Source organism: Candidatus Competibacteraceae bacterium (genome assembly GCA_016699715.1).
In the GTDB taxonomy this organism is placed as follows: Bacteria; Pseudomonadota; Gammaproteobacteria; order Competibacterales; family Competibacteraceae; genus Competibacter.
The window spans coordinates 1900642-2360633 of the sequence record CP065007.1 but is presented as its reverse complement, the minus strand read 5'-3'; the positions used below and the strand labels follow the sequence as shown (position 1 = coordinate 2360633).

General features: G+C 61.5%; 418 protein-coding genes, 3 tRNA genes, 1 other RNA gene, 17 pseudogenes and 1 riboswitch (2 of these 440 only partly in view). Of the genes and pseudogenes, 217 read left to right on the top strand and 222 right to left on the bottom strand.

The window, feature by feature from the left end; genetic code table 11:
* Window positions 1-32 carry the final stretch of a nitronate monooxygenase gene (locus IPM89_10600; GenBank protein ID QQS53346.1) on the top strand. The gene continues 1129 nt to the left of window position 1, outside the view, so the window shows 32 of its 1161 coding nt (coding positions 1130-1161); its start codon lies beyond the left edge, outside the window; its stop codon occupies window positions 30-32.
* On the opposite strand, the gene ampD is transcribed toward IPM89_10600, so the two are convergent.
* The 3 genes from ampD to IPM89_10585 all read right to left on the bottom strand — a co-directional run bounded on the left by ampD (window position 25) and on the right by IPM89_10585 (window position 4314).
* Window positions 25-591 carry a 1,6-anhydro-N-acetylmuramyl-L-alanine amidase AmpD gene (ampD, locus tag IPM89_10595; protein ID QQS53345.1) on the bottom strand — a complete coding sequence of 189 codons (567 nt, stop codon included), beginning with the start codon at window positions 589-591 and terminating at the stop codon, window positions 25-27. The two genes, IPM89_10600 and ampD, sit on opposite strands and share 8 nt — an antisense overlap.
* Before the next feature lie 6 nt (window positions 592-597).
* A complete protein-coding gene (locus IPM89_10590; GenBank protein ID QQS53344.1) occupies window positions 598-3072 on the bottom strand; it encodes an EAL domain-containing protein in 2475 nt (824 codons plus the stop codon).
* A 222-nt stretch (window positions 3073-3294) separates the two neighbouring features.
* Window positions 3295-4314 carry a class 1 fructose-bisphosphatase gene (locus tag IPM89_10585; GenBank protein ID QQS53343.1) on the bottom strand — a complete coding sequence of 340 codons (1020 nt, stop codon included), beginning with the start codon at window positions 4312-4314 and terminating at the stop codon, window positions 3295-3297.
* Between the two features lie 361 nt (window positions 4315-4675).
* On the opposite strand from IPM89_10585, the gene IPM89_10580 reads away from it, so the two are divergent.
* A complete protein-coding gene (locus IPM89_10580; GenBank protein QQS53342.1) occupies window positions 4676-4969 on the top strand; it encodes a phasin family protein in 294 nt (97 codons plus the stop codon).
* A 177-nt stretch (window positions 4970-5146) separates the two neighbouring features.
* Here the strand turns inward: IPM89_10580 and IPM89_10575 are convergent, their stop codons facing one another.
* Entirely contained in the window at window positions 5147-5662 is a 516-nt protein-coding gene (locus tag IPM89_10575) for a SirB2 family protein (GenBank protein ID QQS53341.1), read from the bottom strand.
* Between IPM89_10575 and IPM89_10570 the strand changes: the two genes are divergently transcribed.
* Window positions 5620-6015 carry a DUF4280 domain-containing protein gene (locus tag IPM89_10570; GenBank protein ID QQS53340.1) on the top strand — a complete coding sequence of 132 codons (396 nt, stop codon included), beginning with the start codon at window positions 5620-5622 and terminating at the stop codon, window positions 6013-6015. The genes IPM89_10575 and IPM89_10570 overlap by 43 nt on opposite strands.
* A gap of 6 nt (window positions 6016-6021) precedes the next feature.
* Here IPM89_10570 and hrpB read toward each other — a convergent pair whose 3' ends face one another.
* Entirely contained in the window at window positions 6022-8595 is a 2574-nt protein-coding gene (gene hrpB / locus IPM89_10565; protein QQS53339.1) for an ATP-dependent helicase HrpB, read from the bottom strand.
* A gap of 195 nt (window positions 8596-8790) precedes the next feature.
* Here hrpB and IPM89_10560 point away from each other — a divergent pair, with 195 nt between their 5' ends.
* The 5 genes from IPM89_10560 to truA all read left to right on the top strand — a co-directional run bounded on the left by IPM89_10560 (window position 8791) and on the right by truA (window position 12833).
* The gene (locus IPM89_10560; GenBank protein ID QQS53338.1) at window positions 8791-9147 is read left to right on the top strand and encodes a DUF2173 family protein; all 357 of its coding nucleotides are present in this window, start codon (window positions 8791-8793) and stop codon (window positions 9145-9147) included.
* Window positions 9148-9212: 65 nt separating this feature from the next.
* Window positions 9213-9593, top strand: a complete 381-nt coding sequence (locus tag IPM89_10555; GenBank protein QQS55877.1) for a DUF2173 family protein — start codon at window positions 9213-9215, stop codon at window positions 9591-9593.
* A 2-nt stretch (window positions 9594-9595) separates the two neighbouring features.
* Window positions 9596-9928 carry a DUF2173 family protein gene (locus tag IPM89_10550; GenBank protein QQS55876.1) on the top strand — a complete coding sequence of 111 codons (333 nt, stop codon included), beginning with the start codon at window positions 9596-9598 and terminating at the stop codon, window positions 9926-9928.
* A gap of 157 nt (window positions 9929-10085) precedes the next feature.
* Window positions 10086-11963 carry a L,D-transpeptidase family protein gene (locus IPM89_10545; protein ID QQS53337.1) on the top strand — a complete coding sequence of 626 codons (1878 nt, stop codon included), beginning with the start codon at window positions 10086-10088 and terminating at the stop codon, window positions 11961-11963.
* Window positions 11964-12044: 81 nt separating this feature from the next.
* Window positions 12045-12833 carry a tRNA pseudouridine(38-40) synthase TruA gene (gene truA / locus IPM89_10540; protein ID QQS53336.1) on the top strand — a complete coding sequence of 263 codons (789 nt, stop codon included), beginning with the start codon at window positions 12045-12047 and terminating at the stop codon, window positions 12831-12833.
* A 38-nt stretch (window positions 12834-12871) separates the two neighbouring features.
* Here truA and IPM89_10535 read toward each other — a convergent pair whose 3' ends face one another.
* From IPM89_10535 to hisB, 11 genes are read right to left on the bottom strand one after another with little or no spacing between them, the layout of a single operon-like run.
* Window positions 12872-13603 (bottom strand): LrgB family protein, encoded by a 732-nt coding sequence (locus IPM89_10535; GenBank protein ID QQS53335.1) that lies wholly within the window; start codon window positions 13601-13603, stop codon window positions 12872-12874.
* Window positions 13593-13952 (bottom strand): CidA/LrgA family protein, encoded by a 360-nt coding sequence (locus IPM89_10530; protein QQS53334.1) that lies wholly within the window; start codon window positions 13950-13952, stop codon window positions 13593-13595. The genes IPM89_10535 and IPM89_10530 overlap by 11 nt, the downstream gene beginning before the upstream one ends.
* Before the next feature lie 43 nt (window positions 13953-13995).
* On the bottom strand, window positions 13996-14763 hold the full coding sequence (gene tatC / locus IPM89_10525; protein QQS53333.1) for a twin-arginine translocase subunit TatC: 768 nt from the start codon (window positions 14761-14763) through the stop codon (window positions 13996-13998).
* Between the two features lie 6 nt (window positions 14764-14769).
* Window positions 14770-15279 (bottom strand): twin-arginine translocase subunit TatB, encoded by a 510-nt coding sequence (gene tatB, locus IPM89_10520; protein QQS53332.1) that lies wholly within the window; start codon window positions 15277-15279, stop codon window positions 14770-14772.
* Window positions 15280-15297: 18 nt separating this feature from the next.
* On the bottom strand, window positions 15298-15561 hold the full coding sequence (gene tatA, locus IPM89_10515; protein QQS53331.1) for a twin-arginine translocase TatA/TatE family subunit: 264 nt from the start codon (window positions 15559-15561) through the stop codon (window positions 15298-15300).
* A gap of 37 nt (window positions 15562-15598) precedes the next feature.
* The gene (locus IPM89_10510; protein QQS53330.1) at window positions 15599-15922 is read right to left on the bottom strand and encodes a phosphoribosyl-ATP diphosphatase; all 324 of its coding nucleotides are present in this window, start codon (window positions 15920-15922) and stop codon (window positions 15599-15601) included.
* Window positions 15919-16308 carry a phosphoribosyl-AMP cyclohydrolase gene (gene hisI, locus IPM89_10505; protein ID QQS53329.1) on the bottom strand — a complete coding sequence of 130 codons (390 nt, stop codon included), beginning with the start codon at window positions 16306-16308 and terminating at the stop codon, window positions 15919-15921. Before hisI ends, IPM89_10510 begins: the two co-directional genes overlap by 4 nt.
* A 42-nt stretch (window positions 16309-16350) precedes the next feature.
* Window positions 16351-17124 (bottom strand): imidazole glycerol phosphate synthase subunit HisF, encoded by a 774-nt coding sequence (hisF, locus tag IPM89_10500; GenBank protein ID QQS53328.1) that lies wholly within the window; start codon window positions 17122-17124, stop codon window positions 16351-16353.
* Window positions 17124-17864 carry a 1-(5-phosphoribosyl)-5-[(5-phosphoribosylamino)methylideneamino]imidazole-4-carboxamide isomerase gene (gene hisA, locus IPM89_10495; protein QQS53327.1) on the bottom strand — a complete coding sequence of 247 codons (741 nt, stop codon included), beginning with the start codon at window positions 17862-17864 and terminating at the stop codon, window positions 17124-17126. The genes hisF and hisA overlap by 1 nt, the downstream gene beginning before the upstream one ends.
* Window positions 17865-17909: 45 nt before the next feature.
* Complete coding sequence (hisH, locus tag IPM89_10490; GenBank protein QQS53326.1) at window positions 17910-18548, bottom strand: imidazole glycerol phosphate synthase subunit HisH; 639 nt, start codon at window positions 18546-18548, stop codon at window positions 17910-17912.
* A 49-nt stretch (window positions 18549-18597) separates the two neighbouring features.
* Window positions 18598-19188, bottom strand: a complete 591-nt coding sequence (hisB, locus tag IPM89_10485) for an imidazoleglycerol-phosphate dehydratase HisB (GenBank protein QQS53325.1) — start codon at window positions 19186-19188, stop codon at window positions 18598-18600.
* Window positions 19189-19717: 529 nt separating this feature from the next.
* Here hisB and IPM89_10480 point away from each other — a divergent pair.
* Genes IPM89_10480 through IPM89_10470 form a run of 3 tightly spaced genes read left to right on the top strand, consistent with a single transcriptional unit; the run spans window position 19718 to window position 21413 of the window.
* Window positions 19718-20911, top strand: coding sequence for a tyrosine-type recombinase/integrase (locus IPM89_10480; GenBank protein QQS53324.1), 1194 nt, complete (start codon window positions 19718-19720; stop codon window positions 20909-20911).
* A 26-nt stretch (window positions 20912-20937) separates the two neighbouring features.
* Window positions 20938-21186 (top strand): DUF4258 domain-containing protein, encoded by a 249-nt coding sequence (locus IPM89_10475; GenBank protein QQS55875.1) that lies wholly within the window; start codon window positions 20938-20940, stop codon window positions 21184-21186.
* Window positions 21183-21413: a type II toxin-antitoxin system MqsA family antitoxin gene (locus IPM89_10470; GenBank protein ID QQS53323.1), complete on the top strand. Its 231-nt coding sequence runs from the start codon at window positions 21183-21185 to the stop codon at window positions 21411-21413. The genes IPM89_10475 and IPM89_10470 overlap by 4 nt, the downstream gene beginning before the upstream one ends.
* A 75-nt stretch (window positions 21414-21488) precedes the next feature.
* Here the strand turns inward: IPM89_10470 and IPM89_10465 are convergent, their stop codons facing one another.
* The 3 genes from IPM89_10465 to IPM89_10455 form a co-directional block, all read right to left on the bottom strand.
* On the bottom strand, window positions 21489-22550 hold the full coding sequence (locus IPM89_10465) for an IS1595 family transposase (GenBank protein ID QQS53322.1): 1062 nt from the start codon (window positions 22548-22550) through the stop codon (window positions 21489-21491).
* Between the two features lie 79 nt (window positions 22551-22629).
* On the bottom strand, window positions 22630-23517 hold the full coding sequence (locus tag IPM89_10460; GenBank protein QQS53321.1) for an IS982 family transposase: 888 nt from the start codon (window positions 23515-23517) through the stop codon (window positions 22630-22632).
* A gap of 364 nt (window positions 23518-23881) precedes the next feature.
* Window positions 23882-24058 (bottom strand): hypothetical protein, encoded by a 177-nt coding sequence (locus IPM89_10455; GenBank protein ID QQS53320.1) that lies wholly within the window; start codon window positions 24056-24058, stop codon window positions 23882-23884.
* Between the two features lie 118 nt (window positions 24059-24176).
* On the opposite strand from IPM89_10455, the pseudogene IPM89_10450 reads away from it, so the two are divergent.
* A pseudogene (locus IPM89_10450) lies at window positions 24177-24956 on the top strand (SAM-dependent DNA methyltransferase).
* 236 nt (window positions 24957-25192) lie between these two features.
* Here the strand turns inward: IPM89_10450 and IPM89_10445 are convergent.
* Window positions 25193-26578: pseudogene (locus tag IPM89_10445) on the bottom strand (IS1380 family transposase).
* Window positions 26579-26743: 165 nt separating this feature from the next.
* On the opposite strand from IPM89_10445, the pseudogene IPM89_10440 reads away from it, so the two are divergent.
* A pseudogene (locus tag IPM89_10440) lies at window positions 26744-27804 on the top strand (IS630 family transposase).
* A 255-nt stretch (window positions 27805-28059) separates the two neighbouring features.
* Here the strand turns inward: IPM89_10440 and IPM89_10435 are convergent.
* Window positions 28060-30024 carry a diguanylate cyclase gene (locus tag IPM89_10435; GenBank protein QQS53319.1) on the bottom strand — a complete coding sequence of 655 codons (1965 nt, stop codon included), beginning with the start codon at window positions 30022-30024 and terminating at the stop codon, window positions 28060-28062.
* A 468-nt stretch (window positions 30025-30492) separates the two neighbouring features.
* Between IPM89_10435 and IPM89_10430 the strand changes: the two genes are divergently transcribed.
* Complete coding sequence (locus IPM89_10430) at window positions 30493-30729, top strand: sulfurtransferase TusA family protein (GenBank protein ID QQS53318.1); 237 nt, start codon at window positions 30493-30495, stop codon at window positions 30727-30729.
* A gap of 49 nt (window positions 30730-30778) precedes the next feature.
* Here IPM89_10430 and pmbA read toward each other — a convergent pair whose 3' ends face one another.
* From pmbA to IPM89_10365, 13 genes are all read right to left on the bottom strand, one after another.
* Window positions 30779-32134: a metalloprotease PmbA gene (pmbA, locus tag IPM89_10425; GenBank protein QQS53317.1), complete on the bottom strand. Its 1356-nt coding sequence runs from the start codon at window positions 32132-32134 to the stop codon at window positions 30779-30781.
* Between the two features lie 30 nt (window positions 32135-32164).
* The gene (gene tldD / locus IPM89_10420) at window positions 32165-33607 is read right to left on the bottom strand and encodes a metalloprotease TldD (protein ID QQS55874.1); all 1443 of its coding nucleotides are present in this window, start codon (window positions 33605-33607) and stop codon (window positions 32165-32167) included.
* A 10-nt stretch (window positions 33608-33617) separates the two neighbouring features.
* A complete protein-coding gene (locus tag IPM89_10415; GenBank protein ID QQS53316.1) occupies window positions 33618-34439 on the bottom strand; it encodes a carbon-nitrogen hydrolase family protein in 822 nt (273 codons plus the stop codon).
* Window positions 34440-34453: 14 nt separating this feature from the next.
* Window positions 34454-38347, bottom strand: coding sequence for a TIGR02099 family protein (locus tag IPM89_10410; GenBank protein QQS53315.1), 3894 nt, complete (start codon window positions 38345-38347; stop codon window positions 34454-34456).
* Window positions 38348-38450: 103 nt separating this feature from the next.
* Window positions 38451-39944 (bottom strand): ribonuclease G, encoded by a 1494-nt coding sequence (gene rng / locus IPM89_10405; protein ID QQS53314.1) that lies wholly within the window; start codon window positions 39942-39944, stop codon window positions 38451-38453.
* A gap of 33 nt (window positions 39945-39977) precedes the next feature.
* A complete protein-coding gene (gene maf / locus IPM89_10400) occupies window positions 39978-40559 on the bottom strand; it encodes a septum formation inhibitor Maf (GenBank protein QQS53313.1) in 582 nt (193 codons plus the stop codon).
* A gap of 1 nt (window position 40560) precedes the next feature.
* Entirely contained in the window at window positions 40561-41031 is a 471-nt protein-coding gene (gene rlmH, locus IPM89_10395) for a 23S rRNA (pseudouridine(1915)-N(3))-methyltransferase RlmH (protein ID QQS53312.1), read from the bottom strand.
* A 24-nt stretch (window positions 41032-41055) separates the two neighbouring features.
* On the bottom strand, window positions 41056-41400 hold the full coding sequence (gene rsfS, locus IPM89_10390; GenBank protein ID QQS53311.1) for a ribosome silencing factor: 345 nt from the start codon (window positions 41398-41400) through the stop codon (window positions 41056-41058).
* A gap of 15 nt (window positions 41401-41415) precedes the next feature.
* Window positions 41416-42105 carry a nicotinate-nucleotide adenylyltransferase gene (gene nadD / locus IPM89_10385; GenBank protein QQS55873.1) on the bottom strand — a complete coding sequence of 230 codons (690 nt, stop codon included), beginning with the start codon at window positions 42103-42105 and terminating at the stop codon, window positions 41416-41418.
* 135 nt (window positions 42106-42240) lie between these two features.
* Entirely contained in the window at window positions 42241-43524 is a 1284-nt protein-coding gene (locus tag IPM89_10380) for a glutamate-5-semialdehyde dehydrogenase (GenBank protein QQS53310.1), read from the bottom strand.
* A 50-nt stretch (window positions 43525-43574) separates the two neighbouring features.
* Window positions 43575-44615, bottom strand: coding sequence for a DNA polymerase III subunit delta (locus tag IPM89_10375; protein QQS53309.1), 1041 nt, complete (start codon window positions 44613-44615; stop codon window positions 43575-43577).
* A 9-nt stretch (window positions 44616-44624) separates the two neighbouring features.
* Entirely contained in the window at window positions 44625-45134 is a 510-nt protein-coding gene (locus tag IPM89_10370; GenBank protein QQS53308.1) for a hypothetical protein, read from the bottom strand.
* 11 nt (window positions 45135-45145) lie between these two features.
* Window positions 45146-47737, bottom strand: coding sequence for a leucine--tRNA ligase (locus IPM89_10365; GenBank protein ID QQS55872.1), 2592 nt, complete (start codon window positions 47735-47737; stop codon window positions 45146-45148).
* Between the two features lie 63 nt (window positions 47738-47800).
* Between IPM89_10365 and purM the strand changes: the two genes are divergently transcribed.
* Together purM and purN are read left to right on the top strand one after the other, a co-directional pair.
* Window positions 47801-48895, top strand: coding sequence for a phosphoribosylformylglycinamidine cyclo-ligase (gene purM / locus IPM89_10360; protein ID QQS53307.1), 1095 nt, complete (start codon window positions 47801-47803; stop codon window positions 48893-48895).
* On the top strand, window positions 48892-49560 hold the full coding sequence (purN, locus tag IPM89_10355) for a phosphoribosylglycinamide formyltransferase (protein ID QQS53306.1): 669 nt from the start codon (window positions 48892-48894) through the stop codon (window positions 49558-49560). The genes purM and purN overlap by 4 nt, the downstream gene beginning before the upstream one ends.
* On the opposite strand, the gene IPM89_10350 is transcribed toward purN, so the two are convergent.
* The 4 genes from IPM89_10350 to IPM89_10335 form a co-directional block, all read right to left on the bottom strand.
* Complete coding sequence (locus tag IPM89_10350) at window positions 49550-50161, bottom strand: Uma2 family endonuclease (GenBank protein ID QQS53305.1); 612 nt, start codon at window positions 50159-50161, stop codon at window positions 49550-49552. The two genes, purN and IPM89_10350, sit on opposite strands and share 11 nt — an antisense overlap.
* Window positions 50162-50187: 26 nt before the next feature.
* A complete protein-coding gene (gene dcd / locus IPM89_10345; GenBank protein ID QQS53304.1) occupies window positions 50188-50790 on the bottom strand; it encodes a dCTP deaminase in 603 nt (200 codons plus the stop codon).
* 11 nt (window positions 50791-50801) lie between these two features.
* The gene (apbC, locus tag IPM89_10340) at window positions 50802-51890 is read right to left on the bottom strand and encodes an iron-sulfur cluster carrier protein ApbC (protein ID QQS53303.1); all 1089 of its coding nucleotides are present in this window, start codon (window positions 51888-51890) and stop codon (window positions 50802-50804) included.
* An 84-nt stretch (window positions 51891-51974) separates the two neighbouring features.
* Window positions 51975-52271: a hypothetical protein gene (locus IPM89_10335; GenBank protein QQS53302.1), complete on the bottom strand. Its 297-nt coding sequence runs from the start codon at window positions 52269-52271 to the stop codon at window positions 51975-51977.
* 142 nt (window positions 52272-52413) lie between these two features.
* On the opposite strand from IPM89_10335, the gene metG reads away from it, so the two are divergent.
* The gene (gene metG, locus IPM89_10330; GenBank protein ID QQS53301.1) at window positions 52414-54444 is read left to right on the top strand and encodes a methionine--tRNA ligase; all 2031 of its coding nucleotides are present in this window, start codon (window positions 52414-52416) and stop codon (window positions 54442-54444) included.
* Here the strand turns inward: metG and IPM89_10325 are convergent, their stop codons facing one another.
* Entirely contained in the window at window positions 54445-55842 is a 1398-nt protein-coding gene (locus tag IPM89_10325) for a TIGR03013 family PEP-CTERM/XrtA system glycosyltransferase (protein ID QQS53300.1), read from the bottom strand.
* 179 nt (window positions 55843-56021) lie between these two features.
* On the opposite strand from IPM89_10325, the gene tviB reads away from it, so the two are divergent.
* On the top strand, window positions 56022-57299 hold the full coding sequence (gene tviB, locus IPM89_10320; GenBank protein QQS53299.1) for a Vi polysaccharide biosynthesis UDP-N-acetylglucosamine C-6 dehydrogenase TviB: 1278 nt from the start codon (window positions 56022-56024) through the stop codon (window positions 57297-57299).
* A 20-nt stretch (window positions 57300-57319) separates the two neighbouring features.
* Window positions 57320-58327 (top strand): NAD-dependent epimerase, encoded by a 1008-nt coding sequence (locus tag IPM89_10315; protein QQS53298.1) that lies wholly within the window; start codon window positions 57320-57322, stop codon window positions 58325-58327.
* A 74-nt stretch (window positions 58328-58401) separates the two neighbouring features.
* On the opposite strand, the gene IPM89_10310 is transcribed toward IPM89_10315, so the two are convergent.
* From IPM89_10310 to IPM89_10270, 9 genes are all read right to left on the bottom strand, one after another.
* Window positions 58402-59715, bottom strand: coding sequence for an McrC family protein (locus tag IPM89_10310; GenBank protein QQS53297.1), 1314 nt, complete (start codon window positions 59713-59715; stop codon window positions 58402-58404).
* A 15-nt stretch (window positions 59716-59730) separates the two neighbouring features.
* Window positions 59731-61710: an AAA family ATPase gene (locus IPM89_10305; protein ID QQS53296.1), complete on the bottom strand. Its 1980-nt coding sequence runs from the start codon at window positions 61708-61710 to the stop codon at window positions 59731-59733.
* 9 nt (window positions 61711-61719) lie between these two features.
* Window positions 61720-62121 carry an ATP-dependent helicase gene (locus IPM89_10300; GenBank protein QQS53295.1) on the bottom strand — a complete coding sequence of 134 codons (402 nt, stop codon included), beginning with the start codon at window positions 62119-62121 and terminating at the stop codon, window positions 61720-61722.
* A gap of 14 nt (window positions 62122-62135) precedes the next feature.
* The gene (locus IPM89_10295; protein ID QQS53294.1) at window positions 62136-63092 is read right to left on the bottom strand and encodes a cytosolic protein; all 957 of its coding nucleotides are present in this window, start codon (window positions 63090-63092) and stop codon (window positions 62136-62138) included.
* A gap of 7 nt (window positions 63093-63099) precedes the next feature.
* Window positions 63100-65163: an AAA family ATPase gene (locus IPM89_10290; GenBank protein QQS53293.1), complete on the bottom strand. Its 2064-nt coding sequence runs from the start codon at window positions 65161-65163 to the stop codon at window positions 63100-63102.
* 184 nt (window positions 65164-65347) lie between these two features.
* Window positions 65348-66088: a DNA polymerase III subunit epsilon gene (dnaQ, locus tag IPM89_10285; GenBank protein ID QQS53292.1), complete on the bottom strand. Its 741-nt coding sequence runs from the start codon at window positions 66086-66088 to the stop codon at window positions 65348-65350.
* Window positions 66089-66102: 14 nt separating this feature from the next.
* On the bottom strand, window positions 66103-66576 hold the full coding sequence (gene rnhA, locus IPM89_10280; protein ID QQS53291.1) for a ribonuclease HI: 474 nt from the start codon (window positions 66574-66576) through the stop codon (window positions 66103-66105).
* Window positions 66576-68204 carry an ABC transporter ATP-binding protein gene (locus IPM89_10275; protein QQS53290.1) on the bottom strand — a complete coding sequence of 543 codons (1629 nt, stop codon included), beginning with the start codon at window positions 68202-68204 and terminating at the stop codon, window positions 66576-66578. The genes rnhA and IPM89_10275 overlap by 1 nt, the downstream gene beginning before the upstream one ends.
* A 34-nt stretch (window positions 68205-68238) precedes the next feature.
* On the bottom strand, window positions 68239-69309 hold the full coding sequence (locus IPM89_10270; protein ID QQS53289.1) for an aminopeptidase: 1071 nt from the start codon (window positions 69307-69309) through the stop codon (window positions 68239-68241).
* Window positions 69310-69461: 152 nt separating this feature from the next.
* Between IPM89_10270 and IPM89_10265 the strand changes: the two genes are divergently transcribed.
* The 6 genes from IPM89_10265 (at window position 69462) to IPM89_10240 (ending at window position 75839) form a co-directional block, all read left to right on the top strand.
* Window positions 69462-70703: a multifunctional CCA addition/repair protein gene (locus IPM89_10265; GenBank protein ID QQS55871.1), complete on the top strand. Its 1242-nt coding sequence runs from the start codon at window positions 69462-69464 to the stop codon at window positions 70701-70703.
* A 384-nt stretch (window positions 70704-71087) separates the two neighbouring features.
* Window positions 71088-71160 (top strand) — tRNA-Arg (locus IPM89_10260).
* Between the two features lie 468 nt (window positions 71161-71628).
* Complete coding sequence (locus IPM89_10255) at window positions 71629-72777, top strand: slipin family protein (GenBank protein ID QQS53288.1); 1149 nt, start codon at window positions 71629-71631, stop codon at window positions 72775-72777.
* Window positions 72778-72860: 83 nt separating this feature from the next.
* Window positions 72861-74144, top strand: a complete 1284-nt coding sequence (locus IPM89_10250) for an MFS transporter (GenBank protein QQS53287.1) — start codon at window positions 72861-72863, stop codon at window positions 74142-74144.
* A gap of 18 nt (window positions 74145-74162) precedes the next feature.
* Window positions 74163-74759 (top strand): plasmid pRiA4b ORF-3 family protein, encoded by a 597-nt coding sequence (locus tag IPM89_10245; GenBank protein ID QQS53286.1) that lies wholly within the window; start codon window positions 74163-74165, stop codon window positions 74757-74759.
* Between the two features lie 69 nt (window positions 74760-74828).
* Window positions 74829-75839, top strand: coding sequence for an NAD(P)-dependent alcohol dehydrogenase (locus tag IPM89_10240; protein ID QQS53285.1), 1011 nt, complete (start codon window positions 74829-74831; stop codon window positions 75837-75839).
* Here IPM89_10240 and IPM89_10235 read toward each other — a convergent pair.
* Window positions 75836-76570 (bottom strand): 16S rRNA (uracil(1498)-N(3))-methyltransferase, encoded by a 735-nt coding sequence (locus IPM89_10235; GenBank protein ID QQS53284.1) that lies wholly within the window; start codon window positions 76568-76570, stop codon window positions 75836-75838. The genes IPM89_10240 and IPM89_10235 overlap by 4 nt on opposite strands.
* A gap of 221 nt (window positions 76571-76791) precedes the next feature.
* Here IPM89_10235 and glgA point away from each other — a divergent pair, with 221 nt between their 5' ends.
* Window positions 76792-78024, top strand: coding sequence for a glycogen synthase (gene glgA / locus IPM89_10230; protein ID QQS53283.1), 1233 nt, complete (start codon window positions 76792-76794; stop codon window positions 78022-78024).
* A gap of 248 nt (window positions 78025-78272) precedes the next feature.
* The gene (locus IPM89_10225) at window positions 78273-79025 is read left to right on the top strand and encodes a DUF2189 domain-containing protein (GenBank protein ID QQS53282.1); all 753 of its coding nucleotides are present in this window, start codon (window positions 78273-78275) and stop codon (window positions 79023-79025) included.
* Window positions 79026-79080: 55 nt separating this feature from the next.
* Here the strand turns inward: IPM89_10225 and IPM89_10220 are convergent, their stop codons facing one another.
* The 3 genes from IPM89_10220 to IPM89_10210 are packed head-to-tail and all read right to left on the bottom strand — an operon-like array spanning window position 79081 to window position 80643.
* Window positions 79081-79518, bottom strand: a complete 438-nt coding sequence (locus IPM89_10220) for a DUF1841 family protein (GenBank protein QQS53281.1) — start codon at window positions 79516-79518, stop codon at window positions 79081-79083.
* Window positions 79518-80156, bottom strand: a complete 639-nt coding sequence (nth, locus tag IPM89_10215; protein QQS53280.1) for an endonuclease III — start codon at window positions 80154-80156, stop codon at window positions 79518-79520. The genes IPM89_10220 and nth overlap by 1 nt, the downstream gene beginning before the upstream one ends.
* A 4-nt stretch (window positions 80157-80160) precedes the next feature.
* Window positions 80161-80643, bottom strand: a complete 483-nt coding sequence (locus tag IPM89_10210; protein ID QQS53279.1) for an META domain-containing protein — start codon at window positions 80641-80643, stop codon at window positions 80161-80163.
* Window positions 80644-80914: 271 nt separating this feature from the next.
* Between IPM89_10210 and IPM89_10205 the strand changes: the two genes are divergently transcribed.
* From IPM89_10205 to IPM89_10180, 6 genes are all read left to right on the top strand, one after another.
* Window positions 80915-81544 (top strand): DUF2934 domain-containing protein, encoded by a 630-nt coding sequence (locus IPM89_10205; GenBank protein ID QQS55870.1) that lies wholly within the window; start codon window positions 80915-80917, stop codon window positions 81542-81544.
* Window positions 81545-81589: 45 nt separating this feature from the next.
* Window positions 81590-84505, top strand: a complete 2916-nt coding sequence (locus IPM89_10200; GenBank protein QQS53278.1) for an ABC transporter substrate-binding protein — start codon at window positions 81590-81592, stop codon at window positions 84503-84505.
* A 952-nt stretch (window positions 84506-85457) separates the two neighbouring features.
* A complete protein-coding gene (locus IPM89_10195) occupies window positions 85458-85763 on the top strand; it encodes an HNH endonuclease (GenBank protein ID QQS53277.1) in 306 nt (101 codons plus the stop codon).
* Window positions 85764-85853: 90 nt separating this feature from the next.
* Entirely contained in the window at window positions 85854-86600 is a 747-nt protein-coding gene (locus IPM89_10190; protein QQS53276.1) for a 3-oxoacyl-ACP reductase FabG, read from the top strand.
* 369 nt (window positions 86601-86969) lie between these two features.
* Complete coding sequence (locus IPM89_10185) at window positions 86970-88436, top strand: pyridoxal-dependent decarboxylase (GenBank protein ID QQS53275.1); 1467 nt, start codon at window positions 86970-86972, stop codon at window positions 88434-88436.
* 256 nt (window positions 88437-88692) lie between these two features.
* Window positions 88693-89832: an MliC family protein gene (locus IPM89_10180; GenBank protein ID QQS53274.1), complete on the top strand. Its 1140-nt coding sequence runs from the start codon at window positions 88693-88695 to the stop codon at window positions 89830-89832.
* A gap of 35 nt (window positions 89833-89867) precedes the next feature.
* Here the strand turns inward: IPM89_10180 and IPM89_10175 are convergent, their stop codons facing one another.
* Both IPM89_10175 and IPM89_10170 read right to left on the bottom strand, forming a co-directional pair.
* Entirely contained in the window at window positions 89868-90032 is a 165-nt protein-coding gene (locus tag IPM89_10175) for a hypothetical protein (protein QQS53273.1), read from the bottom strand.
* A 175-nt stretch (window positions 90033-90207) separates the two neighbouring features.
* Entirely contained in the window at window positions 90208-91074 is an 867-nt protein-coding gene (locus IPM89_10170; GenBank protein QQS53272.1) for a YicC family protein, read from the bottom strand.
* A 193-nt stretch (window positions 91075-91267) separates the two neighbouring features.
* On the opposite strand from IPM89_10170, the gene rph reads away from it, so the two are divergent.
* The 4 genes from rph to IPM89_10150 all read left to right on the top strand — a co-directional run bounded on the left by rph (window position 91268) and on the right by IPM89_10150 (window position 94880).
* Entirely contained in the window at window positions 91268-91990 is a 723-nt protein-coding gene (rph, locus tag IPM89_10165; protein ID QQS53271.1) for a ribonuclease PH, read from the top strand.
* Between the two features lie 19 nt (window positions 91991-92009).
* A complete protein-coding gene (gene rdgB, locus IPM89_10160; GenBank protein QQS55869.1) occupies window positions 92010-92624 on the top strand; it encodes an RdgB/HAM1 family non-canonical purine NTP pyrophosphatase in 615 nt (204 codons plus the stop codon).
* Window positions 92625-92633: 9 nt separating this feature from the next.
* A complete protein-coding gene (locus tag IPM89_10155; protein ID QQS53270.1) occupies window positions 92634-93806 on the top strand; it encodes an oxygen-independent coproporphyrinogen III oxidase-like protein in 1173 nt (390 codons plus the stop codon).
* A gap of 249 nt (window positions 93807-94055) precedes the next feature.
* Window positions 94056-94880: a sulfurtransferase gene (locus IPM89_10150; GenBank protein ID QQS53269.1), complete on the top strand. Its 825-nt coding sequence runs from the start codon at window positions 94056-94058 to the stop codon at window positions 94878-94880.
* Between the two features lie 44 nt (window positions 94881-94924).
* Here IPM89_10150 and orn read toward each other — a convergent pair whose 3' ends face one another.
* A complete protein-coding gene (orn, locus tag IPM89_10145; GenBank protein ID QQS53268.1) occupies window positions 94925-95479 on the bottom strand; it encodes an oligoribonuclease in 555 nt (184 codons plus the stop codon).
* A 93-nt stretch (window positions 95480-95572) separates the two neighbouring features.
* Between orn and rsgA the strand changes: the two genes are divergently transcribed.
* Together rsgA and IPM89_10135 are read left to right on the top strand one after the other, a co-directional pair.
* Window positions 95573-96598 (top strand): small ribosomal subunit biogenesis GTPase RsgA, encoded by a 1026-nt coding sequence (gene rsgA, locus IPM89_10140; protein ID QQS53267.1) that lies wholly within the window; start codon window positions 95573-95575, stop codon window positions 96596-96598.
* Window positions 96599-96603: 5 nt separating this feature from the next.
* Window positions 96604-97218 carry a LysE family transporter gene (locus IPM89_10135; protein ID QQS55868.1) on the top strand — a complete coding sequence of 205 codons (615 nt, stop codon included), beginning with the start codon at window positions 96604-96606 and terminating at the stop codon, window positions 97216-97218.
* Window positions 97219-97308: 90 nt separating this feature from the next.
* On the opposite strand, the gene IPM89_10130 is transcribed toward IPM89_10135, so the two are convergent.
* The 6 genes from IPM89_10130 to opgC form a co-directional block, all read right to left on the bottom strand.
* Entirely contained in the window at window positions 97309-97704 is a 396-nt protein-coding gene (locus IPM89_10130) for a hypothetical protein (protein QQS53266.1), read from the bottom strand.
* A gap of 20 nt (window positions 97705-97724) precedes the next feature.
* Window positions 97725-98093: a hypothetical protein gene (locus IPM89_10125; GenBank protein ID QQS53265.1), complete on the bottom strand. Its 369-nt coding sequence runs from the start codon at window positions 98091-98093 to the stop codon at window positions 97725-97727.
* Window positions 98094-98197: 104 nt separating this feature from the next.
* Window positions 98198-99568, bottom strand: a complete 1371-nt coding sequence (locus IPM89_10120; protein QQS53264.1) for a beta-glucosidase — start codon at window positions 99566-99568, stop codon at window positions 98198-98200.
* Window positions 99569-99690: 122 nt separating this feature from the next.
* On the bottom strand, window positions 99691-101103 hold the full coding sequence (locus IPM89_10115) for an FAD-dependent oxidoreductase (protein ID QQS53263.1): 1413 nt from the start codon (window positions 101101-101103) through the stop codon (window positions 99691-99693).
* A 97-nt stretch (window positions 101104-101200) separates the two neighbouring features.
* Window positions 101201-105664, bottom strand: coding sequence for a glutamate synthase large subunit (gene gltB, locus IPM89_10110; GenBank protein ID QQS53262.1), 4464 nt, complete (start codon window positions 105662-105664; stop codon window positions 101201-101203).
* Between the two features lie 309 nt (window positions 105665-105973).
* The gene (gene opgC / locus IPM89_10105) at window positions 105974-107089 is read right to left on the bottom strand and encodes an OpgC domain-containing protein (protein QQS53261.1); all 1116 of its coding nucleotides are present in this window, start codon (window positions 107087-107089) and stop codon (window positions 105974-105976) included.
* Window positions 107090-107311: 222 nt separating this feature from the next.
* On the opposite strand from opgC, the gene IPM89_10100 reads away from it, so the two are divergent.
* From IPM89_10100 to IPM89_10090, 3 genes are all read left to right on the top strand, one after another.
* On the top strand, window positions 107312-108826 hold the full coding sequence (locus tag IPM89_10100; protein ID QQS53260.1) for a fumarate hydratase: 1515 nt from the start codon (window positions 107312-107314) through the stop codon (window positions 108824-108826).
* Between the two features lie 101 nt (window positions 108827-108927).
* Complete coding sequence (locus IPM89_10095) at window positions 108928-109464, top strand: hypothetical protein (GenBank protein QQS53259.1); 537 nt, start codon at window positions 108928-108930, stop codon at window positions 109462-109464.
* A 65-nt stretch (window positions 109465-109529) separates the two neighbouring features.
* Complete coding sequence (locus IPM89_10090; protein ID QQS53258.1) at window positions 109530-110300, top strand: hypothetical protein; 771 nt, start codon at window positions 109530-109532, stop codon at window positions 110298-110300.
* A gap of 357 nt (window positions 110301-110657) precedes the next feature.
* Here IPM89_10090 and thrH read toward each other — a convergent pair whose 3' ends face one another.
* Window positions 110658-111266 carry a bifunctional phosphoserine phosphatase/homoserine phosphotransferase ThrH gene (thrH, locus tag IPM89_10085; protein ID QQS53257.1) on the bottom strand — a complete coding sequence of 203 codons (609 nt, stop codon included), beginning with the start codon at window positions 111264-111266 and terminating at the stop codon, window positions 110658-110660.
* A gap of 129 nt (window positions 111267-111395) precedes the next feature.
* Window positions 111396-112148: a cyclic nucleotide-binding domain-containing protein gene (locus IPM89_10080; GenBank protein ID QQS53256.1), complete on the bottom strand. Its 753-nt coding sequence runs from the start codon at window positions 112146-112148 to the stop codon at window positions 111396-111398.
* Between the two features lie 216 nt (window positions 112149-112364).
* Here IPM89_10080 and IPM89_10075 point away from each other — a divergent pair, with 216 nt between their 5' ends.
* Together IPM89_10075 and IPM89_10070 are read left to right on the top strand one after the other, a co-directional pair.
* A complete protein-coding gene (locus tag IPM89_10075) occupies window positions 112365-113081 on the top strand; it encodes a DUF3011 domain-containing protein (GenBank protein ID QQS53255.1) in 717 nt (238 codons plus the stop codon).
* 36 nt (window positions 113082-113117) lie between these two features.
* Window positions 113118-114101: a TAXI family TRAP transporter solute-binding subunit gene (locus tag IPM89_10070; protein QQS53254.1), complete on the top strand. Its 984-nt coding sequence runs from the start codon at window positions 113118-113120 to the stop codon at window positions 114099-114101.
* Between the two features lie 54 nt (window positions 114102-114155).
* Here the strand turns inward: IPM89_10070 and IPM89_10065 are convergent, their stop codons facing one another.
* Complete coding sequence (locus IPM89_10065) at window positions 114156-116207, bottom strand: hypothetical protein (GenBank protein QQS53253.1); 2052 nt, start codon at window positions 116205-116207, stop codon at window positions 114156-114158.
* A gap of 95 nt (window positions 116208-116302) precedes the next feature.
* Complete coding sequence (locus IPM89_10060) at window positions 116303-118177, bottom strand: DUF839 domain-containing protein (GenBank protein QQS53252.1); 1875 nt, start codon at window positions 118175-118177, stop codon at window positions 116303-116305.
* Window positions 118178-118469: 292 nt separating this feature from the next.
* Between IPM89_10060 and pilB the strand changes: the two genes are divergently transcribed.
* From pilB to zapD, 5 genes are all read left to right on the top strand, one after another.
* Complete coding sequence (gene pilB / locus IPM89_10055; GenBank protein ID QQS53251.1) at window positions 118470-120200, top strand: type IV-A pilus assembly ATPase PilB; 1731 nt, start codon at window positions 118470-118472, stop codon at window positions 120198-120200.
* 53 nt (window positions 120201-120253) lie between these two features.
* Window positions 120254-121447 (top strand): type II secretion system F family protein, encoded by a 1194-nt coding sequence (locus tag IPM89_10050; GenBank protein QQS55867.1) that lies wholly within the window; start codon window positions 120254-120256, stop codon window positions 121445-121447.
* Between the two features lie 12 nt (window positions 121448-121459).
* Window positions 121460-122329 carry a prepilin peptidase gene (locus IPM89_10045; GenBank protein QQS53250.1) on the top strand — a complete coding sequence of 290 codons (870 nt, stop codon included), beginning with the start codon at window positions 121460-121462 and terminating at the stop codon, window positions 122327-122329.
* Window positions 122330-122332: 3 nt separating this feature from the next.
* The gene (locus IPM89_10040; protein QQS53249.1) at window positions 122333-122938 is read left to right on the top strand and encodes a dephospho-CoA kinase; all 606 of its coding nucleotides are present in this window, start codon (window positions 122333-122335) and stop codon (window positions 122936-122938) included.
* A 65-nt stretch (window positions 122939-123003) separates the two neighbouring features.
* On the top strand, window positions 123004-123774 hold the full coding sequence (gene zapD / locus IPM89_10035) for a cell division protein ZapD (GenBank protein QQS53248.1): 771 nt from the start codon (window positions 123004-123006) through the stop codon (window positions 123772-123774).
* Window positions 123775-123802: 28 nt separating this feature from the next.
* On the opposite strand, the gene mutT is transcribed toward zapD, so the two are convergent.
* Genes mutT through IPM89_10015 form a run of 4 tightly spaced genes read right to left on the bottom strand, consistent with a single transcriptional unit; the run spans window position 123803 to window position 128556 of the window.
* Window positions 123803-124207, bottom strand: a complete 405-nt coding sequence (gene mutT, locus IPM89_10030) for an 8-oxo-dGTP diphosphatase MutT (GenBank protein ID QQS55866.1) — start codon at window positions 124205-124207, stop codon at window positions 123803-123805.
* Between the two features lie 26 nt (window positions 124208-124233).
* Window positions 124234-125424 (bottom strand): bifunctional glutamate N-acetyltransferase/amino-acid acetyltransferase ArgJ, encoded by a 1191-nt coding sequence (gene argJ / locus IPM89_10025; protein ID QQS53247.1) that lies wholly within the window; start codon window positions 125422-125424, stop codon window positions 124234-124236.
* Window positions 125425-125437: 13 nt separating this feature from the next.
* Window positions 125438-128170: a preprotein translocase subunit SecA gene (gene secA / locus IPM89_10020; protein QQS53246.1), complete on the bottom strand. Its 2733-nt coding sequence runs from the start codon at window positions 128168-128170 to the stop codon at window positions 125438-125440.
* Window positions 128171-128184: 14 nt separating this feature from the next.
* Window positions 128185-128556, bottom strand: coding sequence for a PIN domain-containing protein (locus tag IPM89_10015; protein ID QQS53245.1), 372 nt, complete (start codon window positions 128554-128556; stop codon window positions 128185-128187).
* Between the two features lie 77 nt (window positions 128557-128633).
* Here IPM89_10015 and IPM89_10010 point away from each other — a divergent pair, with 77 nt between their 5' ends.
* Window positions 128634-128891, top strand: a complete 258-nt coding sequence (locus IPM89_10010; GenBank protein QQS53244.1) for a transposase — start codon at window positions 128634-128636, stop codon at window positions 128889-128891.
* Between the two features lie 9 nt (window positions 128892-128900).
* On the opposite strand, the pseudogene IPM89_10005 reads toward IPM89_10010, so the two are convergent.
* The 23 genes and pseudogenes from IPM89_10005 to mraZ all read right to left on the bottom strand — a co-directional run bounded on the left by IPM89_10005 (window position 128901) and on the right by mraZ (window position 155706).
* A pseudogene (locus tag IPM89_10005) lies at window positions 128901-129646 on the bottom strand (IS1 family transposase).
* 310 nt (window positions 129647-129956) lie between these two features.
* Window positions 129957-131756: an ABC transporter ATP-binding protein gene (locus tag IPM89_10000; GenBank protein QQS53243.1), complete on the bottom strand. Its 1800-nt coding sequence runs from the start codon at window positions 131754-131756 to the stop codon at window positions 129957-129959.
* A gap of 334 nt (window positions 131757-132090) precedes the next feature.
* Entirely contained in the window at window positions 132091-132570 is a 480-nt protein-coding gene (locus IPM89_09995; protein ID QQS53242.1) for a lasso peptide biosynthesis B2 protein, read from the bottom strand.
* 5 nt (window positions 132571-132575) lie between these two features.
* Complete coding sequence (locus IPM89_09990; protein QQS53241.1) at window positions 132576-132857, bottom strand: PqqD family protein; 282 nt, start codon at window positions 132855-132857, stop codon at window positions 132576-132578.
* Between the two features lie 893 nt (window positions 132858-133750).
* The gene (locus tag IPM89_09985) at window positions 133751-135784 is read right to left on the bottom strand and encodes a lasso peptide isopeptide bond-forming cyclase (protein QQS53240.1); all 2034 of its coding nucleotides are present in this window, start codon (window positions 135782-135784) and stop codon (window positions 133751-133753) included.
* A 94-nt stretch (window positions 135785-135878) separates the two neighbouring features.
* Window positions 135879-136109 (bottom strand): annotated as a pseudogene (locus tag IPM89_09980) (aerobic cobaltochelatase subunit CobS).
* 88 nt (window positions 136110-136197) lie between these two features.
* Window positions 136198-137148 (bottom strand): hypothetical protein, encoded by a 951-nt coding sequence (locus IPM89_09975; protein QQS53239.1) that lies wholly within the window; start codon window positions 137146-137148, stop codon window positions 136198-136200.
* A 389-nt stretch (window positions 137149-137537) separates the two neighbouring features.
* Window positions 137538-138452, bottom strand: a complete 915-nt coding sequence (locus IPM89_09970) for a UDP-3-O-acyl-N-acetylglucosamine deacetylase (protein QQS53238.1) — start codon at window positions 138450-138452, stop codon at window positions 137538-137540.
* A gap of 313 nt (window positions 138453-138765) precedes the next feature.
* Window positions 138766-139947 carry a cell division protein FtsZ gene (gene ftsZ / locus IPM89_09965; protein QQS53237.1) on the bottom strand — a complete coding sequence of 394 codons (1182 nt, stop codon included), beginning with the start codon at window positions 139945-139947 and terminating at the stop codon, window positions 138766-138768.
* A gap of 54 nt (window positions 139948-140001) precedes the next feature.
* Window positions 140002-141237 carry a cell division protein FtsA gene (ftsA, locus tag IPM89_09960; protein QQS53236.1) on the bottom strand — a complete coding sequence of 412 codons (1236 nt, stop codon included), beginning with the start codon at window positions 141235-141237 and terminating at the stop codon, window positions 140002-140004.
* 24 nt (window positions 141238-141261) lie between these two features.
* Window positions 141262-141981 carry a cell division protein FtsQ/DivIB gene (locus IPM89_09955; GenBank protein ID QQS53235.1) on the bottom strand — a complete coding sequence of 240 codons (720 nt, stop codon included), beginning with the start codon at window positions 141979-141981 and terminating at the stop codon, window positions 141262-141264.
* Between the two features lie 99 nt (window positions 141982-142080).
* Window positions 142081-143031 (bottom strand): D-alanine--D-alanine ligase, encoded by a 951-nt coding sequence (locus IPM89_09950; GenBank protein ID QQS53234.1) that lies wholly within the window; start codon window positions 143029-143031, stop codon window positions 142081-142083.
* Window positions 143032-143112: 81 nt separating this feature from the next.
* Complete coding sequence (murC, locus tag IPM89_09945; protein ID QQS53233.1) at window positions 143113-144534, bottom strand: UDP-N-acetylmuramate--L-alanine ligase; 1422 nt, start codon at window positions 144532-144534, stop codon at window positions 143113-143115.
* Window positions 144535-144575: 41 nt separating this feature from the next.
* Entirely contained in the window at window positions 144576-145661 is a 1086-nt protein-coding gene (gene murG / locus IPM89_09940) for an undecaprenyldiphospho-muramoylpentapeptide beta-N-acetylglucosaminyltransferase (protein ID QQS53232.1), read from the bottom strand.
* On the bottom strand, window positions 145658-146863 hold the full coding sequence (gene ftsW / locus IPM89_09935; GenBank protein ID QQS53231.1) for a putative lipid II flippase FtsW: 1206 nt from the start codon (window positions 146861-146863) through the stop codon (window positions 145658-145660). The genes murG and ftsW overlap by 4 nt, the downstream gene beginning before the upstream one ends.
* Window positions 146857-148236, bottom strand: a complete 1380-nt coding sequence (locus tag IPM89_09930; protein ID QQS53230.1) for a UDP-N-acetylmuramoyl-L-alanine--D-glutamate ligase — start codon at window positions 148234-148236, stop codon at window positions 146857-146859. The genes ftsW and IPM89_09930 overlap by 7 nt, the downstream gene beginning before the upstream one ends.
* Before the next feature lie 14 nt (window positions 148237-148250).
* The gene (locus tag IPM89_09925) at window positions 148251-149336 is read right to left on the bottom strand and encodes a phospho-N-acetylmuramoyl-pentapeptide-transferase (protein QQS53229.1); all 1086 of its coding nucleotides are present in this window, start codon (window positions 149334-149336) and stop codon (window positions 148251-148253) included.
* On the bottom strand, window positions 149336-150730 hold the full coding sequence (locus tag IPM89_09920; GenBank protein ID QQS53228.1) for a UDP-N-acetylmuramoyl-tripeptide--D-alanyl-D-alanine ligase: 1395 nt from the start codon (window positions 150728-150730) through the stop codon (window positions 149336-149338). The genes IPM89_09925 and IPM89_09920 overlap by 1 nt, the downstream gene beginning before the upstream one ends.
* Window positions 150731-152254 (bottom strand): UDP-N-acetylmuramoyl-L-alanyl-D-glutamate--2,6-diaminopimelate ligase, encoded by a 1524-nt coding sequence (locus tag IPM89_09915; GenBank protein QQS53227.1) that lies wholly within the window; start codon window positions 152252-152254, stop codon window positions 150731-150733.
* On the bottom strand, window positions 152251-153951 hold the full coding sequence (locus IPM89_09910; protein ID QQS55865.1) for a penicillin-binding protein 2: 1701 nt from the start codon (window positions 153949-153951) through the stop codon (window positions 152251-152253). Before IPM89_09910 ends, IPM89_09915 begins: the two co-directional genes overlap by 4 nt.
* A gap of 67 nt (window positions 153952-154018) precedes the next feature.
* Entirely contained in the window at window positions 154019-154306 is a 288-nt protein-coding gene (gene ftsL / locus IPM89_09905; protein QQS53226.1) for a cell division protein FtsL, read from the bottom strand.
* The gene (gene rsmH, locus IPM89_09900) at window positions 154303-155241 is read right to left on the bottom strand and encodes a 16S rRNA (cytosine(1402)-N(4))-methyltransferase RsmH (GenBank protein ID QQS55864.1); all 939 of its coding nucleotides are present in this window, start codon (window positions 155239-155241) and stop codon (window positions 154303-154305) included. Before rsmH ends, ftsL begins: the two co-directional genes overlap by 4 nt.
* A gap of 9 nt (window positions 155242-155250) precedes the next feature.
* Complete coding sequence (mraZ, locus tag IPM89_09895) at window positions 155251-155706, bottom strand: division/cell wall cluster transcriptional repressor MraZ (protein ID QQS53225.1); 456 nt, start codon at window positions 155704-155706, stop codon at window positions 155251-155253.
* A 311-nt stretch (window positions 155707-156017) separates the two neighbouring features.
* On the opposite strand from mraZ, the gene hslO reads away from it, so the two are divergent.
* The 9 genes from hslO (at window position 156018) to IPM89_09850 (ending at window position 162247) form a co-directional block, all read left to right on the top strand.
* Window positions 156018-156887, top strand: a complete 870-nt coding sequence (gene hslO / locus IPM89_09890; GenBank protein QQS53224.1) for an Hsp33 family molecular chaperone HslO — start codon at window positions 156018-156020, stop codon at window positions 156885-156887.
* A gap of 4 nt (window positions 156888-156891) precedes the next feature.
* On the top strand, window positions 156892-157392 hold the full coding sequence (locus IPM89_09885) for a hypothetical protein (protein ID QQS53223.1): 501 nt from the start codon (window positions 156892-156894) through the stop codon (window positions 157390-157392).
* Between the two features lie 59 nt (window positions 157393-157451).
* Window positions 157452-158816: a UDP-N-acetylmuramate:L-alanyl-gamma-D-glutamyl-meso-diaminopimelate ligase gene (mpl, locus tag IPM89_09880; GenBank protein QQS53222.1), complete on the top strand. Its 1365-nt coding sequence runs from the start codon at window positions 157452-157454 to the stop codon at window positions 158814-158816.
* Window positions 158809-159429: a UbiX family flavin prenyltransferase gene (locus IPM89_09875; GenBank protein ID QQS53221.1), complete on the top strand. Its 621-nt coding sequence runs from the start codon at window positions 158809-158811 to the stop codon at window positions 159427-159429. Before mpl ends, IPM89_09875 begins: the two co-directional genes overlap by 8 nt.
* A gap of 6 nt (window positions 159430-159435) precedes the next feature.
* Entirely contained in the window at window positions 159436-160035 is a 600-nt protein-coding gene (locus IPM89_09870) for an LON peptidase substrate-binding domain-containing protein (GenBank protein QQS53220.1), read from the top strand.
* An 8-nt stretch (window positions 160036-160043) separates the two neighbouring features.
* Window positions 160044-160856: an alpha/beta hydrolase gene (locus IPM89_09865; GenBank protein ID QQS53219.1), complete on the top strand. Its 813-nt coding sequence runs from the start codon at window positions 160044-160046 to the stop codon at window positions 160854-160856.
* A 37-nt stretch (window positions 160857-160893) separates the two neighbouring features.
* Window positions 160894-161490, top strand: coding sequence for a hypothetical protein (locus tag IPM89_09860; GenBank protein ID QQS53218.1), 597 nt, complete (start codon window positions 160894-160896; stop codon window positions 161488-161490).
* A 92-nt stretch (window positions 161491-161582) separates the two neighbouring features.
* Window positions 161583-162014 (top strand): hypothetical protein, encoded by a 432-nt coding sequence (locus tag IPM89_09855; GenBank protein ID QQS53217.1) that lies wholly within the window; start codon window positions 161583-161585, stop codon window positions 162012-162014.
* 11 nt (window positions 162015-162025) lie between these two features.
* The gene (locus tag IPM89_09850) at window positions 162026-162247 is read left to right on the top strand and encodes a hypothetical protein (GenBank protein QQS53216.1); all 222 of its coding nucleotides are present in this window, start codon (window positions 162026-162028) and stop codon (window positions 162245-162247) included.
* 84 nt (window positions 162248-162331) lie between these two features.
* Here IPM89_09850 and IPM89_09845 read toward each other — a convergent pair whose 3' ends face one another.
* Complete coding sequence (locus IPM89_09845; GenBank protein ID QQS53215.1) at window positions 162332-163141, bottom strand: hypothetical protein; 810 nt, start codon at window positions 163139-163141, stop codon at window positions 162332-162334.
* A 27-nt stretch (window positions 163142-163168) separates the two neighbouring features.
* Window positions 163169-163540 carry a hypothetical protein gene (locus IPM89_09840; protein ID QQS53214.1) on the bottom strand — a complete coding sequence of 124 codons (372 nt, stop codon included), beginning with the start codon at window positions 163538-163540 and terminating at the stop codon, window positions 163169-163171.
* 230 nt (window positions 163541-163770) lie between these two features.
* Here IPM89_09840 and IPM89_09835 point away from each other — a divergent pair, with 230 nt between their 5' ends.
* The 4 genes from IPM89_09835 to IPM89_09820 all read left to right on the top strand — a co-directional run bounded on the left by IPM89_09835 (window position 163771) and on the right by IPM89_09820 (window position 167505).
* Window positions 163771-165987, top strand: a complete 2217-nt coding sequence (locus IPM89_09835; protein QQS53213.1) for a patatin-like phospholipase family protein — start codon at window positions 163771-163773, stop codon at window positions 165985-165987.
* On the top strand, window positions 165987-166601 hold the full coding sequence (locus IPM89_09830) for a pseudouridine synthase (protein ID QQS53212.1): 615 nt from the start codon (window positions 165987-165989) through the stop codon (window positions 166599-166601). Before IPM89_09835 ends, IPM89_09830 begins: the two co-directional genes overlap by 1 nt.
* Window positions 166598-166936 carry a cupin domain-containing protein gene (locus IPM89_09825; protein ID QQS53211.1) on the top strand — a complete coding sequence of 113 codons (339 nt, stop codon included), beginning with the start codon at window positions 166598-166600 and terminating at the stop codon, window positions 166934-166936. The genes IPM89_09830 and IPM89_09825 overlap by 4 nt, the downstream gene beginning before the upstream one ends.
* 104 nt (window positions 166937-167040) lie before the next feature.
* On the top strand, window positions 167041-167505 hold the full coding sequence (locus IPM89_09820; GenBank protein QQS53210.1) for a cytochrome c: 465 nt from the start codon (window positions 167041-167043) through the stop codon (window positions 167503-167505).
* A 66-nt stretch (window positions 167506-167571) separates the two neighbouring features.
* Here the strand turns inward: IPM89_09820 and IPM89_09815 are convergent, their stop codons facing one another.
* Window positions 167572-168246 (bottom strand): cytochrome b/b6 domain-containing protein, encoded by a 675-nt coding sequence (locus IPM89_09815; GenBank protein ID QQS53209.1) that lies wholly within the window; start codon window positions 168244-168246, stop codon window positions 167572-167574.
* 460 nt (window positions 168247-168706) lie between these two features.
* On the opposite strand from IPM89_09815, the gene leuA reads away from it, so the two are divergent.
* A complete protein-coding gene (leuA, locus tag IPM89_09810; GenBank protein ID QQS53208.1) occupies window positions 168707-170449 on the top strand; it encodes a 2-isopropylmalate synthase in 1743 nt (580 codons plus the stop codon).
* A gap of 330 nt (window positions 170450-170779) precedes the next feature.
* Here the strand turns inward: leuA and IPM89_09805 are convergent, their stop codons facing one another.
* On the bottom strand, window positions 170780-171595 hold the full coding sequence (locus IPM89_09805) for an amino acid ABC transporter permease (protein ID QQS53207.1): 816 nt from the start codon (window positions 171593-171595) through the stop codon (window positions 170780-170782).
* A 140-nt stretch (window positions 171596-171735) separates the two neighbouring features.
* On the opposite strand from IPM89_09805, the gene IPM89_09800 reads away from it, so the two are divergent.
* Window positions 171736-172572, top strand: coding sequence for a transporter substrate-binding domain-containing protein (locus IPM89_09800; GenBank protein QQS53206.1), 837 nt, complete (start codon window positions 171736-171738; stop codon window positions 172570-172572).
* Between the two features lie 39 nt (window positions 172573-172611).
* Here the strand turns inward: IPM89_09800 and IPM89_09795 are convergent, their stop codons facing one another.
* The gene (locus IPM89_09795; GenBank protein QQS53205.1) at window positions 172612-173388 is read right to left on the bottom strand and encodes a ferredoxin--NADP reductase; all 777 of its coding nucleotides are present in this window, start codon (window positions 173386-173388) and stop codon (window positions 172612-172614) included.
* Between the two features lie 357 nt (window positions 173389-173745).
* Here IPM89_09795 and IPM89_09790 point away from each other — a divergent pair, with 357 nt between their 5' ends.
* The gene (locus IPM89_09790; GenBank protein QQS53204.1) at window positions 173746-175893 is read left to right on the top strand and encodes an SLC26A/SulP transporter family protein; all 2148 of its coding nucleotides are present in this window, start codon (window positions 173746-173748) and stop codon (window positions 175891-175893) included.
* Window positions 175894-175903: 10 nt separating this feature from the next.
* Here the strand turns inward: IPM89_09790 and IPM89_09785 are convergent, their stop codons facing one another.
* Window positions 175904-177718: an RNB domain-containing ribonuclease gene (locus IPM89_09785; GenBank protein ID QQS53203.1), complete on the bottom strand. Its 1815-nt coding sequence runs from the start codon at window positions 177716-177718 to the stop codon at window positions 175904-175906.
* Between the two features lie 430 nt (window positions 177719-178148).
* Here IPM89_09785 and petA point away from each other — a divergent pair, with 430 nt between their 5' ends.
* From petA to IPM89_09765, 4 genes are all read left to right on the top strand, one after another.
* Window positions 178149-178748, top strand: a complete 600-nt coding sequence (gene petA / locus IPM89_09780) for a ubiquinol-cytochrome c reductase iron-sulfur subunit (GenBank protein QQS53202.1) — start codon at window positions 178149-178151, stop codon at window positions 178746-178748.
* Window positions 178748-179980: a cytochrome bc complex cytochrome b subunit gene (locus tag IPM89_09775; protein QQS53201.1), complete on the top strand. Its 1233-nt coding sequence runs from the start codon at window positions 178748-178750 to the stop codon at window positions 179978-179980. Before petA ends, IPM89_09775 begins: the two co-directional genes overlap by 1 nt.
* Window positions 179977-180720: a cytochrome c1 gene (locus IPM89_09770; protein ID QQS53200.1), complete on the top strand. Its 744-nt coding sequence runs from the start codon at window positions 179977-179979 to the stop codon at window positions 180718-180720. The genes IPM89_09775 and IPM89_09770 overlap by 4 nt, the downstream gene beginning before the upstream one ends.
* Window positions 180721-180835: 115 nt before the next feature.
* Entirely contained in the window at window positions 180836-181243 is a 408-nt protein-coding gene (locus tag IPM89_09765) for a ClpXP protease specificity-enhancing factor (GenBank protein ID QQS53199.1), read from the top strand.
* A 3-nt stretch (window positions 181244-181246) separates the two neighbouring features.
* Here the strand turns inward: IPM89_09765 and IPM89_09760 are convergent, their stop codons facing one another.
* From IPM89_09760 to IPM89_09735, 6 genes are all read right to left on the bottom strand, one after another.
* Window positions 181247-181828 carry a BON domain-containing protein gene (locus IPM89_09760; protein QQS53198.1) on the bottom strand — a complete coding sequence of 194 codons (582 nt, stop codon included), beginning with the start codon at window positions 181826-181828 and terminating at the stop codon, window positions 181247-181249.
* The gene (locus IPM89_09755) at window positions 181825-182421 is read right to left on the bottom strand and encodes a phosphoheptose isomerase (protein QQS53197.1); all 597 of its coding nucleotides are present in this window, start codon (window positions 182419-182421) and stop codon (window positions 181825-181827) included. Before IPM89_09755 ends, IPM89_09760 begins: the two co-directional genes overlap by 4 nt.
* A 107-nt stretch (window positions 182422-182528) precedes the next feature.
* Window positions 182529-183509, bottom strand: a complete 981-nt coding sequence (locus IPM89_09750) for a c-type cytochrome (protein QQS53196.1) — start codon at window positions 183507-183509, stop codon at window positions 182529-182531.
* Window position 183510: 1 nt separating this feature from the next.
* Window positions 183511-184161 (bottom strand): cytochrome c4, encoded by a 651-nt coding sequence (locus tag IPM89_09745; GenBank protein QQS55863.1) that lies wholly within the window; start codon window positions 184159-184161, stop codon window positions 183511-183513.
* Window positions 184162-184183: 22 nt separating this feature from the next.
* Window positions 184184-185371 carry a VWA domain-containing protein gene (locus IPM89_09740; protein QQS53195.1) on the bottom strand — a complete coding sequence of 396 codons (1188 nt, stop codon included), beginning with the start codon at window positions 185369-185371 and terminating at the stop codon, window positions 184184-184186.
* 56 nt (window positions 185372-185427) lie between these two features.
* Window positions 185428-186279, bottom strand: coding sequence for a MoxR family ATPase (locus IPM89_09735; protein QQS53194.1), 852 nt, complete (start codon window positions 186277-186279; stop codon window positions 185428-185430).
* Between the two features lie 275 nt (window positions 186280-186554).
* On the opposite strand from IPM89_09735, the gene cysK reads away from it, so the two are divergent.
* Both cysK and IPM89_09725 read left to right on the top strand, forming a co-directional pair.
* The gene (cysK, locus tag IPM89_09730) at window positions 186555-187472 is read left to right on the top strand and encodes a cysteine synthase A (GenBank protein ID QQS53193.1); all 918 of its coding nucleotides are present in this window, start codon (window positions 186555-186557) and stop codon (window positions 187470-187472) included.
* A gap of 373 nt (window positions 187473-187845) precedes the next feature.
* Window positions 187846-188337, top strand: a complete 492-nt coding sequence (locus IPM89_09725) for a hypothetical protein (GenBank protein QQS53192.1) — start codon at window positions 187846-187848, stop codon at window positions 188335-188337.
* Window positions 188338-188539: 202 nt separating this feature from the next.
* Here IPM89_09725 and rpsT read toward each other — a convergent pair whose 3' ends face one another.
* A complete protein-coding gene (rpsT, locus tag IPM89_09720; protein ID QQS53191.1) occupies window positions 188540-188809 on the bottom strand; it encodes a 30S ribosomal protein S20 in 270 nt (89 codons plus the stop codon).
* A 184-nt stretch (window positions 188810-188993) separates the two neighbouring features.
* Here rpsT and murJ point away from each other — a divergent pair, with 184 nt between their 5' ends.
* The 8 genes from murJ to IPM89_09680 all read left to right on the top strand — a co-directional run bounded on the left by murJ (window position 188994) and on the right by IPM89_09680 (window position 198532).
* A complete protein-coding gene (gene murJ / locus IPM89_09715; protein ID QQS53190.1) occupies window positions 188994-190535 on the top strand; it encodes a murein biosynthesis integral membrane protein MurJ in 1542 nt (513 codons plus the stop codon).
* Window positions 190536-190622: 87 nt separating this feature from the next.
* Window positions 190623-192080 carry a cobalamin-dependent protein gene (locus IPM89_09710; protein QQS53189.1) on the top strand — a complete coding sequence of 486 codons (1458 nt, stop codon included), beginning with the start codon at window positions 190623-190625 and terminating at the stop codon, window positions 192078-192080.
* 143 nt (window positions 192081-192223) lie between these two features.
* Window positions 192224-193261, top strand: coding sequence for a bifunctional riboflavin kinase/FAD synthetase (gene ribF / locus IPM89_09705; protein QQS53188.1), 1038 nt, complete (start codon window positions 192224-192226; stop codon window positions 193259-193261).
* A gap of 9 nt (window positions 193262-193270) precedes the next feature.
* Window positions 193271-196105 (top strand): isoleucine--tRNA ligase, encoded by a 2835-nt coding sequence (gene ileS, locus IPM89_09700; protein QQS53187.1) that lies wholly within the window; start codon window positions 193271-193273, stop codon window positions 196103-196105.
* On the top strand, window positions 196105-196605 hold the full coding sequence (locus IPM89_09695; GenBank protein QQS53186.1) for a lipoprotein signal peptidase: 501 nt from the start codon (window positions 196105-196107) through the stop codon (window positions 196603-196605). Before ileS ends, IPM89_09695 begins: the two co-directional genes overlap by 1 nt.
* 28 nt (window positions 196606-196633) lie before the next feature.
* A complete protein-coding gene (gene ispH, locus IPM89_09690; protein ID QQS53185.1) occupies window positions 196634-197572 on the top strand; it encodes a 4-hydroxy-3-methylbut-2-enyl diphosphate reductase in 939 nt (312 codons plus the stop codon).
* A gap of 87 nt (window positions 197573-197659) precedes the next feature.
* A complete protein-coding gene (locus tag IPM89_09685; GenBank protein QQS53184.1) occupies window positions 197660-198391 on the top strand; it encodes a response regulator transcription factor in 732 nt (243 codons plus the stop codon).
* 65 nt (window positions 198392-198456) lie between these two features.
* A tRNA-Thr gene (locus IPM89_09680) sits at window positions 198457-198532 on the top strand.
* A gap of 189 nt (window positions 198533-198721) precedes the next feature.
* Here the strand turns inward: IPM89_09680 and IPM89_09675 are convergent.
* Together IPM89_09675 and IPM89_09670 are read right to left on the bottom strand one after the other, a co-directional pair.
* Window positions 198722-199417, bottom strand: coding sequence for a M48 family metallopeptidase (locus IPM89_09675; GenBank protein QQS53183.1), 696 nt, complete (start codon window positions 199415-199417; stop codon window positions 198722-198724).
* Window positions 199418-200034: 617 nt separating this feature from the next.
* Window positions 200035-200421, bottom strand: a pseudogene (locus IPM89_09670) (restriction endonuclease subunit R).
* 108 nt (window positions 200422-200529) lie between these two features.
* On the opposite strand from IPM89_09670, the gene IPM89_09665 reads away from it, so the two are divergent.
* On the top strand, window positions 200530-201417 hold the full coding sequence (locus IPM89_09665; GenBank protein QQS53182.1) for an IS982 family transposase: 888 nt from the start codon (window positions 200530-200532) through the stop codon (window positions 201415-201417).
* A 17-nt stretch (window positions 201418-201434) separates the two neighbouring features.
* On the opposite strand, the pseudogene IPM89_09660 reads toward IPM89_09665, so the two are convergent.
* Together IPM89_09660 and IPM89_09655 are read right to left on the bottom strand one after the other, a co-directional pair.
* Window positions 201435-203717: pseudogene (locus tag IPM89_09660) on the bottom strand (type I restriction endonuclease subunit R).
* Between the two features lie 381 nt (window positions 203718-204098).
* The gene (locus tag IPM89_09655) at window positions 204099-204635 is read right to left on the bottom strand and encodes a transposase (GenBank protein QQS53181.1); all 537 of its coding nucleotides are present in this window, start codon (window positions 204633-204635) and stop codon (window positions 204099-204101) included.
* Window positions 204636-204972: 337 nt separating this feature from the next.
* On the opposite strand from IPM89_09655, the gene IPM89_09650 reads away from it, so the two are divergent.
* A complete protein-coding gene (locus IPM89_09650; protein QQS55862.1) occupies window positions 204973-206259 on the top strand; it encodes an IS66 family transposase in 1287 nt (428 codons plus the stop codon).
* A gap of 14 nt (window positions 206260-206273) precedes the next feature.
* Here IPM89_09650 and IPM89_09645 read toward each other — a convergent pair whose 3' ends face one another.
* From IPM89_09645 to IPM89_09635, 3 genes are all read right to left on the bottom strand, one after another.
* Window positions 206274-206867 carry a transposase gene (locus tag IPM89_09645; protein ID QQS53180.1) on the bottom strand — a complete coding sequence of 198 codons (594 nt, stop codon included), beginning with the start codon at window positions 206865-206867 and terminating at the stop codon, window positions 206274-206276.
* A 149-nt stretch (window positions 206868-207016) separates the two neighbouring features.
* Window positions 207017-207181 carry a hypothetical protein gene (locus tag IPM89_09640; protein ID QQS53179.1) on the bottom strand — a complete coding sequence of 55 codons (165 nt, stop codon included), beginning with the start codon at window positions 207179-207181 and terminating at the stop codon, window positions 207017-207019.
* Window positions 207178-207702, bottom strand: a complete 525-nt coding sequence (locus tag IPM89_09635; protein ID QQS53178.1) for a restriction endonuclease subunit S — start codon at window positions 207700-207702, stop codon at window positions 207178-207180. Before IPM89_09635 ends, IPM89_09640 begins: the two co-directional genes overlap by 4 nt.
* Window positions 207703-207947: 245 nt before the next feature.
* Between IPM89_09635 and IPM89_09630 the strand changes: the two genes are divergently transcribed.
* The 4 genes and pseudogenes from IPM89_09630 to IPM89_09615 all read left to right on the top strand — a co-directional run bounded on the left by IPM89_09630 (window position 207948) and on the right by IPM89_09615 (window position 211341).
* Window positions 207948-208496, top strand: coding sequence for a DUF4277 domain-containing protein (locus tag IPM89_09630; protein ID QQS53177.1), 549 nt, complete (start codon window positions 207948-207950; stop codon window positions 208494-208496).
* Window positions 208497-208683: 187 nt separating this feature from the next.
* Entirely contained in the window at window positions 208684-209697 is a 1014-nt protein-coding gene (locus IPM89_09625; GenBank protein ID QQS53176.1) for a transposase, read from the top strand.
* Window positions 209698-209725: 28 nt separating this feature from the next.
* Window positions 209726-210775 carry a site-specific DNA-methyltransferase gene (locus IPM89_09620; protein ID QQS55861.1) on the top strand — a complete coding sequence of 350 codons (1050 nt, stop codon included), beginning with the start codon at window positions 209726-209728 and terminating at the stop codon, window positions 210773-210775.
* Window positions 210772-211341, top strand: a pseudogene (locus tag IPM89_09615) (DEAD/DEAH box helicase family protein). The gene IPM89_09620 and the pseudogene IPM89_09615 overlap by 4 nt, the downstream one beginning before the upstream one ends.
* Before the next feature lie 12 nt (window positions 211342-211353).
* On the opposite strand, the pseudogene IPM89_09610 reads toward IPM89_09615, so the two are convergent.
* A pseudogene (locus tag IPM89_09610) lies at window positions 211354-212414 on the bottom strand (IS630 family transposase).
* A 61-nt stretch (window positions 212415-212475) separates the two neighbouring features.
* Between IPM89_09610 and IPM89_09605 the strand changes: the two are divergent.
* Window positions 212476-214605, top strand: a pseudogene (locus IPM89_09605) (type III restriction endonuclease subunit R).
* Window positions 214606-214686: 81 nt separating this feature from the next.
* On the opposite strand, the gene ssrA reads toward IPM89_09605, so the two are convergent.
* Window positions 214687-215054, bottom strand: a transfer-messenger RNA (tmRNA) gene (gene ssrA, locus IPM89_09600).
* A 119-nt stretch (window positions 215055-215173) separates the two neighbouring features.
* Here ssrA and IPM89_09595 point away from each other — a divergent pair.
* Window positions 215174-216532 (top strand): IS1182 family transposase, encoded by a 1359-nt coding sequence (locus IPM89_09595; protein ID QQS53175.1) that lies wholly within the window; start codon window positions 215174-215176, stop codon window positions 216530-216532.
* A gap of 112 nt (window positions 216533-216644) precedes the next feature.
* Here the strand turns inward: IPM89_09595 and smpB are convergent, their stop codons facing one another.
* A complete protein-coding gene (gene smpB / locus IPM89_09590; protein QQS53174.1) occupies window positions 216645-217115 on the bottom strand; it encodes an SsrA-binding protein SmpB in 471 nt (156 codons plus the stop codon).
* Window positions 217116-217245: 130 nt separating this feature from the next.
* On the opposite strand from smpB, the gene IPM89_09585 reads away from it, so the two are divergent.
* Together IPM89_09585 and IPM89_09580 are read left to right on the top strand one after the other, a co-directional pair.
* Window positions 217246-217683 carry a type II toxin-antitoxin system RatA family toxin gene (locus IPM89_09585; GenBank protein QQS53173.1) on the top strand — a complete coding sequence of 146 codons (438 nt, stop codon included), beginning with the start codon at window positions 217246-217248 and terminating at the stop codon, window positions 217681-217683.
* The gene (locus IPM89_09580) at window positions 217670-218008 is read left to right on the top strand and encodes an RnfH family protein (GenBank protein QQS53172.1); all 339 of its coding nucleotides are present in this window, start codon (window positions 217670-217672) and stop codon (window positions 218006-218008) included. Before IPM89_09585 ends, IPM89_09580 begins: the two co-directional genes overlap by 14 nt.
* On the opposite strand, the gene IPM89_09575 is transcribed toward IPM89_09580, so the two are convergent.
* The gene (locus tag IPM89_09575) at window positions 218005-218331 is read right to left on the bottom strand and encodes an outer membrane protein assembly factor BamE (protein QQS53171.1); all 327 of its coding nucleotides are present in this window, start codon (window positions 218329-218331) and stop codon (window positions 218005-218007) included. The genes IPM89_09580 and IPM89_09575 overlap by 4 nt on opposite strands.
* 90 nt (window positions 218332-218421) lie before the next feature.
* Here IPM89_09575 and fur point away from each other — a divergent pair, with 90 nt between their 5' ends.
* Window positions 218422-218892, top strand: coding sequence for a ferric iron uptake transcriptional regulator (gene fur / locus IPM89_09570; GenBank protein QQS53170.1), 471 nt, complete (start codon window positions 218422-218424; stop codon window positions 218890-218892).
* 37 nt (window positions 218893-218929) lie between these two features.
* Here the strand turns inward: fur and recN are convergent, their stop codons facing one another.
* Both recN and IPM89_09560 read right to left on the bottom strand, forming a co-directional pair.
* Entirely contained in the window at window positions 218930-220603 is a 1674-nt protein-coding gene (gene recN, locus IPM89_09565; GenBank protein ID QQS53169.1) for a DNA repair protein RecN, read from the bottom strand.
* A 13-nt stretch (window positions 220604-220616) separates the two neighbouring features.
* Complete coding sequence (locus tag IPM89_09560; GenBank protein QQS53168.1) at window positions 220617-221516, bottom strand: NAD(+) kinase; 900 nt, start codon at window positions 221514-221516, stop codon at window positions 220617-220619.
* Between the two features lie 150 nt (window positions 221517-221666).
* Between IPM89_09560 and hrcA the strand changes: the two genes are divergently transcribed.
* The 5 genes from hrcA (at window position 221667) to IPM89_09535 (ending at window position 227532) form a co-directional block, all read left to right on the top strand.
* Window positions 221667-222737 (top strand): heat-inducible transcriptional repressor HrcA, encoded by a 1071-nt coding sequence (gene hrcA / locus IPM89_09555; GenBank protein QQS53167.1) that lies wholly within the window; start codon window positions 221667-221669, stop codon window positions 222735-222737.
* A gap of 127 nt (window positions 222738-222864) precedes the next feature.
* Window positions 222865-223479 carry a nucleotide exchange factor GrpE gene (gene grpE, locus IPM89_09550; protein QQS53166.1) on the top strand — a complete coding sequence of 205 codons (615 nt, stop codon included), beginning with the start codon at window positions 222865-222867 and terminating at the stop codon, window positions 223477-223479.
* Between the two features lie 113 nt (window positions 223480-223592).
* Window positions 223593-225527: a molecular chaperone DnaK gene (gene dnaK, locus IPM89_09545; protein QQS53165.1), complete on the top strand. Its 1935-nt coding sequence runs from the start codon at window positions 223593-223595 to the stop codon at window positions 225525-225527.
* A 101-nt stretch (window positions 225528-225628) separates the two neighbouring features.
* Window positions 225629-226768 carry a molecular chaperone DnaJ gene (dnaJ, locus tag IPM89_09540; GenBank protein QQS53164.1) on the top strand — a complete coding sequence of 380 codons (1140 nt, stop codon included), beginning with the start codon at window positions 225629-225631 and terminating at the stop codon, window positions 226766-226768.
* 161 nt (window positions 226769-226929) lie between these two features.
* Window positions 226930-227532, top strand: a complete 603-nt coding sequence (locus IPM89_09535) for a transposase (GenBank protein ID QQS53163.1) — start codon at window positions 226930-226932, stop codon at window positions 227530-227532.
* Window positions 227533-227541: 9 nt separating this feature from the next.
* On the opposite strand, the pseudogene IPM89_09530 reads toward IPM89_09535, so the two are convergent.
* Window positions 227542-228602 (bottom strand): annotated as a pseudogene (locus IPM89_09530) (IS630 family transposase).
* 156 nt (window positions 228603-228758) lie between these two features.
* Between IPM89_09530 and IPM89_09525 the strand changes: the two are divergent.
* Window positions 228759-229936, top strand: a pseudogene (locus tag IPM89_09525) (IS630 family transposase).
* Between the two features lie 72 nt (window positions 229937-230008).
* Here IPM89_09525 and IPM89_09520 read toward each other — a convergent pair.
* Complete coding sequence (locus tag IPM89_09520; protein ID QQS53162.1) at window positions 230009-230773, bottom strand: alpha/beta hydrolase; 765 nt, start codon at window positions 230771-230773, stop codon at window positions 230009-230011.
* Window positions 230770-231522, bottom strand: coding sequence for an NAD-dependent deacylase (locus tag IPM89_09515; protein ID QQS53161.1), 753 nt, complete (start codon window positions 231520-231522; stop codon window positions 230770-230772). Before IPM89_09515 ends, IPM89_09520 begins: the two co-directional genes overlap by 4 nt.
* A gap of 239 nt (window positions 231523-231761) precedes the next feature.
* On the opposite strand from IPM89_09515, the gene IPM89_09510 reads away from it, so the two are divergent.
* The 3 genes from IPM89_09510 to IPM89_09500 all read left to right on the top strand — a co-directional run bounded on the left by IPM89_09510 (window position 231762) and on the right by IPM89_09500 (window position 234217).
* Window positions 231762-232559 (top strand): hypothetical protein, encoded by a 798-nt coding sequence (locus IPM89_09510; GenBank protein ID QQS53160.1) that lies wholly within the window; start codon window positions 231762-231764, stop codon window positions 232557-232559.
* A gap of 85 nt (window positions 232560-232644) precedes the next feature.
* Window positions 232645-233469, top strand: coding sequence for a protein phosphatase 2C domain-containing protein (locus IPM89_09505; protein QQS53159.1), 825 nt, complete (start codon window positions 232645-232647; stop codon window positions 233467-233469).
* Window positions 233470-233473: 4 nt separating this feature from the next.
* Window positions 233474-234217 carry an NUDIX hydrolase gene (locus tag IPM89_09500; GenBank protein QQS53158.1) on the top strand — a complete coding sequence of 248 codons (744 nt, stop codon included), beginning with the start codon at window positions 233474-233476 and terminating at the stop codon, window positions 234215-234217.
* 6 nt (window positions 234218-234223) lie between these two features.
* Here the strand turns inward: IPM89_09500 and IPM89_09495 are convergent, their stop codons facing one another.
* The 3 genes from IPM89_09495 to IPM89_09485 all read right to left on the bottom strand — a co-directional run bounded on the left by IPM89_09495 (window position 234224) and on the right by IPM89_09485 (window position 236729).
* Window positions 234224-234643, bottom strand: a complete 420-nt coding sequence (locus IPM89_09495) for a hypothetical protein (GenBank protein QQS55860.1) — start codon at window positions 234641-234643, stop codon at window positions 234224-234226.
* Between the two features lie 104 nt (window positions 234644-234747).
* Window positions 234748-236259, bottom strand: a complete 1512-nt coding sequence (locus tag IPM89_09490; GenBank protein ID QQS53157.1) for a YifB family Mg chelatase-like AAA ATPase — start codon at window positions 236257-236259, stop codon at window positions 234748-234750.
* A gap of 167 nt (window positions 236260-236426) precedes the next feature.
* The gene (locus IPM89_09485; GenBank protein QQS53156.1) at window positions 236427-236729 is read right to left on the bottom strand and encodes an accessory factor UbiK family protein; all 303 of its coding nucleotides are present in this window, start codon (window positions 236727-236729) and stop codon (window positions 236427-236429) included.
* 316 nt (window positions 236730-237045) lie between these two features.
* Between IPM89_09485 and IPM89_09480 the strand changes: the two genes are divergently transcribed.
* From IPM89_09480 to glnK, 3 genes are all read left to right on the top strand, one after another.
* Complete coding sequence (locus IPM89_09480; protein QQS53155.1) at window positions 237046-237384, top strand: P-II family nitrogen regulator; 339 nt, start codon at window positions 237046-237048, stop codon at window positions 237382-237384.
* A gap of 123 nt (window positions 237385-237507) precedes the next feature.
* Complete coding sequence (locus IPM89_09475; protein QQS53154.1) at window positions 237508-238857, top strand: ammonium transporter; 1350 nt, start codon at window positions 237508-237510, stop codon at window positions 238855-238857.
* 128 nt (window positions 238858-238985) lie between these two features.
* A complete protein-coding gene (gene glnK, locus IPM89_09470; GenBank protein QQS53153.1) occupies window positions 238986-239324 on the top strand; it encodes a P-II family nitrogen regulator in 339 nt (112 codons plus the stop codon).
* Between the two features lie 294 nt (window positions 239325-239618).
* Here the strand turns inward: glnK and IPM89_09465 are convergent, their stop codons facing one another.
* From IPM89_09465 to IPM89_09390, 16 genes are all read right to left on the bottom strand, one after another.
* Window positions 239619-241043: an HDOD domain-containing protein gene (locus IPM89_09465; GenBank protein ID QQS53152.1), complete on the bottom strand. Its 1425-nt coding sequence runs from the start codon at window positions 241041-241043 to the stop codon at window positions 239619-239621.
* 102 nt (window positions 241044-241145) lie between these two features.
* Window positions 241146-241613 carry a hypothetical protein gene (locus IPM89_09460; GenBank protein QQS53151.1) on the bottom strand — a complete coding sequence of 156 codons (468 nt, stop codon included), beginning with the start codon at window positions 241611-241613 and terminating at the stop codon, window positions 241146-241148.
* Entirely contained in the window at window positions 241610-243394 is a 1785-nt protein-coding gene (locus tag IPM89_09455; GenBank protein QQS53150.1) for an arginine--tRNA ligase, read from the bottom strand. Before IPM89_09455 ends, IPM89_09460 begins: the two co-directional genes overlap by 4 nt.
* A gap of 27 nt (window positions 243395-243421) precedes the next feature.
* The gene (locus IPM89_09450) at window positions 243422-245308 is read right to left on the bottom strand and encodes a cyclic nucleotide-binding/CBS domain-containing protein (protein QQS53149.1); all 1887 of its coding nucleotides are present in this window, start codon (window positions 245306-245308) and stop codon (window positions 243422-243424) included.
* Between the two features lie 140 nt (window positions 245309-245448).
* Window positions 245449-247128, bottom strand: a complete 1680-nt coding sequence (locus IPM89_09445; protein QQS53148.1) for a cation acetate symporter — start codon at window positions 247126-247128, stop codon at window positions 245449-245451.
* Window positions 247125-247433 (bottom strand): DUF485 domain-containing protein, encoded by a 309-nt coding sequence (locus IPM89_09440; protein ID QQS53147.1) that lies wholly within the window; start codon window positions 247431-247433, stop codon window positions 247125-247127. The genes IPM89_09445 and IPM89_09440 overlap by 4 nt, the downstream gene beginning before the upstream one ends.
* Window positions 247434-247845: 412 nt before the next feature.
* Window positions 247846-250056: a primosomal protein N' gene (locus IPM89_09435; GenBank protein ID QQS53146.1), complete on the bottom strand. Its 2211-nt coding sequence runs from the start codon at window positions 250054-250056 to the stop codon at window positions 247846-247848.
* A gap of 12 nt (window positions 250057-250068) precedes the next feature.
* Window positions 250069-250704: an NAAT family transporter gene (locus tag IPM89_09430; GenBank protein QQS53145.1), complete on the bottom strand. Its 636-nt coding sequence runs from the start codon at window positions 250702-250704 to the stop codon at window positions 250069-250071.
* A 54-nt stretch (window positions 250705-250758) separates the two neighbouring features.
* The gene (gene bamB / locus IPM89_09425; GenBank protein ID QQS53144.1) at window positions 250759-251907 is read right to left on the bottom strand and encodes an outer membrane protein assembly factor BamB; all 1149 of its coding nucleotides are present in this window, start codon (window positions 251905-251907) and stop codon (window positions 250759-250761) included.
* 4 nt (window positions 251908-251911) lie between these two features.
* A complete protein-coding gene (locus tag IPM89_09420; GenBank protein ID QQS53143.1) occupies window positions 251912-253363 on the bottom strand; it encodes a tetratricopeptide repeat protein in 1452 nt (483 codons plus the stop codon).
* Window positions 253364-253395: 32 nt separating this feature from the next.
* Window positions 253396-254679: a histidine--tRNA ligase gene (gene hisS / locus IPM89_09415; protein ID QQS53142.1), complete on the bottom strand. Its 1284-nt coding sequence runs from the start codon at window positions 254677-254679 to the stop codon at window positions 253396-253398.
* A gap of 54 nt (window positions 254680-254733) precedes the next feature.
* On the bottom strand, window positions 254734-255810 hold the full coding sequence (locus IPM89_09410) for a helix-turn-helix domain-containing protein (protein ID QQS53141.1): 1077 nt from the start codon (window positions 255808-255810) through the stop codon (window positions 254734-254736).
* 4 nt (window positions 255811-255814) lie between these two features.
* On the bottom strand, window positions 255815-256573 hold the full coding sequence (pilW, locus tag IPM89_09405) for a type IV pilus biogenesis/stability protein PilW (GenBank protein QQS53140.1): 759 nt from the start codon (window positions 256571-256573) through the stop codon (window positions 255815-255817).
* Between the two features lie 13 nt (window positions 256574-256586).
* Window positions 256587-257720, bottom strand: coding sequence for a 23S rRNA (adenine(2503)-C(2))-methyltransferase RlmN (gene rlmN / locus IPM89_09400; GenBank protein QQS53139.1), 1134 nt, complete (start codon window positions 257718-257720; stop codon window positions 256587-256589).
* Complete coding sequence (gene ndk, locus IPM89_09395) at window positions 257695-258126, bottom strand: nucleoside-diphosphate kinase (protein QQS53138.1); 432 nt, start codon at window positions 258124-258126, stop codon at window positions 257695-257697. The genes rlmN and ndk overlap by 26 nt, the downstream gene beginning before the upstream one ends.
* A 220-nt stretch (window positions 258127-258346) precedes the next feature.
* Entirely contained in the window at window positions 258347-258586 is a 240-nt protein-coding gene (locus IPM89_09390; GenBank protein QQS53137.1) for a hypothetical protein, read from the bottom strand.
* On the opposite strand from IPM89_09390, the gene nfi reads away from it, so the two are divergent.
* On the top strand, window positions 258562-259221 hold the full coding sequence (nfi, locus tag IPM89_09385; GenBank protein ID QQS53136.1) for a deoxyribonuclease V: 660 nt from the start codon (window positions 258562-258564) through the stop codon (window positions 259219-259221). The two genes, IPM89_09390 and nfi, sit on opposite strands and share 25 nt — an antisense overlap.
* 17 nt (window positions 259222-259238) lie before the next feature.
* Here nfi and IPM89_09380 read toward each other — a convergent pair whose 3' ends face one another.
* Window positions 259239-260276, bottom strand: coding sequence for a hypothetical protein (locus IPM89_09380; GenBank protein ID QQS53135.1), 1038 nt, complete (start codon window positions 260274-260276; stop codon window positions 259239-259241).
* A 278-nt stretch (window positions 260277-260554) separates the two neighbouring features.
* Between IPM89_09380 and IPM89_09375 the strand changes: the two genes are divergently transcribed.
* Window positions 260555-261961, top strand: a complete 1407-nt coding sequence (locus IPM89_09375; protein QQS55859.1) for a bifunctional enoyl-CoA hydratase/phosphate acetyltransferase — start codon at window positions 260555-260557, stop codon at window positions 261959-261961.
* A gap of 66 nt (window positions 261962-262027) precedes the next feature.
* Here IPM89_09375 and IPM89_09370 read toward each other — a convergent pair whose 3' ends face one another.
* Window positions 262028-263608 (bottom strand): glucan biosynthesis protein D, encoded by a 1581-nt coding sequence (locus IPM89_09370; GenBank protein QQS53134.1) that lies wholly within the window; start codon window positions 263606-263608, stop codon window positions 262028-262030.
* A gap of 408 nt (window positions 263609-264016) precedes the next feature.
* Here IPM89_09370 and IPM89_09365 point away from each other — a divergent pair, with 408 nt between their 5' ends.
* Window positions 264017-265681 carry a hypothetical protein gene (locus tag IPM89_09365; GenBank protein ID QQS53133.1) on the top strand — a complete coding sequence of 555 codons (1665 nt, stop codon included), beginning with the start codon at window positions 264017-264019 and terminating at the stop codon, window positions 265679-265681.
* Between the two features lie 119 nt (window positions 265682-265800).
* Here IPM89_09365 and IPM89_09360 read toward each other — a convergent pair whose 3' ends face one another.
* Entirely contained in the window at window positions 265801-265998 is a 198-nt protein-coding gene (locus tag IPM89_09360) for a hypothetical protein (protein QQS55988.1), read from the bottom strand.
* On the opposite strand from IPM89_09360, the gene IPM89_09355 reads away from it, so the two are divergent.
* From IPM89_09355 to IPM89_09335, 5 genes are all read left to right on the top strand, one after another.
* On the top strand, window positions 265974-266648 hold the full coding sequence (locus IPM89_09355) for a trimeric intracellular cation channel family protein (protein QQS53132.1): 675 nt from the start codon (window positions 265974-265976) through the stop codon (window positions 266646-266648). The two genes, IPM89_09360 and IPM89_09355, sit on opposite strands and share 25 nt — an antisense overlap.
* Before the next feature lie 315 nt (window positions 266649-266963).
* Window positions 266964-267236 (top strand): type II toxin-antitoxin system Phd/YefM family antitoxin, encoded by a 273-nt coding sequence (locus IPM89_09350; GenBank protein ID QQS53131.1) that lies wholly within the window; start codon window positions 266964-266966, stop codon window positions 267234-267236.
* A complete protein-coding gene (locus IPM89_09345; GenBank protein QQS53130.1) occupies window positions 267233-267511 on the top strand; it encodes a plasmid stabilization protein in 279 nt (92 codons plus the stop codon). The genes IPM89_09350 and IPM89_09345 overlap by 4 nt, the downstream gene beginning before the upstream one ends.
* A complete protein-coding gene (locus IPM89_09340; protein ID QQS53129.1) occupies window positions 267508-268062 on the top strand; it encodes a hypothetical protein in 555 nt (184 codons plus the stop codon). The genes IPM89_09345 and IPM89_09340 overlap by 4 nt, the downstream gene beginning before the upstream one ends.
* Window positions 268004-268678, top strand: a complete 675-nt coding sequence (locus IPM89_09335; GenBank protein QQS53128.1) for a hypothetical protein — start codon at window positions 268004-268006, stop codon at window positions 268676-268678. Before IPM89_09340 ends, IPM89_09335 begins: the two co-directional genes overlap by 59 nt.
* A gap of 70 nt (window positions 268679-268748) precedes the next feature.
* Here the strand turns inward: IPM89_09335 and IPM89_09330 are convergent, their stop codons facing one another.
* Entirely contained in the window at window positions 268749-269945 is a 1197-nt protein-coding gene (locus tag IPM89_09330) for a PLP-dependent aminotransferase family protein (protein ID QQS53127.1), read from the bottom strand.
* Window positions 269946-269964: 19 nt separating this feature from the next.
* The gene (locus IPM89_09325; protein ID QQS53126.1) at window positions 269965-270219 is read right to left on the bottom strand and encodes a YcgL domain-containing protein; all 255 of its coding nucleotides are present in this window, start codon (window positions 270217-270219) and stop codon (window positions 269965-269967) included.
* Window positions 270220-270363: 144 nt separating this feature from the next.
* Here IPM89_09325 and IPM89_09320 point away from each other — a divergent pair, with 144 nt between their 5' ends.
* The 7 genes and pseudogenes from IPM89_09320 (at window position 270364) to IPM89_09290 (ending at window position 277669) form a co-directional block, all read left to right on the top strand.
* Window positions 270364-271827, top strand: a complete 1464-nt coding sequence (locus tag IPM89_09320; GenBank protein ID QQS53125.1) for an NADH-quinone oxidoreductase subunit M — start codon at window positions 270364-270366, stop codon at window positions 271825-271827.
* A gap of 14 nt (window positions 271828-271841) precedes the next feature.
* A complete protein-coding gene (locus tag IPM89_09315; protein QQS53124.1) occupies window positions 271842-275192 on the top strand; it encodes a DUF2309 domain-containing protein in 3351 nt (1116 codons plus the stop codon).
* Between the two features lie 37 nt (window positions 275193-275229).
* On the top strand, window positions 275230-275496 hold the full coding sequence (locus tag IPM89_09310) for a UPF0175 family protein (protein ID QQS53123.1): 267 nt from the start codon (window positions 275230-275232) through the stop codon (window positions 275494-275496).
* A complete protein-coding gene (locus tag IPM89_09305) occupies window positions 275493-275984 on the top strand; it encodes a DUF3368 domain-containing protein (protein QQS53122.1) in 492 nt (163 codons plus the stop codon). The genes IPM89_09310 and IPM89_09305 overlap by 4 nt, the downstream gene beginning before the upstream one ends.
* Before the next feature lie 38 nt (window positions 275985-276022).
* Complete coding sequence (locus tag IPM89_09300) at window positions 276023-276205, top strand: hypothetical protein (protein QQS53121.1); 183 nt, start codon at window positions 276023-276025, stop codon at window positions 276203-276205.
* Window positions 276154-276507 carry a hypothetical protein gene (locus IPM89_09295; protein ID QQS53120.1) on the top strand — a complete coding sequence of 118 codons (354 nt, stop codon included), beginning with the start codon at window positions 276154-276156 and terminating at the stop codon, window positions 276505-276507. Before IPM89_09300 ends, IPM89_09295 begins: the two co-directional genes overlap by 52 nt.
* Before the next feature lie 417 nt (window positions 276508-276924).
* A pseudogene (locus tag IPM89_09290) lies at window positions 276925-277669 on the top strand (IS1 family transposase).
* Window positions 277670-277939: 270 nt separating this feature from the next.
* On the opposite strand, the gene IPM89_09285 reads toward IPM89_09290, so the two are convergent.
* Window positions 277940-278383 carry a DUF1311 domain-containing protein gene (locus IPM89_09285; protein QQS53119.1) on the bottom strand — a complete coding sequence of 148 codons (444 nt, stop codon included), beginning with the start codon at window positions 278381-278383 and terminating at the stop codon, window positions 277940-277942.
* A 132-nt stretch (window positions 278384-278515) separates the two neighbouring features.
* Window positions 278516-278920: a hypothetical protein gene (locus IPM89_09280; protein QQS53118.1), complete on the bottom strand. Its 405-nt coding sequence runs from the start codon at window positions 278918-278920 to the stop codon at window positions 278516-278518.
* An 86-nt stretch (window positions 278921-279006) separates the two neighbouring features.
* Between IPM89_09280 and IPM89_09275 the strand changes: the two genes are divergently transcribed.
* From IPM89_09275 to IPM89_09220, 12 genes are all read left to right on the top strand, one after another.
* The gene (locus tag IPM89_09275) at window positions 279007-282111 is read left to right on the top strand and encodes an NADH-quinone oxidoreductase subunit M (GenBank protein ID QQS53117.1); all 3105 of its coding nucleotides are present in this window, start codon (window positions 279007-279009) and stop codon (window positions 282109-282111) included.
* 110 nt (window positions 282112-282221) lie between these two features.
* Window positions 282222-282482 (top strand): type II toxin-antitoxin system prevent-host-death family antitoxin, encoded by a 261-nt coding sequence (locus tag IPM89_09270; protein ID QQS53116.1) that lies wholly within the window; start codon window positions 282222-282224, stop codon window positions 282480-282482.
* Between the two features lie 14 nt (window positions 282483-282496).
* Window positions 282497-282883, top strand: coding sequence for a type II toxin-antitoxin system VapC family toxin (locus tag IPM89_09265; GenBank protein ID QQS53115.1), 387 nt, complete (start codon window positions 282497-282499; stop codon window positions 282881-282883).
* A gap of 86 nt (window positions 282884-282969) precedes the next feature.
* Window positions 282970-283896 carry a DNA adenine methylase gene (locus tag IPM89_09260; GenBank protein QQS53114.1) on the top strand — a complete coding sequence of 309 codons (927 nt, stop codon included), beginning with the start codon at window positions 282970-282972 and terminating at the stop codon, window positions 283894-283896.
* Window positions 283889-284620: an HNH endonuclease gene (locus IPM89_09255; protein ID QQS53113.1), complete on the top strand. Its 732-nt coding sequence runs from the start codon at window positions 283889-283891 to the stop codon at window positions 284618-284620. The genes IPM89_09260 and IPM89_09255 overlap by 8 nt, the downstream gene beginning before the upstream one ends.
* Window positions 284621-284673: 53 nt before the next feature.
* Window positions 284674-286203: an NADH-quinone oxidoreductase subunit M gene (locus IPM89_09250; protein QQS53112.1), complete on the top strand. Its 1530-nt coding sequence runs from the start codon at window positions 284674-284676 to the stop codon at window positions 286201-286203.
* A 66-nt stretch (window positions 286204-286269) separates the two neighbouring features.
* Window positions 286270-286938: a carbonic anhydrase gene (locus IPM89_09245; protein QQS53111.1), complete on the top strand. Its 669-nt coding sequence runs from the start codon at window positions 286270-286272 to the stop codon at window positions 286936-286938.
* A gap of 62 nt (window positions 286939-287000) precedes the next feature.
* Window positions 287001-288581, top strand: a complete 1581-nt coding sequence (gene purH, locus IPM89_09240; GenBank protein QQS53110.1) for a bifunctional phosphoribosylaminoimidazolecarboxamide formyltransferase/IMP cyclohydrolase — start codon at window positions 287001-287003, stop codon at window positions 288579-288581.
* A 49-nt stretch (window positions 288582-288630) separates the two neighbouring features.
* Window positions 288631-289929 (top strand): phosphoribosylamine--glycine ligase, encoded by a 1299-nt coding sequence (purD, locus tag IPM89_09235; protein ID QQS53109.1) that lies wholly within the window; start codon window positions 288631-288633, stop codon window positions 289927-289929.
* Window positions 289930-289996: 67 nt separating this feature from the next.
* Complete coding sequence (locus IPM89_09230; protein QQS53108.1) at window positions 289997-292108, top strand: beta-lactamase family protein; 2112 nt, start codon at window positions 289997-289999, stop codon at window positions 292106-292108.
* A 40-nt stretch (window positions 292109-292148) separates the two neighbouring features.
* A complete protein-coding gene (locus tag IPM89_09225) occupies window positions 292149-293174 on the top strand; it encodes a U32 family peptidase (GenBank protein ID QQS53107.1) in 1026 nt (341 codons plus the stop codon).
* Between the two features lie 13 nt (window positions 293175-293187).
* The gene (locus IPM89_09220) at window positions 293188-294108 is read left to right on the top strand and encodes a U32 family peptidase (GenBank protein QQS53106.1); all 921 of its coding nucleotides are present in this window, start codon (window positions 293188-293190) and stop codon (window positions 294106-294108) included.
* Window positions 294109-294152: 44 nt separating this feature from the next.
* Here the strand turns inward: IPM89_09220 and IPM89_09215 are convergent, their stop codons facing one another.
* The 4 genes from IPM89_09215 to trxA all read right to left on the bottom strand — a co-directional run bounded on the left by IPM89_09215 (window position 294153) and on the right by trxA (window position 297800).
* Window positions 294153-295415, bottom strand: a complete 1263-nt coding sequence (locus IPM89_09215; protein ID QQS53105.1) for a putative DNA binding domain-containing protein — start codon at window positions 295413-295415, stop codon at window positions 294153-294155.
* A gap of 27 nt (window positions 295416-295442) precedes the next feature.
* Window positions 295443-295973 carry an SCP2 sterol-binding domain-containing protein gene (locus IPM89_09210; protein ID QQS53104.1) on the bottom strand — a complete coding sequence of 177 codons (531 nt, stop codon included), beginning with the start codon at window positions 295971-295973 and terminating at the stop codon, window positions 295443-295445.
* Window positions 295974-296010: 37 nt separating this feature from the next.
* The gene (gene rho, locus IPM89_09205; protein ID QQS53103.1) at window positions 296011-297267 is read right to left on the bottom strand and encodes a transcription termination factor Rho; all 1257 of its coding nucleotides are present in this window, start codon (window positions 297265-297267) and stop codon (window positions 296011-296013) included.
* A gap of 203 nt (window positions 297268-297470) precedes the next feature.
* Window positions 297471-297800: a thioredoxin TrxA gene (gene trxA, locus IPM89_09200; protein QQS53102.1), complete on the bottom strand. Its 330-nt coding sequence runs from the start codon at window positions 297798-297800 to the stop codon at window positions 297471-297473.
* A 267-nt stretch (window positions 297801-298067) separates the two neighbouring features.
* Between trxA and IPM89_09195 the strand changes: the two genes are divergently transcribed.
* Genes IPM89_09195 through IPM89_09180 form a run of 4 tightly spaced genes read left to right on the top strand, consistent with a single transcriptional unit; the run spans window position 298068 to window position 302718 of the window.
* The gene (locus IPM89_09195; protein QQS53101.1) at window positions 298068-299333 is read left to right on the top strand and encodes a DEAD/DEAH box helicase; all 1266 of its coding nucleotides are present in this window, start codon (window positions 298068-298070) and stop codon (window positions 299331-299333) included.
* Between the two features lie 30 nt (window positions 299334-299363).
* Window positions 299364-300887, top strand: a complete 1524-nt coding sequence (locus IPM89_09190; GenBank protein ID QQS53100.1) for a gamma-glutamyltransferase — start codon at window positions 299364-299366, stop codon at window positions 300885-300887.
* A gap of 30 nt (window positions 300888-300917) precedes the next feature.
* Window positions 300918-302105, top strand: a complete 1188-nt coding sequence (locus IPM89_09185) for a PilT/PilU family type 4a pilus ATPase (GenBank protein ID QQS53099.1) — start codon at window positions 300918-300920, stop codon at window positions 302103-302105.
* 1 nt (window position 302106) lies between these two features.
* Window positions 302107-302718, top strand: coding sequence for an HAD-IA family hydrolase (locus IPM89_09180; protein QQS53098.1), 612 nt, complete (start codon window positions 302107-302109; stop codon window positions 302716-302718).
* 10 nt (window positions 302719-302728) lie between these two features.
* On the opposite strand, the gene prlC is transcribed toward IPM89_09180, so the two are convergent.
* The 4 genes from prlC to IPM89_09160 form a co-directional block, all read right to left on the bottom strand.
* A complete protein-coding gene (gene prlC, locus IPM89_09175) occupies window positions 302729-304768 on the bottom strand; it encodes an oligopeptidase A (protein ID QQS53097.1) in 2040 nt (679 codons plus the stop codon).
* 30 nt (window positions 304769-304798) lie between these two features.
* Complete coding sequence (locus tag IPM89_09170; protein QQS53096.1) at window positions 304799-305278, bottom strand: hemerythrin family protein; 480 nt, start codon at window positions 305276-305278, stop codon at window positions 304799-304801.
* 282 nt (window positions 305279-305560) lie between these two features.
* Complete coding sequence (locus IPM89_09165) at window positions 305561-306517, bottom strand: hypothetical protein (protein QQS53095.1); 957 nt, start codon at window positions 306515-306517, stop codon at window positions 305561-305563.
* An 18-nt stretch (window positions 306518-306535) separates the two neighbouring features.
* A complete protein-coding gene (locus IPM89_09160; GenBank protein ID QQS53094.1) occupies window positions 306536-307108 on the bottom strand; it encodes a LemA family protein in 573 nt (190 codons plus the stop codon).
* A 118-nt stretch (window positions 307109-307226) separates the two neighbouring features.
* Here IPM89_09160 and IPM89_09155 point away from each other — a divergent pair, with 118 nt between their 5' ends.
* Window positions 307227-307847 carry a LysE family transporter gene (locus tag IPM89_09155; GenBank protein QQS53093.1) on the top strand — a complete coding sequence of 207 codons (621 nt, stop codon included), beginning with the start codon at window positions 307227-307229 and terminating at the stop codon, window positions 307845-307847.
* On the opposite strand, the gene IPM89_09150 is transcribed toward IPM89_09155, so the two are convergent.
* Both IPM89_09150 and gorA read right to left on the bottom strand, forming a co-directional pair.
* The gene (locus tag IPM89_09150; protein QQS53092.1) at window positions 307777-308412 is read right to left on the bottom strand and encodes a gamma carbonic anhydrase family protein; all 636 of its coding nucleotides are present in this window, start codon (window positions 308410-308412) and stop codon (window positions 307777-307779) included. The two genes, IPM89_09155 and IPM89_09150, sit on opposite strands and share 71 nt — an antisense overlap.
* 56 nt (window positions 308413-308468) lie before the next feature.
* On the bottom strand, window positions 308469-309818 hold the full coding sequence (gene gorA / locus IPM89_09145) for a glutathione-disulfide reductase (protein QQS53091.1): 1350 nt from the start codon (window positions 309816-309818) through the stop codon (window positions 308469-308471).
* Between the two features lie 154 nt (window positions 309819-309972).
* Between gorA and IPM89_09140 the strand changes: the two genes are divergently transcribed.
* Window positions 309973-310782, top strand: coding sequence for a M23 family metallopeptidase (locus IPM89_09140; protein QQS53090.1), 810 nt, complete (start codon window positions 309973-309975; stop codon window positions 310780-310782).
* Between the two features lie 95 nt (window positions 310783-310877).
* On the opposite strand, the gene IPM89_09135 is transcribed toward IPM89_09140, so the two are convergent.
* The gene (locus IPM89_09135; protein QQS53089.1) at window positions 310878-313388 is read right to left on the bottom strand and encodes a glycogen/starch/alpha-glucan phosphorylase; all 2511 of its coding nucleotides are present in this window, start codon (window positions 313386-313388) and stop codon (window positions 310878-310880) included.
* Window positions 313389-313696: 308 nt separating this feature from the next.
* Window positions 313697-314014 carry a hypothetical protein gene (locus tag IPM89_09130; GenBank protein ID QQS53088.1) on the bottom strand — a complete coding sequence of 106 codons (318 nt, stop codon included), beginning with the start codon at window positions 314012-314014 and terminating at the stop codon, window positions 313697-313699.
* A gap of 221 nt (window positions 314015-314235) precedes the next feature.
* Between IPM89_09130 and IPM89_09125 the strand changes: the two genes are divergently transcribed.
* Complete coding sequence (locus IPM89_09125; GenBank protein QQS53087.1) at window positions 314236-315336, top strand: hypothetical protein; 1101 nt, start codon at window positions 314236-314238, stop codon at window positions 315334-315336.
* Here IPM89_09125 and IPM89_09120 read toward each other — a convergent pair.
* Both IPM89_09120 and IPM89_09115 read right to left on the bottom strand, forming a co-directional pair.
* Entirely contained in the window at window positions 315318-316094 is a 777-nt protein-coding gene (locus IPM89_09120; protein QQS53086.1) for an NAD-dependent protein deacylase, read from the bottom strand. The genes IPM89_09125 and IPM89_09120 overlap by 19 nt on opposite strands.
* Window positions 316095-316366: 272 nt before the next feature.
* Complete coding sequence (locus tag IPM89_09115; GenBank protein QQS53085.1) at window positions 316367-317131, bottom strand: ParA family protein; 765 nt, start codon at window positions 317129-317131, stop codon at window positions 316367-316369.
* A 220-nt stretch (window positions 317132-317351) separates the two neighbouring features.
* Here IPM89_09115 and IPM89_09110 point away from each other — a divergent pair, with 220 nt between their 5' ends.
* Both IPM89_09110 and IPM89_09105 read left to right on the top strand, forming a co-directional pair.
* On the top strand, window positions 317352-317825 hold the full coding sequence (locus tag IPM89_09110) for a hypothetical protein (protein ID QQS53084.1): 474 nt from the start codon (window positions 317352-317354) through the stop codon (window positions 317823-317825).
* A 7-nt stretch (window positions 317826-317832) separates the two neighbouring features.
* Window positions 317833-318363: a hypothetical protein gene (locus IPM89_09105; protein ID QQS53083.1), complete on the top strand. Its 531-nt coding sequence runs from the start codon at window positions 317833-317835 to the stop codon at window positions 318361-318363.
* A gap of 28 nt (window positions 318364-318391) precedes the next feature.
* Here IPM89_09105 and mgtE read toward each other — a convergent pair whose 3' ends face one another.
* The 17 genes and pseudogenes from mgtE to IPM89_09020 form a co-directional block, all read right to left on the bottom strand.
* Window positions 318392-319840, bottom strand: coding sequence for a magnesium transporter (gene mgtE / locus IPM89_09100; GenBank protein QQS53082.1), 1449 nt, complete (start codon window positions 319838-319840; stop codon window positions 318392-318394).
* Between the two features lie 35 nt (window positions 319841-319875).
* Complete coding sequence (gene ispG / locus IPM89_09095; GenBank protein QQS53081.1) at window positions 319876-321123, bottom strand: flavodoxin-dependent (E)-4-hydroxy-3-methylbut-2-enyl-diphosphate synthase; 1248 nt, start codon at window positions 321121-321123, stop codon at window positions 319876-319878.
* Between the two features lie 71 nt (window positions 321124-321194).
* Complete coding sequence (locus IPM89_09090) at window positions 321195-321740, bottom strand: hydrolase (protein QQS53080.1); 546 nt, start codon at window positions 321738-321740, stop codon at window positions 321195-321197.
* Between the two features lie 44 nt (window positions 321741-321784).
* Window positions 321785-323776 carry a VTT domain-containing protein gene (locus IPM89_09085; protein ID QQS53079.1) on the bottom strand — a complete coding sequence of 664 codons (1992 nt, stop codon included), beginning with the start codon at window positions 323774-323776 and terminating at the stop codon, window positions 321785-321787.
* Window positions 323777-323995: 219 nt separating this feature from the next.
* On the bottom strand, window positions 323996-324352 hold the full coding sequence (locus tag IPM89_09080; protein QQS55858.1) for a helix-turn-helix domain-containing protein: 357 nt from the start codon (window positions 324350-324352) through the stop codon (window positions 323996-323998).
* Between the two features lie 419 nt (window positions 324353-324771).
* Window positions 324772-325014, bottom strand: a complete 243-nt coding sequence (locus tag IPM89_09075) for a hypothetical protein (GenBank protein ID QQS53078.1) — start codon at window positions 325012-325014, stop codon at window positions 324772-324774.
* Window positions 325015-325049: 35 nt separating this feature from the next.
* Window positions 325050-326109: pseudogene (locus tag IPM89_09070) on the bottom strand (IS630 family transposase).
* Between the two features lie 44 nt (window positions 326110-326153).
* Complete coding sequence (locus IPM89_09065; protein ID QQS53077.1) at window positions 326154-327305, bottom strand: sigma-54-dependent Fis family transcriptional regulator; 1152 nt, start codon at window positions 327303-327305, stop codon at window positions 326154-326156.
* The gene (locus IPM89_09060) at window positions 327302-329392 is read right to left on the bottom strand and encodes a CHASE2 domain-containing protein (protein ID QQS53076.1); all 2091 of its coding nucleotides are present in this window, start codon (window positions 329390-329392) and stop codon (window positions 327302-327304) included. Before IPM89_09060 ends, IPM89_09065 begins: the two co-directional genes overlap by 4 nt.
* 8 nt (window positions 329393-329400) lie before the next feature.
* Complete coding sequence (locus IPM89_09055) at window positions 329401-329649, bottom strand: hypothetical protein (protein ID QQS53075.1); 249 nt, start codon at window positions 329647-329649, stop codon at window positions 329401-329403.
* A gap of 23 nt (window positions 329650-329672) precedes the next feature.
* A complete protein-coding gene (locus IPM89_09050; GenBank protein QQS53074.1) occupies window positions 329673-332999 on the bottom strand; it encodes a TonB-dependent receptor in 3327 nt (1108 codons plus the stop codon).
* A 532-nt stretch (window positions 333000-333531) separates the two neighbouring features.
* A complete protein-coding gene (locus tag IPM89_09045) occupies window positions 333532-335529 on the bottom strand; it encodes an acetoacetate--CoA ligase (protein ID QQS53073.1) in 1998 nt (665 codons plus the stop codon).
* 17 nt (window positions 335530-335546) lie between these two features.
* Complete coding sequence (locus IPM89_09040) at window positions 335547-336470, bottom strand: hydroxymethylglutaryl-CoA lyase (GenBank protein QQS55857.1); 924 nt, start codon at window positions 336468-336470, stop codon at window positions 335547-335549.
* A gap of 20 nt (window positions 336471-336490) precedes the next feature.
* The gene (locus IPM89_09035; protein QQS53072.1) at window positions 336491-338494 is read right to left on the bottom strand and encodes an acetyl/propionyl/methylcrotonyl-CoA carboxylase subunit alpha; all 2004 of its coding nucleotides are present in this window, start codon (window positions 338492-338494) and stop codon (window positions 336491-336493) included.
* Window positions 338495-338498: 4 nt separating this feature from the next.
* Entirely contained in the window at window positions 338499-339317 is an 819-nt protein-coding gene (locus IPM89_09030) for an enoyl-CoA hydratase/isomerase family protein (protein QQS53071.1), read from the bottom strand.
* A 3-nt stretch (window positions 339318-339320) separates the two neighbouring features.
* Window positions 339321-340928 carry a methylcrotonoyl-CoA carboxylase gene (locus IPM89_09025; GenBank protein ID QQS53070.1) on the bottom strand — a complete coding sequence of 536 codons (1608 nt, stop codon included), beginning with the start codon at window positions 340926-340928 and terminating at the stop codon, window positions 339321-339323.
* Window positions 340928-342100, bottom strand: coding sequence for an isovaleryl-CoA dehydrogenase (locus IPM89_09020; protein ID QQS53069.1), 1173 nt, complete (start codon window positions 342098-342100; stop codon window positions 340928-340930). The genes IPM89_09025 and IPM89_09020 overlap by 1 nt, the downstream gene beginning before the upstream one ends.
* A gap of 193 nt (window positions 342101-342293) precedes the next feature.
* Between IPM89_09020 and IPM89_09015 the strand changes: the two genes are divergently transcribed.
* The 9 genes and pseudogenes from IPM89_09015 to IPM89_08975 all read left to right on the top strand — a co-directional run bounded on the left by IPM89_09015 (window position 342294) and on the right by IPM89_08975 (window position 351280).
* On the top strand, window positions 342294-342908 hold the full coding sequence (locus tag IPM89_09015) for a TetR/AcrR family transcriptional regulator (GenBank protein ID QQS53068.1): 615 nt from the start codon (window positions 342294-342296) through the stop codon (window positions 342906-342908).
* Between the two features lie 212 nt (window positions 342909-343120).
* The gene (locus IPM89_09010; GenBank protein QQS53067.1) at window positions 343121-345088 is read left to right on the top strand and encodes an AMP-binding protein; all 1968 of its coding nucleotides are present in this window, start codon (window positions 343121-343123) and stop codon (window positions 345086-345088) included.
* 3 nt (window positions 345089-345091) lie between these two features.
* On the top strand, window positions 345092-345874 hold the full coding sequence (locus IPM89_09005) for an ABC transporter ATP-binding protein (protein QQS53066.1): 783 nt from the start codon (window positions 345092-345094) through the stop codon (window positions 345872-345874).
* A gap of 13 nt (window positions 345875-345887) precedes the next feature.
* Entirely contained in the window at window positions 345888-346802 is a 915-nt protein-coding gene (locus tag IPM89_09000) for a branched-chain amino acid ABC transporter permease (protein ID QQS53065.1), read from the top strand.
* A gap of 11 nt (window positions 346803-346813) precedes the next feature.
* Window positions 346814-347890 (top strand): branched-chain amino acid ABC transporter permease, encoded by a 1077-nt coding sequence (locus IPM89_08995; GenBank protein QQS53064.1) that lies wholly within the window; start codon window positions 346814-346816, stop codon window positions 347888-347890.
* 42 nt (window positions 347891-347932) lie between these two features.
* A complete protein-coding gene (locus IPM89_08990; protein QQS53063.1) occupies window positions 347933-348631 on the top strand; it encodes an ABC transporter substrate-binding protein in 699 nt (232 codons plus the stop codon).
* Window positions 348632-348675: 44 nt separating this feature from the next.
* A pseudogene (locus tag IPM89_08985) lies at window positions 348676-349736 on the top strand (IS630 family transposase).
* A 23-nt stretch (window positions 349737-349759) separates the two neighbouring features.
* A pseudogene (locus IPM89_08980) lies at window positions 349760-350398 on the top strand (ABC transporter substrate-binding protein).
* A gap of 48 nt (window positions 350399-350446) precedes the next feature.
* Entirely contained in the window at window positions 350447-351280 is an 834-nt protein-coding gene (locus IPM89_08975) for an ABC transporter ATP-binding protein (GenBank protein QQS53062.1), read from the top strand.
* Window positions 351281-351323: 43 nt separating this feature from the next.
* Here the strand turns inward: IPM89_08975 and IPM89_08970 are convergent, their stop codons facing one another.
* The 6 genes from IPM89_08970 to IPM89_08945 all read right to left on the bottom strand — a co-directional run bounded on the left by IPM89_08970 (window position 351324) and on the right by IPM89_08945 (window position 356349).
* Window positions 351324-351791 (bottom strand): PaaI family thioesterase, encoded by a 468-nt coding sequence (locus IPM89_08970; GenBank protein QQS53061.1) that lies wholly within the window; start codon window positions 351789-351791, stop codon window positions 351324-351326.
* A 47-nt stretch (window positions 351792-351838) separates the two neighbouring features.
* Window positions 351839-352618, bottom strand: a complete 780-nt coding sequence (locus IPM89_08965; protein ID QQS53060.1) for an enoyl-CoA hydratase/isomerase family protein — start codon at window positions 352616-352618, stop codon at window positions 351839-351841.
* 98 nt (window positions 352619-352716) lie between these two features.
* Window positions 352717-353151 carry a PaaI family thioesterase gene (locus IPM89_08960; protein ID QQS53059.1) on the bottom strand — a complete coding sequence of 145 codons (435 nt, stop codon included), beginning with the start codon at window positions 353149-353151 and terminating at the stop codon, window positions 352717-352719.
* A gap of 100 nt (window positions 353152-353251) precedes the next feature.
* Entirely contained in the window at window positions 353252-354391 is a 1140-nt protein-coding gene (locus tag IPM89_08955; GenBank protein QQS53058.1) for a CoA transferase, read from the bottom strand.
* A 17-nt stretch (window positions 354392-354408) separates the two neighbouring features.
* Entirely contained in the window at window positions 354409-355545 is a 1137-nt protein-coding gene (locus IPM89_08950) for an acyl-CoA dehydrogenase (GenBank protein QQS53057.1), read from the bottom strand.
* A 36-nt stretch (window positions 355546-355581) separates the two neighbouring features.
* Entirely contained in the window at window positions 355582-356349 is a 768-nt protein-coding gene (locus tag IPM89_08945) for a 3-hydroxyacyl-CoA dehydrogenase (GenBank protein QQS53056.1), read from the bottom strand.
* A gap of 143 nt (window positions 356350-356492) precedes the next feature.
* Between IPM89_08945 and IPM89_08940 the strand changes: the two genes are divergently transcribed.
* Window positions 356493-357545 carry an AraC family transcriptional regulator gene (locus IPM89_08940; protein ID QQS53055.1) on the top strand — a complete coding sequence of 351 codons (1053 nt, stop codon included), beginning with the start codon at window positions 356493-356495 and terminating at the stop codon, window positions 357543-357545.
* 124 nt (window positions 357546-357669) lie between these two features.
* Complete coding sequence (locus IPM89_08935; GenBank protein QQS53054.1) at window positions 357670-358011, top strand: hypothetical protein; 342 nt, start codon at window positions 357670-357672, stop codon at window positions 358009-358011.
* Here the strand turns inward: IPM89_08935 and IPM89_08930 are convergent.
* The gene (locus tag IPM89_08930; GenBank protein ID QQS55856.1) at window positions 357936-358601 is read right to left on the bottom strand and encodes a toll/interleukin-1 receptor domain-containing protein; all 666 of its coding nucleotides are present in this window, start codon (window positions 358599-358601) and stop codon (window positions 357936-357938) included. The two genes, IPM89_08935 and IPM89_08930, sit on opposite strands and share 76 nt — an antisense overlap.
* 287 nt (window positions 358602-358888) lie before the next feature.
* Between IPM89_08930 and IPM89_08925 the strand changes: the two genes are divergently transcribed.
* On the top strand, window positions 358889-360064 hold the full coding sequence (locus IPM89_08925; protein ID QQS55855.1) for a Fic family protein: 1176 nt from the start codon (window positions 358889-358891) through the stop codon (window positions 360062-360064).
* Between the two features lie 495 nt (window positions 360065-360559).
* Here IPM89_08925 and IPM89_08920 read toward each other — a convergent pair.
* The 3 genes from IPM89_08920 to mutY all read right to left on the bottom strand — a co-directional run bounded on the left by IPM89_08920 (window position 360560) and on the right by mutY (window position 362044).
* Window positions 360560-360635, bottom strand: a tRNA-Phe gene (locus tag IPM89_08920).
* Window positions 360636-360698: 63 nt separating this feature from the next.
* Complete coding sequence (locus IPM89_08915) at window positions 360699-360971, bottom strand: oxidative damage protection protein (GenBank protein QQS53053.1); 273 nt, start codon at window positions 360969-360971, stop codon at window positions 360699-360701.
* Window positions 360956-362044 (bottom strand): A/G-specific adenine glycosylase, encoded by a 1089-nt coding sequence (gene mutY / locus IPM89_08910; GenBank protein QQS55854.1) that lies wholly within the window; start codon window positions 362042-362044, stop codon window positions 360956-360958. Before mutY ends, IPM89_08915 begins: the two co-directional genes overlap by 16 nt.
* A gap of 36 nt (window positions 362045-362080) precedes the next feature.
* Between mutY and IPM89_08905 the strand changes: the two genes are divergently transcribed.
* Window positions 362081-362965 (top strand): SDR family oxidoreductase, encoded by an 885-nt coding sequence (locus IPM89_08905; GenBank protein ID QQS53052.1) that lies wholly within the window; start codon window positions 362081-362083, stop codon window positions 362963-362965.
* Between the two features lie 5 nt (window positions 362966-362970).
* Here IPM89_08905 and IPM89_08900 read toward each other — a convergent pair whose 3' ends face one another.
* The 3 genes from IPM89_08900 to recB all read right to left on the bottom strand — a co-directional run bounded on the left by IPM89_08900 (window position 362971) and on the right by recB (window position 371173).
* The gene (locus IPM89_08900) at window positions 362971-365382 is read right to left on the bottom strand and encodes an EAL domain-containing protein (GenBank protein QQS53051.1); all 2412 of its coding nucleotides are present in this window, start codon (window positions 365380-365382) and stop codon (window positions 362971-362973) included.
* A gap of 128 nt (window positions 365383-365510) precedes the next feature.
* On the bottom strand, window positions 365511-367364 hold the full coding sequence (ilvD, locus tag IPM89_08895) for a dihydroxy-acid dehydratase (GenBank protein QQS53050.1): 1854 nt from the start codon (window positions 367362-367364) through the stop codon (window positions 365511-365513).
* 179 nt (window positions 367365-367543) lie between these two features.
* A complete protein-coding gene (gene recB, locus IPM89_08890) occupies window positions 367544-371173 on the bottom strand; it encodes an exodeoxyribonuclease V subunit beta (protein ID QQS53049.1) in 3630 nt (1209 codons plus the stop codon).
* A gap of 147 nt (window positions 371174-371320) precedes the next feature.
* Here recB and recD point away from each other — a divergent pair, with 147 nt between their 5' ends.
* A complete protein-coding gene (gene recD / locus IPM89_08885; GenBank protein QQS53048.1) occupies window positions 371321-373255 on the top strand; it encodes an exodeoxyribonuclease V subunit alpha in 1935 nt (644 codons plus the stop codon).
* Between the two features lie 7 nt (window positions 373256-373262).
* Here the strand turns inward: recD and IPM89_08880 are convergent, their stop codons facing one another.
* On the bottom strand, window positions 373263-373835 hold the full coding sequence (locus IPM89_08880) for a Uma2 family endonuclease (protein QQS55853.1): 573 nt from the start codon (window positions 373833-373835) through the stop codon (window positions 373263-373265).
* 25 nt (window positions 373836-373860) lie between these two features.
* Complete coding sequence (locus tag IPM89_08875; GenBank protein QQS53047.1) at window positions 373861-377196, bottom strand: N-6 DNA methylase; 3336 nt, start codon at window positions 377194-377196, stop codon at window positions 373861-373863.
* 235 nt (window positions 377197-377431) lie between these two features.
* On the opposite strand from IPM89_08875, the gene rpsL reads away from it, so the two are divergent.
* The 32 genes from rpsL to rplQ all read left to right on the top strand — a co-directional run bounded on the left by rpsL (window position 377432) and on the right by rplQ (window position 395687).
* On the top strand, window positions 377432-377806 hold the full coding sequence (gene rpsL, locus IPM89_08870) for a 30S ribosomal protein S12 (GenBank protein ID QQS53046.1): 375 nt from the start codon (window positions 377432-377434) through the stop codon (window positions 377804-377806).
* A gap of 33 nt (window positions 377807-377839) precedes the next feature.
* Window positions 377840-378310: a 30S ribosomal protein S7 gene (gene rpsG / locus IPM89_08865; GenBank protein ID QQS53045.1), complete on the top strand. Its 471-nt coding sequence runs from the start codon at window positions 377840-377842 to the stop codon at window positions 378308-378310.
* 17 nt (window positions 378311-378327) lie between these two features.
* Window positions 378328-380427 carry an elongation factor G gene (fusA, locus tag IPM89_08860; GenBank protein QQS53044.1) on the top strand — a complete coding sequence of 700 codons (2100 nt, stop codon included), beginning with the start codon at window positions 378328-378330 and terminating at the stop codon, window positions 380425-380427.
* Window positions 380428-380480: 53 nt separating this feature from the next.
* The gene (gene tuf, locus IPM89_08855; protein ID QQS53043.1) at window positions 380481-381671 is read left to right on the top strand and encodes an elongation factor Tu; all 1191 of its coding nucleotides are present in this window, start codon (window positions 380481-380483) and stop codon (window positions 381669-381671) included.
* Window positions 381672-381676: 5 nt separating this feature from the next.
* Window positions 381677-381991, top strand: a complete 315-nt coding sequence (gene rpsJ / locus IPM89_08850) for a 30S ribosomal protein S10 (protein QQS53042.1) — start codon at window positions 381677-381679, stop codon at window positions 381989-381991.
* Window positions 381992-382067: 76 nt separating this feature from the next.
* Window positions 382068-382712, top strand: a complete 645-nt coding sequence (gene rplC / locus IPM89_08845; protein QQS53041.1) for a 50S ribosomal protein L3 — start codon at window positions 382068-382070, stop codon at window positions 382710-382712.
* 9 nt (window positions 382713-382721) lie between these two features.
* The gene (gene rplD, locus IPM89_08840; protein QQS53040.1) at window positions 382722-383348 is read left to right on the top strand and encodes a 50S ribosomal protein L4; all 627 of its coding nucleotides are present in this window, start codon (window positions 382722-382724) and stop codon (window positions 383346-383348) included.
* Entirely contained in the window at window positions 383345-383641 is a 297-nt protein-coding gene (gene rplW, locus IPM89_08835) for a 50S ribosomal protein L23 (GenBank protein ID QQS53039.1), read from the top strand. The genes rplD and rplW overlap by 4 nt, the downstream gene beginning before the upstream one ends.
* A gap of 44 nt (window positions 383642-383685) precedes the next feature.
* Window positions 383686-384513 (top strand): 50S ribosomal protein L2, encoded by an 828-nt coding sequence (rplB, locus tag IPM89_08830; GenBank protein ID QQS53038.1) that lies wholly within the window; start codon window positions 383686-383688, stop codon window positions 384511-384513.
* Window positions 384514-384589: 76 nt separating this feature from the next.
* On the top strand, window positions 384590-384862 hold the full coding sequence (gene rpsS / locus IPM89_08825) for a 30S ribosomal protein S19 (GenBank protein ID QQS53037.1): 273 nt from the start codon (window positions 384590-384592) through the stop codon (window positions 384860-384862).
* Window positions 384863-384874: 12 nt separating this feature from the next.
* Window positions 384875-385204, top strand: a complete 330-nt coding sequence (rplV, locus tag IPM89_08820; GenBank protein QQS53036.1) for a 50S ribosomal protein L22 — start codon at window positions 384875-384877, stop codon at window positions 385202-385204.
* Between the two features lie 13 nt (window positions 385205-385217).
* Entirely contained in the window at window positions 385218-385901 is a 684-nt protein-coding gene (gene rpsC / locus IPM89_08815; GenBank protein ID QQS53035.1) for a 30S ribosomal protein S3, read from the top strand.
* A 67-nt stretch (window positions 385902-385968) separates the two neighbouring features.
* The gene (rplP, locus tag IPM89_08810; GenBank protein QQS53034.1) at window positions 385969-386382 is read left to right on the top strand and encodes a 50S ribosomal protein L16; all 414 of its coding nucleotides are present in this window, start codon (window positions 385969-385971) and stop codon (window positions 386380-386382) included.
* A complete protein-coding gene (rpmC, locus tag IPM89_08805; protein QQS53033.1) occupies window positions 386382-386576 on the top strand; it encodes a 50S ribosomal protein L29 in 195 nt (64 codons plus the stop codon). Before rplP ends, rpmC begins: the two co-directional genes overlap by 1 nt.
* Window positions 386573-386833, top strand: coding sequence for a 30S ribosomal protein S17 (gene rpsQ, locus IPM89_08800; protein ID QQS53032.1), 261 nt, complete (start codon window positions 386573-386575; stop codon window positions 386831-386833). The genes rpmC and rpsQ overlap by 4 nt, the downstream gene beginning before the upstream one ends.
* A gap of 70 nt (window positions 386834-386903) precedes the next feature.
* A complete protein-coding gene (rplN, locus tag IPM89_08795) occupies window positions 386904-387272 on the top strand; it encodes a 50S ribosomal protein L14 (GenBank protein QQS53031.1) in 369 nt (122 codons plus the stop codon).
* Window positions 387273-387290: 18 nt separating this feature from the next.
* A complete protein-coding gene (rplX, locus tag IPM89_08790; protein QQS53030.1) occupies window positions 387291-387608 on the top strand; it encodes a 50S ribosomal protein L24 in 318 nt (105 codons plus the stop codon).
* 10 nt (window positions 387609-387618) lie between these two features.
* Window positions 387619-388158, top strand: coding sequence for a 50S ribosomal protein L5 (rplE, locus tag IPM89_08785; GenBank protein ID QQS53029.1), 540 nt, complete (start codon window positions 387619-387621; stop codon window positions 388156-388158).
* 10 nt (window positions 388159-388168) lie between these two features.
* The gene (rpsN, locus tag IPM89_08780; protein ID QQS53028.1) at window positions 388169-388474 is read left to right on the top strand and encodes a 30S ribosomal protein S14; all 306 of its coding nucleotides are present in this window, start codon (window positions 388169-388171) and stop codon (window positions 388472-388474) included.
* Between the two features lie 100 nt (window positions 388475-388574).
* Window positions 388575-388973 carry a 30S ribosomal protein S8 gene (gene rpsH / locus IPM89_08775; GenBank protein QQS53027.1) on the top strand — a complete coding sequence of 133 codons (399 nt, stop codon included), beginning with the start codon at window positions 388575-388577 and terminating at the stop codon, window positions 388971-388973.
* A 12-nt stretch (window positions 388974-388985) separates the two neighbouring features.
* The gene (gene rplF, locus IPM89_08770) at window positions 388986-389558 is read left to right on the top strand and encodes a 50S ribosomal protein L6 (protein ID QQS53026.1); all 573 of its coding nucleotides are present in this window, start codon (window positions 388986-388988) and stop codon (window positions 389556-389558) included.
* A gap of 9 nt (window positions 389559-389567) precedes the next feature.
* Window positions 389568-389942: a 50S ribosomal protein L18 gene (gene rplR, locus IPM89_08765; GenBank protein QQS53025.1), complete on the top strand. Its 375-nt coding sequence runs from the start codon at window positions 389568-389570 to the stop codon at window positions 389940-389942.
* A 12-nt stretch (window positions 389943-389954) separates the two neighbouring features.
* On the top strand, window positions 389955-390464 hold the full coding sequence (rpsE, locus tag IPM89_08760; protein ID QQS53024.1) for a 30S ribosomal protein S5: 510 nt from the start codon (window positions 389955-389957) through the stop codon (window positions 390462-390464).
* Between the two features lie 5 nt (window positions 390465-390469).
* On the top strand, window positions 390470-390652 hold the full coding sequence (gene rpmD / locus IPM89_08755; GenBank protein ID QQS53023.1) for a 50S ribosomal protein L30: 183 nt from the start codon (window positions 390470-390472) through the stop codon (window positions 390650-390652).
* A 4-nt stretch (window positions 390653-390656) separates the two neighbouring features.
* Window positions 390657-391091 carry a 50S ribosomal protein L15 gene (gene rplO / locus IPM89_08750; protein ID QQS53022.1) on the top strand — a complete coding sequence of 145 codons (435 nt, stop codon included), beginning with the start codon at window positions 390657-390659 and terminating at the stop codon, window positions 391089-391091.
* 5 nt (window positions 391092-391096) lie between these two features.
* Window positions 391097-392425: a preprotein translocase subunit SecY gene (gene secY, locus IPM89_08745; protein QQS53021.1), complete on the top strand. Its 1329-nt coding sequence runs from the start codon at window positions 391097-391099 to the stop codon at window positions 392423-392425.
* A gap of 56 nt (window positions 392426-392481) precedes the next feature.
* Window positions 392482-392595: a 50S ribosomal protein L36 gene (gene rpmJ, locus IPM89_08740; GenBank protein QQS53020.1), complete on the top strand. Its 114-nt coding sequence runs from the start codon at window positions 392482-392484 to the stop codon at window positions 392593-392595.
* 96 nt (window positions 392596-392691) lie between these two features.
* Window positions 392692-393048, top strand: a complete 357-nt coding sequence (rpsM, locus tag IPM89_08735; GenBank protein ID QQS53019.1) for a 30S ribosomal protein S13 — start codon at window positions 392692-392694, stop codon at window positions 393046-393048.
* A 42-nt stretch (window positions 393049-393090) separates the two neighbouring features.
* Window positions 393091-393480 (top strand): 30S ribosomal protein S11, encoded by a 390-nt coding sequence (gene rpsK, locus IPM89_08730; protein ID QQS53018.1) that lies wholly within the window; start codon window positions 393091-393093, stop codon window positions 393478-393480.
* Window positions 393481-393495: 15 nt separating this feature from the next.
* Entirely contained in the window at window positions 393496-394116 is a 621-nt protein-coding gene (gene rpsD / locus IPM89_08725) for a 30S ribosomal protein S4 (GenBank protein ID QQS53017.1), read from the top strand.
* A 20-nt stretch (window positions 394117-394136) separates the two neighbouring features.
* Entirely contained in the window at window positions 394137-395240 is a 1104-nt protein-coding gene (rpoA, locus tag IPM89_08720) for a DNA-directed RNA polymerase subunit alpha (protein QQS55852.1), read from the top strand.
* A 72-nt stretch (window positions 395241-395312) separates the two neighbouring features.
* Window positions 395313-395687, top strand: coding sequence for a 50S ribosomal protein L17 (gene rplQ, locus IPM89_08715; GenBank protein ID QQS53016.1), 375 nt, complete (start codon window positions 395313-395315; stop codon window positions 395685-395687).
* A gap of 182 nt (window positions 395688-395869) precedes the next feature.
* Here the strand turns inward: rplQ and IPM89_08710 are convergent, their stop codons facing one another.
* From IPM89_08710 to IPM89_08695, 4 genes are all read right to left on the bottom strand, one after another.
* Window positions 395870-396043: a hypothetical protein gene (locus tag IPM89_08710; GenBank protein ID QQS53015.1), complete on the bottom strand. Its 174-nt coding sequence runs from the start codon at window positions 396041-396043 to the stop codon at window positions 395870-395872.
* Between the two features lie 307 nt (window positions 396044-396350).
* A complete protein-coding gene (locus IPM89_08705) occupies window positions 396351-397385 on the bottom strand; it encodes an NAD(P)H-quinone oxidoreductase (protein ID QQS53014.1) in 1035 nt (344 codons plus the stop codon).
* 25 nt (window positions 397386-397410) lie between these two features.
* Window positions 397411-398097, bottom strand: coding sequence for an NrdJb (locus IPM89_08700; protein QQS53013.1), 687 nt, complete (start codon window positions 398095-398097; stop codon window positions 397411-397413).
* A gap of 357 nt (window positions 398098-398454) precedes the next feature.
* Window positions 398455-400614: an adenosylcobalamin-dependent ribonucleoside-diphosphate reductase gene (locus IPM89_08695; GenBank protein ID QQS53012.1), complete on the bottom strand. Its 2160-nt coding sequence runs from the start codon at window positions 400612-400614 to the stop codon at window positions 398455-398457.
* A gap of 378 nt (window positions 400615-400992) precedes the next feature.
* On the opposite strand from IPM89_08695, the gene IPM89_08690 reads away from it, so the two are divergent.
* Together IPM89_08690 and IPM89_08685 are read left to right on the top strand one after the other, a co-directional pair.
* Entirely contained in the window at window positions 400993-401547 is a 555-nt protein-coding gene (locus tag IPM89_08690) for a hypothetical protein (GenBank protein ID QQS53011.1), read from the top strand.
* A gap of 8 nt (window positions 401548-401555) precedes the next feature.
* Window positions 401556-402101, top strand: a complete 546-nt coding sequence (locus IPM89_08685) for a hypothetical protein (protein ID QQS53010.1) — start codon at window positions 401556-401558, stop codon at window positions 402099-402101.
* 109 nt (window positions 402102-402210) lie between these two features.
* Here the strand turns inward: IPM89_08685 and metF are convergent, their stop codons facing one another.
* From metF to IPM89_08670, 3 genes are all read right to left on the bottom strand, one after another.
* Window positions 402211-403077, bottom strand: a complete 867-nt coding sequence (metF, locus tag IPM89_08680; GenBank protein ID QQS53009.1) for a methylenetetrahydrofolate reductase [NAD(P)H] — start codon at window positions 403075-403077, stop codon at window positions 402211-402213.
* Between the two features lie 108 nt (window positions 403078-403185).
* On the bottom strand, window positions 403186-404604 hold the full coding sequence (locus IPM89_08675; protein ID QQS53008.1) for an adenosylhomocysteinase: 1419 nt from the start codon (window positions 404602-404604) through the stop codon (window positions 403186-403188).
* A gap of 17 nt (window positions 404605-404621) precedes the next feature.
* Window positions 404622-404702, bottom strand: a riboswitch (S-adenosyl-L-homocysteine riboswitch).
* Window positions 404703-404777: 75 nt separating this feature from the next.
* Window positions 404778-405938 carry a methionine adenosyltransferase gene (locus IPM89_08670; GenBank protein QQS53007.1) on the bottom strand — a complete coding sequence of 387 codons (1161 nt, stop codon included), beginning with the start codon at window positions 405936-405938 and terminating at the stop codon, window positions 404778-404780.
* Window positions 405939-406242: 304 nt separating this feature from the next.
* On the opposite strand from IPM89_08670, the gene IPM89_08665 reads away from it, so the two are divergent.
* Genes IPM89_08665 through rnt form a run of 4 tightly spaced genes read left to right on the top strand, consistent with a single transcriptional unit; the run spans window position 406243 to window position 408107 of the window.
* On the top strand, window positions 406243-406713 hold the full coding sequence (locus tag IPM89_08665; GenBank protein ID QQS55851.1) for a hypothetical protein: 471 nt from the start codon (window positions 406243-406245) through the stop codon (window positions 406711-406713).
* A gap of 30 nt (window positions 406714-406743) precedes the next feature.
* Window positions 406744-406977: a MoaD/ThiS family protein gene (locus tag IPM89_08660; GenBank protein QQS53006.1), complete on the top strand. Its 234-nt coding sequence runs from the start codon at window positions 406744-406746 to the stop codon at window positions 406975-406977.
* A 3-nt stretch (window positions 406978-406980) separates the two neighbouring features.
* Entirely contained in the window at window positions 406981-407418 is a 438-nt protein-coding gene (locus IPM89_08655) for a molybdenum cofactor biosynthesis protein MoaE (protein QQS53005.1), read from the top strand.
* Window positions 407419-407468: 50 nt separating this feature from the next.
* On the top strand, window positions 407469-408107 hold the full coding sequence (gene rnt / locus IPM89_08650; protein ID QQS53004.1) for a ribonuclease T: 639 nt from the start codon (window positions 407469-407471) through the stop codon (window positions 408105-408107).
* Between the two features lie 72 nt (window positions 408108-408179).
* On the opposite strand, the gene IPM89_08645 is transcribed toward rnt, so the two are convergent.
* Window positions 408180-409235, bottom strand: coding sequence for a folate-binding protein YgfZ (locus tag IPM89_08645; GenBank protein QQS53003.1), 1056 nt, complete (start codon window positions 409233-409235; stop codon window positions 408180-408182).
* A 240-nt stretch (window positions 409236-409475) separates the two neighbouring features.
* On the opposite strand from IPM89_08645, the gene IPM89_08640 reads away from it, so the two are divergent.
* The 7 genes from IPM89_08640 to IPM89_08610 all read left to right on the top strand — a co-directional run bounded on the left by IPM89_08640 (window position 409476) and on the right by IPM89_08610 (window position 414054).
* Window positions 409476-409646, top strand: a complete 171-nt coding sequence (locus IPM89_08640) for a DUF1674 domain-containing protein (protein ID QQS53002.1) — start codon at window positions 409476-409478, stop codon at window positions 409644-409646.
* A 182-nt stretch (window positions 409647-409828) separates the two neighbouring features.
* A complete protein-coding gene (sdhC, locus tag IPM89_08635) occupies window positions 409829-410215 on the top strand; it encodes a succinate dehydrogenase, cytochrome b556 subunit (protein QQS53001.1) in 387 nt (128 codons plus the stop codon).
* Between the two features lie 11 nt (window positions 410216-410226).
* On the top strand, window positions 410227-410604 hold the full coding sequence (gene sdhD, locus IPM89_08630; protein QQS53000.1) for a succinate dehydrogenase, hydrophobic membrane anchor protein: 378 nt from the start codon (window positions 410227-410229) through the stop codon (window positions 410602-410604).
* Window positions 410605-410630: 26 nt separating this feature from the next.
* Complete coding sequence (locus IPM89_08625; protein ID QQS52999.1) at window positions 410631-412421, top strand: succinate dehydrogenase flavoprotein subunit; 1791 nt, start codon at window positions 410631-410633, stop codon at window positions 412419-412421.
* A 12-nt stretch (window positions 412422-412433) separates the two neighbouring features.
* Window positions 412434-413210: a succinate dehydrogenase iron-sulfur subunit gene (locus tag IPM89_08620; GenBank protein ID QQS52998.1), complete on the top strand. Its 777-nt coding sequence runs from the start codon at window positions 412434-412436 to the stop codon at window positions 413208-413210.
* Window positions 413211-413296: 86 nt separating this feature from the next.
* On the top strand, window positions 413297-413554 hold the full coding sequence (locus tag IPM89_08615; protein QQS55850.1) for a succinate dehydrogenase assembly factor 2: 258 nt from the start codon (window positions 413297-413299) through the stop codon (window positions 413552-413554).
* A 26-nt stretch (window positions 413555-413580) separates the two neighbouring features.
* Window positions 413581-414054 carry a hypothetical protein gene (locus IPM89_08610; GenBank protein ID QQS52997.1) on the top strand — a complete coding sequence of 158 codons (474 nt, stop codon included), beginning with the start codon at window positions 413581-413583 and terminating at the stop codon, window positions 414052-414054.
* Window positions 414055-414108: 54 nt separating this feature from the next.
* On the opposite strand, the gene nadB is transcribed toward IPM89_08610, so the two are convergent.
* Window positions 414109-415761 carry an L-aspartate oxidase gene (gene nadB, locus IPM89_08605; GenBank protein ID QQS52996.1) on the bottom strand — a complete coding sequence of 551 codons (1653 nt, stop codon included), beginning with the start codon at window positions 415759-415761 and terminating at the stop codon, window positions 414109-414111.
* A 201-nt stretch (window positions 415762-415962) separates the two neighbouring features.
* Here nadB and rpoE point away from each other — a divergent pair, with 201 nt between their 5' ends.
* From rpoE to recO, 10 genes are all read left to right on the top strand, one after another.
* Complete coding sequence (rpoE, locus tag IPM89_08600; protein ID QQS52995.1) at window positions 415963-416538, top strand: RNA polymerase sigma factor RpoE; 576 nt, start codon at window positions 415963-415965, stop codon at window positions 416536-416538.
* Between the two features lie 15 nt (window positions 416539-416553).
* Entirely contained in the window at window positions 416554-417168 is a 615-nt protein-coding gene (locus IPM89_08595) for a hypothetical protein (protein QQS52994.1), read from the top strand.
* Window positions 417169-417180: 12 nt separating this feature from the next.
* The gene (locus IPM89_08590) at window positions 417181-418206 is read left to right on the top strand and encodes a MucB/RseB C-terminal domain-containing protein (GenBank protein QQS52993.1); all 1026 of its coding nucleotides are present in this window, start codon (window positions 417181-417183) and stop codon (window positions 418204-418206) included.
* Entirely contained in the window at window positions 418203-418673 is a 471-nt protein-coding gene (locus tag IPM89_08585; GenBank protein QQS52992.1) for a SoxR reducing system RseC family protein, read from the top strand. Before IPM89_08590 ends, IPM89_08585 begins: the two co-directional genes overlap by 4 nt.
* Window positions 418674-418813: 140 nt before the next feature.
* Window positions 418814-420610 carry an elongation factor 4 gene (gene lepA, locus IPM89_08580; GenBank protein QQS52991.1) on the top strand — a complete coding sequence of 599 codons (1797 nt, stop codon included), beginning with the start codon at window positions 418814-418816 and terminating at the stop codon, window positions 420608-420610.
* Window positions 420611-420644: 34 nt separating this feature from the next.
* A complete protein-coding gene (gene lepB / locus IPM89_08575; GenBank protein QQS52990.1) occupies window positions 420645-421490 on the top strand; it encodes a signal peptidase I in 846 nt (281 codons plus the stop codon).
* Window positions 421491-421512: 22 nt separating this feature from the next.
* Complete coding sequence (locus tag IPM89_08570) at window positions 421513-421914, top strand: DUF4845 domain-containing protein (GenBank protein ID QQS52989.1); 402 nt, start codon at window positions 421513-421515, stop codon at window positions 421912-421914.
* Complete coding sequence (rnc, locus tag IPM89_08565; protein QQS52988.1) at window positions 421911-422576, top strand: ribonuclease III; 666 nt, start codon at window positions 421911-421913, stop codon at window positions 422574-422576. The genes IPM89_08570 and rnc overlap by 4 nt, the downstream gene beginning before the upstream one ends.
* Entirely contained in the window at window positions 422573-423466 is an 894-nt protein-coding gene (gene era, locus IPM89_08560) for a GTPase Era (GenBank protein QQS52987.1), read from the top strand. The genes rnc and era overlap by 4 nt, the downstream gene beginning before the upstream one ends.
* 42 nt (window positions 423467-423508) lie before the next feature.
* Window positions 423509-424225 carry a DNA repair protein RecO gene (gene recO, locus IPM89_08555; GenBank protein QQS52986.1) on the top strand — a complete coding sequence of 239 codons (717 nt, stop codon included), beginning with the start codon at window positions 423509-423511 and terminating at the stop codon, window positions 424223-424225.
* Between the two features lie 46 nt (window positions 424226-424271).
* Here recO and IPM89_08550 read toward each other — a convergent pair whose 3' ends face one another.
* Complete coding sequence (locus tag IPM89_08550) at window positions 424272-425261, bottom strand: adenosine kinase (protein QQS52985.1); 990 nt, start codon at window positions 425259-425261, stop codon at window positions 424272-424274.
* A 133-nt stretch (window positions 425262-425394) separates the two neighbouring features.
* Window positions 425395-427080 (bottom strand): AAA family ATPase, encoded by a 1686-nt coding sequence (locus IPM89_08545; protein QQS52984.1) that lies wholly within the window; start codon window positions 427078-427080, stop codon window positions 425395-425397.
* Window positions 427081-427150: 70 nt separating this feature from the next.
* Between IPM89_08545 and mrcB the strand changes: the two genes are divergently transcribed.
* The 3 genes from mrcB to IPM89_08530 all read left to right on the top strand — a co-directional run bounded on the left by mrcB (window position 427151) and on the right by IPM89_08530 (window position 432761).
* Entirely contained in the window at window positions 427151-429592 is a 2442-nt protein-coding gene (gene mrcB, locus IPM89_08540; protein ID QQS52983.1) for a penicillin-binding protein 1B, read from the top strand.
* 153 nt (window positions 429593-429745) lie between these two features.
* Window positions 429746-430819 (top strand): tetratricopeptide repeat protein, encoded by a 1074-nt coding sequence (locus IPM89_08535; protein ID QQS52982.1) that lies wholly within the window; start codon window positions 429746-429748, stop codon window positions 430817-430819.
* Window positions 430820-430928: 109 nt separating this feature from the next.
* Window positions 430929-432761 carry an ATP-dependent DNA helicase gene (locus IPM89_08530; GenBank protein ID QQS55849.1) on the top strand — a complete coding sequence of 611 codons (1833 nt, stop codon included), beginning with the start codon at window positions 430929-430931 and terminating at the stop codon, window positions 432759-432761.
* On the opposite strand, the gene IPM89_08525 is transcribed toward IPM89_08530, so the two are convergent.
* Both IPM89_08525 and IPM89_08520 read right to left on the bottom strand, forming a co-directional pair.
* On the bottom strand, window positions 432758-433813 hold the full coding sequence (locus IPM89_08525; GenBank protein QQS52981.1) for a DUF2157 domain-containing protein: 1056 nt from the start codon (window positions 433811-433813) through the stop codon (window positions 432758-432760). The genes IPM89_08530 and IPM89_08525 overlap by 4 nt on opposite strands.
* Window positions 433810-434802, bottom strand: coding sequence for a hypothetical protein (locus IPM89_08520; GenBank protein ID QQS52980.1), 993 nt, complete (start codon window positions 434800-434802; stop codon window positions 433810-433812). The genes IPM89_08525 and IPM89_08520 overlap by 4 nt, the downstream gene beginning before the upstream one ends.
* A gap of 243 nt (window positions 434803-435045) precedes the next feature.
* Here IPM89_08520 and IPM89_08515 point away from each other — a divergent pair, with 243 nt between their 5' ends.
* The 5 genes from IPM89_08515 to IPM89_08495 all read left to right on the top strand — a co-directional run bounded on the left by IPM89_08515 (window position 435046) and on the right by IPM89_08495 (window position 439266).
* A complete protein-coding gene (locus IPM89_08515; GenBank protein QQS52979.1) occupies window positions 435046-435495 on the top strand; it encodes a hypothetical protein in 450 nt (149 codons plus the stop codon).
* 86 nt (window positions 435496-435581) lie between these two features.
* Window positions 435582-436013: a GFA family protein gene (locus tag IPM89_08510; protein ID QQS52978.1), complete on the top strand. Its 432-nt coding sequence runs from the start codon at window positions 435582-435584 to the stop codon at window positions 436011-436013.
* Between the two features lie 51 nt (window positions 436014-436064).
* On the top strand, window positions 436065-436808 hold the full coding sequence (locus IPM89_08505) for a carbonic anhydrase family protein (protein QQS52977.1): 744 nt from the start codon (window positions 436065-436067) through the stop codon (window positions 436806-436808).
* A gap of 230 nt (window positions 436809-437038) precedes the next feature.
* Window positions 437039-438922, top strand: coding sequence for an MFS transporter (locus tag IPM89_08500; GenBank protein ID QQS52976.1), 1884 nt, complete (start codon window positions 437039-437041; stop codon window positions 438920-438922).
* A gap of 11 nt (window positions 438923-438933) precedes the next feature.
* A complete protein-coding gene (locus IPM89_08495; protein ID QQS52975.1) occupies window positions 438934-439266 on the top strand; it encodes a DUF4124 domain-containing protein in 333 nt (110 codons plus the stop codon).
* 76 nt (window positions 439267-439342) lie between these two features.
* Here IPM89_08495 and IPM89_08490 read toward each other — a convergent pair whose 3' ends face one another.
* From IPM89_08490 to IPM89_08460, 7 genes and pseudogenes are all read right to left on the bottom strand, one after another.
* Window positions 439343-439891: a cache domain-containing protein gene (locus tag IPM89_08490; GenBank protein ID QQS52974.1), complete on the bottom strand. Its 549-nt coding sequence runs from the start codon at window positions 439889-439891 to the stop codon at window positions 439343-439345.
* 50 nt (window positions 439892-439941) lie between these two features.
* Window positions 439942-440557 (bottom strand): annotated as a pseudogene (locus IPM89_08485) (acetate uptake transporter).
* A gap of 97 nt (window positions 440558-440654) precedes the next feature.
* Entirely contained in the window at window positions 440655-442472 is a 1818-nt protein-coding gene (gene typA / locus IPM89_08480) for a translational GTPase TypA (GenBank protein ID QQS55848.1), read from the bottom strand.
* Between the two features lie 142 nt (window positions 442473-442614).
* Entirely contained in the window at window positions 442615-445146 is a 2532-nt protein-coding gene (locus IPM89_08475) for an EAL domain-containing protein (GenBank protein ID QQS52973.1), read from the bottom strand.
* Window positions 445143-445541 carry a response regulator gene (locus IPM89_08470; protein QQS52972.1) on the bottom strand — a complete coding sequence of 133 codons (399 nt, stop codon included), beginning with the start codon at window positions 445539-445541 and terminating at the stop codon, window positions 445143-445145. The genes IPM89_08475 and IPM89_08470 overlap by 4 nt, the downstream gene beginning before the upstream one ends.
* Complete coding sequence (locus IPM89_08465; GenBank protein ID QQS52971.1) at window positions 445528-447978, bottom strand: PAS domain S-box protein; 2451 nt, start codon at window positions 447976-447978, stop codon at window positions 445528-445530. Before IPM89_08465 ends, IPM89_08470 begins: the two co-directional genes overlap by 14 nt.
* Window positions 447979-448327: 349 nt before the next feature.
* Window positions 448328-448543 carry a cold-shock protein gene (locus IPM89_08460; protein QQS52970.1) on the bottom strand — a complete coding sequence of 72 codons (216 nt, stop codon included), beginning with the start codon at window positions 448541-448543 and terminating at the stop codon, window positions 448328-448330.
* Window positions 448544-448803: 260 nt separating this feature from the next.
* Between IPM89_08460 and hrpA the strand changes: the two genes are divergently transcribed.
* Entirely contained in the window at window positions 448804-452685 is a 3882-nt protein-coding gene (gene hrpA / locus IPM89_08455) for an ATP-dependent RNA helicase HrpA (GenBank protein ID QQS55847.1), read from the top strand.
* A 75-nt stretch (window positions 452686-452760) separates the two neighbouring features.
* Here hrpA and IPM89_08450 read toward each other — a convergent pair whose 3' ends face one another.
* From IPM89_08450 to IPM89_08410, 9 genes are all read right to left on the bottom strand, one after another.
* On the bottom strand, window positions 452761-453132 hold the full coding sequence (locus IPM89_08450) for a hypothetical protein (protein QQS52969.1): 372 nt from the start codon (window positions 453130-453132) through the stop codon (window positions 452761-452763).
* Window positions 453129-453407 (bottom strand): hypothetical protein, encoded by a 279-nt coding sequence (locus IPM89_08445; GenBank protein QQS52968.1) that lies wholly within the window; start codon window positions 453405-453407, stop codon window positions 453129-453131. Before IPM89_08445 ends, IPM89_08450 begins: the two co-directional genes overlap by 4 nt.
* Window positions 453408-453635: 228 nt before the next feature.
* Window positions 453636-453905 carry a hypothetical protein gene (locus IPM89_08440; GenBank protein QQS52967.1) on the bottom strand — a complete coding sequence of 90 codons (270 nt, stop codon included), beginning with the start codon at window positions 453903-453905 and terminating at the stop codon, window positions 453636-453638.
* 35 nt (window positions 453906-453940) lie between these two features.
* On the bottom strand, window positions 453941-454717 hold the full coding sequence (gene blaOXA / locus IPM89_08435; GenBank protein ID QQS52966.1) for a class D beta-lactamase: 777 nt from the start codon (window positions 454715-454717) through the stop codon (window positions 453941-453943).
* A gap of 370 nt (window positions 454718-455087) precedes the next feature.
* Window positions 455088-455567 (bottom strand): hypothetical protein, encoded by a 480-nt coding sequence (locus IPM89_08430; protein QQS52965.1) that lies wholly within the window; start codon window positions 455565-455567, stop codon window positions 455088-455090.
* Between the two features lie 62 nt (window positions 455568-455629).
* Window positions 455630-456916 (bottom strand): hypothetical protein, encoded by a 1287-nt coding sequence (locus tag IPM89_08425; protein ID QQS52964.1) that lies wholly within the window; start codon window positions 456914-456916, stop codon window positions 455630-455632.
* The gene (locus IPM89_08420) at window positions 456903-458318 is read right to left on the bottom strand and encodes a DUF1669 domain-containing protein (GenBank protein QQS52963.1); all 1416 of its coding nucleotides are present in this window, start codon (window positions 458316-458318) and stop codon (window positions 456903-456905) included. The genes IPM89_08425 and IPM89_08420 overlap by 14 nt, the downstream gene beginning before the upstream one ends.
* Before the next feature lie 462 nt (window positions 458319-458780).
* Complete coding sequence (locus IPM89_08415; protein ID QQS52962.1) at window positions 458781-459467, bottom strand: spondin domain-containing protein; 687 nt, start codon at window positions 459465-459467, stop codon at window positions 458781-458783.
* Between the two features lie 96 nt (window positions 459468-459563).
* Window positions 459564-459992, bottom strand: the 3' end of a protein-coding gene (locus IPM89_08410; protein QQS52961.1) for a HAMP domain-containing protein. Its footprint extends 1083 nt past the window's final position; the window shows 429 of its 1512 coding nt (coding positions 1084-1512); its start codon lies off the right edge, out of view — the gene reads right to left on this strand; its stop codon occupies window positions 459564-459566.

Genomic DNA, 459992 nt, shown 5'->3' with positions numbered 1-459992 from the left:
AGAGTCCTCCCGATCCGGCCTGCTTCATTTAGTGGCGCTGATCTCTCCCAGCAACCGGCGCAGCCTGATCCAGTCGAACGCCGCTCCCGGATCGGTCTTGCGGCCCGGCGCGATGTCGGCATGACCGGCCAGCCGTTCCGGCGTGATGGCGGGGTAGGCCGCGCGCAAGGCGATGATGAGGGTCGCCAGTATCGGATACTGGCGCTCGTCGTAGGGTAGGTGGTCGGTGCCTTCCAGTTCGATGCCGATGCTGAAGTCGTTGCAATGGCGGCGGTTGCGGTAAGCCGACTCGCCGGCGTGCCAGGCCCGGCGCTGCAACGGGACGTACTGCACGATCTCGCCATCCCGCCGAATCAGCAGGTGCGCCGAGACTCGCAGTCCGGCAATGGTTTGAAAATAGGGATGCGCGGTGGGGTCGAGCGTGTTGCTGAACAGCGCGTCGATCCACGGTCCACCGAACTCGCCGGGTGGTAGGCTGATCCCGTGAATCACGATCAGGTCAACCGACGATCCGGCGGGTCGGTCGTCGTGGTTGGGTGAGGGCGTCTGGCGCGCCGCGTCCAGCAACCCCGTACTCAAATCGACCCGCATCGCCGCTTACAGCACCGTTTGATCGAAGTCGTACTGCATGTCGGTGTGCGGCCGTTGCAGGAAATAACCCTGGACGAAATCGATGCCGCAAGACCACAGCGTGGGCAGATTGCTCGCGTCCTCGACGCCGGTGATGATGGTGGTTACACCTAACACAGCCAACTCGCGCGTCATTTGCCCGAGCTGTTGCTGGCGTTCCTTGTCGTTCAGCAGATCCTGGGCAAATTTGGGGGCCAGCTTGACGTAATCGGCATGCAGGAGTTGCACGAGTGCCTGGGCACGTTCGTGGCCGCTGAAGTGGTCGAGCGAGAGGCCGCAGCCCAGTTGCTTGAGTTTTCGCAAAAACGGCAGCAGCGCCTGCCGGTTGAGTTCGGCGGTGGTTTCGGCGATCTCGAACACCAGGTTGGCGGCCGGCACCCCGGTTTTTTGCAGGCCGCTGCTCAGCCAGTCCGGTAGTTCGTCGTCTTGCAGGATGGTGGGCGAAATATTGATGAACAGAATCGCCGAATGACCGCGCATTTGCCGCTCGCGCAGCATCCGGATGGAATGGGCGATGACCCAGCGGTCGAGCACCATGCCGATCCGGTGGCGCTTGACCAGACTGAACACGGTTTCCGGCAGCAGCTCCCAGCCCTCGTTATTGCGCATCCGCAGCAGCACTTCATAGCGCTCGGTGCTATCGCCGCGCAGGCTGACCACCGGCTGAAACAACAGGTTCATCCGCTGCTGTTGCACGGCTTCGCGGATCTCTTCCAGCAAACGGCGCTGCCGGGGGTGATCCGCTTCCTGTTCGGCGCTCTGACCGTGTTGGACGAGAATCCGCATGTCCTTGCTATCCCGAGCCATGCCGCAAGCCATGTCGGCCTGTTGGATCAGGATGGCGGCTTCGTGCAAGGCGGGAGTGGCCACGCTGATGCCGATGCTGGTGCGCAGTTGGAAACCTTCACTGTTGAAAGGGTAAACATCGCTTTCCAAAGCGTCCTGCACCGCGTGCGCCGTGGCGAGCAGGGCTTCCTGGCTGGTGAAGCTCAACAGGACCGTGAAAACGGCGTTGCCGAACCGGGCCGCGATCGGGTCGGCGCCCAGCGTGGTTTGCAGGCGCTTGGCGGCTTGTTCGACGATCTCATCGGCCGCGGCGACATCGTGGCTTTCGACGACGCGCAGGTTGTCCAGGGAGATCAGCATGATCGCCACCGGCTGAGCATTGACCTCGGCGGTGATCAGTGCCCGTTCCAGGTGGGCGAGGAAGTAGGGACGGTTGTACAAGCCGCTGACGGTATCCCGATGGCTGATCTGGCTCAGCTTGCGGTACAGGCAATGCCGCTGCCGTAAGCGCTTGGCGACGGCCGCGAACAGTAGTTCCGGGTTCAGGGCCTTGCCGAGCAGGGCCTCGCCGCTCAAGCTGGTGGCCGATAGTCGCTCGCTGCTGTCGGCGCGCTCCGACAGCAGGATCAGCGGGAGTTCGCGCAACAGCTCGTGTTGCTGGATGGCCTGGGCCAGCGTCAATCCGTCGATTTCTTTTAAATCTATGTTGAAAATCAATAGATTGGGGCGAAAGTTGGCGATGGCTTGCAGAATCTGTAGTGGTTGGGCGAGCACCTGCGTCACCATGCCGCGGCTGTCCAACCAGCGGGCGATTTCGCGGGCGGCAAGCAGCGCGTCGTCGACGATCAGGATGCGGTGGTCGGACGCTTTCAGCACGCGCTCGTCCAGGATTTCCAGTAACAGGACGATATCCACCGGCTTGATGAAGTAGCCGGACCCGCCGGTTTCCACCGCGTCGAGCCGGGCGGCGATGTCGCCGCGGTCGGCCAGGAAAAAGAGGGGAGCTGCCGGAGCCAGCAATTGCTTTAAGGTTTTGATCTGTTCCAGCGGGGGTTGATGGTCGGCGACGAAGTCCAAGTCGATGATTAGGGCGACCGGTTGTTCGGACTGCGTCAGCAGCGCGCGGACTTCAGCCAGAGTGGCGCAGCGTCGGACCTGAAAGCCGCCCCGTTGTTCGAGCTTGCGCGCCAGCCCGTTCGCCGAGTCGGGCGCCACCAGCCACAGTTTTGGGGCCAGGGCTTCGCCGGTCGTTGGCCGCGACCGTTCGTTCTTTTCCCACCTGGAAAACAGAGGCACGGTGCGGGGTTCGGCCGGTTTTTTCGTGACCGGATCGATTTGGCCCGGATCGCCGCCGGGGCGCGGCGTGGAGCGACACAGGGCGTCCACGATGGCGATCAGGCGCTCGCGCTCGGCTCCCTTGGGCAAATCGCCTTTATCCAGACATTCGCTGAGCTGTTGTTCGAGCCGTTCGGCCAGCACCACGATCTTGTGATACTCGGGCCGTGGGCGGGCCAGCGCCAGGGCATCCTGCGTCGCTCGCAACAGCAGCACGAAAAACTCCCGGCTCCATTTGATGTAGACGAGCTTCTCGGCGAGATCCTCAATACGCTTGAGTTTGCCGGCGAGCGGTTCTGGACGGGAAGGCGTCGGTTCCATGCAATTATCTCTGCAAGATCGAGAGGCGGAAAATCGTGGGTGGTTTACATTGGGATTGCCTGTTCATAATAGCTATAGATGATGGAGCGGGGTAGTGTAAGAGATCGGAGTGAAAACACCGGTTTCTCGGCTCGAATCCCGCCGCCATCGCGGCGAGGACCTTGCCTTGCGGCCCTCGCCCGTCCGATCGCGGAGAATGAGACGGGCGGGTAGGCGTGCGAGCTATTGTGCTTCGAGATGGTAGGAAATAATGCGCTCGACTTCGCTCTTGGATCCCATGATCACCGGGCAGCGTTGATGCAGGTTGGTCGGTTGCAATTCCATGATCCGCTGCGTACCGGTGCTCGCCAGTCCGCCGGCTTGTTCGACGATGAAGCTCATCGGATTAGCCTCGTACAGCAGGCGTAATTTGCCCTCCTGGTTTTTGGCGCGCAGCTTGCGGTCGGCTGGATAAAGGAACACGCCGCCGTTGATCAGTACCCGGTGGATGTCGGCGATCATCGCGCCGGCCCAGCGCATGTTGAATTCCTTGCGGCGCGGGCCTTCCCGGCCGGCCAGGCATTCGTCGATGTAGCGCCGCACCGGTGGGTCCCAAAACCGCATGTAGGCGGCATTGATGGAAAAATCCTGAGTTTCTTCCCGTAGTCGCATGCTGGGGTTGGTCAGGATGAACTCGCCGATGCGTTGGTCCAGGGTGAAGCCGTTGACGCCGTGGCCGGTGGTGAGCACCATCATGGTGGACGGCCCGAACAGCGCATAACCGGCGCAAACCTGTCGGGCGCCTGGTTGCAGGAAATCTTCTTCCGTCGGCTCGCCGGTTGCGCCATCGGGGCGGCGCATGATCGAGAAGATGGTGCCGACCGGGCCGTTGACGTCGGTGTTGGTGGAGCCATCCAGCGGATCGAACACCAGCAGATATTTGCCTCGCGGGTACTGAGTCGGTAGATGGTAGACTTCGGCCATTTCCTCGGAAGCCATGGCGGCGACGTGTCCGGCCCATTCGTTGCGATTGATGAACAGATTGTTGGAGATTACGTCCAGCTTTTTCTGCGTCTCGCCCTGGATGTTCTCGGTATCGGCGGCGCCGAGTACGCCGACCAGGCTGCCGTAGCGGACCGCGCTGGAAATGGCCTTGCAAGCGATGACGATGTCGTTGATCAGGGCGGTGAAGTCGCCCGAGACGCCCTTGATGCGCCGCTGTTCTTCGATGAAATATTCGGTGATGGTAGTGCCGATAGGCATGACGGTGTTCCTGGGTTGGTTAAATAAATACAGCGCGGTGATCCCTGATACCCGCGCTGGCCAAGCTCCGCGCCGATTATATCATTTAGCATAAAAACAGTATGGTTTTATGGGGCTCCTGGCGCTCCACGACCTCGGCTCCACACCGGTCACAATACGGATAGTGTTCTTACAAGGCCATGATTCCTGGACTTAAAACGCGGATCGCGCATACCCTCACCCAAGGCATGGAATTTATTGTCGCGACGCAACATTTTTTGTTATACTTTATCCCAGCGATTTCGAAAAACCGGATTGGGAGGATGTCATGAACGAGGGTTCTGTTAAGTTTACCGAGCTATTCAGACCTTGGGTTGCATCCTTGACCAGGGTCAATCAATCCATGGTCGGGCAGTTGGAAAAGTGGGCTGGGTTGCAGATGGATAGCCTGAGAGCCTATGCCGATCTGGGCGTTGCCCAAGCCAAGGTGGCGATGAAAGTGATCGATCCACACAGCCTGCACGAATTCACCGACAGCCAGTTTGCGGTGGCAAGTTTCGTTGGCCACCGCGTCGCGGACGATGGCCGCCTGCTGGCCGAATGGGGTACGGACTGCTGCAACCAGGCTCATCGTCTGGCCCGGCAGAACATGTTGAGCGTGCTGTTCAGGGATTAATGACGGTTACGGTGGGGTTCTTTGCCAAAGCGCCGCTTCAAAGCGGCGCTTTTTCGTTGCGGGAACCGCGGCCATCGCATCCGCGCGGCTTTGCGGATAGCACAAGCTTATTTTCAACAGTCCGATGCTGTGTCGGATGATCGATAAACCACATTCCAGCACTTTCGGTTGGAAGAGCTACAACAGCCACGGCAGAAAGCCCGACGGGGAGTGAGTTATGGCGACGCTGGCGATGTAGCCGAACGTTGCCAGCGCCATAATCCAGGCGGTGGCGCGGATCGGTTTGGTCTGGCCGCGTTTGAGAGCAATGCTGCCGAGGATGATGTAGGCCGTCAGCCCGAGCACCTTGGCGGTCAGCCAGCCGTGCACGAACGGGTATTGATGCAGGATCAGCACTAGCCCGACGGCACTGGCCAGCAGCGCGGTGTCGATGACGTGCGGCACGATCCGGACCCAGCGCCGCCGCGATTGCGGGGAATCGGCCAGCATCCAGAGCCCGCGCAGCACGAATAACGCCAGGCTCAAGACCACTGTGCTGACATGCAGATGTTTGAGGGCAAGATACAGGGCGTTGGTCCTCCACGACTGGTTGGCGGGTAGGCTATAGTTTAATGAACAGCTTGTGCTGGCTATTCCCGCGAGGTGTGTGTATGTCCATGCATGTTTGTAACGGCGCCACGTTGAAATGCACATTTGCTTTTCCGCCGGGGATCAGTACGCTCGTCGTGCTGCCGCAAAACAGAATGATGACCAGCAACATGCCGGCGGCGAATATTATGGACAACAAACCGATGGTCAACATCATGACGTTCGGCGCGTGCATGAGTCTGGCTAATCCAACGGTGGCCGCGGCCACGACGGCGGCGATGGGCGTGCTGACGCCGATGCCTTGCATTCCCATTACTCCGGCGCCGTGGGTAGTCGGGTCGCCGACCGTGCTGCTGGGCAACATGCCGGCGCTCAACAACACCTCCACCCTGATGTGTACTTGGGCGGGGGTGATCACGGTGCTCCAACCGGGGCAATTCACCGAGATGATTCCCTGAAGCGCGTCACTTTCCGGATGGCTGGACACGCCGGGTGGGAATTGCACTCCACGGGTCGTCCGGCCAGGGATGCTTGGGGTAGCGGCCTTTCAGTTCTTTCCTGACTTCGGCGTAGGTTCGTTCCCAGAAGCCGCGCAGGTCCTGGGTGACCTGAATCGGCCGCTGGGCTGGCGACAGCAGGTGCAGGGTGACCGGAATCCGCCCGCCGGCGATGCATGGGGTGTCGGCCAGCCCGAACAACTCCTGCAATTTGACCGCCAGCACCGGCGATTCGCCCGGTGGGTAGCGCAGGCGGATGCGCGAGCCGCTCGGGACCGGCAGATGCGTGGGAGCCAGTTCGTTCAGCCGTGCCCGCGACCGACCGTCCAGCAGATTGTGAAGCGCCTCCGCCAGATCCAGCCGCCGCAGGTGCTCACGCCGGCTAATGCCGTCCAGCCAGGGCGGCAGCCAGTTTTCGAGATGCGCCATCAGCCAGCCGTCGGACACGTCCGGCCAGCCTTCGTCGATCAACCAGTGCCGCAGCGACAGCACGCGCGCCTGCCACTCGCGCAGTTCGCGAGTCCACGGCAGGCTGTCGGGACCCAGTTGCCGGACACCGGCCAGCATCGCCTGACACCGTTGTTCGGGATCGGCGTCCGCCAGCGGTGTGCTGGCAAGTGCCAGTGTGCCCAGCCGCCGTTCCTGGCGCGCCACCACTGCCGCCTGTCGCTCGTCCCAGCCTACTTCCGCGACGGTGCGTAGCCGGCCGGCGAGATGCGCTTCCAGATCGGCGGGATCGACCGGCGCGGCCAGCCAAATCCGGCCCTCCCCGGCGCCGGCGTCCAGGTGTGCCGCCACCAGCCAGTCGCGGCCCGCCAGCGGATCGCCAGTGGCCAGCCGTGCCCCGCGCCCGTTGGCCAGCCGGTAGCGATCCGTTGCTCCCTCTCGGCACCGCGCCACCCGGTCGGGATAGGCAAAGGCCAACAGCAGCCCAACCGTCGCGCCGTCCGCTGGATCGAGGGTGAGGCGCATCTTCGTGTCCGTTCTTGCAGGACCATTCGCCCGCCGCAACAGCGCCCGCCAGCGCCGCGCCGCCTGCTCGATGTGGGCGCAGGCTGTTGGATCGGCCCGCCAGCGCCGCGCGCCGTCGCGGCCGGCCCGGCGAAAATCCCGCAGGGCATCCAGGCGGGCGGAGAGGTCGCCACCGAAGGGATGTTCGCCGCGCAGGGGATCGCGCTCCTCCAGCAGAGCGGCCAGATCGGCGGCCAAATCGACCAGGCCGAGCGCCGCGCCGCGCCGCAGCAGGTGCGCCAATCGCGGATGGGTCGGCAGTTCCGCCAGCGCCTGTCCACCCGAGGTGATGCGGTCGCGCTCGTCCAGTGCCTCCAACTCGCGCAGCAGTTCGCGCGCTTGGGCCAATGCACCCGGCGGCGGCGGATCGAGCCAGGCCAGCGCCGAAACCTCGGCCACCCCCCATTGCGCCAGTTCCAGGGCCAGCGGCGCCAGATCGGCCTCCAAAATCTCCGGGATGCGCCGCGGGCGGAGTCGGCTTTGGGCGGTCTCGCTCCACAGTCGGTGGCAGATGCCTGGTCCCAGTCGTCCGGCCCGGCCGGCGCGCTGTTCGGCGGCGTCGGCCGACACCCGCACCGTTTCCAGCCGGGTCAGGCCGCTACGCGGATCGAAACGCGGGATGCGGGTCCAACCGGCATCCACCACCACGCTGATGCCTTCGATGGTCAGGCTGGTTTCGGCAATGGGCGTGGCGAGTACGACTTTGCGTCGGCCGTCCGGGTCGGGCTGGATGGCGCGCTGCTGCGCCTCTCCCGGCAGGTCGCCGTACAGCGGCGTCAGCGCCAAATCCGTGCAGGCCGGTTCCGCTTGCAGCCGGTTCAGCATTTGCCGGATTTCGCCGCCGCCCGGCAGAAAAACCAGCAGGTCGCCACGTTCCCGGCTCAGCGTGTTCAGTACGGCGCGGACTACGATGTTTAGATCCAGACCGATGGGGTCACTTGGCAGGTAATGCCGGCTTACGGGATGGGCGCGGCCTTCGCTGGTGACAATGGGCGCATCGCCCAGCACCCGGGCCACCGCCGCGCCATCCAGGGTGGCCGACATGACCAGCAGCCGCAGGTCCGGGCGCAGCCCGCGCTGGCTGTCCAGACACAGCGCCAGCGCCAGATCGGCGTGCAGGCTGCGTTCGTGGAATTCGTCGAAGATCACCAGCCCCACGCCGTCCAGCGCCGGATCGCGTTGCAGGCGACGGGTCAGGATGCCCTCGGTCAGTACCTCAATGCGGGTTTGGCTCGAAACTTGGTGGTCGAAGCGGATGCGGTAGCCGACGGTGCGGCCGACCGGCTCGCCCCGTTGCGCGGCCATGCGCGCCGCCGCCGCCCGCGCCGCCAGTCGCCGCGGTTCCAGCAACAGGATGGCGCGGTCTTCCAGCCAGGGTTCATCGAGCAGCGCCAGCGGTACCCGGGTGGTCTTGCCGGCACCCGGCGGCGCTTGCAGCACCAGGGCGATGGAATCGCGCAACGCGGCACGGATCGCCGGCAGTGCCGGCTCGATGGGCAGCGCCGTGGGTTCGGAGTCAGATGAAAACATGGGCGCGAACCGGTTCAACGGAGGTGGCGGAGGCCGTCCCGGCACTATTTTCCGTGATCGCCTCAACGTGCATTTGTGCGCTGCCTTGACTATTGTTTTATCAGAATATTGTGGTTTGGGTCGGCTGCGCGTGCGAGCACGAGCACCACCCCTCACCTCATCATAACGCCAGCCACCACCCGAGGAAATTTACGGATGAGCATTGTGAGCGATCTGCTGGCCAGACCCGGTGTCGTCGCCGCCGGCGAATATGCCTACCGGGGTGACCGGTTTTCCTACCGCGGCGCCCTCACTGAAGAACATGCCCGCATGGCTTCCATCATGTGCCGCGCCACCACCATGGGCGTGAACATGGAGGGCAGAATGCTCGAAGCCTTCCAGCCACGCAGTGGACTGCAACCGCCGCGTGGCTGGGTAGTGCATGGTTCCGACTATACCGTGTGCGTCATGGCGAATGTATTTTGCATGCTTGATAACGCCCAGTGCTCAATCAACGACATCGTTGGATTCATGCGCCAGGCCATGGCCAAGGCGCCCTCCGGTCTGATCTGAACTCGCCTGGCCAGTCCACCGAAGAAATTAAGGAGAAGTGACCGATGGCAACACTCGACCAACTGATGCAATTGCCGGGGGCGATGGCGGCTTTCGAATTTCGGGGTAGCGGCGAGCTGCTGGACCAGCGCATCGCCTACCCCGAACGCATCAACGAAACCACGCTCGACCTGCTGGCCCACATGTGCGCGGCCAATCTGAGCATTGCCACCATGCAGGCGCGTGGCTGGGAGAAGGTGACCAGCATGAAGGGGTTTTATCCAATCCAGGAATTCACCCTGGTCGGCTTCGACTGGTCGGTCGTGATCAGTGGCCTCCATCGGGAGCAGTTCAAGGGCGAGGGCAAGGCCAGCTTGCCGCCGTTCATGGGGGTGGTGCTGGGCAACGAAAAGGCCGACTATGAAGCAGCGTTCGCGATCTTGGAAGAACAGGAGCCGGTTCCATGAGCATGATCCGGCGTATTCTGGCTTTGGATGGGGTCAACGTGGTCTGCCATTTCCGCGATGATGGCTATCTGCTCGAAGGCTACGGTTTGATGGGACGCGACGATATGGCGCGGCTGGCTCAGTTCGCGCACGATTACCGACGGATGATCCAGGGCAATGCCGACCAGCTCGCCATGTTCACCGGCATGCGCGGTTGGACCCCACCGCATGGCTGGATTGCTCGGGGCGCGGCACAGTCGATCTGCGGCGTCGGCAACCTGGTTTGCATCGTGGAAGGCACCGATGCGCCCTTGAACGAAATTCTGCTGGAATTACGGGAAATTTCGCACTGGTAAGCGTGGAATCATTGGGGGGTTCCACCCTCTAATGCTGAAGGAGTCGAACAGTCGATACCTGTTGTTTTATGTCGCCGAGGCGTGGCTACTTTAATACTTTGTTGGTATGATGATACGACACAGTATGCTACTTCAATGCATTGGGGCAGTCGTTTCCATGTCCAAGCGAATCATTTTTCCTATATGGCTTTGTATATTGCTGGGCGCGTGCGCGTTCAACACCTGGCCGGTGGTGGCGCAGGTGGCCGGTGGCCAAGGCCCCGAAATCCAGAGGGCTGGCGGCGGTGCGGTTGGGATGGGCGGGATGTCGTCGGTGGCCAGCCCGCAAGCCGACCAGAACTCCGAGAGCGCCGACGAGGCCGAGCCACCGCCGGCCGAAGCGCAAACCTTGCCAGCGGACCCGATGGCTGGGCCGCCACCGCTGCCGCCCTGTCCAACCGGCGACGGGTTGGCGGAACAGGTTGCCGCCGGCATCTGCCAGCAGGTGCGGATCGACCCGCCGCCGTCCAGCCTGCGGGTCGATAAGCTGACGCTGCACTCGCTGGAGTACCTGATTCCCTTCTATGCTGGGCGCAACTATCGAGCTGCCTGGCTCGACGCCGGTGGCAAGCCGTTGCCGGTGGCGGATAGCCTGTTGCGGACCCTGGGTCAGGCCGAGCATGAGGGGTTGCGATCCACCGACTATCCCCACGCCCACTTGCGCAAGCTGTATGAGGCGCTCCAGCGAGATACCGCCGCGCCGACCGCCGGCCAGTTGGCCGATTTCGATTTACTGTTCACCGACACGTTTCTGACCTACGGTTCCCATCTGCTGTCCGGTCGGCTGCCACCCCGCAAGATCGATCCCGAGTGGACGATCAAGCCGCGTTCCCGCGATTTGACCGAGGTGTTGGAGCGAGCGCTGGCCGACGACACCGTGGCCAAGTCGCTGCAAGCGCTGTCGCCGCGGAGCAAAGGCTACGTCGAATTGCGGGAGGTGTTGCGGCGCTATCGGACGGTCGAACAGGCGGGCGGCTGGCCCCTCGTCGGTTCCGCCAAAGGGGTGCGGGGCTCGCAAGTGGAGCGGTTGCGAGCCCGCTTGCAGGCTAGCGGCGACTTGCCGGCCGGACAGGAGCAGTCCGCTAAGAACGGCGCCTACGACAAATCGGTCGCCGAGGCGCTGCGCCGCTTCCAGAAACGACACGGGTTGAAGGAAACCGGAACCGTTAATACCGCCACGCTGGCTGCCTTGAACGTGCCGGTGTCGGAGCGGATGCGCCAGGTGGAGCTGAACATGGAGCGCTGGCGCTGGCTGCCGGACGATTTCGGGCCACGCTACATCCTGGTCAACATCCCCAGCTTTAAGATGGGCGTGTTCGAGAATGGCCGGCAGGTGATGGAAGCGAAAGTGGTGGTGGGTCGCCAGGAGCGGCAAACGCCAACCTTCACCGCCAACATGGCCTACCTGGTGTTGAGCCCGAAGTGGTACGTACCGCGCTCCATTGCGGTGAAAGACAAACTGCCACAGCTCAAGCGCAACCCTTACGCGCTCAAGAGGCAAAAGATTCGGATCTATAATAGTGCTGGCCAGGAAATCGACCCCGGTTCGATCGATTGGCGTGCGGTCAGTGCTAAAAGCTTCCGCTATCAGTTGCGCCAGGATGCCGGGCCTCGCAACGCGCTGGGCGGGATCAAGTTCATGTTCCCGAACCCCTACAGTATCTACTTGCACGACACCCCCTCACGGGAGTTGTTCAGCCGCAACCAGCGGACTTACAGCTCCGGTTGCATCCGCATTTCCAATCCGGTGGAATTGGCCAATTATCTGCTCAAACATGACCCGAAGTGGAACAAGGACACGATCAAGACCGCTGCCGCCAGCGGCAAGCAGCGGGTTGTCCGTTTACCGGAGGAAGTGCCGGTGTACCTGCTGTACTGGACGGCCTGGGTCGATGACGAGGGTTTTCTCAATTTTCGCGATGATATCTATCAGCGCGACAAGCCCATGGTCCGGGCTCTTTACCAGAAAGGAGTGATCCAGGGCGGCGATGCCTAAAGCATCCTTCCATAGGTAAGCGCCATCCCCCGGCCACCGCGGTCGGGGGATTTTCGTTGGATCGGGGAGAATTTTTGGACGATGCGCGTGGCGTTGGGTATCCAATACGACGGAGTCGGTTTTCGTGGCTGGCAAGCGCAGCCGCTGGGAGTGCGAACCGTGCAGGCCAGTCTGGAGCGAGCGCTGGCCAGGGTTGCCGATCACCCGGTCGGCCTGACTTGCGCGGGTCGCACCGATGCCGGCGTCCACGCCGTCGGCCAAGTTGCTCATTTCGACACCCGGGCGATCCGATCGACGCGGGCGTGGGTGCGAGGCGGCAACGCCCACTTACCGCCGGATCTCAGCCTGAGCTGGGCTTGCGAGGTACCGGACGATTTTCATGCTCGCTTCTCGGCCTCGGCCCGCCGCTATCGTTATCTGATCTATAACCATTCCCAGCGTTCGGCCTTGTGGCGGGGGCGGGCGGTTTGGCACTACCGGCCGCTGGATGTCGCACGGATGCGCGCGGCCGGTCAGATGCTGATTGGCGAGCACGATTTCAACGCGTTCCGCGCCGCGGAGTGTCAAGCTCGTCACCCGATCCGGGAAATTCTGGAACTGGCGGTATGGCGGCAGGGCGATGGTGTGTTGCTGGAAATCGAGGCCAACGCCTTTTTGCATCATATGGTGCGCAATATCGCTGGGGTGTTGCTGGCGATCGGGGTCGGCGACCAGCCGATTGAATGGGCCGCGGAGGTGTTGGAAAGCCGTGATCGCACGCAGGCCGGGGTGACCGCGCCGGCCGAAGGCTTGTACCTGCTGGCAGTGCGTTATCCGCAACGGTTCGGGTTGCCAGCGGCTCCGACCAGTAGCCCGGCTTTTGGCGGCTGAGCGCGACACGACGCCCAGGCCTGCGACCATCTCCAGGATCAAGGCGCCAGATGGAGCAATCGGACAACCAGCGGGACCAGCAACGCGGTCAATAGGGCATTCAGGCCGATGGCCAATCCAGCGAAGGCCCCCGCCAGACCGCTGATCTGCAAGGCCCGCGCCGTGCCGATCCCGTGTGCCGCCACGCCGATGGCCAGCCCCTTGACGGCATCGTCCCGAACCCGCAGCCAGTCCAACAGGGCCGGCGCGGCGACCGCCCCGATGACGCCGGTCAAAATCACCAGAACCGCGGTCAGCGAAGGCAGGCCGCCGATCTTTTCGGCGATCCCCATCGCCACCGGGGTGGTCACCGACTTGGGCGCCAGCGATAGCAGGGTGCGCGGCGAACCGCCCAGCAACTCGGCAATCCCCATTGCCGACAGGATTGCGGTCAGCGAGCCGACCAGCAATCCGGCGAGGATCGGCAAGGCCAGTTGCCGTATCCGCTTCCAGTGCAGATAGAGCGGCACCGCCAGCGCCACGGTCGCCGGGCCAAGCAGAAAGTGAATGAACCGCGCGCCGGTGAAGTAAGTGGAATAGGGGGTGCCGGTCAGCAGCAGGAGCAGCACCAGCAGGGTGATCGCCAGCGCCACCGGGTTGAATAGCGCTCGGCCGCCGCTGCGCCGAAACAGCCATTGCCCGGCCAGGTAAACGGCCAGGGTGAGGGTTAGCCACAGCAGCGGCGAGGCGGCCAGGTACACCCAGATATCAATGAAAATCCTATCCATCATGCGGCGCTCCACGTCGCCAGCGGATGACGGTTTGCATCACCAGCGCGGTAACGGCGACCGTGATCAACGTGCTCAGCACTAGAGCAACCGTTATCGCCAGCCATTCCTCCGCCAGCCGCGCCCCGTGCTGTACGATCCCAACCCCGGCCGGGATGAATAACAACGACAGATGCGACAGCAGGGTTTCCGCTGTGGCGCGCAGGGGATCGGGCAATGCCTTGCGCCAGCGCAGCGCCAGGAACAACAACAACATGCCAACCACGGGTCCCGGTACCGGAACACCGCTCCAGCGGATCGCGATCTCTCCGGTCAGCTGGAAGGCCAGCAACACCGCCAGCGCGCCGATCATCGTTGGGATTCCACGGCTGCTTGAAGCGCTGACCGCTGACCGCTTACCGCTGGCCGCTCGGTGCCGCCGTTGCCGCCCGTGCTTCGCCGCGGCGCCGTAGCAACAGGCGCGAGACGAAGATACCGACCTCGAACAACAGCCACATGGGCAGCGCCAGCAGGGTCTGCGAAATCACGTCCGGTGGGGTCAGCAACATACCGACGACAAAGGCGCCAACGATGACATAGGGCCGTTTGGCGGCCATGACTTCGGGGGTGACGATGCCGATGAGCACCAGAATGACCGTGGCGACCGGTACTTCAAACGCGACCCCGAAGGCGAAAAAGATCGTCATCACGAAGTCGAGATAGCGGTTGATGTCGGTCATCACCGCCACTCCTTCCGGCGCGGTGCTGGTGATGAAGGCGAAGAAGATCGGCATGATCACGAAGTAGGCGAAAGCCATGCCGCAGTAGAACAGCAAGGTGCTGGAGATCAGGACCGGCAGGGCCAGTCGTTTCTCCTTTTGATACAGACCCGGCGCGATGAAGGCCCAGATTTGGTAAAGAATCCACGGAATGGTGATGAAGACCGCCAGCACCAGAGTGAATTTGAGCGGAGTCAGAAACGGCGACAGCACGTCGATTGCGATCATGCTGCTTTGGGCCGGCATGTGTCGGGTCAAGGGGCCGGCCAGCATGGAATAGATCGGATTGGAGAATGGCGACAGCGCTACAAAGACCAATAGCACTCCGCTGACGATGCGCAGCAGCCGGGTACGCAGTTCGATGAGATGGCTGATGAAGGGTTGTTCGTGATCGGCGTCGGACACGGCGGGTCAGTTCGCGGCGGGGGAATTGGGTGGTGGTGCCGGTTCGGCGGGCGGATCGACCGGCTGAGGCGTCGGCTTTTGCAGATGAACCGGGGCTGGGGCCGGTTTTTCTAGATGAACGGGCATTGGCCCCGTAGCGCTGGTGGGTGGTTCCAGGTGGGAAGCCGGTGGGGTCCAGCCCGGCGGCGGTGGAGCTGGCGCGGCGCCAGGCCGCCAGCCTGGCGGCGGTCCCGGATCATCGTCTTCGAGTTCTTCCTGGATTTCCTGGCGCAATGACTGGACCCGGTTCGCCAGGTCTTTGATGCCGTTCAAATCGCCTTGCTGGCGCAGCGACTGTTTGAGTTCTTCCAGTTGCAGTTCCCGGTCCACTTCCGCCTTGACGTCGGCCAGCATGCGTCGGGCCTTGCCCAGCCACAGGCCGGCGGTACGCGCCAGCCCCGGCAGACGCTCGGGACCGACCACGATCATCGCGACGACGCTGATCAACGCCAGTTCCCAGAATCCGATTTCGAACATATCGTTGCGATCCGGCGCTTAAACCTTGTCGTGGTTCTTGGCCAGCGAATCGTGCAGGCCCGTCGTGGCACCGCCGCTGCTGTGTTCCTGAAGGATGGGCTGTTCGAGTTTCTTGGGATCTTCTTCCCCGGCCGTTTCCGGTTTACCCCCTTCCTTCATGGCGTCGCGGAAGCCGCGAATGGCCGAACCGAGGTCGGAGCCGAGGTTGCGCAGCCGGCTGCCGCCGAACAGCACCAGGACGATGACCAGAATGAGCAGGAGTTCCCAAATACTGAAATGCATGACGGTGTGCCTCTGATGAGGGGAGGATGGCGCTCGCCTAGCCGGTGGCGCGGGCGGCTTTTTCGGTCAGGCCGGAGGTGCCAAAGCGGCGCCGCAATTCGTTGAGCACCGCATCCGGGCCGAGTCCCTGATGGGCCAGCATCACCAAGGTATGAAACCACAGGTCGGCGGTTTCGCGCACCAGCGGCTCGGGCTCGCCATTCTTGGCGGCCAGCAAGGTTTCGGCCGCTTCTTCCCCGACCTTTTTGAGGATGGCGTCCAAGCCCTTGGCATACAGGCGGGCGACGTAGGAGCTGTCGGGATCGGCGTGCTTGCGTGCTTCCAGCGTGGCCGCCAACTCGCGCAGGATTTCGTCGCTCATGTGCCGTACATCTCGCGTGGGTCCTTCAATACCGGATCGACGGTGACCCATTCGCCGGCGCGCAATTCCGCGAAGAAACAGCTCTGTCGCCCGGTATGACAGGCAATGCCGCCGATTTGTTCGATGTCCAGCAACAAAACGTCGGCGTCGCAGTCCAGCCGGATGCGCCGCACCTTCTGGGCGTTGCCCGAGGTTTCACCCTTGTGCCAGAGCTGCTGGCGCGAGCGGGACCAGTACACCGCCTCGCCACATTTCACCGTGCGTTGCAGCGATTCCCGGTTCATCCAGGCCATCATCAGTACTCGGCCGCTGTCGGTGTCCTGGGCGATGGCGGGCACCAGCCCGTCCGCCGTCCATTTGATGCGTTCCAACCAGTTTTCGGTCATGAATTCACTCGTTTCAATCCTCTCCTGGTGGGAGAGGGGGTATCAAAGTCTGACTTCGATGCCGCGCGCCCGCAGGTGGCGCTTGGCCTGTTCGATCGTGTATTCGGCAAAATGAAAAATGCTGGCGGCCAGCACCGCGTCGGCCTTGCCGAGCAGGATGCCGTCGGCCAGATGGTCCAGCGTGCCGACTCCGCCGGAGGCGATCACCGGAATGCTGACCGCTTCGCTGATGGCGCGGGTCAGGTCCAGGTCGAAACCACGCTTGGTGCCGTCGCGGTCCATGCTGGTCAGCAGGATTTCCCCCGCGCCGTAGCCATTCATTCGCCGCGCCCACTCGACGGCATCGATGCCGGTGGGCCGCCGGCCCCCGTGGGTAAAGATTTCCCAGCGCGGCGGTTCGTCCGACTGGTGTACCGCCTTGGCGTCGATGGCCACCACGATGCACTGGTTACCGAAGCGTTCGGCGGCCTCGCGCACGAATTCGGGCCGGGCGATGGCGGCGGTATTGATGGACACCTTGTCGGCGCCGGCGTTCAGCATCCGCCGCACGTCGTCCAGCGCGCGGATGCCACCGCCCACGGTCAGGGGAATAAACACCTCGCTGGCCACCTGTTCGACCACATGCACCAGGGTTTCCCGGTCGTCGGAACTGGCGGTGATGTCGAGGAAGGTGATTTCGTCGGCCCCTTCCGCGTCGTAGCGGCGGGCGATCTCGACCGGATCGCCGGCGTCGCGGATCTCCACGAACCTGACGCCCTTGACCACCCGGCCGCGATCCACGTCCAGGCAGGGAATGATACGTTTCGCCAGCGCCATCAGCCGTTCTCCGCCGCGTCGGCCAGTTGCTGAGCGGCGGCCAGGTCGATGTCGCCCTCGTATAAGGCTCGGCCGATGATCGCGCCCATGATGCCTTCCTGCTTCACCGCGCACAGTGCCCGCACATCGTCCAGGGTGCTGACCCCGCCGGAGGCGATCACCGGGATGCCGATGGCCTGGGCCAGGCGGACGGTAGCCTCGACGTTGACGCCCTGCATCATGCCGTCACGGCTGATGTCGGTATAGACGATGGCCTCGACACCATAGCGCTCGAAGATCCGCGCCAGGTCGATGACGTTGTGTTTGGACAGCTTGGACCAGCCGTTGACCGCCACCCGTCCATCCTTGGCATCCAGGCCGACGATGATGTGGCCGGGATATTCCAGGCACAGGTTATTGATGAAGTGCGGCTCCTGCACGGCCTTGGTGCCGATGATGACGAACTGAACGCCGGCGTCCAGGTAGGCATCGATCGCCTGCTCATCGCGGATGCCGCCGCCGACCTGGATCGGCAGGTCGGGAAAGGTTTGAGCGATGCGGTGAATCACCTGGGCGTTGACCGGTTGGCCAGCGAAGGCGCCGTTCAGGTCCACTATATGCAGGCGGCGGGCGCCGGCCCGCACCCAGCGTTCGGCCATGGCCACCGGGTCGTCGGAGAAGACCGTCGAGTCTTCCATACGTCCCTGGCGCAGCCGCACGCATTTACCATCTTTCAAATCAATTGCGGGTATCAGCAACATGTCCGGGTTCTTCCAGCAGCAGACCTGTTCAGGTGGGGAAGTGCTTTACGGGTTCCAGTCGGCGAAATTGGCGAGCAGCCGCAGCCCGGCTTGAGCGCTCTTTTCCGGATGGAATTGCACGGCGAAGATATTGTCACGCGCGATCGCCGAGGCGAAGTCGAAACCGTACCAGGTTTGGCCCGTGGCCAGCGCGGTATCCGCGGGTTGCAGATAATAACTATGGACGAAATAGAAACGGCTGTCTTGAGAAATCCCCTGCCAGAGTGGGTGATCGCGCAGTTGATGGACCTGGTTCCAGCCCATGTGCGGCACCTTGAGCCGCTCGCCGCTGGCGGGGTCGCGCAGATCGCCGAACCAAACCACCCGGCCGGGCAAGACATCCAGGCCATCGATACCGCCGTTTTCCTCGCTAAAGGTCAGCAGCGCCTGCGGTCCCAGGCACAGCCCCAGGAATGGTTTGCTCAATGCCGCCTCGCGCACCACGTCCACCAGATCCCAGCGGGCCAGTTCGCGCATACAGTCGCGGATCGAACCCTGGCCGGGAAACACCACCCGGTCGGCGTGCAGGATATCCTGGCGGTTCTGAGTGACGAGCACCCGCGTCCGTGGGGCGACGTGTTCGAGCGCCTTGGCGACGGAGCGCAGGTTGCCCATGCCGTAATCGATGATCGCAATGCTGGTCATGCGGAGGACTCGGGAATAGAGATGTCGGACGGAGGAAAAGCGACTGAGTTTACAGGCTGCCCTTGGTGGAGGGGATGGCGGTCGTGCGCGGATCGAACTCGACCGCCATCCGCAGCGCGCGGCCAAAGGCTTTGAACACGGTTTCGGCGACATGGTGGGCGTTGCGGCCGCGCAGGTTGTCGATGTGCAGGCTGATCAGGGCGTGGTTGACGAAGCCCTGAAAGAATTCGCGAAATAGATCCACATCGAAATCTCCGATCCGGGCACGGGGAAATTCGACGAAATATTCCAGCCCTGGCCGGCCGGAGCAGTCGAGCACTACTCGTGAGAGCGCTTCGTCCAGCGGGACGTAGGCGTGGCCGTAGCGGCGGATACCGCGCTTGTCGCCCAGCGCCTGCTTGACTGCTTGCCCCAGGGTGATGCCGATGTCTTCGACCGTGTGATGGGCGTCGATGTGCAGGTCGCCTTGGGCTTCGATCTCCAGGTCGATCAAGCCGTGGCGGGCGATCTGGTCGAGCATGTGATCGAGGAAGGGCAGGCCGGTGGCGAGTTGAGCGTCGCCCGTACCGTCCAGATTGACGCGTGCCTGAATGCAGGTTTCCAGCGTGTCGCGCTTGACCGTCGCTATGCGTGCTGACATGTTTCAATCCGCGTCCACGGGCTTAGGGGCTGAAATGACATCGGAAAAGCTCTGTCGTGCCGGTACAGGAACTAAATGGCACACTGCGGATTATATCGATTATTGTGCGGAATAAGCGAGTCCGCTCAGGTTCCAACGGTTACGAAATTGTGTATCGGCCAGATGCTCAAGCGGTGAGCCAAGGGCCAGCGTGATCCAGTGCCTCTCAATTCTCAAATTCACCGGTAATCCTTGAGCGGAATTTGACTCGCCGAGACGCAAACAGCCCACGCGAGGCGGGCTGTCGGTTTTTTACTGGTGCCGGAACGTGGAATCGAAGCACGGACCTACTGATTGCGAATTAGGAAAATTATCACTTTATCCCGCTGCAACACGCTTCAATAAATAAAATATCATATTGATTTTAAAAAATAACACTTTATCATTTCATCATCGTGCTTCAAGCGACCGCAACGCTATCTAAGCAGTTTTGCTAGCCAGCCTGCTAGCCAGGAATTCCATGGCTAGCAGAACCCGAGAGGGTAGGGCGATGAAATTTACCGACCGCTATGTTTTGAGTCTCAAGCCGAAAGCGACTCGATACGATGTTTGGGACGGGTCCGGTCTTGGTGTTCGGGTCTCCGTCAAAGGCAGGAAGTCTTGGGTCATGATCTACCGCTTCCAAGGCAAGCCGCGTTATGCGACCTTGGGAACTTACCCGGAAATGTCGGTTGCCCAGGCGCATGAGGCTCACCGGAAAGCCTTGGCGGAACTGGCACAGGGTACCGATCCCGGCGCCAAGGTGGTTCAGGAACGGCAAGAGGACCGCCATGCTCCGACCGTGGCGGTCCTGGCGGCGGAATACCTGGAAAAGTGGGTCAAGAAGCGCAACCGCGCCGCGCCGGAAATCGAACGCATATTGAATAAGGAAGTGCTCCCGAAGTGGGGACATCGCAAGGCGCGCGAGATTACCCGGCGGGAGGTGATCGCGCTCCTGGATTCCATCACGGAACGCGGCCCGATCATGGCGAACCAAACGCTGGCGGTGATCCGCAAGATGTTCAATTTCGGCGTTGACCGCGCGATCCTGGAAAGTTCGCCTTGTGTGCGGGTCAAAGCACCTGGCCCGCTCAAACAGCGGGAGCGGGTGCTATCCGATGAAGAACTCAAGACCTTGTGGGATGGTTTGGACAGGGCGGCGATGGCGCCCGGCACCCGGCTGGCGCTCAAGCTGCAACTGGCGACCGCGCAACGCAAGGGAGAAGTAGCGCTCTTGCGGTGGGAACAGGTTGACTGGAACACGGCGACCTGGACGATTCCCGGCGAGACCGCCAAAAATGGCAAGGCGCATTGCGTACCGCTTTCGCCTTTGGCGCTGGACCTGCTCAGGCAAGCCAAGGAACTTGCGGCGGATTCCGTTTGGGCGTTCCCAAGCCCGCGCAACAATGGCGCCATGCCGATGGGAGCAACCGCCGCCGACCATGCCATGCGAAAAGCGCTCCCGGCGATGGAATTGACGGATGCGACCCCGCGCGATCTCCGACGAACCGCCGCCAGCCACATGACCGGCCTTGGGATTCCCCGGTTGGTGGTCGCCAAGATTCTGAACCATACCGACCGTAGCGTGACCGCCATTTACGACCGCCATTCCTATGGCCCGGAGAAGCGGGACGCCTTGGAAAAATGGGCGCGGAAGTTGCGAACCCTTTTGATGGCTGACGACGTGATTCGGCTTCGTGCGTGATGATCTACAAGTATCGGTAACGCACGATCAAGCGAATATTCGAGCGCGGTATCACGCAAGCGGACGTGCAAGCGGCCCTTTCGTCCGGCCGAGTCATTGAGGATTATCCAAATGATTACCCGTTTCCCAGTTGCTTATGGCTGGGATATGCCGGCAATCGTCCCTTGCATATCGTTTATGCCGACACACCGCAAGGTGAGCGCATCATCATTACGGTCTATAAGCCTGCTCCGGCTCAGTGGTCTAGCGATTTCACGACGAGGTTGAAGTCATGAAGTGTGTGATTTGCAAAACCGGCGAGACCCATCCAGGAACCGCCAGCATGGTCTTGGAACGAGACGGGACCACGATTTTGATTCGGGATGTTCCAGGTGAAATCTGCGATACCTGTGGCGAGGTTTATTACGATGCCGAGACGACTGAACACCTGCTGGATCAAGCGGAACAGACTTATCGTAATGGAGTAGATGTAGAGGTCAGGCGTTACAGGAAAGTGGCTTGAATGGAGTAACCATCACGGTTTAAGTTGGCCGCGCCTAATTCATGAAAGGGGGTGTCCATCTGAGTGCGGTAATCCCTACCTGTTGTGGTCTCGCCACGGGCGAACTGACGAGGTGACAGCAAGCGACGCCGGGCTCAGATGATGCGCTGACAGCGGGCACGGGGGGATGAGCTTCGGCGATGGGTTTGCCACCAGCGAGCGGTAGGTCATGGGACCTGTTTGCACGGCTTGTTCGAGGAGCCGCCGGAACAACAGTCCACGAAATGCAGAATGACGCCGATTGAATCGAAACGCAAACTCGTCAAGGTAGCCTTGCAGATGATCGGACTCGACGGCGCCTTGGTGGGTGCCGAGAAGCCATCGTTTGAGCAAGGCAGCCACCCTGTGGACACCGGGCATGGAGACGTGAGCAGGATCACCGCTATCGGAGACGATAGTCCGTCGATGAATCAATCCGTGAGTGGCGAGATCGTGGTAGCCACTCCAGCCATCGGTCAACACGGTGGCCCCGCGCGCCACGGCATCGCAGACGAATGGCACCAAACTTGCGCCCGACGCATCAGGAACACAAAGCATCCGTACCCGTCCGAAGCCCTTGGGAGATCGCAGCTCGATGGCGACCGCAACCAGCGACTTGCGTCCCGCACCACGGCCACGCTTGCCGCCATGTTCTTCACCGCCAACCAGGGTTTCATCAACTGCCACCTCACCGCTCAGGCGATCGCGATCTGGACGAACCATCGCCGTGCGAAAGCGGTGCAGCATCGTCCACGCCGTCTGGTAGGAGCCGAAGCCCAACAGGCGCTGAAGCGTCTTGGCCGAAACCCCATTCTTCGCCGAGGTCATGTACCAGGCAACAGCGAACCAAACCGTCAGCGGTGTACGAGTGCGGTGGAAGATCGTCCCCGTGGTCACCGACACACGACGCCTGCAGCGTTCACACCAAAACCGCCCGTCACTCATCCGCCAACTCTTGGTGGTTCCGCAGCGCGGGCAAACGAAACCGTCTGGCCAGCGCAGCCAATCAAGATAGTCGAGACAGGCGTCATCATCGGGAAACCACGCGCACAACTCGGCATAGTCACGCGGGTAATCGTGACCGCCCTGGAGAGCAGAGGCAGGAAGCTGCTTCGTCATCCCTACATTTTGTGCTTACCGCACTCAGATGGACACCCCCTTTCATGAAATTCAGTGATTAAACGCGATGTTCGACTTTTCAGGCGATCAGGCTCTCAAACTGCAGGTCTGACCGACCGATTTGCCGGTTCATGAAAATACCCAAGGTGTGCGCCAAGATTTTTCGGGCGATCCGACTCGTCAAGTGCCAAACATCCCGCGCCCGGATTTTCTCAAAATGAAACTGCTCGGTCAGTTGACCGATGACGGTTTCCACGAGGCGGCGGGTTCTCGTCAGTTGTTGGATGATCCAAGGCGCACGGGAATCGGCCATGTTCGCCCGCAAGGGGGTTTGCAAATCGATCCCCGTGGTTGCCAGTTCCGCCTGAAGACAGGCGCTCAGGTATCCCTTGTCGCCAATGACCAAGCCGTGAACGCCGTCCGTCAAATCCCAAAGCGCTTCGCGTTCATCACCGGCGGCGGGGGTCACCGTCCACGCCGTGATCACGCCATCGAATGTGATCATCAAGTGACCATGAAGTCCATAATAATACTGCTTTTTTGCCGCGCAATAGCCGAAGCCGGCCGCCTCGGGAAAACATCGGCATTGCGGGGCACGGGTCAGCATACACACCGGCATGGGGCAGCCATCGACGAGGTGAATAGGGTCCGTCACCGCCCCCAAGTCGATCAGCAGATGCCGATGCAGCCGCTGTTTGACGACCCAGAGATTGGCCGCTTGCTGGGCAAACGTGGTTCGCGATCCGAGTCTTGGAAACCACGACGGCCAATGACGACGGAAATACTTCCAGATGCCCACATCGGTATCCAAACCCAGAAACTCACCCACCACCTCCATGGTGATCACTTCGCTGTCCGCCAACTTCGGGGCAAAACCACGCTGGCGCAAGCGATGATCCCCCAGCAGGGCTTCCAGGTGTTCTTCTACCCAGCAAAACACCGTGATGATAAAGTCTTCAAGCGGCATGGCGGTCTCTCCGTGCGGTTGAGGTGGTTGGTTCCTCTCAGCTTAGCTCGCACCGTCATGCCGCATCGGTCTGCCCTCATCTCTCCTCGAAAAAGTCGAACATCGCGTTGATTAATGATAAAATATCCAAATTTAGAACACCACCGACTGACGACACGATTGCCCCGGACGGTCCTGTGCCGTCGCTGCCCAAGCTGGTGGCGTGATGGCGAGGGTGAAGACAAAGCCCGTCCCGCTGCCGCGGAAGCACTGGACGGTGAACGCGAGACGACGGCTGAAGAGGGCGCGCGCGGTGCGGCTCGATCCGTGGCGTCGCCTGAACTGGCCGCCGTTCGGGCGATTTCGGCCTGTGAGTCCCCGAACGTCAAGGAACAACTCGACTTGCCGAGCCTGCACAGCGGTGCTGTGCGAGCAAAACAAAATCATCGGCCAAGGCGATCCGCGCGTGACCGAAGCGATGCTGTTCGATCAGTCCATCGCCCTGCAAAATCTGCTCACCCGCCTGGTGGAACGCGGCATGAGCGCCGATCTGCTCAACCATTACGAGATCCACATGCGGCTGGCGATGCCAACGAAGCCGAAAACACTGCGCGGCGGTTGGCAACGCCCTAATATTGCCTCAAACAATCCAAGCGCCATAACCCATCAGAACCAGGCCCATGCCCCTCACCCTGCCTCAACTCGAACGCCACCTGTTCAAGGCCGCCGACATCCTGCGCGGCAAAATGGATGCTTCCGAATTCAAGGAATACATCTTCGGCATGTTGTTCCTGAAGCGGTGTTCCGACGTGTTCGACCAGCGCCGCGAGGAGATCGTCCGGCAGCAGGGCCAGGCCGGCAAATCGCCGACCGAGGCGGCGCAAATCGCCGAGATGAAAAACTGGTATGGGGCCAGCTTCTACGTGCCGCCGGAGTCGCGCTGGCGCTCTCTGCTCGACCATGCCCACCACAATGTGGGCGACTCCCTGAACAAGGCGCTGGCCGGTCTGGAAACCTACAACAGCAGCCTCGATGGGGTGCTGGAGCACATCGATTTCACCCGCAAGGTCGGCCAGAGCAAGCTGCCGGACAAGAAGCTGCGCGAACTGATTGTGCAGTTCGGTGAGTACCGCTTGCGCAACGAGGATTTCGAGTTTCCCGACCTGCTGGGCGCGGCTTGCGAATACCTGATCGGCGAGTTTGCCGATTCCGCCGGCAAGAAGGGCGGCGAGTTTTATACGCCGCGCTCGGTGGTGCGGATGATGGTGCGCTTGATCAAGCCGGAGCAGCATCACCGCATTTACGATCCCTGTTGCGGGTCCGGCGGTATGCTGATCCTGGCCAAGGAGTACATCGACGAGCAGGGCGGCGAAGGCCGCAAGGCCGACCTGTACGGGCAGGAAGCCAACGGCACCGTCTGGTCCATCGCCAAGATGAACATGCTGCTGCACGGCATTAGCCCGAATGTTTCATAAAACTGTGATTGGCGCCAGAGGTTACCCCGCGTAATCAGATTCAGGGCGTGACTGGGCGGATGGACCGGTTATCCATAGGGAAATCGGTGACGGAATCGAGGTTACGCCGGTTGATGGGGTATCGAGGTACGCCTACTGGGGCAGTGGCCGCCAGACGGGCGGCACGCCACCGACCCCGACGAGCCTGAGTATCTACCGGCGTGGAGGTTGACCGCGCGGAGTCAAGCGGGGAGCGGTGGTGGCGGTCGGGTCAAGAACAGGAGGTTGGTGACCCGGCGCAGCAGGGTCTTGACCGGGCAACTCGTGGGTCAGTGCAGTTTGATCCGGTCCTTATAGGCCACCACTCGCACCGCCAACTTGAACAGCTTGAGGATGACGGTGGCCGGTTGGGCCTTCGCCAGTTCGGTATGGACCCGCACCTCGGTCCGCAGGGCCTGATGCAGGACATAAGCGGCGCAGGAGAAGAACAGGCGCAGGGGGTTGGCGAGGAAACGGTGGTCCGAGGTGCGATCGCTGGCCCAGTCGTTCTTGACCATTTTGATGAAATTTTCGTCCTGGCCGCGCGCGCTGTAGAGATCGCGGTACAGGCATTCCGGGGTGGGCAGGTTCAGCGAGGTGACGACGAAGCGCGGGTTATCGCCCAGCGTCATCACCTCGGCCTTGAGGATGACCCGAAACGCCTGCGGCCAGGTGTCGGCCCCGTAGGCGATTTCATGGTAGGTTCGGGTCGGGGTCGGCGGGAGCAACCCGACCCGGCGGGCGTGCTCAAGGCGGCGGCGGTGAGCGGCCAGGAACGGCTCGGCCAAGGGCGACAGGGTCCGGTTGCCGGCTAGCCCAAAGATGAAGTCGAGTTGCGGATCCGCCACCACCAGTTGCATCAGTTCGGGATTGGCGAAGTGGGCATCGCCCCGCAGTACGATGCGGGTCTGGGGCCAGGCCGCGCGCAGCCGCTTGATGACCCGCCTCACCATCATGGCGTTTTCGGCGCCGGTTGGGCGCTTACCGGGGCGCAGCGCGGCCGTGATGAATTGGCCCGAGAGCCCCTCGAAGAGAAACAGCGGCAGATAACAGTGATGACGGTAATAGGGGTTGTAGAAGCTGAATTCCTGCTGCCCGTGCGTCGGATCCTCGGAATGATCCAGATCCAACACGATCACCGCCGGGGGCGTGGGGTCGCTGGCGATGAACGGCTCGACGAAGGCCCGTGCCAGGCGATAGAGATCCCGGGTCGAGACGGCGTTCTCCAGCCGGGAGAAGGTGGGGCCGCTGGCCAAATCCAGGGCGTGCGCCGAGGGATGGCGGTCCACGCCGAGCTTAAACAGCGGGTCGGTCCGTAGCGTATTGGCGTCATTGCCGTCGGCGTAGCCACAGGCGATCTGAAAAATCCGTGGGGCCAACAGGTCGCGCAAGGGGTGCGTGATGTACGACGGATGGCGTTGGTCATCGACCGCTGAGGTGAGACGGTCAATCAGCCCGATCTGCTGATCGATGCCGCGCAGAATCAGCGGGCCAATGTCCGACGACATCGCCCCGCCGTCGAACTCGGCGCGCACGGTCAGGCCGGCGACCGGGGGAAAACGCAATGGCTCCGGGGTAGAATGGGACATGGGCGACCTCGTTTGGCTTCTCCGAAGCGTTATTGGCATAACACTCATTATATCAATAAGTTGAACGAGGTTCGCCCTTCTTTATGAATAATTCGGACTAAGTAATACCATTTACGATTAGATTTTGTTATCATACTCATTTAACCTACTTTTATTGATCCAGTCATGAGCCGCTCATTACAAGTCGAAATCCACGAATCCTCCGAAGAACTAAAGCGCATAATGAATGAACAAACTCACGCCAAGTTTCGAGAGCGATTACAAATTCTATATTGGATTAAAAGTGAGATTTTTCATTCTTTACAAGAGTTAGTCGATCATTTAGGGCGATCGAAATCCGTCATTGTCAAGTGGCTCAAAGTATATCGTACCCAAGGCTTAATCGGGCTGTTGCAGTGGAATTATCATGGCGGCCGTCGTTCGAGAATTACCGAAGCTATGAGAGAGGCACTCCAGCGCCGTCTGGACGATCCGACTCATGGATTTTATAGTTACGGACAAATCCAGCAGTGGCTTCTCCAGGAATACGAGGTCGATATTCCTTATTCAACAGTGCATCAAGTCGTTCGTTATCAACTCAAAGCAAAACTTAAAGTGGCGCGGCCAACGAGCGTTCATCGCCATGAAGAGGCGGTGGTTTCTTTTAAAAAAAACTTCCACGACAACTTGAATTAATTGATATTCTTCAACAAGTTGAAAATGAAGCGGTCCGGCCTTTACGGTATTGGTGCCAAGATGAAAGTCGCTTTGGATTAAAAACGATCACCCGGCGGGTCATCACCGCACTGGGGATTAAGCCAGTTGGTCCAGTTCAATGGACCTTTCAATCATTTTGGCTCTATGGTGCCATTGAGCCACTGAGTGGCGAAAACTTCTTTTTAGAATTTTCCCATTTAGATGCTGATTGCTTTCAGTGGTTTTTGAATGAATTTTCTAAAACTTATCCGCACAGCCTCAACGTAATTCAATTGGATAACGGTCGCTTTCATTCTGCCAAAAAACTCGTAATCCCCGATAATGTCGTCTTATTATTCCAACCGCCTTACAGTCCCGATGTGAACCCCATTGAGCGTGTTTGGCAATCAATGAAAGATCAATTGTGTTGGATCAATTTAAAAACCCTAGATGAACTACGTAAAAAAGTGGATGAACTCATTCAATCGCTTCTCCCAAGCGAAGTGGTTTCTTTGACCAGTTTTGATTTTATTTTATCCGCACTAAAGTAGTAAAATCTATTAGTAATCGGTATAACATTACTTACCAGTTAAGGCCATTCGTGGCCTGTCAAGTCTTTCGACGACACGCCGGGTCGGCCGCCCGGATTCATCCAGCATCCGGTAGCAGCCCGGAGATTCATACAGGGCATTGAGGATCGAATGATCGAAACATGGATTCGACATGCTGAGCGCGCATTTCCCGCGCCGGGTGATTGAACAAAACCTGTTCTTGGCGCCAACCGCTTCCGGTGGACCTGTTCACCGTCAGCCATCTTCCCGCAACGCGCCTCCCAGCGGCGGCTCGAACAGCACCTTCTCTCCCGCGTCCTGTTTCCCCCACGCCACCGCCGGTGGCGAATGGAGCGCTTCGCTCCGATCCGCCGCCACGACTTCTGGCTCAGGCATCGTCTCCACCGGCCACACGCACACCTGATTCTTACCGGCCCGTTTAGCGGCGTACATGGCCATATCGGCGTACTGGACCAAGGTTTCGGCTTCGGTGGCGTGCTGGGGATAGCAGGCCATGCCGATGCTGGCTGAAATCCGTGCCAGGCCTTGCGGCAAATCGAAAGGCTCGACCAAGCTGGCCACCAGTTTGGCCGCCACGCTGGTCGCCGCCGCAGGATCGGCGATATCCGACAGGATCAGGGCAAATTCATCGCCGCCCACCCGCGCCACGGTGTCGCTGTCCCGCAAGCGCTGGTCCAACCGTTGCCCCACCGCTTGCAGCAAAGCATCGCCAGCGGCATGGCCCAGTCGGTCGTTCACGGCCTTGAAGCCATCCAGATCGACCCACAACACGGCCACGCTCCGAACCATGCGCTTGGCACGGAGCAGCTCCTGTTCGAGCCGATCCCAATACAATGCACGGTTAGGCAGACCCGTGAGCGTGTCGCAATGCGCCAGCAACCACAACCGCTCGTCCTTTTCCCGACGCTCGGTGGCGTTGGCCAATACCAAAATCGCGCCCTCCAGCGATCGATCGGCGCCACGACGATTGACCCAGTGGGCCGCGCACCACAGATCGGTGCCGTTGAGACGGAATTCCAGCCATTGCGTTTCCTCGCTATGGCGGTTGATCTGCCAGACAAACCCAAAGTAGTCGCGGTCGTTGGGATGCACGAACTCCAGCACATTCCGCCCCAGGGCTTGCTCCAGCGTACAACCGCACAGGTTGCAACCGATGGCACTGATGTAGCAACAGCGCTCGTTGGCGTCGAATTCCAGAATTCCGACCGGCGCCGCTCTCAGCAGCACTTGCAGGTGTTGCTCCGTGGTCACCAGCTCGCGTTGTAACGTGTCGTTGTAGCCGCGCAAGCGTCCGAGTGCCTGGTTGCGGGCTTCCATGGCCCCGCCCAGCAGCAGACCGGTCAGGGCGACGGCGATCATGCTCATCTGGTATTCCAGTACCCCGTTGAGGTCGCCGCGCAGCGCGACCCACAGCACCAGTCCGCCTTCCAGCACCGCCGTCCCCAACACCGCGCCGCGCAGACCACCACGCAGCGCCACGCCAGCGAGCGGCAACAGCAGAAACAACGGGGCGAACGGGAAATACTGCTCCAGATCGAAACCCCATGACATCCCCACCCATCCCAGCAGCGCGGCACCCAACAGCGCGGCACCCAACAGCAGGCTATCGATCAGACATGCGGAATACGACCGCGCCGATTCAACATGACCAGCGCGGCGCTCGCGCCAGTGGCCTTGGCGCAGATACTGATCGAGCCCAGGCAACACCCACACCAGCAACAGCGGCACAAGAGTAATGATCGCGATGAACTCGCCGATCAGCCTGGACAAAAAGGCGACCGGGACCTGGTCGAGCGAAGCCGGGGCAGCGCCAAGGGCTCCCAACGCACTGACGAGCAGGGCGGCGGAAAAAAACAGGGCAAAATGGCCAGGCATGGCGAAATTGCGGATCTCGGGAACCCAGCGCCGCAGTGGCAGAATGACGGCGGCACAGGCGAAAAGCGAAAACATCCGTTGCAAATCCCAGAACCGGAATGGCCCACCACCCGCATCCGACAACCACGGCAACATGTCATGTACCACGAGAGCAAGCCATTCCAACAGCACGCCGGCCCAGCCAAACGCCAGCAACAGAAAGAAACGCAACCCGGCCGGGGGAAAGCACGGACTGGCCACATCGGACCCGAAGAAATCAAGCATGGAGGCAGCGGCAAAAGTGGCCATCCACAAAGCAAGGTAGACGCTGCCAGCAAGCAACATGCGCCCGCGTCTATCCAGTAGTGGGAACAACGATTTCCTCGAACCCATTGATAGTGTTTTCATGATTCTTCAAGTGATCCTACTTGCACCAGCAATTGGCCAAATTGCATTCAATATCAACCCTCTTGTGAAAATACCCTTACCATGTATCCTGAGAATAACAGAAAAAACGTTGACGTTACACTCAACAGTTGATGGCTCAAAATACACGAAAATGGATCAACCAAGAGGCGACTGATCTCTAATACCAATTCCCGGTAGATTTTGACTTTTTAACTGGTAGGCCAGGATGAAGTGTAGCGCAATCCCAGCAGGCGTGTGGGAAGGTAAAACCTATCGAGAAACGGTATAAAGACCGGTTTTTACCGAGGGAAGCGAGCAAGGCAGGCACGAACACGACACGGCCCCCAGCGGAAACACGGTTCGATCCGGTAAGCTAAGCGCATCTTGAGCCACTGGATAATCACCATGACCCCGATCGATGCCGAACTCGACACGTCCGGACTGAGCTGCCCGCTGCCGATTCTCAAAGCCAAAAAGGCGCTGGCCGGCCTGCGCGGCGGCCAAGTGTTGCGAGTGACCGCCACCGATCCGGAATCGGTCCGGGATTTCGAGACCTTCAGCCGGCAGATGGGCCACGTCCTGCTGGAGGCCCGCGAAGACGCCGGGCGGTTCCATTTTCTGATGCGCAAGCGGGAGGACTGAATGCCCGTTAGCCAAGGGCGCGGGCGTAGAGTAATCCCGGAGGTTTCCCCTATTCCCCCGCCACCGTCATCCGTTCCAGCAGCAGCGAACCGCAGCGGATGCCGCCGCGCGCATCCACATCGCCGCCGACCGCCGCCACGCCCCGGAACATGTCATCAAGATTACCGGCGATGGTGATTTCGTGGACCGGATACTGAATCCGGCCCTTCTCCACCCAAAACCCGGACGCCCCGCGCGAGTAATCGCCGGTCACCAGATTCACCCCATGGCCGAGCAACTCGGTCACCCACAGGCCGGTATCCAGTTGCCGCAACAACTCCTCGTGACCCAGCGGGCCGGGCTCAACAATCAGATTATGAGTGCCGCCGGCGTTGCCGGTGGTTTGCATCCCCAAGCGCCGAGCCGAGTAGCTGTCCAGCACGTAACCCTGTAACACCCCGCCAGCGACCAGATCCCGGTCGGTGGTGGCCACGCCTTCGCTGTCGAACGGCGCGCTCCCCAACGCCTTGGGCAAATGCGGCCGTTCGCAAAGGGTCACAAAATCCGGAAAAACAGGTGTGCCGAGTCGATCCAGCAGAAACGAGGATTTGCGGTACAGCGCCCCACCCCGAATAGCGGCGACGAAATGGCCGATCAAGCCGCGCGCCAGTTCCGGCGCGAATAAAACCGGGACCTGCCGGGTTCCCAGTCGGCGGCTGCCCAACCGGCGCAATGCCCGCCGACCGGCCTTTTGTCCAACCGCGACCGGCGTCTCCAGCTCGGTGCGGTCGCGCGCCACGGTATGCCAGTGATTGCGCTGCATCCCTTCCGCGTCCTGAGCGATCACCGAACAGCTCAGCGAATGACGGGTGGTCGGATAGCCGCCGCAAAACCCCCGTGAGTTACCATACATGAGCAGTCCGGCTTGCGTGGCGACGCTGCCGCCTTCGGAGTTGCGGATACGCGGGTCCAGCGCCAGCGCCGCCGCCTCGCATTCGCGGGCCAGTTCGATGGCTTCCTCGGCGGCCAGCGACCAGGGATGGTACAGGTCGAGATCGGGGATCTCCCGCGCCAGCCGTTCGGGATCGGCCAGCCCGGCATACGGATCGGCGGCGGTATGGCGGGCAATGGCGCAGGCGCTGTGCACGGTGTCGCGAATCGCCTCCGGCCGCCAGTCGGCGGTACTGGCCGAGCCGCGACTCTGGCCAAAGTAGACCGTGACCGCCAGACCACGCTGGCGGTGGTGTTCCAGGGTTTCGACCTCGCCCAGCCGGACGGTGACGGTCAGAGCGCTGGCGAAGCTGACCGCCGCTTCGGTGGCGGTGGCGCCCTGGACCCGCGCTTCGGCCAGGATGTCGGCGACCAGGGTTTCCAGCTGTTCGCGCGTCGGCAGCGGCGCGGTGGTGCGAGCGATGGCTTCGGACATGGATCAGGATTCAGGTTTGAGGTTTGAGGATCAGGCTTGCGTGCCGCCCACGGTCAGCGCTTCGATTTTCAGGGTCGGCTGACCGACCCCCACCGGCACGCTCTGCCCGCCCTTGCCGCAGGTGCCGACGCCGGCATCGAGCTTCAGATCATTGCCGACCATCGAGACCTTGGTCAGCACGTCCGGGCCGTTGCCGATCAGGGTGGCGCCCTTGACCGGCCGGGTGATGCGGCCGTTTTCGATCAGATAGGCCTCGCTGGCCGAGAACACGAACTTGCCGGAGGTGATGTCCACCTGGCCGCCGCCGAAGTTGACGGCGTACAGCCCCCGCTCCACCGAGGCGATGATCTCCGCCGGGTCGTGCTCGCCGGGCAGCATGTAGGTATTGGTCATGCGCGGCAGCGGCAGGTGGGCGTAGGATTCGCGGCGGCCGTTGCCGGTCGGCGCGGTCTTCATCAGCCGGGCGTTGAGCTTATCCTGCAAATAGCCCTTGAGCACTCCGCGTTCGATCAGCGTGGTGCACTGGGTCGGAGTCCCTTCGTCGTCGATGTTCAGCGAACCGCGCCGGCTGGCCAGGGTGCCATCGTCCACCACCGTGCACAGTGGGGTGGCGACCCGCTCGCCGATCCGTCCGCTGAAGGCCGACGTGCCCTTGCGGTTGAAATCGCCCTCCAGCCCGTGGCCGATGGCCTCGTGCAGCAGAATGCCCGGCCAGCCCGGCCCCAGCACCACGGTCAGGGTTCCGGCCGGCGCGGGAACGGCGTCCAGGTTGAGCAGCGCCTGCCGCACCGCTTCCCGCGCATGGCCCAGCGCGCGATCCTCATCGAGGAACCAGCCGTAGCCGACCCGGCCGCCACCGCCGGAACCGCCCTGCTCGCGGCGGCCGTGGTGCTCGACGATCACGCTCACATTCAATCGCACCAACGGCCGCAGGTCGCCGGCCAGCGTGCCGTCGCTGCCGGCGATCAGGATCGTATCCCGCACGGCGGCCAGGCTGACCATGACCTGGGTCACGCGCGGGTCCTGGCGCCGCGCCTCGGCGTCCACCGCCTCCAGCAAGTGGACCTTGGCGTCGGCCGACAGTGTTTCCAGCGGATCGAGCGGTTCGTACAGCGCCGGCCGTTGAGTGGAATGCCAAACCGGCAGCCGGGCGTCGCCGCCGTGGCGGACGATGGCACGGGCGGCGGTGGCCGCTTCCAGCAGCGCCGGCAGCACGATCTCGTCGGAATAGGCGAAGCCGGTTTTCTCGCCACTTACCGCCCGGACGCCAACGCCCTGCTGGATGGCGTGGCTGGCGTTCTTGACCTGCCCGTCCTCCAGTCCCCAGGATTCGGCGCGGCGCTGCTGAAAATACAGATCGCCGCCGTCGATGGCGTGACCCAACAGACAGGACAAGGTTTGATGCAAGGCGTCCTCGCCGAGACCGGCGGGCGCGAGCAATTGTTGGCGGGCGAGGGCAAGCGTATCGGTCATCATGGTGTTCTCAGGTTTCGCAGCGCACACGATGTTCCAGGACCGGAAATTGGCGCCGGACATTTTCCAATCGTTCCCGGTCGAATTCGGCCAGCACCACCCCCGGCCCGTGTGGCAAGCGGTCGAGGATCGCGCCCCACGGATCGATGATCAGACTGTCGCCGTGGGTCTCGCGGCCATTGGCGTGCCGGCCGCCCTGGGCGGAAGCGATCACGTAGCATTGATTTTCGATGGCGCGTGCCCGCAGCAGTGTTTCCCAGTGCGCCAATCCGGTAGCAGCGGTGAACGCCGCCGGCAGGACCAGGATTTCCATGCCACGCTCCATCAGGGCACGAAACTGCTCGGGAAAGCGCAGGTCGTAGCACACCGCCAACCCCAAGCGGCCCAATGGCGTCTCGGCAAAAACGTAGCGCTCGCCCGGTTCGATGGTGGCCGACTCGGCGTAGCGCTCCTTGCTGCCCACCACCTGCACGTCGAACAGATGCACCTTGTCGTAGCGGGCCACCCGCTGGCCGCGATCATCGAACAGCAGGCAGGCCGCGCGCACCCGCCGCGCGTCGCCGGCGGTCCGCAGCGGGATCGTGCCTCCGACCAGCCACAGCCGGTGACGAGCGGCCTGTTCGGCCAGAAAGAACTGAATCGGCCCCTCGCCTTCCGTCTCCCGCACCGCCACTTTCTCCTCCTCGCGGCGGCCCATCAGGGCAAAATTCTCCGGCAGCACCGCCAGTCGAGCCCCCTGGTCGGCGGCTCGGGCCAGCAGTTCCGCGGCGGTGGTCAGATTTGCGGCGACATCGGGTCCGGAAACCATTTGGATGGCGGCCATCTTCGGCATGTCGGGTACCTCGTTCATTGGTCGCCCACGAGCTTCCTGGGCACGGTGGGGGGCGGTGGTTCCCGCAGCGGTTCCAGCACCGGATCGTCCCAGGAACCGGTCAGGGCATAACGGTAGCGGGTCGCTTGTTCGATGCTTTTTTGCAGCAAGCGTTCGGCGACCAGCACCGCCGCGCCGACCGCCGGGCCGCCGGCCAACGCACCCGCGACCGGCAAGGCACCCCCCAAATTCGGCGTCACCGTGATCTGCTGGTCGTAATCACGGTCCCGCAATCCGGTCCGGCCCCGGATGTCGATCCGCGCGGCCGGCGCTTCGACCGTGAGATCGTCGGTAAAGGCTTGCCCGTGCTTGAACACGAATTCGCCGGTAATCCGATCGAAGCTGGTCCCTGGCTGGAACAGATCGCTGAAATCGAGGGTTAGGCGCCGCACGATGTTCTGCACGCTAAATAGCCCGACCACCCGGCCCAGACCTGGATTGATGTTAAGCAACTGTCCGGAACCGATTTGAAATTTCAGGTTGCCATCCATGCGCTCCAGGGTGAAATCGGGCAACCCCCCCATCCATTCGGCGCGCAGTTCCGCCTCGGCTTCAGCGCCGGTGAGACCCATATTCTGGTAACCGAATACCGCCAGGGTTTCTCCCAGCGCCTGGCTCCATAAGGTCGCTCGCAACTGGGCCAGTTGACCATCGAGGGTCCAGCGCCACTCGCCGCTGGCTTCGATGCGCTGCTGCTCGGAACCCAGGCTGATTTCCGGCAGACGAACGCCCCCCTTCATTGGCATGGCGACGACCCGCAACCGACCCAGGGCCTTATCGTCCAGTCGCAATTCGGCGGCGGTCAGCACCAGCGGTGGCAAGCGGCGCGGATCGGGCGCGACGGGTGGAGCGGTGGCGGCGGCATCCTCCGACCCACGCCGCCAATGCAAGCGGCGCAGCGCCGCGTTGATCGGGCGCGCCGAAGTCGGTTGATCCGGCACGGTCAGGCGTCCGCTCAGATCCCCACTCTCCAGATCGACTTGCAGGCCGTCGTTCCGGTGAGTCGCCGCCAGCGTGAGCTGGGTAAACGACTGATCGGCGATCGTCAATTCGCCGATTCGAGCATCGATATCGCGCAACGCGCTCCACCATGCCGCGGTTTTTGGCTCGATATCGGCGTCGGTGGTGGCATCGCTCGAATCGGACAAGGTGGCGGGCAGGTCCAATCGCCAGCGCGGCAAATCGGCGACGATCGCCAGTCCTGGCGCGTCCGGTAGTCTGGCCGCGCCGGCGTTGACCCGCAACTCGCCGCGTTCGAACTGGAGATTTTGTGGATAACCACTCAGCTCCAGCGCCGCTCGCACGCCCGTCCCGTACTCCAGCGCCAATTCCAGGGTATCGTGTCCGATGGGGTGCAAGGTCATGGCGAAGGGGCGCACTTCGTTGGCGTCCTTGTCCAATGGGGCCGGCAACCGGACGGCCATGCCGTGCAAATCCGAATTCAAGGTCAGCGTGAACGGCGACGCCTCGTTTCGCCGGTCACGCCGGCCAATCGGAACCGCCAACACCGCCTGCCAAAGGCTCTTACCTTCGAGATATGCATCCAATGCCGCCGGCGCGCCGGTCAGGGTCCGCAGCCCTATTCGGCCCCGCAACTGGCCGCGCAGTTCGCGCTGGCCCTCGCCACCGGCCAGGTTCAGGTCGATCCGAACCGGCTCTCCGCGCAGCAGCGCCCGCACGTCTTCGGCTTTCAAGCCGGTTTCCGTAAACGTCACTTCGCCCTTCAGCCGACTGAATTCAAGCGTCCGGGATGGCAAGGCCACGCTGCTGTCCGACAAACCGACCCGCCCGCGCACGCGGCTGGGGCGCGACGAGTCGGCCGGAATGGAAAGTTCGAGGTCCACGCTATTGTGGCCGGCGATCCGTAAATCCGGCAGATCCTCACCCAGTTCCTGGCCGACCGGACTTTCCCTGAGCCCCCGCCACAGACTGGCGCCGGGTCCATCGATCCGCCCCTTGGCCTGGGCGATCACCCGCTCAAGATCGTCGATCCAGACCGCGAGATTTTCGACCTTGGCGTCGAGCAGGCGGCCGGCGCCGGGCTCCGCCTCGATCCGCATACCGCGATTGCGGAACGTCACGCTCCCCCGCAATCCTTCCAGCCGGGGCCAGCCGGGCGCGTAGTTCACCACCGCATCCTCGATCTGAAAACGGGTCTCGAATAAACCCTCGCCGTGGTCGAAGGGGAAACGGGCCGGCGAGCCGCGCAAAATCAGATCGCCGGCCACCACTCGACCGCCGACCAGCGCCTGATCCAGCCAGGCCACTCCGTCGGGTGGAATCACCGCCACCGGCAGGTAGCGCCGTGCCTGTTCGCGCCCGATCCGGACATCCCGATAATGCCCATGCAAATCCAGCACCGGCTCGCCCTGATTGGGAAGGGTGACGCCGCCCCAAAACCGGCCGTTGCAATCGGAGTTGGCCAGATCCAGACCGGCGCTATCCAGTTGCAATCCGTCAGGAGTGCGCTGCCAGGCTATCATCCCGTTCAAGCGGTCCAGGTCGAGCGGGACCCGCAGCAGGCCGTGGGTATCGATCCGGACTCGCTGGCTGTCCAATTCGAGCCGGCCGCGCTCCGGGGAAAAGGTCAACAAGCCGCTCAAGTTGTCGAAGCCCGGCAAGCCGTGGGTCGATCGTCCGGTCACTCCGCGCAACCGCGCGGTCGCCGCATAGGTATCGAAACCGGACTCGGTTTCCAACGCGATTTCCGGCAGGTCGCCGCGCGGGTCGAGCGCTGCCAGCCGGTTTCGGGTCGGCTCGTCCAGCCACGGGGTCACCCAGGCCAGCACGTCATGAACGCGCCAGTCGCGGCCCTCGCCTCGCCAGCGCTCACCGGCGCGGTTCAGTTCGAAACCGGGCCGCGCCTCGCTCTGATCGTGGCCACCGCCGAACCGGGCTTGACCCCGCAACCGCCAGCCGCTCTCCTCCGCCCACCACTCCACGTTCAGCTCGCTGTCCGGCGTCGCCGCCAGCCAGGACGCCAACAAGGCAACGCGCGGTTCCGGCCGTAGATCCGCTTGCCGTAGACGCAAACGAGCTTGTAGATGCGTGGGTTGCCAGTCCCGCCAGTCGCCGCTGACCGCCAATCCGACCTGGCCGGCGCGGAACGCTAGCGGCAACGGCCAACCCGCCAGGTTCAAAGGGCCGGCCTCGAACCGAAAAGTCCCCTCGCCGGTTTCGGGATTGGCGCCATCGACCCCTCGTCGTTCCACGCTCAGGCGCAACCAGTGCCCCAGTCTGGCCGGTAAATCGGCGGTCACGACCAATCGCTGACCTTCGGCGGTGTCCCGCACTTGAAAATACGGGAGCGAAATTTCGATGACCTCCCCACTCCGACGGCGCACGGTCAACCGCTCGCCGATGATATCCAGCCGACGCACGGCGAACAGCCAGCGGGCGGCTTTCCCCAGAGGCGACGCGGCATTTTCGGAATCGGCATTCGCCCGCAGCCGCAAGGCTCCATCCGGCCCCTGCTCCAGGGTCAGGTTAACGCCCTCCAACCGGATGTGGCCGAATATCGGACGCCATTCCCGCAGCGAACGCCACAGGTTCAGGCTCACCGTCGCCTGGGCGAAGCTGGCCCAGACAGCGCTGCTATCGGGATCGCGCAGGCTGACGCCCCGCAATCGCAGTCGAAGCCGCCAGCCGTCGCGGGCCGCGTTCACCGACTCGATCCGCACCGGCGTCCGCAGCGCTTCTCCCAACGCATCCGCCAGGGGGTCACGGTAGTCGTTCAAACGCGGCAGCAGCCACCATTGCCCGAACGCCGCCAGCAGCAGCAGTGGCAACAGCAGCGCCAGAATCAGCCGCCGCGCCCACCGCAAGGTCCGCCGCGCCCCGCCGGCCGCATGCCAAAACCCCTGGCTCATACCGTTTCTCGATAGGTTTTACCTTCCCACACGCCTGCTGGGATTGCGCTACACTTCATCCTGGCCTACCAGTTAAAAAGTCAAAATCTACCGGGAATTGGTATCACATCAATACCACGTCGTATTGCTCGCGGGTGTAGAGGGCTTCCGCCTGGAATTTGATGGGAATGCCGATGAAGGCTTCCAGTTGCGCCACGCTGGTGGATTCCTGATCCAGCATGGCGTCCACCACATCCGGCGCGGCCAGCACCATGAACTGACGCGGCGAATACTGGCGGGCTTCGCGCAGCAGTTCGCGGAAGATGTCGTAGCACACCGTCTCGGCGGTCTTGATCGAACCCCGACCGTGGCACAAGGGACACGGCTCGCACAACACCTGTTCCAGGCTCTCGCGAGTGCGCTTGCGGGTCATTTCCACCAGACCGAGCGGCGACACCTGCGAGATGTGGCTCTTGGCGCGATCCTTTTCCAGGTGCTTCTCCAACGCCTTGAACACCGCCTGGCGGTGTTCCTCGCTGACCATGTCGATGAAGTCGAGGATGATGATCCCGCCCAGATTGCGCAGCCGCAATTGCCGGGCAATAGCCGTGGCGGCTTCCAGATTGGTCTTGAAGATGGTTTCCTCAAGATTACGATGCCCCACGTAGGCGCCGGTATTGACGTCGATAGTGGTCATCGCCTCGGTCTGATCGACGACCAGGTAGCCACCGGACTTGAGCGGTACTTTCTTGCCCAGCGCCCGCTGGATTTCGTCCTCGATGCCGTACAGCTCGAAGATCGGCCGCTCGCCGGGATAGTGCTCCAGGCGCGGCACCATCTCCGGCACGAACTTGTCGGCGAACTCCAGCATCCGCTGACAGGTTTCGCGCGAATCGACGCGCATCCTCTCGACGCTGTCGCCGACGAAATCGCGCAGCACCCGCAGGATCAGGGGCAGATCCTCGTACAGGGTCGCAATGCCGCTGGTTTCCTTGATCCGCTCCCGGATCGACCCCCACAAGCGTTGTAGAAACTGCATGTCCGCCCGCAGCGCCCAGGGTTCCGCGCCTTCCGCGGCGGTGCGCACGATGTAGCCGCCGCCAAACTCGGCCCGGAAGACGTTGATCATTTCCTTGAGCCGCTGCCGTTCGCGCTCGCCGTCGATCTTGACCGACACGCCCGCCATGTCCGAATCGGCCAGGAAGACCAGGAAGCGGGACGGCAGGGTGATATGCGTGGTCAAGCGCGCGCCCTTGGTGCCGATCGGGTCCTTGATCACCTGCACCACCAATTCCTGATTCTCGCGCACCAGTTCGGTAATGACGGGCCAGCGCTCGCCAGCGGCCGTTCCTCCTTCCACCATGGTTTCCGGACGGATATCGGAAACGTGCAGGAACGCGGCTCGCTCCAGGCCGACGTCCACGAACGCCGCCTCCATGCCGGGCAATACCCGGCAGATTCGCCCTTTGTAGATGTTGCCGACCAAACCGCGCCGGCCGACCCGTTCCAGCAGGATTTCCTGCAGGACGCCGTTCTCGACCACGGCGACTCGGGTTTCGCGGGGCGTCACATTGATCAGAATTTCGTCGCCCGTGCCGCCTTCGGCGCGTGTGGCCATGAATGATCGTTCCCGTCAGGAGATGAAAAAAGCTCAGAGAGGGATGCCGAACTCTCGCAGTAGTTCGGCGGTTTCGAACAGCGGCAGCCCCATCACTCCGGAGTAGCTGCCGTGCAACTCCACGACGAAGGTCGCCGCCCGCCCCTGAATGCCGTAGCCGCCGGCCTTGTCCCAGGGTTCGCCGCTGTCCCAGTAGGCCCGGCATTCCGCCGGTGACAGATCCCGGAAGCGAACCCGGCTTGCCTGTACCTTGACCGCGCCGCGCTCCTCGGTGGCCAATGCCACCGCGCTTAAGACCCGATGCTCCCGCCCGGACAGGCGCGCCAGCATCGCCAGCCCCTCGTCCCGGCCGCCGGGTTTGCCGAGAATCGCGCCGTCCACCACCACCGCCGTGTCCGCGCCCAACACCGGCGCGGGTTGGCGTCGGCCCAGCGCGCGCGCGCCGGCTTCCGCCTTGGCCCGCGCCAGCCGAATCACGTAAGCGTGAGGCGTCTCGTCGGGTAGCGGCGTCTCGTCCACCACAACCGGCAACAGACGGTAGGCAATGCCGATCTGGCGCAGCAGTTCGCGGCGGCGAGGAGAGGCGGAAGCCAGATAGATTTGGAAGCTAGCCATGTCAGGCGCGGTGGTACGGATGGCGATGCAGCAGGCTCCAGGCCCGGTAAATCTGTTCGGCCAGCACCACCCGCACCAGCGGATGCGGCAAGGTCAGCCGCGACAGCGCCCACAATCGGCCGGCGCGGGCACGGCAGGCCGGGTCCAGTCCATCCGGACCACCGACCAGCAGACTGAGATCGTGGCCCTCCCGCAGCCAACCGGCCAGTCGTTCGGCCAGTTGCGCGGTGCTCCATTCCTGCCCGCGTTCGTCCAGGGCGATCACCTGAGACCCCGCCGGCACCGCCGCCAGCAAGCGTTCGCCCTCGGCGCGAACCAGACGAGTCAGGTCAGCGTTCGCGCCACGCTTGCCGGGTGGAATTTCGACCAGGTTCAGCGCGCACTCTCGTGGCAGCCGCCTGGCGTATTCCTCATAACCGGTCTTGACCCAGTCCGGCATGCGGGTCCCCACGGCAAGCAGATGGATCTTCACGGGCGTCGGACAAGGACCGGTCTCTCAATGCCCCAACGCCCTGGCGGAATCCACCGACCACAGCTTTTCCAGATTGTAGAAGTCGCGGGTCTGCGGCAACATGACGTGCAGCACGATGTCGTTCAAATCCACCAGCACCCATTCCGCCTCCCGCTGGCCTTCGACCCCCAAGGGTCGTACTCCGACCGCCGCGCATTTTTCGACCACCTTATCGGCCAGCGCCTTGACCTGGCGGCTGGATGAACCGCTGGCGATGACCATCAAGTCGGTGAAACTGGCGATCTCGCGCACGTCCAGAACCTGGATGTCCTGGGCCTTTACCTCTTCCAGAGCAGCCACAACGATTTCTCGTAAAGCCTCAAGTTGCATGAATTTCATTGATCCTCATAAAGTCACGGGGGTCGGGGCGGGCAACGACCGGTACAGCACCTGCTCGTGGATACGGGCCAGCACCGTCTCCGGCAACAGAAAGCGGGGCGACTGGCCACGCGCCAGCAAAGCGCGAATGTCAGTCGCGGAGATGTCCAACTGGGTCACTGGCTGGAACAGGATACCGCCGGCAAGCCGCTGGCGCAGGGCGGTGGGGTCCGTCATGCGTGGGGCGATCAATTCCTCCAGCACCGGCACGAACGGCTTCGACGGTCCGGGCCGCTGCATCACCACGATGTGGGCGAACCGGCTCAATTCCCGCCAGCGATGCCAGGTATGCAGTTCGCGGAAGGCATCGACGCCGACGATCAGACACAGGGGGATATCGCCGAAGTCCTCGCGCAGCGAGGCCAGGGTATCCACCATATAGGAAGGTCCCTCCCGGCGCAGTTCCCGATCATCGACCGCGAAGCCCGCTTGCCCGGCCGTGGCCAAACGCACCAGCGCCAGCCGCTGCTCGGCGGCGATTCGCGGCGAACCGCGATGCGCCGGAATCCGGCAGGGCACGAAGCGGATTTCCGCCAGATCCAGCGCCTCCAGCAACTCCAGCGCCGGTCGCAGATGACCGTAATGGATCGGATCGAAGGTGCCGCCCAACACCCCGATGGGGCGCGGATACGGTGGAAAGCGGGAGGCCGCCGACATTGAATTCACGATTTATATCGCTCTCGCGCCGGGGATCGCGCGCGCCGCGCTCGCAAAAAACCCGATGGGGATCGGGTCATGATGGCAGCATGGTCAGCCATGACCGCTCGCCCGGTGCCTTGCCGGTTTCAGCTCTCATTCCCGGATATGCCCATCGCCCAGCACCACGAATTTCAGAGTGGTCAATCCTTCCGCGCCGACCGGGCCACGGGCGTGCAGCTTATCGGTGCTGATACCGATTTCCGCGCCCAGGCCATACTCGCCACCGTCGGCGAAGCGGGTGGAAGCATTCACCATCACCGAACTGGAATCCACCTCGCGCAGGAAACGCCGCGCCCGACCGTAATCCTCCGTCACGATGGCGTCGGTGTGGGCGGAGCCGTAGAGAGCGATGTGGTCCATGGCCTGGTCGATATCGTTGACGACCCGAACCGCCAGCACCGGCGCCAGATATTCGGCGTACCAGTCTTCCTCGGTCGCCATCCCGATCTCCGGCAACAGGTCGTGGGTCCGCTGGCAGCCGCGCAATTCCACGCCGGCATCCTGGTAGCGCCGGCCCAATTCGGGCAGCACCCGATCGGCGATGCCCGCCGCCACCAGCAGGGTTTCCATGGTATTGCAGGTGCCGTAGCGCTGGGTCTTGGCGTTGTAAGCGATCGACATCGCCTGGTCGGGATCGGCGCGGTCGTCGATGTAGACGTGGCAGACGCCATCCAGATGCTTGATCACCGGCACCCGCGCCTCGCGACTGATTCGCTCGATCAGACTCTTGCCGCCGCGCGGCACGATCACGTCCACGTATTCGGCCATGCCGATCAGCGCGCCGACGGCGGCGCGGTCGGCGGTGTCGATCACCTGCACCGCGTCGGTCGGCAAGCCGGCGGCGGCCAACCCCCGCTGGATACAGGCGGCAATGGCGCGGTTGGAATGCAACGCCTCGGAACCGCCGCGCAGGATGGCGGCGTTACCGGCCTTCAAACAAAGCGCGGCGGCGTCGGCGGTCACGTTCGGCCGCGACTCGTAGATGATGCCGATCACCCCCAGCGGCACCCGCATCCGCCCGACCTGAAGGCCCGATGGACGATATTTGAGATCGATGATCTCGCCCACCGGATCGGGCTGGGCGGCGATTTCCCGCAAACCTTGCGCTATCCCGCGCACGCCCTTGGGCGTCAGCTCCAGGCGGTCCAGCAGGGCCGCGTCCAACTCGCCGGCGCGGCCGGCGTCCATGTCCAGGCGGTTGGCCGCCAGTAACCGTTCCTCGTCCGCCTCCAGGGCGGCGGCGATGGCGAGCAGGGCGCCGTTCTTGATCCGGGTTTCGGCGCGGCCGACGATGCGGGACGCGGCGCGCGCGCGCCGGCCCACATCCAGCATGTAGCGCTCGATGGTGTTGGCGGTTTCCGTATGGGTATCGTTCATCGGCAAAGCATCCTCATGACCGACGCGTCCTCATGCGCCGGGCTATGACATCACAGTTCGTCGGACAACAACGGCCGACCGGCCAGTCGCAAACCCACCATCAGCAACGCATCCCATGGCGAGCCGGGCTCGATGCCCTTGATCGCGCGGTCGGTCCGGGCACAGCCACCCAGTAACAGCCGGCAATCGGCCAGTGTCAGCCGTTGCAGGGCCTGGAGCAGGGGCGGCTTCCGTTTGTCCCAGACGATTTCCTTGCGGGCGGCGAACGCGGCGAACACGGTTTCCAGCGGCTGGCGCTGGTCACGGGCGAAAGCCAGCGCGTTCAGTACCCGAAGCTCCCGATGCAAGGCCCAGTTCGCCAACACCGGTTCCACGCCTTCGCCGCGCAAACCATTCAGAATCCGCGCAACGCGCTCCGGCTGGCCACGCAGGGCGGCATCCACGAAATCATAGATGCTGTATCGAGCGCTGTCGCCGACCGCCGCCAATACCCTGTCGACGGTCAGCGGCTGCTCGCCGGTCAGCAATGCCAGCTTCTCGATTTCCTGGGCGGCGGCCAACAGATTGCCCTCCACCCGCTCGCCCAGCAACAGCACCGCTTCCTGGGTGGGTTTCAGACCGCGTTCCCGCAGCCGGCGTTCGATCCAGACCGACAATTGCCCCGGCTCCACCGGCGCCGCCGGCACCACCACGCCCATCGCATCCAGGGCGGCGAACCAGCGGCTTTTCTGGGTATTCCAGTCGAGTTTGCCAGCGGTGACCAACAACACCGCGTCGGCGGCGGGACGGGCCGCATACTCGCTCAGCGCCTTGGCGCCGGCATCGCCCGGCTTGGCGTTGCCCAGGCGCAGCTCCAGCAACCGCCGGTTGGCGAACAGCGAGGGGCTGGCCGCCAGTTGGCGCAGCGTGTTCCAGTCGAAACCGGCATCGACCGTCAGGCATTCCCGTTCCGCATGGCCTCGTTCGCGGGCGGCGACGCGGAGCGCGTCGGCGGATTCCCGTGCCAGCAGGGTTTCCTCGCCGAAGATCAGATAGAGCGGCGCCAGGGTCTTGCGCAAATGCGCGGCGAGCTGTTCGGGACGCACTCGCAAGCGGCGTCCTCAGGAACCGATGGTTTGCAAGCGGCGGACGATTTGCCAAGCCAGATCATCGGCCATGTTGTCCACCAGGGCTTCCTGCGCGGCCTCGAAACCGAGCACTTCGTTTTCGTCATACAACAAGGTTCGGTTGGCACTGAGTCCTTCCAGCGGAATCAGGGCCTTGCCGTTGGCCAGCGTCACCTGGTAAGCGGTGTCGTAAGCCAGAAAATACTGCCGTTTGACATTGAGACGGTCGACGGCGACCACGCGGCGACCGCTGCCCTCGCGCAGAATGGTGATGACCACCTTTGCCTGGGCCGGATCGCGGGTAATCGTCACGCCATTGTCCGCCAGCAACAGCCGCAGCTTGCGGCTCACGGCGCCCGGCGGCGTTCCCATCGCCAGTTGGCTCTGGATATAAACCACCGACAGTTCCGGCGGTAGTTGGGCTTGTCCACGCGGCTGGAAACCACAACCGGCCAGCAGCAGCATCCAGCCACCCAGGACCCACCCCAGCATGATCCGAGGCATGTTCGACTCGCTCAGCACACCAGATTGACCAGTTTGCCGGGCACGATCACGATCTTGCGCAACGCTTTCCCTTCGACGAAGCGCTGGACATTCGGCTCGGCCCGCGCCGCCTGTTCGATGAGATCGCGGTCGGCGTTCACCGGCACCTCGATCTGTCCACGCAGCTTGCCGTTGACCTGCACCACCAGCGTCATCAGGTCACGAACCAGCGCCGCTGCGTCGGGCGTCGGCCAGGCGGCGTCCAGCACGTCGTCGCCATAGCCCAAATCCCGCCAAAGCGCGTGAGTCACATGCGGCGCCACCGGCGACAGCAGCCGCAGCAGGATGCCCAGCCCTTCGCGGCGCACGGCGGCGGCGGACACATCAGCGCCCATCTCGATCCGACCCAGCGCGTTCAGGATTTTCATGCCGCCGGAAACCACGGTGTTGAACTGGTGGCGACTAAAGTCGTACAGCGCCTGCCGGAGCGCCTCGTGCACCTCGCGGCGCAGCTCGCGCAGCGGCTCCGACAACACGGCGGCATCCGGCTCGCCGGCGGCGTGGATCGCCTCCTGATGCTCGGCGGCGTGGAGCCACAACCGGCGCAGAAAGCGGTAGGCGCCGGCCACGCCGGAATCGGACCATTCCAGCGCCTGATCGGGCGGCGCGGCGAACATCATGAACAGACGGGCGGTATCGGCGCCGTACTGATCGATCAGGGATTGAGGATCGACGCCGTTGTTCTTGGACTTGGCCATCTTCTCGATGCCACCGATCACCACCGGCTGACCATCAGCGTTCAGGGTCGCGGCCAGCGGCCGGCCCTTGTCGTCGGTTTGTACCTTCACGTCGGCCGGGTTGATCCACTGCTTGCGGCCGTCCGCGGTTTCCCGGTAAAAGGTGGGCGCCACCACCATGCCCTGGGTGAGCAACTGGGCGAACGGTTCCGACACCGTGGTCAGGCCCAGATCGCGCATGACCTTGGTCCAGAACCGCGAATACAGCAGATGCAGGATGGCATGTTCGATGCCGCCGACGTACTGATCCACCGGCATCCAGTAATCGGCGCGGGCATCGGTCATCGTCGCCGCGCCCGGCGTGCAATAGCGGAAGAAATACCAGGACGAATCGACGAAGGTATCCATGGTGTCGGTTTCGCGCCGGGCCGGCTTTCCGCAGCTCGGGCAGGCGCAGTCCAGGAATTCGGCGTACTTGGCGAGCGGGTTGCCGGAACCGTCCGGAATCAGGTCGCCCGGCAACACCACCGGCAAATCCTCGTCCGGCACCGGCACCGCGCCACAGGATTCGCAATGGACGATCGGGATCGGCGTACCCCAGTAGCGCTGTCGGGATACGCCCCAGTCGCGCAGTCGCCAGATCACCTTCTTCTCGCCCAAACCCTTGGCGCTCAGATCGGCGGCGATGGCATCCACCGCCTGCTCGAAGTCCAATCCGTCGTACTGGCCGGAATTGATGCAGACCCCGTAATCGGCGTAGGCGTCTTGCCACGGCGCGGGCGTGGCGTCGCCGGCGCGGGTGCGGATCACCGGCCTGATCGCTAGACCGAACTTGCACGAGAACTCGAAATCGCGTTCGTCGTGGGCGGGCACCGCCATCACCGCGCCCTCGCCGTAACCCATCAGCACGTAGTTGGCGACCCACAGCGGCAGCGGTTCGCCGCTCAGGGGATGGGTGACGGTCAACCCGGTCGGCATGCCCTTTTTTTCCTGGGTCGCCAACTCGGCCTCGGTGACGCCACCATGCCGACATTGGTCGATGAACGCGGCCAGTTCGGGATCGGTTTGCGCGGCGTGCAGCGCCAGGGGATGCTCGGCGGCCACGGCCACGTAGGTAGCGCCCATGAGCGTGTCGGCGCGGGTGGTAAACACCCAAAGAGTGCCGCCCTCGCCCACCGTGTGCGGAAAGCCGATCCGTACCCCGTGGCTCTTGCCGATCCAGTTCTTCTGCATCAGCTTGACCTGTTCCGGCCAACCGGGCAGGTGCGCCAACTCCGCCAGCAGTTCCTCGGCGTACTTCGTGATCGCCAGGTAATACATCGGGATTTCGCGCTTCTCGACCAGCGCGCCGGTGCGCCAGCCGCGCCCGTCGATCACCTGCTCGTTGGCGAGCACGGTCTGATCCATCGGGTCCCAGTTGACCACGCCGGTTTTCAGGTAGGCGATGCCCTTTTCCAGCATCCGCAGGAACAGCCACTGGTTCCAGCGGTAGTACTCCGGCTGGCAGGTGGCCACCTCACGCTCCCAGTCCACCGCGAAGCCCAGCAGACGAAGCTGCTTTTTCATGTAGGCGATGTTATCGAAGGTCCACTGCGCCGGCGCGACCCCGGAAGCCATGGCCGCGTTCTCCGCCGGCAGGCCGAAGGCGTCCCAGCCCATCGGCTGCAACACGCTCTTGCCCAACATGCGCTGGTAGCGGGCGATCACGTCGCCGATGGTGTAGTTGCGCACATGGCCCATGTGCAACCGCCCGCTGGGATAGGGAAACATCGACAGGCAGTAGAACTTTTCGCGACCCGGCTCCTCGCGCGCGGCGAAGGTTCGCTGCTCATCCCAGTGGCGTTGCGCTTCCGCTTCAATGGCTTGCGGGTTGTACGACTCGGCGATCACGGCTGTTACCTGGCTTTAAAACGAAGTGCGGTAAGATAGCACAACTTTTCAGCCGCCCGCATGGTCTGGACCGGACCGCGCTATCGAGGTCAATCATCCGTGAACGATTCCATTCCGCACTCTCCCGCCCTCAGCTACCGCGACGCCGGCGTGGACATCGAAGCCGGCAACCGGCTGGTGGACCGCATCAAGCCGCACGCCAAGCGCACCCTCCGGCCCGGCGTGCTGAGCGGGCTGGGTGGTTTCGGCGCGCTGTTCGAACTGCCGCTGGACCGCTACCGCCAACCGGTACTGGTGTCCGGCACCGACGGGGTCGGCACCAAGCTCAAACTGGCGCTGGAGCTGCGCCGCCACGACACCATCGGCATCGATCTGGTGGCGATGTGCGTCAACGACGTGCTGGTGACCGGCGCCGAGCCGCTGTTCTTCCTCGACTATTACGCCACCGGCCAGTTGGATGTGGACGTAGCCGCCACCGTCATCAAGGGCATCGCCGATGGCTGCGAACAAGCCGGCGCGGCGCTGGTGGGCGGCGAAACCGCCGAGATGCCGGGGATGTACGGCGAAGGCGATTACGACCTGGCCGGTTTCTGCGTCGGTGTGGTCGAAAAAAGCCGGATCATCGACGGGTCGCGGATCGCGCCGGGCGACGTGTTGCTGGGTCTGGCGTCCTCCGGCCCGCATTCCAACGGCTATTCGCTGATCCGTAAAATCCTGGCGGTCGGCGGCGCAAAGCTGGATCAGCCGTTCGCCGGGGACCGCACGCTCGGTGAAGCACTGCTGGCGCCGACCCGCATTTACGTCAAGCCGGTGCTGCAACTGCTGGCGCAGGTCGAGGTCCGCGCCATCGCCCACATCACCGGCGGTGGCCTGACCGAAAACCTGCCGCGCGTTCTCCCGCCCCACACCCAGGCGGTCATCGATACCGCAAGCTGGCCACGACCAGCCATTTTCCAGTGGTTGCGGCAGCAGGGCGGCGTGACCGAGACGGAAATGCGGCGCACCTTCAACTGCGGCGTGGGCATGGTGGTCTGCGTCGCGGCGGAAGATGCGGAGAGGGCTCAGGCGATTTTACGGGACGCGGGCGAAACGGTTTGGACGCTGGGCCGGATCGCCGCCGGTGAGGACGAGCCGTTCGTGGAGTTTCTGCCGTGAGCGCCACTCGAAAAATCCGGCTGGTGGTGCTGATCTCGGGGCGCGGCAGCAATCTGCAAGCGATTCTGGATCAGGCCGCGAACGGAGAACTACCGGTCGAAGTGGCGGCCGTCATCAGTAACCGCCCCGGCGTGCATGGTCTGGAACGGGCGCGCCAGGCCGGCGTTCCCGCGCTGGAACTGGACCATAAGTACTTCACCGACCGGACGGAATTCGAAGCAACCCTGATCGAAATGATCGACCGTCAGCAACCGGACTTGGTGGCGCTGGCGGGCTTCATGCGGGTGCTGACCGCCAGCTTCACCGAACATTATCGAGGACGGCTACTCAACATCCATCCCTCGCTGCTCCCCAGGTTTCGCGGCCTGCACACCCATGAACGAGCCATCGCGGCCGGCGAAACCGCACACGGAGCCAGCATCCACTTCGTCACCGCCGAACTGGACGGCGGGCCGGTCATCGTGCAAGCGCGGGTTCCGGTACTGCCGGGCGACGACCCCGACACGCTGGCGGCGCGGGTCCTGGAGCAGGAGCACCGACTGTACCCGCTGGCGATTCGCTGGTTCGCGGCAGGGCGGGTACGGTTGGACGGGGAACGGGTGTGGTTCGATGGGAAACCGCTGGCCGCACCGTTGCGGCTGGAGGAAGCGCCACTCAGCCGATGAACAACTCATCCAGGCGGATTTCCGCCGCTGGCAACAGAACGGGCGCCAATCCGCCTTCCCGCACCTGCAAGCAGGTTTGATAAACACCGTGTTCCGGTTGCGGATCACGGTAGATCTCAACGTGACGGCGGCGCGGCCCCACCACCAGCCACACTTCGGGAATGCCGTGCCGGGCGTAGAGCGGTACCTTGGTCTTGCGGTCGAATTGCACCGTGCTGTCCGACACCTCAATCAGCAGCAATACATCCCCGGCGCGGGGATGCGCGCCCAAATAGTAATCCGCACGCGGGCGCAGCAGGACAATGTCGGGCTGTGGTTCGGAGTCGTCGCCCAACACAATCGGGTTTTGCACATAAACAACTTGCGTACCGGCAACCGACCGCATGAACAGGCGATTCAGAATACCCACGGTTCCCGCGTGAAAGCTGCCAATCGGCGCCATCTCGAACAGTTCTCCCTCAATCAATTCCAGCCGCGCTTCCGGGTCGAGAAAGCCGGTTTCCCCCATGCGCTGAAACTCATCCACCGTCCATAGATGCCGGATCGGACCGGTTTTCGCGGCGGGCTGAATCGCTGGCGATAACGACACGGATGCGGCCATGAATTTTCCCTCGGTCGATCACTCGTTCAATGACTCTGGTCGGGCGGCTCGTCGTCGCCGATCCGACTCGGGGTCGGACCAGTCTGCCGCTTGTATTTGGCGTCCCGCCGCTGGTGATAGGGGCGCATGGCGGGACCGGTCAGGGTCTCGAAGCTGATGGCGCAGATCGCCATGCCGGGCCGCAACGCCAATGGCAGCTTGCCGCTATTGAAGCACTCCAGCACGATGGCGCCGCTCCAGCCGGGATCGATACGATGGGCGGTGACATGCACCATCAATCCCAGCCGGGCCAGGCTGGAACGGCCATCCAGCCAGCCGACCAGATCGTCCGGCACGGTAATGGTCTCGACGGTGGCCGCCAGCGCCAGCTCACCGGGATGGATGAAAAACGCGCCATCCGCGCCGATTCGGATCTCCTTGCCCATGATCCGGTTGATGGCGTGATCGACTTCCTCCCGCGGCCCGCTGAGGTCGATATGCGACGCGGCGTGATCGTTGAACACCCGGAAGCGGCTGCCCAGATGCAGGTCCACGCTGACCCCGTTGATCCGGCCGACCGCCGGACGCGGTTCGATGCGGATTTTACCTTCGTCCAGACAGCGTTCGATGTCGCGATCGCACAGCCGCATATCGGCAAACCTCAGGTGTTTTGAATCACGATGCTGGGGAACTTGTGACTGTAGTTCCGGGCTTGCAGCGACAGTCGGGCGGCGGTACGACGGGCGATCTCCCGATACAGGCCGGCGATGCGGCTGTCCGGCTCCGCCACCACCGTGGGTCGGCCGCCATCGGTTTCCTCGCGGATACGAATATCCAGCGGCAGCGAGCCGAGAAAGGGCACGTCGTACTGCTCCGCCATGCGCTGACCGCCGCCCGCGCCGAAAATGTGTTCCTCGTGGCCGCATTGCGAGCAGATGTGGATGCTCATGTTCTCGACGATACCCAGCACCGGTATCTCCACTTTCTCGAACATCTTCAGCCCCTTGCGGGCGTCCAGCAAGGCGATGTCCTGTGGCGTGGTGACGATGACCGCACCGCTGACCGGCACTTTCTGCGAGAGGGTCAACTGCGTGTCGCCGGTGCCCGGCGGCAGGTCGATGATCAGATAATCGAGATCGTGCCAGCGGGTATCGCGCAGCAGTTGTTCGAGGGTTTGGGTCACCATCGGTCCGCGCCAGACCATCGGCGTATCTTCCTCGATCAGATAGCCGATCGACATGGACTGGATGTTGTAGCTGACGACCGGATTCAGCGTCTTGCCGTCCGGCGATTCCGGCTGTTGGCGCGCGCCCAGCATGCGCGGCTGACTGGGGCCATAGATATCGGCGTCCAGCAAGCCGACCCGCGCCCCTTCGACGCTGAGCGCCAGGGCCAGATTGACCGCCGTGGTGGATTTGCCGACCCCGCCCTTGCCGGACGCCACGGCGATGATGTTGCGCACGCCCGGCATCGGTTTCAGCCCCTTTTGCACCTCGTGGGCGATCACCTTGCACTCCACCCGCACCACCGCCTCGCCGGCGCCCAGCGCCGCCAACCGCTCGCCCAGGGCCGCGATCAAGGTATCCCGATAGCCCGCCGCCGGAAATCCCAGTTCCACATCAATCTCAATGCGATCGGCTCCGATCTGGATGTTCTTGATGCACTTGGCGGCGATCAAATCCTGTTCGAGATACGGGTCCACATAGCCCTTAAGGGCGGTTTCCACATCGGCACGCGATACAGCGGTCATAAGCGAGATTTCTCCTGCAAGATAAGTTCGATTCGATATCGGAAAACCGGGCGCCGGCACTTCCAGTGCGCCCGACGCGGCCGTTCAATAGCCGACCAGGCACTTCTGTCGGGCCACTTCCAATCTGAGGCGGGCATCCGCCTTCAGGGCCGCGAGCACGCATTGCCAGTACGAGGGCTGGTAATTATCCGCCATTCCCTGGCAATTGACCTGATTCAGCACATCTGGCGATTCGCCATGCTGTTCCGCCAGAGACACCGCCTGCTGGCAAAAATTCGCGCTCCAGATTTCCTCCGCCAGCGCCCCCTGGGCACGAACGGGACCCGTGGCCGCCAGCCCGGCCACCACCATCGCCAAGCCGAACACGCTTTGGACTTGCATGGGAAGCTCCTCATTAGTTAAGAACGACTCGACCCGATTTCGTGAAAACCCCACATGGCGGGCGTTCCGCTCGGCGGATGACAGCCATGCGGCAATGCTGCTAACGTAGCGACCTTTCCGACTGACCGCAACGATCCGGACCATGAGCGACCAAACCCGCCGCATCCTCGTCACCAGTGCCCTGCCCTACGCCAACGGCCCGATCCATATCGGCCACCTGGTCGAATACATCCAGACCGACATCTGGGTCCGCTTCCAGAAACTGCGCGGCCATGAATGCTACTACCTTTGCGCCGACGACGCCCACGGCACGCCGATCATGCTGCGCGCCGAACAGGACGGCGTAACCCCGGAACAACTGATCGAGCGGATCTGGCGGGAACATCACGCCGATTTCAGCGATTTCCTGATCGAGTTCGACAACTATTACTCCACGCATTCGCCGGAATGCCGGCAGTACGCCGAACTGATCTATCAGCGCCTGAACGAAGCCGGCCACATCAGCCGCCGGGTCATCACCCAAGCCTTCGACCCGGAAAAGCAGATGTTCCTGCCGGATCGCTTCATCAAGGGCGAATGCCCGCGCTGCGGCACGCCGGATCAGTACGGCGACAGTTGCGAAAACTGCGGCGCCACCTACTCCCCCACCGACCTGAAGAACCCGCGCTCGGTCCTGTCCGGCGCGACGCCGATTACCAGGGAATCGCTGCATTTCTTTTTCAAACTGGCCGATTTCGAGGCCATGCTGAAGGACTGGATCGCCAGCGGGCCGATCCAGTCGCAGATGATCAACAAGCTCAACGAATGGTTCACCGCCGGTTTGCAGGAATGGGACATCTCCCGCGACGCGCCGTACTGGGGCTTTGAAATCCCCGATGCGCCCGGCAAGTACTTTTACGTCTGGCTGGACGCGCCGATTGGCTACATGGCCAGCTTCCAGAACTTCTGCGACCGCACCGGTCTACGCTTCGACGATTTCTGGGGGCCGGACAGCGACGCCGAGGTCCACCACTTCATCGGCAAGGACATCGCCTATTTCCACATTCTGTTCTGGCCGGCGGAACTGACCGGAGCCGGCTTCCGCAAGCCGACCGCCGTGCATTGCCACGGTTTTCTGACCGTGGACGGCCAGAAAATGTCGAAATCGCGGGGCACCTTCATCAAGGCCCGCACCTATCTCAATCATCTACGGCCGGAATATCTGCGTTACTACTTCGCCACCAAGCTAAGCGACGGCATCGACGACCTCGACCTCAACTTCGAGGACTTCCTGCAGCGGGTCAACAGTGATTTGGTCGGCAAGCTGGTCAATATCGCCAGCCGCAGCGCCGGCTTCATCACCCGCCGCTTCGACGGCCGACTGGCCGACCATCTCGCCGAACCAGGCTTGTATGCGGAATTTGTCGCCGCCGCCGATTCCATCGCCCTGGCTTACGAAAGACGGGAATTCGGCCGGGCCATGCGCGAGATCATGGCGCTGGCCGACCGCGCCAATCAGTACATCGACGAGAAGAAACCCTGGACACTGGCCAAACAGCCCGGCGCCGAGGCCGAAGTGCAGGCCGTTTGCAGCCTGGGGCTCAACCTGTTCCGAGTGCTGGCGCTGTACCTCAAGCCGGTGCTGCCCGGTCTGACGGCGCAGGTCGAACAGTTCCTGCAAATCCCGCCGCTGCGCTGGAGCGATGCCGGCAACCCACTGCTCGGTCATGCCATCGCCGAGTTCAAGCCGCTGATGCAGCGGGTGGAAATGGCGCAAGTCGCGGCGATCATCGAGGAATCCAGGGAAGCCGCCCCAAGCGGCGAAGAGACGCCCGTACCGAGCGGGCCGCTGATCGACGATCCGATCGGCCCCACCATCGGCATCGAGGATTTCGCCAAGGTGGACTTGCGGGTGGCGCGGATCGTCAAGGCCGAAGCGGTGGCGGGCGCCGACAAACTGCTGCGGCTGGAACTGGATCTCGGTGGCGAAACCCGTCAGGTCTTCGCCGGCATCAAATCCGCTTACTCGCCGGAGGTGTTGCAAGGCCGGCTGACCGTGCTGGTCGCCAATCTCGCTCCGCGCAAGATGCGTTTCGGCGTTTCCGAGGGCATGGTGCTGGCGGCCGGCGGTGGGGGCGGTATCTACCTGCTCGGCCCGGACAGCGGCGCGGAGCCGGGGATGCGGGTCAAATGATCAATGCGCGCCCCGACCCCACAGGATGGTGTGAACGGTCTGTAGCAGGATCACGACGTCGAAAAAGAAGCTGTAATTCTTGATGTAATACAAATCGTATTGCAATTTCTCGCGCGCATCCTGCTCGGAAGCGCCATAGGGGTAGCAAATCTGCGCCCAGCCGGTGATGCCCGGCTTGACCATATGCCGCATGGAATAGCAAGGGATTTTCCGGCACAGATCGGCCACGAATTCCGGCCGCTCCGGCCTCGGGCCGACGAAGCTCATATCGCCGCGCAGCACATTGAACAACTGAGGTAACTCATCGACGCGGGTTTCGCGCAGTATCGCGCCGACCCGCGTGATCCGCGAGTCATTTTTCCCGGCCCAGACCGCCTTGCCATCCTTCTCGGCATCGACCACCATGCTGCGAAACTTAATCACCTCGAACAACCGATCCTTGAATCCAACTCGGGTCTGTCGGTATAAAATCGGCCCGCGGCCACCCGACTCCAGCCAAATGGCCAAGGTCGCCACCAACATGAACGGCCAGGTCAACGCCAGCAACAACAGACTCGCGGTAACATCGAGCACCCGCTTCACGGTGCTTCTGAGCCCCATTCCCTGAAAACCTTCGGCAAAGATGATGCTGCTCGGCCTTAACGCCTCCAATTGGATCTTGCCGGTCTGCCGTTCGAAGAAACCCAGAAAATGACTGATCGCAACCCCGTTGATTTTGCACTCCAGAATCTCGTCAACGGGAAACCCCTTGCGCCGGTCGTCCATGGCCACCACGATCTCGTCGATGTCCAGCTCATCCGCCAACTTGGCCAGGTTGCTGGTCACCCGCAACATGCGGCCAGCCGGCACTCTCGGTGTTTCCTGCTCATGAACCTGAATATAGCCGGGGACCAGGAAACTCAGGGTTCCCTGTTGCCGCAATGACTCGATCTCGGCCGCATGGTCGCCCACGCCCAACACCAGCACCCGCTGCTTGAGCTGATCTTGCTTGGAGATCCTGAAGAAGATGAAGCGCAACAGCAGGATGCTCAGAAAGGCAATCCCCATCGCGAGGCTGAACTCGCCACGGCCGAGCGCAAGGTCGGGCACCAGGTAGTACAGCAAGGTCATGGCGAATAGCCCGAACAGGAAGCTGACGCCGACCCGCAGCAGCATTTCGCCTTTGCCGCTCCAGAAATTGCGTTCGTACAAACCCAGCGCAATCATGATCGTCAACATGACGATCATGAAAACGGCCGCGCTCGGGACCATCTCGCTCATCCGAGGCCAGCCTTCGCTCTGGACCAGGGCGAAATACAGTGTCCGAGCGAGATAGATCGACCAAAACAGGCTGAGTGCTTCCGCCCCCAACAGCGTCAGCAGCGCCTGGGAAATATAGTGTCTGAGCAGGCGCATCATAATGGGGGGATGCCTATGATTGGATATGCCTTATTCTTCCATAATGTCTGTAAGTCCATATTGCTTGGAACGCACCCATCGTAGAGTTCACGGTGCGATAAAAGCCCGCCCATCGGCTCCGTCTCCTCTTCTATACTTGCCAGCATTTGCAACCTTCCCCGCAAACGGAGCACCAATGCATGTTTGATCTCGCCAATACTCGCATCGGCATCGTCGGCCTCGGCTACGTGGGCTTACCTTTGGCGGTCGAATTCGGCAAGCAGTTCCCGACGATCGGTCTGGATATCAACGCCGCCCGCATCCGCGAGCTACAGGCCGGCAGCGACAGCACACTGGAAGTCGCGCCCGAGGAATTGCGACAAGCCCGTCACCTGCTTTATACCGACCGCGCCGGGGACTTGGCAAACTGCAACGTCTACATCGTTACGGTACCGACTCCGGTGGATGACTACAAGCGTCCGGATTTCGGTCCATTGATCGGCGCCAGCACCACGGTGGGCCGGCTGTTGAAACCGGGCGATGTGGCGATTTACGAATCCACGGTCTACCCCGGCGCCACCGAGGAAGTCTGCGTGCCGATCCTGGAGCGGGAATCCGGCTTGCGTTTCAACACGGATTTTTTCGCCGGCTACAGCCCGGAACGCATCAATCCGGGCGACAAGGACCACCGGGTCACCACCATCCTCAAGATCACTTCCGGCTCCACCCCGGAGGCGGCGGAATTCGTGGACGCGCTGTACCGGAGCATTGTGACCGCCGGCACCCACCGTGCTTCCAGCATCCGGGTGGCGGAAGCCGCCAAGGTGATCGAGAATACCCAGCGCGACGTCAACATCGCCCTGGTCAACGAACTGGCCCTGCTGTTCAACCGCCTGGGCATCGACACCGAGGAAGTGTTGCGCGCCGCCGGCACCAAGTGGAATTTCCTGCCGTTCCGGCCGGGGCTGGTGGGCGGCCATTGCATCGGCGTCGATCCGTATTATCTGACCCACAAGGCCCAACAGATCGGCCACCACCCGGAAATGATCCTGGCCGGGCGGCGCATCAACGACGGCATGGGCGCCTACGTGGTGCAACGGGTGGTCAAGCTGATGAACCAGCGCCGGATCGCGGTGATGGACGCCAAGGTGCTGGTGCTGGGCCTGACCTTCAAGGAAAACTGCCCGGATTTGCGCAACACCCGGGTGGTGGACATCGTTCGGGAATTTCGCGACTACAACGCCTGCGTCGATGTGTACGATCCGTGGGTGGACCCCCGGGAGGCCCGGCATGAATACGACATCGACCCGGTCGCGGAGCTGAAGCCGGGACATTACGACGCCATCATCCTGGCGGTGGGCCACCGTCAGTTCCACGAGATGGGGGCGGAAGGCCTCCGCGCCACCGGCAAGCCCAACGCGGTGCTGTTCGATGTTAAATATTTGCTGCCCGCCGGCAGCGTGGACGGCCGCTTGTAAAGGCCGATGCGGAGTCCGCCATGAAAATTCTGGTCACGGGAAGCGCCGGTTTCATCGGTTCGACGCTGTCCCAGCGCTTGCTGGATCGCGGTGACGAGGTCATCGGTTTCGACAACCTGAACGATTACTACGATGTCAACCTGAAGCGGGCGCGGCTGGCCCGCCTGCAACGGCATCCTGGATTTAGCGAGGTGCGTGCCAACCTGGAGGATCGGTCGGCTCTTAGCGAGGCTTTTGCCCGGTATCGGCCGCAACGGGTGGTGAATCTGGCCGCTCAGGCCGGGGTGCGCTACTCGATGCAGAACCCGCACGCCTACGTCGATTCCAATCTGGTCGGCTTCGTCAATCTCCTGGAGGCCTGCCGCCATCATCAAATCGAGCATCTGGTCTACGCCTCGAGCAGTTCGGTGTACGGCGCCAACACCCGGATGCCGTTTTCGGTGCATGACAACGTCGATCACCCGCTCAGCCTGTACGCCGCCACCAAGAAAGCCAACGAGCTGATGGCGCACACCTACAGCCATTTGTACGGGCTGCCGGCCACCGGCTTGCGCTTCTTTACCGTTTACGGGCCGTGGGGCCGGCCGGACATGGCGCTGTTCCTGTTCACCCGCGCCATCCTGGCCGGCGAGCCGATCGACGTATTCAATCACGGTCATCACCGCCGCGACTTTACCTATATCGACGATATCGTCGAGGGGGTGGTGCGGACGCTGGACCGGGTGGCGACGCCGAACCCGGCCTGGTCGAGCGAGACGCCGGACCCGGCCACCAGCCGCGCGCCCTACCAGATCTACAACATCGGCAGCAACCGGCCGGTGGAACTGATGCGCTATATCGAGGTGTTGGAACAATGCCTGGGGCGGGTAGCGATCAAGAACATGCTACCAATGCAACCCGGCGATGTGCCGGATACCTATGCTGATGTCGAGGCGCTGGCCGAGGATGTCGGCTACCGGCCCGCTACCCCAGTCGAGGAGGGCGTGGCCCGCTTCGTGGCCTGGTATCGGGAGTACTATCGGGTCTAGCGTTCCGTCAGCGAGGAAAAGACGGATTGACTGCCGCTGTTATCTCTCTGGTGAAGATTAGGGTAGCCAGTAATTCACCGAACCGGAAAGCACGCATCAAAGGGCGCATTGGCCGGTGCCAGCAACCGCCGTGATTCCAAGCAGAATGGCAACACCCAGAGCCGCAGATCTGGAGCCTTTGGGAAATCGAAAACAGGCAATGGCTGGGCAAAACGGTCAGTTTTTGGGTATACCAGAATAACATCACCTTTTCCGTCCAGGTAACTCTGGCCGTAGGCCTGCAACTGGTAGAAGTCGTTTGGCGATAACCCGTATTTGTCTGTGCTATCGGACTTCAGATCATCCAGCAGTTTCCACTTGGTATCCAGCACGATCAAGTCCCGTGCGGCATCGCGGACCAGGAGATCGGGCTTGAGGCGGAACCAATTTTGCTCCTGGTGCCGAACCAAATGATGGCTGTGTGCCTGGGTTTTCAGGATCAGCGGCCGTGCCAGTTGCCTTGCCAGATGTTTGGCCACGAAAGCCTCAAATACGGCTTCCATTGGAAAAAGCAGGGATGGAGCACGGTTTTCGCCGACACCGGTCAAGGGCGATTCTGTTTCCAGGATCAGCCGTGCCCAGGCCAGCGCGTCGGCATAGTAGCCCATTCCCCGGTCGAGCCGAACCTGCTGAAAGTCAGGTACAACTTGGGTGGACTCCGGGATGTCGGCGAACACGAAACACAACTCGCGTGCCAACTTTTGATTCGCCTGCGATGCCGATATCGACAAGACGCGGCGCAAGGCCTTGTGTAGCAAGCGATTTTCTGGGCGGTTCGTCGAAAACTCATCGTACTCGGTAAAGAATCGATCCGCCCGGCAGAGGTTCTGGCGCAGGTGCTGTGCTACCCGCAACTTGCCACGCAGGGCAAACAGGTTGTCTTGCCGCGACGAATAGGCGCTACGCAGGCCCCGCTTGACGATGTGTTCGACAGCCAGCAGAAACTCGCCAACGAACACCTCCAGCAAAGGCATCCGCGTGGCGGCGAGCTTGGCTCGGTCGATCTGAATATGGCGAAACCCGCTCAGGCAGCGAAGCATCTCAATCAGCAGTTGCCGCGCCTGAGCAGGGCCGCCGCCGATCGCCTGCCCCACCTTGGGCAACACTTCGATCTGAAACCCATCAGGTGCGCGAATGACGCCGACGAAGCTCTTGACCTGAATGACTTTTCGTCCGCGTCGCTGGGTCAGCCGCAGCCAGGCCACGTCACCTTGTTCGGAAGTATGCAGGCACTGCTTCTCCAGCCAATCGAACACGTTGGCGGGCACCTTACCCAACTCGTCGGTCTTGCTGTCGTCCGTCCCCTGTTTAACCAGCACGCCGAACTCGTGGATCGTGACGCTGCTCATCTTCCTGTCAGCCAATCAGAGCGCCAGCGTCTGGTAGATACCGATGTAGGCATCAGGATTGAAGAACGCGGATTCCTGCAAGGCGTAACGCCTCTTGGTGGTGAACGCATCGAGGCCGTGATCGTTGCCAAACAGGCGGGTTAGATCATCCTCGTGATCCTCGCTCGCGGTCATAAAGCGCGCCGCTTCACCTTTTTGGTTGTCCGCCAAAACGAGTTGGATCTTCTGCCAGTCTTCGAAGAAGTATTCTTCCAACAGCGGCACGATCCGGTTACGGAAAATCTGCCCGAGCGCCTCGAAGCGTTGCCCATCGTCCAGCACACTGGCCAGCGTGGTCAAATAGGCATGGCCAATGGTGTGGTCCCGGTCGTAGATCGCCTCCACCCGCCGATTGATCGCGGTGAGCATTCTTGGGATGTCGATGATCTTTTGTCCATGGGCTACCCGCAAGCCGTGGAGGGGCGCGCCGGGTTCGTCACGGCTGTCTGGCATGAGCGGTTCGAAATCAAAACGCCGCCGCAAAGCTGTGTCCAGCAGCGCCAGTGATCGGTCCGCCGTGTTCATCGTGCCGATGATGTCCACGTTGGCGGGGACCGAGAATGGTTTGCCCGAATATGGGAGCGTGACGGTTACGGCGTTTTCGGCGCCTTCGCGCTTGTCGGGTTCGATGAGCGTGATCAGTTCACCGAAGATTTTGCTGATATTGCCACGATTGATTTCGTCGATAACCATCGCGAAGCGTTGATCGGGTGCCTCGCGGGCCTTGCGGCACAAATCCTTGAAGACGCCTGGCCGGATCTCGTACCGGAGTTCGTTCGACTCTGCATCGCCATCCAGTAGGAGGGGGCGCAGGCCCTCGATAAATTCCTCGTAGCCGTAGGACTGGTGAAACGTAACGAAACTGTAGCGCCGCACAGAACCCGCAGGTTGCTCGTAGTCTCGCTTCAACATCTGCGAGAGCTTATATGTCTTGCCGGTCCCTGGTGGACCGTAGTAGATGCGATTAGATGGCGGCACGCTCGCCTTGTTGGCCGGTGTTTTCTCTTCCTTAGCTCCCTCGTTCGAATCGGGGGGGTCTTCGAGAAGCTGATCCGGCCAGAGGGCGTGGCGCTCGAAAAACAGGCCCCACCACTCGTTAATAGCTTGGCGTTCCGAGGCCAGCGCGGATTCAATTCTGGTAAATAGTTCTTCAGTCAGTGGCTTTCGATTCAGCTTGGACATCACGCCAAGCTCGCGCTCCCAAGTGATATTTCGTGTGCTGGGATAATAAATACCGAGTACGCCTTTAGCGCGCTCGCTACCGACGTTCTTACGGCCAAAGCGGACTTGGACTGGATTTTCAATTTCCATATGCCACCAGTCCAGACCGGCAGCGTGTACGGCCCTAGCCAGTCGGCAAAATAAAACCTTGTCTTGCGGCGACCATGACTGACGGATCTCTCTGAAGGCCTCCTTTCCATCGAAGTGACTTAGCAGTTCATCATCAGAAAGCTGGTTCGTATCCTTAATAAAAGAAACTGGATTCGTTTTTTTATTTGTACGAATTCCTAATTCACTAAGCCTCAAACGATAAGACTCTTCAATACATTCTTGCAGCTTATAAGTATTAGGTAGCATATTAAATTCCTTTTCTGTAATTCTAGCCCAATTGCCCGCATTCCCTGGATAGATTTTAAAAGGGTCAGACTGGTTTTTAAGCGCGTTAATAGGTATATGAAATAAGCCCCGATCCTGATCGACATTATTATACTTATGTAAATAAATTTTTAAAAAAGAATGATCGCGATCTTTTAAAAAAAGACCAACCCATTTTCCAGTTTCTTCTTCAATATTTTTAACATATTTAGGATAATATTTAACTGAAGGAGCATCATCAAAGTCATTACTAAGCAGAAAAGCCCATTTAATTAATTCAATAATTTTATTCTGAAAAGGTGAGTCACTAATATAGCTTTTAATAAGATCACAACATTCATCAATATTATCATTTGACATTTTAGTTACTTATTGATTTTTGTTTAATAAAAACCGACTCGCTTTACCACTGTGCGTCACCAACAACCGCTCCCTGGCACGAGTACACGCCACATAGAGCAATTGCCATTCCTGCTCGATAAAAACCGCCCGATCAGCCTCATCCACCAATTCGCCGAGTACACTGGCGCGCGGTAACATGTCCTCGTCGCAGCCCATCACGATCACGACCTTGAATTCCAATCCCTTGGCGCGGTGCATGCTGCCCAGCGAAACATGCGCGTCGGTCGGCGGTGCTTCATCGCTGAGATAATGACCCGCCAAGCCACACTGCCGCAAAGCCGGTTCGGCGCGTTCCTTGAGCCGGGTTTCGCTGCGGCAGAAGATCGCGATATCGCGGGGCGCGAACTCGTCGGCCGTCAGTTCCCACACTGTAGCGCATAAGTCTATTCCTTGAACACGGCTTCCACGGTATCAGCGTCCAGCAATTGATCGGCCCATCGTTCCAATTGGGGAGGCGTTCCTTCCTGGAGTTTGGTTTCGACCCAGGCGGGTGGATCGCCGAAACGTCGTTGCAGTTGTCGGCGTAGCACCTGTTGTATTCCTAATTGCGTTCCGCGCTTCATGCCGATACGTTCGGCGCTGCTGATGTACCGCATCTTCGTACTCTCCTCCAACTCATGAATCTCATCGAGACACGCCTCTTCCAGAGCTTCGGGCAAGGCCAGCAGCCAGTCGATGAACTCGTACAAGTCCAGCACTTCCGGTTTGGTCCAGCCCCGCTGGTACAGCCGCCGGGTCAGGGCCAGCTTGCCGGCTAGCCGTTGCGGCAGATCCTGGCGGGTCGCCTGCGCCAGCAGATGGGTCGCCGTCGCTAGGGCGAAAGGATTGGGGTCCGTTTCCAGTTCCGCCATCCGCCCCCGATCGTCCAATAGTTTGACCACCGGAAACGTGAGCTTGAGCTCGCAGCCCCACAATTGGCGTTCGTAGCGATCCGGCCGCCACTGGGGCCGGTCGTCGGCCAGCACCACCAGACTGGCCAAGGGCAACCGGTAGCGGTCGAACAGCCGGTAGTAGTAGACGAACATCCGCTCGGCGAAGTCGGTTTCCTGGCCGGCCTGGATTTCGACATGAACCAGCACCCACATTTCCTCACCGGTACGCCGCCAGACTCTAACCAGTTTGTCGGCATAGCGGCGCTTTTCCTTGGCGCGGCGGCTGATTTTCTGCAACTCCTTGTCCAGGAACACGTAGCCGCACGCCCAGTCGATCTCGGCGGCGATGGGCGGGAAGAACCAGGCCATGAAGGCGGGAAACCAGCGTTCCAGCAGGGTCTTCCAGGGGGAATCAAAGTCGTCCGAACGGTCGGGTGGCTTTCGGCGGGTGCGGGAGGGATTTTTCATCACCAGATCAGGTTTGCAAGAAGCAACTCGGCCTACCGCTATACGTCACCAACAACCGCTCCCTGGCACGAGTACAGGCCACATAGAGCAATTGCCGTTCCTGCTCGATAAAAACCGCCCGATCAGCCTCATCCACCAATTCGCTGAGTACGCTGGCGCGCGGCAACATATCCTCATCGCAGCCCATCACGATGACGATCTTGAACTCCAAGCCCTTGGCGCGGTGCATACTGCCCAGCGAAACATGCGCGTCGGTCGGCGGCGCTTCATCGCTGAGATAATGACCCGCCAAGCCACACTGTTGCAAAGCCGGTTCGGCGCGTTCCTTGAGCCGGGTTTCGCTGCGGCAGAAGATCGCGATATCGCGGGGCGAAAAGCCGCCAGCCGTCAACTCCCGCAAGCGCTGGGCAACGCCGGCGATTTCTTCATTCACATGGGCATAGCCGCTGACTTCCGGTGGCGGCCCCTTCAACAGCGAAATGGACGCGCGGGGTTCCGGTTTGCTGTCGCCATCCTCATCCAGCGCGGCGGGCAGCAGTGTGTCGGCGAAACGGCGGATTTGCTCGGTGGTGCGGTAATTCACCGTCAAGCGCGTCGCCCGTCCGCGTACCTCGATACCCGCCGCCTTCCAGGAAAACCGGGGCTGATAAATTCGCTGGCCGGCGTCGCCGCACAAAAAGAGATCGTTATCGCCAGGGGCAACCAAGGCGCGTAACAAGCGGAACTCGGCGGGACCGAAGTCCTGCGCCTCGTCGGCGACGACATACAGGTAGGGCGGCGGCCGTTCGGCCAGTTCGGCCAGTTCGGCGGCGAGGCGGAAGCACAGGCGTTCCCAAGTCATGTAGTGCTTCTCTTCCAGTACCGCCAAAAACTCGGTAAATACACCCCAAACGGCCCGCCGTTGCCGGATGCCTAATCGGGTTCCACGCCCTTTCCGTGAGACGCGAAGATAGGTTTCTTCATCGTTGATGCCCCAAAAATTGACGATAGCCTCCCATTCCGCTTTGAGAAACGCCGGAGAACATTCGGCCACACCGGTTTTGGCGATGGCGGTTTGCAGCAATTCGTTGAACCGCTTGGTATTGATGAAAGCGAACTTGCGTTTGAGCGTGTTGACCCACGTATCCCGTGCCAGCTTGTGGAGATGAACGATGTCGATCTGGGCGCGTTCCGGGGCGTCGGAACCCAGCAATAAATCGGCGTTCTGGCTCAGGCGCGCGGCGAGGGTTTTGGAAAAGGTGGTCAACAACACCCGCCCCTGCGGCGCGGAACGGGCCAGCGCGGCGGCCCGGTGCAGGGCGACCACCGATTTGCCGGTACCGGCGGCTCCCGAGACCCGCGCCGGTCCGCCATAGCGCCGCTCGACCACGCCGCGCTGGGTCGGATGCAGGAAGACGATCCAGCGCTCCCAGGGATATTCCAGCGCCCGGCGCAATTCCTGTTGGTTGTCGATGACGCGAAACCGGCGCTGGGCGTCGGGATGCGCGAAGGGCGTCTCGGTGACCGTCACCGGACGCGGCACCGGCTCGCCGCACGCGAGTTTCAGCAGGCGCTCCGCCGCTTCCTGCGGCAAGCGATCCAGCAACTCATCCAGATGCTCTTCGCCGGCATGGCGCACCGCATCCAGCCATGCCTCCGGCACGCCCAGCGCGAGCAGATAGTCGCTGTCGTAATGACCGAACAGCAACGGCGTCTCGCGCGGTATGTATTTGACGACTTCTTCCACCCGCTCATGGATTTCAACGACTTGCGCGGCATGAGTCTGCGGGTGCACTTCAAAGCGCCGCTTCTGGCCCCAACGGTATGCTTCGTCGTGAGGCGCGGCATAACACAGCACGAGGTGATCGGCGTCGCGGTAGAGAATGATGCGCAAGTCGAGGTTGACCCGCGCCGACCAGAAATGCTTGTCGGTCGCGCGATCCAGGCGATGCAACTGAAAGCTCGGGTGTTCCGGCCCCAGTTGGAGATCGAACGCCGCCTGTTTGACCAGGGTCTGCGCTTGGGTCGCGAGACGAGCCAGGCTGTCGATAAAGGTACTGGCGATGATGAAATTCATGGATGCGACGACCAAGACACTCCGCTACTGGGTGCTATAGCGTTCCCAAATCCGTTGTAGAATCTCCCCTCCTTGGACAAGGAGGGGTGGCGCGCAGCGCCGGGGTGGTTCGCGACGGTGATTCCACGAGTCGGACAGGAACGCGATATCGAAAGGGTTACCCATGTATTGTAGCTTATGAGCGAGATGTCAAAAGTCGCTAGGCCGAGCCGGTGGCCACTTCATCCAGCCGCCGCCACACGCAGGCCCCGCCGCTCTTCTTGTCCAGCATGTCCAGATACTGGTCGTGAGCGGCGCGCTCCTCGGCGCTGGCGCGCAGCACCGGCAGCGGCGGCCGGTTCCGAGGCAGTGCCGCCCGTCGGCTCTCCTGGTTGCGCCGCATCGTGGCCGCGCTCTCCTGAACGAACAGCGAATCCTGCTGGCGCGTCATCGCCAGGTAGACATCGGCCAGAATTTCCGCGTCGAGCAGGGCACCGTGCAGGGCGCGCTGTGAGTTATCGACGCCGTAGCGCTTGCACAGGGCATCCAGATTGTTACGCTGGCCGGGATGGCGCTGGCGGGCCAGCAACAGCGTGTCCTCGACCCGGCAGATCTGCTCCAGTGTGCTCTGACCGAGCCCGCAGCGCCGCAACTCGTGATTGAGAAAACCCAGGTCGAAAGCCGCGTTGTGGATGATCAATTCCGCGCCCCGGATGAACTCCAGGAACTGATCGGCGATCTCGGCAAAGCGCGGCTGGTCGGCGAGGAACTCATTGGTCAGACCGTGAACCTTCATGGCTCCTTCGTCGATGGCGCGCTCCGGTCGCAGGTAGACGTGGAAGCGCTGCTCGGTCAACCGCCGGTTCCGCAGTTCGATGCAGCCGATTTCGATGACCCGATGCCCTTGGCCGGGATCGAGGCCGGTGGTTTCCGTGTCGAGCACAATTTGCCGTTCGTGCATACCCATCGCTCCGTTCAGACTCCGCCTGCTTTGATGCGGGAAACCGCCGCCCGTGCCAGTTGATCCACTCGCTCGTTCTCGGGATGGCCGCTGTGGCCGCGCACCCATTCCCATTCCACCTGATGCGGGGTCAGGGCGGCTTCCAGGCGTTGCCAGAGATCGACGTTCTTGACCGGCTGGCGGTCGGCGGTTTTCCACTCACGCCGCTTCCAGGCGGTCAGCCATTCGGTCATACCCTTCATGACGTACTGGCTGTCGGTGCAAATCCGCACCCGCATCGGGCGTTTCAGCGCCTCCAGGCCATGAATGACCGCCAGCAGCTCCATACGGTTGTTGGTGGTGGCCGCTTCGCCACCGGACAGTTCCTTCTCATGCCCCTGATATCGGAGCAACGCCCCCCAACCGCCGGGGCCAGGGTTGCCGGAACAGGCACCGTCGGTGAACAGCGCCACCCACTCCGCTTCGGTATTCCTGGTTCCGTTCGTCATCAGACCGCCACCATCCCATTACCCGTCGCCTCCAGGTTCAAGGCCGCCGCCAGCAGCGCTTGGGTATAGGGATGTTCGGGTTGCTCGAACACCCGCCGCGCCGGTCCCGCCTCCACCACCCGACCGTTCTTCATCACCAGCAGATGATTGGCCAGCGCCCGCACCACCCGCAAATCATGGCTGATGAAGATGTAGGCCAGCCGGTGGCGGCGCTGCAACTCGCGCAATAAATCCACGATCTGCGCCTGCACCGACACATCCAGGGCGCTGGTCGGTTCGTCGAGCACCAGCAAGCGCGGTTGCAGGGCCAAGGCGCGGGCGATGGCGATGCGCTGGCGCTGACCGCCGGAGAACTCATGCGGGTAACGATCCTGAGTGTCCGGGTCCAGCCCGACTTCCTCCAGCGCCCCGGCAATCCAGGCCCGGCGGGCGGCACGGTCGCCGGCCAGCCCGTGCACCCGCAAACCCTCCTCAATGATCTCGCCCACCGACAAGCGGGGACTGAGCGAACCGTAGGGGTCCTGAAATACGATCTGCATGGCTTTGCGCAACGGCCGCAGCATCTTGCCGGACAGCTCATCGATGCGCTGGCCCTGGAAGCAAATCGCGCCCTTGCTGGACAACAACCGCAGCAGCGCCAGTCCCAGGGTGGTCTTGCCGGAACCGCTCTCCCCCACCACGCCCAGGGTCTGCCCCTCGCGTACCTGAGCGCTGACCCCATCGACCGCCTTGACGTGATCGGCCACGCGCCCCAGCCATCCTCGCTTGAGCGGAAACCAAACCTTGAGATCGTCGCCGGCCATGACTTCCGGCGCATCGCCGCTTTCCGGCGGCGGCTCGCCCCTGGGTTCGGCGGCCAGCAGTTGCCGGGTGTAGGGATGTTGCGGGTGGGCGAACAGCTCGGCGACCGGGCCGGTTTCCACCACCACGCCGGCCTGCATCACGCACACCCGGTCAGCCATTTTGCGAACGATGCTCAGATCATGGGTGATGAACAGGATGGCCATGCCGAGCCGCGCCTGCAATTCCTTGAGCAGCTTGAGGATCTGGGCCTGGATAGTGACATCCAGCGCCGTGGTCGGCTCGTCGGCGATCAGGATGTCGGGATCGTTGGCCAGGGCCATGGCGATCATCACCCGCTGGCGCTGGCCGCCGGACAGTTCATGCGGCAGGGCATTCAAACGATACGCGGCGTCGGGCAAACCCACCAAATCCAGCAACTCCACGATCCGCGCCTTTAACGCCGCGCCGCTCAGTCCCTTGTGCAACCACAGTGTCTCGCCAATCTGCTTTTCGATGGAATGCAGGGGATTGAGCGAGGTCATCGGCTCCTGGAACACCATGGCGATCTGGTTGCCGCGTACCTCGCGCAGACGGGCCGGCGCCGCGGCGACCAGCTCCTCGCCGCGCAGGCGGATGCTCCCACCAGGATGCCGGGCATGGGGATAGGGCAGCAGTTGCAGGATGGAAAGCGCCGACACCGACTTGCCGGAACCGCTCTCCCCGACCAGCGCCAGGGTTTGGCCGCGCTCCAGCGTGAACGACACCTGCTTGACCGCCGTGGTCGCGCCGAAGGAGACGGACAGGTCGCGAACTTCGAGGAGGGGTACCGCGTCGATTGCCTGCATGTTCGATCCAGTGGGCTTTATGAATGGGTCGCTATCAGTTCGATGAAAACAGTGGGGCTGGTTTTGCCGCAAGCCGGGACAGCACCGACAGCATCCGCAACCGTGCTTCCCGCTCCGGCGGCGGCAACTGTCCAATGACTTCCGCCGCCCGATAAAACGCCGCGAAATCCCGACCCTCCCGTTCGTACAACGCCAGAAACGCCGGGACTTGTTGATGGTAGGTACTGACTCCGGCCAGCTTGGCATTGTTCAGATCCTGATCGAACCAGCGGTCATAGCCGGCATAGCCCCCCCACTCGCGTTTCAATGCCTGATAGCGCTCGCGCAGTTGGGTCAAGATACGTTGTTTATCGGCCCGTTTGGCCGCCTCGTCGCGAGATGAGGCATAGACCGCCAACAGTTGTTCGCGGGCGTTCGCCACCAGTGCCAGAAATTGCTCGCGGCGACGGACATCGGCGGCGTATTCCTCTCGCTCGCGCGGCGTGCCGTGCCGTTCCAGCCAGCGTTCCGCGCCCAGTCGGCCCATCGCGGTCGCGAAGGCTTCGTTGAAGGCGGTATCGTCGGCCACGTACAAGCGCTGGTGAGCCAATTCGTGGAACATCAGTTCCGCCAACCGCCCGACCGGCCAGCCGATGAAGGTATTCAGCAGCGGATCATCGAACCAGCCCAGCGTCGAATAGGCGGAAATGTCGGCGACATAGACATCGTCGCCACCGGCCCGCAGTGCCTCGGCCAAGCCTTGCGCGGCCCCGGCCTCGAAATAGCCGCGATAGCTCAGGCAACCGACCACCAGGAAGCACCAGCGGCGCGGCTCCAGGCTCAGCTCCGGCGCGGCGAAGACATTCTTGACTACCCAGGGTCGCCCGAGATCGGCGTAACTTCGATAGCTGTCGTTGTCGGGCAGGACCAACTCGGCACTGGCGAAGGCGCGCAGCGCTTGCGCGGTTTCCAAGCGCTGGCGCAGTTCCGCGGAGATCGCCGGCTCGGCCAGCACCGCCGCCACCGGCCGGCGGGCCTGGAACAATGCCCACTGCCCCACCGCCGCCTGCCGGTAATAAGCCAGTTCGGCGCAACCGGACAGACCCAGCGCGAACCCGGTTCCCACCGCCAGTGTCCAGAGTATCGATCGTCTCGTTCGCGGCCGCATTGTGTTTCCGATAATTCGCCGGGCCAGCGGACCACAAAACCCGTGGGGCGGCCCGTCAGGTATCATGATGGCCATCCAACATAATCGAACAAGCGATGAACGCAAACAATATGGAAATCTACCTGGTCGGCGGCGCGGTGCGCGACGAGTTGTTAGAGCGGCCGGTTCGGGAACGCGACTGGGTGGTGGTCGGCGCCACGCCGGACGAGTTGCTGGCGCGCGGCTTTCGGTCGGTCGGCAAGGATTTTCCGGTATTCCTGCACCCGGACACGCACGAGGAGTATGCACTGGCCCGCACCGAGCGCAAGACCGCGCCCGGCTATCACGGCTTCAGCTTTCATGCCGCGCCGGAGGTGACGCTGGAGGCGGATCTCCAGCGCCGCGATCTGACCATCAACGCCATGGCCCGCGACCCTGACGGTCGCCTGATCGACCCTTACCACGGCGCCCGCGATCTCGAAGCCCGCTGGTTGCGCCATGTCTCGCCGGCTTTCGCCGAAGACCCGGTGCGGATTCTCCGCGTCGCCCGTTTCAGCGCCCGCTATGCGCCGCTGGGCTTTCGGATCGCCCCGGAAACGCTGGACCTGATGCGGGCCATGGTCGCCAGCGGGGAAGTCGACCATCTGGTGCCGGAGCGGGTCTGGGCGGAAACGGTGCGCGCCCTGGGCGAATCGCGGCCGGAGCGCTTTATCGAAACCCTGCGCGACTGCGACGCGCTGGCGCGGATTTTCCCGGAACTGGACCGGTTGTTCGGTGTGCCCCAGCCCCCCGCTCACCATCCCGAGATCGACACCGGCGTCCATACGCTCATGGCGCTGGCTCAGGCCGCGCGCTTGGGAGCGGACACGGTCACCCGTTTCGCCGTGCTGGTTCACGATCTCGGCAAGGGGGCCACCCCGCCCGAGGAGTGGCCGAGCCATCGCGGTCACGAACAGCGCGGCGTCGATCTGGTCCGGTCTTTCTGCCAGCGCTTGCGAGTTCCGAACGTGTACCGCGAACTGGCTGTGGCGACCGCCCATCGCCACATGCATTGCCACCGCGCGCTGGAGCTGCGTCCGCAAACCCTGCTCAACACCTTGCTGGGCCTGGATGCCCTGCGCAAGCCACAACGCTTCGAACAGTTCCTCCTCGCCTGCGAAGCCGACGCGCGCGGCCGGCTGGGACTGGAAAACCGGGACTATCCGCAGGCGGATCTGCTGCGGCGGGTTTACCAAGCCGCCGCCGCCGTGCCGGCGCGACCGCTGGTGCAACAGGGCTTGAGTGGGCTGGCGCTGGCCGAGGCGCTGCGACTGGAACGGCTGGCGGCGATCACCGAGGCGCGGCGGACGTTCTCAACCGGCGACAATGCTTGACCCGATGATTTTTCTGGCTATAATCCGCACCCCCATGAACCCGATCAATTGCAAACCCCATTTTTCAGCCATCGTCGACCGGTATTTGCCGGCCTTGCGCGCTTGCGCGCCGGCGGTGGACCCGACGTAGGCCCCACGAGATTCAGCTCGGAGGGTCGGCGCCAGGCAACCCTCCGAACGGGAACCCAAAACCCCGGTCGGCGGTTCGCCTTCCGGGGTTTTGCGTTTTATACCGTTCACAGCCCTCGCCCGCTGGCGGGAGAGGGTTTAGCAGTTCGAAGCAGCCTCGCCGCCGCACAGCGGTACCGGTTCTGAATGCCGGTCCGGCGCGCCCACGCTAACCATCGCACGGCGTGTATCGAGCGACGGTGGGACTTCGAAGCGAGGAAAGTAGCTCAGTGGGTAGAGCATCTGGCCACGAACCAGACGGTCGAGGGTTCAACTCCCTCCTTTTCACGGGTTAAAGCCCTGAACAGGCTTGCGGTTCGAATCCGCTCTGGATGTTACCAACATCCATCCTCGCAACACCCGGGAGCCGTCCCGGCGGGCAATCATCGCTGCGGTGCTTCGGCATCGAGGCGGTGGCTGACCCGCGGCGCCCGCGCGGCTTTGCGCGGCGGGCAACGGATCGACGCCAATGATGGGCCAGCCGGTCGCGGCGATAGCGGGCAAGGATGCCCGGCGTAGCGGCAGGCCCGCCGATCATCCGCCCGATCCCGCCCCGGCGTCCGCCGCGTGGGCGTGGGGCGCGCTCCCAATCCCTTCTACCCTGTTTTTTTAACGCAACCGGCAGGAACCGCTCTCAATGACATCCTGACGCTCGGCGGTGGCGGGCCGGAAACGGCGCCGATAGCAACACGCCACGCTCGCCCGCCGGATACGGCGGAACAGGAAAACCCAAAATATATTCACAAGGAGAACCAAGATGTTGGGTTACCAGCGAATGGTCATTGCCCAAAACGAGCGTGGGCTTCACCTGTACGACCGCCGGCTGGCGGCCATTCTGGAACCGGGGGTCTACCGCTGGTTCGATCCGCTGCGCCGTCACGAGGTGCAGCGCCATGACCTGACCGTGGCCGAATTCAATCACCCGTGGCTGGATGTGCTGCTGCGAACCGAGCCGGCTTTGATGGAACGGCACTTCCAGGTCGTGGAAACCGGCCAACACCAGGTCGGCCTGATCTACAAGAACGGCCGCCTGGAAAGAGTGTTGCCGCCGGCGACCCGGCAGGCGTACTGGCGCGGCCCGGTCGAGGTGAAGGTGGAGATGCTGGATATCGGTACCGACTACGCCCTGTCGCGCGCGCATGCCGCTCTGCTGACCCGGCCCTCGGCCGCCCTGGCCAAGAACCTGAACGGCTTCATTCTGGCCGCCGAGATCGAAGACAACCACATCGGCCTGCTGCTGGTGGATGGCGAGCTGGTCCGTACCCTGCCGCCTGGCCTGCACGCCTTCTGGCGCTTCAATCGGGTAATCAAGGTGGACACCGTGGATCTGCGTTTGCAGACCGTGGAAGTGTCCGGCCAGGAAATTCTGACCAAGGACAAGGTCAGCCTGCGGGTCAACCTGTCGGCGGTGTACCGGATCGCCGACCCGGTCAAGGCGCGTGGCGAACTGGGCAACATCGCCGAGTACCTGTACCGGACCTTGCAGTTCGGTTTGCGGCAAGCGATCGGCACCCAGCCGCTGGACGGCCTGCTCGGCGACAAGGACCCGTTGGATCGGGTCGTGCGGAACTATGTGGCGGAACGGGTCAACCCGCACGGGTTGGAGCTGGAGACGGTCGGCATCAAGGACGTGATCCTGCCCGGTGAGATGAAGGATATTCTCAACCAGGTGGTGACCGCCGAAAAGGCGGCGCAGGCCAACGTCATCCGCCGGCGCGAGGAAGTCGCCGCCACCCGCTCGCTGCTCAACACGGCGAAGCTAATGGAAGAGAACCCGATTCTGCTGCGCCTGAAGGAACTGGAGGCGCTGGAAAAGGTCGTGGACAAGGTCGAACGGCTGACCGTGTTCGGCGGCCTGGATGGCGTATTGCGCGATACGGTGCGCATCGACCTGCCGGCGCATTGATGGCTTAATGACTACCCTCCCCCTCACCTCACTCCCGCTTGCGGGAGTGAGGCCCTAATCCCGCCGTCGAGAGTTGAATTTGCATGTCTGGCACCATCACCATGTTGTTGTTGGGTCTGGGAACACTGCTGGTGGGGAACGGGCTGCTGGGCACCCTGCTGGGCATCCGGGCCCAGCTGGAAGGCTTTAGCAACACCGCCATCGGCGCGCTGATGGCGGCCTATTTCCTGGGCTATGTCATGGGCACCTTTCTGGTGCCCGCGCTCATTCGGCGGGTGGGCCACATTCGCAGCTTTGCGGCGCTGGCGGCGATCGGCTCGGCATCCGTGCTGTGTTATGGGTTGATCGTCCATCCGCTCGCCTGGGCGGTGCTACGAGTAATCACCGGCATTGCGGTAGTCGGCGTCTACACGGTGGTGGAAAGCTGGCTCAACGAACAGGCGCCACACCATGCTCGTGGCCGGGTCTTCGCCATCTACATGATAGTAACACTGGTCAGCCTGGCCGCCGGACAATACCTGATCTTGAGCGCCAACATTGGCGCTTTGGCGCTTTTCGCGGTTGCGTCCATGCTGTTCACTTTGGGACTGGTGCCCATCGCCGCCACCCGTATCCATGCCCCCCAACCGTTGGCGAACCCCTCCGTGAGTCTGGCTCATTTGTTCTGGTTGGCCCCGCTGGCCGCCTGCGGCGCGTTCATCGCCGGCATCGTCAGCGGCGCTTTCTGGAGCCTGGGCGCGGTGTTCGCGCAACGGGTGGGATTGTCGGAGGAAGGCATCGCCCTGTTCATGAGCACCACCATCCTCGGCGGCGCGCTGTTGCAATGGCCGATTGGCCGGCTGTCCGATCATTACAGCCGACGCTTCATGCTAACCTTGGTGAGTGTCACCGCCGCCCTGACCGCGTTGCTGGCGCTGCGGGTCATGTATGAATCGCTGACGGCGCTGATCGCCTGCGCCTTCCTGTACGGCGGCCTGATGTTCTCGGTCTACAGCCTGAGCGTGGCCCACATGAACGATCGTTTGAGCGCACCCGGCGATGTGCTGGACGCTACTCGCGGCCTGTTGCTCATCTTCGGCATGGGTTCGATAGCCGGTCCGGCGCTCGGCGGCCCGCTGATGGACGGGTTTGGACCCGGCACCCTCCCCGCCTACTCCGCGGCCGCGCTCGGTCTGTTGGGCCTGCTGGGGTTGCTGCGCTTGATCTGGGCCGTGCCGATTCCGCTGATCAAGCAAGGGCGATTTGTGCTGATGGTGCGCACGACGCCGGTCGCCCTGGAAATGCTGCCGCAGACCGACACTCAACCGGAACTGGATCTTTCGGAGCCGCCTGAAAATAATTTGAGAAAAAGTGCTAATCCACGATAACTCTGGAAACGCCTATCCATGAAAAAACCTTCACCGCCTGTCTACCAGTTAAAAATCACACTGCTTGACTCCAAACCTCCTATTTGGAGACGCCTCCTGGTTCGAAGCGACGTCAGACTGGATATCTTTCACAGGATTCTTCAGGAAACCATGGGCTGGATGAACGGGCATCTGCATCAATTCACCGCGCACGGAACCAGTTATGGCCCACACGACGATGGCTTAGGTGGCGAACTGGAATATGAGAACGAAGCCCGCTACCGATTATCGCAACTTCTGAGCACGGAAAAAGATTCATTGAAATACGAATATGACTTTGGCGATGGTTGGGACCATAAAATCACCCTGGAAAAAATCCTCCCCCATGACGATTCGGTTCCAGTTCCCTGTTGTATCAAGGGAAAACGTGCCTGCCCGCCCGAAGACTGCGGCGGCGTCTGGGGTTATGAAAGTCTGATCGAGATCATGGGCGATCCCGCGCACCCCGAACATCATGACATGCTGGAATGGCTGGGTGGCGAACTTGATCCCGAAGCCTTTGATCTCGACGAAATCAATAATGCCCTGAAGGCCTTTTGTCCCAAGCAAACTCCATCGAAAACCACCAGTCACTGAGTACGGGTCGATGAGTCAAGGACAGAACCCCTAAACTTGAAAGGCATTCAACACCGTGGAGAACCTCTCATGATTCGAGCCTACGCCGCCCGCGAAGCGAAAGGAAAGCTCACCCCGTTCGAGTACGATCCCGGCGAACTGAAACCGGAGCAGGTGGAGATCGACGTCATTGCCTGCGGTGTCTGTCATTCCGACCTATCCATGTTACATAACGATTGGCATAACAGCACCTATCCGCTGGTACCGGGCCATGAAGTGGTGGGAGTCGTCGCCCAGATCGGCGATCACGTCCAGCATCTGAAGGTGGGCGACACGGTTGGCCTGGGCTGGTTCAGCGGCAGTTGCATGAGCTGCGACCAGTGTATGGGCGGCGATCACAATCTGTGCGCCAGCGGCGAGCAAACCATCGTCGGCCGCCACGGCGGCTTTGCCGACAAAGTACGTTGCAATGCCGAATGGGCCGCTTTGTTACCGCCTGGCCTGGATATAAAGAAAGCTGGGCCGCTGTTCTGTGGCGGCATCACCGTTTTCAATCCCATCGTCCAGTTCGACGTGAAGCCCACCGACCGGGTCGGGGTGGTTGGCATCGGCGGCTTGGGTCATCTCGCCGTCCAGTTCCTGAACAAGTGGGGTTGCGAAGTCACGGCGTTCACCTCCAGCGATTCCAAGCGCGACGCAGCCTTGGGCATGGGCGCGCATCGGATCGTCAATTCCCGCGACGACGCGCAACTGCAGCAGATCGCCGGCTCGCTGAACTTCATCCTCTCGACTGTCAATGTCGATCTGAACTGGCCGGCGTTTCTAAACACGCTGGCACCCAAAGGGCGACTGCACACCGTCGGAGCGGTGCTCTCGCCGATCCCGGTCGCCGCCTTTTCCCTCATCGGCGGGCAAAAGAGCCTCTCGGGTTCGCCGCTCGGTTCGCCGGCCACCGTCCGCAAGATGCTGGATTTCTGTGCCCGGCATCGGATCGCGCCCGTGACCGAACACTTCCCGATGAGTCAGGTCAACGAAGCAATGGCACATCTGGAGGCAGGCAAGGCCCGCTATCGGATCGTGCTCGAAAACGACTTCGCCTAATTCCAATCGCCCCACAGCGCTTGCACCGCCGCCAGCGCCGCCATACCGGCGGTTTCGGTCCGCAAGACGCGCGGTCCCAGGCGGACACCGGTGAATCCCACCGTCCGCGCCTGGGCGATTTCCGCCGAACTCAAGCCGCCCTCGGGACCGATCAGCAACGTCATGGTCCCCGTGGGCGGCTCCAGACCATGTAAGCCCTGTTCCGCCAGTGGATCGAGCAGCAGGCGCGGACCCGACGCCATCGGCGACGCCAACCAGGCGGCCAGCGCCAAGGGCTCCCGCAATGCCGGCAACCGGTTGCGACCGCATTGCTCGCAGGCGCCCATCACGATGCCCCGCCAGTGCTGAACCTTGCGAGCCAGCCGCTCACCGGACAGGCCAACGCCACCCCGTTCCGCAAACAGCGGTTGAATAACGGCGACCCCCAGTTCCACTGCCTTTTGCACCGTATGGTCCATCTTCTCACCGCGCGAAATGCCCTGCGCCAGCACGATCCGCAGCGGAGGCTCCGCCTCATCGGGCAGCGCTTCCGCCACCCGCGCCCATGCCTCCCGTTTGCCGATTTCGCCCAGCGTCGCCGCGAACGCGCCGCCTTCGCCGTCAAACAGCACCAACGACGCGCCGGGCTTGAGCCGCAAGACTCGCACGGCGTGGTTGAACGCCCGCTCGTCCAGCGGCATGGTCGCGCCGATCACCAGCGGCGCGGGCAGATAAAATCGGGGAACACGCATTCGATCCGACCTTGCGAGTTTGTCATTAGCCTGAAGTTTACGCCTTGCGCGTGGGGCGCCGGCGTTCCGAATCCCATTCACAACACCGCCGATCACGACGCCGCCCTTTCAAAAACCGTGCTGGGCTTGGCATAATTCACCGTCAATCCCGTTCCGACCGAACGCACCGTCGGAATCCCTCCAATTTCCGCCGCCCGCCCGACCAAGGGAGCACAACAACAATGCGTGTCCTGCTGACCACCAACGAGTATCCCCCCCACGTTTACGGCGGCGCCGGCGTTCACGTCGAATATCTGTCGCGCGAGCTGGCCAAGCTGACCCCGGTCGAGGTGCGGAGTTTTCACGATCAAACGGTCGACGAGGGCCAGTTGCATGTGCGCGGCATCAAGATGGATACCACCCACTTTGCCGGTTGTCCGCAATCCTTCGTCTCGCCGCTCAAGGCCCTGAGCACCTGCCTGGCTTTTGTCGGCCAGGGACTCGGCGACGATCTGGAGGGCTGCGCCGAGATCATCCATTGCCATACCTGGTACGCTCACTTCAGCGGTATCCTCGCCAAGATCCTCTACAACATCCCGATGGTGATCACCGTCCATTCACTGGAGCCGCTGCGACCCTGGAAACGCGACCAACTCGGACACGGCTACGACCTCTCGTGCTGGATCGAAAAAACCGCGCTGGAAATGGCCGACGCCGTCATCGCCGTCTCGCGCAGCACTCGCGACGATATCCTGCGCCTGTTCGATGTCGAGCCGACCCGGGTGGTGATGATCCCCAACGGCATCGATACCGAGGAATACCAACCGGTCAACGAACCCGAAACCCTCGCCCAGCTCGGCATCGACCCCGATCGCCCCTTCGTGCTGTTCGTCGGCCGGATCACCCGGCAAAAAGGGCTGTACTACCTGCTGCAAGCCATCCCGCACCTCGACCCGAAACTGCAAGTGGTGCTATGCGCCGGCGATGCCGATACCCTAAGCATGCAGCGCGAGATCGAGGAGATCGTGCAGGAACTGCAAGCTCAGCGCTCCGGCATCGTCTGGATTCCCAAGATGCTGCCGCGCGCGACCACCATCGCGCTGTACTCACACGCCACCATTTTTTGCTGCCCCTCGATCTACGAGCCATTCGGCATCATCAATCTGGAAGCCATGGCCTGCGGCACGCCGGTGGTGGGCAGCGCGACCGGCGGGATCGTCGAAGTGGTGGTCGAGGGCGAAACCGGCCTGCTGGTGGACCCGCACCTGTCGCCCGCGCCGCCGCACGATCCCATCGCTCCCGCCAAGTTCGAACGCGGGCTGGCCGACGCCATCAACCGCCTCGTCAACGACCCGGAATTGCTGCAACGCATGGGTCAGGCGGGCCGCGAACGGGTCGAACGGCACTATAGCTGGCGCAGCATCGCCCAACAAACTTACGATCTTTACCGCCGGCTGCGGCCACAGCGGAGCTAGCCCGAACCGGCGGCTCCGCGCGGCTTCTCGACCCTCCCGCTCCCAAGGGCTCCACCGAGCCCCTGTTTTATTGTTGCAACTCTTTCGCCTTCATATAGTCTTCTGCTGTATGGAATCACAGCTGCGACATGTGGGGCCATACAAACGCGAACCTACAATAAATCATTGTTTTGCGTTGCAACATCACTGAGGAGGATTTGATGGTGACTTCCATTCCCGTTGTTGAAAGTTCCCTGACCACACCCAGAGTGCGCCTCATCTCGTTCGACCAGCCCTGGGAGTGGCTCGCCGCCGGATGGAAGGATCTGTGGCGGGCACCCGTCGCCAGCATCCCTTACGGCTTGCTGTTCGTGGCCATGGGCTATGTCCTGGTCTATCTGGTCGAATCGAGCTTCCAGTATGCACTGGCGCTGACCACGGGCTTCCTGCTGGCGGGTCCGTTTCTGGCCATGGGTTTGTACGACATCAGCCGTCGCCTGGAAACCGGCCAGCCGGCGACCTTGGGCCGCGCGCTGACGGCTTGGCGACGCAACGTGCTGCCGATCTCGCTGTTCGGCATCCTGATCGGCATCCTCATGATCGTTTGGGCGCGACTGTCGACGCTGCTGTTTGCCCTGATCATCGCGGGTCAACACACAACCCTCGACACCTCGACCGCGCAAATGTTTTTCTCGGGCAGCGGCCTGACCTTTCTGATCGTCTTCACCGTGGTGGGCGCGGCCATCGCCGCCGTCGTGTTCACGATCAGCGTGGTGTCGATTCCGATGATGCTGGATCGGAAAGTCGATTTCATCACCGCCGTGTTGACCAGCATTACCGCCGTGAAGGCCAATCCGGCGCCCATGGCATTGTGGGCGGGCTTGATCGTGATCTTCACCGGCATCGGGCTGGTCACCTTCTATCTCGGTCTGGCCATCACCTTGCCGCTGATCGGTCACGCCAGCTGGCACGCTTACAAGGATCTGGTCGAGGATAACGATCTCGAGCAACAACCTCTGTAACCCTCCGGGCAAGCACGAAAAACGCCAGCAAACGCTGGCGTTTTTTCATGCGCGATCATCGGACCTTCCGCGCCAGTTGCCGCAGCCGTTCCAGATAAACCCGTTCGTCCGGTTCGCCGCCGCCACGCTGCGCCTCCCACAACGTTTCGCCCAGACATTCCATCATCAGATGCTCGGCGGCGTGGCTGTCCCCCAGCCGCCGGCACAGCCGCTGGTAAACCGCGAGAATGCCGGCCGGGCGGTCGCCGCCCAACTGCTCCCGAATCGCGAGGTGCATGCCCATGTGCAGGAACGGGTTGGTTTGCCCCATCTCCGGGGTATAGTCGCGCGACAGGGTGCTCTCGCCCCCGGTCAAGATCGGTTGATATTCGGAATGCTCGCGGATCACCTCGGCGATAAGGCGTTCCAGCGGTTCCAGCGGCTGATCGGAGCCGGCTTTTTCCCACACCGTGCGGTAGTAGCGACGCAGACCGTCGCGGTCGCTGCCGAACATCAATTCACCTCGCTCTTGTCGGGATAGGCACAAAGATCGCGGATCGGGCAGGCCCAACACCGCGGCTTGCGGGCGGTGCAGACATAGCGGCCGTGCAGGATCAGCCAGTGATGGGCGTCGTGCCTGAACTCTTCCGGCGTCGCGGCCAGCAAGCCTTCTTCCACGGCCCGCACGGTTTTGCCCGGCGCCAGTCCGGTGCGGTTGGCAACCCGAAAGATATGAGTATCGACCGCGATGGTCGGTTCGCCGAAGGCGGTGTTGAGGATGACGTTGGCGGTCTTGCGGCCAACGCCCGGCAACGCCTCCAGCGCCGCCCGATCACGCGGCACCTCGCCGCCATGCCGTTCCAGCAATAACGCGCAGGTCTTGAGAATGTTGGCGGCTTTGCCGTTGTACAGACCGATGGTCTTGATGTGCGCCTTCAATTCCGCCTCGCCCAAATCCAGCAACGCCCGTGGGGTATTGGCAAGCGGAAACAGCCGGGCGGTGGCTTCGTTGACCTTCTTATCGGTCGATTGCGCCGACAGAATCACCGCCACCAGCAATTCGAACGGGCTGAGATAACGTAGTTCGGTGGTCGGCTTGGGACAGGCGGCTTGCAGGCGGCTAAAGAGCAGACGAACTTGTGCGGCGTCCACCCCTTTAGCTCGGCATCGGCTCGAACTCATAGAGGCCGCCGTCCGCCATCAACGACAGATAGAGCCGCCCGCCCCGGAACCGATAGGAGTGGACGTCGCCCAGGCCGCGGATGAAGCGATCGGACCAGGACTTCGGCGGGCACATCACCCGCGTGGTCACCAACCGGCCGAAGCGCAGTTGGCCCGGCGCCGGCTCGGACCAGCTACCCTGGCCGCGATTGCAGTCCGCCCGCAGCTCGACCCGCCCGTCCGCCGCGAAAGCGAGGGTGTATTTCGAGCGTTCGTCCGGCGTATAGCTCCGATCATCCATCGCCAGCATCCTGACCAGACGCCACGAAGTGCCGGCCAAACCAGCATTGCCCATTGCGGAGTCCGCCGGCCGAGTGTCGTCCGCCGTCCCGTGCCCGGGCGCGCTCGAACACGCCATGGACAGCGCCAACCAAGGAAAAAGCACCAGCATGAAAACCACTGAAACTCGACTTCTCATCCGTATCTCCTCGCATGTTCGCCCAGATTGCGTTCCGCTCAAACCATCCGCTCGGTTCAAACCCCGCTCCGTCGAAAGATAGCAAACTCGTCCGATCCGTCGGCTATTTTTATCCGGGATTTACGCGTCAAATATCACTTCCCAATAGAGGGTACCGTCGCCATCAGCTAAAGTTGTGGTGGTAACAGCTCGGGCCGCAACCGCCTCGTTACCCTGTTGGCGAGGCCGATTGATCCCACGTAGACTGACAACGAACAGGCATATCAGGCTCATGGAAAACGATCTAGAACAAGAAATTCACAATCTTGCCTATCATATCTGGCAATCGGCCGGCAACGAGGTCGGCCGTGCTCTCGATTTCTGGTTGATGGCGGAGCGGATGGTCATCGAGCTGGCGGCCGACTCGGCCCGGCTGGCGAATACCACCGCGACCTCGGCCTGGGAAGCAACGAGCACTTGGCCCGCGGCCTTGCGCAACCTTTATTTCTACCGCGTCCGCGATCTCGCTCGCCAAATGTGGCTGGCCAGCAACGAGCGGCAGGAGCGTTCGCTGGATTACTGGCTCGCCGCCGAGAAACACCTGCGACTCCTCATGAATTCCACGATGCGCGCCGCTGGCGCCAGCATCGGCAAGGAGGAAGCCCTGGCCAAGACCTTCGAAGCATTTTCGCCCGTGGATTATCTGGATCAAATCCGCAAGACAGCCTACCAGCTTTGGGAAGCGGCGGGACGCCAGTACGGTTCGACGCTCGACTTCTGGCTGGCGGCGGAAGAAAAGACCCTGGAGTCGGCGGGTGCAAACGCAACGACCGCCACCGCCAAAAGCGCCGAAAGCGTCAATCCACCCCCGCCACCCAACCCGGCTCCCAAATCGCGACGGCGTTCGCCCAAACAGAAATAGGAACTCATTCAGATCAAACCAATCCCCTGGGTTTCCTTCCGGTCATTGCCGCGCAAGGCGCTGTTCGTCGCCGTGTTTGCGGCGATGTTCGTACTGGTCGTGGCGCTACTGTTGTGGCGGTTCGGCACCCCGTTGGCCGGCCTGCCTTCGCGCCAAGTGTCCCTGGAAGCGGAACCGATCAGGATCGCCGTCGCCAACGCCTTCAGCGGACCCAACGCGCCATCCGGCATCGCCATGCTGCGCGGCACCCAACTGCTCGCCGACAAAATCAACGCTGAAGGCGGTATCCACGGCCATCCCCTCGTTCTCCAGCCTTTCGACGATCGGCGCAGCGCCGAACAAGCCGAGAAAGTCGCGGAACAGATCGGCGCCAGCGAGGATATCGTCGCCGTGATCGGTCACGGCTCCAGCACCGCTTCCCGCGCCGCCGGCCCTCTATACCGGCTGTACAAGGTGCCCGCCGTCACGCCGACCTCGACCAACCCCAATGTGACCCTGTTCAACCCCTGGTATTTCCGGGTCATTTTCAACGATGGCTTGCAGGCGAGTATCCTCGCCCACTACATCAAATCGGTGCTGAATTATTCCTCCGTGGCCGTGGTTCATCTGGAGGATACCTACGCCACCACCTTGAACCGGACCTTCACCCTGACGGCGGACGCGATCGGACTGCGCATCCGCCATCAGATTGCGCTGCCCAGTCAGCCCGAACCGGAAGCCATCGAGGAGACGGCGGCGCTGCTGGCGGCGGACGGCAAAACCCAGGCAATCCTGCTGATCCTGCGCCCGCCGCAAGCCAGGCCCCTGGTACAGGCTCTGCGCAAGCGCGGCGTGAAAACCCAGTTACTCGGCACCGACTCGCTGGCGCTGGCCGGCTTTACCGCCGATCAGGATGAAGAGCCGCCGACCGCCGACCTGGACCCTCCCCCGCATTTCACCGACGGCATGTACATCGCCGCGCCGTTCATCCCGGACACGGCAACGGCGGCGGCCCGGCAGTTTATCGACGATTACGCGGCGATTTATCGGGAAGCTCCCATCTGGAGCGCCATTTACGCCTACGACAGCGCGCTGGTGATCGCCGAAGCCCTGCAACGATTGCCCGCCATCCATTTGAGCGATGTGCCCGACCTGCGCAACGCCGTGCGCGAGCAACTCACGGCCATGAATACGCCGGCGCGCGCCGCGACGGGTCTGATGGGGCCGCTGTATTTCGATGCGGAGGGCGATGCGATCCGGCCCATTTACATCGCTCGCGCCAAAGACGGGCACATCACCCCCGCCACCCGGCAGTTGCGACTGGTCACGAACCCGGAATTGATCAGTACCTTGCGGGCACAGGGTGAGAAAGTCATCGATCTGGGCGACAACCTGTTGCAGGTCGTCCAGGTGGTTTACACCGGTATCCATCTGAACAAGCTGCAAGCCATCGACGAAAAGGTGCGCACCTTTCAAGCCGACTTCGATTTATGGTTCCGCTACAGCGGCGAGCTGGATACCGAAAACATCGTGTTTCCGGACGCCGTTACCCCGATCCGGCTGGCAAAGCCCACCATTGTCCGGGACTTGCTGGGGGAACAGTATCGCGCGTTCCGGGTGCGGGGAACCTTCCGCTACACCACCACGCACCGCAATCTGATCGACGGCAACGAAGACTTCATGATCCAGTTCTACGACGCCCACCTCGACCACAGTCGGCTGGTGTTCGTCACCGACAGCCAGAACATGGGGTTGAGCGAGGGACACAGCGGTTGGGGTCGAATCCTGCGGGCGGAACAGGTGTTGGCGGCGGATTCCGGCTGGGTGATCAGGGATGCTACCGTGTATCAGGAAATCCATAACCGCAGCACGCTCGGCGATCCCCTGTTTCCGATGATCGCGCTGCCGTATTCCTATTTCTACGCCAACATCCAGGGCCACCAGGGCGAGGTTTCCCTCCAGCGCCAGCTCGCCCGCTTTTTACCGGATCGCTTCAGTTGGCCATGGTTCATCCTCTTTGGCGCGCTGTTTCTGAGCACATGGACACCTTGGTTGCAACATCGTTATCCGGTGCCAATGGCCTTGATGCGGCTGGTGACCAGCGCCTGCCTGCTGTATTTGCTGGAAGACCTGTTCAATACGCTGTATGCCGAGCGTCTGGAACTCTACCAGCTCGAATTGATGTTGCTGCTCTTCAAAAGCCTGTGGTGGCTGCTGCCGGCGCTGTTTGTAGTGGCCCTGCTGCCGCCGCTGATCTGGCGTCCCATCGAGCGGCGGACCCGTTATCCGGTGCCGAACGTCGCCCGAACCTTCGTTAATCTGGTGGTGTTCGGCATTGCCGGCGTGTGCATTCTGGCGTTCGTGTTTGAGCGGCCCTTGACCACGATTTTGGCGGCTTCCGGGTTATTGACGTTAATTCTGGGTATCGCCCTGCAGAACCTGATCCTCGATGCCTTCAGCGGCCTGGTATTGAATCTGGAACAACCCTTTGCCCTGTCGCAATGGATCAGCATCGCCACCCGCTGGCACGGCCGCCAGTTCGGCCGGGTCGAGGAACTGAACTGGCGCACGACCCGTCTCTGGACGCGGGACAATAATCTGGTGGTCATCCCCAACAGCATCATGAGCAATGCGGCGATCACCAATTATTCCCGTCCCACTTATCCCAGCCGAATGGAAATTCCGGTCGTGCTGGAGTTTTCCGTACCGGTCGAACGCGCCCAGCAAGTGTTGGAGGAAAGCGCCCGTCAAGCCGTGATGACCGGGGCGGTGCTGGGAGATCAGCCGATCCGGATCGTGGTCGATACGCTGGAGAGTTACGGGGTTCGCTACAAGATTCAGGTGCATCACCACCCGGAGATCGTTTCGCCGGAAGTAGTTAAGACTGCCGTGAATCGGGCGGTGATGACGCGCCTCCAAGCGGAGGGGTTGAAGGTGGCCCTGCCGCTGGAAGCTCTGGGAATACGACGGAGAGCGGATTGAAAGCGCGGCTTCGAGTGTCCGTATAATCTTGCGGGACCTGATACGTAGTGCTTAATCCCGTCCGCATAGGCCTGCTCGGTGCGGGTGCTGTAGTGTTTTAGTCATATCTTTCCACGAACCTGATCGAGCAATTTTGGAGTCTTGAGTGGCAACACTGGAGGGGTATTTATGCTATCAAATAGGATAGTCATTTCAAGATAACTCATTGACAGGCTTATATAACGCGATGTATTTTTTTGATTATGCACCTTTTGGGCGTGAAATAAACTCCCCCTTTAGGGGGTCTACTGTTTGTTCGTCGGCGCTTCGCGCCGACGAACGGGCGCGAGTTGAGTCGAGCTTCGAGTTCTCGGCGCTGCGCGCCGTCGAACTCTCGTTCGAGCGTCACCCCTTCGGGGCGACTTCGTCGTCCCGTACTCGCGTCCCTGCCGCCCACCACGACGGGTGGAACTTGGCCGTTCCTCCGCCGGGCGGCAGCTCTGCTCCGTGCGGGATGACCCTCAACTCGCGCCCGTTAGCCGTCAGAAGAATCATGCCTACACCTGCCCCCGCTGACGAAGATTGGTACGCACGTCAAAGCGTGAAGCGCGCGGTGCCTCGGCATTGCCCACTAGCGGCGAACGACAAATGCCCACGGTACTTTCTGAGCCAGAAACACGCGGCGGCCGCCGGAGCGATAGCTCTTGACCTTCCACCCGGAGTTGCAACGCGGCTTGAAGCTCAGTGGGAAGCCTCCGACGTCTTCTCCTCAATGGAGTTGACGGTCGGAACATGGCTACGGCGAGACGGTTCGCTACGTGGCGTCGACGGATTCTGCCCTGAGGTCACGGCTCGAATCTTTGGCTTGTATTGCTCATCGCTACGAACCTACCCCGATGAAATCGCACGCGATGGAAATCACCAGCAACTCGTTGCCGAACGGGCACCAAAGGAGGATCTTCGATGGAACTGGATGGTCGTTGATCCAAAGCACTTCACGGAGTGTCACGAGTTCAGTGTCTACGGCACAGAAGCAGGCTTCAAGGTTGCGAAGTCAAAGTCGCGAAAGGGTTCACTGTCGTCAAAGGTTCGCTTTCAAGTTTTCAGTCGCGACGGGTATCGCTGCATATACTGCGGCGCCACGGGTGCTGAAACTGCACTTCACATTGATCACAAGGTATCCGTCGCTGACGGTGGTACCGACGAAATGGCCAACCTAGCAACTGCGTGCGAACGCTGCAACTTAGGCAAAGGAGCGCGCAGTGTCACTGACGACTAACACTTCGTTGCACCGGACTGCCTTCGGCAGCCGGTGAACTCAAACGTTGGGCGTATCACAGTCAGTTCTGTAACCAACCCAAGGAATCCTATGAATCACACACTTAAAAATAAACGCGCACTTGTCACAGGAGGTAGCCGAGGCATTGGCGCTGCCATCGTTAAACGTCTGGCCAGCGAAGGCGCTGACGTCGCATTCACCTATAGCAGTTCGCCCGACAAGGCCAACGATACCGCCGCAGCAGCGCGATCGCTCGGGATCAAGGTGATCGCCATTCAGGCCGATAGTGCCGATGCCAGCGCAATCGTCGCTGCGGTCGAGCGCACCGTGAGTGAATTGGGCGGCATCGACATTTTGGTCAACAGCGCTGGCGTCCTGGCAATGGGTCCTATCGACAACTTCGCGCTTGCAGACTTCGACCGGACGATGGCTGTTAATGTGCGGGCGGTGTTTGTGGCGACCCAGGTGGCGGTCAAGCATATGAAGGAAGGAGGACGCATCATCAACATCGGCAGTTGCAACGCCGAAAGGATGCCCTTTCAGGGCGGAAGTGTTTACGCGATGAGCAAGTCCGCTCTCCAAGGGCTAGTTCAGGGCTTGGCGCGCGATCTCGGCACGCGCGGAATCACCATTAACAATGTTCAGCCTGGCCCGATTGACACGGAGATGAACCCCGACAAGACCGAGTTTGCCGAGATGCTCAAAAAGCAATTCATGGCGCTGCCGCGCTATGGCACGGTCGAGGAGGTCGCGGCGATGGTCGCTTACCTTGCCGGCCCGGAAGCCGGTTACGTCACAGGCGCAAGCCTGACCATTGACGGAGGATTCAACGCCTAGCAGTTCATCAACAGACGCCTAATCGGGTAAGGGCGGGTGATTAACCCGCCCTCCCCACACCACCTAGCATGCGGGTCCGCACTAGGCGGTTCACAAGAAGGGAGCACACGACGATCTCAGGCATAACCATGCGCATTCATCCAGAGATCACGCACGCAAATCAAGCCCTGGCTTTGCAGCCAGTTGTTGGTCATCCTGGTCTGGGTGGCCAACGTCCGCGACAGATGCCAGCAGGCTTTACTGCTGAGCCCAGCCCTGATTGCCTGCCATTTGCTCGCCCTCAGCGCCAACAGCTTTCGCATCTTGGTGCGCACACGGCGCCACTGTTTCCAGTAGCACATGCAACGTGCTGACTGAGAAGAGATCAAAATGTACAGAGACGCGGCCGAAACTGGTGACCTACAAGCACTGCTCGCGCAAGTCGGCGCCGCGCTGGACAAATTCCTCCGTTTCGAGCATGCCGATCCGGTTCGAACGAGTCATGAATGGCGTCCTCGCCTCGACACCGCCCTACCGCTTCGAGGCATCGGAATCGAGCAGGTCACGGATGAACTCGTCACCTACCTGATTCCGAATGGCTCGCCAGTGGCGAAGCCGGGGTTCACCTCGTTCATCACAACGGGCGGGACGACTGCGTCTACCTTGGCATCGACGGCCGCAAGCATCGCGGCGCCTCAGCGCTACCTCTTGACCTCATTCAACTTCCTGGAGGATCTCTCCCTGAGCTGGCTGGCCTCGATGTGTTCCATCGGGCATCTGCAAGGCGTATACAGCTCAGGGGGCTCGGTCGCGAATCTGCTTGCCCTGGGGGCGGCACGCCAACACGCGTTCGAAAAGGCAGGCCATGATCCGGCGGCAGCCGGCGTATACGGCCGCGTAAGCGTGTATGCGACGCGCGAAACGCATCACACGATTCAGCGCTCCGCTGGCGTGCTCGGTATCGGTCGGCGCGCGGTACGCCCGATTGCATGTGACGCGGGCGGCCGAATGGAGGTCGCCGACCTGCGTCGCGCGATCACCGAAGATCGACAAGCGGGAATTATCCCCATGGCGATCGTCGCGAACGCGGGGACCACCAACACCGGCGCGATCGACCCACTGCTTGCCATCTCCGAAGTGGCGAAAGAGCACGAAATCTGGCTGCATATTGACGGCGCGTATGGACTGCCCGGCATCCTCGATGAGCGGAAGACCCCTCTCTACCGTGGCTTGGAACAGGCCGACTCGGTCATCGTTGACCCCCATAAATGGCTGGGCGCGGCCGTAGGGGTAGCGGCCACCTTCGTCCGCGACCGGGAGCTACTGCACCGGGCCTTCACTCAAGAGCCGGCGGACTATCTTGAGGGCGCGGTTCACCAAGAGACGCCATCGCCGACCGCCGAGCACTCGTTGGACGACTTCGGCATCCCCTACTACGATTACGGGATCGAACTGAGCGCTCCGAGTCGCGGTGTCGTGGTCTGGGCGCTGCTTCGAGAAATTGGCGTGGAAGGAATGCGAGCAAGGATCGTGCGCCACAATGACTTGGCGCTTCGCGTTGCCGATGCCGCCCGCGAACACCCAAACCTCGAACTGTTGCTGGAGCCCACCCTCTCGATCTGCTGTTTCCGATATGTATCGCCCGACGTCCCGAATCTGAACCGTCTCAACCAAAACCTGCATCGTCGGCTTGTTCGCGAAAATCGAAGCTTGCCGAGCACGACCCAGGTGAGCGGTAAACTGGCGCTACGCCCATGCTTCTTGGGAGCGCGAACTGAAGTGACGCACGCGGATGAACTACTCGCCGACGTTCTTCGGATCGGGTCTGAACTCGTCAGCGAACTCGCAACGCCCTGAACCGCGAAAAAGGCAATGAGGTTTCACTGGAAGTGCGGGAACGGGTGGTGCGGATGGTCTCCAAGCACCGAGGCGGCATGAATCGCCATGGGCAATGATTTGATACTTTCATTAACGATGGATCACTCGGCCAACACCACCGCAACCCTACTGAATGATCATGCCATACAGACTACTTTCTCCCCTACTCACTTTCTGCTTGAGTAAGCGGTCATGGGCAATTGTACTCGCTGCCTTCGCGACGATTTTCGCCTTCATGCCACTATCCGCCTTTGCCGCCTCCCGCAGTTGGAGCACCAGTGGCGGCGGGGAAAAAATCATGCTGACCGACTGTCGCGATTGCGGCGATGACATCGGCATGATGGTCGTTTGCAGGGGTGCGGAGCAGCCTGCCATGGTTAGCGTCCACTGGGCGGCGGTGGCAACCGGTCAGGAAGATGCCGCACTTCCGATTGTATTGAATATCGACGGCCAGAGCTTCAAGCGACAAGCGGTGACGCATTATTTCGGCCAGATCGGCTATACGCCTGAATTCGAGCTGGATCGAAACGATTCCCTGATTGCAGCCCTGCAATCTGGCCGCAGCCTCAAGGTTAGCTTTGGCGACCAAACCACCGAACTGGCATTGCAAGGCTCGCATGATGCATTCGAGATTTTCAAGACTCATTGCGGTTGGAGCCCCACCACACCACCCATCAGCGATGCGAAGTGGTTTGTTCAAACCTATTCCTCGGAAGACTCCGGTCAGCCAAAGACTTTTTTGATATTTGGCACCCCGGAGACCGATGCCATCGCATTTTCAGCAAGCTGCGAAAAGGGTCAAAGAGGACCGGAGCTTATGGCCGACTTGCTGATCGATTTCGGTAATATCGCGCCCAGTCAGCCCATCGACGTCAACTTGCAAGGCCCGAGTCTCAGCGCCACCTATGCCGGAAAGGTATTCAAGGACAGCTCGGAATATGCCGGTGTACGGCTGGCAATCGGTATTGACGACCCGCTATGGCAGGTCTTCTCGAAACCTGGAGAACTGGTTTTGCAAGCTGAAAACCTTGTGCCGGTAACGATCCCACTCCAGGGAGCGGAGAGTCCGGTACAAGACTTTCTCAAGACCTGTAGGGCGTATTTCGCCGCCTTTGACGCCGCTGCCACACCGGAACAGGATAGTGTCTATCGCTATGACTGTGAGGATGGATCGCGATTGCAGGCCCGTTATGACAACTCCCGATCCTATTCCGTGGCGCATGTATCCCATGCCGGTCAAGCCGAAGTCGCACTGATTCAAGTCATTTCCGGTTCCGGCGCGAAGTATTCCAATGGCGACTTGACCTTGCATACGAAAGCTGGAGATGCGCTACTGATCGATGGTGAAACGGTCTATCGCTGCCACTCGGAGTGATCGACCCGCGGTCAGGATCTTCCACGAACCAGAAATCAACTGACATACCCCAGCCCCTCCAGAAACCGCCACATCGGCACGGCATCCACCGCCCGGTAACGCAGGATCAAGCCATGACCGTCGCCGCGGCCTTCAAAGCGTTTGCCCGCCTTGATCCATTGGCAAATCGGCAAATCGCTCAAGTTGCTCAAGTTGCTCATCCGAATTTCTCTCGCGTACCCAACATGTTGCGCCAAAAGACCCTTGTGGATGCGCTTGTGTACCCGGCTATTTGCAATGATTGCCTGAGACAGATTGCAACGCCGGAATGCAAAAAAGCCGCTGAAACAGCGGCTTTCCAGGGTAGGGCAAGACGAGGTGAAGCGGGATGAAACCCTACTCGATGTTCTGCACCTGCTCCCGCATCTGCTCGATCAGCACCTTCAGCTCGACTGCGGCGCGGGTGGTATCGGCGTCGGCGGATTTCGAGGACAGGGTGTTGGCTTCCCGGTTGAGCTCCTGCATCAGAAAATCCAGCCGCCGGCCGACCGCCTCATCGCGTTCGAACACGGCCTGAATCTCGTCGAGATGAGTGTCCAGCCGGTCGAGTTCCTCGTCCACGTCCAGGCGCTGGGCGATCAGCGCCAGCTCCTGTTCCAGGCGGCCGGTGTCGGCGTCGACCGGGATATCGGCCAGCCGGCCCAGCAGCTTGTCGCGCCAACGAGCCAGCACCTCGGGCCGGCGGGCGCGCACCAGCTCGACCTGGACCCGCATGGCGTCGCAACGCTGCCGCAGCAGTTCGGCGGTACGCTGACCTTCCCGTTCCCGGGTGACGACCAGATCCCGCAACGCCGTGTCCAGGCCATCGAGAATGGCCAGCCGGACTTCGTCCAGATCCGGTTCCGCCTCGTTGACCGCGCCCGGCCAGCGCAGTACATCCACCAGGCGCAAACCGGTGCCCGGCCCCATCAGGTGTTCCAGCTCCGCCGCGACGTCCAACAAACGTTCGACGAGCGGCCGGTTCAGCGTGAGCGCGGCCGCCGTCGTACCGGCGGCCTGCATCTTGAGGGTGCATTCCACCTTGCCACGACTCAACACCCCGCCGATGCGCTCGCGCGCCAATACCTCCAACCCGCGCAGCGCATCCGGCAGACGAACGGTGGTTTCCAGATAACGGTGGTTGACCGAGCGCAATTCCCAAGTAATGGTGCCCCAGGCGCTGGACTGCTCCTGGCGCGCAAAGGCGGTCATGCTGCGTAACATGGGCTATCCTCGTCTTTAATGATCCTTTCATCTTAGGTCGATCTGGCCCGCTTAGCGCGCCATCGCACCGAATTTTCCTGGCGGCTCCGGCTCAAGACGTGACGGCGGCTCCGCGCCGTCGGCCGATTTTACTCCGACTCTGCTATAGTGCCGCCCCTTCAGGTTTTGATGCTTTCACCACAGGAACCCCGCCATGCGCCCCAGCAACCGCGCCGCCGACGAACTGCGCCCGATCCGGATGACCCGTCAATTCACCAAGCACGCCGAAGGGTCGGTGCTGGTGGAGTTCGGCGACACCCGGGTGATCTGTACCGCCAGCGTCGAGGAACGGGTACCGCATTTTCTCAAGGGCAAGGGGCGGGGCTGGGTGACGGCCGAATACGGCATGTTGCCGCGCGCCACCCATACCCGCTCCAGCCGCGAGGCCAGCCGCGGCCGGCAGGACGGGCGGACCATGGAAATCCAGCGGCTGATCGGCCGGGCGCTGCGCGCGGTACTGGATCTGGAAGCGCTGGGCGAGCGCACCATCACCCTGGACTGCGACGTGATCCAGGCCGACGGCGGTACCCGCACCGCCGCCATCACCGGCGGCTTCGTGGCGCTGGCCGATGCGGTGCGCCATTTGGTCGGCAGAAAATCGTTCAAGAGAAACCCGCTGCATGGGCAGGTGGCGTCGGTGTCGGTGGGTATCTTTCAGGGCCTGCCGGTGCTGGATTTGGACTACGCCGAGGATTCCGAAGCGGAAACCGACATGAACGTGGTGATGAACGACGCCGGGGCCTTCATCGAACTCCAGGGCACCGCCGAGGGACACGCCTTCCGCATGGAGGAATTGCAGGCGATGCTGGAACTGGCGCGCGGCGGCATCGAACGCCTGTTGCGCAAGCAGCGGGAAGTGCTGGGGCTGCCGGCCTGAACGCGGACGGAGCATGACCATGCGCAAGATCGTGCTGGCAACCGGCAACCCCGGCAAGGTCCGGGAATTCAGCACCGTGCTGGCCGGGCTGGCGGTGGAGATCGTGCCACAGTCGGCCTTCGCCGTGCCGGAAGTCGAGGAAACCGGATTGAGTTTCGTCGAGAATGCCTTGCTCAAGGCCCGCAACACCGCTCAACATACCGGGTTACCGGCGTTGGCGGACGATTCCGGCCTGGTGGTGGACGCCTTGGAGGGTGCGCCGGGCATTTATTCGGCCCGCTATGCCGGTCCCGAAGCCGACGACCGCGCCAACATCGCCAAGCTGCTGGCGGAATTGGGCGAAACCCCCGCCGAATGGCGTGGCGCCCGATTTCATTGCGCCTTAGCCTTGTTGCGCCATGCCGCCGACCCGATGCCGTTGATCTGTCAAGCCAGTTGGGAGGGGCTGATCACCTTCGAGCCGTATGGCGACGGTGGCTTCGGCTACGATCCGGTGTTCCTCGTTCCCAGCGAAGCCCAGACGGCCGCCGAACTCGATCCGGCGGTCAAGAACCGGCTCAGCCATCGCGGCCAGGCGCTGGCCCAGCTGGCGCAAGCGCTGAAGCTGGACCCACTGGCGCCGACGACGGACTGAGCACCCGCGATGCCCGTTTTCACCGTGCCGGTCCCGCTGGCGTTGTACGTCCATATCCCCTGGTGCGCGCGCAAATGCCCGTACTGCGATTTCAATTCTCACGAAGCGCATGGGCCGCTGCCGGAACAGGCTTATGTGGACGCGCTGCTGGCCGATCTGGAACAGGATCTGCCCCGAGTCTGGGGACGACGCATCGACAGCCTGTTCATCGGCGGCGGCACCCCCAGCCTGTTTTCGGCCGAGGCGCTGGACCGGCTACTGTCGGGACTGCGCGCCCGCCTGCCGCTGCGCCCGGATCTGGAAATCACCCTGGAAGCCAACCCCGGCACGGTGGAGCGGGGTAAATTCGCCGAATTTCGCGAGGCCGGCATCAATCGCCTGTCGATCGGGGTACAGAGCTTCGACGACGGACACCTGCAAGCCTTGGGGCGGATTCACGATCGCCGCGCGGCGGTTGCCGCCGCCGAGGCCGCCCATGCCGCCGGACTGGACCATTTCAATCTGGATCTGATGTTCGGCCTGCCGGGTCAGACGGTCGAACAGGCGCTGACCGATATTGCCTGTGCGCTGGCGCTGCAACCGGCGCATCTTTCCTATTACCAGCTCACCCTCGAACCCAACACCCGGTTTTACCGGTCGCCGCCGGTGCTGCCGGACGACGATACGATCAGTGTCATTCAGGACCGCGCCCAGGAGGAACTGGCCCGGCACGGCTACTCGCGCTACGAAGTGTCGGCCTACGCCCGCGCCGGCCAGCGCTGCCGGCACAATCTGAACTACTGGGAATTCGGCGACTATCTCGGCATCGGCGCCGGCGCGCATGGCAAGCTGAGCGATCCCGCCAGCGGAACGATCCATCGGATCTGGAAGGCCAAACACCCGCGCGACTATCTGGCGCGGGCCGGAACGCCAGCCGGTGTTGGCGGCGACACGCCGGTGCGCGAGGCCGAACTGCCGCTGGAGTTTCTGATGAACGCCTTGCGTCTGATCGAAGGGGTGCCGGCGGCGCTGTTCGGCGAACGCACGGGCGTGTCGCTGGCGGCGCTGGAGCCGGGCTGGAGCCGGGCGCGGGCGCGGACATTGCTGGAGAACGATCCCGAACGCCTGCAAGCGAGCGAGCTGGGGTTGCGTTTTCTGAACGATCTGTTGCAGGAGTTCATGCCGGAAGCGGAGCAGGTTTGAAAGGACGGTGGTTTTTAGCCTTCTTGTACGGCAGGCGCTCGCGTCAGCGGGTGGAAAGATTGCTGGTCGCCGGCCGTCTTGCGCTGGGAGGCGCGCTCGGGCGATGGAGGATGCCGATCATCGGATACCGTTGCGCGTGGGGCGGCAACTTGTGATGATGGGAAATATTTGTCATCTCCGCTTAGCTTGCGCCGTTCGCGCGGGTCAAAAGCGTAAACCCCATGACATCGAACCTTTACAGGAGCCCGCATGACCTCCGCCCCGAATCTGTCGCTGCTGATCGAACCGGAACAGCTTCAATCGTGTCTGGCCGACCCCAGGATCCTCATCGTGGACCTGTCCAATCCGGCCAGCTACGCCGCCGGCCACATCCCCGGCGCGATCCATCTCGATTATGCCGATCTGGTCCGGGCCGAACCGCCGGCGATGGGCCTGCTGCCGGACGAAGCGCGGCTGGGCGAAGTGTGCTCGCGGCTGGGCCTGACCCCGGAACGGCATGTGGTCGCCTACGACGAGGAAGGCAACGGTCGCGCCGGGCGATTGCTGTGGACACTGGCGGTACTCGGCCACGCGCCGGTTTCCCTGCTCAATGGCGGCACCCACGCCTGGGACGCCGCCGGTGGAGCGCTGGACGCTCAATTACCCCACCCATCGCGCAGCGTCTATCCGGCCTGTTTCGCCAATCCGGCGGCAATGGCCGACAAGGCTTACATCCTGGAACAGCTTGGGAGCGCCGATGTCGTGCTGCTCGATACCCGCACCCCGGCCGAATTCGCCGGCCTGGACCAGCGCGCCGCCCGCGCCGGCCACATTCCCGGCGCGGTTAACCTGAACTGGACCGACGCCATGGACCCGCGGCGGCAGTTGCGTCTGCAACCCGACCCGGTGCTGCGGGAATTGCTGGCGACGCGCGGCGTCACGCCCGACAAGGAAGTGATCGTCTACTGTCAGACCCACCACCGCTCGGCGCATACCTACTGGGTGCTGCGCTATCTGGGCTACCCGCGGGTGCGCGGCTATCCCGGCGCCTGGTCGGAATGGGGCAACGATCCCGGCTTGCCGGTCGAGCGCTGAGAGATGGCGGCACGATGCGGGATGGCGCGCGGCCGGAACCGTCGCTAGGGATTGCCGGCCACTGGCGGGAACAAGCGCTCGCGGTAGAAACGCAGCTCCTCGATGGAATCGTGAATATCTTGCAGCGCCAGGTGGGTCGAGCTCTTGTTGAAGCCCTTGACCCGCTCGGGATACCAGCGGCGGGCCAGTTCCTTGAGTGTGCTGACGTCCAGGTTGCGGTAGTGAAAATACGCTTCCAGATCCGGCATGCAGCGCGCCAGGAAGCGTCGGTCCTGACAGATGCTATTACCGCACATCGGCGACTTGCCTGGGGGGACATGCTGGCTGAGAAATGCCAAGGTACGTATTTCGGCCTCGCGTTCGTCCAACTCGCTGGCGCGCACCCGGGTCGCCAGGCCGGACCCGCCGTGCTGCTTCCGGTTCCAGTCGTCCATCGCCGCCAGCGTCGCGTCGCTTTGGTGGATGGCCAGCACCGGCCCTTCGGCGAGCACGTTCAGTTGGCTGTCGGTAACGACGGTCGCGATTTCGATGATGCGGTCGGTCTGGGTGTCCAGGCCGGTCATTTCCAGGTCGATCCAGATCAGGTTGTCGGGGGACATAGTGCCTTTGGAATATAAGAGGAAGGAGAGGAACAGTCAGTTTAACCCGATTCCGGCGGCGGTTCGACGCCAGCCGGCCCACGGCGGGGCGTCATGACCAACCGACGGCTGACCCAGCGCCAGCGGGCCCGCATCCAGCGCCAGCAGGACCACCGCCGCGAGCGCGCCGACGGGCCGGCGCCGGGGCCGGATGAGCTTGGGCTTGGCCCGGAACGAACCGGCCTGGTGATCGCCAATTATGGCTCGGCCCTGATCGTCGAGGATGACAAAGGCTGCCTGTACCGCTGCGCGGCACGACAAAACCTGGGCCGGCTGGCCTGCGGCGACCGCGTGGTTTGGCAACCGTCCGGCGCGGAAGCAGAGGTAGGGGTGGTGGTGGCGCTGGTCGAGCGCCGGTCGCTGCTGACCCGCCCCGATTACCGCGGCCAGCCGCGACCGGTGGCCGCCAACCTCGACGAAGTAGCAGTGGTGCTGGCGCCGGAACCGGAACCCAGCGAGTATTTGCTCGACCGCTATCTGGTGGCGATCGCCGCCATCGGCGTGCGGGGGCTGCTGGTGCTGAACAAGGTGGATTTGCTGGACGCACCGGCGCGGACGGCGCTGCTGGAACGGCTGGAGCCTTACCGGCGAATCGGTTATCCGCTGCTGCTGGCCAGCAACCGCGCCGCGCGGGGACTGGACGAGTTGCGCGCCTGGCTGGGCGGGCGGGTCAGCCTGCTGGTCGGCCAGTCGGGGGTCGGCAAGTCGTCGCTGGTCAAGGCGCTGCTGCCGGAACGCGAGATCCGCATCCAGGCCATCTCCCAGGCCACCGGCCACGGTGCCCACACCACCACCACCAGTACGCTCTATCACCTGCCGGACGGTGGCGATCTGATCGATACCCCGGGCGTGCGCAGCTTTGGACTGGGTGAGATCGACCCGGATGCGCTGGGCCGAGGGTTTCCGGAACTGGCGCCGCATCTGGGTCGCTGCCGGTTTTCCGACTGCCGGCATCAGGGCGAACCCGGCTGCGCGCTGGCGGCGGCACTGGCGCGCGGCGAGATCGTCCCGCGCCGGCTGGACAGCTACTTGACGCTGCGCGCGGAGCTGGCGGCGCGGCTGGCGCGGCCGGGCTCGTGAGCGTGGTGCCCGGCTTCGCGGCGGCCGGTCTGCTGCTGGGCCTGAGCGGCGGACTGGCGCCGGGGCCACTGCTGGCGCTGGTGACCAGCGAGACCCTGCGCCACGGAGTCCGCGCCGGGATAGCGGTGGCGCTGGCACCGCTGCTGACCGATCCACCGATCGTGTTGGCCGCCCTGCTGGTGCTGCGGCCGCTGGCCGACCAGGATCTGCCGCTGGCGCTGCTGCATCTGGGCGGCGGACTGTATCTGGCCTGGCTGAGTCTGGAAAGCCTGCGGTTTCGCGGCGCGGAGTTGCCGCCGGTCGCGCCGGGCCACTCGCTGCGGCGCGGCGTGATCGCCAATATTCTCAACCCCAACCCTTATCTGTTCTGGCTGGCGGTGGGCGCGCCCACCGTACTGGCGGCGTGGCGGCGGGAGCCGCTGGCGGCCATCGCCTTCGTGATCGCATTTTACCTGCCGCTGGTCGGTTCGAAGGTGGTGCTGGCGCTGCTGCTGGGCCGCGTGCGCCACGCACTGCGCAGCCGGGGCTATGTGGTGCTGATGCGCGGTTTGGGCGGATTGCTGCTGGTCTACGCACTGCTGTTGCTCTGCGAGGGCGGGCGGCGGCTGGCGATGGGCTGAGCCGTCCGATGATGTCGCAATCTTCTCCACCGGCCCGACGATGAGTATTCCCGGCCTGGCTGGATTCGTGGATTCAGGCGATGCTGGCGACTAGGCCAGCAGCTTGCCGCACTGGGTAGCGATGAACTCCACCGCTTCGTCCACCGAATCCAGCGGCATTTCGTAGCCACAGGGCAAGTAGCCATAAATGCCCTGTTTGAAACGATGGTTACCGGGATGGTAGAGCCGGACCACCAACTGCACGGTGGGCTGGTTGGGGCCGGTGCGGAAACTGATGGTGATCTGGTCGCGGAAGATCCAGAAGTAGTTGAATTGGGGATGGCTTTGAAGGTGCTGCTTCAGCGCGCGGGCTTCGTCCTTCAGGCGTTCGAACGCTCGCTCCAGTGTGCTCGGCCGGCTGGCGTCGCGATTCTGCTGCCGCTCCCGCTCGTTGCGGAACTTGTCGAGCGCCTGGCCGAACAGTTCATCAATGCGTTTCGCCGCCATGGGGGCTTCCTCACGCCGTTTCAGCGGTGGACGGGGTTTCGGGTCAGTTGTAGCCGCTTCTGATGCAGATAGGCGCGCACCAACCGGCGCTGGTTCTCCTCGCCGCTGACCAAGGCCGCCAGCTTTTTTCGGCCATCGGCGTTGTCCGGCACCAGAGTCAGCAGTTTTTCGGCAAGCTCGATGGCTTCCTCGCAGGCGTCGATCTCCATCAGCAGATCGCTCAGCAGATCCAGGGACGGCAGATGGTCGGGGTCCAGGTCCAAGGCCCGCACCAGCAACGGCATGATGCCATAAACGAGGTCTTCGGCGTCGTGCAAGCCGAGTTCGACGATTTCCCGCCGCTGCTGGGCTGCCTGCGCGTGCAGTTCGTCGGCTGTTGAGTTCTTCATCAAGGACTCCCGTGTCATGCGGTTTTCGCACATTTTGACACGGACCGACCGGCTTGCAAGATAGCGGATGACACGACTCGCGGCGGCGAAGGTCCGCCGGCGGATCAGGGCGCCCCGGTCTCGGCGGCGAACAGCGCCGCGCCACGGCCACGAACGATCTCCGCGTACAGTTTTCCGCTGGTTTTGACGGTGCGCCGCTGGGTAGCGTAATCGACGTGGACCAAACCGAAACGCTGCGAATAGCCATGCGCCCATTCGAAGTTGTCCAGCAACGACCAGGCAAAATAACCGCGCAGATCGACGCCGGTTTCCAGCGCCGCCCACGCCGCCCGCAGATGGTCGCGCAGATAGCACCGGCGCAGAGGATCGTCCACCGCGCCGTCGGCCTGGGGCGGATCGTAGAAAGCCGCGCCGTTTTCGGTGATGTAGAGCGGCAGCGGCCCGTAGCGGCCGGCGACCCATTGCAGGATATCGGTCAGACCTTGCGGATAGACTTCCCAGTCCAGACCGGTATGGGTCTGCCGCGCCTGCCGAACCCGGCCGGCGGTCAGCGGCCAGTCGCTGGGATCGTGCCGCACCACCTGCCGGCTGTAGTAGTTGATGCCGAGAAAATCCGGCGGCTGGCGCAAGGCATCGAGCTCGGTGGCGGCGAACGCTGGCCAGGCGGCACCGAAGATCTCGGCCAGTTCCGGCGGGTAGGCGCCCAGAAACACCGGATCGAGATACTGGCGGTTCCAGTAGGCGTCGGCCCGCATGGTCGCGGCCAGATCCTCGGCTGTTTCCGTCGCCGGATATTTCGGCTCCAGGTTGACCACCAGGCCGATCCGGTGCCGGCCGGCGGCCCGATAGGCTTGCGTGGCGGCGGCGTGCGCCCGCAGCAGGTTGTGGGCGGCGTGCGGGGCGGCGAAGGGGTTGCGCAGGCCGGGCGCGAGCACGCCGTGCAGATAACCGCCGTCCACCACCACCCAGGGTTCGTTCAGGGTGACCCAGAGCCGAACCCGATCGTCCAGCGCCCGGAACAGAACTTGGGCGTAGTCGGCGAACCAGTCGGCGCTGTCGGGATTGAGCCAGCCGCCCCGCCGGTCCAGCGCCGCCGGCAGATCCCAGTGGTACAGGGTGAGCATCGGCTGGATGCCCTGTTCCAGCAGCGCGTCCACCAACCTTTGGTAGAAATCCAGTCCCTGGGGGTTGATCCGGCCACGCCCCTCCGGCAGCACCCGGCTCCAGGACACGCTGAAGCGGTAGGCGTTCAGGCCCAGTCCGCCCATCAGCGCCACGTCGTCCCGGTAGCGGTGATAATGATCGCAGGCCCGGTCGCCGGTGTCGCCGTCGTGGGTCCGGCCGGGCGTGTGGGCGAATTCGTGCCAGATGCTCGGCCCGGCGCCGTCGGCCAGCGGCGAGCCTTCGATCTGATAGGCCGAGGTGGCGGCCCCCCAAAGGAAGCCGGGTGGAAACGGGGTTGAGTGGTCGGGCATGGCGGAAACTCCGGGATGGCGGGCAAGACGGGGCCTGTTTGCGGATACAATAGCCCGGTTGGAGGTTAGAGGCTAAGAGCCGCCGTACCCCGGGATCGTCCCACGCCTCCGCCCGCCGGCCGTCACACCTCCAGGTAATCCAGAATTCCCTCCGCCGCTTCCCGGCCCTCGAAGATGGCGGTCACCACCAGATCGGAGCCGCGCACCATGTCGCCACCGGCAAACACCTTGGGGTTGCCGGTCTGAAACTTGCGCGAGCTGGCCGGCGTGGCACGGACCCGGCCGCGCTCGTCCACGGCAATGCCGAAGTCGGCGAACCAGGGCGCCGGACTGGGCTGGAAACCGAAAGCGATGATCACCCGGTCGGCCGGAATGATCTCCTCCGAGCCCGGTACGACTTCGGGCGCGCGTCGGCCCCGGGCGTCGGCCGCGCCGAGCCGGGTGGCGCAGACCTTGACACCCTCCACTCGTTCGTCGCCGACGATCTCGATCGGCTGCCGGTTCCAGAGGAATCGTACCCCCTCCTCCTTGGCGTTGGCGACTTCACGGCGCGAGCCGGGCATGTTGGCCTCGTCGCGGCGATAGGCGCAGGTGACGCTGGTCGCGCCCTGCCGGATAGCGGTGCGATTGCAGTCCATCGCCGTATCGCCGCCGCCCAGCACCACCACTCGCCGATTCTGCATATCGACGAACTCGCGCGGGTCCCGCTCCAGCCCCAACAGCCGGTTGACGTTGGAAATCAGATAAGGCAAAGCGTCGTGCACTCCCGGCAAACCCTCGCCGGGAAAGCCGCCCTTCATGAAGGCGTAGGTGCCCATGCCGAGAAACACGGCGTCGTACTGGTCCAGCAGTTGCTGGAAGGCGATGTCGCGGCCGACCTCGACCCCGAGGCGGAACTCGATGCCCATGCCTTCCATGATCTCGCGCCGGGTCTGTATCACCTCTTTTTCCAGCTTGAACGGGGGAATGCCGAAGGTCAGCAGCCCGCCGATCTGGGCATAGCGATCGAACACCACCGGCTTGACGCCGTTGCGCGCCAGGATGTCGGCGCAGCCCAGCCCGGCCGGACCGGCGCCGACGATGGCCACCCGCTTGCCGGTGGGCGTCACCTTGGACAGATCGGGCCGCCAGCCGGCCTTGAGCGCCTCGTCGGTGATGTATTTTTCGACCGCGCCGATGGTGACCGCCCCGAAGCCGTCGTTCAGGGTGCAGTCGCCTTCGCACAGCCGATCCTGCGGGCAGACCCGGCCGCAGACCTCGGGCAGCGAGTTGGTGCGGTGGGACATTTCGGCGGCTTCGAACAGATTGCCTTCGGCGATCAGTTGCAGCCAGTTGGGAATGTAGTTGTGGACCGGGCACTTCCATTCGCAGTAGGGGTTACCGCAATGCAGGCAACGTCCGGCCTGGGTCGCGGCGGACTGGGGGTTGAACTGCCCGTAGATTTCCCCGAACTCGATCACCCGCTCACGGGCCGGTTTCTTGTTCGGGTCCTGACGGGGCACATCGATAAACAGCAGGGGTTTGGCTTTCGACATCGGTGCATCCAACGACAAAGGGGAATGGGAGAACTTGCCCGTGGGAACCCGCTGGCGGGCTCCCACGGCTTGGGTTCAGGCGACGTCCGGGCGGGTTTTATGCCGCCTCGCGCAGCGTTTCCAGCAAGGATTCCAACTCGGCGGCTTTCGGTTTCACCAGCCAGGTGCGGCTGGCGTAGTAACGGAAGTCGTCGAGGATGGCCTGACCCCAGACGCTGCCGGTTTCGGCGACGTAATCCTCGATCAGCGCCAGCAGATAATTGCGCTGCGGCTCCATGTTCTCGGTGGCGATGCGGTGAATGTCGATCAGTTCGTGGTTGTAGCGGTCCACGAAGGCATTGTGCTCATCCAGCACGAAGGCGAAACCGCCGGTCATGCCGGCGCCGAAGTTGACGCCGGTCTCGCCCAGCACCACCACCACGCCGCCGGTCATGTACTCGCAGCCATGATCGCCGACCCCTTCCACCACCGTCAGCGCCCCGGAGTTGCGCACCGCGAAGCGCTCGCCGGCGGTCCCGGCGGCGTACAGCAGGCCGCCGGTGGCGCCGTACAGGCAGGTGTTGCCGATGATCGGGGTACGGTGAGCGTCGAAGCGGCTGTTTGCGGGCGGATGAATCACCAGCTTGCCGCCGGCCATGCCCTTGCCCACGTAGTCGTTGGCGTCGCCTTCCAGATGGAGATGCAGCCCCCCCGCGTTCCACACGCCGAAACTCTGGCCGGCGGTGCCGGTCAGCCGCAACTTGATCGGCGCGTTCTCCATGCCCAGGTCGCCGTGACGGCGGGCGATTTCGCCCGACAGCCGCGCGCCGATGGAACGGTGGATGTTTTTGACGGCATAGCTGAACTCGCCGCCGGACTGGGCGGTGATGGCCGGCAGGGCGTCCCGCACCATCCGTTCGGCCAGTTCGCCCCGGTCGAACGGGACGTTGCGTGGTTCAAGGCAAAATCGGGGCCGGTCCGCCGGCAGGCCGGCGTCGGACAGGATCGGCCTCAGATCCAGGCCGCGATGCTTGTCGGTGGCGCCGGGCAGGATCTCCAGCAGCTCGGTATGACCGATCAGTTCCTCGAAGCGGCGCACGCCAAGGCCGGCCATCAGATCCCGCACTTCCCGGGCGATGAACTTGAAGTAGTTCGCCACCTTGTCGGCGGTGCCCCGGTAGTGGTTGAGACGCAGCACCTTGTTTTGGGTCGCCACACCGGTGGCGCAGTTGTTGAGATGGCAAATCCGCAGATACTTGCAGCCCAGCGCCACCATCGGGCCGGTGCCGAAGCCGAAGCTCTCGGCGCCGAGAATAGCGGCCTTGACCACGTCCAGGCCGGTTTTCAGCCCGCCGTCGGTTTGTAGCCGTACCTTGTCGCGCAGGTTGTTGCGGCGCAGGGTCTGATGGGTCTCGCTCAGGCCCAGTTCCCACGGGCTGCCGGCGTATTTGACCGAAGTCAGCGGCGAGGCGCCGGTGCCGCCGTCGTAGCCGGAAATGGTGATCAGGTCGGCGTAGGCTTTCGCTACCCCGGCGGCGATGGTACCGACCCCGGCCTCGGCCACCAGCTTGACCGAAACCAACGCCTGTGGGTTGACCTGCTTGAGGTCGAAAATCAGTTGCGCCAGATCTTCAATTGAGTAGATGTCGTGGTGCGGCGGCGGCGAGATCAGCGCCACGCCGGGACGGGAAAAGCGCAACCGGGCGATGGTGGCGTCAACCTTGTCGCCGGGTAACTGGCCGCCTTCGCCGGGCTTGGCGCCCTGAGCGACCTTGATTTGCAGCACCTCGGCGTTGACCAGGTAGGCGGGGGTAACGCCGAAGCGGCCGGAGGCCACCTGCTTGATCTTTGACATCTTGGCCGTGCCGAAGCGGACCGGGTCCTCACCGCCCTCGCCGGAATTGGAACGACCGCCCAGCCGGTTCATGGCCTCGGCCAGGGTTTCGTGCGCCTCCGGCGACAATGCGCCCAGCGACATGCCGGCGGAATCGAAACGCGGCAGAATGGTCTCGATCGGCTCCACTTCGTCCAGCGGAATCGGTTGGGTCGCTGGTTTCAGCCGCAGCAGATCGCGCAGGGTGGCGACCGGCCGCTCGTTCACCAACTGGGCGAAGGTCCGGTAATCGGCGTAGTCGCCGCTGGCCACCGCTTGTTGCAGGGTTTGCACCACGTCCGGGTTGTAGGCGTGGTATTCGCCGCCGTGAATATACTTGAGCAGGCCGCCGGGCTCGATCGGCAGCCGGCGTTTCCAGGCCCGCCGCGCCAGCTCGGCCTGATCCGCTTCCAGATCGTCGAAGCCCGCGCCCTGAATGCGGCTGGTGGTGTCCTTGAAGCACAGATCCACCACCTCGTCGCGCAGGCCGACGATCTCGAATAATTGCGCGCCGCGATAGCTGTTGATGGTGGAGATCCCCATCTTGGAGATGATCTTGTACAGGCCCTTGCTGATGCCCTTGCGGTAGTTCTCCATCAGGGTCGGATAATCGCGGTTGGCGATTTCGCCGCTGCGCAACAGATCGCGCAGCAAGTCGTAGGCCAGGTAGGGATGGACCAGGGTGGCGCCGTAGCCGAGCAAGGTCGCGATGTGATGCGGGTCGCGGGCGGTGGCGGTGTGGACCACGAGGTTGATGTCGCAGCGCAGGCCGTCGCGCACCAGCCGGTGGTGCACCGCGCCGGTGGCCAGCAGGGCGTGGACCGGCAACCGGTCCTGGGCAACGGGACAGTCGGACAACACCAACAGCACCACCCCTTCGCGCGCCGCCGCCACCCCTTCGGCGCAAATCCGCTCGATGGCGGCTTGCAGCCCTTCGCCGACCGGGTAGTTCAGGTCGATGATGCGATGCGGATAGCGGCCGTCGGGATTGGCCAGCAGCGCCCGATAGCGACCCTCGGTCAACACCGGCGAGTTGGCGGTCAGGCGTGGCGCGTAGCTCGGGTTTTCCTCGAACAGATTGCACTCGGCGCCCAGACAGGTCTCCAGCGACATCACCACCGCCTCGCGCAGCGGGTCGATCGGGGGATTGGTGACCTGGGCGAACTGCTGGCGGAAGTAGTCGTACAACGAGCGCGGCCGCGCGGACAGTACCGCGAACGGAGTGTCGTCACCCATCGAACCGACCGCTTCCTGACCGGCCTCGGCCAATATCCGCAGTACCTGGTCGCGCTCCTCGAAGGTCACCCCGAACAGTTTTTGATAGCTATCGAGGCGGTCCGGCGTCAGCAATTCGCCTTCCGGCTCTTCCCGATACAGGGAACGCAGCCGCTGGACGTTGCCGCGCAGCCAGTGCCGGTAGGGATGACGGCTTTTGAGGTCGTTATCGATGTCGGTCGGCGTGAGCAGCCGGCCGGTTTCGACATCGATCGCCAGCATTTCACCGGGCTTCATTCGCCCCTTGGCCACCACCTGCTCGGGGGCGTAGTCGTACACGCCGATTTCCGAAGCGATGGTGATGTGACGATCCTCGGTGATGACGTAGCGGGCTGGGCGCAGGCCGTTACGATCCAGCACGCAGCCGGCGTAGCGACCATCGGTCAATACGATGCCGGCCGGGCCGTCCCACGGCTCCAGATGCATCGAGTTGTACTCATAGAAGGCGCGCAAATCCGGGTCCATGTGCTCGACGTTCTGCCAGGCCGGCGGGATCAGCAGGCGCATGGCGCGAAACAGATCCATGCCGCCCATCACCAGCACTTCCAGCATGTTGTCCAGCGAGCTGGAGTCCGAACCGGTCATGTTGACCAGCGGCCGGATTTCGGCCATGTCGGGCAGCAGTCGCGAGGAAAAGGTGTAGCTGCGCGCCTCGGCCCAGTTGCGATTACCGCCGATGGTGTTGATTTCGCCGTTATGCGCCAGATAGCGGAACGGCTGCGCCAGTCGCCACTGCGGCAGGGTATTGGTGGAGAAGCGCTGGTGGAACAGACAGATCGAGGATTCCAGCCGCTCGTCGCCGAGGTCGGGATAGAACACCGGCAGGTTGGCCGGCATCACCAGCCCCTTGTAGCTGATCAGCCGGATCGACAGCGACGGCACATAGTAGACCGGATCGCGGGCCTGGATGCGCTGGCTGGCGCGGCGGCGGGCAACGAATAGATGGCGTTCGAGCACCTCCGGTAGCATCCCGGCCGGCGAGTTGACGAAAATCTGCGCGATGTCCGGCAGAGTATCGCGCGATTCCTCGCCGCAGGCGTCGGGATTGACCGGCACCGCCCGCCAACCGGCCACCGTGAGTCCTTGCCGCTCCAGTTCGGCTTGCAGGTCGGCGCGAGCGGCTTCGGCCATGGCGGGGTCGCGGTTGAGGAACACCATGCCGACGCCGTAATGCTCGCCCAGCTCGATGCCGGCGACGGCGGCGGCTTGGCGCAGAAACGCGTCCGGTTTGCGCATCAGCAGACCGCAGCCGTCGCCGGATTTGCCGTCGGCGGCGATCGCGCCGCGGTGGGTGAGCCGCGCCAGGGCGTCGATGGAAGTCTGGATCAGCCAGTGGCTCGGCCGATTGTCCATTTGGGCGATCAGTCCGAAACCGCAACTGTCTCGTTCGAATTCAGGCCGGTACAGACCGGCGGTATTGCGCGTCTGCTGCATAATTTTGGTTCACTTGCGGGAAGGGATTTGGGAGGAGAAAAACAAATGACGTGCCACCGACCGCCAACCCGGCACGGTTGGCGAAAATTTTGCAATTACACCGGCGCTGATTAAAAAATCAAGCTATTTCATAGCGATATAAATCAGATCAGCTCAGGTTAGGCATGATATAAGGCAATTGCGAGTATAACGAGCGTCTTCGAACGGGGCAAACCAGCCACGGATCGCCCAAAAATAGTGCAATCCAGGCGAAAGCGCGCGCCGTAATGAGGCTAAAAGCCCTTGGACTGGGATCGGGACGATAGGGAATCAGCCGCGTACCGACGGCGCGGGAACTGAGTCGCTAGACGGGTTATTGGAGAGTTTGTCCAGTATCAGCGACGAAGCCAGGATCAAGGCCAGATGCAGGGCCAGGATCAAGTAGCGCCAGCCGTCGGGAAGTTCGTACAGTTCGATGACACCGACCGCCAGCAAACCGAAACAAGTGTGCAGACAGAACAGCGGCAGAGTGTTACGACCGATCAGGATCAGCGGTTTCAGGCTCCCGAGTGCCTTGGCGAAATAGGGTCCCAGCCACAGCGCCAAGTACAACAGGGCGAAGAAATTCAGCAGGCGCAGCGGTCCCAGCCGCCATTTGTCCAGTAACCAGCCGGGATCGCCAAAATTGACCGCGAGGGGAATCCACGACCACCGCCAACAGAAAAGAAACAGGGCCACACTCACCAGTACCGGCCAAGGTATTCTGGGCAGAATCAGAACCGCGCGTTTCGGACGCTGTTGCTGGAGACGGTAACCCAGGAACAGGCCACTCACCCAGAGCAGTTGCCAGGCCAGCAGGTCGAAGGCGCCCGGGGCGATCACCAGCCAACCGCCGGCGAGAGCACCGACCAGCCATTCCTTCAGACCGCATTGCGCGGCCAGCCACAGCAGCAGGCTGACGACCAGGACCGCACGGAATCCGGCGCGAACCAGCAGGTTGAGAACAAAAGGGGTGAGCAACAGGAACAGGAGATACATCGGCAGGATATCCAGCAGCGGTGGCTGGTAGAGCAGCAGCAGCGCCGAAACCGCCGCCTTGGTCGGTTGCTCCAGGTAGGGATGAAGCATGTTGTGGAACGGACTCAGGTGCCCGAGCCCCTGGCCGATGATCGCAAAGCAAAACAGCAGGGTCAGTACATGGCCGGTATAGATTTGGCGGACGCGACGCCGCGCCATTCGGCTCACCTCGGGCAGCCCGCCGTCGTGCAGCCGGCGACCGAACACGAGACCGCACAGACAAGCCGAGACGAAAACGAAGGCTTCGGCGGCCGAGACGAACCCCAACGGCTGGTTGGTCAGACTTCGGAGCGGGCTGGGCGTATGGTTGATGACCATCAGCACCAACAACAGCCCTCGCAGGGCGTCGATTTCCAAAAATCGGTTCATGGCGGTCATAAATTAAGGAGGCGCGCCTCTCGGTGATTTTTTATGGTGGATGATGTATGCGAGGCGCATGAATGAATCCTGAATCGGCATTGATCCTGTTTGAACGCAACGGGGATCACCAATTCGTTCCCAGGGAATGCTGTTAAAATAACCGCCGCCACCACGACATCACACCCTATCCGGGCGCGACCCGCGCCTGCTTCCTCGTCCGTTGGAGAGACCATGACCACCATTCGCCAAGAAGACTTTATCCAGAGCATCGCCGACGCCTTCCAGTACATCAGCTACTACCATCCGGTCGATTACATCCGGGCGCTGGCGGCGGCCTACCAGCGCGAGGAAAGCCCGGCGGCCAAGGACGCCATCGCCCAGATTTTGATCAACTCGCGGATGTGCGCCGAGGGCCATCGTCCGATCTGCCAGGATACCGGCATCGCGCTGGTGTTCCTCAAGGTCGGCATGGACGTGCATTGGGACGCCACGCTGTCGGTGCAGGAGATGGTCAACGAAGGGGTGCGCCGCGCCTATCTCAACCCGGACAACAAGCTGCGCGCCTCGGTGCTGCTCGACCCGGCCGGCAAGCGCCAGAATAGCAAGGATAATACTCCGGCCGTGGTGCATTACGAGATCGTCCCCGGCCACCATCTGGAGGTGATCTGCGCGGCCAAGGGCGGCGGTTCGGAGGCGAAATCCAAGTTCGCGATGCTGAACCCGTCGGACAATCTGGTGGAGTGGGTGCTAAAGACGGTGCCGACCATGGGCGCCGGCTGGTGTCCGCCGGGCATTCTCGGGGTCGGCATCGGCGGCACGCCGGAAAAGGCGTTGTTGCTGGCCAAGGAATCGCTGATGGCGCCGGTCGATATCCAGGATTTGATCGCCCGGGGTCCGAAGAATCGCGCCGAGGAACTGCGCATCGAGCTGTACGAGAAGGTCAACGCGTTGGGCATCGGCGCGCAGGGTCTCGGCGGTCTGACCACCGTGCTGGATGTCAAGGTGCTGGATTATCCGACCCACGCCGCCAACCTGCCGATCGCGCTGGTGCCGAACTGCGCCGCGACCCGTCATGTGCATTTCCACCTCGACGGCAACGGACCGGCCAAGTTGGAACCGCCGAGTCTGGACGATTGGCCGAAGCTGGCCTACGCCCCGACCAACGCCCGTCGGGTCGATCTGGCCACCGTCACCCGCGAGGACGTGACGAGCTGGAAGCCGGGCGAGGTACTGTTGCTGAACGGCAAACTGCTGACCGGCCGCGACGCCGCCCACAAGCGGATGAGCGACATGCTGAACGCGGGTCAGAAACTGCCGGTGGATTTCACCGATCGCTTCATTTATTACGTCGGCCCGGTCGATCCGATCCGCGACGAGGTGGTTGGTCCCGCCGGCCCCACCACCGCGACCCGCATGGACAAATTCACTCGCCAGATGCTGGAGCAGACCGGCTTGCTGGGCATGGTCGGCAAGGCCGAGCGCGGCCAGATCGCCATCGACGCGATCAAGGACAACAAGGCGGTGTATTTGATGGCGGTCGGCGGCGCGGCCTATCTGGTGTCCAAGGCGATCAAGGCATCCAAGGTGCTGGCCTTCGAGGATCTCGGCATGGAGGCGATCTATGAATTCGAGGTCAAGGATATGCCGGTGACGGTGGCGGTGGACTCGAAGGGCAGCAGCGTCCACAAGACCGGGCCGCGAGAGTGGCAGGCGAAGATCGGCAAGATTCCGGTGGTCGAAGCCTGAGTTTGAAATGGCGGACAGGGTGACGGAAACGCGCCCTGTCCATCCAACTTGTCAGGCAGCGTAGTCCCGCTTGGAAAATTTTATTGTGAAGGGGGCATGTTATGTTTCTACAACAGTTTTACAATACTCTTTTATCGGTAAATAGAGAGAGAAAATCAGGTAAAATTTATATTTATGTTAGAGAGGGCTCCTCTAAGCGCAGTGGGACGATTTTAGTTGGACAAGGAGAGATTTTAGGCATCAATTACTCTCAGGAAACGAATGAAGCCGCTCTTGAAAAAATGCTATCTTTAGGGGTCGAAGAAGTTGTTTTCATGCCGCATTCCGATGTGGATAGCAGCGACAAAGAATCCGATGCCCCATCTATTTTAAGCGTTTTAAAAAATATAAGATTGCTTTCCGATGGTATTACCAACGCCGTTGACCCGCACGAAATACGACAGGAAGTGGAAGTATTGCTCAAAAAAATTTATGGTCCTGGGATCGTAAAAGAAATCGATAAGATTGCCGAATCTTATCCTATCGATCAAAACCCTGGAAATTTTTTGGACCAATGCAAGGAAAAAGCCCTGCTGATGCTGAGCAAAGATCAAGTGGAAATCATGTTTAGATCGTTGTATGAAAAAATAAACCTATAAATTTTAGATGCCAATGATTTTACTGATAATTTTGGCCTAATAACCTTCTGGAAGGAGACTTAAATATGACACCTGCTTCTCTGGCCATAATGGCGATCTGGTTGATTCTGAGTTTCATGATTGTGGTATTTGCTATTTTCGATGCGGATGCCGCACTTCGATTGTATTATTCAAACGTAATACAAACGCTTTCCCCGGTTTTTAGTGCTATCTTGTGTTATAGGACTGCGCTGGACTTTCCGACAGGAAATGCAATGCGCAAGGTATGGGGATTGTTAGGCAGCGGTATGCTGGCTTGGGGAATTGGTGCCGCCTTATTCAGTGCCTATCCATTACTCAACAACGGAGCGGAGACTCCTTATCCTTATTATTCAGATATCGGCTATCTTGCTTTAGTCCCATTAGTTATTGTGGCCTTGTTTTTACTAAAAAATACTTTGGGAGTTGTGCCCCCTTTATGGGGAAAAATAGTTTCCGTGCTCTTGTTTTTCGGAGCCTTGGGCCTCTCTTTGATGGCAAATTGGAGCGGCCTTTCTGAAGGAGGGATTATTCTCTTGGTTTCAGTTTGTTATATTGTTTTTGATCCTATTTTACTCATGGCGACCATGTTGGTTGCCTCCGCATTATATGGGGGCGTAGTGGGGAAAGCATGGTGGTATGTACTAGGGGGGCTCGTACTTTACTTCTTAGGTAATCAGATCTACACCTATTTAGTCTTTACTGAGCAATACGCAACTGGTTCCCCAATCGATATCCTCTGGGTGCTTGGTTTTGGTATGGTTGCCATAGCTGCCATGATGACCCACACTCTCTTTAAGGGCCTTCGTTCATCGTAATGCTCGGAAAATTGCGATAAGGGCGAGCGAATCATCAGGGCTTTCGCTTACATCCGCTTTTGCTACCCTACATGCTGGCACGGCGCCCTCCCTTTGAAAAAGGGGGGATAGGGGAATTTCCGCTCCTGAGTCGGGCACTATTCATTGAAGAGAGCCATGGATGTAAAGATCTGCTGACCAACCTGAGCATCACATAGGGTAATCAAGCGAACATCCTGAGATCTAAAGCGAAAACCCTATCTCAATTCCGTCCGTCACAGCGGCTGCTCAAGGAATCCCAAGGCGCAACGGCGGCGAACCTGCTGCCGGGCTGAACGGATCCTCGCCCGGCAAGCGGGCGGATGGAGCCGGCGGCGCTTACAGTGAACGAACGCTGGCTTTACGGAACTGTTCGCGCAGTTCCTCGAAGGTCCGTGCTACCGGGAATTGCGGGAATTCATCGATCACGTTTTGCGGTGGCCGGAACAGGATACCGGCCTCGGCCTCCGCCAGCATCGCGGTGTCGTTGTAGGAATCGCCGGCGGCGATCACCCGGAAGTCAAGCGCGTGGAACGCCCGCACCGCCTGCCGCTTACCGTCGGCCTGCCGCAGCACATAGTTGATAACCCGGTCGTCGAGCACCTCCAAGCGGTGGCAAAACAAGGTCGGCCAACCCAGTTGCCGCATCAAGGGCATGGCGAATTCGTAGAAGGTGTCCGACAGAATCACCACCTGAAACCGCTCGCGCAACCAGTCCAGGAACTCGCGCGCGCCCTCCACCGGTCCCATGTCGGCGATCACCCGCTGGATATCGGACAACTTCAAACCGTGCTGGTCCAGCAGTCCCAGTCGCCGCCGCATCAACTGGTCGTAGTCGGGAATGTCGCGGGTAGTCAGTCGCAGCGCCTCGATACCGGTACGCTCGGCGACGTTGATCCAGATTTCCGGAACCAGGACCCCTTCCAGGTCCAGGCAAGCAAGTTCCATGAGAGCCCCCTGTGGCTCCCGCCGCGGGCACGGCGGGCATTGTTGTTAGCGAGATTTTCACAAGTGGGGTAACACGCTACCCGGTTTGCCGTCATGACTGCAATAGCCGCCGCGTCGCCCTTCGCGCCCTCACTCCGGACGCGGTGACTCTTCCTCGGCAATCAGTTCAGTCAACTGCTCGGTGTTAAGCCGTAGCCGTAGCGCCAACACGCTGATCAGGTCGATCGCCGCCTTGGGATTCTGCTCCAGAAACGGTATGAAATCCCGGCGATGGATCATCAATAACTCGCAGGGCGTCAGAGTCATTGCGGTCGCCGAGCGGCCCCGGCCATCGAGCATGGCGATCTCGCCGACGATCTCACCCGGCCCGACCGTGCCCAGTACGATTTCCCGCCCTTCCCGGTTAGCCACGCTGACCTTCAGACGCCCACTCAAGACCACGCACATCTCCGTGCCCGTATCGGCCACCTGGAACACTACATGCTGGGCGGGCAACGTCACCACCCGCGACAAAGCGACGATCTTCTCCAAATGGCTGGGGGACATGTTACGAAACAGAAAGCTCTTATTGAGCGCCTGGTGCTTGTGCGGCACCAGCCCCGACGCCGGCTCTTTCCGCGTCGCCCCCAAGGCCAGCACACCGTGTAACTGACTGGCGATCAACGGTCGTTTGACACAAATGTGCTCCGATCCAAACCGCGAGTTGGCCGAGGCGAAAATAACACCGATGTCCATATCGATCTCCCGATATTCGTTCCAAGCCACCATGGCCGCCGGATCGTCGGCGTTGATGATCAGAATATCGACCAATTCATGGCCAGCGTCCGCCATGAGATAAGTACACTCGTTGCTGCCGGCCACCGACAGGATATTGCGAATCATCCGGCGATCTCTTTCCATAAATCCGATCACGTTCACGGTCATCGTCTTCGCTACCATGGTTTCACCCTCTAACAATTTCCATTACACAGTATCGCTTGACGCTCCATCCGCTTCCGCCCGGCCGGTCGGCGGTGGCCAGTCCCGCCACCCTAGATTCCGGCGCGGGCTGAGGGCAAGACTATAATTAATTGCACATCATCAGACAGAGTGTCTCTTATGAACCGTATGGATCTCAAATCGGCCACTCATTGCGCCGGCAAGCCGCGTTGCCGACGGGCTTGGCCGACCCTGCTGGTTGCGATCTTCCTGCTCGCGCTGGTCAGCCCCACACCCAGCGATGCCCAACCGTACAGTAGCGGGCGCTACAACGATGATCGCCGTAACGATGCTGATCATTATGGCGGCGAACGAGGCCGCCACCGGGGTGAGCACGGCGCCACTGTCCGCTGCGAATCCACCGACCAGGGCTACCGCCACTGCCGCGCCGATACTCGGGACGGCGTACAGCTTTATCGCCAACTGAGCAAGAGCGCCTGCCGTTACAACGACACCTGGGGTTACGATCGCCGCGGGGTCTGGGTGGATCGCGGCTGCCGAGGCGACTTTCAACTGTATACCGGCAGCAGCGGCGGTGACGGCAAACAGAAAGGCAAGGACAATACGGCGGCCATCGTCGGCGGCGTGATTGCGTTGGGCGTCCTTGGAGCGGTGCTCGCGGAGCGCAACAAAGAGGACGGTCCCGACCACCCTTATCCAACTCTCCGCTGCGAATCCAACGGCGATTACCGGCACTGCCGGGCCGCTACCCGCAACGGCGTGCGGCTTTACCGCCAACTGAGCAGGAGCGCCTGCCGCTACAACGATACCTGGGGCTACGACCGCCGCGGGGTCTGGGTGGATCGCGGCTGTCGCGCCGAATTCTCGCTCAACTGATCTCCGCCCCCCACCGACTTCATCTGGAGCCTTCTCATGAAAAGACTGTTCGCTCTCGGTCTCTGTCTGTGCCTCTTCCCGCTGGTCGGTCCGGCGCGAGCGCAGGAATCCTCATCGCAACCCGCCGACACCGAACTGAGCCTGATGACCGGGCGCGAGGCCGGCACTTACTACCAGATCGGTCGGGACCTGAAAAAGCTCGCTGTTCGTCACCGGATCGATCTCGATGTGATTCCATCGGCCGGCTCGCTGGAAAATATCTTCAAGGTTTATGAATACCCCTCGATCCAGCTCGGCCTAAGCCAGTTTGACACGCTGAGCCTGATAGCGATGCAGGCCGCCGCCGGCGACGACGCGGATGCCGAGGAATTACGGAACGTCGTCAACTCGATGCAACTGGTGCTGCCCTTGTACCAGGAGGAAGTCCATGTGCTGGCCAAGTCGCCCGAGATCAAGCAGTTCGCCGATCTGAACGGCAAAAAGGTGGCGATGGGCGATGTGGTCAGCGGCACCTATAGTACCGCCTCGATCCTGCTTGAACTCTTCCAGATCAAGCCGGCCGCGCAACTGGAGTTGGATGCGGTCGCCGCCCTCGATGCCCTGCGCCAGGGGCAGGTGGATGCGATGATCTATGTGGTCGGCGCGCCGGCCCGACTGTTCGCTCGCCCATTCGAAACCGGCGAGCAACCGCATCTGGTCTCCGTGACGATGCCGGAAAACGCAGCCAAAAACGATATTTTTCAGTCTTTCTACCAAGCAGCCACGATCCCGGCCGGTACCTACGGCTGGCAGGACCAGGAGGTCGCTACCCTGACGGTCGGCACCGTGCTGTTTACCAGTGACAAAGGTCCGGACGAAGATCGCTGCCGAGCCATCGGCCGCTTCGCCAGAATGGTGTACGACAACCTGGACGGGCTGCGCGGTAGCGGCCACTCCAAATGGAAAAGCGTGACCATCGACCGGGAGGCGCTGCTGAAAGCGCCGCATCTGTCACCCTGCGTGGCTCAGGCGCTCAAGTGACCCAAGAAAAACCCGCCGTTCGGCGGGTTTTCAATCTCATCGATCTCAACCGTTTCAATCGCCCTCGAAGCGCAAGGGTTCGGCCAGCAAGGGCAGATAATCCGGGAGATAGGTGCCACCGGTTTCGAACGGCCGTTCGGGATCGTTCAAGGTTTCGGCGCTGCCGACCCCATGGGTCATCAAGGCGGGATCGCTCAGATCCACCGGTCGGTCAGTGACGACCTCCCCCACTCGATAGGGCTGCCCATCCTGATGCGCGAAGCCTTCCGCTTCTTCCCGGAAATAACGGTAGGTCACCGGCGTTTCCGGGAAGACATCCTTGCCCTTGTTGTAGCGCTGGGTTACCACTACTTGCCGGTAGCGACGCGCGGCGGCCAAGGCGTCTTCCCGAGGCGGATAAAGCAGTTCGCCGCGAATCGCACCGTCGGCGGTCAGATAGCCACCCCGCGCGGTGAGATCGCGCAGCAAGCGCTGCCGCTCCGCCTGACTGCCTTGAAACGCCGAGGCGCTGCTGGTATCGAGCGCCGGCCATGCACGGGCATAGCCCTTGGCGGGCTGGATGGCGGCGGCGAAAAAGCGCTCGATGGCGGCGGGCATGTCCCCATACAGGCTGACGCCCACCACATTGTCCAGAAAGTGACGAAACTCGCCCTTGTTTAGTCCCCGATTCAGCGGATCACCCAATTGGGCGATGCCGGGCGTCTGGTCCGGCGGCGTGTCCGCTTGGGCGAGATAGCGTAGATAGTCCATTTCCCGCCATCCCGGTTCGCCGGGGAACTTGCGTGGCAACGCCCAGGTCGAGTCCACAGTATTACCGGTCCCCGAGGTAAATTGTGAAAACTCGGTGGTGGCGACACCACTATGGCAACCGATGCACTGGGTCATCTCCTCACGATCCTGGGGGCGTAACGCGCCATTTTCATCCTCGATATACCCGGCCAGATACCAACCCACGCCATTGTCCACCCAACCCTGCGCATCATTGCCGTATACCGGCGCGCCTTCTTCCTTGATACCGGGGCGGAATTGGCTCGGATGGAATGCTTTCCACTTGTACATATAGCGGACTTCCTTGACCCGGCGGGCACGAGTGCCGGGATAGGGACTGATCGTGGGGTCACGACCGTCCGCCATCACGTCCACGTAATGCAGGGGATGAGCGAACTCGGTACCGACCGGATACAGACCGCGCTCAAGCGCAACGGCTTGCGCCGCGCCCCGATAGCTTGCGCCGTCCTCCTCGCGCGGGCGATCCTGAATCGCCCGTTCCACCAAATCGAGATTCCGGGCATATAGCTCCAGATCGAAACCACCGTCCTCGCGCTGCATGAACGACTTGGGCAACCGGATGTAAATACCCGAAACCGAACCGGTCATCGGAGTAAAGAGGCCGTAGGGCATGAAGTTCACCGCCCGCCAACCGGTGATCCAACGCCCCGCACCGTCCTGGAAGAGGCCATTGCCCGCCGTGTCGGAGCGGACGAAACCGTCGGCGTCCGCGGGCAAATCCGCCGGGTCCAGTCCCGGAAACAGTCGAAACGGCGTTTCCACACCGCTATCCCAATCGCGAGGATCGCCGGGCCGTTGCGCGAAAGCCGCCCACCAATTGTCCTGGCGAATATAGCCTTCCATATCCCAGGTCTGGGGATCGATACCCAGCGCCGCGACCGCTTCCCGCAACTTTTCCGGGGTCAGGGTATTCTCCCAAGGATTGCGGCTCGGCGAAGACGTGAAGGGGCTGAAGGAGCTGAAGGGGGTAAAGGAGTACTCGAGTTGCAAGTCACCGAGGCGTGGCTCGGCGCCGGCCTGCGGGAAATTGTTGCCCAGACCGGCCCGATAGGCACCGTTAGTGTGGCAGAACAGACAAGCGTTCTGCGTGCCGCGCGACGTTTCGATATGACATTGCGCGGGAATGTGGGCGTAGGGATTGCTAAAGGTCAGCGGACTGCGAAAATCGCCCTGCGGATAGCGCACCGTAGTCGCGACGGTGGATGCTTTGGCGACTTGAGCGTTGGCCTGCCCCTGGCTGTCGCTACACCCGTTCAGCACCGCGCTCAGCATCAGAACGATCGCTACCGGATTCGAAAAATGTGGCTGGCGATTCATGCGGGATACTCTTCACAAAAAGCAAAAAAGCAAAAAAGCAAAAAAGCTAGCGACCCGGGAAGTCGCCAGCTTGATTGCTTCAAATCAATGGATGATCACAGGCCCGGAATGCCTCCGATATAACCCACCGGCGCGTAGAACTTGTCGATCATCGGCGTGAGTCGCGTCTTGAGGTCGGCGTTGATGCTGCTCGGGAAATCGCCGTAATGCTGGGCATTGCTCATGACGTAGGCATGGCCGTTCAGATTATCCACTACTTGCAGACCAGTGGATTCGGCCCCCGCGGTCAAGCTCAGAATGCGGGTTAACTTCTGGGTATCCACGTTATAGGCCCAGACGAAGTTGTTGATGTGCATCCCCGAATCCTCGCCAACGAACAGAGTGCGCATCTTCTCGGAGAAGAAGATATTATCGGTGTTGGCAACGGTGTTGACATCGGCGGTATTGCCGACCTCGTCGGTGGCGATCGGCTTACCGAGCAAGGCCGGTTCCACGTACATGGTGGTGGCCACCCACTCGGAATCGATGGCGTTCTCCGCACTATCCTTGACACCGGATTCCAGGGTTAAGGTATAAGTCGCGCCGGCGCTGTTCTTCGGCAAACGGATGTCATTCACTGGCTCGGTCGAATCGGAGGTCATACTGTCTCTGATGCTCGACATGGCCATGTACAATTTCTTGTCCTTGGCATTGACCGTCACACCTTCCATCTTGGTAAATTCGGTGGTACCGCCGAGCAGGGCCGTGTAGCGGCGGGTTTCCAGAAAGGCGGCGGCCTTTTCCATGCCCGGCTTGAGGCTGAGACATTCGTCGGCGGAGGAACCCGCCCGCACCCGCGTGTAACCCGCCGCGCACTGCCCATCGACCGGCTCGACCGCATCGAAGATCTCGGCAAAAGTCAGGCTGTCGGCCAAGGGCTCGATTTCGGCGTCGGTGGCATGACCGAGTCGATTCCAGGTAAGTGTTGCGCGACCACCGTCCTGATCGCTGACCTGGTGCCATTTCGCGGAGTACAAGGTGCCAGAGGATAGATCGCCGTATTTATCGGCCACGAACATCGCCATGAGCCCGTAAGCGCCATCGTCGCCCATGTAGGCGGTGCGTCCATCCGGCATCAAGCGCGACAGCTCCCAGGTTCCGCGTCCCATGGCATGATGCTTAACCACACTGCTGGAACCATCGGACTTGATCGTCACCTCGGGAATGATGCCGTAGTGATAGGGATTGGCCTGCTGCGTTCCATTAAAGTAAAGTTCAGTCAATGACTTAAGGCCGGCGGTAGTCGTTTCGTAGTTATCGCCGTCGAGCGGGTTGTAAATCAGATCGTAGTCTTCCTCCGAACCCAGATGGGTGTTCCAAGGTGTCTGCGAACCCGCGCAGGGAATCCAGAGACCATTGACCCCGGAAAAATCGATGGGCCTGACCTTGGTCGCGCTCAACTTGCCGTCGCTGGCTTGGGCGATCTCGCTCAGGGTCATCGACATCGGCATGCGGGTGTACCAACCCGGCACCTTGTACCCAACCGAACCATCGCTCAAAATCCAGTCATACTCATAGTGCGTGACCAGAAACAGCTTACCATCGAGATTGAGCAGGCTATTGGCGTCCGGGGTTTCGGCCACCACCGGATTACCCATCGGATCGAGCAGCGCTTCCATCTTGTAGTTGTAGAGTTGGCCGGCGGGATACTGACTACCGTTTACTTCGGCCACTTTATCGCTGACGCTGAATAGTACATTGTAACTTAAAGGAAGGTCCTTCATCTGACCATCCTCATAAGTCACCTTGGCAACCGACGTGGTGTAGGTCGTGGCGAACTCCTCATCGGTCGCGGGCGCGGCGGTTCCGGTAAACTCGACCGACTTCACCACGGATGTCGATGACGGCGTTGGCGTATCGTTGTCATCGTCACTGCAAGCAGCCAGACCCAGAGCGGACAACACCGCTACCGTGAGTAATTTTATTTTCATCGCGCGACTCCCCATTTAATCGAAACCGAGATGATGGTCCACCGAGATTGCCCGAATATGACAAAAACAAGACACCCGGATGACCCGCAAGCGTGGCGACGCCGCCAACCTCAGGTATCCACCCGCATCCGGCGATTCGGGGAGCGACCGCCGCCCGCGCACGCCGATGTAACCTGAGTTTTACAAAAGACCATCGACTCTTTGTATCTCTTTCCAAGGTTCCACGCATGGTCTAAAGTTGGGTTGTCAAGCGATCGGCACTGCTGAATCGCTGGAGGAATAAGATCAAGTCATGGCTAGTATTCCCATTTCCAATAATGTCGCCAGCCAACCCAGCGGCCCGCTAGGCGGGCTGGCCAGGCAGCTCGTCATGCATCATCTGCTCGATGAGGCCGGCGCACTGAAAGCTTCCGAGCAGGCGCGCAAACAAAACATCCCGTTCGTCGCCTACTTGCTCGATAACAAGCTGGCTCGCGACCAAGACATCGCCCGCGTCGCCGCGCGCAGTTTCAATCTACCGCTGTTCGATATCGAAGCACTGGAGATCGATAAGACCGTCGTGCAGTTGGTCGATGAAAAACTGCTCCGCCAGCACCACGCCCTGCCGCTGCACAAACGGGGCCGGCGACTGTTTGTGGGCCTGAGCGATCCCACCAACCCACGGGTGCTGGAAGACATCAAATTCCAAACCCGGCTGGACGTCGAACCAGTGATCGTGAGTGAGCTGCATCTGGTCAAGATGCTCGATTCCGCCGTTGAAACGTCGGCGTCGGCCATGGTCGATCAGGAAATGGGCGATCTCGACTACAGCAGCGAGGGCGACCCGGCCAAGGTTGAAACGCTGACTCAGGCCGACGCCGACGATGCGCCGGTGGTGCGATTCGTCAACCAGGTCATTATCCAGGCCATCAACCGCGGCGCCTCCGACATCCACTTCGAACCTTACGAAAAAACCTATCGGGTACGCCTGCGCCAGGACGGCATCCTGGACGAACTCTACAAACCGCCTGTCTCGATGGCGCCGCGGCTGGCCGCGCGCCTGAAGATCATGGCCCAACTCGACATCGCCGAACGCCGGGTGCCGCAGGACGGACGGCTCAAACTATATCTCACCAAACAACGGGCCATCGATTTTCGCGTCAACACCATGCCCACCCTTTGGGGCGAGAAGGTGGTGTTGCGCCTGCTCGATCCCAGCAGCGCCCAGCTCGGCATCGAGGCCCTGGGCTACGAGGATCACCAGAAGAAACTGTTTCTCAAGGCGATTCAAAGACCACAGGGCATGGTGCTGGTGACCGGGCCCACCGGCAGCGGCAAAACCGTGTCTCTATACACGGCGCTCAACATCCTGAATACGGCGGAGGTCAATATTTCCACCGCCGAGGATCCGGTGGAAATCAATCTGCCCGGCGTCAATCAGGTCAACGTCAATCCCAAGGTCGGCATGAGCTTCGCCAACGCTTTACGTGCCTTCCTGCGCCAGGACCCGGACATCATCATGGTCGGCGAGATCCGCGACCTGGAAACCGCCGAGATCGCCATCAAGGCTGCCCAAACCGGTCACATGGTACTATCCACCGTACATACCAACAGCGCGCCGCAAACCCTCAACCGCATGGTCAACATGGGTGTGGCACCCTATAACATCGCCTCCAGCGTGACGCTCATCATCGCCCAGCGGCTGGCGCGTCGGCTGTGCCCGCACTGTAAGGAAGAAGTGCGGATTCCGCCGGAAGAGCTGATCAACCAGGGCTTCCTTGAGAGTGAGCTAAAGGATCTGATCGTCTTTAAAGCCGTCGGCTGCGACCAATGCAACCACGGCTACAAGGGCCGGGTCGGCGTCTATGAAGTGATGCCGATTTCCGACGAAATCGGCCGGATCATCATGGAAAACGGCAATGTGCTGCAAATCGCCGAGCAGGCACGCCGGGAAGGCATCAACGACTTACGCCGCTCGGGTCTGAACAAGGTCCGCGCCGGCCTCACCAGCCTTGAAGAAATCAACCGAGTGACAACGGATTAATCGCCGTGGCCAAACAACCGACGCTGGCAAAAGCCAAGAAAAAAGATGAAGAGCTGACTTTCAAATGGGAAGGCACCGATAAACGTGGTGCCCGGGTCAAGGGTGAGCTACGGGGTGTCCACCAGAACCTGATCAAGGCCGAACTGCGCCGGCAGGGGATCATTCCGCTGAGCGTCAGGAAAAAACCCAAACCGCTGTTCACCTTCGGCGACAATATCGTTCCCAAGGACATCATGTTGTTCACTCGCCAACTCTGCACCATGCTGAGCTCCGGCATCGCCGTGGTACAGGCACTGGACATGGTCGGACACAGCAACAGAAAGACCAAAGTCAAGGAACTCATCCTGGACATCAAGGCCAACGTGGAAAGCGGCACCGCGCTCTCCAAGGCGTTCGCCAAGCATCATTTGTACTTCAACGATCTGTACTGCAGCCTGGTGCATGCCGGCGAGGAAGCCGGTGTGCTTGAGGTGCTGCTCGACAAGATCGCGACCTATCTGGAAAAATCCGAAGCGCTGAAGGCCAAGGTCAAGAAAGCACTGACCTATCCAGCCATCGTGCTGGTGTTCGCCTTTGTCGTCACCGCCATTCTGCTGATCTTCGTCATTCCAACCTTCGAAGATCTATTCAAGGGTTTCGGCGCGGAACTGCCGGCCCTGACCCGGTTTGTTATCGATCTTTCGGCGGTTTTTCAAGAATACTGGTATCTCATTCTGGGCACGCCGGTGGTGGCCGTGGTCGGCTTTCTGGAAGCGCGCAAGCGCTCGCGCACCTTCTACCAATGGCTGGACCGCATGGTCCTGCAAATGCCGCTGATCGGCGACTTGGTCGCCACTTCGGCCAACGCCCGCTTCGCCCGCACCCTGTCCACCCTGTTCAGCGGCGGCGTGCCGCTGGTGGACGCCTTGTTCAGCGTGGCCGGCGCCACCGGCAACTACGTCTACGAAAAAGCGGTGCTGAACATGCGCGAATCGGTCTCCATCGGTCAGCAGCTGAACTTCGCCATGCGCCAGAGCAGCCTGTTTCCCGACATGGTGGTCCAGATGGTGGCCATCGGCGAGGAAGCCGGTTCGCTGGGCGACATGCTGGCCAAGGTCGCCGATTTCTACGAGGCGGAAGTCGACCAGAAGGTCGATACCCTGACCACCATGATCGAACCGCTGCTGATGGCCTTCCTGGCCGGCGTGGTTGGCACGCTGGTGATCGCCATGTACCTGCCGATCTTCAAGCTGGCCTCGGCGGTCTGACGGCGCCCCGCGATGGCCCTGCTGGAGCTACTGGCCGGTTCACCCGTGCTGTTCGTCATCCTGACCGTGCTATTCGGCCTGATGGTCGGCAGCTTTCTCAACGTGGTTATTTACCGCCTGCCGCTTATGATGCAGCGGGAGTGGCGCGCGCAATGCGCGGAACTGCTCGGCCAGCCGGCCCCGGACGACACGCCCCGGCTGAGTCTGTGGGGACCGCGCTCGCAATGTCCGCACTGCCATCACCTGATTGGTGCCGCGGAGAATATCCCGCTGTTGAGCTACATCCGACAGTGCGGCCGCTGCGCCCACTGCGGCGTTGCAATCGGCGTCCAGTATCCGCTGGTGGAAGCGGCAAGCGGGCTGCTGGCCGGCATCGTGGCCTGGCAGTTCGGCTTCGGCTGGCCGGCGGCGGCGGCGCTGCTGTTCACCTGGACCCTGCTGGCGGCCAGTGTCATCGATCTTCACCACCAGTTGCTGCCCGACGATCTGACCCTGCCGCTGCTGTGGCTGGGGCTGCTGATAGCGCTGGCCGGGCTGGGTGTCGATCTGCGTGATGCCGTGATCGGCGCCATGGCTGGCTACCTGTCGCTTTGGCTGGTCTACCAGGGCTTTCGGCTGCTGACCGGCAAGGAGGGCATGGGCCACGGCGACTTCAAGCTGCTGGCGGCGCTGGGTGCCTGGACCGGCTGGCAGTACCTGGTCACTATCGTGCTGCTGTCTTCGCTGGTGGGCGCGATCTGTGGGCTGGCGCTGATATTGTGGCGCGGCCGGGCGCGCGGCGCGCCATTACCCTTCGGCCCCTTTCTGGCGGCTGCCGGCTGGATCGCGTTGCTGTGGGGTGAAGCGATCAATCGTGCCTATCTCCACTGGCTGGGATTCTGATTCGTGCTGGTCATTGGGCTAACGGGCGGCATCGGCAGCGGCAAAACGGCGGTCAGCGACCGCTTTGCGCGGCACGGCGTACCGGTCATCGATACCGACCTGATCGCCCGTGAACTGGTCGAGCCCGGCCAACCCGCCCTGGTCGATATCGTAACCGAGTTCGGATCGAACTGCCTCGACAGCGACGGCCGGCTGCACCGCGCGCGCCTGCGCGAACGGGTTTTCGCCGATCCCGCCGGACGACGACGGCTCGAAGCCATCCTGCACCCCCGCATCCGCGCCGTGACGCGGGAGCGCGTCGCCGCCTTGACCGCCATCCCCTATTGCCTAGTGGTCATCCCGCTGCTGGCGGAGACTGGGATGAGCGATCTGGTGGATCGGGTGTTGGTGGTGGACACACCCGAAGCCGAGCAAATCCGTCGGGTCATGGCACGTGACCGGATCGACGCCATCCAGGCGCGGGCTATCCTGGTCGCCCAAGCCCAGCGCGACCAGCGGCTCGCGCTGGCGAATGATATTCTGGAAAACGACGGCGACTTGGTGGAACTGGATCGCCGGGTCACCGCGCTACATCGGCACTATTCGGCGCTGGCCGCCCACCAGGCTTAAGACCGGCACATTCGTGTTTTCGCGTCTGGGCCGCATAGACCATTGCCGTGCCCGCGAGGTCGCTCTTGTACCAAGCCGTCTGCTACGAACACCCCCTGAACGAACGCATCCGCTCGTTGCTGCGCCTGGAATTCCTGTTTCAACAGCTGAACCACGCTATCGCCGGGCATTCGAGCTGGGACAGCCGCGCCGCGCTACAGGGTTTGTTCGACCTTCTGGCGCTGACCGGACGGAACGAATTCAAAGGAGACTTGCTCAAGGAACTGGAACGGCACGGCACCACCCTGAATCGCCTGCGACAAGTGCCCGGCGTACACGCCGCCACCCTGGACAGCGTGCTGGCGGAAATCGATGCGGTCATCGGGCAGGTTCATGGTCTGGACAGCCTGGCGTTGGAGGCGGTGCGGCAAACCGACTTCCTCAGCGCCATCCATAATCGGAGCCAGATTCCCGGCGGCACCTGCCGGTTCGATCTTCCGGCGTTTTATCACTGGCTACAGCAGGATGCCTCGATCCGCGCTGGCCATCTACGGGAATGGCTGACCCCTCTACTGCCCTTGCAACAGGCCGCCACGCTACTGCTTCGGCTGATTCGCGAGAGCGCCACACCCCAGCCGGAAATCGCCGTGCGGGGTTTTTTTCAGCGCGGCCTCGACAGCGGCACGCCCCATCAGCTCGTCCGAGTCCTGCTGCCAGCCGGCAACTCCCTGTTCCCGGAAATCAGCGGCGGCCGGCATCGCTTCTCGATTCACTTTCTCGAACAGCCGAACCCCAACCGCCGCGCCGTCCAAAGCTCGGCCAATATCGCCTTCGAACTGGTCTGCTGCGCCATTTGAAGCTGGCTTCGACAGTACCGTCGGCGGTTCACGGCTCAGCCGGGTTTCCCACTTCGCCGAGCAACGCGGCGATAATCGGCGCATCGGCGGCGGGGAACGCGAATTGCTTCATCTCGCTGAGCGATGCCCAAACCAACGGCTGCCCTTCCCGACCGTGCGGTTCGCCCTCGAAATCGGTCACCCGCCAGACATCCAGCAATACGCGGCGATCGTCGGGATAGGCGTGCCCGGTCCGAAGCAGCGGCTCGGCGGCTCGCACCGCGATGCCCAGTTCCTCGCGCAGTTCGCGGCCCAGCGCGGCGATGACCGATTCACCGTGCTCCACCTTGCCGCCAGGAAACTCCCACAATCCGCCCTGATGGACGTGGTCGGGCCGGCGGGTGATCAGCACCGCCCCATCGGCTCCGGTGACGATGCCCACCGCCACATGCACGACGACGCTTCGTTCTCCGGGGGTGTTCACGTCCGGTATTCGGCGTTGATGCGCACATAGTCGAAGGACAGATCGGTGGTCCAAATTCGCGCCGCCGCCTCTCCTCGCCCGAGTTCGACCCGGATGGTGATCTCGGGCCGCGCCATGACGCACTGGCCCTGTGCCTCGGTGTAATCCGGGGTGCGACCGCCGTCGCGGACGATGCAAACCTCGTCGAGATGGATGGTTACCCGCTCCAGGTCGAGCGCATCCAACCCCGATCGTCCCACTGCCGCCAAGATACGGCCCCAATTGGGATCGGAAGCGAAGAAGGCGGTTTTGACCAGTGGCGAGTGGGCGATCGTGTAGGCGACCTGCCGACACTCGGCCGCGTCCCGGCCACCCTCGACCCGCACGGTGATGAATTTGGTGGCGCCCTCGCCGTCGCGGACGATGGCCTGTGCCAGCTCGGCGCATACCTCGCCCACCGCCGTGGCGAAACGGGCACGGTTGTCACCCGTCGCGGGTATGCTCGCCCCGGACCGGCCGGTGGCCAACAACAGGCAGGCATCGTTGGTCGAGGTATCGCCGTCCACGGTGATGGCATTGAAGGAATCGGCGACTGCTTCGTGCAGGATCTCCCGCAACAGTGCCGGGTCCACGGCGGCATCGGTGGCGACGAAAGCCAGCATCGTGGCCATATCCGGCCGGATCATGCCGGCCCCCTTGGCGATACCGGTGATCGTCACTTCCCGCCCGGCCAGCGTCAGTCGCCGCGACGCCCACTTCGGCCGGGTGTCGGTGGTCATGATGCCGGCGGCGGCTTCCGTCCAACCGTCGGGCCGCAGCGTTGCCAGCGCCCCCGACAGGCCGGTCACCAACCGAAACAACGGCAGCGGCTCGCCGATCACCCCGGTGGAAAACGGTAGTACCTCTTCCGAACGGCAGCCGGTCCGCTCCGCCAGATTTCGGCAACTGGCCTCGGCATCGGCCAGCCCCTGCCGGCCGGTGCCGGCGTTGGCGTTGCCGGTGTTGATCACCAGGTAACGCGGACTGGCGGCGGCCAGATGCGTCCGCGCCACCGTGACCGGGGCGGCGCAAAAGGCGTTGCGGGTAAACACAGCGGCGGCCTGGGTCTCCGCCGCCAGCTCGACCACCACCAGATCGCGGCGGTCGGGATATTTGATGCCGGCGCGGGCGGTTCCCAACCGGATGCCGGTGACAGTCAGCGGTTCCATCGTCCCTTCCCTCTCAATCCAACTGACCGTGACAGTGTTTGTATTTCTTGCCCGAACCGCAGGGACAGGGCTCGTTACGCCCCACCTTGCGACCCTCGCGCACGAACGGGGTGTGGGCGGTTTCCTCTTGTTGCCGCCGGCGGATTTCGATACCCGAATCGTCTTCCTCGGCCTCTCCCGCCGCCAGCGCCGAAGCTTCGGCGTGTTCGAACCGCATGGCGGCCGGCGCCGGCCGGCGCGGTTCGGGGATCGGTTCCGGTTCGGCCTGAAACTGGGCTCGCGCCAGGAAACCGACCGCCTCGTGATGGATGCGCTGCACCAGCGCCTGGAACATCTCGAAGGCTTCGCGCTTGTACTCCTGTTTGGGGTTCTTCTGGGCGTAGCCGCGCAAGTGAATACCCTGGCGCAGGTAGTCCATCGCCGCCAGATGCTCGCGCCAATGGGCGTCCAGCACTTGCAACAACACCGCTTTCTCGAATTGCCGCATCCAAGGCGCGCCGACCAGGGCCTCCTTGTCGGCATACACCTGTTCCAGTTCGGCGTGAATCCGCGCGCGCAGCGGTTCTTCATGCAGGTCGTGATCGGCTTCCAGCCAGGCGCCGACCGGCAGTTGCAGCCCGAACTCCTTCTCCAGCGTCTGCTCCAACCCGGCCACATCCCACTGTTCTTCCAAACTCCGCGGCGGGATGTACTGGTCGATCGTCTGCTCGAGCGCTTCGGCGCTCATGTCCTTCAACGTGGCCGACACGTCCTCCGCCGCCATTAGCTCATTACGCCAGCCGTACATGACCTTGCGCTGATCGTTGGCGACATCGTCGAATTCCAGCAGGTTCTTGCGGATATCGAAGTTGTGGGCCTCGACCTTGCGCTGGGCATTCTCGATCGCCTTGGTCACCCAGGGATGTTCGATGGCCTCATTCTTTTCCATGCCCAGCTTTTGCATCAGCCCCGCCACCCGGTCGGAGGCGAAGATGCGCAGCAGATTGTCTTCCAGCGACAGGTAGAAACGGCTGGAACCGGGGTCGCCCTGGCGACCGGAGCGGCCGCGCAACTGGTTGTCGATGCGCCGCGATTCGTGGCGTTCGGTGCCGATTACGTGCAGGCCGCCGGCGGCCACCACTTGCTCGTGCCGTTGCCGCCAAGCGTTGCGGACTTCCTCGCGCGCCGCCGCGTCGGCATCCGGACCCAGCGCCTTCAATTCGGCCTGCAGATTGCCGCCCAGCACGATGTCGGTACCGCGACCGGCCATATTGGTCGCAATCGTCACCGTGCTCGGCTGGCCAGCCTGGACGATAATCTCCGCTTCTCGCTCGTGCTGCTTGGCGTTCAACACTTGATGGGGAATCTTTTCCCTGTCCAGCAGCGTGGCCAGCAGTTCCGAGACTTCGATGGAGGTGGTGCCGACCAAAGCTGGCTGGCCGCGCTTGCAACAGTCGCGGATGTCTTCCAACACCGCCTCGAACTTCTCTTGCGGAGTCAGGAACACCAAATCGCCCATGTCCTTGCGCACCATCCGCAGGTGGGTGGGCACCACAATGACTTCCAGGCCGTAGATCTGCTGAAATTCGAAGGCCTCGGTGTCGGCGGTGCCGGTCATGCCGGCCAGCTTCTGGTACAGGCGGAAGTAATTTTGGAAGGTGATCGAGGCCAGCGTCTGGTTTTCGGCCTGAATCGACACCTCTTCCTTGGCCTCGATGGCCTGATGCAGGCCGTCCGACCAGCGCCGGCCGGGCATGGTGCGGCCGGTGAATTCATCGACGATGATGACTTCGCCGCCGCGCACGATGTATTCGACATCCCGGTGAAACAGGGCGTGCGCGCGCAGACAGGCGTTCACATGGTGGAACACCCCCAGGTTGGCGGCGTCGTACAGGCTTTCGCCGCCATGCAGCAACCCCGCTTCCAGCAGCAGGTCCTCGACCCGCTGGTGGCCGTCCTCGGTCAGGTAGACCTGCTTGGCCTTTTCGTCCACCCAGTAGTGACCCGGTCCCTCTTCTTCCTTCTGGCGGGTCAGGCGGGGCACGATTTCGTTGACCCGGCGGTACAGTTCGGAGCTTTCCTCGGCCGGACCGGAAATGATCAGCGGCGTGCGCGCCTCGTCAATCAGGATCGAGTCCACCTCGTCCACCAGCGCGTAGTGCAACTCCCGTTGCACCTTCTGCTCCGGGCCGAAGGCCATATTGTCGCGCAGGTAATCGAAGCCGTATTCGTTATTGGTGCCGTAGGTGATATCGGCGCCGTAGGCAACACGTTTCTCCTCCGGGCTCATGCCGGCGACGACGACATCGACACTCATGCCCAGAAAGCGGTAAATCTGACCCATCCAGTCGGCGTCGCGGCGGGCCAGATAATCGTTGACCGTAATCACATGCACGCCCTGACCGGTCAGGGCATTCAGATACACCGGCAAGGTCGCGACCAGCGTTTTGCCTTCGCCGGTACGCATTTCGGCGATCTTGCCCTCGTGCAGCACCATGCCACCGATCAACTGCACGTCGAAATGCCGCATTTCCAGGGTGCGCTTGCTGGCCTCGCGGACTACCGCGAAGGCTTCCGGCAGCAGTGCGTCGAGCTTTTCACCCTGAGCCAAACGGTTCTTGAATTCGTCGGTCTTGGCACGTAAATCCGCGTCGCTCAACGCCGCGATACCCGATTCCAGGGCGTTGATACGCTCCACCTCCTTGCGCATGCGGCGGATCACGCGATCGTTGCGGCTACCAAAAATGGTTTTCAGAATATTCATCAAATTTTCTCGCGAAACTATGGGTTAACCAGCCAATTTTCCACTATCAAACCGGGTATGCGGGTAAATTCGCGGGTGTTGTGAGTGACGACAACCAAGCCATGAGCACGGGCGATGGCGGCGATTTGCAAGTCATAAGGGCCAATCGGCTTACCTTGACGAGCCAAGGCAGCGCGGATGTCGCCGAAATGCTCGGCGGCATCATCGTCAAAAGGCAGGCCGATATTGGCAAAGAATTGGCGCAATTGCGCTTGATTCTCCGCTACTCGCTGACTTTTGCAGGCGCCAAACCGCAATTCCGCTTTGACTGGCGTACAAAGCCAAACATGGCCTTCTCCAGCTAATACAATATGCTGAGTGATTGACTCAGAAGCTGTGAAAAAACTCAATTACCTAGGCCGTGTTCACAAAATCATGCTTCGTGTGCGAGACTGTTAGCTGTCATCCGCAGCCAGAGACGTTGAGCATGGATCGTTTGTATTATCTCACGAACGAGCAATTTGAGCAGATCAACCGGTTGCTGCCGCCCGAACCGGGTCGCCGGGGACGGCCACCGACGGTGAAGAACCGCGAGGCGTTGGAAGGGATTCTCCATGTACCGCGCACGGGCACACCTTGGCGGGATCTGCCGAACGCTTACGGCCCCTGGCACACGATCTACATGCGCTGGCAACGCTGGATCGCGCGTGGGGTCTGGGGGGAGATTCTGGGGGTAGTGTTCTAAATTTGGATATCACACTAAAATACCAAATTCGTACCGATTAACGAAGAGACCGATGACAATATCATGCATTTTATTCAGTTTGGAAAAACAGATCGTTTTTCGAGCCAATCGCTTAATACGGGTCCGTAGGGTTAAATGTTTCCGTTCGATCTTCTGGGTACCGCTTTTAGCGATCACCCGTTGATCGGCGGGGAGGTGGCGTTCGTAGGCGCCCCAATCATCCGTGTAAAATTGTGTGATGCCAAACGGCTCCAGAAGGGCTTTTAAGGCCAGGAACGAGGGGTCTTTTCGGTCACCGAAGACATAGGCGAGCACTTCGCCGGTCACATGGTCGATGGCATGCCATAACCAGCGCTGGTTTTCCTTGTTGCGAACATCACTCCACATTTCGTCCAGTTCTGCACTTTCAACGCTTTGAATATCAACAAGAATATGCTTTTGATTCAGCCGTTCCAGGACGGCGTGATGGACCGATTCGAGACTGGGTTCTTTTTTTTTAATTCGCTGATCACCGTGCTCGGACTGATGTGGAGGACCCGCGCTGTATCCCGAATGCCGCTACCGTTTAACGCCATCTCGACAATCTGTTTTTTAATAGTCGGTACCCGACCGAGATCGTCATAATCCAAAATGAAAGTTTGAGTGGAACAATCCGGATTTCGGCACAGATAACGCTGTTTTTCGTTCGCGGTTTGGCCGCGTTTGACCACGTGATCTCGACCACAATGTGGACAACAAACCGGTGCTAAAACCATAATTTTTTCTTCCCAATACGCTGTGATTGAATCACGTCAATGATCACTATTGATTCATAAAATTCAGTGATTGATGATACAATATCCAAACTTAGAACACTACCCAAACTCCCTAGCGCCTGGTGGTCACCCGCTCATATCGAGACGATGTTGGCGCTTCGGCTGAACCGGGCCAACCGAGAATGGGAGGCCTATTGGCAAGGGATCGGAAAAGAAGCCGCTTGAACCAGCTATTTCCCCGGTGCATCACTTTGAATCACACCGCCAGCGCTGGCTCGGTTCGTTGCGCCGGAACTGAGCGACCGATCACCTACCGGTAATGAAAAGCCTGGCGTTCGAACAGGCGCTGGTATACGCCGTTCTGGCTGATCAAGGCGTCGTGCGTGCCGTGTTCGACGATGCGCCCCTGGTCCAGCACGTAGATATAGTCGGCCAGGCGCACCGTCGATAGCCGGTGGCTGATCACCACGGCGGCGCGATGGCCGATCCGCTCGCGGAAGTTCTGGAACAGCTCGAACTCGGCGTTGGCGTCCAGGGCGCTGGTCGGTTCGTCGAGCACCACGACCTGGGATTGATGCAGGAAGGCCCGGGCCAGGGCAATTTTCTGCCACTGACCGATGCTCAGGTCCTGGCCGTCGTCGAACATCTTGCTCAGGCGGGTTTCGTAGCCGTGGCGCAGTTGGCGAATGAACGTATCCGCGCCCGCGTTTACCGCCGCCCGCTCGATGGCCGGGGCGTCGGCCGGGAGGCGGATATCGCCGAAGCGGATGTTGTCGCGCACCGTCATCGCGTAATGAGCGTAATCCTGAAAAATCACGCTGAACACGCGGCGATAGTCGTCTACCCGGAACTGGCGGACGTCGGCGCCGTCGAGGGTGATGCGCCCTTCGCTGGGATCGTACAGTCGGCACAGCACCTTGATCAGCGAGGTCTTGCCCGAGCCGTTGGCGCCCACCAGCGCCACCACCTGGCCGGGGGCGATGCGCAGCGAGAGGTCGCGCAGCGCCCAGTCGGGGGCACCGGGATATTGGAAGCTGACCTGCTCCAGCCGGATGCCTTGCGCCATGGGACGGGGGATCGGCGCTGGGGTCGCCGGGTCGGCGATAACTGGCTGGATGTCGAGAAACTCGAATAACTGGCCGAGATACAGGTGATCCTCGTAGAACTGGGAGACGTTGGCCAGCAGCGCCTGCACCAGGCCCTGGGCGCGCTGGAACACCAGCAGGAACAGCACCAGATTGCCGACCGTGGTGCGCCCTTGCGCCGCTTCCAGCACCAGATAGGCCAGCGAGGCGAAGAAGGCGAGCGTTCCGGTGGCCGACATCACCAGTTCAGTCAGGGTGCGCCGCTGGCTGATGCGGAGCCGCTCGCGGCGGATCAGCGCGCGCAGCGCCGTGTATTGCTCGCGCAGATGGTCGCCCAGTTGATTGAGGCGCAGTTCCTTGGCGTGGAAGTCGGAGGTCATCAGCCAGTCGATGTAGGCGGCCTGTCGCTCCAACTGAGTGCGCCGGCGCTGCCACTCGTACAGCACCCGGGTAAAGTACAGCCGCACCAGCAGCCCCGGGATCACCGCCAGCAGCAGCACCGGCAGCAGCAGCCAGTGGATGGCGGTGATCAGGCCGCCGATGGCCAGCAGCATCACGGCGTTTTTGGTCAGTTGCAGCAGGTTGCCGATGACCCGGGCCGGTCGGGTGTTGCCGGCCTGCCGCGCCCGCTGGAGGGTGTCGAAGTAGCGCGGACTTTCGTAGAAGGCCAAATCGGCCGCTACCGCCTTGGCGTGAATGCGGTTGTCCATGTGGTCGGCGACGATCTGCCCCTGGATTTCGTCGGCCAGGGTGGCGAAGGCCCGCGTTGCCAGGTGGGCCAAGGTGAACGCGCCGACCAGGATCACGGCCAGGAGCAGAGCCTGGATATCGCCGGTCGGATCGGCCCCGGTGAGGGCGTCGATCAGGTGCTTGGTCAGGTACAGCGCCGCCAGGCTGAAGGCGACTTCGGCCAGGATCAGCAAGGCGCTGATGATGGTCCAGGTGGGGGTGCTGACCCAGAGCAGGGGGAGCACCCGGCGCAGGCTGTGCAGCGGCGCGAGCAGTTTGTCCGCAGGGAACATCATGCGCTTCCGGTTCGACCGGTGGCTCTGCCGACGATGATCGACATGTGGGTACTCCATGATGGGGAATCGCCAAGAACGCCAAGAACGCCAAGAACGGAGATCAGGAAAAACAGAGATCTGCAAATCCTCGGGTGGTGAAAAATTCGGCGCTGATCGAACGATCTGCCCGAGTTCACATTTTTACCTGAATCACCTTGGCGACCTTGGCGACCTTGGCGGTTCATCGGCTTTTTCGCGGTTAAACCTGATGAGAATGGGATAACCCGCTGCTCGAGCGGGACGGCGCCAGATTCTACCGCTGATTATTCCCCATACGCCGGATGCATTTCATGCATCAGCGCCTGACCAGCTCGGGGGCGACGAAGCAGCCGACCACCGTGAACTGGCTGAAGCTTTCGTTGCCCATGACCCGCACCCGTCCGGCGGCGATCCAGGCGTGGGCTTTGAACTCCCTGGTTTCGGGATCGCGCATCAGCCCGAAGTAGAGGGCATAGGGAATGTGGTACAGGCCCAGCAGCAACCGGGCGGCCACGGCCTGCGGGAAGCAGTTGGAGTTCCACGGGGTGTAACGAGCGGCCAGGCACACGGCCCGACCGATCTGCAAGGCGCGGGCTTCCTGAGCGGGAACCAGCACCGGCACCCAGGACGCCACGCCGACCGCCGTGCCCAGACGCGGGGCCAGGCGGCGGAAGGAGACCGTGAAGATAACGGCTTTGCTCAGGCCGAGAAGTAGCCAGAGCGGAATCAGCCAGAGTTGGGTGAAACGCGGTTGGCGGAGGAAGCTAAGGGTCTTGCGTTGGAGCGTGCGCCACACGCTTCTCAAGCCGCCGATACCAGACCGAGCTGGATCAGCTCCTCGACAAAGCCCTGCATGTCGGCCTGGCACTGGGCTTCTTCCACAGCATACTCGGCGCAAATCACGCGGGTAATGTCGGCGACGGTGGTCGGCGTGGCCAGCAGTTTCCAGACCCGGGAACCGACGCCGGTGATGCCGAAGTACTCGCCCTGCTCGACGCTCATCATCACCAAATCGCCGTCGATGTCCGCGGCGACCAGGTTGGGGTTACGGGTGAGAAGGGGGCTGGAGGGGACAGGAGTCATGGGTAGATTCCTAGAGGCTATACAAAAATCCCTTTCCCGTAGGCGGGATAGGGGCAAAGGCATGGTTGTTTTTCAAGGAGTTAGCTTGCCACGAGCTGTACAAAAACGCCTCTTACTCAATTGGTGCTACGTATTTCGGTGGCTGGCAGCGAATGTGGTGCTGGGACAAGCCAATATCCTCGGTCACAGCAAGCACCGTTGTGAGTCCAAGGGATAGACAGTTAGGATCGTTTCAGAACGCTAAACGCTGAGTCGCCCGCCCCGACAACATTCACATTCTGAGTCAATCCCCCACTACTACCGAGTACGAGGACCTTCGGCTTCACATAATCTTTCCTTACCTCACTGCCCTGAGTTTGTTGCGACAAGTTAGTGGTCATGAGTCAAGCCCTCTGTTGATGTTGTATACCTTAGGCATTCTCGCCTAAGGTATGAATTTGTCAAGCAGCCTTACAGCAACTCTCATTTTGAAATCGTGGTGGGATTTCTTGTCTAGAAAAAGCGCTAAAAGAGGGATCTTGACCCATAATATTGAGTTGTTTTGGTTTATTTGTGGGAATCGACTCACTCCATCAGGCCAAAATGAGAATTACTGACGGGGTGCGTTGTTGAGCGGCGCCCGTGCGTGGGTTGAAAAGTCGGCTTGCCAACTTGGAAACCCCAAGCAGGCGCAGGCGTAGTGAGCTGTGTCCGCTCGAACAAATAGTCCGACGAATCTCACGTTGAGAACCAGACGTTCGGCTCAACTGGCGCCTTTGTTCGTCGGCGCACCGCGCCGACGAACAACCTACTTTTCACCCTTGGAACAACCAGATGCACATTCTGCAAGACACTCATGCATAGAATCACGATCAGAAACACGGCGCACAACAGCCTTACAGATATTCCCTTCTTCAACACGGCGTATCTTTCCGGAGCGGGTTGATGATGGAGCGGCACCAAGTCGCAAAGCCCACCGCAAGGAAAAGGGTGATTGCATCACCCTCCGTTGGCTGGATGAAATAACGCTGCGCGGTCCGCTTCAGGGTTTCGATATCCCAGTACTGCTCAAAACGGGGGTTCTTTTCGGACAGGATAGCGTCGACAAGAGCCTGATTGGGCAGAAGGCTGCGAGCGAAATTGTGACCGAGGTTGGATTTGCCGGGTCGCCACTGGATTGCTTCCGGCAGGATACCCGACATCGCATTTCGCAGCACCAGCCGCGTCCAGCCGTCTCTGATTTTCTGCTCTCTGGGCAGCGCTAGGCAGAATTCGACCAGCCGTTTGTCGAAGAAAGGATGGCGGCATTCGATGCCGAACGCGGCGCTGACCTTATCTATCGCCTCAAATGCGGCGGTCATGATACCCGCGTTTAGCCCGCGCTGATGGTCCTCGCCCACCGTGCGGGGCAAGATGGTCCAAGCATACCCCGCCGCTTGACGCTGCCGAAAAACCGGACTTTGTCGAAACGCGGCGTTCACCTCCGTAACGTCGGCGCTTACGCCCCGCCGTCGCAGGCGTCGCAGCGCCTGGCGGACGGAAGCGGGCAACAGGAGATTAAGGATCATTTGGATCATTTCTCGGCGCGACAGCCCGAAATACCGGTGCAGGGCAGCGAGGGTGCGCAGCGCTTGGGCGATTTTCAAATCTCTCCACAGCACCCCCAGGCATGGCTGCACATACGTCCGCAGCAGAGCGCGCCGCACATTGCCGTACAGGGCGAGATGTTCGGCAGCTTGGCTTAGTTCCTCGGTGAGCTGATCCCACTTCTCCGCCAACGCCAGTTCCGTCAGATAGGCAAACCCGTGAGAGACCACCGTATCACCGTCATGCCCCGTCAGCATCACGCGGACCCCCGCTTTCCGGGCGAGTTCGAGTATTCCCCAAGTGTGATACAGGTTCGCGGCAGCACAAGGTTCGTCCAAGTGGAACAAAATCGCCTCATGGGCGTTGAGCGCCCCCACCTGATCTGCTCGGAAATAATGCGGGTCCAACCTTTCCTCAAGGAGAGCATTCTCTTTGAGGACAATATCGATCCAACGGCTCTCGTCGGAAGCGGGGACATCGGGAAAGATCGCCGAAAAGACGGGCAGCGGCAGGGCAGCATCCGCCTGAGCAAGCAGCCTCTGGGCGACCAAGGTCACCGCAGAGGAGTCTAACCCGCCGCTGAGGAATGTACCGACAGGGAAGGCGGAGCGGAGTCGGCAGCGGACCGCTTCGGTAAAGATCTCGCGAAATCGCTCTGCATATTCCTGATCGGTGGAAGGTGTCTGCGTCTCCAGCAGCGTCAATCGCCAGTACTGCCGTTTCTCCGCCGTATGCCTGCCGACGATCAGCGAGTGCGCAGGCGGGAGGCGAAGGACATGGTTGTAAAAAGTGTTTTCTTTGTCGTGCAGGTTTCGCAGCAAATAATCCGCTGTCTTACTCTCATCGATCTCCAGAGTGACAAGCCCAGATGCGAACAGTGCCTTTGGTTCCGAAGCAAAGCCAAAGTGTTCAGCAGACAGGACGTAATAGAACGGCTTGACACCGAAGTGGTCCCTTGCACAAAAGAAGAGGTCTTCGACGATATCATAAAGCGCGAAGGCGAAGTCGCCAAGTAGATGTTCAACGCACCCCCACCCCCATTTTTTGTATGCCTCGACGATTATCCAGCTATCCGCGACCTGCCCCAGCGGCAGATCCAGCAGCCCAGTCAGCGCCTCGACATTGTCCAGACGCGCGTCACAGGCGATGACGAACGGTGCGGTGTCCTCTGTCCGGGGGGGCTGCTCAAAAACTGACTCTGGGGTGGTGAAGCGTAACCGCGCCCCTAGCCCGCAGGCACCACGATACCATACCCCCGCCGCATCAGCGCCCCGATGCTGCAACGATGCAGACATTGTTTCGAGATCGCCGCGTGCGACCTTGCGCCCGGTCCGATGATAGATTCCAAAAATAGCGCCCAAAACAGCTATCGCCCCTCATTTAACAGTATCGTCCCAGCGGTGGTCAGCCACCGTCGCCCACCACCTGCTGGCCTTGATGCGTGCATATACCCTATAGGTCCGTCCGGGTGATATGCCCGTCCAGATTCACGCGGATGCACGGCCAGTTCAACCGCGCGGCCACCTGTTCGATGTGCGAGGACTTGCCACTGCCGTGCGGGCCGTGGACATACACCCGGCGGTTGTGGGCGAATCCCATCAGGATCGCCCGGACCACCTCCGGCACGAAGCGAAAGGCCGAGTCCACGTCCGGGACGTGGGCCTCGGCCCGACCGAACGCCGGCACGGGCCAGGGCATGGCCAAGCCAAAAACCCGCTCGGGGTCGCAGAGGGTGTCGGGGCGGGCCTTTCTGACTCCCTGGGGACAATCCAAATTAGACACGAAGGATGGGATCGCCATATTCTTTATTAAACGGAAGAAGTTGCGCCACCAGCGGCCGCAGGCTGGCGCCGAACCGCTCCAGCACCCACGGGCGACGGTAGCGGTACACCTTGATCTGGCCCGCCAGTTCTGCACACCGGCGAAACAGCGTGGTTCGGTCGCCAACCCACTGCGCCACCTCAGGGCGATAGATCGCACTTGCCACGGCCTGAAATGCGGCCATCCCATTGACGGCGACCAGACTGGGCGATTCATCGTCATCCGCCCGCTCCAAGAGCACCAAGGCGCACAAGCGTTGCGGCTCATGCTCAAAACCACGCTCCAGCCGCAAGTGAAATTTATTGGCGCGTATCAGATCGGGGATCAATTCGCACGAATCAATCTCGAAATGAGTCAGTGCGTCCTGCCACAGCTTCAAGCGGGGTGGGCCGGGATGGAACAGCGGTTGACCTGACTCATCCGGCTCGATCACTCCGACATCATCGCTCAGCAACGGCCAGTCAAAATGATAATGCAAGGCCGCCGCCAGGGTGGATTTGCCGGCCCCCGATTCCCCGGTAAACGCCCAGACGCCACCGGGAGTCGCGACCGCGCTGACGTGCAGGGGCAAACTGTGGCGCTGGTGCAGCAAGGTTCCCAGGGCCGTGCCCAGCAGGTACAGCCGGACATCGCCGGGGGCGGCGTCAGGAACGGGATCGATCAGAATCCGCCGGCCCTGTTCGATGCGGTAGCGGGCGATGTTTGCAATATTGATCTGGCATCGATCGCCAGCCACCTGCAGATAGGCGTCGCCGGCCGTTGCCCCCGCCAAGGTTTCGGGCAGCGTCGCCAAACTAATCGTAGCCGGCATCTCCGACGCGGCGCTGGCCATCCGAAGTTCAGGCAGTTCGATCTCCGACGCCACATGGAGGCCGTAGGTCTGATAGAAATATCGTGGCGTCATGGGTGAAGTTTTAAGACCAATAGTTCGGACAGTTTTTGAGGAGGGTAAGGTCGGAGGGTAGCCGCACCGGGTCGATGGTGGGTAGGGTGGAGTTGCGAACAACCACCGACCCGATGGAGGACCCGATGCGACTACTGGACAGTGTACTGGCGACTTTGAAGGTGAGCCAACTCCTTCAGCGGGTTCTGCGTGAAGTGCTGATGCCCAAGCCACAGCACTTCAATCGCTCTCTTCACCTTCCCGCCTTATCCGGAAAGGTGGCTTACAGTGGTTTGAGCCCAGTGCCGTCCGGTGGTCGGGCAGGGAACCGGAAATGACAACGGCCTCCCAGGATCGCCGGGAGGCCGCGTCAGGGGGAAAGCTTGGGGGAGAACCAGCGACGGGATGGCTCAGCGGGTCACCTGCGCTGGCTGCAGGTAGCAAATCGGCGATTGCCGTTCGTCGTTGAAGGTCACCTCTTCCCAGGCGGCGCTTTCGGCCAGCAGCGCGCGCAGCAACCGGTTATTCAGCGCGTGCCCGGATTTGTAACCGGTAAAGGCACCGATCAGGCTGCGGCCCAGCAGATACAAGTCGCCGATGGCGTCCAGAATCTTGTGCTTGACGAACTCATCCTCGTAACGCAAACCATCTTCGTTAAGGATACGGTAATCGTCCACCACGATGGCGTTGTCCAGCGTGCCGCCCAGCGCCAGCCGCCGCTCGCGCAGATACTCCAGATCGCGCATGAACCCAAAGGTGCGCGCCCGACTGACTTCCTTCACGAACGAGGTGGTGGAGAAATCCACTACGGCGTGCTGGTTGCGGCCCTTGAACAACGGATGGTCGAAAGCGATGGTGAACTCGACCTTGAAACCATCGAAGGGGTCGAAGCGCGCCCATTTATCGCCCTCCTCAACCACCACCGGCCGCTTGATGCGGATGAAGCGCTTGGGTGCGTTCTGCTCCTGGATGCCCGCCGACTGGATCAGGAAAACAAAGGGACCGGCGCTGCCGTCCATGATCGGCACTTCGGCGGCACTGACATCCACATAGGCGTTGTCGATGCCCAAACCCGCGAATGCCGACAGCAGATGCTCGACCGTGGCAATGCGGGCCTTGTCCTTGACCAGCGAAGTAGACAGTTGGGTATCGCCGACATTACCGGGGCAAGCCTTGATCTCGATCGGTTCGGGCAGGTCGACCCGCCGGAACACAATGCCAGCATCGGGCGCCGCGGGCCGCAACGTCAAATAGACCTTATCGCCGGTATGCAGGCCGACGCCGGTCGCCCGAATGACATTCTTCAAGGTTCGTTGCCTAATCACGTTAGGTCCCCCAATACATCGATTGAACTGGAGCATGGCATGACAGCCGGAGTGGGCGCGGATCGCGCATCCAATGCTCCGCCGATGGGTCCATCGACACCACCGGCCATCGCCGCCAACATGCACTACGGTAAAGATACCGCAACTCGTAGCGATCTTGCAACTTTTGTTTCCAAATCGCAACTATCCTTGTTGTTAAGTTGCGAAAGACCGCGCTCCAGCACTCAGAATCGACAAGCTTCGGCCAAAACCGCCGCCAAGCAGGCTACTGGGTGGCGGTCCGGCACTCGGGGGCCACAAATCCGCGTTTCACTCAATCGGCTTGCCGACGTAGAAAGGCGGGGATATCCAGATAATCCAGATGATCGGCATCAATCCGCCCGCCCTCGCTCAGACCGTCGCCGACCGCTTTCTGTCGGCTGGCGGGCCGATCATGACGAGAAGAATGCGGGTCGCCATCCCCCATCCGCTGCACCAGCTTGAAGGGTGGAATCGCCGACTCCCGCTCGCGGGAACCGCTGACCTGCTTGGACGGAACGCCCTGGCCGATACCCGTGGCGACAATGGTGACCCGTAGTTCGTTATGCATCTCTGGATCGACCGCCATGCCGACCACCACGTTGGCATCCTCGGAAGCCAACTCCTTGATGGTGTTGCCCACCTCGTCGAACTCGCCAATGGTCACATCCATGCCCGAGGTGATATTGACCAGCAGACCCTTGGCGCCGGCCAGGTTGACGTTCTCCAACAAGGGGCTGGCGATCGCCGCCTCGGCCGCTTCGCGGGCGCGGCCGTCGCCGACCGCCCGGCCGGTGCCCATCATGGCCATGCCCATCTCGGACATGACGGTGCGCACATCGGCAAAATCCACGTTGATCATGCCCGGCCGGGTGATCAATTCGGCGATGCCCTGCACCGCGCCCAGCAACACATCGTTTGCCGCCTTGAACGCGTCGAGCAGGCTGGCGCTCTTGCCCAGAACCGTCAGCAACTTCTCGTTGGGGATGGTAATGAGCGAGTCCACGGTCTCGCTCAGTTCGCGGATCCCCTGCATGGCCACTTCCATGCGCCTCTTACCCTCGAAGGGAAAGGGCTTGGTCACCACCGCCACGGTCAGCACGCCCATCTCCCGGGCCAGTTGCGCCACCACCGGCGCGGCTCCGGTGCCGGTGCCACCGCCCATGCCGGCGGTGATGAACACCATGTCGGCTCCTTGCAGCACCTCTTTAATCCGCTCGCAGTCTTCCTGCGCGGCCTGTCGGCCGACCTCCGGGTTGGCACCCGCGCCCAAACCCTTGGTGATATTGACGCCCATCTGCAAAGTCACCGGTACCGAGCAGGACTTGAGTGCCTGCGCGTCGGTATTGGCGCAGATAAAATCCACCCCTTCGATGTTGGCGCTCAGCATGTGATGTACGGCATTGCTGCCGCCACCACCGACTCCAATCACCTTAATCACGGCGCTTTCCGACTTGGTTTCCATCAGTTCAAACATAACGGCATCTCCTCGATCAATGGTTTTCGACCCAGCAAGCAGTGACCAAACAACCTAGAAATTTCCCTGAAACCAGTTTTTCATGCGGGTCCACAGCCCCTTGTGGCCCACTCGCGATGTCGGACCCAGGCGGGTCAGCCGGCGGTTCTCATTACCGAACAGCAACAACCCCACCGCCGTGGAGTAAATAGGGTTGCAAAGCACATCCTCCAGACCGGTCACGTCATGCGGCAGGCCCAAGCGCACCGGCATATGAAAGACTTCCTCGGCGAGTTCCACGACGCCTTCCATCCTGGAGCTGCCACCGCTCAGCACCACACCGGCGGCGATCAGGTTCTCGAAACCGCTGCGTTGCAGTTCTTCCCGAGCCAGCTCGAAAAATTCCTCGTAGCGCGGCTCGACCACTTCGGCCAGGGCGCGACGCGACAGGGTCCGCGCCGCCCGATCGCCGACACTGGCCACATCGATCTGCTGCTCGGGTCGCGTCAGCTGCTTGAGGCAACAGGCATGTCCGAGCTTGATGTCCTCGGCCGACTGGGTCGGCGTGCGGAACGCGACGGCGATATCGTTGGTGACCTGATCGCCGGCGATCGGAATCACGCTGGTGTGGCTGATCGCGCCGTGGGTGAACACCGCCAGGTCGGTGGTGCCACCACCGATATCGATCAGGCAGACGCCCAGTTCCTTTTCGTCCGGGTTCAGCACCGCCCGGCTGGAAGCCATCTGCTGCAGGATGACGTCGTCCACCTCCAAGCCGCAGCGCTGCACGCACTTGACGATATTCTGGGCGGCGCTGACCGCGCCGGTGACGATATGCACTCGCGCCTCCAGCCGCACTCCGGACATGCCGACCGGGTCCTGGATGCCTTCCTGACCGTCGATAATGAACTCCTGCGGCAGGATATGCAGGATCTTCTGGTCGGCCGGAATCGCCACCACCCGCGCGGCTTCCATCACTCGATCGACGTCTTCCGGCGTGGCCTCCTGGTTCTTGATGGCCGTCACGCCGTGCGAATTGAGCCCGCGGATGTGGCTACCGGAAATGCCGGTATAGACCGAATGAATCTGGCAACCCGCCATTCGTTCGGCTTCGTCCACCGCATGCTGGATCGAACGCACGGTCGACTCGATGTTGACGACCACGCCTTTCTTCAGGCCCCGCGAGGGATGCGTGCCGATGCCGACCACCTCGATGGCCCCATCCAGGCCGACTTCGCCGACGATGACCACCACTTTCGAGGTGCCGATATCGAGTCCGACAATCAAATTCTTGTCTTCTTTCCTGGACATATCCTGGTCCTCTCACACAATGATCTAGCCCGCCGTCGGATTCGGTGATCCGGTCTTCCAACGCACGGCGAAGCCATTGACATAACGCAAATCCACCACCGCGATCCGCTCGGCCTGGGCGGCCAGTAGGCGCGGATAAACCCGCGCCAGCCGCTGTAACCGCCGTTCGAATTGCTCGCGCCCCATATACACCTCCAGACCGGAGTCGAAGGTCAACCACCAGGCCCGCCGTTCGTCCTGCACCAGCTTCACCAGCTTCAGTCCGACCGGGTCTAGCAGGGCACGTACCTGTTGGTAGGTCCCGATCAAGTCCTTTTCATGCCCGTCCGGCCCGGTCAGCCGCGGCCAGGGGCCCGGTTGACGAATCTCCGCCGGTTGGAATCGGTGACCATTCACGTCCACCATTTCCCGCTCGCCCCAGTATCCGAAGGCGATGCGCTCGCGCAGTGCGATTTCGATGGTGTCGGGCCATCCGCGTCGCACCGCGATTTCCTCAACCCAGGGATTGGTCGCCAACGCCGCGTGCAAGGCGTCCAGATCGGCGTTGAAAAAGTTCTGACCCAGATAGTCGCGCACGACAGGTTGCAAATCCTCCTCGGCCAGGTTGCGCAGCTCGCCCTCGATACGGACCTGGCGTAACGGAAACGCGCCGGGTTCACGCAATTTCTCGTTCGCGAACCGCGCGCCGAAACCCACCGCCGCCAGTACCAACGCCACGCCCAGCCAGCGCAACGGCAACTTCAAAGCCCCTTTCCACGCCCCTGGGGAAACCGGAGATTTGCGCCTGAGCGCTGTCGCGCCCCGGCGGCGCTGGCGACGTCCGAACCGCATCCCGCCTCCCACTCAGTCCAGCCGCGCCAGACTGGTCTCCAAAATCCGCCAGACCAAATCCTCGAAATCGAGTCCGGCCACCCGCGCCGCCATGGGGACCAAGCTGTGATCGGTCATGCCGGGTACGGTGTTGACTTCCAACAACCAGGGTTGACCCTCGGCATCCACCATCACATCGACCCGACCCCAGCCGGTACCGTCCACCGCGGCGAAAGCCTGCCGCACCAAGGCTTGCAATTCCGCTTCCCGCGGTTCGGGCAGGCCGCAGGGACAGAGATAGCGGGTGTCGTTGGCGTGGTACTTGGCCTCGTAGTCGTAGAAAGCGCGGGGCGTTTCCAACCGGATCAGCGGCAATGCCTCGTCGCCCAGCAGCGCGCCGGTGTACTCCTGGCCTTGAATCCACGGCTCCACCAGTACCAGCGAATCGCAGGCGGCGGCCTGTTCCCAGGCGGCCTGGAACTGCTCCGGGGCATCGACCCGGCTAATACCGATGCTGGAGCCCTCGCGAGCCGGCTTCACCGCCAGCGGCAAACCCAGCTCCCGCGCGGCATCCGCCAGTTCCGCCACGCTCTCCGCCAACCGCCAGGGCGGCGTTGGCAGGCCCGCGCCTTGCCAGACCTGCTTGGTGCGCAGCTTGTCCATCCCCAGCGCCGAAGCCAGTACGCCGCTACCGGTATAAGGTAGGCCCAGAATCTCTAACGCCCCCTGAATGACGCCATCCTCGCCACCACGTCCGTGCAGGACGATAAAAACCCGGTCGAAACCGCCGTCGGACAACACCCGCAAGATCTCGCGGTCGGCGTCGATACCGTGGGCGTCCACGCCGCGCGCCCGCAGCGCCGCCAGCACCGCCTGACCACTTCTAAGGGACACCGCCCGCTCCGCCGACCAGCCGCCCATCAGCACCGCGACCTTGCCAAACTCCGCCGGTCCGCTCGCCGTCCGTTGTTGTATCTGTTGCATCCGCGCCCTCCACATTTAAGGTGGTTTAAGGTGGCTCGTGATGGGTGGTCGGTACCGACCCCTGAACCCTGATCCTGAACCCTAAACCGGCAGACCGTCGCGACCCAGTTGCGCCGCCATGGCCCCGATATCGCCGGCTCCCATCATTAGCAGCAGGTCGCCGTCGCCCAGCAGGCCGGGGAGTACCGCCGGCAAATCGGCGGTTTGTTCGACGAAGACCGGATCGACCTTGCCGCGCACCCGGATCGCCCGGCTCAGGCCGCGGCCATCGGCGCCGGCGATCGGTTTTTCCCCGGCGGGATACACGTCCAACAGAATCAGCGTATCCACCCCGGACAGCACCTGGGCGAAATCGTCGAACAGATCGCGGGTACGGCTGAAGCGATGCGGCTGAAAGGCCAGCACCAGCCGCCGTTGCGGCCAGGCGCCACGCACCGCTTCCAGCACCGCCTGAATCTCCCTCGGATGGTGACCGTAATCGTCCATCAGCGTCACGCACCCGCCACCGGGCAAGGCCAGTTCGCCGTGCTGCTGGAAACGCCGACCAATGCCCTGGAAATTCAGTAGCGCGCGGCGGATGGCGGTTTCCGCCACTCCGAGTTCACGGGCCACCGCAATCGCCGCCAGCGCGTTCAACACGCTATGCCGGCCCGGCAGGTTCAAAGTGACCGGCAGCGGCGCGCTCAGGCCGGGCAGGTGCGCCAGGAAGCGGGTGCGCAATCCTTCCTGCACGATATCGCTGGCGCGGGCGTCGCAATCCTCGCCGGTACCGTAGGTCAGGGCCGGTCGACTCAACCGCGGCAGGATCGAGCGCACCTGCGGATCGTCGGCGCACAACACCGCCAGTCCGTAAAACGGCAGGTGGTGCAGGAACTCGACGAAGGCTTCACACAACCGCTCGAAATCGCCGCCGTAGGTGGCCAAGTGATCGGCGTCGATATTGGTCACCACCGCCAGCATCGGCTGCAAGAACAGGAACGAAGCGTCGCTTTCGTCGGCCTCGGCCACCAGGTAGCGGCCAGCACCGAGCCGGGCGTTGGCTCCAGCGCTGTTCAGCCGCCCCCCGATCACGAAGGTCGGGTCCAGCCCACCCTCGGCCAGCAGACTGGTGATCAGGCTGGTGGTGGTGGTCTTGCCGTGGGTTCCGGCCACGGCGATGCCGTAGCGGAAACGCATCAGTTCGGCCAGCATCTCGGCGCGCGGCACCACCGGGATGCGCGCCGCCCGCGCCGCCATCACCTCGGGGTTGTCCTCGGCCACCGCACTGGAGATCACCACTGCGTCGCAACCCGCGATATGCGCGGCGGCATGGCCCTGGTGGATGGTCGCGCCCAAGCGTTCCAAGCGCGCGGTGACCGTACTGACGCGCAGGTCGGAACCGGACACGTCGTAACCCAGATTCAACAGCACCTCGGCGATACCGCTCATGCCGGCCCCGCCGATGCCCACGAAGTGAATGTGACGGATCCGGCGCATGTCGCGCCACGCTTCGGGAATGTTCATCAATGCCGGGTTTTCCATGTCTTCGACTCTCGTTGTATTTTTCAGGAGCACGTCCGCTCCAGACAAGCTTGCGCCACCTGCTCGGCGGCTTGCGTTTTGGCCAAGCGCCGCGCCGCCTCGGCCATGGCCAGCAGGCGCCGGCGATCGCCCAGCAACTCGCGCAACAACGCCGCCAGACCTTCGGGGCTCAATTCCGCCTGCTGGACCACTTGCGCCGCGCCACCTTGTTCCAGAAACCGGGCATTGGCGGTCTGATGGTCGTCCACCGCAAAGGGAAACGGCACCAGGATCGCGCCGATGCCAGCCGCCGCCAGTTCAGCCACGGTCAGCGCCCCGGCGCGGCACAACACCAGATCGGCCCAATCGTAGGCCGCGGCCATATCTTCAATGAACGGGGTGAGTCGAGCCGTCACTCCAGCCGCCTGGTACGCTCCCACCGCCGCCTCGTGCAGCTGACCGCCGGCCTGATGCCAGATTTCCGGTCGCCCCGCGCCGTCCCATAACGCCAAGGCTTGCGGCACTAATTGATTCAGCGCCAAGGCTCCCTGGCTGCCGCCCAGCACCAGCAACCGGGGTGGGCCGACGCGCCCGGCGAAGCGCTCGGTCGGCGGCGACAGGGTGGCAATGGATTCCCGCACCGGATTGCCGACGCTCAGGGCGTGCCGCGCCGACGGAAACGTACCTGGAAACGCCTCCAACACTTGATTGGCAAAACGCGCCAGCCAGGTGTTGGTCAAACCGGCGACGGCGTTTTGCTCATGCACCACCAGGGGGATGCCCAACGCGCGCGCCGCCAGCCCGCCCGGTCCGCTGGCGAAGCCACCCATGCCCAACACCACCGGCGGCCGCAGCCGCCGCAGAATGGCACCGGCCTGCCACAAAGCTCGCCCGAGCATGAACGGCAGCGCCAGCAAGCGACGCACACCCTTGCCACGCAAACCGGCCACGCCGATCCATTCGATCGGAATGCCGGCCTTGGGCACCAGCACCGCCTCCAGACCTTGCCGGGTCCCCATCCAGGCCACCGGCACGCCGCGCGCGCGCAGCCGCTCGGCCACCGCCAAGGCTGGAAACACATGGCCGCCGGTACCGCCGGCCATGATCAGCACCGGCCGTGCGCCATTCATTCCTTGCATATCCTCATGGCCCGGATCTCCACATCGATTCGCAGCAACAGCGCCAGCGCCATGCACATCACCACCACGCTGCTGCCACCGTAGCTCATCAGCGGCAGAGTCAGTCCCTTGGTCGGCAACACTCCCATATTCACTCCCATGTTGAACAATGCCTGAATGCCGAACCACAGACCGATGCCGTAGGCCAGATAGGCCGAAAACGGCATGTCCAACCGCTCGGCCCGCCGCGCGATCGCGAAGGCGCGCCAGACCAGGATCATGAACAACGCCAGCACCGTCAGGATACCGGCCAACCCCAACTCCTCGGCCAGCACCGCGAACAGGAAATCGGTGTGGGCCTCCGGCAGATAGAACAGCTTCTGCACGCTACCTCCCAGGCCGACGCCGAATAGCTCGCCGCGACCGATGGCGATCAGTGATTGCACCAACTGGAAGCCACCGCCGAAGGGATCTTCCCAAGGATTGACAAAGCTGAACAAGCGCTCACGGCGGTAGGGCGAAGACAGTATCAACACCGCCATGGCCGCCGTGGTCCCCATCTGCAGCGCGCCGAACTGCCAGAGGTTGACGCCGGCCAGGAACACCATGCCCAGCGCGGTTACCATCAACACCACCACGCTGCCGAAGTCCGGCTCCAACAACAGCAGCACCGCCAACACCGCCAACACCGCCATCGGTCTCAGCAGCGCCAGCACCGAGGTTCGAAGATCGCCGGTCCGCAAGTCCACGCCATGTCGTTTGAGATAATCGGCGACATAGATCAGGACCAATAACTTGGCTATTTCCGAAACCTGGATATTGATGGGTCCAACGGCAATCCAGCGCATGCTACCGTTGACCTCCCGACCGACACCCGGCACCAGCACCAATACCAGCAGACCCATCGCCACCAACAAGAGCAGCGGACCCGCTTGGCGCCAACGCGTCAACGGAACCTGCAAGACCACACCGGCCGCCAATAGCCCGATCACGACAAACGCACTCTGCCGGATCAGGAAATAGAACGGCTGACCCATCTTGGCCTCGGCAAGCGGTATCGAAGCCGAAGTCACCATAAGCAAGCCCAGCGTCAGCAGCAGCACGGTCGCAACCAGCACCCAGGGATCGGGAAACAGCAGAGCGGACCGGCTCTCGCCGGCGCGCGGTTGCCTGTCCCCTTCCCTGATCTTGTCATCGATGGTGGTGCTTAGCATTCGGTCAACCTCCGCACCGCCGCCGTGAAGACCGCGCCGCGCTCTTCGTAGCCGCTGAACATGTCGAAGCTGGCGCAGGCCGGCGACAACAAAACGCTATCACCCGGCTGAGCCAATTGCGCCGCCCGTACCACGGCCTGACTCATATCGATCGTTGGGTGGACCGGTACGCTGTCGCCCAACACGGCGGCGATCAACGGCGCATCGCGGCCGATCAGCACCACCGCTCGCGCCTTGTCGATCAGCGCCGCGCGCAACGGCGCAAAATCCTGACCCTTGCCATCGCCGCCGGCGATCAACACCACCGGCCCCGGCAAGCCGCGCACCGCCGCCACCGTCGCGCCGACGTTGGTCCCCTTGGAATCGTCGAACCAGCGTACTCCGGCCTGTTCCAGCACCAGCGTGGTGCGATGCGCCAACCCAGTGAACTCTCGCAGCGCCACCAGCATCGCTGCCCGTCGCAGGCCAAGCGCATGCCCCATGGCCAGCGCCGCCAGCGCGTTGGCCAGATTGTGATCGCCGCCGATCTTCAATTCCGAAGCCGCGATCCAACGCTCCCGACCCCGCGCCAGCCAGGTTTCGCCACCATCCCGCAGCAGGCCGAACCCGCTCTCATCCGGCTCGTCCAGGGTAAAGCGCAGCACGCGCCGACCCGGTTCGGCCATCGCCATGACCACCGGATCGTCGGCGTTCAGCACCATGACGCCGTCGCCGTGAAAGACCCGGCGCTTGGCGGCGATGTAATCGTCCAGGGTCGGGTAGCGGTCCATGTGGTCGGGGCTGATATTCAACACCGTCGCCACCCGCGCGTTCAGGTCATGGGTGGTTTCCAACTGGAAGCTGGACAGCTCCAGCACGTACAGTTCAGGGGGGAGACCCATCTCCGCTGCCCGGCCGTGTTCCTGTCCCGCTTCGTCCCGCAGCCACAGATCCAACGCCGGCGTGCCCAGATTGCCGCCGACCGCCGCTCGAATGCCGGCCCGTTCGGTCATCGCCCCCAACAGGGTCGTCACCGTGCTCTTGCCGTTGGAACCGGTGATGGCCGCCACCGGCGCTCGCGTCAGTCGCGCCAACAGTTCGATGTCGCCCCAGACCGGCACGCCCCGCGCCGCCGCCGCCGCGATGACCGGGGTCGAGACCGCCACCCCCGGACTGACCAACAACCGGGCCGCGCCGGCGAACGCCGTCGGCTCGAAACCACCCAGATGGCAGGGCACATCCGGAAACTCTTCGCGCAAGGCCACCAGCCCCGGCGGCTCGGCTCGGGTGTCGGTCACGGCGACCGTCGCGCCCAGCGCCTTCAGCGCCCGCACGGCGGACAGCCCGCTCTTGCCCAATCCGACCACCAACGTGGTTCCCGCCAATCGCAGCATCCGCGCCTTATCTCCTAACGGACTTTCAGGGTTGCCAGACCGATCAGCACCAGGATGATGGTGATGATCCAGAAACGAACGATCACTCGCGGCTCCGGCCAACCCTTGAGTTCGAAATGATGATGCAGCGGCGCCATGCGAAAGATCCGCCGGCCAGTCAGCTTGAACGAGGCCACCTGCAGAATCACCGACACCGTTTCCATCACGAACACCCCGCCCATCACGAACAGCACCAGCTCCTGGCGTACCGCCACGGCAACGACGCCCAGCGCGGCGCCCAAGGCCAACGCGCCGACATCGCCCATGAACACTTGGGCCGGGTAGGCGTTGAACCAGAGAAAACCGAGGCCGGCACCGACCATCGCGCCGCAGAACACCATGACCTCCCCCACGCCCGGCACATGCGGAATGCCGAGGTAATCGGCGAAGATGCGATTACCCGAGGCATAACAGAACACCGCCAGGGCGCCGGCCACCATGGCGGTCGGCACGATCGCCAGCCCGTCCAGGCCATCGGTCAGATTGACGGCGTTGCTGGCGCCAACGACGACGAAGTAGGTCAGCGGCACGAACAGCCAGCCCAAGTGCAGGGCCACGTTTTTGAAAAACGGCACGATGAGCTGGGTTTCCATCGCCGACTGGGCGGTGAAATACAGCAGCAACGCCGCCGTCAGTCCGGCGCAGGACTGCCAGAAATATTTGGTCCGCGCCGACAAGCCCTTGGAGTTGCGCAGAACCAGTTTCTTGTAGTCGTCCATCCAACCGATGGCCCCAAAAGCCAGCGTCGTCAGCAGCACGATCCAGACGTAGCGATTGCGCAGGTCGGCCCACAGCAGGGTAGCGATGGCGATGGCGACCAGGATCAAGGCGCCACCCATGGTCGGGGTACCCGCCTTGGAAAAATGGCTCTGTGGGCCATCCTCGCGGATCTGTTGGCCGATCTGATAACGGCTCAGCCGACGGATCATGCCCGGACCCACGACCAGGGAAATAAGTAGCGCGGTAAGAACGCCCAGGATCCCCCGCAACGTCAGATACTGGAAGACATTGAAGCCTGTGTAGAGATATTCGGTCAGCCACTCGGCCAGCAACACCAGCATCAGGACTGCCTCTCTGGGTTCATGCTCGTTTTCTCGGGCTCAATTAGGGTCGCCACCACTCGCTCCATCCGCATGCCACGTGAGCCTTTGATCAAGATCGTTGGTGGCTCGGCATTGTGCGTGAGGTCGCGGTGCAGTGCTTCAATCAGCGATTCCATATCAGCGAAATGCCGACCACTCTCCCCAAACGCCGCCGCCGCCGCCCGGCTGTGTTCGCCCAAGGCGTACAGCCGCTCGAATCCCGCGGTCCTGGCCTCCCGGCCGGACTGTGCGTGCAATGCCTCAGCCACCGGCCCCAGTTCGCGCATGTCGCCCAGCACCAGCCACTTGCGCTCCGGTCCGGCGCCAACGGTGTGCAGCGCCGCCGCCAGCGAGGCTGGATTGGCGTTATAGGCGTCGTGAATCACCGTGCCGCCGTGCTGGCCGCGCAGCCGCTGCAGCCGCCCGCCAACATCGCGCAGGGACTCCAAGCCCCGCTGGATATCGTCCAGGGTCGCGCCCACCGCCAGCGCGCCCGCCGCCGCCGCCAGCGCGTTGCGGATATTGTGTCGGCCGGGCAGCGGCAGGCGAACCTCCGTCTCCCCGACGGGGAGGATCAAGCGGAAACGATGGGTGGCCGCGTCCAAAATCCGCGCGCCGACCGCCGCCGGCCGATCCAAGCCGAAATCGACGACTCGTCGGCCTGGATTCAGCCCGATCCAATCGTCGGCGTAGGGATCGTCGCGGTTGACGATGGCGACCCCAGCCGCGCTCAGTCCCTGGAAAATCTCGCCCTTGGCGCGCGCCACGCCGGCCACGTCGCCGAATCCTTCCAGATGGCAGGGACCGGCATTGTTGATAATGGCCACATCCGGCCGCGCCAGCCCGGTCAGATAGGCGATCTCGCCATGATGGTTGGCGCCCATCTCGATCACCGCGTAGCCATGCGCCGCGTTCAAGCGCAACAGGGTCAGCGGCATGCCGATATCGTTGTTAAGGTTGCCCTCGGTGGCCAGGGTCGGCCCACGCCGTCGCAGGATGGCGGCCAGCATTTCCTTGAGCGTGGTCTTGCCGTTGCTACCGGTCAGCGCGATCAGGGGGCCGGTGAAACGTGCCCGCCAACTCGCCGCCAGCCGGCCCAGCGCCAGCCGGGTATCGACCACCCGTAACTGTGGCAATGGATCGGCCACCCAGCGGCTGACCAGCGCCGCCTGGGCACCTCGCTGACGGGCGGCGGCGATGAAATCGTGACCGTCGAAATTCGGCCCGCTTAACGCCACGAACAACGCATCCGCCGGCAGGCGGCGGCTGTCGGTGCCGACCGCCGCAAAAACCGCATCGGCGCCAGGCGACATTTCAGCCTCCAACAATCGAGCGGCTTCGCGCAGGCTCAGGGGGGAAAGGGGAGTGCTCATCTATGCGGTTTCCGCCTGACCGACTGACGACAGGCACTCGCCTGCCACGTTGCGATCGCTGAAGGGTCGTTTTTCGGTGCCGACGATCTGGTGCTCCTCATGGCCCTTGCCGGCGATCAGCACGATGTCGCCGGGCGCGGCTTCGGCCAGGGTGTGGGCGATGGCGGTCCGCCGGTCGCGGATCACCACCGCCGCCGCGGGATGGCGCATCCCGGCCAGAATGTCGCGCACGATGCGTTGCGGGTCCTCGCCGCGCGGATTATCGTCGGTGATCGTTACCCGGTCGGCCCAACGCTCGGCCGCCGCGCCCATCAGCGGCCGTTTACCGGCATCGCGGTCGCCGCCGCAGCCGAACACGCACCATAAGCGCCCGCCGCCGTGCTCGCGTAGGGCACGCAAAGCCTGCTCCAGGGCGTGGGGAGTGTGGGCGTAATCGATCACCGCCAGCGGCTGGTTCGGTCCACCGGCCAGCCGTTCCATCCGTCCCGGCACCGTCGCGGTTCGCGCCAACCGTGCCAATGCCTCGGTCAAAGGTAGATCCAGCGCCAGCAGGGTCGCCAAGGCAGCCAATAGATTGCTGGCGTTGAACCGGCCCAGCACGCCGGCCGACAGCTCGCCGTCGCCCCAGGAGGAGCGGATTCGCAGCCGTAGTCCCATCGAGGTCAGCGTCAAATCCTCGCCCCAAACGAAGCGATCCGAACGCGTCGGACGCTCGCCCAGACCGTAAGCGATCACTTCGGTCTGGGCGTACGGTTCGGCGGCGAGGGCGCGACCGAAGGCATCGTCCAGATTCAGCACCGCCCGGCCGGGTCGGTGGTCGCGGAACAACCGGCGCTTGGCCGCCGCGTAGGCTTCCGGCGTACCGTGGTAATCCAGATGATCGCGGGTCAGATTGGTTAGCCCCGCGACCGCGAATTCGACGCCGTTCACCCGCCCCTGATCCAGGGCGTGCGAGGACACTTCCATGACGGCGTAACGCCGGTCGGCGGCGACCAGTTGGGCTAGCCAGCCTTGCACGGCCAGCGGGTCCGGCGTGGTGTGCGGCGAGGGTGCGGTCCGACCGTATTCGCCGACGCCCAAGGTGCCGAGAATGCCGCACGGTCCGTGCTCCGCATCGCTCAACGCCTGGGCGATAAAGTGGGCGCAGGAGGTTTTGCCGTCGGTGCCGGTGATGCCGATCACCCGCAACCGCTCGGACGGCACGCCGTAAAAACGGCTGGCGATCAGCCCCATGCGCTGGCGCAATTCCGGTACCATCAACAAGGGTGGAGCGCCCACGCCGACCAACGGCACACCCGCATGGGGCGGTTCCCAAACCACCGCCAGCGCTCCCGCCGCGCGCACCGCATCGATGAACTCCAGACCATGTCGGCATCCGCCGCGCACCGCGAAAAACAGATCGCCAGTCCGAACCGCGCGACTGTCGCTCGCCAGCCCGCTAACCGGCCGATCGGCCAGAGGCGCCGGCACCTCGGCAAAGCCCGCCAGCAGTGAACCCAGGTCAGACCGCGCCAAGCCGCTCATGGCCGCTTCTCCAGCGCCGGCGCGACATCGGCGATTTTCATGCTGGGCAGGTCGTCCGGCGTGATGTTCAGAATCCGCAACACCTCGCCCATGGTTTTGCCGAACACCGGCGCCGCCACCGTGCCGCCGTAATAAGCCTTGCCTTTCGGCTCGTCGATGATGATCGCCATCACCAGTCGGGGATTGCTGGCCGGCACCATGCCGGCGAACAGGGAAAAATAGCGGTTGTGGGCATAGCGACCGTTGATGATCTTATGCACCGTGCCAGTCTTGCCCGCCACCCGATAGCCGGGCACACTGGCTTTGAATCCAGTTCCCTTTCGACTCACGGCCTCTTCCATCATTGCCCGTACTTGTTGCACCGCCCGCGCCGACAGCACTCGCTGCTCGTCGGCCGGATCGAGTGGCCGTTCGCGCTTGAGGAGGGTCAGTGGTCGCCGAATGCCATCCGCCGCGAGCACGACATACGCTTGGGCCAACTGCAACATGTTGACCGAAAAACCGTATCCGAAGGCATGGTTGGCGTGGCCGATTTCGCCCCCCCACTTGCTGAAATGGCGCAATACGCCGGATTGCTCGCCGATCAGACCGACCTCGGTCGGCGCCCCGAAACCGATCTCTCTATACACTTTCCACAAACGCTCGGCCGGCAAGGACAAGGCGATCTTGCTGGTACCGACATTGCTGGATTTGCTGAGCACATGCGTCACATCGATCAAGCCGTAGTTATGCACGTCACGCACCCGGTTGCGGCCCACCTTGAGCCAACCCGGCGCGGTATTCACCCGCGTGTGGGGTGTCCAACGCCCGCTTTCCAGTGCCATGGCGATCGTGAAGGGCTTCACGGTCGAGCCGGGTTCATAAACATCGGTGATCGTCCGGTTGCGCAATAAATTGCTTTTCAGCTCGGCGCGATTGTTCGGATTGCCCGCCGGCTGATCCACCATGGCCAGGATCTCGCCGGTCAGCGCGTCCACGATCACCGCCGCGCCGGCGCTGGCCTTGTTCTCATGCACCGCCGTCTTGAGCGCGCGGTAGGCGAAGTATTGCAGCCGCCGGTCGATGCTCAACACTACGGGTTGCCCCGCCTGCGGTACCCGAATACTTTCCACATCCTCGACGATCTGGCCCAGTCGATCCTTGATGACCCGCTTGCTGCCGGGGATGCCACGCAACTGGGTATCGAAGCTTTTTTCCAACCCTTCCTGACCGAAATCGTCGATGTCGGTGAAACCCAGCAGGTGTGAAGTCACCTCGGCATCCGGGTAGTAACGACGGTATTCGCGCCGCGAGTACACGCCGGGAACCCCAAGCTGAAGAATCCGCTGGGCCACGCTCGGGGCCAGATGCCGGCGCAGATAAACGAACTGACGAGTTTCGGGCACCGCCAGTTTTTGCTCCAACTCCGCCATCGTCAGCCCGAGCAGCGACGCGAGCGCCGGCCAGCGATGGCGCTGTTGCTTCAATTCCGTCGGCTGCGCCCAGATCGAATCCACCGGCGAGCTGACCGCCAGCGGTTCGCCGTTGCGATCGAGGATCATCCCACGGTGCGCCGGTACCTCGACCACTCGCAGGAAACGTTCGTCGCCCTGCCCCTGCAGGAAATCGGTATGAACCAGTTGCAGGTAAGCCGCGCGCGCCACCATGCCCCCCGCCGCCACGCACAGCAGGCTCAGCACCAACCCCCGGCGAGTCATGGCGCGCAGTGCCTGCACCGCGCGCGGCAGCACGCCCGTGGGGTTTTTCCTGTTTCTGGATAGGGTGTTACCGAACATTGGATTCATGAGGAGTAATGTAAAGGACCTCACCCGGATCCGGGATCAGCATGTCCAAACGCTTCCGTGCCGTCTGCTCGATCACGGCGTCCGTGACCAGGGTGCTTTGTTCCAGTTGCAGCAATTCCCATTCAACTTCGAGATCGTCTCGCTGCGCCTGCAGTTTCTGGAGATCGATGAAAAGCTGCCGGTTGGCGTGTTGGGTGTAAACCACGCCCACGCCGGAGCTGAGCACGGTGGTGATCAGCAACGCCACCAGCAGGACCCGGTTTTTCATGCCAATCGCTCCGCCGCCCGCAGCAATGCGCTGCGTGCCCGCGGATTGGCGGCAATCTCCGCGCCACCAGGCCGCACCGCTCGCCCAAGCAGTCGCAAGGTCATCCCCGCCGGACCCCCTACCACCGGTAGATCCAGAGGCAGTTCCCGGCCGCGCGCCTGTTCCCGCATAAACTGCTTGACCACCCGATCCTCCAGGGAGTGAAAACTGATGACCACCAGCCGACCACCGGGCACCAGCATGCGCACCGCCTGTGGCAACACCGCCCGCAACTCGCGCAGCTCATCGTTGACCGCGATCCGAATGGCTTGGAAAGTACGGGTGGCGGGATGCTTGCCCGGTTCGCGGGTAGGAACGGTCGCGGCGACGATGGCGGCCAATTGCTTGGTGGTGGCGACGGGCGATTGCCGCCACGCGGCGACAATCGCGCGCGCCACCCGCCGATAAAAACGCTCCTCGCCGTATTCCATCAGCACCCGCCCCAGATCGACTTCGTCGATCCGATCCAGCCATTCGGCCGCGCTGCTTCCCACCGTCGGGTCCATGCGCATATCCAGCGGACCGTCCTGATTGAAGCTGAAACCGCGGGCCGGATCGTCCAACTGCGGCGACGACACCCCCAAATCCAGCAAAATCCCGTCAACCTGGCCAGACCATCCCCACCCGGCAACCACCTCGCTCAAGCGACCGAACGCCGCCCGCACGAAGGTAAAGCGAGCATCGCCGCCGAAACGCTCGGCCGCGCAGCGCGCCGCCGCGGGGTCTCGATCAAGCGCCAGCACCCGCCCTTCCGGCCCAAGCGCCGCCAGCAAAGCCGCCGTGTGCCCACCCCGACCAAACGTGGCATCCACGTAACGACCGTTCGGATGAAGGTGCAGAGCAGCCAGCGCCTCGCTCAACAGGACCGGCTGGTGTGATAACAGAGCGGTGCTCATCATGACGTGCTAGAACGCCAGCGTATCCAGATCGGGCAACGGCTCAGCGGCCTGATCTTCCTCTTCGGCCAACAGCGACTCGCGCCATGCATACCAGGATGGTTCGTTCCAGATTTCGAATTTATTTCCCTGCCCCACCAGTACCACTCGCTTCTCCAGGTTCGCAAACTCGCGCAAGGGGGCTGGCAACAGGATCCGGCCGCTGGCATCCAGGCAACATTCTTCGGCATGTCCCAACAATAATCGTTTGAGGGCTCTGGTCCGCTGGTTGGTGCTGGAAAGTTGAATCAGCTTCCGCTCGACCTCTTCCCAAACCGGGAGCGGATACAACAACAGGCAACGGTCGCGATCGATGGTCAGCACCAATTGCCCAGCCGCCGCTTCCAGCAGGCTCTGGCGGTACTTGACCGGCAACGACAACCGCCCCTTGCCATCCAGTGATAACGGATTGATACCACGGAACAACGCCGCACCCCTTGGGACCGAACCAATCCCACACCCCACATTCTCCCACTTTCCGCCACCAGACTATAGGAAGGTCCAGCTGGCGCTGTCAAGAAAAGCTAACGCACAGCTTTTTTAAAAATTCACGCAAAAACAACATATTGCTATTTCAACAAAAAAATTATTTAAATAATTTCGATTTAAATAGGGGGGGTTGGCGCCTCCCCGGACAAGGCAACGAGCACGGCATGTTCCCGCATCTTGTTAAAGTCGTGGCAAGCGGGTACTTTGCGCCTTGGCCTACTTTCCACCGAGCAATGCCAACCACGAACATGTCCGACCGCGACTGCCTGCAACGCTTTCTTTTCGAAACCCTGCCGATCCGCGGCGAAATCGTGCGGCTTGACGCTACATGGCGGACGGTGCTGGAACGCCGTGCCTACCCGTTAGCGGTCCGCCAAGTACTGGGCGAGGCCGTCGCCGCCGCCGCTCTGCTATCGGCGACCATCAAATTCGATGGTCTGCTGACTCTGCAGATCCAGGCGCGCGGACCACTACGCTTGCTGGTGGTGCAAGTCGCCGCCGACCATACCCTGCGCGGACTGGCCCGCTGGAACGGCGAACCGGAACCGGCTCCGCTACACGCGCTGTGCGGCGACGGCACACTCGTCCTGACCCTTGACGCCGGCTCGGCTAAAGATCCCTATCAAAGCGTGATCGATCTGCGCGGCAATACCCTGACGGAAACCCTGGAGCACTATTTCGCGCATTCCGAGCAGTTGCCCACCCGGGTCTGGCTGGCCACCGACGAGCAAAGCGCCGCTGGCCTGCTATTGCAGCAACTACCCGGCAACGACGCCGAACCGGATGCTTGGCGACGTCTGAATATGCTGGCCGATACCCTGCAACCCACCGAACTGCTGCGACTGGACGTTTCCACGCTGCTGCGTCGGCTGTTCCATGAAGAGGATGTCCGGGTGTTTGCCCCACGAAGCCTCCGCTACCGTTGCAACTGCTCGCGGGAACGCACCGCCGGCATGCTGAGCGCGCTGGGTGAGAGCGAACTCCGTCAAGCGCTGGCCGATGAGCGCACGCTGCAAGTGGACTGCGAGTTTTGCGGCCATCGTTACGCCTTTGACCCACTCGACATCGCCGGCTTGTTCGCGGCCACCGGCCCCGCTCCCTCCGTCGTTCGCCACTGAATCCATGCGTATCCTGTTCGATCTGTTTCTGGATATTTGCCTGTTCCGTAAAGGCCCGCGGGACGTACCGGCCTCCATGGCGCTGCTGAAAATGTGTTTGCTGGCTTATGGCGCATCCGGCCTGCTGGTGCTCGCTCTCAGCGTGCCGGTGCAGGTGGCGCTCCTGCAAATACTGCTGGACATGGTGCTGCTGGCCGGCTTGCTGTACCTGATGCTGATCCTGTACCGACGCCCCGGCCGCTTCGAACAAACCCTGGCCGCTCTGACCGGCTCCGGCACCCTGATGGGGCTGCTGGCGCTGCCGCCGATGCTCTGGATCGTGCGCCAGGGACCGCAAGGCGACAACCAGTTTCCCACGCTACTGATGCTGGCGTTGATGGCCTGGAGCATCGCCATCATGGCCCACATCCTGCGCCACGCCTTCAATACCCCGGTCTGGACCGGCGCGCTCTACGCCCTGGGCTATACCTTTCTATCCTGGACGCTCACCGGCTGGATTGGCTGAGGCACTCCAACCCTGCACCGTCTTGCACCCGTGGCCGGGTCGGACGGGGAGATTCCCCCATGCACATTCATATTCTCGGCATTTGCGGCACGTTCATGGCTGGCGTCGCCCTGCTGGCCCGCGCGGCGGGGCATACCGTGTCCGGTTGCGACGCCGGCGTCTATCCGCCGATGAGCACCCAACTGGCCGAGGCCGGTATTGCCCTGCGGGAAGGCTACGATCCCGACCAGCTCGCCGAATTCCAGCCGGACAGGGTGGTGGTCGGCAACGTGATGAGTCGGGGCCGGCCGATTATCGAGGAACTGCTGAATCGCGGTCTGCCCTACACCTCCGGCCCGGCCTGGCTGGCGGATCATGTGCTGCGCGGGCGCCACGTATTGGCGGTGGCCGGCACTCACGGTAAAACGTCCACCAGCAGTTTGCTGGCCTGGATTCTGGAGTACGCCGGTCTGGAACCCGGTTTTCTGATCGGCGGCATTCCGGCCAATTTCGGCTTGTCGGCGCGCTTGGGCCGCGCGCCATTTTTCGTGGTGGAGGCCGATGAGTACGACACGGCGTTTTTCGATAAACGCTCCAAGTTCGTCCACTACCAGCCGCGCACCCTGATTCTGAATAACCTGGAATTCGACCACGCCGACATCTTCCCCGATCTGGCGGCGATTCAGCGCCAGTTCCATCACCTGCTGCGGATCGTGCCGGGCAGCGGCCTGGTCGTCGCCAATGGACAGGATGCGAATCTGGCCGAGGTACTGGCGATGGGCTGCTGGACCCCGGTGGAACGCTTCGGCACCGGCGATTGGGAAGCGCGGGCGATCACTCCCGATGGCAGCGCTTTCGACGTATACCACCAGGGATCGCCGCAAGGTCGGGTGGAATGGCCGCAACTGGGACTGCACAACGTCCACAACGCCCTCGCCGCCCTTGCCGCCGCCCGTCATGCCGGCGTGCCGGTGGCGACGGCTCTCGCCGCGCTGGCGGATTTTCAGGGCGTCAAGCGGCGGCTGGAAACGCGCGGCGCGGTCAATGGCGTGACGGTCTACGACGATTTCGCCCATCACCCCACCGCGATTGCGACCACGCTGGCGGGGTTGCGCGCCCGGATCGGCAACCAGCCGATTATCGCCGTGCTGGAGCCGCGCTCCAACACCATGAAGCTGGGCGTGTTCAAGGACAGTCTGGCGCCGGCCCTGGCGCTGGCCGATGCGGTGGTACTGTATCAGGCGCCCGATCTCGGCTGGGATCTGGGCGCGGTCGCGGCGGCGCTCGGCCCGCGCGGTCAGGTCTGCCATACGCTGGACGATACTCTCGCCGCCATCCACGCCCGGACCCAACCGGGCACACAGGTGCTGATCATGAGCAACGGTGGTTTCGGCGGGATTCACGAACGGCTGCTTCAGAAGCTGCGCGTGGCCACCGATGTCTGATCGCCCCATCATCCTCGGCATGACCGGCGCGTCCGGCGCCGATTATGGGCTGCGTCTGCTGCAATGCCTGCTGGAAGCGGGTCACCCGGTACAACTGCTAATCTCGAAAGCGGCCCAGATCGTGATCCACATGGAAACCGAACTGCGCCTGCCTGGCCGGCCGCGCGACATCCAGCGGGTACTGCTCGAACAGTACCGCTGCGACCCCGATCAGCTACGGGTGTTCGGCCAGGACGAATGGACCGCGCCGCCCGCCAGCGGCTCGGCGCGGGCGCGGGCGATGGTGGTCTGCCCCTGCACCACCGGCGCATTGGCCGCCATCGCCAACGGCAACAGCGACAACCTGCTGGAACGGGCCGCCGACGTCACGCTCAAGGAAGGGCGCAAGCTGATTCTGGCGCTGCGGGAAACGCCGCTTTCGGTCATCCACCTGGAAAATATGCTGCGGCTGGCCCGCGCCGGCGCGATCATCCTGCCGACCAATCCCGGTTTTTACTACCGGCCGACCGCAGTGGCGGAACTGGTGGATTTCATCGTGGCCAGAATCCTCGACCAACTGGATATTCCCCACACTCTGCTGCCGCGCTGGGGCGAACCACCGGAACCGAGCTAAGCGATCATGACCGCCACCCAGGAACTGCCCCTGTTTCCGTTGAACACCGTGCTGTTTCCCGGCGGCGTTCTGCCTCTGCGGATCTTCGAAACCCGCTATCTGGACCTGATCAGCGCCTGCCTGCGCACCGACAGCGGTTTTGGGGTGGTCACAATCCACGAGGGGCGCGAAGCGGGCGGCCCGCCGACCCGCATCCATCCGGTCGGCACCCTGGCGCGTATCGTGGATTTCGATCAGTTGGACGACGGCCTGCTCGGCATCACCTGCCTAGGCGCGCAACGGCTGCAAGTGGTCAGCCACCACATTCGGCCCGACCAACTGCTGATCGCTCAGGTGCGGTGGCTGCCGGACGATCCGGCGCTGCCAACCTTGCCCAGCCACGAACCCCTGGTCCGCGTCCTCCGCGATCTGTTGGAACGGGAGGAACTGGCGCCCTATCGCCGGTTCCTGACGCCGGATTGGGAGGATGCCGCCTGGGTCGGCAACCGGCTGACGGAAATCCTGCCCCTACCACCACATGTCCGCCACACGCTGCTGGAAATGACCGAACCCCAGCAGCGACTGGACATCCTGCTGGCGATCTTCCAGGAACAGCGCATCGCCTGAATCCCCCCATGACCGAACTCGTCCGCCGCCATCGCCGCACTCTACAGGCCGCCGGTCACCGGCTGCACGCCGAGCACCTGAGCCCACCGCGCGCCGCCGTCGGCCCCACCTTGATTTTCCTGCACGAGGGACTGGGCAGCATCGGGCAATGGCGCGCTTTCCCCGAACAACTGTGTGCCCAAACCGGCCTGCCGGGATTGATCTACGAGCGCTGGGGTTATGGCCGTTCCGAACCCTTGATCGGGCCGCGCCCCAACGATTATTTACAGCGCGAAGCGTGGGATACGCTCCCCGAAGTACTGGAAACCTGTGATATTAGCGAGCCGCCGATCCTGTTCGGCCATAGCGACGGCGGTTCCATCGCCCTGCTGTTCGCCGCCGCCTATCCCGAACGGACGCGCGCCGTGATCTGCGAGGCGGCACACGTCTTCGTCGATGAAAAGTGCCTGGTCGGCATCCGGCGTGCCCGCGATGCCTATCAACAGGGTCGCTTGCGGGATGGATTGCGGCGCTACCACGGCGACCATACCGAAGCCATGTTCCGGGGTTGGTGCGACACCTGGCTGCGCCCGGACTTCCGTGGCTGGAACATGGAAGCCGAGTTGTCCCGGATCATCGGCCCGGTGTTGGTGGTCCAGGGCGAGGATGACGAATACGGTACCCGCGCCCAAGTAGACGCCATCGCCGCCGGGATCGCCGGCCCGACGGAGCGGTTGTGGTTGCCCGGCTGCGGCCATGTCCCCCATCATCAGGCGCGGGAAGCCGTGCTGGAGGCCGCCGGATGCTTCATCGCCGGGGCATGCGCTAATATTGGTCCGTAACCCTCATAGAAAATCGAACCCAGGCAAGGAAACCGTCATGTCCGAACTTGAACTGAGCCCAACCGAACCAGTCCCCACCCAACACAGCCTGCTGCGGCAGATCTTTCGCCCCAGGGACATCGGTTTTTACCTAATGATCCTGCTGGCGTGGGTTGGCGCGGCCTATACGCAAGCCGACGCGCAAAGTAGCCGCTGGTACTGGCAGGGCTTGATCCCGATCTTCGGGTTGATCTGCATCGCCACGCAATGGCGCAATGTCGAACCGACCGCGAAAGCCCGCGCGCTGCTGGTCGGTCGGCAAATCTTGCACTGGGGGGTCTTGCTGCTGCTGGCGCGACTGGTCTTTATCGCCGCGGCCCAAGGCTTCATGAACACCCTCGACGACCGTCAGGCCAGCTTTCTACTGATGCTCAACGTCACGTTGTCCACGTTTCTGGCCGGCATCTATTTCGACTGGCGACTTTGTGTCGTCGCGATCTTCCTCGGTGCCGGCGCGATCTTCATGATCATGGTTCAGAACATCATCCCGATCCTGGTTTATGCGGGGATTGGATTTATCGTTGTTTACTTGGTCTGGAGCTGGCTGTACAACCACTGGCGGGCACGGCGTCGGGCAGCACCGCCGTCCGCCTGACACCTTTTATCCAACCGCCATGCGCTTCCAGCCTAACTCGCGGGAACGCCGGCAACCGCACTCCCAGATCTATTGAAAGGAAGGAGACCCTTATGATCAGACATCATCCCGCCAAAGCCACCCTGTTGTCAGCGGGCCTGGCCTTGGCACTCATCGGTGGACCCGTCGTTCAAGCCGCCCAACCCGCATCAGCCACCGCCAAACCCACCGCATCACAGAAGGAGGAATGGCTGATTCCCACTGGCGAGCGCTGGTCGAGTGCCACCGAAACCGAAAGACGGGCTTATGTGCTGGGCATCCTGAACTTGGCGATGGTTGAATACCAGTTGACCGGTCCGAACCCCAAGCACCGCACCACCGTCCCTCACTTGGTCAAAGCCCTGGATGGCATGACCGTGCCGCAGATTGTGGAAACCGTGAGCGCCTACTACAAGGCCAATCCCGATAAGCAGCAGGAGCCAATCATCGAAGTAATCTGGTTCCAGATGGTCAAACCCAAGGCCGGCCAACCCAAAGCAAAATAAGGAATCAAGCCATGAAAAAGATCGGCTTTCTAATTGCGATTCCAGCCCTCGCCTTCAGCGTCGGCTGCACCAACATGACAGCGACCGAGCAGGGTACGTTGAGCGGCGCGGCCATCGGCGCGGCGGGCGGCGCGGCCATCGGCGCTCTAACCGGCGGCAGCGCCGGGACCGGCGCGCTCATCGGCGGCGCGGCGGGTGCTGTCGTCGGCAACATTTATGGCCGGGATAAATAGCAGAAACAGTATCGCAACGACTAAACCGGGCGACCGCCGAGTCGCCGGGAAACCTCTCCCGCCGATCCGGCGGGAGAGGTTTCGCTAAGTCGATCCTACGTCCAGATCGCGACGCAGTTCGGCGGCGGCATCCCGCAGATAGCCAAACAGACGTTTCACTCCCACGCAGTCGTAATCGCGCCGCGGCCATTTAAAATAGCCGCCGCAACTGTTCAGAAACTCGCAGCCCCGGCACTCTTCCTCCACCGCCAGCACTTGCGTGATCCATTCCCCCAGATCGGCATCGAGCGCAATGTTGGCGTTCAGGTTCGCCAGCCGCCTGGACGGTTGTTCGACGCCTTCGTCGGTGACGTAGCGCAGATACTGCGGATCATCGTCCTGCAACACCCACAACGACACCGGCTCGTCACGGAAAAACCCCTGCAGGGCGCCATGAAAGTACTCGATCGGCTGAGCGACCGTGGACTGGTGCAGATAGAACTCCAGCACCGTCGCCATCTCTTCGATCAGCGCCGGCTCGGGTTGTCCGACTTCCAGCCGCACCGCGAAATCCAGCGAAACCGCCGCCTTAACCGCCTTGCCGAACCCTGGCGCAACCGGAATGATCACCCGTGACGGGTGGTTGTCGAGCAGGTTGCTGTGGCGATACAGCAAGGGAAATTCGGTAACGGGATCACGCAGGATCAATTCCAGCGGCAAGCCCGGCGCCCACGCGTTCAACGGCTCGGAATCGGCATCGAGCGCCACGATCTGCGCACCGGCTATCCGTTCGGGATCTTCCGTTTCCAGCGCGGCGACCAGCGCGGCTGGTTCGTCGGTTCTGACGATCAAGCGCTCCTGTTGGTAAGCGGCCAGCAAGTGTAAAGGGATGTTGTAGTAGGTGAATTCGTTCATCAAAACCAATGCCTCGAACTGGAGCGGTCAGCGATTGTACCAGCCCCCGCCCCAACCGGGGCCGTTGTACCAGGGCCGGTTGTACCAGGGCCGGTTGTACCAGGGTCGGTTGTACCAGGGTCGGTTGTACCAGGGCCGGTTGTACCAGCCCCAACCCCAGGGTCGCGGCCCCCCGCCCCAGCCGCCGCCGAAGTTGATCCAACTGCCGCCCCGACCGCCGCCACGATTGCCCCAACCTCCGGCATCGGCATCGCGCCCGGGGACCAGCAGACCACCCAGCAACACTCCGCCGATCACCGCCTTGGACCATCGCCCCAGGCTGATCAGAAAATCCCGTCGTTCGTCGCGAACTGGATCCGAAGGCTCGCCCGGCAAAATCTCATGTTCTCGATCGGTCATGACAAGCTCCGCGCATCAGCGTCGTTATGGCGGCGACGACGCATGGGACGGCTCTCCCGCCGAATCACCCGCGCCGCCCGGGGCCGGTTGGCGATTCACCGTTCAGGCTACCGGAAAGGGTCTGATGCCAAGCTTCGTTCCGTGCTGAATGATTGAGGTAATGTTGGCATAATCTTTCTGAATTACCGCTGAACACTTCCCCTTGAACCCCACCATCACGGTCTTCCCCCATGCGCGACTGTCGAGCCAACCGCTCTCTATCCTGCCTGTTGCTCGCCTTGATGGCGTTGGTCGCGCTCGGTCCAGCCCGTCTTGAGGCCGCGACGGCGGAGCGCCCCCGCATTGGTCTGGTGCTAGGTGGTGGCGGCGCCCGCGGCGTGGCTCACGTCGGCGTGCTCCGCTTTCTGGAGGAAATGCACATCCCCGTCGATTGCGTCGTCGGCACCAGCATGGGCTCGATCATCGGTGGCTTGTATGCCTCCGGCATGACACCCAGCGACATGGATAAAACGCTCAAGCGGATCAATTGGCCGGAGGTGTTTAGCGACGGCCCGCCACGCGCCGACCTGCCATGGCGGACCAAGCAAGAACAGCGGATTCTGTTGACCAACGCCGCGATCGGCGTCCATGGCGGCAAGGTCCAACTGCCTCAGGGATTGCTGCAAGGCCAGAACCTGCTGCTGTTGCTGCAGGAACTATCGTTGCCGGCGGCCGAAATCCATGACTTCGATCGGCTCAAGGTGCCGTACCGGGCTGTCGCGACCGATATCGCCACCGGCAACCCGGTTGTGCTGGGTTCCGGCGATCTGGCCAAGGCCATGCGCGCCAGCATGTCGATTCCGAGCGCGCTGGTGCCGGTCGAACTGGATGGCAAGCTATTGGTGGACGGCGGGATCTCGGACAATCTGCCCATCGACGTGGTGCGGAAACTATGCCAGCCGGATGTCATCATCGCCGTGGACGTGGGCGCGCCGCTGGCCCCCACCAACGAGCTGACTTCGGTGCTGTCGATCACCAACCAACTCACCACCATCCTGACCGTGCGCAACGTCGAACAGCAGGTAAAGACGCTGGGGAACAAGGACGTGCTGATCGTGCCGGATCTCAAGGATCTGGGCAGCACCGATTTCGATCGCTCGCCGGAAGCGGTCATCATCGGCTACGACGCCGCCCAGGCCTCGCGCAAGGAGCTAAGCCGGTTGTCGCTTTCGGTGGCCGACTACCAAGCCTACACCGCCGCGCTGCCGTCAATACCCGATACCGACCGCCCCGTCATCGACTTTATCCGGATCAAAAACAACACCCGGCTGTCCGACCAAACCATCGCCAGTCAAGTGCGGATTCAGCCCGGCGACCGGCTCGATCCGCAGGAGCTCAACCGCAACCTCAACATCATTTACGGCATGGGCGATTTCCAGGCGGTCGATTACTCGCTGGTCGAGGAAAACGGCAAGACCGGGCTGATCGTCGAAGCCAAGGAACGCTACATCGGCACGGACACGCTGGAGTTGGGCCTATCTTTTGGCGCCAGCCTGCGAGGCGAATCGCTATTCTCGCTCACCGCCGCCTACACCATGGGGCAAATGAACTCGTTGGGCGGGGAGTGGCGCTCCATCGCCCAAATCGGTGGCAACATCGGACTGTCCACCGACTTCTATCAACCGCTCGACGCCGACCAAACCTATTTCATCGACCCCTTTGCCAGCTATACAGCGTACAACCTGACGCTACAGGATCTTTCGCAATACCGGGTTTACCGGACCAGCATCGGCGTGGCGGTGGGACGCAACCTGGAACACTGGGGCCGTCTCTCGCTGGGTCTGCGCTACGGCGGAGGCCACAACGATCTCCGCATCGGAGAGTCGGACGAAAACGAAGGCGAGTTCGACGAGGGCGGCTACTCGATCCGCTGGGGGATGGATACGCTGGATAACATCAATTTCCCGACCTCGGGGTATTACAGCGACATCAATTTCTACGACTCCCGAACCGCCCTGGGCGCCAGCAACGACTTCAGCACGCTTAGCCTGGAAGCCGCCAAGGCTTTCACCTGGAACAAGTACTCTCTCATCCCGCGCTTCAGGCTGGCGGGCCGGCTTTCCGGAGAACTTGGCCTCCAGGATCTGTTTCTGCTCGGGGGCTTCCTCAATCTGTCGGGCTACCAGACCAACCAACTCGCGGGGCAATACGCCGCGCTCGGCGAACTGATCGCCATGTACCGGCTGGACAATGCCTCGGCGGCTTTCACCATTCCCATATACGCCGGCGGCTCGCTGGAAGTCGGCGGGGTCTGGCAAGATCTCAGCGACATCGACTTTGCCTCGCTGATCCCCGCGGGCAGTCTGTTCCTGGGCGCGGATACGCCATTGGGGCCATTCTATCTATCCGGCGGTTGGGCCAAGGGCGGCAACACCTCGCTCTACATCCTGCTGGGCCGACAGTTCTGATGCCACGCCTGATCCTGCTCAACAAACCCTACGGCGTCCTCAGCCAGTTCACTGACCCGACCAGCCGCCTGACCCTGGCCGACTATCTGCCGATTCCCGGCGTGTATGTGGCGGGTCGGCTGGATCGGGATAGCGAAGGGCTGCTGGCGCTGACCGACGACGGCGCGCTGCAAGCCCGCATCAGCCACCCGCGTTACAAAGAATCCAAAACCTATTGGGCGCAGGTGGAAGGCGAGCCCACGGAAGCGGCTCTGGAGCCGTTGCGTCGAGGCATCGAACTCAGCGACGGCCTCACCCGACCCGCCATGGTCCAGCGCATCCCGGAACCCGCCGGGCTATGGCCGCGCGATCCGCCGATCCGTTACCGGGCGGCGATCCCGACCGTCTGGCTGGAAATCACGCTGCGCGAGGGCCGCAACCGCCAGGTCCGACGCATGACCGCCGCCATCGGCCATCCGACCCTGCGGCTTGTGCGCTGGCGAATCGGCGATTGGGCGCTGGACGGTTTGCAACCCGGCCAGTGGCGGGAAGTACCGGCGGTCGCCTCATCTCCTGGTCGTGTCCGGAGCCATCGCGATGGCTCCGGGCCTCGCCGTGCCCTCCTGACCCGATGAGATCCGAAAGTGGTAATCTTCTGGCCGGTCTTCCAGCCAGCCTGGCGGCGGAGCAATTCGACCTGCTGCTGCAAACCGGCGCCTGCCGCCTGGAGCGCATCGTTTCCAGCGGCCATGCCACCCCGCCCGGCGAGTGGTACGACCAGGATGGCGACGAGTGGGTCGTATTGCTGCAAGGCCAGGCGGAACTGCGTTTCGCCGACGAAGACACCGTGCGATCGCTGGAACCCGGCAACTACCTTTGGATTCCCGCGCATCGTCGCCACCGGGTAGAACGGACCAGCCACAACCCGCCAGCGATCTGGCTCGCGCTCCATCTTCACATAGCCGGCTGACGGTTTAGTTCAGCCGTGTTTCAGCTTCGCCTTGCAAAATACCGCTTATGTGGCATGATTCCACATATTGGACTAATTTGGTCAAAATTAGGGGATCGAAGCTGATGAATAAGCTATATATCGGTTTAGCGGGTAGCATACTGAGCTTGAGCTTTCTGACCGCGGCGAGCGCGGCCGACCCGAAACCGGAAGATGCCGTCCGTTACCGACAATCCGTCTACACCGTGATCGGATGGCACTTCAAACCCATCGGCGCGATGATGAAGGGCGAAATCCCGTTCGACGCCGCCGCCGTGGCGCGTCACGCGCAGTATGTCGAAATGATGAGCAAGACGGCCATCGAGGGCTTTCCGAAAGGCTCCGGCCCGGACGCGGTGAAGGATACCGAGGCCAAACCGGAAATCTGGACCCACTGGGACCAGTTCGAAGCCAAAATGAACGATTTCCAAGAGGCGGCCATCAAACTGACCGAAGTGGCCAAGGGCGGCGATCAGGGTGCCATCAAAGCGCAGTTCGGCAAAACCGCCGAAACTTGCAAGGCTTGCCACAAGGAATTCCGCACGGACTGAGCAGCCTCAGAGGCGCCATCCGAGAAGGCCATGCTCCGACATGGCCTTTTTCATTTCCAGTCGCCTTCAGCGCACCAGCAACCAGACGCTCAAACCCACGACCACCAGCGCCGCCAGCCCGCGCCACGGACTGACCAGGCGCGGGACCCGTCCGACCAGCTCCGGTGGTAACCGTCTGCGGCCGCTGAGCATCGGGTGAATCAGGTTTTCGCGCTTGACCAGCAGATAAAACAGCACCGCCGCGACGTGGATGGCGATCACCGCCAGCAATAGGTTAAAGTTGAAACGATGAATGCTGGTCAGCCAATCACTGCTGTCTTTCGAGACCCACGAGTACAGCGGCCCTTCGATCAAAATATCGTCGTTGGCAAACAGTCCGGTGCCGGCTTGCACCAGCAGCAGCGCCAACATCAGCACAATCGACCATCCCCCCATGGGGTTATGGCCCAAATAGAGCGGTGTCTCGCCACGCAACAGGGCTCTGACGTAAGCCAGCGCCGCGCCCGGCCCGCGCACGAAATCGCTGAACCGGGCGGTCTCGCTGCCCGCCACGCCCCAAATCAGGCGGAACAACACCAGTACCAACACCGCGTAGCCGCCCCAGACGTGATAGTCCATGGTTCCACTGTTTTCGGCGGTCCACCACTGGACGATCATCAGTCCCACCAGAGTCCAATGAAACAGCCGGGTCGGCAGATCCCAAATTTTAACGATCCGCGGGGCTTCCAGTTTTTCGGTCATCTCAATACCCTCGAAATTGCCTGGTTGCGATAAGGTCACAAAACCCGCGTATTGTTTCCCATCGACCGAAAATGACAATCATTTGATTGTTCTCTTGACCTGGAATCGCGGCCTGGGTTAGTTTGTAAATCATGAAACGCATGCAATCCACCGAACGGTTCGAACTACGACTGAGTCGCCCGGCCTCCTGAGAGGAGCGCCGGGCTTCGCTGTTGCAGTTCATTAATGACCGAACCGTTCACGAGGATTGACCCATGCTTGAGCCCTGCCGATCCCGCATCGCCCGCGCCCCCGTTCCCAGCGGCACTTATCAGCCCGTTTTCGCCCCCTTCTTCTCTCTGGCCCTACTGCGACTACGTTGCGGTCGTCGGGCCTAGCGGCTGCCCGGCGGCCGTATCGCGCCGCGTCGCCTCCGTACTACGTCCATTCCGCCACCCGTCTTTGAGAGAGGAATATCCTGATGAACGTTGACGCCACCCGAAAATACCGTCCCTTCCCGCCCATCCAGTTGCCGGACCGGCGGTGGCCCTCGCAAATCATCACCCAGGCGCCGATCTGGTGCAGTTCGGATCTGCGCGACGGCAACCAGGCGCTGATCGAGCCGATGGACCGCGAACGCAAGCTCCGCTTCTTCGAACTGCTGGTCCGCATGGGTTTCAAGCAGATCGAAGTGGCGTTTCCCTCCGCTTCCCAAACCGACTTCGATTTCGTGCGCGATCTCATCGAGGGCGGGCGCATACCGGACGACGTGGCGATCCAAGTGCTCACCCAGTCCCGCGAGGAATTGATCCGTCGTACTTTCGACAGCCTGCGCGGCGCCAAGCGCGCGATTCCGCATCTTTATAACGCCACCGCGCCAATATTCCGCGAGGTGGTGTTCGGCCTTGACCGCGGCGGCTTGCTCGAACTGGCCCGTCGCGGCGCCCGACTGTTCGCCGAATGCGCCGCCGAACAACCGGACACCGAATGGCAGTTCGAGTATTCGCCGGAAACCTTCTGTTTCACCGAGATGGATTTCGCGCTGGAAGTCTGCGAGACCGTGCTCGATATCTGGCAACCGACGCCGGAGCGCAAGGCGATTCTCAATCTGCCGGCGACCGTCGAAGTGGCGACACCCAACGTCTACGCCGATCAGATCGAGTGGTTCTGCCGCCATCTCTCGCGCCGCGACGCCGTGATCATCAGCATACATCCCCACAATGATCGGGGTACCGCCGTGGCCGCCGCCGAACTGGCGATGATGGCGGGCGCCGACCGGGTCGAGGGTTGTTTGTTCGGCAATGGCGAGCGCACCGGCAACGTTGACCTGATCACACTGGGGCTGAATCTTTACAGCCAAGGCATCGATCCCGGTCTGGATTTTTCGGTGATGAATGAGATCATCCGCACCACGGAATATTGCAACCAGATCGCGGTGCATCCACGACATCCCTATGCCGGCGACTTGGTTTTTACCGCCTTTTCCGGCTCGCACCAGGACGCGATCAAGAAGGGTTTCACCGCCCAGGAACGGCGTTGGGCGACCGGCGACCGGCGCTGGGAGGTACCCTATCTGCCGATCGACCCGGCTGACCTGGGCCGCAGCTACGAAGCGGTGATCCGGGTCAACAGCCAGTCCGGCAAAGGCGGCATCGCTTACCTGCTGGAGAAGGATCACGATCTGCGGCTGCCCCGCCGCTTGCAGGTCGAGTTCAGTCAGCGGGTGCAGGCCATCGCCGACACTACCGGCAAGGAACTCACTTCGGCAAATATCTGGGCGGCGTTTCAGGCTGAATATCTGCAAGCGGACCAGCCGTTTCATTTCGTTGAGTACCGCACCGCGCCCGACGGTCACGCCGATGGTACCTGCAAGCTGAGCACGACGATTCGCGAGCATGGACGGGAGCGGCTGCTCTCGGGCAAGGGTAACGGCCCGATCGACGCCTTTACCGACGTACTGAACCGGCATTTTGGCCTGAATGTCCAGGTGGTGGATTACCACGAACACGCCATCGGCGCCGGCGCCGATGCCATGGCCGTGTCCTATGTCGAGATCCGCATGAACGGGGAGCCCAACTTGCGGTTTGGGGTCGGCATCGACAGCAACATCGTCACCGCATCGCTGAGGGCGGTGGTCAGCGCGGTTAACCGGGCACTGCGGCCGGCGGCCGGCGCGGATGAAGGCGTTGAGGAATCGCGACGGGTCGTCGGACTGGATGGATAAGCGCATGGATCGGTTTCACTGAACCGCAACCTCTTCGCCAGTGGATGGCGTCTGGCGAGCCGTTATGGTCTGGTGCCAGACGCCGTTCTCGTCGCGATATTGGCGTTCTCCCTGACCCCGGGATGTTAGGATGGAGGGTCTGATACCGGGGACGTTTGGGACCGCGCCGATGGCGTTGGCTTCCTTTGTTCTTGAGGCGCACGCGACCGCCTTTCGGCACCGTCTTGCGGGGACGGCCCCGCTTCCCGATCCGCACCGTCTGGGCACAGCGTTCGAACCAGGTGTTCCCATGGCGGTGCTCCCCGTCGGAGACGGATTGCTCACTCGCATTCAGCCGCGCCCGGCACCGTGCACCGGCAGGCGGCGTTCCAGCCAACTGACCAACAGCGACAAACTGACAGTCAGCGCCAGATACAGCGCCGCCACCGTGAACCACAGCTCAAACGTCATGAAGGTATCGGCGATCAGGTTACGGCCCTCGGTGGTCAAATCGGCCACCGCGATCACGCTGACCAAGGCCGAATGCTTGATCAGCGACACCGCCAACCCGGTCAATGGCGGCAGCACCAGGCGGACAGCCTGCGGCAGGATCACGCAGCGGTAGACGGCATACGGCGATAGTCCGAGCGTCCGCCCGGCCTCCCACTGGCCGCGCGGGATGGCATCGATACCCGCGCGGAAAATTTCCGCCGCGAATGCCCCTTCAAAGATCGCCAGCGCCAGCACCGCCGCCGCGAATCGGTCCATGTCCAGGATCGGCGCCAGCACGAAATAGACCAGATAGAGCTGCACCAGCATCGGGGTATTGCGAACGATCTCCACGTAAACCCGCGCCACCGCATGCCCGGCCCACGAGGTCGAACGCTGCAACAGCGCCGCCGATAACCCAAACACCACCGTCAGCAACAGGCTCCAGCCGGTCAGTTCCAGCGTCACCCCCAAGCCGCGCAGCAGCGGGCCGGGCTGGAACACGCCGTCCTCAAACCGGTAGAGATATTGCGGCACCCGGTACCACTGCCAGTTGTAATGCAGGGTATCCGCGCCCTCGACCACGAGCCAGCCCAACCCGGCCAGCACGGCGAGAAACGTGAGACTATCGAACGCCGGTCGCCAGCGCCGCCAGTTCGACACAGAGGTTTTAATCATGACTCCCACAGGATAACCATCTCGCCCGCCGCTGTCTCGATCGGGTGAAGCCCCGTGCCCCATTGGCGCGCGGGTTGCCCGAGCCGGGCGTGTCCGCTACCTTTCCCGGCAAGATAGCCTTAACCTTGAGGAAATATGCCATGAACAACCGTCCGTCCATCGCTTTGGCCGCTGTGTTGCTGGCGCTGGCCCTGCTCCTGTCACCGCTGGCCCGTGCTCAAAACACCAGCCAGCAGCTCGCCGCCAGCAGCGTGGTGGAAACCATCAAGAAGCGCGGAGCGATCAGGATCGGCCTGTCCACCTTCGTCCCCTGGGCGATGCGCGACAAGAACGGCGAACTGGTCGGCTACGAAATCGATGTGGCGAAACGGCTGGCCGAGGACATGGACGTAAAGGCCGAGTTCGTGCCCACCGCCTGGGACGGCATCATTCCGGCGCTGCTGGCCGGCAAGTTCGACGTAATCGTCGCCGGAATGTCGATCACCCCGGCACGCAATCTGACCGTCAATTTCACCCTGCCCTACGCCAATTCCGGCGTCCACCTGGTGGCCCACGGGAAACTGGCGGCCGGCTTTTCGACGCTGGAGGATTTCAACAAGCCCGAAGTGGTGCTGGCGGTGCGGCGCGGCGCGACACCGGCCACCGCCGCCAAGCGGCTGATGCCCAAGGCCACGCTGCGCCAGTTCGACGAAGACGCGCTGGCCTTGCAGGAAGTGCTGAACGGCAAGGCGCACGCCTTCGTCACCAGCACCCCGACCCCGGCGTTCGAGGCACTGAAGCATCCCGACACGCTGTTTCTGCCGATCCCCGAACCGTTCGTGCAGGGTGCCGAGGGCTTCGCGTTGCGCAAGGGCGATCCCGATGCCCTGAACTTTTTCAACAACTGGATCATGCTGCGCCAGCAGGACGGCTGGCTGAAGGAGCGGCACGACTACTGGTTCAAGACCCGCGACTGGGCCAGCCAAGTCGTCGAATAATCCGGCGCCGGGCCAGCTCCCGGCCATCGTGCCTGAAGATCACCAGTAATTTTCCACCGCCAGATTGCCCGGTTTGCCGCGCAGGCTCAGGGTCAGGCCACGCCCGGTCAGCAGGTCGCGGGTTTCCTGCACCATATCGGGGTTACCGCAGATCATGATCCGGGAGCGCTCCGGATCGATCGGCAGGCCGACATGCGCTTCCAGCTCGCCGTTGCTCAACAGGCGGGTGATGCGGCCGTTGAGCGCCGAGCGCTCGACCTGATCGCGAGTCACCACCTGCACATATTTCAACTTGTGGGCATGCCCGGCGAACAGTTCGTTCTCCTTGAACGAATCGATGAACTCCTCATAGGCCAGTTCGTGACGATAACGCACGCTGTGGACCAGCACGATGTTCTCGTAGTGCTCCCAGGGGTCGAACTCCTGCAGGATGGACAGGAACGGCGCCAACCCGGTGCCGGTGGACAGCAGCCACAGATCCCGGCCGCACTCGAAGCGGTCGGTGGTCAAATAGCCGTAGTTGCGCTTCTCCACCAAAACCGGATCGCCGACCTTCAATTGCGATAGCCGCGAAGTAAAGGCGCCATCGGACACGACGATGGAGTAGAACTCCAGGAAATCGTCGTAGGGCGCCGAGCAGATCGAATAGGCCCGCCAAACCAGATCGCCGTGCTCATCCTCGACACCCAGCCGGGCAAACTGGCCAGCGATGAAGCGGTAGGACTGGCTACGGGTGGTTTTGAAGGAAAACAGATTGGATGCCCAAGTGCGGATTTCCGTAATCGTCTCCACGGTATACTTGTCGCTGGCCTTCATCGGGATCGATCCTGTCAGGGTTGAGCGGATAAGAGTCGCGGTCGGAGGGTGCATCGGATTCCCTAGCGTTTCGCTAGGTCTTGGACGGCAAGATTAAGGCAGAACTCTCCAATCAAAAAGAAATATAAATTTATTTATTTATAACCAAATTTATATTCTCGATCCACCGGGAAACCCAAACCACCAGTTGCATGGCATGATGGAAGCTCGCAGAATCGTACGCTCGAACAGGCCAGCACGACCCGATCTTCCTCCCCGACTCCAGCAACCGCCACGACCCCCGGCAAGCCACTGGGCGGGACACCCGGCTGGCCCGGTCTCGATGCATGGCACCCGCAACGTGAGCCGTATCCCTGTATGAACGTTCGTTCCGCTCTCCTCTCCGATCTGCGAGGCGGCCTGATCGCCGCCGCCGTGGTGCTGCCACAGGCCACCGCCTTCGGGGTGACCGTGTTCGCCCCCTACCTGGGCACCGCGCCGGGTGCGCTGGCCGGTTTATTCGGCGCCATCGGCCTGCTGCTGATTTCCGGCGCCGGCGGTGGCACGGTGGGCCTGATCAGCGGACCCACCGGCGCCAGCATGGCCTTGTTGGGCGGCACGGCGATGCTGATCACCACCGCCGGCATCCCGCAGGACAACATCGCGTCGGCTCTGTTCGCCGTCACCGTGTGCGCCGGACTGCTCCAACTGCTGATCGCGCTGGCCGGTGGCGGCCGGCTGATGAAATTCATCCCCTACCCGGTCATCGCCGGCTTGACCACCGGCACCGGCCTGTTGCTGATCCTGTCGCAAATCAAACCCCTGCTTGGCATCAGCTACAGTGGCCTGTGGACCCAATGGTCCTGGTTGCCGATGGTCACCACGGTGGTGGCGTTCTGCGCCGTCCGCTACGCTCCGCGCTACCTGCCGGGCGTTCCCGGCCCCATCGTCGGCCTGTTCGGCGGCACCGCGTTCTACCAAATCCTCCTGTACATCGCCAACCCGCCGACCGTGCCGAAACACTGGGTCATCGGCACCTTGCCCAAGCTGTCGGAATTCCACGTCGCCGTCGATCAATTCGCGGCTTGGCCTTCCTTGCCCTGGCCGCTGATCCTGCACGCCGCCTTCGCCCTGGCGGTGCTGTCGTCGCTCAACACCCTGTTGACCTCGATGCTGGCCGACACCGCCACCGGCCTGCGCCATAACGCCCGCCGCGAATTGCTGGCCCAAAGCATCGGCCAAATTGCCGTCGGCCTGACTGGAGGCATGGCCGGCGCGGCCAGCGTGGGCGGCACCACCACCGCCATCCGCGCCGGCGCCCGCCGCTGGGCCGCGCTGGCCGCCGGCCTGCTGCTGCTGGCGATACTGTCCTTCGCCGGCCCGCTCGGCCAATGGCTGCCGACCAGCGCGCTGGCCGGTATCATCATCGCCTCGGCGCTCAACCTGGTGGAGCGGGATATCGTGGCCTGGGCCCGCCGTCGCCGCACCCGTCTGGACGCGGCGGTCGCCCTGCTGGTCGCCGGCATCACTGTCGGCTACGACCTGATGATGGCGGTGCTGGCGGGCTTGGCCATCGCCATCCTGCTGTTCATCCGCCAACAAAGCCGTCTGCCGATCATCCACCGGCGAACGACCGCCATTGAGCGCCCCTCGGTGCGGCAACGGCCAGCCGAACAGGCCGCGCTGCTGGCTCGCCACGGCGATCGCATCGTGCTGTACGAACTGCGCGGCAACCTGTTTTTCGCCAAGGCCGATCAATTGTTCGAGCAGATGTTGCCGGACCTCGACCGGCACGCCTGGATCATCCTGCACCTGCGCCGGGTGCTGCACATCGACCTGTCCAGCGTGCGCCTGCTGCAACAGATCGCGGCGCGCCTGGGCACCCACGGCGGCGAGTTGCTGTTTTGCGAGGTTCACGAGAATCTGGGGCTGGGACCTTCGGTCGAGCGCACCCTGCGCCGGCTCAGCCTGAGCGACCGGCGGATCAACGTGCGGACCTTTCCCAGCACCGATCAGGCCCTGGAATATGCCGAGAACGCCCTCTTGTACGCGCTGGGATACGCGCCGACCGTCCGGGAAAGGCGCATACCCCTGCAAGAACTGGATTTGTGCCAAGGCATGAAGCCGGAGGAAATCGCCGCCCTGGCGGCGGTGCTACGGCCGCTCGAACTGGCTCGCGGCGAAAATCTGTTCTCGGCCGGTGATTCCGGCGCCGAACTGTATCTGCTCCTGCGGGGCCGGGTGGACATCCGCATCCTCGTGACCGCCGACCGTCATAAACGGCTGGCCGTTTTCGGACCGGGCACCCTGTTCGGAGAAGTCGCGTTCCTCGACCCCGGCCCGCGCACCGCCGAAGCCACGGCGATGAAGCCCAGCGAACTGCTGGTGTTGAATCGCGCCGATTTCAGCCAACTGCGGGAGACCCATCCGGACGCCGCCGTCGCCCTGCTGCTGGCGCTCGGCCAGATCCAAAGCCGGGCGATGCGCTGGAGCGCCAAGGAAATCCAGCGGCTGATGCAGTGGTAAAACGCAACGCTCAGCCGACCTTGAAATATGCCTCGCGCGCCGGTAACTCCAGGCCGGTCAGCCGTAGCGGCAAGCTGCTGTCCGACGCCACGCTCTCAGCCACCTTCACTCGCGCCTCCAGAGCCAGTTCGGGAATCAGCACCACGCCGCGCGGCATCCGCTTTTCCACCAGCACCCCTTTGCCTTGCCAGCCGGGATGTTGCTGCAGATACACCACGGTCCAATGCTCGCGGGACAGCCGTTCGGCCCGCCGGATCCCCCGCGCCGCCACTTCCGCCGCCCCGACCCGTTCGATGATCGCCTGGGCCTCCAGGGGATCGCCGCCCCGCAGAAACGCCCGTAACTGCTGGTGCGCGACCAAATCCAGATAACGCCGCAGCGGGCTGGTGACCTGCGCGTACACGTCGAGCCCCAAACCACCGTGTGGGCCGGGCTGGCCACTGTACTGACGTGGGCGCAGGCTGCGGCGCAGGGCGTACATCGCCGCCAGCCCGGCCGGCTCCCGGTCCGCGTCGCCCACCGCCACATCCTGAGTGGTGAACGGAAACGGCAGCCCGCGCTCCAGCGCAAAGCGGGCCGCCGCTTCGCCGGCCATCAACATCGCCTCGGTCACCAGCATCCGGCTGCGCGAGCGAGGCAACGGCTTGATGGACACCCGCCCGTCGGTGACCTGCATCTTCACTTCCGGCAGGTCCATGAACACCGCCCGGTTGGCGCGGCGGCGGGTCCGATGGCGCTGGGCCAGTTCGTGCAGAGTACGAAACGGCTCCTCGTCCAGCCGCAACTCCACGTCTTCATAGCTCAGCCGCCGCACTCGCACCCGGCTGGGCGCGATCTCCACGTCGGTGACGACGCCATCGGCATCCAGCGTCAGGCCGAACGACAGCGCCGGCGTGATCTCGCTCAGCCCCAGACCAAGCCGCGGCACCGCCGCCGCCGGCAGCATCGGCACGGTGGTTTCCGGCAGATAAAGCGTCGCGCCCCGCGCCCGCGCTTCCCGATCGGCGGGACTGTCCGGCGGCACCAGGGCGGCGGCGTCGGCGATATGCACCCACAAACGATTGCCGTCCAGGCTGAGGGCGTCGTCGGGATCGAGGTTGCCTTCATCGTCGATGGCGTAAGCCGTCAGTCCGGTCAAATCCAGCCGCGGCTCGTCCGGCAGTTCGGGCAGATCCGCCGTCGCCGTCACCAGTGGCGCCCCGATCCGCCGGGGATAGGGGTTGATCGTACCGTCCCAATGGCCCAGCCGCAGCAACAGGCCATGCGCGCTTTCCGGGTTCTGGTTGCAATCGAGCGCCTGCAACACCCGGCTCTGCTCGCGCTGGCCCCAGGCCACTTCCTCGATTTCGTGCAGAAACGCGGCATCCTCGGCGACGCAGCGGCCGGCGCGGGCGCGGCTCAGAAACTCGTTCCAGGTTTCGCGTTCGGCCGCTTTCGCCTCGCGCGCCACCCGTTCTTGCGCTACCTCCGCCAGCGGCCGGACCACGATTGCCTCGGGCGTACCCTGGAAATACAAGCCCTCGTCCAGCAGCCGCCAAGTGGCCCAGGCGGCGGCGGGCGTGTAGGCACCGTAGATCAATTCCGCCAGATCGGGCAAGGTGGTTTGCTCGCCCTCCAGTAACTCGCAGGCTGCCTCCACCTCGCCAGGCGGAAGATCCAGTTCGCGCAACCCGCGCAACGGTCCGGGATGCAGTGGCAGCACATCCTTGGGGCGCACCCGTAGCGACCGGCCATCCTCCAGCTCAATCTCCAGCTTGTCGCCGAGACTGGCGACGCGGGCCGGACCGTTCTTGTAAAGCACTAAACTATGTTGCGGGATATTCATCGGGCCTCGGGGGATGCGGAGCGAATGGATCTTTCGGCGGTGGATGGGCGAATAAAGTACCAGAATTTATCGCCGGCGCCGGCCGGAATCCTGGGTGAGCGCCGGGTTGCGGCGCCATGAGCCTCCGCGCATTCCGCCATTGGTGGCACGGGCAATGGCTCGCATTGGCCGAATGCCATTTACTTCGGTTCGCGGTCAAGCGCATAGACCCTCATACCCGCACTGCGGTACTATTTTCCGTCGTACCGTGTGGGAATCACGGGGGCCTGAACCGATTCATATCCCGCGGCACCGCCGCGCGTTCTCCGAAGGCCGCCCGTCTCGGCCCAACGGGGCGCACTACCGGGTTCCGGCAGACGCGAAACCGTGACGCCAACCGGGCCGCCAACCATTTTATATCAACGATAAACCGATAATCGGGAGACTGCTTATGAGTACGGTAGATGCCGTCGATCTCGGCAGACGCCGCTTTCTGACCGCCACGGCAACCGTGGTCGGCGGCGTGGGCGTGGCGTTCGTCGCCGTTCCATTCTTGAAATCCTGGTCGCCCAGCGAGCGCGCCCGGGCCGCCGGCGCGCCGGTGGAAGCCGACATCAGCAAGCTGGAAGAAGGGGCCATGATGACCGTCGAATGGCGCGGCAAACCAGTCTGGCTGCTGAAACGCACCCAGAAGATGCTGGACGATTTGCCCACCCTCGACGATCAGTTACGCGATCCCAAATCCGAGGAAGCCAGCCAGCAACCCAAATACGCCCAGAACGAGCATCGCTCCATCAAATCCGAAACCCTGGTGCTGGTCGGCATTTGCACCCACCTCGGCTGCTCGCCCACGTTCCGTCCCGACGTGGCGCCCGCCGATCTGGGGCCGGACTGGAAAGGCGGCTTTTTCTGTCCCTGCCACGGTTCCCGCTTCGACCTGGCCGGCCGCGTCTACAAGAGCGTACCCGCGCCGCTCAACATGGAAGTACCTTCCTATCGATATCTGACCGATTCGCGGGTGTTGATTGGCGTTGATCCGGAGACTGCATAATGGCGAACACACAAGGCACGACCGGTCTACTCGGCTGGATCGACGAACGGTTTCCGCTGACCAAGTCGATCCGCGAGCACCTGACCGAATACTATGCGCCGAAGAACTTCAATTTCTGGTACTTCTTCGGCTCACTGGCGCTGCTGGTGCTGGTCAACCAGATCCTGACCGGTATCTGGCTGACCATGAGCTACAAACCGTCCGCCGCCGATGCCTTCGCCTCGGTCGAATACATCATGCGCGACGTGGACTGGGGCTGGCTGATCCGCTACATGCACTCCACCGGCGCCTCGGCCTTCTTCATCGTCGTCTACCTGCACATGTTCCGCGCCCTGATCTACGGCTCCTACAAGAAGCCGCGCGAGCTGATCTGGATCTTCGGCGTACTGATTTTCCTCGCCCTGATGGCCGAGGCGTTCATGGGCTACCTGCTGCCCTGGGGCCAGATGTCCTACTGGGGCGCGCAAGTGATCATCTCGCTGTTCAGCGCCATCCCCGGCATCGGCCAGGATCTGTCGCTGTGGATTCGCGGCGACTACGTGGTGTCCGACGCCACCCTGAACCGCTTCTTCTCGCTGCATGTCATCGCGGTGCCGCTGGTGCTGCTGGGGCTGGTGGTCGCCCACATCCTTGCCCTGCACGAAGTCGGCTCCAACAATCCCGACGGGGTCGAAATCAAGAAAGTGAAAGGCACGGACGGCATCCCGCTGGACGGCATCCCCTTCCATCCGTACTACACCGTCAAGGATCTGGTCGGCGTGGTGGTGTTCCTGATCTTCTTCTCGATGGTGATCTTCTTCATGCCCGAGATGGGCGGCTACTTCCTCGAACACCCCAACTTCGATCCGGCCGACCCGCTGAAGACGCCGCCGCACATCGCTCCGGTGTGGTACTTCACGCCGTTCTACGCCATGTTGCGCGCGGTACCGGACAAGCTGGGCGGCGTGATTACCATGATCGGCGCCATCGTTATCCTGTTCTTCCTGCCCTGGCTGGATCGTAGCCCGGTGAAATCCATCCGCTACCGCGGCTTCTCGTTCAAGCTGGTGCTGACCGCGTTCACGGTGTCGTTCCTGATTCTGGGTTATCTGGGCGCCCTGCCACCAAGTCCGGGCCGCACCACTCTGGCGCAAACCTGCACCGTGATCTACTTCGCCTTCTTCCTCGTGCTGCCGTTCCTGCCGGCACTCGAAAAGACCAAGCCCGTACCGGAAAGGGTGACCGAACAATGAAAAAAATCATTCTCGCACTGGCGGTTCTGGCGCTCCCGGCCCTGAGCGTGGCGTCCGGAGGCGAAGGTTATCATCTGCTGACGGCGCCGATCGACTCCCACAACAAAGCATCGCTGCAACGCGGCGCCAAGCTGTTCGTCAACTACTGCATGGGCTGCCACTCGCTGGAACACCAGCGCTATAACCGCATGGCCCGCGACATCGGCCTGACCGAAGAGCAGGTGAGGGAGAATCTGATCTTCACCGGCGCCAAGGTCGGCGATACGATGAAAAACGCGATGCGCAAGGGCGAAGCCAAGGACTGGTTCGGCGTGGTGCCGCCCGATCTGACCCTGATCGCCCGCTCGCGCGGCGTGGACTATCTGTACACTTATCTATTGACCTTTTATGAGGACCCCAGCCGGCCGTTCGGCGTCAACAATGCCGCCTTCCCGAACGCGGGCATGCCGCATGTGCTGTGGGAACTACAGGGGATGCAGAAACCGGTCTACGAGATGCACAAGAACGCCGAGGGCCACGAAGTCGAAACCCTCACCGGCTTCGAGCTGACCCAGCCCGGCAGCATGAGCCCGCCGCAGTTCAAGGAGTCGATGGCGGACCTAGTCAACTTCCTGTCCTACGTCGGCGAGCCCATCAAACTGGAACGCCAGCGGATCGGGGTCTGGGTGGTTCTGTTCCTGGCGTTGGCTTTCGTGGTGTTCTATCTGCTCAAGAAAGAATACTGGAAGGACGTGCACTGACGCCGCCGCCGGCGGAGGGCGCTGGTTGCTCTCCGCCGGGGCATCGCTGTTTTTTTATGCCTCCCCAAGCACCGTTGGGGAGGCTATCGTTTCCCATCTGCCGACCGATTTCGCCATGACTTCAACCCGGCCCTATCTGATCCGCGCCCTTTACGAGTGGATCGAAGACAACGGCTTGACGCCGCACATTCTGGTCAACGCGGAATTGCCCGGCGTGGAGGTTCCCAAGCAACATGTGCGCGATGGACAGATCGTGCTCAACGTCAACTCGATCGCCGTGCGCGACCTGCGCCTGGGCAATGAATGGATCGAATTCAACGCCCGCTTCGGCGGTGTCGCCCGCACGGTCCACATCCCCATCGTCGCCGTGCTGGCCATCTACGCCCGCGAGAACGGCCACGGCATGGCCTTCGGCGAGGACATGGGTGGCGACGAACCGCCGCCACCCGACAACGAACCGCAACAACCCGACAAACCGGCCGCTCGCACCGAGCGCAGACCGGTGCTGAAGATCGTAAAATAACCTTCATTTGATGTATTCGAACAGCGTCACGACCTGTCGCACGCCCCCTACCCGGCTGGCGACGTTGGCCGAGGCGTCGGCTTCGGCGGGTTTGACCAAGCCCATCAAATAAACCACGCCGCTCTCCGTGACCACCTTGACCCGGGTGGGATCGAAATCGGGAATCTGGATCTGGAACAGGGCAGACTTGACCTTGGTGGTCAGCAACGCATCGTTGCTCTGAACGGACAGGGAGTTGGGCGGACCGATCACCAATTCGTTGTAGACCAAGCGGACCGGCGGTTCTTTCAGATCGCGGGCAATTTGCTCGGCCTGCTGCCGTACCTGCGCCGACACCACCTCGCCGGTCAACAGCACCGCGCCGTTGTAGCTGGTGGTGGCGATCCGGCTGCCCGGCGGCAACATTCGGGTGAACAAATCGTAGAGCTTCAGTTCGATGGTCTGATCGTCAACCACGGAACCGGTGGTGCGGCGGTCGTGCACCACGCTGACACCCATCGCCGTGCCACCGACAAAAAGCGCCGCGCACCCCCCCAGCAACACCATCGCCAGCGCCGCGCTGGCCAAGCGTATCCACCACCTCATGATTCCTCCTTATCAAACAGTAGCCAGTCCACCAAATCGCACAAGCAATGAATGATGAGAATGTGGGTTTCCTGAATTCGCGCCGTCGCCGGCGCCACGGCCCGTATTTCGATATCCCCGCCACCGAGTTGCCCGGCCATGCGCCCGCCGTCGCGGCCGGTCAACGCCAAGGTCGCCATTCCCAATTCGCGGGCGGCGTCGATGGCCACCAGCACGTTCGGCGAATTGCCGCTGGTCGAGATCGCCAACAGCACGTCGCCCGGCCACCCCAGCGCCCGTACCTGTCGGGCAAAAATCTGTTCGAAAGCGTAGTCGTTGGCGATGGAGGTGAGCGCCGAGCTGTCGGTGGTCAACGCAATGGCAGCCAACCCCGGTCGTTCGATCTCGAAGCGGTTGACCAGTTCGGCGGCGAAATGCTGGGCGTCGGCGGCCGACCCGCCATTGCCGCAGACCAGGATTTTGTTGCCTCGCCTCAGCCGCTCGGCCAGCAGTTCGGCGGCTTGCACGACGCGCGGCCCCATTGCTTCCAGGGTACGCTGCTTGGCTTCAATGCTGGCGATGAAGTGCTGTTCGATGCGGGTGAGCGGTTCCATGAGATGATCCAGCGAAGGGTGGGGCGACCGGAACAAGATTAGCGCGTATCGTTTCGATTGTTGTCATTGATTCGAGAATCGCACGTCCAAACAACCAGGATGCGGGATTACTCGTCGAAGGTACGCGGACGCAAGGCATCCGGTTTCAGGAATGGCTTGGCTCCGGTATTGTCATGCCGACCGAGCAGCACTCCATCCCGTTCGGTGCCATACATCGTGTACTTGTGGAAGTTGAAATACTTCTCGCGAGTTTCCTTGACATCGCCGGTATAGCGCGGGTCCTGTGGGCGCTCCTGACTATTGACATACAAGGCAACCGCCCACGCAACCCGATCACTCAGAGAACCGGGTTTGCCGAGTGGCATATTGTTCTTGATAAACGACGCCACCGTATAGACCCGCGCCATGCCAGCCCCCCAGTTGTAGGAATCATCACCCCACAAGGGTGGGAAAACGACCTTTCCCTCCACGCTCTTACCCTGCCCCGTGGCACCGTGACAGATCGCGCATTGGGCCTGATAGACCTTTTCTCCCTGGTCGTAACGAATATCCTTGGGTATTTCACGACCGAGCGAGTCGTAACCCCGACCACCGATATGAGTTTCATAGACCGGCGCCTTGAGCGCCAACCATTGATGGTACGCGGTCAAGGCCAACAGGATATCGCTCCCATATTCCGGCGGCTTACCGTTCAGCGAGAAGGAAAAACAGCCCGCGATCCGCTCTTCGAGCGAATTGACATGGCCGTTCTTGCCTCGATAATCCGGCAAAGTCGTCGCGGCCGGCCAGATCGGCCCCGACCAGTTCAACCGTCCCTCGCCCAGATGGCAGTTCTTGCAGCTCAAGCGGTTGAACACATATTTACCGCGATATTGCTGGGTGTTCATGAAGATATCACGCCCCTTCAGAATCACCTTTTTCAATTGCGGCTTGATTTCCTGATCCTTCATTAAGTCATCGACGGTCGGCGCATGGTGGATGTATTGACCTTTTTCGAACGGTGGACGCACCACCGGCACATCGGCGGCTTGCAGCGCGCCGCCGCCCAGGATCAAACCCGCCAAAAGCACCGTGTTGAGCGGATGCATCTCATTTCCCTCCCTTGGGGTCCTGACGCGCCAGCCAAGCCGCGACGGCTTCGATTTGGGTCTCCGTCAAGCGCCCGGCAATGGCCAGCATCAGTTGGTTGGGATCGTTGTGTCGGGTTCCCGTTTTCCATGCCTTGATTTGCTGTTCGATATAACTTGGGTGCTGCCCGGCGAGCTTCGGAAAATCGGACCCAACGCCCACATTGCCGGGACCGTGACAGGTTTCGCAAGGCACGATGTCATGATCCCAATCGCCCCTGGTGGCCAGAATCTCACCAAGCGCCAGCGCCTCGGATGAAACGGCGGGTGGCGATGCGGGTGGGGTGTCCAGCGCGGAGTAATAGGCCGCCACATCGGCCATCTGACCGTCGTTGAGGTTATCCACGTTCGGCGACATCACCGCGCTCTGGCGCGCGCCAGAACGATAGTCCCGCATCTGCTTGACCAGATAGCCGGCATCCATCCCGGCAAGACGTGGAAAACCGGCCAAATCGTTACCGGCTCCATCCAGACCGTGGCACGCGATGCACGGAGCGCCGCCACCATCGCCGGCGGTCACGATCAGCTTGCCTTGTTCAGGATCGCCGGCGCCATACGCCACCCCAGTCAAGGCGAGTGCGGCGCCGAACAGCCAGCCGCGACAGGCTTGCATCATCATGGATTCCTCCTGTGATTCACCGCGACCGCTGCAAGGCACGGATGCCCTGTTCCAATCCCTCCAGCGTCAGCGGATACATGCGATCGCTCATCAGTTCTCGCACCATCTGGATCGAGGGGACGTAGCTCCAGCGGTTCCGTGGCTGCGGATTCAACCAGATGGCGTGCGGATAGGCCGCCAGCAACCGGCTCATCCAGACATCGCCGGCTTCCGGGTTGAAGTGCTCGACGCTGCCGCCGGGGTAAGTCACTTCATAAGGGCTCATGGTGGCGTCGCCGACCAGAATCAGCTTGTAGTCCCGCCCGAAGGTGTGCAGCACCGATACCGTTTCGGTTTTCTCGGTATAACGGCGGCGGTTGTCCTTCCACAACGACTCGTACACCATGTTGTGAAAGTAGAAATACTCCAGATGCTTGAACTCGCCGCGCGCCGCCGAAAACAGTTCCTCGCAAACCCGGATATGGTCGTCCATCGAGCCGCCCACATCCAGAGCCAGCAGCACCTTCACGGCGTTATGCCGCTCGGGTACCATCTTCAGATCGAGATAACCGGCGTTGCGAGCCGTGGACCGAATCGTATCGTCCAGATCCAGTTCCCGCGCGGCGCCTTCGCGGGCGAAGCGACGTAGCCGCCGCAACGCCACCTTGATGTTGCGGGTGCCCAACTCCACCGTGTCGTCCAGATTGCGGAACTCGCGGCGGTCCCAGACCTTGGCGGCCCGGCGATGGCGCGAGTCCTCCTGGCCGACGCGGATGCCTTCCGGGTTGTAGCCGTAAGCTCCATAGGGCGAAGTGCCGGCGGTGCCCACCCACTTGTTGCCGCCCTGATGCCGCCCTTCCTGCTCGGCCATGCGCTGGGCAAAGGTTTTCATCAGCTTTTCCCAGCCACCCAGCGATTCGATCCACTGTTTATCTTCTTCGCTCAGAGTCAGCTCGGCCAGCTTGCGTAGCCATTCCAGCGGCACCTCGGCGCCGATCATTGCGTCGAACAGCGTCGCCAGTCCCTTGAAGTGGCTGCCGAATACCTGATCGAAGCGGTCGTAATGGCGTTCATCCTTCACCAGCGTCGCCCGCGCCAGATAATAGAACTCGTCGATGTCGTGAGTGGTCACCCGCTGGCTCAGTGCTTCCAGCAGGGTCAGAAATTCGGTCAGCGTCACCGGCAGGCCGGCCTGGCGCAGCTTGAGGAAAAAATCGGTCATCATGAGCGGAAACCCTCGACTCCGGCCCCTTCCCACCGGAAAAGGGGCGCTGGCGATTCTCAGTCCTTTTTGCGTCGCGACATGAACAGCAACCGCTCGAACAGATGCACGTCCTGCTCGTTCTTCAGCAGCGCCCCGTACAGCGGCGGGATCAGCTTGTGCGGGTCGCCGCGCAGCGCTTCGGGAGGAATATCCTCGGCCACCAGCAGCTTGATCCAGTCCAGCAGTTCCGAGGTGGACGGCCGTTTCTTCAGACCCGGCACCTCGCGAATTTCGAAAAACGCCTCCAGCGCCTCCGCCAGCAGGCGCTTTTTCAGATCCGGGTAATGCACATGCACGATCCGCTCCATGGTCTCCTTGTCGGGGAAGCGGATGTAGTGGAAGAAACAGCGGCGCAGGAAAGCATCCGGTAGTTCCTTCTCGTTGTTGCTGGTGATGATGATGATCGGTCGATGCCGTGCCTTGACCACTTGCTGGGTCTCGTAGACATAAAACTCCATGCGGTCGAGTTCGAGCAGCAAATCGTTGGGAAACTCGATATCGGCCTTGTCGATCTCGTCGATCAGCAACACCGGCTGCGTCTCGGAGCTAAACGCTTCCCACAGCTTGCCCTTGACGATGTAGTTGCCGATCTCATGCACCCGCGCGTCGCCCAACTGCGAATCGCGCAACCGGGAGACGGCATCGTACTCGTACAAGCCCTGCTGGGCCTTGATGGTGGACTTGATGTGCCACTGGATAAACGGCCGGTTCAGAGCGTTGGCGACTTCCTCCGCCAGTTGGGTCTTGCCGGTGCCGGGCTCGCCCTTGACCAGCAACGGCCGCCCCAGGGTGACAGCGGCATTGACCGCCATCATCAGGTCGTCGGTGACGACGTAGCGGTCGGTACCGCGAAAACGGGCTTCGGACATGCGCGATCTCCTTTACAGACGAGCGGCGGCCAAGGCAACTCGCTCAAGGTTATAAAAAAATTCCTTATTATTCTTTATGCTTGGCGGGTTACGCCTGCTATTTTTAAATGGCAAGCAGTTGCAGGCCGATTAGTTTACAGGACTCTGTTCCGGCGCCGCGCCCAAACCCTCCGAACCCGCACCGATCCGGCGCGGCCGCCCTCACCACGGATACTGACCGCCGCCTCCGGCAAGAGTGCGGCAAGCGATTCCACCCTGCCCGAAGAGAGCCCACAATGAAAGCAAACAATATTCTGGAAACCATTGGCAACACCCCGCACGTCCGCATCAACCGGCTGTTCGCCGACCGCAAGGTCGAAATCTGGATGAAGCTGGAACGAGCCAATCCCGGCGGCAGCATCAAGGACCGCATCGGCCTGGCGATGATTGAGGACGCCGAACAGCGCGGCCTGATCACAGCCGATACCGTGATCGTCGAACCCACCTCCGGTAACACCGGCATCGCCCTGGCGCTGGTGGCCGCGACCAAGGGTTACCGCCTGATCCTGACCATGCCGGAATCCATGTCGCTGGAGCGGCGGCGTTACCTGGCGGCGCTGGGGGCGGAACTGGTGCTCACGCCCAAGGAAAAGGGGATGCCGGGCGCGATCGAGAAAGCCCAGGAAATCGTGGACAGCACGCCGGGCGCCTGGATGCCGCAGCAGTTCGAGAATCCCGCCAACGTCGAAATTCACCGTCACACCACCGCCCAGGAAATCCTCGCCGACTTTCCGGACGGATTGGATTACCTGATCACCGGGGTCGGCACCGGCGGCCACATCACCGGCTGCGCCGAGGTGCTGAAGGAACGCTTCCCGAATCTGAAGACCTTCGCGGTCGAACCCAGCGCCTCGCCGGTGCTGAGCGGCGGCCAGCGCGGCCCGCACCCGATTCAGGGCATCGGCGCCGGCTTCGTGCCGGCGGTGCTAAACATGAGTATCCTGGATGGCGTCATTCAGGTGGCCCACGACGACGCCTTCAAGCTCGCTGTGCGCTGCGCCAGGGAGGAAGGCATCTTCATCGGTATTTCCTCCGGCGCATCGCTGGCGGCGGTGGCACAGAAACTGCCGGAAATCCCCGACGGCAGCCGCGTACTGACCTTCTGCTACGACACCGGCGAGCGCTACCTGTCGGTGGCGGGGCTGTTCGACTGAACGGCGGGAGCGGGTTTTACGGAGTCACCGCCGCGCGGACAAACCCGCTCCATCGCTCACGACAATCCGTCGATCAACCATGCACCACCGACTCGCCCGCGATCTCGACGATCAAAGACCACCCGGCGGCACGACCTGGGAGCATTCGGCGCCACCCCGCGCGAGCGGGTCACCCTGATTCTGGAAGGCGACAACCTGTACCGCGGCGCCATGTGGCCACCCACCGGCGTTTTATCGCCCACCGGATGAAAGGGACCCTTGGCGAACAACGGCGGCCCTTGCGCGAGGTCTATAAGATTAAGCCGGACCTGAAGCGGTCGAAAGGCGTTACCCAATACCCCAACATGACGGATTGACCGGAAGGAACACAAGCATGAACGCGATCAAACACTGGATACTCGCTGGCGCGGTCGCCGGCGGGATGCTGCTGGTTCCGCTGCACAACGCGAACGCGGAAGGGCCGTATGGCGGTGGCTACCGGGGAAACCCAGGGGGCGGCTACCACGGCGGCCACCCCGGCTATCGGGGAGGTTATCGGGGAGGTTATCGGGGAGGTTATCGGGGAGGTTATCGGGGAGGTTATCGGGGAGGCTGTTGGAACTGCGGAGCGGCGGGTGCTGCCATTGTGGGCTTAGCCATCGGCGCGCTGGTTGGTTCCGCCATCGCCGATGCCACGGCTCCGCCGGTAGCGATCGGCCCCCCAGGACCCCCACCGACTGGCGGTTGCGCCGCGGTGGTCGTGGGTGGCGTCTCGTACTATAACTGCGATGACTACGGTGATAACGACGGCTACGGCTATAACCCCCGACCCAACTACTACTGGAACGGTTACGGGGTGCGCGACGACGGCTGGCAGGCAAAGTGACCGATTCCGGGTCGGGTCCACCATGGCGGCTCGCCCTTCGGTTCCCCGGCATACTGGCCGAACGCGGTCATGATAAAAGGCTTACCTGCTTTCGTGGGCAAGCCTTTTTGCTTTAGACCAAACCTCATTCGTCCCGCTGAATTCGGATACCAAACCGCCGCGGGGGGCGGCGCGGACACGACAAGGATGGCAAAAAGGCAAATCAGGCCGACGGCATCTCACGGATGTGCTGGTTCAAACGGCTCTTGTGGCGGGCGGCCTTATTGGCATGGATCAAGCCCTTGCGAGCCATGCGGTCGAGCACCGGCACGGCCGTCCGATATTCCGATTCGGCTTTTGCCTTGTCGCCAACCTGAATGGCTTTGATGACGCGCTTGACATAGGTGCGCAGCATGGAGCGCATGCTGGCATTATGCTGGCGGTGATTTTCCGCCTGACGGACGCGCTTCTTCGCTTGAGCGGTATTAGCCAACTTAAATACTCCTTAAAACTCAAAAAGATAAACTTAGCCACGGATGCGGCGCCAAAAAGGATTAAGAATATTGACAGTTTTCGCCGTACTGTCAATCCCCAAGCGCGGTACGGCGCTGACAGGTCGGAGCAATCCCGCTATCATCCGCGCCTTCCGAACCGTCCAGCGCAGGACCGCACCCTCCATGAGCAAGGCCCTTCTCAAATCGACCGGCGTGGTCAGCGCCATGACCTCGCTGTCCCGCGTCACCGGCTTCATCCGCGACATGGTTTACGCCCAACTGTTCGGTGCCGGAGCCAGCACCGACGCCTTTTTCGTGGCGTTTCGCATTCCCAATTTTCTGCGCCGGCTGTTCGCCGAAGGCGCCTTCTCGCAGGCTTTCGTGCCGGTGTTCTCGGAATACCAGACCCAGCGTTCCCCAGCGGAAATGAAGGAATTGGTGGATCAGGTGACCGGCACGCTGGGCGCGATTCTGTTCGCCATCACCGCCATCGGCGTGCTGGCCGCGCCGCTGCTGATCCTGCTGTTCGCGCCGGGCTTCGCCGTCGATGCCGACAAATACCAATTAACGGTGCAGATGCTGCGCATCACCTTTCCCTACCTGCTGTTCATCTCGCTGACCGCCCTGGCCGGCGGCGTGCTGAACAGTTGCGGCAAGTTCGCCATTCCGGCGATCACTCCGGTGCTGCTTAACCTGACCATGATCGCCGCCGCGCTGGGGTTGGCCCCCCGCATGGCGCAACCGGTGATGGGGCTGGCCTGGGGCGTATTCATCGCCGGCATCGTGCAACTGGGATTTCAAGTGCCTTTCCTGCTGCGGCTGAAACTGCTGCCGCGACCGCGCTGGGGCTGGGCATCCCGGGGCGTGCAGCAGGTACTGAAGCTCATGCTGCCGGCGCTGTTCGGTTCTTCGGTGGCGCAGGTCAACCTGCTGATCGATACCCTGATCGCTTCGTTTCTGGTCTCCGGCAGCGTCAGTTGGTTGTATTACTCCGACCGGCTGGTGGAGTTTCCACTCGGCATTTTCGGCGTGGCGCTGGGCACGGTGATTCTGCCCAAGCTGTCCCGCCAGCACGCCGGCGCCGAGACCGACGGCTTTTCCCAAACGCTGGACTGGGCGCTGCGCTGGGCCTTGCTGATCGGCGTTCCGGCCACGGTGGCGCTGGTCATCCTGGCCGGCCCCATCCTGTCGTCGCTGTTTCAGTACGGCGAGTTCGACGCCCGCGATGTCGCCATGTCGGCCCGCAGCCTGATGGCATTCGCCCTCGGCCTGGTGGCGTTCATGCTGATCAAGGTGCTGGCGCCCGGCTTCTATGCCCGCCAGGACACTCGCAGCCCGGTCAAATACGGCGTCATCGCCATGGTCGCCAATACCGCGATGGTGCTGATTCTGGTCTGGCCGCTGGCTCATGCCGGGCTGGCGCTGGCCACCTCGCTGGCCGCTTTTCTCAACGCCGGCCTGCTGTTTGTTAATCTGCGGCGGCGCGACATCTACCAGCCACGGGCCGGATGGACGACGTTTCTGGCGCAACTGGGCGCCGCCAATCTGGCGATGGGACTGGTGCTATGGTTCGGGGTGGGCGAGCTGGAACAGTGGTTGCGCGCCAGCGCCGGCGCGCGATTGTGGCATCTGAGCTGGCTGGTCGTGGCCGGCGGCGGGACTTATCTGCTGGCGGTGCTGGCGGTGGGGATCAAACCACGACATCTGCTGATGGGACACAGGTAAACGCGCGATAACCGGGCGCTGATTCCGACAAAATCGCTCGGGATTCGGTTATATTTTGGTCGTACTCCCGCACTTCGAGGACGACCGATGCGCATCCTGCTCGTCAAACCCCAAGCTCACCTGAAAACCGTGCTCGGCCTCCAGCGCTTTCAGTGTCTGGAACCCCTGGAATTCGGTTATCTGGCTGCCGCGATTCCCGGGCACCACGAGTTGCGGGTGCTCGACCTGCGGCTGTACCGCTTTGCCGACGCCACCTTCGAACGCGCGCTGACCCGTTTTCGACCCGATCTGGTGGGCTTCACCGCCTACAGCCACGAATCGGGGGCCATGAAGCGACTGGCCGGCACGGTGCGTCGGCGGCTGCCAAAAACCCGCATCGTGGTCGGCGGGCATCACGCCACCGTGGCGCCAGCCGATTGCAACATCCCGGACATCGACTACCTCGTGCGCGGCGAAGGCTGCGCGCCGTTTGGCGCCCTGGTGGCGGCGCTGGACAAAGAAGACGAGCCCGAGGGCATCGCCAATCTGCTATTCACCGGCGACCGTTTCGATCAAACCGCCGCTTCGGTTTGGCCTCGCTATCCCGACCCGAGAACCCTCCCGATCCCGCGCCGCGATCTGTGGGACAGCCGCCCCTACTCCTGCATCTGGGTCCACGAGAATCCCCGCGACTGGCAAGCGCTCTTTCCCCCGGTCGCGATGGCGCGCACCTCCTACGGCTGCAAGATGACCTGCTCGTTCTGCATCGTGCCGTTCCTGAGCGGCACCACCCACATGCCACGACTGGTCGATGTGGTGGCCGAGGATATCGCGCGGATCAAAGTCGATCACGTCTACTTCGCCGACGACGAGAATTTCATCGACGAGCAGTTCGGTTTCGAACTGGCCGAGGCGCTGGAAAAGCGCGGCATCAAGAAACGCTACTTCGCCTGGGCGCGCGCCACCACCATCCTGCGCTACCCGGAACTGCTGCGCCGCTGGAAAGAGATCGGCCTGGACGGGGTGTTCGTCGGCTTCGAGTTCACCACCAACCAGGAATTGAAAGCGACTCACAAGGGCGGCACGGTGGCCCACAACGAGCGCGCCCACGACACCTTGCGCCGACTGGGCATTGCCTGCCACGCCGCGTTCATGGTGCGTCCCGAGTACGGCCACGCCGAGTTTCAGCGCCTGCGCGATTATGTGAACGCCATGTCCCCGGCGCAATACAGTTTCACCGTCTGCACGCCCTCACCCGGCACGCCGGACTACGAAACGGCGCGGCCCGCATTCTGGTGTGGCGACGCCTACGATTTGCACGACTGCATGCATCCGCTCACGCCCACCACCTTGCCGCTGCGTGAGTTCGCCGCGCTGCTGGCCCGCCAGATTCATGAGGCGGGTCGGCGTCATCCGCTGCGGGTCGAGCGCCACTTGACCCGCCCCTGGGAACTGGCCCGGATCGTCAATGCCGACTGGCGTTACCAGCAGGCGTTCCGGGAATTGTATCGCGACTACCCGCGCGAACTGTGGGACTGGCCGGGAGCCGCCAGAATGACCGCCTGACGCCGCGAGGGCGACGAAGCGGACGACGATCCGGCGCCGGTCTCACAACGGGCGCGGGCGCCGATGTGTTAAGAAGCCGGCGATTGTCCCTATAATGGCGTTTTCCGCTCGCAACCCGACCGACCCCACCACTGACGACCAGCATGGAATTGATTCGCGGCCAGCACAATCTTCGGCCCCGCCACCGGGGTTGCGTCGCCACCATCGGCAATTTCGACGGCGTCCATCTTGGTCACCAGACCATCCTCACGCAATTGGCCGAACAAGCCGTGCAACTGCGCTTGCCGCGCCTGGTCATCACTTTCGAACCGCAACCGCAGGAATTCTTCGCCGGCCCCAACACGCCGCCGGCCCGGCTGATGCGGCTGCGGGAAAAACTGCTGGCGCTGGAGGAACTGGGCATCGAGCGGGTGCTGTGCCTGGAATTCGACCACCGGCTGGCGGCCATGCCGGCGGAGGCTTTCATCGACGACCTGCTGGTGAGCCGCCTCGGCATCCGCCATCTGGTGGTCGGCGACGATTTCCGCTTCGGTCACCGCCGCATCGGCGACTTCGCCCTGCTGGTCGCGGCCGGTCAGCGGCACGGTTTCAGCGTCGCCGACAGCCACAGCCACATCCTGGACGGCGAGCGGGTCAGTAGCACCCGCGTTCGCCAGGCGTTGGCGGAGGGCGAGCTGGAGCTGGCGACGCGACTGCTGGGCCGGCCCTACGACCTGTGTGGGCGGGTGGCGCACGGCGACCGCCGCGGCCGCACCATCGGCTTTCCGACCGCCAACATCCACCTGCACCGCCGGGTCACGCCGGTTTCCGGCGTCTACGCCGTGCTGCTCGGCGATCCGGCGCTGCCGCCCTGGCCCGGCATCGCCAACGTCGGCCGCCGCCCCACGGTGGCGGGCGAGCGCGAGCGGCTGGAAGTGCATCTACTCGATTTCCAGGGCGATCTGTACGGCCGGCACGTCAAGGTCGATTTTCTGCATTATCTGCGCCCGGAACAGCGCTTCGAGTCGCTGACCGCCCTGCAAGCGCAAATCCGGCGCGACGAGCAAACCGCCCGAACCTATTTCGCCGAACGGGGCATACCCCTCCCTCCAGCCCCAGCCCCAGCCCCTCTCCCACCGGGAGCAGGGAGCCCCTCACTCCCTCTCCCAAAAGGAGAGGAGCGTTCTCGCACCGGTTTTTAGAGGCTTACCGTGGCTGATTACAAAAATACTCTCAATCTTCCCCAAACCGCTTTTCCGATGAAAGCGGATCTCGCCCGGCGCGAGCCGGATCTGCTGCGCCATTGGCGGGAGCTGAACTTGTATCACCGCCAGCGCGCCGAATTCGCCGGCCGGCCGAAATTCGTGCTGCATGACGGTCCGCCCTACGCCAACGGGGTGATTCACATCGGCCACGCCGTCAACAAGGTGCTCAAGGACATCATCGTCAAAGCTCGCACCCTGAGCGGTTTCGATGCCCCCTACGTGCCAGGTTGGGACTGCCACGGCCTGCCGATCGAGCAGATGGTGGAAAAAAAACTGGGCAAGGTCGGGGTCAAGGTCGATGCCCGCGAATTCCGCGCCGCCTGCCGTACCTTCGCCGCCGAGCAGGTCGCCCATCAAAGCGCCGACTTCCAGCGGCTGGGCGTGCTGGGTGACTGGGAAAATCCGTATCTGACCATGGACTTCCGGGCCGAGGCCGACATCGTGCGGTCGCTGGCGAAAATCGTCGCCAACGGCCACCTGTACCGCGGTTCCAAACCGGTGTACTGGTGCATCGACTGCGGCTCGGCGCTGGCCGAGGCCGAGGTCGAATACGAGGACCGCGACTCGCTGGCCATCGACGTGCGCTTCCCGGTGGCGAACCCCGAGACCTTGCTGGCCCGCCTGCGTCACGTCGAGGGCCACGAAGGCAAGGGACCGCTGTCCGTGGTCATCTGGACCACCACCCCGTGGACGCTGCCCGCCAACCGGGCGGTGGCGCTCAATCCGGGCTTCGAATACGTGCTGGCGCAGGTCGAAACCGACCGGGGTCAAGAGCGCCTGCTCGTCACCGAACCGTTATTGCAAGACTCGCTGGCGCGCTGGCGCATCGACGACTATCAGGTGATCGCCTACGGCTCGGGCGCCGACCTGGAAGGACTGGCGCTGCGCCATCCTTTCTACGACCGCGACGTGCCGATCATTCTCGGCGATCACGTCACTACCGAGGCTGGTACCGGCGCGGTGCATACCGCTCCCGCCCACGGCCAGGAGGACTACGTGGTCGGCTCCCGTTACGGTCTGCCAGTGGACAACCCGGTCGGCCCGGACGGCAAGTTTCTGCCCGATACCCCGCTGTTCGCCGGCCTGCATGTGTTCGCCGCCAACGAGCGGGTGATCGATGTCCTTAAGGCGCACGGCATGTTGCTGCGCGCCGCCCGACTGACCCACAGCTACCCGCATTGCTGGCGGCACAAAACCCCGATCATTTTCCGCGCCACCCCGCAGTGGTTCATCGGCATGGATCAACACGGGCTGCGCGCCCGCGCGCTGAGTGAGATCGAGAAGGTGCGTTTCACCCCGGACTGGGGCAAGGCGCGGATTCAGGGCATGGTGACCAACCGCCCCGACTGGTGCGTATCCCGCCAGCGCTCCTGGGGGGTGCCGATCACCCTGTTCGCCCACAAAAAAACCGGCGAATTGCATCCGAACACCCAGGCCCTGATGGAGCAGGTGGCGCAACGCATCGAGCAGGGCGGCATCGACGCCTGGTTCGCACTCGATCCGGTCGAACTGCTGGGCACGGAAGCGGCCGAGTACGACAAGGTCCCCGATACCCTGGATGTCTGGTTCGATTCCGGCACCACCCACCTCTCGGTGCTGGAGCGCCGCCCGGAACTGCACTTCCCCGCCGAACTGTACCTGGAAGGCTCCGACCAGCATCGCGGCTGGTTTCAGTCCTCGCTGCTGGCCTCGGTGGCGATGCGCGGCGTGGCGCCCTACAAGGGCCTGCTGACCCACGGCTTCACCGTGGACGCCCAGGGTCGCAAGATGTCGAAGTCGCTGGGTAATGTGGTCGCGCCGCAAAAAGTGGTCAATTCGCTGGGCGCCGACGTGCTGCGGCTGTGGGCGGCGGCGACCGACTATCGCGGCGAGATGAACGTCTCCGACGAAATTCTCAAGCGCATGGCCGACTCCTACCGGCGAATGCGCAACACCGCTCGTTTTCTGTTGGCCAATCTCAACGGCTTCGATCCCGCGCAACATCGTTTGCCACCGGAGCAAATGCTGGCGCTGGATCGCTGGGCGGTGGACCGCACCCGCCGTTTACAGGACGAGATCCTGGAGGCTTACGACCAATACCTGTTCCATCTGATCTACCAGAAGATTCACAACTTCTGCTCGGTGGACATGGGCAGTCTGTATCTGGACATCATCAAGGACCGCCAGTACACCACCCAGCGCGACAGCATCGCCCGTCGCTCGGCGCAAACCGCCCTGTACCACATCGTCGAAGCGATGACGCGCTGGCTGGCCCCGATTCTCAGCTTCACCGCCGAGGAAATCTGGCGGAACCTGCCGGGCGAGCGCGGTCCGTCGGTGTTCCTGACCACCTGGTACGAGGGGCTGTTCGCGGTCGATGAGGCCGAAGCGCTCAACGCGGCCTACTGGGACCGCTTGGTCGCGGTGCGCGAACTGGTGGGCAAGAAACTGGAGCGGTTACGGATCGAAGGCGGCATCGGTTCGGGGCTGGACGCCGAAGTGGAGCTGTACTGCGATGGCGAACTGGCGGCGGATTTACGCCAGATCGAGGACGAACTGCGGTTTTTCCTCATCACCTCCCAAGCCCGGGTGCGACCGTTGGCCGAAGCGCCGGGCGATGCGGAACCGGCCTCGTGCAACGGTCAGCCGCTGGTGATCCAGGTCGTACCCAGCATCGAGGATAAATGCGGGCGCTGCTGGCACCATCGTGCCGATGTCGGTCATTATCCCGAGCATCCGACGTTATGCGGACGCTGCGTGGACAATATCGCTGGCGACGGTGAAACGCGGCGTTACGCCTGATGGCCGCATCGCGCTGGTGCTGGTGGTTGAGCGGGTCGGTGATCGTGCTGGATCAGCTCAGCAAATTGCTCGCCGAAACGCTGCTGACCTTTCATCAGCCGGTACCGATATTGCCTTCGTTCAACCTGCTGTTGACCTATAACACCGGCGCCGCCTTCAGCTTCCTGGCTGGCGCCGGCGGCTGGCAGCGCTGGTTCTTCCTGGGGCTGGGGTCGCTGGTTAGCATCGGACTGATCGTCTGGCTGCGGCGGCTTCAGCCGACGGAAAAACGGCTGGCCACGGCGCTGGCGCTGATTCTGGGCGGGGCGATCGGCAACCTGATCGACCGCGCCTGGCTGGGCCAAGTGATCGATTTCATCCAAATCTACTACCAACGCTGGTACTGGCCGGCTTTCAATATCGCCGATTCGGCCATTACCGTCGGCGCGGTGCTGCTGGTGCTGGACAGTCTTTGGTCCGGCAAACCCGGCGATCGGAACACGCCGGCTGACGGCGCCTGACGGCGTGGCCGACTTGCGGGAGACCTGCATGAGCGTACACATCCACTTGGCCAACCCGCGCGGTTTCTGCGCCGGCGTGGACCGGGCCATCGGCATCGTCGAGCGGGCGCTGGAACTGTTCGGCGCGCCGATCTACGTCCGCCATGAGGTGGTGCACAACCGCTTCGTGGTGGACGATCTGCGCCGCCGTGGCGCGGTGTTCGTCGATGAACTGGACGAAGTGCCCCAAGACGCCACCGTGATTTTCAGCGCCCACGGCGTCTCGCAAACCGTGCGGGAGGAAGCGGCGCGGCGCGGCCTCAAAGTGTTCGACGCGACCTGTCCGCTGGTGACCAAGGTCCACATGGAAGTCGCCCGCCACGGCAACCTCGGCCATGAGGTGGTGCTAATCGGTCACGCCGGTCATCCGGAGGTCGAGGGCACCATGGGCCAGTACGATGAAGCTCAAGGCGGGCGGATGTATCTGGTGGAAATGGTCGAGGACGTGCACGCCTTGAGCGTGCGCAATCCCGCCGAACTGGCCTACGTCACCCAGACCACGCTGTCGGTGGACGACACGGCGCGAATCGTCGCTGCCCTGCGCGAGCGGTTTCCGGCTATCCAGGGGCCGCGCAAGGACGACATCTGCTACGCCACTCAGAACCGCCAGGACGCGGTGAAGGAACTGTCGGGCCACTGCGAGCTATTGCTGGTGGTCGGCTCCCGCAGCAGCTCCAATTCCAACCGGCTGCGGGAGCTGGCGGAAAAACAGGGCACGCCGGCCTACCTGATCGACGGCCCCGAGGACATCGATCCGGTGTGGCTGGCGGACAAAACGGCCATCGGCGTAACGGCCGGTGCCTCGGCGCCCGAAGTGCTGGTGCGGCAGGTGATCGCCCGCCTGCGGGATCTGGGGGCGACGGCGATCAGCGAAAGTGCTGGCCGCGCCGAAAATGTGATTTTCGCCCTACCCAGGGAGTTACGCTAAAGCACCGGTCGGGCCACCGCTTCCGGGCGGCTCACCAGGCGCGATTGCTCCAGGAGGGAAACCCTTAGCCACGCGGGTCTTGTCGCCATGAAAGTGCTAATCGTCGATGATGAACCGCCGGCCCGCGACCGGCTGCGGGAGTTGCTCGGCCGGCTGCCCGATCACGAACCCTGCGGTGAAGCCGGCAACGGCGCGGACGCCTTGCGGCTCGCCGCCAGCCTGCAACCCGACATCGTCCTGCTGGACATCCAAATGCCCGGCCTGGACGGTCTGGAAACCGCCCGGCGGTTGGCGGCGCTGCCCCAACCGCCCGCGCTCATCTTCGTCACGGCCTACAGCGAACACGCGCTGGATGCCTTCGATACCCATGCGGTTGCCTACCTGCTCAAACCGGTCCGGCTGGAGCGACTCGAACAGGCGCTGGCCAGTGCCGCCCGACTCAACCGAGCGCAACTGGCCAGCCTGACCGCGGAACGCGAGGGGACGGGGCGTACCCACATCCGCGCCCGGATCGGCCAGCGGCTGGAACTGATTCCATTGGCTGATGTGTATTATTTTCAGGCCGACCAGAAATACGTCAGGGTCCACCACCGCCAAGGCGAGGCGTTGATTGAGGAGACGCTGAAAACGCTGGAACGGGAACTGGGAACCCGACTGGTGCGGGCGCACCGCAACGCGCTGGCGATGGTGACGCAAATCGCCGGGCTGGAAAAAACCGCCGACGAGAGCGTGCAACTGGTTTTTCACGAAATTCCCGACCGGCTGGAAGTCAGCCGCCGCCACCTGCCAGCCCTCCGGCAATGCCTGAAGCTTCTCTAAGCCGGGCGAATCGAGCCTTGTATGTCGGATTTGGGTGGGCTATAGTTCCTGCCCCAAAAAATTTCGCCGGGATAGCTCAGCCGGTAGAGCAACTGATTCGTAATCAGTAGGTCCGCGGTTCGATTCCGCGTTCCGGCACCATATAAAAAAGGCTTACCAGAATACAGGTAAGCCTTTGTTCTTTATGGCTAGCAGAATGGCTAGCAGAGTTGGGTATGCTAGCAGCTGGTCGATCTTACCGGTGCCGGGTTTACGTCCGCCGGGGTTGCCGGATTGCCCAGTTTGCCATTTCATTCTGCTTTTCTCCTGACTTGTACGGGATCGCCACAATCAGAGGCCCTCCACCTCCATGCCGTGTTCCGCCAGCCAGCGCTTGCGATGCTCGAAGTCGGGCAAAGCACGCTCAACACGCCGCCAGAATTCGGGAGTGTGATGCGGTTCGTGGAGGTGAGCCAACTCATGCACCACTACATATTCGGCGATGCGGGCCGGCAATAAAATCGCTTTCCAATGGAAGTACAGCCAACCGTCCTTGCCGCAGGAGCCCCAGCGGTAGCCAAGCTCTTGTACCTTCACCCCTACCGGTGTGACTTCCATGCGGGCGGCGTAATCCCGAACCTTGCGCCAGAGCCAGTCCTGACCTTTCTTGCTGTACCAGCGGATCAGCGTTTGGCGGCCTGTGTCGGCCAGCTCGCGGCGCAGACAAAAGCGGCCGTTGAATAGCTTGATCGGCTCGGTTTGCCCATCCATCAGCTTGAGGCGGTAACTGCGGCCCAGGTACAGAAAACCTTCGCCATTGACGAAGGCTTTGGGTGGCACCGCTTTTTGCAGTTGCTCTTTCTCGGCCAGCCGAGTGTAAATCCAGACGCGCTTTTCCCGCACGAAAGCACACAAGGTGGCTTCATCCACCTCGGGTGGCGCGGCTAGCACCAGTTCGCCGCCCCGATCCACGGTGATCTCCAGCGTCTTGCGCCGGGCGCTGCGGCGCACCTCGAAGCGCAGGTCATCCACTTGCAGGGCGTTCATGCCTGCATCAACCGGTGATGATTGGCGCGAGCCAGTTCCATCAGTTTATCCACCAGTGCTTCCATCTGACCCATTTCAATCAACCCAGACGCAATCAGACGCTCGAAAATCGCGCATTGCAGCGCATCCTGGGCCGGTTTCTTGTTCGGCTTCCAAAAAGTCTCGGTCAGTTCGCTGGCGATATGGTCCACGATCTCCACGGTTACATCCACCAGCCGCTTGCGGGTGGTCTCGTCCGGCGCGGTATTGCCGACGGCGGTTTCCATCACCAGGCGCAGGAAGGGCGGATAGTGGTCGGGCAGGTCCGGCACGCTGCCGTCTTGCGCCGCTTGGCCGGTTCGCAACTCGTCGATGATCTGTTGCAGCGCGGCGAGCAGCGCATCCCACTGCTCGTTGAGCTGGTCCAGGATGTCCTTGAGGCGTTCGCTGAGTTTGCGGTAGAGCACCGGGTCTTCGTCCAGGTGCTGGCGGATGTGAGAACGGACAGCGTGCTCCATTTCCGACGCCTTGGCGCGGTTGTTGGCCTGGCGCGTGACGTGGGCATCGAAATGGGCGTCAGTCAGCGAAATCGGCGGAATCTTCGGGTCGATGCCGAGGGAGATGACATGATCGTCGATGAGTTTTCTCACCTTGACGCCTATGTCCTTGCCCAGCACCGGCATGTCCTTGTAGCGGTTGCGGGCGCGGGCGTGGATGAAGGCCAACCGCTTGGCGTCCTTGGTGAACGGCAGTCCATCCGGGCGCGGTAGCACCAAATCGAGCGAATCCAGGAACGGCTTGAGCTTGACGGTGAACTCGGCGCGCAGCTTGTCATCGGCCAGCAGTGCCACGCAGGTTTCGGTATCGTCCAGCGCCTCGATCCCTCGACTGCGAAACACGTTCAGCACTCGCGCATGACGGTCTCGCAGGATCGGTACTTCGTCCTTCAGGTTTTGTAGCGCGCCCCGCACGTCTTCATCGCTGTACGCGGCCAACGCTTCCTTCAGGTGGCGGGCCACCCCGTAACGCGATGTTCGACTTTTTCGAGGAGAGATGAGGGCAGACCGATGCGGCATGACGGTGCGAGCTAAGCTGAGAGGAACCAACCACCTCAACCGCACGGAGAGACCGCCATGCCGCTTGAAGACTTTATCATCACGGTGTTTTGCTGGGTAGAAGAACACCTGGAAGCCCTGCTGGGGGATCATCGCTTGCGCCAGCGTGGTTTTGCCCCGAAGTTGGCGGACAGCGAAGTGATCACCATGGAGGTGGTGGGTGAGTTTCTGGGTTTGGATACCGATGTGGGCATCTGGAAGTATTTCCGTCGTCATTGGCCGTCGTGGTTTCCAAGACTCGGATCGCGAACCACGTTTGCCCAGCAAGCGGCCAATCTCTGGGTCGTCAAACAGCGGCTGCATCGGCATCTGCTGATCGACTTGGGGGCGGTGACGGACCCTATTCACCTCGTCGATGGCTGCCCCATGCCGGTGTGTATGCTGACCCGTGCCCCGCAATGCCGATGTTTTCCCGAGGCGGCCGGCTTCGGCTATTGCGCGGCAAAAAAGCAGTATTATTATGGACTTCATGGTCACTTGATGATCACATTCGATGGCGTGATCACGGCGTGGACGGTGACCCCCGCCGCCGGTGATGAACGCGAAGCGCTTTGGGATTTGACGGACGGCGTTCACGGCTTGGTCATTGGCGACAAGGGATACCTGAGCGCCTGTCTTCAGGCGGAACTGGCAACCACGGGGATCGATTTGCAAACCCCCTTGCGGGCGAACATGGCCGATTCCCGTGCGCCTTGGATCATCCAACAACTGACGAGAACCCGCCGCCTCGTGGAAACCGTCATCGGTCAACTGACCGAGCAGTTTCATTTTGAGAAAATCCGGGCGCGGGATGTTTGGCACTTGACGAGTCGGATCGCCCGAAAAATCTTGGCGCACACCTTGGGTATTTTCATGAACCGGCAAATCGGTCGGTCAGACCTGCAGTTTGAGAGCCTGATCGCCTGAAAAGTCGAACATCGCGTCCCGTAGTAATCCACCACGATGCCGGCTCGCTTGCCGAAGCCGGGGCGGTTGACGCGGGCGATGGCCTGCAACAACTCGGCTTCGCGGATCGGGCGATCCAGATACATCACGCCCTCGATGGGTGCGTCGAAGCCGGTCAACAGCATCGACTTCACGATCAGAAACGCCAGCGGGTCGATTTTGGTCGGGTCGGCGTGAAACAACGGTCTTCTGAAGCGCTTGATGCGCAGTTCCTGGGCCGCACCGTCCGTCCAGGATTTCCACGCCGAGTCGTCGTTGTTGCCGCCCGAGATGACCGGCGCGAACTCAATGGTTCGCAGCGATTCGCGGTAGCGCCACGCCTGCACCCGCGCCTGTATGGGGAGCGGACGCCGGCACAGGGCCTCGTCGTCCAACGCTTTATCTTCCGGCGGCAAGGCCTCGGCCTCGGTCAATAATTCAGCGCGGGCAGCTTCCAAGGCGTCGAAATAGCGCATGACGGCCAGCCGGCTGTAGGCCACCAGTTGTGCCTTGTAGCCGTTGGGCAGAATGTAGGTCACGTAGTGGCGCAGGATGTCGCGGGCCTTGGCGGCAATCAGCGCCGGCGCCTCGAAAATCTGGCCTCGGGTGGCGTATTTCCGCTTGATCGCTTCCAATTCTTCCGGGCCGCATTCCCGAAACAGGTCTTCGAACAGTTCGTCCAGGCTGGCGCCATCCTTGACCGCGCCCCGGGTGGTGCGGCCTTCGTAGAGCACCGGCACGGTCGCGCCGTCGCGTTCGGACTCCTGGAGGGTATAGCGGTCGATGAACTCGCCGAAGATTTCGTGGGTGCGTTTCTTTTCGCCCATGATGATCGGCGTACCGGTGAAGCCGATCTTGGCGGCATTGGGGATGCCGGCCATCAAGTAGGCATGGAGGTCGTTGCCGTGGCTGCGGTGCGCTTCGTCCACCAGCACCAGGATGGCGTCGTCGCCGTTCAAGACCGCCGAGAGCGGGGCGACATAGCTTGGCGGGGCGGGTTCCGCCGCTTTCCGCGCGGGAGTGGCTTGAGGTTCTCCCGCCAGATCGTTCGCACGGTACTTCTGGATCATGGCGAACACCAGTCCCGGTCCCTGGCGGCGCACCAACGTTTTCAATTGGTCGGCGCTGGTCGCCACCTCCACCGGCTCGCCGGTCAGGTCGGCGGTGGCGGCAAGCTGCGCCTGCAAGTCCTTGCGGTCGGTAACCACGATGACTTTGAAGCGTCGCAAATCCGGCTGGGTGCGCAGCTTCTTGACCAGAAACACCATCGACAGGCTCTTGCCCGAGCCTTGGGTGTGCCAAATGATGCCGCCCCGGCGGTCGTGTTCACCGTCCTGGGCGCGGGTTTTGCCGGTGCGCAAGCGGGCGAGCGCCTGGTTCACCGCGCGAAACTGCGGGTAGCGGCAGACCGCCTTGATGGTTTGTCCGCCCACCGCCATGAACAGCGTGAAGTGGCGGATAATGTCGAGCAGATTGGACGGGTCCAGCATCCCGGCGATGGTGCGTTCCTGTTCGGAGAGCGCGGTTTTGCCGAGACGGGCCGCGACTTCGGCTTCGGTATGCGGGACGACGGTTTTCCAGGTGGCGAAATGCTCGAACAACCCGCCGATACAGCCCACCCGCGTCTGGTCGAAGCTGGAGGCGATCAGCAACTGATTGGTGTGGAACAACGGTTCGTTGCCCTCGTTGTCCTGGACCTCGAAATTGGCCCGGCGCTGGTTGCTGTAGCGGCGCAGTTGATCCACCGCTGCCGCGAGCGGCTCTTGCACCGCCGGGCTTTTGCACTCCACCACCACCAGCGGGATGCCGTTCACCAGCAACACCAGATCGGGGACGATGAACGCCTTGCCGCTGTTGTAGCCCGGCGGGCAATCGACCCGATATTGGTTGATGACGGTGAATTGGTTGCGGTTGGGATGCGCCCAGTCGAGGTATTGGAGGGTTTGGCCGCGCCCACTGTCCCAGTCCGGCCGACCGTCCACGGTGATGCCCTTGAGCAGCAGGTCGGTGGCGATCCGGTTGGCTTCCATCAATTTGGCCGCGCCGATGCGGGTGAGGGCGCTCACCGCTTGGGAAATTCGTTCGTCGTCCAGCCAGGGCCGGCCGTCGCGGGTGTTGAGTTCCGCCAGCTTGGCGCGGAGCACGCTTTCCTGTACCACTTGGGCAAAGCGGGCGCGTCCTGTTATGGCCGGGTCGTCGATGTCGCCTTCGATGTGTCGCCAGCCCATGCCGACCAGTTGCGCCACAAAGGGTTTTTCGACTTCGCTCAGTTCCCAGCCCATCGAGATGTCCTCCCTACACTGCTTTCATTGTGGCTTTTGGCATGTATGGCGGGTTTGTACGTAATCTCCATAACTCATCCATAACTCATCCATAACTCATCCATAACTCATCCATAACTCATCCATAACTCATCCATAACTCATCCATAACTCATCCATAACTCATCCATAACTCATCCATAACTCATCCATAACTCATCCATAACCACCCATAACCACCCATAACCACCCATAAGCGATTTATATAGCCCGCAGTCATCAAGCCCCCGCCGTCCAATCAGGCGTTTCCAGCAGCAGATAGCGTGGTTATCCGTTGCTGACCTGCTTTGTTCTTGCGCAATCTGGTCATTGTACAGGACAAAATCATCTAACCAAATGAATTTACGTTAAAATTCTGCCGGGTGGCGTATTGGTTAGAGGTAGAAAACAGCGATTTTGAGGGCTCGATCCCAACCGTTTAAAGAGCGACTCCAGTGCCTGATGAAAAGCGTATTGCCGGGCGGATTCTTGGTGATGAAATAAACAACTTCTCAAATAATCTAATCCATAGCGAAAAAGACTTTGGGTGGGACGGCCATGTTTTTTGATCTTGATCGGTTTAATTTCATGGCGCCATTCACCAATAATATGCGCCCAACTAAATGCAATAGCGAGAAAAGCCATCCACTTTTCAAGTCGCTGGGGGTCAGTTATATGGGTGGATTCCAGATCGAATCCCCGAGTTTTTAAGCAAATGAAAAGCGTTTCGATCGGCCAGCGTTCCTTATAATTTTCCAACGCGGTTTCCGGTTGTTCTTGCGTTGCGAGAATAACGAATTCACCGTTGGCCATTTTCAGACCAATCACATAAAGAGAGTGCCCCCACACGGTTCGTTGGCCCGATAAAACCAGAGCGCTGCCACGGGGGTAACTCTTCACACCCCTCCCGGTAATGGCTAACTTCCCCTCGGGGAGTAGGTATGGAAAACTAGAGTCCAGCCCCACGATCAACCGCCATGCACCTCAGCCCACATAGCCTGCGCCAATTAGACCACGCCTACCTGGATTCGCTGGGGAGGCCGAGGTGCGTGCGCTGTCGGGCAAGCTGCTGGACGATTTGAAGGAGGCGCTGGACCGGTTGAATCAGGGACCGGACAACAGTTCGCGGCCGCCGAGCAGTCGGGCGCCGTGGGACCGACCGGGTGACGGGCCGGAATCGGATGCCGCCGATGCGGCGGACGAGGGACCCGAGTCGGCACCGGCAGACGCGAAGCCGGTGCCGGCGGAACCGCCGTCGGCCGAGGCGAAACCGGCGGACGCGAAACCCGCCCGTAAACCGGGTAAGCAGCCGGGGGCGCCGGGGATCGGCCGGACTCAGGTGTTCCAGGCGAATGCCGAACAGGCCCATTACCCCGACACCTGCGCCGGTTGTGGCCGGCCGCTGGACCCAGTGGGTGCGGTGGCCTACACCGGGTTTCAGGCGGTCGACCTGCACTGGGGCGATCCGGCGCGGCCGGGGTTGACGCTGTGGGTCGTGGACCATCGCTATGACGAAGCCCCCTGCGCCTGTGGCCATCGGACCCGGGCGGTAGCCGGCCAGGGCGTGGTGGACCCACTGCTGGCGGGGATTGAACTCAGCGAATGGCGGCTGGTGGGGCCGGGGTTGGCGGCGCTGATCGTGGCACTGGCTTTCCGGTTCCGGCTGTCGCGGGCGCGGATTCGCGAATTCCTGGACGAGTGGCTGGGCCTGAAGCTCAGTACCGGCACGATCCATCGGACGCTCCACGAAGCCGGCGCGGCCGTGGCGCCGGCGGAAGACGAACTCGTCCAGGCGGTTCTGGACAGCCATCTGCTGCACGCCGACGAAACCTCCTGGCCCGAACACGGCCGGCCGCTGTGGCTGTGGGTGTTTGTCGCGGCGACCGCGACCCTGTACTACGTGGCCGGGCGCGGCAAGGAGCGGGTCGAGAACGTGCTGGACGGCTTTAGCGGCTGGCTGATGAGCGATGGCTGGATGGCCTACCGCAACCACCCGCGCCGGTTACGCTGTTGGGCACACCTGATTCGCAAGGCGCGGGGCTTGGCCGAGAGTGGCGACCGCGAGGCCCGTGTCTTTGGCCGGTTCGTGCTGGAGACCTTGGAGGCGCTGATGGCGGCGGTCTACGCGGCCCGCGAAGGTCCGCCGCCGGTCGCGCCGCCGACCCAACACATGATGGTACTGGCCGCGTTGCGCGCGGCCTGCGAACGGCGCCAGGGTCACGCCCACGCCAAAACCCACGCCTTGGCGGTGGAGTTGCTCAACGACTGGGAAGCCATCTTCCAGGTGCTGAGTCATCCCGAACTGCCACTGACCAACAATGTAGCAGAGCGGGCACTACGCCATTGGGTGATCGCGCGCAAGATCAGTCACGGTACCCGCACCCCGGTGGGTTCGCGGGTCTTCGCTCTGCTCGCCAGCGTCATCGATACCTGCCGCCAGCGCGGCCACTCCCCTTGGCGCACTCTCGAACGCGCCATCGCCGACCGCCGCGCCGGACTGCCTCTCGCCCCCTTGCCCCGGTAGAGGGGGGAGAACGGCTACCCACGGGGTAGGCCTCGAAAAAGATTTTCGGCGGAGACGGGGACCCCTCGGGAGTTAGAGATTTGCGTATTCTTTTTGATGCGTATTACGAATTTAATTTGATTTTCAATAAGATAACCAAACCATTGAATCCCAATAAACTCGCGATCCGCAAACAAGCAGGCGATCATTTGCGGGCCGAAAATCGTAAGGAATCGATTCATTAATGCTATTCTTTCTTGGGTATTTGAGTTGCCTTTTTTATCTAAAGCAACCCATAGTATAGGAAAAGCAGATCCGCGATAGACGACTCCTAAAACAAGGTAATTGATATTGACATCACCATATTTCCAATTGGTTCTATCGAGTGTCAATTTGAACTGAAGCACAGGAATGAGACTGGCAATGAACCGGGCGACTTGATTCAGGTCTAGAGAAAATTGACAAAAAAGTCGTTGAAGGCGTTTGTAATGAGAGGCCGGTTGCGCACGCCCAGGAAAGGTGACAGCAATCTTTGCGAGATTGACCGTTCCCATCTGGATGATTCCGATAATTAAATAGACGATGCAAGAGATACGCGCTCGGTTCCAGTGAAAATGATGATGAAGCATTTCTGCAAAGTGCCGGGTATTAAAAAAGGGGAATTCACGGAATTAACCTCGCCTGTTTTAGAATTAATGTTATCAATCAATTAGTTATGATAACAGCAACCTCGCGATCCTACTACCCTCAAAATAGCTGTTATTTTTTATCTTAATTTTCAGCAAGTTATTTTTGTCCTGTACAATACAATCTGGTATTCAACTTCTTCCAGCCGCGCCGTCAGGCTGCCACGGTCGAGCATTTCTTCTTCCGGGGTGTCGGCAATCATGCGCTGGAGTGCGTTGCGCTCGCCGACAAGGTGCAAAGCACCTTGTCGGTTCATTCGGATTTCCCTTCGAGTTCTTTGGACGCTGATGTTTCGTCGGAAAGCAGCGCCGTAACGCGCACCCGGCCAGTGAGAAGGTCATCCATGAGGGCGGATTTTTGCTTATGTAGCTTCCGTAATTTCCGGTTTTCTTCAGTGAGTCGCCGATTAGCAGCGTTAACCTGCCGTGCAATCTCATCCTGCTCCTCGATAGAGGATCGCCCAATTACCAGTTCACTAAGAATGCTTGTATTCAGATTAGCCATTGTAGAACCGACAGCTCGGCCCATTACTTGAGTCTGGAGATGTGGTTGCTGATAAACAAGCGCTAACCAGTAACCATTGATTTCTTTCGGCGAAAAGCGAGCTAATAGGCAGCCTGTACCACAGAGCCATCCATTTTTTTCGGTAGAGATGGCTACGCAACGCGAAAGGTCACCCCGACGAGAGAGGACAATATCGTTTTCTTTTACACGATGACGGCCCAATACATTGGCCTTGCGCTCAGAGATTCGAGCAATTTGTGCTTCTGATCTCACGGTTCGCTTAAGCGAAGATCGACTTTTGAGAATTGAAAGTGTCAGGTAATATGGACATCTGGTAGGCGTTCCGCAGCCCCTCACCGATGACAGGGAGCGCGGTGCAGACCGGAACTAACCCATTAAATCGCTTGGGCTCCTCACCTAACGGTCATGTCGTTGGGGAACGTCGCCCCGGACGATGAAAGTCGGTACTTTCATGGCAACCCGCCGCCAGCGGGCCATAACGATCACCGGTCCCCCGAATGCTGGACGAGATCATCCGCCTGATTAAAGTCGAACGCGTCGACGACCTCCCGGTCGTGTTGGCCCAAGTCTACCAGATGCAACTTCCAGCCCTGCTCGATCGATTCTATCCGACCCATGGCCACTGGAAGGGCGACTTGAGTTTGGGCGACGTGGTGGCGGTGTGGCTGACCTTCATCGTCTCGGAGGGCGATCACTGCCTGTCTCATGTCCAGCCTTGGGTGGAGGCGCACCTCGATACCTTGACGGTGTGTTTGGGCAAGCCGGTACGCCCGCTGGATCTGAGCGATGATCGGTTGGCCAACATCTTGGATCGGTTAGCTGACGCCGCGACCTGGGCCGAGTTGGAAACCGCGCTGAACGGGACGGTGCTGCGGGTTTATGAGGTGGGCGGCGACCGGGTACGGCTCGACAGCACCTCGGCCAAAACCTATGCCGGGGTCAGTGAGGGGGGCTGTTTCAGTTCGGGCATAGTCAAGATCATCGGCCGGACTTGCCGCAAGTCAAGATCAGCCTGTCGGTGCTCGACGCTCTGGGCTTGCCGTTGACGACCACCGTGGTGAGTGGGAACGGCGCGGATGACCCCTTGTACGTGCCCGAGCTTCAGCGGGTCCAGGCCACCTTGGGGCTGGCGGCAAGACCTACATCGGCGACGGCAAAATGGGGTTTCTGGCGACCCGGGCCTGGATCGCCCGGAGTGGCGACTATTATTTGTGCCCCCCTGGGGGTAAGCAAATGCCGGAGGACACCCTGGACGCCCTGCTGGCGCCGGTGTTCGGCGGCGCCCAGCCCCTGGAGCCGGTCTACGAGCCGGACCCGGACCCGGACCCCACCACCCCACCCCGGCTGATCGCCGAGGGTTATACGGTGGTGGTTGACTTGGCGGCTACGGTGGAGGGCCGGCCGGTGACGTGGCGGGAACGGCGGCTGGTGGTGCGGTCGGTGGCCCAGGCGACCCGGCAGGCCCAGGCGCTTGACGCCCGCCTGCAGCGGGCGGTAGCAGACATTCACCGCCTCAACGAGCGCAAACAAGGCAAGAAAATTCTGGAAGCTCCCGCGCTGAGCGCCACCGCCGAGCAGATTCTGGCCGAGCAGCGGGTGGTGGGCCTGATCCATCTCGACCTCGAGACCACCACGCAAGTGATTCCCCAGCGCCGCTATGGCGCGCGTCCGGCCACCTGCCGGGTGCAGCACCAGAGCACGATTCGGGCGCGGATCGACCCGCTGGCCGTCGCGGCGGCCCGGCAGCGGCTGGGCTGGCGGGTCTACGCCACCAACCACGCGACCCTGACGGTCGAGACCGCCGTCCACGCCTATCGGGGGCAGTATCTGATCGAACGGAGTTTTGGCCGTCTCAAAGGCCGGGCGCTGGCGATCACGCCCTTGTTCCTGCAAACCGATGCGCGGGTGGAGGGCTTAATCCGCCTGTTGAGCTTGGCCTTGCGCGTGTTGGTTCTGGTCGAATTCGTGGCGCGCCGGTGCCTGGCCACCACCCCGGAGCCGATCGCCGGCCTCTATCCGGGGCAGCCCGACCGGGCTACGGCGTCGCCCACCGCCGAATCGCTGTTGCGCGCCTTTCGGGGCATCAGCTTGAGCGTCGTGGCGATCGCCGGCCAGGTCCGCGCGCTGCTGTCGCCGCTCAGCGCTCTGCAGCACCGCATACTCACACTGCTCGGCTGGTCGGCAGAAATCTACGAGCGACTGATGGCGCATTTTCTAAAACCAGCCCTCGTTTTGAGCGAACCGTGAGCTTGAAAGAACCGAAAAGGCAAATTCGATTTACTCTAATCCAGACAATGACCCACGCGGGCCATGGCTACCGGGAGATCCATACGCGAACAAGCCTTACTCAAGAGGTCAATATTCGATTCAAGGGCCTACAGGTCGAACATTCTCGCCACCGCCCGGTAGGTTCTGGCGAGTGTCAGAAGAAAAGCTGTGGGAGTTGGACGCCGATGGTCGAGTGTGGTGGGGGCCAACTGGTGCGGCAAGACCAAGCATTAAGCGCTACCTCTCTGAAGTGGGGAACTTGGTGCCAAGGACAATTTGGTCCAAAGACGATGTTGGTAGTAATCGAACATCCAAGAACGAGATGCGTATATTGTTTCCCGGCGCAAGCTCCTTTGACACGCCAAAACCAGAGAAGCTAATTGAACAGCTACTGAATATCGCCACCAACCCCAACGATCTCGTCCTCGACTCCTTCGCCGGTTCCGGCACCACCGGCGCTGTCGCCCACAAGATGGGTCGGCGCTGGATCATGGTAGAACTGGGCGAGCACTGCCATACCCACATCATTCCGCGCCTGCAAAAAGTCATCGACGGCGAAGACCAAGGCGGCATCAGCAAAGCCGTGAACTGGCAAGGCGGCGGCGGCTTCCGCTACTACCGCCTCGCGCCCTCGCTGCTGGAAAAGGACAAGTGGGGCAACTGGGTCATTCATCACGACTACAACGCAGCCATGCTGGCCGAGGCGCTGTGCAAGCTGGAAGGCTTCACCTACGCACCTTCGGATGCGGTGTATTGGCAGCACGGCCATTCCACCGAGCGCGATTTCGTCTATGTGACTACCGCCAGCCTGACCCATGAGCAATTGCAGCAGCTCGCCGACGAAGTGGGGCCGGATCGCACGCTGCTGGTGCTCTGCCCCGCCTTCCGCGCCAAGGCCGATGCCTACCCCAATCTCACGGTGAAGAAGATTCCCAAGCAGGTGCTGTCGCGCTGCGAATGGGGGCACGACGATTACTCCTTGCGAGTGGAAAACCTGCCCAAAGAGCCGCCCAAACCCGGCCAGCAGGGGCTTTTTGACGGCGAGGGGGCACAATGAACCGCCATGTGAATGCCATTGCCGGCCGCCTGAGCCTGCGCCACCCACAGCGCCGCTCACTGGAGATTCTCGACCGCATTACGGAGATTGCGCCGCCTGGCAAGGGTGCCGATGTCGCGGCCATGCTGGAAGCCATCCGCAACGAGTTTCCCTCGGTGACGGACTTCGAGCGCGATTTTCCCTCGCTGTGTTTCGCGCTCGCCACCGGCGTCGGCAAGACGCGGCTGATGGGCGCTTTCATCAGCTATCTGCATCTGGCGCACGGCATCGACAACTTCTTCGTGCTGGCGCCCAACCTGACCATCTACAACAAGCTGATCGCCGACTTTAGCGACCGCAATCATCCCAAGTACGTGTTCCGGGGCATCGCCGAATTCGCCATCGACGCGCCCTCGATCATCACCGGCGACAACTACGACCAGCACGACCCGCGTAGCGGCACGCTGTTCGGCGGCGTGCGGATCAACATCTTCAACATCTCCAAGATCAATTCCGAAGTGCGCGGTGGCAAGTCACCGCGCATCAAGCGGCTTTCGGAATACATCGGTGAAAGTTATACCGATTACTAATAGATTTTACTACTTTAGTGCAGATAAAATAAAATCAAAACTGGTCAAAGAAACCACTTCGCTTGGGAGAAGCGATTGAATGAGTTCATCCACTTTTTTACGTAGTTCATCTAGGGTTTTTAAATTGATCCAACACAATTGATCTTTCATTGATTGCCAAACACGCTCAATGGGGTTCACATCGGGACTGTAAGGCGGTTGGAATAATAAGACGACATTATCGGGGATTACAAGTTTTTTGGCATAATGAAAGCGACCGTTATCCAATTGAATTACGTTGAGGCTGTGCGGATAAGTTTTAGAAAATTCATTCAAAAACCACTGAAAGCAATCAGCATCCAAATGGGAAAATTCTAAAAAGAAGTTTTCGCCACTCAGTGGCTCAATGGCACCATAGAGCCAAAATGATTGAAAGGTCCATTGAACTGGACCAACTGGCTTAATCCCCAATGCGGTGATGACCCGCCGGGTGATCGTTTTTAATCCAAAGCGACTTTCATCTTGGCACCAATACCGTAAAGGCCGGACCGCTTCATTTTCAACTTGCTGAAAAATATCAATTAATTCAAGTTGTCGTGGAAGTTTTTTTAAAAAGAAACCACCGCCTCTTCATGGCGATGAACGCTCGTTGGCCGCGCCACTTTAAGTTTTGCTTTGAGTTGATAACGAACGACTTGATGCACTGTTGAATAAGGAATATCGACCTCGTATTCCTGGAGAAGCCACTGCTGGATTTGTCCGTAACTATGAAATCCATGAGTCGGATCGTCCAGACGGCGCTGGAGTGCCTCTCTCATAGCTTCGGTAATTCTCGAACGACGGCCGCCATGATAATTCCACTGCAACAGCCCGATTAAGCCTTGGGTACGATATACTTTGAGCCACTTGACAATGACGGATTTCGATCGCCCTAAATGATCGGCTAACTCTTGTAAAGAATGAAAAATCTCACTTTTAATCCAATATAGAATTTGTAATCGCTCTCGAAACTTGGCGTGAGTTTGTTCATTCATTATGCGCTTTAGTTCTTCGGAGGATTCGTGGATTTCGACTTGTAATGAGCGGCTCATGACTGGATCAATAAAAGTAGGTTAAATGAGTATGATAACAAAATCTAATCATAAATGGTATTACTTCGACTATCTGGCCGGTTTGCCCGATCTGGTGATGCTGATGGATGAATCGCACCGCTACCGCGCCAGCGCCGGCATTCGCGCCATCAACGAACTGAAGCCGATTCTGGGGTTGGAGCTGACCGCCACGCCGTTCGTTGAGACGGCGCGCGGCGCGATACCCTTCAAGAACGTGATCGTTGATTATCCGCTGGGTCAGGCAATGCAGGACGGTTTCGTCAAGGAACCGGCGGTGGTGACGCGCAAGAATTTCAACCCGGCGGGCATGTCGGTTGAGGAGATCGAACGGCTGAAATTGGAAGACGGCATGCGCCTGCACGAAAGCGTAAAAGTGGAGCTGGAAACCTACGCCCGCGAGAGCGAAAACCCTATCGTCAAACCTTTCCTGCTGGTGATCGCCCGCGATACCACCCATGCCGGACAACTGTCCGAACTGATCAAGTCCAACAACTTTTTCGAGGGGCGCTACCGCGACAAGGTCATCCAGGTGGATTCGAGCAAGACCGGCGCAGAAGAAGAGGAGATGATTGGCCGCCTGCTCAAGGTGGAGTACACCGACGAGCCGACGGAAATCGTGATTCACGTCAACATGCTCAAGGAAGGCTGGGACGTGACCAACCTCTACACCATTGTGCCGCTGCGGGCCGCCAATGCCCGCATTCTGATCGAGCAGTCCATTGGCCGGGGCCTGCGCCTGCCCTATGGCAAGCGTACCGGTGTCACCGCCGTTGATCGGCTGAACATCATCGCCCATGACAAGTTTCAGGAAATCATCACCGAGGCCAACAAGCCGGATTCGGCGATCCACTTGCAGACCCTCGTCCTGGATGCAGATACGCTCGGGCAGAAGACGACCACGGTGGTGTCGCAATCGCAACTGGCGACCCAACTGGGTTTGACGCCCGCCCACACGACCAGTAGCACGACGGTGGCCGGGCAGGATCAGACTCCGGTCTTCACCAAGCCGGAAGAGCAGAAAGTCGCGCAAATCACCTACCAGGTCATCCGCACGCTGGAAAACCAGCCGCAGACCTTGCCCACCATCGAGTACCTGAAGAAACCGGAAATCCAGGCTGCCATCGTCAAGGCGGTCGAGGAGCAACATCAGCCGACCCAACTGGAACTGGATGGGGTAACGGAGAAGCCGGACTTTGCGGCCGTGGTGGCGAAGACGGTCGAGTTGGTGACCCAGCAGACCATCGACATCCCGCGCATCCTGGTGGTGCCCAAGGGCGAGGTGAAATCGGGCTTCAAGCCGTTCACCCTCGCGCTTTCCACACTGAAATACCCGGCGGTATCTGACGAGCTTTGGATTCAGCACCTGCGCACCAATCAACTGGAAGTGGTGTCGCTGGGCCGTGGCGGTATCGAGGAAGCCCGGCTGGAGGACTATGTGGTCAGCGGCTTGGTGGATTTCGACGATGTTTCCTACGACGAACACGCCGACCTGCTCTACGACCTGGCCACCCAGACCGTGCAGCATTTCAAGACCTACCTGTCCGAGGAGGACACCCGCAAAGTGCTGCGCTGCTACCAGCGGGATATCGCGCGCTTTATCCATGCCCAGATGCAGGCGCATTACTGGGAGGATGTCGCCGGCTACGAGGTGAAGGTCAGCAAAGGCTTTACCGAACTAAAGCAGAGTGCCTACACGTATTCCGTGCAAGAACCGCCCACCAACTACCGGGTAGAGCCGGCGGACAAGAGCAACATGGCGAAGTATCTGTTCGGCGGCTTCCAGCGCTGCCTCTATCCGGCGCAGAAGTTTGATTCCGACTCGGAACGCAAGCTGGCGGTGATTCTGGAGCGCGAGGCCATCAAGTGGTTCAAACCCGCCAAGGGTCAATTCCAGATTTACTATCAGAACGGAGCGGATCGCTTGGAATATCAGCCGGACTTTGTCGCCGAGACGGCTGACACGATCTACATGCTGGAACCGAAGAAGCGCACGGAGCTTGAAGATCCGGTTGTCATCGCCAAGAAGGAAGCTGCCATCAAGTGGTGCGCAAACGCTTCAAACCATGCGGCCAGTTATGGCGGTAAGCCATGGCGTTACGTGCTGATTCCGCACGATGAGATCGCCGAAAATATCACGCTCGACGGTCTGGCGGTACGATTCGACGGTTAAGACGGGCGCTCTGTGATGGACGGAAAACCAAATAAAAAGCCCGCAGTTACGCGGGCTTTAGGATGTTTCTGGATGTTGAAATGGTGGAGGCGGGGGGAATCGAACCCCCGTCCGCAAATCCTCCGCCCTCGGCACTACATGTTTAGCCTGGTCTTTGTTTTAACCTTTCGTCTCCCGACCGGCAGGGCGACGAACGGCGGTTCCGGTGAGGTTTTAGCGTCTTTTCCCCCGGACAGGTTGGGCGCGAGCTTGTGTTAGTCGACCCCTGAGCGCCCCGAAAGGCTCCGGACCTCACAAGCAAGTTCCGGTCAGAGGCTAGCGGGTTTTAGGCCGCTAGAGCGTAGCTGTCGTCGTTGGCAACTAAGATTTGCAGCCTGATTAACGAGGCGAGCTGCATCCTCGACATGCGCCTTGGGTTTTGTAATCCACGTCGAAACCGGATCGCCCCCCTAGCCAAATTATGATAACGCGGCTGGCGATAAGTTCCTAGCAGCCTGTCGGACTTAGAGCCTGACCTGACGCGGGGAGTCGAGTAAAATGGCCGGATCAATTTCAAGGGCTGGCGAAGATGAGCAAGTTCCACCTGATCGACCGAGACATCGACTTTCTGCTGCCGCCGTCGGTGCAGGAGTGGCTACCTGAGGGACACCTGGCGCGTTACGTGGTGGAAGTGGTGGAAGGGCTGGACCTGAGCGATCTAGAACGGGCTTATGCCGGGCGCGGCAGCGCGGCCTACCACCCGGCGTTGTTGCTGTCGCTGTTGATCTACGGGTACGCCACCGGCTGCTACTCCAGCCGCAAGATCGAACGGGCGACCGACGACTCGCTGGCATTTCGTTACATCGCCTGTCATCGACATCCAGACCACGACACCCTGGCCCATTTCCGCCGACGCTTCGCGCGTGAGTTCGAGGCGGTGTTTGTGCAGGTGCTCCAAGTCGCCCGCGAGAACCAGATCAGCCGTTTTGGCGCCGTCAGCCTGGACGGGACCAAGATCCACGCCAATGCCAGCCGCCATGGCGCCCTGTCCCATGAGCACGCCGGGATCATCGAGGCGCAGCTGAAGGCGGAGGTCCAGGAACTGCTGGCCTTGGCCGAGCAGGCCGATGGCGCCAACACCCCCGACGGGATGCGCGTGCCGGACGAGCTCAAGCGCCGCGAGGATCGCTTGGCGGCCATCGCCGAGGCAAAAACCAAGATCGAGGCACGGGCGGCCGAGCGTTTCGCCCGCGAGCAGGCCGACTACCAGGCCAAACTGGCGGCGCGCGAGGCGAAGGCTGCCGCCAGTGGCAAGAAGCCGCGCGGCAAGGCACCCAAGCCGCCAGAGCTTGGCCCGCGCCCCAAAGACCAGATCAACCTCACCGACGAAGAATCGCGCATCATGCCCGTGGCCGGCGGCGGCTTCGAGCAGTGTTACAACGGCCAAGCCCTGGTCGATACCGAAACCCTGTTGGTCATGGTTCCTCAGGTGACGCAGGCCGCCAACGACAAGCAGCAGGTCGTGCCCATGGTCGAGAAGCTTCAGGCGCTACCCGAGGGCCTGAATCGACCCGCGCAAATGCTCGCCGACGCTGGGTACTTCAGCGAGGCCAACGTGGACGCCTGCGAGGCGGCCGGCATCGAGCCGCTGATGGCGATCCAGCGCGATGAACACCATCCCCACTTCTCGGAGCGCTTCAGCGAGCCGCCCAAACGGCCCGCCGAGGCGACCCCGGTCCAACGCATGACCCATCGGCTCAAGACCGGCGCCGGCAAGGCCGCCTACGCGCTGCGCAAGTCCACCGTCGAACCGGTCTTTGGAATCATCAAATCCGTGATGGGCTTCCGCCAGTTTCTCAGCCGCGGATTGGCCAACGTCCAAGGCGAATGGACCCTGGTGTGTCTGGCGTGGAATCTAAAACGGATGGCCGTATTGCGTCCGCGGTAAGGGAAAAACTAGAGAAAACAGCGTCTTTTCGAAATAACTGTATCTTTTTTGTCACAAACAGTCTTCAAATGACTAACCGATGGCTGGTTCGAAGGTTAAGTCCGACAGGCTGCTAGCGATCGCGCATCAGCCGCTGTTTATCGCGTTCCCAGTCGCGATCTTTCTCCGTCGCCCGCTTGTCGTATTCCTTCTTGCCGCGTGCCAGACCGATGTCCAGCTTGGCGCGGTTGTGTTTCCAGTACATCGCCAGCGGAATCAGCGCGTAGCCCTTGCGCTCGACCGAGCCGATCAGTCGACCGATTTCCTCCTTGTGCAGCAGCAGCTTGCGGGTGCGGGTCGGATCGGCCTGGACGTGAGTGGAGGCGGAGGTTAGTGGGGAGATGTGGCAACCGAACAGGAAGGCCTCGCCCTCGCGCAGCAGGACGTAGCTTTCCTTGAGGTGAGCGCGGCCGGCGCGCAGGCTTTTCACTTCCCAGCCTTGCAGGGATAGCCCGGCCTCGAGATGTTCCTCGACGAAATACTCGTGATACGCCTTCTTGTTGCCGGCGATTTGTTTGTTGCCTGGAGTGGGTTTTTTGCTCATGACGGGACCGTGTGACCGCGCCGGCGCCCGTGGCCCGGCACGCGATGCTTGAGGATAAGCGCGGATTCAACCAAACTTGCGCGGCTGGAGTCCAACAACAATTAGATCATGCCGCAATGGAGATCGAGTCGTGGCGACTGTCAAAAAAAGCGCCCTGGTCCTCTACTCGGCGGCCGACATGTATGCCTTGGTCAACGATATTGAGTCCTACCCCCAATTTTTGCCCTGGTGCCGCTCCACCCGCGTTGCCAGCCGTACCGAGGATGAAGTGCGGGCCACCATCGAGATGGTCAAGGGCGGCGTGCATAAATCCTTCACCACCATCAACCGCGCGCAGAAGCACAAGATGATCGATATCCGCCTGTTGGAAGGTCCCTTCAAGCGGCTGCAAGGCTACTGGCGTTTCGAACCGCTGCGGGCTGACGCCTGCAAGATTTCCCTGGATATGGAATTCGAATTCTCCAGTCATCTGTTGCGGATAGCGGTCGAGCCGGTGTTCAAGCAGATCGCCAACTCCCTGGTCGACGCATTCTGTCGGCGCGCGGTGGATCTGTATGGCAGACGCTGAGCCGAGGCTGATCCGGGTCGAGGTCGCCTACGCCCGTCCCGACGAACAGGCGATCATCTCGGTCGAAGTACCGGAAGGCGCTACACTGGAACAAGCCATCGTGCAATCGCGCATTCAGGAACGATTCCCGGAAATCCAGCTCAATACCGCCAAGGTCGGCGTATTCGGCAAGCTCGGCAAGCTCTCGACCACCATGCGCGCCGGCGACCGGGTAGAGATCTACCGGCCGTTGCTGGCCGATCCCAAGGAGGTCCGCAAGAGGCGCGCCGCCGAGGGCAAGCGCATGCGCCGGGGTGGCGGCGATCTGGAGCCGGATGGTGGTTAGTCCACCGTGCCGTCGATACGGTCGAGCGTGTCGCCGCTGAAGTACAGCGTGATGTGACGCTGATCGTCGATCTGGTTGCCTTGCTTGTAGTAGTAATAGTAATCCCAGCGGTTCTGGTGGAACGGGTCGGTAATCAGCGGCGTGCCCAGGATTCGCCGCACCTGCGTCTTGGTCATGCCGGGGTGCAGGCGGCCGACCATCTCCGGGTCGAGGTAATTGCCTTGACGGACCGGAACGTTATAGAAACTCGGTAGATAAGATCCGCAACCGGCGGTCAGGACGAGCAGCAGGATGCCGGTGGCGCGCAAGGACTTGTGAAGCATGGAAGGCAGGATCCAGGTTGTTTGGAACTAAAGACATCATAGCGTACATCGGCAACCTGTAGGCAAGCGCAATCCTGGAGAGCGTTCCACATGGGATCAAAAGAACTCAAGCAAGCTGGTTTGAAGGTCACGCTGCCGCGCATGAAGATTCTCGACATGTTGCAGCAGCAGGAAAATGCCCATCTGAGCGCCGAGACGATCTATCGCGCGCTGATCGATTCCGGCGAGGAAATCGGCTTGGCGACGGTGTATCGGGTGCTGACGCAGTTCGAATCGGCCGGTTTGGTCAAGCGTCATCATTTCGAGGGTGGCCAGTCGGTTTTCGAGGTCAACCAGGGCGAGCACCATGATCACATCGTGTGCCTGGAATGCGGGCGGATCGAGGAGTTTTGCGACGAGGAAATCGAACGGCGGCAGCATGCCATCGCCCGGCGGCTCGGGTTCGAACTGGCCGAGCATTGCCTGATTCTCTATGGCCACTGCGCCCGCGCCGATTGCCAGCACGCCCCCGCTCAGGATGGCGAAGACAGCAAGCCGCCGGCGGAGCGGGGAGAGAATTAGTTTTGTTACGGTTGAGAGACGGGGCGCGGCATGACGATCAGCGCGATGAGGTACCGTTCTCCACCATCTCCCGCGCGTGCGCCAGCGTGCTGGCGGTCAGCTCCAGTCCGCCCAGCATCCGGGCGATTTCCGCGACCCGCGCGCCCGCGTCCAACGGCAGCACCTGAGTGTGGGTGCTGGCGCCGTCGGTCTGCTTGTCCACCTTGAAATGTTGATGCGCCTGCGCCGCTACCTGCGGCAGGTGGGTCACGCACAGCACCTGCCGGTTGCCACCCAAGGCCCGCAATTGCCGGCCGACCACTTCCGCCACTCCGCCGCCGATGCCGCTGTCGACCTCGTCGAAGATTAGGGTCGGGATGCGGGCGGCGCGGGCGGTGATGACCTGAATCGCCAGGCTGATGCGCGACAGCTCGCCGCCTGAAGCAACCTTGGTCAGCGGTCGCAACGGTTGGCCGGGATTGGCGCTGACCTGGAATTCCACCGTTTCCAGCCCGCCGGGCGCGGGCTGATCCCGCCGCTCCAGGGCGATGTGAAAACGCCCTCCCGGCATGCCCAGCTCGGCCAGCGCCCCGGAGACCCGTTCGCCCAGTTCCCGCGCCGCCGCCGTGCGCCGCTCGCTCAATCGCTCGGCTTGTTCCTGGTAGGCGGCCCGCGCCGCTTGCACGGCCTGCTGGAGCTCATCCAGCCGGGTTTCGCTGTGTTCGAGGCGGTCCAGTTCAGTCTCGAACCGCGTCCGCAGCGCCGGCAGTTCCTCGGGCGCGGTTCGATGCTTGCGCGCCAGTTGCAGGGCGGCGGCCAGTCGCTGTTCGATCCGGGCCAGAGGGTCGGGGTCGAGATCGAGCTCGCCCACATAGCCGCGCAGTTCGCCGCCCGCTTCCTGGATCTGGATCAGCGCGGCATTGAGCAGCTCACTCACCGGGGCAAGCCGGGGGTCCAGCCGGTTCAGGGCGTCCAATTCGCGCAGGCACTGGCCGAGCCGGTCGGCGATGACGTCGCCGTCGCCCTCGATTAACCAGCCCAGCACGCGCTGGCCGGTCTCCAGCAACTGGCTGGCGTTGGCCAAGCGGCGCTGTTCGCGCTCCAGTTCCGCCATCTCGCCCTCCGCCAGATCCAGCGCCGCCAGTTCCCGCAGGTGATAGCGCAGGATGTCCAACCGGGCGTCGCGTTCGCCGCTGGCTTGCCGCAGCGCCCGCAAGTCCTGCCGCAGCTGACTCCAACTCCGGTAGCGTTCCGCCAGTTCCGCCACGAAGCTTTGATTGCCGGCGTAGTCGTCCAGCAATTGCCGCTGGGCCTCGCGCCGCAGCAGCGACTGATGTTCGTGCTGGCCGTGGATGTCCACCAGCAGCTCGCCCAGTTCCCGCAGCGCCTGCGCCGGTTGCGGTACGCCGTTGATGTAGTTGCGCGAACGACCGGTGCCGGCGATTACCCGTCGCAGGTGGCAGTCGCCCTCGCCGGCCAGATCGCGCTCGTTCAGCCAGGCGCTCGCCGCCGGCAGTTGGCTCAGATCGAACACCGCGCTAAGGTCGGCCCGTCCGGCGCCGTGGCGGATGACGCCACTGTCGGCCCGGTCGCCCAGCAGCAGGCCGATGGCGTCCACCAGGATGGATTTGCCGGCGCCGGTCTCGCCGGTGACCGCGGTCATCCCCGCCGCCAGCTCCAGCTCCAACTGCTCGACGATGGCGAAGTCGCGGACGCACAACTGGATCAGCATGGCGGAAGGACCCTCAGATGAAAGGCGAGGCTTCCGGACTCAGGCCCCAGCGCAGTTTGGCGCGCAGCAGCTTGAAATAGTCGTGGCTGAGGGGATGGATCAGCCGCACCTTGCGTTCCTTCTTGCGGATCACGATCTGATCGCCCCGCTCCAGCGGCAGGCTGACCTGGCCATCGCAGGTTACCTGCGTGTTGATGGTGTTGGCCGCGTTGAGCACCACTTCGATGACACTGTCGGCGCCGACCACGATCGGCCGGTGGGTGAGGGTATGCGGGCAGATCGGCACCAGTACCACCGCTTCCAACCCAGGATAGAGAATTGGCCCGCCGCCGGCCAGCGCGTAGGCGGTGGAGCCGGTCGGAGTGGAGATGATCAGGCCATCGGCGCGATAGGTATTCAGAAATCGTCCGTCCAGAAAGGTCTCTACATCGATCATCCGCGCCACATCGCGCTTATGCACCACCACATCGTTCAAGGCGTCCGCCTCGCCGATCACGCAGCCATCGCGCATGACCTGGGTGTACAACAACAGGCGGCGAGCTTCGCGAAACTGGCCGTTCAGCACGCCGTCCAGCCGGTGCGGGATTTCGCTGGGCGAAACATCGGCCAGAAACCCCAGCCGCCCCAGGTTGACCCCCAGGATCGGCATGTCGTAGTCCACCAGCGAACGGGCGGCATTGAGCATGGTGCCGTCGCCGCCCATGACCACCACCAGATCGCATTGTTCGCCGATAGCGGCGCGGCTGGCGACTTCCAGGCCGCTATCCGGGATCAATTGGGCCGAGCTTTCGTCGAGCAGTACCCGCAGTTGGCGCTGAAGCAGGTGGGCGGCAATCTGATTCAGTGCACCCGCGACGTTGGGGTCGCCGAACTTGCCGATGAGACCAATGGTGTGGAAAACAGGGATGGGCATCGTTCCGTACTGAGTGATCTTAAGGGGGGCAAGTTATCATTGTAGAAGAATGCGCGCCAAGCATGACAGCTTGACACCCCGACAGGGAATTGCTAGCTTCCGTTGGCACTCTGCGGCAAGGAGTGCTAATAAAAACAATCAGGTGTCGGCATGCAGATTTCGGACCCCACGCCGGCGGGTTATCCCGCCCTGAACGAGCGCACCCAGCACCTGCTGAAGTTTCTGGTCGAGCGCTACATCCGCGACGGCCATCCGGTCGGTTCGCGCACGCTGTCGCGCGACGCCGGTTTGGATCTGAGTTCCGCCACCGTGCGCAACGTCATGGCCGACCTGGAAGAGCTGGGCTACCTGCGCGCGCCGCATACCTCGGCCGGCCGGGTGCCGACCGCTCGCGGCTACCGCTTCTTTATCGATACTCTGTTGCGGGTCAAGCCGCTGGACCCTCGGGAAATCGAGGCGCTGCGTCGGCGGATCGATCAGCCGGCGCAAAGCGGCACCGAACTGGCGCGCTCGGTATCGGACCTGCTGTCCGGTCTCACCCGACTGGCCGGTATCGTCATGCTGCCGCGCCGTCAGACCATGACCCTGCGTCAAGTGGAATTCCTGCCGCTGTCCGAGTGCCGGGTGCTGGCGATTCTGGTGCTGAACGGCCAGGAAGTGCAGAACCGCATCATCCAGACCCGACGGGCCTACGATGCCGCGGAATTGCAGCGGGCCGCCAATTATCTTAACGCGCAGTTTGGCGGCCGGGATATCCAGCAGGTGCGGAAAACCCTGCTCGACGAACTGCGCGAGACCCGCGACAGCCTCGATCGGCTGATGCAGACCGTGATGGAGATGGCGGAGCAGACCTTCGAGACCGCGCCCGAAGGCGGCGACTATGTAGTGGCCGGCCAAACCCACCTGATGCAGTACGCCGATCTATCGGATCTCGACAAGCTGCGACAGTTGTTCGAAGCCTTCAATCAGAAAAGCGACCTGCTGCATCTGTTCGATCAATGCCTGCATACCGGCGGAGTGCAGATTTTCGTCGGCGAGGAATCCGGCTGTGGCGTGCTGGAAGGATGCAGCGTGGTGACGGCGCCCTACGGCTCGGGCGACCAGGTGTTGGGCGTGCTGGGCATCATCGGTCCGACTCGCATGGCCTACGACCGAGTCATTCCGGTGGTGGACGTCACCGCTCGTTTGCTGGCCGAGGTGCTGGACGGGCAACGAGACTGAATGCGGGGAAAACGGTTGTTTCAGTGATCGGCGCTCTTGAATTTCCCGCATCCAACCCCAGTTCTCCGCCATCAGGGGCGACTGCCGCCGCCCGACCGTTTGCCACCAGTGATGGAGAACCTGTCCGATGAGCTCAACCGAACCCAAGCAATCCCCCTCCACTCGCCCGGATATCGCCGGGACCGACGCCCAGCCGCCCGTGGAAACCGCGCTGACCGTCGAGGAGGAAGGGCTCGAACTGCCGGTCAGTCACGAGGAATTCGAAGGATTGCAGCGCGAGTTGGACCAGGCGCTGGCCAAAGCCGACGAGCATTGGAAGTTGTATCTGGGCGCTCACGCCGAAATGGAAAATCTGCGCAAGCGCGCCGAGCGCGAGGTGCAGAACGCCCATAAGTTCGCCCTGGAGCGGTTTTTCGGCGAGTTGCTGCCGGTATGCGACAGCCTGGAACTGGGGCTGGCGGCGGCCAGCGACGCCGTGGATATCGCCAAACTGCGGGAGGGGGTCGAACTGACCCTTCGGCAACTGACGATGGCGATGGAGAAGTTCGGCGCCCGCGAGGTGAATCCGCTTGGCGCCAAGTTCGATCCGGGCCAGCAGGAAGCCATGGCCATGCTGCCGACCGATCAAGCCGAGCCCAACACCGTGGTGCAGGTCGTGCAAAAAGGGTATCTGCTCAACGAGCGGCTGATTCGCCCCGCCAAGGTGATCGTTGCCCAGGCCGTGCCTCGACCGGCGGGTTAAACGCCTTTTCCTCTTCCTCTACGCCGTGCCATTGAAAATCCGACCGGATGGCCCCACATTCAACGGCAGGCAAGGCTCAAACAACCGAATTCCCTGATTTAGAGAGCACAATCATGAGCAATATTATCGGCATCGACCTGGGCACCACCAATTCCTGCGTGGCGGTTATGGAAGGCGGTAAGCCCCGGGTGATTGAAAACAGCGAGGGCGATCGGACCACGCCGTCCGTCGTCGCCTTTTTGGAAGACGGTGAAATCACCGTCGGCCAGCCGGCCAAGCGCCAGGCGGTCACCAACCCGCACAACACCCTGTTTGCGGTCAAGCGGCTGATCGGTCGCCGGTTCAACGAGCCGGAAGTGCAAAAGGACATCAACCTGGTGCCCTACAAGATCGTCAAGAACGACAACGGCGATGCCTGGGTCGAAGCGCGCGACAAGAAAATGGCGCCGCCGGAAATTTCGGCGCGGGTGCTGATGAAGATGAAGAAGACCGCCGAGGATTATCTCGGCCACCCGGTCACCGAGGCGGTGATCACGGTGCCGGCCTACTTCAACGACAGCCAGCGTCAGGCCACCAAGGACGCCGGCCGCATCGCCGGGCTGGAAGTCAAGCGCATCATCAACGAACCGACGGCGGCGGCGCTGGCCTTCGGCATGGACAAGTCCAGTGCCAAGGATCGCAAGATCGCGGTCTACGATCTGGGCGGCGGCACCTTCGATGTCTCGATCATCGAGATCGCCGAGGTGGACGGCGAGAAACAGTTCGAGGTGCTCTCGACCAATGGCGACACCTTCCTGGGTGGCGAGGACTTCGACAAGCGCATCATCGACTATCTGATCGAGCAGTTCCAAAAAGAGTCCGGCATCAACCTGGCCAACGATCCACTGGCGTTGCAGCGGCTGAAGGAAGCGGCCGAGAAGGCCAAGATCGAGCTGTCTTCCAGCCAGCAGAGCGAGATCAACCTGCCGTATATGACCGCCGACGCCAGTGGGCCGAAGCATCTGAATCTGAAGCTGACCCGCGCCAAGCTGGAGTCGCTGGTGGAGGATTTGGTCGATAAAACCATCGGTCCCTGTCGGACTGCGTTGAAGGATGCCGGGCTGGGCGTTGGCCAGATCAACGATGTGCTGCTGGTCGGCGGTCAGAGCCGGATGCCCAAGGTGCAGGAAAAGGTGCGCGAGTTTTTCGGCAAGGAGCCGCGCAAGGACGTGAACCCCGACGAGGCCGTTGCGGTCGGCGCGGCCATTCAGGGCGGCGTGCTGGGCGGTTCGGTCAAGGATGTGCTGTTGCTCGACGTGACCCCGCTGAGCCTGGGCATCGAGACCCTGGGCGGCGTGATGACCAAGCTGATCGAGAAGAACACCACCATCCCGACCAAGGCGCAGCAGGTATTCTCGACCGCCGACGACAACCAGACCGCGGTGACCGTGCATGTCATGCAGGGCGAGCGCGAGATGGCCTCGGCCAACAAGTCGCTGGGCAAGTTCGATTTGCAGGACATTCCCCCGGCTCCGCGTGGCGTGCCGCAGATCGAGGTGACCTTCGACATCGACGCCAACGGCATCCTGCACGTTTCCGCCAAGGACAAGGCGACCGGCAAGGAAAACCGGATTATCATCAAGGCGTCCTCCGGTCTGTCCGAGGATGAGATCAAGCGGATGGTCGGCGATGCCGAGGCGCACGCGGAAGAGGACAAGAAGTTCCACGAACTGGTCAACGCCCGCAATCAGGCCGAGAATCTGATCCACTCCGCCGAGAAAACGCTGCGCGATCTGGGCGACAAGGTCGAAGGTGGCGAACGAGCGGCGATCGAGTCGGCGATCAGCGACCTGCGCACCACCACCAAGACCGACAACATGAGTGCTATCGAGGCCAAGACCCGGACACTGGCCGAACTGTCCGGCAAGATGGCCGAGCGGGTCTACGGCCAGTCGGGCGACGGGCCGCATGGCGGCGGCCCGGACGAACCGCACGGCGGCGCGGGCGGCGGTCACAAGCCGACCGACGACGGTGTGGTGGACGCCGAGTTCGAGGAAGTGAAGAAGTAAGCACCGTACTTGCGGTAAACTGTGAATCCGGGAACGCGCAAGCGTTCCCGGATTTTCGGTTCTGGATGGCATAACCCGGCAGGCACTCGTAACGCAATACCATGTCCAAGCGCGATTATTACGAAACTCTCAACGTGGCTCGCAACGCCAGCGAAGCCGAAGTCAAACAGGCCTACCGGCGGTTGGCGATGAAGCTGCATCCCGACCGTAATCCCGGCGATCAGGTGGCCGAGGAACGGTTCAAGGAGGCCAAGGAAGCTTACGAGGTACTGAGCGACTCGCGTAAGCGGACGGCTTACGACCAGTTCGGCCATGCGGGGGTGGACGGCGCGGCGGGTGGCGGTTTCGGTGGTTTCGGCGAAGCCGCCGACCTGGGCGACATCTTCGGTGGAGTGTTTCGCGACATTTTCGGCGGTATGCGGGGTGGTGGTGGTGGCGGCCAGAGCTATCGCGGGGCCGACCTGCGTTACACCCTGGATTTAACCCTGGAAGAAGCGGTATTCGGCACCACCGCCAAGATTCGAGTGCCGACGCTGGTCAGCTGCGCGACCTGCGCCGGCAGCGGCGCCAAGCCAGGCACCAAACCGACCACCTGTCCCACCTGCCGTGGGGTCGGCCAGGTACGGATGCAGCAGGGCTTTTTCTCGATCCAGCAGGCTTGCCCGCGCTGCCAGGGACGGGGCACCATCATTCCCGATCCCTGCGAGACCTGCCGCGGAGTCGGTCGGGTCGAGGAGCAGAAGACACTATCGGTCAAGGTGCCGGCCGGTGTGGATAACGGTGACCGTATCCGGCTGACGGGCGAGGGCGAGGCGGGCGAGCACAGCGGCTCGCCGGGCGATCTGTACGTGCAGATCCGGGTGAAGCCGCACCCGATCTTTAGCCGCGAGGATAACGATCTGTACTGCGAGGTGCCGATCGGCTTCCATACCGCCGCGCTTGGCGGGGAGTTGGAGGTGCCGACCCTGGATGGGCGACTGAGCTTGAAGATCCCGCCAGAGACCCAGACCAGCAAGGTATTCCGCTTGCGCGGCAAGGGCGTCAAACCGGTGCGCGGCGGACCGACCGGTGATTTGCTGTGCCGGATCGTGGTCGAAACTCCGGTCAACCTGACCCGAGAGCAGAAGGAACTGCTGGAGAAATTCGCGGCCACCATGGAGGCCAGCGGCGAGCGCCACACGCCGCAGCAGGGTAGCTGGCTGGATGGCGTCAAGAAATTTTTCGAGGATATGAAGTTCTGAAAACCGCCTCCCTTGGGCCAGATGGTGCGGCTGATCGTCGGCTTCGGCGGCTTTCTCGGGCGCAAACACGACGGTCATCCCGGTCCTAAAGCCCATCCGATTACCCACAAATCCAACTCATTGTTAAGATATAATTTTTCATCAAGTGGTGGGCATAGGGCATGAGTTGGGCACAGGCCGAGTTTCACGATCTGGAGTTGGGGGATGCGCGGCGGACCCAGCGCTTGATCCGGTGGGTGGACGACCTGTCGGCGCACCCGACGGGGAGCATCCCGCTGGCCTGCGGGGGGTGGGCCGAGACGAAGGCCGCTGACCGATTGCTGGACAACCCGGCGGTGGACTGGCGGGAGATTCTGGAGGTCCATACCCAGCGGACGGTGGCGCGAATGGCCGGCCAGCCCGTTGTGTTGTGCCTTCAAGACACGACCGAACTGGATTTCACCACACAACCGGGGATCGCCGGGCTGGGGCGGCTGAGCGACGAGGCCCAGCACGGGCGGTACGTGCATCCGACCCTGGCGGTCACCCCGGCGGGGGTGGCCTTGGGGGTGCGGGATGTCTGGCTGTGGGCACGCCCGCCGAAAGATCAGCCCGACGTCAAGGAAAGCCTCCGCTGGGTGGAAGGCTACGAAATTGTGGCCGATCTGGCGGAGACCGTAGCCGATAGCCGGCTGGTGTATAGTCTTCCTAATGATGATTCGTACATCGCTAGGGCTGCTCGAAAGGATTTAGTCATTAAAACAGTAGGTTATACCGATTACTAATAGATTTTACTACTTTAGTGCGGATAAAATAAAATCAAAACTGGTCAAAGAAACCACTTCGCTTGGGAGAAGCGATTGAATGAGTTCATCCACTTTTTTACGTAGTTCATCTAGGGTTTTTAAATTGATCCAACACAATTGATCTTTCATTGATTGCCAAACACGCTCAATGGGGTTCACATCGGGACTGTAAGGCGGTTGGAATAATAAGACGACATTATCGGGGATTACGAGTTTTTTGGCAGAATGAAAGCGACCGTTATCCAATTGAATTACGTTGAGGCTGTGCGGATAAGTTTTAGAAAATTCATTCAAAAACCACTGAAAGCAATCAGCATCTAAATGGGAAAATTCTAAAAAGAAGTTTTCGCCACTCAGTGGCTCAATGGCACCATAGAGCCAAAATGATTGAAAGGTCCATTGAACTGGACCAACTGGCTTAATCCCCAGTGCGGTGATGACCCGCCGGGTGATCGTTTTTAATCCAAAGCGACTTTCATCTTGGCACCAATACCGTAAAGGCCGGACCGCTTCATTTTCAACTTGTTGAAGAATATCAATTAATTCAAGTTGTCGTGGAAGTTTTTTTTAAAAGAAACCACCGCCTCTTCATGGCGATGAACGCTCGTTGGCCGCGCCACTTTAAGTTTTGCTTTGAGTTGATAACGAACGACTTGATGCACTGTTGAATAAGGAATATCGACCTCGTATTCCTGGAGAAGCCACTGCTGGATTTGTCCGTAACTATAAAATCCATGAGTCGGATCGTCCAGACGGCGCTGGAGTGCCTCTCTCATAGCTTCGGTAATTCTCGAACGACGGCCGCCATGATAATTCCACTGCAACAGCCCGATTAAGCCTTGGGTACGATATACTTTGAGCCACTTGACAATGACGGATTTCGATCGCCCTAAATGATCGGCTAACTCTTGTAAAGAATGAAAAATCTCACTTTTAATCCAATATAGAATTTGTAATCGCTCTCGAAACTTGGCGTGAGTTTGTTCATTCATTATGCGCTTTAGTTCTTCGGAGGATTCGTGGATTTCGACTTGTAATGAGCGGCTCATGACTGGATCAATAAAAGTAGGTTAAATGAGTATGATAACAAAATCTAATCGTAAATGGTATTACTTGTAAGGCATGTCCAGTTCTAGTGGGCTGCCGCACAAGTTTTGACAGGTAGCGGTGGGTACCCCATGGTGAGGTCAACAGGAGGAATCCCCGTGGCCCACAAGTACTTGGTTGACCTTACCGAAGAGGAGCGAGCATCCCTGCTCGACGTGATCCACAAAGGGAAGACGACGGCGCGCCGGGTCGCACGTGCCCATGTCTTGCTGCGTGCATCGGCGGGGGCCACCGATGAGGAGATTGCCGAAATGCTCCATCTGGGACTTTCCACCGTGCATCGCACTCGCCAGCGATTTGTGGATGAAGGGTTGACGGTGGCGTTAAGTGAGCCGTCTCGGTTGGGCTCACCGCCGGCCTTGACGGGCAAACAGGCGGCCTTTCTGGTCGCCTTAGCCTGTAGTACCCCACCGGCGGGCCGCCATCGGTGGACCTTGAAACTGTTGGCCGATCGCTTTGTGGAACTGCGCCAAATCGACCTGATTTCCCCGGATACCGTCGGTCGCGTGCTTAAAAAAACGACTTCAAACCTTGGCAACGCCAAGAATGGTGTATTCCCAGTATCCGCCCCGACTACGTCTGGCATCTGGAGGATGTCCTGGACTTGTACGCCGAGCCCGACGATCCCCGGTATCCCCAAGTGTGCTTTGACGAAAGCCCCGTGCAACTGACGAGCGAAACCCGCCATCCGCTGCCTGCTCGTCCGGGCCAGCCGGCGCGCCATGACTCTGAATATAAACGAGAAGGTACCGCTAATTTGTTTCTGTTCGTTCAGCCTCTGCGCGGCTGGCGTCAGGTCAACGTCACTTGCCAGCGGACCAAACGCGACTTTGCCGAGCAAATGCGGCGGCTGGTGGATGAGTACTTCCCCACGGCGGAACGGATCCGGCTGGTCATGGATAATCTCAACACCCATACCCCCGCGGCCCTGTACGGGGTCTTTCCCGCGGAGGAAGCTCGTCGAATCACCCGCAAGCTCGAATTTCACTACACCCCCAAGCATGGCAGCTGGCTCAATATGGCCGAGTGCGAGTTGGCCGTGCTCGCCGGCCAGTGTTTGGATCGGCGCATTTCGACGATCGACACCTTGCGGGAGGAAATCGCCGCGTGGCAAGGCCCGCGCAACCAACTCCAAACCAAAATCCACTGGCGGTTTGGTGCCGAGGTGGCCCGGGTCAAACTCAAGCGCCTCTATCCGTTCTTGGAGCCCGCCGAAAATCTAGTCGGGCCAGATGAGGTTTCCGAACCTGTCAAAACTTGTGCGGCAGCCCACTAGAGGCGATTGGCGCGCTGTTCAGCGGTTTTCAGCAGTACCTGTATCAGGAAGTCGCTGGACCGCATCGATTTTTTAGCGCCTTTCCAGCATATCTCCCAGGGTACGGGTGAGCAGGATCAAATCCTGTTCTCGCGACAGGGTGTGTTCCCCATCCTTGAGTAGTGTCACCCGTACGTCGGAGCTGGTCAGCCGTTCCGCCACCTGCACACTGGTTTGCCACGGCACGTCGGTGTCGCACATGCCGTGGATCAGTCGCACCGGGCAACGGATGGGTAGCTCTGGCCGGTCCAACAAGCGGTGTCGGGCCGCTTCCTCAATCAGGTTCAGCGCGATGATGTACGGCTCGCCGTAGGGCGACGGTAGGCTGATCACCCGCTCGCGGCGCAGGCGCTCCCGCAGCGGCGGGTCGAGTCGCTGCCACAACAGATACTCGGTAAAATCCACCGCGCAGGCCAATCCGAGCAGACCGGCGATCCGTTTCGGTCGCGCCAGCGCCGTCAACAGCATCAGCCACGCCCCCATCGACGATCCCACCAGGATCTGCGGACCCTCGGTCAGGCGGTCCAGCACCTCGAGCGTTTCCGCCGCCCAAGCGCCGATGGTGCCGTCCGCGAACCGACCGCTGGAAGCGCCGTGCCCGGAGTAGTCGAAGCGCAGGAAGCCCTGGCCGCGCCCCCGGCACCAGCGTTCCAGGGTGGTCGCCTTGACGCCGCTCATGTCGGAGCTGAAGCCGCCCAGGAAAACGACGCCGGGTTGGATGCCTGGACTGCGGTGGTAGGCGAGGAAGCCACCGTCGGCCAAGGGCAAACGTTCGGGTCTGGCGGTAAACAGGCTCACGCGGCCGCTGCCCAAGCCGCCGTGACCAGGGCGGGCAGAATCTGGCCGGCGGCCCCGTTCAGGCTGAACGTGACATGTGGGCTGAGCGGGGTCGGCTGAGGGTTGATTTCCACCACGGTCGCCCCGGCGTTGAGGGCGGCGAAAGGCAGGTCAGCAGCCGGATAGACCAGCGCCGAGGTGCCGATGCTGAGGAAGATCTCGGCAGTTGCGGCGGCGCGTTCGGCTGCTCGCAGCGTCGCCGTCGGCAGCATCTCTCCGAACCAGACCACATCCGGTCGCAGCAATCCGCCGCAGCGCGGGCAGCGCGGCGGGATTTCCTCGCTGTCCGGCCAGCTTTCCACCGGCCGATCTTCGTTGAAGCATTTGGCGCGAAACAGATTGCCGTGCAGTTCCAGAATTTGATGGCTACCGGCGCGGCGGTGCAGACCGTCCACGTTCTGGGTAATCAGGGTGAACTCGGCGATCCGCTGCTCCATTTCGACCAGGGCGCGATGGCCGGCATTGGGTTCGGCCTGACGCACCCGTTGTTGCCGCCAGGTATACCACTCCCAGACCAGCTTGGGGTTATGCTGAAAGGCCTCGGGGGTGGCCAGTTCTTCCGGGTTGTAGCGCGCCCACAGCCCGGTTTGCGCCTCGCGAAAGGTCGGTACGCCACTCTCGGCGGAAATGCCGGCGCCGGTCAACACGGTCACCCGGTGGGCACGGCGCAGACGATCGATGAGTTTGGGGGGAATAGGGAGTTCGCTCATGGCGGCGGCCAGTCTCCGAAGGGGACAAGAATCTTATTGAGGATAGCATGGCGGCGGCCAGCTCCGATGGCGGGCCATTCGACGAACCACCCATCCAGGCCCATTTAGTTGTTTATTGCAACTAATCAGCGAATAATGGTCAAATACCACTAAGTGGTGGGCGCGGTGGTCGGAATGATGAAAGAGAATGCGAATCGCTGGCTGGCCACAATCGCTAAATCATGCCGGGGAGAACCGTCATGCGCCTCGAATTCCTGATTGTCGATCCGCAGAACGACTTTAGCGACGCACCGGGCGCGGCGTTGCCGGTAATGGGCGCCGGGGCGGACGCCGAACGTCTGGCACACTTGCTGGAGCGGTTGCGCGACCGCATCGACGGCATTCGCGTCACCCTCGACACTCACCAGCTGCTCGACATCGCCCATCCCGTGTTCTGGGTCGATGGTGCTGGCCGGCGGCCGGCGCCTTTCACCCAGATCAGCGTGGCCGATGTCGAGAATGGGATCTGGCGCGCCTACGACAGGCATGCCCAACAGCGGGCGCTGGCTTACGTGCGGGCACTGCGCGATCACGGCCGCTACCAACTGACCATCTGGCCGCCGCATTGCCTGATTGGCACCTGGGGCCATAACGTGATTCCGGTAGTGGCCGAGACGCTGCGCGCTTGGGAGGAAGCCAAATTCGCAAGGGTGGATTACGTGATCAAAGGCCATAATCCCTGGACCGAGCATTATTCGGCGGTACAGGCCGACGTGCCCGATCCGGCCGACCCGGGCACTCAGATCAACCGACGGCTGATTCAGGTCCTGGAAAACGCCGATGTGGTGGCCTTGTCCGGCCAGGCGCTCTCACATTGTGTTGCCAACACGGTCCGGGATATCGTCGATCAGTTCGGCAAGGAGAGCATTCGCAAACTGGTGCTGATCGAGGATACCAGTTCGCCGGTGCCGGGCTTCGAGGCGCTGGCCCGGCAATTCGTGACCGACATGCGGCGGCGTGGCATGAAAACGGCCAAGGCGGCGGATTTCCTGCGCTGAGCGGCGGGCGAGCGGTCTACGCGGGCCGTATCCGACCTGCCAACGCGGTCCGGCATCGCTTCCACTTAACCCCGTGGGTTGCTCCATGACGATTACGCTGGACTCGCATTACACCATTGGTCAGTTGCATCTATTCTGCCAGGACTATGTCTGTCACGGTTGGGAGCCTTATCCCTACGTGATCCTGGCCGACGGTTGTTCCGCCGAGCCGGATAGCGATGTGGGGGCAAGGTTGCTGGTGCTGAACGCCCGCCGCTTACTGCCGCGATTTATGGCCGCCGCCACGGATGAAGTCGGGCGTCGCGCCTGTCATTGGCGATTGGGCCGGCGGATCGTGCGCCGCGCCGCCCGGCAGGCGCGGGAGTTAGGTGCGGACAGCGCGCTCGATGCCACCTTGCTGATCGCCTGGTGCGATGGGGCCACGGTGTATGTGCATCTCTATGGCGATGGCTGTCTGGCCGCCCGGCGCGCCGACGGCGGGATCATGGCGATTCAGATCGAGTACGCCGGAAACGCACCCTATTACCTCTCTTATCTACTGAATCGGGAACGGTGGGCGCTGTATCAGGTGGCGATTGGCGATCCACTGGCGGCGCAAAGTGTTGGCTATCTCAACGAGACCGGAACGACGACCCGGCTGGAGCGTTTCGACGCCCCCCTCGTGTTCAGCTTCTCCCTGAATACTTTCCCGACGGTGGCGGTGGCCACCGACGGCCTGCAATCCTTTGTCAGCGCGAGTACCAGTGAACGGCTGAGCGTGCTGGACGTGGCGCGGGAGATGCTGGAGTTCGATCGGTCGCAAGATCGTTTCGTCCAGCACCGGCTGCACGAGCTGCTGCTCGAATACAGCAAGGAACTGGTGTTCAATCTCGACGATCTCGGTATCGGAGTCTTCACCCGAACGGAGTAGAGCCATGGTCGCGACCGAACCGGGCGAGGCGGAGCGTGTCGACCATTGCCACGTCGCCGCTCTGTACGAAAAACCGGCCTTTACCGTCGATCTGGTGCTGTTTGCCATCCACGACGAGCGCTTGCAGGTGTTCCTGGCCCAGCGCGTCGAGCCTCCCTGCAAGGGTTGCTGGACATTGCCGGGTCGCTTTCTGGACCTGCGGTGGGATGAATCCATCCAGGCCTGCGCCGCGCGCCAGCTGATCGAGGAAACCGGCGCGCGCGCGCGCTATTTGGAGCAACTGAAGACCTACGGCTCCCGCGATCGCGACCCGCGCGGCTGGGTCGTCGCCACCGTCTACTTCGCGCTGGTGGCTTCGGGACCGTTGCGGCTGGAGGGCGATCGGGAGGGTGGGCGCTGGGTGCCGGTGCGGGGCGACGGCGTCGGTTTCGATCTGGCTTTCGACCACGCCCACATTCTGGCCGACGCGGTGGAGCGCTTGCGTTCCAAGCTGGAGTACACCCACATCGCCGTGCATCTGCTGCCGGAAGAATTCACCCTGCCGGAGTTGCAGCGGACCTACGAAATCATCCTGCAGCAGCCGCTCGACAAGAGTTCCTTCCGCCGCCGGGTCGCCCAGGCCGACCTGCTGGAGCCGATTGCCGGCAAGCTGCGCGGCGGGTCCGGCCGACCGGCGCGGCTCTACCGCTTCCGCGATTACGACCGGCGCACCTTCTTTCCCCGCAGCATCAGCCGCCATGCGCGCTAAGGTCGCTCAGAAGAACCGCAGGTAGGCTTCCAGTACCTTGAGGGTGTAGTCGCCGGTCGTGCCGTTGCGATACTGTTCCGGGTCGCCGGTCATCCACCAGGCGGCGGCACGCTGCACGGCGACAATCTCGTTGTTATTGCTGGCGGCAAGCTGTTCGCGTAGCACCTTCCCCATCACGCAGGCCACCACCTGTCGGGCCAGGGCCGGATCGGCGGCGAACTGGTCTGGCGTCACGTCCTGGTTCAGGCAGCGTCGCGACCAGCGCACGATATTGTCCGGCTTGATTTGCCAGTCGCTGTACAGTCCGGCCCCGGCTTGCGGCGCCGACAGGCGCAGCGCCTCGACCAGGGCTTCCACCTTGGCCTCGGAAACCGGCGCCTGGGCGGTGGCCAGCAGGGTCCAGAACAGTAGTAGTGTTCCCAGCAGCGGCCGGCGGCGCGGCCGGGCGCGAAGGGGTACGGTGAGGGGGTCGGTACCAATCATGAAGGCTTCTCTCGCGGTGAAAAAGGAAAGGGTCGAGCGATGCCGTGCTAGCGTGCCAGGGTCCGGTCCAGCGCGCGATAGCTGATGGCCTCGGTGAGGTGCGGGGTCTTGATGCCGTCGCTGCCGGCCAAATCGGCGATGGTCCGAGCGACTTTCAGAATGCGATGGTAGGCGCGCGGCGATAGCCCCAGTCGCTCCAGTGCCTGTTCCAGCAGGCGATGGTCGGCTTCGCTCAGCGTGCAATGGCGTTCGATCTCGCGGGTGTTCAGGGCACTGTTGGGTTTCCCGGCGCGCCGCAGTTGCCGCTCGCGGGCGGCGCAGACCCGTACCCGCACCGCGGCGCTGTTTTCTTCCGGGACGTCGCCGCGCAGCGCTCGATGCGCCAGTCGCGGTACTTCGATGTGCAGGTCGATGCGGTCCAGCAGCGGACCCGACACCCGCGCCCGGTAGCGGCGCACCTGTTCCTGACCGCAGGCGCAGCGCCGCTCGGCGTCGCCCAGGTAGCCGCAGGGACAGGGGTTCATGGCCGCCACCAGTTGGAACCGCGCCGGAAAATCGGCTTGGCGGGCGGCGCGGGAGATGGTGATATGACCCGATTCCATCGGTTCGCGCAGCACTTCCAGCACGCGCCGGTCATACTCCGGCAGTTCGTCCAGGAACAGCACGCCGTGGTGGGCCAGCGAGATCTCGCCGGGTCGCGGCAGGCCTCCGCCGCCGACCAGCGCCACCGCCGAGGCGGTGTGGTGCGGCGCCCGGAATGGCCGCACCCCCCATTGTTGCAAATCCAATCCCTGTGCGCTGATCGAGGCGATGGCGGCGGTTTCCAGTGCCTCGGTTTCGCTCAGTGGCGGCATGATGCCAGACAGCCGGCTGGCGAGCATGGTCTTGCCAGTGCCGGGTGGGCCGATCAGGAGCAGGTTGTGACCGCCGGCGGCGGCGATTTCCAGCGCGCGCTTGGCATGTTGCTGGCCGCGCACGTCGCTCAGATCCCGTTCCAGCAACGGTTCCGGCTCCGGGCGGGAGGGGGGGTGTGACGGCCGCAAGGCCGTGCCGGTGTTCAGTTGCCGACAAATCTCCAGTAGGTGGCCCGCGCCCAACACGGTCGCGCCACCGGCCAATAGCGCCTCGGCGGCGTTGTCGGCCGGCGCCAGCAGGGTACGCCCAGCGTCGCGACAGGCCAGCGCGGCCGGCAGCACGCCACGAACGCCGCGCAGCTCGCCGCCCAGCGCCAGCTCGCCGAGGCATTCGTACTGTCCCAATCGTTCGCGGCTGATCTGACCCGAGGCGGCCAGGATGCCCAGCGCGATCGGCAGGTCGAAGCGGCCGCCCTCCTTGGGCAGATCGGCCGGCGCCAGGTTGATGGTGATGCGGCGGCTGGGAAATTCGAAGCGGCTGTTGAGGATGGCGCCGCGCACCCGGTCCTTGCTCTCCTTCACCGCCGCTTCCGGCAGGCCGACGATGAACAGCCCCGGCAGGCCGGTGGACAGATGCACTTCCACGCTGACCGGCGGTGCGTCGATACCGACTTGGGCGCGGGTGTGGACGATGGCGAGGGACATGGGAATCCTGCGAGCTGCTACGGATTGCCGCCAAGCGGGTGATTGGATTGCGGCGCTGGCTGACCAGGCGGCTTTGCACTATTTGAGTGCAACAAGAGGCCGCGATAGAAATCGGTGATGGAGCGGACATGCCATCCAGTCATGACGGAGGAGGCGATCGCTGGCGATCAGCCGTCGCCTTCTTCGGATTCCGCGGGTTTTTCCGCGGGTTTGCGCCGTTTGCCGCTGGGTGCCTTGCCCTCCAGTTCGGCAACTTGCTTTTCCAGCGTCTCCAGCTTGGCGCGGGTACGGGCCAGCACGGCCTGCTGCACGTCGAATTCCTCTCGCGTCACCAGTTCCAGCTTGGCGAAAGCCGATTGCAACGCCGCATGGAAGTTCTTTTCCATCTCCGTCTGAAACTGGCGAAAGCTGGGTGGCAGCGCTTCGGTAAAACGTTTAGCCAGATCATCAAAAGTTTTGGGGTCGATCATCGTCGTTTCTCCATATGGAAATTGCCGTCACTTTAGTTTAACGGGATTTTGCGGTTTGTGCGTGCCGGCCGTTGCGCACAAAAATGGTGCAAATATGGAAGGCATGTGCCCAGCTACGGGTTAAATACCGGGAAAAAATCCCATGAATTAAATATAACATATTGTTTTTAAAACATATTATATTGATGGCACACGATATGCTTTTTGCTGGCAACTAACCGCCCCGTCAATGCATGACGGACGGAAGCTGTCCAGATGCGGAAATAACAAGCCGCGCCCCGTCGAGGGTATTCCAAGCCATGGGAGATTTTGATTCATGAAACTCATTACCGCGGTTATCAAGCCGTTCAAATTGGACGATGTCCGGGAAGCACTCTCGGAAGTGGGCGCGCAAGGCATTACGGTGACCGAAGTCAAGGGATTCGGTCGGCAAAAAGGTCATACCGAACTGTATCGGGGCGCGGAATACGTAGTGGATTTCCTGCCCAAGATCAAGATCGAGGTCGGCGTGACCGACGATCTGGCCGACCGGGTGGTCGAGGTGATTTCCGGGGCCGCCAACACCGGCAAGGTCGGTGACGGCAAGATTTTCATCGTCGACTTGGACAATGCCGTGCGCATTCGCACCGGCGAATCCGGACCCGAGGCGCTGTGAGGGCCGCGCTCACCTCTCGATCGTATCCTGAATCTTGCGGCGTGGCGGCCGACTTGCCGACCCCCGCCCAAGCTGAATCCCATGCATGACTCTTTGAGTTTTAATCCTAGGAGAACCTGACTAATGACGAGAACGATACAAGCGGTGAAAAACGGCGGTCTGTTGCTGCTGCTGACGGCGGTGCTGGCACCGGCGCTGGCGGTGGCCCAGGATGCGGCGGCCCCACCGACCTTGAGCGCGGGCGACACGGCCTGGATGCTGACTTCCACCGCCTTGGTGTTATTCATGACCATTCCTGGGCTGTCGCTGTTCTACGCCGGCATGGTACGCGCCAAGAACGTGCTGTCGGTGATGATGCAGTGCTTTGCCATCACCGCGATGATGAGCGTGCTGTGGGCGTTGTATGGCTACAGCCTGGCGTTCGATACCACTGGCATGACCACTGAGGCCATCAATCTATACACTTTCATCGGCGGTCTCGGCAAGGCATTCTTGAGTGGAGTCGGTCGGGATAGCTTGACCGCAACCATACCGGAGACTGTGTTCATCACCTTTCAGATGACCTTTGCGATCATTACCCCGGCGCTGATCGTCGGCGCTTTCGCCGAACGGATGAAGTTTTCGGCGCTGCTGCTGTTCATGGCTGTGTGGTTTACCATCGTCTATACCCCGGTTGCCCACATGGTGTGGGGCGGCGACGGCGCGCTGATGTGGGATTGGGGCGTACTGGATTTCGCCGGCGGCACGGTCGTGCATATCAACGCCGGTATCGCCGGTTTCGTGGCCTGTCTGGTGCTTGGCAAACGCAAGGGTTATCCGCATACGGCAATGCCGCCGCATAATCTGAATTTCACCATCATGGGCGCCGGGATGCTGTGGGTCGGTTGGTTCGGTTTCAACGCCGGCAGCGCGGTGGCGGCCAATGGATCGGCGGGCATGGCCATGCTGGTCACGCAGATCGCGACCGCCATGGCGGCGATGACCTGGATGTTCGCGGAATGGTTGTCTCACGGCAAGCCCAGCGTGCTGGGCATCGCTTCCGGCGCGGTGGCGGGTCTGGTGGCGATCACGCCGGCTTCCGGCACCGCCGGTCCGATGGGTGCGTTGCTGATCGGTTTTGCGTCCGGCGTGATCTGCTTTTTGGCGTCCACCAAGCTGAAGCGGGTACTGGGTTACGACGACTCGCTGGACGTGTTCGGTGTGCATGCGGTGGGCGGTATCGCCGGCGCGATCCTGACCGGTTTGTGCGCCGACGCCAGCCTGGGCGGCGCGGGTTTGGCCGAAGGCATGACCATCGGCACTCAGTTGTGGGTGCAGACCAAGGGCGTGTTGTTCACCATCGTTTATTCCGGCGTTCTGAGCTTCGTGATCCTGAAGATTATCGATGTCGTGATCGGCTTGCGGGTCACGGAGGAGCAGGAAACCGAGGGTCTGGACATCGCGCTGCACGACGAGCGCGGTTATAACCTGTAATGTTGGGCGGCGGACACCGGCACCGCGGGACTCCGGTGTCCGCCCGACATCGCGCGCAACCATGGATTTTCGGTTATATTCCCGCGCAGGCATTGTGTTTTGGGTCAGGCGAACGCTAGAGGGTATCCATGAAGCTAGTCACTGCAATCATCAAACCGTTCAAATTGGACGACGTGCGGGAAGCTCTTTCGGCTATCGGGGTGCAGGGCATCACCGTAACCGAGGTCAAGGGTTTTGGTCGCCAGAAGGGGCATACCGAACTGTACCGCGGCGCCGAATACGTGGTGGACTTCCTGCCGAAGGTTAAGCTGGAAATCGCCGTGGACGACAGTTTGGTCGATAAGGTGGTGGAGGCGATCTGCTCCACCGCCAACACCGGCAAGATCGGCGACGGCAAGATCTTCATCATCGAACTGGAGCGCGCAATCCGGATTCGCACCGGCGAAATCGGTCCCAGCGCGTTGTAACCGCCGGTGAGGCACATCGGACAGGGCGGAGCCGGCGGCTTCGCCCTTTGCGTTTCAGGGCGACGGATTCAGCTCATCCGGCCAGTACCCGCCACATGAACTCCGGCGTGGCCCCAGCGCGGCGCGGTGGATTTCGGCGTTGTAATATTTGGTGGCGGACGGCTTGGCGGCGGCTTGGCGGCGGCTTGGGAGTCGACTATGAAGGCCCCGGTTCGCACAACGACTGTTCGATGAATTACCGCCTTGGCGAATGACACCTGTCTGAAACCCTGGCGGGAATGAGGCTGGTCGCGGCTAACCCTCGGAGGGCAGTTGCAGCGCCTCCGACAAGGTATCGAGCGCTCGCATGCTGGCTTGTACCTGCGCCAGTGCCGCCATGGCCTGGTCGTGACCGATGCCGAGCGTGAACATGGCCAAGGCCGGCAAGCGACTGCTTTCTTCATCCCCGATCCCGATGTAGTGCAGCAGGCGATTGGCGATCAGCACCAGGTTGGAGTATTCCGCATACGGTTGGGTACAGTCCTCATGGTGATGCCAGCGCACGGCGGCGATCACTTCCTCGGGCATGGACCACGATTGCATCAGCCAGGCACCGATATGCCAGTGCTCGGTGCCCAGGACATAACGCTCGATCGCGCTGACCGGTACCTGCCGGTTGACCGCCAGAAACCGGTTGAACAGAAAAAAGCGGGCGGGGAATACATGACCCAGTACCAGGTAGCCGAAATTGTGCAGCAGCCCGCACAGGTAGGCGAGCTCCGGCTTGACATCCACCGACTCGGGCAGCAGCTTGGCCAGTTCGCTGACCAGGGACGCGCAGTAGGTACTGTGCCGCCAGAAGGCTTTCAAACCGACCGGGCCGTCGGCCGGGATGCGAAAAGTCTGACTCATGCTGGAGCCGAGCAACAGGTTGAGCGTATTATCGACGCCCAGTACCTGCTCAATCGCGGTTTGCAACGAATCCACGACGACCGGATGGCCGTGCAACGGCGAGCGTGCCCAGTACACCACCTGAGCGGCCAGGCTGGGGTCCCGCTCGACGATGCGAAGGATATCCTGGGCGCTGGTGGTTGGGTGGGCGCGCAGGATCAGGATCTGCTGCACGGTTTGCGGCATGACCGGCAGTTCGGTGATGGCCTCGATCCCTTCCCGCAATCCCGCCGGCGTATAACGATTGGTAAGGCTGGTCAGGTTTTGCGGCGTGATGGCCTGCTGGCTGAGCAGGGAGTCAAGATCGTCGACGGGAACCGCGAAGTGTTCCCAGCGCGCCTGGTTGAGCAAACTCCGGAAATCGATGTTTCGCATGCTGATCAAGGTGTCGCCACTACCGCCGTCGAAGTAGATTTCATCTTCGTCCGCCAGGATCAAACCATCGTCGGCCAGCGCGGGGATACCGAAAGCCTCGGGCAGGGGTGGGTAGGCGCCTGCCTTGCAGCCTCGGTTTTGGAAAAAACGGATGGTTTCGGTGCCGTATAGAGGTACCAGGTCGCGCCGCATCGCCTTGCACAGCATGGAAAAATCCAGGATGTGGCTACCCGGCAGGATGGCCATGACCAAGCCGGAGCTGTCTTTCAACAGGACGATCCGCACCATCCGGTGGAGAGGGAGATCAAGTCGCATCGCGACCTGAGCGAGTGTTTCACCGGATGGGCAAGCCATCGTCCGATAGGGCAGTCGCCGCTGGTCCAGGTAGCTCCGAACGGTATCGGGCAGGTTCATGGTGGTGGCTCTGGAAGGGGTATGGCGATGGTCGTGGCGCCGGTCAGGAAGATGGCTCGAATATGGAGAGCGGTCGCTTCGGTCTGAAACACAGGATCATGCTCATGATCGATCGACCATGACTTGGCTGGCGGTGGCCCGGATCATGATTGGCGCGATCCGATTTTCCTTCGGCGGCGCTGGTTTGCGCAACGGCTCGGTCGCCGGCCGCGAGCGGACGGACGGTGGCTGCGAGACACCATGCGGACCGGGAGAATCCTGTCGAAAGTTGATCTGCCGCTTGGGCAGTTCGGTGTAAAAATCGTATTTAGGTTTGAGTGGCGCGGGCACGATTTCGGGGGCGGCGGGCGGCGGTTGGGGTGCGGGGGGGCTGCCGGCCGATGGCGCGGGCAGGCTGGGCGCAGCGGTCGAAACCGCTGGAAGTTGGCTCCGGTCGTCCTTGATGTAGGCCAGCAAGCCACCGAACAGGCCGACCAACACCAGCGTCACCACGAGCAGACCATGACGGCGCACCGATCGCCGGCGGCGCTGCCAGGTCGAGGCGGGCTTGTAGTCGCGTCGGATGCTCACATGACCTCCGGGGCCGAAACGCCCAGCAGGGCGAGACCGTTTTTGATCACCTGCCGCGTGGCCATGCTCAGATTGAGCCGAGCATCGCGCAGCGCGTCGTCGCTCACCAGAACTCGATGCTCGTTGTAGTAAGTGTGGAAGGCGTTGGCCAAATCCCGCAAATAATGCGCCAATTGGTGTGGCTCGTGGTTGAGAGCGGCCGTTTCCACCACTTCGGGGTAGCGCGACAGTGCCACTAGCAGGACTTCCTCGTGCGGCTCGACCAGCAGCGCCAGTTGAGCTTGACCGCGCGCCGGATCGTGGGAGAGCCCTTTTTCATGCAGTTGTCTTAGAACGCTACAAATTCGAGCATACGCATACTGAATATAGTATACGGGATTGTCCTTGGATTGCGACTTGGCCAAGTCGAGATCGAAATCCAGATGTTGCTCGCTCTTGCGCATGACATAGAAAAAACGGGCGGCGTCGTTGCCGACCTCCTGGCGCAACTCGCGCAGGGTGACGAACTCACCGGAGCGGGTGGACATCTGGGCCCGTTCGCCGTTGCGGTAGAGGATGGCGAACTGCACCAGCAACACGTCCAGGCGGTCGGGATTCTCGCCCAGCGCTTGCAGCGCGGCCTTGACCCGCGGGATGTAGCCGTGATGGTCGGCGCCCCAGACGTCGATGACCCAGTCGAAGCCGCGTTTGAACTTTTCCAGGTGGTAGGCGATATCCGAAGCGAAGTAGGTGGTCTGACCATTTTCCCGCTGCACCACCCGGTCTTTCTCGTCGCCGAAGGCGCTGGAGCGAAACCAGAATGCCCCGTCCTGCTCGTAGATGTAATCCGTATCGCGCAGCCGGTTGATGGTTTTGTTGACCGCGCCACTTTCCGCCAGGGTGAGTTCCGAGTACCACTCGTCGTAGACCACGCCGAACTCCCGCAGGTCGTCGCGGATGTCGTCCAAAATGGTATTGAGGCCCAGTTCGAAAATGTAGCGGTAGTGGTGATCGCCCAGCAGGGCGCGGGCACGTTCGACCAGGGCGTCGATGTGGGCTTCCTTGTCGCCGGGAGCGATTATCTCGCCTGCTTCGTTGCGGATCTCGTCCGGTGGTGCATCCTGAAATATGTGCACCGCCGAGGCCATGTAGGCGCCGTCGTGTTCGGCATAAAGGCGGGCGGCGATGTCGCGCACGTAATCGCCTCGATAGCCGTTGCTGGGAAAACGAAACTGTTCGCCGCAGTGCTCCAGGTAGCGCAGCCAGATGCTGGCGGCCAGGATATTCATCTGCCGGCCGGCGTCGTTGACATAGTATTCGCGGTGAACCCGGTAGCCGATCGCTTCCAGCAGATTGGCGACGGTGGCGCCGAACGCCGCGCCGCGGCCGTGGCCGACATGCAGTGGGCCGGTGGGGTTGGCGGAGACGAACTCTACCTGTACCCGCTTGCCGCCGCCGAGCGTGCTCCGGCCGAAACCATCCCGCTGCTTGAGGACCTCGCTGACTGCCGCTTGATAGGCGGTGGGCGCCAGGAAGAAATTGATGAAACCGGGCCCGGCGATCTCCACCTTGGCGACATGGGCGGAGGCGGGCAGGGTTGCCTTGATGCGTTCGGCCAGTTCGCGGGGCTTACGGCGGGCGGTTTTGGCCAAGGCCAGCGCGATGGTGCTGGCGAAATCGCCGTGCGTGCGGTCGCGAGTGCGTTCCAGCGGAATCGAGGATGGATCGACGTCGATGAGCACTCCCTCCTGTTGGAGTTGTTGGAGTGCCTGGGCGATGAGGTGGTGCAGGTGCGTTTTCACGGGGAAAGCCTCATGGGGGTTTTCCGGTTAACTGATCATCCCCAGTTTGAAGTGATAGGTGATGAATTTTTTGAATTCGTTGACGATCTTGAACGAATCGCGCAGCACTTCCCGTTGCAGCTTGTTGAGATCCTTGGGGTTCAGGTAATTATCCTGCGGTATTCCCTGTTTGATTTTGCGCAGGCCAGCCTCGGCGCGCAAGGTGGACAGATAGATGAAGACTTCGATCAGTTCAACGCCGAAAGAGGGCTTGAACAGGTTCCGCTGGCTTAGCGCCATGATCCGGTCCACGGTATGGGTCTGCGGCAACCGGTATTCCAAAGCCAAACTGCGGGCGCCGTGAACGATAGGGAAGATACCGCCTTTCTTGATGTCCAGCTCGTCGCGGTCTTTTTCGACCACGAAATTGGTGAAAAACCCCAACGGTGTTTCAAACGCGACGGTGGATTTGGCGAACTGGCTGTAGAAAGATCGATGGTCGCCGAGCAGGCGATACATGTGGTCCTTGACATGGCGGAGCAAATTCTCGTCGCCGGCCACCGCCGTGGCGTCGAAGAAGATGGCGAATTGCAGAAAGGAATCATGGCTCGGATGAACGATCCATTGAAACAGTTCGTCTTTGTAGGCGGCAACCGATTTGCTCCAGTACGGGTTCGACACCATGATGTTGCCGGGACAACGTGGATAGCCGAAATCGATCAGGCTTTCGGTAAATTCGCGGGTGATTCGCTCCAAATCGGGGTAACTGAAGCCGTCGCGCAGGATCAGGGCATTATCCTGATCGGTCTTCAGCACCTGCTCCTCGCGGCCCTCGCTGCCCAGCACCAGCAGGCAGGCGTTTTCCAGCAGTTCCGGCGGTGCGATCAGAGCAAACAGCTTACGCAACAGCTTCTTATTGAGTTCCGACACCAGTTGCATGATGTAGCGGATTTTGATGCCCTTGTCGTGCAGGTCACGGATCACATTGACCAGATCGTGGCTGGCCCACTTTAGATCCTCCCGGGAGCGCGCCCGGTCGATTTGCAGGGCGATCAGATGCGAGTGGTTGGAAAGATAACTGAGCAGATCGATCTGTTCGAGAATGCCATGAATGGTTTTGCTGTCGCGGATCACCAGCCGGTTGACGTTGTGGTGGGTCATTCGCAGCAGGGCATTGAACAGAAAATCGCCCGGCTCCATGTCGATCAGGTCGTAGGTGGCCAGTGGTCCGATGGCTTCGTCCACGGAGCGCCGCTGGATGATAGCCGCTTCCCGCAGATCGGTGGCGGTGACGATGCCGACTTCATCGCCATACCGAACCAGCACCGAATTGGTTTTGTGGGCTTTCATCGCCAGCGCGGCTTCGTGTATGGAGGCTTCGGCGGTCACGAAGAGCGGCGGATGAATATAGACGTCCTGAATTCTGGCGATGGTGAATGCCGCCAATTCCTGGCGGTCGTCGGTCTCGCGCAGGGTGGCGAGCCGCTGGGAAATTTTCTGATTGTAGAAAGCCGCCAGCGGTGGATGATTTTGAATGGTTTGCAGGAAGACCGGTCGTGGCATCTGCAGGCAGCGGGTGGGTTTGCCGACCACGAAACTGTGGGTGCCCGTGCCTTCCAGCAAGGCGCCGGCGTCAAAGACGTCCTCGGCGCCATACAGGGCGATCACGTACCACATGGGCGAGCCATCATTGGCGACCGCGGCGGTTTCCGTGCTCTCGCGACCCGGGAGCGTGGGGTCGCCGTCCACCTCGTAAACCAAGCCGTCGATGATGAGGTAGAGACAGGCGGGCACTTCACCCGCCTTCTGTAAGATTTCGCCCGGTTGAAAGTGACCGACCTTCAGTTCGTCGGCAAGGCGTGCCAGCTCCGGTTCGGAGAGCTGGTTAAAGGGAGCAAGGCGCGCGAGGAACGCTTGATGATCCGGGATAGTCACGGCGGTGGTTCGATTCCGATTGGCCAAATAAGAACCCCTTCGCGGCGCGAGCCGGAAGGGGCTTAATCTTAGCAGGATTCGACCGGGGTCGGATGATCGCCGCACTCGCGCGGCCATCATCCGATCGGGCGTACCACTGCTTAGTGGCTGGCCGCGCCTTCGGCGCCGATGCCGGTTTGGCAACGCAGATCCTGCGCGATGAAGGCTTCGTGTTCCTTCTTGGCGCGTTCGCTGTTATCGGTGATCGAGCCGATCCAGATGCCCAGGAAGGCAATGCTCATCGAGAACAGCGCCGGGAACTTGAGCGGGAAGATCGGATCACCCATGCCAAGGATATCTTTCCACACGGTCGGGCCAACGAACACCAGCACACTGGCGCTGATCAGGCCGAGCCAACCGCCGATCAACGCACCGCGGGTGGTCATCTTGCCGTAGTAGATCGACATGAACAGAATGGGGAAGTTGGCGCTGGCCGCCACCGAGAAGGTCAATGCCACCAGGTAGGCGACGTTTTGCTTCTCGAAGGCAATGCCGAGCAGGATGGCGATGATGCCCAACACGACGGTGGCGATCTTGGAAACCCGCACTTCCTGCTGCTCATCCACATTGCCGTGCGCCCACACGTTGGCGTACAGGTCATGGGAGATGGCCGAAGCGCCGGCCAGGGTCAGACCGGACACCACCGCCAGAATCGTCGCAAAAGCCACGGCGGAAATGAAGCCGAGCAGGAGGTTACCGCCCACCGCTTGGGCGAGATTGACCGCCGCCATGTTCTGGCCGCCGATGATGCCGCCGACTGCCGAGGGATCGGCGAAGTCCGGGTTATTGGTGAGCAGCACGATGGCGCCAAAGCCCATCAGGAAGGTCAGGATGTAGAAATAGCCGATCCAGCCGGTGGCGTAGAATACCGATTTACGCGCCTCGATGGCGTTGCCCACCGTGAAGAACCGCATCAGGATATGCGGTAGACCGGCGGTGCCGAACATCAGCGCCAGGCCCAGCGAGATGGCTTCAATGGGGCTGGTGACCAAAGTACCCGGTCCCATGATCGCGAGGCCCTTGGGGTGTTTCGCAACGGCATTTTCAAACATCTTCTCGGGACTCATGCTGCCATCCGAGGCCAGGTACAGCGCGCCGAAGGCAATGACGCTGGCGCCGGTTAGCAGCAGTCCCGCCTTGATGATTTGTACCCAGGTGGTGGCCAACATGCCGCCGAACGTGACGTAAACGATGATCAGCACACCCACGATCATGACCGCATAGACGTAATCCAGGCCGAACAGCAACTGGATCAGTTTGCCGGCGCCGACCATCTGGCCGATCAGGTACAGGACCACCACGATCAGCGCGGCGGTGGCCGCCAGCGAGCGCATCGGCACCCGCTCGAAGCGGTAAGCCACGATGTCGGCATAGGTGTACTTGCCGAGATTGCGAAGTTGTTCAGCAATCAGGAACATGATGATGGGCCAGCCGACCAGCCAGCCGACCGAATAAATCAGTCCGTCATAGCCATTCAGGAACACCAGGCCGGAAATACCCAGGAACGAAGCGGCGGACATGTAGTCGCCCGCGATCGCCAAGCCATTCTGGAAGCCGGTGATGCCGCCGCCGGCGGCGTAGAAGTCCTTGGCGGTCTTGGTGCGTTGCGCCGCCCAGTAGGTGATACCCAGGGTGGCGCTGACGAACACCAGGAACATGATGATGGCGGGAATGTTGACCGCCGACTTCTTGACTGCTCCCAGATCGCCGCCGGCGGCCAAGGCACTGCCAGCAACAAGCATCAAGAGGATCGTCGGGAATATGCGCTTCCAGAAACTCATAGCACTTCCTCCTTGATTTCGCGGGTGAGCTTGTCGAAGACGGCATTGGCCCGGAAGACGTAGATACCCGTCAGGGCGAAGGCGAACAGGATCACCGCAACTCCAATCGGAATACCGATGGTGGTGACGGAGCCGGCCGAGAGCGGTTGGGCCATGAATTTGCTATCGAAGGCAATCGTCAGGATAAAGGCGTAGTAGACCACCAACATGATGATCGCCATGGTCCATTTGAACACATTGCGTTTGGAAACCAGTTCGTGGTACTTCGGATTACTTTTTATCTTGTGAATCAAGTCGTCTTGCATCGTTATTTCCCATCGGTGGTAGGTGAAATGACGGGGGTGTCGTGACGAGCGGGACTCGCGGCTTGAAGGCGGCCGCGGGTGAGGTGGACCCACCTGATTCAGAGGCCTCCCAGGGAATCAATCCCGCCACACGTCCTTTAGTGGTTGCTCTTGGCTGCGGAGAAACCCCGCAAGCCTCAAAAAGTCTAGCCGTATCCCACGTCAAGTAAAGGGTCAATGACGAAGTTATTTTTTTCAATTCTTTGAAATTACTGAAAATCAATTATGAAAAATAGTTATGCGTTTTCTGGGTATAAGCTTATAATGTTATGATTTGTATCGCTTTATCGTAATTAAACCATTTTGTTAGGCGCGACTTGCTCCAAAGGACAGGGCGAACGGGTGGATGGGCGATGCGATGTCAACAGGGCGTTCAGAAGAGTTCCGCCGGATCGATATCCAAGGACCAGCGCACCCGGCGATCCGCATGCTCCGTTCGCAACCGCGCAATCCAGGGATTCAGGAAACGATGCAGATCCTGACGCCGCGCCGCTTGCAGCAGCAGCTGCGCCCGAAAGCGGCCGGCCCGGCGTTCCATCGGCGCGGGTGCCGGACCCAGCAGTTCGACCCCGTCGGCGCGGATCTCGGCCAGCGTCCGCGCGGCTCGTAGAAATGCCATGGCTCGTTCCGGCTCGGCCGCTTCCGCCCGCAGCAGCGCCTGATGGGCGAATGGGGGCAGCCATGCCGCTTGCCGCTCCGCCAGTGCCGCCGCCGCGAAAGCCGGATAACCCTGGGAGACCAGTACGTGCAGCAGCGGATGGTCGGGGTGGTGGGTCTGAATAATGACCGAACCTGGCTTCTCGGCGCGGCCAGCGCGGCCGGCGACCTGCAGGACCAGTTGCGCCATGCGCTCGCCGGCCCGAAAGTCGATGCCGTACAATCCCTGGTCGGCATCGACGATTCCCACCAGGGTCACCTCGGGGAAATGGTGGCCCTTGGCCAGCATCTGGGTGCCGATCAGGATACGGCGACCACCGTCGTGAATATCGGCTAACAAGGCTTCCAGGCTGCCACGGCGGCGGGTGCTGTCGCGATCCATTCGGGTGATGTCGATCTCTGGAAATTCCCGCCGCAGCGCGGCCTCCAGGCGTTCGGTGCCGTGGCCGAGCGCCCGCAGGTCCACGCTGCCGCAGAGCGGGCAGGCGGCCTCCACCGGCTGACTGTCGCCGCAGTGGTGACAGACCAGCCGACGCTGGCGTAGATGCAAGGTCATGCGGGCGTCGCAGTGGCGGCACTGACTCAGCCAGCCGCATTCGTGGCAGAGCAGAATCGGGGCGAAGCCGCGCCGGTTGAGAAATAGCAACACCTGTTCGTTGCGGGCCAGATGGATCCGCATTCGCTCCAGCAGTGGCCGCGACAGTCCCTCGGCCATCGGCTGGCGACGCACGTCCAGAATCTCGATGGGCGCTTCCGCGCCGCCGCCGACCCGTTCCGGTAGTTGCAGCAAGCGGTAGCGGCCGCGCTCGGCGTTGTGGCGGCTTTCCAGAGCCGGGGTGGCCGAACCCAGTACCACCGGAATCCCGAGTTGCCGGCCACGAATGACCGCCAGATCGCGGGCGTGATAGCGGAAGCCCTCCTGCTGTTTGAAGGACGGATCGTGCTCTTCGTCGACAATGAGGATGCCCGGCGCGCGCAGTGGCGTGAACACCGCCGAGCGGGTGCCGACCACCACCCGGGCGGTGCCGGCGCGGGCCAGTAGCCAGGCATTCAATCGTTCCCGATCGCTCAGGCCGGAGTGTAGTACGGCCAGCGGTCCTGGCAGCCGCTCCCGAAAGCGGGCCAGCAATTGCGGGGTCAGGCCGATTTCCGGGGTCAGTACCAGCGCCTGCCGGTCGCGCGCCAGCACGGCTTCGATCAGGCGCAGGTAGACCTCGGTTTTGCCGCTGCCGGTGACGCCTTCCAGCAGAAAGACTTGGAAGCGGTCCAGCTCGGCCGCGACGCTGGTCACCGCCGCCGCCTGCGCCGCGTTGAGTTCGGGCGGCGGGCGTGGCGCGAACGCGGTTTCCGCCAAGGCCAAGGCTGGACGGGCGAGAGGCTCCACCCAGTTTTTGGCGCGCAGCGCGCGCAAGGTGGCGGTGCTGTCACGCACCACCGCGCGCAAGGTGTTGGGATCGGCGCCGTCGGAACAGCGTGCCAGATAATCGAGCAGTAGCCTCTGGGCGGGTGCGCGACTCAGCCCGGTGGCGAGCGCGGCGTGCCCGGCGGCGGTGATTTGCCAGAGTGGCGCCGGCGCTGATAGCTCGGTCGATTCGCCTTGGCGCAAGAGTGTCGGCAGAGCGGCGGCGAAGACTTCGCCAGGGGGATGATGGTAGTAACGCTGTGCCCATCGCAGCAGCGCCAATACGTCAGCGGGCAGCACCGCTTCGGTATCGAGCACCGTCTGCGCCGGCCGCAACGCGGCGGGGTCCAGCGTGGTATCGGCGCCGAGTTCGAGCAGAAAACCGACGACGTGACGCCGGCCGAACGGTACCCGCACCCGCAAGCCCGGTTGCAGGGTGGCCAGGTCGCAGCCCGGCGGTGGCAGGTAATCGAAAACCCGATCCAGAGGCGAAGGGACGGCGATCCGCAAAATGGGGCCGGGCACGGCGCGGACCCGTCAGGCGCCGAACAGGCCGGCGCGCAGCCCTTCGAACATGAACTGAACGGCCAGCGCCGCCAGGATCACGCCCAACAGGCGGTCGATCACGTTGGCGCCGGTTTCACCGAGCAGTTTCATCAACAGCGGGGCCAGCAGCAGGGTTAGCAGGGTCAGCAGCAGCACGGCCAGCAGCACACCCAGCACGGCCAGAAACAGCAGGGGCTGTTCCTTCGAGGGTATGCCGCTGATGGTGAGCAGAATGGTGGTCAGCGTGCCGGGGCCGGCCAGCAGGGGAAATGCCAGCGGAAACACCGAAATATCGTCTTTGTACTGCGCTTCTTCCTGTTCCCGTACCGTCGCCGACCGCAGGCCGGAAGGTCGGGCGAACACCATGTCGATCGCCAGCAGGAACAGCAGGATGCCACCACTGACCCGGAACGCCGCCAGGCTGATGCCGAGGAAGCGCAGCAGGGCATCGCCGGTGAACACGAAAAGCAGGCAGATGAGGGTGGCGATCAAGGTGCCCTTGAGTGCCATGCGCCGGCGATAATGATCGTTGCCGCCGCGAGTCAGCGCCGAAAACATTGGCGCGACGCCGATCGGGTCGATCACGACCAAAAAGGTCACGAAGACGGTAACGAGCTGTTCCAGCATGGCGGACGCCGGAGCCACGGCGTCAGGCTACGGCGTGGCCGTGCGTCCGGGTCTTCATCCGTCGGCCCGGAAAGCGCCGAGCGCGCCGCCCTGGCCGTACACGAATACGATGTTGCCCGCCGCGACGGGTGGGGCGACGATACTCTTGCTTGCGGCTCGAACCCGGCCGACGATCCGGCCACTGTCCTTGCTCAGCCAGTGCAGATAGCCCTCGTAATCGCCGACGACCACATAATCGTTGGTGGCGGCCGGGGCGGAAAGCCGGCGGCCACTCAGTTCGGACTGCTTCCAGAGCGTACCACCGTTGCCACGATCCAGCGCCAGCACCGCGTCGGTGTCGTCGCTGAGGTAAACCTGTCGGGCATCCACGTCGAGCCCGGCATAGCTGGACAGGTTGCGGGTCCATAGCAGGTTGCCGTCGCGCATGTTGATCGCGGCCACATTGCCGCGATAGGCCGCCAGATACAGGGTGTCGTCGAACACCTTGGGTTCGGAATCGATATCGATCAGTCGTTCGATCTCGGTGCGGCCGCGCGGTGGTGCGATGGTCTTCTCGGTGATGGGCAGCCCCTTGTCCAGGGACAGCACCAGCAGCTTGCCGGTATCCAGTCCGGCGATGATCAGGTTGCCGGCCACCAGCGGCGGCGCGCTGCCGCGCAGGCTGAGCGCCGGCACGGCATGGGTGTACACCCAGCGCCGTTCCCCGGTACGGGCATCGAGGCCGGTGAATTTGCCATCGATACTGCGCACGACCACCAGATCGCCACCAGCGCGCGGCGGAGCCAGCACTTCGCTTGAAACCTGGGAGCGCCAGGCTTCCTGGCCATCTTCCTGGCGCAGCGCGACGACCTGACCCTTGTCCGTGCCGAATAACACCATGCCATTCTGGCTGACACCCACGCCACCGGAAATCGGTAGCTGGGTCGCGGTTTCCCACAGTCGCTGTCCGTTGACGGCATCCAGCGCCACCACCGTGCCATCGTGGCTGGCCGCGTAGAGCCGGCCATCCAGCAACGCCGGGGTCAACCGGATAAATTGCTTCTCCGTGCCAGAGCCGACCTGAGTTTCCCAAAGCTGTTGTACATTGATCGGTTGGGCAACGGATATCAGTTCGGCCGGTGGGATCGAGTTGTCGGAGCCGCCGAACCAGCTACATCCGGCGCTCAGAATAAGGAGCAGTAACGGGACTATGCGGCGGATCATGGGATTATTGACCTGATGCGGGAGCGGGTGAAATCGGCGCGGGTGCCGCCCCGTTATTGGCGGTCGCGGCGGATTCGGCCGGAGCGGTGGCGGGCGGTTCAATCGGGGTTTCGGTCGGGCTAACAGGAATCGGGGCTGCGTCGGGCGCGGGCTCAGCCGGTGAGGTCACGGGCTCAGCCGGCGAGGTCACGGGCTCGATCGGCGCGGCGGGTTCGGCCGGAGCGGTGGCGGGCGGTTCAATCGGGGTTTCGGCCGGGCTAACAGGAATCGGGGCTGCGTCGGGCGCGGGCTCAGCCGGTGAGGTCACGGGTTCGATCGGCGCGGCGGGTTCGGCCGGAGCGGTGGCGGGCGGTTCAATCGGGGTTTCGGCCGGGCTAACAGGAATCGGGGCTGCGTCGGGTGCGGGCTCAGACGGTGAGGTCACGGGTTCGATCGGTGAGGTCACGGGCTCAGCCGGCGAGGTCACGGGTTCGATCGGCGCGGCGGGTTCGGCCGGAGCGGTGGCGGGCGGTTCAATCGGGGTTTCGGCCGGGCTAACAGGAATCGGGGCTGCGTCGGGCGCGGGCTCAGCCGGCGAGGTCACGGGTTCGACCGGCGCGGTGGGTTCGACCAGCGCGGCGGGTTCGACTGGCGCGGCGGATTCGGCTGGCGAGGTCACGGGTTCGACCGGCGCGGTGGGTTCGACCAGCGCGGCGGGTTCGGCCGGAGCGGCGGGTTCGGCCGGAGCGGCGGGTTCGACCGGAGCGGCGGGTTCGACCAGCGCGGCGGGTTCGACTGGCGCGGCGGGGGGCGGCTCGGCGGGGGGCGGCTCGGCGGGGGCGACGGCAATCGATTCGGCGGTCGGTGGGGCCAGATTGTCGAGTTTGAGCTGCAATAGAGGGTTGCCACCACTCGCGGCCAGCGCCGTGGCATAGGCGGTCCGGGCCTTAGCGGCATCGTTGCCGACCAGGTACAGATCGCCTTGCAACTCATCGCGCTCAGCCATCAGGGTGGTGGTGGTCACGCTTTCAAGCAGTTTTCCGGCTTCCTCGGTCCGACCGGCGGCGAACAATACCCGAGCCAGTCGCAGTCGGGCGATATCCTTGAACTCGTCAAGCTGGGCGTTGCCGATCACCCATTCCAGCCGTTGGCTCGCGGCGGCGGTATCACCGCTATCCGTCGCCAGCTTGGCCAGCCGCAGCGCCGCTAGCGCCGCATAGGCGGAATTTGGAAAATCGGCCAACAGGGTTTGTCCGCGCTGCTGGGCTTGCTCGGCGTCGGGTTTTTCCGCCGCCGCGACAAAGGTGTCGTAGGCTAGCGAGGCGGCTTCCGCCTGGGTGGCGCGATGGGAATTCCAGTACTGCCAGCCAAAAATGGCGACCAGACCGAGCACGATGCCGCCGATGATGCTGACGCCGTTCTCCTGCCACCATTTCTTGAGATCCTCGACGCGTTCGTCGTCGGTGTATTGATCCATTGAAGTATTTCCTCGGGCATCCGGTTGCGTGCTTAGGGGGTTTCTTCCAGCGCCGCGCGCAGATAGGCGGGCACTTGATCCTGTGTCAAGACATGTTGTTCGCCTTGGGTTTCGCGCAATGGTTTGACGGAGACGGTGCCGGTGTTGGCTTCGTCTTCGCCCAGGATCAGCGCGAATTGGGCACCACTGTGATCGGCGCGGCGGAACTGGGCCTTGAAGCCACCACCGCCGCAGTGCATCCGCAGTCGCAGCGTCGGCAGCTGGTCGCGCAGCCGCTCGGCCAGCGCCAGCCCGTAACGCTGAGCGGCATCGCCGACCGCGATCAGGTAGACCTGCGGAGTTGGATCGGTCCCGGCGTAGCCGGCGGCGGCGAGCATGGCGACCAGTCGCTCCAGTCCCATGGCAAAGCCCACGCCCGGTACCGCTTGACCACCCAGCTCCTCGATCAACCCGTCGTAACGTCCGCCGGCGCAGATCGTGCCCTGCGCGCCGAGCGTGTCGGTCACCCATTCGAAGACCGTTTTGCAGTAATAATCCAGACCGCGCACCAGGCAGGGATTGATTTCGTAAGCGATGCCGGCGCCGTCCAGTAGCGCCTTGAGTTCCTCAAAATGGGTTTTCGACTCGGGGTCGAGATGATCCAGCAGCGACGGCGCCTCGGCGATCACCGCCCGTAGCGCCGGATTCTTGCTGTCGAGAATCCGCAGCGGATTAGCGAGCAACCGCCGCCGGCTGTCCTCATCCAGTTCGTCGCGCCGCTGACTGAGGTAGGCCACCAGGCGCTCGCGGTAGGCGGCACGGGCGGCGCTGGAACCCAGCGAGTTGAGCTGCAAGGTCACCTCGCGCAAGCCCAGCCGTTGCCACAACCGCGCCGACAGGCAGATCAGTTCGGCGTCGATGTCGGGGCCGCTCATGCCGTAAGCCTCGGCGCCGACCTGATGAAACTGGCGGTAGCGGCCTTTTTGCGGTTTTTCATAGCGGAACATCGGGCCGGCGTACCACAGTCGCTGGGTCTGGTTGTGCAGCAGGCCGTGTTCGATACAGGCGCGCACGCAACCGGCGGTGCCTTCGGGCCGTAACGTGAGGCTTTCGTCATTGCGGTCGGCGAAGGTGTACATCTCTTTTTCGACGATGTCGGTGACTTCGCCGATCGAGCGGGCGAACAGCTCGGTTTTTTCCAGGAGCGGCAGGCGGATTTCGTGATAGCCGTAGGCGGCGAGCACTTCGCGCACGGTCGATTCGAGCCCCTGCCAGAGCGCCGATTCAGCCGGCAGGATATCGTTCATGCCGCGGATGGCTTGCAACTGCTTGGCCATGATTTCGTTTGGGTCCGGGTGTGGGAAAAGCGGGTTCGAGGGCGGCGGGCGGGTTCAGGGTTGCGGGCGAGCCAGGCTAAAGCGGCTGACCGTGCCGCGTCGAGGAACGTAGACTGCTTTGTCGATCGGCTGGCCATCCAGGGTCAGGCGGGCGGCGGGGGCGTTACCCAGGGTAATCGCGAACGGCGCCGGTCCCGATAGCGATTCCGAAGAATTGGCGCGCTTTAGGCTGCTGATCAGTACCTTCCCTTCGGCGTCCTTCACCTCCACCCAGCAGTCGCTGCTGAATTCCAGCAGCAGTTTGGCGCCGGTGTCCGTCGCCGGACTGTCGCCACTGTCCTCGACGGGCGAACTTGGGGCGGCGGCGGTGGCGGTTTGCACTCCGGGCAATGAAGGTGCCGGCGTGGGTTCCGGGGCAGGTGGCGCCGCGTTCGGGGCGGGCGTGGGTGGTACCTCGACGACCGGTGGTACCTCGACGACCGGTGGTACCTCGACGACCGGTGGTACCGCGACGACCGGTGGTACCGCGACGACCGGTGCCGGCACGTCTCCCGGTGAGCTTGCGGGCGGCGGCGCGGGCTGGTTTGTCACCTCGGACGCGGGTTGAAATGGAAACTGGGTTTGCGTGGCGGAGGTGGGAGTCGTTGGTTGGTCGTCATTCTGGCTGGCACCTGACCACAGCGCGGTAAGCCGGCTGGGATCGAGGTCGCCCAGATGTTGTATGGCGATCCAGCCGACGCCGGCCACCAGCAACAGGTAGAACAGGCCGCGCAGATCGCGAACCCGGGTCTGTCGCCGCAGCGGGCGCGCCACTTGCAGCGGTGGGGGCGCTTGGCTGGTAATGCCCAGCTGTTGCCGATAGCGCTCCAACACCGCCTGTTCCGGCAGATTCAGCAGCCGGGCGTAACGACTGAGGTAACCACGGACGAAGACCGGTGCGCCCAGTCGTGCGAAATCGTCGGTTTCGAGCGCCTGGATGAGTGTCGGGTTCAAACCGAGATGATGGGCGACGTCACGCTGTTCGGCGCCGTAGCCGGTACGGACTTGGGTGAGCCAGGCGCCCAACGATTCGTTGGCTGCTCCGGTGGCTTCCGTCGATGGGGTAAAATCGGTGCTCATTTCGTTGGACATGCTCTTACGGCTTGTTCAGACGGCGGGCTTCTTCGGAATTCGGGAATTGGCCGGACAGCAGCGCGCTGTACTGCTGGCGCAGGTGCGCATCGCCATCCTGAGCAGTCTCGATCAGAATGCCCAGCCACAGGCTTTGTGGGGTGGGACGGGTCTGGGCATGGTAGCGCTGCAGGAAAGCGCGTCCCTGTAGCGTCTTGCCCTGACCCTGACTGATTTCGGCCAGTGCGTATAGGGCGACGGTGTTGTTGGGATCGCTGTCCAGCGCCTTGCGCAGCCAGGTTTCGGCCTGCGCCAGATCGCCGCGCTGGCGGGCACAGACCCCCAGGCCGGCGTAAGCTTCCGAGGCGCTGGCACCGGCATCGGTCGGGTTGGTGGCAATCTTCTGAAGTTCGCTTTCGCCCTCGGTGGCCCGTGCGGGAAAATGCTTGCATAGTAACCGGGCATAGTTCAGCTTCGCCAAGGTGTAGTCTGGTTGGAGTTCGATCGCTTTCCTGAAATGAGTCTCGGCGGGTGCGTACTCGCGCATCTCCTCGTACAGCACGGCGATGGCGTTATGGGCTTCCGGGTAATCGTCATCGTATTGCAGTGCCTTCAGCAATTTTTCCGTGGCGACCTCGAAGTGGCCCGACTGCATGTAACCGATACCCAGCTTGAAATTGGCTTCGGCGGCGTTGCGCTTGAATTCCTGCTCCTGGGTATTGGCGCAGGCCGCCAGCAACGGCAGCGCCAGGGCAAAGATCATGGATTTGGCCAACGGTGGCATATGATGGAACTCCCTAGCCGGCGAGTCGCGCTGGCTGGCGGCCGCGGGCCTGGACCTGTCCGGCCAACTGACCGCAGGCCGCGGCAATATCGTCGCCCCGTGTCTTGCGAGTCACGACCGTGAGGTCATGGGCCATCAGCACCGCCTGGAAACGGGCGATGGCCGCCGGTCCGGAGCGGCGGTGGCGCGTTCCCGGAAACGGATTGAATGGAATTAGATTGATCTTGGACGGAATGTCCTGGATCAGCGCGGCCAGCGCGCGGGCCTGTTTTTCGGAATCGTTGACCCCGTCCAGCAGCACATATTCCCAGGTGATGCGGCGGTGCGGCTTGTCGGCGATATAGTGCCGGCAGGCCGCCAACAGTTCGGCGATGGGGTACTTGCGGTTGAGCGGTACCAATTGGTTGCGCAATTCGTCGTCCGGTGCGTGCAGAGAGACCGCCAGGCTGACCTCGGAGACGTCCTTGAGCCGGTACAAGGCCGGCACCACGCCGGCGGTGCTCAAGGTCACGCGGCGTTTGGAGATGCCGAAGCCGAGGTCGTCCTGCATCAGGTCGGTCGCCTTGACCACGTTGGCGAAATTCAGCAGGGGCTCGCCCATGCCCATCAGCACGATGTTGGTGATGAGGCGACCGCCGTTGCGCCGGTCGCCCAGTAGTCGGCCGGCCTGCCAGACCTGGCCGACGATCTCGGCGACGCCGAGGTTGCGGTTGAAACCCTGTTGAGCGGTGGCGCAGAACGAGCAGTCCAGCGGACAGCCGATCTGCGAGGAAATGCACAGCGTGCCGCGATCCGGTTCGGGGATGAACACCGTTTCGACGCAGTTGCCGCTATCCAGCCGGATCAGCCACTTGTGGGAGCCGTCGCGGGAAGCTTGGTCGAGCGCGACCGCCGGTGGGCGGATTTCGGCACGCTCGGCCAGCCGCTCCCGCAGTGCCTTGCTCAGGTTGGTCATGGCGGCGAAATCGGTAACGCCCTCGTGGTAAATCCACTTCATGATCTGGGTGGCGCGGAAGGCTTTCTCGCCCATTTCGACGAAAAAACCCTCCAGATCGCGGCGGTTCAGATCCAGCAGGTTTACCGTGTTGGCGGCTGCGGTCACGCGGAGTTTCTCCAATGGCTTACAGGGTACGCGGGCACAGCCCATCCTGGCCGAAGAAGAACGCGATCTCGACTTCGGCGGTTTCCGGGGCATCGGAGCCATGCACGGCATTTTGGGTGACGCTCTCGGCGTAGTCGGCGCGGAGGGTGCCGGGCGCGGCTTTTTTCGGATCGGTGGCACCCATGATCTCGCGGTTACGGGCAATGGCATTCTCGCCTTCCAACACCTGGGCCACGATTGGACCGGAAGTCATGTAGGCGACCAGCTCCTGGTAGAAGGGGCGCTCGCGGTGGATGGCATAGAATTGCTCGGCTTGTTCGCGGCTCAGATGCAGCATTCGGGCGGCGACGAGGCGCAGGCCCTGGGTCTCGAAGCGGCTGATGATCGCGCCGATCAGGTTGTGGGCGACGGCGTCGGGTTTGATGATGGATAAGGTACGTTCAACAGCCATGAAAAGGCTCCGTGAGTCGAAGTCGGGTTGGGAAGCGGCGCCGTACCCGACTGGGGAGTGTCGGGCTTAACTTTGGAGTTTAGCGATAATTTGCGGATATCGACAACGCACCGTCCGGCGGGCGTCGCCCGATTATGGGACGATTGCCGCCGCAAATCCAGATTGATTGAACGGCGCCGGACCCGGAATGTTCCGGGTGGCGCGACGGCCGTCGGAGCGGTCAGACAATTTTTCTCAGTTCGTATTCCAGAATGCCCTGTGCGCCGGCGGCGGTGAGGTGGGGGATGAGGTCTCGCGCCTGGCTGCTGTCGACCACGGTTTCCAGCGCCCGCCAGTCGCCGAGTTTGAGTTGCCGCATGGTGGTGACCTGTTGAAACCGGGGTGGCGAAAAGGGCGCTAGTTTAACCGCGACCGGGCGACGAATACACTTGCGGTATGAAACGGCCTCATGCGCATCCATGGGATCTCGACCCGGCGGCGGCGATTGCCCTGCAGCGAAACCTGCGCGCCCACCTGATGCTGAGCGACCAAATCGGTCCAGTGCGCCGGGTGGCGGGGGTGGATGTGGGCTTCGAGTCGGGCGGCGGCGTGACCCGGGCGGCGGTGGCGGTGCTGCGCTATCCCGAACTGGAGGTGCTGGAAACCGCCGTTGCCCGCCAGCCGACCACCTTTCCCTACATGCCGGGCCTGCTGTCGTTCCGCGAGCTGCCGGCGGTGTTGGCGGCGCTGGAGCGCTTGCGCGAGCCGCCGGATTTGCTGCTGTGCGACGGGCAGGGCATCGCCCACCCGCGCCGGATGGGCCTCGCCAGCCATCTCGGCCTGCTGGTGGACATTCCCGCAGTGGGCGTGGCCAAGACCCGGTTGTTTGGAACCCATGAGCCGGTGCCGGAAGCACGCGGGGCATGGGCGCCGCTGTGGGCGGGTGGCGAGATCATCGGCGCGGTACTCCGCACCCGGATCGGCGTCAAGCCGCTGTACGTCTCATCCGGCCACCGGGTCAGCCTGGAAACGGCGGTCGCTTATGTGATGGGTTGCTGCACCCGCTATCGCTTGCCGGAAACCACCCGGCACGCCCACCGGTTGGCGTCGGGCTAGTGGGCATGTCGCCAGGTCTACAGCGTCAGCAGGCGGTGGGCTTCCTTGAAGAAATCCGGCTTCGGCAGAATTTCGCTGGTTGGGAACCGGACCAGCAGGGTGGTGAACCGGCGATCGTCGCCAAGTAGCGTGTCGTCGAAGGCCAGCGTGCTGGCGACGCGGGACGAATTCGGCGCCACTTTCTGGTTCATGTGGTCCAGGGTGAGCGTGACTTGCTCCATGCGCAGGTGCTGTTCCGGTTCGCGCAAGGTGGAGGTGACCCGTTCCAGGTGATCCTCGATCGTGGCCGAATCGGCGCGCATCTGGTCCAGTTCGGCCCTGACCTCCCGTAGTTGCCGGTCGATGGCGGCGGGATCATGCACCTCCGGCAATCCGGTCTCCAGCAAGGACTCCAGTCCCAGCTTGGCCGATTTCAGCAAGCGAGCCTGCTTTTGCAGCAGATGCCGTTGTTCCCGCTCCAATTGCTCCCGTCGGGTCCGGATCGAGATCAGGCGCTTCAGCGCGATTTCGATCAGATAATCGAAGGCCTGTTTCTTGAGTTCCCAGCGAGTTTCCGTTTCGCTTTCCGCAAGGAACGCCAGTCGGTGGTTGCGGAAATTAACCATGGTTTGCGCCACGTCCCGCCGGAGCATGTCGCCCTGTAGATCCACGCCCAGCACTTTTTTTTCGACCCTGTCCACGCCCAGTGCGGCATACAGCACCGCGGGCAGGGAATTGGCATGTTGCTGACGGTATTGCTCCAGGGCCGGTCCGAAACTCAGGATTTCCCGCAGGTGTTCCGACGACGCGAACAGGGCGCGCAGGCGAGGGTTAGCGGTGAATTCACGTTTACTGACCTCGAAAGCGGGAGGCAGACTGTCGATCAGGGTGCTGACGTGCTCGACCGACCGCTCCACCGCGTGCCACAGAATCCGTTGATAATGGTTGACGAAGCGCAGGCGGGGATCGGTGCCGTTCACCACGCGCTCGATCGCCGCCCGGATCAGGGTTGCATCGGATTTGCCGGACGGGGCGGGCGTCGCGGCGAAGATGGATTGCAGGAAGCGAAATACCATGGGGAACTCTACTCCTTCCAACCGGATCGGACGCCGGCCCCCAAGGGGCACGGCGTGGTTGCGGGATTGCCGCCGACGCCAGCGAGCAAATCCGAACTCTTCTTATTGTCGCAAGTTGAGCCGAATTCCAGCGTTGGCCAGAAAATATAGTGCATGAACGTCGATGGAACCCGGATAGACCACAGTTTGGTTAGGGTTGAGAGGGGTATAATTCGAACTCATCGGCGCTGGGCCGGCGGGCGGAGTGGATGGTGGAAAAAAGGGGAACCGTGATGGAAATGATTGAAAACAAGATGTTCGACGAGATTCAAGTCGGCGATCAGGCCAGCCTGACGCGGGCCTTGGACGAGGACGGCGTTGAAGCGCTGGCGGTGATTACCGGCAATCTCAATCTGATCGATCTCGATCCGGGGTCGGCGGACACCTCAATGTACGGACAGGGTGGCGGGCAAACCAGCTGGTCCGCCGTGCTGTTCGCCACGCTGGCTGGTACCCGGTTGCCGGGACTGGGCTCCATCGCCCGCCATATCGACGTTCGCCTGCACCGGCCGGTGGCCATCGGCGTGCCGGTCACCGCCACGGCCACGGTGACGGAAAAACGGACCGAGACCGGCGTTGTGGTGCTCGACTGTCGGGCCGTCGATCCGGCCGGCGTCGAGGTGGCGACCGGCCGGATCGAAGTGCTCGCGCCCACGGTGAAGCAGCGACACGCGCTCAGGGACCTGCCGAAGGTTCAGTTGCGCCGCGACAACCGCTACCTGGAATTGCTGAAAGCCTGCGAGGGTCTCCCCGCCCTGGGTTGCGCGGTGGTCCATCCGTGTAGCGCCGATGCGCTGCGGGGCGCGATCGAGGCGGCCGAACACCATCTGATCACGCCCATTCTGATCGGACCGGAAGACAAGATCCGGGCCATTGCCGCGCAAGAGAATCTGGACCTGACACCGTACCGGCTGGTGCCGTCCGAGCACAGTCACCACTCCGCCGAACTGGCGGTCGCCATGGTGCTTTCCGGCGAGGCGCAGACCCTGATGAAGGGCAGCCTGCATAGCGACGAATTGCTGGCCGAGGTGGTGAAGAAAGTGGGGGGGTTGCGCACCGAGCGACGCATCAGCCACTGCTTCCTGCTGGCGGTACCCACCTTTCCGCGCCCGATCATCATCACCGACGCCGCCATCAACATCCTGCCGACGCTGGAGGTGAAACGCGACATCATCCAGAACGCCATCGAATTGGCCCACGCCATCGACATTCCACAGCCCAGGGTGGCGATTCTGTCGGCGGTGGAAACGGTTACCGCCAAGATTCCTTCCACGTTGGATGCCGGCGCGCTGTGCAAGATGGCCGACCGTGGTCAGATCACCGGCGGCCTGCTGGACGGTCCGCTGGCTTTTGACAACGCCATCGACGAGGGGGCGGCGCGGACCAAGGGCATCGTTTCGCCGGTGGCCGGCAAGGCCGATATCCTGGTGGTGCCCGACATGGAGGCGGGCAACATGCTGGCCAAGCAACTGACCTTTATGGCCGGGGCCGAGGCGGCCGGTATCGTGCTCGGCGCCCGTGCGCCCATCGTGCTGACCAGCCGCGCCGATAGTGCCCAGACCCGGTTGGCCTCCTGCGCGGTGGCGGTATTATTCGCCGAGGCCCAGCGCAAGGGCGCGGCCTTGCTCAAGGCGAGTGGCGATTAAGCGCCCTGCCTGAATTTCTCGCTCACGCGGCGGGAGATAGAGGAGCCGTCGGGGTTGGTCGGCCCTTCAGCCGCTGGTGGCCGGCGGCGGCGGCGACCACTGATACAGCCAGGTCTCGCTCAATGCCCCGTCGGCGCCGCTCAGGTAGCAACGCAGATCCACCGGTTCGCGGCCGCCGGCCACCAGATCGAAATGGCAGCGCCACAGCTTCGATTCCGCGACCGGTTTGACGACCGCGTCGCGGATTTCCCCGCGCGAGGCGGCAACGACCGCTTGCGGCTGGGCGTCCTTGGGCAGATTATCGAGTGGCCCGCCCTGGAAATCGATCACGAACTTGCGCAGTGGCGTGGTGAGGGTTTGGCCAGGTATCCCACCCTTGCCCAGCCGGGTGGCGACGACCTCCGCGACCGTGGGCCGGACCGGCGGTTGCGCGCCCCAGTACAGACGGTAGCTGAAGTCGATTTCCCGGCCCGGTTGCGCCGGTTCCGCCGGATTCCAGAACGCCACGATGTTGTCCAGGGTTTCGTCGGCGGTCGGCAATTCGACCAGTTGCACCATGCCCCGCCCCCACGCGCCGAGCGGTTCCACCCATAATGAGGGCCGTTTATTGTAAAACGCGCCATCGTCCTGATAGTGATCGAACTCCCGGTCGCGTTGCAGCAGGCCGAAACCGCGCGGGTTGTCGTCCAGGAAGGAGTTGACCCGGAGATAGTGCGGGTTGAGGATCGGCCGCCAGATCCATTCGCCCGTGCCGGTCCATAGCGCCAATCCGTCGGAATCGTGAATCTCCGGACGGTAATCGTCGGCCACCCGCCGGTCGTTTTCGCCGCACTGGAACATTGAGGTCATCGGCGCGATGCCCAGGCGTTCGATCGGGCGGCGCGGGAACAGCCGGGTTTCGACCTGCATGGTCGTGGTGTCGCCCGGCTCGACCACGAAGGTGTAGGCGCCGGTGATGCTGGGGCCGTCGAGCAGGGCGTGAATCGTCAAGGTCTTGGCATCCACCGCCGGCCGTTCCAGCCAGAACGCCCGGAACTCGGGGAATTCCTCGGGGCGCTCCAGGCCAGTGTCGATGGCCAGGCCACGGGCGGACAGGCCGTATTGCTTGCTGGCGCCGACCGCGCGGAAGTAGCTGGCGCCGAGGAAGGAGAACATGTCGCGGTCCCAGTCGGCGCGGCTGTTGACGCGAAAGCCGGCGAAGCCGAGATCGCCGACCTGTTCCGGGATCTTGTCCTGGACGCGCGGGCCGTATTTGAACAGGTCCGGTGAGAAAATAATCGCTCGGGCCTGGCCGGCGACGACTTCGTACAGGGCGACGGGATGGTGAAAATACAACCCCAGGTGGAAGAACCGCGCCTGGAACGGCCGTTCGCCGCCGGCCCACAGGCTGTGATCGACGCGGAAGTTGTTGAGGGCCTGGTAGTCGTCCCAGTTCATGGCCGCCAGCCACGGTGGCCGGGCATCACTGGGGGCGGCATACGGTTCCCGCGCCAATTGCCGGGCGGTTTTCCGCAGCCAGTCCCGGCTGAACGCTTGCTCATCGGCTGGGGGGACGCTCGCCACCGTGGCGGCGCGGACCAGGGAAGCCGGCGGCATTCCGCAAGCGACCAGTTGCAGCAACCGTGTCAGTAACTTCCGTCGTGTCATGTTGCCTGTCGCAACCCGTCGTTGTCGTTATTGGAGCGAAAATTATAGCGCAGCGGTCGGTTTTGCATGGGTCCACGCGGATTATTGCCGTTGCCGCAAACTCGGCGACTGATGACAGCCGGGTTTGCGTCGATTGGATTTTCACTCGTGCGGAATGAACAGCACGGTGTAATCTTTAGCCTTGAACTCGTCCCCAAGGTTCGGGTGGCCGTGCAACCGATAGAGCCAAGCAGTTGAGAACGAGGTGCTACCCGCGCGTGAATTCGGTTGCGGGACTTTCGTTCAGGCTGGTTGCTCAGCGGGAAACGTGGGCTTCGTGACTCGTTACGCGGATCATCGCTCCATGAAGCCGCTGGCTCCGCCGGGGATACCGATGACCCTGACCGGAATCAGCAAGGATTTACCCTCGTGAGCGACAGTACCCAACACGCTTCCCCTCTGGTCCGTCATTTCCGCCAGATTCTGTTGTGGCCCTTGCAGGTGATGCACGCCCGAGTGCGGGAGCCGCACATCTCGAAGTATTGGGAATTGCTGGATGCCATGGGCGAGCAGTGCCCCTGGCGGGAAGTGGCGGATGAATTTGGCGATCCCGACGATTTTCAGGAACGGCACTACAAGGAATTCGTCACCTTTCTACCCTACGTCCAGCGCTTTCTGTATGGCGAGGGCACGGGCCGCGAAGGACTGAGCGGTTACGGCAAATCGCCGATCCGCGTCTACCGCCGCCGCGATATCACCCGGATGCGGGCCATTCTCGATGAGCAATCACCGCCGGTGGTGTTCGAAGTCGCCCATGTGGATCTCTATTTTTTCTACGACATCGACATCGTTGTGCTGGCGATAGAGTTTCACGCCGATGACTTGCCGTTGCCGCTGGCCCAGGAAGCGCTGTTCAAGCTGGGTCGGGCCTATCCGGCGTTTTGGGAGGCCAATGGCCAAGGCGGCCAATGCCCGCGCCGGGTGGAGTGGCTGGCGGCGACCGGCGAGACGCTGGCGGTGTCCGACTACGAAAACCGGCGTAAATATCTCAACTTCGTCTGTCAACACCGTTCTCCCAGTGTCGCCGCCCATTGGGAATATTTGCTGCGGCCGCTGGCTCTATACCATTCCGACCGGGAGGGCGTGGTTCGTTACCGGCAGATCGAATACCACCGCATGCCGCTATTGGCCTACCTCAGCTTCGACGATCCGCGGGCGCTGACCCGCGGCGACTTTGCCCGCCTGGCCCTGGTCGCCAAGCCGGGACCCTCCAATACCCTGCCCTATTCCGAGCAGGAGCTGGCCGATTTCGAGCGGAAATACTGCTACGACAAGTTCTGGAATCCCGCTGATCCGGCACTGGGCAGTCGCTACCTGTGCTGCGGTCACGCCTTCGTCATGATCGGTAAGGCCAGCGACTGTTTCTTCGCCGACCCGGAAACCGGCTTGCTGGGCCAGTTCCGCCATCAGTATTTCCTGGTCAACCTGATCGCCCATTTCCACAAGGCTACCCTGATGTTGTTCTCGGAGTGGCTGGTCGCGGCGGTCAGTCAGCTCGATATCCGCAATGTGGACTCGGTTAAAACGTTCAAGCGGGAAATCCGCCGAATTTTCGAAACCTTCCTGCGTTTCACCCATCGCTACTGGTTTCACGAGGTTTCCAATCAGGCGCAGGCCAAGGATCTGTTCCGGATGTTGACCGGGCATCTCGATACCGATCGGGTTTACCGGGATGTCAGCGAGGCGGTCAAGGAAATGAATCAATATCTGGACAGCGATGGCTTGCGCCGGCAGGCCAACACCGTGGTACGGCTGACCGTGGTGACTACTTTCGGCATGATCGGCGCGATTACCACCGGTATTCTGGGCATGAACGTCTTCGACGAGGCGGGCCAACCGTGGTGGCAGCGACTGTTGCTGTTTCTGATCGTATTTCTGCCGACCACGATGCTGGTGCTGTACACCATCGAGAAATCCAAGCGGCTGTCCGATTTTCTGGAGACCCTGTCGGACGAGCGGCGCGGTCTGAAAGCCAAGCTCGGGGTGCTGTTCAAGTCCAGGAAGCCGCGTCGCGACGCCTCGTCCCGACCCTGACGGGAATCGTGGCGATCTCTCGATGCCCGGACGTGCCGAGTTGGCCCGAGTCTGATACTGGCCGGCGCGAAGGAGCGGCGGTCATGCAAAAGCGGCGTCCCACGCTTGCGAATTGAGCGCTAAATCGCCACCACCCCAGCCCCCGCTTCCGTCTTCGCCATGCCCTGCTGCTCCTTGGCCGCTATCTTCAACCGGTAGACTTCGTCATGAGCGCCGATAAGAAGAGAAGCGAAATGACCGACTACACGAAACTTGAAAAAGAAGTGGGCATCCAGGCCGACCTGACGAAGAGATGACGATGACTCCAGATAAACCACTCACTGCCAGCATCCTGGCCATCATGTACTTCGGTGATGTCGTGTTCGCGATCAGCGGCGCGCTGACGGCGGCCCGCTACCGCATGGATGTTCTCGGCTTCGTGCTGATCGGCACCATCACCGGAATCGGAGGTGGCACCACACGCGATCTGCTGCTCGGCCGCACCGTCTGGTGGACGCAGAATCCGTTTGAATTGATCCTGTGTATCGTGGCATCCCTGATCACGTTCTTCTTCATCACGAGTGATATTACCCGGCGTAAGGGGATGATCTGGTCCGATACTCTGGGTCTGGCCGTGTTCGGCGTGGTGGGCTGCCACATCGCGCTCCAGTTTGGGGCGCCTTTCATCATCGCGGTGTTTATGGGCATGGTGACGGCAACCGGCGGCGGCGTCATTCGCGACGTACTCACCAACACCCAGCCTATGATCGTGAGTGGTCAGGTGTACGCCACGGCGGCGCTGCTGGGTTCCCTCAGCTACGCCAGTATGCGGTACCTGGGCGTCCCGGAAGTCGCCGCTGAAGTGATAGCCTGTCTGGCGGCCTTCTCGCTGCGGGCTTCGGCCATCATCTTCAATATCCGCATGGGGCCGCCCGGGGAGTTTATTCGCATCGGTGGTCGGACAGTCGATGCGAAACGGGATGATTGAAGGACATTCGATCGATAAAGGGGTTGGCTTTTGACGATCGGGAATGGAGGCGAACAATCTCAATGCAACAGCAGGCAGGCGTCGAATGACGGTCGCGACCACAAGTTGGCCGATGGACTCAACCACGTTGCTACCTGGAACGCCGCCATGCTGCTTTCGGACGACACCCGCGAGGTGGTGGTGGCGATGCAAAAGCGATGGTCCGCATTCGCGGATTGAGCGCTCAATCTCCAGCAATTAGGGTTCCAAGCGCATCCTTGACTCCGCCGTTTCCTGGTGCTGGAATTAGTACCGATTTTCGTACCGGAACCAACGATGAACAGCATTCCAGCCCAAGAGATCAAGCGCCGAGGGATATCCGCCGTCGATGAGGCATTGCGCGACGGACCCGTACACATCATCAAGAACAACCGTCCGCACTGCGTGGTGTTGACGGAAGAACGCTTCCAGGAGCTTCTGGAGGCACAACAAGAGGTGGCCCGTGAAAGCCTGCGCGCCTCGCTGGAGGATATGCAGGCCGGGCGCGTCAACCGATATGACGACGTGGATTCCTTAATCCGACAGCTTGAGCGTGACGACGACGAATGACCTTTACCTTGGTCACGACCCACCACTTCGAGCGCCGTGCCCGCAAATTTTTACGCACGCACCCAAATCTAAAGCCCGTCTTCGCCGACACCCTCGAGCGACTCCAGAACGATCCGTTCCAGGCGAGTCTCAAGCTGCACGGGCTTGGGGGAACCCTATCCGACATCCAAGCTATCAGTCTCACGCACAGCTACCGACTCACGCTGACCGTGCAGATCACCGAGCGAGAGATTGTGCTTCTCGATATCGGCTCGCACGATGAGGTTTATCGGTGAAGATAACCGCCAAGGATATCGCACGATGGGCCGAACTCCGGGAGGCGCAAGGATCACTGCCTCGACTCATTCGTCGCTTGGCGATGCAGTCAGGGACGGTCACACAGCTTGTTTTCCCTGCCGGGGAGTCCATCAGCCTGCCAGGGTGGGATGGAGAGATCCTAAGCAGCGATGGCGACGCTTGGGTGCCCAAGGGCAAGTCATGCTGGGAACTGAGTGTCGAGGCCAATCCAACCACCAAGGCGAATCGAGATTACGACAAGCGGACGAACGAAACACTGGAGGCTGTTCGACGCAGTGCCACCTTGGTCACCGTTACCGCGAGACGTTGGAGCACAAAAAAAGCATGGCGTGATAAGAAAATCGCCCTGGACGAGTGGCAATCGGTTCGCGCATACGATGCCGACGACCTGGAGGCGTGGTTGGAAGCAAGTCCTGCGATCGCTTTGGACTTTGCCGATGAGCTTGAGTTGACTGGCGACGGGGTCGAAAGTGCCTCTCATTACTGGCGGGCTTGGGCCAGGCAATCCGCCTCGCCAATTCGGAGGTGAGGCGAAGTTAAAGGCGCTCTATGCGGCTGTCACCTCAAAACCGGAAATCTTCGCGGAATTGATCTGCCTCGTGTACCGATCCGAAGGAGCGGAGCGCAACGAGGAACCGCCAAGCGAGGGGGAACGTCTCGCGGCCGAGAGCGCATGGGATATCCTGCACCATTGCCGTCGGCAGCCGGGCACGAGGCCGGACGGTAGTCTCGATGCCGCCGAGTGTGTCCGATTCGTCGAGGAGGTGCGGGAACTCTGTCGCCAGCGCGATCGCTCTACCATGGGCGACCAGGCGCTCGGCCAGATCCTGGCCCATGCACCCATCGGCGATGACCGTGTCTGGCCGGGATTGCCGGCACGGGATATTCTGAATTGCTTCGAGCTGGAACAAATGCGGGTTGGTTTTCAAACTGGCACATTCAATAAGCGAGGCGTGACATCACGCGCTCTTGATGAGGGTGGCGATCAGGAACGAACCCTTGCACAACGCTACTGCCAAAACGCCGACGCGCTTGCAGTAACCCATCCGTATCTCGCCGCAAGCCTGGAAGAGCTTGCCCGGCGGTACGAGGCTGCTGCGAGGCGCGAAGATAACGAGGCCGGACTGCGTCGAGAGCGCTATTGACCTCGAGTATGGTGATGTGCGGGAATTTCAGGGTTCACAAAAGCGGTGTCCCACGCTTGCAGATTGAGCGCTAAATCGCCACCACCCCAGCCCCCGCTTCCGTCTTCGCCATTCCCCGCTGTTCCCGAATGACCTCCGCCAGCACCGCCAGGCCGCGCTCCAGTTGCTCGGGCGTGGCGTGGCTGAAATTCAGCCGCATGAAGGCGCCGTGCATCGCGTTGGCGCTGGCAAAGAATGCCTCGCCCGGCATGAACGCCACCTTGCGCTCCAGTGCCCGCACCAGCAGGGCACGAGTGTCGCCACCAGCCTTTAGCCGCACCCAGAAGAACAGCCCACCGTTGGGCATCGTCCACTCGGCCAAGTCGCCGAGATGCCGGGTCAGCGCCGCCTGCATGGCATCGCGCCGTTCGCGGTAGAAGGCCCGCAACCGCTCCAGATGCGCCGGATAGTCGCGCGAGTTCAGAAACCGGGCGCACCACCATTGACCAATCCGGTTGGTGTGCAGATCGGTGGATTGTTTGAGTCGCACCAGATAAGCGTGGACGTCCTCGGAGGCCGCCACATAGCCGACCCGCAGGCCGGGGATGCCGGTCTTGGAGAAAGTGCCCATGTACATCCAGGTTTGGCCATCTTCCAGCCGGGCGCACAGCGGGCCGCGATCCACCGGCTCGTAGACCAGCTCCCGATACGGTTCATCCTCCAGCAGTGGCGTGCCGGTCTCGCGTAGCACCGCCGCGACCGCCGCGCGGGTGGCTTCGTCGTAACAGACTCCGGCCGGGTTCTGGAAGGTGGGAATCAGGTAGACGAATGCCGGCCGCTGGCGCTGGATCGCTTGCCGCAACTGATCCGGGTCGATGCCGTTGGCCGTCAGCGGCAGTTCCTCGAAACGGGCGCCGAACAGCCGGAACGATTGCAGCGCCGCCAGATAGCTCGGCGCTTCCACCGCCACCGGTGTGCCGGGATCGATGTAGAGTTTGGAAACCAGATCGATGCCCTGCTGCGAACCGGTGGTGATCAGAATCTGCTCCGGCCGGCAGCGCAAACCAAGATCCGCCAACTGCCCGGCGATGGCGGCGCGCAGTTCCGGTTCGCCGTCGGTGGTGCCGTACTGGCTCAGCTCGGGGGGTAGGTCGGTCAGTTGCAGCGGCGGCATGGCCTCGCGCGCCGGCAGGCCACCGGCAAAGGAGATGATGTCGGGTTTCTGAGTAAGGGCGAGCAGTTCCCGGATCAGGGAGCTGGTCAGACGATCGATGCGTTCGGAGAACATGAGCGGGATTCCTGGAGGATCAATGCCGGGTTGCCAGCCATTCGTTCTGACGCGGTACCTGCAAGTGCCAGCCGTGTTCCTGGAGGTTGTGCAGCACTTCCGCCGGGTCTTCCTGCCCCAGTTTGCGCTCCGGGTCGAGTTCCAGATCCATGACATGAACCGGTTCGCCGAGCAGTTCCAGCAGGGCGTCGGGAATGGTGGAGAAGTCGTCCTTGACGGCAAGGTACAGATAGGTGTCCTGTTTTTTGCGGCTTTTATAGATCGCGCACTGCATTGGAGCGTCTCCGGGAATAAGGGTTGAAGGCAACCGGCTATAATGCCGGCAGAATACAACAACAGAGCCGCGTTGCCGGGAGGATATCGCCATGTATCGGAGTGCCGTCGAACAACGCCGCCGCTCTGCAAGGGACTGACGCTCATGCGCATGCTGAGCCTGATCCTGTGGGTGCCCTTTTTCGGGGCGGTGCTGGTCGCCTTGCTGCCGGCGGCTCAGGAGAAATTTATCCGCGGGTTGGCGCTGTTCCATGCCGGCCTGGCGCTGGTTCTGTCGTGGAGCCTGCTGGCCCAGTTCGACCGGAGCACGGCGGCCCTTCAGTTCGTGGAACAGGTGGTCTGGAGTTCCACCATCGGGGTGTCCTACGCCCTGGGCGTCGATGGGCTGTCGCTGCCGATGGTGCTGTTGAGCACTTTGCTGGTCGCCGTGGCGCTGCTGGCCTCGGACCGGATCAAGACCGGTGTGAAGGGCTATTACTCCTGGATGCTGGTGCTGGAATTCGCCATGCTCGGCGTGTTCATGGCTCAGGACTGGACGCTGTTCTTCATGTTCTGGGAACTGACGCTGATCCCGCTGTTTTTCCTGATCGACCTGTGGGGCGGTGAGAAGCGGCACGCGGCCAGCCTCAATTTCGTGCTGTACACCATGGGCGGGGCGATCTTCATTCTGATCGGCATCATCGTGGTTTATCGGCTTACCCCGACCCAGTCGTTCGCGATGGCGGCCATCGCGGAAGCGGCGACGGCCTTGCCCCGCAAGGAGCAGATGTGGCTGCTGCTGGCGTTTCTGGTCGGGTTTGGGGTGAAAGTCCCCATCTTCCCGCTACACGGCTGGTTACCGCTCGCTCATGTGGAAGCGCCCAGTCCGGTTAGCATCCTGCTGTCCGGCGTCTTGCTCAAGATGGGTGCCTACGGCCTGCTGCGGGTCGCGCCGATGCTGCCGGAAGGGGCAATGGCGCTGCAACCGCTGCTGGCCGGTATCGCCTTGGCCAGCATCCTCTACGGTGGCCTGTTGGCGTGGCGGCAGACCGATCTGAAGGCGATGATCGCCTATTCCTCGGTCAGCCACATGGGCGTGGTGGTGCTCGGCATTTCGGCCCTGAACGAAACCGGCTTATTGGGGGCGGGCTTGCAGATGGTGGCTCACGGTCTGATCGTCGGCGCGCTGTTCCTGCTGATCGGCCTGCTGTACGAGCGCACCCACACCCGCCGGATCGCCGACTATGGCGCGCTGGTGCGGGTGACGCCCGGATTTACCCTGTTCATTACCCTGGCGTTGTTGGCGGGCATGGGCATGCCGGGCCTGATCGGCTTCGTGGCCGAACTGCACATCCTGATCGGTGGTTTCGAACGCTGGGGTTGGCTGATGCTGCTGGCCAGCCTCGGGGTGCTGGTGAGCGCGGCCTACGCGGTTCGAACCCTCGGCCAGTTGTTCGCCGGCCCGCCGCGCCCGGAATTGGCGGATCTTCAGGATTTGCGGCCAAACGAGTGGCTGGCGGTACTCCCGCTGGCGGCGGGACTGCTGATCCTGGGGCTACAGCCGGCCTCCGTCATCGCCCTCATGAACGTCACGGTCGCGCATCTGAGCGCGATCTTCATCCCGAATTGATAAAGGGGTAGGCCATGTCCGCGACCGTCGCGCCCGATCGGTCTTCACTCGGGCCACGCCAGATCGTCGAGCGGGCCATCGCCCATCTCGACCATGTGCTGCCCGGCCAGGCGCCGATCCTGAATTTCGTCCATCACAACACCCTGCATGGTTACCAGCACCTGCCGTTCGAACAGGCACTGGCGGCGGCCGAGCAGCTCACCGGGATTCGCGCCTATCTGCCCGAAGAGAATTTTCGCGCGCTGTACCGGGCCGGCCGGATTGGCGACGCGGACCTGGACGCGGCATGTGCCCAGCGGGGGGAACTTGAGGCCGAGGCCGTGCTGGTCCGTGTCGGTGGCCGGGACATCCGCCGGGGCGAGGTGCTGCGCGTCGCGCTGGTCCACGGGGTGGAAGCCCTGCCGCTGAGCCAACTGATCTGGCGGATCGAGGAATTCGACCTCACCCGGCGTTTTCAGTCCGATGTACCGGCGGCCGTGCGCCAGCGGCTGTTGGCGGCGGCCGAGCGCGAGAGCATCGTTGGGGAAGCCCGCGCGCTGGAAAGCCTGTGGCACGCCTGCCTGCAAGGCTTGCAATTGCCCGATTTCGACCTGCATCCGGAAGAACTGGAAGACTTGCAAATCAACCTGGCCAAGTCGCTGCTGGCGCGGTTCAGGGCCGATGGCGTGACCGAGGATCAGGGCCCCGTCGTTCACAAGCGGATGCAGGCCGATGCCCTGGCGCTGATCGAACGATCGTTCGCCGAAGTGGGCGAGGGCAGCACTTTCCGGGAGCTGCTGCGGGTGTTGACCGGCCAGGATCTACTCGATCAGGTCCGTCCGGTGCTGATCCGCCTGTGCGCCGCCCATTTGGACGAAGGAGTGGCGGCCTGGTCGCTGCCCGGTCGGAGCGAGGGGCTGTACACGGCCTGGCGTCGTCTGGCCGGAAGCGATCTGGCCTGGAGCTTCGCTGGTTTGAGCGGTTGGCGCGCGGCACTGGCCCGCTGGCCGGAACAGCCGGTGGACGCGATCGTCGCCGAGCTGCGGCGACTGGGCATCCCCGAGCCGCGCTGGGAGGGTTATTTGACCCGTCTCGCCCTGGAGTTGCCCGGCTGGTCGGGGATGATGAACTGGCGGCAGCAGCACGGCGATTACCCGGCCAATCGGGAAACGCCGGTCACGCTGGCGGATTATCTCGCGCTGCGCTTGTGCCTGGATGGCCTGTGGATCGAGCACCTATGTCGTGAATACTGGGGACTGGAAGGTTCGCTGCCGGCGCTGCGCGACTATTTCAGCGCCCGCCCGGCCGAGGCGCTGGTCCGGCAGGCCCTGTACGAAGGACGCCTGCCCGAATATCTGGCCAGCCGGACGAGGGGTTTGGTCGAAGGAGGAATGCTCCCCTCACCTCCGGCCTCTCTTTCACCAGGAGAAAGAGGGAAGGAGAGGGGAGATGGGGCCACGCGCGCGCCCTGGGATGCGCTCGCCGACATGATCTGGACCTGGCGGCACAGCCCGGTGGCGGCGCGGCCCGGCGCGCACACGGTTCACGGCAGCGCCTGGCGGTTGTTTCGGCTGGCCCAGCATCTCGGATTGTCCGGCGGCGAGTTGCGCGCGCTGAGCCTGACGGATCTGGACACCTTGCTGGCACCGCTGGACGAGTTACCGGCCGCCTTGCGCGGCGCGCTGTGGCAGTGCGCCTACGAGCACCACTATCGGGATACGCTGATCAACGCCCTGGCCAACAATCATGGCCGCTGGACCGCTCGCGCGCAACGGCCACAAGTCCAGATCGTGTTTTGCATCGATGACCGGGAGGAGGGTATCCGCCGCCATCTGGAAGAGCTGAACCCACGGATCGAGACTTTGGGCGCCGCCGGTTTTTTCGGGGTGGTGATGAATTGGCGCGGCCTGGATGACCGCGAGGTTACGCCGCTCTGTCCGGTGGTGGCCACGCCCGCCCACGAGGTGCGCGAAGTCGCGCGGTCGGACGTCCAAGCCCGCCATGCGCTGCACGACCGGCGGCGCGAGCAGCGCGGCCGGCTGCGCGCCCTCTACCACGAGATCCGGCGCAACCTGCTGTCCTCGGTTCCGCTGATCGCCGTGCTGGCGCCGGGCGCGCTGTTGACGCTGGCCGGCAAGCTGTTTGCCCCCAGCCGGCAGGCGGACCTCGTGGCGGCGGTCGATGCGCTTTGGGTGCCGGAGGTGCCCACGCAAGTCGCGGTCACTGCGGCGGACGACGGTACGCCGGCCACGCCGGAACGGCCGCGCCTCGGATTTACCGACGCCGAGCAGGCCGACCGGGTGGCCGCCCTGCTGCGCAATATCGGGGTGACCGTGCAATTCGCGCCACTGACGGTGCTGATGGGTCATGGTTCGATCAGCCAGAACAACCCGCATCTCGCCGCCTACGACTGCGGGGCGTGCAGCGGACGCCACGGCGGGCCGAACGCCCGCGCCTTTGCCGCCATGGCCAATCGCCCGGCAGTGCGGGCGCTGCTGGTCGAGCGCGGCATCGAGGTGCCGGCGGATACCTGGTTCATCGGCGCCGAGCACAACACCTGCGACGAATTGATCACTCTATACGATCTCAGTGAACTGCCGGCCGCGCTGGAACCGGCGCTGGCGGAACTGCGACGGGATCTGGACCGGGCCTGCGAACGGTCGGCCCACGAACGCTGCCGCCGCTTCGCTTCCGCGCCGCGCGACCCCACGCCGGCTCAGGCGCTGCGGCATGTGGTGGAGCGCTCCAGGGATTTCAGCCAGGCGCGGCCCGAGCTGGGGCACGCCACCAACGCCGCCGCCCTGGTCGGCCGCCGCTCGATGAGTCAGGGACTGTTTCTGGACCGGCGGGCGTTCCTGATTTCCTACGACCCGACCCAGGACCCGAGCGGGACCGTGCTGGAAGGCGTCCTGCTGGCGGTGGGTCCGGTGGGCGCGGGCATCAATCTGGAGTACTACTTTTCCACCGTCAACAACGAGCGGCTGGGTTGCGGGACCAAGACCCCGCACAACGTCACCGGGCTGTTCGCGGTGATGGAGGGGGCCAGTAGCGATCTGCGCACCGGCCTGCCCCGGCAAATGATCGAGATTCACGAGCCGCTGCGCTTGCAGATCGTGGTCGAGGCCCGCATCGAGGTGCTGACCGCCATTTACCAGCGTCAGCCCAGCCTGCGCGAACTGATCGGCGGCGCTTGGGTGCATGTGATCGCCAAGGACCCCGATAGCGGGGAATTTTCGATCTTCGATCCGGCGCGTGGATTCGTGCCTTGGAGCGGACCCCCGCGACCGTTGCCCGAACGCGCCCGCTCGGGCGATTGGTATCGCGGCCATACCGACCCGTTGCCGCCGGCGTTGATCGGTGAGGGTGAGAATAAAGCACTTGGCTGAGCATCATTCACGAACAGGTTCGAACGGAGGAGTCATCATGTCCGCAGAAGCCACCGCGACCCTCGAAATCCCCCAGGACGTGCTCGATGCCGCCCAAATGAACACGCACGATCTCCGGCGTGAACTGGCCTTGGCGCTCTATGCCCAGAACCGGCTCTCGCTGGGCAAGGCGCGCGAACTGGCCGGCCTGAGCTTGTGGGAGTTCCGGCAGTGGCTCGGTCTGCGGCGCATCGAGGCTCACTACGACGCCGACGACCTGCAAGACGATATCGAGACCTTGCGCGAGCTGGGCCACCTGTCGTGATGGTGACTATCAGCAACACCTCGCCGCTGACCAATCTCGCCGCCATCGGCCAGTTCGATGTACTACGGGCACTGTACGGCGGCTTGCTGATCGCCGAAGCGGTTTGGGCGGAGTTGCGCGCCGGTGGTCATGCTTGGCCAGGCTGCCATGAGGTCACCGGCGTGGACTGGATTGCGCGACGGAAAGTGACCAATCACCCCTTGGTCACGGCCTTGCGGGAACGGCTCGATCCGGGCGAAGCGGAAACCATCGCCTTGGCGGTGGAGTGCCAACCGTGTTGGGTACTGATGGACGAGCGGGAAGGTCGGCGCGTGGCCCGCCGCTTCGGACTGAAGACCGTGGGTGTGGTGGGCGTATTGATCGAAGCGAAAGCGCGTGGCCGGATCGCTGAGGTTGGGCCGTTGTTGGAGCGACTGCGCCAAGAGGCCGGCTTTTTCCTGAGCGACCGAGTGATTCACGAGGCTCGCGCCTTCTGCGGCGAGAGGTAGCCGGAGGGAAATCGCTTGACCCTCGGCACCCACGTCGCTTGCGCCTCCGTGCTCTGCCTGGGCGGCGCGACCTTGTTTGGCTACCGGCCGGACGGGATCGACTGGAACTGATCGCCACCGATAATCTGACCTTGCAGCCGGTCACGGGGAAATTCCCGGTGGTCGGGGTGTGGCAAAACGGGCTGATCGTGGAGCGGGATGGACACTGCGCGGGCTGCTGAGCCGCATCGATCAGACCCACCCTTACTTTCTGCTGGGGGAAATGGAGATTCCGGACAGGCGGGGATCGGCGTTAGCCGGACGCCTGGATAGCGTGAATCGTTACGACCCGGCGACCTACCGGGGTGGGATTCTCTCGCTGCACTACGCCCGCGCCCAGGAGTTGGGGCCGTGGCTGGATCGGGTGGCGATCCGGGGTGAGGTGGTGGTGCAGTTTTGGCTCAAGCCCGGCGAGGCGGCGGTGACGCTGGGGAATGATAAGGAGGAGGAACGGATACCGAGGCAGTTGAGGGGGTTTTTATGAATATAAAACCATAGGGTGTGGACGAGCCGGACAGACCTCAACGGTCGTATCGCAAACGCATGAACCAGTTACAGAGAGAGCTGCTCTGCTAGGGTGCGCGCGCATTGCTCGGTCCTCGTGAATGCAATCGTTTCAGGATATCCATCTAAACCGACCACCATTATCGGACCTAGTGAGCGTTCATACATGCAGACTATCGTGGACGTGGCGAGTTGCTGAGAGACTACACTTTCATGGTAGGAGTGCCGCTCGATTTGATAAGTATCACCGCATCCAACTGTGCGAAAGTTTCGGATTATGGGTTGAGCCCGTCGGTAGTGTTCTAAATTTGGATATTGTATTATTAATCACTGAATTTCATGAATCAATAGTGACGATTGACGTGATTCCATCACAGCACGTTGGGAGAAAAAGATTATGGTTTTAGTGCCGGTTTGCTGTCCACATTGTGGTCGAGATCATGTGGTCAAGCGCGGCCAAACCGCGAACGAAAAGCAGCGTTATCTGTGCCGAAATCCAGATTGTTCTGCTCAAACTTTCATTTTGGATTATGACGATCTCGGTCGGGTACCGACTATTAAAAAACAGATTGTCGAGATGGCGTTAAACGGTAGCGGCATTCGGGATACAGCGCGGGTCCTCCACATCAGTCCGAGCACGGTGATCAGCGAATTAAAAAAAAGAACCCAGTCTTGAATCGGTCAATCACGCCGTCCTGGAACGGCTGAATAAAAAGCATATTCTTGTTGATATTCAACAGATTGAAATTGCAGAACTGGACGAAATGTGGAGTGATGTTCGCAACAAGGAAAACCAACGCTGGTTATGGCATGCCATCGACCATGCCACCGGCGAAGTGCTCGCCTATGTCCTCGGTGACCGAAAAGACCCCTCGTTCCTGGCCTTAAAAGCCCTCCTGGAGCCGTTTGGCATCACGCAATTTTACACGGATGATTGGGGTGCCTACGAACGTCACCTCCCCGCTGATCAACGGGTGATCGCTAAAAGCGGTACCCAGAAGATCGAACGGAAACATTTAACCCTACGGACTCGTATTAAGCGATTGGCTCGAAAAACGATCTGTTTTTCCAAACTAAATAAAATGCATGATATCGTCATCGGCCTCTTCGTTAATCGGTACGAATTTGGTATGTTAGTGTGATATCCAAAGTTAGAACACTACCAGTGATTCTTTGTTACTGCACACCAACAAGTGATTATGCGGTTCCGTATAACTCCTCGACGGTTAATTTATAGGCAACAAGCTAACTAAAGAAGCACATCGGGCGAACCCTCTGCTCACAACATCCCCACCACCTGCTCCATTCGCTCTTGCCCGACGTGGGAATAAATCTGGGTGATGCTGACCATCGAGTTCCCAGGGTTTTTGGAGCAATGGCGCGCGTTTGTAACCACTGCTGTTCTGATCGCCTTACCATTCAGCTGGACCCGCATCAGGGCCGCTAAGTATATACTTCAATTCTGAAGCTCGTTTTTCCACAAGAGCTGCTCTGTAATCCTCAATGATAAAATTACCGGTAGACCCTGTTTTTCTATTGACTTCCGTTATAAATGCAAGACTGGCATCACGATATTTAAGCCATGCTTTTTGAGCTTCTTCAAGTTTTTTCTTTCCGTCGCTTGAAAGCGATTTCATCGCTTCATTATATACCGTGTTTAATTCTTGATCTGCTGCTTTATAACGTGCCGAAAGGCAATCCATTATAAAAACAGAGTCTTCTGATCGACTACTGCACTCTTCGGCAATCACTGAATTTGAAATAGCGAACAGACCCGCAAATAGAGCGGCCATAAATTTGATTTGCATAACTATCCCCTGCGCGATAAAAAGTTGTCGTTTTGTTGAATGATGCATATCGTCCGCTGCTTCCTGCTGGTGCTTTGACGTTCGCCGAACGTCTCAACCTTCACGCCGGCCTTAATACCCTGCTTTTCTCACCGCGCCTTGCGCCTCTCTGCCTGTTTCGCACGTTGCATAATATCCGAGCTACCGAGGGCCGTCGCTTTTTACGGTTCCGGCTCGTTGCCGCGCGCGCGGGTCTCGGTCATCCGGGGGCGGTTGTCGCCGAAAATATTGATCGGGATTCCAGTCCGCGGAACCTTGGCGGCCCTGTGTAACCATGCTTTCGTTTCGGCACGTTGCCGGCGCTGATCGGCGCTGTGAAATCCCGACGAGGGCTCGAATCGGGCTCCAGTCCTCCTCCTGAATCCCGGCGTGCAGGCCGCTCCCCGAGAATATCGCGTACCGCATGCGGAAAGGCGTCGTGCTCCGCCGTTGCGGAAAGTGCTTCAGCGCGCGTTCCAGCACCACCCGCAAAGTGGTGTGATGTTGCGTGGCATGGCGCTTGATCTCTTCGAGCAGGCTGTCGTTCAATTCCACGGTGGTTTTCATGCCATACACTCATATTGTTCTATATTGGTCGCTGGGTACGCTAGCACAGCCGATGGAAGCCGAATGATGACGCAGAGGTGTTGACCATGCTTGAGTGGATTGTCGCCCTGATCCCGACCTTGCCGCTGGCTGCCGCGTCGTGGATTGGCGTGGCTATTTTATTTGGGCACGCCAACGGCGAAGCGCACGAGCGGCGCACCAGCCAAATCGCGCTGGTGGCCTGCGGCGCGTCGTTCGCGGCGGTGCTGGCGCTGGCGGTCGCCCGGTTCGCCGGATCGTTGCCCGAACAGGTGGTGCTTGGTCGCTGGCTGGCCAGCGGCGAGTTTCGGGTGAACCTGAACTTCGTCATCGACGATTTGAGTCTCGCGCTGCTGGTATTGGCGTCGCTGGCCTGCCTGCTGGTCGCTCGCTTTTCGGTGAACTACCTGCACCGGGAACCCGGTTTCCATCGCTTCTTCCTGGTTCTGAGTCTGTTCGCGGCGGCGATGACGCTGCTGGTGACCGGCGGCAACGCGGTGTTGACCTTCGTCGGTTGGGAAGTCGCCGGGCTGTGTTCCTATCTACTCATCGCGTTTTTCCAGGATCGACCAGTCGCGGCCGACAACGCCACCCGCGTCTTCGTCACCAACCGGGTTGGCGATGCCGGCTTTCTGCTGGGGATCGCGCTGTCGTTCCATTGGCTGGGCAGCGCCGATTGGGAGGTGGTGACCGCCGGTGCGGCAAGTCTAAGTTCAACGCAAGCTGGGCTGTTGGCCGGCTGCTTCCTGCTGGCGGCGGTCGCCAAGTCGGCGCAGGTGCCGCTGGCGCCGTGGCTGGCGCGGGCGATGGAGGGACCGACACCGTCCAGCGCCTTGTTCTACGGCGCGGTCATGGTTCATGCCGGCGTGTATCTGGTGCTGCGTTTGCAGCCCTTGTTCGAGCCATCGCCGGTTGTGATGGCGGTGATGGCGGCGGTCGGGTTGGCGACGGCGTTGTATGGATTTCTGGGCGGGTTGGCGCAAACCGATATCAAGAGCGCCCTGATCTTCTCCACCTCGGGACAGGTCGGGCTGATGTTTCTGGCCTGCGGGCTCGGCTTCTGGCGGCTGGCGCTGGCGCATCTGTGTTGTCACGCGGTTTTTCGCGCCTATCAATTCCTCAGCGCACCCGCGATTTTGTACCAATTGCAAGGGGAGCGCGCCCGGCCCGTGCCCGCCTTTCTCGCTCGCCGGCGTCGGCTCTATGTGGCGGCGCTACAGCGGTTCTGGTTGGAGGATCTTGCGAACTGGAGCGTGGTCCGGCCCGTGCGCCGCCTGGCGGTTTATTTGAGCGCGTTCGATACCGCCGTGGTGGATCGGGCGACCGGGTTGCCGGCGCCGGCGGTGAACGCCCTGTCGTCGCTGGCGCAGTGGGAGGAGCGGCAACTCGGTACCGGCCGGGTACTCGAACGCGCGCCCGACGCCATGGATCGGGGGCAGGGGATCGTGGGGCATGTGACCGAATGGATGGCGGCGGCGTTTCACCGAGTCGAGGAACAACTGGTCTTCAAGGCCGTCGGGCAGGGGATCGTGACGACCAGTCACCGCATGGGCTATGGACTGAGCCGGGTGGAGCGCTGGCTGGGTCGATCCTGGGCCTGGATCGCGGTGATGGCGGTGATCCTGGCGGTGCTGGCCGGGATCGGCGAGATGATGCACGGCGGGGAGGAACCGGGAACCGGGCCGGCTGCTTTTCCGCTGTTGAGCGCGCTACTCGGCGTTCCCCTGCTCGGCATGATCGCGGCTTGGCGCGCCCGGCAGGCGCGGACCGCGTTTGCGCTGGGTCTGAGCGTCGCGGTGGTGGAGCTGATTTTGGCGGTGCAATTGCTGGCCGGTTTCCAAGCGCATGCGCCGGGGATGCAGTTCGTCGAGCGTTTCGAGGTGTTGCCGTGGCTGGGTATTCACCTTGGCGTCGATGGCCTCAGTGTGTTGTTCCTGCCGCTGACGGCGCTGTTGACGCTGTTCGTCATCCTCTACGCCCAGCCACACCGGCAGGAGCGGCCCGGCGCGTTCGTCGGCAGTGTGCTGGCGCTGGAAGCGGCGCTGATGGGGATGTTCACTGCCTTGAATCTGCTGCAATTCTGGCTGTTCGCGCTGGCCGAGACAATTCCGGCCACCGTGCTGATCGCTTGCTACGGGACCAGTCCGGGGCGCAACCGGGCGGCCTGGCAGTTCGCGCGCTCGATGCTGGGCGGTTTGGCGATGCTGCTGGCCGGGATCGTGTTGCTGGCTTGGAATCATGCTGGCGCGGCCGATGGCGTTTGGTCCGTCGATTTGCCCGCCTTGCTGGCAACGCCGGTGCCGGAAGGGCGGCAGTCGCTGATCTTCATCCTGCTGTTCGCGGGGTTGGCGGTGCGGCTGGCGCTGTTCCCCCTGCACGCCTGGCTGCCCATCGTGGCCAAACATGGCACGGTCGCGGTCGGCATGGTGTTTCTGGTGGGGGTGAAGGTTGGGATTTATGCGCTGTTGCGCTTTGTCTTGCCGCTGCTGCCCGCCGCCGCCCGGCAGTGGGACACGGCCATCGTGGCGCTGGGCCTGGCCGGGATGGTGTACGGCGCGCTGCTGGCCTTCATCCGCACCGACTTGCGTCGCCTGCTGGCGTTCGCGGTGATCAGCCACACCGGCGCGCTGGTGGCCGGACTGTTCTCGCTGACCGCCTCCGGGTTCAAAGGTGGTCTCCTGCTCAGCCTGAATCTGGGCTTGGCGGCGGCGGGGCTGTTCATCATCGCGGGTTTGCTGTACCGCCGTTTGGGTACCACCCGGTTTCACCGTCTGGGCGGCTTGTTCGACGCCGCGCCCTTGCTTGGGTTGACCTTTTTGGTGGTGGTGCTGGGCAGCATCGCCATGCCGGGTACGCCCGGTTTCGAGGCCGCTCATTTGGCCCTGGAAGGGGTGTTCGAGTCCTATGGCTGGGGCGTGGCCATCATCGCCGCTTCCGGCAATGTGCTGGCGGCCGGTTATCTGTTGTGGGCCTATCAGCGGATTTTCCTGGCTCGTAATCCGAAGGGCGTGACACTGCCCCTGGTCGATCTGCGGTCGCGGGAATTGATCGTGGCGGGTCTGTTGTGCGCGGTGCTCATCGGCGTCGGGCTGTACGCCGATCCGTGGATTGAGACCATCAGCGAGGCGGTGGAGCAGGTGGCGCGGGTGTTCGAGGCGGGTGGCGGGCATTGACTTGGTTTTTTCGCTTTTGCGGGAGAGGGACTGCCAGCAGATGTGGTGTTGGGCTTGTCGCCGTTGCCGTCACCCGACTAGACTAGCCGATGACTAACCCGGAGAACACCATGCAAACCGTCAACATTCACGAGGCCAAAACTCACCTTTCCCGGCTTCTGGAAGCCGTCGAGCGTGGTGAGGAGGTCGTCATCGCCCGTGCCGGTCAGCCGATTGCCATACTCACCGTCTACAAACCACCGCGCCGCCGGATCGCACCGCCGGGTAGCATGGAGGGGCAGGGGTGGATGGCCGATGATTTCAATGATCCGATAGACGACGACTTCGATGTATTCAAAGACGAAGAAACGTCGAAAGGCAACAAGCCGTAGCGGAACAGCCAGACATGCGGTTGTTGCTCGACACGCAAATCATCTATTGGTGGATGTTTGAATCTGCTCGTGTCCCGACTCAGGCGCGGACACTCATCGAGCAAAGCGCTGAAAGCGTTCTGATCAGCCGGGCTTCGCAATGGGAGATGGCGATCAAGATCAGCAAAGGCAAGCTAAAGATCGATTTGCAGGCATTGAACTGTCAGATTATCGCGGACGGTTTTTCATGGCTACCCATCGAAGACGAGCATGTGCTGCAAGTGACCACGCTACCCGTATTCGATGACCATAAGGACCCCTTTGATCGCTTGTTGGTGGCACAATCCCTGAGCGAGCCGCTTATCCTGCTGACAACGGATGTGAAGCTCGCGCGCTATGGTAGTACCGTTCGGGTGGTGTAACGTTGAGGATGTGTCGAAGGAGAAAATATCACTTACCCATTAGCAATTTTGCCAGAAATATTTTAATTTTTACAGGTGCATTGAAAATGAAAAACATTCCCCATCCAATTCAATACCAAGGAAGCAAACGCAATTTAGCTCCGATCATTTTGCGATATGTTCCGAAGGGTATCGAACGCCTCATTGAACCGTTTGCGGGATCGGCTGCGATCAGCATTGCTGCCGCCGCCCGGCAGATGGCGCAATCCTATTTGATTAACGACTTGAATAAACCATTGGTGGAATTGTTGCGTCTAATTGTGGACTATCCCATCGAGATCGCTTCGTTCTATGAAGAAACTTGGAAAGAACAACATCAGAGTTCCATTGAACATTACTACAGGGTCCGCGATGACTTTAATCGCACGCAAGACCCACGACTTTTCTTGTATTTGCTTGCTCGATGTGTCAAGGGGGCAGTACGCTATAATACTGACGGACTATTTAATCAGAGTCCAGACAAAAGACGGTGCGGCACTCAACCGGAAACCATGCGTGCAAATATTATTGGTGTTTCATCTTTATTGAAAGGCAAGACTACTTTTTCGTCGCTGGACTATATGGCAGTTTTAGCCCAAGTTGGAACATCTGATCTGGTTTATATGGATCCTCCATATCAAGGTGTATGCGGTGACAGGGACGCAAGATATTTATCGGGAATTTCTTATAGTGATTTTGTTTCAGCGCTTCAGGAGCTTAATTCGCGTAGGGTTTCTTATATAGTCAGCTATGATGGGCGCAGAGGTGACAGAACCTTTGGAGAGTTGTTGCCTTCTTCTCTTGGGTTAACCCGTGTCGAGCTGGAAGCTGGGAGGTCCAGCCAAGCGACATTGCTTGGGCGCGATGAAACCACATATGAATCCCTATACCTTTCGTGGGCGCTGACTGAAAAGCTCACCCATAAACCGACTAACTATTACCGCCCTCATGAACAGCAGCATATGTTGCTAGAGCTTAGCATCCCTTATGTCTGAACTTCCCAAGGAATTTATTGAGTTATGCCGTTCAGTCACCGCGAAACGGCCGAAGACCGTGATTGATCATATTATAGAACATGGATTTATCACTACAGAAGAGCTGAAAGATAAATATGGCTACAATCACCCTCCAAGGGCAGTTCGGGATGTGCGGGAACACGGTATTTCTATTGAAACCTTCCGTGTTACAGGCTCGGACGGACGGAGAATTGCTGCTTACCGCTTCGGTGACGTAAGTACCAAACGGTTCAGGAAATTATCGGGCCGGACGGGACTTTCCAAGAAAATTAGAGATGCATTGGTCGAAAAATATGGTTGTAAGTGCTTTATCTACCTTGAAGAAGTAGAGGAACGAGACATGCAAATTGACCATCGTATCCCCTACGAGGTGGGAGGCGATGGTGAAGGTGACGAACTCAATCCAGATGATTTTATGCTTCTTTGCGGTTCAGCAAATCGAGCAAAATCGTGGTCTTGCGAGCATTGTGAGAACTGGCAAACCATCAAGGATAGGACGATTTGTTTGACCTGCTACTGGGCATATCCAGAAAATTACTCTCACCTTGCCATGCGTCAAATGCGTCGGCTTGATCTAATCTGGCAGGGTGATGAAATCGAAATTTACGAGAGAATAAAAGCTGAATCTATATCTCTCGAAAAAGAAATTCCATCGTTCGTCAAAGAAATTCTTGAAAAAGAAATGCGCCATAAGTGCACCTAAATTGTATTCTGTCTCTGCGCTAATGACTCGAAACCATTTCCAAAATCGCCTATATGATAAGTCCAGAACCCCTATCTCCCGTCGATCCCATCGGCATCCCCATTCTGAGCCTCTTGATCCTGCTGCCGCTGGTCTGGGCGCTGGTGTTGCCGTTCCTGCGCGAGAGTCGTACCGTGCGGGTCTGGGCGCTGGCCGGCGCCGTTCTGGAACTGGCCCTGTCGCTGCTGATGCTGGCCGCGCTGCGCCCGGAAGACGCCGGGATGCAGTTCGTGGAGCGGGCGGTGTGGATTCCCAGCCTGAATGTCCAGTATCTACTCGGAATCGACGGCATTTCCGCCCTGTTCCCGCCGCTGACCGCGCTGCTGTTCTGCGCCGTCATCCTGGCGTCCTGGACCAGCATTCAGACCCTGCCCCGCTTGTACTTCGCCCTGCTGCTGGCGCTGGAAGGCGTCACCATGGGCGTGTTCTGTGCCCTGGATCTGGTGCTGTTCTTCCTGTTCTGGGAACTGACCCTGGTGCCGATCTATTTCCTGATCAGCCTGTGGGGTATCGGTCCGGAACGGCGCTTCGCCGCGATCAAGTACACGCTGTTCATGCTGGCCGGCGGCATCCCGTTGTTGTTCGCCATCCTGCTGCTCGGGCTCCATCACGCCGGCACTACGGGTGCGTCGATTCCTGGCGGATTGTCATTCGATTACCTGATCCTGCTCGAACAGCCGCTGCCCCCCTCGGTGCAGACCGCCGTCTTTCTGCTGCTGTTTTTCGGCTTTGCCGTCAAAGCTCCGCTGTTTCCCTTTCATACCTGGTTGCCGACCGTGCTGCGGGAGGGTCCGGTGGGCTTGAGCGCGCTGCTGGTCGGCCTCAAACTCGGCGCGTTCGGCATCCTGCGCTTTGCCTTGCCGCTGGCCCCGACGGCGGCGCGCGAATACTTCTGGCTGATGGCGGCGCTGGGCGGATTCGGCGCGCTCTATGGGGCGCTGGTGGCGCTGCGGCAGTCCAACCTCCGCAAGATGCTGGCCTTTTCCAGCGTCAGCCACGTTGGGCTGGTGATCGTGGGTATCGCCGTCATGAATAGCCAGGGGATACAGGGCGCGATCTTCCAACTGCTCAATTTTGGAGTGGTCGCGGGCGGCCTCATGCTCCTCGCCGGGTTCCTGCGCCATCGACTGGGCTCGACCGATCTGGCCAGCCTGGGCGGCTTGGTCGGCCCGCTGCCGCTGTTCACCGCCTTCTTTCTGCTGCTGGGGATGGCGTCCATCGGCTTGCCGGGGACCAACGGCTTCGTTGCCGAGCTATTGATCCTGCTTGGAATTATGCAGGTGTCTCCCGTCCTGGCGCTGGTGGCGCTGGGTGGGGTGATCCTGAGCGCCGCCTATTTTCTGGGCTTCTTCCAGCGGGCGTTCCTGGGGCCGCTGGCCAATCCCGAGCTGGCGTCCGTCCTGGATCTACGGCCGCGCGAGCTGCTGGTGGCTGGCGTGCTGGGATTGCTGGTGCTGGTCGGCGGGCTGTTTCCCCAGTGGGTGCAGGGGGTCACGGCGGGCGCCAGCAACGCCTGGGTGGCGCGACTGGCGGTAGGGCAATAGGCGGAAGGTTCTTCGAGCATGGCGGGGTATAATGCGCGTGAACCCAAACCACCGCAGTGACCCGCCATGTCCGACATCCACGAATTGCTGAAAGGTTTCCAGCGCTTTCGCGTCAAGAGTTTCGAGCCGAACCGGGAGTTGTTCAACCGGCTGGCGATGCAGGGGCAAACCCCCCGCACCTTGCTGATCGGGTGCAGCGATTCCCGAGTGGACCCCGCCATCCTCACCGATTCCGCGCCCGGCGATTTGTTCGTGGTGCGCAATGTCGCCAGCCTGGTGCCGCCCTACGAAACCACCGGCCGTTATCATGGCACCAGCGCCGCCCTGGAATTCGCGGTTTGCAACCTGCATGTCCATAACATCATCGTGCTCGGTCATTCGCACTGTGGCGGTATCCACGCCTTGTTGGACGGCTACGGTGAAAATGACGAAGGCGAAGGCTATATCGCGCCCTGGGTGCGAATCGCCGCCCCCGCCCGCGATGAGGTGCTGCGGCGCTGGCCGGATGCCAGTCGCGAATTCAAGCAGCGGGCCTGCGAACGGGCTGGGGTGCGAACTTCGCTGACCAATCTGCTGACTTTCCCGTTTATTCGCCAACGGGTCGAGGATGGCACCTTGACCCTGTACGGCTGGTATTACGATTTGGAGAACGGTGAATTGATGCAGTACGACCCGGAAAAAGACCGCTTCTACGATCTATATTTCGGGCCAGTGCCCGAGGCGGACACCGTCTGAGCGTCGGTCGCGCTATTCACCATTCTGGCCAACTCCCTTTCATTGAGGCAATGGACCCCCGTATGAACCCAACACCCGCTCTTCCCGTCCGCCGCGCCCTGCTCAGCGTTTCCGATAAAACCGGTCTCGTGGATTTCGCCCGTGCCCTGCGTGAACTGAATGTAGAACTCCTCTCGACCGGCGGCACCGCCCGGCTACTGGCCGAAAACAACATCCCCGTCATCGATGTCGCCGATTACACCGGCTTTCCGGAAATGATGGACGGGCGGCTCAAGACCCTGCATCCCCGGGTGCACGGTGGGCTGCTGGGGCGGCGCGGCGAGGACGATCTGGCGATGAATCAGTTCGGCATCGCCCCCATCGATTTGCTGGTGGTGAACCTTTATCCGTTCGAAGCCACGGTCGCCAAGCCGGACTGCATGCTGGCCGACGCCATCGAGAATATCGATATTGGCGGGCCGGCGATGCTGCGGGCGGCGGCCAAGAACCACGCGGCGGTTACCGTGGTGGTCGATGCCGGCGACTACGAGCGAGTGCTGGCCGAGATGCATTCGAATCAAGGGATTGTCGGCGACGCCACCCGCTTCGAACTGGCGGTCAAGGTGTTCGAGCATACCGCCCGCTACGACGGCGCCATCGCCAACTATCTCGGCTCGATCCGCGCCGAGGGCGGGCGCGACCCGTTCCCACGCCGCTATACCACCCAGTTCGTCAAGGCTCAGGACATGCGCTACGGCGAGAACCCGCACCAGCAGGCGGCGTTCTACGTCGAGCCCAAGCCGGCCGAAGCCTGCATCGCCACCGCTCACCAGTTGCAGGGCAAGGAGCTGTCCTACAACAACGTTGCCGACACCGACGCCGCGCTGGAATGCGTCAAGAGTTTCGCCGCGCCGGCCTGCGTGATCGTCAAGCACGCCAATCCCTGCGGCGTGGCGGTCGGCTCGAGCATTCTCGAAGCGTACAACCGCGCCTTTCAGGCCGACCCGACCTCGGCTTTCGGCGGCATCATCGCCTTCAACCGGCCGCTGGACGCCGTTACCGCCAAGACGATTGTGGATCGGCAGTTCGTCGAGGTGATCATCGCCCCGGAAGTCACGCCGGAGGCGCTGGCGGCGACCGCCAGCAAGCAGAACGTGCGGGTGCTGGCCTGCGGCCACTGGGAGAGCGACCGGGCGCCGGGCTGGGATTACAAGCGGGTTACCGGCGGGTTGCTGGTGCAGGATCGTGACTTGGGCCAGGTGGCGCCGGCCGATTTGAAGGTGGTCAGCAAACGCCAGCCCAGCGACCAGGAACTGGCCGATTTGCTGTTCACCTGGCAAGTGGTGAAGTTCGTCAAATCCAACGCCATCGTCTACGGCCGGGACGGGATGATTCTCGGAGTCGGCGCCGGCCAGATGAGCCGGGTGTTCTCGGCGCGGATCGCCGCCATGAAGGCGCAGGAGGAAAAGCTGGATCTGAAGGGCGCGGCGATGGGTTCCGACGCCTTCTTCCCGTTCCGCGACGGCATCGATCTGGCCGCTGAATTCGGGATTACCGCCGTCATCCAGCCGGGCGGTTCGATGCGCGACAGCGAGGTGATCGCCGCCGCCGACGAGCACAATATGGCGATGGTGTTGACCGGGATGCGGCATTTCCGGCACTAACTACAACACCCCTCTCCCACTGGGAGAGGGGTTGGGGTGAGGGTTCTTCATGAATATCCTGATCGTTGGCGGCGGTGGCCGCGAACACGCCTTGGCCTGGAAGGTGGCGCAGTCCAGCCGGATCAACAACATCTACGTGGCGCCGGGCAATGCCGGCAGCGCCCGCGAACCCAAGGTCACCAATATCGCCATTACCGCCGACGACCCGCCGGATCTGCTGCAATTCGCCCTGGATCATCACATCGATCTGACGATCATCGGCCCGGAAGTACCGCTGGTGTTGGGGATCGTCGACCGCTTCGCCGCCGCTGGTCTGCGTTGTTTCGGGCCGACTCAGGCGGCGGCGCAACTGGAAGGCTCCAAAGCCTTCGCCAAGGATTTCCTGGCTCGCCATCACATCCCCACCGCTCGCTACCAGAACTTTAGCGACCCGGACGCGGCGGAAGCCTTTATCCGCGAAATGGGTGCGCCGGTCGTGGTCAAGGCTGACGGACTGGCGGCCGGCAAGGGCGTGATTCTGGCCCAAAGCGAGCAGGAAGCCATCGCCGCCATGCGCGGCATGTTGAGCGGCGCCGATTTCGGCGAAGCGGGTCGGCAGGTGGTGATCGAGGAGTTTTTGCGCGGCGAGGAAGCCAGCTTCATCGTCATGACCGACGGCGAGACCATCCTGCCGCTGGCCTCGTCGCAGGATCACAAGGCCCGCGACAATGGCGACCAGGGACCCAATACCGGCGGCATGGGGGCCTATTCTCCGGCCCCGGTGGTGACCCCGGAACTGCACGACCGCATCATGGCCGAGATCATCGAGCCGACCGTGCGCGGCATGGCGGCGGAAGGTTGCCGCTATGTCGGGTTCCTCTACGCCGGGGTGATGATCACCGCCGACGGCCCCAAGGTGCTGGAATACAACTGCCGCTTGGGCGATCCCGAGGCGCAGCCATTGCTGCTGCGCCTGCGCTCCGATCTGGTGGAACTGTGCAAGGCGGCGCTGGACGGGCGGCTGCATGAGATGACGGTGGATTGGGACCCGCGCGCCGCGCTGGGCGTGGTGATGACCGCCGCCGGTTATCCGGGCGCCTATCGCAAGGGCGACGTGATCGAGGGCTTGCCGCGCCATGACGAGGAACTGGGCGATGCCGGCAAGCTGTTCCACGCTGGCACGCTGGACAGCAAGGATGGCCACGTTGTCACCCACGGCGGCCGGGTGCTGTGCGCCACCGCTTTGGGCGGCACGGTCGCCGAGGCGCAGAATCTGGCCTACAACCTGGTCAAGCGCGTGCGTTGGGATGGCGCTTACTACCGCACCGACATTGGCTATCGGGCCATCGCCCGGGAGCGGGGAGAATAAGCCGGATGGAGCCAGGCAAGATGCCTTAACAACTTCAAAAATATAATTATTTTAAGGAAGAGGAACGATGGAAAAGAACAGTCCCGTATTACTTGCTGGTCGGAGTTTAGCGCGTCTGGTTGGCGTCAGCGCGTTGACGCTCGGCCTGCTGGTCGGCTGCAACGATGACGACGGCGATGCCCCGGCCCCGCTCAGCTACGCTGAAACCATCACCGACGGCCGCGCCGCCATCCGGCAGGCGCTCATCGATACGGATACGCCTTCGGCCTCGGTCGCGTTGATCGACGGCGAGCGCGTCGTCTGGAGCGAAGCCTTCGGTCACATCGATAAAGCGACGCAAACCGCCCCCGACTTAACCACGATGTATGGCATCGGCTCGGTCAGCAAGGTCTTCGCCGCGATGGCGGCCATGAAACTGGTCGATCAGGGCAAGATCGATCTCGACGCCCCGCTCGTACAGTATCTGCCGGATTTCCGCATGGCCGCGCCGGAATACCCGCAGATCACCGTGCGCATGTTGCTCAATCATTCGGCGGGTTTCGCCGGGACCGACTATCGCAACGGTTTCACCAACGCACCGGTGCCGGGTTATGCCGCGCAGGTGCAACAGGCGTTGGCGACCCAACGGCTCAAGCACCAGCCGGGCGAGATGGCGGTGTATTGCAATGATTGCTTCACGATGATCGAGCCGCTGGTGGCGGCGGTATCGGGTCAGCCCTACCCCCAGTTCGTGGAGGACGAAATCCTCGCGCCGCTGGGCATGACCCACAGCCGCTTTGCACTGGAACCCTTCCCGGCCGGATCGTTCGCGCCGGGCTACACGGGGGACCGCGCCGATCCCCAGGAATACACCAACGCCTATGCCACGGGCGGTCTCTATTCGACGCCCAGCGACATGGCCCGCCTGGCGACGATGTTCATGAACGGCGGCCGTCATGGCGACGTCCGCGTTTTGTCGGCATCGGCGGTGGCCGAGATGGGCCGCGACCAGACGCAGCAGCTACTCTTCAACCCCATACCCACATTTCACTGGGGTCTGGGCTGGGATGGGGTGGCGCAGTCTGGCCTCGCCGCCGTGGGCGTGACCGCCTGGCATAAGAATGGCGGCACCCTGACCTATGGCTCCGAATTCTTCGTGGCGCCGAACGAACGGCTGGCGGTGATGGTGACGGGCGCTTCCATCAAGTTCAGTGCAGGCATGTTGGCCGAACGAATCATGCTGCATGCCCTGGCTGAGCGCGGCCGCATTCCCGCCGTGCCCACCCCGCTGCCCGATACGCCGCAACCCAAGCAGCCCGCGACCGATGCCGATCTAGCCGCCATCGTCGGCGATTACGCGCAATTCGAGGCCTTGCTGCGGATCGAAGCCTTGTCCGACCGTAGCCTGAAGATTTCCATCTACAGTGATGGTGCCTGGACCGAAATCGCCAACGACCTGAAGCGGCGTATCGACGGTAGCTTCTCCAGCGATACCGCGCCGAATGTGGCGTATCGAACCTTCGACGGGGAGGGGCGGCACTATTTGGTCGCACGTCGGCCAATCGGTTTGGGGCATTACCTGGTGGAGATTCCCTTTGGCCAGCAAGTCCAGCCGGCGGCCCCGTTGTCGGCGGCTTGGCAGGGGCGCGTGGGTCAGCGCTGGCTGGTGGTCAACGAAGATGCGCAGTCCATCCCATTGGTCCAGGGGACGGCGCCACCGCGGTTTGCCCTGGACGTGGTTGACGGGCTGCCTGGCTACCTGTTTGCCTCATCGATCCATGTGGGCTCGCAAATCGTCGATCCGGCGGGCAGCGATACCGTGGCACGGATGTTCCTGAAAATCCCCGTGAACTTTGGGCGCGATCTGAACGATGTGGTCATCGAGACCCGCGACGGCGAAGAATGGGTGCGCTACGGTAGCACGCTGTTCCGTCCACAGGCCAGTGTGCCGGTGCTCCCGGTTGGCGACAGCGCGATCCCGATCGGCGGTGAAGGTTTCGCCGAGTGGCGCACGTTGCCAGTGGCAGGCACGGTGGCGATCGCCGGCGCCAGTGCGTGGAAGTTGTACGATGCGGATCTCAAGTTGCTGGCGTCCGGCCTGGGTAACGGTAGCGCCAGTACGGCCCCAGCAGGTGCTTATCTCATGGTGTACGGCGCGCCGGACACGGCGATCACCTTGACGCTGGCGACCGCCGGCTGACCTCACGCAAGCTATTCCCATTCGTGGAAAACTCTTCCCCATGCCTACTGTATCCACTCCGTCAAAACCGCTGGAACTGGTCTGTCCCGCTGGCAATCTGCCCTCGCTGAAAACCGCCGTGGACCATGGAGCCGACGCCGTCTATATCGGCTTCCGCGACGACACCAACGCCCGCCATTTTCCCGGCCTGAATTTCGACGCCAAGACCGCCGCACAGGGCGTGCAATACGCCCATGCCAAGGGTCGGCGGGTATTCGTCGCCCTCAATACCTTCCCGCAACCGTCCGGTTGGGAGCGCTGGCGGCGGGCGGTGGATCAGGCGGCGGAATTGAAAGTGGACGCGGTGATCGCCGCCGACATCAGCGTGCTGGACTATGCCGGCCGCCGGCATCCCGACCTGCCGCTGCATCTGTCGGTGCAGGGTTCCGCCACCAATTACGAGGCGATTCGCTTCTATCACGAGCACTTCGGCATCCGCCGGGTGGTGCTGCCCCGCGTTCTCTCCTTGCCGCAAGTCCGTCATGTGCTGGAAAACAGCCCGGTGGACCTGGAAGTGTTTGGTTTCGGCGGGCTGTGCATCATGGTGGAGGGCCGTTGTCTGCTGTCGTCCTATGTCACCGGCGAATCGCCCAACATGTGCGGCGTCTGCTCGCCGGCCAAGGCGGTGCGCTGGGAAGAAACGCCCCGTGGCCTGGAAACCCGGCTCGGCGGTTTGCTGATCGATCGCCACGCTCCGGGTGAGCCGGCCGGCTATCCGACCCTGTGCAAGGGCCGGTTCACGGTGGCGGATCAGACTTATTACGCCATTGAGGAGCCGACCAGCCTCAATACGCTGGAGCTGCTGCCGGAGTTGCAGCGCATGGGCATCGCCGCGATCAAGATCGAGGGTCGCCAGCGCAGCCCGGCCTACGTGACCCAGGTCACCAAGGTCTGGCGCGCGGCCATCGACGCCTGCCGGCGCAATGCCGCTACCTACGCGCCCAAACCGGAATGGCTGCGGGAACTGGGCAAGGTGTCCGAGGGTCACCAGACGACCTTGGGCGCCTATCATCGGACCTGGCAATAGGAGAGCCGTCGCCATGACGATTGAAGCACGCACGCCAAAACTGGCGCTGGGGCCGGTGCTGTACTACTGGCCCAAGGACAAACTGCTGGATTTCTACGAGCGGATCGCCGCGTCGCCCGTCGATATCGTGTATCTCGGCGAAACGATCTGCGCCAAGCGCCGCGCGCTGAATACCGAGGAATGGCTGATGCTGGCCGAACGGTTGAGCGCCGCCGGCAAGGAGGTGGTGTTGTCCACCATGGCCTTGCTGGAGGCCGAGTCGGAATTGAAGACCCTGCACCGCTTATGCGAAAACGGCCGCTTTACCGTGGAAGCCAACGATATGGGCGCGGTACGGCTGCTGTCGGCGCGGGGCGCGTCGTTTGTGTTGGGTACCGGCATCAACGTCTACAATGACCGGACGCTGTGCTTCCTGGCCGGTTTGGGTGCCAAACGCTGGGTGATGCCGGTGGAACTGTCGGCCGAGACGCTGGCGGCGATACAGGCGGAGCGGCCGGCGGGGGTGGAGACCGAAGTGTTTGTCTACGGTCGCTTGCCGCTGGCGTATTCGGCCCGTTGTTTTACCGCGCGTCATCACGATTTGCCCAAGGACGATTGCCGCTTCCGCTGTCTGGATTACCCGGAGGGTTTGACCGTGAGCACCCGCGAGGGGCAGGCGTTCCTGGCGCTCAACGGTATCCAGACGCAGTCGGCGCAAACCTGCAACCTGTTGTTGGAACTGGAGGAGTTGCGGGAACTGAAGGTGGATGTGTTGCGGGTCAGCCCGCAGGCCGAGGGAACCGAGGCGATTATCGAAGCCTTCGCCGCCTGTTTGCGTGGGGAACGCGATCCGCTGGAGGCAGCGCGCGCGCTGAATGCCGCGTTGCCGTATGGCGCCTGCGACGGTTATTGGCAGGGACAGGCGGGATTGAGGCAGGTGGAGGATATGGTGTAGGCGAGCTGTTAGCTGAATCAGCAGGTAACATACTAAAAGAAGCGTCACTCCAAATCATCGTCATGCGGCGACCTTGCCGCATAGATCGTCAGCTTCAGCTCTGCGTCATCAAGCAATCGATATTCTGGTCTACGGCCAGAAAGTTTTTCGCTTTCGGTAATAATGATTGGAACGCCTTCACCACGTTTATCCATGATGAAACTGCGTTGACTACCAGTGGCATTGACGTTCATCGGACAGCGGGCCAATAGAGAGCTTAGTAACTCGTTACGAGCCGATTGACGCTCCGAAAGACTATCGATTGTCATCGTATTCGGAATAGTCCCCGGCGAGAAAAGCTCCAGCCGATCAGCAAAAACATGCAGGCGGATTCTGGAGCCGTACATCGAATAATCACGATGCACGACCGCGTTAACGACTGCCTCGAACACCGCATTCATTGAAAACTGCGGCGTTTCGATGCGATTGGGCGTCTTTATCGCATAAACCCGCATGTTACGCTCAACGAATTTACAGGCTTCCCTCACCTGTGCATCCAGCGGTCCGGTAATGTCTTTCGCATCCAATTGATAAGCGGCATTTCGCTCGATACCGCGATAGCAAACGGCCTGAATATAAGCCGTTGCAAGGAATTCTTCTGGATGTTCGGTCGCCATCAACACACCGCTGACGGTCGGACGTAAGATCCCGTCTTCATCCCGCGCAACCAGCTTCATCTTCTCCAAAAATTCTCGATTGTCAGTCGGTGAAAGCACTGTCCTAAATCGTCCCCACAACGGTGCTTCCAGGATATCCGGTTTTGCACTGGCAATCGTTTGTTCATCGAAGCGGATTAGTCTGGCTTGACTGCGTTGCTGAAACAAACGCGCCAGCACATCGGGTCTCATCGGTCGTTTGGAGCTGCCAATACGGCGAAAATATCCTCCCGGACTTTGATGCACAAACAAGCTGCGTGGGACATCGATACGCATGATCGCTTTTTCACCACCATCCGCGTCCGTGACTAAAGTTTTGCGGATCACGCAGTCCAAGGGCGGTTCGATCAGGTCGTTGCTGATTTCGCGCAGCCAGGTCTCGACGATATCCAGCTTGTCCTTGGGAACACCGTGAATGGCTTTCGATTGATCATCCACGCCGAGCAAAACGATGCCGGTATGGGTATTGGCCATCGCGGCAAGTTCGTCGGCCATGCTGTTGCGGTGGGGGCCGGTAATTTTGTTGCCACTGAATTCGACGGTTTTCAGTTCGAGGACTGAGTCCTCGCCGAGGGCTATTTGTTTGAGGAGTTCCGTCGAAGGTTCAAACATCGATGCCATTCACTGGTTGGGGGACAATCAATGGTGCGTGTTCAACCGCTGAATCGCTCGTAAGCCCCCATCAGCCCATTGGCGGCGCGCAGCAGCGGCGATATCAATGCCGCTGGCCGCTTCCAAATCCATTCCATCCAGCCAGTTCTTCAATTCCAGACCCAGGGCGGTATCGCCTTCCATCACCACCCGACGGTTGAAAAACAGCGTGTCGGAATCCTCGCGGCGGGTGACCAGCGCCAGAAAATCATAGAGCGTGCCACCGATGCTCAAGTCCGGCGCTTGCACGGCCATGCCGGGCACGAAGCCGGCGGGTCCGGCGAAGCGAATCCGGTATTCCATCTTGGCGTCGCGCACCTGAATCAGCAGCACCCGGTCGCGCAGAAAATCGAGCTCGCCCTCACGAATTTGCGCGGCGAACAGCACATTCAGGGCGGTGGTTAGCGCAATCGAATGCACCAGACCGGGAATCAGTTTTAACGGCAGGGCGAACGGGGTGGGCAGGGTCGGGCGGCGTGGAGCTTGGAAGCTGGTGGCGGTATCGGCGGTGGCGTTCATGCGCTTGAAGCAGGGTTGAGAGCGGGAGAGGGTGCGTTCAGCGCTTCATCGAGTCGAAGAAGTCCTTGTTGGTCCGGGTGCTTTTCAGCCGTTCCAACATAAATTCCATCGCTTGCAACTCGTCCATCGGATGCAGCAGCTTGCGCAGTATCCACATCTTCTGCAGGTCGTCCGCCTCGGTCAGCAGCTCCTCGCGGCGGGTGCCGGAACGGTTGATATCGATGGCCGGGAATACCCGTTTCTCGGAAATTCGCCGGTCAAGATGGATTTCCATATTGCCGGTACCCTTGAATTCCTCGTAGATCACATCGTCCATGCGCGATCCGGTGTCGATCAACGCGGTGGCCAGGATGGTCAGCGAGCCGCCTTCCTCGATATTGCGCGCCGCGCCGAAAAAACGCTTGGGCTTCTGCAGGGCGTTGGCGTCCACACCGCCGGTCAATACCTTGCCGGAAGCCGGCACCACTGTGTTGTAGGCCCGTGCCAACCGGGTGATGGAATCCAGCAGGATGACCACGTCGCGCTTGTGCTCGACCAGCCGCTTGGCCTTGTCGTTCACCATTTCCGCAACCTGCACATGGCGGGTGGCCGGTTCGTCGAAGGTGCTGGCGATCACCTCGCCACGCACCGAACGCTGCATTTCGGTCACTTCCTCCGGCCGTTCGTCGATCAGCAGTACAATGAGATAGCACTCGGGATGATTGGCGGCGATGCTCTGGGCGATATTCTGCAACATCACGGTCTTGCCGGCCTTGGGGGGCGAGACGATCAAGCCGCGCTGGCCTTTGCCGATGGGCGAGATCAAGTCGATCACCCGGGCGGTGATATCCTCGGTGCTGCCGTTGCCGCGCTCCAGCGATAGCCGATCGTTGGCGTGCAGCGGCGTCAGATTCTCGAACAGTACCTTGTTCTTGGACGCTTCCGGCGGCTCGAAATTGATGTCGCCGACCTTGAGCAGGGCAAAGTAGCGTTCGCCTTCCTTGGGTGGGCGGATCTTGCCGCTGACCGTATCGCCGGTGCGCAGGTTGAAGCGGCGGATCTGGCTGGGAGAGACATAGATGTCGTCAGGGCCGGCCAGATAGGAACTGTCGGCGGAGCGCAGGAAACCAAAGCCGTCCTGCAGAATTTCCAATACACCGTCGCCGTAGATATCCTCGCCGTTCTTGGCCAGCGCCTTGAGAATCGCGAAGATCACGTCTTGTTTACGGGACCGCGCCGTGCCTTCGAGCCTCAGTTCCTGCGCGATGGCGATCAGTTCGGCGGCGGATTTCTTTTTGAGTTCGGTCAGATTCATGGAAGCTACGTGCTCGGGGCGGCGGGCGCCGGCGGGGTGCGTCCGCGGAGAAGGGTCGGAGGTTCGCGTGTCGGGAAGCCAGCCGGGTAACGGCGGAGCGGGGTATGGAATGATCGTTATGGCGGTATTTGATCGCGGCGCGCTAGGTAAGCTAGCACGGCCGCGAAACGGCGTCCAGCCACGGGCGGGCGAACGCCGGAAGTTTAACGCAGGTTGCTGTCGAGGAAGGCGGTCAGTTGCGACTTGGAAATGGCGCCAACCTTGGTGGCTTCGACGTTGCCGTTGTGAAACAACATCAGGGTGGGAATGCCGCGGATGCCATACTTGGGTGGCGTACCCTGATTTTCGTCCACGTTCAGCTTGCAGATCTTGACCCGGCCGGCGTACTCCCCGGCGATCTCGTCCAAAATCGGCGCGATCATCCGGCAGGGCCCGCACCACTCGGCCCAGTAGTCCACCAGGACCGGTTGTTCGGCCTTGAGTACTTCGGCCTCGAAGGTTTCGTCGGTGACATGCACAATTTGCTCGCTCACGGAAGGATCTCCGGTTCGGGATGGGAAGGGCGGCGGACCGCTCGCGCGGGTCGGCGGATGCGCGAAAACGGATGGGTTACGATATGGTCGGGAAGGTCCAGGAGGGACCCACCGCCACGGCGCGACCGCGAAAATCCACGGCGCGCGGCGTTCAACGGAGGATATTGTGGCAAAATAATCCATCGAGGCACAAATTTCTTTCGATATTCCGCCAAAATTCAAATGTGGTGCCCCCAAACCCCGCTCATTCGGGATCATCTTTCACTCATGCAAAAAGACCATTTGACTCATATCCCATTTTCCTCGCTCGGCCTGAACGATGCGCTGCTGGAGAGCGTGGAAGATGCTGGCTTCGTCCACTGCACGCCGATTCAGGCCGCTACCTTGCCGCTGGCGATCCAGGGCCAGGATGTCGCCGGCCAGGCCCAAACCGGTACCGGCAAGACCGCCGCTTTTTTGTTGGCCGCCCTACACCACTTGATGGAAACTCCGGTTCCCGAAGACGAGGCTGGTCCCTGGACCCTGGTGATTGCTCCCACCCGCGAGTTGGCGGTGCAGATCCACCGTGATGCCGAGCTGCTGGGTCGCTACACCGGTCTCAAGTGCGCCGTGGTTTACGGCGGAACCGGCTACGACAGCCAGCGCCGTCAGCTCGAAAGCGGCGTGGACGTGCTGATCGGTACGCCCGGTCGCCTGATCGACTACCACAAGCAGGGCGTCTACAGGCTGTCCAACATCGAAGTGGTGGTGCTGGACGAGGCCGATCGCATGTTCGATCTGGGCTTCATCGCCGATATCCGCTACCTGTTGCGCAAGATGCCGCCCCCCGGTCAGCGCATCAACATGCTGTTCTCCGCCACCCTGAGCAACCGGGTCATGGAACTGGCTTACGAGCACATGAACAACCCGCAGGTGGTGCGGATCGAAGCCGAGCATGTGACCGCCGACAAGGTCCGCCAGGCCCTGTATCACGTTTCCGGTCACGACAAGATCCCGCTGTTGCTGGGAGTGCTGCGCCAGCAGGCGCCCAAGCGGACCATGATCTTCGTCAACACCAAGCGGGCGGCCGACCGGGTGACCGGGTATTTGCTCGGCAACGGTTATGAAGCCGGCGTGCTGTCGGGCGATATTCCCCAGCACAAGCGTTTGCGCCTGCTGGAATCGTTCCAGCGCGGCGAGCTGCCGATTCTGGTGGCGACCGACGTGGCGGCGCGCGGCCTGCACATCGCGGATGTGACTCATGTGATTAACTTCGATCTGCCGCAGGAACGAGAGGACTATGTGCATCGCATCGGCCGCACCGCCCGCGTGGGTGCCAGCGGCGACGCCATCAGCTTCGCCTGCGAAGAGTATGTCTACTCGCTGCCGGAGATCGAGGACTTCATCGGCCAGAAAATTTCGGCGCTGCCGGTGACCGAAGAGCTGCTGTTGGAGTACAAACCGCCCAAGCGACTCGAGCACCGCCGTCCGCCGCCATCCGGTGGCGACCGCCCCCGTGGCCGCGCGCCGCACCGGCGACCGGCTCGTACCTGAGCGGATGCTGGTGGAGAGATCGGAAACATAATGGAAAGCCAAGCTTTCAGGGGTGGCGTGGCAAGCGGCCATCCGCGCGTGACCGCGGCAGCCTGTGAGGTTCTGCGTGCCGGCGGCAACGCCTTCGACGCGGCGGTGGCGGCCGGTTTCGCCGCCGCCGTGGCCGAGCCGGCACTAACCAGCCTCGGTGGCGGTGGTTTTCTGCTGGCCCGTACCGCACAGGGGCGGGCGATGGTGTTCGATTTTTTTGTGGATACGCCGGGGCGGGGTTTGCAGCCCAGCCAGTTGGAGCCGCACTTTCTGCCGGTCACGGTGCGCTTTCCCGGCAGCGAGCAGATCTTTAACGTCGGCATGGGCTCGGCGGCGGTGCCCGGCGTGCTGCGGGGTTACCTGCATGTCCACCGGCGCTTGGGTCGCCTGCCGCTGCGTGAGGTGCTGGCGCCGGCCATCGAACTGGCACGCGATGGAGTCTCGATCAACGCCAAGCAGGCTTATTTCCTGGATCTGCTGACGCCGATCATGACCCTGACCGCCGCCGGGCGGGCGCTGTTCCAGCCGGACGGACGCTATCTGGGCGAGGGCAATGTGTATCGCAACCCGGAGCTGGCGGCGTTTCTGGAAACCCTGCCGCGCGAGGGCGAGCGGGAGTTCTACGAGGGCGAGCTGGCCCGCCGCCTCATCCTCGACATGAGCGAAGGCGGCGGCTTGCTGACCGCGGCCGATCTGGCCGCCTACCGGGTGATCGAGCGAGAGCCGCTGCCGGTGGACTATCGCGGTTGCCGGTTGTTGAGCAACCCGCCGCCTTCCTTCGGGGGTTCGCTGATCGCGCTGTCGCTGCGCCTGTTGGAAGCGCGCGACGTGACCGGACTCGGTTTCGGATCTCCGACGCATCTGGCGTTGCTGGTGGCGGTGATGGAGGAAGTGGATCGCCGCCGCGCCGAAGGCTATCTCAGCCCGGCCGATCTGGGCGGGCCGGGCTTGAACGAAAGCACGGAGCGGGTGCGTACCGCGTCCGGCGGCACGACCCACGTCAGCGTCTGCGATGCCGAAGGCAACGCCGCCAGCATGACCACCTCCAACGGCGAGGGTTCCGGTTACTGCGTGCCCGATACTGGGATCATGCTCAACAATATGATGGGCGAGGACGACCTGCATCCGGAGGGCTTTCACGTCAGCCCGCCGGGCATGCGGGTGGCCTCGATGATGGCGCCGTCGCTGCTGTTGGTCGACGATCGGGTCCGGTTGGTTTTGGGCAGCGGCGGCAGCAAGCGCATCCGCACCGCCATGTTGCAGGTGATCAGCAACGTGGTGGATTTCGCCATGAGCCCGCGCGCCGCGGTCGAGGCGCCGCGCCTACACTGGGATGGTCAGTGTGCGCAGGTGGAACCGGGTTTCGCCGAGGCGGATCTGGTGAATTTTGCGGCGCGCTGGCCGCTCAACCGCTGGCCGGTGCAAGACGTGTACTTCGGTGGGGTCAACGCGATGGCTCCCGATGGCCAGGGAGCGGGCGACCCGCGACGCGGCGGTCATGCGGCCGCGATGGATCGAACTTAGAAACTGGCATGGGTATTTTGGAGTAACTACATGGATCTAAAGGAATATTTGTTGGTTCTGGCCCGTCGAGACGGTTCCGATATTTACCTGAGCGTGGGTGCGCCGCCTTGCGCCAAGTTTCAAGGGGTGTTGCGCGCGCTGGACAAGGAGCCATTGCCTCATGGTCGAGTCAAGGAAATCGCCTATTCGATTCTGCATCCAGAGCAGATCAAGGAGTTCGAGAAAACACTGGAGCTGAATTTGGCGATCAGCGAGCCTGGGGTGGGGCGGTTTCGAGTCAACATCTTCAAGCAGCGCGGTGAAGTGTCGATGGTGATTCGCAACATCAAGACTGACTTGCCCAACGTCAAGGAATTGGGGTTGCCGCCGGTTTTGAGCGAGGTGATCATGTCCAAGCGCGGACTGATCCTGTTTGTCGGCGGCACCGGTTCGGGTAAGTCCACCTCGTTGGCGGCGCTGATCGATCATCGCAACACCCATAACGGCGGGCATATCATCACCATCGAGGACCCCATCGAATTCATCCACCGTCACAAGCGTTCCATCGTCAACCAGCGCGAGGTTGGCGTGGATACGCTCAGTTATGCCGACGCCCTGAAGAATACCTTGCGACAAGCCCCGGACGTCATTCTGATCGGCGAAATCCGCGACCGCGAGACCATGGAGCATGCGTTGGCGTTCGCGGAAACCGGCCACCTCGCGATTTCCACCCTGCACGCCAACAGCGCCAATCAGGCGCTGGATCGGATCATCAACTTCTTCCCCGAGGAACGGCGTCCGCAATTGCTCACCGATCTGTCGGCCAATCTACGGGCTTTCGTCTCGCAGCGCTTGATTCCAACGGTGGATGGCAAGCGAGTGGCGGCGATCGAGATTTTGCTGCATTCGCCGATGGTGGAGACACTGATCAAGCGCGGCGAGGTGGCCGGGCTCAAGGAAATCATGGAGAAGGCGACCGGGATGGGGATGCAGACTTTCGATCAGGCGTTGTTCGAGTTGCATAAGGCCGGCAAGATCAGTTTCGAGGAGGCGATCAAGAACGCCGATTCCGCCAACAACCTGCGGTTGCGGATCAACCTCTCTGGTGAGGCGCCGGGCGCCGAGAAGCCAGGCGGCGTGGGGTTGTCGCTGGAAGCCCTGGCGGAACCCGAGGAAGAAGAAAAGCCTGTGCCAGGGGTGGCGAGTCCACGCACTTCGCCGCGTCCGGGGATCGGCTAGCGTGGCGGTGATGGATTCCTCGTCCATTCTCGAGGTGCCGGTTTGGGTCCGGGGGCTTATTTTCGACTGCGACGGTACGCTGGCCGATACCTTGCCCGCCCATTACGCGGCTTGGGAAGAAACCTTCGCCGCGTTGGGCTTGGCGTGTCCGCTGGAATTCCTGATCCGGCACAACGGCAAGCCCACCGCGCTGATCGTTGCGTTGTACAACGTGGAGTTTGGCCGGCATATCGATGTGGAACGGTTTACCGCCGACAAGGAGCAGCGAACCCTGGCGCGGTTACGGCAGGCGCGACCCATGGAACCGGTGGTAGCGCTGGCGCGGCGTTACCATGGCCAGATGCCGATGGCGGTGGTGTCTGGCAGTAACCGCGCCAATGTGGAGCAGACGCTACGGGTGATCGGTGTGCGAGAGTTATTTCTGGCGGTGCTGACCGCTGATGACGGGTTGCCGCCGAAACCCGAGCCCGATTTGTTCCTGGAAGCGGCGCGCCGGATCGGCGCCGAACCGTGCTATTGCCAGGTGTTTGAAGACGCCGACGCTGGTTTGGAGGCCGCCCGCCGCGCCGGTATGCTGGCCACCGATGTCCGGCCGGTCGTGGGCGGTTGTTGACGGATGCATCTCACGCCGCGATCCCGCTCAATCGCAGCAGCGGTTCAATACGTGGTTCCCGGCCGCGAAACGCGACGAAGCTGGCTAGCGCCGGCCGCGAACCGCCCACCTCCAGAATGTTTTCCCGAAACCGTGCGCCGGTCGCGGCATCGAAGATTCCGTTCTCCTCGAAGGCGCTGAAGGCGTCGGCCGACAGCACCTCGGCCCATTTGTAGCTGTAATAACCCGCCGCGTAGCCCCCGGCGAAAATGTGGGTGAAGGCGTTGGCGAAACGGTTGTAAGCCGGCGGCAGGATGACCGCCACTTGCTGACGTACCGCGTCGAGCACTTCCCGCACTCGTCCGCCCCGCGCCGGGTCGTAGTCGCGGTGCAGCCGGAAGTCGAACAGCGCGAATTCCAGTTGCCGCGCCATGAGGATTCCCGCCTGGAAATGCTTGGCCGCCAGCATCCGTTGGTACAGATCTTCCGGCAGAGGCGCGCCGGTTTGGTAATGTCCGGCCAGCAGATTCAGTGCTTCGCGCGACCAGCACCAGTTTTCCAAAAACTGGCTCGGTAGTTCCACCGCGTCCCATTCCACGCCGTGGATGCCGGTCACCGGCAGGTAATCGATCATGGTCAGCAGGTGGTGCAGCCCGTGCCCGAACTCGTGGAACAGGGTCTGCACTTCGTTATGAGTCAGCAGCGCCGGTTCGTCGTCCACCGGCGGCGCGAAGTTGCAGACCAGATAGGCAACCGGTAGTCGCGTGACGCCACTCAAGACCCGTCGCGGCAGGCAGCCGTCCATCCACGCGCCGCCGCGCTTGTGCGGACGAGCGTACAGGTCCAGGTAGAACTGGCCGCGTTGGGTGCCGGCGCCATCGACGATTTCGTAGGCGCGAACCTCGGGATGCCAGACTTCGATAGAGTCCAGCGGGTGAATGACGATGCCGAACAACCGTTCCGCCACCGCGAACAGCCCCGGCAGCACTCGGGTGATGGGGAAGTAGGGGCGCAATTCTTCCTGCGATAAGCGATGACGGTGCTGGCGCAGTTTTTCCGAGTAATAGCCGATATCCCAGGCTTGGAGGTCGTCCATGCCGAAATGGTCGTGGGCGAAACGCCACAACTCGTCCAATTCCCGTTGCCCTTGCGGTTGGGCGCGGCGGGCCAGGTCGCCGAGAAAGGCCAGCACTTGGTCCGGCGAGTCGGCCATCTTGGTGGCCAGCGAATAGTCACTGTAGTCATGGAAACCCAGCAGTTGGGCTACTTCGTGACGCAGCGCCAGAATGCGCTCCATGACCGCGCCGTTGTCCCATTGGCCGGCGTTCGGTCCCTGGTCGGAGGCGCGGGTGCAGTAGGCGTCGTACAGGGTCCGCCGCAGCTCCCGATCGTCGGCGTAATTCAGTACCGGTAGATAGGACGGTAATTCCAGCGTCAGCAGCCAGCCGTCGAGACCGCGCCGCCGGGCGGCTTGCCGGGCCAGGGCCTTGGCCGATTCCGGTAGCCCGGCCAGTTGCGCCTCGTCGCTGAGGTGTTGGGTCCAGCCCTGGGTGGCGTCCAGCACGTTTTCCGAGAACTTGGCGCTCAGTTGCGCCAGTTCCTGCATGATCGCTCCATAGCGATCGCGCGATTCCATCGGCAGGGTGATGCCGGACAGTCGGAAGTCGCGCAGGGCGTTGTCGATGACCTTGCGCTGCGCCGGATCGAGCCGGGCGTATTCCGATCCGTCGGCGATTTGCCGGTAGGCACGATACAGCCCTTCGTGTTGGCCCAGTTCGGTGTAGTACGCGCTGAGCTTGGGCAGGCAGGCGTTGTAGGCGGCGCGTAACGCCTCGGAATCGCGGACTGAGTGCAGGTGGTTGACCGGTGACCATGCTTTGCTCAAGCAGTCTTCCAGCTCTTCCAGCGGCTGGATCAGATTGTCCCAAGTGTAGGTATTGTGGGCGGCCAGCAATCGTTCGAGCACGACACGATTGTCGGCCAGTACGCGATCAATGGCGGGTTCGATATGCTCGGGCTGGATGGCGGCGTAGCAGGGCAGGTCGGCGGCGGTCAGCAATGGATTAGTCATCGTGTGAACGTTGTCTTTGCGTTGGAGAGATTACTTAAGATGAATCGAATCCCAGATTTTCCCAACCCATGACCGCTGTTTGGACCAGTTGGCAATAAAGCCTTTTTCTAAAAAGAAAGCTTTATATTGTTTATCATCTTTCATGATATGCTGTTTTAACCACTGTCTTAGAAAACTCATGAGATCAAGGTCAATGGGTGTTCCTTCATTGAATTTATTTTGAATCTTAATGAGTTCTTCCTTGAGCTGTTCGTGGTGTTGCTGGTGGGCGGCGGTATCGGGATAATCAAATATGCGAAACAGGCTTTCCTCGACTGCAAAATGGATAATCGTGTATTGTGCCAGTTCGTTTAAGATGCTACCAATGATTAAACGATCAGGTTTGTTTAAGATCGCTTTGTTATATAATTGATTAATTAATGCGACAAGGATCTTGTGTTGCTCATCGAGTTCCTGAATGCCTACGCTGAGTTCTTGTGACCAGGTTATATATTCTTGTGTAGTGGACATGGCGGATTTTTTCCTATTCGTTTAATGTGGTTAATAGAGGCTATGTGTTGGGTGGTTCCAATGATTGATGAGGTATTCGAATTTTTGGAAAGCCAAGGTTTTTCCAAGATCTTTCGAATTTGCTCTGAGCCGCGCTTTCTGGTTTTCGATTCCCGCATGAGTTGTGGCTGATTCATGGATGGAATCTCCCAATCGCCTTTAAAAGAGATTGAGAGAATATTAGCCTACCATTAGTGGCTCCATGGATTCAAGTAGGGTTTTTCTGGTTCCATTAGGTGAGGTTCAACCGAAGATTGATATTAAGTAGCCTATTGCCAGCAGTGTCGCCAGTAGCAGCAGCGCCGCGCGCCAGTAGAAGTAATTGATCAATCGGCTTTCCTTGCGAAAGGCGGCGATAATGAACGGTCGGCTGGTATCGCCAGGGTCGGCTATTAAGTGAACGTCCGGTTGGGTTGCCTGTTGCAACTGTTCCCGCTGGACTTGCCGGTAGGCCGCGCGGCGAGCGGCTTCCCATTCGTCGGGATCGATCCGGCCATTGCGACGGCGGTCGAACAGCGCCATCCGTCGTGGATCGCGTTTCCAGTGCTCCAGCAGTTCCGCGACTTCGCGCCGGGTATCGGGCGCTTCTCGCAGACCGCCGACGGTGCGGAACAAGCCGATGACGTGCAGATCCTCGTCGGGCAGGATGCGTTGCTCGGTATAGCGGTACGTAGCGCCGATGCCCCAGAGGGCATGGGTGCGCGCCCCGCCGAGATTACCGTACCAGACCTCGCGGCGAGTCTTGATGCAGTCGGCGCCTTCGGGGTCGATCACGCATTGGGCGGTGCCGTCGTCAAGTAAGAACAGACTGTCGCTCTCGCCGGAATCCACCGGCCACCAGCGGTTGCCCGAAGTGCGTTCCTCTACCCGGTAACGGTACCAGGCGCAGGGCAGGTAGCTGAGTGGCGCCAGGATCGGTGGTCCCGGCAACAGTCGGGCGCGACCGTAGAGTTCCACGTAGCCCTGCGGCGCCGAACGGATGCGGGCGATGGGGGTGTCGGCCAGTCGCCAGGCTCGCCGCCCGAAATGCAGCGCGCCGTACAGACCGAAGATCGCGGCGACCATGATCAGCGCCAGCAACGGAGCCGGCGACAATGACCCGGCGTGACCCGCCGCCGGGACTGGGTGCCGCAGCAACAGAAAGAAACCGAGCCAGAGGGCGGCGAACAGCAGCGTCGCTTTTAGGCTGGGCCGGTACATCGGGTCGTTCCGCGCCGCTCAGCGGAACAGACTGACGAGATCGACATCCTGTTTTTCCGGTTCGGAGAATTCCAACAGCCGGAATGGTCCGAAGTTGAAGAAACGGGCGATCAGCACGTCCGGGAACTGTTCGATGCGGACGTTGTTCAGGTTGACGCTGTCGTTGTAGAACTCCCGACGGTCGGCGATGGCGTTTTCCAGGCCGGTGATGCGGCTTTCCAGATGGCGGAAGTTGTCGTTGGCGCGCAGTTCGGGATAGGCCTCGGCCACCGCGAACAACTGACCCAGGCCAAGCCGTAACTGGCTTTCGGCCGCTCCCAGCGCCGGCAGGTCGCCGCGCTGCTGGGCCTCGGCCACTCCCCTGCGAGCACGCATCACCGCTTCCAGAGTGTCCTGCTCGTAGCGCATGTACTGCTTGCAGGTTTCGACCAACTTGGGTAGTTCGTCGTGACGCTGTTTGAGCAGCACGTCGATGTTGGACCAGGACATACCGACGTTATGTTTGAGGTTGACCAGGCGGTTGTAGATGACGATGCCGTACAGGATCAGCAGCACCAAGGCGATGGGTAGAACGAGGCTGAACGGGTTCATTGATGGCCAGAAGAGACGGATAGGGGATAGTAAACGGGATTAATTATCGCCAAATTATATGCCAATCTGACTGACGGTGCGGGAAGAAAGGCGCGCTAGCGCCGTGGAGAGACAAGCCATGCCGCTCTGGTTGAAGGGGATACTGATCGGATTCGCCATCGCCGCGCCGGTGGGGCCGATTGGGTTGTTGTGCGTGCAGCGCACGCTAATACGCGGTCGTTGGTCGGGCGTGCTATCCGGCTTGGGCGCGGCCAGTGCCGATGCCGTTTACGGCTGCGTTGCCGGCTTCGGACTGGCGTCGCTGGCGCATCCGCTGCTGGCCTGGCAAGGGGAACTGCAAGCGGTCGGCGGCCTGTTCCTGCTGTACCTGGGCTGGCGGACTTGGCGGACCCCGCCAGCCAGCGAGCAGGCGCGCGTTCACCTCAGCCGCGCCGGACTATTGGGCGATTACCTGTCCACCCTGGTGCTGACCCTCGCCAATCCGGTTACCGTGCTGGCGTTTCTGGCGATTTTCGCCGGGCTGGGTCTGGCCGCCGAAGGACGGGATTTCGCGGCGGCCGGGGTGCTGGTGCTGGGGGTGTTCGCCGGCTCGCTGCTGTGGTGGCTGCTGCTGGCCGGAGGGGTCGGGTTGCTGTGTGGGCGACTGACCCCGGTGGCGCTGGGCGGGATCAACCGCGTTTCGGGGGTGCTGATCGCCGGCTTCGGGCTTTGGGCGCTGGCTTCGGCGGTTTGGGGCTAGGAGCGGGAGCGCTGGCGGTAGCGTTGTCCGCGCCAATCGTCCGCAGGTGCCGCTCCCGCAAGCGCCGGTAGTTCTGGGCCGAGTATTCAAGAAACTCCAACTCACGCTCGTTCAGCGGCCGGACCTGCTTGACCGGACTGCCAACATAGAGAAAACCGCTTTCCAGCACCTTGCCGGGCGGCACCACGCTGCCGGCGCCGATGGTCACTCGTGACCGCACCACCGCCCTGTCCATGATGATCGAGCCCATGCCGATCAGGCAGTAATCCTCGACGGTGCAGGCGTGGAGGATGACCTTGTGGCCGACCGTGACATCGTTGCCGATGAGGGTCGGCTGACCGCCCGGGCAGAAGCGGCTGTCATGGGTGACGTGAATGACGGTGCCATCCTGAATGCTGGTGCGCGCGCCGATGCGGATGCGCTGAATGTCGCCGCGGATTACGCTCATCGGCCAGACCGAGCTGTCTTCTCCGATTTCGACATCGCCGATGACCAGAGCCATGTCATCAACGTAGACGGTGGCATGAATTTGCGGGGTGTGTTGTTCGAAAGGACGGATTGCCATGGGAGCAGTTCTCATGCAAGGGGCGAATTGTTGGATGGTTTGTGGCCCTTCGACCTTCAGCGCATCGTGACCAGTTCTTCGGCGCTGGTCGGATGGATGGCGACGGTGTCGTCGAAATCGCGCTTGGTGGCGCCCATGCGGATGGCGACCGCAAAGCCTTGCAGCATCTCGTCGGCGTTCTCGCCGATGAGATGGCAACCCACGATCTTTTCCTCCGGGCCGACGCACACCAGTTTCATCGCGGTCGGCGGCTTACGCTGGGTAAAGGCGTGATACATCGGTCGGAAGCGGGTCTGGTAGACCCGCGTCGCCGTGCCGTGTCGTTGCCGCGCCTCCTCCTCGGTCAGCCCGACCGTAGCGATGGGCGGATGACTGAACACCACGCTGGGAATGTTTTCGTAAGACAGATGCCGTTCCGGTTGCTGGCCGAACAGCCGGTCGGCCAGCCGGCGGCCGGCGGCGATTGCCACCGGAGTCAGAGGAAAGTGTTCGGTCACATCGCCGATGGCGTAAATGCCGGCGACGTTGGTGTTCTGATAGGGATCGGTCGGGATCGTGCCGTTCGGGTTCGCCGTCACTCCCGCCGTCGCCAGATCGAGCGTGTCGGTATTGGGATCGCGGCCGATGGCCCACAACAGCGCATCCACTTCCAGGGTATTTTCCCGTCCGTCGCAATGCAGGCTGAGCGCGCCCTTGGCCAGTCGCGCCACCGCGTTGATCTGAGTGCGCGTCAGCACATGGATGCCGTCCTCGCGCAGTCGCTCCATCAGTTGCTCGCGCAGCATGGCGTCGAACGGCCGTAATACCTGATCCTTGCGCACCAGCAGCGTCACTTCGGCGCCCAGCGCGTGCAGCATCCCGGCCAGCTCCACCGCGATGTAACCGCTACCGACGATGGCGATCCGTCGCGGACAGGCGTTCAGTTCGAAAAAGCCGTCGGAGGTGATGCCGAACTGAGCGCCGGGCACTTGGGGAACCCGTGGTCGGCCGCCGGTGGCGATGACCAGATGGTCGGCGCTATAGCGCTGGTCGCCCACCGTCAGTGTGCGGGCATCGGCGAAACGACCGAACCCACGGATCAGTTCGACCCCCGCCTCGGCCAGATAGCCCAGATACCATTCGTTGATGTTGCGCACGAAAGCGTCACGGCCACTCTTGAGCTTTTTCCAGTCGAAGTCGAAATAATCCAGCCGGAAGCCATAGCCGGGCGCATCGTCGAGCGCATGAGCCAGATGGGCGGCGTACCACATGATTTTCTTGGGCACGCAGCCGACATTGACACAGGTGCCGCCGAGCCGGTCGGCTTCGATCAGGGCACAGCGAGCGCCATGGCGGGCCGCCCGTTCCGCCACCGACAGGCCGCCACTACCGCCGCCGATGACGATCAGGTCGTAATGCTGGGTCATGCATCCTCCGAATGGTGAGCGTAATGATCATGCTGGCGATAATCCGGGCGTCGGGAGAGGCGGCCAAGCGGCGGCATCCCGCGCGCAATAGCCGTTACTATAGCGTGTGCCTGGTGGATCTGCCGGGTGGGCCGAACAAGACCGGAGGTGATCGATGCGTGGGTTCGGATGGGGTTTCATTTTACTGCTGTGGCCATTGTGGGTCGGTGCGGGCGAGCTGCACTGGCGAGGGCAACTGACTCAGGGCGGTCTGATCATCGGGCAGGCTCCGCCGGGTACTCGGCTGGAACTGGATGGGCAAGCGGTGCCGGTGGCGCCGGAAGGGGCGTTTGTGTTCGGGTTTCATCGCGATGCGCCGCCGGTGGCACGCTTGCGCGCGGTGTTTCCGGACGGAAGTCGGGACGATCGACAATTGACGATCTCGTCGCGCCAGTACAACATTCAGCGGCTCAATGGCTTGCCGCCGAGCAAGGTCACTCCGCCGCCCGCTAGGCTGGAGCGTATCCGCCGGGAAAATGCCCAGGTGGCCGCGGTCCGTCGGAAGGAGATTCCCCGAGCGTATTTCCTGAGCGGCTTTGCTTGGCCGGTCACCGGCCGCATCAGCGGGGTGTACGGCAGCCAGCGTATTCTCAACGGCGAACCTCGCCAGCCGCATTACGGCGTCGATGTCGCCAGGCCGGTCGGCACGCCGGTACGCGCCCCGGCCGACGGGATCGTTACGCTGGCCGAACCGGATTTGTACTATAGCGGCGCCACATTGATTATCGATCATGGCTATCAGTTGAGTTCCACGCTGATGCATCTGAACCGGATTGATGTCCGGGTCGGACAGTCGGTGCGCAAGGGCGATGTGGTCGCCACCGTGGGTAAGAGCGGCCGAGTGACCGGTCCGCATCTGGACTGGCGGATGAATTGGCGCGCGGCGCGAATCGATCCGGCATTGATCGTGCCGCCGATGCCGTGAAAAGAACAGGGACAAGGGACGTGGAATAGTCGAATTTTTGCAATAAAAATGCCCCTCTCCTGCTCAGAAGAGGGGCATGGGTAAGGCCGACGGTTTTACGCCATCGGCATTGCCGGCAGGGGTTGCAGCTTCCAAATCTCGGCGTTGTACTCCCGCATGGTGCGGTCGGTGGAGAACTTGCCACTGAACGCCGTGTTGAGAATGCTCATCCGCGCCCATTTTTCCTGATCCTGGTACGCCAGCGAGGCCTGCTGCTGGGCCTCGATGAAGCCGTGCAGGTCGGCGATGGTCAGCCACGGATCGTGTGGGCTGGTCAGCGAATGCAGGATCGGGTCGAAGATGCCCTTTTCGAACTGGTTGAAGTGGCCGCTTTCCAGCAGGTGCATGATCCGGGCGATGTCGGCATCGGCGTTGATGATGGCGACCGGGTTGTAGTCCCGCCGCCGTTCTTCCACTTGCTGCGCCGTCAGGCCGAACAGGAAGAAGTTCTCGTCGCCGACTTCCTCGCGGATTTCGATGTTGGCGCCGTCCAGGGTGCCGATGGTCGCGGCGCCGTTCATCATGAACTTCATGTTGCCGGTGCCCGACGCTTCCTTGCCGGCGGTGGAAATCTGCTCGGACAGATCGGTGCCGGGGCAGATGATCTCCATCGCGGTGACTCGATAGTTAGGCAGGAAGGCCAGCTTCAGCTTGTCGCCGACCTCGGGGTCGTTGTTGATGACCTTGGCGATGTTGTTGGTCAGCTTGATGATCTGCTTGGCCATGTAGTAGCCGGGCGCCGCCTTGCCGCCGATCAGCACGCAGCGTGGGGTCCAGTTGGCGGTATCGCCGCGCTTGATGCGGTCGTACAGGTGAATGACGTGCAGCAGGTTCAGCAACTGGCGCTTGTACTCGTGCATGCGCTTGACCTGTACGTCGAACATGGCCTTGGTGTTGAAGACCACGCCACAGTCGGCTTCGACCAGACTGGCCAGACGGACCTTGTTATCCTGCTTGATCCCCCGCCAGCGTGCCTGGAATTTGGGGTTGTCGGCATGCGGCGCCAGTTTGCGCAACTCGTCCAGGTTGGTGATCCAGCCGGAGCCGATGGTTTCGGTGATCAGCGCGCTCATGCCAGGGTTGCAACTGGCCATCCAGCGCCGCTGGGTGACCCCGTTGGTCTTGTTGTTGAACTTCTCCGGCCACAATTCGTAGAAGTCGCGGAACAGCCCTTGTTGGAGCAGCTCCGAATGCAGCGCGGCCACGCCGTTGACCGAGATGCTGCCGACGATGGCCAGATAGGCCATGCGGACTTGCTGTTCGTAGCCTTCCTCGATCAGCGACATCCGACCCTGACGTTCGATGTCGCCGGGCCAGTGGCTGGCGACTTCGGCCAGGAAGCGGGCGTTGATTTCGTAAATGACGTCCAGCAGCCGGGGTAGCAGTTGCCGGAACAGCCGCACCGGCCAGCGTTCCAGCGCTTCGGGCAACAGGGTGTGGTTGGTGTAGGCCATGACTTTGTTGGTGATGTTCCAGGCTTCGTCCCAGCCCAGATCGTGCTCGTCCATCAGCAGGCGCATCAGTTCCGCCACCGCGATGGTGGGGTGGGTGTCGTTGAGCTGGAAACAGTTCTTCGCGGCGAACTGGCTGAAATCCTCGCCATGGACCCGCACCCATTGCCGGAGCACGTCCTGCAGGCTGGCGGAGGCCAGGAAGTACTGCTGGCGCAGCCGCAACTCCTTGCCGCTCTCGGTGGCGTCGTTGGGGTAGAGCACCATGGTGATGTTTTCCGCCATGTTCTTGGCGCCCACGGCGTCGGTATAACTGCCGGCGTTGAAGTCTTCCAGATCGAATTCGTCGGTGGCGGCCGAGGACCACAGCCGCAGGGTGTTAACCGTGCCGTTTTGATAGCCAGGGATCGGGAAGTCGTAGGGCACGGCCAGTACGTCATGGGTATCCAGCCAGCGCCAGCCCATATCGCCATTGGCTTTCATGTGGCTTTCGGTGCGACCGCCGAACTTGATCCGCTGCGTGTATTCGGGCCGCTCCAGATCCCACAGGGTGCCGCTGCGCAGCCAATGATCGGGTTCCTCGACCTGATAGCCGTTTTCGATGCGCTGGCGGAACATGCCGTAGGCGTAGCGGAGACCGTAGCCGATCACCGGTAGCCGCAAGGTGGCGCAGCTATCCATGAAGCAGGCCGCCAGTCGCCCCAGGCCGCCGTTGCCCAGCCCGGCGTCGTTCTCGCACTCGGCCAGTTCCTCCAGGGTTAGGCCCATGTCGTACAGTGCCTTGTTGACCGGTTCGGAGACGCCCAGATTGAGCATGGCGTTGCCCAGGGCCCGACCCATCAGGAATTCCAGGGACAGGTAATACGCCCGGCGCACGCCACCGTCCGCCTCGTAGGCATAGCGGGTGTTCTTCCAGCGCTCCCACAGTCGATCGCGCAGGGTGAGCACCAGGGCTTCGTACATGTAGTAGGTGTACTTGGTATGCCGGTCGCGGCCCAGGGTGTGGCTGAAATAATGCCGGAAGTCGGCGGCGATGCTTTTGGCGTCCATGCCCAAGGGCGGCAGTTCGGTCAGCCAGGATGCTGGCGTGCTTCTTTCTACGGTCTGGATCGTCATGGCGGTAAAGTCCGTTGCATGGGTTATGGGATTGGAAGCCGGTGCCGGGCCGGATGGCGTCAGAGAGACTTGGGTGGTTTTTATTAACCGCAACCCGCGGCTCGCGGTCTGTCGTTCGCTGAACGTCATAGAAACGATAGTCGGGCGATTGCCAATTGCAAGGCATCGTCGATGTCGCCTTGGGAACAATCGCGGACGCGGGATTCCCGGCCGCGGGCATGGCGGCGGGTATCGGGGGGTGCGGGTACAATCGGCGGCGGGCCGGCCAATCGACCCGGGGCAGGCGGCGGAACCGGCGGGGCGGGTTGCTACTCGAGGCAGTGAGCAGCCTGTTCGCGGGTATAGAAATGCCCGAAACGGATGAAGCCGGCGACGATGCTGGATTTGACAGCGGTGATATGGCCGCGGGGGTTGCGACCCAGTACCAGATGATCGGGCAGGCCGTCCAGGGCGTGGAAGGGGGCTGGAGTGCCGTCGGCCCAACAGGAACAGTAGACCGCGCCGGTTTCCCGATCCAGAAAGCCGGGGATGAAACCGCAGTGCTGGTTGGCCGAACTAATACCGCCGGTGCCCGCAAATGACTGATTTTCGGCTTCCAGCGTTTGCAAAGTCAGCGTCTGTGCCATGATCATGCCCTCGCGCCTTGGCAATGAGCTAAGCCTGGAATCGTTCTGTATGAATAGCGAGTATTAAAAAAACAACGATTTGCCATTGTGAGACATCTTGTTGCAATTTTAGTCTAGAAGTTTTTTTCGAGACAAACAACCTAAATTGCAAGCCCATCGTCGCCGATTTGTCATCGATATGTCATCACGGCGCTTTCGCATCGGTCCGGAGGACGTTTTGCGTGATTGAAGTTCCCCATCTTTACGTCGCCCTGTCCGGCCACGGTTTCGGGCATTTGGCGCAAGCGGCGCCAGTGCTGAACGCCCTTCGCCAGCATCATCCGGCGATTCGCCTGACCGTGCAGAGCCTGCTGCCGGAGCCGGTCTTGCGCGGGCGGATCGCGGGCGAATTCGCGGTCGTGGCCGGCGCGGCCGATTTCGGCATGGTGATGGTGGATGCGCTGGACGTGAAAGTCGCGGACAGCCTGGCCGCCTATCGGGCTTTCCATGGGGAGTGGGAGGCGCGGCTGGACTGGCAAGAAGATCAGTTGCGGCAAGCGGCGCCGGATCTGCTGCTGGCCGATATTCCCTATCTGAGCCTGGCGGCGGCGGCCCGATTGGCGATTCCGGCGCTGGCGCTGTGTTCGCTGAACTGGGCGGATATTCTGCAAGGCTACGGTGCCGCTGCCTCCGATCTGGCGGCGCTGCGCGCGCCGATGTTGGCGGCCTACAATAGCGCCGTGGCCTTTCTCCAGCCGGCGCCCAGCATGCCGATGCCGAATTTGCGCAACGCCCGGCCGATCGGCCCCATCGCCGCCCTGGGCCGGAACCGGCGGCCGGAGATCGATCACCGGCTCGGCTTGCGTGGCGGCGAGACGCTGGTGCTGATGGGTCTGGGGGGCGTGAACCTGCGCCCACCGCTGGAGACGTGGCCGGCGCTGGCGGGCGTGTGCTGGCTGATCCCACCGGACTGGGGCCAGGTGGCGCGGCCGGATGCGCGGAGCTGGGAGGCATTGACGGATTGCTCGATGCTGGATCTGATCCGCTCTTGCGACGTGCTGTTCACCAAGCCCGGCTACGGTGCCTTCGCCGAGGCAGCGTGCAACGCGACCCGAGTGCTCTATGTCGGGCGCGACGACTGGCCGGAAGAGCCATGGTTGAGCCGCTGGCTGACGGAGCACGCTAACGCGGTTAAGATCGACCGCCGGCAACTGGCGAGCGGCGATTTGGCCGAACCTTTGCGGGCGCTGTTGGCGCAGCCGGCCAAACCGCCGGTGGCGCCGTCCGGCACGATTGAGGCCGCCGGCTGGCTGGAGCGGTCGCTCTATGCGTTCGGCTCCTGATACGCCGCGCGGATGGCCCGCATGCTGGTCGCCGCGCCCGAGCTGAGCTTGTGATCCACGAAGCGAGTGACGTTGGTGTCGCTGGGGTTGATTTCCACGGTGGGGATACCCGCCTGGCTGGCTTGCACCAGGGGGCCGGCGATGTAGGGAAAGACGCTGGTGGTGCCAATGCTGAACACGAGATCGAAGCCTTGGTCCAGTTCCCGATAAAGATGCTGGATGGCGTGCGACGGCAGTGTTTCGCCGAACAGCACCACTCGCGGTCGCACCAACGCGTGGCAGCGCGGGCAGGCGGGAGGAATGTCCAGTTGGCTGTAGTCGGCAACCGTGGCGGAATAGTCGCAACGGGTGCAGTACAGGTCATGGACATCGCCGTGCATCTCGATGAGATTGCGGCTACCGGCGTCGCGATGGAAACCGTCGATGTTCTGGGTCAGCACGCAGACCTCGAACTGATCCTGCAAGTTGGCGATGATGGCGTGCGCATCGTTAAAGCGCGCGCCACGGCAGGAATTTTCGATCTGATGCAGGTACTTCCAGGTAATGTGCGGGGCGGCTTCGAGCATCGACCCGGACAGAGCGGTTTCGATCGAGAAGTTTTCCTCGGTCAGTTCGTTGTTGTACAGCCCGCCGATGCCGCGATAGGTCGGCAGGCCGGAATCGGCGGAGATGCCCGCGCCGGTAATAAACAGCAGCCGACGGGCTCGGCGCATTGCCGTGACGATGTGGGCGACAGTGGTTGAATCGGGATCGTTCATGGCGCAGCCTCGCTGGGACAGTGGGGAATCCGCGAAAATTTTAATGCTTTCCGGTGCGCGTCCAAAGCTCGTTTGTGGCCCACTACGCTGGTTTCCGGCTGGCGCGGCGCCTGGACGTGCCCTGGATCGAGACCTGCCACACTTTTTTCGAGGAGTCTGGCGCTGCTGGCGTTTTACCAACAGATCCGGGCGGGCCGGGTCCCGGTCTGACGGTGGGTTGGGAATCCGAACGCGCCCGCCGCTGGCGATTTGGGATACCGCCGGCGGGTGGGTCAGCCGTTCAGTAATCCGTAGAGCGCCTCGAACTCGCGGCTGAGTTTGTGCTTGGGATCGAGATGGATCATCGGTCGAGCCTGAGCGTGCGACTCGCGAATCTTGATCGAGGCCGACAGGAAGGCGTCCAGCACGGGCAGACCCTCGGAACGCAGCTCCTCGACCAAGCGTACCGGCAGGTTGGCGCGGGCCTGGTAGTGGTTGACCACGATGCCTTCCACCCGCAGCGTGCGATTGTGATCGGCCTGGATTTCGCGGACGCTGTCCATCAGGGTGTACAGGGCGCGGCGGGAGAAGTCGTCGCAATCGAAGGGGATCAGGCAGGTATCGGCGGCGATCAGCGCCGATCGGGTGTAGAAATTCAGCGCCGGCGGGGTGTCGATGAAAATGTCGTCGAATTCCTTGAGGGTGTCCAGCGCCTCGCGCAGCTTGTACATCTTGTAGCGGGATTCCAGCTTGAGTTGCAGTTCCTCCAGTCGAGGATCGGACGGCAACACGCCCAGGTTGGGGAAAGACGTCGGCGTGACGTAGGCCTCCGGTTTGTCGGGAAACAGCTTGTAGGCCAGGATGTCGTCGAAGAAGTGGGCGAGGGTTTTTTTCTGCTCGTCCAGGGCGTTGCCCAGCAGATAGCGGGAGGCATTGGCCTGTGGGTCCAGGTCCACCAACAGGGTCCGCCGCCCGTGCGCCGCGCCGATGGCGGCCAGATTGCACGCGATGGTGGATTTACCCACTCCTCCTTTCTGATTGAAGACGACTCGGCGCATGGCGGTTTCCGTGGTTTTAATGTGGTTTCAGGCAAGTGTAGTCAAGCCGCGCGGAGGCGTCGAGAGGATGGAGCGGTCGGATCGGTTTCCGGTGATCGCCGCGACGGTCGCCAGGCTAAATTTTTCCCGGAGAGATCGAAGACGGTATTTGTGCGGCGCAACAATTATTGCTATAGTGGAATTGCCCGATGTCAAGGGGTTTCGCCAAGCAGAAATAATCATGAATATCGTAGATGACCCGACGCTTGCGCTTCTCAGTCGTTTTGTGGGGGACACCCACGACCTGCAACTGTCCGACGCGGAATTTCTGCTGCAACAGGTTGCGGCCATCGAACGCTATATCCGGTCATTTCCCGCCGAAGAGCGGCAGGCGCGGGCGCTGGAATGGATAGAGACCTACGCCTTGCAGTATCGCCGGCAGTGGCGGAGGCAGGCCGTGATCGATGCCCTGGCCCAGATGCGATGCGTCGATTGCCCGTTGACGGGGGGTGATGAGTCGTCGCCATGCGCCATTCACGCCCGCTGGCTGAATCTGTTGCGGCGCTACGCCGACGAGGAGCTTTCCTCGCATGACTACGTGGAATCGGTGCTGAATTTGCTCCGCGCCTACAAGCATCAATTGAGGGTGAGCGAGATCCGCCGGCGGTCGCAGCCGCGGCGAGCGGCCCGATGTCCGATCTCGGCGAACGGATAGCGCCACCATGCGGGCAGGTTTCCGGGTGGCTGGATGGGTGCTGGTGGTTCCGTTGCTGCTGGTTGCCTGTCAGGCGCTGGATTACGAAGGCCAGGCTCCCGCCTATCGCATTCCGGCCGGAACCGTGCTCGACCTGCATCGGGATCTGATCGTTCCGCCGGGTCAGGCGGGTGTCAACATCCAGGGCACGGCCATCGGCGATCGGTATCGCTACGATGCCGTCTGTCGGCTGGAGGTGTTGACCGTCAACGATTCGCCGCGCCCCGTACAGGCCGACCGCTTTACGGTGGAACGGGTCGGCCGCGAGTGGGAGATCTTTTCCAGTCGTCGGGTTTCGGGTTTGCGTTACGTCGGCCTGTTCGAGCGGGAGGGCCCTCATCTGCTGTTGTTCACCACTTACCTGTACCTGCGTTCGGAACGGCAGCCGGATGTGTTCCGACTGGCCTGCGGGCACTTGCAGAACAGTGATCAGAACCCGCGCCACCTGAGCGTGGCGGAAATCCGCGCCACGCTGGCGCCGGTCATGAGCCTGGATTAGCGGGCGTAGCGGGCTTTCCGGTCGCGACCTACAGCAAAAATAGCGTCGCCAGCCCCAGAAAGATGAAAAAACCCATGCCGTCGGTGATAAAGGTCAGCAGCACGCTCGACCCCAACACCGGATCGCGTCCCAGCCGGTGCAGGATCAGGGGAATGGCGACTCCCACCAGCGCCGCCAGCAGCAGGTTCAGCAGCATGGCCGCCGCCATCACCAGCCCCAGCGGCAGGTTCCAGTACAGCAGATAGGCGAACAGCCCCACCGTTGCCCCCCACACCGCGCCGTTCAGCAAACCGACGCCGATCTCCTTGAAGACCAGATGCCAGGTGTTCTCCGGGGTAATTTCGCCCAGCGCCAGGCCACGTACCACCAGCGCGGTGGTCTGATTACCGGAGTTGCCACCGATGCCGGCCACGATGGGCAAAAGCGTGGCCAGCGCCACGATCTGGGTGATGGTGGCCTCGAACAGGCCGATGGCCCGCGAGGCGATGAAGGCCGTGCAGAGGTTGACCGACAGCCACAGCCAACGGTTGCGGGCGCTGTCCCAGATCGGTGCGAACAGGTCTTCGTCGCCGCGCAGGCCGGCCATGTTTAGCACGTCTTCCTCGGACTCCTCGCGGATGTAGTCAATGACCTCGTCCACCGTCAGCCGGCCGACCAGCTTGCCGCGTTCGTTGACCACCGGCGCCGACACCAGATCGTAGCGTTCGAAGGCCCGAGCCGCATCGTCGGCGTCGTCGTTGCAGTTGAACACCACCGGCTCGGCCAGCATCAGCTCGACGATCCGTTTCTGCGGATCATTGAGCAGCAGGGCTCGCAGCGGCAGCACCCCCTTGAGCAGGTGGCGACCGTCGACCACAAACAGGCTGTCGGTGTTGGGGGGTAGATCGTTCCGGCCGCGCAGCAGCAGCAGTACCTGTTCGACCTGCTGGTTTTCGCGCACCGTCAACACATCCTGACTCATCAAGTGGCCGACCGCATCTTCCGGATAGGCCATGGTGGCTTGCAGCCAATCGCGATCGTGGGCGTTCAACGACAGCAGGACTTCGGTCAGGATGTCCTCGGGCACCGCCTCGGCCAGTTCGGTCAAATCGTCGGGGTCGAGCTGCCCCAGGAGCCGCGCCAGCGCCGGTCGCTCCAAAGCCTCGATCAGCGAATCCCGCACCGCATCCGAGACTTCCAGCAGCACCTCGCCGCCGCGGCCGTCCTCGATCTGCCGCCAGACCAGCAAACGCTCGCCCAGCGGCAGCGCCTCCAGGATGTAGGCGATGTCCGCCGGATGCAGGCTGCGCAGCTTGAGTTGCAGTTCGACCAGGTGCTGGCGGTGCACCAGCGATTCGATCAGGTTGTGGCGAGGGCTGGCGCGGTCGCGATCCACCAGGGTCTCGACCAGCCGGTGCTTCTCCAGCAGATGGACAATTTGCCGCAGGTGCTCCTCCACCCTGTGAGTGGATTTGCGGGAGGCGGCGGTATCGGTCACGGCAGGGTTGTGGGTCCGGGATGGTGGGATGGCGCTCAACCGGCGACGTGCTCGTGCCCGCCGTAGCGGCGAATCACGTAATTGGTCACGATTTGCTGGAATTCGGCGGCGATATTCTCGCCCTTGAGCGTTACGGTTTTTGCGCCATCCACGTAGACCGGCGCCACCGGCACTTCGCCGGTGCCCGGCAGGCTGATGCCGATGTGGGCCTGCTTGCTCTCGCCGGGGCCGTTGACCACGCAGCCCATCACCGCCACGGTCAGATCCTCGACACCGGGATAGCGCCCGCGCCAGACCGGCATCTGCTCGCGCAGGTAGCCCTGGATCTGCTGGGCCAAACGCTGGAAATAGTCGCTGCTGGTGCGCCCGCAGCCGGGGCAGGCCACCACCGCCGGGGTGAACGCGCGCAGCCCCATCGCTTGCAGGATTTCCTGGGCAACGATCACTTCCTGGCCGCGGCTACCGCCCGGTTCGGGGGTGAGCGAGATGCGGATGGTATCGCCGATGCCTTCCTGCAATAGCACCGCCAGCGCGGCGGTGGAGGCGACGATGCCCTTGCTGCCCATGCCGGCCTCGGTAAGACCGAGGTGCAGCGGGTAATCGCAGCGCGCCGCCAGCTTGCGGTATACCGCAATCAAATCCTGTACTCCGCTCATCTTCACCGACAGGATGATCCGGTCGTGACCCAAACCGATTTCCTCGGCCCGCGCCGCGCTGTCCAGCGCCGAGAGGATCATCGCCTCGTGCATAACCTCGCCCGCCGGCTGAGGTTCCGACAGGCGGGCGTTGTCGTCCATCAGCCGCGCTGCCAGTTCCTGATCCAGACTGCCCCAGTTGACCCCGATCCGTACCGGCTTGTCATGCCGGCCGGCGATTTCGACGATGGTGGCGAACTGCTCGTCTTTTTTCCTGCCACGGCCGACATTGCCGGGGTTGATGCGGTACTTGTCGAGCAGTTCGGCGCAGGCCGGATATTTGCTCAGCAGCCGGTGGCCGTTGAAGTGAAAGTCGCCGATCAGCGGCACGGAAATACCTTGCGCGTCCAGCCGCTCGCGGATCGACGGCACGGCGGCGGCGGCTTCCTCGTTGTTGACGGTGATCCGCACCAGCTCCGAACCCGCTTGCGCCAGTTCCGCCACCTGAGCGACGGTCGCCGCGACGTCGGCGGTATCGGTGTTGGTCATCGACTGCACCACGATGGGCGCGTCGCCGCCGACCGTGACGGCGCCGATGCGGACGGCAACGCGGGAACGGCGCGGGATGGCAAACTCAGCACGAGCCATGGTGTGATTTCCCAAGAAGTTTCGTGAATATTCCCTCGCCATTGCGGGGAGGGATGGGGTGGGGGAAACGGTTAGCGCAAAAACTCGCGGCTGATCTCGCGGAAGCGGTCGTCGCCGGCCTGATGCAGCCATTCGAAGGCCACCATTTCACGGCTGACCACCCGCACGCCCTCGGCGCGCATCCGCTCCAGCGCCAGTTCGACATCACGCGGCGATCGGGAAGAGACGGCGTCGGCGACCAGATAGACATCCCTGCCGACCGCCCGCAAATCCAGCGCGGTCTGCAACACGCAAACGTGTGCCTCTGCCCCGATCACGATGATTTGCTGGCGTCCCAGGGCATCGATGCGCCGCATGCAGTCCCGCTCGGCGGCACAGGAAAAATGCAGCTTTTCCATGAAGGCCTCCGCCGGCAGCCGTTCGCGGATCGCCGCCACTGTGTGGCCCAGTCCTCGCGGATACTGCTCCGAGGCCAACACCGGCACCTTGAGCCGTTGGGCAATCTGGATCAGCCACGCACCGTTAGCGACAATTCGGTCGGCATCATGAACCACCGGCATCAGCCGTTCCTGAAAATCGACCACCAGCAGGCAGGAAGTTTCGATCTTCATCAACATTTGCGTTCTCCCACAGAGGTTGGAATCCGCCGGGGCGGATCGCGTCAATCGGCAATCAGGGTGATTCGCTCCTGGGGATTGGCGCCATGGACCACCTGAGTCCGCAAACCCCGCCAGGCCGGCGCCAGCAAATCGCTAGGCATGCGGCTTTGTGGGTCGTTCACCGCGAAGGTGAACAGCCGCATCCGTGGCTCCTTCTTCTGGCGGATCAGGCTGCCCACCCAGATCGGCAGGTCTCCCTCGCGCAGGCGCGCGTCGATATCCCAGAAGCGCAGCACCCAGCGGGTGTCGGGCGGGTCATCGTAGCGCACCAGCGCGAGCGCGTCCTCCCGGCCAGCGTGAATTTGCGGCAGGACCGGCAATTCCCGCAGTTCCACTTGCGGGTTCAGCCACAGCAGCACGCCTTTCCAGGTGGGCGGCGGCGCCGGTTGCCAGCCGGCCTGTTTCAGCCGCGTTTCCAGTTCCTCTCGGTTGCCGGCCCATTGCAGCACCAGGTCTTGCCGGCGATGGCCTCGGAAATCCAGGCGCTGCCGCGGCAGTTTCCGCCAGCCCTCCGTCCACCACTGCTCCCGTGCCAGCACTCGCGGCGTCGTTTGGGGCTGGTAGCGTCGCAGGTCGGCGCTGTAGTCGAAGCCGACGTGCAGCAGGTCTGTCGCCAGCAGGGCGATCAGGCTGTAGGCCAGCAGCCCGCGCCATTGGACCGCTGCCTTGGGATGACGGTTGTAGGCGATGCCGAGCACGGTCACCCAAATCAATCCCAGACAGAGACCGGCCAAGGTGTCGGTCAGCCAGTGCACGCCTAAATACAGGCGGGCGAAGGCGATCGGCACGATGAGAAACGCCGCCGCCAGATAGACGATCCAGCGGCGGGTCAACGGGATTTCCCGGGCGATCAGCGCGGCCAGGAAGCCGAAGACCAGGGTGCTGAACGTCGCATGGCTGGAGGGAAACGAATAGCCGGGTACGCCTTGCGCGACCTCGACAGCGTTGGACATCGGCAACAGCCACTTGAACAACAGATTGGTGGCCATGCCGAAGCACAGCGCCGCCAGCCAGTGCCAGGCCGCGGAGTGGTTGCGCCGCCAGATCAGCCAGCCGAACACGACCAGGTTGACCGGTAGCATCACCTGATAGTCGCCCAGTTCGGCGGTGAACACCATCAGGGCGTCGGCCCACGGCGTGCGCAGCTCCTGCAGGAAATGAGAGAGACTTTGGTCGAGGCCGCTCGGCAACTGCCGGCCGGCGGCGCTCAGGCTGAGGCTGATCAGCACCACTCCGCCCAGCAGCAGTACCGCCAGTGTCGCCAGACCGCGCAGTTCGCCTTGGGTCGGGTCCAGTAGCGAGGCACTGATCGGCCCGATAAAGCGCCGGCCCCGGCTCCAGGCATAAAACCGTTGCAACCAGTCGGTGGCGTGGGCCTGGAACAGCCGCGCCAGATGTCGAACCAGCCAGGCGGTCAGCCACAGCAGTACGGCCACGATCAGGATCAGCATCGCCAGCCGTCCCGCCACCCGCGAGGCGATGTCCAGGGACGCGCCGAACGCCATGCCGGGAATCAGGTAGGCGGGCGCCCACAGGATCGCCGACAGAACGTTGGCGATCATGAAGTGGCGCCAAGTCATGTCCATCATGCCGGCCACGGTGGGAATGGTGCCGCGCACGGGACCGAAAAAACGACCGAACAGCACGCCCTTGCCGCCGTGCTTGCGGAAGAACTCCTCGCTGCGGGCGATCATTTCGGGGTGTTTGGCGAACGGCCAGACTTGGCGGATACCCTGGTGGAACACCCGGCCGATCCAAAAGCTGATGGCATCGCCGACGATGGCGCCCCATGTCGACCACCCGTAGGCCGACCAGAATTCCAGGTGACCGAGGCCGATCAGCGCGCCCAGGCCGAACATGACCAGAGCGCCGGGGATGATGACGCCGACGATGGTCAAGGACTCGGCCATCGCGGTGAGGAAAATGACGGTGCTCATCCAGCCGGGATGAGCGGCGACCCATTCGAACAGGTTGCTGACGAATTCGGACTGCATGACGGAAGGGTGGGGGGCGGGTGGGAAAACCAGCGCAACCGCGCTGGCACGCCGGAATTATGGCCGCGAGCGGCGATTTATGCCACAGCCGTTTGCGACTTTAGCACCCCACCCACCGCGCCGAACCGCAAGCGCGATCCGGCGATTCGAACTCTGGTTTGATTCTTGATTCCACCAATCCTGGACGCGGCATCAATGGATGCGGCCCGATGCGGGCATCTACCGGCTGTTGCGCACCCTTTCCACCAGGACGCTCAAGTCCTGATCGGCCAAGTCGCTCAGGCCCCGAATCAATTCGGTGAACAGCAATGGCCGCTGGACGATGATTTCTCGGATATCGCTGGAGATCTGGCCCGCCGCGGCCAGAAAGAGATCCACGTCTTCCCCCAGCTCGGCGGCCAGTCGCCGGATCGTCTGTTCCGTTGGCGGCGACACTTCGCCGCGTTCGATCTTGCTCAGATAAGCCGGTTCCACACCGATTCGCCGGGCCGTCTGTCGGACCGAATAGCGGCGGTTGGCTTGGCGGCACTGTTCCCGCAATTGCCGGGCATACCCTCCAAAATCCACTTGCGGCATAATCACCCCCTAATCCTTAACAGCTTTCAATCGACTTTTGAGTTGTTGGCGCCACTACGACGTCAATACAGCGTCCCTGAAACAAACCCATGATTCCTATGTCCGTGGGGATAGAGCAAAATAAAAGCCAACTCGCTTTGCGAACATGTCCAGGGAGCGAAGCGCATCTTGTGGACAAGGAACGACGAAGTGTTTGGCGCTCGATCATTGCGTGAATAACCTGATAATAAGAAAGGATTAAATCAGGAAACACAACGTGTTTGCGTTTGTTTTGATGCTTGATGGGGAAGGCTGAGGCGAGGGGTTAAAACGATTTCGAAAGGCGGTGGCAGGGTAAATAGCCCGGCTTGCTCATACTCAGATTGCAACGAATGTAGCGATTACTGTTTCTTTTTGAAACCAAGGGATTTGGAGCGGGTTCAGGCTTGTTCTTGATAGTCTTTCAAGCGGCGCCACAAGGTGGTCCGACTGATTCCCAACTCCTTGGCGGCCAGCTTCAGGTTGCCGTTGTGGATGGTGAGCGAGCGTTCGATTGCCGTGCGTTCCAGCCGTTCCAGCCGGGAAATCCCGTTGATATCGAGGGAAGGCCGCGGCAGCCATTCACCGGCCTCGATCAGGTTCCCGGAACTCAGGATCAGTGCCCGTTCGATCAGGTTTTCCAACTCGCGCACATTATACCGATTACTAATAGATTTTACTACTTTAGTGCGGATAAAATAAAATCAAAACTGGTCAAAGAAACCACTTCGCTTGGGAGAAGCGATTGAATGAGTTCATCCACTTTTTTACGTAGTTCATCTAGGGTTTTTAAATTGATCCAACACAATTGATCTTTCATTGATTGCCAAACACGCTCAATGGGGTTCACATCGGGACTGTAAGGCGGTTGGAATAATAAGACGACATTATCGGGGATTACGAGTTTTTTGGCAGAATGAAAGCGACCGTTATCCAATTGAATTACGTTGAGGCTGTGCGGATAAGTTTTAGAAAATTCATTCAAAAACCACTGAAAGCAATCAGCATCTAAATGGGAAAATTCTAAAAAGAAGTTTTCGCCACTCAGTGGCTCAATGGCACCATAGAGCCAAAATGATTGAAAGGTCCATTGAACTGGACCAACTGGCTTAATCCCCAGTGCGGTGATGACCCGCCGGGTGATCGTTTTTAATCCAAAGCGACTTTCATCTTGGCACCAATACCGTAAAGGCCGGACCGCTTCATTTTCAACTTGCTGAAGAATATCAATTAATTCAAGTTGTCGTGGAAGTTTTTTTAAAAGAAACCACCGCCTCTTCATGGCGATGAACGCTCGTTGGCCGCGCCACTTTAAGTTTTGCTTTGAGTTGATAACGAACGACTTGATGCACTGTTGAATAAGGAATATCGACCTCGTATTCCTGGAGAAGCCACTGCTGGATTTGTCCGTAACTATGAAATCCATGAGTCGGATCGTCCAGACGGCGCTGGAGTGCCTCTCTCATAGCTTCGGTAATTCTCGAACGACGGCCGCCATGATAATTCCACTGCAACAGCCCGATTAAGCCTTGGGTACGATATACTTTGAGCCACTTGACAATGACGGATTTCGATCGCCCTAAATGATCGGCTAACTCTTGTAAAGAATGAAAAATTTCACTTTTAATCCAATATAGAATTTGTAATCGCTCTCGAAACTTGGCGTGAGTTTGTTCATTCATTATGCGCTTTAGTTCTTCGGAGGATTCGTGGATTTCGACTTGTAATGAGCGGCTCATGACTGGATCAATAAAAGTAGGTTAAATGAGTATGATAACAAAATCTAATCGTAAATGGTATTACCTGGATAGTCGTAGCCGAGCAGATCCCGCAGGGCCTCCTCGCTAAAACCAGTGGCTTGGCGGTTGAGCTTGTGACGGTATTTCCGCAGGCAATGCTCCGCCAGCGGGGGGATGTCTTCGATTCGCTCCCGCAATGGTGGGACGTGAATGGGAAAAATATTAAGCCGGTAATACAGATCGGATCGGAACCGACCGTTTTGGATCGCGACCTGCAAGTCCATGTTGGAGGCCGCGATCACCCGCACGTCAACCTGCCGATACTGACTTTCCCCGACCCGGCGAAAACTCCCATCCTGCAAGACTTGCAGCAACTTGACTTGCAGGGTCGGACTCATTTCGCTGATTTCATCCAGCAATAGCGTACCGCCATCGACGGTTTCGAACAGGCCCTTGCGATCCTGGACGGCGCCGGTGAACGCGCCACGTTTGTGACCGAACAGTTCGCTCTCCAGCAGGGCTTCGGGCAGCGTCCCACAATTTTGCTCGATGAACAGTTGGTCCTTGCGCGGGCCGTGCGAGTGAATATAGTGGGCCAGCAGGGTCTTGCCGGTGCCGGTTTCGCCGGTCAGCAGCACGGTTGCCGGGTTGTCGGTGACCTTGTCGAGCAGATCGAAAACGCGCTGCATGGCTGGACTTTGCCCGACGACGGTATCCATGAAACCGGGTGTCTTGCCGGCTTCCTTTTTCAATAGCAGGTTTTCGTCCTTCAGGCGCTCGTTGGCGACCTGCAATTCCTTGAGCAGGCGCTGGTTTTCCATGGCCAGATCGTAGCGCTCCAGCGCCAGCTTGACCGTGAGCTTGAGTTCCCGCCGATCCCAGGGTTTGTTGATGTATTGGTAAATGTGGCCTTGGTTGATGGCCCGCACCAGCGCGGCGGTATCGGTATAGCCGGTCAGGATCATGCGGATCGCGTTGGGCTTGATCTCGATGGTACGTTCCAGCAGTTCCACGCCGGTCATTTCCGGCATACGCTGGTCGGCAATGATCAGGGCGATGTCCCGCCGCGCCAACAGCGCCAGCGCCTCGGTCCCGTTCGAAACCGTGAACACCTCGTAGTCCCCCGAAAAAGTCAGGGTGAGGCTGCGGAGAATTTCCTGCTCATCGTCGACAATGAGCAGAGCATGACGCTTCACAGTGCGCTCCTGATCGGTCTCACCGGTAGTTCGACCGTGAATTCGCTACCCTGATGGACGGTGCTGGTCACTCGGATTTTTCCCCCGTGTTTTTCGACGATGCCATAGCTGATGCTGAGCCCCAGTCCGGTGCCCGTGCCCACCGGCTTGGTGGTGAAAAACGGATCGAAAACCTTGGACAGGTTCCGTTCCGCGATCCCCGCGCCGTCATCCCGGATGACGACCTTGACCCAATCGCCCTCCGCCCGAGTCCCGATCCAGACATTGCCCTTGCCGGGGATGGCCTGAGCGGCATTTTGCAACAGGTTCATGAAGACCTGGTTGATTTGTCCGGGCAGGCATTCCACCTGGGGCAGGGGATGATACTCTCGATGAATGGTAATACGATCCTGATACTGTTTGCTGAGCAGGTTCAGGGTCGAGTCGATGCCTTCGTGCAAGTCGGTCGGGACCAGGCCGATGTCGTCGGTGCGCGAAAAAATGCGCAGATCCAGCACGATCTTCCTGATTCGCTCGGTGCCTTCCCTGCAACTGGCGATCAGCTCCCGCAAGACGTTCAGGGTGTCGGGGGATTCCCGATAGCGCGCGTCGCCCCGGCGACGGGTCCGAGCGTTTGGTTCGCCTTCGCCGGCGTAGTCCGCGAGTACCGCGGCCAGGCGCTCGGTATATTCCTCGATGAACTCCAGATTGCCGTGAACGTAGCTGGTGGGGTTATTCAGTTCGTGGGCGATGCCGGCCACCAGCAAGCCGAGTGACGCCATTTTTTCCGACTGGACCAGTTGTTGTTGGGCGTGGGTCAAGTCTTCGTAAGCAGTTTCGAGTTCCTGGTGACGTTGGCCGAGTTCCTGGTGGGCGGCGGCCAGTGCCTGGGTGCGTTCGGTGATTTTCGCTTCCAGATCGCGGTTGATGGCTTCCAGCAGGCGGCGGCGGTCGCGCTCGGCGGTCAACGCCCGCAGTAGCAAATAGCCGCCGTGGACCAGCACCAGGATCATGATCCCCGATAGAATCGGTAGCCACAGGCTCGTCGCCGCGAACACCGCCCAAGCGATGACGAGGCACAGCGCCGCCAGTACGAGGGTCGCGATCAGGGCGGCGAGCGGCTTGAGTCGGGTTGCCAGCAGACTGGCGACCAGCGCCAGCGCCAGCAATCCCAGCCAGCGTTCGACTGGAGGGAGTTCGGCGACAAAGCGTCCGTTCAATAGATTGTCCACCAGGGTGGCTTGAATCTCGACGCCGGCGGTGGGGTTGCCGCCCATCCAGGAAAACGGGGTCAGGAAGGTGTCGCCCGACAGGCGCTGCGGTTCGGGAACGGCTTCCAGGGCGCGGCCCACCAGCACGATTTTGCCGGCGAAAATCCCCGGTGGCAGTAGGCGTTGAGGGTCGAGAGCCTGATAGTAGGATACGGTCTGGATCGTGTTCGGCGGTCCCCGGTAGTCGATCAGCAGTTCCCGCAACAATTCCTTTTGGCTGAAGTGCCGCCATTCCGGTGCGATCGTTGTCTTCGCCGCTGGCTGTTCGAGGTAACGCCGGACCACTTGCAAGGCGAAAGAGGGCAGGTCCGAGGTGAGCAGCCGCGCCCGTCGCACGGTGCCATCGGGGTCGATGCTAACGAAAGCGCCACCGATCCAGGCGGCTTCTCGCAGGGCGGAAATTGGATCGATCCGAATCGTGTGACGGAACAGGGGATCGTTGACCACCGACAGTGCGCTGGACAGCACGCCATTGCCGGCTTCGCGCAGCGCCAGCGCTAGCGCCTGATCCTCGGCCGGTTCGGAAGGTTCCGAGAACAGGATGTCGAAGCCAATCACCGCGGCGCCGGCCTGGTGAAGTTGTCGGGTCAAGCGAGCATGCAGGCTGCGCGGCCAAGGCCATTGCCGTTTGATTTCGGCCATGGACGGTTCGTCGATGGCGACGATGACGATGGATGGGGGTGGGGACAGCACACCGCGCAGGGTGAATAAAAGATCGAGTCCTTTCAGTTCGAGGAAGGAAAAAAAAGACAGGTTCGAGAGAAGAAGAGTAATGCCAAAGGCGACCGCCGCAACGGTGGCCGCCGGCAGGATCAGCGAGGCTTGGAACTTGGACAAAATCTAGCTCAATATGGGCAGGGGTCTTTCCATACCCATTGCCCGTTAATCCATACATAACATCCGCTTTGTGGTTTTTCTTCTCGCGTCGTGGCGCCAGTCTCCACGCGCAAAACTACTTCGTTATCCGGTAAGGACTGATTGTCTATTTTAACCAGCTTTTTGATTCCATCGTTATCCGAGATAACGACCAACATCGTATTCGATGCAAGGGTTGACAGCGTGTCAAAGGGAATTTCTACGCCAGTCAGTTTCATTGGGGTTTTTCCTCTTGCTCGTATTAAAAGTTAATGACTAGCCGACCCCAAAGCGTTCGTTCGGGAATGTAAAGCGGGTTAACGCTCTGATCCGATATGCGGAAGCTATTATCCTGATAGTGGAATTTTTTATCCAGCAGATTGTTGGCTTGCAGCGCGACCAGGCCCCATCGTTTCGGCAGGCGATATCCCAACCCGGCATTGACCAGGCTGAAATTTTCGTTTTGTGTCGGCGTCAGCGTTAAGGAGGGCGGGTCCAGGAATTGAACCCGCTGGTTTACATAAACGATACCCATGCTGGCAAAGAAACCGGATGGATCAAAATACTGGATATCCAGAGGGAACGTGATCGTGCGCAGTCGGGCGGGCAGGGGCGGATAGTAAAACATCAGGCCCAATAAGCCTTCATCGACCTCGAAGCGTTCGTACAGCCCCGCCGCCTTGACCGCCCACCGCGCGCTGGGCATCCAGTACAGATAGGCGCCGTATTGATTGATCTGCCACTGCTCGACTTCGTAAAACTGGGGGACGTCCAAGGTTCCTATGGGGACATCCAGATCCCGGCGAAGCGCTTCCAGCCCGCCCCAGAGCCGGGGCGTGAACTTTACATCCAGGGCCGCCCCGTAATTTTTGGATACGGTCGAAGTGATATCATCAAAAAATTGATTGAATCCGGCGACTTGGGTGGGTTCGATTGTTTGGGGCGCGGCAAGGATCGAATTGACGACTTGAAAGGCGGCGGCCCGCAGGGAAATTTGCTCGTTCAGCGTCCACTGCACGCCAAATTTCGGATTGAGTTCGTGCAAATTGGCATTGCCAGCGTCATTCGCCTGATAGCTTACCCCTAGGGTCCAGAGTACATTTTCTGGTAGTTTGAACGTAGCATAACCGTAACCGATATCTTGGGCGCCAGTCGTGGGAGGTTGTTCGAGGCCATAATAATTGTAATCAGCCGAATAAGTCCCCAAGCCGGTAATAATATTAAAGTGGTCCGCCTTATGGAGCAGTTGGGCTTCTGTTTGATAAGCCTTTTGTTCTGATCCAATACTGAAAGCTGGCACACTCACCTCGTTATTTCGATCCGTGTAAATGAACGAGGCGATCAGGTTGGTTTGCGGCGACAGCGCATAACGGGCGCCCACGCGGGCGGTGTCCTGATCGATAGCCCCGCGTCTGGAGCGACTGAAAATATCATTGAAGCTGGACTGGAGATCGCCATTAGTGGTTTCCCGATGCCGATACTCGATTTGGAGGTTGAGTTCGGGGGTCACGACGGCTTGAGCGAAGATATTGTAGAGATCGTTCTCCAGATCGTTGTTTTCCCGATAGCCGTTGCTCTGATAATGAAACTGGCCGAGACTGTAGGCAGTGCGGTCGGTCAGGCCGGAGACAATCAACTCATCCCCCCACGTGCGCTGAGAGCCGCCCAGCGCGGACGCCCGGAGAGCAGGGCCATTTTGCGCGAACAGCGGCGTGAACTCGTACAGGGAGAAGGTGGTCACGGCGCTGGGCAGGAGCAGTTTGGTTTCGGCCATTTGCGGTTGCACCGGCGTGATGTTGAGCGGTTGCAGCAATTGGGCTTGCAGCAATTGGCTGACCCGGGCCTGCTCCAAGCCGGGGAGGGCGACGTAGGAATCCGCCAGCAGGCGGTGCGCCGAGTAGTTGGTGGGGTCGCGGTTGACCGATCGCCGGCCTTCCCGCAAGCCGAGTTCGGTAAAACCGACTTCGTTATAAATGCGCCCCAAAGTCGCCGAACGGGCCGCCAAGTCCTCGTCCAGCAGCAACCGCGACCGGTATACGCCTCGATCATCGTTCAGTTCGATGGACTTTTGTAGATTCTCCACCGCTTCGACCGGTCGATTGACGCTTTGCAAGCGAATGGCATCGTAGTACCAGGGCGTCGGATCGTGAGGATCGAGCCGTTTGGCCGCCTCCAGATAGTGTTGCGCCGGCTGGTTCTGTTTGTCCTCGTAAAACGCCTTGCCGAGATAGCTGTTGTAGAGCGAGACCTTCGGTTCCAGCAAGGTCGCCTTGCGCATGGCCTCGATGGCTTCATCGGTCTGGTTGTGCCGGAACAGCACCAGTCCCAAACCGAGTTGCGGCAATCCCAGGGTCGAGTCTTGGGCGATGGCCGCCTGAAACGCTTCGCGGGCGTCGTTCACCCGGTTGCGCGCCAGTTGCAGAAATCCCCAGACGGTATTGACCATGGCATCGTCCGGCGCTCGTTGCCGCGCCTGTTTCGCCACTTTTACGGCTTCCCGCAACTGGCCCATGCCGAACAGCAGGCTGCTTTGCTGAATCAAGGCACGGGCATTGTCGGGGTCGAGTGCCACCGCCTTGCGAGCCGCCGCCAGCGCGGCGTCCAGATCGAATTCGGCCTGCCGGACCAGACTGAGACTCAGATACGCCGTAGAGGAGGACGGATCGACGGCGACCGCCCGTTCGGCATCGGCCAGCGCCTCGGCCCTGCGGTTTTGCACCAGATCGATGTTGGAGCGCAGGCTGTAAGCCAGCGCGTCTTTGGGATCGAGCGTCAGCGCCCGGTCGATGGCCTGCCGGGCTTCCGGCACTTGACCGCGCAGCAGATGGATCTGGGCGGCCTGAGTCCAATAGCGAGGAGATCGAGGGTCCTGCACCGGTTCCGCCGGGCCGCCGACCGGACCCGGATAGTAAAGCGACCATTGCACCGCATCGAGCGGGTTGATCAGCACGGTCTTACGTGGCGCTTCGCCCACCTTGGCGCTGGCTTGTTCGTTCGCCGCCACCAGCACGCTACCTTGCGGGTTGCTGAACTCGACCAGCCCGTCGAGCACGGCCAGTTGAGCCGCATCGCTGGGACCGACCGCCAGGTTGAACTCGGTGCCGCGAATGGTGGCGGTGGCCGGCAGGGTTTGGATCTCCAGCAACTGGTTATTATCGCGGACCCAGATTTCGCCGCCCAGCAGACGCAGAATGTTTTGCAGAACACTGTTCGAGGCGGGAACGATTTCCCTGGGGGCAATCTGCTTGAGTTCCAACTGGCTGTTGCCGTTGAGCTTGATCTGCGCGCCGTTCGTCAACAGAACCGCGGCGCGGCTGCCTTCGCCGGTTCGCAGCACCTCGCCGGCCGCCAGCGATTCCCCCGTACCCACCGGCCGCCAGCGCCCTCGGCGCAGCACTTCGGCGGTTCCCACCACGCTGACGATTTCACCCGCTTCCTCTTGGGCCAGGGCTGGGTGAAACGGTAGAAGCAGAATAACGAACAGTAGCCAATGAAGTCGATTCCATGGATTCCACCGACAACACCGACTTGGCTTACTTCGTTGGATTTGCCATTCTGGATTGGCGGTTACCGCACAAAACTTGCCCATTGGTATTTTCTTGAGTTTATTTCGTGATGACGGTTGGGCTAGCCGTCAATGCCCAACCAAGAGCTATTTTCATAATAATCACATGACGTTAGAAGAAAATCCACTCTGTATCCAAGTGATATACATTACATTGGGGCTTACCGGAGATAATGGTCTATTTAAACAACGCTTGTACTTAAAGTAAGGGGTCTTCCTTATCCAAGGAGCAGTGGCGCGAAGGGTCGAGGCGGCTTGAATCGACGATTCCACAAGTTTGGATAGGGACGCCATTTACGGGTTGGTGGCGGTGATCGGTGGGTTCGACCCGGCCACGATTAGGAGCAGGTCTCCCGCTCCGACGACGGGATGACGCGGACCCGGAGGAAGGTGCTTATACCGTTTCCCGATAGGTTTTGTGCTTTTCGGAGGCCAAAAGCCACCCGGTTCGTCATACCCGCGAAAGCGGGTATCCCGTTTTTCGGCGGCGGCCTGGATTCCCGCATTCCCCGCGTTCGCCAGGACGGGAATGACGAAAACCTATTCAGAATGAGTATTACTCCCGGAGTTCGCTCCGGTCGGCGAATAACGCGAGCGCTTCCGGATTGGCCAGCGCTTCGAGGTTCTTGACCGGCTGGCCATGCACCACATGACGGACGGCCAGCTCGACGATCTTGCCGCTCTTGGTGCGGGGGATGTCGGCCACTTGCAGCACCTTGGCGGGGACGTGGCGCGGCGTGGCACCCTCGCGAATCGTCCGTTTGATTCGGGCGATCAGTGCGTGGTCGAGATCGACGCCCTCCTGGAGTTTCACGAACAGCACCAGCCGGACATCCGCCTCCCAGTCCTGTCCGATGACCAGCGCTTCGACCACCTCGGGCAGTTTTTCGACCTGACGGTAAATCTCGGTGGTGCCGATGCGCACGCCGCCCGGATTGAGCGTGGCGTCCGAGCGACCGTGGATGATCAGCCCGTCGTGTCGGGTGATTTCGCAGAAATCGCCGTGACGCCAAACGCCGGGGAACTGTTCGAAATAGGCCGCCTGATACTTTTTTCCATGGGGGTCGTTCCAGAAAGCGATGGGCATGCAGGGAAACGGGCGGGTGCAGACCAATTCGCCTTTCTGTTCCCGGATGGATTGGCCCCGGTCGTTCCACACCTCGACCGCCAGCCCCAGCCCCTTGCATTGAATTTCGCCGCGCCAGACTGGCAGCGTGGGATTGCCCAGCACGAAGCAGGAGACGATGTCGGTGCCACCGGAGATGGAGGCCAACTGCACGTCCGGCTTGATCTCCGCATAGACCGAATCGAAGCGTTCGGGAACCAGCGGGCTGCCGGTCGACAGGATGGCGCGCAGAGGACTTAGATCGTAATCCCGTCGGGGCTTGAGGCCGATCTTGGTCAGGGCGTCGAGATACTTGGCCGAGGTGCCGAAGTGGGTCATGCGCTCGGTTTGCGCGTAATCCCAGAGAATCCGGCCACGAGCGCCGAAGGGGCTGCCGTCGTACAGCAGCAGCGTTGCGCCCGAGGCCAGACCGGACACCAGCCAGTTCCACATCATCCAGCCGCAGGTGGTGAAGTAAAAAAAGCGGTCCCCCTCCCGCAGGTCGCTATGCAACTGATGTTCCTTGAGATGCTGCAACAAGGTTCCGCCCGCGCCGTGAACGATGCATTTGGGGATGCCGGTCGTCCCCGATGAATACAGGATGTAGAGCGGATGCTCGAAAGGTAGCGGCGCAAACTCGATGGCGGTCGCCGCCGCGTGGGGCGCGATAAAGCGGGTCCACGAAATACCCTTGGGCAGATTTGCCGCCAGTACGTCCGCGTCGTCGTCCAGGTAGGGAACCAGGATCAAGCGCTGGACGCTGGGCAATCGGGGTATCAGTTCGGCCAGCCTGGCCCGCATGTCGATCGCCTTGCCGTTGTACCAGTAGCCATTGCAGGCGATCAGCACCTTCGGTTCGGTCTGGCCGAAGCGGTCGAGGACGCCCTGGACGCCGAAATCCGGCGAGGCGCTGGTGAAGACCGCGCCGATGCTGGTGGTGGCGAGCATGGCGATGATCGTTTCGGGCAGGTTGGGCAGATAGGCGGCGACCCGGTCGCCGGCACCAACGCCCGTGTCCTTCAGCGCCGCCGCGAATTGAGCGACCTGTCGGCGCAATTCGGCCCGCGACAGCCGGCGCTTGACCCGGTCTTCGCCCCAGAACACCAAGGCTTCGGGGTTGCCACAGTCCCGCAACAGGTTCTCGGCAAAATTGAGCCGGGCGTCCGGAAACCAGCGGGCGCCGGGCATCCGGTGCGGATCGACCAGAACCCGCTCCCCGCGCGCGCCGCGCATGCCGCAGAACTCCCAGACCGCCGGCCAGAATTGCTCGGGCGCGTCGATCGACCAGGCGTGCAAATCCGCATACGACGCCAGCGCCATCCCGGAAAGCGGTCGGGCATAGGCGGTAAAGGCGGCCATGCGGGTGGCGGCGGCGCGCGCCGGATCGGGTGTCCACAGTGGCCGATCGAAGGTCGGCACGGCGCCATCGTCATGCGCGCGATCGTTCATCGGTCTCTCTCCATCGGTCAGGAGGGTTCGGTGGCCGGGGATGTCCGGCCGATGCTCGCCCGTGCGACTTTCGACGCCGGCGGACGTCCCAGCGCCGCGCTGATCCAGGCCGAACAATCGATCAGGGCGTCGAGATCGATGCCGGTCGCGATCCCCAGCCCGTTCAGCAGATACACCACATCCTCGGTGGCGACGTTGCCGGAAGCGCCCGGTGCGTAGGGGCATCCGCCCAGCCCGGCCACCGAGGCGTCGAACACCGTCACGCCACATTGGAGCGAGGCGTAAATATTCGCAATCGCCATGCCATGGGTATCGTGATAATGACCGGCGATGCGGTCGAGAGGCACGCGGGCATTCACCGCCTCGATCAGGCGTTTGGCGGCTTCCGGCGTCCCCACGCCGATGGTGTCGCCCAAACTGATTTCGTGGCAGCCCATGTCGAACAGGGCGGCGGCCACCTGGGCGACCGCTACCGGCTTGACATGCCCTTCGTAGGGGCAACCGAGCACGCAGGACACGTAACCCCGCACCCGGACGCCGGCTTGCCGCGCCGTCGCCATGACCGGCTCGAAACGCCTCAACGATTCGGCAATGGAACAATGAATGTTTTTTTGCGAGAAGGATTCGGAAGCCGCGCCGAACACGGCGACTTCCCGCGCCCCCACCGCCAGAGCCGCCTCAAGACCTTTCAGGTTGGGCGTCAGCACCGGGTACGCCACACCGGGCAGGCGCTCGATGGCACGCATGACCGCCGCGTTATCGGCCATTTGCGGCACCCACTTCGGCGAAACGAAGGAGCTTGCCTCGATGGCCTGTAATCCAGCCCGCCCCAGCCGGGCGATCAACTCCACCTTGGTCGCGGTGGCGATTGCCGTTGGCTCGTTTTGCAAGCCGTCGCGCGGACCCACTTCGACGATTTTGACCGTATCAGGCAACTGCATCGATTTCAGGCTCATGAACTTCACACCTTCTCGACTTCGAACTCCACCAGTTCGGCGCCATCGCTCACCGGGTCGCCGACCGCGAAATGGAAGGACCTCACCGTCCCTCTGGCCGGCGCCGTGAGGGTGTGCTCCATCTTCATGGCCTCCAGAATCAGCAGTGGAGTGCCTTTTTCCACCGTCGCGCCCACCGTCGCGAGCAACGCGATCACATTGCCCGGCATGGGGGCCAGCAAGCCACCCTCCGGGCCGCCGCCTTCACCGCCGTAATACAGGGGATCGATTCGCGCCAAATGCCAGGCGCGGCCATGGAGAAAGACATGCCGCTTCTCCCCGGCGACCACCACCGTGGCGTTGGTCCGCGAACCGCCCAGCTCCGCCCACAGGCTGTCGTTTGGCCTGAGTTCGCCCCGAACCCGCGTTTCCTGACCGTCGATGTCCAGCGCGTAGCCCTGCTCGGCATAGCGCACGCCCACGGTTTTCTCCAACTCGCCCGCGCGGAACAGCAGACGGCGTTCGGCGCGGGAATTGAGCCGCCAGCCATCGCGCCGGTGCCAGGGCGAGAGCGGGTCAGCGTGCGCCGACGCCTCCCTGGCCGCTCGTGCTTCCTCGCGCAACAGGGTGGCGAGCGCGGCAACCAGAAAAACATCGCGGGGAATGGGCGAACCGGTGGTAAACAGGAATTCCCGCTCGCGCTCGATCAAATCGGTATCGAGGTCGGCCCGGGCAAAGGCGGGGGAAGCCACCAGACGCGACAGGAAATCGACGTTGTTGGCGACGCCCACGATGCGGTATTGGGCCAGCGCTCGCAGCATACGGGCCAGCGCCTGTTCCCGGCTCGTGTCCCACACGATGAGCTTGGCGATCATCGGATCGTAGAACGGGCCGATCTCGTCGCCTTCCTCGACCCCGGTATCGACCCGAACGTGCAGGTTTTCTTCCGGTGGCGCGAGATGCACCAGTTTGCCGGTGGAGGGCAGAAATTCCTTGGCGGGATCTTCGGCGTAAATCCGGGCTTCCAGCGCGTGTCCGTGGATCTGGATCTGCTCCTGAGTCAGTGGCAGCGGCTCGCCGCAGGCCACACGCAGTTGCCACTCCACCAGATCCAGGCCGCTAATCATTTCGGTGACGGGATGCTCGACCTGGAGCCGCGTGTTCATCTCCATGAAGTAAAAAGCGCCATCCGGGCTGACGATGAATTCCACCGTGCCGGCGCCGACGTAGCCAACGCGCTTCGCCGCCGCCACCGCCGCTTGGCCCATCGCGGCGCGGCGCTCGGGCGTCATCCCGGGCGCGGGCGCTTCTTCGAGCACCTTCTGATGACGGCGTTGCACCGAGCAATCCCGCTCGAACAGATAGACGATGCCGCCGTGGACGTCGCCGAACACCTGGATCTCGATGTGGCGTGGGTGCGACAGGTATTTTTCGACGAGCACCCGCTCGTCGCCGAAAGCGGAAGCGGCTTCTCGCTGGCAGGACGCGAGCGCCGCCGCGAAGTCCCCGGATTTTTCCACCCGCCTCATGCCTTTGCCACCACCGCCGACGCTGGCTTTGATCAGCACCGGATAACCGATCCGGTTCGCCTGCTCGCGCAGAAAGGCCGGCTCCTGGATGTCCCCGTGATAGCCCGGCGTGAGAGGGATGCCGGCTTGTGTCATCAGCGCCTTGGCGATGCTCTTGGAACCCATCGCACGGATCGCCTCGACCGGCGGACCGATGAAGACCAGATCGGCGGCGGCGCAGGCGGCGGCGAACTCCGGGTTTTCCGACAGAAAGCCGCTGCCCGGATGAATGGCTTGCGCGCCGGTTTGCCGGGCGGCGGCGATGATCTTGTCCATCGCGAGGTAGCTGTTACGGGCCACCGCCGGGCCGATCAGCACCGCTTCATTGGCCAGCCGCACATGCCGGGCGTTCGCGTCTACTTCGGAATACACCGCCACCGTGCCAATCCCCAGACGGTGGGCGGTCTTGATGACGCGGCAGGCGATTTCACCCCGGTTGGCGATCAGGATTTTCTGGAACATCGGCCTAGCTCTCCGTCCGGTTGAGTGAAACCCCGGCGATGGCGTCGATCCAGGCCGGCGACCGTTTTTCCAAAAACGCGGCGAGTCCTTCCCGGGCTTCCGGCGTGGCGCGCCGGGCGGCGATGCGGCGGGCGGTGTCTTCCATCAGTGCGTCGCTCATCGATTGCCCGGCCACGACTCGAATCAGGTCTTTCGCTTCGGCCTGGGCCTGGGGGCCGCCCTGGAGCAAGGCGTCGGCCAACTGCCGGACCCTGGCGTCCAGCTCTTCCGGCATCGCCACCTCATGAACCAGGCCGATCTCCAGGGCGCGCTGGGCGGCGATGCGTTCCGCCGTCTGGAAATAGCGAGATGCCTGGCGCTGGCCAATGGCGCGGATCACGTAGGGGGCGATGGTGGCGGGAATGATCCCAAAGCGAACCTCCGAGGTCGCGAACACCGCGCCGGTCGCGGCCACGCACAGATCGCAGGCCGCCGCCAATCCCAAGCCACCGCCGAGAGCCGCGCCATGCACCCGGGCGATGGTCGGCTTGCGCAGTTCGGCCAGGGTGCGCAGCATGGCCGCCAGCCGCCGGGCGTCTTCGAGGTTTTCCTCGACCGACATCTGAGCGGCCGCTTTCATCCAGTTCAGATCGGCGCCGGCGGAGAAGCTTTTGCCGCGACCGGCCAGAATCACCACCCGCACCGCATGGTCGGCGTCGAGGGCGCGGCAGGCGGCGCTGAGGTCGGCGATCAGTTGGGGATTGAAGGCGTTGTGAAGTTCGGGGCGGTTCATCCACAGGGTGGCGACTGCTCCGTCGTATTGGATTTCAAGCGTGGTGACCATACATCACATTCTGAAAACGCCGAAGCGGGTCGGTGGAATGGGCGCATTGAGGGCCACCGACAGCGACAGCCCGAGGATGCGTCGGGTCTGGGCGGGGTCCACCACGCCGTCGTCCCACAACCGGGCCGTGGCATAGTAGGGATGGCCCTGCTCTTCGTACCGGTCGCGGATCGGGGTCTTGAATGCGTCCTCTTCCTCTTGGCTCCAGGCGCCGCCGCCGGCCTCGATGCCGTCCCGGCGCACGGTGGCCAATACGCTGGCCGCCTGTTCGCCGCCCATCACCGAAATCCGGCTGTTCGGCCACATCCACAGGAAGCGGGGGGAGTAGGCGCGTCCGCACATGCCGTAGTTGCCGGCCCCGAAACTGCCGCCGATCAGCACGGTGAGCTTGGGGACCCGCACGGTGGAGACGGCGGTGACCATCTTGGCGCCATCCTTGGCGATGCCGCCGTTTTCATACTTGCGACCCACCATGAAACCGGTGATGTTTTGCAGAAACAGCAGCGGAGTGCCGCGTTGTCCGCACAGTTCGATGAAATGCGCGCCTTTCTGGGCGGATTCCCCGAACAGGATGCCGTTGTTGGCGACGATGCCCACCGGATAGCCGCAAAGCTGCGCGAAGCCGGTGATCAGCGTGGTGCCGTAACGGGTCTTGAATTCGTCGAAGCGCGATCCGTCCACCAGGCGAGCGATGATTTCCCGCACGTCATAAGGCTTGCGGGTATCGGTCGGCGGGATGCCGTAGATTTCCTCCGGATCGTAAATTGGCGCCTCGCCGCTTCCCAACGCCAGGCTCACCGGTTTGATCCGATTCAGGTTGGCGAGAATCCGCCGGGCGATGTAGAGCGCATGCACGTCGTTTTCGGCCAGGTGGTCGGCGACCCCGGAGATGCGGGTATGCACGTCGCCGCCGCCCAGATCTTCGGTCGTCACGATCTCGCCGGTGGCGGCTTTCACCAGCGGCGGCCCGCCCAGGAAGATGGTGCCCTGGTTCCGGACGATGACCGTCTCGTCGGACATGGCCGGCACGTAAGCGCCGCCGGCGGTGCAGGAACCCATGACCACGGCGATCTGCGGGATGCCCTGGGCGGACATGTTGGCCTGGTTGTAGAAAATGCGGCCGAAGTGGTCCCGGTCGGGAAAGACCTCATCCTGTTTCGGTAGAAACGCGCCGCCCGAGTCCACCAGATAGATGCAGGGCAGGTGGTTCTGCTCGGCGATTTCCTGGGCGCGCAGGTGTTTTTTCACGGTCAGCGGATAATAGGTGCCGCCCTTCACCGTGGCGTCGTTGGCCACGATCATGCATTCACTGCCCTGTACCCGGCCAATGCCGGTAATCATGCCCGCCGCCGGCGCTTCGTTGTCATAGAGGCCGTAAGCCGCCAGTTGGCCGATTTCGAGAAAGGGCGTGCCGGGATCGAGCAAGTGATTCACCCGCTCTCGCGGTAGCAGCTTACCGCGGGCGACGTGTTTCTGGCGGGCCGCTTCGCTGCCACCCAACGCGACTTCCGCGACCTTGTCGCGCAAATCGGCGACCAGGGTCCGCATGGCGGCCGCGTTGGCCTGGAACTCGGCCGAGCGAGGATTAATTCGGGATTTGATGACGCTCATCAGGCACTCTCGGCGAACAGTTCCCGGCCGATAAGCATCCGGCGGATCTCCGAGGTACCGGCACCGATTTCGTAGAGCTTGGCGTCCCGCCACAGGCGACCGACGGGGTATTCGTTGATGTAGCCGTTGCCGCCGAGGGCCTGAATCGCCTCTCCGGCCATCCAGGTGGCCTTTTCCGAGGCGTAGAGAATGGCGCCGGCGGCGTCCTTGCGCAGGATACGGGCATGGTCGGCCCGGTCGCAGGACTGACCCACGGCGTAGACGTAGGCACGGCAGGCTTGCCAGGTCGTGTACAGATCGGCCAGTTTGCCCTGCATGAGCTGGAATTCGCCGATGGGCGCGCCGAATTGCTGGCGGTCGTGGAAGTAGGGAACCACCACGTCCATGCAGGCGGCCATGATGCCCAGCGGTCCGCCGGCCAGCACGGCGCGTTCGTAGTCGAGGCCGGACATCAGCACCTTGACGCCGTTACCCACGCCGCCCAGCACGTTTTCCTCGGGAACCTCGCAATCGTCGAAGAACAGCGGATAGGTGTTGGAGCCGCGCATGCCCAGCTTGTCCAGGTGCGTGCCGTGGCTGAGCCCCGCGAACCTCTTTTCCACGATAAAAGCGGTGATGCCGCGAGGACCGGCGCTGGTGTCGGTCTTGGCGTAGATCACCAGGGTATCGGCGTCGCCGCCGTTGGTGATCCACATCTTGCCGCCGTTCAGGACGTAGCGGTCGCCTTTCTTGTCGGCGCGCAGTTTCATGCTCACCACGTCGGAACCGGCGTTGGCTTCGGACATGGCCAGTGCTCCGATGTGTTCACCGGCAATGAGCTGAGGTAGATAGCGGGCTTTCTGTTCAGCGCTGCCGTTGCGGTGAATCTGATTCACGCACAGGTTGGAGTGAGCGCCGTAGGACAACCCAACGGCGGCGGATGCCCGAGAGAGTTCTTCCATGACGACGATGTGGGCGAGGTAGCCCATATTGACACCGCCGTATTGCTCATCGACGGTGATGCCGATCAATCCCAGGTCGCCGAATTTCGTCCACAAATCGGCGGGAAACCGATTGTCTCGATCGATTTGGGCGGCTCGGGGAGCGATTTCCTTATTGGCGAAGGCGCTCACCGTATCTCGCAGCATGTCGATGGTCTCGCCCAGATTGAAATTCAGGCCATGGAATGACATATCGTCTCCTGATTGCTTTCAAGACCCGCTGGCGTTGTTGCGCCCTCAGTACCTGGTTTTCGGTGGGCGACTCAGGCTCCCAAGCCTTCCTTTCGCGGTCGCGGCCATAAAAATTTAGCGCTCTCCAGGGTATGGTACTTCCCTTTTTCAAAAAAATGAATTCAAATTCATAAAATGAGGTTAGAATCATCTTATGGCTTACCGACGCTCGCCCTTGATGGAGGAAAGACTTGCCAATAATCGGGATCGGATCCTCGTGGCAACGCGGAAACTGGTTTCCGAAGGAGGATTTCGGGAAGCCCAGATCGCGGCGGTCGCGGCGGTCGCCGGCGTTTCCACGGGAATGATCTATCGCTATTTCCCATCCAAGGCCGAACTGTTCGTGGAAGTCCTGGGTGCCGCGGTGGGGCAGGAAATCGACATCCTGACCGTAATCGCCATGGGTTCCGGGTCGGCTGGCGAACGATTGGGGAGCGCGGTGACCTGTTTCGTCCGCCGCGCTTTGACCGGGCCTAATCTGGCTTACGCCTTTATCGCCGAGCCCGTCGATCCCGAAGTTGACACGGCACGTATCCGATACCGGAAAAATTTTGGCGATGTGTTTAAAGCCATCCTGATCGATGGCATCGAGAAAGGCGAATTACCCGATCAGGACCCCGAGGCGAGCGCGGCTTGTATCGTGGGCGCTTTTACCGAAGCGCTGGTGGGTCCCATTGGACCGACGACGAGAAATACTCGCGACAAGGAACGCCTGGTCGAATCCATTCGGAATTTCTGCTTGCGAGCGGTCGGCGGTATTGCGAAATAGGAGAGGCAAACTTGCAATGATGATGGAACGAAGCTAATGGGCTTCCTGCGCTTCCGCTTTATGTAGGCTAAGCTTATTTAAATTTTAACGTCGGAGTGGCTGATTTTTTCTCGTCGCGCCGGCTAACTAAAACAACAATAAAGTAAATAACGAGAATCATTATTATGACCGAGCCCGACTCCTGAAAGTCGGAAATCGGTTGGAGGAGAGCGATGTCTTTTGGAGCGCCTACCGGGACACCGGAGGGGTTAGGGACCTTTCCGCGTCTGCTTTTCCATCATGCCCAAACGCGGGGCGACGCGCCGGCGATCCGTGAGAAAGATCTCGGTATCTGGCAGACCTGGACTTGGTCCGATGTCGCCGAACGGGTGCGCGCCCTGGCCAGTGGCCTGGCGGCCCTCGGTTTCAAGCGTGGCGACAACCTGGCCATCATCGGCGACAACCGGCCCCATCTCTATATGATGATGAGCGCCGCCCAATGCCTCGGCGGCGTTCCGGTGCCGTTCTATCAGGATGCGGTGGCGGATGAAATGCTGTTCGTCCTCAAGGATGCGGCCATCCGCTTTGCCGCGGTCGAGGATCAGGAGCAGGTGGACAAGCTGCTGGACGTCAGGGATCAGGTTCCCCTACTCGGACATATTGTCTATGACGACCCACGGGGAATGCGTCATTACAATCAGCCTTTCCTCCACGACATCCATGCCTTGATGGAGATGGGGCGGATTCATAACCGCAACCATCCGGGTTTTCTCGACGCCGAAGTGGCCCAAGGACGGACCGACGATGTCTCGGTCATGCTCTATACCTCCGGCACCACCGGCTTGCCCAAGGGTGTTTGCCAGACGCATGCCGCTTTCATCGCTTCCGCCCAGGGCGGCAGGCAGATCGACCAATTGGAAGCCACTGGCGACATTCTGTCCTACCTGCCCATGGCCTGGGTCGGCGACCATCTGTTCTCTTTTGCCCAGGCGCTGGTGGTGGGCTTTACCATCAACTGCCCCGAATCCGGCGACACGGTGATGAGCGATCTGCGCGAAATCGGTCCGACCTATTACTTTGCGCCGCCCCGGGTATTCGAAAGCCTGCTGACTTCCGTCATGATCCGCATGGAAGATGCCGGCGTCATCAAGCGGGTGTTGTTCCACTATTTCCTGGGCGTGGCGAAACGTTGCGGTAGCGCCATCCTCGACGGTAAACCCGTCGGTTTCGGCGACCGGTTGCTTTACGGCTTGGGAGCCCTGCTGGTTTACGGCCCGCTGCGCAATGTCCTGGGCCTGAGTCGCATCCGCGTCGCTTACACCGCCGGGGCCGCCATCGGGCCGGAACTCTTCAGCTTCTACCGCTCCATCGGCATCAACCTCAAGCAGCTTTATGGCCAGACTGAAACCTGCGCCTACGTTTGTCTGCAACCGGACGGTCAGGTCAAGCCCAGTAGCGTGGGTGCTCCGGCACCGGGAGTGGAGATCAGGATCGCCGACAACGGCGAGGTGCTGGTGAAAGGTCCCATGCTGCTCAAGGGCTATTACCAGCGGCCTGACGCCACCGCCGAGTCGATCAATGCCGATGGTTACTTCATGACCGGTGACGCCGGTTTCATCGACACCGATGGCCATTTGAACATCATCGACCGCGCCAAGGATGTCGGTAAGCTGGCCAACGGCGCCATGTTCGCCCCGAACTACATCGAAAACAAACTCAAGTTCTTTCAGTACATCAAGGAAGTGGTTTGTTTCGGTCACGAACGGGACCAGGTTTGCGCGTTCATCAACATCGACGTGGGGGCGGTCGGCAACTGGGCCGAGCGGCGCGGCATCGCCTATTCCGGCTACACCGACCTGACCGGCAAGCCGCCGGTCCATGAACTGATCAAGACTTGCGTCGAGGAGGTCAACGCCACCCTGGCCCACGATGCCATGGTGGCCGATTCGCAGATTCATCGCTTCCTCATCCTGCACAAGGAACTCGATCCCGATGATGACGAGCTGACCCGAACCCGCAAGGTGCGGCGCAACTTTGTCGCGAAGAAATACCAGGTGCTGATCGACGCTCTGTACGGTGGTCAAGCCACGCAATTCATCGAAACCGAGCTCAAGTTCGAGGATGGCCGACGCGGCAAGGTGTCGGCCGATCTCAGGATCATCGACGCCAGGACCTTCCCCGTGGCCAAGCAGGCGGCGTAGACCATGAGCAAAAAAATCGGCGAGGTCATTCTCGACCTGAGGAATATTTCGCTGCGCTTCGGCGGAGTCCAGGCCCTGACCGACATTTCCTTCGATATCCGCGAGCACGAAATCCGCGCCATTATCGGCCCCAACGGAGCGGGCAAGAGCTCCATGCTCAACGTCATCAACGGGGTCTATCACCCCCAGGAAGGCGTCATCATCTTCCATGGCCGGGAGCGCAAGAAGATGGAGCCGCATCGGGCGGCGACCCAGGGCATCGCCCGTACCTTCCAGAACATCGCGTTATTCAAGGGCATGAGCGTGCTTGACAATATCATGACCGGGCGCATCACCCGGATGAAAGCCAGCTTCATCGAACATGCCCTCTGGTGGGGTCGGGCCAAACGGGAAGAACTGGCACACCGAAAAAAAGTGGAGGAAGTCATCGACTTCCTCGAAATCCAGCATATCCGCAAAACTCCGGTGGGTCGTCTGCCCTACGGCTTGCAAAAGCGGGTGGAATTGGGCCGGGCGCTGGCGGCCGAGCCATCCATGCTGCTGCTGGACGAGCCGATGGCGGGCATGAACGTCGAGGAAAAGCAGGACATGTGCCGCTTCATTCTCGATGTCAACGATCAGTTTGGCACCACCATCGTCCTGATCGAGCATGACATGGGGGTGGTGATGGATATTTCCGACCGCGTGGTGGTGCTCGATTACGGCAAGAAGATCGGCGACGGTCTGCCGGACGACGTGAAAAACAACGAAGACGTGATCGCCGCCTATCTGGGCGTGAGTCACTGAGGAGGTTGGGACCATGCAATTTTTTCTGGAAGTCCTGATCAATGGTCTGCTCTCTGGGGTGATGTATGCGCTGGTGGCTTTGGGCTTCGTGCTGGTCTACAAGGCGTCCGGTGTCTTCAACTTCGCGCAGGGGGCGATGGTGTATCTCGCGGCGCTGTCGGTGGTGGGCTGCATGGAGCAGGGCGCGCCGTTGTGGCTGGCAATCGTCCTCGCCTTCGTCATCATGACGCTGTTCGGTATCGCCACCGAAAAATTCGTCTTGCGCAAGTTGGTGAATCAACCCCCCATCACCCTGTTCATGGCAACCATCGGTCTGGCGTTCTTCATCGAAGGCTTGGCGCCGATCGTGTTTGGCAGCCAGCCGCGCGCCCTGGATCTCGGCATCGTCGATGAGCCGATCGCGGCCATTCTCGATTCGTGGGACATGGTGATTTCCAAGTTCGACCTGGTCGCGGCCGGGGTGGCGGCCTTGCTGGTGACGACGCTGGCGCTGTTTTTCCAGTACACCCGAATTGGCCGGGCCCTGCGGGCGGTGGCCGACGATCATCAGGCGGCGCTGTCCATCGGCATCCCGTTACAACATATCTGGGCCATCGTCTGGGGTATCGCCGGTTTCGTCGCCCTGGTCGCCGGCCTGATGTGGGGCGCCCGCAATGGCGTGCAGTTCGCGCTGACCTTTACCGCGCTCAAGGCACTGCCGGTATTGATCATCGGTGGCTTCACCTCGGTACCGGGCGCCATCGTCGGTGGCCTGATCATCGGCGCTTCGGAAAAACTGGCGGAGATTTACCTGCCGCCGGTCATGCAATCGATGTTCGGTGGCAATTTCGGGGGCATCGAAGGCTGGTTCCCCTACGTGCTCGCCTTGCTTTTCCTGCTGGTTCGCCCCGAAGGTCTCTTCGGCGAGAAGCACATCGACCGGGTATAAGGAGCAAGCCCATGCTTTACCGCGAAGCCGGCCAATTCAAAACCAGTTATGCCGCCGATCAGCAGCTGTTTCCCATCCGTCAGGATCGCATGGGCATCCTGATCCTGCTGGCGGTGGTTTTTCTGGTCATTCCGGGAGTCGCCAGCGAATACTGGTTCTCGGCCATTCTCATCCCTTTCCTGATTTTTTCGCTGGCGGCCCTGGGTTTGAATATCCTGACGGGCTACGCTGGCCAATTGTCCCTGGGCTCGGCGGCTTTCATGGCGGTCGGAGCCTACGCCGCCTACAACTTCCAGCTACGGATCGACGGCATCCCGATTTTGGCAAGCTTCGTTTGCGCCGGACTGACGGCGGCCGGGGTCGGCATCCTGTTCGGATTGCCGAGTTTGTGGATCAAGGGGTTTTATCTGGCGGTGGCGACACTGGCGGCGCAGTTTTTCATCGTCTGGTGTTTGACCAAGTTTCCGTGGTTCTCGAACCACTCCTCATCTGGCGTGATTTCCGCCCAGAAGCTCATCATTTTCGATCATGAATTCACCTCGCCCCGGGAGAAATATCTCCTGGTGTTGAGCATTGTGGTGGTCATGGCGCTGGCGGCCAAGAATATGGCGCGCTCGTCCACTGGCCGGGCCTGGATGGCGGTGCGCGATATGGACGTGGCCGCTTCGGTCATCGGCATCCGCCTGATGCCGACCAAGCTGCTGGCTTTTGCCGTCAGTTCGTTCTACTGCGGGGTGGCGGGCGCGCTCTACGCCTTCTGCTATCTGGGATCGGTGGAACCGGACGGTTTTTCGCTGGATATGTCGTTCCGCATTCTGTTCATGATCATCATCGGCGGAGTCGGCTCGATCCTGGGCAGCTTCCTCGGCGCCGCCTTTATTCTGTTGCTGCCGATTTTCCTCGATATTGCCCTGCCCTGGGTGGCCGGCCTGCTCGGTCTGCCCTTCTCCAACGCAACGGTCTCGCATATCCAGGTTCTGCTGTTCGGGGCGCTGATCATGTTTTTCCTGATCGTCGAGCCACATGGCCTGGCCCGCTTGTGGCAAATCACCAAGGAGAAATTGCGTCTGTGGCCATTCCCCCACTAGAGGGTGTTTTTCAAATAAAACCACATTGGAGAAGACAGCATCATGTCCAAGTATCGCAAGTCCGCGCTCACTATCGTCGCTTCCATCGCCCTGTTGTCATCAGGCGCGTTCGCCGCCGAAGAGCAGTTTTTTCCCATCGTGTCATATCGTATTGGCCCCTACGGCGCGAATGGCCAGTCGTTCTTTGGCGGTTTCGTCGATTATCTCAGCTACGTCAATCTCAAGGAACATGGCATCAACGGCGTCAAAATCGTCTGGGAAGAGTGCGAAACCGAATATAACAATGCCAAGGGTATCGAGTGTTACGAGCGCATGAAGGACAAAGCCAAGATATCCACCGGCCCGATCCACCCGATGTCCACCGGTATTTCCTATGCCCTGATCGACAAAACGGTGGCCGACCAGATTCCCATGGCCATGGTGGGTTATGGCCGCACCGACGCGGTGGACGGTTCGGTGTTCCCCTATGCCTTCCCGCTGGTCACGACCTACCAGATGCAGGCTTCGGCCATCATCCGCTTCATCAAGGAAAAGGAAAAAGGCAGCCTGGAGGGCAAGAAGATCGTTTTTCTCTACCACGACTCCGCCTATGGCAAGGAACCCATCGTCGCCCTGCAAGAGGAGGCCAAGCTGAACAAGTTTGAGTTGACGGTGATTCCGGTGGCGCATCCAGGCAACGAACAAGGCGCGCAGTGGCTGAAGATCCGCCAGGAAAAACCGGATTATACCATTTACGATTAGATTTTGTTATCATACTCATTTAACCTACTTTTATTGATCCAGTCATGAGCCGCTCATTACAAGTCGAAATCCACGAATCCTCCGAAGAACTAAAGCGCATAATGAATGAACAAACTCACGCCAAGTTTCGAGAGCGATTACAAATTCTATATTGGATTAAAAGTGAGATTTTTCATTCTTTACAAGAGTTAGCCGATCATTTAGGGCGATCGAAATCCGTCATTGTCAAGTGGCTCAAAGTATATCGTACCCAAGGCTTAATCGGGCTGTTGCAGTGGAATTATCATGGCGGCCGTCGTTCGAGAATTACCGAAGCTATGAGAGAGGCACTCCAGCGCCGTCTGGACGATCCGACTCATGGATTTCATAGTTACGGACAAATCCAGCAGTGGCTTCTCCAGGAATACGAGGTCGATATTCCTTATTCAACAGTGCATCAAGTCGTTCGTTATCAACTCAAAGCAAAACTTAAAGTGGCGCGGCCAACGAGCGTTCATCGCCATGAAGAGGCGGTGGTTTCTTTTAAAAAAAACTTCCACGACAACTTGAATTAATTGATATCCTTCAGCAAGTTGAAAATGAAGCAGTCCGGCCTTTACGGTATTGGTGCCAAGATGAAAGTCGCTTTGGATTAAAAACGATCACCCGGCGGGTCATCACCGCACTGGGGATTAAGCCAGTTGGTCCAGTTCAATGGACCTTTCAATCATTTTGGCTCTATGGTGCCATTGAGCCACTGAGTGGCGAAAACTTCTTTTTAGAATTTTCCCATTTAGATGCTGATTGCTTTCAGTGGTTTTTGAATGAATTTTCTAAAACTTATCCGCACAGCCTCAACGTAATTCAATTGGATAACGGTCGCTTTCATTCTGCCAAAAAACTCGTAATCCCCGATAATGTCGTCTTATTATTCCAACCGCCTTACAGTCCCGATGTGAACCCCATTGAGCGTGTTTGGCAATCAATGAAAGATCAATTGTGTTGGATCAATTTAAAAACCCTAGATGAACTACGTAAAAAAGTGGATGAACTCATTCAATCGCTTCTCCCAAGCGAAGTGGTTTCTTTGACCAGTTTTGATTTTATCTTATCCGCACTAAAGTAGTAAAATCTATTAGTAATCGGTATTACGTCATTTTCTGGGGCTGGGGCGTCATGAATCAGACCGCCATCAAGGCCGCCCAGAAGGTGGGTTTCCCTCGGGACAAGATGATCGGTTCCTGGTGGGCGGGTTCCGAGGAGGACACCGTGCCGGCCGGAGACGCCGCCAAGGGCTATATGTCCGCGACCTGGAACGTGGCCGGCAAGGACGTGCCGCTCATCGCCGATATCGAAAAAGTGGTCTATGGCGCCGGTCAGGGCAACCTGGGAGACACGTCCAAGATCGGCACTATCCTGTACAACCGGGGTGTTTCCGCCGCCGTTCTGTCGGTCGAGGCCGTGCGCAAGGCCCAGGAAAAATATGGCGAGGGCAAGGCCATGACCGGCGAACAAGTGCGTTGGGGCCTGGAAAACCTGGATATCACCGATGCCCGTCTGAAGGAGATCGGCGCCACCAACCTGCTGCCGGAAATCAAGACCTCCTGCGACAACCACGAAGGTTCGGGCAAGGTGAAGATCCAGCAATGGGACGGCGAGAAGTGGGTGGTGGTTTCCGACTGGATCGAAGGCAACAAGGCCCTGATCCATCCGCTGTTCAAGGCGTCCGCCCAGCAATATGCCAAGGAAAAGGGCATTACGCCGCGTGACTGCGCAAAAGAAATATAATCCATCCGGGGCGCTTGCGAGCGCCCCTTCGCAATCGGATACCCGCGCATGGCTACTCATTCCGTAGCCGCCCCGGCGGCTGAGCATTATTTGACGATCAACAACATCGAGGTCATTTACGACCATGTGATCCTGGTGTTGAAGGGGGTATCCCTCAGCGTACCCAAGAGCAAAATCGTTGCTTTGCTGGGGGCTAATGGGGCGGGGAAAACGACGACCCTGAAAGCTATTTCCAATCTATTGCACGCCGAGCGCGGCGATGTGACCAAAGGATCGGTTGAATTCAAGGGGAGCCGGGTCGACCAACTGACTCCGAACGAACTGGTCAAGCGTGGCGTCATTCAGGTCATGGAGGGGCGCCACTGCTTCGGTCATCTGAGCATCGAGGAAAATCTGCTGACCGGCGCCTATACCCGCTCGATTTCCCGGAGTGCCTTGAAGGAAAGCCTGGAAAAGGTTTACCACTATTTCCCGCGCCTCAAGACCCGGCGCGGCTCCCAGGCTGGCTATACCTCCGGCGGGGAACAGCAGATGTGCGTCATTGGCCGCGCGCTGATGGCCAAGCCGGAAATGATCCTGCTCGACGAACCGTCCATGGGACTGGCGCCGCAAATCGTCGAGGAAATCTTCGAAATCATGAAGGATTTGAACAGCCAGGAAAACGTCAGTTTCCTGCTGGCCGAGCAGAACACCATGATGGCGCTGCGTTACGCCAATTTCGGCTACATCCTGGAAAACGGCCGGGTGGTGATGGAGGGTGACGCCGAGGATCTGCGCGGCAATGAGGATGTCAAGGAATTCTACCTGGGCATTTCTTCCTCCGGACGTAAATCCTTCAAGGACATCAAGCACTACCGCCGCCGCAAGCGCTGGCTTTCCTGAGGCGGCCATCGCACATTACAGGTCGCGACGAGGTGGTTGCGGATCAATGCGCCTCGATGGGCGAGGGCAAGGGAGCAATGGCGACCGGCTCCTGAGCCGTGGGCGGAATCGAATAGGTGCAGCTTACATGGGCCACGGGCTCCGGGTCGCCGTCCGAATACAGCAGCACTTCACCCACCGCCAACCGCTTGCCCAGTTTGAGAATTTGACCCCGGCCAATTAAATCGACCGGCTTGGGACGGCGCAAAAAATTGCAGGTTAGATTGGTGGTGACGGCCAGTTCCACCCGCCCGATCAGACTGAGCACCACCGCATACATCACGATGTCCGCCAGCGCCATCTGCACCGGACCCGACACCGTGCCGCCGGGCCGGATGAAATCCTCGCGGAAGGGTATGCGGATGCTGGCCCTGCCGGCTTCCAGGCTTTCCACCTGAATCCCCAACATCCCCACAAAGGGGACGTGCTCATGAGCCAGTTGTTCGAATTCCGCCTGGGAGATGCGCGCCATGACCATTTACCTTGATTAGCGGTCGATCGCCGATGAAAAATCTCGAATCAGTCACGGAATTTTGGTTTACGTTTTTCCTGAAAGGCCCGCACCCCTTCCTGGGATTCCTCGGTGCCGTAGAACAGACTGACCGCTTTCAAACCCAATGAGGAAATCCCGGCGATGTGGGCGGTGTCGGCGTTGAAGGAGCGTTTGGCCAACTCCAGCGCGGTCGGGCTTTTCTCTAGAATCTCCGCGCACCAGCGCTCCACCTCGGCATCCAGTTCGTCATCGGGAACCGCTTTGTTGGCCAGCCCCATCTGTACCGCCTCCGCCGCCGTGTACTGGCGGCACAGATACCAGACTTCCCGCGCCCGCTTCTCGCCAATGACCCGCGCCATGTAGGCGGTGCCGAAACCGGGGTCCACCGAACCGACCTTGGGACCGACCTGGCCGAACTTGGCCGATTCGGCGGCGAGGGTCAGATCGCACAGCAGCGCCAGCACATGGCCACCGCCGATGGCGTAGCCACGCACCTTGGCGATGACGGGTTTGGGCGCCTCGCGGATCGCGGCTTGCAACTCCTCCAGCGGCAGGCCGATCACGCCCCGTCCATCGTAGTGTCCGGCGTGGGCCGACTGGTCGCCGCCGGTGCAGAATGCCTTGTTGCCGGCGCCGGTCAGGACGATGACGCCCACCGACCGATCCCAGCCAGCCTTCTGAAAAGCGTGAATCATTTCTTCACAGGTCTGGGCGCGGAAGGCGTTGTATTTGTCGGGACGATTGATGGTGATGGTGGCGACGCCATCCTTGATCTCGTACAGGATGTCTTCATAGTCGACGATCATGATCACTCCTTGGTGGGTTGCGGATATCGGAAAGCGGTTTTCTTTATTTCTTGCCGGCTTGATCGAGGCGAGTTCATGCCGTTCGTCGCGGACGAGGCTCAGCCAGCCCATGCGATCATCGTGGCGAGCAGGGTGGCGATGAGGATCGGCGCCCCGTCGGTGTGGGCAAAGACATCGGCGCGCGCCACCGTGATCGTCTTGCCGGGTTTGACCACGCGGCCCTCGGCGACAAAGTGGGTTCCCGCGGCTGGCCGGAGCAGGTTGACTTTGAATTCGATGGTGAGGACTTCGCTTCCGGCCGGCATCAAGGATAGGGCAGCGTAGCCGCTCGCGGTATCGGCGATCGCGGTGGTGACCGCCGCGTGCAGGAAGCCATGTTGTTGGGTGAGGTTGGCGCGGTAGGGAATCGAGATGTCGACCGCCCCCGGTTCGATACGATCCAGCGTCGCACCCAAGGTTTTCATCAGCCCCTGTTGTTCGAAACTGGCTTGCACGGCCGCGGCAAACTCAGGATTGCATGAGGTGAAATGCATGGTCGAGGATCTCTATTGGGCTGATCGCGGGAGTCGTGCCGTTATTGAACGAATCCGTCGCCAGAGCTCACGTCGTCGATGATCCAAATCGCTCTTGCCTTTAGAGCGTCCCGGCGGACACGAATTGAGCAATCTCGGTTTCGGAAAATCCCCATTCCGTCAGCCAATCGTTCGAAGGGCTGATTGGCGACCCCGGCGCGCTCCGAATCTCGGCGGGGGTACGGCTGAAGCGTGGCGCGGGCGCGGGTTGCACGAGACCGGCATGCTCGACGAAGGTCTGTCTGGCCTGGTTGTGCGGGTGCGTGGGTGCTTCCTCCAGGCCGAGCACCGGCGTGACGCAGGCATCGCTGCCCTCGAATAGCGTGCACCATTCGTCGCGGGTCTTGGTGCGCAGCGCCACGCGCAGACGCTCCTTCATGGTTGGCCAGGATTTTGGATGCCATTGCTGCCTGGGGTCGGGATCGGTAACGCCGCAGCCTTCGAGCAAGATCCGGTAAAAATGGGGCTCGATGGGACCCACCGCCAGCCATTTACCGTCAGCGCACTGGTAGGTGTCGTAGAAATGGGCGCCGCCATCGAGAAAGTTGCTTTCCCGCCGATCGTTCCAGTATCCCATCGCCTTCAGGCTGTAGATGGCGGCCATCAACAGGGCGGAACCGTCGCTCATGGCCGCGTCCACCACCTGTCCCTGCCCGGATTTCCCGGTTTCGAGCAGGGCGGCCAGCAGGCCGACGAGCAGCAGCATGGCGCCGCCGCCATAGTCGGCGATCAGATTCAGCGGTGGCGTCGGTCCGCCGTCCGCGCGGCCGATGGCGTGCAGCGCGCCGGACAAGGCCAGATAATTGATGTCGTGACCGGCGGTTTGCGCCAATGGTCCGGTTTGACCCCAACCGGTCATGCGACCGTAGACCAGTCGCGGGTTTCGAGCCAGACAGAGCTCCGGTCCCAGCCCCAACCGCTCCATGACGCCGGGCCGAAAGCCCTCGATCAGCATGTCGGCATGCTCGATCAGGCGTAAGGCCGCCGCCATGCCGGCGGGGGTTTTCAGATCGAGTCGGACGATGCGCCGTCCCCGGTCGGGAATGTTCTTTTCCGGCGCAAACAGGTTGCTTTCCGGGGCATTGGTTTCACGGTTGATCTGCACGACCTCCGCCCCCAGATCGGACAGCACCATACCGGAAAAGGGCACCGGACCGAGTCCGGCGAATTCGACAACCTTGATGCCTTGTAATGGGCCCATCGAAAATCTCCAAACGGTCAGCCGCCGAGCACGGCCCGACCGATCACCAAGCGCTGAATATCGGAAGCACCTTCGTAGATTTGGGTGACTCGGACGTCTCGATAGATGCGTTCCACGGGAAAGTCGGTACTGTAACCGTAACCACCGTGGATTTGGATGGCGTCCGAGCAAACCCGCTCGGCCATTTCGGAAGCGAACAGCTTGGCCATGGAGGCTTCCTTCAGACAGGGGCGATTGGCGTCCCGCAGGCTGGCGGCGTGCCAGATCATCTGCCGGGCGGCTTCGATTTGGGTCGCCATGTCGGCCAGCCGGAACAGCACCGCCTGATGCTGGACGATAGGCACCCCGAACGCTTCCCGTTCCCTGGCGTAGCCCACGGCGGCCTCGAAGGCGGCGCGGGCCATGCCCACGGACTGGGCGCCAATGCCGATCCGGCCAGCTTCCAGATTGGACAAGGCGATCTTGTAGCCTTCCCCCGCTTGGCCCAGCAGATTTTCGACCGGTATCCGGCAGTTCTCGAACAGAATCTGCGCCGTATCGGAGGCGTGCTGCCCCATTTTTTCCTCCAGCCGAGCCACGATGTACCCTGGCGTGTCGGTCGGGACCAGGAAACAGGAGATGCCTTTCTTGCCGGCGGACGGATCGGTTACGGCAAAGACGATGGCAAGCTGGCCTTCCTTGCCGGTGGTGATAAATTGCTTGGCGCCATGCAGTACCCAGTGGTCGCCATCCCGCCGCGCCGTGGTGCGCAGCGCGGCGGCGTCGGAACCGGTATGGGGCTCGGTGAGGCAGAAGCAGCCCAGCCATTCCCCGCTTGCCAGCCGGGTGAGATAGCGTTCCTTTTGGGCGTCGTTGCCGTAGTTCAGCGTAATCCCGCAGGCCAGCGAATTCTGCACGCAAACGATGGTGGAGGTGGCCGCATGACCAGCGGCAATCTCTTCAACGGCCAGCACCATCGATAGATAATCCAGGCCGGCGCCGCCCCATCGCTCCGGGATCACCATGCCCATGACCCCCAGTTCGGCCAGTTCGGCCAGGGCTGCGCGAGGGAAAGTCCGGGTACGCTCCCATTCGGCGGCGTTGGGCGCCAGCCGTTCCCGCGCGAAGTGCCGTAAGGTGTCGCGGATCATTTCCTGCTCTTGAGTGAGAATCATCGGTCCGTCCTGCCTGCAATGCGCAAGCTATTTCGCCTATTTCGCGCCCATGCGAATGGCGCCATCGAGGCGGATGACCTCGCCATTGAGATAGCTATTTTCGAGGATATGGCGCACCAGACCGGCAAACTCGGCGGGTTGGCCGAGGCGAGAGGGAAAGGGCACCATTTTACCGAGAGAGTCCCGCAGCTCCCGAGGCATACCCAGCAGCATGGGGGTTTCCATGACGCCGGGCGCAATGCTCATCACCCGGATGCCCTGACGGCTGAGTTCCCGGGCGATGGGCAGAGTCATCGCCACCACGCCGCCTTTGGACGCCGCATAGGCCGCTTGCCCGATTTGGCCCTCGAAAGCAGCCACCGACGCCGTATTGACAATGACGCCGCGCTCGCCGGCCGTGTTGGGTTCGTTGCGCGCCATCGCGGTGGCCGCCTGGCGAATCATGTTAAACGCGCCGATCAGGTTGATTTGCACCACCTTGGCGAAAGTCGTTAGCCCGAGCGCTTCACCCTTGCCCAGCACTTTTTCCGCCGGAGCGATGCCGGCGCAGTTGACCAGGCCGTGCAGAGCGCCAAACGCGCTTGTGGTCGCATCGACCGCTGCCCGGCCGCTTGCCTCGTCGGCCACGTCGGTGAGCATGAAGCGGGCGGCTGGGCCGAATTCGGTGGCGAGTGCTTCGCCCGCTTCCCGATTCATATCGGCAATCGCTACCTTGCCGCCGCCGGCGACGAGCATTCGCACGGTGGCCGCGCCGAGGCCGGAAGCGCCGCCGGTCACGAGAAAAACGTGGTCATCGATATTCATGGTCATACTCCGCCTGACGCCAATTTATTTTGCTAGAGTCGATCTCATTCTAAGAGAGTGCTCGGGTGATCCTCCATGCGAAAATCCGCCAAATCATTTGGAAGTTTTTGCAACTGGCGTTGTTGAGGCGGCAGGAAAAAGCCGTGGACAAAGATACGGTATCGATCTGTTTTGTGAAGGAAGCCGTTTATGGCGCTTCCCAGCGTGGGCTGGATGTGGATGCCATGCTGCGTAGCGCCGGGATCTCGCCGGATTTGCTCGAACTGCCCGATGCCCGAATAGCGGCGTCGCACTACGGCGTTTTATGGCATGTCGTGGCGCGCGCCCTGAACGACGAATTGTTCGGGCTTGATAGTCATCCCATGCGTTATGGAAGTTTTAAGTTGTTGTGCTTTGCGGTGCTCGGTGCCGGGACATTGGAAAAAGCGATCCGGCGCGCGCTCGATTTTCTGGCCCTGGTGTTGGACGACACCCAGGGCCGGCTCGGTATCGACGGTTCGGAAGGCTCCATTATCCTGATCTGTCCGAGGACGCCCCCCCGGCTGTTCGCGCACGGCACTCTGTTGATGATCCTGCACGGTTTGATGTGCTGGCTGGCCAACCGGCGCCTGCCCATCTTGCGAACTGCTTTCATGCAACCCAGCCCCGATCACGCCGATGAATATCGCGTGCTGTTCGGCCCCGAAACCCGCTTCGGCGCGCCCGATACCACCCTGGTTTTCGAAGCCGAGCACCTGGCCTTGCCGATTCGACGCAATGAAGCCGCCCTACGCGAATTTCTCCGCAATGCGCCGGCTAATTTCCTGGTCAAGTACCGTGACTCTCGCAGTCTTTATGCGCGCATTCGCAAACATTTGCAGCGTATCTCCACGCCGGAATGGCCGGAATTCGAGACGATTGCCCGAGAATTTCATCTGTCGCCATCGACGCTGCGGCGCAAGCTGGAGAGTGAAGGGCAGACGTTCATGGCGATCAAGGATTCCCTGCGCCGGGACATGGCCATCGAACAGTTGTGTCACTCTCAGCGTAGTATTTTGGATATTGCCCTGGAATTGGGTTTTTCCGAAACCAGCGCTTTCTATCGGGCCTTCAAGTCGTGGACGGGAACGCTGCCCGGAAAATATCGGCGAGACAGCAAGCAGGCGGGTAAGCACTCTATAATGGATTCCGAATTGCGAATCGGTAAATCCCGCTGATCGGACTCTTGGTCCATACCATTTTCCGAATGGTTCAGGAATTCGTTTTATGATCGCATCTATTTGAATGCAAGCTCTAATTATTCTCAATAAAACCAACAGTTATCGAGAAGGCCGCAAGGCCATGATCGACACCGAGGAGACGAAAGTGAGTGACATCGTTATCGTATCGTTCGACCGCGACAGGGAATACGAGATCATGCTGCACGATGGCGATATACAGAGCATGGACAGGGATCAGGCGCGCGCCTGGCTGGCCGGGGAATTCGAGGAGATGGGGTGCATACCCTCCAACCCGACGGGTAAGATCCTGCTGCTCGACATGATCCTGAATGTCGCCATGGATGGCGGTGAGGAGCGCTTCGAGGCCGGTGGCGAGTGGGCCAGGAATTATGCGATAGCGGTTGCGGTGTCCCTGGAGCGTCCGGTCATCAGGGTGGATGTCGCGAACTTCGTCGTCGGTTGAACTCGCCTGGTCCCAAGCGTCGGGCTGGATTGATCGAGCGGTGCGCCGTTCACGGTGATGGTACTGCCGCGAATGTCGCCACCGGTGGCGACACCACCCACGGCCTTAATCTCTGTAGCGGGCTTGGGAGGCGGTGAGGGACTCAGCACCCAAGCCAGAATCGCCGCTCCAATCGCGACCCCGATCCCGGAAAATACCCATTGCTGGTTATCCCACAGCCATGCCAACGGGTTGGAATCGGTAGTGGTGGCTGTCTTCGGCGTGTGCTCGAACTGGGACGGCCCGACGATCAAGGACAGAATCGTCAAGCCTTTGTCTTGGGCGGCGGCCAGTAGCGGCGGCAGTTCGTGGTTGGCGATGAAATCGGACGCCAGAAAATCCGCGCTGATCAGCAGTACGCCAATCTGGGCGGCGGCCAGGGCTTTTTCAATTTCGTTCCGCCACACCATGCCGGGCAGAATCCGGGTGTCGTCCCACCATTCGACCAAGCCTGCTCGTGCCAGCGGTTTCAAGTGAACTTGCAAGCGTTTCAGCCACTCGGCGTCCGCGTGGCTGTAGCTGACGAAAATCCGTGTGTGCGATCCCAACATGCCGCGATCTCCCAGCACTTCCTTGGTAAGCGTTTGCTGCAAGGATAAAGCATGTCTCGGTGGCGTGAAATGTTGGTCCGGCGCGGTCGGTCGAACGCGGCGCGCGCCATCATCCGACCGGCGACCCTTTTCAGGCCCTCAAAATCAGAACATCAGCGGTGGTTCGGTGGCTTGTCAGCCTGGACATCTTCTTGGACAATCCTTCGCCAATCATCGAGATAACCAACTATAATCGGTGAAGAAATTTAGTTTTTTAGGTGGACATTTTGCCGGACATCGAAGACGCTTTGAGTTCGCTTTCCGAATCGGAAGTGCGGATCGAAACCCGCCGCTTTGGCCCTTTCACGTTTCGTTTGGGCGTGGACGGGACTGCGTTAGAGCGGCTGTATCAACGTGTTTTGGATGCCCATGAGCGGTTTAATGCGTCGCCACTCTCCCAGGTCGCCCGACAATTGGAGCGAGAAGTCGTGGCCAGCAGCATCTTTGGCACGAACTCCATCGAGGGCGGGACGCTGACCGAGGAAGAAACCCAGCAGGTCTTGGAGTTAGACCCGGCGCAGGTGAAGGAAGAGGAACAACTCCGGGCCGCGAATCTCAAGGTGGCCTACGATGTGGCGCAACAGGCCGCGACGACGCCGGGTTGGCAGTTGGATGTGCCGTTCATTCAAAAGGTGCATGCGGCGATCACGCAGCGATTGACCCATCCCTACAACCAGCCCGGCGTTTTCCGCGATAACCCCAAGGCGATCAAAACCTATGTGGGTAGCCGGGCGCATGGTGGTCAATATCAACCGCCTCAGCACGGCCATGACGTCGAAACGCTGATGCATGCGTTGGTGACTTGGCATCAAGGATTGGAAGTACGCCAGATTCCGGCGTTGATTCGGGCGCCGCTCGTCCATTACTACTATGAGCTTATTCATCCGTTTTGGGATGGAAATGGGCGCGTGGGGCGGGTTCTGGAAGCGGCCTTGTTGCAAGCGGGCGGGTTTCAATATGCGCCCTTTGCCTTGGCACGCTATTACCTGGCGCATATTGATGAATATTTCACGCTGTTCAATCGCTGTCGCCATGATGCGAAGAGGAAAGTCGCGCATCCTCATACTCCGTTTATCCAGTTTCATCTGGAGGGGATGCGCGTCAGTATCAACCGCCTGCATGACCGAGTGAATCAAATTGTAAAATTGCTGTTATTTAGGTCCCAGGTTCGTCAATGGTATGACGAAAAACAGTTGAATGCTCGGCAATACACGCTTATTAGTCAGTTACTGGCAGCAGGTGGGCCTTTAGCACTGGCGGAAATACGGCGAGCGCCCTGGTATCGGACCTTATATCTGACACTAACCGACAAGACCCGGCAGCGCGATCTGCACCGACTGCGGGATTTAGGTCTGGTGGTGGTGGATAAGCAAGAACGGCTATGGCCGGGTATCGTGCGGGTTCAATCGGCGCCCGAAGATTAGACCATGCGCCCTGCCTTCCCTGGCTCAGCCCTTTTCAGGCCCTCAAAATCAGAAGGTGAGCGGTGCTTGCTGACCTTGGCGTCGAGGCTTCCCCTGGCTCCTGGAAGGTCGAGATGGGGGGGAACGCTCTCCAGAAACGGATAAATCGCCGGATCGAACAACCGCGAACAGGGTGCCGGGCTGCATCCAAAATGGCCCATTCAGTTCGCCCGCTGGCTGCATCCCAAGTTTGCCGTGTGGCGCGACCTGCAAATCGACGGCATCCTGCGGGGGCAAAAGGCAGTCGAGGCGGAGCCAGCGAAGCCCTCGTCGCCCTTCTGTCTCTTGGTATGATGATCAGATCAGGTAAAAAGTGGTTATCAAACCATGCGGCGGTTTGCAACGGCGATCCGACGATTGCGCGGTTTGAGTAAGCGTCGACTTGCGCCTACTGCTTACACTGTGCTTACAACGGAAAAAGGCTTGCCGAATAAAAACGGGCAAGCCTTTTCTATTTGGTGGCCAGGGACGGAATCGAACCATCGACACGCGGATTTTCAGTCCGCTGCTCTACCAACTGAGCTACCTGGCCTTGGGGTGTGCGGTGCAAAAGAGGCGCGTATTTAAGCAGCTTGTCATGCAGGCGTCAAGATCGTCACGCCTCCGGCGGAACGTAGCCCTCGGGTGGGGCGGTGCCTTCGCCAAAGAAAAACTGTTCCATGTGTTCTTCCAGAAACTGGCGGGCCTTGGGTTCGAACGGCGTCAGCCGGTACTCGTTGATTAGCATGGTTTGATGGTGCAGCCACTGCTGCCAGGCCGCTTTCGAAACGTGTTCAAAAAGCCGCTTGCCCATCTCCCCGGGGTAGGGCGGGCGGTCCAGACCCTCGGTTTCGATACCGAGCTTGACGCATTTCACCATTCGAGCCATCGTTGATCCCCGTCGTTCCGTAGTTCGCTTGCCAATGCCGCCAGCAGCCGCCGTACCGGCGTGGCTACCCCGCGGCCGTCAGGATGGCGGGTGTTATACCAGACAAAGCGTTCCCCTTCCATCACCAGCCCATCTTGGCCGGTCACTTGCGCCGGCGTCGGCGTGATATCGAGATGAAAATGGCTGAAACTGTGCCGCACCACGGCCCACGGTCGTTCGACGATGACCGTCAGCCCCCATCGGTCCTGGCACCAATCCACGATATCGCTCTCCAACGCACATTCGGGAAAACTCCATAACCCGCCCCAAATTCCCGCCGGTGGCCGGCGTTCCAGCAGCACTTCGCCATCCGCCGTGCGCAGCAGTAACATCCGAATGGTCCGTACCGGCAAGTCCCGCCGCGGTTTGGAGGCCGGCAGCTCCGCCACGCGCCCTTGTTGGCGCGCGGCGCAGGCTTCCGCCAGCGGACACATTTCGCAGCGTGGCCGGCGCGGCGTGCAGACCGTCGCGCCGAGATCCATCATCGCCTGGGTATAGTCGGCCACCCGCTCGACGGGGGTATGGCGCTCGGCCAGATCCCACAGTGTCGCCAGGACGCGTGATCGACCCGGCCAACCCTCGATCGCCGCGAATCGCGCCAGCAGGCGTTTGACGTTGCCGTCCAGAATCGGCTGGCGCTGCCCGGCCGCCAAGGCGAGAATCGCCCCCGCCGTCGATCGACCGATGCCCGGCAGTTCCTGTAAGGTCGCGCTGTCCAGCGGCCATTCCCCGTCATACCGGTCGCGCAGAATTCGCGCCGCCTGGTGCAGGTGGCGGGCACGGGCGTAGTACCCCAGTCCAGCCCAGAACCGCAATACCTCATCCGGTTCAGCGGTGGCTAGCGTCCCGATATCGGGAAACCGCGCCATGAAGCGCCGATAATAGGGAATCACCGTCGCCACCTGAGTCTGTTGCAGCATGATTTCCGACACCCAAACCCGGTACGGCGTGGGATCCGCTTTCCAGGGCAACTGCTTGCGGCCGTGCGCATCGAACCATTCCAGCACGCGCCGGCCAAATTCCGCGGGATTCATCATTCACCTTCGCTATCGCCAACGAGGATTTTGACCATGGCACGCATTCTAATTGCTGGCTGCGGCGATGTCGGCACGAGGCTGGGCCTGAGCCTACACGCCGCCGGCCATCGGGTCTGGGGTTTGAAACGCCGCCCTGACGATTTACCGTCGGAACTCCGGCCGCTGGCCGCCGATCTCGCCGATCCGGCGACCCTGACCGTATTGCCGCCAGCCCTGGATTATGTGGTTTACAGCGCCGCCGCCGCCGGTTTCAGCGAAGCCCTGTATGAGGTCGCCTACGTTGCCGGGGTCCGCAATCTGTTGAGCGCCTTACGGCAGGCCGGGCAACAGCCCAAACGGTTGCTGTTTACTTCCAGCACCTCGGTTTATGCCCAACATCAAGGCGAATGGGTGGACGAGAATTCGCCGGCCGTCGCCGAAAGCTTCTCGGGCCGTTGCATCCGTGCCGGCGAACAACTGCTGTGGGATAGCGGTTGGCCGGCGGTGGTGGTCCGTTTCGGCGGGATCTACGGTCCCGGCCGCACTCGCCTGATCGACAGCGTTCGCGACGGCTCCGCCACCCGTCCCGCCGGGCCGCCGGTGTTCAGCAATCGTATCCATCGCGACGATTGCGCCCGAGTGCTGGAACACCTGCTGTTCTTGCCGGACCCGGCGCCGTCGTACCTTGCCGTCGACGATGATCCAGCCCCGTTGGCCGAGGTGCTGAGCTGGCTGGCGATCCAACTTGGCGTGCCGGAACCGTCGGCGGTGGCCAGTCCCGCGCTGAAGCCGGGGTCCAACAATCGGCCCGGCCTCGCGCCGCGCCAGCGCGCCAGCAAGCGCTGCCGCAATGCCCGGCTACGGGGCAGTGGGTTCCGGTTTCGCTATCCGAGCTACCGGGATGGTTACGCCGCCCTACTGCGCGCGACGGCCGATTGAGCGCATTAGAACGCCGCGCCGGAGAAGTCGTAGCTCATCTCACGGTAGGGGCGTTGCAGGAAAAAGCCTTGAATCAGATCGACGCCCAGCGACCACAGGATCGGCATGGCTTTCACTTCTTCCACCCCGCCGACCACGGTGGCCGCCCCCAGTATTTCCAGCTCCTCCACCAAAATCCGAAGCTGCTCTTGTTTCTTGGCGTCCCTGGCCAGGTTGTTGACAAAGTACATGTCCAGCTTGACGTAGTCGGCGCCCAGGTTCTTGAGCAACCCCAGCGAATCCGTCCCTCGGCCAAAACGGTCCAGGCAAAACCCGCACCCCAGCAGTTTGATGCCGCCCAGAAAACCGAACATGTCGCGCAGGCTGCGCTCAGCGGTCGCTTCGGCCACCGCGAAGACAAGGTGTTGCGCCTCGACCCCGGTCTGTTCCAGCCGTTCCCGCAACCAGCCACTGAACGTCCGATCCTGCATCGTGATGGGTAGGATTTTGATGAACAGCGTGGTCGTTTGCCGTCGCTGCCGCAGCATTTCCAGGGCGTGATCGATGATCCAGCGATCCAGTGTTTGACCCAGTTGATGGTTGTGCACCACGCCGAACACGCTCCCCGGCACGATTTCCTGTCCCTCATTGTCGCGCAGGCGCAGCAGCGCTTCATAGCGTTCGTTGGCGTCGCCGCGCATGCTGGCGATGGGTTGAAACAACAGCCAGAGTCGCTCGTGCTTGATGATTTCCTCGACCTGCTGGAGCATGCGCGCTCGCGACGACGCTTCGTGATCGCGCTTGGTCACGTTGAGATCCTGCTGTATGTAGAGACGCTCGCTCTTGACCTCTCGCGCCAGACCGCAGGCTGAATCGGCGCGCTGGATCAGCATCAGGGGGTCCTGGCCGCGATCGGTGGCTGTCGCCACACCGATGCTGGTCCGCAGCAATAAGGCATGCTCGCCGATCTTGTAGAATCCGGTTTCCAGCGTGTCGCGGATGCGCCGGACCAGCTTGAGTAATGGTTCACCGAGCAGATTGGGAACCAGCACCGTGAAAATGGCGTCGCTGAATCGCGCTGCCTGCTGCTCGTGGGTCAGCAGTTGCCGCAATCGGCTGGCGGCTTGTCCCACCACTTCGTCGGTGGTCGCCACCCCGGCGGAATCGCGGATGGCGCGCAGGTTGTCCATCATCACGAACACCAACGCCAGCGATTGCGTCCGCAGACTCAGGGTCTCGAGCACTCGCTCCAGCAGGGTCAGGAACCGCTGGCGGTTGAACAGGCCGCTGACCGAATCGTTCTCGGTCAACAGGTTCAGCCTGACGCGGGTGGCGCGTGCTCGGTGCAATCGTTGCCTGACTTCCCAGCACAGATAATTGGTGGGCACCGGTTTAGCCAAGAGGTTGGCGCCCGGGGCGTCCAGATTGATGAGGTAATGCGCCATGTCCGCCGGAAAGCACAGCAGAATCATTGGCAGAATGTCGAACTCACGGTGCTGGGCGATCACCCGCGCTAGTTCGGAGCCGCTGATTTCCTTGATATCCAAATCGACGATCAATAGATCCGGTCGGAACTGGTGGATTTCCCGTAGCACTTGCAAGGGTTGGATCACGACCCGCGGCGTGATGCCCTGTTCCTCGAGTATGCCCGCCATCTCCCAGGCTTCGGCCGGCCGGTCGTTGACGATCAGAACCCGGTAATAACCCTGAGCGGTTTGGGGTAGCAACAATTCCCGCAGCACTCCGATAACTTCGTCGCTGTCGTAGGGTTTATTGAAATACGCGGCGCTGCCGGCCCTCACCGCATCCAGTCGCGCGGCCATGTCGTTGCGCTCGGCCAGAAACAAAATCGGCATCCGCAATCGGATTTGACCGCGTAGCGTCGTGATCAGCTTGACGGCCACCTCTGGTCCTTCGGGGAAGTCCACATCCATGAGAACAGCGGCGGGTATCCGCTCCCGCAAGTGCTGCTCGGCCTCGGCCAGAGTGGTTATTTTCCGCACCCGGTAAGTGGAATCCTCAAGCTTGGCTACTAAGTGCGGGTTTTCATCCGGGGCGATGACGAAGATTTCCGGTTGCGGTGCCAGCAGAGGGCGAGTGCGCGAGTCCTCGACCGGGCCGGAGACAGGATCCGTCAACAGCAGGTAATGCAGGGCATCGAGCAACGCGGTCAGTCGCTGCCGCTCCGCCTCGCGGGGAGGAGTGTTGGCGGTGACGCAGATTTTGACATGGTGCTCCAGTTGCGCGGTCAGGTTGATCAGGCGATCGTCCCCGCGGGTTTTCGCATTCTGCAGCATTTCCTGCGCCAACCGCGCCAGCATCGCGAACGACTTGGGATTCCACTTGACGTAGTACAACTTTTGCCACAAATCTTCGGTCAGTTTCAGGTGATTGGCCAACTGGAGGCGTTGGCTGTCCTGATCTTTAGCCTGATTCATGGCAATCTTCCTAAGTCCAAAAGTTATTCCGAATCGAATCGTCAGCGGTGTTTTTTGGGGACACGGACCTTCCAGATCGCACCGGCGGCGGTCGGTTTTGGCTCGCGCCGCCGGTACCGAGGGTCTCGTTAACGTTCGACTTGATTGACATCCCGCACCGCGCCGCGAGCGGCGCTGGTGGTCATGGCGGCATAGGCCCGCAACGCGGCGGATACCGGCCGCTGGCGGCTGGCCGGCTTCCAGGCCGCCGCGCCCCGCGCCCGCATCGTTGCCCGCCGTTGCGCCAGTTCCCCGTCGTTGACCGCCAGGTGGATGCGGCGGTTGGGGATGTCGATTTCGATCATATCCCCTTCTTCCACCAAAGCGATCATTCCCCCTTCGGCCGCTTCGGGGGAGACGTGGCCGATGGATAGCCCCGAGGTGCCGCCAGAGAAGCGGCCGTCGGTGACCAGTGCGCAGACCTTGCCCAGACCCTTGGATTTGAGGTAGCTGGTTGGATATAGCATCTCCTGCATACCGGGGCCGCCGCGCGGACCTTCGTAGCGGATCAGTATCACGTCGCCCGCCTGGATCGATCCGTTCAGAATCGCCGCCACTGCGTCTTCCTGACTTTCCACCACCCGCGCCGGTCCCTGGAATACCAGGCTGTCTTCGTCCACCCCGGCGGTTTTGACGATGCAGCCCTCCTCGGCCAGATTGCCGTATAGCACCGCTAGACCACCATCCTGCGAATAGGCGTTGACCCGGTCGCGGATGCAGCCGCTTTGCCGGTCCAGGTCCAGGCTGGGCCAGCGGGTGTCCTGGCTGAACGCCTCTTGTGTGGGGATGCCGGCCGGGCCGGCGGAGTAGCGCAGCCGCGCCTCGTCCCAGGAGGTCGGCCGGGCGATGTCCCAGCGGTCCAGCGCCTCGGCCAGTGTTTCGCCGTGAACGGTGCGTGCGTCGCGATGCAGCAGTCCGGCGCGGTCCAGCTCGCCGAGGATGGCAATCACCCCGCCGGCCCGATGCACGTCCTCCATGTGGTATTTCTGGGTGGCGGGCGCGACCTTGCATAAATTCGGTACTTGCCGCGACATCCGGTCGATGTCGCGCATGGTGAACGCTACGTCACCCTCTTGGGCGGCGGCCAGCAGGTGCAGCACGGTGTTGGTGGAACCGCCCATGGCGATGTCGAGGCTGATGGCATTCTCGAAGGCTTCGAAGGTGGCGATGCCGCGCGGCAGCACCGAGGCGTCGCCCTGCTCGTAATAGCGCCGGGCCAATTCGACGATGCGCCGGCCGGCTTCCAGAAACAGCTCCCGGCGATCGGCGTGGGTGGCGAGTAGCGAGCCGTTGCCGGGCAGACTCAGGCCCAGCGCCTCGGTCAGGCAGTTCATGGAGTTGGCGGTGAACATGCCCGAGCAGGAACCGCAGGTCGGGCAGGCCGAGCGTTCGATTTGGGTGACGTCTTCGTCGCTCACTCGATCATCGGCGGCGGTGACCATGGCGTCCACCAGATCCAGTTTCACGTCCTTGCCGGCCAACCGGGTCTTACCGGCCTCCATCGGTCCGCCGGAAACGAAAATGGCCGGGATGTTGAGTCGCAGCGCGGCCATTAACATGCCGGGGGTGATCTTGTCGCAGTTGGAGATGCACACCAGCGCGTCGGCGCAGTGGGCGTTGACCATGTATTCCACCGAGTCGGCGATCAGCTCGCGCGAGGGTAGGGAGTACAGCATCCCGCCGTGGCCCATGGCGATACCGTCATCCACCGCGATGGTGTTGAACTCCTTGGCGATGCCGCCGGCCCGTTCGATCTCGCCCGCCACCAGTTGGCCCAGATCCTTGAGGTGGACGTGGCCGGGCACGAATTGAGTGAAGGAGTTGGCAATCGCGATGATCGGTTTACCGAAGTCGCCGTCCTTGACGCCGGTGGCCCGCCACAGGGCGCGGGCGCCCGCCATGTTGCGGCCGTGAGTGGTAGTGCGGGAACGATAGTCGGGCATGGGAGAACTCCATTAATGCTGGAAACGGGGTCGGGACCATCAGGAAAGACCGCCATGTGTTTGGAAAATTCTACGTCAATTTCCAGCCCTTGTGACATTGATCGGCCGACAGCGGGTCGGTAACGCGCAACGGGCCTGATGCGCGATGACCGGCAACACTGTTTATCCGCCGAGCGGTGTCAGCCATTACCTGGCGCGGCGTCGCCGACTTGGGTATTTCCGGTCGTCATCAGGGCGTCCAGTGCCGCCACCAGCGCCGCCGCTGGCCGGTCGTGGAACACCCCGCAAGCCGGTCCCAAAGCCGGGTCCATGCCGCGCAGGAACAGGTAGAACACGCCACCGAAATGCTGCTCGTAGTCGTAGTTCGGCAGCCGCAACCGCAAATAGCGGTGCAGTGCCACGGTATAGATCAGGTATTGCAGCAGATAGGCTTCGCGGGCCATGGCCTCGTCCAGGCGCTCGCGCCGGTAGGCCGCCGGTTCCGCGCCAAGCCAGTTGGATTTGTAATCCACCAGCCAAAATTGCCCGTCGGCCTCGAACACCAGATCGATGAAACCTTTCATGTAGCCACGCAGGGGATTGAACTCCAAAGTTTCGATCATCTCCCGAAACGGGCCGGTGGCATAACCGTGTTGCTCCAGCACCCGTCGCAGGGCATCGGCGCGCAAGTTGGCGAGCGGGTAGGTGAATTCCAGCTCGTTCAAGCGCCGGTCCGGCGTCACGCGCGCCAGCCGCAGCCCGGCGGGATTCAAGGGCGTTACCAGCACCCGCCGCGCCAGATCCGCCACCACCGGCGTCCATTCCTCCGCGTCCAGTCCGTGGCTTTCCAGCGTTCGGCCAACCAGCGCTTCCAGGCGCTCGTCTTCGCTCTGGGTGAAATCCAGCCGCTCGAACAGGGTGTGCAGGCAGACGCCGGCCCGGGCGCCACGTGGAAATTCGAAGATGCCTTTGATGGGCGCGGTAATGGCGCTCTCCGTCGCTGCCTCGGGAATCGTGGCGCTCATATCGTAATCGGGCGCTTCGACCGAATAACCGGCGGTCAGCGCGGTAAAGCTGCCGATCCGCCAGAACTCCGGTAGCGGTCCGGCAAACTCGCGCGCTCGCAACTCCGGTTCCGCGATGGCCGGCGGCTGATAGCGCTGGCCTGATTCCGTCGGCAGCGGCGCGATGGCGACCGTCTCGCCCGCCGCGGCGAATACGGTTTGCAAATCGCCGCGCAGCGCTGTTGCCGTCAGCTCTTTGAAGCGCTGTCGGGTCACTTCCAGCCGATCCTGGGACGGTCCGACCACCGGCGGGTGGTGCAGCAGCCAGGCCGGCGACGCGGTTTCGGCGTCCTTGATCTTGCCCCAGACCAGGGTGCAGCGTTGTTTGGCGCGGGTCAGGGCGACGTAGAACAGCCGCAGGTTCTCGGCCATTTCCTCGCGGCGGGCGTGCTGGCGGGCGGGGTGCTTCTCGTCCGCGCCGATGGTGAGGATGGCGCGGCCGGCGTCGGCGGGATCGTGGTACAGCAGGGCCGTGCCGTCTTTCCCGTCGGCGCGCAGGCGGCCATCCCACAGGAACGGGCAGAACACCACTTCGTATTCCAGTCCCTTGCTCTTGTGGACGGTGACGATCCGCACCAGATTTTCATCGCTTTCCAGCCGCAACTGCTGTTCCTCGTCCCGGTTGGCCGGGGTGCGGCGGCGGTCGCCGAGCCACTTGAGCAGGCCCGCCATGCCGGGATGGGTCCGGCCGGCGATGTGCAGCAGTTCGGCCAAGTGCAGTAAATTGGTCAAACGCCGCTCACCGTCGCGGAAAGCCAGCAGCCGTTGCGGTACTTCCTCGCCGGTCAGCCAGGCGCGAAAAAAGCGCATGAAACCGTGCTCGCGCCATAACAATCGGTAGTCCTGAAATCTTTCCAGCCAGGCGGTCCAATTCTGTTCCGCCTCGCGCAACTGCTGCAGATCCTCCCCGCTCAGGCCGAACAGATCGGAGGCCAGCGCCGCTCGCACCCGGCCCTCGTCGCCCGGCTCCGCGACCGCCGCCAGCAGCCATTCCAGTTGCAGCGCCTCGCCGGAGACGAACACGCTGTCGTCGGCGTGCTGGACGCTGGGCACGCCCAGTCGCAGCAATTCGTTGCGGATCATGCGCCCCTGCCAGTGGCTGCGCACCAGCACGGCGATGTCGCCGCCGGTCAGCGGCCGGTCGCCGATGCGGGCTCGATTGCGCGCGCCCAGATTCAGCAGGCGGGCGATTTCGGCGGCGGTGGCCCGCGCGGCCTGGTGGCTGGCGGTGCCCTTGTCCACCGGTTTGTCACTATCCGGTTCCAGCAGCCAAAGGTGCAGCGGCGGTTCCAGCCGTCCCTGAATCCAAAGTGGTTCCCGTTGTTTGCCGTCGGCCGGAATCGCGGGGTGGAAAGGGATGCCGTCGAACAGGAACGGCTGGTTCCCGACCGCGCCGAACACCGCGTTCAGGGCGGTCAGCAGGCGTGGATCGGAGCGCCAGTTCACGTCGAGGGTATGGCGGTTGGCGTCAGGTGTGTCGTTTCGGGCGGCCAGGTAGGCGAAGATGTCCGCGCCGCGAAAGCTGTAGATGGCCTGTTTGGGATCGCCGACCAGGAACACCGGCTTGCCGGCGTCGGTGTAGATATCGCGGAAAATCGCGTATTGCACCGGGTCGGTGTCCTGAAATTCGTCGATCAGGGCGGCGGCGTAGCGGTGGCGCAGGGTTTCCAGCAGCGCCGCGCCTTGGCGGGGATGGTGCAGCGCCGCGTGCAGGTCGAGCAGCAGATCATCGTAGGATTGCAGCTGTTGCCGGCGTTTGCGGATGGCCAGCTCGGTGTTGCACCAGGCCAGCAGCTTGACGGGAATCTGATGTCGGCAGTAATCCACCAGCGCTTCGCAGGCGGTTTTCAGCGTTTCGCAGGCGTCGAAAAACGGATGCTGGGGAGCGGTTTTGCCCTTGTTGATCGAGGCTTGCAGTTTGGTGGCGGTGAATTGCGCGAACTTGTCGAACAGGACGAGTTTGGGCGTTTCCGCCGCCAGATAGGCGTTCATTGCTTCCAGCCAGCGGGGGATGTGTTTTAGGCCGTATTTCTGCCGGTTGAGGCCGGGTGATTCGAGTAGCAGCTTGGCAATTTCGGCACGATCTTGCAGCCAGAGGATGCGGGCCTGCTGGAACGCGGCGACGAAAGCGTGTTCGAGGGTCGGGCCGTCCGCCTCTCCGCCTGGCGTGACCACGCGCAGGTACGGCTTGCCCAGGTGGCGTTCGATCTGGGCAAGCAGCTTGTCCGGACTGGAGCGCTCATCCAGGAAGTATTGCACCACCAGCGGCGAGCCGGCATAAAACTCCCGCCGCCAGAAATCCTCGACGATCTCTTGCAGCAGGTCGCTGGTGTCGGCCATCAACTCGGTTTCGAACGACAGCCCGCTTTCGAAGGCGTTGTCGCCGAGCGCCCGCTTGCAGAAGCCGTGAATGGTGAAGATCGCGGCTTCATCGAAACCGCGCACGGCGTTGCTCAGGCGGCGGATGGCGATTTCCCGGTCCGGCGACAGATCGAGCAGGCGGGTGGCGAGTTCGTCGTGCTCGGCGGCGCGGCCGCGCAGGAAGGCGGCGCGAATGGCGCTCAACCGGGCGCGGATGCGGTCGCGCAGTTCCTTGGTGGCGGCGTTGGTGTAGGTCACCACCAGGATACGGCTGACCGGAATGCCGGCCTCGACCACCAATCGCGCGTACAGCGCGGTGATGGTGTAGGTTTTACCGGTGCCGGCGCTGGCCTCGATCAGATTGAAGCCGGCCAGCGGGGTGTAAAGCGGGTCCAGGCGTTGCATGTTGGATATCGCGAACGAAAATTGCCGGACAGCATACCGGCTTGGGTTCCATCGCGCTCTGGTGGGGAGGCGTTGGGATATGAAAAATTCTCGGGATCGGAGCCTTGGCAGTGATCATCCGGTCTCGATATGAGCAGGATAGCCGCAATGAAGGAAAACGCCAGTTTAAAGAATGCCTTGCTGGCTCCGAGCGTGGGCGATGGTGAAGGTTCGGCCCTGTCGGTTCTGTACGAGCAGGGCCTGTTGAGCGACCTGGATGTGCATTTCGCCCGCTTCATGAACCGGCTGGCTGACGGAGGTTCGCCGGAACTGGCGCTGGCGGCGGCGCTGGCCAGTCACGCCAGCGGGCAGGGCGATATCTGCATCAACCTGCGCCAATGGGCGCGGCGCTGGTCATGGAGCGCCGGGGAGGAACCGGTCGAACCGCCGCCGTTCGCGCCACCACCGGCCAATGACTGGCTGGCGAGCTTGCGCGCCAGTTCGGTGGTGGGCCGTCCGGGAGAGCGCCAGCCGCTGGTGCTCGACCGGCGCGGCCGGTTGTACTTGTACCGCTATTGGGAATACGAACGGCGGCTGGCCGACGATTTGCCGCGACGGTCTCAGGCGGCGTCGCCGGTCGCGGACGAAGCACGGTTGCGCGCCGACTTGGACCGGCTGTTTCCGCGTCATCCGCAACTGAACGGTCCGGACTGGCAAAAGGTGGCGGCGGCGGTAGCGGCCTTGAAGCAGGTTTGCGTGATTTCCGGCGGACCCGGTACCGGCAAGACCAGCACGGTGTTGCGCATCCTGGCGCTGCTGGCCGGGCAAGCGGGCGAGCAGCCGTTGCGCATCGCCCTGGCCGCGCCGACCGGCAAGGCGGCGGCCCGCATGCAGGAGTCGATCCGCGCCGCCAAACCGGCGCTGGATCTGGAGGCGGAACGGCTGGCGCAAATTCCCGAAGAGGCGTCCACCCTGCACCGTCTGCTCGGCGCCCGGCCGGATTCGGTCTATTTCCGCTACAACCGCGATAACCCGTTGCCGCTGGATGTGCTGGTGGTGGACGAGGTGTCGATGGTGGGCTTGGCGCTGCTGGCCAAGACCGTGGATGCCCTGCCGGCGGAGGCGCGCCTGATTCTGCTGGGTGACAAGGATCAGTTGGCGTCGGTGGAAGCGGGGGCGGTGCTGGGCGATCTATGCGCCGGGGCCGGGCGGTTCTCGCCGGAGTTCCGGGCGCGGCTGGCGGCGCTGACCGGCGAGCCGCTGCCGCGCGGCCGGGCGTCTTCGTCGCCGCTGGTCGATGCCATCGTGCTGCTGCGCCACAGTTATCGCTTCGGCGTGGATAGCGGCATCGGCGCGCTGGCGCGAGCGGTGAACAGAGGAAAACCGGCGGAGGCGCTGGCCTTGCTGGCGGGCGCGCCGCACGAGGACATCGTTTGGCGGGAACTGGCCGATCCCGCCCGCTTGCCGGAGCAGTTGGCGGAGCCGGTCGCGGCGGGGTTCGCGCCCTATCTGCGGGTGGTGCGGGAAGGGGCCGGACCGGTGGCGGTGTTCGAACAGTTCAACCGGTTCCGGGTGTTGGTCGCGCTGCGCGGCGGGCCGTTTGGAGTGGAGGCGCTGAACCGCTTGTGCGAGGCGGTGTTATCCGCTCGGGGGCTGATCGATACTCGCCCGACCTGGTACGCGGGCCGGCCGGTGATGGTGGTCCGCAATGACTACAACCTGCGGCTGTTTAATGGCGACATCGGCATGACCCTGCCGGACCCGGACGCGCCGGAGCGGCTGAAGGTATTTTTCCTGGGTAACGATGGCGCGCTGCGGAGTTTCGCACCGGCCCGGTTGCCGGAGCACGAGACCGTGTACGCGATGACGGTGCATAAGAGCCAGGGTTCGGAGTTCGAGCGGGTGCTGGTGGTGACCCCGAACGAGCCGTCGCCGGTGCTGAGCCGCGAACTGGTGTATACGGCTTTGACGCGGGCGAAGCAGGAGGCGATGTTTTACGGCGTGCCCGAGGTATTCGCGGCGGCGGTCGGGCGGCGGTTGCGGCGCTCGTCGGGCCTGCGGGATCGGTTGTGGGTGGAGCCGAGGGTTGGTGTTGGCCGATAGCCGGTCGTCATTCAGCGTCCAGAATTTGTTCCGCGGTCAGATCCAGTTCCGGGAAAATCCGCGAAACAATGGGTTGCGAGCCAGTAAATTCTCGAATTTCGTACAAGCCATCGTCCAGCGAAAGCACGGAAACCTTGTTTTCAAGTGGGTCCGCGATCCAGTATTCCGGTACTTCCACGGCGGCGTATTCAGACCGTTTGTGGCGGTAATCCCGGCGGATGGATTCGGGGCTGACGATTTCGACGATCAATTTTGGGGCATTTTCAAATACGGCCACTGACCCCGAAGCGCGCAGAGCATCGACGTATTCTTTTTCGATCACGCAAACATCCATGATTCTGGATTTGCGAATGCCGACTCGAAGCCCTGCTTCCCGATAGCAGCGCCACGGTAAATTCAGCCGTTGAATTTCCTGATCGAAGCAATGTTCGGTGAATTTAGCGATGTCGAAGTGGGAGATCAGCGGGGGTGTCATGGCAACCAGCACTCCATCGACTAATTCGTAACGATTATCGGTGTCGTCGCCATAGGCGAGGTACTCTTCAAAGCTCAGCAGGCGATGAGCGAGATTGGCGACCATGTGAATTCTCCCGTCAGTCGTGCGGCTATTTGGCGCACTCATCGACGCACGCCCGGTAATTTTCATCCAGCGCCGGCCGCAGTAGAATCAACGCCGCGATGCGTCGAGCCATGCCGCTGAATTCCAGGGCCTCGTCGGTAGAGAGCGGTCGGTTCAGCAATTCCAATTCCCGGTACGACAACCATTTTTTCAACACTTGATAGCCGCCGAGGGTGAATTCCCACGCCGGGCGCGGCACGTTCTTCCAGTAGCAACCGGCGTTCAAATACACATCCAGCGTTTCTTCGCCCAGAGCGGGTTGTTCCACTTCCGTGAACGGGCGGCGTTCGGTCTTGCCTTTGCCGGGCATGGTGACGCCGCCCTTGCCGGCGTGGCCCCAGCCGGCGGTGAGTTTGAGGTGTTCCGGGGTGAGCGGGGTGGAGTCGGCGACGGTCAGCAGGGCGATTTTGGCCAGTTCCGGGCGCGGTTTGCCTTGAGTGACGCCGGGCAGCGGGGTTTCGGTGTCGAGCAGGGCGGCGATTTGCCGGCCGAGTTCGGCGGAGGCCAGCAACCGCTCTCGCGTGGTGGGCAGCAGGATACGCGGCCAGTCCTGTTTCAAGGCCCCGGCGTTGTCGGCGCGATAGGCCGGGGCGTGCAGCACGGCAACGATGTGATGGAACAGGGCCGGCGCGTCGGCGTCGAGACGGGCGAGGTATTTGGTTGCGGCGTTGCTGAGGTTGGGTTGGTATTCGTCGCGATGATGAAAAGGCTTGATGTAGAGCGGGAAAAGATTAGCGCCTCTTTCGATCAGATGCCGTGATCCAAGCTGCTTGGTTATCATGGGTGGATCAAAATCACGCCGTTGTTTTTGAGCAGCGGCTATCCAAATGTTTTCCTCGATAATTTGTGGGAAATATTCGCTGCGTTTCTCATCGAGCAATTTGGTTTCCGGTTCCCAATAAAGCCAGCGTGTGTCAAGCGGCCGGTGAGAATAGCGCACAATATTGGTCGTTAAAAATCCGCGCTTCTGGAGTATGGAGCGAGTTTTCTTGTAATCGAAACGTGCTGAATTTTGGGCTAAGCTTGGCGCAATCCGGCGCATTTCCTCATCGCTGACCTTCGGATCGAAATACTGCTGTATCCGCTGTTCCAGCGCCGCGCGGTCGATGTCCACCAAGGCATCGTCGCGGCTGGTTTGCACGCCGGGGAAGGAAGCGGGTAGCAAATCCGGCAAAAGCGGCCAACTGAGGTAGTGGGCCTGCACCTGCATCGGCATGAACGGCAAACCCAATTCCAGCGGCGGTTGCAACGATTGGTAATGCGACTCTGTTGGCGAGTCGAGACTTTTCAGCAAATCCTCGCGTTTGGATTTCCCCCAGCAGTGACGGAAGTGGAGGAGGGGATTGCTGTTTTGTGGGTTCCTCGCCAGCAAGGCAATCGCGGTTCCGACCTGGATGCCTTCCGGGTTGAAATCGGTGGAAAACACGCTGGGATCGGGCAAACCTTCAGGCGTGAGCTTGCCGGTTTTGTACTTGTCGCCGTTCAGACAATCGATCCAGATCCGGTCGAACTTTTCCAGATACCGTTCCCGCATTCCGGTGAACGACAGCCCGTCCAGCCAGGAATAATTCGAGATGAAGCAGATCACCCCGCGCCCGCTGTGCTCGACGATGTGCCGTTCCGCCATCCGGTAAAACCGCACGTACAGGTCGTTCAAACCCTGACCTTGCGGGGGCGGCGCGCGGCGGGTCTGGCGGTAGGCGCGGGTCAATTCCTGCTCCTCGTCCATTGCCACCCCGGCAAAGCCGTTGTAGGGTGGATTGCCGAGAATCACCAGAATCCGCCGCTCCTGCTTTACCCGCCGCGCCGCATCGTTCTCGGCCATCAACTCCGGGAAATTGAGCGCCAGTTGCGCCATGCGCTTCTTGCCGTCCTCGTCCGGTGGCTGCCAGCCGGTCAGCGCATTGGTCAGATACACGCCCAGCCGTTCCGTCTGGCCGGTCGCTTCATCCAAATACAGCGCCGCGCCCCACTGGTGCAGCAACAAACCCAATTGCAAATGCGCCACCACATAAGGCGCCGGCAGCAGCTCGAAGCCGAACACCCGCGCCAGCGCCGCCTGTTTCAGCTTGGCCCCGGCCACATCGCCCAAACCCTGTTCGTCCAGCCGTGCCTTGATGTGCCGCAACACCTCGGTCAAATACGCGCCGGTCCCGCAACAGGGATCGAGCACGAGCACATTCGGATCGGCCAGCCCGTCGGCGATATCCAGTTCCTCCCGCAGCACCGCATCCACCCGCGCCACCATGTAGCGGACGATCTCCGGCGGCGTGTACCACACGCCCAGTTGCTTGCGCAGTTCCGGGTCGAAGGCGTGCAGGAACGGTTCGTAGAAATACTGTACCGCGCCGGCAGCCGCGAACTGGCCGAAGAACGCCGCGCGATCCACTCGGTTCAACACCCCGTTGACCCGATCCAGCACCTCGGTCAGACCCAGCGGCAGCAACCGCGACGGCTGCGACAACTGCTCGAACAGGGCGTGGATCATCGGCACCCGCAGCGTCCAACTCGCCAGCTTCCAGTTGAAGGCATCGCGCCGCTCCGGATTTTCCTGATGCCACAGCACCCAGGCCGAAAACACGCCGTAGAACAAGGTCTGAATCAGCGTGGAGCGGAAGAAATGCTCACCGTCCTCGGCCTCGAAACGCAGGCCCAGCGCGTTTTCCAGCGCCGCGCGCAACGTTGCCAGCGCCGGCAAATCCGGTTTGTCCGCCAGCCGGGTCCGCGCGTCGCGGGCATACGAGGCGAGGAACCAGGCCACGTCGCGAGGATTGTTCAGCGGCGCGGCGCACAGCAATGCCCGCTGGAGAAATTCCAGCAGCCGTTCGCCGTGGGTCCGGGCGAAGGCGCGCGGCTGTTGCAGCCGGGACCAGAAGTCCTCCGCCGAACCCGCCAAGCGGAACGTCTCCAGCACCGCCGGCTGACCCGCGCGATCCTCGCCGACCAGCAGGAAATCCCGGTAGTTGGTGACCAGCACCAGCCGGTATTTCTCCCAATATTTCCCCACCTGCGCGCCGCTGGCGGTCAGCCAGCCATCTTCCGCCACACTCTTGATCTCGACCGCGCCGCGTTCCGGCAACTGGCCCGGCAACGGCTCACTCGCACCCTTGGGGAATTGTCCAGCGGCGAACAGACCGGCGTCCGGGCTGCCGGCCCCGGTGTTTTGCAATTGCGCGACCGCTAGCACCCGGGGTTTTAGCGTCTGCCCAACCGTGTTCAGCAGGTTGATCAGTGCTGGATAGTAGGAAGTTTCCTTCACCCCGCCGCCTGTGGCGCGAATCTCGGCCAAGGCGGTGAAGTAGACTTCGATAGGGGATTTCATGGGGTTTCAGACGTTGGAGGAGTCAGGCAATGATACCGATATAGTGCCATGCTCGCGCTTTATCGGTGGCCGGGTCATGAGACTCACGCGGGTTCAGGCATGGTCCATGACCGAACTTGACATAAGTGACCTCCCTGCCTATAGTTCCGCCTCTTTGTGGGCCTGGGTGTTCGACCGGCGCGGGCCCGCCGCTAGTATCGAGCGAATTTCAAAGCCTTATCTGGAGTAAGGGGCAATGGCCACAATTAACCAGTTGGTAAGCAAGCCGCGCGTCAGGGACAAAACCAAGAGCACTGTCCCGGCGCTCGAAGGCTGCCCGCAGAAGCGCGGCGTTTGCACGCGTGTCTACACGACGACGCCGAAGAAGCCGAATTCCGCGCTGCGTAAGGTAGCACGTGTGCGTCTGACCAACAGTCAGGAAGTGACCAGTTACATCGGTGGCGAAGGCCACAACCTGCAGGAGCACTCGGTGGTGCTGATCCGCGGTGGTCGCGTCAAGGACCTGCCCGGTGTGCGCTACCACATCGTGCGTGGCAGCCTGGACACCTCGGGTGTCACCAAGCGACGCCAAGGGCGCTCCAAGTACGGCGCCAAGCGGCCCAAATCCTGAGTTTTGCTTTAGCAGATTGCGACTGAGGCGGTTATGCCGAGAAGAAGAGAAGTTCCCAAGCGCGTCATTCTCCCCGATCCCAAGCATGGGAGCGAGATGTTGGCCAAGTTCGTCAATATGATGATGGAGCGCGGCAAGAAGTCCGTGGCCGAGAAGATCGTCTACGGCGCGCTTGATGCCATGGCCGAAAAGGGCAAGGACGATCCGATGGGCCTGCTAGAGCAGGCGCTGGACAACGTTCGGCCGGTGGTCGAGGTCAAATCCCGTCGGGTCGGCGGCGCCACCTACCAGGTTCCGGTGGAAGTGCGCTCGGTGCGGCGGACTGCCCTGGCCATGCGCTGGCTCATCGACGCTTCCCGCAAGCGCGGCGAGAAATCCATGGCCCGCCGCCTGGCCGGTGAGCTGCTGGATGCCGCCGACAGTCGCGGCACCGCCGTCAAGAAGCGGGAAGACGTACACCGCATGGCGGAAGCCAACAAGGCTTTCGCCCATTATCGCTGGTAAGTCGCGAGGATTAAGTTGTGGCCCGCAAAACCCCCATCGAGCGCTATCGCAACCTCGGCGTCATGGCCCATATTGATGCCGGCAAGACGACCGTGACCGAGCGCATCCTGTTCTACACAGGCGTCTCTCACAAGCTGGGCGAGGTGCACGATGGCGCCGCCACCATGGACTGGATGGTGCAGGAGCAGGAGCGTGGCATCACCATCACCTCCGCCGCGACCACCTGCTTCTGGCATGGCATGGCCGGCCAGTTCGAGGAACACCGCGTCAACATCATCGACACGCCCGGTCACGTTGATTTCACCATTGAGGTCGAGCGCTCGCTGCGGGTGCTGGATGGCGCCTGCGCGGTGTTCTGCGCGGTGGGTGGGGTGGAGCCGCAATCCGAAACCGTTTGGCGGCAGGCCAACAAATACGGCGTGCCGCGACTGGCGTTTGTCAACAAGATGGACCGCGCCGGCGCCGACTTCCTGCGGGTGGTGCAGCAACTCCAGGATCGCCTGGGCGCCTATCCGGTGCCGCTGCAACTCCCGATCGGCGCCGAGGATAAATTCAAGGGTGTGGTCGATCTGGTCAAGATGCGGGCGGTCTGGTGGGACGAAGACAGCCTCGGCATGAAATTCGAATACGGCGACATTCCCGCCGAGATGCAAGCCGCCTGCGATGCCTGGCGCGAGAAAATGATCGAGGCCGCCGCCGAGTCCTCCGACGAATTGATGGAAAAGTACCTGGAAGGCGAGCCGTTGAGCGAGGACGAGATCCACGCCGGATTGCGCGCCCGGACCATCAAGGGCGAGATCGTGCCGGCCTTGTGCGGGTCAGCCTTCAAGAACAAGGGTGTGCAGGCGATGCTGGACGCGGCGGTGCGCTACCTGCCGTCGCCGATCGACAAGCCGCCGGTCACGGGCGTGCTGGACGACGCCGCCGAAAGCGAGGGTGAACGGTTGGCCGACGACGGTGCCCCGTTCGCGGCGCTGGCCTTCAAGATCGCCACCGACCCCTTCGTCGGTACTTTGACCTTCATTCGCTGCTATTCCGGTATGGTCAGTTCCGGCGACTCGGTTTACAACCCGATCAAGAGCCGGCGCGAACGCATCGGTCGCTTGGTGCAGATGCATGCCAACAGTCGCGAAGAAATCAGGGAAATCCGCGCCGGCGACATTGCCGCCTGCGTCGGCCTGAAGGACGTGACGACCGGTGACACTCTGTGCAGCGCCGACCAAGTGATTACTCTGGAGCGGATGGAATTCCCCGAGCCGGTAATCGCGGTGGCGGTCGAGCCCAAGACCAAGGCCGATCAGGAAAAGATGGGCATCGCCCTGAGCAAGCTGGCGCAGGAAGATCCTTCGTTCCGGGTTCACACCGACCCCGAGTCGGGTCAGACCATCATTTCCGGCATGGGCGAATTGCATCTGGAGATCATCGTCGACCGCCTCAAGCGCGAATTCAAGGTGGACGCCAACGTCGGCAAGCCGCGCGTCGCCTACCGCGAAACCATCCGCAAGACGGTAGAGCAGGAAGGCAAGTTCGTGCGCCAGTCCGGCGGGCGCGGTCAGTACGGCCATGTCTGGCTACGGCTGGAACCGCGCGAGCCCGGTGACGGCTACGAGTTCGTTAACGCTATCGTCGGTGGCGTGGTGCCTCGCGAATACGTCCCGGCGGTGGATAAGGGCGTGCAGGAGCAGATGGAGAAGGGCGTGCTGGCCGGCTATCCCGTGGTGGATGTCAAGGTTACCATCTTCGATGGTTCCTACCACGAGGTCGATTCCAGCGAAATGGCCTTCAAGATTGCCGGTTCGATGGGTTTCAAGGAGGGCGCCCTCAAGGCCGGCGCGGTGCTGCTGGAGCCGATCATGAAAGTCGAAGTGGTGACCCCCGAGGATTACATGGGTGACGTGATGGGCGACCTCAACCGTCGTCGCGGCATCCTCCAGGGGATGGACGATTCGCCGTCGGGCAAGGTCATCCGCGCCGAAGTGCCGTTGGCCGAGATGTTCGGTTATGCCACCGATCTGCGTTCGGCCACTCAGGGTCGCGCGACCTATTCCATGGAATTCGCCAAGTACAACGAAGCCCCCGCCAATATCGCGGAGACGATCATTAAGAAAGCCTCCTGAAGCGTTTTGCTGAAGACGGTTGTTGAAGATTTGAATCGGATGGAGTGAGCACGGTGTCCAAAGAAAAGTTTGAGCGCAGCAAGCCGCACGTCAACGTCGGGACGATTGGCCACGTAGACCACGGCAAGACCACGCTAACGGCGGCGATCACGCGGGTGATGGCGACGGCGTTTGGTGGAGAATTCAAAGCCTACGACCAGATCGACTCCGCGCCGGAAGAAAAGGCGCGCGGCATCACCATTGCCACGGCCCACGTCGAATACCAATCGCCCAAGCGGCACTACGCCCATGTCGACTGCCCCGGGCACGCCGACTACATCAAGAACATGATCACCGGCGCCGCGCAGATGGATGGCGCGATCCTCGTGGTCTCGGCCGCCGACGGCCCGATGCCGCAGACCCGCGAGCACATTCTGCTGGCGCGTCAGGTTGGGGTCCCGTGCATCGTGGTCTACCTCAACAAAGCCGACATGGTCGACGACGCCGAACTGCTGGAACTGGTGGAAATGGAAGTCCGCGAACTGCTCAGCAGCTACGACTTCCCCGGCGACGACGTCCCCATCATCACCGGCAGCGCGCTCAAGGCCCTGGAAGGCGACCAAAGCGACATTGGCGAACCCTCGATCGTCAAACTGGTCGACGCCATGGACGTCTACATTCCGCAACCACAGCGCGAAATCGACAAAGCCTTCCTGATGCCGATCGAAGACGTCTTCTCGATCTCCGGGCGCGGCACGGTGGTCACCGGCCGCATCGAACGGGGCAAGGTCAAGGTCGGCGAGGAAGTCGCCATCGTCGGCATCCGGCCCACGGTCAAGACCATCTGCACCGGCGTCGAAATGTTCCGCAAGCTGCTGGACCAGGGCGAAGCCGGCGACAACGTCGGGGTTCTGCTACGCGGCACCAAGCGGGACGACGTCGAACGCGGCCAAGTGCTGGCCAAGCCCGGCACCATCACCCCACACACTCAGTTCGAAGCCGAAGTCTACGTACTGGGCAAGGAAGAAGGCGGGCGGCACACACCCTTCTTCAAGGGCTACCGGCCGCAATTCTACTTCCGCACCACCGACGTCACCGGCTCGGTCGACCTGCCCGAAGGGATCGAAATGGTGATGCCCGGCGACAATGTGCGGATCGTGGTCAGTCTGATCGCGCCGATCGCCATGGACGAGGGCCTGCGCTTCGCCATTCGCGAGGGTGGGCGCACCGTCGGCGCCGGTGTCGTCGCTAAAGTGATCGAGTGAGCGCCATGAGCACCAACCAACGTATTCGCATCCGCCTCAAGGCGTTCGATCACCGACTGATCGATCAGTCGGCGCGGGAAATCGTCGAGACCGCCCGGCGTACCGGTGCCCAGGTTCGCGGTCCCATCCCGCTGCCGACCAAGATCGAACGCTTCACGGTGCTGGTCTCGCCGCATGTCAACAAGGATGCTCGCGATCAGTACGAGTTGCGCACCCACAAGCGGTTGATGGATATCGTTGATCCCACCGACAAGACGGTCGACGCGCTGATGAAGCTCGATCTCGCCGCCGGTGTGGACGTGCAGATCAAGCTCAACTAGGCGTTCAAGCCCGGGTCATGAGGGGCGGCCTTCCCCTCCTCTGACTTGAAGTCGTGATTAGGTAGAGGAAATAAAAATGGCAATTGGACTCATCGGCCGCAAGGCCGGTATGACTCGTGTTTTCACGGAAGAAGGCGTCTCGATTCCCGTCACTCTGATTGAAGTCGAGCCCAACCGCGTCGCGCAGGTTAAGACTGAGGAAAGCGACGGGTACCGTGCCCTGCAAGTGACGGTCGGTAGCCGTCGCGCCAGCCGGGTGACCAAGCCCATGGTCGGTCATTTCGCCAAGGCTGGCGTCGCGGCGGGCCGTGGTCTGTGGGAATTTCGTCTGGCGGAGGACGAGGGTGCCGGGATTGATGTGGGCGCCGAACTCAAGGTGGATTTGTTTCAGGTCGGTCAGAAGGTGGACGTGACCGGCACCACGATCGGCAAAGGCTTCGCCGGCGCCATCAAACGCCATCATTTCCGCAGCCAGCGCGCCACTCACGGTAACTCACGGTCCCATCGTGCCCCCGGTTCCATCGGCCAAAATCAGAGCCCGGGTCGGGTGTTCAAGGGTAAGAAGATGGCCGGTCACCTCGGCGCGGCGCAACGCTGTACCCAGAATCTGGAAGTGGTTCGAGTGGACGCCGAGCGCAATTTGTTGGCGATCAAGGGTTCGGTGCCCGGAGCCAAGGGCGGCGATGTGATGATTCGGCCCGCCGTGAAGGCGCGTCGGTAAGGAGGCGATATGGAACTTCAGGTCAAGAACGCGAGCGGCGCGGCGGCCGGCCAACTCACGGTCGCCGATGAGACCTTTGCGCGGCCGTTCAACGAGGCATTGGTGCATCAGGTGGTGGTGGCCTATCTGGCCGGTGCCCGCGCCGGTACCCGCGCGCAGAAAAATCGTGCCCAGGTCAGCGGCGGCGGTGCCAAGCCGTTTCGACAGAAGGGGACCGGCCGCGCCCGCGCCGGTACCACCCGCGGTCCATTATGGCGAGGCGGCGGCGTGACCTTCGCGGCCAGACCACAGGATCACTCGCAGAAAGTCAACCGGAAGATGTACCGCGCCGCCATGCGCGCCATTTTCTCTGAACTGCTGCGCCAGGACCGGTTGCTGGTGGTGGATGCGCTGGATGTTCCGGAAATCAAGACCAAGCACATACTCGCGCGGATGCGGGCGCTGGATTTGGCCGATCAAGGCCGCGTGCTGATGGTGACCGAAAACGTCGATCTTAATCTGTGTTTGTCGGCGCGCAACCTGCCCGACGTGGCGGTGAGCGATGTGATTGGCCTGGACCCGGTTAGCCTGGTGGGTTCCGAGAAGGTATTGATGACAGCGGGCGCGTTGCAGCGCGTCGGGGAGTGGTTGGCATGAACCAGGAACGGCTGCTGAAGATTCTGCTGGCCCCGCATGTTTCGGAAAAAAGTAACCGGGTCGCCGAGCGATACAACCAAGTGGTATTCAAGGTGATCCCGGATGCCACCAAACCGGAAATCCGGGATGCGGTGGAGCTGCTGTTCAAGGTCAAGGTCAAGGGCGTTACGGTCCTCAACGTCAAGGGTAAGCGCAAACGTTTCGGGTCTACCTTCGGGCGGCGTTCGGATTGGAAGAAAGCTTACGTTTCCCTGGAAGCCGGCAATGAAATCGACTTCATGATGGCGGAGTGATCGAGCGCTCGCCGCCCCGCTATATGAATAAAAGGTGAAACCCCATGCCTATCGTCAAAACCAAACCGACTTCGCCCGGTCGGCGCTTTGTAGTCAAAGTCGTCAACCCGAACTTGCACAAGGGCCGACCCTATGCGCCGCTGCTGGAAAAGCAGAGCCGCCATGGCGGTCGTAACAATACAGGCCGCATCACGACCCGGCACCAGGGAGGTGGCCACAAGCAGCATTACCGGCTGGTCGATTTCAAGCGTGACAAGGATAACATCCCGGCGCGGGTCGAACGGCTCGAATACGATCCGAACCGCAGTGCGCATATTGCGCTGTTGCTGTATGCCGACGGCGAGCGCCGCTACATTATCGCGCCGCGTGAGGTCGGCGTCGGCGTTACGCTGATGTCTGGGCCGGCGGCGCCGATCAAACCGGGTAATGCCTTGCCGTTGCGGAATATTCCGGTCGGCAGTCAGGTGCATTGCGTGGAGCTGCGGCCTGGAAAGGGTGCGCAATTGGCTCGTAGCGCCGGTGCAACGGTGCAGTTGGTCGCTCGCGAAGGCACTTACGCGACCTTGCGATTGCGTTCCGGCGAGATTCGCAAGGTCCATGTGGACTGCAAGGCCACCGTCGGCGGAGTTGGCAACGAGGAACACAACCTGCGCTCGCTGGGCAAGGCCGGCGCCAAGCGTTGGGTGGGCGTTCGACCCACCGTGCGCGGCGTGGCCATGAATCCGGTGGACCATCCACACGGCGGTGGTGAAGGTCGTACCTCGGGCGGTCGGCATCCGGTATCGCCGTGGGGTGTACCGACCAAGGGCTATAAGACCCGCTCGAACAAGCGCACCGACAAGCTCATCGTGCGCCGGCGAAAGGCGAAATAATGCAAGGACCGTCCGGCCCGAAGCTGGACGGTCGCCCCGCCGAACCGGGGGCATGCAACCAAGAGGATAAGTTAAGGTGCCACGTTCGATTAAAAAAGGGCCGTTCGTCGATCTTCACTTGATTAAAAAAGTGGAGCAGGCGGTTGCCACCAATACCAAGCGACCAATCAAGACCTGGTCGCGGCGCTCGATGATTTTGCCGGATATGATCGGGCTGACCATCGCCGTGCATAACGGCCGCCAGCATGTGCCGATTCTGGTCAGCGAGAACATGGTGGGCCACAAGCTGGGCGAGTTTGCCGCTACCCGCACCTATCGCGGCCATGCGGCCGACAGAAAGTCCAAGTAAGGAGGCGAGCCGATGCAAGCTGTCGCTGTCATGAAGAATGCCCAGATCTCGCCGCAAAAGGCCAGGTTGGTGGCCGACCAGATTCGCAGTCTGCCGGTGGATCGAGCGCTGCAAGTTTTGACCTTCAGCAACAAGAAGGCGGCCCAACTGATCAAAAGCGTATTGGAGTCGGCTATCGCCAACGCCGAGCACAACGAGGGCGCCGATATCGACGAGTTGAAGGTGGCTACCATCTGCGTGGATGGCGGCCCGCTGCTGAAGCGAATGCATGCCCGGGCCAAAGGTCGCGGCAACCGCATCGTCAAGCGCACCAGCCACATCACCGTGACCGTAGCCGAGTAGGAGCGAGAACGATATGGGTCAGAAAGTCAACCCTACGGGGATACGGCTGGGAATCTCTTCCGACTGGACCTCCAAATGGTACGCCGGGAGCAAAAATTATCCCGATCTGCTGGAAACCGATCTGCGGGTGCGTCAATTCTTGAAGAAGAAGCTGGCCAATGCCTCGGTCAGCCGGATTCAGATCGAGCGGCCGGCTCGGTTGGCGCGCATCACCATCCACACCGCCCGTCCGGGTGTGGTGATTGGTAAGAAAGGCGAGGACATTGAGGCGCTGCGTAAGGCAGTTGCCCGGATGATGGGTTTGGAGGTCAAGGACCTGCAGATCAATATCGAGGAAATCCGCAAGCCGGAGCTGGATGCTCAACTAGTAGCCGAAGGTGTGGCCCAGCAGCTGGAGCGGCGTATCATGTTCCGCCGGGCAATGAAGCGCACGGTTGCCAACGCTATGCGTTTGGGGGCGCTAGGGATTAAGATACAAGTTTCCGGTCGGTTGAACGGAGCTGAAATCGCCCGTAGCGAATGGACTCGTGAAGGGCGGGTGCCACTGCATACCCTGCGTGCCAATATCGATTACGGCCTCGCCGAAGCCAGGACCACCTACGGGGTGATCGGCATCAAGGTCTGGATCTTTAAGGGCGAAGTGTTCGGATTCGACCGGCAGGGCGAGGCGAAGCTCGAGAAGGCGGCGGCCGGTTGAACGTCTGGGGTTGTTGCGGAACTCCGCGCCGCGCCGCGGAGTTCCTTGTTTATAAACGAGACAGAACATGTTACAGCCGAAAAGAACCAAATTTCGCAAGCAGCGCAAGGGGCGCAACACCGGCGTTGCCACCAGCGGTACTCACGTCAGTTTCGGCGAGTACGGGCTGAAATGCACGACCCGTGGGATGTTGACCGCCCGCCAGATCGAAGCTGCTCGTCGAGCCATTAATCGCTATATCAAGCGTGGCGGCAAGGTGTGGATTCGCATTTTCCCAGACAAGCCCATCACCAAGAAGCCGCTGGAAGTGCGTATGGGTAGCGGTAAGGGCAATGTCGAGTACTGGGTGGCCAGGATCAAACCTGGCCGCGTGCTGTATGAAGTGGAAGGGGTGTCCGAAGCCATCGCCCGCGAGGCATTCCGCCTGGCGGCGGCCAAACTCCCCGTGCGGACGGTCTTCGTGACCCGAACGGTGATGTGATGAATGCGAGCGAACTGCGGCGCAAGAGCGCGGATGAATTGAAACAGGAACTGCTGGCACTGCTGCGCGAGCAGTTCAACCTGCGGATGCAGAAGGCCACTGGCCAGGCGAGCAAGTCTCATTTGTTCAAACAGGTGCGACGCAATATGGCGCGGGTCAAAATGGTGTTGAGCGAAAAGGCGGGCCAGGCATGACGGCGGAAAATCAGGTGGAGCGCACCCTGACCGGGCGCGTGACGAGCAACAAGATGGACAAGACCATCACGGTGGCCATTGAGCGCTTGGTCAAACATCCAGTCTACGGCAAGTACATTCGTCGGACCACCAAGCTCCACGCGCACGACGAGCACAATCAGTGCCACGAGGGCGACATGGTGACCATCAAACAATGCCGGCCTTTGTCCAAGTCCAAATCCTGGATGTTGGTCGATGTGGTCCGGCACGCGCAATAGCCGCCGCGACCGGGCCGGGGGCGCTCGACACGGCAGTCTTTTCCAAAATCCGTGAACGGAATGTAGAACCATGATTCAGATGCAAACGATGTTGGATGTCGCCGACAACAGCGGCGCCCGCCGGCTGATGTGCATCAAGGTGCTGGGAGGGTCCCACCGCCGGTACGCGCATATTGGTGATGTCATCAAGGTCAGCGTCAAGGACGCGATTCCTCGCGGCAAGGTCAGCAAGGGCGAAGTTTATAACGCCGTGGTGGTCCGCACCCGCAAGGGCGTACGGCGGCCAGACGGTTCGCTGATCCGTTTCGACGGCAATGCCGCGGTGCTGCTCAACAACAAGCTGGAACCGATCGGTACCCGTATCTTCGGGCCAGTGACCCGCGAGTTGCGCGGCGAGCGGTTCATGAAAATTATTTCCCTGGCGCCGGAAGTGCTGTGAGGCAGGAGGAAGGCGGTAATGCGCAGAATTCGAAAAGACGATGAAGTGATCGTCATCGCCGGTAAGGACAAGGGTCGGCACGGCAAAGTGATGCGAGTGGTGAACGACGACCGTGTGCTTGTGGCCGGTGTGAACCTGATCAAGCGGCACACCAAGCCCAACCCATCTCGCGGTGTGGCTGGCGGCATCGTCGAGCGTGAAGCGGCGATTCATAGCTCTAATGTACTGTTGTTCAATCCGGCCACCAAGAAAGGCGACCGGGTCGGGTTCCGGATCCTGGAGGACGGCCGCAAGGTGCGCTACTTCAAATCCAATAATGAAGTCGTGGATGCCTGAGGAGACGGTTATGGCCCGACTGCAACACTATTATCGCGAAACGGTGATGCTGCGGTTGCGCGAGCAATTCAGCTATCAGAATGTCATGGAAGTGCCACGCATCACCAAGATTACCCTGAACATGGGGGTTGGCGAGGCGGTCGCCGACAAGAAGGTGATGGAGCACGCGACCAGCCACTTGGCTCAGATCGCCGGACAGAAACCGATCGTCACCCTGTCGCGCAAGTCCATCGCCGGCTTCAAGATTCGAGCCGGTTGGCCAATCGGCTGCAAGGTGACGCTGCGACGCGACCGGATGTACGAGTTCCTGGATCGGTTGGTGAATGTGGCCATCCCGCGCATTCGCGACTTCCGCGGGTTCAGCGCCCGTGCTTTCGACGGTCGCGGCAACTATAGCTTGGGTGTGCGCGAGCAGATCATTTTTCCCGAGATCGACTACGACAAGATCGATGCTATCCGCGGTCTGGATATCACGATCACCACGACCGCGCGGACCGACGAAGAAGGGCGCGCGCTACTGGCCGCGTTCAATTTCCCGTTTCGGAACTGAGGATGAGTCTGTGGCAAAACTGAGCATGATCAACCGCGAGGCCAAACGAGTTCGTACCGTAGAGCAGTATGCCGCCAGGCGTGCCGCGCTCAAGGAAACGATTCGCGATCCAGCCAGCAGCGACGAGCAACGGCGGGAGGCGCAAAAGCGGCTGCAGGTCTTGCCACGCGATGCAAGCCCGGTACGGCTGCACAACCGTTGCCGATTGACCGGCCGGTCGCATGGCTTCTATCGCAAATTCGGTCTGGGTCGCAATAAGCTGCGGGAAGCCACGATGCGTGGTGACGTGCCGGGCTTGCGCAAGGCCAGCTGGTGAATGTTCCGGCCCTGGATGGCCGGAGAAAACGCTTAAGTTCAGGGTTGGCTCCGCTGTTGGTGGAAGACCCGATACTGACCATGTGGAGTTGTTTTAGAACATGAGCATGACAGATCCCATCGCGGATATGCTGACACGCATCCGTAATGCCCAACGTGCGGCCAAGGCTCAGGTTGGTATGCCGGCCTCCAAGCTGAAGGCGGCGATCGCCCAAGTGCTGCGCGACGAGGGTTACATCAGCGATTTCGCGATCACGCAAATCGCTCCCAGCAAGGCTGAATTGACCATTACCCTCAAGTATTTCGAGGGCCGGCCGGTGATCGATCGGATCGAGCGGGTCAGCCGTACCAGCCGACGGGTGTTCCGCGGCAAGGATGAACTGCCCAAGGTGATGGGCGGTTGGGGCGTGGCCATCGTGTCCACCTCCAAGGGATTGATGAGCGACCGCGCGGCCCGCGCCGCCGGCCACGGCGGCGAAGTATTGTGTCTCGTGGCGTAAAGGAGCGGCATCATGGCAACCGAAATCAAGGAAAAGCAAATCCGTGTCTCGCGCGTCGGTAAGCAGCCGGTCGTTGTGCAGGCCGGAGTAACTGTGGCCATCGATGGTCAACACGTCACTCTCAAAGGTAAGAAGGGTTCGGCCGAGATCCATGTGCATCCATGGGTGGCGATCCGGCAGCACGACGATGCTTTGGTGGTCAATCCATACCAGATTACCAATGATCCCAAGCACCGGGCGATGACCGGCACCATGCGTGCCTTGCTCAACAATATGATGATTGGGGTCACCCAGGGGTTCGAACGCAAGCTGCAACTGGTCGGTGTCGGCTACCGTGCTCAGGCGCAAGGCAAGGTGCTGAATTTGACTCTCGGCTTTTCTCATCCGGTCGAGTTCAAGATACCGGAAGGCATCGTCATCGAGACGCCCACCCAGACCGAGGTGGTCGTCCGCGGAATAGACAAGCAGCAGGTCGGCGAAGTCGCCGCCAAGATCCGCGCCTACCGGCCACCGGAGCCTTACAAGGGCAAGGGGGTACGCTACGCGAACGAGACCATCATCCTGAAAGAAGCCAAGAAGAAGTAAGGACTTGCCATGGATAAGAAAGCAGCCGACAAAAAAACCACGCGCCTGCGGCGTGGGTTGCGGACCCGGCTCAAGATCCGCGAACTGGGTGTTTGCCGGTTGTGCGTGCACCGCACACCCCGTCACATCTACGCTCAGTTGATCAACCCAGCGCCGACCGGTGATCGGACTTTGGCGGCCGCGTCCACCTTGGAGTCGGCGCTGCGCCAGATGTTGAAGAGCACGGGCGATGTCGATGCGGCCAAGGCGGTGGGCAAGGCGATTGCCGAGAAGGCCAAGGCCATCGGTATCACCCGGGTCGCGTTTGACCGCTCCGGTTTCAAGTACCACGGCCGGATTAAGGCGTTGGCTGAAGCTGCCCGCGAAAACGGCCTGGAGTTTTAAGGAACAAACAGCATGGCGACGAATGTAGAAAGCACCCAGAATTCCGACGGTTTGCAGGAAAAACTGATCACCGTCAACCGTGTGGCCAAAGTTGTCAAAGGCGGTCGTCAGTTTGGTTTTACGGCGCTGACCGTGGTAGGCGACGGCAATGGCCGAGTCGGTTTGGGCTATGGCAAAGCCCGTGAGGTACCCATGGCCATCCAGAAAGCGATGGACAAGGCACGTAAGAACATGTGCAGCGTGCCGTTGAACGGCGTCACCTTGCAATATCCCGTCACGGCGGAGCACGGTGCGGCGCGAGTGTTCATGCAACCGGCTTCCGAAGGCACCGGTATCATCGCCGGCGGCGCCATGCGTGCTGTGTTCGATGTGGTGGGGGTCAAGGATGTGTTGGCCAAGTGCATCGGTTCGCGCAATCCGATCAATGTGGTGCGGGCGACCATTCGCGGGCTGAGCACCATGAAGGCGCCCGATTATCAGGCTGCCAAGCGCGGCAAGAATGTGGACGAAATTCGGAGTTGAGGGACATGGCCGACAAGCTGAAAGTCACTCTAGTCAAGAGCGTGCATGGCCGCTTGGCCGCACATAAAGCCTGCGTACGCGGACTGGGGCTGCGGCGGTTGCACGGGAGTTCGGTGGTCATCGATACCCCGGAGAACCGCGGTATGATCCGCAAAGTTTCCTATCTGCTGAAAGTCGAGGAGGCCTGAATCCATGCGACTTAACACTCTCAAGCCGGCGCCCGGCAGCCGGCCTGACAAGCAACGGCTCGGACGAGGTATCGGTTCTGGGCTTGGCAAGACCGGTGGCCGCGGTCACAAGGGCCAGCACGCCCGAGCCGGGGGCTACCATAAGGTCGGTTTCGAAGGTGGCCAGATGCCTTTGCAACGGCGGCTACCCAAACGTGGTTTCCGCTCGATGACCGCCCGATACACCGCCGAGGTACGGTTGCGCGATCTTGCCAAGGTGACGGCCGAGGTGGTCGATTTGGCGGCGCTTAAGGTGGCTAATCTCGTGCCGGCTTTTGCCAGGCAAGCCAAAGTCATTCTTTCCGGAACGGTGAATAAGCCGTTGATCTTGCGCGGTTTGGCGCTGACGCAAGGCGCCAGGGCCGCATTACTGGCGGCCGGCGGAACGATCCACGAGTAGCGACGATGGCGACTGCCCTGCCGGATCTTGGCAAAATGACCGAACTGCGCCAGCGCCTGCTGTTTTTGCTGGGGGCGCTGGTCGTGTTTCGCATCGGCGCGCATATTCCGGTGCCGGGCATCGATCCGAACGCCATGGCGCAGTTGTTCAGCCAGCAGCGCGGCACCATTCTCGACATGTTCAACATGTTCTCGGGCGGTGCCTTGGGTCGATTGAGCCTGTTCGCGCTCGGGGTGATGCCCTATATCTCGGCCTCGATCATCCTGCAGCTCATGTCCATGGTCGTGCCGTCGCTGGAACAATTGCGCAAGGAGGGTGGTGCCGCCGGTCGCCATACACTGACTCGCTACACGCGCTATCTGACAGTGGCGCTGGCGGCCTTCCAGGCGATCGGCGTCAGCATCGCGCTGCAAAGTCAGACGGTGGGCAGCACTTCGGTGGTGATCGCGCCTGGTATCGGTTTCCTCATGACCGCCACGGTGACGCTGGTGACCGGCACCATGTTTTTGGTGTGGCTGGGCGAGCAGGTGACCGAACGTGGCATCGGGAATGGTATTTCCATGCTGATCTTCGCCGGTATCGTTGCGGGTTTGCCGCATGCGGTGGGCGGCACCTTGGAATTGGCGCGTACAGGTGAGCTGCATGTGATGTTGGTGCTGTTTCTGCTAGCGTTGACGGTCATGGTGACCGGCTTCGTGGTATTCGTCGAACGAGGACAGAGGCGCATCACGGTCAACTATGCCAAACGCCAGCAGGGGCGGCGGATGTACGCCGCCCAGACTACCCATCTGCCGTTGAAGTTGAACATGTCCGGGGTGATACCACCGATCTTTGCATCCAGCCTGATTCTGTTTCCAGCGACGCTGGGTAGTTGGTTTGGCAATGCGCCCAACATGGGGTGGTTGCGCGACATCAGTTCGACCTTGTCACCGGGACAGCCGCTGTACGTGTTGTTGTATGCCGGTCTGATCATTTTCTTCTGCTTTTTCTACACGGCGCTGGTTTTCAATTCCAAGGAAACCGCCGACAACCTGAAAAAATCCGGGGCATTCATTCCTGGTATTCGGCCGGGCATGCAGACGGCGGCGTATATCGATAAGGTGCTGACTCGGCTGACACTAGTCGGAGCCCTCTATATCACCGCCGTCTGCTTGCTACCGGAGTTCCTGATCCTGTACTGGCGAGTGCCGTTCTATTTTGGTGGCACCTCGTTGTTGATTATCGTGGTGGTGGTTATGGATTTCATGGCTCAGGTCCAGGCGCATCTGATGTCGCATCAGTACGAAAGTCTGTTGAAAAAGAGCAGCTTCAAGGGCCAAAGCCTGCTGCGTTGAGCAAAAACCACCCATCTTTATTCCCACGCGATATTCGCTGATTTTGGAGAACAGTCATGAAGGTACGCGCCTCGGTCAAAAAAATTTGCCGTAATTGCAAAATCGTCCGCCGTGATCGCGTGGTTCGGGTGATTTGCAAGGATGGCCGTCACAAGCAACGGCAGGGATAAAATCGATTCGTTTATATTGATCTACATCGCCGAGTGGGGTAAATTCCCGCTTCTTTGCGTGATGAACACCCGGCACGGTGGGAGGAACTTCAAGGCATGGCCCGTATTGCAGGTATCAACATTCCGGTCAACAAGCATGCGGTGATCGCGCTGCAGGCTATCTATGGGATCGGCAAGACTCGTGCTGGCCAAATCTGTGCGGCGGCCGATGTCGCCCCGGACATCAAGGTCCGTGATCTGGATGAGGCACAGGTGGATGCGTTGCGTGCCGAAGTCACCAAACACATCGTGGAAGGCGATCTGCGCCGCGAAGTGTCCATGAGCATCAAGCGATTGATGGACTTGGGTTGCTATCGCGGCGTGCGCCACCGGCGCGGCTTGCCGGTACGTGGCCAGCGCACCCGAACCAACGCACGGACGCGCAAGGGTCCGCGCCGCGCGGTTCGCAAGTAGACCAGCGGCACTTTCTGGAATCCCATTGGCATAGGTTGGAGCATGGCAAAACCGGTTACCAAGACGCGCAAGCGCGTCAAAAAGAATGTCGTGGATGGCATCGCGCATATTCACGCCTCGTTCAATAACACCATCATTACGATCACGGATCGTCAGGGCAACGCGCTGGCGTGGGCCACATCGGGAGGTTCCGGTTTTCGTGGGTCACGCAAGAGCACCCCGTTTGCGGCACAGGTTGCCGCCGAGCGGGTTGGAAATATGGTGAAGGAATTTGGCCTCAAGAACTTGGAAGTCAACGTCAAGGGACCTGGACCCGGTCGGGAATCCGCCGTGCGCGCGCTGAATGCCGCCGGTTTCAAGGTCATGAGTATTATGGACGTAACGCCTATTCCTCATAACGGTTGCCGTCCCCCGAAACGCCGTCGCGTTTAGTTCAGGAGTTATACCGTGGCGAGATATCTAGGCCCAAAGTGCAAACTGAGCCGCCGGGAAGGCGTGGATCTGTTTCTGAAGTCCACCGCCCGTCCGCTGGAATCCAAGTGCAATCTGGAACGGTTGCCGGGCCAGCATGGCGCGCGGCGCCCCCGTCTTTCCGATTACGGAATGCAGTTGCGCGAAAAACAGAAATTGCGGCGCATCTATGGCGTGTTGGAACGGCAATTTCTGAATTACTACAAGAAAGCGGCCAGTGGCAAAGGTTCTACGGGTGAAAACCTGCTGAAGTTGCTGGAGTGCCGGCTGGACAACGTTGTGTACCGCATGGGTTTTGGCAGCACTCGCGCTGAAGCCCGCCAGTTGGTTTCTCACCGGGCGATTACCGTCAACGGTCAGCGAGTCAACATTCCTTCCTATCAGGTCAGGCCGGAAGATGTGGTGGCGATTCATGAAAAGAGTCGCACTCAGACCCGTATTCAGTACGCGCTACAACTGGCTCAAGGTCATGGTTTCGTGGATTGGGTCGAAGTAGACGCCAGCAAGATGAGCGGGGTGTTCAAGCGAATCCCCGATCGTGGTGATCTGCCACCGGATATCAACGAATCCCTGGTTGTAGAGCTGTACTCCAAGTGATCGACCCCGAGGGGGAACGGATGGTGGGTGCTTTTGATTTACTAAAACCAACCCGCGTCGAGGTGGAAAAGCTAACGCCGCGGTTGGCGCGGGTGAGTGTGGAGCCGCTGGAGCGTGGGTTTGGCTATACCCTCGGTAACGCCCTTCGGCGGATTTTACTCTCATCCATACCGGGCGCCGCGATTGTCGAGTGTGAAATTGATCAGGTGTTGCATGAATACTCCACCATTGAGGGTGTGCAGGAGGATGTGATCGACGTTCTCCTCAACCTAAAAGGTGTGGCGGTCACCCTGCAGGAAGGGGTGAGCGAGGCGAGCTTAACGCTGACCAAGAAAGGTCCAGGACCGGTCACGGCTGGCGATATCGAGAAGAGCCACGCCGTCGAGATCATCAATCCGGAGCACGTCATCGCACACCTGACCAAGAGCGGCGAGTTGGGCATGAGGCTCAAGATCGAGCAAGGTCGTGGTTACTGGCCGGCGGCTCAGCGGGAAGGGTCCGATGGCGAATCTCGGCCGATCGGCCGGTTGCGCTTGGATGCTTCGTTCAGCCCAATTGAGCGGATCAGTTATCGGGTTGAGAGTGCTCGTGTCGAACAGCGCACCAACTTGGATAAGCTGATTCTGAATCTGGAAACCAACGGTACCATCGATCCGGAAGAGGCGATTCGCACGGCAGCCCGAATCCTGCTGGATCAACTGTCTGTGTTCGTGGATCTTAAGGGTAAAAGAGACGAACCATTGCCGCCGCCGCCGGTGGATATCGATCCGGTCCTGATGCAGCCAGTAGATGATCTGGAGCTGACTGTGCGTTCGGCTAACTGCCTGAAGGCGGAGAATATTTATTATATCGGCGATCTGGTGCAGAGAACCGAGGCGGAGCTTCTCAAAACCCCCAATCTCGGCAAGAAATCGTTGACCGAGATCAAGGATGTGTTAGCCAAGTATAAGCTGGCTTTGGGAATGAAGGTCGATAATTGGCCGCCGCCAAATCTGAGCATGGAAGCGGAAGAGCGTGCGGCGGCGCGACGCGCTGCTGGAGCGGCGGCCGAAGCGGATAGACCTCTGCAGGAGGAAGTGGGTTCGAAAGCTGTGGATATCGATGCCGATACCGATACCGAATAAGATTGGCCCTGGATTTTCCCTGTATTCAATGATTATTGACTGCCCGATTTTAAGTCTTAAGGAATAATTGTCATGCGCCATCGCAAAGCCGGTCGCAAATTGAACCGCACCAGCAGCCATCGCAAAGCCATGCTGCGCAACATGGCTGCTTCGTTGCTTACCCACGAACTCATTCGCACCACCCTGCCTAAGGCCAAGGAATTGCGTCAAGTAGCTGAGCCATTAATCACGCTGTCGAAGCAGGATAGTGTGGCTCATCGTCGGCTGGCTTTTGATCGATTACGCAACCGGGATGTGGTGACCAAATTGTTTAATCAGTTGGGGCCGCGCTATCAGTCGCGTCCAGGTGGTTATCTGCGTATTCTGAAATGCGGGTTTCGGGCTGGCGACAATGCACCGATGGCTTATGTCGAGTTGATGGATCGCCCCGATGCGGCGGGCGAATGAGTCAGGCTTCGTATCCAGTTGCAAAACCGAGCCGGGCCTCAAAGCCCGGTTTTTTTATTGCGGGGCCAGGATGATCGTTTCGAAACTGAATTGCCGTTAGTCAACACCAGACGAGCAATCCAATTTATCGGTTGACTGCTGAAACCTGAGCTAAATGAAAGGGATTCCTGATAGACGCTCCATTATTTGGCGATGGCTTGGCGTAGTTGTTGGCTCAACCCTTGAATCACCAAAAGGTTATAGCGCGCTTCAGGTAACTCTGGGTAAGGCCCGAAACACTCGCCAAATACCTTGAACCACCAGCCGTTTTCTTCGAACCACAAGAATGGGTGCTGAGATTTATAGACGCCGCGCATGATTTTAACCTCTCACCTGTAACAAAAAACACTGGCCGACTGCTTGACCAAACTGTTTCGTCCTTTAGTATCTTATCGTGCTAACCCTCACCTGACCTGCGACAGGCCGCTGGGAGATATTAGGTAGCCGAACGGGTCCCGATGCTGGTTGCACCACGACTTGCTTGATCTGGAACAACCAGATCACTATGACAGTATAGATATAATTTTGTTGCAATGCAGGATGCTTGCTTGTCGCAGTCTTTTGATCAAATTTCCGTGAGCACGGTATCTTTCCTTCGCTCGCTGCCGGGACAGCCGTGCTGGGTTAGGGCGAGGGCAGGGTTGCAGCCAGTGATCCGTCAACCTGCAATAAAATCTTGCCGACATGGCAGTTGGATTCCATCAGGGCGTGAGCGGCGGCAGCTTCGGTAAAAGGGAAAACCCGGTCAATGATCGGCCGAATCGCGCCACCGGCGAGTAGCGGCCAGACTGTCTTTTGCAAGGCTGCGGCGATGGGTGCTTTGTCTGCGATGGGTCGGGCACGCAAGGTCGATCCGGTGATGGTCAGCCGCTTCATCATCACCGGCGCCAGATTTAGTTCCACCTTGGCGCCGCGCAGGAAGGCGATAAAAACCAATCGACCTTCAACCGCCAGTGCGCTCAGGTTACGCTGCATGTAGTCGCCGCCGACCATATCCAGGATTACATCCACGCCCCGGTTGCGTGTGATCTCCTTAACCGTTTGGACAAAATCCTGCTCGCGGTAGTTGATGACGTGCTCGGCGCCCAAATCCAGGCACGCTTGGACTTTTTCGGTGCCGCCAACCGTGGCGAATACCCGCGAACCCAATGCCGTGGCCAGTTGGATCGCGGTGGTGCCGATACCGCTGGCACCGCCATGAACCAACAGGATTTCGCCGGCTTGCAGTCGCGCGCGGTCGAAGACGTTGCTCCAGACGGTAAAGAAGGTTTCCGGTAGGGCGGCGGCCTGTTGCAAGGTCAATCCGGCCGGGATGGGTAGACACTGAGGCGCGGGCGCGGTGCAATATTCGGCGTAACCGCCGCCGGTCAGCAGGGCGCAGACCTCGTCGCCGATCCGCCAGTTGTCCACGCCTTGGCCGAGCGCGGCTATGGCGCCGGCGACTTCCAGTCCCGGGATGTCGGAAGCGCCCTGCGGCGGCGGATAACTACCCTGACGTTGCAGGCAATCGGGACGATTGACGCCTGCGGCGGTTACCCTGATCAGGACTTCGCCGGTGGCGGGTTGCGGGACCGGGCGTTGTTTGGGCGCCAGCCTGTCGGGACCGCCGGGTTCAGTGATTTCGATGGCGGTCATCAGTTCGGGCAGTATCGGGGTCATAGTGCGATCTCAGGTTCGGGTTGGTTCAGGAGCACTTGGAATCGCCACAGTTCAGGCAGGTCAGGCAGCCATCCATAACGATGACCGCTTTGGTTTGGCACTTGCCGCAGAGGGTGGCTTCCGGTGGAAAGCCGCTGGTGCCGGCGTCTTCGACCGCCTTCATGCTGGCTTCGTACTTGTTGCGATGTTCCTCGATCAACTGGCGCTGGTGTTCGTCGGGACCGTCTTCCTTGAGCATGCCGATTGAGCGCAGGTGGGATTCAATCACATCGCCGATCTCCGCGACTAGGGAGGGCATGTATTTGCCGCCCTTTTTGAAGTAGCCGCCTTTCGGGTCGAACACCGAGCGTAGTTCTTCCACCAGAAAAGTCACGTCGCCGCCCTTGCGGAATACCGCCGAGATGATGCGAGTCAGGGCGACGATCCATTGGAAATGCTCCATCGCCTTGGAGTTGATGAAGATTTCGAACGGACGGCGAATTTCGTCCGGGGTACCCTGATTAAGCACGATGTCGTTGATGGTGATATACAGCGCGTGATCCGACAGCGGCGTCTTCACCTTGTAGGTGGCGCCAGGCAGGATCTCGGGGCGGGCCAGGCTTTCGTGCATGTGTTGCAGGGCGGCTGGCGAACGGTTCATCGGTGTAGGCGGCGTGTCGTCGGGTTTGACAACGCTGTAAGCGACGATTTTCTTGTCGATCTTGATGGCCATGAACCCTCCTTTCCAAATAAAGTAGCCCCTATATCGCATAGGGGCTACAGAGTCTTATAGGATCAAGACAAGGTTAGTGGGAGGGAGGGCTACGCCAGTGCGCTCTCACACGCTCCCACCTGCCAAGCCTAAACCTGAAATACTTGTTAACAAATACAGCCTTAAATAAAAGCACGGGGTGACCTCCGTAAAAATTAGGTCAACCGAGCCTTAAAACTATGGCATAAAGGATAAGAACAGCTATCCTTACCCTGTATTTGACCTCAAATACGACCATAGGGGAGACGCTCGGTTGCTAAAATGTCTCCTCACGCATGGGGACTGAGTTGGCGCTTGGTCCCCATGTGTTTTTGAAGCCTAGAATTTCCCGTAATACCCCTCCTTAATCGCGTCGAACAGGTTCGCCGCCGAGTGAACCTCTCCATCGTACTCGATCTCCTCGTTGCCCCTGACCTCCAGCACGCTGCCATCTTCGAGTTTGAAGCGGTACAAGGTGTTTTCCAGATCCTTCTCCTTGACCAGCACGCCCTGGAACGCCTCGGGGTTGAAGCGGAAGGTGGTGCAGCCCTTTAGTCTCTGTTCGTAGGCGTACCGATAAATGTCCTTGAAATCCTCGTAGGGGAAATCAGGGGGGACATTGGCGGTTTTGGAGATGCTGGAATCGATCCATTTCTGGGCGGCGGCCTGGATATCCACATGCTGTTTGGGACTCACGTCGTCGGCGGTGATGAAGCAGGGGGGCAATTGCTCTTCGGAGGATTCGGCGTCGGGGATGGCCTTGGGATTGATAAGGTGTCGATAGGCCAGCAATTCGAAGGAGAAGACATCCACTTTTTCCTTGGATTTCTTGCCGGGGCGGATCACGTTGCGAGAATAGTGGTGGGCGAAGCTGGGTTCGATGCCGTTGCTGGCGTTGTTGGCCAGCGACAGCGCGATCGTACCGGTCGGGGCGATGGAACTGTGGTGGGTGAAGCGCGCGCCCACTTCGGCGAGTTCGTTAACGAGGTTTTGATCGATTTCGGCGATTTGCTGCATGTAGCGGCTGTATCGGGCGTGCAGGATACGGCCGGGAACCCGATCGCCTTCCTTAAGCCCGTCGCGGACCATTTCCGGGCGCTTGTGCAACATTTCCGTGGTGACGGTGAACTCCTGTTCGAGGATGGGGGCCGCACCCTTTTCTCGAGCGAGTTCAAGCGCGACGCGCCAACCACTGAGGGCCATTTCGCGAGTGACGTCCTCGGTAAAGGCCAGCGACTCCGGCGATCCATAGCGGATGCCGAGCAGGGTCAACGTGGAACCCAGGCCCAGATAGCCCATGCCGTGCCGGCGCTTGCTGAAAATCTCCTGCCGTTGTCGTTCCAGTGGTAGGCCGTTGATTTCCACCACGTTATCGAGCATGCGGGTGAAGATGGCCACCACGTTCCGGTAGGTCTCCCAGTCGAACCGGGCCTTTGGGGCGCAAGGGTTCTGGACGAACTGCGTCAGGTTGATCGAGCCGAGCAGACACGAGCCGTAGGGCGGTAGTGCCTGTTCGCCACAAGGATTGGTCGCCCGGATGTTTTCGCAGAACCAGTTGTTGTTCATCTCGTTGACCCGGTCAATGAGAATGAATCCCGGTTCGGCATAGTCGTAGGTGGAGGACATGATCACGTCCCACAGGCGACGAGCGCGGATGCTTCGGTAAGCTTTGCAGGCGACTTTCCCGTCGTCGTTGACGATCAAGCCATTCGTGGTCGGCCACTCGCGCCAGACAATCTGGTGGGTGTCGTTGAGATCAACCCGATCCTGTTCGGCTTCCTTGGCGAGCAGCGGAAACGCCAGTAGCCAATCGGCATCCTGCTGGACGGCCTCCATGAATTCCCGGGTGATCAGCAGCGACAGGTTGAACTGCCGCAATCGGCCGGCCTCGCGTTTGGCGCGGATGAACTCCATTACATCCGGATGGCCGATATCGAAGGTTCCCATCTGCGCGCCCCGCCGTCCACCCGCCGACGACACGGTGAAGCACATCTTGTCGTAGATATCCATGAAGGACAGCGGTCCGGAGGTGTAGGCTCCGGCGCCCGAGACATAGGCGCCGCGCGGGCGCAGCGTGGAGAACTCGTAACCGATGCCGCAGCCGGCCTTCAGCGTCAGTCCCGCTTCATGCACCTTGCGCAGGATATCGTCCATGGAATCCTGAATGATTCCGGATACCGTGCAGTTGATGGTGGACGTGGCGGGTTTGTGCTCCCAGGCGCCGGCATTGGAGATGATGCGTCCCGCCGGGATGGCGCCATGCCGCAAGGCCCACAGAAACTTCTCGTTCCAGTGCTCGCGCAGCTCCGGCGTGGTTTCGACCTCGGCCAGCGCCAAGGCCACCCGTTGGTAGGTGCTGTCGATCGTCTCGTCGATCATTTGCCCATCCTTGGCCTTGAGGCGGTACTTTTGGTCCCAGATATCCCAGGATGCCGGTTGCATTGGCACGTCGGCGGCGGCGGTCGGACGGTCAATGGGCTTGAGGTAAGCGGTCTTCATGAGCCGGGAGTCTCCGGGAGCAGGTTCTTGAGCGTGGACTGGAGGCGGTGTCTGCCATGATTTGGGCATCGTCGTTCGGTTGGCGACAGCGGGTACGCCTCACGATTCAGGCTACCAGATTCTAGAGGATGCAGAGAAAAATTCCAGGCAAAATTCCTATATGATGTGTTTTATGGAATATTAACCACTATATAATGTGTATCGACCCGGGATGGAGATGTTTTGACCGTTAACGATCGGCAATCCCTGTATTGGTGCTGGGTTCGTGAGACGGCGATGGTTGGAAACCTTAGTTGTCAAGGGGTGGCGCCAGTGGTATAACCGGCTAAACTCTAATGGGTACCGTTAATAACGGATATAAAAACCGAGGGAGAAACCATGAAGATCTCTAGTGCCCTTCTTGTCATCCTCTGCCTCGGGCTGGGGGCCTGCACAACTCCGATGCCCGTCGAAACAGGTTATCCGCTCACATACCAGCAGAAGATGCAATCGGCGCATCACTGGGATGTTATGGCGATCGACGTAGCCAACTGGATCTATGATGCGCTGATCGGTCCAAGTCTTGAGCAGGGTGAGGGCCAGCCGACCGCCGCTCAGGATGATCGTCCGATCATCGCGCTATACGTCCAACAGCCTCGATACGAAAGCAGTGCGGATGGGGCGTTCTACAATTTGTTGACCACGCATCTGGTGGAACGGGGATTCGTCGTCACCACCAACCCATCGGTGGGTTATCCGGTTTCCTACGACATGCAGGTGGTGACGGACCGGCTACCGGAAACCACGAAACATGAAGTCATTCTGAATGTTTCGGTGATGAACGCTGAACGTTATTTGATTCGGTATAGCAATGTTTATTACATCGGCGACAAGAGCCAGTACATCGCCATGCAACCCTCGGCTAGCCGTATCATAGAGGTGGTCGGACCATGAATGGGAATATGATCTTGCGTGGCGCGGTTGCGCTGCTGGCCATTCTCGGCTTGGGTATCGTGGGATGCGCCTCCATGGATGACACCCCGACGCGGCCGATCATTCGGGACGCAAATCTGGTTGAGCAGAACTACAGCGCGGCCGATGCCCTCCTGGTGCGAACCCCTTGGCTCAAGGAGCGAAATGAACCATTGTTGGCGGCCACGTTTGTGGATATCAATAATCTCGAGACATCGTCTGGTCTCGGGCGGGTTATCGGTGAGCAGATTGGTTCCCGGTTCGCGCAACAGGGCTTCACTGTGATCGAGATCAAGATGCGCAACAATATCTACGTCGCCGAAGGCGCCGGCGAATTCGCGTTGTCGCGCTCGGTCAAGGAAGTCAGCCAGTCGCATAACGCGGCGGCGGTGATTGCCGGTACCTACGCGGTTGGTCGGCAGTCGGTATTTGTGAATGCCCGCCTGATTCGGGCAACGGATAATCAGGTGCTGGCCGCGCATGATTACGTGCTGCCGCTCGGGCCGGATGCCAGAGCGCTGGTGGCCGCTCAATAAGCCAGAAAACGGGCGAATCCATTTTTCGTTCTTCCCGTTTCGCCCCCTCTCACGGCAAACGCGCTTCCTCTGTTTCGACGGAAGGGCGTTTGCCGTTTCCTTGATCAAGTTATTCGCTGCGCGGCGTGGTCAGTCCCAGTCGTTCGCAGATGGCCAGCGTCGGCCCAGCCTGGTTCATCGTGTAGAAATGCAGGCCCGGCGCGCCGCCTTCCAGCAGGCGCCGGCAAAGATCGGTGACCACATCCAGACCAAAGGCACGGATGGCGTCGCGGTCATCGCCGAAGCCCTCCAGTCGCTTGCGGATCCAGCGTGGAATTTCCGCCCCGCAGCTGTCCGAGAACCGTGCTAATTGAGTGAAATTGGTGATTGGCATGATGCCGGGCACGATCGGTAGATCGATTCCCAAGCTTGCGCAGTCGTCCACGAAGCGGAAATAGGCATCCGAATTGTAGAAATATTGGGTAATGGCCCCGTTGGCGCCGGCTTCGACTTTATGTTTGAAGTGGAGCAGGTCTCGTTCGGTGTTCGGTGCTTGCGGATGATATTCCGGATAAGCGGCGACTTCGATGTGAAAATGATCGCCGGTTTCGGCGCGGATGAATGCCACCAATTCGTTGGCGTAGCGCAATTCGCCAAATTCGCGCATCCCCGAGGGAAGGTCGCCCCGCAGGGCAACGATGCGATGGATGCCTTGGGCTCGGTAGCCAGCCAGAATTTCCCGGGTTCCCGAGCGGGTGGAAGCCACGCAGGTCAGATGGGGCGCGGCATCCGCTCCGCTGTGCGCTTGAATGGTCTGAATTGCCTGTAAGGTGCGTTCGCGGGTGGAGCCGCCAGCGCCGTAAGTGACAGAGAAAAAGGCGGGTTGCATTCGCATCAGCGCTTTGCGGGCGGCGAATAACTTGTGCATCCCTTCATCGGTGTTGGGGGGGAAGAATTCGCAACTGAAAACCTTTGAATGGCGTTTTTGGGAGTCCATGACGGGTATGGCAAGGGGGTCAGACGGAATACGAAGGGGAACATCCGGGGAACAGACGCCGGAGGAAGATGGCTGCCGATATCCACCTCCGGCTCTTGGGGCTACAAATCAGTAGCGATAGCTATCCGGTTTGTAAGGCCCGTCCACGGCAACACCGATATACGCGGCCTGTTCCGGCGTGAGCACGGTCAGCCTGGCGCCGATCCGGCCCAGATGCAGTTGCGCCACCTTTTCATCGAGGTGCTTAGGCAGCACGTAGACTTTGTTTTCGTACTGTCCGTCCCGGGTGAATAGTTCGATCTGCGCCAGCACCTGATTGGTGAAGGAGTTGGACATCACAAAACTGGGATGGCCGGTGGCGCAACCCAGGTTCACCAACCGCCCCTCGGCCAGCAGGATGATGCGCTTGCCGTCGGGGAAGATAATGTGATCCACCTGCGGTTTGATGTTTTCCCAGCGATATTTCTTCAGGCTGGCGACCTCAATTTCGGAATCGAAATGGCCGATATTGCAGACGATGGCCTGATTTTTCATTCGGGCCATGTGGTCGTGGGTGATGACGCTAACGTTACCGGTGGTGGTGACGAAGATATCCGCCAGCGCGCAGACCTCGTCCATGGTGACGACCCGGTAGCCTTCCATTGCCGCTTGCAGGGCGCAGATCGGATCGATTTCGGTGACCCACACCGTGGCACCCAAGCCGCGCAAGCTCTGGGCGCAGCCCTTGCCGACATCGCCGTAGCCCAGCACCACGGCGATCTTGCCGGCAATCATCACGTCGGTGGCGCGCTTGATGCCGTCCACCAGCGACTCACGGCAGCCATAGAGATTGTCGAACTTGGACTTGGTGACCGAGTCGTTGACGTTGATGGCGGGGAAGGGTAGCCGGCCTTCCTTTTCCATCATATACAGGCGGTGGACACCGGTCGTCGTTTCCTCGGTGACGCCCTTGATGTTGGCCTGGATCTTTGAGTACCAACCGGGTTGGCTTTCCAGCCGCTTGCGGATAGCGGCAAATAAGACTTGTTCTTCCTCGCAGCTCGGATTGGCAATCAGCGAGCGATCCTGTTCGGCGCGGGCGCCGAGCGTGACCAGCAAAGTGGCGTCGCCGCCATCGTCCAGGATCATGTTCGGTGTGCCACCGTCGTGCCATTCCAGGATGCGATGAGTAAAATCCCAGTACTCGTCCAGCGATTCACCCTTGTAGGCAAACACCGGAATGCCGTCGGTGGCGATGGCGGCGGCGGCGTGATCCTGAGTCGAGAAAATGTTGCAAGAGGCCCAGCGCACGTCCGCGCCCAGTTCGGCCAGGGTCTCGATCAGGACGGCGGTCTGGATGGTCATGTGCAGCGAGCCGGCGATACGAGCGCCCTTGAGCGGCTGCCGGTCCCGGTATTCGGCCCGAACCGCCATCAGGCCGGGCATTTCGGTTTCGGCGATGGCGATTTCCTTGCGGCCCCAGTCCGCCAGGGCAATATCGGCGACTTGATAGTCAACAGTGGTTTTTTCGCGCACGACGGCGTTCATAACGTACACTCCATACGATTGAACGGGCGCCGTTGGCTTTTGAAAGCCATCCCACGCCGAGCCTGACGGTAAAAACCGCTGCAGCGCCCCTCGGCGGGAGGCGAGAAAAACTTGAAGTCAGAGATCGAGCGAGCCGGTACCGCTGGCTGAAAGCGCCACGCCCGTGACCGGGTTTACAGGCCCGCCGCGTCCCGCAGCGCCTCGGCCTTGTCGGTGCGTTCCCAGGTGAATTCCGGCTCTTCGCGGCCGAAGTGGCCGTAGGCGGCGGTCTTGCGGAAAATCGGCCGGATCAGGTCGAGCATCTTCACCAGGCCGTAGGGGCGCAGGTCGAAGTGGCCGCGCACGATGTCGACCAGCCGGTCTTCGTCGATCTTGCCGGTGCCGAAGGTGTTGATGCTGATCGAAGTCGGTTCGGCCACGCCGATGGCGTAGGACACCTGGATCTCGCATTTGTCGGCCAAGCCGGCGGCGACGATGTTCTTGGCGACGTAACGACCCGCGTAGGCGGCGGAACGGTCGACCTTGGACGGGTCCTTGCCGGAAAAGGCGCCACCGCCGTGATGCGCCGAGCCGCCGTAGGTGTCGACGATGATCTTGCGCCCGGTCAGCCCGCAGTCGCCCACTGGCCCGCCGATCACGAAGCTACCGGTCGGGTTGATGTGGTACTGGGTATGCTTGTCCAGCCACTCGGCCGGCAGCACCGGCAGGATGATATTTTCCATTACCGCCTCGCGCAGCAGGTTGTGGCTGATATCCGCATCGTGTTGGGTGGAGAGCACCACCGCTTCGATGCCCACCACGTCGTTGCCTTGATAGCGGAAAGTGATCTGGCTTTTGGCGTCGGGTCGCAACCAGGATAGTACGCCACGCTTGCGCATCTCCGCCTGCCGCTGCACCAGGCGATGAGCGTAAGTGATCGGTGCGGGCATCAGCACATCGGTTTCGTTGCAGGCATAGCCGAACATCAAACCCTGATCGCCAGCGCCTTGTTCCTCTGGACTTTTACGGTCCACGCCCTGGGCAATATCGACCGACTGTTTGCCGATGCAGGACAGCACCGCGCAGGTCGCGCCGTCGAAGCCAACATTGGAGTTGTCGTAACCGATATCGACGACGGTGTCACGTACGATCCGATCGAAATCCACCCAGGCTGACGTGGTGATTTCGCCGGCCAGCACGACCACGCCGGTCTTGATCAGGGTTTCGCAGGCGACGCGGGCCTTGGGATCCTCGGCGAGGATGGCGTCGAGCACGGCGTCGGAAATCTGGTCGGCGATTTTGTCCGGATGTCCTTCGGAGACGGATTCGGAGGTGAATAGATGAGTTCGGCTCATGAGATAACGTATCCTTCAAACAAGGGCGGCAACAAGCAGAATTTCATTATTTCGTTCGCCGAAATGGCGGACAATTACCGGAAAACCGCAAGTCTAACCGGAAAATGCTGCATTTTCATTCTAATTTCTTATGCGATTTTGTTATTTGATGATTGAGGGCTGATAACATCGTGGCAACAGTTCCAAGTCACATATCGACTGTTGTCCCGCAAGTTGGTTGCAACGGACGAAGTTGCGGAGTGGAGAGGATGTGTCGCGATTAATCATGGCGGTGTTGACCTGCGCCGAGTTGGGATGCGAGCGGATGGAAACGTTGATGGCGCTGCTGGGGCGCTATGGATTGTGTGTGGAGCAGGTCCCGTCCAAGCGCGAGATTCCCGGCAGCTATTGGGGCGATTCGGAAGCAGGGTTGGTCGGTGATTGTCTGTTCGTGCGCGATGACACGCCGGTGCATTCCGCTCTGCACGAAGCTTGTCACTACATCTGCATGGATGCCGACCGCCGAGCGCGATTGCATACCGATGCCAGCGGCGACTGTATTGAGGAAAATGGGGTTTGCTATCTGCAAATCCTGTTGGCGGACGAGCTGCCAGGGGCTGGGCGATTGCGAATGTTCGCCGATATGGATGCCTGGGGTTATTCTTTCCGCCTGGGTTCGGCTCGCGCCTGGTTCGAACGGGACGCCGAGGATGCTCGCGGGTGGCTGCTGCAACACGGCTTGATCGATCTTGACGAACGCCCTCGCTGGCGGTTGCGGCGGGATGGATCGGGGTGATCCAATGATCATTGCTAAGGAGGCAAGCGTATGTCCGTTCATGTTAGATACTTTGCCAGCCTGGGTGACCGCGTGGGTCGCGCCGAGGATCGCTTGGATGCCGCCGACGGCTTGACGGTCGCCGGGGTTTGGGCGGCGCTGCATCGGGAGATGCCGTTGCCGCCGAATGCCTTGGCGGCGGTGAACACGGAATATGCCGGATTGGAACACGAGGTGCGTGATGGCGACGAGGTGGCGTTCTTTCCGCCAGTGACCGGAGGGTAGGGCATGCGGGTCGAATTGCGGGAAACATCTTTTGAGCCCCTGATGGAACTGGAACGTCATCAGCGCATGTCGGCCGGGTTGGCGGGCCGATGTGGCGCGACGGCGATTTTCATCGGCACGATGCGTGATTTCAACGATGGGGAAGCAGTACAGGGCATGGTGTTGGAATACTATCCGGGCATGACCGAAAAATATCTTCGGCGCATCGTTGAAACCGCCAGCCGGGAATGGCCGTTGCTGGAAGTGTTGGTGGTACACCGGGTCGGTGAATTGCGATCCAGCGATCCCATCGTGCTGGTGGCGGTCTGGGCGGAACATCGGGCCGCGGCTTTTTCGGCTTGCCGGTCCATCATGGAGGAACTGAAGTCGAAGGCGCCTTTTTGGAAACGCGAGACCACCGCCACCGGATCGCGCTGGGTGGAACATAACACGCCGGGCTGAGCCGGTTGGACACGGATGCACCGCCGCCGGCGATCCGCTATGCTGCCGCAATGAACGAACCTACTCCCAATCCCCTCATCGCCGGCCGGTTTCGAGGTTTTTTGCCGGTGATCGTGGATGTCGAGACCGGCGGCATCAACGCTCAGACCGATGCCCTGCTGGAAATCGCCGCCGTGATGGTACGCATGGACTGGCAGGGTTATCTGCGCCCGGTCGGAACGTTGGCCCATCATGTGCAGCCGTTTCCCGGCGCACGGTTGGACCCGGCCTCGATGGCGGTGAACGGCATCGATCCCGACCATCCCTTCCGCTTCGCGGTGCCGGAAAGCGAGGCGCTGGATGCGATCTTTCGGGAGGTACGGCGGGAAGTTCGAGAAACCGGCTGCACCCGCGCCGTTCTGGTCGGCCACAATGCCTTCTTCGATCTGGCGTTCCTGAACGCGGCGGCGGCGCGTGCCCGGATCAAGCGCAACCCTTTCCATCCCTTCAGCAGCTTCGATACGGTATCACTGGCGGGTCTGGCCTACGGGCAGACGGTGCTGGCTCGGGCATTGCGGGCGGCGGGCATTCCCTGGAATGAGCGCGAGGCACATTCGGCCATTTACGACGCCGAGCGCACGGCCGAACTGTTCTGCCGGATCGTCAACCGTTGGCAGGATATGGGGGGTTGGAGTCCGGCCGAGGATTGAACGGTTCCGAACTCGTGGCTGGCGGTTTCCATGTATCCGATTTTAGAGGCCCCGGCGGCGACTTTGCGTCGATTACTCGAAGGGGTAAGGCAGTCGCTCCAAGCGCAGCATCGGCCCGTTGGCATCACCCAGTTGCAGCACGCCATGCTCGGCGCATTCGATCAGCGCCGCCGCCAGCACCGCATAGCCCCCATCCGGGTGTCTGGCGGCATCGACCAGTCGGCCGGCGCTCTGGCTGACATCGGTCTGTGGAGAGAACAAGGGATCGCCGGGCCGGGGCGGGCTTGGGTTGTCCACCCGCGCCAAATACATTCGCCGTTTCAGTTTGCCGAGATAGTGAGTGCGCGCGACCACTTCCTGCCCGGTGTAGCAGCCCTTCTGAAAGCTGATCCCCTCTAGCAATTGCAGGTTGAGCATCTGTGGCACAAACGTTTCCACGGTTTCCGGATAGATCGTTGGAATGCCGGCCAGGATATCCAGCAACCGCCACGGTTCCGCTCCCACCGGTGTGAACGCGGTTCCCAGCGCCTCCCACACGGTTTGTATTTCCCGCATCGCTCCATGCAGTTCGAAACGGGGCGTTGGGCCGGGTAGACGGATCAAGGTGATGCCCGTCGATTCCGAAGCGACGACTTGAACGACTTCGTTCACCGCCGCTGGCACCCCACCCAGAATCTCGGTGAGCCGGGTGGCGGCGTTCGGTCCGGCGACGCCGATTCCAACCTGCGCGTCGCTGGCGTCTGTCAACGTGGCCTTGGCTCGCAGCAGATACCTGCGCAAACGCGCCAAAGTGGATTCCAACAGTTCCCTGGGCAGTTCCAGATAAAGATCTCCACCGTGCTGGAACATCCGGAAGCTGGCCAGCGCCCGGCCCTTGGGACTGCAAAACGCACCGACCAGGCTGTGCTCCGATGTGGCTTGTCGGACATCGCAGGTGAGTTGTCCTTGCAGAAAACGCTCGTTGTCGGAGCCAGCGACGGCGATCAACCCCAAGTGCGACAGGTCACAACGGAGATTGCCATCCAGCGCCGCGCGCAACTCGGATTCCGGTCGGTCGAAGTGCGATGCCCGATCCGCCGTCAGCACGGCGCCGGCCTGTTGCAGAAAAGCGCTCCACTCGGCGTTCATTCAATGGAATCCTAATGTTATTAACTGGTTAATTTAAGCATAATTCGCGGGTTACGGCTATCGGCGCGTCGCCGACTCGTTGCGTTCAAGGGCTGTGGCTGGCATAATAACCCGACGAAATATAGACTAAAATAACCCCGTTGCCGCAAGAGCACAATTCCTGGGATTACCAGGGATACCGTTGGCGGGTGGGGCTAGGATGGTCGATCGCAGCCATCCCTCAACCCATAGCGAGCTGTCATGAACAAGAACGATGAACAGACGGCGCTGCCACCGCAGCCAGCCGTAACTTCCGACCGACCGCAGGATGCTGAAAAGTCCGGAAAACCCAAGGAATACGGCGGCCCCAAAGGCCCCGAACCCACGCGCTATGGCGATTGGGAAAAAGCCGGGCGCTGCATCGACTTCTAGCCAACCCCCGTTTTGGCGGGCGCACTGCGTCCGTGTCGCCCGGATCATGCACCCTGCCCGTGAATCCCACAGCATGTCTCTGGAACCCCGGCCAGGGTTTAGTTATTGTTTATTGCGTCGCACAATAACGTTGTTTTTACTTCGCCACGATTGTTAACCGCGTGTTAACGAGGAGAGCTGTAATGCTAGCTGACAAGAGGCCGCTGTCGCCGTTTATGATCGGCCCCTATTACAAACCGCAAATGACCTCAATTCTGTCCATCACCCACCGCGCCACCGGCACGGCGCTGGCGGTGGGCACCCTGCTGCTGGTGTACTGGCTGGCCGCCGCCGCGCTCGGCCCCGAGGCTTACAAACATGCTCAAGCCGTGCTGGGATCGATGTTGGGTCAACTGTTGCTGTTCCTGTGGACTTGGGCGCTGTTCTATCACATGGCCAACGGTATCCGCCATCTGTTCTGGGACGCTGGCTACGGTTTCGAGATGGTAGACGCCACCAAATCCGGCTGGTGGGTGGTGTGGTCCTCCATCATCCTGACCTTTCTGTGCTGGCTGATCGCCGCGCCCTGAGGAGAAGCATCATGAGCATTCGTACCCCGCTTGCCCACGCTCGCGGTCTGGGTACCGCCAAAGACGGTACCCACCACTGGTGGTTACAGCGTGTCACCTCCGTTGCTTTGGTGCCGCTGGTGCTGTGGTTTGCCTTTTCCCTGCTGTCGGTGTCTCACGCCGACTATGAAGGGTTTCAACACTGGTTGAGCAACCCCATCAACGCTGGTCTGATGATTGCCTTGGTCCTTACGGCGTTCTATCACGCCAGCTTGGGCATGCAGGTTATCTACGAGGATTATGTCCAGCCGGAGTGGGCCAAATACACCGCGCTGCTGGTCACGCAATTCGTATTGTTCCTGCTGGGCATCATCGCCGTCGTCGCCGTGCTCAAAGTCGCACTGGCCTGATGCCCATCACCGGAGGCTGAGGTTTCATGTCCAACGCATACAAAATCGTTCATCATAATTACGATGTGGTCGTGGTCGGTGCCGGCGGCGCCGGGCTGCGCGCCACCTTCGGCATGGCGCAGAAAGGATTGAAGACCGCCTGCCTGACCAAGGTGTTCCCCACCCGCAGCCATACCGTGGCCGCCCAGGGCGGCATGTCGGCGTCGCTCGGCAACATGGGGCAGGATCTGTGGCAGTGGCACATGTACGACACCGTCAAGGGTTCCGACTGGCTCGGCGACCAGGACGCCATCGAATACATGTGCCGCGAGGCGGTCCCGGCGGTCATCGAGCTCGAACATTACGGTGTGCCGTTCTCACGCACCGAGGAAGGCAAGATTTACCAGCGCCCGTTCGGGGGCATGACCACCAACTACGGCGAAGGCACCGCCCAGCGCACCTGCGCCGCCGCCGACCGTACCGGTCACGCCATTCTGCACACCCTGTATCAGCAGGCGCTCAGGCACGACGCCGAGTTCTTCATCGAGTATTTCGCGCTCGACCTGATCATGGACGACGAAGGCGCCTGTCGCGGCGTGGTGGCCTGGGATCTGTCCGACGGCTCGCTGCATGTGTTCCGCGCCCACCAGACCGTGCTGGCCACCGGCGGCTACGGCCGTGCCTACTTCTCGGCGACCTCCGCCCACACCTGCACCGGCGACGGTAACGGCATGGTGCTCCGCGCCGGGTTACCGTTGCAGGACATGGAGTTCACCCAGTTCCACCCGACCGGTATCTACGGTTCCGGTTGCCTGATGACCGAAGGTTGTCGTGGCGAGGGTGGCTATCTGACCAACTCGCTGGGCGAGCGCTTTATGGAGCGCTATGCGCCGAACGCCAAGGATCTGGCCTCCCGCGACGTGGTGAGCCGCTCCATGACGATTGAAATCCGCGAAGGCCGCGGCGTCGGCGAGCACAAGGATCACATTCACCTGCACCTGGAGCACTTGGGTGCCGATGTCATCAACGAGCGGCTGCCGGGCATCGCCGAGACCGCCCACATTTTTGCCGGGGTCGACGTGACCAAGGAGCCGGCGCCGGTGCTGCCGACCGTGCATTACAACATGGGTGGCATTCCGACCAATTATCGCGGCGAGGTGGTCATCCTCAAGGATGGCAACCCCGACCACATCATTCCCGGCCTGATGGCCATCGGCGAAGCAGCCTGCGTGTCGGTGCATGGCGCCAACCGCCTGGGTTCCAACTCACTGCTCGACATCGTGGTGTTCGGCCGCGCCGCCGCCGACCGCTGCGCCGAACTGACCCAACCCAACAGCCCGCACAAGGCCACGCCGCAAGACGCCGTCGATCGGATCGTTACCCGCTTCGACCACCTGCGCCATGCCAAGGGTGAAAACCCGACCGCCAGCTTGCGGATGCGGATGCAGCGGACCATGCAGAACCACGCCGCGGTATTCCGCACCGGCGAGTCCATGGCCGAGGGCATCAATCTGCTGGAAGAAGTGTACGCTGGCTTCGAGCACATCGGCGTGAGCGATCGCGGTTTGGTGTGGAACTCCGATCTGGTCGAAACGCTGGAACTGGAAAACCTGCTGCAATGTGCGATGGTTTCCATCAAATCGGCGATCAATCGTCCGGAGAGCCGCGGCGCGCACGCTCGCGAGGACTATCCGGATCGCGACGACGAGAACTGGATGAAGCACACCTTGTCTTGGCTGGATCCCAAAGGTCAGGTCACCATCGACTACCGGCCGGTACACACTTATACCCTGACCGACGAGGTGGAATACATTCCGCCCAAGAAGCGCACTTATTAAGGGGACGATGTCATGGCTCAATTCCAACTTCCGGCCAACTCCATCATCGGCAAGGGTAAGATCTACTATGCCGGTGCCGGCGCCAAGAGCGTCAGGCGCTTCCAAATCTATCGTTGGGATCCGGACAGCGGCGAAAACCCGCGCATGGATACCTACGAGGTCGACATGTCGACCTGCGGTCCGATGGTGTTGGACGCGCTGCTCAAGATCAAGAACGAAATGGACCCGACCCTGACGTTGCGCCGATCCTGTCGCGAAGGGGTGTGTGGGTCCTGCGCGATGAATATCGACGGCACCAATACCTTGGCCTGCACCAAAGCCATCGAGGATGTCTCCGGCGAGGTGAAGGTTTATCCCCTGCCGCACATGCCGGTGATCAAGGATCTGGTGCCGGATTTAACCCATTTTTACGCCCAGTACGCCTCGATCAAGCCTTGGCTGCAATCGATTACCCCACCGCCGGAGCGGGAGCGCCTGCAATCCAAGGAAGATCGTGTCAAACTGGATGGCCTGTACGAGTGCATTCTGTGCGCCTGTTGCTCGACCAGTTGTCCCAGCTACTGGTGGAACGGCGACCGTTACCTTGGTCCCTCGATCCTGCTGCAAGCCTACCGCTGGATCGTGGACAGTCGCGATGAGTTTACCGGCGAGCGGTTGGATGATTTGGAAGACCCGTTCCGGCTTTATCGTTGCCATACCATCATGAATTGCACCAAGACCTGCCCGAAGGGCTTGAATCCCGCCAAGGCGATCGCGGAAATCAAGAAACTGATGGTGGAACGGCGGTAACACGCCGCTCGCTTCGGAGCGGATTCTCTCACCTCAGCCCCTTTCCCGTTCGCGGGGGAGGGGTTTTGTTTATCGGAGACGCGATCGTGGACGAACAAATCGGCAAATTGCGCTGGCGCTGCCGGCGCGGCATGAAGGAACTGGATCTGCTGACGCTGGGCTATCTGGAGCGGCATTACTCCACCGCGCCGGAGGAGGAGCAACGAGCCTTCGCGGAGTTACTGGAGCTGCAAGACCCGCTGCTGATGAGCTATATGGTCGGGCGGGAAACGCCGGTGGATGCGACGACGGCAAGGGTGGTGGGCGTCATGCGGACTCTACTGAGCGATCCGCATTCTTCATGATATCGAATATGATATCGAACGCGCATATGGCGGAAGAATGCACCGCCTCGCCGCCTCGCCGCCTCGCCGCCTTGAATATTGAGCCGCGACCCTCACGGTTCTTGCTGGCCGGCAGTGGCGTCGTTCACGGCTTGGCCAGCATCGCGACAATCGTTGCGAGCGTGCCGTTATGGGTCAAGACGGGACTGCTCGCCGGCATCGGCCTGTCCCTGGTCTGGACCGGCTATCGCTACGGTTGGCGTCGTGGCGGTGGGTTCATCACCCGCGTTGAATGGCTCGACGGGCGCTGGCGCCTGGAAACCGGCGACGGGATACTGCGCCAGGCTAGGCTGGCCGGCGGCTACGCTCATCCTGGGATCATCGTGCTGAATTTCCGCTTGGAGAGTGGCTGGCGGCGGTCGCTGACGCTGTTACCCGATGCGGTGGATGCCGAAGACTTGCGACGGTTGCGAGTCTGGCTGCGCACCCGACGAGTCGAGGACGAGTCGGATCGTCCCTGATGAAGGCGGTTCGAAGGCGTCCCTGGCGATGGGGCGGATTGCGCCGGTTTTCGGTCAGCCAGAGCCGAACGACCAGCGCGGCGGCTGTTCCTTGCCGGCAAAGTTTTCAGGCACCAAAACCGTATCGCGAGGTGGGGTGTCATCCTTGGCTTTAGGATAATCCAGCGTGTAATGCAGGCCGCGGCTCTCCTTGCGCTCCAACGCCGAACGAATGATCAAATCCGCCACCAACGCCAGGTTGCGCAGTTCGATCAGATCACTGCTGATCCGGAAATTGCCATAGTACTCGTCGATTTCCCGCAGCAGTAGTTCTGCCCGGTGCCGGGCTCGCTGCAACCGTTTGTCGGTGCGGACGATGCCGACGTAATCCCACATGAACCGGCGCAGCTCCTGCCAGTTGTGGGTGACCACGACTTCCTCGTCGGAGTCGGTGACCCGGCTTTCGTCCCACTCCGGCAGGACCGGAGGGTTGGGAATCTCGGGCAGGCGGGTACGGATGTCCTCGCTGGCGGCCCCGGCAAATACCAGACACTCAAGCAGGGAGTTGCTGGCCATGCGGTTGGCGCCGTGCAGACCGGTGCAGGCGGTTTCCCCGATGGCGTACAGTCCTTCCAGATCGGTGCGACCCGCCAGATCGGTCAGAATACCACCGCAGGTGTAATGGGCGGCCGGTACCACCGGCAACAATTCCCGGGTAAGATCGAATCCGTATTCGCGGCATTTGGCATCGATGTTGGGGAAATGCGAGCGAATGAATTCGGCCGGCTTGTGACTAATGTCAAGATAAACACATTCGGCGCCCAGTCGTTTCATTTCATGATCGATCGCCCGGGCGACGATATCGCGCGGGGCCAGTTCCAGCCGCGAGTCGAAGTTCTGCATGAAACGGGTGCCGTCCGGCAGCAGCAAGATTCCGCCTTCGCCGCGCATCGCCTCGGAGATCAAAAATGATTTGGCTTGCGGGTGGTACAGGCAAGTGGGGTGAAACTGGATGAATTCCATGTTGGCGATCCGGCAGCCGGCGCGCCAAGCCATGGCGATGCCGTCGCCGGTGGAACCATCCGGGTTGCTGGAATAGAGGTAAACCCGGCTGGCGCCGCCGGTTGCCAGCACCACGAACCGGGCGGCGCATACTTCGACTTGGCCGGTATGCCGGTTCAACACATAAGCGCCCAGGCAGCGGTTGCCACCCAGGCCCAGCTTGCGGCCGGTAATCAGATCGATGGCGCTGCATTGTTCGTTGAGGGTGATGTTGGGGTGCTGACGGGCGCGCTGTTCCAGCGTGGTCTGGATGGCGCGGCCGGTGGCGTCGGCGGCATGAACGATCCGCCGGTGGCTGTGGCCGCCCTCGCGATGCAGGTGATACTCCGAGCCGCCTTCGGCGCTGGATTCCCGGGTGAATGGAGTCCCTTGCGCGCTCAGCCATTCGATCACCGCCCGGCCGTATTCCACTGTAAAGCGGACCGTGTCAGCGTGGCATAAACCCGCTCCGGCGATCAGAGTGTCTTTTAAATGTGACTCGATGGAGTCGCCGGCGTCCAGCACCGCCGATACTCCGCCTTGGGCGTAGTAGGTGCTGCCTTCGGACAGCGGTCCCTTGGTCAGCACCGCGACGCGGGCGGAATCGGCCATGCGCAGCGCCAGACTGAGACCGGCGGCACCACCGCCGATGATCAGCACATCGGTGAAAACGGGTGAAGCGACCATAACTTGTGAGCGACTCCATGAATGGGGTATCGTTGCGCGAAAAGGGCGCCGCCCATGGGTCGGGTGGCCCCGCGATTTCATCCCACTACCACATTCACACTATAACCATATCCCGGCAGGTCTGCGAACTAACGGGACGGGTGTTTGTCTACCGTCATGCTCGCATGGAGATTGCCATTGATTCGAAAGGGGTCTGCCCGGATGGGCGAGGGTCATCTGGACCGCGATCTGGTCCAAAGAGTACAGAAAGGCGACAAAAATGCGTTCGATCTGCTGGTGCGTAAGTACCAATACAAGATCATCAAGCTGATTTCCCGTTATGTGCACGATCCCAGCGAGGCCCTGGATGTTTCCCAGGAGGCATTCCTCAAAGCCTACCGGGCGCTGCCCGGTTTCCGGGGCGACAGTGCGTTTTACACCTGGCTTTATCGAATCGCTATCAACACGGCCAAAAATCACTTGGTTGCCCAAGGCCGGCGCCCGCCCGGTTCCGACATCGATGCCCAGGAAGCCGAGCAATACGAAGGCCAATCCCTGCTGAAAGAATACGAAACCCCCGAGCGGTTGTTGCTCAAGGATGAAATCGAAGCGACCGTGTTCAAGGCAATCGAGGATTTGCCGGAGGATCTGCGCACGGCGATCACCCTGCGGGAGCTCGAAGGAATGAGTTATGAGGAAATTGCCCAAACCATGGGGTGTCCGATCGGTACGGTGCGTTCCCGGATCTTCCGGGCCCGGGAATCGATCGACACCAAGTTGCGTCCACTACTAAGCTAGTTTCGAGATAGAGTCATGGCTGATAAGATGGCTGAACAACTATCGGCGCAAGCCGCGGACGATGCGAACGTCGCGGCGAGCCAACTCTCGGCGATGGTCGACGACGAACTCGATGGCATGGAAATCGATCTCGTGTTGCGCCGGCTATGTCGAGATGGCGATTTACAGTCCTGCTGGTCCCGTTATCACCTGATCAGCGATGTGATGCAAAGCCATTTACCCGATGCGCTTGCTCCCGATTTCACCGCGCGCATTCGCCAAGCGGTCGCGGCCGAGCCTCTGCCATTGCCGGTCGGTAAATCGCTGCCGGCCTGGTATAAACCGGTCACGGGGTTCGGGTTGGCCGCGTCGGTCGTTCTCGTTGCTCTATTCGGGCTGAAACTGACCCAGACCGATGCTCCGTTCGCTTCCGCCACCCAACTAGCCGCCAGCAACCCGTCCCCTGCTCCTGCTCTTACGCCCTTCGTGGTTCGGGCCGCCACTGTCCGGCAGACGGACACTTCCAACGAGCCGGTTGAAGCCCGGCTGGGCAGCTATCTGGTCAACCACAACGGTTATGCTTCCCTGAACAGCATGCACGGCATGCTGCCTTATGTGCGCATGGTTGGCTACCAGCAGCCCAGCCGCTAAGACTTTCTTCGAATGAAGCGCAAGTTATTGCACTGCGCCGCCCTGGTGTTCGTGGCCGGGTCACTGTCGTCCGCCGGCTGGTCCCAACCGGCACCCGAAGAGGCGAAGCACTGGCTGGAGCGAATGATTCAGGCGACCCAAACCTTGAATTATGAAGGGACCTTTGTCTATGTGCAGGGGCCTCATGTGGAGGCCATGCGGGTCATTCACGGCGTCGGCCCCGAAGGCGAGCGGCAGCGGTTGTTTTCCCTGAATGGCCCACTAAGGGAAATTCTGGTGGCCAACAACAGCGTGACTTGTCTGTTGCCCAAACAGCATGAGACGTTCGGCGGCGATGGCTACGGAGGTTCCCGCTTTCCCCTGTCCATATCCCGCGAACTCGGGCGGTTGGAAAGTTATTATGAGTTTGAAACGCTGGGCGAGGACCGGATTGCCGGTCTGGAAGCGCAGATGATCGCCATCAAACCGCGGGATGCCTGGCGGTTCGGTTATCGGTTGTGGCTGGATCGGCGCAACGGTATGTTGTTGCGCTCGATCCTGCTGGACGAGCAGGGCTACCCGGTCGAGCAGCTCATGTTCACCGATTTCCAGATCAAGCCGCGGATCGATGAAAAGGCTTTCGAATCGCCAACGCTGTCTCCGGATGCCAACCCGCCCGCGGCCAGTCGGGGTTCCAACGAAGAACAACCGTCTCCCACCGTCGAGCCGGTGACGCAGTCGGCGTGGCGCGTGAGCCAGTTGCCGGATGGTTTTGTCAAGGTATTGCACAACCGCTTTATCAAAAATCCAAGCCACCATGTCACCGAGCACATGGTGTTCGCCGATGGGCTGGCGACCATCTCGGTGTTCCTGGAGCGCTTGGACGGATCGCCGGCGCTGCTGCGGGGTGGCTCGCAACTGGGGTCGATGAACGCCTTTGGCAAACTGCTGGACGGCTATCAGATTCTGGTGGTCGGCGAAGTGCCGGTGGCGACCGTGCGGCATTTCGCCGACACGATTCAATATGTTCCCGATATTCCCGAGGCTGCCAAACCATGATTGAGGAACGCGCGGTGGTGGTGGAGGCTGGCGATGGCCACGCCTGGGTCGAAATCCAGCGGCGTTCGGCTTGTGGCTCATGCGCCGTCAGCGAGGGTTGCGGCACGGCGACATTGGGGAAGCTCTGGAGCGGTCGCCGGATCCGGGTGCGGGCGATTGCGGAAGAGCCGCTGCGGGTGGGTGACGAAGTGTGCATTGGCCTGGCCGATGGTGTACTGCTGCGAGGCGCGTTGCTGGCCTACTCGTTGCCGCTACTCCTGCTTCTGGCGGGAGCGCTGTTGGGGCAAGTGGCGTTCGCCGGCGCGGGTGAGGAACCAGTGGTGCTATCGGGCGTGCTGGGCTTGGGATTGGGGTTTCTGGTGGTGCGGGTTCTGTCGAAACGCTTTCAGGACGATAGCCGCTTCCAACCCCGGGTGTTACGCCGGAGCGCCGGGATACTGACGACGGGTGTACTTTCCCGGCCGTGATATCGCTATAATCGCTCCCCTGTTCGATAACCATACTCGCAAGCCTCCGTGCCCGAGCGGCAGCGGGGGCTTTTACGCATCTACCCCAAACGTTCGCCGGCCGGGATGGCGCGCCGGCGATCGGGGTGTAGTGGAATTTCATGGATCACATTCGTAATTTTTCAATCATCGCGCACATCGACCACGGTAAATCCACGCTGGCCGATCGCTTCATCCAGATTTGCGGTGGGCTGAGTGCACGGGAAATGGCCGAGCAGGTGCTCGACTCGATGGATCTGGAGCGGGAGCGCGGCATCACCATCAAGGCGCAAAGCGTGTCGCTGCGCTACGCGGCCCGCGACGGCCAAACCTACCAGCTCAACATCATCGACACGCCGGGGCATGTGGATTTCTCCTACGAGGTATCGCGTTCGCTGGCCGCCTGTGAAGGTGCGCTGCTGGTGGTGGACGTTGCGCAGGGTGTCGAGGCGCAAAGTGTCGCCAACTGCTACACCGCCATCGAGCAAGGGCTCGAAGTCCTGCCGGTCCTCAACAAGATCGACCTGCCTGCCGCCGACCCGGAACGGGTGACGCGCGAGATCGGCGACATCATCGGACTGGACGCCAGCCAGGCTCTGCGGGTCAGCGCCAAGACCGGACTGGCGGTGGCCGATCTGCTGGAAGCGATCATCGTGCATATCCCGCCGCCGAAGGGTGATCCAGACGGGCCACTCAAGGCGCTGATCATCGATTCCTGGTTCGATAACTTCGTCGGCGTCATTTCGCTGGTGCGGGTCGTGGACGGCCGGATTGCGCCCAAGCAGAAAATCCGGGTGATGTCCACCGGCCGGACCTTCCAGGTCGAATCGGTCGGTATTTTTACCCCCAAGCGCGGCGAGCGGCCGATCCTGAACGCGGGCGAGGTCGGCTATATCATCGCTGGCATCAAGGATATCGACGGCGCGCCGGTGGGCGACACCTTGACCGGGGCGGATCGGCCGGCGACGACGGCGCTGCCGGGGTTCCAAAGAGTGCAACCGCGGGTGTTTGCCGGGCTGTTCCCGGTCGATGCGGACGACTTCGGCAACCTGCGCGAGGCGCTGCAGAAGCTGCGATTGAACGATGCCTCGCTGCATTTCGAACCGGAAACCTCGCAGGCGATGGGCTTCGGCTTCCGCTGCGGTTTCCTGGGCCTGCTGCACATGGAGATCGTCCAGGAACGGCTGGAGCGAGAATACAATCTCGATCTGGTCACCACCGCGCCGACCGTCATTTACGAGGTGCTGGCCGCCAAGGGCGAGATCCTGAAAATCGACAATCCCGCCAAGCTGCCGCCGGCCAACGAAATCGTCGAAATTCGTGAACCGATCATCGTCGCTCATATTTTGACTCCACAGGATTATCTTGGCGCCATCATTACGTTGTGTATCGAGAAGCGCGGCGTGCAGCGAAACTTGCATTATGCCGGCGGCCAGGTGCAATTGAGCTTCGAACTGCCGCTGAGTGAGGTGGTGCTGGATTTTTTCGATCGTCTAAAATCAGTCAGCCGTGGTTTTGCGTCGTTTGAGTACAGTTTCGACCGGTTCCAGGCGGCGCCGCTGGTGAAGCTGGATGTGCTGATCAACAGCGAACGGGTGGATTCGCTGTCGATCATCGTCCACCGTGAGCAGGCCCAGTACCGGGGTCGTGAGCTGGCGGTCAAGCTTAAGGAGCTGATTCCACGCCAGATGTTCGAGGCCGTGATCCAGGCAGCCATCGGTAGCCAGGTCATCGCCCGCACCACCGTCAAGGCGCTGCGCAAGAACGTGTTGGCCAAGTGCTACGGCGGCGACGTAAGCCGCAAGCGCAAGCTGCTGGAGAAGCAGAAAGCCGGTAAGAAACGGATGAAACAGGTTGGCAAGGTGGAAATTCCCCAGGAAGCGTTCCTGGCCGTGCTGCAGATGGATAAAAACTCATGAGACGTGTGGTCTCGTTGTATGGATTTTCATACCGATGAACATTGATTTTGCGGCTGTTCTGGTGGTGCTGACCGTATTGACCGGCGGCATCTGGCTGTTGGATACCCTGGTATTGGCACCACGCCGAACCCGCGCCTCGATGATGGGCACGGTCGGTCAGGTACGGTCGGTGGCGGAAAAGCTGCCGTGGTACGTGGATCTGTCGAAATCGTTCTTCCCGGTCATCCTGGCGGTGTTGGTGCTGCGCTCGTTCATCGTCGAGCCATTCCGCATTCCTTCGGAATCCATGCTGCCCACCTTGCTCAAGGGTGATTTCATTCTGGTCAGCAAGTTTGCGTATGGTTTGCGGTTACCGGTGCTCAATACCAAAATGATCGGCAACGGCGAACCGGAGCGAGGGGATGTGGCCGTGTTCCGTTTTCCGCGTGATCCGGCGGTGGCTTACATTAAGCGGGTGGTCGGTCTACCCGGCGATGTGGTGGAATATCACGCCAAGCAATTGCGGATCAACGGCCAGCCGATCCCGCTGACGCCGGTGCCGGACAATCCCGGCGAACCGGGTTACCGGCAATTTGAAGAGCGACTGGGGGCAATTACCCATCGCATTCAGGTGCTGGACGACAACCGCTGGGGATTGGTCGGGTTCTGGCCCGAGATTCAGGTCCACCGTGAGCCGGATGGCGCGGTCAGTTGGAAATACCAGGTGCCGGCCGGGCATTACTTCGTCATGGGCGACAACCGGGACAACAGCAGCGACAGCCGGGTTTGGGGGCCATTGCCGGAAGAAAATCTGATCGGCCGGGCATTCTTCATCTGGATGAATTGGAATTGTGTAACCTTGAATGGTCAGTGTGGCCGAATCGGCAGTGGGATCAAGTAGGCGAACCTGGGAGATACGAACGATGCGCGCAAAACAATTGGCGAAAAGCGGACGAGTTGGGAAACAGCGTGGCATGACCGTCATCGGTATGTTATTGCTGATCATTGTGATCGCGTTTGTCGCGTTGATCGGCATGAAGGTGGTGCCGATGTACATCCAGATGTTCACGGTCAAATCGTCGATCGAGAGTATCCGTAAGGAGCCGCAGTTGGCGCAGATGAGCCCGATCGACATCCAAAATGCCATCCAGAAACGCTTCGACATCGGTTATGTCGATAATATTACGGCCCGAGATCTGAAGATCCGCAACGACCGCAGCGGTCGGGTGCTCGACTTGGTCTATCAGGACGAGCGGGATCTGTTCTACGGCTTGTCCGTGGTGCTGAAGGTCAATGAAGTGATCCCGCTGACGCCGAATCCGTGAACCCGCCGCTATCCCGCCTGAGCGCCGCCTTGGGCTACACCTTCCGCCAACCCGAGCTGCTGGAAGAGGCGCTGACCCACCGCAGCGCCTCGCCGCATAACAACGAGCGACTGGAGTTTCTGGGCGATGCACTGTTGAACCTGATCGTGGCTGAATACGTATTCCTACATTACCCCAAGGCCAGCGAGGGTGAATTGAGCCGGTTGCGATCCAGCCTGGTCAAGGGCGAGACCTTGGCGGAACTGGCGCGCGGTCTGCGATTGGGAGACTGGCTACGCCTGGGCTTGGGCGAGCTTAAAAGCGGGGGCTTTCGCCGCGATTCGATTCTGTCGGACACGCTGGAGGCGATTTTCGGCGCGGTTTATTTGGACAGCGGTCTGGCGGCCTGCCGCGATTTGGTGTTACGCATCTACCAAGACTGCCTGGAACGGCTGGCTGACGCCAGCGAGTTGAAAGATCCGAAAACCCGCCTGCAAGAGTACCTGCAAGCCCGGCAGCAGCCACTGCCAGCCTACAATATACTGGAGATCGGCGGCGAGCCGCACGCGCAAAGCTTCACGGTGGAGTGTGCGGTCGCCGAGTTGCGCGCGGTCGCGGTGGGAAGCAGCCGCCGCAAGGCCGAGCAGGAAGCCGCCCAGCGGTTGCTGGAGCAGATGCGATGACCGTCACTCACGCCGGTTACGCCGCCTTGCTGGGCCGGCCCAACGTGGGTAAATCCACCCTGTTGAACCGGCTGATTGGCCAGAAGCTCAGCATCACCGCTCCCAAACCGCAGACCACCCGACACGTCATTCTCGGCATCCAGACCCTGCCGGACGCCCAGATCGTCTATGTGGATACCCCAGGTCTGCACCGTCGGGGCCAACGGGCGTTGAATCGTCACCTGAACCGGGCGGCGGCCAGCGTGTTGGGCTATGTGGATGTGGTGGTATGGCTGGTTGAGGCGCTACGCTGGACCGAGGAAGATGAAGACGTCCTGCAACGCTTGGCGGATTTTGTCGGGCCGGTGGTGCTGGCGGTCAATAAGGTGGATCGGATTAGCGATAAGGGCCGCTTGTTGCCGTTTCTGCACGATTTGGCTGGCAAGCGGAACTTCAACGAAGTGGTGCCGCTGGCGGCGATCAACGGCGATAACGTGGCGGCGCTGGAGCAAGTGATCGCTGGCTTGTTGCCGACCGGCAACCTGCTATTCCCGGCCGAGCAGATGACCACCGCCAGCGAGCGTTTCCTGGCGGCCGAACTGATCCGCGAGAAGCTGACCCGGCTGCTGCGTGAGGAATTGCCCTACGCCCTGACCGTCGAAATCGAACATTTTGTCGACGAAGGGCGACTGGCGCGTATCCATGCGCTGATCTGGGTGGAGCGTGAGACCCAAAAGGGGATCGTCATCGGCGAGAAGGGAGCGACGCTGCGCGAGGTGGGCCGGCAGGCCCGCGAGGACATGGAGCGCCTGTTCGGCCGCAAAGTATTCCTGCAAACCTGGGTCAAGGTGCGCGAGGGCTGGTCCGACGACGAACGGGCGTTGCGGAGTTTGGGCTACGCCGATCCGTAAACGTTCTAACCCTCCGCATCGATCGCCGGTTTCCCTTGCACCATGCGCGTGTTGCTGCAACCCGCCTTTATCCTGCACCGCCGTCCTTATCGCGATACCAGCCTATTACTTGAGGCGTTCAGCCGCGAGCACGGCCGGCTGGGCTTGGTGGCGCGCGGCGCGGCGTCCGCCCGCTCGCGGCTGAAAAGCGTGTTGCAGCCGTTCCTGCCCCTGCTGCTGTCCTGGAGCGGAGCCGGCGATCTGGCGGCCTTGACGGCGGCCGAGGAAACGGAGCGGCTCGCGTCGCTGCCGCCTGCCCAGGTGCTGGCCGGACTCTATGTCAACGAACTGCTGGTGCGCCTGCTGCCACGGCAGGACCCGCTGCCCGGACTGTTCGTCGCCTACCGGGCGCTGTTGACGGAACTGGCGGTGGCGACCGACGCGGAGCCGCCGTTGCGGCGGTTCGAAAAGCGCCTGCTGGAAGAACTGGGCTACGGGCTGAGCCTGGATCGCGAAGCGGCCAGCGGAGTGCCGATCGTTGCCGAGCAGCGTTACCGCTACGTGCTGGATCGGGGTCCGCTGGCCGCCGATTCAGGCGGGTCCGGCGTGCCGATTTCCGGTCGGGGGCTGCTGGCTTTGCGCGACGGGATGCTGGCCGACCCTGACGTGCTGCGGGAGGTCAAGCGTCTGACCCGCGCCGCGCTGGCCGAGCAGTTGCGGGGGCGGGCGCTGAAGACGCGGGAACTGTACCGGGTCAAGCGGGAGCCATGGCCGGAATGACGCGATTTCGAGAATTCACCCAGCACCCGATGGCGCGACGACGGCCCTACAGGAAGCTGTGTAGAATCGCCCGGGTTTCCGTCGCCGGCATGCGCGGCCCCAGGCTGGTCACCAGTTTGGCCGATGCCGCTGAAGCCAAAGCGCCGACGCGCCGATGATCCCAACCCTGACCCCGGCCATAGAGGAAAGCCCCGGCGAACATGTCCCCGGCGCCGACCGTGTCCACGGCTTCCACTTTGACCGGGTCGATGTCGATCAGCATCCGGCCATCCCAAACCAGCGCGCCTTTGGAACCCCGCGTGATCACAAACTCCTGGCTGAGGGTCTTCAGGTAGTCGATCGCGCTGTCCAGGTCGGCGGCGCCCACCACGCCCTTGGCCTCGTCCTCATTGGCGAATAGCAGATCCACGCCCGAGCCGATCATCTCCAGCAATCCCGCCTTGAAAAACCGGACCATGTTGGGGTCGGACAGGGAAATGGCGGTCTTGACTCCGGCCGCCTCGGCGACGTGCTTGGCCGCGATGCACGCTTGGCGAGCGGTCTCCGAGGTGACCAGATAACCTTCCATGTAGAAGTATGCCGAGTCGCGCAGGGCGTCCTCGACCAACTCTTTGGTGGACAACCCGCCGCTGATCCCCAGGAAAGTGCAGAGGGTGCGATCGCTATCCGGCGTGACCAGCACCACGCAACGGCCGGTGTGCCCCGGCTCTTTCTCGGTATGGTGATTGGTGTCCACCCCGCCATCGAGCAGGTCTTTCATGTAGAAATGCCCGAGATCGTCCCCCGCGACCTTGCAGGAATAGAAGCTGGACCCGCCGAACTGGCGGACCGCGATCATCGAATTGGCCGCCGACCCCCCCGAACTGCGCTGATGCGAGTGCGCGGCCAGATGATCCATCATCCGCAACTGGCATTCCTCGTCCATCAGGGTCATCACGCCCTTGTCGATACCCAGTGTTTCCAGGTCGGCAAGCTCGACCTCATACTCCATGTCCACCAGCGCGTTGCCGATCCCGTACACGTCATACTTCGCCATAATGCCTCCATCATCAATGGGTAATCCTGTTGAGTTCCGCGGTTCCCAACTATTGGGTTTTCGTGGGAGCCACTGGCCGGCGCTTCGATCAGTTGTCGCGCCCGAACGGGCTCCGGTGGATCCGGATTCGATACTACATCGCCGCCGCAATCGCCGCGCGCAGCCGCTCCACATCGGAGTCGCCATCGGTTTGCAGCGGGTTCTCGTCAGTTGCCGGCGGCTCATCGTGGCGGAGTTGCCGTTCCAGCACTTCGACATCGGCCTCGGCGGCGTCATCGCCACGCGCCCGCCGGGCCGCGACCCGCGCCCGCAAGGTTTCGGGATCGGCGGCGCAATCGAGCAGGATGAACGGGACGCCATGCCGGGCCGCCAGATCGCGGAAGGGTTGCCGGTGCGCCCGCTTCATGAAGGTGGCGTCCACCAGTACCGGATGGCGGGCGGCGAGCAGACCGTTCGCCAGATCGTACAGGCGCTGATAGGCGCGGGCGCTGGCGTCCGGCGTGTAGAGCCCCCCACCCAGAGTGGATCTGCTGTCGTCCAGGGGGCCGAGGCCGAACAGCCGCTTGCGTTCCACGTCGGAGCGGAGGCGGATGGCGCCGGGGAATATTTCCAGCAATTGTCCGGTCCGACGCGATTTGCCGGAACCGGAAACGCCATGGGTGATCAACAGAAACGGCCTCGATTCCTGAGTCAGCACCAGCGCCAGCCGCAAATAATCGCGGCACAGGGCGCGGGCGGCGGCACGGTCCGGTTCTGGGATATGATGATCCTGGCTGGCCTGGATGGCGTTGATCTTGGCGCGCACCATGGCCCGGTAGACCTGGTAATAGGACAGCAGCGCCGCTCCCGCGAAGTCGCCGCCGTATTCCAGATAGGTATTGAGCAGTCGCTGGGCGAGGCCACCAGCGCCGCGGAAGCGTAGATCCATGAGCAGAAAGGCCAGATCGTTGATGACATCGATCCAGCGGAGATCGTCGTTGAATTCGATGCAATCAAAGATCGTGACCTGCCCGGTGTCGGTCAGCAGCAGATTGCCAAGATGCAGGTCGCCGTGGCATTCGCGGATCCAGCCGCCGGCCTTGCGTTCCGCCAGTCGCGGCCACAGCCGCTCGGTAGTCGCCAGGGTCCAGCGCTCCACGGCGGTCAGGAGGTCGAGATCGGCGGGATCGGTCAGCAGCGGCCGGGTATGGGTAAAATCGTCCAGCATCGGTCCGCGAACCCGTTCCGGGGTACCGAACGGCGCGGCGGGGTCGGCCGTGGCGATGGCCTGATGAAAAACGGCCAGCCGTCGGGCCAGTGCGTCGATATGCCGGTTTTCCAGCCGGCCGGTGGCCAGCACCCGATTCAGCAGGGCTTCCTGGGGGAAGCGGCGCATGCGGACGGCGTATTCAATGGCTTCCCCGGCGGCGCCCAGGACCGGTCGAGCGGCGCTGCCGCCGATCGGCACGCAATCGAGGTAGAGATCCGGCGCCAACCGGCTATTCAGGCGCAATTCCTGTTCACAGTAGTATTTCCTTCGGGCCAGACTGGTAAAATCCAGGAATCCCAGATTCAGGGGTTTTTTGATCTTGTAGGCGTAGTCCCCGGCCAGCAGGACATGTGAAATATGCGTCTGCAAGTGCTCGACGGCGTCTACCGGATGCGGGTAGCGGTCCGGTTGCAGGAGCGCCGCAATCAGGGTGGTCTGGTCAAGAGTTTCGTTGGCAGGATGCACGCGCCAGACTCCGAAGCGGAAAAACGAGGCCGTAGAATAAGACAAAAACACCGCATCGCGCCAAGTGGATTGAAAGGCGTGGCGCGTCCGAACTGGAACAGGCATGGCTAAAGGCAAACCTTCCCGTAAACCCAAAACGAATTCCGGGCCGCGCCCTCGCCGGGCCGGCCCAAACGTGCTGCGATCCTTGTCGTCGCTGTTTTTTTCGCTGCTGCTCGGCAGCCTGCTGCTGGGCGTGCTCGGGCTGAGTCTGTACATGCTGTATCTGGATGCGGTCATCCGCGCCGAATTCGATCAGAAGCGCTGGGCCATGCCCGCCAAGGTCTACGCTCGGCCGCTGGAACTGTTCGAAACCATGTCGCTCGGCGCCGATGCCTTTGCCCAGGAACTTAAGCTGCTGAATTACCGTGATGTGAATTGCCCGGAAGCGCCGCCACCGCCCCCGAGCGGCAAACGCTCGCTCCGGCGCAAACCGCCGCCGCCGGAAACTTGCGCGCCGCCGCCCGGAGGCGGTGGGTCGCCGGATCGCGCGGGCACTTTTGCCCGACACGGGGAAACCTTCGAGGTCATGACCCGCGAGTTCGCATTTTGGGACGGCACGGAACCGTCGCGTCAGATCCGTCTGGTATTCGCGGGCAACATCCTGATCGAACTGGCCGGTTTGAACGGCCAGGAAGCGCCGGGCCTGCTGCGGTTGGACCCGCCGGAGATCGCCGGCATTTATCCCGCTCACTATGAAGACCGCATCCTGCTTAAGGGCAAGGACTTGCCGCCGGCCCTGGTGGATACCCTGCTGGCGGTCGAGGATCGCTCGTTTTTCGAACACTCCGGCATCAATCCCAAGGGCATTTTCCGCGCCATGCTGGCCAACTTGCGCGCTGGGCGGACAGTGCAGGGTGGCAGCACCCTGACCCAACAGTTGGTCAAAAATCTGTTTCTGAGCAACGAGCGGACCTTTACGCGCAAGATCAACGAAATCCTCATGGCGGTTTTGATCGACGCGCGCTACGGCAAGGACGACATTCTCGAAGCCTACAGCAACGCCATCTATCTGGGGCAGGATGGTAGCCGGGCGATTCACGGTTTCGGGCTCGCCAGCCAGTTCTATTTCGGCAAGCCGATGGAGGATCTGGACCTGCATCAGATCGCCCTGTTGGTGGGTATGATCAAGGGACCCTCGTACTACGATCCGCGCCGCCATCCAGACCGCGCCAAGGAACGCCGCGCTTTGGTGTTGGATGTCATGATCGAACAGAACCTGATCAGCGCCGAGGATGCCGCCATCGCCAAGAACATGCCGCTGGATGTGACGGACAAGGTGGCCAGCGGCATCACCGCCTATCCGGCCTTTCTGGATCTGGTGCGGCGGCAACTGCGGCAGTATTACAACGCCGAGGATTTGGTGTCGGAAGGATTGCGGGTATTTACCACCCTCGACCCGCGAGTGCAGGCGGTGGCGGAGAATACCTTGATCAACAGTCTGCCGGGGCTGGAAAAAAGTCAGCGCAAGGCCAAGCCATTGCAGGGCGCCGTCGTCGTGACCGATACTCAGACCGGCGAGGTATTGGCGATGGTGGGGGACCGCGAGCCGAAGAGGGTCGGTTTCAACCGGGCGTTCGACGCCAAGCGGCCAGCGGGTTCGCTGGTCAAGCCGGTGGTGTATTTGACCGCGTTGGAGCAGCCCGAGCGCTATACCCTGATGACGCTGTTGAACGACAGTCCGTTGGTCTACACCTCGGGCGGCCAGCGTTGGACCCCAGCCAATTACGACAAGCGTTACCACGGTCGGGTCACGCTGCGGGACGCGCTGGCCCGTTCCTATAACATTCCGGTGGTACGGGTCGGTCTGGACATGGGTGTCATCAATGTGGTGAAAATGTTCCAGCGATTGGGGCTGGAGCGCGATCTTAAGCCATATCCGTCCCTGCTGCTGGGCGCGCTGGACGCGTCGCCCTTTGAAGTCGCGCAGGTTTATGCGTCCATCGCCGGCAATGGATTTCGCATGCCGTTGCGTGCCATCCGCGAAGTGACCGATACCGCCGGCAAGTCATTGCAGCACTACACGCTGGAGGTGGAGAAGGTGGTCGAGCCGGGGCCGGTCTATCTGGTGATCAACGCCATGCAGCAGGTGGTAAAGGCGGGCACCGCCAGTGCCATGAAGAGCAAGCTGTCGCCGGATTTGAACATCGCGGGCAAGACCGGCACCACCGACGACTACCGTGATAGCTGGTTCGCCGGTTTTGGCGGTAACCGGTTGGCGGTGGTTTGGCTGGGCCGCGATGACAACAAACCCACTGGCCTGAGTGGCTCCAGCGGTGCATTGCGGGTTTGGATGAATTTGATGGCGAGTTTGAATCTGGAGCCGCTGGACCCGCCGCTGCCGGCGGGGGTCGAGGAAATCCGGGTGGAGCCGCGCAGCGGCTTGCAGGTGAGCGGGGGCTGTCGGGGTGGCCAGCCGGTGCCATTCCTGGCGGGTTCCGGGCCGCGCGGATCAACTTCTTGCGGCGGTCAGTCCGCCGCCCGGCGCTCCAAACCGCGCGAGACGGCTCCGGATACATCCGGGGATGCGGAACGCTCAGGGGGGATGAGTGATTTCTTTCGGCGGCTGATGCAATGAAACATAGCCACCATGGTTGGCCAAGTCCGCCCGGCATCATCTCGGTCGTACATGGCGGTAGGAATGATGAAAGGGTACAGTTAAGCTTAATGATGGATTTGATTGAGGTGCGGGGATGCCTTGTCGGGATCGCCGGACCCGCGGGGAAAATCGATGAATAAAGGGTTTCAGTCTTCTCTTGGAGCGTTGGTGCTGGCGCTGGGGGTGGTCGGCTGTGCGCCGCCGCCATACTCGCAACAACCGTACAGGGCGCCGGTGGTAAATCGCAGCACGCGCCCGCCGCAGACCTATGCTCAGCCACAGCCGGTGCCGCCAGCGGCCGCGGGACGGACGCTCGAACAGGATCCGCTGTTGCCGCGAGAGTACTCCTCCGGCTATCCAGCGGCGCCGGATCCTTATGCCGCCACGCAGGGAGTGGCGCCAGCCAACCCGAATGCCTATTACGGTAGCGTGCCGGCCCGGCCTTATACACCGGAACCGGACGGTGGCGCCTATCGGCAACCGGCCTATCCGCCGGGCGCGGCCGCATCCCCCCCGGCATACCCAGCCTATCCCGCGCCGCGAACCGACGACTACAGCAGAGGAGTGGCCCCGCTGCCGGAACCGGTTTATCCGTCTTCCCAGCGAGGTGCGGACGATCTTTACGAGACGACGACACCATCATCGGGTCTGTTACCCGAACCGCAGCCGGTCGTGCCGCGGACGCCGTCGGCGGCCCCGGCACGGCCGCCGGCACCGGTGCCGCCGCCCGCCGCGGAATCGACGGTCGCCACGCCGCCGCCGCCCGCCGCGGAATCGACGGTTGCCATGGCGACGCCGCCGGCCGCTCCGGCCCAAGCTAGGCCCGCCCCCACCCGCCCGACGCCCCCACCCGATTTGCCCCCGGCCGAAATTACCCGCGAGGGTAACCAAGCCGTGGTCGCTCTGTTGGACAGTGCCGACAAGTATGTTCGAAGCAACCAGTTGGATAAGGCCGGCGCCGCGCTGGAACGGGCCTTGCGCATCGAGCCGCGCAACGCCGGGATCTGGCATGATCTAGCCCAAATTCGCCTGCATCAGGGTGAATACCAGCAGGCCGAGTCACTGGCGAGCAAGTCCAACAACCTGGCCAGTAGCAACCGGGCGCTGCAAGGTCGCAACTGGAAGCTGATCGCCGTTGCCCGCAAGGCGACCGGGAATACCGCCGGCGCCGAGGAAGCCGAAGCGCGGGCGGCACAGTTGCGCTAAAGTCCGCCCGAACGGGGAGGTTGCCGTGGATGCGACCGAGCTGCTGGGTCCGAGCGGTCTGCTGGCCCGGCAGGTGCCGGGGTTCGCGCCGCGCCTGCCGCAGCAGCAGATGGCCGAAGCGGTCGCCGCCGCGCTGGAGGAGGGCGGTACACTGGTGGTCGAGGCCGGCACCGGCACCGGCAAAACCTACGCCTATTTGATTCCCGCGCTGCTGTCCGGGGCGCGGGTCATCATTTCCACCGGTACCCGCCACCTGCAAGACCAGCTTTTCCACCAGGACCTGCCGGTGGTGCGACAGGCGTTGAACGCGCCGGTGCGGGCGGCGCTGCTGAAGGGGCGTGGCAACTATCTCTGCCTGTATCGCCTGCAAGCGACCGAGCAGGCCGGGCGCCTGAGCACGCGCGAGCAGGCGGCCGAACTGCACCGCATCCGCGCCTGGGCGGGCCGCACCCGTCGCGGCGACATCGCCGAAATCCCCGACGTACCGGAAACCTCCCTGATCTGGCCGCGCGTGACCTCCACCGTGGACAACTGCCTGGGACAGGACTGCCCGCAACTGGCCGAGTGCTTTCTGGCCAAGGCACGGCGCGAGGCGCTGGCGGCGGATGTGCTGGTGATCAACCATCACCTGTTCTGCGCCGACATGGCGATCAAGGAAACCGGTTTCGCCGAACTGTTGCCGGGGGCGGAAGCGTTCATCCTCGACGAAGCACATCAGTTGCCTGGGATTGCCACCCACTTCCTCGGTCGGTCCTTGAGTGGCCGGCAGTTGAGCGAACTGGGGCGGGATACCGTGGTGGAACAGGCGCGGGACGCGGCGGATTTCGCCGATCTGCGCCGGCGGGCCGAGGCGTTGGAGCCGGCGATCCTGACGTTGCGGCAGGCGCTGGGAACGACGGAGCGCCGCGCGCTGTGGCGGGAGGTTGCCGAACTGCCGGCGGTGGTGGAGGCGATCAAGCAATTACATGAGACGCTGGATCGCCTGCGCGAGGCGCTGAAGGAAGGCGCGCCGCGTGGCAAGGGCCTGGAGAATTGCCAGCGGCGCGGCGAGGATCTGGCGCTGCGGCTGGCGGCGTTGACCGGGGACGAGAGCAACCCCGATAACGTCCGCTGGTTCGAGACCCGGGGCCGCGGCTTTACGCTGAGTTTGACCCCGCTCGATATTGCATCGAAGTTTCAGGAGCGGCTGGCGGCGCAGCCAGGGGCCTGGATCTTTACCTCGGCGACGCTGGCGGTGGGGCAGGCGTTCGAGCACTTCGCGGCGCGACTGGGGTTGCGGGATTACGCGGCCTTGCGTCTGGACAGCCCGTTCGATTTTGCCCGCAACACCCTGCTTTATCATCCGCCGGGCTTGCCCGATCCCGCGGCATCGCACTACACGGCGGCGTTGCTGGACGCGGCGTTGCCGGTGTTGGCGGCCAGCCGGGGGCGGGCGTTTCTGCTGTTCACCAGTTTTCGGGCCTTGCGCGAGGCGGCGGGATGGTTGGCGGGGCGGCTGGATTATCCGCTGCTGGTGCAGGGCGAAGCGCCGAAGGGGGTGCTGCTACGCCAGTTTCGGGCCTCGGGCAACGCGGTGTTGCTGGGCACCGCCAGTTTTTGGGAAGGGGTGGATGTGCGCGGCGAGGCGCTGTCTTGCGTGATCATCGATCGCTTGCCGTTCGCCGCGCCCGGCGATCCGGTGGTGCAGGCGCGCATCGAATCCCTGCGCCAGCACGGCGAGGACCCATTTCTGACTTATCAGCTTCCCCATGCGGTGATTACCCTGAAGCAGGGGGTGGGTCGGCTGATTCGCGACGTGAGCGACCGGGGCGTGCTGGTGCTCTGCGACCCGCGCCTATTGAGCAAATCCTACGGGCGGGTGTTTCTGGATAGCTTGCCGCCCATGCCGAGAACGCGGAAGCTGGAACGGGTGCAGGCATTTTTCGCGGGTGGCGATAGTTAGGAGTCAGGATCATCCATGGATGACGGGTTCTTGGATCTTGTGACCTCGCGCCGCCGCTGTTCCAGCCAGAACGTCAGCGCCAGCGCGCCGCCGCCGGTGATCAGCAGGCTGAGAAACCATCCCAGGCCTTCGGCCAGATGAGCGAAGAACAGGGTGTAGATTTGAATGATCAGGAAGGTCGCGCCGTAGCCGGTCAACATCCGCATGGCCAGCCGCGCGCCCAGCCAGATCAGTATCCCGTTCAGGCCCGCCCATAGCAGATTGAACAGCGCCAGTTCGGCGGCACCACTCAGATGCCAGCGGTGGCTTTCCAGGTCGAAATTGCCGAACAGCGATAGCAGCCACAACGCCATTTCGGCGAAGAACAGCCCGCCTGATAACCAGACTTTGAAAAATCCCCGATAGGGCGCCAGCGGTCCCCGTTCGCTCTGCTGGTGGATGACGGCGACGGCGATGATCGCCAGCGCCGCCGCCAGGAAGCGCAGTGGGTAGCTCATCCCGAACCAGTAAGCGCCCCAGCCGGAAGCGTAGCCGGTAAAGCCGCCGAACCAACCGAAGAACACCACGGCGCTGAGCACCAGCAGCAGCGGGTTGTTGAGCGCGTAGCTGAGGGCGAGCAAGACCAGCAGGTCAATCAGCAGCAGGGCGGGCCAGTTGCCGGAGCCGGTGGAAAAGATCGCGCCCAGGTTGAACGTCAGGCCGATCAGCAGCAAACCGCCCAGCAGCTCCAGGCTGGAGGCGGTCAGCACCAGGCCGGGGCGGGTGCGCTTGAACCATTGCGCGCCGCCGAAGCTGGCGACGGTGGCCACGCCCAATAACACCGCCAGCTTTTCCAGGGTGAAGTCGAACAGGGTTCGGCCGAGAATGCCCAGTCCCGCCATGACGCTGATTGCGCCAAAGAGCAGGAACCAGCGGCCCAGCGAACGCCAGTCCCAGCCTTCGAGCGGGTAGCGTGCGCTCAGTTGGGCGTGCCGCGCTTCGTCCAGCAGTCCTTCGCGGAGCAGTTCGTCCAGTTCCCGGCGGACCCGGCGGTTGCGGGATTGCGGGTTCATGCTTGCCGCTCCAGTGGGGCGGCTTGGCTCCAGCGTTCGCAGGCATAGCCGAATGCCATTGCCAGTATGCCGCCGAGCAGGAAAAACAGGCCGAGCGAGAGCGAGTCCCAGAAGCGTTCGTAGTAGCGGGTGTACAAGTCGATGGCGAGGAACACGATGCCGAAGCCGGTGAAGCGGGCGTCGTGCAGGCGGGCGCCGGCGATGATTTGAGCGATGCCGGCGGCGGTGAACACCAGCACCCAATCCAGCGGTCCGCGCGGCAGGGTGAGGAACCACAGGGACAGGTTCAGATACAGGAGCCCGAAGATCAGATACAGTCCGCCGAAGCCGATACAGCGCCGCAGGGGACCGAGTTCCAGCCGCCGTTCGTGCCAGAGGCCCAGCAGGATCGTGATCAGGGCGGCGACCGCCATCAAGCGTTCGTCCTGGATGTGGGCGAAATAAGTGCCATGCCCGCCATAGGCGTGCCAGGCACCCAGTCCGTGGAAGAGCAGCAGCAAGCCCAGCAGTAGCGGCCAGCGCAGGTGATAGCGATAGGCGGTCAGGGTGGCGAGTACGCCGGTGAGCAGCAGGATGAGCGGGACGTTTCGTTCGGCGCTACTGTCGCCCAGCAGGGCGATCTGGAGCAGTACGAAGGCGCCGAATGCCGCCGCCAGGCTGGCGGTGATCAGCACCGAGCCGGTGAAGGGGTGGGCTTGCCGGGGATCGGTGGCGCATCGCACCCCGAAATACCAGAGTCCCGCGCCGACCGCCGTCAGCAGCATCGTCGCCACTAGGGCCGATTCCGCGGCCATGGCGATGAAGGCGAGTACCGCCAGCCCCAGTTGGAAAATGGCGAACAGGCCCAGCCATTTCAACAGCGCGGCCAGGAAGCGGCCAGAGGATTCGTAGCGCGGCAGCAGGGTTTCCAGTAGCGGCCGGTCGATGAGCCCCTGCTGATACCAGGCGGTGACTTCGCGGGTGAGCAGGTCGTGGGTGATGGGGCGCATGGCGGGGTTTCCAGGAAAAATGCCTACTGGCAGTATATGCTTTTGGTGCTGGAATGTACTTGACCCGAGCCATTCAAGCCGATCTCGTGACAGAAGGAGGTCGTTGGGGGGGGGCTGGCATCGTTGCTGAAAATGCTGTTACTAGCGATGGGAGCGTTGATCTGGGGTTGGGGTGAAAAAGCGCCTCTTGCGTGGATGCTGGTATGTTATACGGAAGCCATAAATCATTTGTTGGAGTAGTAGATGAACATAGATCTAAATATCGTTGGCACGATAGCATCGATTATTAGTCTCCTTCTCGCTATCGTGTTCTGGCGTTTGGCTGATCGGCAAGCGGACAAAGCCGATAGAATATTGAATGAGATAAAAGATAAAATGATGTCTTGGCAAAATGATATAAACAGCGCTGCTATCAGTTTGATCCAAGCACGGCCAGAAATTATAGCCGAAAAAGTATCCTTAGAAGAGACCAAGAGTAATTCTGATTTTATGGATAGAATCGCGGACATAGTTGAGGCTTTGGCGAAAGAAGCAGATGCACAGACGGCTGGATATAAACTAGCCATAGCCGAAAAGCTTTTAGAACACCAAAAATCGTCCATCGTCGCTAGGGAGCAGGTAAAAGCTAATTTAATAGCCGCACAGCAAGGAGTAACGCTTGGAAAACAATCGATAGAATCGCAGCCAGAATAATAGCTTTTATAAGGGTTGAATAACTCAGTACATAATTATTACTCATGTGAGTTAAATTGCTTGTTAAAAAACAGGAGAAAGATGAAATGTCAGAGCAATATTTCGCGACAGGGCAATGCTTATGCGGCGACATAAAATACACGATTTCTTCTGCCCCAATCAGAATGGGGCAGTGCCACTGTGACCATTGCCGGAGATTGACGGGGACAGGGCATTCATCGAATGCTTTTTTTGCCAAAGATACTGTCCACATCGAAGGTGAAACAAGCCACTATGATTCAATAGCAGATACAGGCGCGATCATTACGCGTTATTTTTGTCCAAAATATGGCAGCCGCCTTTTTGGTACAAGCAATGTAGCTACAAATATTATTAGTGTTTCGGCAGGCACGCTGGACAGTAGTTCATGGTTTAAACCGAATGCCATTGTCTATAATAAAAGAAAGCCAATATGGGATTTTATGGATGAAAATATCTCTACTTTTGAAGAAATGCCGCCTGCGCCAACTCAGAAGTAAGTCGCGCGCGCCTGATTTTCCAACCAGCACCCTGAAGCGAGGAATTCAAAGATGAAAGCAAGTATTGCCACATCATTGCTGCTTGCCGGAATGTGCCTTTCGGTGTCAGCTATTGCCGAGGACCAGGCGCATTGGTCCTATTCAGGTCCAGAAGGCCCGGAGCACTGGGGTGAACTGGCAAAGGATTTTTCTACCTGTTCCACTGGCAAGAATCAATCTCCCGTCAATCTTACGGGAATGATCGAGGGCAACCTTGCAGAGATCAAGATCAATTACAAAGCCGGAGGTAACGAAATAGTCAATAATGGCCATACCATCCAAGTCAACTATAAACCAGGCAGCATGATCGATGTCAGTGGCCACTCATTCGAATTAAAGCAATTTCATTTTCACTCACCGAGCGAAAATACGATCGATGGTCACTCTTATCCCATGGAAGCGCATTTTGTGCATGCGGATCAGGACGGTAATCTCGCGGTCATCGCGGTGATGTTTAATGAAGGAGAAGCAAACGCCGAGCTGGAAAAAGCTTGGGCGCGAATGCCTGAGCAGGCGGGTGATCATCAGGCACTGAAGGCGATGGTTGATGCTAATACCCTGTTGCCCCAGCAACACGATTACTATCGTTTCAATGGCTCGCTAACCACCCCGCCGTGCTCCGAGGGCGTGTGGTGGCTGGTCATGAAACAGGCCGATACTGCTTCCAAGGAGCAGATTGAAAAGTTCGCGCATACGATGCATCACGCCAATAATCGCCCACTTCAGGCAGTTAACGCCCGAATGATTCTGGAATAAATCCAGCGAGGCCATCAGTCGATTCGGAGCCGCCGCGCCGATTCGGGTCGATTGATGGTCGTCAATGGCGGCTGACAAACCAGGCGCGAGGGCTTGCCGGAAGGATCGTCTCTGCCTGAGCATACCGTGCAACGACTGGGACCCGCGCTGATCGAGAGCTTGCCGGGTTCACTGTTCATCCGTAGCGCCGAAACCTGATTCGACCATCCGATCCTGGAGAACCCCGCCGCATGGCCAACGGGAATGAGTTCACCCTGCTGAAGGAGCGGCGGTTCCTGCCGTTCTTCATCACCCAATTTCTGGGCGCGTTCAACGACAACGTATTCAAAAACGCGCTGATCATCCTGATTGCCTTCCAGGCAGCCGATCCCGCCCGAGCTAACACCCTGGTCAATCTCAGCGCCGGTTTGTTCGTGTTGCCGTTCTTCCTGTTCTCGGCCACCGCCGGCCAACTGGCGGACAAGTACGAGAAATCGCATCTGATGCGCGGAATCAAGCTGCTGGAGATCGTCATCATGCTGGGCGCGGCGGTTGGTTTCATTTTGGGCAACATGTCGGTGCTGATCGGATTGCTGTTTCTGATGGGCTGGCAATCGACCCTGTTCGGCCCGGTGAAATACAGCATCTTGCCCCAGCATCTACGGCCCGAGGAACTGGTCGGCGGCAATGGTTGGGTGGAGATGGGCACCTTCCTTGCCATCCTGATCGGTACTCTACTTGGCGGGGTGCTGATCGCCATCCCGGATCGCGGTCCCTGGCTGGTGGCCGGCGCGGTGGTTCTGCTGGCCGTGCTGGGCTTTCTGTCCAGCCTGTTCATCCCCAAGGCCACGCCGGACGCACCTGAGCTGCGCATCAACTGGAATCCGATTACCGAAACCTGGCGCAACATCGAGATCACCCGCCGAAGCCGCACCGTGTTTCTGTCGGTGCTGGGGATTTCCTGGTTCTGGTTCCTGGGCGCGACTTATCTGGCGCAATTGCCCAATTACTCCAGGCTGACTTTGGGCGGCGACGAGCATGTGGTGACGCTACTGCTGACCACCTTCGCCTTGGGCATCGGCGTCGGTTCGCTGCTGTGCGAGCGGTTGTCGGGGCGCCGGGTGGAACTCGGTCTGGTGCCGTTCGGTTCGATCGGCCTGACCCTGTTCGGCATCGATCTATTCTTCGCGGTGTCACCGGTGGCGGAAGGCGCGCCGTTGATCGGCGCCATGGAGTTCTTGCGCGGCGCCTCCAACTGGCGAGTGCTGATCGATATCCTGCTGATGGGGATGTTCGGTGGGTTCTACATCGTGCCGCTGTACGCGCTGGTGCAGCAGCGCAGCGAAGCAAGTTTCCGTTCCCGCGTCATCGCCGGTAACAACATCATCAACGCCCTGTTCATGGTGCTATCGGCGGTGCTGGCCATTTTCTTTCTCGATGGGGTGGGGCTGAGCATCCCCCAGTTTCTGCTGCTGACGGCGCTCTTCAACGCGGCGGTGGCGCTCTACATCTTTAGCCTGGTGCCGGAATTCCTGATGCGCTTCGTCGTGTGGATTCTGGTGAATATCGTGTATCGATTGCGCGCTCAGGGTTTGGAGCGGATTCCCGATAAAGGGCCGGTGGTCGTGGTTTGCAACCACATCAGTTACATGGATGCGTTGGTGGTGATCGGTTGCTGCCGGCGGCCGATCCGCTTCGTGATGGACTATCAAATTTTCAAGATGCCGCTGCTCAGTTTCGTGTTTCGCACCGCCGGCGCCGTGCCGATCGCCCCGGCACGGGAAGACCCGGAGACTTTGGAGCAAGCCTACGACCGGGTCGCCCATTATCTGGAGAAGGGCGAAGTGGTGGGGATTTTCCCGGAAGGGCGGTTGACCGAGGATGGTGAGATCGGCCCGTTCAAGAGTGGCATTGAACAGATCGTTCATCGCACGCCGGCGCCGGTGGTGCCGATGGCGCTGCGCGGCTTGTGGGGCAGTTTTTTCAGCCGCCGCCATGGTAAGGCGATGCACCATTTGCCCCGGCGGTTCTGGTCGCGGATCGAGCTGGTGGTGGGCGAGCCGGTGCCGCCCGAACAAGCGACTTCGGCGTTGCTACGCGAACGGGTGGTGGCCTTGCGGGGCGATTGGCCATGAGGAAAGGGTTTATGGGGACGCATTCGATACGGGATCACGCCCGCGCCGGTCGGTGGCCGGCGACCGCGCGATTGCGGCGTCAGCGTGGCGCCGTGCCGATGTGGGTGCTGATCGTGTTGGGCGTACTGGGCGGCCTGGTGCTCTACTGGTACGTGACGCCGCGGGAGGCGCCGTCCTGGGCGCGGGGTTGGCTGCCCGGCCTGCCGGAATACACCGGGCTACTCTACCGCTGGCGCGACGAGCAGGGGCGCGAGCAGATCACCGACCAGCCGCCCAAGGGCCGGCCCTACGAGACGGTAAACTATCGCGGCGATACCAATGTGGTGCCGCCCTGGAACCAGTAGTGTGCCGTCCGTAAAAAACCGCCCGCCGGCTGAGCTCCGGGGGCGGTTAGGTGTTCCTTGAAGGCAAGAACTCGACTTAGGGAACGTCCTTCTTTGGTCTGGCGACTTGTTGCGCGAGTTTGTTCAGTTCCTCGACGCTCATGGTGTCGTCATAAATCCCCGCGCCGACCCGGATGTCCGGTTGGAAGGATACCTCGGTGGTTTGGGTGTAGGAGATCTTGCGGGATGCCTTGGCTTCGCCCGGCTTCGGCCACCAGTATTCGACCCAACCGCCACTGGCGTTGTTACCGGCCTCGCAGAGCTTTTTGAACAACAGATTGCCCTTGTCATCCTCCATTTGCAGGATGGGCTTGCCGACCAGATCGGGACGCAGAGGGTGGGCGATCATCTTGTTGTCCCGGCAACTGAAGACGAACACGTAGCTGTCCTTCCACACCCAGCGCGCGTTGTTGTTGAAGTCCGGAAAACCAGCTTGACCCTTGTCGTGTAGGTACTTCGCCGCTTCGTGTACCTTGGAGACCACTTCCTCGGGAGTGGCGGCGTCAGGGCCCATGGCGCCAACCCACGCCGGCGCGGTGCCCAGGATCAGGGCCAGGCTAGCAAAACCAACGGTTGTTTTTCGCATCTTGAAAATCCTCCAGAAATTTGGTGGCTGAGGCAAAAGGTGCCGGGGTTTCAGGCAACCCAGGGCTTGCCCGCTGGCAGGAGTTCCTTGCCGTAAATCTCGTTCAGGATGACCCGGGCCATCATGTACCAGGCGGCCAGCGCGCAGACCATCAGTTCGTAGCCGGCCACCACCGTTAGACTCGGGATAGCCGAAGTGGGCCAGATCGAGCAGGATAAAGCCGATCAGCAGGGTGGTGAAGGTGAAGGCCATCGCGCCATGGATGCGCAGCGAACCGACCCACAGAATCGCGGTGAACAGCGTCCAGGCCACCAGGAACCAGCCCACATCGGTGGTGCTAGCCTTGAATAGATCGAATTTGTTGCCGAGCAACATCAGGCACAGGGCGATCCAGAATGCGCCGTAAGAGGTAAAGGCGCAGTAACCAAAATTGTTACCGGTCTTCATTTCCTGAAGGCCGGCAATCAGTTGCGCCATTCCGCCAAAGACTAGCCCCAGCCAGACCACCGGGCCGATGCTGGGCATCCAGCCGACATTGTGAAATTGCAAGACCAGGGTGGTCAGACCGAAGCCCGCCAGGCCGACGACCGCCGGGTTGCCAAGTTTTTGTTCTGCCATACCGTTAATCTCTCTTGGTTGCAAAGAATCAAGCCGTGGAACACGCATATCCCATTGAGGGAAGCGGTATCACAAACGGTCTCGACCACTATAGAAAAGATTTTTGCCTTTGGAAGGGTGGCCCCGGTTCGGAAAAAAAATAAACTCAGCCAATTTCCTTGCGCGACGCCCGCTTGCGTTCATGTTCCAGCAGCAGCTTCTTGCGCACGCGGATGGATTTTGGGGTGACCTCGACCAGTTCGTCGTCGTCGATGAACTCCAGCGCCTGCTCCAGACTCATGCGCACCGCTGGGGTGAGCAGGATGTTCTCGTCCGAGCCGGCGGCGCGGATGTTGGTGAGCTGCTTGGCCTTGAGCGGGTTGACCACCAGGTCGTTGTCGCGGGAGTGGATGCCGACGATCATGCCCTCGTAGACCTCGTCGCCGGGGCCGACCATCATCCGCCCGCGTTCCTGGAGATTGAACAGGGCGTAGGCCAGCACCTTGCCGGTGGCGTTGGCGATCAGCACACCGCTGGCGCGCGCGCCGATAGCGCCTTTTTTCTGCGGGCCGTAGCGGTCGAATACATGGTAGAGCAGGCCGGTGCCGGAGGTGGCGGTCAGGAACTCGGTCTGAAAGCCGATCAGGCCGCGCGCCGGAATCAGGTAATCCAGCCGCACCCGACCCTTGCCATCGGGTTGCATGTCGAGCAGCTCGCCGCGTCGTTCGCCGAGCTTTTCCATGATGGCGCCCTGGTGTTGCTCCTCGACATCGACCGTCAACTGCTCGTAGGGCTCGCGGATTTCCCCATCGATTTCGTGCAGGATCACTTCCGGGCGGGAGACAGCCAGCTCGTAACCCTCGCGGCGCATGTTCTCGATCAGAATCGACAGATGCAGCTCGCCACGCCCGGATACCTTGAATTTGTCCGGGTCGTCGGTATCCTCGATGCGCAGGGCGACGTTGTGAATCAGTTCCCGCTGGAGCCGTTCGCGTACTTGGCGGCTGGTGACGTACTTGCCTTCGCGCCCGGCGAAGGGCGAGGTGTTGACCTGGAAGGTCATGCTCATGGTCGGTTCGTCCACCTTCAGCGGCGGCAGCGACTCGACGGCGCCGGGGTCGCAGATCACGTCGGAAATGCCCAGCCCGTCGATGCCGGTGAAGGCGATGATGTCGCCGGCGGACGCCTCGGGGAATTCGATCCGCTCCAGGCCCTGAAAACCAAGGATTTGCAGCACCCGACCGTTGCGGCGGTGGCCGTGCCGGTCGAGGATGACCACCGGCGTGTTGGTCTTGACCTTGCCGCGGCGGATGCGGCCGATGCCGATCACGCCGACGTAGCTGTTGTAGTCCAGCGAGCTGACCTGTAGCTGGAACGGTCCGGCCGGGTCCACCGCCGGCGGCGGGACATGGGCGATCACGGTTTCGAACAGCGGGTCCATGTTACCGTCGCGCACGGTTTCCTCGAGCCCGGCGTAGCCTTGCAGCGCCGAAGCGTAGATCACCGGGAAATCCAATTGCTCGTCGGTTGCGCCCAATCGATCGAACAGGTCGAAGGTGCGGTCCAGCACCCAATGCGGGCGAGAACCGGGCCGGTCGATCTTGTTGATGACCACGATGGGTTTGAAGCCCATGGCGAAGGCTTTTTGGGTCACGAAGCGAGTCTGCGGCATCGGGCCATCCACCGCGTCCACCAGCAGCAGCACCGAATCGACCATCGACAGCACCCGCTCGACTTCGCCGCCGAAATCGGCATGGCCGGGTGTGTCAACGATGTTGATATGGTAGTCCCGCCAGTACAGGGCGGTGTTCTTGGCCAGGATGGTGATGCCGCGCTCTCGCTCCAGTGCGTTGGAATCCATCACCCGTTCCGGCGGCGCGGCGCGGTCTCCCAGCGTGCCGGACTGCTGCAGCAGTTTATCCACCAGCGTGGTCTTGCCATGATCCACATGGGCGATGATGGCGATGTTGCGCAGAGTCGCTATATCCTGTTGATTTGACAATTTTATATTCCGAGTGTCCAAGCAGTGTTAGGTTTTTGCCAACATGGTCGGCAAAGCCGACGAATCATACACCCATATTGTTCGGCGCTGCCTCAATACCCATCGCCCTGATGGCAACCTCCGCCTAATCGTTTTTCCTGGAAAACAGGGCTTCGATTTCCTCCGCGGCGACGGGCCGGCTATACAAATACCCCTGTGCTTCCCGACACCCGGCTTTCTGGAGAAAGTCAGCCTGTTCCTGGGTTTCCACGCCTTCCGCGATGACCAATAGATTCAGGCTCTTGCCCAGGGCGATCACCGCGTTGGCGATCGCGGCGTCGTTCGTGTCGGCGGGTAAATCACGCACGAAGGACTGGTCGATTTTGATCTTCTGGATCGGTAGCCGCTTCAGGTAGCTCAGCGAGGAATAGCCGGTGCCGAAATCGTCGATGGCCAGGGTCGCTCCCAGGCGGCGGATGCTCTCCAGCTCACGGATGCCGGCTTCGGCCTGCCGCATGATGAAGCCTTCCGTAACTTCCAACTCCAGCCGGGCGGCGGGAAATCCGGTCTTGGCCAGCACGGCTTCCAGGGTATCGGCCAGCCCGCCGCGCTGGATTTGGGGACCGGCCAGATTGACGGCGATTTGCCCGAATTCGATGCCCCGCTCCAACCACGTCCTGCCCTGCAGACAGGCGGTGCGCAGCACCCAGTCGCCGATGGGATGGATCAGACCGCATTCTTCGGCCAAAGGGATGAATTTGCGGGGGGAGACCATGCCGTGTTGCGGATGCCGCCAGCGAATCAGGGCTTCGACGCCAATGATCCGCTGGTTTTGCAGATCGACCTGGGGCTGGTAAAACAGCAGCAATTCGTTCCTGGCAATCGCTTGACGCAGATCGTTTTCCAGCGACACCCGCTCGAAGGCGTTGCGGGTGAGTTCCTCGGTATAAAAGCGGTAGGTATTGCGTCCCTCCTCCTTGGCGCGATACATGGCGGCATCGGCGTTGCGCAGCAGGGTAACGGGGTCCGTGCCGTCCTGCGGGTAGAGGGCGATGCCCACACTGGCGGAAATCGCGATTTGCCGGCCTTCCAGATCGAAAGGATCGCTCAAGGACACTATTAGCTTCCGCGCCGCGACGGCGGCTTTTTCCGGCTCGCCCATGTTCTCCAGCAGCAAAATGAATTCATCGCCACCGACCCGAGCCACGGTGTCCTCCCTGCGGAGGTTGTCCGATAGGCGCTCCGCCACGTTTTTCAGCAGCCGGTCTCCGACCGGATGGCCGAGGCTGTCGTTGATATGCTTGAAGTAGTCGAGGTCGAAAAAGAATACCGCCAGATGGGTGGCATGACGTTCGGCGCGTTTGATGGCTTGTTCCAGTCGTTCGTTGAGCAGCAGTCGGTTGGGCAGGTCGGTGAGCGCGTCGTGGTGGGCCAGGTGGTGCAACTGTTCCTGGGAGTGCTTGATCCCGCTGATGTCGGAGAACACGCCTACATAGTGGCTCAGATGACTGTTGTCGCCGATGACGGCGCTGATGGTCAGCCATTCCGGAAACGCGGAGCCGTCCTTGCGCCGGTTCCAGATCTCGCCCCGCCACTGACCGGTTTCCGTGAGAGACTGCCACAGATTGCGGTAAAAATCGGCTTCGTGACGTCCCGACTTCCACAGGTTTGGGTTGTGCCCGATCACGTCTTCCCGCGTGTAGCCCAGAATTTCGGTGAAGGCGTGGTTGACCTCGATGACCTTGCCGTGTGCATCGGTGATGATAATGCCTTCGGCGGTGTTGTCGAACACGCTGGTGGCAAGGCGCTGCCGCTCCTTGGCCTGTTGGCGCTCGGTAATGTCCCGGAACATCACCACCACACCTCTGACGGCGCCGTTTTCCAGCAGTGGGCTACTGGAATACTCCGCTGGGAAATTGCTGCCATCCTTGCGCCAGAACATGTCGTCCATTTGATGCCGGGTCTGGCCGTCGCGCATACAGGCATGGATCGGACAATCCTCCTCGGGAAAGGGGCTGTCGTCCGCGCGGGAATAGTGCCAGAGCGAATGACCGTGCCTGCCGATCAGTTCTTCGACTTCGTAACCCAGCATGTGCGCGGCGGCGGCGTTGACCACCGTATGTTTCCCTTCCAGGTCCATGCCCATGATGCCCTCGCTCGCCGAGGCCAGAATCAGGGCCTGTTCCCGGCGCAGCCGTGTCACATCCTGGGATTTTTTGTCCAGCTTCTCGGTGAGACGGTCCCGATACATCGCCTCCAGGAAGATTTCAAAGCCCTCGGGAGGTTGCCGGACGGGCAGGGCGCCGTCACGGCACTCGGCGATCACCTGATCGATCATTTCCAGGAACTGCTTCGGTGCCTGCGGTTTGTGGATATAGCGGGAAGCCCCCAGCCACAGACCCAGTTCCTCGTCGTGCTGATTCAGGTAAGTGGCCGTATAGAATACGAAGGGTATGTGCTTCAGTGTTTCGATGCTCTTGATGATTCGGCACAGGGCAAAGCCGTCCATTTCCGGCATCAGAATGTCGGAAATGATCAGGTCCGGCGGTTCGATGCGTGCCCTGTCAAATGCTTGAAGCCCGTTGGCGGCTTCTTCCACACGATAGCCTCGACTCTCCAGCAGGCCGCACAGCAGCACCCGGTTATCCTGGATGTCATCGACGATCAAGATATTCATGATGTCTCTCCGAGTATTTCCCGGATTTGGTCGATCACGCGGGTCGGCTCAATGGGTTTCTCGATATAGCCGGTGCATCCGGCGGCCATCAGCCGCTCCCGGTCCCCGGCCATCGCATAGGAGGTCATGGCGATGATGGGAATAGTGCCGTTGATCTCCGAGGCGCGGATCCGGCGCAGTACCTCGATCCCGTGGATGTCCGGCAGTTGAATATCCAGCAGGATCAGGTCCGGGCGTTCCCTTAAAGCCGTTTCATGGCCGGACTGTCCGGTCGCGCACGCGATGGTGTGATAGCCCCCCCATTGCAGCAGACTGACGATCAGCACCCGATTGTCTTCGTTGTCCTCGATGATCAGGGCCGTGCGCCGGCCTTCTTCTTGTTCAACAATGGTCATGGCGTGCTTCTTCCTCTCCAGGGTGATTTTCCCGCGACATCCGGCGGGCGACCCGCAACGAGAAGGCGCTGCCTTCATCCTGGCGGTGGCTGATCGTGAGGTCTCCGCCCAGGATCTCCCGGGCCAGCTTGCGGGTCAGGTACAGCCCAAGCCCGGTTCCGGAGGCGTGGTTTTTCAATTTCGAATCGAGGCGCACGAAAGGCTGGAAGAGCTGGTTTTGAGCGGATTCGGGGATGCCGATTCCGGTGTCGCTCACCGTGATCTCGATATGGGCGTCATTACATTGGACCATTATCCGCACACTGCCGCGCTCGGTGTATTTTACGGCGTTGCTCAACAGATTGAGCAGGCATTGCAGCAGACGTTTACGGTCGGTGTGCAGGGTAATGCCCTCCGGCATCTCCAGCGTCAACGCCAAGCCCTTTTCCCGCGCTCCTGCTTCCATTGAGGCCATGGCGTCGCTCATTACTTTATCGAGATTGAAGGGGCCGTATTCGATGGCAAGCTTGCCGGCCTCGATCTTGGAGATATCGATGATGTCGGTGATCAGCCCCAGCAGGTGCTTACCGGCGCGATAGGCTCGCTGTAGATAATCCCGCTGCCGCTCGCTGATCGGGCCGGCCATGTCGCCGACGATCATGCCGGTGAAGCCGATGATGGAGTTGAGCGGCGTGCGTAGCTCGTGGGACATGGAGGCGATGAACAGCGACTTGAGGCGGTCCAGTTCCTGTAAGCGCTCGTTGGCGGCGGTAAGCTCGGCGGTGCGGGTGCATACCCGTTCTTCCAGTTCCTGGTTGATTTGCCGAATGCTTCTTTCGGCGGTTTTTTGCACCGTGAGATCGCGGGTGATGCCCAGGATCTCACGGACATCTCCTCGCTCGTCCTGCAAGGGGACACAGGTGATGTGGAGGCTGCGGGCCTGCCCATTCGCTAGGGTGAGGTCCGATTCCAGGGATTCGATAGTGCCCTCGGCCAAAGCTTTTTTAAGTGTAGGCAGATAGGTATTGTATATGTGCGGTGGCCAGATCTCGTCATCCCGGCGGCCGATAAAATCGGTGGTCGGGCGTCCGGTGATCGTGCGGGCAGCCACGTTGATATATTGGATACGTAAATCGCGGTCATAAATGACAACCATGTCCGGTATGTTTTCCAGAGCCCGAAACAACCGCTGACGGCTTTCCCACAACGCCTGCTCAGCCTGCTTGTGCTCGGTAATATCCTCGGTGAAAATGACGATGCCGCCAACAGCCCCGTCGTCCGTGTGCCAGGGCCGCACGACCCAACGCAACCACTGCACCGTACCGTCCAGGCGTTCAAAACGATCTTCATTAGCCTGCACAACCTCGTCTTCCATTCCACGCCGATGCACGGCTTTCCAGTGGTCTGGAATCTCCGGGAAAATCGTGTAGTGGGATTGACCGATGATGTCACGACCTTCCAGGCCGTAGTCCATTGTCCAGCGGCGACTGACGGCGAGGTAGCGCATTTGGCGATCGAACATGGCGAGGGCGGTGGGGGCGTGTTCGATAAAGAGCCGCAATCTTTCCTCGCTCGCGCGCAGCGCCTCCTCAGTCTGCTTTCGCGCCGTGATATCCAATACAACGCCCATCATGCGGCGCGCTTTGCCGTCTTCGTCACGTTCGGCGTTGCCAAGCGCAGCGATCCAGCGCACCTCGCCGTCGGGTCGCACGATACGAGACTCCATACGGTATTCTTTGCCGTCCTCGACACAGGCGCGCACACTTTCCCGCCAGCGCGCCTGGTCGTCGGGATGCACCCATGTCGCCACATCATTAAAAAGGCCACCGAACTCGCTTGGATTGAAACCCCTTATCGCCAGCATTTCGTTTGACCAGTAGACCGTGTGGGTCGCGATGTTCCATTCCCATAAACCGATTCCGGACAGGCGTTGCGCCATGCGGTAACGCTCCTCGCTCTCTCGCAGGGCCTGGTCGGCCTGTTTATACGCGGTGATGTCCAGTCCGAAGGACTGATAGCCGATCGTGTGTCCCGCTTTGTCCGTCAACAGCCGGTTGCTCCAGCGTTGCCAGCGTATTTCGCCGCCCGCGCCGATGACCGGATATTCGTGAGTCACCACCGGCGATTCGGGTGTTAGCGCCTCGATGTCCGCCCTTACCGCCGCGCGATCTTGTTCCGGAATGAATGCAAGGAAGGACCGACCCAGCAGCGCCTCCGGTTGCTGGCCAAAGGCGCTGGCGTAGGCCTCGTTGACGTACTCAAGGATTCCGTCGGGCTGGAAGCGGCACAACAGGCCCGGCATGTCTTCCACCACCGAACGGTAGCGGGCTTCGCTGTCCGCAAGCCGGCGATAACTGACCCGAAGCAGTGCGTAAAGCCCGATGCTGGTCACCACGATGAACAATCCGCCCTTGAGGCTTTGCAGCATCGACAAGGTCTCCGTGCTGGCGATGACCATGTCCAGTAACCGGTCTGAGAGCAGGATCCAAAGCAGGCTGAAGACAAAATAGATGAGGGCAACCCGCAGCGCGGCGTTCCTGGTGAGAGCGATCATGTTGGTGTCCTCGGCAAGACGGCGAACGGGGTAGAGGCTAACCGCGCTGAGTTTTTAAAGAGTCGCAAGCCCCAATCCCGATAAGGAGCGCTTCCATTGGTTATGGGCACGACAAGCGGGCGTCTTGTCCAGGCTGACTTTCGGACAATCCATGATCGTTATAACAGCTTGCGTCTTGACGGAATATGGCGAGGAAAAAATGTCGAAACCCCGCGCGGGGCGGGGTCTTGATTGGAGTCGGTGGGGGTGAGTGTTATTTTTCCGCGGCGGCTTTTTTGACCATCGTGGCTTGCGGACCCTTGGGGCCGACTTTGGCCTCGAACTCGACTTTCTGGTTTTCCGCCAGAGTTCGGAATCCCTTGCCCTCGATGACCGAGTAGTGAACGAACACGTCGCTGCTACCATCCTCGGGGGCGATGAAACCGAAACCTTTGGCGTCGTCAAACCATTTCACAGTACCGGTACGCATTGAATACAAAACCTCAAAGCCAAATAGTGCTTCTCTGCCGGGTCGCTTGGGTACCGGGTCCTCAGCGCTTGGAGGGTCCGGATTCAAGGAGCCCAACTCCGGGCATTGGGAGATTTTCAACCTCAACCCGTGTGGAAAAGTACGTTAACGTCATGTATTCCGCAAGCTTGTTTTATAGGCGCTCCCACCGCTTTAGTACGGGAACGCCCGCCATTTTCAATGTCCGGCAGGGTTGAATTTTGCCAAACAAAACCTTGGAAATTATCGTGGAAAATGATCTCGCCGCCTTGCGCTCCCGCCTGGCCGATTGCCCGACTCGCGACCGCGTCGTGTTGGACCGTCGCCTGCGGGATTTGCGCCGCCGGGCGCGCGAAGGCCAGTCGCTGGAACGCGGTTTGGAGCAGTGGCTCGCCGATCTGGAGAGCGCCGCCGCCCGCCTGCGCGAGCGCCGCGCCGCGCTGCCGACGCCGAATTTCGACGACGCGCTGCCGATCAACGCCCAGCGCGAGCGCATCGCCGCCGCCGTGCGCGCGCATCAAGTCGTGGTGGTCTGCGGCGAAACCGGTTCGGGCAAGACCACTCAGTTACCGAAAATCTGCCTCTCGCTCGGATTGGGCGCGGCCGGGCTGATCGGGCACACCCAGCCGCGCCGGATCGCCGCCCGCTCGGTGGCGGGGCGGATCGCCGCCGAACTGGGTACTTCGGTCGGTGGCCAGGTCGGTTACAAGGTGCGTTTTTCCGACCGGACCGGGCCGGACGCGCTGATCAAACTGATGACTGACGGCATCCTGCTGGCGGAAACGCAAAGCGACCGGCGGCTCGATCAGTACGAAGTCATCATCATCGACGAGGCCCACGAGCGCAGCCTGAATATCGATTTCCTGCTGGGCTATCTCAAGCGATTATTGCCGCGCCGGCCCGATCTGAAACTCATCATCACCTCGGCGACCATTGATCCCGAACGCTTCTCCCACCATTTCGGCGACGCGCCGATCATCGAAGTCTCCGGGCGCACCTGGCCGGTGGAGCTGCGTTATCGACCCTTGTCGGCGGCGGACGAGGACGAGCGCGACCGCGATTTGCAACAGGCGATCCTGGACGCGGTGGACGAAATCTGGCAACAGGGGCCGGGCGATATCCTGGTGTTCCTGTCCGGCGAGCGGGAAATCCGCGAGACCGCCGAGAGCCTGCGCAAGCACCATCCGCCCAATACCGAGATTCTGCCGCTGTACGCCCGGCTTTCGGCCGCCGAACAGAACCGGGTGTTCCAGCCGCACGGCCGGCCGCGCATCGTGCTGGCCACCAACGTCGCCGAAACTTCATTGACCGTGCCCGGCATCCGCTACGTGATCGATCCCGGCACGGCGCGCATCAGCCGCTACAGCCCGCGCAGCCGGATTCAGCGGTTGCCGGTGGAGAAGATTTCCCAGGCCAGCGCCAACCAGCGCGCCGGCCGCTGCGGGCGGGTGATGGCGGGTGTCTGCGTCCGGCTGTACGCGGAAGAGGATTTGCAGAGCCGCCCCCGCTTCACCGACCCGGAAATCCTGCGCACCCATCTGGCGGCGGTGATCTTGCAGATGAGCGCGCTGAATCTGGGGCGGCCGGAGGATTTCCCGTTCGTGGAGCCGCCGGACTCGCGCCAGATCAGCGACGGTTTTCGGCTGCTGTTCGAACTGGGGGCGGTGGACGAGCAGCGGAATATCGCCACACTGGGCCGGCAACTGGCGAAACTGCCGGTCGATCCGCGCCTGGGGCGGATGCTGCTGGCGGCGCAAGGCGAGAGTTGTCTGCGCGAAGTGCTGGTGATCGTCGCGGCGCTGGCGATTCAGGACCCACGCGAGCGACCGCTGGAAAAGCAGCAAGCGGCGGATGAGAAGCATCGCCGCTTTCGCGATGAACAGTCCGATTTTTTGTCCTTGCTCAAGTTGTGGGACTACTACCACGAGCAGGCCCATCAGCTTTCCAAGAACCAATTGCGCAACCGTTGCCAAGCCGAGTTTCTGTCTTTCGTGCGAATGCGGGAATGGCACGATCTGCATCAGGAATTGCTGGGACGGGTGACCGAAATGGGGATGCGGCTGAACAGCGAGCCGGCGCCCTATGACGGCCTGCACCGCGCCTTGTTGAGCGGCCTGCTCGGTCATCTGGGCCTGAAGCAGGAGGAACATGCCTACCTCGGCGCGCGCGGTCGCAATTTTTACCTGTTCCCCGGTTCCGGGCTGTTCAAGAAGCGGCCACGCTGGGTGATGGCGGCGGAGGTGGTGGAAACCAGCCGGCTGTTTGCCCGCACCGTGGCGCGCATCGAGCCGGAATGGGTGGAACGCCTGGCCGGGCCGTTGCTCAAGCGCAGCTATGCCGAGCCGCATTGGGAGAAACGCTCCGCCCAGGTGACTGCCACCGAGCGGGTCACGCTGTACGGCCTGCCGGTGGTCGTTGGCCGACGCGTCAATTACGGGCCGCTCGATCCGGTGCTGGCGCGCGAGCTTTTCATTCGTCACGCCCTGGTCGAGGGCGAGTTTCACTGCAAGGCGCCCTTCTTCCAGCACAATCGGCAACTGCTGGCGGAATTGGAGGAATTGGAAGTCCGCGCCCGCCGCGATCTGACGGCCGACGAGGAGGCGCTCCACCGCTTTTACGACGAGATCATCCCCGCAGGCATTTATAGCGGCCCGTCATTCGAGACCTGGCGCAAGCGGGCCGAGCGGGATCAGCCCCGATTGCTGTTTCTCGACCGGGCGGCCTTGCTGGCGGCGGCGGGACCGGTGGCGGATGGCGAGCGCTTTCCCGATCATCTCGATCTGGACGGCTTGAAGCTGCCGCTGAGCTACCGTTTTACCCCCGGCGCGGACGACGACGGCGTGACGCTGACCGTGCCGCTGGCGGCGGTCAATCAGGTGGACCCCAGGCGGCTGGACTGGTTGGTGCCCGGTTTGCGGGCCGAGCGGATGGCGGCGCTGCTAAAGTCGCTACCCAAGGCGCTGCGGCGTCATTTCGTGCCGGTGCCCAACTACGCGGGGGCGCTGCTGGAGGCGATCGTGCCGGATGCGCGGTCGCTGGTCGAGGCCATGACCGAGCAGTTGCAGCGCATGACCGGCGTGCGGGTGCCCGAGGAGGCGTGGCATCCCGAAGCCGTTCCCGGTCATCTGCGGATGCGGTTTCGCGTGGTGGACGCCGAGGGTTTGGAACTGGCGATCGGGCGCGACTGGGCGGCGATTCAGCGGCAATTGCGTGGCGAGGCGCGCGCCGGGTTCGCGGCGCTGCCCACCCCGGAATTTGAGCGGGAGCGGCTGCGCGACTGGGATTTCGGCGAGTTGCCGGAGGAGGTGAGCTTCGTCCGCAATGGGATTCAATTGCGCGGTTATCCGGCGCTGGTCGCGGAAGCCGATGGATCGTTGTCGCTGCGGGTGCTGGATTCGCCGGCGCGGGCCGAGATGGCGACGCGGGCTGGCTTGCGGCGGCTGATCGGCTGGCGGCTGGGACCCGTGTTCAAAACCCTGGCGCGCGATCTGCCGCAGTTTCAGCGCATGACCCTGCATTTCGTCGGGCTGGGCACGCAGGAGACTTTGCGCGAGGATTTATTGAACGCCATTCTCGACCGGGCTTTTCTGGCTGATGGGCCGCTGCCGCGCGACCGGGCGGCGTTCGAGGCATTGCTGGAGCGCGGCAGGACCCGGCTGAGCGCCGTGAGAGGGGAGATCGGCGAAATGGCCGCCGCGATTCTGGCCGCCTATCACGAGGTCCGGCGGGCGCTGAGCGACGAGCCGGTTTGGGCCGAAGCGATGGCCGACATTCGCGATCAACTGGCGCATTTGATCTATCCCGGCTTTCTCGGCCGGACCCCGCCGGAGTGGCTGCCGCATTTGCCGCGCTATCTGCGCGCCATCGCGCTGCGCGTGCAGAAGCTGCGGCAGGCGCCGGACAAGGATCGCCAGCGGCGTGGCGACATCATGCGCTTATGGGAGGGCTGCAAGCGACAACTGGAGCGGGATGCCGGGCGGGAACGGTATGACGCGGAACTGATCCGCTTCCGCTGGCTGTTGGAGGAACTGCGGGTGTCGCAGTTCGCCCAGGAGTTGAAGACGGTCGCGCCGGTGTCGCTCAAGCGACTGGAGGAGCAGTGGAGCAGGGTGCGGCGGGGGTGAAGGTTGCTCCCTCTATCTTTGGTGCTCGGACGCCATTTCGTGGATTCCTGGCTGTGCCGAGTGGTGTTTGCGCGGTTACGCCGCGTGTCGTTTCAGTGGCCAGCGCACGTCGATCTCGTCCCAGGGCACGAAGACCCGCCCATCTTCATCCTTGTCGATCACCGTCCACTCCATCAATACCGTCACGTCTTTATGGACGTTGCGGTAATGCCGCCCGAGCTGCTTGGCCAGCGCATAAATGGTGAGCGGACCCGTTGTCTTGAGTGCTTCGACCAGTTCCCAACGCTTGGGCGTGAAGACTTCGCCGAGTTGCGCCATTGTTTCGAAACCGACCCCGCAATAAGGCTCGATGGGCTGACCGGCCAGCGCATTTTCGAGCGTAGCGCCGAACCGGTCGAGTGCAACCCGCGCCGGCTGGATTTCGATATGCAGGACGTTGAGGGTCATGGCTGAATCTCCTGTATGTCTTTCATGAAATCGGCCAACAGGGTGGATACATCCACGAAGCGGTATGCGATTTCGGCGCCGCGCAGGTGTTTGTGATCGCCCTTGCCGCGCTCGTTGTCGTAGCCCACCACCCGTTCACCGGCCACCACATACACCAGGCGGTATTTGTAGCGGTGCTCGCTCGGTGGCACGGGTTCGGGGACTTGCCAGATCACACCCTCGATACGGCCAACGCCGAATGCCTGCTTGAATGAGTAGACCGGCGTCGCTTTCATGGCGCTTATTGTGTCCCACGGTATGGTGCGCAACAAGCCCCATATGCCGGATGGTCAGGCGGCTGGAGGAGCAATGGAGCAGGGTGAGGAATGCGTGATCTGAATCTAGCGCGGGTCGGTTTTTTTGGATTGGAAGCATGCTCGTTCCCAAGGTTCGCCGGATGCGAGGTCGAACCAGGATAAGGCGTCGGTCCCGTTCGTGCCTGGAGTGGCTGTGATGGTTGTTTTTTATCCCCGCAACCACGATGCGGTGACTAAAACGACCACGAGCCAGAAGACAGCTCCAACCAGAACGTTTAAACCCGTGAATAACCAGGTCTTGGTTATGTTTTCATTCGAATAGGCGTGCCATCTGGGTTTCTTGCGTCCAAGCGTAAGCACATAAAGAACCAGTTCTCCGGTGTAAAAGAGAAATATTTCGGCAACAAGCCAGACCAGGAACCGTAGTACAGCCCCTAAAACTCCTCTGAGGAGTCCATCGGCCAGATCATCAACCACGATTGTCCTTTCTTATCCCAGGACGATAGTAGGCATCATTCAAAGATTCGTTTTGTTTCCAATGCTTCTTGCGTCAGCTTCAGACGCAAAGGTATGTCCTTTTCGTCATGGATATCCAGGTTCAAAGCAAAAAACCACACGTCCTTGGTTGTTTCCACGTAGCCCACATACCAGCCGATTTTCGGTTTTGAATTGCCAGCGACACCTGTTTTGGCTCGTATTGTGAAAGTCGGGGTTTGCTCGACAACCATGATTTGTCGTAGCGTTTCGTAAGACGATGTGCTGAATGGAAGAGAGCGTTGATAAACTTTTTTGAGGAATGCCACTTGATCTATTGCGCTGACTTCAAGCGAGCCATCAAGCCAGAATGTGGTCTCCACAAAAGGCTCGTGTAATTCGCCATAAGCGGATTTCCGTAGATAACTACGATACTTCTCCACGCCGACCTTGCGGGCAAGCTCCTGAAAACACCAGACACAAGAGACTTTGAATGCGCTTTCCAGTGTTTGGTCATGGTTCCAATTTGAGATGGGGTAAATATGTCCATCCCATTTGAATATGTCGTCTTTTCCTGAAATTGCCTTTTCTTCAAGCACAATCAGCGTGTTCAATATTTTGAATGTAGATGCTGCCGTGAATCTGCGGTTTGCGCGGGGATCGTTGTGGATGAATGTCTGCCCACTGTGCAGTGAAGAGATGACAATAGTTCCATCAATGCCTTGCTGGGCAAATAGCTTTGCGATTGCCTGGTCTTCAGCAATGGCTTGAACCGAAAAGAAGGCGATAAATAAAGTGATGAAGAGTTTATACATGTGTTGGTGTTTAATAGAGAAGTCCCCAAATAATTATCTTGAATATTTTCAACCTGTTACGATTTAGTTATAAAAAATTATTTTATTTAATCAATAAGTTAGAGTTGATTTTTTTAAATTAGCCCCCATTTTGTTCAATGAGTTGGCGACCTAAAAATTTTTCAGATTCTTACGAATAGATTCCGAAACCATTTCCATAATATGGCCGATCAGGTTATTTTATTGGTTGCCGGCTTGTGTAACCTTAAAAATAACTATGCTGTTCAATAGGTTATGAAATTTATTTGGGAACAGGTCTAGTGTGTGATTTTTTGGGATGATTTCCACGAATTTCACTGAGCAAGTCCTGAATGGAGGAAAGACTTTTCTATTAACTGCGTGGTCTAATTGAAAAATTCAGAATAAAGTCTTTCAGTCGACTGTTTGATGGATCAATATCAAATGCGCTGCAGAAGAGTGCTAAAGCGCGCGCCAATTCCTTTCGAAAGCGTTGCAAAGAAAGAAACATTTTGTATTTTCCGTGTTGTGTTGATGTGTCAATATTATGAAGCTTATGCAGTTCTTCACTCATTACAAGAATAAGTCGCAGCAAAATTGTTTTTACAGATTCTTCTCCGCATCTAATTCGAAAATCCTCCGTTTCTCTTTTTATTTCTTCAATACTCCTTATCACTGCAATTTGAACTTCGTCGTCAAGTGGTGCCAGCAACACGTTTTTTGTTTCGAGATACTGGATGTAATTTTTCAGTTCTGAAAGATCTGTTCTTTTATGGGTTAAGTCTTTTATAGATATGCCGGAAATTGAAGCTGCTGATCCAAAAAATGAAACTATATCGAGAAAAATACTCATGGTCGGCCTCGAGTGCGTGATACTATGGGCAAAATGAGTTTATGAAGTTAAATAAGGCTCCATCAAAATGGAATGTTATCAGATTCTTCATCAGATTCCTCATCAAACTCCATTTCCAGAAAGCAATCATGCATCAATCGATCAACCTGCTCCGATGTTAAGGACCGGACATTACCATCGTAGTGGCGGGCAACCGAACCTACTTTCCAGCGATCAGCGAAGCGCTCATAAAGGGTATGTGACCAAGGGAGCGCCGCGTTCCCGCTCAACTCCCTCCAGTCCCAGCGCTCGGCGTAGCGTTCGATCAGCGCCTCGCTCCAGGGCAGCGCCGCGTTCTGGCTCAACCCACTCTTTATCCTATGCCCCCAGTCCCAGCGCTCGGCATAGCGCTCGATCAGCGCCTCGCTCCAAGGCAGCGCCGCGTTCCAACTCAACCCTCCCCAGTCCCAGCGCTCGGCGTAGTGTTCGATCAGCGCCTCGCTCCAAGGCAGCGCCGCGTTCCAACTCAACCCTCCCCAGTCCCAGCGCTCGGCGTAGCGTTCGATCAGCGCCTCGCTCCAGGGCAGCGCCGCGTTCTGGCTCAAGCCCTTCCAGTACCAGTGCTTGGCATGGCGGTCGATGAACGCCTCGCTCCAAGGTGGCGCCTCGTTCTGGCTTAAGACGTACCAGTGGTACCCCCAGCGGTCGGCGTGGCGCTCGATGAATGCCTCGTTCCAAGGCAGCGCCTCGTTCCAGCACATGCCGATCCAGTAGTCCCCCCAGCGGTCGGCGTGGCGCTCGATGAATGCCTCGTTCCAAGGCAGCGCCGCGTTCCCGCTCAACCCTTCCCAGTTCCAGCGCTCGGCGTAGCGGTCGATGAACGCCTCGCTCCAAGGCAGCGCCGCGTTCCCGCTCAAGCCACTCCAGCTCCAATATTCGGCGAAACGGTCGATGATGACCTCGCTCCAAGGCAGCGCCTCGTTCCAGCTCAACTCTTCCCAGTCCCAGCGGTCGGCGTGGCGCTCGATGAATGCCTCGCTCCAAGGCAGCGCCTCGTTCCAGCTCAAGATACTCCAGCTCCAATATTCGGCGAAGCGGTCGATAATGGCCTCGCTCCAAGGCAGCGCCGCGTTACAGCTCAACTCTTCCCAGTCCCAGCGGTCGGCGTGGCGCCCAAGAAACTCTTCATCCAACGGGTAATGTCGTGACACCACCAACCGAAAAAACTCTGGATGCCGCCGAAAGAACGCCTCGGTATCCTGCCGCTCCAACTCCCCCAGCACCCGATTTGCGATTCGGGTTCGTCGTTCGATATGCGCCGGTAAGTCACCGCTGGCAACGGACACCAGCGCCCGTTCAAAATTCGTCATCGTCCTCTTCCTCCAATTGCGCTCGCAACCGTTCGATGTCTCCGGCCAAGCGCTGGCGGGCCTCGGCAAAATATCGCTCCCAATCGGCGATACCGGTCAGCGTGCGATAAGTCTCGTGAGCGCGCAGGCTCTTGAGCACGGCCAGCAAGCGTTCCACCTCCAGCCGCAACTGCGCCATCCGCCGATGGAGTTGATCGCCCTCGGTCAGCACTGTGGCCGGATCGGCGAACGGTCGCCCGCTCTTGAGTTGCCGATGCAGCCGGCGCAAGGTGTCCAAATCGCCCTGCTGGTATGCCGCTCGCACCTGAACAAACAGCGCTTCGGCCTGCGCCTTGTCCGCCTCCGTTACCCGATCCGGATGGCACTGCATACAGGCTTCCCGGAACAGCCGCTTGAGTTCCGCCTGCTGGTCGGAATCGAGCCGGGGCGCTTCGGGCATCCGTTCCACCTCTTCCCGGCTCTGTCGGTAGTCGGCGTAGTTCTCACGGGCTTGGGTGTGGGCCTCCCGATCCGCTTCCGTCGCATTGTCTCGTTCGGCTCGCCGCTGCCAGTAAAGCCGCCGCAAGCACAGCGATTCTTCCAGCAGATCGCCCAGCGCTTCCTGCTGGCGGCGGGCGAATTCCTGAATCAACCGCTCCGTTTCCGCCTGTTCCTGGCTCAAGGCCACCACCTGCGCCTCTAGCGTGCGTAGTTCCAAGCGCAGCGCCGCCAGTTCGGGATCTTCATACGGCATCAGCGCCAAACCCCGCGCCAGCAACGCCGCCAAACTGGCTTGTGCCGCCGCCCAGTCCTGCTGCTGCAATTGATCCAGCAATTCGGCAATCGCCGGCAACGACCGGGCTGCTTCCAGGCGTGATACCTGCGCCGCCAGCATCTCGAAATCCTCCAGCAGCAGCAGGTTATGGACGACCTCCAGCCGGCGCAGCAATTGTCGGCTGTCCAGCGCCGGTTCGCGCGGCCGCAAGCAGTGCTTGTCCAACAATTGCGCGAATGCCTCGGAATATCCAGCCGCTAGTGCCGCATCGCCCCGCACCCGCAAAATATTTTCGTCGGCCTGGCTGGCGCGGCGGGTCCAGTTGTAGGAACCGGTGATTACCCCGTCCTCGTCGATGACGCAGAACTTGTGATGCAGCGAGCCTTGGCTGTTCTCGGCTTCGGGAATCCAGAACACCTCGCCGCCCGCCGCCCGTAGTCGCTCCATGTTCAGGCCGGACCGGCGGTTGATCGCATCGTCCAGCAGAGCCAGCCGCACCCGGCAGCCACGCCGGGCCGCCTTGAGCAGCGCCTCGAACAGCACCGGATCGGTCAGCCAGGCCACCGCCGCCTCGATAGACCGCCGCGCGTCGCCCAGTTCGGCAACGATGACGGCTTGAATGTCAGTGAAATGCGCTTGAATTTCCATGGGTTCATCCCGGGCTGAAGCGGGGTGGCGGTTTTCGGAAACAGGCTGGCTGTCTGAGAAGTGTCAAATATTTATATCATTAAATTCTTTGAATTTACCTGACGGACACTGAATCAACAGAAAAAATAGGCCGCTCCCCATGCGATGGAGCGGCCTTGTAGTGACGAGGGCTACCTGGATGGCCAGCTTTCGATGGCCTGTTGCAGTTCCCAGATGTTGCCGGATCAGAGAAAGCGCGGCAAGTGCGCGGGTCTGGGAGGATAAATCGCGGATGGGCTTACCCATTTCCTTGGTAAGTTGATCCAAAAAACAGCGTGGCAGCAAAGTAGGTCGGCCAGCCGCTCGCGCAGGGCAGGTAAATCGAAAATACATTCAGCCGGTAGTACAGACCTGCGCGGAACTGAGTCTCTGGGGAATGCAAGATAAGGCGGCAAGTGTACTGGAGCCTGCCGCCCAAGATATTCAGCGCACTCTTTCGACCGTGATCGTCGCCACGGGATTGCGCCAATCGTAATCGGCGGCGCTCAAGTCGCCGATGCCGTGAATCCCGGCATGAACGTGCACGAAGCCTTCACCGCCAGCCTCGGGCGAGCCACCCGCGCCGCCGCAGGTCGGGCCGGGAATCGAGGTGCACAGTTCGTCGTTGGGCTCGGAACCGGCATCGTAGCCGGGAACCCTATAGGTCTGGCTGCCGAAACGCGGGACTTCCACACCATTCAGGGCAATGAAGCCATCGTTGGTCGGCAGGATCATCGCCGCCAGACTGATCCGGTTGGCGTTGCCGGCGGGAACCTCAACCGTGACCGACTGGCCCGGACCCAGCAGTCCCTCCGAATGTCCGGTGCCCACCACCCGGCCGGAGTTGCGCAACATATCCTCCAGAGGCATGGTGTCGCCGCCCTCGGCCATGGCCGCCAATTCATCACTCGCCGCTTTCCCCAACTCGAACAGCTCGACGCCCGGCCGGTGGCTGGCGACCAGAATCGGGGTGAAGGACGAACCTCGGGTGAGGTTGGTGATCGTGACGGCGTACCTCGGGTTGCCGTAGTAAGCGGCGATGCCCGCGTAATCATTGGAAGACTGCGCCTGGGCGCCGGTCAGGGGAACGGCCAACAATAGGGATGTAGCCAAGACAGCCGACAGTTTCATCGTCAATTCCTCCGGATGGGGATGAGAGTTCGGGAAGTGCTGCGTTACCCGGAACTCACTATGCCGTCCCCGCTTCACGGAAAATTCACGGACTCATCACAATTCCATCACGGCGCCGGCGGGCGAGCGATCCCTCGCGGCGGCGATACGCGCCGGTAGTTCGAAGCTGAACCGCGTGCCTCGCTCCAACCCGCTGGAGACGCGCAGTTCGCTGCCGTGTAACTCGACGATGCGCTTGGCGATGGCCAGGCCCAGACCCAGATGGCCGCCGTCGTCCTTCGCCGGGTTCGAACCGCGATAAAACCGGTCGAACACATGGGGCAAATCCCGTGGCGTGATGCCGTGGCCGGTGTCGGTGACGGCGAAAGTGGCGGTTCCGTCCGTTGCTCGCAATTCCAGGGCGACGATGCCGGCGGGCGGCGTGTGGTGCAGGGCGTTGAGGATCAGATTGTCCAGCACCCGTTCCAGCAAACCGATGTCGGCATCGACGAACAGCGCGGCGGCCGGCAAGCGCACGATCAGGCG

What these genes read in the sequence shown, in the direction of transcription:
- ampD (QQS53345.1), bottom strand. Translation starts at nt 591, where the DNA reads ATGCGGGTCGATTTGAGTACGGGGTTGCTGGACGCGGCGCGCCAGACG.
- IPM89_10590 (QQS53344.1), bottom strand. Translation starts at nt 3,072, where the DNA reads ATGGAACCGACGCCTTCCCGTCCAGAACCGCTCGCCGGCAAACTCAAG.
- IPM89_10585 (QQS53343.1), bottom strand. Translation starts at nt 4,314, where the DNA reads ATGCCTATCGGCACTACCATCACCGAATATTTCATCGAAGAACAGCGG.
- IPM89_10570 (QQS53340.1), top strand. Translation starts at nt 5,620, where the DNA reads ATGTCCATGCATGTTTGTAACGGCGCCACGTTGAAATGCACATTTGCT.
- IPM89_10575 (QQS53341.1), bottom strand. Translation starts at nt 5,662, where the DNA reads ATGTGCATTTCAACGTGGCGCCGTTACAAACATGCATGGACATACACA.
- hrpB (QQS53339.1), bottom strand. Translation starts at nt 8,595, where the DNA reads ATGTTTTCATCTGACTCCGAACCCACGGCGCTGCCCATCGAGCCGGCA.
- IPM89_10560 (QQS53338.1), top strand. Translation starts at nt 8,791, where the DNA reads ATGAGCATTGTGAGCGATCTGCTGGCCAGACCCGGTGTCGTCGCCGCC.
- IPM89_10555 (QQS55877.1), top strand. Translation starts at nt 9,213, where the DNA reads ATGCAATTGCCGGGGGCGATGGCGGCTTTCGAATTTCGGGGTAGCGGC.
- IPM89_10550 (QQS55876.1), top strand. Translation starts at nt 9,596, where the DNA reads ATGATCCGGCGTATTCTGGCTTTGGATGGGGTCAACGTGGTCTGCCAT.
- IPM89_10545 (QQS53337.1), top strand. Translation starts at nt 10,086, where the DNA reads ATGTCCAAGCGAATCATTTTTCCTATATGGCTTTGTATATTGCTGGGC.
- truA (QQS53336.1), top strand. Translation starts at nt 12,045, where the DNA reads ATGCGCGTGGCGTTGGGTATCCAATACGACGGAGTCGGTTTTCGTGGC.
- IPM89_10535 (QQS53335.1), bottom strand. Translation starts at nt 13,603, where the DNA reads ATGATGGATAGGATTTTCATTGATATCTGGGTGTACCTGGCCGCCTCG.
- IPM89_10530 (QQS53334.1), bottom strand. Translation starts at nt 13,952, where the DNA reads ATGATCGGCGCGCTGGCGGTGTTGCTGGCCTTCCAGCTGACCGGAGAG.
- tatB (QQS53332.1), bottom strand. Translation starts at nt 15,279, where the DNA reads ATGTTCGAAATCGGATTCTGGGAACTGGCGTTGATCAGCGTCGTCGCG.
- tatA (QQS53331.1), bottom strand. Translation starts at nt 15,561, where the DNA reads ATGCATTTCAGTATTTGGGAACTCCTGCTCATTCTGGTCATCGTCCTG.
- IPM89_10510 (QQS53330.1), bottom strand. Translation starts at nt 15,922, where the DNA reads ATGAGCGACGAAATCCTGCGCGAGTTGGCGGCCACGCTGGAAGCACGC.
- hisI (QQS53329.1), bottom strand. Translation starts at nt 16,308, where the DNA reads ATGACCGAAAACTGGTTGGAACGCATCAAATGGACGGCGGACGGGCTG.
- hisF (QQS53328.1), bottom strand. Translation starts at nt 17,124, where the DNA reads ATGGCGCTGGCGAAACGTATCATTCCCTGCCTGGACGTGGATCGCGGC.
- hisA (QQS53327.1), bottom strand. Translation starts at nt 17,864, where the DNA reads ATGTTGCTGATACCCGCAATTGATTTGAAAGATGGTAAATGCGTGCGG.
- hisH (QQS53326.1), bottom strand. Translation starts at nt 18,548, where the DNA reads ATGACCAGCATTGCGATCATCGATTACGGCATGGGCAACCTGCGCTCC.
- hisB (QQS53325.1), bottom strand. Translation starts at nt 19,188, where the DNA reads ATGTCAGCACGCATAGCGACGGTCAAGCGCGACACGCTGGAAACCTGC.
- IPM89_10480 (QQS53324.1), top strand. Translation starts at nt 19,718, where the DNA reads ATGAAATTTACCGACCGCTATGTTTTGAGTCTCAAGCCGAAAGCGACT.
- IPM89_10470 (QQS53323.1), top strand. Translation starts at nt 21,183, where the DNA reads ATGAAGTGTGTGATTTGCAAAACCGGCGAGACCCATCCAGGAACCGCC.
- IPM89_10465 (QQS53322.1), bottom strand. Translation starts at nt 22,550, where the DNA reads ATGACGAAGCAGCTTCCTGCCTCTGCTCTCCAGGGCGGTCACGATTAC.
- IPM89_10460 (QQS53321.1), bottom strand. Translation starts at nt 23,517, where the DNA reads ATGCCGCTTGAAGACTTTATCATCACGGTGTTTTGCTGGGTAGAAGAA.
- IPM89_10455 (QQS53320.1), bottom strand. Translation starts at nt 24,058, where the DNA reads ATGGTTGAGCAGATCGGCGCTCATGCCGCGTTCCACCAGGCGGGTGAG.
- IPM89_10435 (QQS53319.1), bottom strand. Translation starts at nt 30,024, where the DNA reads ATGTTGCTTGCTGGCAGCGTCTACCTTGCTTTGTGGATGGCCACTTTT.
- IPM89_10430 (QQS53318.1), top strand. Translation starts at nt 30,493, where the DNA reads ATGACCCCGATCGATGCCGAACTCGACACGTCCGGACTGAGCTGCCCG.
- pmbA (QQS53317.1), bottom strand. Translation starts at nt 32,134, where the DNA reads ATGTCCGAAGCCATCGCTCGCACCACCGCGCCGCTGCCGACGCGCGAA.
- tldD (QQS55874.1), bottom strand. Translation starts at nt 33,607, where the DNA reads ATGACCGATACGCTTGCCCTCGCCCGCCAACAATTGCTCGCGCCCGCC.
- IPM89_10415 (QQS53316.1), bottom strand. Translation starts at nt 34,439, where the DNA reads ATGCCGAAGATGGCCGCCATCCAAATGGTTTCCGGACCCGATGTCGCC.
- IPM89_10410 (QQS53315.1), bottom strand. Translation starts at nt 38,347, where the DNA reads ATGAGCCAGGGGTTTTGGCATGCGGCCGGCGGGGCGCGGCGGACCTTG.
- rng (QQS53314.1), bottom strand. Translation starts at nt 39,944, where the DNA reads ATGGCCACACGCGCCGAAGGCGGCACGGGCGACGAAATTCTGATCAAT.
- maf (QQS53313.1), bottom strand. Translation starts at nt 40,559, where the DNA reads ATGGCTAGCTTCCAAATCTATCTGGCTTCCGCCTCTCCTCGCCGCCGC.
- rsfS (QQS53311.1), bottom strand. Translation starts at nt 41,400, where the DNA reads ATGCAACTTGAGGCTTTACGAGAAATCGTTGTGGCTGCTCTGGAAGAG.
- nadD (QQS55873.1), bottom strand. Translation starts at nt 42,105, where the DNA reads ATGTCGGCGGCCTCCCGCTTTCCACCGTATCCGCGCCCCATCGGGGTG.
- IPM89_10380 (QQS53310.1), bottom strand. Translation starts at nt 43,524, where the DNA reads ATGAACGATACCCATACGGAAACCGCCAACACCATCGAGCGCTACATG.
- IPM89_10370 (QQS53308.1), bottom strand. Translation starts at nt 45,134, where the DNA reads ATGCCTCGGATCATGCTGGGGTGGGTCCTGGGTGGCTGGATGCTGCTG.
- purM (QQS53307.1), top strand. Translation starts at nt 47,801, where the DNA reads ATGGTCTGGACCGGACCGCGCTATCGAGGTCAATCATCCGTGAACGAT.
- IPM89_10350 (QQS53305.1), bottom strand. Translation starts at nt 50,161, where the DNA reads ATGGCCGCATCCGTGTCGTTATCGCCAGCGATTCAGCCCGCCGCGAAA.
- dcd (QQS53304.1), bottom strand. Translation starts at nt 50,790, where the DNA reads ATGCGGCTGTGCGATCGCGACATCGAACGCTGTCTGGACGAAGGTAAA.
- apbC (QQS53303.1), bottom strand. Translation starts at nt 51,890, where the DNA reads ATGACCGCTGTATCGCGTGCCGATGTGGAAACCGCCCTTAAGGGCTAT.
- IPM89_10335 (QQS53302.1), bottom strand. Translation starts at nt 52,271, where the DNA reads ATGCAAGTCCAAAGCGTGTTCGGCTTGGCGATGGTGGTGGCCGGGCTG.
- metG (QQS53301.1), top strand. Translation starts at nt 52,414, where the DNA reads ATGAGCGACCAAACCCGCCGCATCCTCGTCACCAGTGCCCTGCCCTAC.
- IPM89_10325 (QQS53300.1), bottom strand. Translation starts at nt 55,842, where the DNA reads ATGATGCGCCTGCTCAGACACTATATTTCCCAGGCGCTGCTGACGCTG.
- tviB (QQS53299.1), top strand. Translation starts at nt 56,022, where the DNA reads ATGTTTGATCTCGCCAATACTCGCATCGGCATCGTCGGCCTCGGCTAC.
- IPM89_10315 (QQS53298.1), top strand. Translation starts at nt 57,320, where the DNA reads ATGAAAATTCTGGTCACGGGAAGCGCCGGTTTCATCGGTTCGACGCTG.
- IPM89_10310 (QQS53297.1), bottom strand. Translation starts at nt 59,715, where the DNA reads ATGAGCAGCGTCACGATCCACGAGTTCGGCGTGCTGGTTAAACAGGGG.
- IPM89_10305 (QQS53296.1), bottom strand. Translation starts at nt 61,710, where the DNA reads ATGTCAAATGATAATATTGATGAATGTTGTGATCTTATTAAAAGCTAT.
- IPM89_10295 (QQS53294.1), bottom strand. Translation starts at nt 63,092, where the DNA reads ATGAAAAATCCCTCCCGCACCCGCCGAAAGCCACCCGACCGTTCGGAC.
- dnaQ (QQS53292.1), bottom strand. Translation starts at nt 66,088, where the DNA reads ATGCACGAACGGCAAATTGTGCTCGACACGGAAACCACCGGCCTCGAT.
- rnhA (QQS53291.1), bottom strand. Translation starts at nt 66,576, where the DNA reads ATGACGAACGGAACCAGGAATACCGAAGCGGAGTGGGTGGCGCTGTTC.
- IPM89_10275 (QQS53290.1), bottom strand. Translation starts at nt 68,204, where the DNA reads ATGCAGGCAATCGACGCGGTACCCCTCCTCGAAGTTCGCGACCTGTCC.
- IPM89_10265 (QQS55871.1), top strand. Translation starts at nt 69,462, where the DNA reads ATGGAAATCTACCTGGTCGGCGGCGCGGTGCGCGACGAGTTGTTAGAG.
- IPM89_10255 (QQS53288.1), top strand. Translation starts at nt 71,629, where the DNA reads ATGTTGGGTTACCAGCGAATGGTCATTGCCCAAAACGAGCGTGGGCTT.
- IPM89_10250 (QQS53287.1), top strand. Translation starts at nt 72,861, where the DNA reads ATGTCTGGCACCATCACCATGTTGTTGTTGGGTCTGGGAACACTGCTG.
- IPM89_10245 (QQS53286.1), top strand. Translation starts at nt 74,163, where the DNA reads ATGAAAAAACCTTCACCGCCTGTCTACCAGTTAAAAATCACACTGCTT.
- IPM89_10240 (QQS53285.1), top strand. Translation starts at nt 74,829, where the DNA reads ATGATTCGAGCCTACGCCGCCCGCGAAGCGAAAGGAAAGCTCACCCCG.
- IPM89_10235 (QQS53284.1), bottom strand. Translation starts at nt 76,570, where the DNA reads ATGCGTGTTCCCCGATTTTATCTGCCCGCGCCGCTGGTGATCGGCGCG.
- glgA (QQS53283.1), top strand. Translation starts at nt 76,792, where the DNA reads ATGCGTGTCCTGCTGACCACCAACGAGTATCCCCCCCACGTTTACGGC.
- IPM89_10220 (QQS53281.1), bottom strand. Translation starts at nt 79,518, where the DNA reads ATGTTCGGCAGCGACCGCGACGGTCTGCGTCGCTACTACCGCACGGTG.
- IPM89_10210 (QQS53279.1), bottom strand. Translation starts at nt 80,643, where the DNA reads ATGAGAAGTCGAGTTTCAGTGGTTTTCATGCTGGTGCTTTTTCCTTGG.
- IPM89_10205 (QQS55870.1), top strand. Translation starts at nt 80,915, where the DNA reads ATGGAAAACGATCTAGAACAAGAAATTCACAATCTTGCCTATCATATC.
- IPM89_10195 (QQS53277.1), top strand. Translation starts at nt 85,458, where the DNA reads ATGGTCGTTGATCCAAAGCACTTCACGGAGTGTCACGAGTTCAGTGTC.
- IPM89_10190 (QQS53276.1), top strand. Translation starts at nt 85,854, where the DNA reads ATGAATCACACACTTAAAAATAAACGCGCACTTGTCACAGGAGGTAGC.
- IPM89_10185 (QQS53275.1), top strand. Translation starts at nt 86,970, where the DNA reads ATGTACAGAGACGCGGCCGAAACTGGTGACCTACAAGCACTGCTCGCG.
- IPM89_10180 (QQS53274.1), top strand. Translation starts at nt 88,693, where the DNA reads ATGCCACTATCCGCCTTTGCCGCCTCCCGCAGTTGGAGCACCAGTGGC.
- IPM89_10175 (QQS53273.1), bottom strand. Translation starts at nt 90,032, where the DNA reads ATGAGCAACTTGAGCAACTTGAGCGATTTGCCGATTTGCCAATGGATC.
- IPM89_10170 (QQS53272.1), bottom strand. Translation starts at nt 91,074, where the DNA reads ATGTTACGCAGCATGACCGCCTTTGCGCGCCAGGAGCAGTCCAGCGCC.
- rph (QQS53271.1), top strand. Translation starts at nt 91,268, where the DNA reads ATGCGCCCCAGCAACCGCGCCGCCGACGAACTGCGCCCGATCCGGATG.
- rdgB (QQS55869.1), top strand. Translation starts at nt 92,010, where the DNA reads ATGCGCAAGATCGTGCTGGCAACCGGCAACCCCGGCAAGGTCCGGGAA.
- IPM89_10155 (QQS53270.1), top strand. Translation starts at nt 92,634, where the DNA reads ATGCCCGTTTTCACCGTGCCGGTCCCGCTGGCGTTGTACGTCCATATC.
- IPM89_10150 (QQS53269.1), top strand. Translation starts at nt 94,056, where the DNA reads ATGACCTCCGCCCCGAATCTGTCGCTGCTGATCGAACCGGAACAGCTT.
- orn (QQS53268.1), bottom strand. Translation starts at nt 95,479, where the DNA reads ATGTCCCCCGACAACCTGATCTGGATCGACCTGGAAATGACCGGCCTG.
- rsgA (QQS53267.1), top strand. Translation starts at nt 95,573, where the DNA reads ATGACCAACCGACGGCTGACCCAGCGCCAGCGGGCCCGCATCCAGCGC.
- IPM89_10130 (QQS53266.1), bottom strand. Translation starts at nt 97,704, where the DNA reads ATGGCGGCGAAACGCATTGATGAACTGTTCGGCCAGGCGCTCGACAAG.
- IPM89_10125 (QQS53265.1), bottom strand. Translation starts at nt 98,093, where the DNA reads ATGAAGAACTCAACAGCCGACGAACTGCACGCGCAGGCAGCCCAGCAG.
- IPM89_10120 (QQS53264.1), bottom strand. Translation starts at nt 99,568, where the DNA reads ATGCCCGACCACTCAACCCCGTTTCCACCCGGCTTCCTTTGGGGGGCC.
- IPM89_10115 (QQS53263.1), bottom strand. Translation starts at nt 101,103, where the DNA reads ATGTCGAAAGCCAAACCCCTGCTGTTTATCGATGTGCCCCGTCAGGAC.
- gltB (QQS53262.1), bottom strand. Translation starts at nt 105,664, where the DNA reads ATGCAGCAGACGCGCAATACCGCCGGTCTGTACCGGCCTGAATTCGAA.
- opgC (QQS53261.1), bottom strand. Translation starts at nt 107,089, where the DNA reads ATGAACCGATTTTTGGAAATCGACGCCCTGCGAGGGCTGTTGTTGGTG.
- IPM89_10100 (QQS53260.1), top strand. Translation starts at nt 107,312, where the DNA reads ATGACCACCATTCGCCAAGAAGACTTTATCCAGAGCATCGCCGACGCC.
- IPM89_10095 (QQS53259.1), top strand. Translation starts at nt 108,928, where the DNA reads ATGTTTCTACAACAGTTTTACAATACTCTTTTATCGGTAAATAGAGAG.
- IPM89_10090 (QQS53258.1), top strand. Translation starts at nt 109,530, where the DNA reads ATGACACCTGCTTCTCTGGCCATAATGGCGATCTGGTTGATTCTGAGT.
- thrH (QQS53257.1), bottom strand. Translation starts at nt 111,266, where the DNA reads ATGGAACTTGCTTGCCTGGACCTGGAAGGGGTCCTGGTTCCGGAAATC.
- IPM89_10080 (QQS53256.1), bottom strand. Translation starts at nt 112,148, where the DNA reads ATGATTCGCAATATCCTGTCGGTGGCCGGCAGCAACGAGTGTACTTAT.
- IPM89_10075 (QQS53255.1), top strand. Translation starts at nt 112,365, where the DNA reads ATGAACCGTATGGATCTCAAATCGGCCACTCATTGCGCCGGCAAGCCG.
- IPM89_10070 (QQS53254.1), top strand. Translation starts at nt 113,118, where the DNA reads ATGAAAAGACTGTTCGCTCTCGGTCTCTGTCTGTGCCTCTTCCCGCTG.
- IPM89_10065 (QQS53253.1), bottom strand. Translation starts at nt 116,207, where the DNA reads ATGAATCGCCAGCCACATTTTTCGAATCCGGTAGCGATCGTTCTGATG.
- IPM89_10060 (QQS53252.1), bottom strand. Translation starts at nt 118,177, where the DNA reads ATGAAAATAAAATTACTCACGGTAGCGGTGTTGTCCGCTCTGGGTCTG.
- pilB (QQS53251.1), top strand. Translation starts at nt 118,470, where the DNA reads ATGGCTAGTATTCCCATTTCCAATAATGTCGCCAGCCAACCCAGCGGC.
- IPM89_10045 (QQS53250.1), top strand. Translation starts at nt 121,460, where the DNA reads ATGGCCCTGCTGGAGCTACTGGCCGGTTCACCCGTGCTGTTCGTCATC.
- argJ (QQS53247.1), bottom strand. Translation starts at nt 125,424, where the DNA reads ATGGAACCGCTGACTGTCACCGGCATCCGGTTGGGAACCGCCCGCGCC.
- IPM89_10010 (QQS53244.1), top strand. Translation starts at nt 128,634, where the DNA reads ATGGATCGTTTGTATTATCTCACGAACGAGCAATTTGAGCAGATCAAC.
- IPM89_10000 (QQS53243.1), bottom strand. Translation starts at nt 131,756, where the DNA reads ATGATGTTCCCTGCGGACAAACTGCTCGCGCCGCTGCACAGCCTGCGC.
- IPM89_09990 (QQS53241.1), bottom strand. Translation starts at nt 132,857, where the DNA reads ATGACTCCTGTCCCCTCCAGCCCCCTTCTCACCCGTAACCCCAACCTG.
- IPM89_09975 (QQS53239.1), bottom strand. Translation starts at nt 137,148, where the DNA reads ATGACGCCACGATATTTCTATCAGACCTACGGCCTCCATGTGGCGTCG.
- ftsZ (QQS53237.1), bottom strand. Translation starts at nt 139,947, where the DNA reads ATGTTTGAACTGATGGAAACCAAGTCGGAAAGCGCCGTGATTAAGGTG.
- ftsA (QQS53236.1), bottom strand. Translation starts at nt 141,237, where the DNA reads ATGTCCAGGAAAGAAGACAAGAATTTGATTGTCGGACTCGATATCGGC.
- IPM89_09950 (QQS53234.1), bottom strand. Translation starts at nt 143,031, where the DNA reads ATGCAACAGATACAACAACGGACGGCGAGCGGACCGGCGGAGTTTGGC.
- murC (QQS53233.1), bottom strand. Translation starts at nt 144,534, where the DNA reads ATGAACATTCCCGAAGCGTGGCGCGACATGCGCCGGATCCGTCACATT.
- murG (QQS53232.1), bottom strand. Translation starts at nt 145,661, where the DNA reads ATGAATGGCGCACGGCCGGTGCTGATCATGGCCGGCGGTACCGGCGGC.
- ftsW (QQS53231.1), bottom strand. Translation starts at nt 146,863, where the DNA reads ATGCTAAGCACCACCATCGATGACAAGATCAGGGAAGGGGACAGGCAA.
- IPM89_09930 (QQS53230.1), bottom strand. Translation starts at nt 148,236, where the DNA reads ATGCTGCGATTGGCGGGAACCACGTTGGTGGTCGGATTGGGCAAGAGC.
- IPM89_09925 (QQS53229.1), bottom strand. Translation starts at nt 149,336, where the DNA reads ATGCTGGTGTTGCTGGCCGAGTGGCTGACCGAATATCTCTACACAGGC.
- IPM89_09920 (QQS53228.1), bottom strand. Translation starts at nt 150,730, where the DNA reads ATGAGCACTCCCCTTTCCCCCCTGAGCCTGCGCGAAGCCGCTCGATTG.
- IPM89_09915 (QQS53227.1), bottom strand. Translation starts at nt 152,254, where the DNA reads ATGAGCGGCTTGGCGCGGTCTGACCTGGGTTCACTGCTGGCGGGCTTT.
- IPM89_09910 (QQS55865.1), bottom strand. Translation starts at nt 153,951, where the DNA reads ATGACTCGCCGGGGGTTGGTGCTGAGCCTGCTGTGCGTGGCGGCGGGG.
- ftsL (QQS53226.1), bottom strand. Translation starts at nt 154,306, where the DNA reads ATGAAAAACCGGGTCCTGCTGGTGGCGTTGCTGATCACCACCGTGCTC.
- rsmH (QQS55864.1), bottom strand. Translation starts at nt 155,241, where the DNA reads ATGAGCACCGCTCTGTTATCACACCAGCCGGTCCTGTTGAGCGAGGCG.
- hslO (QQS53224.1), top strand. Translation starts at nt 156,018, where the DNA reads ATGTCCGACCGCGACTGCCTGCAACGCTTTCTTTTCGAAACCCTGCCG.
- IPM89_09885 (QQS53223.1), top strand. Translation starts at nt 156,892, where the DNA reads ATGCGTATCCTGTTCGATCTGTTTCTGGATATTTGCCTGTTCCGTAAA.
- mpl (QQS53222.1), top strand. Translation starts at nt 157,452, where the DNA reads ATGCACATTCATATTCTCGGCATTTGCGGCACGTTCATGGCTGGCGTC.
- IPM89_09875 (QQS53221.1), top strand. Translation starts at nt 158,809, where the DNA reads ATGTCTGATCGCCCCATCATCCTCGGCATGACCGGCGCGTCCGGCGCC.
- IPM89_09870 (QQS53220.1), top strand. Translation starts at nt 159,436, where the DNA reads ATGACCGCCACCCAGGAACTGCCCCTGTTTCCGTTGAACACCGTGCTG.
- IPM89_09865 (QQS53219.1), top strand. Translation starts at nt 160,044, where the DNA reads ATGACCGAACTCGTCCGCCGCCATCGCCGCACTCTACAGGCCGCCGGT.
- IPM89_09860 (QQS53218.1), top strand. Translation starts at nt 160,894, where the DNA reads ATGTCCGAACTTGAACTGAGCCCAACCGAACCAGTCCCCACCCAACAC.
- IPM89_09855 (QQS53217.1), top strand. Translation starts at nt 161,583, where the DNA reads ATGATCAGACATCATCCCGCCAAAGCCACCCTGTTGTCAGCGGGCCTG.
- IPM89_09850 (QQS53216.1), top strand. Translation starts at nt 162,026, where the DNA reads ATGAAAAAGATCGGCTTTCTAATTGCGATTCCAGCCCTCGCCTTCAGC.
- IPM89_09845 (QQS53215.1), bottom strand. Translation starts at nt 163,141, where the DNA reads ATGAACGAATTCACCTACTACAACATCCCTTTACACTTGCTGGCCGCT.
- IPM89_09840 (QQS53214.1), bottom strand. Translation starts at nt 163,540, where the DNA reads ATGACCGATCGAGAACATGAGATTTTGCCGGGCGAGCCTTCGGATCCA.
- IPM89_09835 (QQS53213.1), top strand. Translation starts at nt 163,771, where the DNA reads ATGCGCGACTGTCGAGCCAACCGCTCTCTATCCTGCCTGTTGCTCGCC.
- IPM89_09830 (QQS53212.1), top strand. Translation starts at nt 165,987, where the DNA reads ATGCCACGCCTGATCCTGCTCAACAAACCCTACGGCGTCCTCAGCCAG.
- IPM89_09825 (QQS53211.1), top strand. Translation starts at nt 166,598, where the DNA reads ATGAGATCCGAAAGTGGTAATCTTCTGGCCGGTCTTCCAGCCAGCCTG.
- IPM89_09820 (QQS53210.1), top strand. Translation starts at nt 167,041, where the DNA reads ATGAATAAGCTATATATCGGTTTAGCGGGTAGCATACTGAGCTTGAGC.
- IPM89_09815 (QQS53209.1), bottom strand. Translation starts at nt 168,246, where the DNA reads ATGACCGAAAAACTGGAAGCCCCGCGGATCGTTAAAATTTGGGATCTG.
- leuA (QQS53208.1), top strand. Translation starts at nt 168,707, where the DNA reads ATGAACGTTGACGCCACCCGAAAATACCGTCCCTTCCCGCCCATCCAG.
- IPM89_09805 (QQS53207.1), bottom strand. Translation starts at nt 171,595, where the DNA reads ATGATTAAAACCTCTGTGTCGAACTGGCGGCGCTGGCGACCGGCGTTC.
- IPM89_09800 (QQS53206.1), top strand. Translation starts at nt 171,736, where the DNA reads ATGAACAACCGTCCGTCCATCGCTTTGGCCGCTGTGTTGCTGGCGCTG.
- IPM89_09795 (QQS53205.1), bottom strand. Translation starts at nt 173,388, where the DNA reads ATGAAGGCCAGCGACAAGTATACCGTGGAGACGATTACGGAAATCCGC.
- IPM89_09790 (QQS53204.1), top strand. Translation starts at nt 173,746, where the DNA reads ATGAACGTTCGTTCCGCTCTCCTCTCCGATCTGCGAGGCGGCCTGATC.
- IPM89_09785 (QQS53203.1), bottom strand. Translation starts at nt 177,718, where the DNA reads ATGAATATCCCGCAACATAGTTTAGTGCTTTACAAGAACGGTCCGGCC.
- petA (QQS53202.1), top strand. Translation starts at nt 178,149, where the DNA reads ATGAGTACGGTAGATGCCGTCGATCTCGGCAGACGCCGCTTTCTGACC.
- IPM89_09775 (QQS53201.1), top strand. Translation starts at nt 178,748, where the DNA reads ATGGCGAACACACAAGGCACGACCGGTCTACTCGGCTGGATCGACGAA.
- IPM89_09770 (QQS53200.1), top strand. Translation starts at nt 179,977, where the DNA reads ATGAAAAAAATCATTCTCGCACTGGCGGTTCTGGCGCTCCCGGCCCTG.
- IPM89_09765 (QQS53199.1), top strand. Translation starts at nt 180,836, where the DNA reads ATGACTTCAACCCGGCCCTATCTGATCCGCGCCCTTTACGAGTGGATC.
- IPM89_09760 (QQS53198.1), bottom strand. Translation starts at nt 181,828, where the DNA reads ATGAGGTGGTGGATACGCTTGGCCAGCGCGGCGCTGGCGATGGTGTTG.
- IPM89_09755 (QQS53197.1), bottom strand. Translation starts at nt 182,421, where the DNA reads ATGGAACCGCTCACCCGCATCGAACAGCACTTCATCGCCAGCATTGAA.
- IPM89_09750 (QQS53196.1), bottom strand. Translation starts at nt 183,509, where the DNA reads ATGCATCCGCTCAACACGGTGCTTTTGGCGGGTTTGATCCTGGGCGGC.
- IPM89_09745 (QQS55863.1), bottom strand. Translation starts at nt 184,161, where the DNA reads ATGCAAGCCTGTCGCGGCTGGCTGTTCGGCGCCGCACTCGCCTTGACT.
- IPM89_09740 (QQS53195.1), bottom strand. Translation starts at nt 185,371, where the DNA reads ATGATGACCGATTTTTTCCTCAAGCTGCGCCAGGCCGGCCTGCCGGTG.
- IPM89_09735 (QQS53194.1), bottom strand. Translation starts at nt 186,279, where the DNA reads ATGTCCGAAGCCCGTTTTCGCGGTACCGACCGCTACGTCGTCACCGAC.
- cysK (QQS53193.1), top strand. Translation starts at nt 186,555, where the DNA reads ATGAAAGCAAACAATATTCTGGAAACCATTGGCAACACCCCGCACGTC.
- IPM89_09725 (QQS53192.1), top strand. Translation starts at nt 187,846, where the DNA reads ATGAACGCGATCAAACACTGGATACTCGCTGGCGCGGTCGCCGGCGGG.
- murJ (QQS53190.1), top strand. Translation starts at nt 188,994, where the DNA reads ATGAGCAAGGCCCTTCTCAAATCGACCGGCGTGGTCAGCGCCATGACC.
- IPM89_09710 (QQS53189.1), top strand. Translation starts at nt 190,623, where the DNA reads ATGCGCATCCTGCTCGTCAAACCCCAAGCTCACCTGAAAACCGTGCTC.
- ribF (QQS53188.1), top strand. Translation starts at nt 192,224, where the DNA reads ATGGAATTGATTCGCGGCCAGCACAATCTTCGGCCCCGCCACCGGGGT.
- IPM89_09695 (QQS53186.1), top strand. Translation starts at nt 196,105, where the DNA reads ATGGCCGCATCGCGCTGGTGCTGGTGGTTGAGCGGGTCGGTGATCGTG.
- ispH (QQS53185.1), top strand. Translation starts at nt 196,634, where the DNA reads ATGAGCGTACACATCCACTTGGCCAACCCGCGCGGTTTCTGCGCCGGC.
- IPM89_09685 (QQS53184.1), top strand. Translation starts at nt 197,660, where the DNA reads ATGAAAGTGCTAATCGTCGATGATGAACCGCCGGCCCGCGACCGGCTG.
- IPM89_09675 (QQS53183.1), bottom strand. Translation starts at nt 199,417, where the DNA reads ATGAACGCCCTGCAAGTGGATGACCTGCGCTTCGAGGTGCGCCGCAGC.
- IPM89_09665 (QQS53182.1), top strand. Translation starts at nt 200,530, where the DNA reads ATGCCGCTTGAAGACTTTATCATCACGGTGTTTTGCTGGGTAGAAGAA.
- IPM89_09645 (QQS53180.1), bottom strand. Translation starts at nt 206,867, where the DNA reads ATGCTTCATCATCATTTTCACTGGAACCGAGCGCGTATCTCTTGCATC.
- IPM89_09640 (QQS53179.1), bottom strand. Translation starts at nt 207,181, where the DNA reads ATGAACCGACAAGGTGCTTTGCACCTTGTCGGCGAGCGCAACGCACTC.
- IPM89_09630 (QQS53177.1), top strand. Translation starts at nt 207,948, where the DNA reads ATGCTGGACGAGATCATCCGCCTGATTAAAGTCGAACGCGTCGACGAC.
- IPM89_09625 (QQS53176.1), top strand. Translation starts at nt 208,684, where the DNA reads ATGCCGGAGGACACCCTGGACGCCCTGCTGGCGCCGGTGTTCGGCGGC.
- IPM89_09595 (QQS53175.1), top strand. Translation starts at nt 215,174, where the DNA reads ATGAGCAAGTTCCACCTGATCGACCGAGACATCGACTTTCTGCTGCCG.
- smpB (QQS53174.1), bottom strand. Translation starts at nt 217,115, where the DNA reads ATGAGCAAAAAACCCACTCCAGGCAACAAACAAATCGCCGGCAACAAG.
- IPM89_09580 (QQS53172.1), top strand. Translation starts at nt 217,670, where the DNA reads ATGGCAGACGCTGAGCCGAGGCTGATCCGGGTCGAGGTCGCCTACGCC.
- IPM89_09575 (QQS53171.1), bottom strand. Translation starts at nt 218,331, where the DNA reads ATGCTTCACAAGTCCTTGCGCGCCACCGGCATCCTGCTGCTCGTCCTG.
- fur (QQS53170.1), top strand. Translation starts at nt 218,422, where the DNA reads ATGGGATCAAAAGAACTCAAGCAAGCTGGTTTGAAGGTCACGCTGCCG.
- recN (QQS53169.1), bottom strand. Translation starts at nt 220,603, where the DNA reads ATGCTGATCCAGTTGTGCGTCCGCGACTTCGCCATCGTCGAGCAGTTG.
- IPM89_09560 (QQS53168.1), bottom strand. Translation starts at nt 221,516, where the DNA reads ATGCCCATCCCTGTTTTCCACACCATTGGTCTCATCGGCAAGTTCGGC.
- hrcA (QQS53167.1), top strand. Translation starts at nt 221,667, where the DNA reads ATGCAGATTTCGGACCCCACGCCGGCGGGTTATCCCGCCCTGAACGAG.
- grpE (QQS53166.1), top strand. Translation starts at nt 222,865, where the DNA reads ATGAGCTCAACCGAACCCAAGCAATCCCCCTCCACTCGCCCGGATATC.
- dnaK (QQS53165.1), top strand. Translation starts at nt 223,593, where the DNA reads ATGAGCAATATTATCGGCATCGACCTGGGCACCACCAATTCCTGCGTG.
- dnaJ (QQS53164.1), top strand. Translation starts at nt 225,629, where the DNA reads ATGTCCAAGCGCGATTATTACGAAACTCTCAACGTGGCTCGCAACGCC.
- IPM89_09535 (QQS53163.1), top strand. Translation starts at nt 226,930, where the DNA reads ATGAGTTGGGCACAGGCCGAGTTTCACGATCTGGAGTTGGGGGATGCG.
- IPM89_09515 (QQS53161.1), bottom strand. Translation starts at nt 231,522, where the DNA reads ATGAGCGAACTCCCTATTCCCCCCAAACTCATCGATCGTCTGCGCCGT.
- IPM89_09510 (QQS53160.1), top strand. Translation starts at nt 231,762, where the DNA reads ATGCGCCTCGAATTCCTGATTGTCGATCCGCAGAACGACTTTAGCGAC.
- IPM89_09505 (QQS53159.1), top strand. Translation starts at nt 232,645, where the DNA reads ATGACGATTACGCTGGACTCGCATTACACCATTGGTCAGTTGCATCTA.
- IPM89_09500 (QQS53158.1), top strand. Translation starts at nt 233,474, where the DNA reads ATGGTCGCGACCGAACCGGGCGAGGCGGAGCGTGTCGACCATTGCCAC.
- IPM89_09490 (QQS53157.1), bottom strand. Translation starts at nt 236,259, where the DNA reads ATGTCCCTCGCCATCGTCCACACCCGCGCCCAAGTCGGTATCGACGCA.
- IPM89_09485 (QQS53156.1), bottom strand. Translation starts at nt 236,729, where the DNA reads ATGATCGACCCCAAAACTTTTGATGATCTGGCTAAACGTTTTACCGAA.
- IPM89_09480 (QQS53155.1), top strand. Translation starts at nt 237,046, where the DNA reads ATGAAACTCATTACCGCGGTTATCAAGCCGTTCAAATTGGACGATGTC.
- IPM89_09475 (QQS53154.1), top strand. Translation starts at nt 237,508, where the DNA reads ATGACGAGAACGATACAAGCGGTGAAAAACGGCGGTCTGTTGCTGCTG.
- glnK (QQS53153.1), top strand. Translation starts at nt 238,986, where the DNA reads ATGAAGCTAGTCACTGCAATCATCAAACCGTTCAAATTGGACGACGTG.
- IPM89_09465 (QQS53152.1), bottom strand. Translation starts at nt 241,043, where the DNA reads ATGAACCTGCCCGATACCGTTCGGAGCTACCTGGACCAGCGGCGACTG.
- IPM89_09445 (QQS53148.1), bottom strand. Translation starts at nt 247,128, where the DNA reads ATGAGTTTCTGGAAGCGCATATTCCCGACGATCCTCTTGATGCTTGTT.
- IPM89_09440 (QQS53147.1), bottom strand. Translation starts at nt 247,433, where the DNA reads ATGCAAGACGACTTGATTCACAAGATAAAAAGTAATCCGAAGTACCAC.
- IPM89_09430 (QQS53145.1), bottom strand. Translation starts at nt 250,704, where the DNA reads ATGCTGGAACAGCTCGTTACCGTCTTCGTGACCTTTTTGGTCGTGATC.
- bamB (QQS53144.1), bottom strand. Translation starts at nt 251,907, where the DNA reads ATGATCCGCCGCATAGTCCCGTTACTGCTCCTTATTCTGAGCGCCGGA.
- IPM89_09420 (QQS53143.1), bottom strand. Translation starts at nt 253,363, where the DNA reads ATGGATCAATACACCGACGACGAACGCGTCGAGGATCTCAAGAAATGG.
- hisS (QQS53142.1), bottom strand. Translation starts at nt 254,679, where the DNA reads ATGGCCAAGCAGTTGCAAGCCATCCGCGGCATGAACGATATCCTGCCG.
- IPM89_09410 (QQS53141.1), bottom strand. Translation starts at nt 255,810, where the DNA reads ATGTCCAACGAAATGAGCACCGATTTTACCCCATCGACGGAAGCCACC.
- pilW (QQS53140.1), bottom strand. Translation starts at nt 256,573, where the DNA reads ATGCCACCGTTGGCCAAATCCATGATCTTTGCCCTGGCGCTGCCGTTG.
- rlmN (QQS53139.1), bottom strand. Translation starts at nt 257,720, where the DNA reads ATGGGCTGTGCCCGCGTACCCTGTAAGCCATTGGAGAAACTCCGCGTG.
- ndk (QQS53138.1), bottom strand. Translation starts at nt 258,126, where the DNA reads ATGGCTGTTGAACGTACCTTATCCATCATCAAACCCGACGCCGTCGCC.
- nfi (QQS53136.1), top strand. Translation starts at nt 258,562, where the DNA reads ATGAAACGGCCTCATGCGCATCCATGGGATCTCGACCCGGCGGCGGCG.
- IPM89_09390 (QQS53137.1), bottom strand. Translation starts at nt 258,586, where the DNA reads ATGGATGCGCATGAGGCCGTTTCATACCGCAAGTGTATTCGTCGCCCG.
- IPM89_09380 (QQS53135.1), bottom strand. Translation starts at nt 260,276, where the DNA reads ATGGTATTTCGCTTCCTGCAATCCATCTTCGCCGCGACGCCCGCCCCG.
- IPM89_09375 (QQS55859.1), top strand. Translation starts at nt 260,555, where the DNA reads ATGATTGAAAACAAGATGTTCGACGAGATTCAAGTCGGCGATCAGGCC.
- IPM89_09370 (QQS53134.1), bottom strand. Translation starts at nt 263,608, where the DNA reads ATGACACGACGGAAGTTACTGACACGGTTGCTGCAACTGGTCGCTTGC.
- IPM89_09355 (QQS53132.1), top strand. Translation starts at nt 265,974, where the DNA reads ATGACGATGACTCCAGATAAACCACTCACTGCCAGCATCCTGGCCATC.
- IPM89_09350 (QQS53131.1), top strand. Translation starts at nt 266,964, where the DNA reads ATGAACAGCATTCCAGCCCAAGAGATCAAGCGCCGAGGGATATCCGCC.
- IPM89_09345 (QQS53130.1), top strand. Translation starts at nt 267,233, where the DNA reads ATGACCTTTACCTTGGTCACGACCCACCACTTCGAGCGCCGTGCCCGC.
- IPM89_09330 (QQS53127.1), bottom strand. Translation starts at nt 269,945, where the DNA reads ATGTTCTCCGAACGCATCGATCGTCTGACCAGCTCCCTGATCCGGGAA.
- IPM89_09325 (QQS53126.1), bottom strand. Translation starts at nt 270,219, where the DNA reads ATGCAGTGCGCGATCTATAAAAGCCGCAAAAAACAGGACACCTATCTG.
- IPM89_09320 (QQS53125.1), top strand. Translation starts at nt 270,364, where the DNA reads ATGCGCATGCTGAGCCTGATCCTGTGGGTGCCCTTTTTCGGGGCGGTG.
- IPM89_09315 (QQS53124.1), top strand. Translation starts at nt 271,842, where the DNA reads ATGTCCGCGACCGTCGCGCCCGATCGGTCTTCACTCGGGCCACGCCAG.
- IPM89_09310 (QQS53123.1), top strand. Translation starts at nt 275,230, where the DNA reads ATGTCCGCAGAAGCCACCGCGACCCTCGAAATCCCCCAGGACGTGCTC.
- IPM89_09285 (QQS53119.1), bottom strand. Translation starts at nt 278,383, where the DNA reads ATGCATCATTCAACAAAACGACAACTTTTTATCGCGCAGGGGATAGTT.
- IPM89_09280 (QQS53118.1), bottom strand. Translation starts at nt 278,920, where the DNA reads ATGAAAACCACCGTGGAATTGAACGACAGCCTGCTCGAAGAGATCAAG.
- IPM89_09275 (QQS53117.1), top strand. Translation starts at nt 279,007, where the DNA reads ATGCTTGAGTGGATTGTCGCCCTGATCCCGACCTTGCCGCTGGCTGCC.
- IPM89_09270 (QQS53116.1), top strand. Translation starts at nt 282,222, where the DNA reads ATGCAAACCGTCAACATTCACGAGGCCAAAACTCACCTTTCCCGGCTT.
- IPM89_09265 (QQS53115.1), top strand. Translation starts at nt 282,497, where the DNA reads ATGCGGTTGTTGCTCGACACGCAAATCATCTATTGGTGGATGTTTGAA.
- IPM89_09260 (QQS53114.1), top strand. Translation starts at nt 282,970, where the DNA reads ATGAAAAACATTCCCCATCCAATTCAATACCAAGGAAGCAAACGCAAT.
- IPM89_09255 (QQS53113.1), top strand. Translation starts at nt 283,889, where the DNA reads ATGTCTGAACTTCCCAAGGAATTTATTGAGTTATGCCGTTCAGTCACC.
- IPM89_09250 (QQS53112.1), top strand. Translation starts at nt 284,674, where the DNA reads ATGATAAGTCCAGAACCCCTATCTCCCGTCGATCCCATCGGCATCCCC.
- IPM89_09245 (QQS53111.1), top strand. Translation starts at nt 286,270, where the DNA reads ATGTCCGACATCCACGAATTGCTGAAAGGTTTCCAGCGCTTTCGCGTC.
- purH (QQS53110.1), top strand. Translation starts at nt 287,001, where the DNA reads ATGAACCCAACACCCGCTCTTCCCGTCCGCCGCGCCCTGCTCAGCGTT.
- purD (QQS53109.1), top strand. Translation starts at nt 288,631, where the DNA reads ATGAATATCCTGATCGTTGGCGGCGGTGGCCGCGAACACGCCTTGGCC.
- IPM89_09230 (QQS53108.1), top strand. Translation starts at nt 289,997, where the DNA reads ATGGAAAAGAACAGTCCCGTATTACTTGCTGGTCGGAGTTTAGCGCGT.
- IPM89_09225 (QQS53107.1), top strand. Translation starts at nt 292,149, where the DNA reads ATGCCTACTGTATCCACTCCGTCAAAACCGCTGGAACTGGTCTGTCCC.
- IPM89_09220 (QQS53106.1), top strand. Translation starts at nt 293,188, where the DNA reads ATGACGATTGAAGCACGCACGCCAAAACTGGCGCTGGGGCCGGTGCTG.
- IPM89_09215 (QQS53105.1), bottom strand. Translation starts at nt 295,415, where the DNA reads ATGTTTGAACCTTCGACGGAACTCCTCAAACAAATAGCCCTCGGCGAG.
- IPM89_09210 (QQS53104.1), bottom strand. Translation starts at nt 295,973, where the DNA reads ATGAACGCCACCGCCGATACCGCCACCAGCTTCCAAGCTCCACGCCGC.
- rho (QQS53103.1), bottom strand. Translation starts at nt 297,267, where the DNA reads ATGAATCTGACCGAACTCAAAAAGAAATCCGCCGCCGAACTGATCGCC.
- IPM89_09195 (QQS53101.1), top strand. Translation starts at nt 298,068, where the DNA reads ATGCAAAAAGACCATTTGACTCATATCCCATTTTCCTCGCTCGGCCTG.
- IPM89_09190 (QQS53100.1), top strand. Translation starts at nt 299,364, where the DNA reads ATGGAAAGCCAAGCTTTCAGGGGTGGCGTGGCAAGCGGCCATCCGCGC.
- IPM89_09185 (QQS53099.1), top strand. Translation starts at nt 300,918, where the DNA reads ATGGATCTAAAGGAATATTTGTTGGTTCTGGCCCGTCGAGACGGTTCC.
- prlC (QQS53097.1), bottom strand. Translation starts at nt 304,768, where the DNA reads ATGACTAATCCATTGCTGACCGCCGCCGACCTGCCCTGCTACGCCGCC.
- IPM89_09170 (QQS53096.1), bottom strand. Translation starts at nt 305,278, where the DNA reads ATGTCCACTACACAAGAATATATAACCTGGTCACAAGAACTCAGCGTA.
- IPM89_09165 (QQS53095.1), bottom strand. Translation starts at nt 306,517, where the DNA reads ATGTACCGGCCCAGCCTAAAAGCGACGCTGCTGTTCGCCGCCCTCTGG.
- IPM89_09160 (QQS53094.1), bottom strand. Translation starts at nt 307,108, where the DNA reads ATGAACCCGTTCAGCCTCGTTCTACCCATCGCCTTGGTGCTGCTGATC.
- IPM89_09155 (QQS53093.1), top strand. Translation starts at nt 307,227, where the DNA reads ATGCCGCTCTGGTTGAAGGGGATACTGATCGGATTCGCCATCGCCGCG.
- IPM89_09150 (QQS53092.1), bottom strand. Translation starts at nt 308,412, where the DNA reads ATGGCAATCCGTCCTTTCGAACAACACACCCCGCAAATTCATGCCACC.
- gorA (QQS53091.1), bottom strand. Translation starts at nt 309,818, where the DNA reads ATGACCCAGCATTACGACCTGATCGTCATCGGCGGCGGTAGTGGCGGC.
- IPM89_09140 (QQS53090.1), top strand. Translation starts at nt 309,973, where the DNA reads ATGCGTGGGTTCGGATGGGGTTTCATTTTACTGCTGTGGCCATTGTGG.
- IPM89_09135 (QQS53089.1), bottom strand. Translation starts at nt 313,388, where the DNA reads ATGACGATCCAGACCGTAGAAAGAAGCACGCCAGCATCCTGGCTGACC.
- IPM89_09130 (QQS53088.1), bottom strand. Translation starts at nt 314,014, where the DNA reads ATGGCACAGACGCTGACTTTGCAAACGCTGGAAGCCGAAAATCAGTCA.
- IPM89_09120 (QQS53086.1), bottom strand. Translation starts at nt 316,094, where the DNA reads ATGAACGATCCCGATTCAACCACTGTCGCCCACATCGTCACGGCAATG.
- IPM89_09115 (QQS53085.1), bottom strand. Translation starts at nt 317,131, where the DNA reads ATGCGCCGAGTCGTCTTCAATCAGAAAGGAGGAGTGGGTAAATCCACC.
- IPM89_09110 (QQS53084.1), top strand. Translation starts at nt 317,352, where the DNA reads ATGAATATCGTAGATGACCCGACGCTTGCGCTTCTCAGTCGTTTTGTG.
- IPM89_09105 (QQS53083.1), top strand. Translation starts at nt 317,833, where the DNA reads ATGCGGGCAGGTTTCCGGGTGGCTGGATGGGTGCTGGTGGTTCCGTTG.
- ispG (QQS53081.1), bottom strand. Translation starts at nt 321,123, where the DNA reads ATGGCTCGTGCTGAGTTTGCCATCCCGCGCCGTTCCCGCGTTGCCGTC.
- IPM89_09090 (QQS53080.1), bottom strand. Translation starts at nt 321,740, where the DNA reads ATGTTGATGAAGATCGAAACTTCCTGCCTGCTGGTGGTCGATTTTCAG.
- IPM89_09085 (QQS53079.1), bottom strand. Translation starts at nt 323,776, where the DNA reads ATGCAGTCCGAATTCGTCAGCAACCTGTTCGAATGGGTCGCCGCTCAT.
- IPM89_09080 (QQS55858.1), bottom strand. Translation starts at nt 324,352, where the DNA reads ATGCCGCAAGTGGATTTTGGAGGGTATGCCCGGCAATTGCGGGAACAG.
- IPM89_09055 (QQS53075.1), bottom strand. Translation starts at nt 329,649, where the DNA reads ATGAAACTGACTGGCGTAGAAATTCCCTTTGACACGCTGTCAACCCTT.
- IPM89_09050 (QQS53074.1), bottom strand. Translation starts at nt 332,999, where the DNA reads ATGGGCAAGTTTTGTGCGGTAACCGCCAATCCAGAATGGCAAATCCAA.
- IPM89_09045 (QQS53073.1), bottom strand. Translation starts at nt 335,529, where the DNA reads ATGAACGATCGCGCGCATGACGATGGCGCCGTGCCGACCTTCGATCGG.
- IPM89_09040 (QQS55857.1), bottom strand. Translation starts at nt 336,470, where the DNA reads ATGCAGTTGCCTGATACGGTCAAAATCGTCGAAGTGGGTCCGCGCGAC.
- IPM89_09035 (QQS53072.1), bottom strand. Translation starts at nt 338,494, where the DNA reads ATGTTCCAGAAAATCCTGATCGCCAACCGGGGTGAAATCGCCTGCCGC.
- IPM89_09030 (QQS53071.1), bottom strand. Translation starts at nt 339,317, where the DNA reads ATGGTCACCACGCTTGAAATCCAATACGACGGAGCAGTCGCCACCCTG.
- IPM89_09025 (QQS53070.1), bottom strand. Translation starts at nt 340,928, where the DNA reads ATGAGCGTCATCAAATCCCGAATTAATCCTCGCTCGGCCGAGTTCCAG.
- IPM89_09020 (QQS53069.1), bottom strand. Translation starts at nt 342,100, where the DNA reads ATGTCATTCCATGGCCTGAATTTCAATCTGGGCGAGACCATCGACATG.
- IPM89_09015 (QQS53068.1), top strand. Translation starts at nt 342,294, where the DNA reads ATGGCTTACCGACGCTCGCCCTTGATGGAGGAAAGACTTGCCAATAAT.
- IPM89_09010 (QQS53067.1), top strand. Translation starts at nt 343,121, where the DNA reads ATGTCTTTTGGAGCGCCTACCGGGACACCGGAGGGGTTAGGGACCTTT.
- IPM89_09005 (QQS53066.1), top strand. Translation starts at nt 345,092, where the DNA reads ATGAGCAAAAAAATCGGCGAGGTCATTCTCGACCTGAGGAATATTTCG.
- IPM89_09000 (QQS53065.1), top strand. Translation starts at nt 345,888, where the DNA reads ATGCAATTTTTTCTGGAAGTCCTGATCAATGGTCTGCTCTCTGGGGTG.
- IPM89_08995 (QQS53064.1), top strand. Translation starts at nt 346,814, where the DNA reads ATGCTTTACCGCGAAGCCGGCCAATTCAAAACCAGTTATGCCGCCGAT.
- IPM89_08990 (QQS53063.1), top strand. Translation starts at nt 347,933, where the DNA reads ATGTCCAAGTATCGCAAGTCCGCGCTCACTATCGTCGCTTCCATCGCC.
- IPM89_08975 (QQS53062.1), top strand. Translation starts at nt 350,447, where the DNA reads ATGGCTACTCATTCCGTAGCCGCCCCGGCGGCTGAGCATTATTTGACG.
- IPM89_08970 (QQS53061.1), bottom strand. Translation starts at nt 351,791, where the DNA reads ATGGCGCGCATCTCCCAGGCGGAATTCGAACAACTGGCTCATGAGCAC.
- IPM89_08965 (QQS53060.1), bottom strand. Translation starts at nt 352,618, where the DNA reads ATGATCGTCGACTATGAAGACATCCTGTACGAGATCAAGGATGGCGTC.
- IPM89_08960 (QQS53059.1), bottom strand. Translation starts at nt 353,151, where the DNA reads ATGCATTTCACCTCATGCAATCCTGAGTTTGCCGCGGCCGTGCAAGCC.
- IPM89_08955 (QQS53058.1), bottom strand. Translation starts at nt 354,391, where the DNA reads ATGGGCCCATTACAAGGCATCAAGGTTGTCGAATTCGCCGGACTCGGT.
- IPM89_08950 (QQS53057.1), bottom strand. Translation starts at nt 355,545, where the DNA reads ATGATTCTCACTCAAGAGCAGGAAATGATCCGCGACACCTTACGGCAC.
- IPM89_08945 (QQS53056.1), bottom strand. Translation starts at nt 356,349, where the DNA reads ATGAATATCGATGACCACGTTTTTCTCGTGACCGGCGGCGCTTCCGGC.
- IPM89_08935 (QQS53054.1), top strand. Translation starts at nt 357,670, where the DNA reads ATGATCGACACCGAGGAGACGAAAGTGAGTGACATCGTTATCGTATCG.
- IPM89_08930 (QQS55856.1), bottom strand. Translation starts at nt 358,601, where the DNA reads ATGTTGGGATCGCACACACGGATTTTCGTCAGCTACAGCCACGCGGAC.
- IPM89_08915 (QQS53053.1), bottom strand. Translation starts at nt 360,971, where the DNA reads ATGGCTCGAATGGTGAAATGCGTCAAGCTCGGTATCGAAACCGAGGGT.
- mutY (QQS55854.1), bottom strand. Translation starts at nt 362,044, where the DNA reads ATGAATCCCGCGGAATTTGGCCGGCGCGTGCTGGAATGGTTCGATGCG.
- IPM89_08905 (QQS53052.1), top strand. Translation starts at nt 362,081, where the DNA reads ATGGCACGCATTCTAATTGCTGGCTGCGGCGATGTCGGCACGAGGCTG.
- IPM89_08900 (QQS53051.1), bottom strand. Translation starts at nt 365,382, where the DNA reads ATGAATCAGGCTAAAGATCAGGACAGCCAACGCCTCCAGTTGGCCAAT.
- ilvD (QQS53050.1), bottom strand. Translation starts at nt 367,364, where the DNA reads ATGCCCGACTATCGTTCCCGCACTACCACTCACGGCCGCAACATGGCG.
- recB (QQS53049.1), bottom strand. Translation starts at nt 371,173, where the DNA reads ATGCAACGCCTGGACCCGCTTTACACCCCGCTGGCCGGCTTCAATCTG.
- recD (QQS53048.1), top strand. Translation starts at nt 371,321, where the DNA reads ATGAAGGAAAACGCCAGTTTAAAGAATGCCTTGCTGGCTCCGAGCGTG.
- IPM89_08880 (QQS55853.1), bottom strand. Translation starts at nt 373,835, where the DNA reads ATGGTCGCCAATCTCGCTCATCGCCTGCTGAGCTTTGAAGAGTACCTC.
- IPM89_08875 (QQS53047.1), bottom strand. Translation starts at nt 377,196, where the DNA reads ATGAAATCCCCTATCGAAGTCTACTTCACCGCCTTGGCCGAGATTCGC.
- rpsL (QQS53046.1), top strand. Translation starts at nt 377,432, where the DNA reads ATGGCCACAATTAACCAGTTGGTAAGCAAGCCGCGCGTCAGGGACAAA.
- rpsG (QQS53045.1), top strand. Translation starts at nt 377,840, where the DNA reads ATGCCGAGAAGAAGAGAAGTTCCCAAGCGCGTCATTCTCCCCGATCCC.
- rpsJ (QQS53042.1), top strand. Translation starts at nt 381,677, where the DNA reads ATGAGCACCAACCAACGTATTCGCATCCGCCTCAAGGCGTTCGATCAC.
- rplC (QQS53041.1), top strand. Translation starts at nt 382,068, where the DNA reads ATGGCAATTGGACTCATCGGCCGCAAGGCCGGTATGACTCGTGTTTTC.
- rplD (QQS53040.1), top strand. Translation starts at nt 382,722, where the DNA reads ATGGAACTTCAGGTCAAGAACGCGAGCGGCGCGGCGGCCGGCCAACTC.
- rplW (QQS53039.1), top strand. Translation starts at nt 383,345, where the DNA reads ATGAACCAGGAACGGCTGCTGAAGATTCTGCTGGCCCCGCATGTTTCG.
- rplB (QQS53038.1), top strand. Translation starts at nt 383,686, where the DNA reads ATGCCTATCGTCAAAACCAAACCGACTTCGCCCGGTCGGCGCTTTGTA.
- rplV (QQS53036.1), top strand. Translation starts at nt 384,875, where the DNA reads ATGCAAGCTGTCGCTGTCATGAAGAATGCCCAGATCTCGCCGCAAAAG.
- rpsC (QQS53035.1), top strand. Translation starts at nt 385,218, where the DNA reads ATGGGTCAGAAAGTCAACCCTACGGGGATACGGCTGGGAATCTCTTCC.
- rplP (QQS53034.1), top strand. Translation starts at nt 385,969, where the DNA reads ATGTTACAGCCGAAAAGAACCAAATTTCGCAAGCAGCGCAAGGGGCGC.
- rpmC (QQS53033.1), top strand. Translation starts at nt 386,382, where the DNA reads ATGAATGCGAGCGAACTGCGGCGCAAGAGCGCGGATGAATTGAAACAG.
- rpsQ (QQS53032.1), top strand. Translation starts at nt 386,573, where the DNA reads ATGACGGCGGAAAATCAGGTGGAGCGCACCCTGACCGGGCGCGTGACG.
- rplN (QQS53031.1), top strand. Translation starts at nt 386,904, where the DNA reads ATGATTCAGATGCAAACGATGTTGGATGTCGCCGACAACAGCGGCGCC.
- rplX (QQS53030.1), top strand. Translation starts at nt 387,291, where the DNA reads ATGCGCAGAATTCGAAAAGACGATGAAGTGATCGTCATCGCCGGTAAG.
- rplE (QQS53029.1), top strand. Translation starts at nt 387,619, where the DNA reads ATGGCCCGACTGCAACACTATTATCGCGAAACGGTGATGCTGCGGTTG.
- rpsH (QQS53027.1), top strand. Translation starts at nt 388,575, where the DNA reads ATGAGCATGACAGATCCCATCGCGGATATGCTGACACGCATCCGTAAT.
- rplF (QQS53026.1), top strand. Translation starts at nt 388,986, where the DNA reads ATGGCAACCGAAATCAAGGAAAAGCAAATCCGTGTCTCGCGCGTCGGT.
- rplR (QQS53025.1), top strand. Translation starts at nt 389,568, where the DNA reads ATGGATAAGAAAGCAGCCGACAAAAAAACCACGCGCCTGCGGCGTGGG.
- rpsE (QQS53024.1), top strand. Translation starts at nt 389,955, where the DNA reads ATGGCGACGAATGTAGAAAGCACCCAGAATTCCGACGGTTTGCAGGAA.
- rpmD (QQS53023.1), top strand. Translation starts at nt 390,470, where the DNA reads ATGGCCGACAAGCTGAAAGTCACTCTAGTCAAGAGCGTGCATGGCCGC.
- rplO (QQS53022.1), top strand. Translation starts at nt 390,657, where the DNA reads ATGCGACTTAACACTCTCAAGCCGGCGCCCGGCAGCCGGCCTGACAAG.
- secY (QQS53021.1), top strand. Translation starts at nt 391,097, where the DNA reads ATGGCGACTGCCCTGCCGGATCTTGGCAAAATGACCGAACTGCGCCAG.
- rpmJ (QQS53020.1), top strand. Translation starts at nt 392,482, where the DNA reads ATGAAGGTACGCGCCTCGGTCAAAAAAATTTGCCGTAATTGCAAAATC.
- rpsM (QQS53019.1), top strand. Translation starts at nt 392,692, where the DNA reads ATGGCCCGTATTGCAGGTATCAACATTCCGGTCAACAAGCATGCGGTG.
- rpsK (QQS53018.1), top strand. Translation starts at nt 393,091, where the DNA reads ATGGCAAAACCGGTTACCAAGACGCGCAAGCGCGTCAAAAAGAATGTC.
- rpoA (QQS55852.1), top strand. Translation starts at nt 394,137, where the DNA reads ATGGTGGGTGCTTTTGATTTACTAAAACCAACCCGCGTCGAGGTGGAA.
- rplQ (QQS53016.1), top strand. Translation starts at nt 395,313, where the DNA reads ATGCGCCATCGCAAAGCCGGTCGCAAATTGAACCGCACCAGCAGCCAT.
- IPM89_08710 (QQS53015.1), bottom strand. Translation starts at nt 396,043, where the DNA reads ATGCGCGGCGTCTATAAATCTCAGCACCCATTCTTGTGGTTCGAAGAA.
- IPM89_08705 (QQS53014.1), bottom strand. Translation starts at nt 397,385, where the DNA reads ATGACCCCGATACTGCCCGAACTGATGACCGCCATCGAAATCACTGAA.
- IPM89_08700 (QQS53013.1), bottom strand. Translation starts at nt 398,097, where the DNA reads ATGGCCATCAAGATCGACAAGAAAATCGTCGCTTACAGCGTTGTCAAA.
- IPM89_08695 (QQS53012.1), bottom strand. Translation starts at nt 400,614, where the DNA reads ATGAAGACCGCTTACCTCAAGCCCATTGACCGTCCGACCGCCGCCGCC.
- IPM89_08690 (QQS53011.1), top strand. Translation starts at nt 400,993, where the DNA reads ATGAAGATCTCTAGTGCCCTTCTTGTCATCCTCTGCCTCGGGCTGGGG.
- IPM89_08685 (QQS53010.1), top strand. Translation starts at nt 401,556, where the DNA reads ATGATCTTGCGTGGCGCGGTTGCGCTGCTGGCCATTCTCGGCTTGGGT.
- metF (QQS53009.1), bottom strand. Translation starts at nt 403,077, where the DNA reads ATGGACTCCCAAAAACGCCATTCAAAGGTTTTCAGTTGCGAATTCTTC.
- IPM89_08675 (QQS53008.1), bottom strand. Translation starts at nt 404,604, where the DNA reads ATGAACGCCGTCGTGCGCGAAAAAACCACTGTTGACTATCAAGTCGCC.
- IPM89_08670 (QQS53007.1), bottom strand. Translation starts at nt 405,938, where the DNA reads ATGAGCCGAACTCATCTATTCACCTCCGAATCCGTCTCCGAAGGACAT.
- IPM89_08665 (QQS55851.1), top strand. Translation starts at nt 406,243, where the DNA reads ATGGAAACGTTGATGGCGCTGCTGGGGCGCTATGGATTGTGTGTGGAG.
- IPM89_08660 (QQS53006.1), top strand. Translation starts at nt 406,744, where the DNA reads ATGTCCGTTCATGTTAGATACTTTGCCAGCCTGGGTGACCGCGTGGGT.
- IPM89_08655 (QQS53005.1), top strand. Translation starts at nt 406,981, where the DNA reads ATGCGGGTCGAATTGCGGGAAACATCTTTTGAGCCCCTGATGGAACTG.
- rnt (QQS53004.1), top strand. Translation starts at nt 407,469, where the DNA reads ATGAACGAACCTACTCCCAATCCCCTCATCGCCGGCCGGTTTCGAGGT.
- IPM89_08645 (QQS53003.1), bottom strand. Translation starts at nt 409,235, where the DNA reads ATGAACGCCGAGTGGAGCGCTTTTCTGCAACAGGCCGGCGCCGTGCTG.
- IPM89_08640 (QQS53002.1), top strand. Translation starts at nt 409,476, where the DNA reads ATGAACAAGAACGATGAACAGACGGCGCTGCCACCGCAGCCAGCCGTA.
- sdhC (QQS53001.1), top strand. Translation starts at nt 409,829, where the DNA reads ATGCTAGCTGACAAGAGGCCGCTGTCGCCGTTTATGATCGGCCCCTAT.
- sdhD (QQS53000.1), top strand. Translation starts at nt 410,227, where the DNA reads ATGAGCATTCGTACCCCGCTTGCCCACGCTCGCGGTCTGGGTACCGCC.
- IPM89_08625 (QQS52999.1), top strand. Translation starts at nt 410,631, where the DNA reads ATGTCCAACGCATACAAAATCGTTCATCATAATTACGATGTGGTCGTG.
- IPM89_08620 (QQS52998.1), top strand. Translation starts at nt 412,434, where the DNA reads ATGGCTCAATTCCAACTTCCGGCCAACTCCATCATCGGCAAGGGTAAG.
- IPM89_08610 (QQS52997.1), top strand. Translation starts at nt 413,581, where the DNA reads ATGGCGGAAGAATGCACCGCCTCGCCGCCTCGCCGCCTCGCCGCCTTG.
- nadB (QQS52996.1), bottom strand. Translation starts at nt 415,761, where the DNA reads ATGGTCGCTTCACCCGTTTTCACCGATGTGCTGATCATCGGCGGTGGT.
- rpoE (QQS52995.1), top strand. Translation starts at nt 415,963, where the DNA reads ATGGGCGAGGGTCATCTGGACCGCGATCTGGTCCAAAGAGTACAGAAA.
- IPM89_08595 (QQS52994.1), top strand. Translation starts at nt 416,554, where the DNA reads ATGGCTGATAAGATGGCTGAACAACTATCGGCGCAAGCCGCGGACGAT.
- IPM89_08590 (QQS52993.1), top strand. Translation starts at nt 417,181, where the DNA reads ATGAAGCGCAAGTTATTGCACTGCGCCGCCCTGGTGTTCGTGGCCGGG.
- IPM89_08585 (QQS52992.1), top strand. Translation starts at nt 418,203, where the DNA reads ATGATTGAGGAACGCGCGGTGGTGGTGGAGGCTGGCGATGGCCACGCC.
- lepA (QQS52991.1), top strand. Translation starts at nt 418,814, where the DNA reads ATGGATCACATTCGTAATTTTTCAATCATCGCGCACATCGACCACGGT.
- lepB (QQS52990.1), top strand. Translation starts at nt 420,645, where the DNA reads ATGAACATTGATTTTGCGGCTGTTCTGGTGGTGCTGACCGTATTGACC.
- IPM89_08570 (QQS52989.1), top strand. Translation starts at nt 421,513, where the DNA reads ATGCGCGCAAAACAATTGGCGAAAAGCGGACGAGTTGGGAAACAGCGT.
- era (QQS52987.1), top strand. Translation starts at nt 422,573, where the DNA reads ATGACCGTCACTCACGCCGGTTACGCCGCCTTGCTGGGCCGGCCCAAC.
- recO (QQS52986.1), top strand. Translation starts at nt 423,509, where the DNA reads ATGCGCGTGTTGCTGCAACCCGCCTTTATCCTGCACCGCCGTCCTTAT.
- IPM89_08550 (QQS52985.1), bottom strand. Translation starts at nt 425,261, where the DNA reads ATGGCGAAGTATGACGTGTACGGGATCGGCAACGCGCTGGTGGACATG.
- IPM89_08545 (QQS52984.1), bottom strand. Translation starts at nt 427,080, where the DNA reads ATGCCTGTTCCAGTTCGGACGCGCCACGCCTTTCAATCCACTTGGCGC.
- IPM89_08535 (QQS52982.1), top strand. Translation starts at nt 429,746, where the DNA reads ATGAATAAAGGGTTTCAGTCTTCTCTTGGAGCGTTGGTGCTGGCGCTG.
- IPM89_08530 (QQS55849.1), top strand. Translation starts at nt 430,929, where the DNA reads ATGGCCGAAGCGGTCGCCGCCGCGCTGGAGGAGGGCGGTACACTGGTG.
- IPM89_08525 (QQS52981.1), bottom strand. Translation starts at nt 433,813, where the DNA reads ATGAACCCGCAATCCCGCAACCGCCGGGTCCGCCGGGAACTGGACGAA.
- IPM89_08520 (QQS52980.1), bottom strand. Translation starts at nt 434,802, where the DNA reads ATGCGCCCCATCACCCACGACCTGCTCACCCGCGAAGTCACCGCCTGG.
- IPM89_08515 (QQS52979.1), top strand. Translation starts at nt 435,046, where the DNA reads ATGAACATAGATCTAAATATCGTTGGCACGATAGCATCGATTATTAGT.
- IPM89_08510 (QQS52978.1), top strand. Translation starts at nt 435,582, where the DNA reads ATGTCAGAGCAATATTTCGCGACAGGGCAATGCTTATGCGGCGACATA.
- IPM89_08505 (QQS52977.1), top strand. Translation starts at nt 436,065, where the DNA reads ATGAAAGCAAGTATTGCCACATCATTGCTGCTTGCCGGAATGTGCCTT.
- IPM89_08500 (QQS52976.1), top strand. Translation starts at nt 437,039, where the DNA reads ATGGCCAACGGGAATGAGTTCACCCTGCTGAAGGAGCGGCGGTTCCTG.
- IPM89_08495 (QQS52975.1), top strand. Translation starts at nt 438,934, where the DNA reads ATGGGGACGCATTCGATACGGGATCACGCCCGCGCCGGTCGGTGGCCG.
- IPM89_08490 (QQS52974.1), bottom strand. Translation starts at nt 439,891, where the DNA reads ATGCGAAAAACAACCGTTGGTTTTGCTAGCCTGGCCCTGATCCTGGGC.
- IPM89_08475 (QQS52973.1), bottom strand. Translation starts at nt 445,146, where the DNA reads ATGAATATCTTGATCGTCGATGACATCCAGGATAACCGGGTGCTGCTG.
- IPM89_08470 (QQS52972.1), bottom strand. Translation starts at nt 445,541, where the DNA reads ATGACCATTGTTGAACAAGAAGAAGGCCGGCGCACGGCCCTGATCATC.
- IPM89_08465 (QQS52971.1), bottom strand. Translation starts at nt 447,978, where the DNA reads ATGGTCATCGCCAGCACGGAGACCTTGTCGATGCTGCAAAGCCTCAAG.
- IPM89_08460 (QQS52970.1), bottom strand. Translation starts at nt 448,543, where the DNA reads ATGCGTACCGGTACTGTGAAATGGTTTGACGACGCCAAAGGTTTCGGT.
- IPM89_08450 (QQS52969.1), bottom strand. Translation starts at nt 453,132, where the DNA reads ATGACCCTCAACGTCCTGCATATCGAAATCCAGCCGGCGCGGGTTGCA.
- IPM89_08445 (QQS52968.1), bottom strand. Translation starts at nt 453,407, where the DNA reads ATGAAAGCGACGCCGGTCTACTCATTCAAGCAGGCATTCGGCGTTGGC.
- blaOXA (QQS52966.1), bottom strand. Translation starts at nt 454,717, where the DNA reads ATGTATAAACTCTTCATCACTTTATTTATCGCCTTCTTTTCGGTTCAA.
- IPM89_08430 (QQS52965.1), bottom strand. Translation starts at nt 455,567, where the DNA reads ATGAGTATTTTTCTCGATATAGTTTCATTTTTTGGATCAGCAGCTTCA.
- IPM89_08425 (QQS52964.1), bottom strand. Translation starts at nt 456,916, where the DNA reads ATGACGAATTTTGAACGGGCGCTGGTGTCCGTTGCCAGCGGTGACTTA.
- IPM89_08420 (QQS52963.1), bottom strand. Translation starts at nt 458,318, where the DNA reads ATGGAAATTCAAGCGCATTTCACTGACATTCAAGCCGTCATCGTTGCC.
- IPM89_08415 (QQS52962.1), bottom strand. Translation starts at nt 459,467, where the DNA reads ATGAAACTGTCGGCTGTCTTGGCTACATCCCTATTGTTGGCCGTTCCC.